A 459,216-nucleotide genomic window follows, 5' to 3' on the forward strand; every position below is an offset into this window, starting at 1 on the left:
TGCCTGCTCGTCAGCCATCAGCGCATCGGGCACACCGCCCTGCATGTGATGGCCGATCTTGCCGATTTCGACGCGGTGATAACAGATCACGCGCCTGATGCCGCCATTCTCGAGCAATTCCGCCGTGACGGCATCACGCTTACCATTGCTTCCAACCAGGATATGACATGACAGAGACACCCCGCTATTGGATCGGCACGAGCTGGAAGATGAACAAGACGCTGGCGGAAGCACGCGCCTTTGCCGAGGCTCTGCGCGCCGCCGATGCGCTAAGGGATGAGCGCATCCAGCGCTTCATCATTCCGCCGTTTACCGCCGTGCGCGAGGTCAAGGCCATTCTCTCGGAAAGCTCGGTGAAGGTGGGCGCCCAGAACATGCATTGGGCCGATCAGGGCGCCTGGACCGGTGAGGTCTCGCCGCTGATGCTGAGAGATTGCAACCTCGACATCGTCGAACTCGGCCATTCCGAACGCAGGGAGCATTTCGGCGAGACCAACGAGACGGTGGGCTTGAAGACCGAGGCGGCCGTTCGCCATGGCCTGATCCCGCTCATCTGCATCGGCGAGACGTTGAACGATCGCGAAAGTGGGCGTGCGACGGAGATCCTGAGCGAGCAGGTGATCGGAGCGCTCTCGAAGCTTTCTGCGCAGCAGAAGCAGGCGCAGATCCTGCTGGCCTATGAGCCGGTCTGGGCGATCGGCGAAAAGGGAATCCCGGCCGAACCGTCCTATGCTGATGCCCGCCAGGCCGAGATCATCGCGGTCGCGCAGAAGGTGCTCGGCCGGAAGATTCCATGCCTCTACGGCGGATCGGTCAATCCGCAGAATTGTGAAGAACTCATTTCCTGCCCGAATGTAGACGGGCTTTTCATCGGGCGCTCAGCCTGGAACGTCGAAGGCTATCTCGACATTCTCGCCAAGTGCGCGGCCAAACTCTAAGGAGACTACCATGAAGCTTGCAATTGCTGGAGACAGCGCCGGCGAAGGCCTCGCCAAGGTTCTTGCCGATCACCTCAAGGACCGTTTCGAAGTGAGCGAAGTGTCGCGCACCGAGGACGGCCCGGATGACTTCTATGCCAACCTTGCCGACCGTGTCGCCTCCGGCGTCATCGACGGCACCTATGACAAGGCGATCCTCGTCTGCGGCACTGGTATCGGCGTGAGCATTTCCGCCAATAAGGTGCCGGGCATTCGTGCGGCCCTGACCCACGACACCTATTCGGCCGAGCGCGCTGCGCTGTCGAACAACGCCCAGATCATCACCATGGGCGCCCGCGTTATCGGCACCGAGCTTGCCAAGGCCATTGCGGACGCTTTCCTGGCCCAGACCTTCGACGAGAAGGGCCGGTCCGCTGGTAACGTCAAGGCCATCAACGAGGTCGACGCGAAGTATAACGCTCGCTAAGGCCAGTCTCCCAAGACGCAGCAAGCCCGGTCGATCATCTCGGCCGGGCTTGTCTGTATCTAATGGCAAAGTGACCGCCGTTACCCAGCGGCGCGGCCTGCAAGCCATTGCTTGAACTCGACATTGGTGTCCGTCTGGATGGCGCCGACGCCGGCTGAGACCAGGGCTCCCCACACAGCCTCCGGGTCCTTGAGTGCGCGGCTGTCGTTGAAATCGAGGTTGTGAGAGACATCGAGCGTGTTGATCCACAGCCGGATGTTCTGGCGTTCCAGCTCCTCGCGCCCAGCCGCCAGATCGGCAATATCCGTGAATTTCACCTCGACCATCGGCACGTGCAGCGGCTCGATCAGCCGAAGGTCTTCGGCGAATTTACCGGGCCTGACGCGGAACATCGGCATATACGGGATCGAGCCGAACCAATCGGCATCGCGCACGGCAAAGCTGCCGCTCTGCGGCTCGATATCCGATTTGATGATGACATTGTCTTCCACGCCAAGCCGGCGCACCGTTGCAATCACCAGCGGCAATTCATGCGGAAACTTCGTGTCGATATTGACGAAGACGCGTCCGCGCGCCTCTTCCAGGGCTTCCTCGAGCGTTGGCACGCGCTCATCCGTCAAGGCCGCGGTTTCGCCGCCTGCACCTGCGCGAAGGCGCGCATCACGAACCGCCGCGAAGCTGCTTGCGCCAACGACACCCTTGCCCGAAGTGGTGCGATCGAGGGTGCTGTCGTGCATGAGGACGAGGTGCCCATCGGCCGTTGCCTGTGTGTCGAGTTCGACGAATTCGACGCCAAGTTCGGCTGCGGCCCGGATTGAGGTGAGCGAATTCTCAGGTGCGGCCGACCAAACGCCGCGATGCGCGATGGTAAGAATGTCTGGGTTGGCGCGCGACAGAAGCTCGTAGACATCGGAAGGGCGAGACGATGGGAAGGCGGCAGTCTGGCTGGGCATGATATGGCTTTCTGGGGCGAATTGAATGTCTGGTGGTTGAGGGAGGCAAAGCGAACGGTTCTGGCGCCGACTCGTTGCTTGCAGGCGCCGCCAGCGTGTTTCCATTAATACACACAAAGTGTAGTATTTATGACGAGCCCTGTGAAATTGCAATGCTGTTGGATTGCAGGCAGGCGCGCAAGCGGCTAAAGCGCGAGCGGAAAGACCGGGATTGTATCGATGAGTGCCTTTGAAACATCTCCATTGGCGAGTGAAAACGAACGGCTCATCCTTGATATCGTTCGCCGCCACGAGCCGATCGCACGGGCGGCGATTACCGGACATACCAATCTCGCACAGCAATCGGTCCATCGTCTGATCGAGGCGCTCATATCACGCGGTTTGCTTCGCGCCGCGGCACCGCTCAAGGGCACGCGCGGTCAACCCAGCCCGACGATCGAGCTGGTAAAGGAATCGGCCTGTTCCGTCGGCATTTCCATCAACACCGACTCCGCAATCCTGTCTCTTGCCGACTTCGGCTGCAATATCATTGCGCAAGAGGCGTTGGAGATGGTCCCGAGCGATCGCCTGGCAACGCTTGCCGCGCTTTCTCGAGCGCTTCAGTCCCTCCTGGAAAGGCATGGCATAGCGCGCGAGCGCCTTGCCGGGCTCGGCTTTGCCATGTCGGGCTTTTTTGTGTTGGACAATCATGTCTTCAACGCCCCCGAACCCCTACGGGACTGGTCGTTGATCGATCTGCGCCCGGAACTGGAGGAAATCTTCCAACTGCCCGTCTGGCTGGAAAACAATGCGACGACCGGGGCGATCGGCGAGAGCCTGCGTGGCGTCGGGCGCCGGTGCCAGACCTTTGCCTATCTCTCTTTCAATTATGGATTTGGCGGCGGACTTGTGCTGGAGGGCAGGCCCTATCTCGGTTTCCACGGCAATGCCGGGGAATTCAGCGTCATCTATAATCCTGACGAGTCGCCACGGAGACCGGCCCTGCAATACCTGATCACAACCCTGCGGGAGAATGGCATCAGCATAGCTTCGATCGAAGACCTGCGCCAAAACTTCGATCCGTCCTGGCCGGGCGTGCAAGACTGGCTGGATGAAACCATGCCGATGCTTGATCGATTGATCGCCACCTTGATCGGCGTGCTCGATCCGCAGGCCATCGTGTTCGGGGGACAATTGCCGGCGGAGCTTGGACGGATGATGATATCGCGCACAAGCATGCCCTCAAGGCGTCGTCACCGCTATGGCGTGGCGCCGGCGGAGGCGCAACTGCTTCTCAGCGAAGTGAAAGGGGATGCCGCCGCCACCGGCGCCGCGCTCCTGCCGTTCAAGTTCCGTTACTTTTTGTAACATAGCGGCCTTAATCGGCGCGCATTTTGATGAGCAAGGTCCTCTCAACCCCCCGCGACAATGTGAAGGGGCGGGCATAGCCAGCCGCTCGAAGACTGCCTTGTCTCCCCCAGACAGGCAACCGGATTTCAGTTCCGCTTCATCATCGGTTCAGCGCATTGTCAGAAGGCATTGATAGTTCACCGTCAGAGTTTGCTGGACGACCGAAAGTGGCGCGCAAGACTGCTATTATTATCGGCAATGGAAAACTCGAGCGCGATATCTCCGCCATCGTGGAGAGCGGGCAATTCGTCATGCGCTTCAACGAACCCAATCTCGCTGATGAGATGAGTGGCTCGCGCACGGACATGCTGATGGTGGCTGCTTCGAGCAAGACCTTGCATCGCCGGATGATCGATCCTTCTTTTCTGGAGAATGCCGCACTCAAATCCACGAACGTGCTGATGCTCGCCTATCATCCCGAGATCATTCGCAAATATCACCCTCGACCGAATATTTTTCAGCGTTTGCGAGGGGGGCGTGCCGATTGGACCATGCACACGATTGAACTCATGGGGCATGCCGGCAAGGAAATCCGCATCCTGCCGCCGCAGTTTTACGCAGACGGCTGCGCCGAACTCGGCATTTCCGGGCCACGGATGCACAAGGTCTTTCCAAGTACCGGCTTCCTCGGCATCTGTTACGCCTTGGCAAATTTTCCGGCGCCCGATTGGGATATCAAACTATGCGGCTTCGGCTGGCAGGGCTGGAAGCGACATGATTGGCAGAATGAGCGCGCATGGGTCGAGAGCAAGCTGGCGGACGGTCGTATCGAGATGATCGCTTAAAGCTTAGAACATAGGCCAGCCGACCTATAAGCATGCCCGCGGCTCGCCTCGTTACTCTCCCAGCAGGCCGCGCAACTCAGTCAGCTTGTCATTGACCAGCCAGCCGTAATAATTTTCCTCAGGCAATTTCTTGCCGCCGGCAGCATCCGCCATCTGCCGCAAGGCAAGCGCTCGGCGTCGCGGCTGCCCGACATTATAAAGCGTCGCGGTGAGGCCAGGATTGTCGGAAATGTCGAAGCCCTGGGCTTTATAGACGTTCATTGCGTCCTTAACGATCGCTGCGATGTAGATAACGCTGCGGTCGGGATCCATGATGTCGCGATAGATTGCCTGCGGGTCATCGGCCGAGAGCTTCGCCAGCCCGCTGGTGGAATGGACCAGATCGGTCACTTCGAGCGCCGTTAGCGGGCTGATCTGACCAAGACCAAAGGTCTGGCCAGCGAAGAAAGGTTGGAAGAAGGCGCGCTGGAACGTCATGTTCTCATAGGTGACGCCATCGATGACCTTGCCGCGGAAGCTCTTGTCCCAGGTCTCGTCGCGGCATTCCCACAATTCGGCGCTGCCCGTGAAGGCGTCGCAATGGGCGAATTCCGGTTTCTTCAGGAAGGACTGAACGGTAACGTCCTTGTAGCTGAACTTGAAGTCTGACTGCGAATAGGCCAGCGCCTTGACGTAATAGGATTTTACCCTGTTGACGATGGTGATGTTGTAGGTGTGTTCCCCGACCAGGGCGCCAACGATATGGATGGGATCGATCTGATAGGCTTGCGCGGCCTTCTTGATCGACGCCATCAGATCCTTGTCGTCGCGAAGCACGCCGACGATCTTCTGATACTTTTCTTCATAGGTCGTGTTGAACGCCTTGGCCCGAAGTGCCGATGTGTTGGGTATGGGCGGCTGCTCGCTATTGCGATTTCCAGGAGGCACGCGCACCAGTTCACGCCCAAGGCAGGCGCTTGTGAATGCAAGGACAGCAAGAAGAGTGAATGCCGGAATTTTCGACAGGCTTGTACGCATTCGCAAGTTAACTCTCAAAAATATTCCCCGGCACGGGGACGATCTTCTTAATCGATCGGCCTGCAAAGGCAAGGGCTGGTGCTTCTTCTGCCCGGCGAATCACAATAAACTTGGTCCGAGACAGCCTGCGGCTGCAAAGACGCATGGCGATACCGCCGCGGCGGGTTTGAGTTTGCCGTGTTCACTGTCGTGAGGGTGCCGTTGAAACATCTTGTTGTGGCAGGAAGTGTCTTACTTGCAGCCGCCCCGGGCGAGGCTCTGCCGACGATGGCCGATGTACCGGCCTTAGCCAAGGCCGCAGTCGAGCGACGGGTCGAGGTGCCGGCATCCGCCATCCATATCCTGACAGCCAAGCCGAGCGAACGCATGCCGGGTTTCGTCGTCTGTGGTCGCGTTGACACGCCTTCTGCAGGAGATGACGGTCAGCGCTTCTTCGTCATCATACCTGGCAATTTTGCCGTGCTCGATCAGGACGGCAGAAGTCTTGTCGATAGCTATTGGTCAGCCAATCACTGCGAATGAGCGGCAAGCGCCTTGCTGATCATGGCGAGTTCTTCAGGTGTGCGGCCCGATTCGAGGCGAACCCAGCTGTTCGGATTGTCGGCAGACTGGCGCTTGATGAAGGTGTAGCCGGTCGCGTCCCAGGCTTTAATCGTGTCGGTGAGATTATCGAGGATGAGATCGCCGTCGTTCGTGCGGGCCATCAGCACCAGATGCCCCTCATTGTGCTTGTCGAGAACCACCGTCAGCAGCAATGCGGAAGGGGACCAACCAGCCTCGACCAGCAGCTTTCTTTTCAAAAGGACATAGTCGTTGCAGTTGCCGGCGCCATCGTCCGGGTAGGTCCACCAATTGATGATGCCCATTTTGTAGATGCCATAATGGTCATTGTCGCTGATGCCCTGGATCTCGTGATTGACCAGGCCGTTGATCTGCTGCAGTTGCGTCCAGTGCTCCCGGTCGATGGTGACGCTTTCGGCGCTCTTCGGTCCGGTCGCGCATTCGGCGGGTTGAGCAGCACAGAAGCCGGCCCAGCCGACGGGCACGCTCGCATCCGTGATGACGCTCGCGAACTGGTGCGCATTCGTTGCGGCCACGTTGGCCACGGGTTTGGCTGTTGTCGCGGTCGAGAACAACAGACCGGCAACGAAGAGAAAGCTTGCAGCGACTAGAAACGAACGCATACTCGGCTCCATGAACTGAGGCCATGAAATCCGATGCGGTCAAATTTATTCGGAACAAGATTATTCGCATTTTAGCGAAGCGGCGTTTTTCGGAGGCTAGGCATGCTTCGCGCACCAACTTAGGCGCCGTATTTGCGATTTCACCTGGATAGAGACTAGGGGATCTTGGCGCTGCTAAGCTCTGTTACTGGAAAAAGATATGATATTTCATCGACATATCATGATTGCTGAAGTGTTTCGAACGCGTTTATGATTTGCTTACTTCAAATACGAATCTCCGGCACCGAGTGGACGGAGAGCGACCAGGGAACATTAAGGGACGCTTTATGATCGACCATATTCTTGACCAGATGACGCTTGAGGAGCAGGTTTCGCTGCTTGCCGGTGCTGATTTCTGGACCACGGTGCCGGTTGAGCGGCTCGGTATTCCGAAGATCAAGGTCACCGATGGTCCGAACGGTGCGCGGGGTGCAGGCTCACTGGTCGCTGGCGTCAATGCAGCCTGCTTTCCCGTCGCCATTGCGCTCGGTGCAACCTGGAATCCTGCGCTCGTCGAGCGCATGGGCGTTGCGCTCGCCGGCCAGGCCAAGAGCAAAGGTGCCTCCGTCCTGTTGGCACCGACCGTCAATATCCATCGCTCCGGCCTGAACGGACGCAACTTCGAATGTTATTCGGAAGATCCGATGCTGACCGCCGAACTCGCCGTCGCCTATATTCAGGGTGTACAGAGCCAGGGTATTGCCGCGACAATCAAGCATTTCGCCGGCAACGAATCCGAAATCGAACGGCAAACGATGTCCTCTGACATCGATGAGCGGTCGCTTCGGGAAATTTATCTGCCGCCATTCGAACAGGCTGTCAAAAGGGCCGGCGTGATGGCGGTCATGTCCTCCTATAACAGGCTGAACGGCACCTATACCAGCGAACACCCATGGCTGTTGACGACGGTCCTGCGCGAGGAATGGGGATTTGACGGCATCGTCATGTCCGATTGGTTCGGCTCGCATTCGACGGCGGCAACCGTCAATGCCGGCCTCGATCTGGAGATGCCGGGGCCGACGCGCGACCGCGGCGAAAAGCTCGTGCAGGCGGTGCGCGATGGCGAGGTCAAACCTGAGACCATCCGTGCTGCCGCCGGGCGCATCCTGACATTGCTGCAGCGTGTCGGAGCCTTCGAGAAGGCGCCTGATCTGACCGAGCATGCGGTAGACTTGACGGAGGATCGCGCTCTGATCCGCGAGCTTGGTTCGGAAGGTGCGGTTCTTTTGAAGAATGACGGCATCTTGCCACTGCAGAAGACAGGGCTCGGACATGTTGCAGTCATCGGGCCGAACGCTGCGGAAGCTCGCGTCATGGGCGGCGGTAGCGCCCAGATCGCCGCGCATTACAGGATCAGCCCGCTGGAGGGGATCCGTGAGGCTTTGTCGAATGCCAACAGCATTCGATATGCCGCCGGTTGCCGCAACAATCGGCTCATCAATGTCTTTTCCGGCGAGATGCGCGTCGAGTATTTCCGGGGCCGGACCCTGGCAGGCTCGCCGGTGGCGGCGGAGCCGGCGAACAAGGGTGAATTCTTCTGGTTCGATTTGCCATCTCCTGAGCTTGACCCCAGTGATTTCTCGGCGCGGATGACGGCTTTCTATACGCCGCTCGAAAGCGGCGAACACGTCTTCGGTATGACCAATGCGGGCCTTGCCAAGCTCTATGTCGATGGCAGGCTGGTGGTCAACGGCTCAGACGGCTGGAGCCGCGGCGACAATTATTTCGGCACTGCCAATGTCGAACAGCGTCAGGGCATCCATCTCGAGGCCGGCCAGAGATCCCGCATCGTGGTCGAATACTGCTCTCCGGCGACGACAGAGGAAGGCATCAACCTGACGGCCGTGCGCTTCGGCGTGGAAAAGCCTCTGGGTGAGGCGGATATGGCAGAGGCTGTCGAAACGGCACGCAAGGCGGATGTGGCATTGCTCTTCGTTGGTCGCGATGGCCAATGGGATACCGAAGGGCTCGATCTGCCCGATATGCGGCTGCCTGGCCGACAGGAAGAACTGATCGAAAGGGTAGCGGCGGTCAACGCCAACACCGTGATCGTGCTACAGACCGGAGGTCCAGTCGAGATGCCTTGGCTCGGCAAGGTCAAGGCCGTGCTGCAGATGTGGTATCCGGGCCAGGAGCTCGGTCATGCAGTTGCCGATGTTCTCTTCGGCGATGCCGAACCCGGTGGCCGCTTGCCGCAGACTTTTCCGAAGCGCCTCTCGGATAATTCCGCGATAATCGGTAACCCTTCCGTCTATCCTGGCAGGGATGGGCATGTGCGCTATGCCGAGGGCGTCTTTGTCGGCTATCGCCATCATGACACGCGCGGCATAGAACCCTTGTTCCCCTTCGGCTTCGGGCTCGGCTATACGAGCTTTTCCTGGGGCAGGGCGCAAACGTCGACAACACAGATGGCTCCGGATGGTATCACCGTCATGGTCGACATCACCAATATCGGCGGGAGAAGAGGATCTGAGCTTGTTCAGCTTTATGTGCGCCCACTCGGCTCCACAGTCGAGCGGCCGGACAAGGAGTTGCGGGCTTTTGCCAAGCTCCAGCTTGCGGCGGGTGAAACCGGCACAGCCTCGCTGCTCGTTCGCCCACGCGACCTCAGCTATTTCGATGAGGAGACGAAAGCATTCCGTGCCGCTGCCGGTCGCTATGAATTGCTGGTGGCGGCCAATGCTGCAGACATCCGCTCGGCGGTCACAATCGAACTTGGGAGGGAATGGATCGGCGAGACTACGGATCGCTCGATCTGAATTCGTGGAACAACCATCCATGAGCCGCGGATAAACTGACGATGCGCGATTTTGCCAGGCATCGTCAGCTTTCGACAGGCTTTCGGCTTCGACGGTATTGTTAGAACTCCGACCATTCCTTCGTCGCGGCAGCTGTTGCTGTCCTGCCGCCAAAGGCGCGGCTTAACTTCTGTCCGAGTGCGCGGGCAGGCGAGGTCATCTGTTGGCCAGCAACCAAGGCCGGGAGTGTTGATGACGGGCCGGCATCGAGTTTGAAGCGGGCGATCAAGCGTGCGAGATTGGCGGCCTCATTTGCCAGCGAAGTGCTGGCAGCCGTCGTCTCCTCCACCATGGCTGCATTCTTCTGGGTAACCTGATCCATCTGATTGACGGCGGTATTGACCTCGCTCAGCCCGACCGATTGCTCCCGTGCCGATGTCGCTATCTCTTCCATGTGATGGTTGATGGTCAGCACCTGGGCCTCGATCGTCTTCAGTACCGCACCGGTCTCGCTGACGAGTTTAACGCCATTGCCGACCTCGGCCGAAGACGACCGGATGAGGGCCTTGATCTCTTTCGCAGCTTGCGCGGAGCGCTGCGCCAATTCGCGCACTTCCTGCGCCACCACGGCAAAGCCCTTGCCCGCGTCACCCGCCCTTGCAGCTTCAACACCGGCGTTGAGCGCAAGAAGATTCGTCTGGAATGCAATCTCGTCAATGACGCCGATGATGTTGGATATCTGGTTTGACGATTGTTCGATCCGGGTCATTGCATCGACGGCGCGGGCGACGACTTCCCCCGATTTTATGGCGTTCACGTTCGCTTGGTTGGCCACCTGCCGGGCTTCCTCGGCCCGCTTCGATGAGCTGCCGACATTGGCGGTTATCTGGTCAAGTGCGGCCGCTGTTTCCTCCAGTGAGGCCGCTTGCTGCTCGGTGCGTCTGGAAAGATCGCTTGCGCCATGGCTGATTTCCTGCGTCCCGCTATCAATGGTCACTGTGGCATTTGAAATTGCGGAGAGGGTTGTGCTCAGCTGCTGGATCGAGCTGTTGAAATCATGCCGCAGAGCTTCGAAATCAACGGAAAACGCCTCGTTCAGCTGGAAAGCCAGATCACCGGATGCCAGTCGCTTGAGGCCGGCGGCCAGTCCGGATGTCGCCAACTGCAGCCGCTCGGCGGCATCGGCTTCCGCCTGCTGCTGCACTGCAAGCCGGTCCTGCTCGGCGCGCTGCCGGCTGGCCTCCGCATCGGCTTCCAAACGCTTATTCTCAATGGCAGCTTGCCGAAAAGTCTCGACGGCGCCGGCCATCTCGCCGATCTCGTCCTTGCGGCCGCTTTCGGGCACGGTTTTCGTGGTGTCGCCCGTGCTCAGGAGAGTCATGTAGGCTGTCATGCGCGATAGCGGCCTGATCACCCTGAGCAGGGTCAAGACGATCGCGCTGGCGCCAATGATGATGGCGAGCCCAAGTGCCGTGAAAACCGACAGAATGCTGAATTCGACGGCGGAGTTCGTGGTTTCCAGATTTTGCGTGTTGTCCGCAACGTTCTGGTCGACCGCCTGTTGAATGAACTCGCCTGCCTTGTCGTAGAGCGTCTTGCCGTCTCCGAGCAGCAGAGCAATAGCTTCGCCATTCTTGCCATTCTCTTTGAGAGACTTGGCCTGTTCCCATACCTGTCGGTAGGCGGCATCGGCTTCGGCATATTTTTGATAGATTGCGCGCTCGGCATCGTTGCTGAGCGTCGACTGAGAGCCTTTCAGGTCTTTGTCGATTTGAGACTGCGTTTGCGCAATTTCCGATAGGATCTTCTGTTGCGCTTCCGGGGATGCAAGCATGTATCCCAAATGCTCGACCCGCAGATCGCCATAATCGGAATTGAGCTGCCCGAGAGCCAGGACGGATGGCACGGTGTCTTCCGAGATGGAATGCGTGGCCGCGCTGATGGCAGAAAGAGAACGAAGCGCGACGACGCCTTGACCGATGGACACCGCGGCCAAGCTGCCGAAAAGACTGAATAATGTAAATCTAATATTGATACGCATTCTATGCCGCTCCGATTAATTATAACGTGATCAAAAGCATCGTATTGATGCCCGGGAGCCAAGCATTCCTGCGGGTAAATATTTATTAAATTGACCTGATATCTTTGGCTGCGACGCAACATTGGTGCGCATAATGGCCACGGCCTCGCGCAGCGGATAGGCTCAGCAAAAGTTGCAATCGCCACTGATCGCGGCGAGTTGCGCCAAGCAATTGATGATGAGATGACAAAGACATGCTCGCCAAGGCGAGCGTCTTCAGCGTGTGACCGGCTTCAGCGGCGGCGCATGCGATGTGGCGGTACCCGACCGGAAAATTGGGAAGCTTGATCTTCGCTTGCCATCTCTTCCGTTTGAAAGATCTGTCCGATGGGCTGGGGTCTTCCCAAAAAGAAACCTTGTGCCTCGTCGCAGCCCTCGACGCGGAGGATTTCCAGCTGATGGTTGGTTTCCACGCCCTCTGCCAGAACTGGAATTTCGAGGCTCTTGCCAAGGGTCAAGACGGCACGGACGATCGCCTTTGCCTGAATGCTGTTGTCGACCTCGCTCATGAAGGAGCGATCGAGCTTGATCTTGTCGAAGGGAAACGAGCGCAGCGTGTCGAGCGAGGAATAGCCCGTTCCGAAATCGTCGATGGCAATCGTCACGCCAAGCGCCCTGATCTGTCGCAGCACATGCAGTGTCCGCGTCTTGTCGGCGATGATTGTCGACTCGGTAATTTCCAGCTCGAGCCTGTCCGGTGAAAGGCCGGTTTCCAGCAGGATCGAATGGACAAGCTTGGCGAGATCCGCGTGAGCAAATTGTACGGGCGAGAGATTGACGGCGATCTTGTATGGCTTGTCCCAGGAGGCAGCCTCTCGGCATGCCGTCCGCAACACCCATTCGCCGATGATGAGGATCGTACCGCTTTCCTCGGCGATGGGAATAAATTCCGAAGGGGGCACCGCGCCTCGTTCTGGATGATGCCAGCGAAGCAGAACCTCGTAGCCGCAGATGTTTCCTGTGCGCACGGAGGTCTGCACCTGATAGTGCAGGTCGAGCTGATCCAATTCAACGGCACGACGCAGATCCTGTGCAAGCGTGTGGCGCGCACGCGCAGCCTCGTCCATCTTGGATTCATAAAAGCAGACGGCACGGCCGACATCGGCTTTGGCGCGATACATTGCGAGATCGGCATTGCTGATGAGGCGTTCCTGGTCGGTGCCATCATCAGGATAGACGGCGACGCCTATGCTGGCGCCGGTCGCTGTTTCGAAGTCGTCGATGCGGATGGGTTCGAACAGGGTCTTTTCCAGTCGAGCCACGAAATCCAGTAGTTCGCTCTGGGTCTGGAACCGCTTGGCTGCCGCGAATTCATCACCGCCGACACGCGCGACAAACTCGCCATCCTTGACCAGACGCAGAAGCCGACGCCCGATCGCCTTCAACGCCTGGTCGCCTGCCTTATGGCCGCGCAGGTCGTTGATTTCCTTAAAGCGATCAAGGTCTATGCCTATGACCGCGAGCTTGAGCCCGTCTTCTTTGGCATGGCCGATTTCGTTATCGAGGTAGTCGCTGAAGCTGCCGCGGTTGGGCAGGCCCGTCAGCAGGTCATTCAACGCCATATGCTGGAGTTTCTCGATAGATTCGCGCGAGGCGCGCTCGTCGATCATATAGCTGGCAACGCCCGTGCCAATGATAAGCAATCCGCCGCCAGCAACCGCGACCGCCATGGCTTTCAACGCATAGGTATCGATAATCCCGGCGCCGGTTGCCAGCGGCGTGACCGAGACTGCCGTCATTGCAGTGAAGTGAAGCAGGACCACGGCAAAGACGAAAAAGATGAGTGCGGCCTGTGACGCGAAGCGCCAGGGCCGACGGATTGCCTGATTGAGGGCGAACGCGGCGAATGCCACCGACAATATGACCGAGGCGATGACGTAGCCCATGTCCCATTCGACGATGCCGTCGACGTGATAAGCCATCATACCGGTGTAATGCATGCCCGCAACGGCGATCCCGACCAGGGCTCCGCCCAATTCCGGCGCCAATCGCGGCAGGCGCGATAGCGTGACTGCAAAGCCCGCGGCACATCCGGCTATCGCCAGCAGAAAGGAAGCCATTGTAAGGATCGGATCGAAAGCCACGGGCGCACCGACTTCATAGGCCAGCATGGCGACGAAGTGCGTGCACCAGATCGATGACCCGGCGGCTACCCCGGTGAGGAAGATCCAGCCGCCGCGCTGAACGCCATGCGTATTCTCGGCTCGTCGCAACAGATTGAGCGTTATCCATCCGCCGCTGACGCAGACAAATGCCGCAAGAAGAACGAGCCACAGATTATGTTCTGTAACGATGCATGAAAGGACGCGCACGCAGAGAATCCCGAATTTGGTCACCAAGCTCTATGGCATTGCAATATCGCGGCCGCCAGCCTGGATCAATGGCTCAGTGCTTTCACGGGTAAACACTGAAAATCGGGTAAAGACGCCTCGTTCAAAATAGCGAGAAAACGAAGCTCCGCGTCGATTTTCTGGCCGCTACTTAGCCGCGAGCGCGCTGCCTTTTTCGCGGAAAGATCAATTGCCAGCGTCAATTAGCGTTGATCTAGCCTGTGACTTTGTTGTCACCGAATAATTCTGCGGCCATAAAAGTATATTTTCGTTTCTAGGTAAATATTCATTAAATTCATGAAATCTAAAATAGAATCATAGTCATTATCTGAATATCAATATTTATAACCGATAATATTCGTGAGTATATATTAAAATACTACTGCAATCAATATATGCAGCATTTGTTCTTGCAATTTCTACTATAGAGAGTTTGCTGGTGAAGGTATTGAAGGTCGGCGCTAAAGCCTTTCATTCCATATATAAGATTTCGCGAAAATTGGCCGCCGACAGGTCAGGCAATTTTGCGACGATGACGGTATTGCTTGCCGTCCCCCTGATTGCGGCTGCCGGTCTCGCCATCGATGTTACCAATGCCCTTGTGGTCAGAAGCGAGCTTTATAGCGCAGCCGATGCAGCAGCAGTGGGCGCCATCGCGACATCTTCGCCTGCCGTTGCGGCCGCTATGGCCATGACCAATGACGGGACAGTAACCGTTGGTCAGGATGACGCTAACAAGCTATTCTTCGGCCAGGCATCGAGCGATCTGCAGAACATGCCTGTCAACGTGAATATCGCGGTGACGCGAGCTGCGAACGTCGTATCGTCCAGCGTCAATTTCTCTGCCACCGTGCCAACGACCCTGATGCAGGTCCTGGGGAAAACCTCGATCCCGGTCAGCGGTACGGCTTCGGCTCAATATCAGACGGCAAGCTTCATTGATTTCTACATGCTGTTGGACAATACGCCGTCCATGGGCGTCGGCGCGACGGCGGACGATATTACTATGCTGCAGACGCATACAACTGACACTTGCGCCTTTGCCTGCCACAATCTGGATACGACAAACAACTACTACAACTTGGCGAAGAGCCTCAAAATTAATATGCGCATCGATGTCGTACGGCAGGCGACACAATCGCTGACAGATACTGCGACGACAAACCGCCAGACACCCGACCAGTATCGGATGGCTGTCTACACGTTCGGAACCAAGGCCGAAGCGGCGGGTTTGACCGCTGTATCAGCACTTTCGTCGGATATGACGCAGGTTAAGGCATCGACGAGCACCGTCGACCTGATGACCACTCCCAGTCAGAATTATAATAGCGACCAGGATACAAGCTTCGATACGGTGCTGACGCAGATCAAACCGATCATCGGCACCGGTGGTGGCGGAACCACCAGCGCGGACCGGGCGAAGGTGCTGTTCTTCGTGACTGATGGCGTGGGTGACAGCGCGAAGCCGAACACATGCACCAAGCCGACGACGGGCGGTCGCTGCCAGGAGCCGCTCGATATATCCTTCTGTCAGCCGCTGAAGAACCAGAATATCAAGATCGCTATTCTCTATACGACCTATCTGCCGCTGCCGCAGAACGCCTGGTACAACACCTGGATCGCGCCGTTCCAATCGCAGATCGGTACCGATCTGCAAAACTGCGCATCGCCAGGGCTTTATTTCGAAGTCAGCCCGACGCAGGGGATTAACGACGCGATGAATGCGCTGTTCCTGAAGGTCATTCGCACGCCGCGGCTCACAGGCTAACCACGCGCTCTTCAGAGGAGATCGCGTTCGTCATCACGGGCTCCCGCCCGATCCCGCAGCGAAAACATCGGCAGCGCTCTAAATTGCGGCCAGCGACTTGACCAAGCCCACGATCTTCTGCCGCGTCTTGGCATCCTTGATGTTAGCAAAGGCGCGGTTGAGTTCGGTGCCTTCTTCGGAAGACAGGAAACAAACCAGATCATTTCCCGCGCTGATCGTTTGATCCGTGGAAATAACGGATTGGTCGCTCGGCCTGTCAAAAAAATGCGAAATCGGCACGCCCAGACATTCGGCAACGCGCTGCAGGCGGCTTGCGCCGACGCGGTTGGTGCCCCTTTCGTATTTCTGAACCTGCTGGAATGTCACATTCAACCCCTTTGCAAGCGTTGATTGACTAATTCCCAATGCGTGCCGCTGCAGGCGGATGCGCCTGCCGACTTCGACATCGATCGGACTCGGTGATTTATTGTTGGAAATATCTCGCACTGACCCCTCTTTCAGACGATAGAGCCGCCCATCGAGCCATGAGGCGTCGATGAGCGGTGATAGCGAGGCCCCTAGACATCATGTCAGCTGGGCCCGCTACTAAGGACTGCCGGGCCTGACATGAATCCGCAATGTCAATCGATGCGCCTGGCCATCCCGCCCGTTCGTTTCATGCGCATTCGGGACAATGGTCGCGCTATCTGAACTTTTCCGAAGGGGATAGGTGGTGGGTAAGTGCCCGCTTGGTGACGTCCTGACCTAGCCGGCGACCGATTCGCGAGCGATCTGCCGGACGGTATCGATGAAGGCTCTGAGTTTCGGTGCGAGCTCTGCGCGACGGGGGAAATAGAGAAAGAGGCCTGCTTCCGTGACAGCGTGATCGCCCAGGAGTTCGATCAATCGGCCCGCTGCGATATCCGCCTGCACCAGGGGTTCGAAGACATAGGCGAGCCCGACACCGGCCAAGGCCAGCTCGATTGCCGAATGTGACTCCGTGACGATCGCCTGGCCTCGAACCGTGACCGCCACATCCTGCCCGTCTTCGACGAATTCCCATTGATAGAGGCCACCGGAACGGATGAGGCGATAGCCGATGCAATTGTGGTTGGAGAGCTCGCCGAGCGTCATGGGGCGGCCGAAACGCCCGACATAGCCGGGTGAGGCGACGACGATCGACCGGAAAGGTGGGGTGAGGCGGACGGCAACCATATCCTGATCGATCATCTCGCCGATCCGTATGCCTGCATCGAAGCCTTCCGCGACGATATCGGTCAGCCTCTCGTCGGAAAAGATCTCGACTTCCACTTCGGGATAGCGCTCGCTCATGGCTGCGACCAGGCGCGTGAGCGCAAGCGGCAGGCTGATGCGGGAGGCGTTGATGCGCAGTAGGCCGCTCGGCCTTCCCTTGACCGCGCGGATGCGTTCCATCCGCTCGTGAATGTCCTGCAAGGCCGGTGCCACCGTGGCAATGAGGTTCCGGCCCGCCTCGGTCAGCGCCACGCTGCGCGTCGTGCGGGCAAAGAGCGGCTGGCCGAGCCGTTCCTCTACCAGCCGGACGGCGTGGCTGACCGCAGACGCGCTCATGCCGAGTTCATTGGCGGCGGCCGCGAAACCACCGCGGCGAGCCACGGCGACAATGATGGGCAAATGTGCCAGCAGATCACGATCCATTGCTGAGTAATATCGTATAATGCATGCGAATTAAACGGCCTTATCGAAGGGCTGAAAACCAGCGAACTTGCCTCCATCAAATCGCCCGGCTCCAAACTATCGAGCGAGCCTAGGCACCTTAAAAAGGAGCACATCCATGAGCATGGAATTCTATACTCTCGGCAATAGCGGTCTGAAGGTGACACGGCTTGCTCTCGGCACCATGACTTTCGGCACCGAATGGGGCTGGGGATCGGACAAGGAAGCGGCTCGCGCCATCTTCAACGCCTATGTCGATGCCGGCGGTAATTTCTTCGATACCGCCGATGCCTATACCGGCGGAACATCGGAAACCTGGCTTGGCGAATTCATCGCTGAACGGGGACTGCGCGACGACGCTGTGATCTCGACGAAGTTTACCATGAACCTCACCGCACGATCACCCAACGCAGCCGGCAATGGTCGCAAGAACATATTGCGGGCCGTCGAAGCCTCGCTGAAGCGGCTGAACACCGACCATATCGATCTCTATCTGATGCATTGCTGGGACCGCCTGACCCCGCCGGAAGAGGTGATGCGTACCTTCGACGATCTTGTCCGCGCGGGAAAAGTGCTTCATGTCGGTCTCTCCGATGTACCGGCCTGGTACGCCAGTCGAGCCCAAGCGGTTGCAGAATACCGCGGCTACGAGCCGATATCGGCTCTGCAGCTTGAATATTCGCTGGTCGAACGCAATATCGAAAACGAGTTCGTTCCCTTCGGCACGCGCTATGGTGCAGGCATCATGGCGTGGAGCCCGCTGGCGAGCGGTCTTCTCAGCGGCAAGTATCGCCCAAGCGCTACGCAACAGACGGATGGCCGGCTTGAAACGTTGCGCGGCACCACAAATCCCGGCTTTCAGAAGTTCAACGAGCGCAACTGGGCTATCGTTGCGGAGCTGGAAAAGGTGTCGGCCGAGCTTGGCCGCAGCATGGCCCAGGTGGCGGTCAACTGGGCGATGACCCAGCCGGGCCTGGCCTCGATCATCATCGGCGCCACCAAGCTCGAGCAGCTGAAAGACAATCTCGGCGCCTTGGACTTCCAGATCCCGGCGGAGTTGCGTCAACGGCTCGATGACGTCAGCGCCCTGCAGCCGACCTTCCCCTATTCCTTCTTTGGATCGGAAATCCAGGGAGCGATGACCGGCGGCCAAACGGTCGGCAACAAGCCGGTCGGTTACTATCCGGATCTGAATATTTCGGGGAAGTTTGCGGGCGTTAGCTGACGTTGCGTGTAGGGAATTGGTTTGCGTCGGTAGCAATGGCGGCGCAAAACCCGTCATAATGCAGGGGCGCCTTGTTTCCTCCGACTTCTGCTGCTACTGAGCCCGCCGTGGCTTCAGGAAGCCACAAAATCCGGTCGCAGCCCACCCGGTCAAAACAAGGGATCCTGAATTATGAAGACTATCGTCGTCTGCTCCGGCGGACTGGACTCCGTTTCGCTCGCCCATAAGGTCGCAGCCGAACATCAGCTTATCGGCCTCGTCTCCTTCGACTATGGCCAGCGGCATCGCAAGGAAGTGGAATTCGCCGCAGCCTGCGCAAAACGCCTCGGCGTGCCGCATGAGATCATCGACATCACGGCCATCGGCAAGCACTTGACCGGATCGGCTCTCACCGACGACATTGACGTGCCGGACGGGCACTATGCCGAAGAGAGCATGAAGACGACCGTGGTCCCGAACCGCAATGCCATCATGCTCGCGATCGCCTTTGGGCTCGCGGCTGCGCAAAAGGCGGATGCGGTCGCCGTTGCCGTTCATGGTGGCGATCATTTCATCTATCCGGATTGTCGGCCCGGCTTCATCGAAGCGTTCCAGCAGATGCAGAACCATGCGCTCGACGGCTATGCCAGCGTCTCGCTCTATGCGCCTTTCGTGACCGTCTCGAAGGCCGATATCGTCACAGATGGTGCGCGGCACCAGACGCCATTTGCCGAAACCTGGTCCTGCTATAAGGGCGGCGAGCGTCATTGCGGGCGTTGCGGCACCTGCGTCGAGCGGCGCGAGGCCTTTCATCTCGCGGGCATCGCGGATCCGACCGACTACGAAGATCCGGATTTCTGGGTGTCGGCGACATCAGGCTTTTCAGCTGAAGAGGTGAAGTGATGTTCCGTATTACCAAGGAATTTCACTTCTCTGCGTCGCATCAGCTCTCGCATTTGCCCGACGATCACCAGTGCGCGCGGCTGCATGGGCATAATTATATCGTCGTTGTGGAGCTTTCGGCCGGTGAACTGGATGCCAACGGCTTCGTGCGCGATTATCACGAGCTCCAGCCGCTGAAGCGCTATATCGACGATGAATTCGACCATCGCCATCTCAACGATGTCCTCGGCCATGATCGCATCACTTCGGAGTATCTGGCCAAGCATTTCTACGACTGGTGCAAGGTTCGACTGCCGGAGACCTCCGCAGTGCGTGTCAGCGAGACGCCGAAGACCTGGGCGGAATATCGGCCATGAGCGCGTCGCGCATTCGCGTCAGCGAGATATTCGGCCCGACGATCCAGGGCGAGGGCATCCTGATTGGCCTTCCGACGGTTTTTGTGCGCACCGGCGGCTGCGACTACCGCTGTTCGTGGTGCGATACGCTGCATGCGGTCGATAGCGAATACCGCGACCAATGGCGGCCGATGTCGGTTGACGAAATCTGGCAAGAGGTGACGCGCCTTTCCGGTGGCAAGCCGCTGACGATATCGCTTTCGGGCGGCAATCCGGCAATCCAGCCGCTTGGCCCATTGATCGCGCATGGTCATGCCGAAGGCTATCGCTTCGCGTTGGAAACGCAGGGAAGTGTCGCCAAAGAGTGGTTTGCCGAGCTTGATACGCTGGTCTTGAGCCCGAAGCCGCCATCGAGCGGCATGTTGACGGATTGGGCCGCTTTTGACGACTGTCTGCGCATGGCTGAGAATGGACCGCAGATCGCGCTGAAGATCGTTGTGTTCGATGACGCGGACTATGCTTATGCACAGGAAGCCGCTTCCCGCTATCCGCATCTGCCGCTCTATCTGCAGCCCGGCAACCATACGCCGCCGCCACCCGATGCAGAGGATGCGGTCGTCGACATCGAAGGCATCATGGACCGGATGCGCTGGCTGGTAGACAAGGTCTGTGATGACAGATGGTTCGAGGCGCGGGTTCTCCCGCAGCTGCATGTGCTCATCTGGGGCAACAGGCGCGGCGTCTGAGCGTGAACCGAGCCTTATTGCCAGCTTGATGTCGCGACGGTCGCAACATAACTCAACATTTTCGAATACAGCTACATGAAGCGCCTGCTATTCCTCCCCGGAGCGGCATCGCAGGCGCGTGCGTGACAGATGCGCGGTCCGGTGAGATAGTTTTGCGCGCGATGGTTCGCGTATCCGGCATACCAGCGAAAGCAGCGAGCGCGACATGGCGACAACAGATCAATCTCATATTCTCATCGTTGAGGACGATGCCGATATAGCGGGGATGCTGGTCGAACTCGTGCGCAGCAATGGCTTCAGGGCTGTTTCCGCGCCGAACGGTGCGGAAATGGATCGTATGCTGGTGCGGCAAAGCTTCGATCTCATCGTGCTCGATGCCATGCTGCCCGGAGAAGACGGCTTCAGCATCTGCCGGCGCCTGCGTGCGGATAAAGCCATTCCGATCCTCATGCTGACAGCTCTACAAGAAGACATCGATCGAATTCTGGGCCTCGAACTCGGCGCGGACGACTATGTGACGAAGCCTTTCAATTCCAGGGAGTTAATGGCTCGTATTAAAAGCATTCTGCGAAGAGCTTCCTATGCTCAGCAACCGGATGACAGCCTTATGCCCATGTCCTTCTCCGGTTGGCGCATCGACCCCAAGAGCCGGCAGCTATTCGATTCCGATGGCGCGGAAGTTTCCATGACCACGGCGGAGTTCGATCTGCTTCTCGCGTTCTGCCGCAATCCCAACCGGATATTGACGCGCGAGCAGCTTCTGTCGATGACGCATGCCGGTTCGGCCGGGCCGGTGGAGCGCAGCATCGATGCCCATATCAGCCGCGTGCGCCAGAAGATCGAGCCCAATCTCAAGGAGCCGTCCTTCATCAAGACGGTGCGGCTCGGCGGCTATCTCTTTGCATCCAAGGTGGAGCGGCTGGCATGATCAACTTTCGTACAGCCTCCATACGCACGCAGATCCTCGTGCTTGCGACGCTGTTGACAGTCCTCGTTTCCGTCGTTGCCACGCTCTCCGAGCCGTATATCTACGGTCGCCATGACAAGGGCATCCAGATCGGCTTGCTCGCCGGCAGGATCGAGCTGGTCATGGATCAGTTCCGGCGCACCCACACGGCGCAGGAGGAAGCGGACGTTCTGAAGTCTGCGGCAACTCTGGGTATTCAGGCGGAAAAGGCATCCGCCGAACAAATGACACTCGCAGATGATGCGGGCGCACCGGGCGATATCCTAATACGGGTGCGTGCTTTGCTTGAGGGTGGCTTTTTCCAAACTATCGAGTGGTTGCTTGCCGGCGCGTCGCAATCCCATGTACTCCTGCTGAAAGTGGACGCCACGCGCGCACTCGTCTTTCACATGCCGGTCTTTTCGCCTTATCTCTGGCTTTTGCCCGCCGTGGCGAGCGGGGTTTTGAAGATCGTCATCCCGCTTGCGCTTTTGGCCTATTTCAGCAGCCGGCTGATCACCCACCCAGTTGCCCGCTTCGCGGCTGCCGCCGAAGAGGCGAGCATGGACGACAATCTGGAGAAACCTTTCGCTACCGAAGGCGCCGCGGAGATCAGGAGCCTTGCCACCTCGTTGAACATCATGCGCAGCCGCATTCTGGAGATGGTCGACAGCCGGACGCGAATGCTGAGCTCGATCAGCCATGATCTGAGGACGCCGTTGACCAGGCTGCGGATGCGGGCCGAGCACTGCGCACAGCCAGATCTGCAGCGTCAGATGCTCGCCGACATCACCACTCTTGGCAATATGATCGACGAAAGCCTGGCATTCCTGACGAATGCCTATCACAGCGTGCCATCCCGCAAGGTCGATATCTCAAGCCTGCTCCAGACGATCGCGACCGATTTTTCCGAGACTGGCATTGATGTGAGCTTCAGCGGGCCTCGGCGGCTCACCTGTATATGCAGGCCGGAATCCATCACACGCGCAGTGAACAACCTGGTCGAAAACGCATCGCGCTACGCAAATCACATTGAGATCGAATTGCAGAGCGCGGCTGAAGGTGGTGTGCTGATCAAGGTCAGTGACAACGGGCCGGGCTTGAGCGACGAACTCAAGGCGCGCGCGCTGGAGCCGTTTTTCAAGGTCGACAAGGCCCGCACGACGGGTACAGGCGGTGGTTTCGGCCTCGGCCTGCCGACCGCCGAAGGAATCGTGCGGAAAGGGCATGGCGGACGGATGACATTGACTGATCGCAAGCCTCACGGCCTGATCGTCGAAATCAATCTTCCCTCCGGGCGGGAGCAAAGCGAGGTTAGGCTGGCCGGCGCATCACGCAGGTAGCCTAGCGCTTTGGGCCTATCAGTCCCCATGCTTCCGGGCAGGCGGCTTGCTGGCGCGCGGATGCAAGACCCGCGAACATTTCCGCACATTAAAGAAAACACCGCAATCCGGCGAAGCAATAGAGCTGGCCCTGGCAAATTCCATTCACATTCCTCCAGGAGCCAAATCATTGCTCAGACCCTCTTTCGCCAGCGGCACGCTGATTGCCCTCTGTTTGGCTGTTGCCGGCTGCACGACAGCCGACCCGACCGTCTATTCAGGCTTGGCCTCAGCGCCACAACTCCGACCCAACACCCAGGATCAGACAGGTCGCACACCCTATCGATATAAAGGGCCCGTCGACTGGCGATCCTATAGCAAGATCATCGTCGATCCAGTTTCCGTCTATGGCGGTCCGGACAGTCAGTTCGTCAAGATCGCGGATGCGGACAAGTCGCTGCTTGCAGCCTACATGCAGCAACAATTCGTCGAGAAGCTTAGAACCCGCTTTGCGATGGCGACTATTCCAGGTCCCGGAACGCTTCGGCTTCATTTGACGCTGACCGGCGCGAAGACCACAACACCGGTGCTCGGCCCATTCACGCATATCGACGTCGGGGGCGGGGTCTACAACACCGTACAGTCGGCTCGTGGCCGTGAAGGTTCCATGACGGGCTCTGTCAATTACGCAGTGGAACTCTACGATGCCTCGACTAACCGCCTACTGCTCGCTTACGTGACCAAGCAATATCCGAACGCGCTCAATATCGGCGCGAGCTTCTCATCGCTGGAAGCCTCGAAGGTCGGCATTCGGAAGGGCGCCGAGGCTCTGCTCGCGGAGATCCAGTAATCGGCCACGGTCCATTACGTTGCCTCGCCGCCACGATTGCTATGGCGAGGCAACAGCCTACCGGTTCTTGGGTCGCTCGCGCAACGAGCGCTCAATCTCGTCAGGATTAGTCTTGCTCGGAACGATCCGAGGCCTCGCTCGTTGTGTGATTCACGTCGCCATCGAAGATTTCCGACAACGTTTTCAGGATCTGCTGCACGCCCGGATGGTCGCAAGTATAGTATCTAAACTGCGCCTGACGGCGCACTTTGACAATTCCGGAATGATAAAGTCGCGTCAAATGTTGGCTCAGTGCAGACTGAGATATTCCTAGCTTTTTAGCCAGGCTGTTTACGTCTTCCTCGTGCCCGGACAAGTAGATGCAAACTTCCAGGCGTTTCGGATTGGCAAGCTGGCTGAGAAGATCTGCGTGATATGTGAGACGCTCGTCTTCTGTAGTTTGATCTGAGTACATGACGCGGTCCGTCGTTTATAGCGAAAGCTGTTGACCTTCGAAGGTCAGATGTCACGCGATAAAAAACGCAAAAGTTGCAAAATTATGTTCGGAATTATTTGCAATATGCTGCGCTCCTCGCGGGGCAACCAGTCCTCCCACTCAGGCAGATCGGCATTGATCAACCCTTCGTCAATCGACAAGTAGGGTCGTATTGTGATTTGTGAATATGTGAAGCAGCCGTTTTGCAATTATTCTGTAACAAAATCGAACGAACTGCCTTGTTTTTGTCCGGCTTTTGACATCGCACTGCAAATTAAACCGCTTATCTTCCTTAGTAACGAACAGGAGATAACGATGACCCATAGGGACCTGACGATCGCCCAAGTTCTTAAAGACCCCTTGATCCGGCAGGTCATGCGGGCGGATCGCATCTCTGTTGCCGGCATGGCAAATCTGTTGCAGGACGCTGCGCACAGGCAACAGCTTGCGCAAGGGCTCGCCTTGTCGGCTGGCCGCGCGTCGATTGCCAAGACATCGACGCGGACCAACACTCAGATCGATTTGCGCTAGTTTCGTTGCTGCCATCTCCCAGTGCACCTCCATAAAGGAGAAACCGGCCGACGGTTCATCGGCCGGTTCGTTGTCAAAGTGCGCCACTCCGGTTGAGCGAAATCGCGTATACACTGGTGGTTGCGGTCATGAAGAGCTTGTGTTTGCCACGACCTCCGAAGCAGAGGTTGGAAACCGTCTCCGGCACCAGGATCTTGCCCATCAAATGGCCGTCAGGCGCGATACAATGCACACCATCCGCCGCCGATGACCAGAGATTGCCATCGCTATCGAGCCGCATGCCATCGGCACAGCCCGGCGAAATCACATGGAATACCTCTCCGCCCGACAGGAGCCAGTTCTCGCCGACATTGAAGACGCGAATGTGCTGGGGATCACTGATATGCATGCGGCCGGTATCGGCGACATAGAGTTTCTTTTCGTCCGGGCTGAATGCGAGCCCATTCGGGCAATTGAAGTCCGTCAGCACCGCGTGCATGGTGCCGGATGGGTCGACACGATAAACATTGCAGGGCAGCTCCTGCTCGCTTCTGTGACCCTCATAATCGGTGGCGATGCCGTAGTGAGGGTCGCTGAACCAGATGGCGCCGTCGGAAGCGACGATGACGTCATTCGGCGAATTCAGCCGCTTGCCCTGATAACTATCGGCAATCACGGTGATCGATCCATCATATTCGGTACGCGTTACGCGCCTGCCGCCGTGCTCGCAGCTGACGAGGCGGCCCCGCCGGTCGCGCGTATGGCCGTTCGAGAAGTTCGATGGCTCTCGGAATATGCTGGTACCGATGCCAGGTATCCAACGCATGATACGATTGTTGGGAATGTCGGAGAAGAGCAGGCAGTTCAGATCTCCGAACCAGACCGGCCCTTCGACCCAGTCGAAACCGGTGGCAATCTGCTTGACGGGAGCGTTGCCGAGGACGAATTTCCCGAAAGCGGGATCCATGATCTCGAAGAACGACATTGTGACAATACCTCCCATAATGTTACATCGCATGATCGATGTGTTATCGATAACATATCCAAATGAGTCCGCAAGCTGGGAGAATAGTGCATGAGCCATATTCTGACGTCGAGTGTCTTGAGCGACGAGGGTGTGATGACGTTGCTGACATCGGCCATTTCGGCCGCCAACGCGATGGGGCAGCCGCAATGCATCGTCATCGTCGATCAGAGCGGCGTGACGCTCGGTTCTTTCCGCATGCGCGGCTCGCGCTTCCAGTCGCTGAAAAGCGCGCTTGCCAAGGCGCAGACGGCTGCCTCGATCGGTGCGCCGAGCAATTCCCTGCCGGAACATGCCAGGGTGCCACTGGCGATCGCCACGCATGGCGGGATGACGGGTTTGCGCGGCGGCTTGCCGATCCGTATTGCCGGTGTGCTCTTGGGCGGTATCGGGGTTGGATCAGGCTCCGGTGAACAGGACGAGCAGGTTGCACTTGCCGCCCTCAAGGCGATCGGCGCTGATCTCGAATAGTTAAATCCGTTATATGAGATCCGCCTTTCCCAGACGGATCTCATGCTATTCCTTGCAGATCAGGCAAAAACGATCTGCGCCTTCATGGCCTTGCTGCGGTCCGAGGCGATCTCGAACGCGCTGATCGCATCGGCGAGCGGTACCGAATGGGTGATGAGTGGGCGCACGTCGATGAGACGCTTGCGCATCAGGTCAACACCGACCGCAAACTCTTCATGGAAGCGGAAGGACCCGCGCAGCTCCAGCTCCTTGGCGGTGATTGCAAGCATCGGCAGGCTCATGTCGCCGCCGATGCCGAGCTGCACGATGATGCCGCGCGGTCTGAGCGCCGCAATGCCGCCGACAAGAGCGGCGGCGGCACCCGAGCATTCGTAGAGCACGTCGAAAGTGCCCTTGTCCGCGGAGTAGGCGGCAAGCGCTTCAGGATCGTCCCTGGTGTTGATGATCCTGTCGGCTCCTGCTTCCTTGGCGAGTGACAGGGTGAAATCCGAAAGGTCGGTGGCAACGATCTCACCTGCGCCGGCGCGGCGTGCGGCGAGGATCGACAGGACGCCGATCGGGCCGCAACCCGTGACCAGAACGCGCTTGCCGAGCATTTCGCCGGCGCGTCTGGTCGCATGCAGCGTAACGGCGAGCGGTTCAGCCATGGCAGCTTCGCCGGGCGTCAGGCCATCGGCCGGCACGCATTGAATGGCGTCGGCGACGAGCGTCTCGCGAAATGCGCCTTGAATATGCGGGAAAGGCATGGCGCTACCGTAGAAGCGCATGTTGAGGCATTGGTTGGGCAACCCCTGCAAACAATAGCGGCAGGCTCCGCATGGGCGTGAAGGGGAAACGGCGACGAGTTGGCCGACTTCGAGCCCATGAACGCCAGGCCCGAGTGCAATCACGGTTGCACTGACCTCGTGGCCGAGGATCATCGGCTCCTTCAAGCGCACGGCGCCGAAGCCGCCGTGATGGTAGTAATGCAGGTCGCTGCCGCAGACCCCACCGGTGGCAAGCCTCAGCTTGACTTCTCCCGTACCCGGCTCTTCCTCCGGATAATCCTCGATCCGCAGATCCTTGGCGGCGTGAGCGACGATGGCCTTCATGTCTTTCTCCTCAAAGAACGGGTGTCGGCAATGCCTGCCCGGCGAAATGGGCGGTGAGATTGTCGCGAACGAGCTGACCCATGGCCTTGCGCGTCTCAATTGTGCCGGAGGCATGATGCGGCTGAAGCAGCACGTTGTCGAGCGCCAGGAAGCGCGGATTGAGCTTCGGCTCGCCTTCGAAGACATCGAGCGCAGCTGATCCGAGTTTGCCGGCTTCCAGCGCCTCCAGCAGCGCTTCCTCATCGATGTTTGATGCGCGGGAAATGTTGATCAACATGCCTTCCGGGCCGAGCGCCTCAATCACCTGCCGCCCGACGATGTGGCGAGTCACAGCCGATGCTGCGAGTGTCACGAACAGGAAGTCCGATTGCTTTGCTAATTCAATTGGATCGGCCACGAAGGTCATGTCAGATACAAAGGATTTTGCCTCGACATCGGAGTAAGCAATCTGCATATCGAAGCCCTTCAGGCGCTTAGCAACTTCGAAACCGATGCGGCCAAGGCCGAGCACGCCGGCACGCCGCCCCCAGACGCGGCGCTTGAGGGGGTAGAGACCTTTTTCAGCCCAGCTGCCGTCACGCACCCAGGTTTCGGCGCCGAGCATGCCGCGTGACTGGCAGAGCATCATCGCGATTCCAAGGTCGGCGACGTCATTGGTGAGCACGTCGGGGGTATTCGTCACCCGGATGCCACGCTCGCGGCAAGCCTGCAGATCCACGGCATCGAAGCCGACGCCATAGACCGAAATGAGCTCCAGGTTGGGGCAGGCCTCGATCATGGCGCGGTTTGCGCCGAGCTCGCCGCGCGTTGCGATTGCTTTGATCGACGGCCCGATTTCGGCTAGCATTTTGGCCTTGTCGATGGCCTCGAAGTATCGATGGACCTGAAATGCTGCATCGAGCGGTTCCTGATCCCATTGCGGATAGGGCCCGACCTGCAGGACTGATGGCTTGCTCATCTTTCGCATCTTCCCTTGACATCGAATGTTATCGATAACATAAACAAGACCAATAGTGCTTGTCGAGATAAAAAACGGAGGAAACGGTGTCTCTTGGCCTCTTCGATCTGAAAGGGCGGCGCGCCCTTGTTACGGGTTCATCGCAAGGCATCGGGTTTGCGCTCGCCAGGGGGCTGGCGGCCGCTGGCGCCGAACTGGTGCTCAATGGTCGCGACGAGGGGAAGCTTGCCAAGGCGGCCGAGGGTTTTGAAGGCAAGGCCCATATCCTGCCATTCGATGCCACGGATCATGAGGCCGTGCGCCGCGCCGTCGATGCTTTCGAGGCGGATACTGGCGCGATCGATATTCTGGTGAACAATGCCGGCATGCAGTTCCGCACGCCGCTGGAGGATTTTCCCGCCGATGCCTTCGAACGGCTGCTGCGCACGAACGTATCGAGCGTCTTCAATGTCGGGCAAGCGGTGGCACGGCACATGATCAAGCGAAAGGCCGGCAAGATCATCAACATTGCCAGCGTGCAGACGGCGCTGGCGCGTCCCTCGATCGCTCCCTATACCGCGACCAAGGGTGCCGTCGGCAATCTCACCAAGGGCATGGCGACGGATTGGGCGAAGCATGGGCTGCAATGCAATGCCATCGCGCCCGGTTATTTCGATACGCCATTGAACGCGGCGCTTGTCGCTGAAGCCGATTTCTCGACGTGGCTGGAAAAGCGCACGCCGGCCGGCCGCTGGGGGCAGGTCGAAGAACTCGTCGGCGCCTGCATCTTTCTTGCATCCGATGCATCCTCCTTTGTCAACGGACATGTCCTTTATGTCGATGGTGGCATTACTGCCTCGCTCTGACGAACGGCCACCACACCGTTTCGTCGTCATGGGCGTCAGCGGCTGTGGCAAATCTTCAGTGGGCGCGGTACTGGCCGCCCATCTTGCCGGCATCTATGTCGACGGCGACGATTTGCACCCGGCCGCTAACGTCGCCAAGATGCGCCTCGGCATCCCATTGACCGATGGTGATCGCTGGCCCTGGCTCGATAAGGTTGGCGCGTGCCTGGCACTGGCAGACGATACCGCGCTGATCGGATGTTCGGCATTGAAGCGCGTCTATCGCGATCGGATCCGCGCAGCGGTCGGCGCGCCGGTTTTCTTCATTCATCTTGCCGGCACAAGAGAGATCATTTTGCGACGGATGGAGGCACGGCAGGATCATTTCATGCCACCGGCACTGCTGGATAGTCAGTTTACAACGCTTGAACCACCCGGTTCCGACGAGTGGGCAATTACCGTCGATATCGACCAGCCGCTGGATGCGATCGTGGCTGCGATCATTGCCGCATTGGAGGAGAAATAATCATGAGCAACAGAGTGGCGCTGATTGGTGCGGGCGCGATGGGCGGAGCCATCGGCACCCGTTTGGTGGAGACCGGCAACAGCTTGACGGTTTTCGATCTCGATAGGGAAAAGGTGGCAGCGCTCACCGGCAAAGGGGCGAGTGCTGCCGACACAGCCGCCGCGGCCGCCGCGGCATCGGATTTCGTCATCCTGAGCCTGAATTCACCCGGGATCGTCCGTGCCGCGGTTTTCGGCCCGCGCGGTGTTGCTGAGGGGGCAAAGCCGGGCACCTTGATCATCGACATGTCGTCGATCGATCCCGATGCGACCAAGGCACTAGCGGCGGACGCAGCGGAAAAGGGGTTGCGCTGGGTGGACAGCCCGCTTTCGGGCGGCGCGCCAAAGGCGCTCATCGGGCAGCTGACCCTGATGGCCGGCGGCAACGAGCGGGATGTCGCGGACGCGCATCAGGTGTTGCAGCATGTCGCTTCGAACTACACCCACATGGGGCCTGTCGGCGCAGGCCAGACGACAAAGCTCATCAACCAGGTTCTCTGCGCATTGAATTTCCTTGCGGTCGCCGAAGCGACGCAACTGGCGCTCGATGCCGGGGTCGATGCGGCAAAGATTCCACAGGCACTGAAGGGAGGTCGGGCCGATAGCGCCATCCTTCAGGAATATATGCCGCGTTATGTCACCAAGGATTATCGGCGTACCGGCCGGATCGACAACATGGTCAAGGATCTGAACGGCGCCCAGGATCTTGCCCGGCGCACCAATACGGCCATGCCGCTGACGGCTGCCTGCGCCGAGATCCATCGCATGCTGACGGCCGCCGGCCTCGGCGGCGAGGATCAGGCGGCATTGATGGAATTCTTCAAGGGTCCGAACAAGGAGATCGCCGGATGATTACCCGCTATGCACTATTCGAAGGCAAGGTCAGGGATGGGGAGGCCGAGGCCTTTCGCACCGCTGTCATGGAGACGATCCTGCCGAAATGGAAACAGTTTCCAGGCGCGCTCGATGTGCGTGTGACATTTGGCGAAGCGCGCGATGAAGGCGCCCCGGAATTTCCGATGATTCTGGCCGTCAATTATCCGGATATGGCGGCAGTTGAGACGGCTCTCGCCAGTCCCGTCCGCACCGAGGCCCGGGCGGCGACGGAAGCCGTACTCTCGCGCTTTTTCGAGGGGCGGATCCATCACCATGTCACTCTCGCTCATGAGTTCGAGCTCTGAGCGGTCTTCCTCCCATTTCTTCTCGACACGGAGCCGTGAGGCTCCGTGCTCGTATAGAGAGATGCATGGAGGGCAGCTCTTGCCATTCAGGGATGAGGCATACTACTCTTATGGTAACGATAACATAGGCCATTGATGAGTAACGATCGCAAAACACCCACTATGGCAGACATAGCCCGCGTTCTGGGCGTTTCGCCGATGACTGTGTCGCGCGCCTTCAAGGCCGACAGCCTTGTGAGCCCGGAGACCCGCGAAGCCATTTTGAAGGCGGCGGAAGAGCTGGGTTATGTCTTCGACAGCACGGCTGCCAATCTGCGTTCACAAAAATCCGGCTTTGTCGCTGTCACCATTCCCTCCATCAACAACGCCAATTTTGCCGATACGGTCGGCGGTCTCTCCGATACGCTCGCCAAGCGGGATATGCAGATCCTGCTCGGCTACACGAACTACGATATCGATGAGGAAGAGCGGCTGATCGAGCAGCTTTTGCGCCGCAAGCCGCAGGCGATCGTCGTAACCGGCGGAACCCATACCGAGCGCGCGCGCCGGCTTTTGCAGACGGTGGCGATCCCGGTCATCGAGACCTGGGACATCCCCGCTGATCCCATCGGCCATTATGTCGGGTTCTCCAACAGGGCTGTCATGCGCGACATGGTGGATCACTTCGTATCCCTGGGCTGTCGCCGCATTGCCTTTATCGGGGGTGATGTTGCAAGGGATTCACGCGGTAGCGAACGCCGGCTTGGTTTTGTCGCGGCGATGCAGGCGCATGGCCTGGATGCGACCAGGTTGATCGCTGCCGGCTCACCGCCGATTTCGATGCGCGAAGGCGCCAATGCCATGGCGAAGCTGATCGATCTCTATCCGGATACCGAAGCCGTCGTTTGCGTCTCGGATCTTGCCGCCTATGGCGCGCTCACGGAATGCCGCCGTCTCGGCGTTCCCGTGCCGGAGCGGTTTTTCATCGGCGGCTTCGGTAATTATGAGATCGGCGAGGTCTGTGTGCCGACGCTGACGACGATCAATGTTTTTGCCCGGGAAATAGGCGTGCGGACTGCACAATTGATCCTCGATATATTGGACGATATCCAGCCGGCCGGCGATGTCGGCATTTCGCCGCAGCTGATCGTGCGTGAAAGCAGCCGGCGATAGCGACTGACTCTCCTTGGTAAAATGGCGCGATCCGAGACCGCGCCATTTTCGTTTCAAGCTCGGATCACTTGGTCCAGAGCTTTTTGTACTCGCTCCGGTAACCGTTGTCCGGATCGAAGCTGTTGTTCGGGCCGCCGTCCGACTGAATGTTGTCCGATGTCACCACATGCAACGGCGAGAGGTATCCGGACCACTTCTCGCCGGAGAAGGCACGATTGAGCTCATCGACGAGCTGCCAGCCCTGGAGATTGAGGGGCTCGGCAACGGTTACCTTCTGATATTGACCGGCGCGGATGCGTTCGTAAGCCGATTGCGAGCCGTCGCCGGCGGCAACGTTGATCGGCGCGTCCGTGCCGGCCTTGCCGGCAGAGGCGAGGGAGGGACCCATGAAGTCGAAATATAGGTCGTTGATGGCGAGCGAATGCGTCCAGCTGTCACCGTACTTCTGCAGGAGGGACGTGGTCAGCTGCGGCATGCGCTGCGAAGTCTCCGCAATCGGGGTGTCGACATATTCGAGCACCTTGCCGCCCAAACGCTCGATCTCCTGCTTCATCCTGTCGGCCTTGGCGATGGCGATCGCGTAGGTGGAGTCGGTGAAGATGATGACGCCAGGCTTGCCCTTCGCATCGACAAAGGCCCAATCGGCCGCAGCCTTGGAGACTTCCATGGCATCCGTGCTGACATTGGCGAAAAGGCCGCTCTTGTCGTCTGGGCCGATGGTGGGGCCGGCATGCCACGCAACGAGCGGGATCTTGGCAGCTTTTGCCTCTTCCAGCGCCGGCGCCTGCTCGACCGCATCGAAGCCATCGATGATGATGCCGTCCGGCTTCAGCGCCATGGCCTGACCGAAGGCGGCCGTGCGTCCACCGATAGAGCCGGCACCGTCGAGCACCTTCACCTGCCAGCCGATCGTCTTTGCCGCTTCCTCGACGCCGTTGCTGACGCCGAGAATGCCGCCATTCTTGAGATCGCCGGCCAAAACGACGATCGTCTTGCCCGTCTGCGCCTTGGGTCCGGTCGTCGGACCGTCCCACTTGGTGACCGGCGTCGCATATTTATCGACGACGGCTTTCGCATCCGTCATCGGATCGGCATAGGCCTGGCTGGCGCATAATACGAGCACCGCGGTCGTAGCGTGCAGGAATTGTCTGCGTTTCATGTTGTCTCCTCCCTTTGGACATTCAAACTGAGATTATTTTCACTTTTCCGTCGGCTTGGCCGACAATTGCGGCGCCTGCACCGGGGCCATGCGCCCTGCGTGGCTGCGGCGTCGTTGCGCATAGCCGGCGATGCCGATGGCAACGAGCAAGGTGACGCCGTTGAACAGCGGCTCGACATAGAAGGAGCCGCCGAATTGCTGGATGCCGGCAATGCCGACCGCCAGGATGATGACGCCGATCATCGTGCCCCATACGTTGACGCGGCCGGGCTTGATGGTGGTGGAGCCGAGGAACGCGCCGACCAGCGCCGGCAGAAGATATTCAAGCCCGACGCTCGCCTGACCGATGCGAAGCTTGGAGGCGAGCAGGACGCCGGCGATGGCGGCAAGCGTGCCTGAGGTGACGAAAGCGCCGATGACGAAGCGACGGACGGGGATACCGTTCAAGGCAGCGGCTTTCGGGTTGGCGCCGATGGCATAGATGTAACGGCCGATCGGCAGATATTCGAGGACGATCCACATCACGAAGGCAAGCGCCAGAACGTAGATGCCGGTGATCGGCAGGCCGAAGACCATGGTGCCGTTCAGCGCATAGAAACCTTGCGGCAGCATGCCGACCACCTGCCGGCCGCCCGTGTGCCAGAGCGCTATCGCGTAGAGAACGGTGCCGGTGCCGAGCGTGGCGATGAAGCTGTCGATCTTGGCGATCTCAACCAGAAGGCCGTTCAGGAAGCCGGTGAAGGCACCGAGCAGGATGACAATCAGCACGGCGATGGGCCAGGGCAGGCCGAACATCGTCTGCAGGCTGATTGCGAGGACATGCCAGAGCACGATGCCATAGCCGATGGTTAGGTCGATGCGTCCTGCCGCCATCGGGATCATCGCTGCCAGCGACAGGATGGCGATGATGGTCTTGTCTGACACGATCGAGCGCAGATTGAGCATCGTCGGGAAGGTCTGCGGCAGCATAATGGAAAACAACAGGATCAGCAGAGCCGTCAGGATGACGAGGCCGTAGACCGGCAGGAGGCGCTGGATTTTCTGTCCGAAGCTCATGGCAGACAGCTCGGAGCGAGTGGGCTCGAGCGCATTGGATTCGATCGATTGCATGGGTTTCCTCTCCGGTTCAGGCCGCTTCGGATGCAGATGCGGCGGCGATGACCGCCGGCGTTGTGAGATCCGTACCACTCAATTCGCGCACGATCCGGCCGCGCGAGAACACAAGGGCACGATGGCAGATATGGGCGATTTCCTCGAAATCGGTTGATACAACGAGGACGGCCAGACCGCCTTCGACCGCCTCGGCAATCAGCCGGTAGATATCGGCCTTGGCGCCAACATCGACGCCGGCGGTCGGGTCCTCGGCGATCAGCAGCTTCCGGCCGGTTGCCAGCCATCGCCCCACGACGACTTTCTGCTGGTTGCCGCCCGACAGGGCTTCGATGGCCAGGCTCTGGTCGTTGGGCCTGAGGCCGACCTGACTGCCGAGCGAATAGGCCTGCTCGGCTTCGCGGCGTGGCGACAGGAACGAGAACAGACTGCGGCCGGAAGCGCCCGGGTTCAGAAAGGTATTTTCACGCAGGCTGAGCGACATGGCGACGGATTCCTCGGTGCGGTCCCGAGCAATCAGGCCGATGCCGGACGCCATGGCGGCGACCGGGCTCGAAAGATCGGGCTCGGCATCGCTGAGGCGCACTGTACCGTTTGATGGCTCGCAGCCGAACAGCGCGCGTCCGATCAGCTCCTGGCCGGCGCCGCGCAGACCGACAAGGCCGAGAAGCTCACCCTGCCTGATATCGAAGGACACCGGCCCGGCGCCACGGCAAGACAGATCCTGGACGGAGACAATAGCGGGGCCGACCGTGCGCTCCGCTTTGACGAACAGCTGATCGGCCTTGCGTCCGACGATCATGCGGATCAATTCATCGGATGTGGTCTCCGAAACCGGCTTCTGCCCCACCAACTGCCCGTCGCGCAGCACAGCAACACGATCGGCGATGCGAAAGATCTCATCGAGCCGGTGAGAAACATAGATCATCGCCACGCCGCGCTCCTTGAGCGGGCGAATGGCTGCGAACAGTTTCTCGACTTCATCGGCCGGCAGGCTGGCCGTGGGCTCGTCGAGAACCAGCACGTCCGCCTCGACAGCGAGCGCGCGAGCGATCGCTACCAGCGATTTTTCCGTTCGGGTCAATTCCTGGACGCGGGTCGAGGGATCGAAGTCGCAGCCGACGAGCTTCAGCGCTTCCGCAGTTCGTCGTTCGGTCGCCCGCCAGTCGATCAACCGGGCGCGCAGGGAGTAACCCTGCGCAAGACCAACGTTTTCGCCCACCGTCATCCATTCGATCAGGCCGAGGTCCTGATGAATGAAGGCGACCGGCTGGCGTTGATTGGGTTGCGGCGGACGGTGCTGATAAGGCTTGCCGCGAAACAGGATCTCGCCGCCGTCCGGCTTGTAGATGCCCGCCAATGTCTTGATCAAAGTCGATTTGCCAGCACCGTTCTCGCCGAGAAGCGCGAGAATTTCTCCCTGCTTCAAATCAAGCGAAACGTTCGCCAATGCGCGCGTGCCACCAAATTCCTTGGTGATGTCGCAAAACTCGAGCAGCTTCCTGTCGTCCATTTGGCTCCTCCCAAAGCTTCGATGGGAAGAGGCTATGTTATCGATAACATCTCGTCAAGTGCCGCGATGATGGCATCATCCAAATAGCGGGTTTCCGTTTTTGGCGAGAAATTTTTCATGCAAAGACAACCATGGATTTCTTTATAGTTTAAATAAATTCCGGACTCGATCAGATGTCTGGTCGCAGAAGTTGGTATTGAGTAAATTTAATTCGTAATACCAATGCAAGTGTACTGCTTGGACGCATGAGTGTATTTATTTCATCTCGTGCATCTCGGCCATAAATCCGCTAAACTAGCCACATATCTGTATTTTTAACAGAAATATTATTTTATCTTAACTTAAGAAATGCCTCAGAAACCAGGTCAGATTCCACAAGAGGATAGTATTTGAGGTACGTTACTCAATCGGTCTTCGAGATAGAGGGTGCGGAAGCCGAAGAGATGACGGCGCACTACGAAAGGACCCTGTTTCCGGCGGTGGTGGAACCCCTGCATCCGGGTGCGCTCGTATCCGTGGAAGACCGCCATTACACCCTGGGCGACTTCAGCGTCTGGAATGGGAAATGCCGTTCGGGGATGAGGGTTACATTGTCCGGCGGCCCTGATGCCTATGTGCTTTACCTTCCATCCTCGGGAAAGATGGCCGTTGACATCGGCGGCAAGAGATTGGAGTCCGAGCCGGGCAGGGGCCTGATGGGAAACATGTCGTCTTTCGAGAGGCTCATATTGCATGAGCAGCGCAGCCACATCGGCATTGCGTTCGAGAAATCCATGGTGACCCGGCAATTGAGCGAATTGCTGGACGCACCCGTGGTCGACGGGCTGGAGTTTACCGGCACAATCGACCTATCGGTCGCAGAGGGCCTCCAGATTGCAAGCCTTGGCCGTCTCATCTGGGAGAGCTTGACGGCAGACGATGCCGAGCGGTCCTCCTCGCTCTTCAGCGAGCGGCTTTTGCAGGCAATGATGATCGCGTTGCTTGAGGTAGTTCCTAACAATTATTCGATGCGATTGCTCAGGCCGGGGTCACCCGCGGTCCCCAAAACCCTCAAACGGGCCATTGATTATATGCACGCCAACCCTGGATCGAACATCGGTATCGCGGATATTGCGCGGGAAGCCGGCGTGAGTGTGCGGACGCTGCAGGCGGTATTTCAGCAATTCAAGGAAACGACGCCTCTGAACTATCTGCGCACGATCCGTCTGAAGGGCGTGCGGAACAGCTTGACCGATCCCGGATGTTCGAGATCGGTCGCCGAAGTCGCGCGCGATTGGGGGTTCTCCCATATGGGGCGTTTCGCAGCCCTCTATCATCTGTCCTTCGGTGAGATGCCTTCTGATACAGTAAGGCTACGCCGGGGACAGAGATAGGCTCGGCTTACCCTTGCGATTCGACCGAGAGCGTCGGGGTGCGTTTATTCGCCGGCCGCGTTGGCGATCCGGCAAAGGTTCTTGCTGACACCTGGGGCGACTTGTCCTGCCTGCACCATGAAAAGTGCGTCAATGCGGCTGCCCTTGCCATTTTTGCGGACAACGACACGCAAGGTCTGTGGCCGTCCGGATCCGCTGGTTTCCTGCTGAGCAGTCAAGGTGCCGAGCTTCTTCTCCGCATTTACGTCGACAAAACCCTCGGCCAGAACGGCGCGGGAAACCTTGTCGAAGGCGGCATTGGGATTGACTGATGGGAAAACCATCCAGGTTTTGTAGGTAATGGCTGTGACCAACGGAACGCCGCCGCTCTCATAGTGATCCGCACAGGCATCTGCCAGCGCCGGAGAAGCCGAAAGAACTGCAAGCGCGAACGCAAAACCTACTCTTGTAAGCGTCATCATATAGCCTCTTGGTTGATTGGGGGCGGTCAAACCATTGCGGCGAAAGAGATACTATCCTGCCGGGAATATGTCTATCTCAGACAACGCTCATAAATAGCAGATTTTGACCTGTGATTTTCTACGGTCACGGACGCACACCCGCTCCCGCGTCAACAAACGTATCCCGCATGGCGCGCAATATGATCACGGCCGATGCCGCTCCCGGATCGATGTGCCCGAGAGATCGTTCGCCGAGGCGGGCTGCCCTGCCACGGGCAGCAACCATGGAGCTTGTCGAATTTGCGCCGGTTTCGGCTGCATCCAGAATGGCTTTCCACATGGGAGCGACGTCAAGCGAGCGCGATAGGGCATCGATGGCGGCTTCTGCAGCGGGGATCCAGGCATCCAGCATGGTCTTGTCGCCGCGCTGTCCCTTGCCACGTTGTTGAATGCCGGCCCTCATTTCGTCGATGATCATTGCCTGGCAGGCGAGTGAGAGCGATTCATCGGATTTCATTGCTTGCGAAGCCTTGCGGAAGGCGGTGGCATAGAGAGGTCCGGTCGAAGCGCCGACGGCATCCAGAAAGGCCGAGGCCGCAACGGCGAAAATTTCGGAGGGTAGGGCCTGGCTGGCATCGAGTTTTGCCAGCTCGGCATTCACCGCCATAAAGCCCAGCGACATGGTGATCCCGTGGTCGGCATCACCGATCGCGCCATCCAGCTCCGAAAGGTGATCCTTCTCGGCATTGATCGCGATGGATATGCGCTGAAACATATTGCCAAGGCATCGTGCGGCTTGTTCCGACATCGTCTTCCTCCCGGTCCCAGCAGTCTCGGACGCCGCCAGGCACATTCTTATACGATCATCCGACCCTCAGAGCGAAGGTGTCGCAGGGATGGTGCAACAGCTCCGTCAGCTCCTGGTCGAGATGCAATATGGATATGGATGCGCCGACCATGTCGAGCGACGTGCAGTAGTGTCCCACCCAATTCGCCTCGATCTTGATATCCTTGGCGCTCAGTCTCTGCTCGACACGCCGGAACAGGATATAAAGCTCCATCAGCGGTGTCGCGCCGAAGGAATTGATCAAAACCGCCACCCGATCTCCGGCTGCGGGTCTCATCTCGGTAAAAATACGGTCCATGACGCGGTCCGTGATCTCGTCGGCGGTCATCATTCTCTCGCGGGTGACGCCGCGTTCGCCGTGGATGCCCATGCCGAACTCGATATCATCAGGGCCGATCTCGAAATTGTGGCGGCGCGTCTGCGGCAGGGAGCAGGGTTCCAATGCGACGCCCATGGTGAACGTCCGGTCATTGGCCTTGCGCGTCGCGGCCTCACAGGCATCGAGCGACAGGCCTCTGTCGCAAGCGGCTCCCGCAATCTTGAAGATGAAGAAATTGCCGGCGACGCCGCGCCGTCCCTCTTTGTCCTCTATGGGGGATGATGCGATGTCGTCGGTCGTCAGGACAGTGCGGACCTCGATCTGCTGTTCCTGCGCCAATTCGGCAGCCATTTCGAAGTTCATGACATCGCCGGCATAATTGCCATAGACGAAGAGCACGCCTTCTCCGCCGGAAGCGGCCTTGGTGCATTCGAGGATCGGCGTCGGCGGTGGCGACGAAAAGATGTTTCCGACAGCGACTGCGTCGGCCAGGCCCTTGCCGACATAGCCCAGAAAGCCCGGCTCGTGGCCGGTGCCGCCACCGATGACCAGGCCGACCTTGCCTGACCTCGGACCGTTGCGCGCGACCAACGCACGGTTCGAGCCCTTGATCGGCGCAAGATATGACGCGTGCGCCTTGACGACGCCGTCGAGCATTTCGTCAACGACATCATCGGGATTGTTCAGGAATTTCTTGATATGCGTGCGATAGCTGCTGGGCAGGGCTACGCTATTGTCCGTTCTTGGCCGCTGTGTTGCCTTCGGATCGAATTCGGTCACGCCGTCAGCGTTCAGAATGCCTCGGCCCGTGGCTGCATCAGTAATGAGCACATTGATATAGCCGCCGCGCAATGCAGCAAGAATGGCAGGCACCTTGTCAAAGCCGCCGGCAACCGCGATGCGCATGCCGATCGATTTCAGCATGTCGAGGGAGATGCCGATGGTTCTATCATCAAGCGGACCGGCGACCGGCCGGCCTTTCGGATCGATGAAGCGGCCGGCGACGACGCCAACCGCGTTCTTGGCGAGATAGTCCTGCAGCGAAACGGATTCGAAGAAGCCGCTGCTATGGATCGTCGAGTTCGGCCGCAGCGACGATATGCCGAAGAGCGCCTTGTTGGCTCTGGCGAGCGTTGAAAACTGATCTTCGATCAGCGGTTCGCGCAGCAGTATATCGCGTACTTCGGCGGTTGAGACGATGGCCGGAGCTGTAATATTGATCAGCTTGCCGCTGACGGCATTGGCGAAGGCGGCTGCACAGAGCTCAGGCGTATAGGCAAAGCGCGCCCGAGTGCCTCCGGTCGCCTGAACGATGGTGACATCTTGCAAGTTCGGAACGTTAGACTGCTCGGCAATAGCCAGAACCGTTCGGCCCCAGGCAACAGTGAGCGTGTCGCCGGATTTCAGCAACTTTGCGATCGCCTGCGCACCTGCCGTGCCGAGACGATCGATCAACGGGCGTGTCCCATCATCGCTCGGCACCACGAGACAGTCATGCAGTCCGAAATGGCGTTTGAGTTCCTGCGCGATGGAAAGCGAACTCAGGCGCGAAGGCTCGAGCGAGATGTTGACGATACCGCGGCTGCGGGCATCGGCCAGATAGCTGTTCACGGTCGCCCGCGAAATGCCCATGATCTCGGCTATATCGCCCTGCGTCTTGCCGTCCTCGTAATAGAGCCAGCAGGCCCATACATAGGGGTCATCGCCATAGCGCAGCGGCATGGCGTCAAGCGCGTCCGGCACGCTCGCCTTGCTTCCACCCGTTTTGCTGACCGAAGATGCCTTGCCTGTCATGACGATTCACGGTTCCCCTGTTCCACGCGAAGATGAAAGCAATGGCGCATCTTTGCAATCGCTTCTTCGAGGGACGGGCGGCGCGCGACCCCGTGCAGGGTCACGGGATCGCGCAGCCTTGGGAGATCAACCATCCCTGTCTATTGCAGCTTCGAGCGAGCGCCCGAGGAAAGCTCCTTCAGGATGATTGCGCAGGATGTCGCGCCGGCATCCAACACGCCGAGCGAGCGCTCGCCCAGCCGGCTGGCGCGGCCGATTTTTGCGACCAGATTGAGCGTGGAGTCGCGTCCGGCCTCGGCGGCTGTCACCAGCGCATCGAGCGCTTCTGCGAAGGATTTGCCGGCAGCATCCGCAGCATCGAAAGCTTCGATGGCCGGGATTAGCGTATCGAGCAGCGTCTTATCGCCCAGCTTGGCCGAACCGATCGACTGTATGCCGTCAAGCCCGGCATGCAGCATCCGGCTGTAGGTGGCGCTGTCGATTGCGTCGACGCCTTCAAGCTTCTCGGCAAATTCAGTGAACATGACGCCATAGAGCGGGCCCATGGAGCCGCCGATCTCGGTCATCAGGACAGTGCCCAGCGTGTCGAGCGAAGCCGCCAGCGGTTGGTTCTTGCCCTTCAGCCGCTCGGCAGCCATGCCGAAACCCTTGGCCATGTTCACGCCGTGATCGCCGTCGCCGATCTTGCCGTCGATCTCGCTCAGATAGGCACGGTTTTCGACGATGCGCTCAGCCATCGCGAGCACGATGTCTCCGGCCGCTGCATTGTTGAATGTCTGCATATGTATGTCCCCCTTCAGAGCAACGTCGTGCATTGAACCTCGACATCCAGAAGCTCTTTCAGCTCGTCGTCGAGCGCCATCACGGTCAGCGTTGCACCGACCATTTCAAGCGACGTGAAGTAATTGCCGACATAGGTCTTGTAGATCTTGAGGCCGCGTTCGGAGATCTTCGCCTCGATCGTGTCGTTCAAAATGTAGAGCTCATTGACCGGTGTCGCACCGAGACCGGAGACAAGGACGGCAACTTCCGTTCCGGCGGCCAGATTGTGGTCGTCGAGAACGATCTGGCACATGTCCTCGGCAATCTCGGCCGCAGTCTTCAAAGGCTCGACACGAACGCCGGGCTCACCGTGGTGACCGATGCCGACTTCCATGGTGCCAGGCTCGATCTGGAAGTTCGGATGGCCGACTGCGGGCAGGGTGCACGGGCCAAGACCGATGCCGACGGAGCGGCAGCTGTCGATCGCCTTCTGCGAGACAAGGCGTACCTCTTCGAGGCTCGCGCCGGTCGCTGCCTTGGCGCCTCCGACCTTCCACATGAAGATCTCACCCGCCACGCCGCGGCGCTTTTCGCGCTCCTCGGGCGGTGCGGAGCAGACATCATCGTTCGCGACCACGGTCGCGACTTCGATGCCGTCTTTTGCCGCGAGCTTGATCGCCATCTTCACGTTCATGTTGTCGCCGGCGTAGTTGCCGTAAAGGCAGATCACGCCGCGGCCGCCATTGGCTTCGCGGACGGCATCGTAAAAACTCTTGGCCGTAGGGGAAGAAAAGAGCTCGCCGACTGCGACCGCATCCAGCATGTTCTTGCCGGCATAGCCGATGAAGGCCGGTTCGTGGCCGGAGCCGCCGCCGGTGATCACGCCGACCTTCCCGGCGTGGGGTGCATCCTTGGCGACGACCACGCGTGGGTTTTCGGCCAGACGGACGATATCCGAATGCGCTTTGATGAAGCCTTTTACAGTATCTTCAACGACTTCATCGGGGTTGTTGATGAACCGCTGCATGGTCTCTCCTGTCGAATTGCCGAGCGCGTGCGCTCAAAGAATTGTGTAGCCGCCATCGATCAGAAGATCGGCGCCGTTGATCATGTCCGCACCTGCAGACGAGAGGAAAACAGCCGCGGCTGCGATCTCCTGCGGGAAGGCGAAGCGGCCGGTCGGGATGCGCTTCTTTGCCGCCTCGCCCTTCTCGCCGGCCCAGGCCTTCTTGCCGAGTTCGGTCAGAACGATGGTCGGTGAAATGGTGTTGACGCAGATACCGTGCTTGCCCCACTCGGCCGCAAAGGTCTTGGACATGCCGATGACGCCGAACTTGGAGGCGCAATAGGCGACATGCTCTTCGATGGCGACCGTGCCGGCCTGCGAGGCGAGGTTGACGATCTTGCCGCCCTTGCCGGCGGCGATCATGGCGCGACCGACGGCCTGCGTTACGAGGAATGTACCCTTGAGATTGATGTTTATCGTTTTATCCCAATAGTCTAGCGGCAGATCTTCAGCCGGTGCGAGGAAGACGACACCGGCGCTGTTGACAGCAATATCGATGCCGCCGAAGTGCCCGACGACATCGCTGACTGCCTTGTTGACCGAGGCGGGATCGGAAACGTCGCAGACGAACGCTTCAGCGCCGCCACCAATTTCGGTTGCCTTGGCCTTTGCCATATCGACATTGATATCGAGAACGGCGACCCTTGCGCCCTTGGATGCAAATGCCGTTGCGACCGCGGCGCCGATGCCGGATCCGCCGCCGGTGACGAGGGCGATCTTGCCCGACAGCGGGAAGTTCAAATCAATGTCTGGAGATGTCTCGGTCATCTTGTTCAAGCCTCTAGCTGGGAATTGGGTGGGGCGAGGTCTTCGCCCCACCCGCATTGATTTTACTTGCGGGTCTCAAGCAGCTTGTCGACGTTGTCGACCGTTACCGGGGTCCACGGAACATTGTAGTTCTTGTCCTTGCCATCATTGAAAGGCATGTCCGGATACTGCGTCCAGATCTTCGATTCCGGCTTGTAGTTGCCCTTCTTGGCGGCGAAGATCGCAAGATCGAGCGCGCCCTGTGCCTGTGCGCTGGCATCCTGCAGGATGGAGGTCATCGTACCCTGCTTGACGGCATGGAGTGCATCGGTGATGCCGTCGATACCGGCAATGGCGAAATCCTTAACGTTGAGCTTGGCAGCCTTGATCGCCTCGATCGCGCCGAGTGCCATCTCGTCATTCTGGCCGATGACGCCGTTGATCTGGCCCGGATGCGACGTCAGCCAGTTTTCCATCAGCGTCTGGGCTTCGGCACGCGACCAGTTTGCCGTCTGGTCTTCCAGCACCTTCACATTCGGGCACTCTGCCAGCGCCTTCTTGTTGCCTTCCAGGCGCGAGATCTGTGCGGACTGGCCGACCGGGCCTTCGAGGATAACGACATTGCCCTTGCAGCCGAGCTTGTCGAGGACGGTCTTGGCTTCCATGTAGCCGGAAATCGTATCGTCGGAGCCGACATAGGAGGTCAGGAGATCGGAATTGACGCGGGTATTGGAGCCGACGACCGGGATGCCGGCATCATGGGCAGCCTGAACCGCGGTAGCAGCAGCTTCGATATCGATCGGCACGAAGATGATCGCATCGAACTTCTGCGTGATCATCGTGTTGACCTGCTCCTGCTGGACGAGAGCATCATAGCGGCCATCGAAGATGGTGAGATCGACGTCGCCGTTCTTGACGGCGGGGTGTTCCTTCAGCGCAGCCGACCAGATCTGCATGAATTCGGCATTGAGGCCGTAAGGCGCTGCGCCGATCTTCAGCTTCTTTTCCTGAGCGAGGGTCGGCGAGGCCAGAAGTGCGGTGGCCGCTGCAAGAGCAATCAGTAATTTCTTCATTATAATTCTCCTCCGTTGAAAAGTCCGGCGGCCGTCATGACGCGCCGTTTGGTTTCCGGGTGCGCAGCACCAGGATGTCTTCGGGCTTAGCCGCCCAGATTTCGCTTTTGGTCGAGCATGACGGCGCCGACGATGAGGGCGCCCTTCAGGACCTGCTGGTAGTAGGATTGGATCCCCATCAGATCGAGACCGTTGTTCATCACACCGATGATCAGGGCGCCGATGAGCGTGCCGGTGATGCGTCCGACGCCGCCGGAAAGGCTGGTTCCGCCGATGACGACAGCGGCGATCGCGTCGAGTTCGTAGGCGATCCCCGCCTGGGGCAAGGCCGAACCGGTGCGGGCAGCAAGCAGCATGCCAGCCAGCCCGGAAAGGCCACCCGAGATGACATAAACGAGGAAGCGCAGCTTGCTGACATTGATGCCCGAGGTAATGGCGGCGTGCGGATTGCCACCAACGGCATAGATATACCGGCCAAAGCGGGTGCGATTGAGGACCCACCAGGCGACGATGAAGACGATGGCCAGCAGGATGACCGGCATCGGAATGGACAAGACATTGCCAGTGCCGATCCAGCGGAAATCTGGCGTGAGAGCCGGAACCGGCTTGCCGCCGCCATAGATCAGCGTCAGGCCGCGCGCTGCCGAGAGCATGCCGAGCGTTGCGACGAATGCGGGAACGGCGAAGCGAGAAACGATGAGGCCGACGACAGCGCCGCAGGCAACGCCGACCAGTATTCCCACAGACAGAGCGACATAAGGCGGATAGGGCGCGCCGAGGATGCCTGCCGTCGCCGAGGTCGTGGCGAAACTGGCGCTGACGATACCGGTAAGCGCAACGACCGAGCCGACGGACAGGTCGATGCCGCGCGTCAGGATGACGAACGTCATGCCGATCGCCAGCACGCCGTTGATCGAGGTCTGCAGCAACACGTTGGAGATGTTGCCGGCCGTCAGGAAGTACTCATTCGAAAATGAGAGGACGATCGCGAGCAGAAGGAAGGCGAGAAAGATTCCATATTCCTGGATGATCAATCGGCGCCGGTCGGAGCCGAACCAGGAATTGGACTTGCTGTTTTCAGTGGCAGACATTGCGAATACCTTTTGTTGCCGGACGCATTCTTTTGAGCTTCATGCCTGCCGTATTCAGGTCGACAGATGCACGAGCGATTGCGCGTCGGCCTCCTCCCTCTTGAGAATTCCCGCGGAGCGGCCCTGACGCATCACCAGGATGCGATCGGACATGCCGAGCACTTCGTCTATTTCCGATGAGATCATGATGACCGTGCCGCCTTCGGCGGCGAAGTCGCAGATGATGCGATAGATTTCTCGCTTGGCGCCGACATCGACGCCACGCGTCGGCTCATCCAGCAGGAGGACCTTCGGCTTGCGCAGGAACCACTTGCCGAGCACGACCTTCTGCTGGTTGCCGCCAGAGAGACCCGAGACCGGCATGCTGTCGCGCGCCGCCTTGATGCCGAAATGTTTGATCATCTCCTGGCTGGCCTCGGCCTCGGCCCGCCGATCCATCGAGAAACGCGGGCTCATTTCCGGCAGGCTCGCCAGGCAGATGTTATTGCGCACGCTGTCGATGAGATTGAGCCCCGTCAGCTTGCGGTCTTCAGTCACGAAGGCGATGCCGTGCTGCATGGCCTCCGCCGGCTTGCGCACAGTGATCGGCTGTCCACCGAGCTTTATGTTTCCGGAGTCGGTGGCATCGAGACCGAAGATGCAGTTGAAGATCTCGGTGCGACCCGAGCCCATCAGCCCGTAAATGCCGAATATCTCGCCCTTGTGGGCCGTGAAGGAGATATCGTTCACCTTGCCTGCGGCCGTCAGATCCGAGACTTCCAGTCCGGGCGTGTCTGTCGGCACGTTGGTCTTGATATATTCCTCGCCGAGCTCGCGGCCGACGATCATGCTGATAAGGCCGGGCCGGTCGATATCGGCGAGCGCACCGCTGCCAACATAGGAGCCATCGCGGAAGGCCGTGTAGGAATCGGCGATCTGGAAGATTTCCGAAAGCCGGTGCGAGACATAGACGATGCCCTTGCCCTCGGCCTTCAGCCGCTCGATGGTCGCAAACAGCTGCTGCGCTTCCTTCTCGCCGATGGCCGATGTCGGCTCGTCCATGAAGATCACTTCGGCATCGTGGCTGAGCGCCTTGGCGATCTCGACGAGCTGAACCTGTGCCACTGAGAGGTTCATCATGAATTGCGTGGCGCGGATATTGAATTGCAGCCGGTCGAGCAGCGCCTGGGCATTGCGGTTCATTGTCTTGAAATCGATGCCGCCGAAACGGGCCGAGGGCTCGCGGCCGAGATAGATGTTCTCGGCAACGGTCATATGCGGGATCGGGCTGAGTTCCTGCTCGATGATGGCGATGCCGGCGGCGAGCGCTTCGGCGGGGCTGGCATAATCCACGTCCTTGCCGCGGCGGCGAATGGAGCCGGCATCGCGCTTGTGAATGCCCATAAGTATCTTCAGGAAGGTCGACTTGCCCGCGCCGTTGCCGCCGCACAAGGCGTGGACCGAGCCGGCGCGCAACTGAAAGCGCCCATCTCGTAACGCGGCGACACCGCCAAAGGACTTCTTCAGCCCCTCTACTTCAAGCAGGAATTCCACGTTCCCCTCCGCACTCCCGATGCTGCACCGAATGGCCGGCCGAAGCCGATTATCGTCTTCCAGCATCAATGTTGACAATATTCGGCATGCTTTCGACAAATGTCAATATGGTGATTTTGGATTCGACAAAGCACTCTCGCGGGATGGTGCTATCCGCTGTATTTCCAGTGCACGGAGGCCCTGTCGAAAGGCGCTTCACTATGATAGGTTGATGTCATATTATGAATTTTTGGATCGTTTGACTGACCGGCGGAATGGTCGCCTTTGGGCAAGCGATTGAGAGGTAGGGAATGACATCAGTCAGCGGCGGCCGGCAGAGATTGGCGCAGCAAGTCATTGACAAGTTGCGTGCGCAGATTGAAGCGGGCCATCTTCGGGTGGGCGATCAGCTTCCGACCGAGCCGCAATTGGAGGCGACTTACGGGGTCAGCCGCACGGTCGTGCGCGAGGCGATCGCTGATCTCCGCGCCGCCGGGCTCGTCAAGCCGATGCAGGGCAAGGGCGTGTTCGTTGCCGAGGCGACGGCTCGTCCAGGATTGATGTTGACCCCGGTTGAGATCCGAAGCATTCCGGAAACCCTGGAATTGCTGGAGTTTCGAATGGCGGCCGAAGGTGAGGCGGCGGCGATTGCGGCCTATCGCAGGACGGCCGAGCAGGAAGCCGCGATCGCTGCGGCCAATCGCAAAATGGCGACTCTAATAGAGCAGGGGCTTCCGACCGTGGAAGCGGATTACGAATTCCACCTCGCTGTTGCCATCGCTACCAACAACCGTTTCTACGTCGATGTTCTCCGGCATTTCGGGGCGCGCACCATCCCGCGCGGCCAGTTCCCAACCCTGCCCGAAGCCAATGATCGGACCTATCTGGAGAAGGTTCATGCGGAGCACGCGGAGATCCTGGCCGGGATTGCAGACCAAGACCCGGAACGCGCGCGCCAAGCGATGCGGGCTCATATGATGGCGAGCCAGAGGCGCTATCGTTTCCTTGCGGAACAGCAGCAATAAGGCTCGACTCGCAACACAAGTCATATTATGTCATATGATATGAATCTCAGGGGGAGATGCGGCAGGTGTATGTAGGAACGCAGGTCGAAGCACGGGACGATGACGACTATCGGGTTTTCAGACAGTTGGGGCTGAAGCGTATCTGCGCTGATCCGCCGGGGAAGCCTGACAGCTGGACTTTGTCCGACCTCAAGCGCCATCGCGACAAGATTGAAAGCTTCGATCTAATCCTGGATATGATCCAGCTTCCTCTGCCATCGCAGCCGATCGAGAAGGCTTCCTATCCCGATATCCTGCTTGCCGGACCAGATCGCGACCGGCAGATCGACGCCGTCTGCAAGCTGATCGAGGATGCCGCTAGCGCCGGCATACCCTCCGTGAAGTATAATCTCAACCTCATCGGCATTCCGCGCACGCCGGACGAGCCGGGGCGAGGGGGCTCGATGAATGCCAGCTTCCGCTGGGAGAGGGCCGACCATCAGGCGCCCCTTGGCCTAGCCGGCGTGCTGTCGGAAGACGAGAACTGGGAGCGGATCGACTATTTTCTGGAGCGCGTGGTCCCTGTAGCGGAAAGCAACCGCGTCCGTCTCGCCTGCCATCCGCACGATCCCTATACGCCGCCGGGCTATCGTGGTGTTACGCGTGTTCTCGGCACGGTGGAGGGGCTGAAGAAGTTCGTGCTCATGCGCGAAAGCCCCTATCACGGGCTGAACTTCTGCCAGGGCTCGATTGGCGAGATGCTCGACAATCCGCGTGAGGAGATCGACGACGTCATCCGCTGGTTCGGCACGCGCGACAAGATCTTCAACGTCCACTTCCGCAACATCCGGGGCGGCAAGCTGTCCTTCATGGAGACGTTCCCGGAGGAGGGCGACATGGACATGGTTCGCTCTGCCCGGATCTACAAGGAAGTCGGCTATCGCTACATGCTGATGCCCGATCACGTTCCAACGATCAGCGGCCGCGACCCCACCGGCGTCGCCTTTGCCTTTTGCTACGGCTACATCGCCGCCCTCGTTCAATCGCTCGAACAGGCCTGAGACATTCTCAGCCTATTGATCCACAGAAGGATTTCGCCATGAACCCGAATGAACTGAAGCAGGCGGTTGGCAGCGGTTTGCTGTCTTTTCCCGTCACGCATTTCAAGCAGGACCTGACATTCGACGAGGCCAAATATCGCAGCCATGTCGAGTGGTTGGCGGGCTATGATGCGGCAGCACTTTTTGCAGCCGGCGGCACTGGCGAATTCTTCTCTCTCAACCCTTCCGAGATTCCCCAGGTGGTGCGCGCCGCCAAGGCTTCTGCCGGCAATACGCCGATCATTTCGGGAACCGGTTACGGCACCTCGCTTGCCGTCGAAATCGCCAAGTCGGCCGAGAAAGCGGGCGCCGACGGGCTGCTGCTTTTGCCGCCCTATCTGATGTTTGCCGAGCAGGCCGGTCTCATCGCGCATGTGAAGGCGGTCTGCCAGGCTGTCGGCATTGGCGTCATCGTCTACAACAGAGATAATGCAGTGCTGACCGCCGAAAGCCTGAAGCGGATTGCCGATGAATGCCCCAACCTCATCGGCTTCAAGGATGGTGTCGGCGATGTCGACAAGGTCATCGAGATCACGACGACCCTTAGGGATCGCCTGGTCTATGTCGGCGGCATGCCGACCCACGAAGTCTATGCCCAGGCCTATTTTGGAGCCGGCGTGACGACCTATTCTTCGGCGGTTTTCAACTTTGTGCCTGCGCTGGCGCAGCGCTTCTATACGGCTCTGCGCGGTGGCGATCAGGCAGTGGTAGACGATATCCTCAAGCGCTTCTTCTTCCCGCTGGTGACCCTGCGCAATCGCAAGAAGGGCTATGCGGTGTCGATCATCAAGGCAGGGCTCCATGTTCTCGGGAAGGATCCAGGCCCGGTGAGGCCGCCCTTGACCGATCTGACAGCGGACGAGTTGGCCGTGCTGGAAAAGATCATCGCCGTCGCCGGGTGATTTTTGCTAGAAGAGCCCCATGGCTGCCGATGGAGTCGGCGGTCGATATTCTGGTGAGGTGACCCATGATTGAAGCTTCGGCCGCAGCACCGGCCCGGACCTTCGTCTATGTCTCGGCAGCGACCGCCGGGACGATCGACATCTATGAGATGGATGAGGCGACGGGCGCGCTGAAGCCGGTTTCGGCCTTCGAAGCCGGGAAAATGGTCATGCCAATGGCCGTCAGTCCGGACAGGGCGCATCTCTACGCTGTCATTCGCGCGGAGCCCTACCGGGTGTTGACACTGGCGATCGACCGCACGACGGGCGGGCTGACCCAACAAGGCGTTGCCGTCTTGCCCGACAACATGGCCTACATCTCCACCGATCCATCCGGCAAGCTGCTGCTTGCCGCATCCTATGGCGGCAACAAGATCGCCGCCCTTTCGATCGGCAGGGACGGGCTGGTCAACGAAGACGCAGGGCAGGTGATCCCGACGGGCCGCAACGCACATGCGATCGTCAGCGACCGGAGCGGTAAATACGCCTTTGCGACCAATCTCGGTTCCGACGCCGTGCTGCAGTTCATCCTCGATGCCGAAACCAGCTTGCTGACCGCGAACGACCCGCCGCAGGTCGCCACCAGGGCCGGCTTTGGCCCACGCCACATCGTCGTGTCTCCGGACAATAGATCCGTCTACGTCCTGACCGAACTGACCGGCCATGTCATTCACTACGCGCTGGATACCGACACGGGAACATTGACTGAGGTCGAAAGCGTTGCCTCGATTCCAGCCGATGCCAGACTATCTCCCGGCATTGCACCGCCGGCACCAGCGTCATCCAACTCGACAGCGACCATCACGGCCTCTGTGGATGACGGCAAGCCTAAAGTCTGGGCGGCGGATATCGGCATCACGCCAAATGGCAAGTTCCTCTACGCGACCGAGCGGACGACAAGCACGATCGCACTCCTTCGCGTGGGGGAGCCCGACGGCAGGTTGACCTATGTCACCAGTTACCCCACGGAGCAGCAACCTCGCGGTATCCGCATCGAGCCGTCAGGTGGGTTCCTGGTGGCATCGGGCGAAAGATCCGACAGACTATCCGTCTATGCCATTGACCAGACCGACGGTGTCTTGACTCTCGCCGGACGATATCCGGTCAGTGCCGGTGCGAACTGGATCGAAATCGTAGCGTTTCCCTGACCCGGCCGCGCGATCCTACACCACCGGGGCAGCTCAGCCGCGATCTGTCAGAATAGCCATCCCGGCGATCAACTCCTCGACTTCGGAAGCGGGCAGGGGTCTGGCAAACAGGTAACCCTGGAACATCTCGCATCCGGCGCCGGCCAGAAAATGCGCCTGTTCCTCGGTCTCCACACCTTCGGCGACGACTTCCAGCTCAAGCGTTCTGCCAAGCGACACGATGGCGGAGGTGATCGCCATGTCCCCGGTTTTGCTCGGGATATCGGCAATGAACGATCTGTCGATCTTCAGGCGGGACAGAGGAAAGCGTCGAAGGGTACTCAGGCTCGAATATCCCGTGCCGAAATCATCGATCGCGAGGCTGACGCCGAGTTGCTTCAACTCGTGCATGCGCTCTATGGCGCCTTCCACGTCATGCATGATCAGGCTTTCCGTCAGCTCGAGTTCAAGCCATTGCGGATCGAGACCGGCAGATTTCAGCGCGGAGGCCACCTGTTGTGTCAGGGACTTCTCCAGAAACTGGCGCGCGGACACGTTCACAGCCACCCGTAGTGCCGCAAGGCCTCGGTCCTGCCAGACCTTTGCTTGCTGACAAGCTTTCCGCAGCACGATATCGCCGATCGCAACGATGAGTCCGGTTTCCTCAGCCAGAGGTATGAAAGCACCCGGCAGCAGCAAGCCTTCGACCGGGTGCTGCCATCGCACCAGCGCTTCGACACCGATCACATTTCCGGTGCGGATGTCTTTCTGCGGTTGATAATGGAGCACGAACTCGTCCCGCTCCACCGCGCGCCGTAGTTCGTCGATGCGGGTCAGCTTGTTGCGGGCCTCTTCCCCCATGGCGGCATTGAACATCTGAATACCGTTACGACCGGATTCCTTCGCACGATAGAGCGCCATATCGGCATTGGCGAAGAGTTCGGAGGCCGTGTCGCCATGCTCGGTGGAGCACGCCACACCCATGCTGCAGGTGACGCGAATTTCCACGCCATCGATGGTCAGCGGCTCGGAGATGCCTTCGAGAATGGCGCGCAACCTTTGATGAACGGGATCGGGATTCTCTGTCAGGACAATGATGAATTCATCACCGCCAATCCTCGATACGATACCGCTATTTCCGACCCGTGCTGATATTCGCTGCGCGACCACCTTCAGCAGCTCATCGCCGGCTGCATGTCCTAGGTTGTCGTTGACGAGCTTGAAGTTATCCAGGTCGACAAAGGTGACCGCCACATGCTTTTGTTCCCGCGAGGCTTTCTGGAGAAGTTCGACCAGTTTACGGTCGAGCCGCGTGCGGTTTGGCAGCCCGGTCAGCGCGTCATGTTCGGCAAGATAGGCGATATGCGCGATATCGTGATGCCGATCGATGGCGATTCCCACGGTCTGGGCCACGCCGGCGAGAAATTCCATGAGGCCTGTTTCGTCGCCATTGGACGTTTCGACGACCAGGGTTCCGTGCCTGCCGCCATCCCGCGAAAAGATCGGGAATTCCATGGCGCTTCCAGCAATAGTTTCCGTTTGGCCGCCGTCGACGGCGAAGCTGACGTGCCTCCCGTCTAACAGCCGCTCAAGGAGCATCTGGGCGTCCTTGAGAAAGGAGGAAAGGTCGACTCCTCGGGCAACATCCTGCAGAAGCTTGGTCTGCGCGCTCATCAATTCCTCTGCGCGCTTGCGGGATGTGATGTCTCGGGATGCTCCCACCACACCGATGATATTGCCGCTTCGATCCCGCAGCGGCACACGGGACATCATCAGCCATCCTTCACCCTTCATGCGCCGTTCTTCGACGCCAAGATCGGGTTTGCCCGTCTCCATCACGCGCTGTTCGACCACGTCGATCTTTTGCGCATCGGCCATGGGATGAATTTCAGCGTCCGTAAGCCCAATCAGCTCTTCGACATCCAAGAAGCCATTATTGGCGACGATCGCCCGGTTGGCGAAGAGAAACCGGCCTTCTCTATCCTTGGCGTAGATGAAATCCGGCACGTAGTTGATCATCGCTTCGAGCCACTCATATCGCTCGCTCAACGCCAGATACTGAGCCTGGAGCAATTCGAACAACTCCCGGACATGCCGGTTGTCATCGTTCGGATCCACGCCTGTTGGTTTCGAGGGCTTATCCGGCTGCTGCGTCATCAATGTTCTCTCACTTGGCAGACAGACAATATCGGCAAGCAGTTATGCAAGCATGAAAGCTCAGAGCCATTTTAACGCTCATAGGCAAAGGTTTACAACGATTGAGGCGTACCGTGATGGTTGAAGCGCGCCTTGCGTGCCGGGGGTAAAACCGGCTAAAGCCGGGCAAGAGAGAAGCCGGGAATCGCAAAAGGAAATGTCATGAACGTTCGCAAAGCCGGCACGAGCGGCAATCTCGTGCTTGCCGGCGTGCTTCTGATGCTTTTCGGCGATTTCATGTTTTCGCTGAACGACGCCATGGGCAAATGGCTGGTTGCTAGTTTTTCCGTCGGCCAAATCCTGGTGATACGCTCGTTCGGTTCCTTCATCATCCTCGCGCCGATGATCGCACGGCAGGGAAGCGATGCCCTGTTTCGGCTGGAGCGGCCGCCATTGCAGATCCTGCGGGTCGTCATGACGACCGCCGATGTCGCTCTTTTCTACGCTGCAGTCGCTTATCTCCCGCTTGCCGATGTCATGACCTTCTACATGGCAGGCCCCATCTACGTTGCCGCGATTTCGCATTTCTTCCTTGGCGAACGGATAGGCTGGCGGCGCTGGCTGGCGGTTCTGGTCGGCTTTGTCGGTGTGCTGATCGCCTTGAGACCTTCAGCGGCAATGCTCTCCTGGCCATCGATTTTCGGCCTTGGCGGCAGTCTCGCCTTCGCGCTGACTCTGGTCCTGAGCCGGCGGCTCCGGCAGACCAGCGACGCCACGCTCGTTGCATGGCAGACGGTTGCCGCTCTCGCTACGGGCATTGTGCTGAGCATCGGCAACTGGCGTTCGGCATCGACACTCGATTATGCCGCCATGCTTGCACTGGGCGTCGTTGCGGGCAGTGCCCACATGATGATCACCCGATCGTTGAAGCTCGCGCCTGCATCGCTGCTTGCGCCGCTGCAATACAGCCTGCTGATCTGGGCGATCGCGCTGGGTTTTCTCTTCTTCGGCGATATTCCAGACGCGCAGATCATCGTCGGATCGGTCGTCATCGTGCTAGCCGGCCTTTTCATCTTCCACCGGAAGAACCTCACCGAGACCATACCCAAGGATGCCGTCCCGCGGGATGGGCATTGAGGCAGGGCGCTGCCCGAGATCCATGAAGATGGTTTTTTGTCGGCCCCGATCCTGCCCGAACGCACCCTGGACTGTTCCTTTGCCGTGATCTTTCCGGCTCCGAACCGACAAATCGTGATGTGGGGCAGGGATTGCCTGCTCCCACATTCAATCATCTACGTCGAAAATCCCCGTCCTGATCTTTGGAAGCGTGTCCATCGCTAACGGATTTTCGCGGGCGCAAGCACCTCAGGCATCCAGATGCTTGGCATAGTTGAGTGACAGGCCGACAGCATAGGCGACTGCAGCCCCGCCCAAGGCGCCGGCGATCAGTGCAAGCCAGACACTATCGAGCAGTGGTCGCGCGATGGATGGTGCTGCGAATATGGCACTCTCTTGCGAGGAGGGCGGCGCCAAAGCCGTTTGAACCGACCAGATGTCTTTCAAAATATCCGAGATCTTGTTTTGGCTCTCAGTCACTGCTGCCACAACCACGCTATTGGGCGTGCCGCCATCCGACGCGGTTTTCTCCAATATCTTGTTGAAGTTTTGCAAGACGCTCTGAGCATCGGTCAATTGCTGATGCAGGGCGTCAAGGCGGTCGGTGTAGCTCTTGCGAAGCGGAGAAAGCATGGCGGTATCGTCGGCCAATGCGAATTTGGCGGCGGCACCTGCGACTGCGAGCGCTTTTGCAGAATCCTTCAGAGTGATGCGGATTTCAACGAGCGTGCTGTCGCTGATCGGTCGCGCCTTCAGTGCTCCGGCACCACCGTACTGAATGGCAGGAAGAGAGGAGGCAACGCTCTGGTCTCCAATTGCGTCGGCTATGCGCTTGGCAAATTCCGGGGTCTGTACCCTGTCGATGAGCACGTCGGGTGCGCCGCGCCGGTCGATGACGAGCTGAGGGGTGACGCGCACCTCACTGCTTTCGGTTGCTCCAATTCGCCCGGCTTGGATAACGGTAACAGCAAATGTTCCGCTGAGGACCGTCTTGTAAAGCAGCCCGCCAATAGCCGCGCCGATCACTGCACCCAGAATAAGGCCTCGCCAGCTTGGAATCAGGGCTCGGTAAAAAGGAACGGTGCTGGTCATGAATACTGGATCCTCATGTGGGTCGAACGGGGAGAAGCCTGCGAAATGCGGACAATGCATTCCATGGCGAGCGTGAAAAGGAGGAGGCCGTTGAGCATCGGCCGTATCAGGGATCCGAGACCGATCTGCCATACGACGTCAACGATACTATTGGAGAGATAGGCCCAGGATGGATTCAGCTGATTATTGGCCAGCGTGATGAGATCGAGCGGCATAAACATCATGGCCACGAGCGCTATATGGAGCGTGCGCAGGCGCATGCCGAAGAAGACGGGAATGCATGCAAAGTAGAATATCTGGCTGTAGCCACCTACCCACACCCCGGCATTGACTACGATAGCAAGCAGCGCAACCATGATCTCCTGCGCGCTCAGATGCCGTCTGGCACAGATCACCAACGTCAAGGTGGCCAGCAGCGCGGTGGTTTTTACCAGTTCGATCGCCGTAGATAGTTGCGTGACGCCATTAACATATATGCGTGGACTGGTAGACGAGCGCACGATGGTGTCGAGCGTATGTGAGAACGCAGAAATACTGGATGGAAGAGCGAGAACCTCGCGCCCTGAGAGGACAGTGTCATTCTGGGCAAATCCAATGAGGTTGGTCAGAAACAACGGAAAGTTTGCGTCCAGCGCCAGCCCGGTGAATATGAAAATCGCTCCCGCAAACGCCGTTGCCTGCAAGAAGCGTCTGATATCGCCGGCGATAAGGAAGCCGAAAAGCAGAACGGCAAAATAGGGCTTGATATTGATCAGCAGCGCGATCGCTACAGTCCGGACATTGCTCTTCTCGTCAAATACGAACGGCAGCAGGAACAGACAGATGATGATCAGGTTTCCTCTCTCCATGGAAAACAGGAGAGGAGGCGAGATCGCGACAACAACAGCAACAGCAATCCGAAATGCTGGCGTGCCGATCTTCCACCCTGGGAAACTCACAACGACAAACGGTGCGAGCAGATGAAGGGCGCAGAGGAAGATCGCGGGCCCCAACTGCAATTGACGCAATTCAGCCGGCAAAGCGATTTGCAAATTCGGATAGGATAGAACCCGAATGACTTTTAATATCAGGAAATTAAGAGGCGGATAGACAGAACCCCAGACGCTGTATCGGCCGTCGTCTCCTGCCCACCAAAGCGTGTTGTATAAATCCATAAATGTATCGGATTTATCGTAAACGAAAGGCGATGGCAGATATCCGTAATGACGCAGGTAGGTGGCGTAATAGCCGACTGCACACAACTGCACGACAAGCGCTAGAACCAAAACCCATGTTACGCGGAGTGGAAGTCTCTGCAAGGCGTTCCTCATGTCTCCCATAACGGACGTGACGCCCTACCACGAATCCGTTTGGAGGGGCAAGCAAGGGGAAATAGTAATTGTCCGACAAAAATATGTCGGCTTATTCCTCAAAGGCGGCCTACCGGGGCGAGCAATGGCTGGCGTGGTCGGGTGAATTGGAATTCGCTCAGCGCAAGAATTGCTTCTGAAGAAACGTCAACCCGCGACGAAAGTCTCCACTAAGAGATCGGCCGACCGCAACGGTCAGCGAACCCCAGAAAAGCGAAAGGGGGCGCGGCAACTTAAGGATCGGGGCAAGCCAGATCCAGAAGAGCGGTCGGTTGCCAAATCGGGCGGAAAACCTGCCGTAGGTGTCATTCAACCCAGCCGTTTGGTTCTGACGCTGGCGCAGCAGATAGTATGGATAATACCCGAATATCATTCGCCGCTCGAACTTCCGTATGCCCGAACGGGGCAATCCGTCTGCGACGTAGCTGTCGAGAATTCGGCCCAACTCCTCAACGAAGACCTTGGAAAAATCATATCCGCCGGAATTGTTGCGCTTACAGGCGACGGCATATCCCGTGTAAAACAGATTTTGCCTGGCGCTCAATGCGGCCTTCAAGACCAGATGGACCTGAACCAGGTTTCCGCCGCAGAATTGGCGTGCATCGATGTCGCCGAGAAGACCCTTGTTGATCACGCAAGCGGAGATCAGGGTAATGTAGGCACCAATAGCAGCAATGAAATCGCCGCTGTCTTCAAATACCAAATTCTTGCCGTGTCCTCCCGGATGCTCGGCAAGCAAATCTGAATCATATCCGTATGACTTCAGGCAGACGACGCCATATGTGTCATTCTGTAATGTCGTGATGAGAAACGAAAGCGTTCCGGAAACGAGCACGTCGTCGTCTCCCAGGATCAAGACATAGGGCGCTTTCGCCATGTTGAAGACTTGCGCAATGTTGGCGTCGGAGCCGATATTCTCCGCATTTCTGATCGATCGGATCGAAAGACCATCTGCCACCGCAGCACTCACAACCGTGGGCGTGTCGTCGGGGCTCGCATTGTCGGATACAATTATTTCCACAGCGCCTGCGGCCACGGTTGGCAATTCCCTGCGAAGGTTTTCGAGGGTCTGCTTCAGATAGGACGCACGGTTAAATGTGGGGATGACAATGCTAAGAATAGGCGACGTCATCTCTTCTCCATAAGCGATTGCGGTGTTTGAACGCCAGCGCCGAGCTGGGAAGAACAAACAATAGTTGAACGCCAAGCATAGTCATGACGACGCCTGTTACGCCCCAAATATGAGCGGCGAGCATCCCAAGAACCAGGGTCGCCGTCGCGCCGGCAACGGTGATCCATACCAACGGTTCCCTGCGGTAGGAACGGAGCTGGGTTGCAAGCGCACCTTGGACATGGGCCAAAAAGAGAGCCAAAATCAGTGCGCTGAAGGGTATCAATGGCAATACGCGATTGGCATAGTTGGTTCCCGCGAGAATGCCTACCAGCAAGATCGCACCAGTGGCGGCAAGGATAAAGAACGCACACGACAAAGCGAGATCGCGATGGAAAAGCGTGTCCATAAGCTTCCAGTCGCGCCGCGCCGCTGCCTTTGCCATAGCGGGAACATGCCGGGCTATGAAAGCCTGGGCTATCAGGCCGATCATATTGCCGATCGTCAATGAAAGGCCCATCTGGCCAGCCGCTGTTGCGTCTTTTGCGGAAAAGAGCACGAGAACCTGAATCTGCGTCAACAGATAGCCGCTGAACCAGCTTATTCCCAGGCGCCATTGCAGCGGCCAGATCTCCGTGCGCCAGTTGACCAACCGATGGTCCATCTTGATTGCGCTGAAAATGCCGCGCCGGTGGAGCCAGATCCAGCAAGTCGTCGTAAAAAAGGCCGCGAGCGGCGTCATCACCGTTGCCCAAAGGCCGCCGTTGCAGAGCAGGACGATCCACGTTGCCGTGGATCCGATGATCGCCTGGGTGAGCCTGACGGTCGCTACGGTTGCGACCTCGCCACTGCCTTCGACGATGGCAAGCATAGGCAAAGGAAGCAGTGAAAAGGCGGTAACAGCCGCAAGGCCTATCCAGGCGTGTTGCCAAGCGATTGGCTGCGCTGTAGCGGCGTTGAAGAAAAACCACCCGGCTGGGCCGACCAAAACGAGGAAACCCACGGCGAGGCGAAGGTAAAGACGGCTCGAAAAAGCGAACAAGGACCGCAGCCTTTCGGCGCCGCTACCTTCCAGCTTGCCATCGCTTCCCCACTTCGTGTCGACCGCGATATGCGCGGCGGTCTGGACCAGTACCAGCGATAGACCCAGGTCAAAAAGCGTGTACAGTGCGGCGAAGCTCAGGAAACTATAATACCATCCCTGCGCTTCGGCACTCATAACGTGCGTGACGATTATGATCGTCAGTACGCCGGCGCCACCCTGCCAGAGGCGCTGGGCCACGATGAGAACAAGCGGAGAGGTTTTCTGAGAAATTGCGCGCACGCGATCGTTTCTGAGTTAAGGCCCATCTTTAATGCATCCGTATAACTGCGGCGAGGTTTTGCCAACATTGCCGCGGTTATAACGATTGCTGCGTAGATTAGCCTAATGATCCGAAGGAATATTGCAAAAAGGGGATCACTGCACGAGGCGTCAGCTCAAAAGTTGATCCGCTCCTTTTCGACGACAATCGGTCTTCGTTGTACATAGGTATGGATCGATCCGATGTACTCGCCGAGTATCCCGACAAACAGAAATTGCATCCCGAACAGAAAGAAGATGCCGATCGCGATCGGAGCGACACCCATTGGATAGGAATACCAAAAGACGAGCTTCAAGATCGTAAAGGCAATAGCTGCAATTATGCTGACGATACCCATGAGGAAGCCGATGAACGCGGCAATTCGAATAGGCAATTTCGAATGGCTGACGATACCCAGCATCGCGATATCATAGAGGGTATATAGGTTATTCTTGGATATGCCCCGCAAACGGCGCGGCTGGTTAAACGGGATCGCCTTGACCTCATAGCCCAATTCGGAAATCAGACCACGCAGATAGGGATAGGGGTCGTTGACCGCCCGAACCTGATCAAGGACTTCCCGGTCATAAAGACCGAAGCCTGTAGAGTCGTTCAGCACCGTGATCTCGGATATGCGGTCCAATACGCGATAATAGGCTTTCCGCATTGCATGGACTAACGGGGAGCCCTGGCTGACCGGCTTTACGGCCAAGACCAGCTTCTTGCCTTCCTCCCAGTGCTTGATGAATTCCGGTATCAATTCCGGCGGATCTTGCAGATCGGAGGCCAGATAAATCGTCGCCACGCCGGTCGACTGTATGATGCCGTAGTAGGGCGAGCGAATATGTCCGAAGTTTCTTGTGTTGACGATAATCTTGACGATCGGGTCGGCTTTCGCCAGCAGTTTCAGCTTCTCTACCGTCCGGTCCGCCGAATGATTGTCGATGAAGATGATCTCGAAGTCGTAATCAAGCGACGCGATCGCCGCCTTGATCCGCACATACAGCTCGTCGACATTGTCCTGCTCGTTGTAGCAGGGGGTCACGATGCTGATCAGACGTCTGCCACCGACGGCGGGTGCACGAGTATTCTCCAAGATGTTGGTTTCCTGCATGACTAGTTTGCCTTCGGGGTGGCGATGGTGATCATATTGCCAAGCTTCAATCCTACGGTAATGCCGCCGAAAGAAGGCACCGACTTGATTTTCAGCCCCAGTGCCCACAGGAGATGACGCAGGAGGAACTGGACCGGAAAATGGTTGACCGTTTTGCGTAGTTGCACAACGTCGTATCCAGCCGTGTCCAGCAGGCGCTTCATCGAGCGGGGATTGTATATCTCTGGGTGCTGCAGGCAAAATGCCGGCCAGCGCTTGCCAAAAACACGTCGCAACAGCGATGACTCGTCGTGGGTGACAATCGCCAGCCGCGCGCCCGGCATCAGCTTTTCACGCAACTCGCGCAGTGTGGCGACCGGATCCAGCAAATGGTCGAGCACGTGCACCATGACAGCCGCGCCGGCTGCCTTGTCCGGCACTTGCGAGAAGCCAAACATGTCATGGATAATCTCATGCTGTTTGCCCTGCATCGTCTCGGTCAGCGCCGAAACGATATCTCGATTGGGTTCGAACAGCCAATATTTGCCGAATTGACCCTCCCGAACACAGTTTTCCGTGAAGAGACCGATATCCGGGCCAATCTCGATATAGTCGCCCTGAAGAGAGGAAAGCTCCTTGAGGGACTGAAAATATCCGCGCTGCGTCTTCCGCAACGCCTCTATCGGCACCAGATCCATGTTGGGCGGCATTTGGGCATAAAGCTCTTCCAACTGCTGGGGCGTGAAGAATAGGGGCGCATAGAGCAAGCCGCATTGTCCGCACCGCTGATAGGAGAAGAATACCTTATCCTTGAAGAAGCCGTTCCAAACCGGAATGAGCTCCGAATAGGCAGTTGCCTCAGCCGTTGGCTCCGATGCTACATCTTTTACTGCCAGTGCCGCCGAAGCTCCGCAAGCCGGACATCCGCGTGAAAGAAATTGCTTGCTCAATGTTCAAGAACCCCTGCGTTGAAAGGTAATCCGGCTGTGCCAGAAATAGCTGGAAACAATCACGGCAGCCGCGAATCCGAATTGGCCCCAAATCGGCGGTACACCAAGCAGCTCGACCATGATCGGAAGCGCTACGAGATTGGCGATGAAATAGGCTGCGTGGAAAGTGATGAATTTTCCGAACTCGGCGAGATAGTTGCCGCTTGTTCGGAACACTAGGAACTTGTTGGTGATGAACGAAAAGGAGATGCTCAGGACCTGGGCGATCGTCAATACGATCAGATAGTGCATAGAGATGGACGCAAGCGTCCACATCAGCACGGGAAAAGCCGCCAACCCGAATAATGTATTCAGGCCGCCGGCTACAATAAAGCGGATCTTCGTCTCATGCTGACGCGCAAGCCTTAGAATATCCGTAGCCGAGCTCGCCAGCGCCACGCTCACTGATCCTCCAGCAGTTCGATGATCATGTTTTCCTTGAGTTCTTCGCGGCTCAGGAATGGGGAGAGATCTTCAAGGGCAGGGGAGGTGATGCGTCCATCCGGATGCTGCTTCGCGCCAAGTTTCGGTGCGAATGCCTGATGCTCGTCGATCATGATTTCACAAACAGCTGGGCCGTCGATCTCGAGGGTCTTTCTGATTGCCTCTTCAAGTTCGTCATGACGCGACGCGCGGATGAACGGAAAACCGAAGGCTTTAACGACCGGTTCGAAATTCGGGAAGCTGACGCCGCTCTTCGGGCCGCCGCCAACTTCGACGCCGCCGAAGAAATTGCGATGCGTCTGAAAGATCGAGACATAGCCGTTATTGTTGAGAAGGAATATCTTGACCGGCAGATCGCTGCCGGCGATCGTCTGCAGCTCCTGCAAATTCATCATGATGGAGCCATCGCCGGCGAGGCAGATGACGCGCTTTCCGCCAGATGCCTTGTTGACGCCGATTGCGGCCGGCAGATCATATCCCATCGTCGCACAGCCAGAGTTCGTCCAGAGGCGCTGTCCCGGCTTGAGATAGGCTGCCTGGAAGCTGGTGACGCAGGCGCTGCCGTTGCCCGTGACGACGATCTCTTCTTCTTCCAGCTGCTCGAAAAGCTTTTCCATGAAGCAATAGGGATTGACGAGCTGGTTGGTCCAATATTCCGGCTTAACGACCGGGAAGCGCTTCTGCCGCTCCTTGCACCAGTCAAGCCATTCTTTCTGGCCGGCCGTCGGGCCGCTATACGTCTCCTCAGCCACCTTTGTCAGAACGGGGATGAAGTCGGTAAGGCTCGCCAGGATCGGCATGTTCGGTATGACGGTCGGCTTCTTCAATTCGTTTTCGTCGATCTCGACCCAGATCTTATAGGCCTCGCGCGCAAAGGTCTTCCAGTTGTAGCTGACCTGTCGAATGTTCAGGCGGCTACCCAGCACGATAAGCAGATCGGAATTCTGCACTGTGAAATTTCCGGCGCGATCGCCGATCGTACCCGGGCGCCCGCTATAAAGCGGATGCTCGTTCCAGATGACATCGTGTGCATTCCAGCCAGTGACGACCGGAATACCGAGCTTTTCAACAAGGCGAATGAACGCTTCATGCTGTCCGCTGAGGCGCACGCCGCCACCGGCAAAAATGACGGGACGCTTCGCTGTCGCCAGCTTTTCCAGCACCTCGACAGCAGCCTTGTTCAAGTCTGTTTTCTTCCACGGCTCGTCCAGTTCGCTCGGATCGAAGCCCTGGAGGTCGTCGACCTCGATCTGGGCGGCTTGGACATCCAGCGGAATATCAAGCCAGCAAGGGCCGGGCCGTCCCGACGTCGCGATATAGAGAGCCTTTTCCAGATGATAGCGGATGGTTTTCGGGTCCGTTACCATGTGAACGTATTTGGTGATCGGACGGACAAGTTCCTCGATGTCGAGTTCCTGGTCGCCATACTGGCGCAGGGGAAGGCCGGTGTAGCGGACCGTGGTCTCGATCTTCACCTGGCCGGAAATCACCAGCATTCCGATCGAATCGACATAGGCGCCATAAACGCCGGTGATCGCATTCGTGCCGCCCGGGCCGGATGTAACGTTCACGACCGGCAGTCGATTCGTCAGGCGGTAGTATGCCTCGGCCGCCATCGTGCATGCTTGTTCGTGATGGTTGAAAACGCACTCGATGTCCTTGTGCGTGCCAATGGAATGGTTGAGGTGCATCGCACCGCCGCCTGTGACCATGAAAGCGTGCCTGACCCCATGGGCCACCAAAAACTCAGCAACCCAATTCGACAATTTCATTTTAGTCATTCTTGAATCCGTTCCATAGGCTCATGCGGCACATTGTTCTATCCAACACGCCGAACTTATATAAGTGCAATTCCGCGCTTGCAAGGCTGGTTTCCCTGCGCTTTTGCGCCAAATCAGGCCGAGATATGCGGGGTGGCACCATTAATTTCAGCTTCATCGATCCGCCCTGGAATCGACAAAGGGGTACAGCGCGCGTTCCCTGCCTAGATGAAGAGTTTGACCCCGACGAGCATTGAAGCCACCGGATGTTTTTTGAGGGAGCGCACGGTGTGGTGGATCGTTTAAATCGCGGCCTCCACCAAGCCTATACATGGTCGAAAATATACTGACCACCCTGTGCATCGTCGCTTCCCATAGATCTCTGCGATAGGGCGAGGGGATGATGACGCAGGTCGAGCGCCCCAGGCTGTGTCGACGTCTCAACGCCATCCACGGTCCGATCACCAGCTTCCCCACATCCCCGTCGCCGCCCGCTCTCGCGAACTTTGAAACGCTGCCATGCAAATGTGGCGCGATGTTGCCCGTTTCCACGTGTCCAGTGTTGATCGTGAACGACGCAAGTCGACGCTCGCTGCGGCTTGGATATTGCTTTCGAGTAAAACGGCGCTTATCGCATCTGCTCGGTCCGGTTCAGGGAATGGAAGCAAGAGAAGAATGATAACGATATCGATCGTCAGTCATGGGCATGGTGCGATGGTGGAGCGCCTGCTCTCTCAGGCGCTGTCCTTTCAAGATGTGCAGAAGATCATCCTTACTTTGAACATCCCCGAACCGCTTGCCTTGCCGGTATCGGAGAAAATCCTCGTCATGCGCAATGATGAGCCTCACGGCTTCGGGGCGAACCACAATGCGGCATTCCGACAGTGTGAAACAGAGTTCTTCTGCGTTCTGAACCCGGACGTTCTGTTCTTTGAAGACCCTTTCCCGCAGCTTCTGTCCGTGCTTGAGAAGAAGCATGAGGCAGCGGTCGTTGCGCCTCTTGTCGTCACGTCTGGCGGCCGAACCGAAGACAGCGCCCGACATTTCCCAACGATTTTCTCGCTGATGGCAAAGCTCGCGGGACGAGCGGATGGGCGCTATCCGGTCGAGTTCGGGCAGGCGGATATCGAGCCGGATTGGATTGCCGGCATGTTCATGCTGTTTCGATCCACCGACTATAAAAACCTCGGCGGTTTCGATGAGGCATTCTTCCTCTACTACGAAGATGTCGACATCTGTGCGCGCGTGTGGAAGAGCGGCCGCAAGGTGGTTCTGTCGCCGTCGGAAAAGGTCATTCATGACGCCCAGCGCGCAAGCCACAAAAGCTGGCGCTTCCGTCGTTGGCATCTTCAGAGCCTATTGCGCTATCTATCCCGGTATACGTTTCGCCCACCGCGCAAGCGATAGGCAAACAATGGCCGTTATGGCGCCGGCTTCCAGCCATTCCATGATGCTGTCCTGAGGATGGCCTCGTCCAGCGATACAGTCCTTTCCAAGCCCAGTTCCGCCTTGGCAAGGCCGGTATCCGGAACGTAGCGACCGTGATTCCACCCTTTGTCCTCGGCACCCAGGATGGTGAATTCACCGTTTCCGATCACGGTCGCCACCCGTTCGGCGAGATCGCGGATGGAGATCGTTTCATCCGAGCCGGTGTTGTAGGATTTGCCCGCATCGCCTCTGACAAGCATGTGCCACAGCCAGACCGTCAGGTCGCTGGCATAGAGGTAGGAGCGGCAAGGCATGCCGTTGCCCTTTACGACGATCGGCCTGCCATCCATCGCATCGCGAATGAAATTGCCGGCAGCGAAATGTATGCCGAGCGATATATAAGGCCCGAGCAACGCGAATATGCGCGCATTGACGATTTCGAGGCCGAATTGCTTGCCGTAGATCGCGCATAGCATTTCTGCCGCGCGCTTGCCTTCGGCATAGGCATTGCGTGGATTGGTGCAATCCGGCGCCCCAGTCCAATCCTCGCGAACATGCGTCACGTCCCAGGGCTGCAACCCGTAGACTGCGCCTGAACTCAGAAACAGCACGCGCGAAGCAGCTTTTTCAACGGCTAGGTCCAGCGCGCGGCGCGTTCCCGACACCACCGTGTCGAACATTTTCCTGGGATCGTTTTCGTTGAGGTCGGCGCTCGCATCCGTTGCGGCGTGGATCACATGCGTGAATGAGCCTTCTGGCGAGGCAAAATTCGCGACGTCACCCTCAACAAAGGTAAAGGCCGGATAGCCGGCAAGATGAGGTGCCTTTTCAGCGAAGGCCGAAGCGCTCCTCGTCAATATTGTTATGTGGAGATCGAGGTCCAGCTTGTCGTTGGCATAACGCGCGCTTTCGAGCAGCCAGCATCCTATAAAGCCCGTACCACCGGTCAGAAAAATTCGGGCGCCGCGAAGCTGAGGCCAGATCGCAGTCGTCTGCGCAAAGACGTCTTCGAGGTCACGTTCGAGATTCCAATTCATCAGAGGCGATCCAGCTTCAAAACTAAGAGAACAGAAGGGCAAGCAAGTGCCAGTTCAGGTGAAGCTCCAGCCGATGTCCTTCAGCGTCTCGCGATAGGAGAGGGCAATATCGGAATGCACCTCGTCGCTGCGGGGTTGCGACACCAGTTCGAGGGCGCCATCGGTTCTTGGGATCACCACTCTGTAACCATCGGTGCGATGCTTCTTGTCGTGGCTGAATTTCTCCAGAACGATGTCGATCGGTATCACCGGAGGATTGGGGACGACCGATCCTTCACCATGACCGAGCATCGATTTGACATGTTTCGCAAGCTGCTGGGTCCGCTCGATGCCAACGGCGTCCATTTCTCCCCGGCGGGTGGCATAGTTGATGGCGATCAGCATTCCCACGCCGACTGCGATCCCATGCGATACGCCGAAATTCGTCGCCGCTTCCATCGCGTGCCCAAACGTGTGGCCGAAATTCAGAAGCAGCCGCTCCCGATTATCGAATTCGTCGGTTTCGATGAACCACTTCTTCGTCGTGAGCGATTTCAGGATCACGGCTTCGGCGTTGGCTTCGGTCAATGGATAACCGGGATTGTTGCCGAGATATTCGTTGAAATCCTCAAAGCTGCGGGCGTAGCAGATCTTGGCCGCCTCATAGAGGCCGCCTACCACCATCTCCGCATCCAGGCTGTCGATGAACGCCGTGTCGATCAGAATGTCGCGGGGCGGGTAGAAATTGCCGACGAGGTTCTTGTAGCCGCCGACATTGATCGATGATTTGCCGCCGATGCATGAATCGACCATGCCCAGCACGGTGGACGGCAGATAGGTCCAGCTGATGCCGCGCATATAAATGGACGCCGCCAGGGTCGAGATATCCTGGATGATGCCGCCACCGATGACCACGAGGTGCGTATTTCTATTGGCGTTGCGCTGCCGCAGGGCGACGATGACGCCGGGGATTGCTTCAAGCGATTTGTTGGACTCGACCGCTTCGATAAAGATGGGATCGACGGCTGTCGCCGGCAGGTGGCCGGACAGGTTGCGGTCGCAGATAATGATGGAATTTGGATTGTTTTCGAGGGTGCGGGTCAGCAGGCCGGTGCCAACCTCGACAGTATAGCGCCCGGTCGACGACGAGATATCAAAGAATTTTGGCATGCGAGAAACCTCTATCGGCGGCAATGAACTGGCCCGTGACGCCAGTATTCTCGGGTGAGCACAGAAAGCCTGCTAGATTGCAGACATCCGAAAGAGCGGGGAGGGATCCGAGAGGCGTCATGCCTTCCAGCCGGCCAATCTGCTCGGCGGAAAGGTTTGCGCGGGTCATGGGCGTATCCAGAGCTCCCGGCAGAACGGCATTCACCAGTTTGCCCTCGGCACCGAGATCGAGGCTCAAGGATTGAACGAGGCCGAGCAACGCCGACTTGGTGACACCATAGGTAAGTTTGTTCGATCTTGCTATGTTTTGCCAAATCGAGCTGATGACCACCAGTCGGGCCGTTTTGCTGAGGAGGTCGCTATCGAGGAGCGCCTTCAGGCTGGCAAGTATGTAAACGACGTTGGCGTCGTAGACGCGCCTGTGCAGTTCGACGTCGAAGCTGCGGGCATTGTCGTTGAGGTTCATACCTTGAGCCCAGATGACCGCATCAAGCGGCGCCAGGCCAAGCTTGGCGTCCGGCATAGGCTCATGGCACGGATCCCATTTTACCCAATGGATGCGTGGGTCGGCGTCGGCATCTATATGTCTGGCTATGCCCACGACCGAACATTGTCTTTCGAGGTGCCAGTTGCAAAGGGACCGGCCGATTGCGCCGCTCGCACCAAAGATCGCGATCGTATAGCTCACGCCGGTTTGCCCCCGTTTTCAGCCTCGCCGTGAGGCGAGGCTCTCATTTCTACCCGTGTCTTGGATTACTTGGCCAGCTGGGACCAACGGTCTTCGAGCATCTTGATGCGCGGTGCGTCTTCGATCTGGATCGAGCCGTAGTAGTCGCGCTTGTTCTTCAGCCAGAGCAGTTCGAAATAGACGGTCTTCTCAAGGCCCCGAGCCATATTCGGATTGTCGAGAGCCGCGCCCTGGAAGATGACCTTGCGGGTCTCGAAGCGGGTCAGATGCACCGCGTAGATCTTCTTCAGTTCCGGCAGAGATTCGATGGCGACTGCGCCGCCGACAACCAGCTCCAGATTAGCAGCCTTCAGTGCTTCAGCAGACTTGATGACATAGTCCGTAACACCGGATTCATTGATGGACGAACGGGGCATATCGTTCGATCCAGCGAAGTCGACGCGGCCGAAAACGCCGCCCTGGACGCCGTCTGTGCCCTTTGCCGTCTTAACAAGGCCTTCCAGATTGTTGAACGCCGTGATCGTCTCGATGTTGAACAGGAAGCTCGTGTCCTGCTTCTGCTCGTCGGTATAGACCTTGTTCTTAGCTTCAATGAACTTCTTCAGAGCGTAAGGCGTTTCGACCATCGGTGCGATGATGTATTCGACGCCGAACTGCTTGGATTCGATGAGGTCGCGCACGGCTTCGCAGCCGCCGATTTTCAAGCCGACCTTGAGGTCCGCACGGCGAGCCAGATCGATGAGGCGAAGCAATTCGTCGGTTCGCGTGCCTTCAGCTTCGAACTCTGCCTTGACCGAAACCGCTCCAAAGTCTTGGCGCAGCGACTTCAAGAGATCGAGCATCTCGCGTTCGCAATTGTTCATTGTCTTAAATCTCCCTAAGAGCCTGTTGATACTGTTTGATCTGAGAAATGGTGGTCGAACGCATGTCCTGCCCCTGAACGGAGGCTCTATACCATTGGATGATTCTGTCGAGCGTATCGCTCAGCCGCCAGGCAGGCGACCAGCCAAGCGACGCTCTTGCCTTCGAACAGTCAAGCTTCAAGAATGTGGCTTCATGTGGGCCCTGAACGGAATCCAGCTCCCAGGAAGCACCTTCTCCCCACGCCTTGGTGAGGTGCTCGACGATCCACTGAACGGGCTTTGCATCGTCATCGGACGGGCCGAAATTCCAGCCATCCGCAAAAGCCGGGCCGTCCTTGTAAAGGCGTTCGGCCAACAAAAGGTAGCCGGATAATGGTTCCAGCACATGCTGCCAAGGCCGAATGGCGTGCGGGTTGCGGATCACCACCGTCCTGTTGCCGGAAATTGCCCGCATGATATCCGGGATCAGGCGATCGAGCGCCCAGTCTCCGCCGCCGATAACATTTCCCGCGCGCGCGCTGCCCAGAGCAATGCCGTGCTGCGCATAGGTATCGGTGTTGAAATAGGAGCGGCGGTAGGCAGCGGTTATCAGCTCGGCGCAACCCTTGCTCGATGAATAGGGGTCATACCCGCCCATGGCTTCCTGCTCGCGATAACCCCAGGGCCATTCGCGATTTTCGTAGCACTTGTCGGACGTCACGTTGACCACGGAGCGGATGCCGGGTGACCTACGCACTGCTTCGAAAAGGTTCACAAGTCCCATGACATTGGTCGAATAGGTTTCAACCGGATGATCATAGGAATAGCGAACGAGCGGCTGAGCCGCCATATGAATAACGATTTCCGGCTTGCTGCGCGCGACGGCGTCCGACAGCGCCTGCGCATCGCGAACATCGCCGATCACGGATGTCATGTCGGCGCTGACATTGGCCGCTTCAAATAGGCTCGGCTTTGTTGGCGCTTCCAGGGAGAAGCCGGTCACCACTGCGCCAAGCTCTTGTAGCCAAAGGGATAGCCAGCTTCCCTTGAAGCCGGTGTGCCCCGTCAGGAAAACACGTTTTCCCCGCCAGAATGTGGAATCAATCATTGCCAGATTTTCCACGGAGCTTTCTTGCTCTGCCACATTTCCTCAAGATTGTTTTTGTCGCGCAGCGTGTCCATCGGCTGCCAGAAACCATCGTGGAAATGAGCCCTGAGCTCGCCGTCGCGAGCCAGCCCCTCCAGGGGTTCCCGCTCCCAGGTAGTCTCATCGCCGGAAATGCGGTTGATCACATCGGGCGACAGGACGAAAAAGCCACCATTGATCCAGCCCCCGTCACCAACGGGCTTTTCCAGAAACGATGTTACGGCAGTACCTTGGATGTTGAGCGAACCGAAGCGACCTGGCGGTTGGACCGCGGTCATGGTTGCAAGCTTTCCATGGTCCTTGTGGAATTCGACCAATTTCGTGATGTCCACAGAGCCGACGCCGTCGCCGTAGGTCATGCAGAAATCGCCGGTGAGATAGGGGGCGATTCGCTTCAGGCGTCCGCCGGTCATCGTCGCTTCACCGGTATCTACCAGTGTAATGCGCCAAGGCTCGGCCTTCTTGGCATGAACTTCTACGACATTGTTCTCCATGTCGATCGTCACGTCAGACATATGAAGGAAGTAATTCGCAAAATACTCCTTGATCATATAGCCCTTGTAGCCACAGCAGACGATGAAGTCGTTCAACCCATGGGACGAATATATCTTCATGATGTGCCAGAGGATCGGCCGCCCGCCAACTTCGATCATCGGTTTAGGGCGAAGGGCGGATTCCTCGGAAATTCTTGTCCCAAGTCCACCCGCCAAAATCACTGTCTGCATGCGATTTACTGACATCAGCACTCAATCCACGTCGATCACATTTGGATCGATAAATGCCACAAATATCGTGCCTTATGCCATTAGCACGGGTTAATTTAACGCGGAGTCTTACTACTTTTCATCAGAGTGAGAGTCAACGGCATCGTCAGGGCAGGGAGCCAGGAACCGGGTTTTGGCCAAAGTCTTGGGGGCTTGCTCCGCACGTAAATGAGCCATGTAATCCCTTGGGATTCGAAGCGCAGCCCTGGATCTGACGCACTCTCTAAGGTTGTATGGAAGGCGCGGGCAGGTTGATCGCGTCAGCTGACTTTGGCGCTCTCAGCAAGAAATTGGCCCAGGGTGCGTGAGCTCCTAGTTGGCCTCTGCGCACCTCATCAGAATATCGTCGACAACGCGGTCGAGCGGTGCTGTGGCATCGATGGTCGCGGCGTTTCTGGGAATGTCTTCCTTCGTCGCATGCAGTCGCATCACCAATTCTCGTTCGGCCGGTTTTCCGCCGAATTCGTCTGCGGGCCTGCTGGCAAGCCGGGTATTTAATGTATGCAAATCAATCTCGAGAACGAAAACATCGTCAAACCGATCGATAAAGTGATGGAAGTTCCTTGAGCCGCCGCAGAAGAAGGAGATCGGGTGGCTTTGATCGGCCAAGAGGGATCTCACCTTGCCGAGATCCCAAATGTGATGCCTATGCGCAAAGGCCACATCCGGAATGTCTTGTTCATGCGCTGACCCGTCCAAAGGTTCGCCTGTTTCGGGATCGCCCTGATAGGCCAATTCACGGTCACCGTGGATCACATGGTAACCGCGCCGTTGCAGCTCGGTGGCGACCGAAGTCTTGCCCGATCCGGATATGCCTTCGACCAGATAGTTTCTGACGCCCATTTTGTCCTCGATGGATGAACAGCACTTTTCTTGGCGCGTATATATAAAGTGTGAATGACACGTGGATTTCTGGCGCTCCGATACGACCGGTTCGTGCTGTTCGGCGAGGGCGGTCGCGCTTGGTCTGTGGCATGTCGCACTTGGAAATAGAATGTACCCGACTACAAACAAAGATCAGATAATCTATGTTATGGAACTATCCATCGGCCCGCCGACGACCTCCTGAACTCCAAGTGCCAAACTACGCCAGGCTTCACCAGCAGCATATGCCTATAGGCTCCACGTCCTGGCGGCAGGCTGGCGTGCTGAACAATCGTTCAGTCCTCCAATATCATCGGGAGGCGTTCGCGAAGCTCGTTCACCAGCACGCGCTCGTTCTCGGAATAATCGACCGGGATATTCACCAGATGGACGCCTCCGTCCGAGAATGCCTTTTCGAGGGTCTGTTTGAATTGGCCGATATCATCGACCCTGGTGCCCTTGGCGCCGTATGATTCTGCATATTTTACAAAGTCGGGATTGCCGAACGTCATTCCGAAGTCCGGGAACTTGTCGATGGCCTGTTTCCAGCGGATCATTCCATAGGCGTTATCCTCGATGACGAGGACAACGAGGTTCAGCTTCAGCCGCACGGCGGTTTCCAGCTCCTGCGAGTTCATCATGAAGCCGCCATCGCCGCAGACCGCCATAACGCGCCGGTTTGGATAAATCATCGATGCAACGAGCGCCGACGGCAGGCCCGCTCCCATGGTTGCAAGAGCATTGTCGAGCAGCAGCGTGTTGGCCATCTGCGTCCGATAGTTTCGTGCGAACCAGATCTTGTACATGCCATTGTCGAGCGCCAGGATGCCGTCATGCGGCATGACTTCCCTGATGTCGTGGACGATGCGCTGCGGTGTAAACCGGTCTTCGGTCGCCCTTGCGCCAATACGGTCGAGAATGCGCTGGCGCAGATGAACGAGAGCCTGGGCATTCGGCAACTTGCCTTCGAGCCGATACGCCAACGCACTGAGCGACGGACCGATATCGCCGATCACCTCGAATTGCGGGAAGTAAACCTGCTCGACCGTCGCCGGCTGATAGCTGATATGGACAACTTTCGGGCCGCCCTTGCCCATGATGAATGGCGGTTTCTCGACCGTGTCGTGGCCGATCGTGACGATAAGGTCTGCCTGCCCTATAGCCTCGTGGACATAGTCGCGCTCGGATAGAGCGGCGGTTCCCATGTACAGCTCCGTTCCACCGGGGACCGTTCCCTTACCCATCTGAGTGGTAAAGAATGGAATCCGAGTGCGGATCACGAACTGGCCGATATCGGACGTCGAACGCGGGCGCGAGGCGGCAGCGCCGAACATCAGCAGCGGCCGCTTGGCCGCAATGATAAGCTCGGCAGCACGGTCCAGCGCCGCGTCGCTTGCAGTTGGCAGTTCAAGCTGGTGCGGAGCAATAAGCGGTACTTCGCGGCATTCTTCCGCTGCGATATCTTCCGGCAGCTCGAGATGCACGGGTCCGGGCCGCTCCTCCATTGCGATGCGGAATGCCTCCCTGACCATGGTCGGGATCAATAGCGGCGACACGATCTGCCGGGATGACTTGGTAAGCGGTTTCATCGACGCCACGACGTCAACCACCTGAAAACGCGCCTGCTGGGAAGAAAGAATTCCCTTCTGGCCGGTGATCATCACCATGGGCATGGCGCCCAGCAGCGCATAGGCGGCACCCGTCGAGAGGTTGAGCGCGCCCGGCCCGAGCGTCGCCAGGCAAACGCCGGGCTTTCCCGTCAGCCGGCCATAGGCTGCCGCCATGAAGGCCGCTGCCTGTTCGTGCCGCGTGAGGACCAGTTCGATCGACGACTTGCGGATGGATTCAACCACATCAAGGTTTTCCTCCCCGGGAATGCCGAAAATGCGGTCGACACCTTCGTTCTCCAGCGCCGCAACTAAAAGATCGGAGCCTTTGGTCATGGATATTGTCCTGCTGTTGCCTGAATGAAGTCTACGAGAGAGGCAAAGGGGACGCTAGGGGCTGGCTCCTTCGAGCGTCCAGCGCGCTGTCGGGTTGAGCACCATTCTCAGCCGCCCCTCAGCATTCTCCTTTGCGGATGCAGCCAAGACGGTTAGCTCTCACCTGCCCTATCAACAAGATGGGCACGCGACGGTGCGGCGTCAAAGCGATCAGCGAAATATTGTGTTTCGTTGATCACCAGTCCGTCGCTGAATTCCATGATGCTTACCGCGTAGGATGGAACGCCGTCATATGAAAGCACGAATTCGGTAACCCAGAAATCGCCGCTGCCGATAATCCTTTGCACTGTGAAGCGCTTTTTATTGGGTTGGAGGAATCGGCTTTCCTGAATGTTGCGCCTGCCGCGGATCCGCTCGCCTGATTGCGGATAGTGGAGCACTGCATCCTCGCGATAGATGTCATGCTCGATTTCGAAATCGCTCGCATCGGAAGCATCCCAATGGCGTTCCAACGCCACGCGTACGGTTCGATCGTCCATATTGGCCTCCCGTTGACGATTTCGGCAATCCAAACTCACTCTGGAACACGGCGATGTCTTGCTGTCTGTAGCTCAGCGGCTGCGGTGGAACCCAGGCTCCCGCCTGCGGCACTTCGCTGATGATTTGCTCATCATGGGCTGCATAATTTTCGCGCAACTGGACCCATCCTCGCTTTCAGCGGGCACCGGGTCAATAGGCAGTCAAATAAAATCAATACGTTACAGTCTGGCACGCTGCTTGCTTCTCATCTGCTGAGTTGGTGGCTAGGGTTCCGGCGCTTCCGTAAGGGGGCGTGACTGGTCCGAGAGCTGCCACCGGTTGGGGGAGAAATCCCACCGGGTGCACGGCGGGATAAAAGCCCGGGAGACCTCGTAAGCCAAGGGATTGGCGGCGCGATGGTCTTTGCCGATCCCTTTTTGATGAAAAGCAAAAGGGGAATTTCAATGCAGACTTTTTCGAAGATCCTTTCCGTAACCGCCATTTCGATGTCGCTGGCTCTCGGCCTCGGCACCGCTGCCAGCGCCGCACCCAAGACCAGCTTCAAGGTGGCCTGGTCGATCTATGTCGGCTGGATGCCCTGGGGCTATGCCGCCGACCACGGCATCGTCAAGAAATGGGCCGATAAATACGGCATCAACATCGAGGTCACCCAGTTCAACGACTATGTCGAGTCGATGAACCAGTACACGGCAGGCGCCTTCGATGCCGTGACGCTCACCAACATGGACGGACTTTCGATCCCGGCAGCGGGCGGCGTCGACACGACCGCTGTCATCGTTGGCGACTTTTCCAACGGCAATGACGCGGTCATCCTCAAGGACAAGACCAGCCTTGCTGACATCAAGGGCCAGAACATCAATCTCGTACAATATTCCGTCTCCCATTACCTGCTCGCCCGCGCGCTCGACAGCATCAAGCTGACCGAACGCGACGTGAAGGTGGTCAACACCTCGGATGCCGACATGGTCGCAGCCTACAAGACACCGGATGTCTCCGCCGTCGTCACCTGGAACCCGCTGGTCTCGACCATCCTGGAAGACCCCACCGCCAAGAAGGTATTCGACAGCTCGCAGGTGCCCGGCGAAATCATCGATCTGATGGTCGCCAACAGCAGCGTGCTGAAGGACAATCCGAATTTCGGCAAGGCTCTCGCCGGCATCTGGTACGAAACGGCAGCGCTGATGAAGGCCGACACGCCGGAAGGCAAGGCTGCCCGCGAGGCGATGGGCTCGGCTTCGGGTACCGATCTCAAGGGCTTCGAGGCGCAGCTTGCCGCCACCAAGCTCTTCGACAAGCCGGCTGACGCCGTTGCCTTCACCGCATCGCCGAGCCTACCCAAGACGATGGATCTCGTTCGCAACTTCCTGTTCCAGAAGGGCCTGCTCGGCAGTGGCGCTGCCTCCGCCGATGTCATCGGCATCGAAATGCCGGACGACAAGGTTCTCGGCGATGGCAACAACATCAAGCTGCGCTTCACCGAAACCTACATGAAGGCCGCCGCCGCCGGTTCGCTCTGAGCAAAAGGCCCACTGGCGGCGCGATGGCGCCGCCCCGTTCCTTCATCTTCGGAGCACTCCCATGCGTTGGATCAATACCAGGCCGAGCCCGGGCGCGCAGCTTGCCTTGACGCTGCTGCCCTTCGCGCTGCTGATTATCGCCTACACCATCGGCTCGGCTGAACGACTTGCCGTAAATGCCAACGACAAGCTGCTACCCAGCCTCGCCGGCTTTGCCGACGCCATCAACCGCATGGCCTTCATCGCCGATCCGCGCACGGGAGACTATCTGCTGTGGTCGGATACGGGGGCAAGTCTGGTGCGGCTGCTATCCGGCCTCGGCATATCAACGGCGATCGCACTTTGCATCGGCATGCTCATCGGCATGCTGCCCTATCTCAGGGCCCTGCTCTCGCCTTTCGTCGCCGTCATCTCGATGGTGCCACCCCTGGCGCTTCTGCCGATCCTCTTCATCGCCATGGGCCTGGGCGAGACGTCGAAGATCGCGCTGATCGTCATCGGCGTCACGCCGACGATGATCCGCGATCTGGCCCTGAAGGCTCTGGAGCTGCCGCGCGAGCAGATCGTCAAGGCCGAAACGCTCGGCGGCTCTTCCTGGCAGATCGCCCTTCGTGTCGTGCTGCCGCAGATCTTGCCGCGGCTGATGACCTGTCTGAAATTGCAGCTCGGCCCGGCCTGGCTGTTCCTCATCGCCGCCGAGGCGATCTCCTCGGATGCTGGCCTCGGCTACCGCATCTTCCTCGTCCGCCGCTATCTGTCGATGGACGTGATCTTTCCCTATGTCGTCTGGATCACGCTGCTCGCCGTGCTCATGAACTATCTGCTCGATCGCATCCGCATCGCCGTCTTCCCCTGGTCGGAATTGGAGAGGCAGGCATGAGCGAGCTCAGGATCGAAAAAGTCTGGAAGGAATATGGCGACCAGATCGTGCTCGAGGACGTGTCGCTGACCGTGGATTCCCGCGCCTTCGTCGCGCTGGTCGGCCCCTCCGGCTGCGGCAAGTCGACCTTCCTGCGCATGCTCTTGGGACAGGAACAACCGACCAGGGGCAACATCCTTCTCGACGGCGTGGCGCTGCCGTCAGAGCCGGGCGCCGATCGCGGGGTGGTCTTTCAACGCTACTCGGTTTTCCCGCATCTGACCGTGCTTGGCAATGTCCTCCTCGGCAAGGAGCTCACCGCTTCGCGCTACAAGGCGAGGCTCTTCGGTGCGGCGCGCCGGAGCGCCCTCGAGGAAGCCCGTCAATTGATCGCCGAGGTCGGCCTTGCCGGCGCGGAGAACAAGTACCCGGCCCAGCTTTCCGGCGGCATGCAGCAGCGCCTCGCGCTCGCCCAGGCGCTGATCATGCGGCCGAAGGTGCTGCTGCTCGACGAGCCCTTCGGCGCGCTCGATCCCGGCATTCGCGCCGAAATCCATATGCTGATGAAGCGGCTGTGGCATGAAACGCAGATGACCGTGGTCATGGTGACCCATGACATGCGCGAGGCTTTCACGCTCGCCACCCGTGTCGTCGCCTTCGAGCGCCGCCGCGACCGGCCGGAAGAAAAGGAGCGCTACGGCGCAACCATTACCAAGGACATTTCCATCTGGCCGCCGCGCATTGCTGGCGCAGCCTCGATCTTCAGCCCCGACCGGGACGGCCCGGTCACTTCCCTGGGGCATAGCCGGGACGACCTGGCACCATTGGGAGACATTTAGTCATGCAGCACATCAGACGTTCGCCGGAAGAAATCGCCGCCAATCGCGCGCGCTATGAGGAACACCAGAGGAAAGGCCTCGAATTCGCACCGAAGGCCCTCCCGGCTCCAAGCCCCCTTCCCGCCCCGCCGATCAACACCGCCCGCGTCGTTCATCAAGAGATCATACCCGGTGGCTGGTATTGGTCGACCCGGATCAAAAGCGGCGAGACATTGCGCATCGCCCTGCAGCAAGGCTTCTCGACCGTCTCGTTCGTCGCCTGGAATGCGTCGGATACCAGCGAGCGACTGAACCTGCCCGATACGGTAAAGATGCAGTGGACCACCGCCCTGTCGAAAGGACGGGTGATCTTCTCCGACATGGGACGTGTGATGTTTTCCGTGACGGAGGATTCCTCCGGCGCCCATGATTGCCTGATGGGCGGCTCCACGGCCGCGTCTAACCTTGCGAAATATGGCGAGGGCACGCGCAACACCCGCGACAACCTCGTCCTGCTCGCCACTAAGGCCGGGCTCGACAGGCGGGATATCCCGGCAGCGCTTTCGCTCTTTGCTCCGGTCCGCGTCGACCAGGACGGCAAGTTCGTGTGGAAACCCGACCTGCTGCATGAGGGCGACTATATCGAGCTTCGCGCCGAGATGGACATGATCGTCGGCCTCTCCAATTGCCCACATCCGCTCGATCCGAACCCCGACTACCGGCCCAATCCGGTCACGGTCACCCGCATCGGCGCGCTCGAACCAAGCGCCGACGACCTTTGCCGGACGGCAACCGCCGAAGCCATGCGCGGCTTTGAAAACAACGCGCTGGCGGCGATCTGATCGAGGAGCGATATCATGACCACTGTCATCCAGACCGCATCCAGCCGCACAATCGAGAACGCGGCGCAGGATTACTCGATCACTGCCGAGGCACCCTTCTCGACCATTATCCGCAAGGGCCAGACCCTGCGCATCGAGGATAGTTACGGCCAGCAGGCAATCGATACGCTGTTCTACAATGCCGAGGATCACTCCGAGCGCTATTCCAGCCAGGACACCATGCGCGAGCAGGGTGCAGCCTATATCACCACAGGGACTCGTATCGTCTCCAATGAGGGACGGGTGATGCTGACCATGAGTGCCGACAGTTGCGGGCGCCACGATACCTCGGCCGGCGCATGCTCCTGCGAGAGCAATACCGTGCGCTTCGGCCACGGCACGAAATATCTGCATGCCTGCCGCGACAATTTCGTTCTGGAGGTCTCCAGGCACGGCATGGGCAAACGCGATGTCGTGCCCAACATCAATTTCTTCATGAACGTGCCGATCGAACCATCAGGTGAGATGACGATCGTCGACGGCATTTCCGCGCCGGGAGACTATGTCGAGCTGAAAGCCGAGATGGACGTGCTGCTCGTCATTTCCAACTGCCCGCAGATCAACAATCCCTGCAACGGCTTCGATCCGACGCCGATCCGGGTTCTCGTCTGGGATGGTGAGGCCTGAGATGTTCAAGAAGATATTGATCGCCAACCGAGGCGAAATCGCAGTTCGGATCATCCGGACATTGAAACGCATGGGTATCGCCTCCGTCGTCGTCTATTCGGACGCCGACCGCTTTTCCAGGGCATCGCTGATGGCCGATGAGGCCGTAAGACTAGGCCCCGCACCGGCATCCGAGAGCTATCTCAACGTCGAGGCCGTCATCGCCGCCTGCAAGGCAACGGGCGCCGAAGCCGTGCACCCGGGTTATGGTTTCCTGTCGGAGAACATCGGCTTTGCCGAGCGGTTGGCCGCGGAAGGCATCGTCTTCATCGGCCCAACGCCGGAAAACATTGCCGCCTTCGGGCTGAAGCACACGGCGCGCGAGCTGGCGCGAGCGAGCGGCGTGCCGCTGCTGCCCGGCAGCGGTCTTGTGGAGACGAGCGCAGCCGCGCTCGCAGCCGCTATGGAGATCGATTACCCAGTCATGCTGAAATCGACAGCGGGCGGCGGCGGTATCGGCATGCAGCTTTGCGAAGATGCCGATAGTCTGAAGTCTGCCTTCGAAAGCGTGCAGCGCACCGCCAAGGCAAGCTTCGGCGACGCGCGCGTCTTTCTCGAGCGCTTCGTCTCCAAGGCCCGGCACGTCGAGGTACAGATCTTCGGCGACGGCGAAGGACGGGTGATCGCGCTTGGCGAGCGCGACTGCTCGCTTCAGCGCCGGAACCAGAAGGTGATCGAGGAAACCCCCGCCCCCGGTCTTTCGCGGGCCGTACGAGAGCGCCTGCATGCCGCGGCCGTGGCACTCGGCACCTCCGCACGCTATCAATCCGCCGGGACGGTGGAATTCATCTACGATCCGCTGCGCGAGGAATTCTACTTTCTGGAGGTCAATACCCGCCTGCAGGTCGAACATCCGGTCACAGAGGCCGTCTACGGCATCGACCTCGTCGGATGGATGATCCGCCAAGCGGCCGGCGAGGATGTGATATCGGGCAATGAGGATCTGAAGCCAAGCGGCGCTGCGATCGAAGCCCGCATCTATGCCGAGATGCCACATGCCGGCTTCCGGCCGAGCGCGGGCCTGTTGACGGAAGTTATCTTCCCGGCGAATGCGCGCGTGGATGGCTGGATCGAAACGGGCACGGAAGTCACGCCCTTCTATGATCCCATGCTTGCGAAGGTGATCGTCGCGGCCGAAGACCGGCCGGCCGCAATCGAGAAGCTGCAACATGCGCTTGCCGAGAGTTCCATCGCCGGCATCGAAACCAATCTCGAATACCTCAAGGCGATTGCGGGATCGGATCTGCTTTCGAGCGGCGATGTGGCGACGACCGCGCTCAAGGATTTCGTCTTCGTGCCCGATATTATCGAGGTGGTGGCGCCGGGTGCGCAGTCGAGCATTCAGGAACTGCCCGGCAGGCTCGGCCTCTGGCATGTCGGCGTGCCGCCGAGCGGCCCCATGGACGAGCGCTCGTTCCGCCATGCCAACAGGCTCGTCGGCAACGCCGATGAGACGGCGGCGCTGGAACTCACCGTATCCGGACCGGTGCTCAGGATCTTCTCGGACATCACCATCGCGCTTGCAGGCGCACGCATGCCGATGAAACTCGACGGCGTACCGCTGCCGCATGACGAAGCCGTCAGCATCAAGGCAGGTCAGACGCTTGCGATCGGTGCGATAGAGGGCGCGGGCCAGCGCGCCTATCTTGCCGTTGCGGGCGGGTTTGCAGCCCCCGTCATGCTCGGATCGAGAGCGACATTCGGCCTTGGAAAATTCGGCGGGCACGCCACCGGCACGCTCCAGACCGGCCATGTGCTGAGACTGGCACGTGCAGCGCAGTTGAGAACCAAGGCAGCCGATACTCCTGCACCGCTGAGCCGTAGCTGGCGGGTCGGCGTTCTCTACGGTCCGCATGGCGCGCCTGATTTCTTTCTGGAAGACGATATCGAGGCGCTGTTCTCGACGGAATACGAGGTGCATTTCAACAGCGCCCGCACCGGCGTGCGTCTGATCGGCCCTGCACCGAAATGGGCGCGTAGCGATGGCGGCGAAGCAGGCCTTCATCCCTCCAATCTCCATGACAATGCCTATGCTGTGGGAGCCATCGACTTTACCGGCGACATGCCGATCATTCTCGGCCCGGATGGCCCAAGCCTTGGCGGTTTCGTCTGCCCTGCCGTCATTGCGCGCGACGAGCAATGGAAGATGGGGCAGTTCAAGCCCGGCGACAAAATCCGCTTTCATCCGGCCGCACGCGTGCAGGATCCCATTGCCGGTCCGGTTGTGCGGCGCATCGGCGATGAAGCGGGGTCGGCAATCATCGGCCAAAGCGAGAGCGGCCCGGTACCCGTCGTCTATCGACGCCAGGGTGACGACAATCTGCTGGTCGAATATGGCGCGATGACCCTCGACATCGCGCTGCGCCTGCGAGTGCACCTGCTGATGCAGCCGATCATCGAGGCCCGTTTACCCGGCATCATCGACCTGACACCCGGCATCCGATCGCTGCAGATCCATTATGACGGCACCACCCTCACGCGAATGCGTCTGCTGGGTCTGCTGGCCGAGATCGAGGCAAGCCTGCCGGCCGCGCAGCAGGTCAAGGTCCCGAGCCGCACCGTTCATCTGCCGCTCTCCTGGAATGATCCGGACGCCGAGCTCGCAATGCGCAAATATCAGGAACTCGTGCGCCCGAACGCGCCCTGGTGCCCGTCCAATATCGAGTTCATTCGCCGCATCAACGGGTTGCCCGACGAGCAGGCCGTGCGCGACATCGTCTTCGATGCCAGCTATCTGGTGCTCGGCCTCGGGGATGTCTATCTCGGCGCGCCGGTCGCAACCCCGGTCGATCCGCGCCATCGACTGGTGACGACGAAGTACAATCCGGCCCGCACATGGACGCCGGAAAATGCCGTCGGCATCGGCGGCGCCTATATGTGCATCTATGGCATGGAGGGACCGGGCGGCTACCAGCTTTTCGGCCGTACCATTCAGGTCTGGAATAGCTGGAGGCAGACGCCGGTCTTCGGCAAGGGCAAGCCATGGCTGCTGAACTTCTTCGATCAGGTTCGTTTCTTTCCCGTCAGTCATGAGGAGCTGACGGAGGCCCGTGCCGCCTTCCCGCATGGCGGCTATCCGGTCAAAATCGAGGAGACCGAGTTTTCCTACGGTGCCTATGAATCAGGACTTGCCCGCGACGCGGTTACAATCGGCGCTTTCAAGTCCAGGCAACAGGCGGCCTTCGAAGCGGAGCGCCAGCGCTGGAAGGAGCTCGGCCTCGACAGCTTTACGGTCGACGAAGGCTCCGGTCCCGGATTGGGCGGCGACATACCCGAAGGCTGCTTCGGCATCGAAAGTGCCGTACCCGGCAACGTCTGGAAAATACTCGTCGAAGAGGGCCAGCCGGTTGCGGCCGGCGATACATTGGCCATCATTGAATCCATGAAAATGGAAATCAACGTCACGGCACACGCCGCCGGGCGCGTCCGCGATCTGCGCGCCGGCCCGGGGCATAATGTCAAAGCCGGCGATGTGCTCGTCATACTGGAGGAAATCTGATGCTTCCCACCATTCTCGACTTCGCTTCGCTGAAAGCGGCCTATGCGGCAGGTCTCTCGCCCCTCGATCTGGTGGAGGAGATCATCGCCAGACTTAAGGCATCGGACGATCCGGCGATCTTCATCACCATCACACCGGACGATGATCTGCGCGCGGCAGCCCGCGAGCTTTTGGCAAAAGCACCCGAAGTCAACAGCCTGCCGCTTTGGGGCATTCCTTTCGCAGTGAAGGACAATATCGACGTCGCCGGCCTGCCAACAACAGCCGGTTGCCCGGCCTTTGCCTATCACCCTGCAGAGGATGCGGCAGTCGTTGCACGGCTGAAGGCGGCCGGTGCCATCGTCATCGGCAAGACCAACCTCGATCAATTCGCAACCGGCCTCAACGGCACACGCTCGCCGCATGGCGCACCGCGCTCGGTTTTCGACCGTAACTACGTCTCCGGCGGCTCCAGCTCCGGCTCAGCCGTTGCCGTTGCAAGCGGATTGGCAAGCTTCTCGCTCGGCACCGACACGGCGGGCTCGGGCCGTGTGCCAGCCGCGTTCAACAATCTCGTGGGCATCAAGCCGACGCCGGGGTTGGTGCCGAATGTCGGGGTGGTGCCGGCCTGCCGCAGCGTCGATGTCGTCACCGTCTTTTCAGCGACGGTCGGGGACGGCATTGCCGTGCGCCGGATCATGGAAGGTTATGACATCAGGGATCCGTTTTCGCGCCATGCCGTACCGGCCAGCCTGCCATCGTCAGGCCCACGCATCGGCGTGCTCGTTGGCGCCGAACGGGAGTTCTATGGGAATAAGGAAGTCGAGGCGCTCTATGACGCCGCCATCGAGCGGGCGAAGTCGCTGGGCGCCACTATTGTACCCTTCGACTATGCGCCTTTCAGGCAGGCTGCCGAATTGCTCTATAACGGCCCGTGGGTCGCCGAGCGGCTGGCGGCGGTGAAGGGTTTTCTGGCGACGAATGCCGGTGATTTCGACCCGACGGTGCGGACCATCATCGAAGGAGCAAAGGCCTATGACGCCGTCGCCGCCTTCGAGGGCCGTTACAGGCTGGAAGCTTTGCGGCAAAGGACGAAGGCAGAATGGGAGAAAGTGGATTTCCTGATGCTGCCGACCTCCCCCACTACCTACACTGTGGAGGAAATGCAGGCGGATCCAATCGTTAAGAACGGCCATTTCGGCCGCTATACCAATTTCGCCAATCTGCTCGACTGCGCGGCGATCGCCATACCCGCAGGCTTTGACGCCAACGCTCATCTGCCCGCCGGCGTGATGCTTGTCGGCCCCGCTTTCACCGACGAGGCTCTGGCTCCCTTCGCCGACGCCATCCACCGCGCCTTGAATGCGGGCATGGGCAAGGACCGCACCGCCGCGCTGCCCGAGGCAAGCCGCGTAGCGCCAGCAAGTGACGACTTCGTGCCGATTGTGGTCGTCGGTGCGCATCTCAGTGACATGCCGCTCAACCACCAACTGATCGGACCGGGCGGATATCGAGTGAAGACTTGCCGGACGGACGGCAGTTATCGTCTCTTCGCGCTTCCTGACACCACGCCACCCAAGCCGGGTCTGGTGCGCGATCCGGGTTTTGCGGGCAAGGGCGTGGAGGTCGAGGTCTGGGCCCTCCCCCCTGCGGCATTCGCTCGTTTCGTCCAGAATATTCCGGCACCCCTCGGCGTGGGCAAGATCACGCTCGACGATGGAAGCGGTATTTCTGGTTTTCTCTGCGAGGTCCACGCCATCACCGGCGCTCGGGAGATTACCGAATTCGGCGGGTGGCGGAACTACGTTCACGCCGCCAATCCGGCAGCCTGAGTCGAGGAGAGAGCGGCATGTGGAAATTGTTGACAAGGATAGCGCGACTTATCTGCCAAGGCCTGATCGCCCGGACTTCCGCGATCGGCACCTGGCGACCCGCCGCGATCATCAAGCACAAATGATGCGCATAGTAGATCTTCGCTGATAGCTGCCTTTTGGCTGATAATCGCGTTGAAGCTATTCGAGCCGGCGACACTCGCGTGTGGCCGGTTCTTGCTTTGCACCTGCCGTGTACTGGGGGACCCCTCAAGGTTTTCCCGCTAATGCACCTTTTCTCGGACTGTGAACGCCCTCAGCCGGCGGCTGCAAAGATGTCATCCTTGAGGCGGAGCGGCCAGTAATCGAGCGGGATCTCCGTCGCCTGCTGCCAAAGATAGTCGCCGGTCAGGCTGATGTGATTCCAGCCGAGTGGTGCGACATGGGACGGCACCTGGTTGGGCACTGGAATTCCTGTCGCACGCAGATGCTGCATAGCCCTGTCCATATAGATCGTGTTCCAATAGACGATCGCCGCGATCACTAGATTGAGGCCCGAGGCGCGGAAGCTCTGGTTGAGCAGGGTACGGTGCGTGATGCGGCCTTGACGCTGGGTGTAGATTGCCTGAGCCAGGGAGTGGCGGGCCTCTCCCTTGTTGACGCCGGCACGACAGCAGCGCCGCAGATCCGCATCCTCGAGCCAGTCCAGGAGGAACAGGCTGCGCTCGATCCGGCCGACTTCCCGAAGCGCCAGATCGAGCCGATTCTGGCGACAGTAGGCGGCAAGCTTCTTGAGGATCGCCGATGGTGCCACGGTGCCGGCGTTGATCGACGCAACTGTGTGATCGACATCATCCCAGCACTCGGTGATGACATCCGTCGGCCACGCGGTGTCACGAATCTGGGGCATTGGGAGGTTGGAGGCCTCCACCTGAAAATATATGGTCTTGCCGCAGACGGAAAAAACATTGCCGATACATTGATCGCGCTTGCGGAAACCATCGTACAGGAAGACGTTTTGCCGCGCGTTCGTGATGAAGGTGACGACAATGGCATGGGTTTCGTTATCATTCATCCGGGTGAAATGGGTGTTTCCATTCTCGCGCACTGGTGGATACAAGGATCCGTGCTTTGTCAGCATATCTATCGTAAGCTATATGGCGCCGCCGAGCCGATGGATACTATGAAGCGACCAGTAATCGCTTGCGTTTGGGAGTTGGCTATCATCAACGCTGAGCAGGAAGCTTGGCGCAAGACAATGATGAAACACGAGCCAAATTTATCCGGGTATATGGGAAGCAGGACTGATTTTGACACAGCATAGTCTGGCGCGCTCGCTTGCCTCCGCCGATATGCGCTAACGTACGATTCCACCCTCTCCCGGAACCGACCCCAAGTGGGACGGCCAGTCTTCTCAATAGGATTGAAAATCATGCGTCATGGAAATCCTATCAATTTAAGAGGTGCGGCACTTGGGTTGCTGGTCTCATCATTCGTGCCGCCGATAATTTTTTCCGTAACCTCCCCGCTTTCCGGCAAACAAGATGTAGTCTCGATTGTCGTGACAATGTTGGTCACGTCTCCATTTTCAGTGATGTTCACAGTTCTATTTGGACTGCCGCTTTGTCTTTTCGCTGTTTGGCTCAATCTGGTGAGATGGTGGACATGTTTCATCGGTGGGGCTTTGGCAGGAGCTACAACTCTCGTAGCGGTGTCATATCCGGCCGCATACGCGATCGATAGTCTTCTAATCTATGGGTTGATTGGCGCCCTATCGGGGCTAGCGTTTTGGGTATGCTGGCATCTGACGAGTGGCAAAATTATTCGAGGTGATTGCCGCAAAAACACTGCATCAGAGGAATGATATGTCTTTCAAGACCTTCTATCGGATTGCACTGGTTCTCCCACTTATTTTACCTGTTCTTTCTTTAGTGTTTTTCCAAAGTCGCTTTTTTTCAATTCTTTTTATTTTCCTCATGCTCTCCGGCGTCGAGTATCTGTTTTTTGTTGCGATCTCGTTTGTTTATCTCTGGAGAATTCATTCTATTGAGCAAGTTCAGAGGGTTGTGTGGTTAGCGCCGCTTATTTTTATTCTATTCGCACTCGTCGGTTCGTACTTGCAGCAATTTTGGAATCGTCGTTCCAATCCGGATTTGCTTATATCACTTGATTCTACCCTACCGATAATTGTCTACGGGCTGATGTTTGGTTACGGATATTGTGTGCTCATCGAATTGGCATGCCGAATTCTGCGTGCTTTTGGCTTTATAGTAAGCGCTCATTCCCCAGCACGTTGACGGCCGTCCGATGATCGATTGCGTTCAGTTGGACGCATCTGGTGGGGTCATGCGCGACGCAAGCTTACCTTCTGTTGGCTCTTAGCGGATTTTGTTTTGTTCCATCCTTATGATGGTCGTGCTTCTATTCGACCTTGGCGTACGATTCCGCCCCCTCCCGAAGCCGACTCCTGCCAGGCATCTTGGGATGCCCGTGTTCTCGATATGTCCGAGGAAAGGTGCATTGGCGGGAAAACCTTGAGGTACCCCCTACTAGGAGCATGTAAAGGAGTGCTCCCCACCCATGAGCTGTCCAGAATCGTGCTGACCTCGACGCAGCTCAACCGTACGGCAAGAGAATGCGGTGACAGCCGCGATGGTCCGCATGCTAGCGCTGTCTGAACGAAAGCTCTCGAAGAATTTGCACACAAAGGGCTGGGATCGAGGATGCCTGCCAAGCCAAAATGTATATACAAAATGTCTTCTTCATTTATATAAAACGGGTTGTGAGTTTCGAATTCCCCCAGGAGGAGCGCATAATGAGTGGTGTCAAAACGAGCGATGGGCTCGCTGAACGCAGAACCATCGACAGAATACCGGAGGCCGAGCGGCATGGTTCCCCACGAGACCAGTTTACGCTCTGGTTCGGAGCAAACCTGCAGATCACGGCGGTACTCGATGGCGCATTGGCTGTCGTCTTCGGAGCGGAGGCGATGACTGCAATCATCGGGCTGGCCATCGGCAATATCCTTGGCGGGATCGTGATGGCGCTTCACTCGGCGCAGGGTCCTCGCCTGGGGCTGCCCCAGATGATCAGCAGCCGGGCGCAGTTCGGCGTCAAAGGCGCGACCCTCCCCTTGCTTCTGGTCATCCTTATGTATCTGGGCTTTGCCGCAACGGGCACCGTCCTTGCTGGCCAAGCCCTGAATCTCCTGCTTGGCTCATCCAATCCAGCCGTCGGCATGATCGTCTTCGGGGTGCTCACCTGCGTAATCGCGCTCGTCGGCTACAAGGTCATCCATATAATGGGACGGATTGCCACGGTCATCAGCATCATCGGTTTTGCATACCTGTCCTACCAGCTGTTTCATCAGTACGACATTCACTCGGCCTTCGGGCAAAAACCGGCAACGGTCCCGACCTTCCTGCTCGCCGTTTCGCTGTCTGCCGGATGGCAGCTTACCTATGCGCCCTATGTTGCCGATTATTCCCGCTATCTTCCGTCCTCAACGGCTGATGGCAAAGCGTTCTTCTATACGCTGTTCGGCTCGGCGCTCGCCTCGCAACTTGCCATGACGTTTGGCGTGCTTGTCGCTGCGCTCGGCGCGAAATTCCTGTCAAACCAGGTCGGTTTCCTTGGAACGCTGGCGGGCGAAGGCGCAATTCTCGTCTACGTCGTCATTGTCTGCGGAAAGCTCACGATCAATTGCCTGAACGCCTATGGCGGGTTCATGGCGATCCTCACGACCTTCACCTCGTTCAGCAATCAGACCCGTATCTCCAAGGGCGCCAGGGCGGCCTATATCATCGGTTTCGTTGTTTTGTCGGTGCTGATCGCCGTGCTGGCAAGCTCGGATTTTCTCTCGGCATTCAAGAACTTCGTCCTGATGCTGCTGGCGGTGTTCGTCCCGTGGAGCGCGATCAATCTCGTCGACTACTATCTCATCTCGAAGGAGAAGGTGGATATTCCCGCTCTCTACGATTCAAACGGCCGTTACGGTGCGTATAATTGGACTGCGCTGGGATGCTACATTCTGGGTGTGGTGGTTCAGATACCGCTTCTCAATCAGCCGCTCTATGAGGGGCCGATTGCAATCATGCTCAACGACGCCGACATTTCATGGGCCGTCGGCCTCATCGTGACTGCGGTGGCCTACTACCTCCTGCAGCGCAACGCCAAAATGGCGCCGAGCGAAATGATCCTGGACGCTGCTGCTACAGCCCAGAAGTGACCCTCAAACGGTTATGGCCGCCCGTTAAACTTGGGGCGGCCATCCTGATCCGAAAAAACAACTGCTACCAGGCTTCGAGACGACATGGCATGCATCCATGCCGCGGTGCGTCGTTTACATCGCGGCCGCCATCACTTACGGGATGGCATAAGTCATGGGTTTGGGGTGAAGGATCATGTTGATCACGCAAAGCGACTACCATCGGATCTACCGGGTCATCAATAGCCTGCTGATCAACGAGAACGCCAATCCCGCCACGGCTTCGATGTATTTCAGCACCTTCGGAGCCTTCATTCTCGAACATCATTTCAAGATCAAGGCAAAGCCGAAAGGCGGTCTAGCGGCCTATAATCTTGGCGGAAAGCACATCCTTTTCGCAGACCAGCGTGAAGATGGCCATGTCTCCGGCGCCGGCGAAAATTTCCACTGCTGGATTGAAGCGGACGATTGGGCAATTGATTTCATGGCCCCGGCATTCTCGCAGAGTGCGCCGGATTTGCTGATACCGTCTAAGATGTTTCAGCGGCCGCTCTCCGCAATGGCCGCGTCCATCAACGATCTCGCTCAGAGCGGCGATTTCTTCTATCATTCCGAGCCCGACGCAACGAGCCGGCGTTTCGCGGACTGGCGCAAGCATCCGATGATCGGAGATCTCGCGATTGTCGCAACGAACTGGTTTCGGAAGTCTCCCAAGAAAATGCAGGCGTCGATCACCGCTCAGGATCGCGGCGGCAGAACCAATCTTGTGCCGCTCATCGGCAATTCCCTGGCTGGCGCATGGTAGCAATAGAGCATTTTCGCTTTTCTTCGAATCGCGAAAATGCTCTATCCTCTTGTTTTTACGCATTTCCGGACGGAAAACCGCTGTGCACTTTTCCTGGAAATGCTCTAGATCTCCAGGAAACATGCCGCCTCCCCTCGGTCGATCACGTTTTCCGCGTTCGACTTTCGCGCAAGGGATCGTATGATCGGGCGAGCCGCTGCAGAAAGACAAATCTTCAATCACTGGCGTCAGCGGGTTACGCGATAGTGGGGGTGGATCTTGATAGCCAGGGCGATAGTCGCGATTGCATTTCTAGCGATTTCAAGCACAGCGCATGCAGCGCAGGTTATCTGCTTCCTGGAGGTGGAAGGCCAGATTTACCTTCAGGGCCGTTGTACCTATGTCCCAGACCCCAATGGCTCGTTTTCCATTGGGACCGATGACCCCGGCGGGAAGTATTTCGCCTATTCGGCGACCAGTGCCCCCAACGAGGCGACCGGTTTTTGGAATGGAACGGCGGGCGGTACGCGTGCACACGAAGATCTGGGCAAGCTTCATAGAAATGGTGGATGCTGGGTCAACGACAAGGCAAAGATTTGCGCCTGGCGTTGAACGGTGAGACGCACGGCTTCGCCAGACGCGCAATCAGTCAGACCTGACAGCCCCTCAGGAAGATATCGGCGCAAATCCGGGCACGCTGGGTGATCTCCTCGATGCCCGGCGGCTTCTCCTGGCGCAGGATGGCGGCGCGTTGAGGCTCCATGATCATCATACCGCGCAGCATGCCGGAGGCCATGTGCGGGTCCTCCAGCCTGATCAGCCCACGCTCGGCCTGCTTCGTCAGCCATTTCTCCATGACGGCATTGGAGCCGATGATAGCGGTCTGATAAAAGTCCGTGGCGATCTCGGGAAAGCGGTCGGATTCGGCGATGATCAGACGCATCATGTCGATCGTGTCAGGCGACATCGTCAGCATGCCGTAGGCCGTCAGCAACCGCTCCAGCCCTTCCCGCAGGTCCATGGTGGCGAGCGTCGATTGGTCGAGAGCCAGAAAAAACCGATTGATTCGATCGGAGATGATGCTGGATAGCAGATCCTCCTTGGCCGGGAACAGCCGGTAAAGCGTCTTCGTCGACACTCCGGCTGCTTGTGCGATCACATTGATGCTCGTGGCCGCATAGCCATTTTCGCGGAACTGGACATCCGCAGCCTCGATGATCAGGCCTTTCGTATCGTCATCGCAGCGGATTTGGGGACGGCCCCTCGATCTCTTCTCAATTAATTGAATTTCGACCATTTCAATTTTCCAAATTTCTGTTGACTTCCATTTTATAGTGCATATTTTGGAAAACATCAAGTTTCCTAAATAGCAGGCCGAATTTTTTCGCATCCCAAAGCGATCGGCTCATCAGGAGAAGCAACAGTGGAAAACAAGGTTCATGTATTGAACGCCAACAAGCAGGCGCCATCAGCTGAAGCGCCGGCCCCGACCATGGATGCCGGCAAGCCGGGAATAGCGGTGGAACCGGCAGCCGTTGCGGCCGAGGAAAAGCCTGCACCGAAGCGCGGCAAGTCGTTCCTGCTCGGAGCCACCGCGCTCGTGGTCATTGCTGCCGCCGCCTATTACGGCCATAACTACTGGACGGTCGGCCGCTTTCAGGTCTCCACGGATGATGCCTATGTGCAAGCCGACAACAGCGCCATCGCGCCGAAGATTTCCGGCTACATCACCAATGTGCTCGTCAACGATAATCAAACGGTGAAGGCTGGCCAGGTGCTCGCCCGCATCGATGATCGCGACTTCAAGACGGCGCTGGACCAGGCTAAGGCCGATGTTGCCGCCGCGCAGGCCGATGTCGAAGCCAAGCAGGCCTCTCTTGAGATGCAGCAATCACTGATCCTGGCCGCCCAGGCGACAGTCGATGTCGACAAGGCCAACGAGACCTTTGCCGAGCAGAACGACAAGCGTTATGCCAGCCTCTCGGTCAACGGCTATGCCGCCGTGCAAACGGCACAGCAGGCCGCCTCGCAGATCGCTGCTGCTCGCGCTGCAATCGACCGCGATACGGCATCGCTCGCCGCCACCACCAAGCAGGTTGACCTGCTGAAGGCTCAATTGGCGCAGGCCAAGGCAACACTTGCCCATGACCAGGCCGTCCAGAGCCAGGCGGAACTCAACCTCTCCTATACGGCGATTACAGCGCCGCTCGACGGCGTCGTCGGCAACCGCACGCTGCGCGTCGGCCAGTATGTGCAGGCGGGCACGCAGTTGATGTCTGTCGTGCCGACGTCGGCTGCCTATATCATCGCCAATTACAAGGAGACCCAGTTGACCGACGTGCATGCCGGTCAGCCTGTCGACATCGAGGTCGACATGTTCCCCGGCCGGGTCTATCACGGCCACGTCGATAGTCTCGCGCCCGCCAGCGGTCAGGAATTCGCTCTGCTGCCGCCGGATAACGCCACGGGCAATTTCACCAAGGTCGTGCAGCGCATCCCCGTCAAGATCGTTCTCGATCGCGACAGCGCCACGTCGGGCGATCTGCGCCCCGGCATGTCGGTACAGCCGAGCATCGACATCAAGACGGTCGATCAGGGCCCTGGGGCCTGACCGGTGGGGGATGAGGAGTATTGAGCCATGTCCACCATCGCAGCCACCGCCGTGCCGCAGCCGAGCGCCAAGGCCAGCACCAGAGAATGGATCGCCGTGCTTGCCGGCATGATCGGCGCCTTCATGGCGATCCTCAACATTCAGATCACCAATGCGTCGCTTCTTGATATCGAAGGCGGTATCGGCACGGGCGTCGACAACGGCGCCTGGATTTCGACCTCCTATCTGATCGGCGAGATCGTCGTCATTCCGTTGACGGCTTTTTTCAGCAACGTCTTCTCGTTTCGCCGCTATATTCTCGTGAATTCGATTCTGTTTCCGCTGTTTTCGATCGCTTGCGCCTTCGCGCATGATCTCGGGACGATGATCGTATTGCGGGGATTGCAGGGCTTTGCCGGCGGCGTGCTGATCCCGATGGCCTTCACCATGATCCTCACCAAGCTGCCGAAGTCGCAGCAGCCGACAGGGCTGGCCCTTTTCGCGCTTTCGGTCACGGTCGCTCCGGCGATCGGCCCGACTATCGGTGGTTACCTTACGGAAAATTACGGCTGGCAGACGATCTTCTTCATCAACGCACTGCCGAGCGCCATCATGGCGATCGCCCTTGCGCTGACGCTCGAAAAAGGCCCGATGCGGCTTGGTCTTCTCAAGGAAGGTGACTGGGCGGGGATTGCGACGATGGCGATCGGACTTTCGGCGCTGCAGACCGTGCTTGAAGAAGGCAACAAGGACGACTGGTTCTCGTCGCCGTTCATCCTGAAGCTCAGTGCCATTGCCGTCATCTCGCTCAGCGCCTTCATCTGGATAGAGCTGACGGTCAAGAACCCGCTGGTGAAGCTGCGGCTGCTGACGCAGCGCAATTTCGGCATCGGTGTTCTCGTCAACGTCCTGGTTGGCTTCGCCCTGTTCGGCTCGGTCTATATCTTGCCGCAATATCTCGGTCAGGTGCAGCGCTACAATGCCGAGCAGATCGGCAACGTGCTTGCGTGGACGGGTCTGCCGCAGCTCATCCTCATCCCGCTGGTGCCGATGATGATGAAGCGCTTCGACGTCCGCTATATCGGGTTTCTCGGCATCGCCATCTTCGCGATCAGCTGCTTCATGAACGTGACGCTTTCGGCCGATACCGCCGGCGACCAGTTCTGGATCCCGAACATCGTGCGCGCCATCGGCCAGGCCATGGTCATCACGCCGATCACCGCCATCACGACCGCCGGTATCGCTGCCGCCGATGCCGCCGCCGCATCGGGTCTCACCAACATGCTGCGAAATCTCGGAGGCGCTGTCGGGACGGCAACGCTCGGCACGGTGCTCACCAAACGCGAGCAGTTCCATTCCAATATCATTGGACAGTCGGTGACCCTATCCCGTGACGAGGTGCGTGAGCGGCTGACGCAGGTGACCAATTACTTCGTGTCGCATGGCGTCTCGGATCACGCCCTTGCCACCCAGAAAGCAACGGTTGCTCTCGGCAACATCATCAAGCGGCAGGCGCTGATCATGGGCTTTAGCGATACTTTTGCCGTGATCGGCATTCTGCTGGCAACAGCGGCGGTCGCCGTCCTCTTCGCGCGCAAGCCCGCGCCCGGTGGTGGAGCCGGCGCTCACTAGGCCGACTTGGCCAAGTTAACCTGCTTGAAGGGCGCAGAGAGCGAAAACCTGGGGCAAGACCAGAGGTCTTGCCCCTTTATCAGTCCGGATTCCGTCCTCGAATGCTGCTTGTGTCATCCGCGGTTACCAGCAACTTGTCGATCCTGCGCCCGTCGAGATCCACGACCTCGAACTGCCAGCCGTTTTTCGAAAAACACTCGCCCACTTCCGGAAGGTGACGCAATTCCTGGAGGACGAAGCCTGCGACGGTCTGATAGTCGCGATCGTCCTCGACGGGGAAGCTCATGAAATCGGAGAATTCGTCGATGGGCATCCAGCCGGAGACGAGATAGCTGCCATCGTGTCGCCGAACGATCGCCTGTTCGCCAGCGGAATCGGGTTCGTCCTGAACGGCTCCCAGGATCGCATCCAGAATGTCGCCTGATGTTATGACGCCTTCGAAGTGGCCATATTCATCATAGACGAGAACCATGTGCGATAGAGATTTGCGCAATGCCTTGACGACATCCAGCGCGCTCGACAGATCGGAAACGATCGGCACCTGTTTCGCCAGCGCCAGGATATCGACTTCGCGGCCCGACGCTAGTGCATCGAAGAAATCCCTGGTCACCAGCACGCCGACAATCTCGTCAGAACTGTCCTTGCGCAGCGGCAAACGTGCTTTTTCACTGCGGCGTAACTGGTCGCGGACTTCTTCGAAACTGTCTTCTATATCGATGACTTCCACATCGCGGCGCGGGGTCATCAGCGCTCTGGCATTTCGATCCGCCAGACGCATGACGCCTGAAATCATGGCGGACTCTTCGTTTGCAATAACGCCCGCACTCTGAGCCTCCGCCAGGATCGTCTTGATCTCCTCGTCGCTGACGCCGTCGGCCGTTTTCCCGGATTGACCGAGTGCCCGGAGCACAAATCGTCCCGAGAAATCCAGAAGCCAGACGAGCGGTGCCGCTACGCGAGAGAGAAACACCATGGCCGGAGCAACCTTGCTCGCCACGGCTTCCGGTGCGCGCAGAGCGACCTGTTTCGGCACCAGCTCGCCGATGATCAACGAGAGATAGGTGATGGCGACGACGACCGAGCCGACGCCGATGGCGTCAGCGGCCGCAATGGACAAGCCCTTGGTGGCGAGCCAGCCCGATAATCTTGCGCCAAGCGTCGCTCCGGAAAAGGCGCCCGAGAGAACGCCGACGAGCGTGATGCCGATCTGTACGGTCGAGAGAAAGCGGCCCGGTTCTTCGGCAAGCCGGATTGCCATTGCGGCCCCTCTGCTTCCCTGATCGGAGAGAACCTTCAGGCGTGCGGGTCGTGACGACACGATCGCCAGTTCCGACATGGCAAGAACGCCGTTGAGAATGGTGAGAACGATGACGATTGAAATTTCGAGAAGCAAAGCCGGCCCTTTTTGTGTTGAGCACAAAGATAGGTTGCAAGAACAGTAAAAGCCAGCTTCTCCCCGTGATTTCCGCCGATGTCTCCTCAGGTCCCGCCTTATTCGACCGCCGGTATTACGTCGTGAGCAATCTCCTCCATCACGTCGCGGGTTGGCCTGCCCGCCGACGTAAGGTTGAAGGCGACGTGATGGATGCCAGCTTCGCGCATTGCCGATAGCGCGCCGATCAGGCCTCGCCTGCCCGTCCTTCCGCCGAGATTTATTTCCTCATAGGGCGCGTCTGGATTGTCGAGCAAATCCAAAACCATGGATTGGCCGAAGCCCCGGAACTCCGTGGTCACTTTCGTTTGCGCATTGTGCCAAAGCGCCAGACGGTCCTTTTGAACGGAGAGTGGGCGGTAATAGGTCATCCAGGCCGACGCATGCCGGGCGATCCACTCGAGCGATTGCGATGAAGAGCCGACAGCTATCATCGGAATGCTGGGCTGTTGCAGTGCCGGCCTTATGGCGAACTCGCTTCGCGCATGACCGCTTTCGTCGATGATCTTCTGATCCGGGGAAAGTGCGGCGGCAAGACGTTCCCACTCCGATTGAAAGAGCGCCTTCCGGTTCTTGACATCTCGTCCGAAGACCTCATATTCCGTCGGCCTGTCGCCGGAACCTAGACCCAGCACGAACCGCCCTTTCGACAGCGCCGTTACCGAAAGCGCCGCCTTGGCTATATGGAGAGGATGCCTCAGGGGAAGAACGATCGCGCCTGTCGCCAGGGCGATATTGGACGTGGATGCGGCCAGCGCCCCGAGGAAAACCCACGGATCGGCATGGCCGATCGGGTCGGGATAGCTCTCGCTGTTGAGGGGAACGTCCCTCACCCACAAGGCATCGAAACCCAGCTCGTCGGCATGTCTGGCGATGCTCAACTGAGCATCAAAATCCACGTCGGCATGGGTTCTTGTTTGCGCCGGCAGGACCATGCCGAATGAAAGTCGATCTGGATGGAAAAACACGTCACGTCCCGGAACATATTGCCTTGGCAAGGAGATAAGGACGATTGCGCCTGGGAAAAAGGGTGGAGCTGCGGCTTGTGGGTGGTGATGTCATTCACACCGAGTCAGCATAGCCCGCGCTCAATGGAGGCGGGCTATGTTGCCTGAAGGACGATAGTCCGTTCAGGCGGCTTGTTTCACCGGGTCAACCCGCCGCGATGCACTGTTTGACGAAGGCATGAAGCGCCTTCTTCTCGAGGCCCTTCGCTGTTCCCTGATCATGGCAGGTCTGACGTTTTGCCAGGACCGGATATTTCTGCTGTAGGCAGCTTTTTACAGAGTCTTTGCGTGCCTGGCCTTTCAGCGCCTGCCCCGTCGCGTCCTGCTGGCAGGCTTGCCGTGCTGTCTTGATATCGGCTTTCGATGGCATCATGGTGGCAGATGGCGTGGAGGCCGATGGAGTGGTGGCAGCTGCCGGCGTCGTCGTCGAAGGTGTTGCTGCTTGCGCGAAGACAGCGGTTGTCGAACACACGGTCAATACGGCGGCTGCAGCCACACTCAGAAGCTTACTGGTCATTGGCATATCCTCTTGCCTGAAAGGCTCTTCCTGTTCGTGCCATCGGGCGTTTCCAATGCTCGACGGTCTACTTGAACGGTTGGCTTGAGCTTATCCGTCGTTTGGGAGGCCAATAAATTTTCTGCGGGTCGTCCGTTGCCAAGGGTCGCTGTATTGTCAGCCGGCAGCTCTGTCCCAAAGGTCGCGTATCTCCTGCCGTAGCAGCAGGGACTCTTCCCAGCGATCCGTGGAATCTTCGCCATCCCTCCCGGTGATCGCATAGGGCTTCGGCCCCAGCTCGCAAGTGAAAGCGAGAGTGGCATCTGCGCCGGCGCGCTTTCGCCAGCTCTTGAAGCCATAATCCCACCACTCCAGGAAGAGATCGAGCCAGGGGCGATGATGCGGGAAGGAGATTTCGATCTGGACCTGCTCGCGTGAGGCGACCCGCCCATGGAACGCCCAGGAACTATCGAGTATCCGGTGCATGAGCGCATGATTTTCGTCGGATACCGGCCAGGCGAATTCACGCCCGACGAGAAAATGCGAGATGTCGCCGAGCAATCTCAGATCCGGCAGGCGATCGAGCAGGTCGAGCGTGAAGAATAGATCGGTTGTCATGCGGTCCCGATGCGTCTCGATCAACACATCGATGCCTGCCTCCTCCGCCAGGGCTTGCCAGCCTTCGAGCAAGGGAATGCAGTCCTCCAGGCGGCGCAGCCTCACATCAGGCTGAAGGCAGATGTGGCGGACATTGTATTCAGCGGCGATTTCCAGCACGGGCTTGAGATCGTCGACGGTCTTGGGAAAACACTGCCCTTCCGCTTGCAGGCCATGATGTTTGAGCAAGGCTGCGACCCGTCGAACAGCGTCGCGATCATGCCAATGCGTGCTGACGCCATCGAAGCCGGCCGCTGCGACTTTTTTGACATTCTCCTCGAGCGTGAGCTCCGGATATCTCGCGCTGCGCCGCTCCATGGCCCAGAGCGATTGAAAGATGAGCATATTTTGCATGGTGCCTCCCGTACCGCTGCGAAGGTCTCACCATGAATTCCGTGCTTTTGCTAGCGGATATGCCGACGACTTGTGTGCACCGGGCTATTTCATTGCAAGGCGGATGTATTCACACAAGCTGCGCTGCAGATGTGAGGGTTTTTCATCAAAATCACCCCACAGGCAATGCCCTGAGCCGTCTCTTGTCAAAGGCGCATCGCGCTCCATATGCCTTATTTGGTTCTCCCCCCGCCGCCGGCCTTAACTGGTTGTTGATGGCGGGAAATGCCGGAGCCTGCGGGCCCTCCTTCCGCAGGCTCCGGCGTTACCATTTCCAAAGCCACCGAAGAGCCATGATCTTTCCTGACGTTCGGCTGGAAAGGTGTCAGGCCGATTGCCGCATGACCAGCGTGCCATGCGGGCGAATGATGGAGGCGATCGTTCTGCCCGATGTATCGACGTCACCTAATAGTGACATCAGCGCCTCGACGCTCTTGGCCGTCATGGCGGCGAAATCCTGGGCCATCGTTGTCAAGGGCGGGCAAGCGTAGCGGCTGAGCGGATGGTCGTCATGTGCAGCGATCCGCAGATCATCGCCACTCTTGCGACCGACCTTAAGCCCATGCGCAAAAGCTGCCGCCATGACACCGAAGGCGAGGCGATCGTTGGCGCAAAGGATCGTCCGGCGCGGCAGAGTATTCGTCTTCAGCATATCGTCCATCTGCTCGTAGCCGACACGCTCGAATTCCCACGTATAGGGCGATATTGTCTTGATCACCAAAGGTTCGTGACCCGAAGCTTCCATGGTGGCGACATAGCTCGCCAGTCTTTCCGGCGAGTTGTGATTGACGTGCGGTCCATCGAGATAGGCGGGTGCCTCGCCGGACCGGCAGAGATATTCGACCATCGTCGCGACGCTCTGGCTGTTATCGTTGCCGATGAAAGGCGTATTCCCCTCGATATAAGTGTCGAAGCACACGACCGGCACATTCTGAGCCAGCCGCCCGAACGCCTTTGGATCGGATATCTGTCCCAATGGTGCGACAAGGGCGCCGGCGACCTTCAGGGAGAGAATGGTATTGATCGCGTCCGCCTCGAGTTCGGGCAAGCCATGCGAAGAAAACACGATTGGCCAGTAGCCCTCGTTGCGCAGCCGAAGCTCCAGGCGATTGACAATTTCCGCGTAGAATGGATCCGTCAGGGTCGGAACGAGGATGCCGATATTACGGGTGCGCTTGCGATTGAGATTCCGGGCATAAATGTTCGGCTGATAATCCGAGGAGCGCAGGGCTGCCTCGATCAATGAGCGAGTCGCCGGCTTTACGCTTGTGGGATCATCGAAATATTTCGAAAGCGTCGGTCGGGAAACGCCGCAGGACCTGGCAAAATCCTCCATTGTTTTGTGCGTCATTTTTTCCATCGAAACCGACCATTCTCGCTGCGCAATTATCTGCCATCTGCCTTATGCGAATTCGTGAGAAGAAGTGCAAGCGATGACAAAATTCCCGTAAAAATTTTCCGAGTTTTATGACGCTTAAAATATTACGTGCGATAACTTATTAGTTGACGTGAAAAAGAGCAATCCATAGAACGAAGCTGGTTGCAGCGAGCTCGCCTATCGAGCGGGAAGCTGCCAGGTTCAATTCGAGGAGTAAGCTCAACCGCCATGAAGAAGCTCGTCAGCGCCGGAGAGATCGTCGTCGAAATCATGGCGGATCGCGTCGATCAGAGCCTTGCGGAACCCGGACTGCTGCACGGCCCCTTCCCGTCCGGAGCGCCGGCGATTTTCATCGCGCAGGCCGCCCGCCTTGGGCAGCCGGCTGGCCTCATCAGTGCTGTGGGCGATGACGATTTCGGCCATCTCAATATTAATCGATTGCGGGATTGGGGCGCGGATGTCTCGGCCATTGCCGTGCACAAGGAGCAGGCGACAGGCTCCGCCTTCGTTTCATATCGTGCCGACGGAAGCCGCCATTTCGTCTTCAATATAAAGAACAGCGCGGCCGGGTCGATCGAGATGGATCAACGGGCCGCCACACTTCTGGATGGCGCCGATCATTTTCACGTCATGGGTTCCTCGCTGTTTTCCGAGAGGGCCACATCCGTCATCCTTGCGGCTATCGAGAAGGTCAAGCGTAAGGGAGGTACGGTCTCCTTCGATCCCAACATCCGTAAGGAGATGATCGATCTGCCCGGCATGCGGGAGGCGCTGACCAAGGTCCTGACGCTGACGGATATTTTCCTGCCGAGCGGCGAGGAGCTATTCATCTTCACCGAGGCTACCGATGAGGCTGCAGCCGTAGCTGAAATGCTCGGGCGAGGCATGTCCGCCGTGATCGTCAAGAAAGGCTCCGCAGGTGCTGCCTACTACGACAGGAATGGCCAGGCGACGGTCGGTGGCTTTCCTGTGGTGGAGGTCGATCCAACCGGCGCAGGTGATTGTTTTGGCGCGGGATTTGTTTCTCTTTGGCTTCGTGGAGAGCGGCCCGAGAACGCGCTTCGAATTGCCTGCGGCTGCGGCGCGCTTGCCGTCACCCGCAAGGGCCCGATGGAAGGGATCGCGACACTTGCCGAGGTGCAGGCGTTTCTTGCTGGTGTCCCCCAGGAGGTGGCATCGTGAGTGCGGCGCAACGCCTTGCCGCCATGCCGCAGAAAAGGGCCAAAGGATTGCCATCCGGCATCACCTCCGTGTGTTCGGCGCATCCGCTTGTTATCGAGGCAGCATTGCGGCATGGCAAAGCCAGAGATGCCGATGTGCTCATCGAGGCGACCTGCAATCAGGTTAATCAGGATGGCGGCTACACCGGAATGACGCCGGCCGATTTCCGGCGTTTCGTCGAAGCGATTGCCACGAAGGTTGGCTTTCATCGAGATAGGCTCATTCTGGGCGGCGATCATCTCGGTCCGAACCCTTGGAAACACCTGCGTGCCGAAGAGGCGATGTCAAAGGCGAAGGTGATGATCGATGCTTTCGCCGCTGCCGGCTTTGCCAAGCTGCATCTCGATACCAGCATGGCCTGCTCGGACGACCCGCAGGCCCTCTTGGATGTAACTATTGCAGCCAGGGCGGCGCAATTGGCTGACGTATCAGAAGCCCGGATGCGCCACTTAGAGCTGCTTGCTCCAAGCTACATCATCGGTACTGAAGTTCCCGTTCCCGGCGGTGCAGTCGAAGCGCTCGATCATATGCATGTCACGACGCCGGATGACGCGCGCGCAACCGTGGAGCTGCATCGACAGGCCTTTACCCGCCTCGGCCTAGAGGCTGCATTCGATCGCGCAATCGGCGTCGTCGTCCAGCCAGGCGTCGAATTCGGCAATGCCGACGTTATCGGTTACCAGCGACCAGCGGCCGCCAAGCTGGCTGCGTCCTTGAAAGACATGCCGCAATTCGTGTTTGAGGCGCATTCCACGGACTATCAGAGCGGCGAAGCGCTTCGCGATCTCGTCAGCGATGGCTTTGCGATCCTGAAGGTCGGCCCATGGCTGACTTTCGCCCTCCGCGAAAGCCTCTACGGCTTGGGCGCCATTGCCGGTGTGGTTGCACCGAGCGGAACAGGAGAGGCCCTCTCAGCTATCATGGAACGGATCATGCTCGCCTCACCAGCGCACTGGCAGAAATATTATCCCGGTGATGCCCACGAGCAGTTCATCCAACGGCATTATTCTTTCAGCGACCGCATTCGCTATTATTGGGCGTTGCCTGACGCGCAAGCTGCCGTCGAGAAGCTGCTGTCTGCTCTGGACGGACATAAAATCCCTCGCCCGCTGATCAGCCAATATCTGGGCCATCTGGAGCCCGCGGTTGCTGACGGATCGGTGAGAGCCGAGGCCCGTGCCCTGCTTATCGCCAGCGTTTCCCGCGTGCTCGACATCTATGCGAATGCCATCGATTCCGCGGTGCGGGCGTAAAGTCCACTACGTCTCAGTCCATCTTTTTGGATAGGCGAAGAGCGCCGTTTGGGCTGACATCCAGCGCCAGATGGTCATAGTTTTCGATGCTCAGATGCGGCGTCGATAGCGGGACACTATGTGTTGCGCTGACGACGAGCACGGAAGCGCCCGATGCGTCGCCTGCCTCGATACCGGCAGGCGCGTCTTCAAAAACAAGACATTCCTCAATGGGTTGACCCAATATGCTCGCAGCCAACACGAAGCAGTCCGGCGCGGGTTTACCGTTCTGCACGTCTTCACCGGCAATGAGGACCGGCGGCCAGGGAAGCCGGGCAGCCTCAAGGCGAACTCTGGCCAGCTCCCGTGGGGCAGATGTGACGATCGCCCAACGATCCCTGGGCAATCGCTTCAGGAAGTCGACAGCGCCGGCAATAGCCTCGACACCAGCGACATCGTCGATCTCGGCCTGAGTGAGAAGCCTTACCTCTTCGGCCGGATCGATCCCCGACAGGCCGAGACGGGTAATGGTCTCAATCGCCTTTCTGCCGTGAACGGTGGCAAGCAGGCTTGCGGCATCGATACCCTGTCGCTCCGCCCATGCCGTCCAGACCCTTTCGGCAACAGCGATGGAATTCAGCACCGTTCCATCCATGTCGAACAGGAAGGCGCCGAAGGAGCGACCGTCGAAGAGCATCACGGTTGTTCCTCGGTTTTCTGGCTGGGTGACAGCCGGTCAAGAATTGCCTGGGCGGTATTGGCGTCGGTAACCAGTGCGTTGATCATTCCTGACCGCGCCGCTCCTATGATGCCGGCTGCCTTGCCGGGGGTGGCCGCAACGGCGATACAGAGAGGCACCCTCCGCAATTGGTCCGGCGAAGCCGCGATCATCCCCTCCTCGCCATCCCAATGCAGGATTTCGCCGGCCTCGGTGACATAGTGGCGAAGCACATCGCCAGCCGCGTGGCTCAGCGCCTTTTCGCCCGGGAGCGCCGCCTCGGATGGGTTTGCGGCATGCGTCAGGCCCACGCCGACAATCGCTGCGTCCAGCCTGTCCCAAAGTGAGGTCACCTGCTGGACTGTCGGATCGGCAAGGAACGCATCTCTAAGCTCAGTCGACGAGATATAGGGCGCGTGCAGGAAATGCGGTGTTCCATTCATCTGCGCGGCTGCCTGGCGAACGAATTCATTGATCTGAAAGTGCAGCGCGGCCTGCGGCATGCCGCCATTGAGGGCAACCGTGACGATGCCGGGCAGCTGCGGCAAGCCAGCCAGCGTCACCTCGCGCACTGCCCTTCCCCAGCCGATGCCGAGCGCTGAGCCCGAATGCAGACCAGCTTGCTGCAGAAGCGAGCCGACCGGCGCGGCAAGCGCGCTCAACACATTGGACGACGGCGTATCGATCACCGCGGCCGCGCGCAGTTTCAACCCATCGATCAGCGCAGCGCTCAGATCCTCCGACGGGAAATGATCGATCACCTCGATTCTGACGATCCCGACGGAACGGGCCCGCTGCAGCAACCGCGAGACCGTGGCCGTCGAGAGGCCCAGCTTCTTCGCAATGTCGACCTGCGACATGTCGGACTGGTAGTGCAGCTTGGCGACCGTGTGCAGCAAAGCACGATTTGCCGCGGCCTCCTGCGACTGAGACGAATTCAGGTTGAAATTCCTTTCTGCAATGTGTTACATCTATCTCACTTGAGGAGTTATCGCTCAAAACAGCCGGTTTCGCAATGTCCATGCGGCGGCGACTGCGCACCCTCAATACCAGAGATTTGCCCTCTCCTGGGAGTGGGGAAGGCAAGCCTGCATCATCGCCGCTTCGCGCGGCCGGAGGAAGGTTCATATGACGAAGTTGACGACAGCGGAAATGCGCGGCTACCAGCAGATTTGCGGCAACGATGGTGCCATGATGGTGATTGCCTGCGACCAGCGCGGCGGCATGCGCAGTTTGCTGGCCAAGGAGCCGGCCGAACAGGCGGCGATCTCCGACAAGGTGTTGGGAGATACCAAGGCCGACATCGCCCGTTTTCTGGCAAGCAAGGCATCCTGCGTATTGGTCGACCCGATCTGCGCGGTGCCGGCACTCGTCGACGATCGCGTTCTCCAGCGTGATACCGCGCTGCTGATCGGCCTCGATGCTTCCGGCTGGGATACGTCTCCCGAGGGCTATCGTCTGTCGAAGCTGGTTCCGGGCATTTCCGCCCGTCGCGTGCGTCAGTTGGGCGCGACCGGCGGCAAGATCATGGTATATCTCCGTTCCGATCGCGAAGAAGCGAATGCTCATAATATCGAGCTTATGCGGACATGCATCGAAGACTTCGCCCGCGAGGACCTGCTGCTCGTCGTCGAGTTCCTGACCTATAAGTTCGACGATGAGGATGAGGCCGAATACAAGGCAAAGATTCCATCTCTGATCGTCGGCGGCAGCAGGATTTGCCTGGATTGCAACGCCAAGGTTCTGAAAATTCCCTATCCAGGTTCATCTGAGGCCTGTGCGGAGGTAACGCGACTGGCTGGCGATGTGCCTTGGGCGGTTCTGTCCGCCGGCGTCGACCATGCAACGTTTCTCTCGCAAGTCGAAGACGCCATGCGCAACGGCGCATCGGGGGTCATTGCCGGGCGCTCACTCTGGAAGGACTGCATTTCGCTTGATCGTAGCGTAACGAAAGATCGACTGGAGACGGTCGCCGTGCCCAGGCTTCGCGAGATCCAGGCAGTCATCGCCACGCATTTCAAGGGCGCGGGCTTGCAGAGCGCTCAAGCCGGAAAACGCGCCAATGGTTGATATCGCCATCGGCGTGGACATTGGCGGCACGAATATTCGCGCCGCTCTCGTCTCCGGTCTTGGCGAGATCCTGACGAAATTATCGGAGCGAACACCAACCGATCCAGAACAAGTACTCGACCGCGTGATCGCCATGTCGCGTCAGCTCGATCGATCGGATGTTCGCGGCATCGGCGTCGGTATCCCCGGCCGGGTCGATATTGCGAGCCGTCAGATCCTGTCCGGCGGCATCGTCAATCTTGCCGGGCTCAACTTTGTGGATCGGCTTGAAGCGGCACTCGGCAAGAGCGTTGTCATCGAGAACGACTGCAGCATGGCACTGATCGCCGAGATGCGGATAGGCGGCGCCAAGGGCTACAAGAACGTTGCCATGCTGACGATCGGAACAGGCATCGGCGGCGCCGTCGCCCATGCCGGCAGCATCTATCACGGCCACAGGGCTGCCGGGCAGCTCGGCCATATCTGCGTGTCACAGGACGGGCCGCCATGCGCTTGCGGCAGGCGCGGCTGCGTCGAAACCTTCAGCTCCGGAACTGCGTTGCGCCGCCATATTGCCGAAGCCGGTTTGGCGGCGGCGACGATCGGCGATGTTTTCGAAATGGCCGGAGGTGGAAATGACACTGCTCGACGCGTGCTGCATCAATGGGCGGTGCCCCTGCGAGCGGCTCTCGACAATATCGCGGCGACGATGGACCCCGAAGTCATCTTGCTCGGAGGCGGCCTCGGCTGTGACGCAGCGCGCGCGCTTGCCGACCTTCCGGCGGTCGCACCTTGGTTCTGCCCGGCCATATTGCCAGCCAAGCTCGCCGACGATGCCGGAGTGATCGGCGCCGGCCTTGCAAACTTCGGCGATGCGTCGGAGCCGGCCGGAAAACATGTCGTGCTGGTCAATGGCGTGCCGGCCTCGGGAAAAAGCCGGCTTGCCAAGGCGCTATCGGAGCGCACCGGCTGGCCGATCCTTTCGCTCGATGGCATCAAAAATCCGTTCCTGCAGCATATTGGCCCCGTCGACCGCGATTTCAATCGAACCCTGGGCAAGGCGAGCTATCAGGCCATCTGGTCCATCATTGCCGACGCCCCGCCCGGCTCGACCTTTATCGTCGATGCCTGGTTCGGCTTTCAGCCGAAGGCACAGCTCGAATCCTATCTTCACGACACAAGGATCGGGAGTATTGCCGAGCTCTGGTGCAAGGTGCCCGGGAGCGTTGCCGGAGAACGTTATGCCGGCCGTCTCAAGGATCGGTTGCCGGGCCATCCCGGCGCCGAATACGTGCCGGAACTGATAGCGCTTGCCGATCGGGCCGAGCCTATGGGGTGCGGCGCGGTGATGACCGTCGACCAGACGAAGGAGCCCGACATGGAAGCCATACTGACCTGGGTTTCGCAAGTGTTCGATCGTCGGTGACAAAACGACTGCCCTGACGAGCGCAATGAGCTCGGACTAATCCTGCATCGCCGAGTGACACAATGTCTCCCGGCGGCTCAAGATGTCGTGCTCAATCGAGAGTTATCAAATAATATCAAATGGATAATTGAAATTCATTGCGGAAAAAAATTACTTGACGTGCGCAACTATCCCACTAATGATCGCTTTACCGGACAGGGGAGGTTCGGCTTCAAGAGGAGGAAAAAATTATGGAGCGCCGCTCATTTCTAAAGGCTTCGGCCGTGGCATCGCTCGCGGCTGGCGTCGCGGCAGTTGCCGGCACCGTTAAAGCAGCAGACAAGAAGTTTACCATTGCCCTCATTCCGGGGCTGACCACCGATGCTTTCTACATCACCATGCGCAAGGGTGCCGAAGCCGCCGCGAAGGCAGTTGGCGCGACGCTCGTGTTTCAGGGCGGCCCCGACTTCAACCCGGTCACGCAGGTGCCGGTGCTTGATGCGGTGATTGCCAAGAAGCCGGATTTCATTCTCATCGCACCGACCGACAAGGATCAGCTGATCCAGCCTCTGAAAAAGGCTGCCGACGCGGGCATCCCGATCATCACCGTCGATACGTTCATCGGCACCGGCGTCTACCAGACCGGCAATGGCGATGCGGATTTCCCGCTGGCTTACATTGCTTCCGATAATCTGCTCGGCGGTGCGATCGCTGCGCGCGCGCTTGCAAAGGCTGTTGGTGAAAAGGGCAAGGTCTACGTTTCCAACGTGAAGCCCGGCGTCTCCACAACGGACCAGCGCGAGCAGGGCTTCAAGGAAGAGATGAAGAAGTATCCGAACATCACCGTTCTGGACACGCAATACAATGATGACGATGCCAACAAGGCCGCGTCTCAGCTTCAGGCCGTCTATGCCCGCAACTCGGATCTCGATGGTGTGTTCGGCGCCAACCTGTTCTCCGCCCTTGGCGCTGCCAACGGCGTGCAGCAGGCCGGCCAGACGGGCAAGATCCGTGTGGTCGCCTTCGATGCACCGACATCGATCGTCGACAACATCAACTCCGGCCTCGTCGATCTGGCGATTGCACAGCATCCGGCGGAAATCGGCTATTTTGGCGTGATGGCGGCCTATGCGCATCTGACCGGGAATTCGATACCGACCGCGATTGGCACCGGCTTCACTGTTATCGACAAGTCGAATGTCGGCGACAAGAAAGTCGCGAAGTTCATCTACTCCGATTAATCGGATGCAGCCTGTGCCTCGCTGATGAGCGAGGCACACTTCCAACGATGATAGAGCGAACGGCGCCGCATTCGTTGCGCCATCAGGCTCCAGTTTGGACCGATCATGACAATTGACAATCTAGAGGTCCGCAAGGCGGATCAACATGTGGCGCCTCAGGCGGACCACGGCGATCAGGCAAAGACCATCCTTGGCCGCGTCGCGCAATTGCGCGCCTGGCTTTTCCTTGCCGCGCTGATCGTGACTTTCGAAATATGGGCGCAGATCGATTTCGGCGGCACATTTGTCGGATCGAGCTTCAACTGGCAATCCGTCGCAATCTTCGCGGTGGCGCCGTTGCTGCTGGCGGTCGGGCAAACCTTCGTCATCATCTCAGGTGGCATCGACCTGTCGACCGGCTTCATCATGGGACTTGCGGCCGTTGTCGCCGCGCATGTCGCCAGTATTTCCGGTCTCTACATGCCCCTTCCGATCGCGATGGTGCTCGGCATCCTCGTTGCCATGCTGGCTGCTGCCGTGCCGGGATTCATCAATGGTCTTTTGATCTCCCGCCTCAAGGTTCCGCCGTTCATCGGGACGCTCGGCATGTTCGGCGTGGCCCGCGGAACGGCCTTCCTGCTTGCCGGCGGCACGACGGTGCCGGTCAAGAACTCCTATTTTGCCGAGCTTGGCAACGGACGCTTCTTTGGCGTGCCCTATCTCGTCATCGTAACGCTCGTCTTCGTGTTGATCATGCATTATCTTTTGAGCCAGACACGTTTCGGCCAGCACAATTATGCGATCGGCGCCAATGCGCAGGCTGCGCGCCGCGCCGGTATCGACATCAAGTCTCACCTGTTGCGGCTCTATATGCTGTCTGCCGTTTGCGCCGGCCTTGGTGGCGCGCTCTACGCCGCTCGCTTTACTGCCGGTGCGGCGCAGGCGGGTGAACCGCTGCTGCTCGATAGCGTGGCCGCCGTAGTCATCGGCGGAGCGAGCCTCTTCGGCGGCTCAGGAACGATCATCGGGACTGTCGCCGGAGCGCTTGTCATCGCCGTCATTCAATATGGCCTCGTCTTCATGAACGTCGAGCCGTTCTGGCAGTTCATCGCCGTCGGCGTCGTCATCATCATTTCGGTGCTCATCGACCAGGCGCAGCGCCGGTTCAGCGGAGCGAAACAGGATGAATAGCGCAACTCCCCTCCTCGAAGTCCGTAATCTCTCGCGCTATTTCGGTGCCGTGCGTGCGCTGGACGATTGCTCGCTTGTTGTCCGTCCCGGCGAAGTCGTCGCCCTCGCCGGTGACAACGGCGCCGGCAAGACCACGATGATCAAGGCGATTTCCGGTGTCTACCCGCCGACATCGGGCGAAATCCTGATCGAAGGCAAGCCCGTAACCTTTTCTTCGCCACAGGATGCGCGCGAAAAGGGAATAGAGACGATCTATCAGGACCTTGCTCTCGCCGACAACCTGACCATCGGCGCCAATATCTTCCTGGGTCGCGAGCCGATGAAGAAGCTGTTCGGCTTCCTGCCGGTTCTCGATCGTAAGGCGATGGCGGAAGCGGCGCGCAAGACGATGGCGGAGCTCGACTTCCATGTGAAGAGGCTCGACGCTCCGGTCAGCAACTTCTCGGGCGGCCAGCGTCAGGCCGTCGCCATCGGCCGTGCCGTCTATTGGAATGCCCGCATCCTGGTCATGGACGAGCCGACGGCGGCGCTCGGTGTGCCCGAGCAGCGCAAGGTCGTGGCCCTGATCAAGTCGTTGAAGGCACAGGGGCGCGGGGTCATCTTCATCTCGCACAATCTGCAGGATATTTTCGCAGTCTCGGATCGCATCGTCGTCCTCCGGCGCGGCATCGTTGCCGGCGAGCGAAACATCGCCGACACCAATCATGAGGAAGTCGTCAAGCTCATGATTGGTGGCTGACACCGGCGACGATCAAAGGTTTGCTCAAAATAAAGCGGCGATAGCGGATCATGGCTATCGCCGCTTTTTTTGCGTTTAGGTCCCGGGAAGGGGCGGCAGGGTCTGCTTGGCTTTTTCTCTACTCGGGCGATTTCGCCGTAATGAGATAGCAGTGTTCTTCAATCGATATGACTGTTGCAGCCCCTGTGCCGTGATATGCGTGATGCCTACCTATTCTGGCGGCAGAGATCGGCTGGAAGAACGCAGCGGCGAAGATTGCGGCAAAGCGATCGCGTGTCTTGGAGGCAAGCAGGAATGAGCAAGGCGGGCAACATTGTATCCTTCACTGGAGCAGCCCCAACGGTGAGCGATATCGCCGCGATCGCCCGACGCCACGCCCGGATCGAGATTTCACCGGAAGTCGAAGGAAAGATCGTCGCTGCCCGCGCTGTCGTGGAACGCTATTTGGCCGATGACAAGCCAGTCTATGGTTTGACGACTGCGCTGGGCGCAGGTGTCGACACCAAGCTTGGTTCGGACGATCTGGTCGCGTTTCAGATGCGTGTCCCGCAGGCGCGCGCGGTCGGCGTCGGTGCAGCGCTGCCGCGCGACGTTGTGCGGGCGATGATGGCGGCGCGTGTCGCCGGCATGGCAGCTGGCGGTTCCGGCGTGTCGCTGCCGGTATTCTCAGGTTTGGTGGCGGCGCTGAATGCCGGCTTTCATCCTGTCGTACCGTCACTCGGGTCGATCGGCGCCGCCGATCTTGCACCGCTTGCGCATATGGGGCGAGCTTTGCTGGGGGATGGCGAGGCCGAAGTGGGCGGCGCTGTGACGGCGGCGGCAGACGCGCTTGAAAAGGCAGGTTTGAAGCCGCTGCCGATCGGGCCGAAGGACGGCCACGTTCTTGTGGTGGCAAACAGCCTGTCGGTCGGCAAGGCCTGTCTTTGTCTGGAAGATGTCGAGCGGCTGTTCGACTGGTCGCTCGCGGCAATCGCGCTGAATTTCGAGGCCTTCCGCGCCAACGTATCCGCTTTTGACGACCGCGCATTGGCGGCAAGACCGGCCTTCGGCCAGGGCGACGCCGCAAGCAGGCTCCGTGACCTGCTTTCCGGAAGCTCGCTGTTGGCCGAGGGAGCAGCCCGGCGATTGCAGGACCCACTGAGTTACCGTTGCACGCCACAGGTCTGGGGCGCCCTCTACCACGCGATGGCCGAGGCGCGGGCGATAACAGAGATCGAAATCGCCAGCTCCGGCGACAATCCCGTCGTGCTCGCCGATGAAGGCCTCATTCTCTCGCACGGCAATTTCGACATGACGGCATTCGTGCTGGCCTGGGAACGCCTCGGCCAGGCGCTGGCGCATTGCGCGGCGGCGACCGCCTATCGCACCATGAAGATCATGTCGGCTGCCATGTCCGAACTGCCGCGGTTTCTCACGCCACTTGGCCAGAGCCGAAGTGGCTTTGCGACGGTGCAAAAAACCGTCTCGGCACTCGAAGCCGAGATACGGCATTTCGCGGCGCCGATCTCGCTCACGCCCATTCCCGTTGCCGATGGTATCGAGGATCAGGCATCGATGGCGCCGAGCGTTCTAACGAAGACCGAGGCGATCATTGAGCGGCTGCGCTATCTCGTTGCCATCGAACTCGTCGCATCGGCGCAGGCCGTTGAGCTTCGCGGCGTGCAGGGCGAGCTTGGCACGGGTACGGAGCAGGCCTATCGGCGGGTTCGCGCCCTCGTACAGCCGCTCGAGGAGGACCGTGCCCAAGGGGCGGATTTCCAGAGACTATCGGAATTCATAGGGAACACTTCCTGGAGCAGCGAGCCCAACCATCATTCATGACGAGATCGGGGACGGCTGGGCCGAGAGCCCATCGCCGTATTCGACTGAATACTTTCCGGCAGGCCGCATGTGGCCTGCACCCAACGAGAAACCGGCTCAGCCGGGACAGGCCTGGAGAATGGCAATGCAGGAAATCTGGATCGACTATCTGAATGCCCTTGATGCGAAGGCATTGGCACTTTCAAACGATGAAATTCTCGACGCGGTGACCAAGGCGCTCGATGCCCAGGGACGTGGCGAGACGGTGATCGAGCCTCGCGTCCATCTTGTGCCAGAAAGCTCGGACAAGGGGCATTTCAATGTGTTGCGCGGTTATGTGAAACCATTGGATTATGCCGGCGTCAAAGTGGTTGGCGATTTCGTCGACAACTACAAGCAGGGTCTGCCCTCGGAACTCGCCGTGCTCAACCTGTTTGATCCCCACACCGGCGTACCGAAGGCAATTGTCGACGCGACTGCCATCACCGACATGCGCACCGGCGCCGTCACCGCCATCGGCGCCCGCCATCTTGCCCGCAAGGACAGCAAGATACTCGGCCATATCGGCGCGCGCGGCACGTCCTATTGGAATGTCCGCTTGCTCGACCACATTTTCGATTTCGACGAAATCCGCGTACATTCGCGCCGCCCGGAAAGCCGCGATGCCTTCGCCGCACGGCTGGAGAAGGACCTCGGCAAGAAGATCATCGTCACCGACAATTGGGAAGACTGCCTCAAGGGTGCGGATATCATGATCGAGGCCAGCCGTCTGCCGGAGCCGACGCCGCTGTTCAAGACCGCCTGGGTCAAGAAAGGTGCCTTCGTCGTTCCCTATGGCACGATGAGTGCGCTCGAGTTCGATCTCACCGACATCATGGACAAGGTCGTGGTTGACGATTGGGGTCAGTGCGGTCCCGGCCGGCCGTTCGGCGCGCTGCGCCGCCATGTGGATGAAGGCAAGGTGACGGCTGAAACGCTGCATGCCGAGATCGGCCAGATCGTCTGCGGCGCCAAGCCCGGCCGCGAAAGCGACGGTGAGACCATCCTCTTCTGGCATCGCGGGCTCAGTACCACGGACGTGGCGTTGGGCGCTGCCATGGTGGAGAAGGCAAAGCGGATGAATATCGGCCAACGTCTTCGTTTCGCATGACCGCCATGACGACGCCCGCCATCGCCTGCTCACGAATGTACAATCTCAGCCCGAAAATATCGGGGCATTGGGATCGCCTCTTTCATTGGCTTTCCGGCCAATCGGGTGTCGATCTCGAGGTCATTCCCCATGCGGCGCCCGCGCCGCTTTCGGAGCTATGGGCGCGGCCGGACATGGGCGCCGTCTTCATGTGCGGCTTTCCGTTTTCTGGGTTGGCAGCCGATGAGCGTCCGGTGCCGTTGGCTGCACCCGTATCCCTCGCGGACTGGGCAAGCGGACAGCCAGTCTATGCAAGCCATATCGTGGCTGCCCACGACAGGCCACTTGCTGCGGCCGATCTTTCGATGGTGCGCTGGGGCTGGACCGTGCGGGATTCGCAGTCTGGCTATAATGCCCCGCGGGAGTTCGCTGCCGAGCTTGCCAACGGTCGTTCGGTGCGCAAGACCGTCGGCCCCCTCCTCAATCCACGCGGCGTGGTCGAGGCGATCCGTACAGGTGCGATCGATGTCGGCGCTATCGACGCCTATGCCTGTCAGCTGATGGAGATGCATGAACCGGAGATGATCGCGCCGCTGCGTGTGGTCGGAACGACAAGGCCTGCGCCCTTCCCGCTTCTCGTTGCGGCCAGAGGGCAGCCTGCCGAAATGATCACGGCGCTGAAGGGCGCGCTTTTGAGCATGCATCAGGATCCTAGCGGACGCGATATCCTGGGCTCGCTTGGCCTAGCGGCCTTTGCCGAGCCAGATCTGGCTGCCTATGATCAACTTCCGGCCAGAGCCAGGGCTGTTGATCATGCTCTTGGAGGGGCATGGTAAGCCCGCCTCTTTCCGCACACCATAAAAACAATCCCCGCCCGGCAGCGCCGCGGCGGGGATTGTCGTTTCACATGCCTGGGCTTCTTTAGGCCGGCAATTGGAAAGCCCAGTTGCCGATCAGCACGATGGCGAGGCCACCCAGCAGAGCAACATAGGGCAGAATTCCGGCTTTCTTCACGCCGAGATCCTGACCGACAAGACCGAGATCATCCATGGCGCCTGCCGGGAACTTGCCGCCGTCGCGTACATAATGCCTGTAGGCGAAGACGGGCAGGATCAATGCGGCGAAGGCAAAACCGATCCAGAGCGCATTCGCATAGCCCCAGACCTTGGCACCGGCACCGAGGAAAAGCGCATTGACGAAGGCGAGGATGGTGTTGAGGCCGATGAGCCAGGTGGGCGCTTTCCAGGGGCGCTCGACATGACCGGAATCCATGCGGTGGATCCATCCCGAATTGAGGTTCAGGAAGTTGAAGATGATGTATCCGACATTGGAAACGGCGAGTACGAAGAAATAGCCGCTGGTGTCCGAAGCGATTGCGAGCAGGCAGAGGTTGAAGGCGAAGTCCGTCCACATCGCCCTGGTGGGCGCGCCGTTCTCGTTCACATGGTCGAGATATTTTGGCAGCCAGCCGTCCTTCGAGCCCTGGTAGAGGGTGCGCGAAGAGCCGGCCATGGCGGTCATGATCGCAAGGAATAGCGCCATGATCATCAATATGACGAGCAACTGTGTGACGATGCGGCCGGCACCGATCAGGCCTCCCAGCGCTTCTGCGACTCCGGTGCCGTCGACAATGCCGGGTGCCAGCATGCCGGCATGTCCAAGCACGCCCTGGAACGCGAAGGGCACGAGGAAGAAGAAGACGCAGCAGGCAAGGCCGGAATAGAAGATCGCCTTGAACGTATCCGTCTTCGGATTTTTGAGCTCACGGGTATAGCAAACTGCGGTTTCGAAGCCGTAGGTCGACCATGCCGCGATATAGAGGCCGCCGAGGAAGAGCGTCCAGCCACCATTGCTCCAGGTGCCATCCGTTCCTGCATAGGCCGCGGTGGGCGGTACAAGGCCGGTAACGTTGGAGGCGATGATCTGGCCGCTGACGATCGGATAGAGACCGATGATGAGCAACGGCACGAGAACGATAATCGCCAGCCATTTCTGCACGCTCGCCGTCTCGGAGATACCGCGATGCTGGATCGCGAAGATGATCAGCATCAGGATACCGCCGATGAAGAAGGTGGCATTGATGTTGGCGGTCGCGAGGAAGGGAATGGTGAAGCTGATGACGGACCAGTTGCGGATAGCGGGTGTTAGTGCCGCCACGCCATCGGCACTGAGCAATGCGGTCACGGCATCTTGCGGCGATGTGCCGGCGTGAGCCGCGATATATTCGGCAACCCGGGGGCTATCGGCCGCAATGGACGTTGCATGCGCGCTGATCCAGCTGAGCACGGCCTGCGAATCCGCGGCGGGAATCGGGTAGAAGGCATTAAGGATATAGCCGGCAGCGATGGCGCAGCCGAGCGATAGCACCGGCGACCAGGCAAACCAGTTGCACCAGACCGAAAGCGGCGCGATGAACTTCGAATAGCGTAACCAGGCGGTCGCACCGTAAACCGAGGCGCCGCCCGACTTGTTGGCAAACATGCCGGCGATTTCAGCGTAGGTGAACGACTGCAGAAACCCCATGATCATCGAGATGATCCAGACGACGAAGGCGAGCTTGCCTGTCGTACCGGCGATACCGCCGATGGAGAATAGAACAAGCGGCGGCACGCCCGCAGCCACCCAGAACGCGCCCTTCCAATCGAGCGCGCGTATAAGCTTACCTTCCGTGCCGGCGGAAACGCCGGCCTCCACAACATCTGTCATTGGTGAAATTCCCCATCTTTGTTCCGGACGTATCTCTCGTACGTCTCCCTGAACGTGCCTCCCATGGCATTTCAGGCTTGCTGGAGGTTTTCGCGAGCCGCGTCTATGCGCGGATTTCCAGTGGCAAGCCCTTTATGCATAGTGAAGATATTTTCTTTTTAGTCAACATCACTTTACTTTCCCACGGCATTTTGTCAGCATGAATCCGGTGCCTTGACGCACCTCGTTTTCCCGAGAGGGCCATATGCGAGAACTCCATCCGTCGATCGCCGGAGTGCGGCCTGTTTCGGCGAGTATTGTCCGTTATCCGGGCATCCCTACATTGCCGCACGATACGGAACGCTATCGCTGCAAGGGCGGCGGAACGCTCGTTTTGCGTGTCGAGGCGGGTGACAAGGTCACGCTCACTGACAGCGAAGGCGGCCAGGCTTGCGAACTCTCCTTTCTCGATGAGAAAGGCCGGTTTCAATCCGCCGGATTGGGAACCGCCTTCACTTGTACCGCGGAAGGACTGAAGTCCATTCTGTCCTCCGATGAGGAGAGCGCGTCGCGTGTGCGCACCGCGCTGCAACGACGCGGCGCCGATCTCGCCTCGGCCGGCGCTCTCAGAATCTTCGGCGAAACTTCATCGCCCGGCAGCGCGGCTGAATTCACCATTGCTCTCAAGGGCCTGTTGATTGCCTGCGCTCCGGGCGCGGCCATGTCGCCGGAAGCACAGGATACGGCGACACCGATAGAAGTCCGGATACGCCGCACCGCGATCATCCGCGACTATGCTTCCGCCCTGCCCGAACCGCTAGCCGACCCCATCGAGGATATCCGCATCAAGGCGGCCACGGCCTCGGCCTATTTCGTGCGTGCCGGCGAATTCATCCAGATCATCGATGTCTACGGCCGGCAATGCACCGACTTTCAGGCATTCTCTGCCCGCAAGGTGGACAAGGGGCTCGATCTCGCGCTTGATTCCACCGTCACGCGCACCCTGCTCAGCCGCAGCTATCCGACACCCGGCCTGCCCTCCAAGGCCTTCGATCGGGATTTCGAGCCGCTGGTGGAAATCGTCCAGGACACGGTCGGCCGCCACGACGCTTTCGCCACGGCCTGCAATTCGCGCTATTACGACGATATGGGCTATCCGGGCCATGTGAATTGCACGGACAATTTCAATGCGGCGCTCGCACCCTACGGCGTCCCCGCGCGCAAGGGCTGGGAAGCGCTGAACTACTTCTACAACACCAATATCGACCACAATAATCAGCTCTATCTCGACGAACCCTGGTCGCGGCCGGGTGACTATGTGCTGATGCGGGCGTTGACCGATCTTGTCTGCGTCTCCTCATCTTGTCCCGACGATATCGACGCGGCCAATGGCTGGGACCCGACCGACATTCATGTCCGCACCTTTTCCGGCAAAGAGAAATTCACAAGAGCGGTAGCCTATCGCATGACCCCTGACGCTGACGCCGAACTCACGCGGGAAACCGCATTCCACCCCCGCCTCTCCGCATTGACGCGGGACTACACCGAATATCGCGGCTTCTGGCTGCCGAACCGCTTCTCTTCGGAGGGACCGGTCGAGGAATATTGGGCCTGCCGCGAAAGGGCCGTGGTCATCGACCTCTCGCCGCTGCGCAAATTCGAGGTGACGGGACCGGATGCGGAAGAGCTGCTGCAATATTGCCTGACCCGCGATGTCCGCAAGCTGTCGACCGGCCAGGTCGTCTATTCCGCCATGTGCTACGAAAATGGCGGCATGATCGACGATGGGACGCTCTTCCGCCTCGGCGACAAGAATTTCCGCTGGATCGGCGGCGATGACTACAGCGGTATCTGGTTGCGCGAGCAGGCGGAGAAGAAAGGCTTCAAAGCCTGGGTCCGCTCGTCCACGGATCAGATGCACAATATCGCGCTGCAAGGTCCGAAAAGCCGCGATATTCTGAAGGAGATCATCTGGACGGCGCCGCGCCAGCCGACCATCGGCGAACTCGAATGGTTCCGTTTTGCAGTGGGCCGCATCGGCCATTTCGAAGGCGCACCAGTCGTTGTCTCCCGTACCGGCTATACCGGCGAACTCGGCTATGAAATCTTCTGTCACCCGAAGGATGCAGCAACCGTCTTTGATGCCGTCTGGAAAGCCGGCGAGCCCTATGGCTTGAAGCCCATGGGTCTGGAGGCGCTCGACATGGTGCGAATCGAGGCGGGCCTGATCTTCGCCCATCATGAATTCACCGATCAGACCGATCCTTTCGAGGCCGGTATCGGCTTCACCGTGCCGTTGAAGTCCAAGCAGGATGATTTCATCGGCCGTGAGGCGCTGATCCGACGAAAGGAAAACCCGCGTCATCTGATGGTCGGGCTCGATATCGAGGCCAATGAAGCGGTGGGGCATGGCGACTGCATCCATATCGGCCGCGCCCAGGTCGGCGTGATCACCAGCGCGACCCGATCGCCGATCCTCGGCAAGACGATTGCGCTTGCCCGTGTCGATGTCCTGCATGCCGGTGTCGGCACCAAAGTCGAGATCGGTAAGCTCGACGGCCATCAGAAGCGGCTTCCGGCCGTAATAGTGCCGCTGTCTCACTACGATCCGCAGAAGACGCGGCCTCGCTCCTAGAGTCTTTCCGGCTCTCGCACCTTAAGGGCAACGCTAGTGGCCAATTATCTGGCTCGACATCATATCGCTAGCGGGCGAGTGTGATCTCATACGCCGCCCACTCCAGGTGTTGTCGTCCCATTCACCGACGGCGACGGACGGTAAGCGACTCCCAGCGCAAATAAGCTTATCGCGCCGCATGTCGCAGTTTTCGCGCAGTGATATTCCGTTCTGTCTGTGAGGTTCCGCACATATCGTTGAGGCAGCGACCTTCATTATGCGGCTGTCTTCAGGCGAGGAGGACACTGGGCTCCTTCGCGCAGGACATGGATACGATATTCAACAGGAGGAGCTGAAAATGGCAGTCGTCAATATACCACCAGATGGGCATATATATTCGCTGGGGAGAGTACCCGGAATTTTGCACGTCTATAACCGTGGTCCAAATGCATCGACGTACAATCTGACGATAGTCAACGTCAACAATTGGCAAAATGTCCATCTTCAAACAGGACATACAAATTCCTATGCCGCCAATGGCAATGCAACCTACATTCAGAACCTGAATGGCAGTGGAACCCTGCAGTGCCTATGGGTCGCGTTGGCGGACGAACTTACTCCCCAGCAGGCGGGTCTGGAGCAGGCGAAGAGCATGCCAGGTGTTTCAGGTCATCATAAGTAGCGTCCGACCGCGTCGACTGGGCGTGGCCGTGATTTTCGAACCATGAGCCACCTCCGCCCGTCCTCCTTGAAGGTTATCGCAAAGCAACCCGGCTCTGCCGGGGAGCTGCGACCAGACTCCTTTACTCATGCATTATTGGAAGTTGAGTTGCACCGAAATTGCGGAAGAACCGCCTAATCTGCCTTGCGCTGCGCATTGGAGATCGCCCGTGCCGCCTCTTCGGAAGAATTGGCAAGCGTGCGCATTTCTGCCGCCAGCACTGCAAAGCCCGACCCTGCTGTTCCGGCTCTTGCGGCCTCGATGCCGGCATTGACTGCGAGCAGTTTCAGGTAACGCAGCGACTGCAGGATTTCGTTGGTCTTGGAGGCCGTGACCCGCATGCCCGAGGTCTGTTCGTCGATGCGCTGGTAGAGCGACTCGATGTTGATGATGCTGCCCTCGAGATAGAGCAATTCTCCTGTCTCGTCCCAGACGCCGCCGCCCGTCTCCGTCACCCAGACGAGATGGCCGTCGCGATGGCGGATGCGATATTCCATCGTCCAGTCGGTACGGCTCTCCAGCGCCCTGCCGACAACCTCGTCCATGAGTGGAACATCCTCCTCGAACATAATGGAGGTGAAGGTGCGCGTGCGATTGCCGACGATCTCATCGACAGGATAACCGAAGATGCGTTCGACGCCGTCGGTCATCTCTAGCATCGTATAATTCTCGTCAGCACGACAACGATAGAGAAAGCCGCTCATGCGGCTCAGTACGCTGCTTTGAAAATCCATGAAGGCGGTATCCGAAGAAAAAGTTGCTGATCAAATTGCTTCGTCTCAACTCAAACAGAGCCGGCAGGGATCGGCTTCAGCCTCCCCTGCCGGCTTACGCAAAAATGTGCGCCACATCAGTTGCGCAGATATTCTTCCATCGAGTCATCAAGCGCTTCGACCCATGGCGTATGATGTTTCGGCGACATATTACCGGTCATCAGAGAGCGATAGGCATGGTCACGGAAGCCCATGATGTTCTCGGCTTTGTGGTGCTCCCATTCCATGAAGGTCTTGTTCGTGCCTTCGATATCGAAGCTTGGATAGTCGGTCTCGGCGAGCAGTTCCTTCACATAGTCGCCCTGGTACCAGATCATCTGCTCGGCATCTTCAAGCGTTTCCTCGCGGGCGCGCCACTTGTCGAAGTTGGCCTGCAACTCCTCTTCCGGCGGCAGCTTGATGCGGCCCATCATGACATCGCGTGCCCACCAGGCTTGCACGTCGAACATGTTGAAGGTGTAGAACTGGTCCTGCATGCCGATGTAGAAGAGCTGCGGATTGCCGTCGAAGACTACGCCCTTGTAGAGATGATCGGCCCACAGCCGGTTTGCGGTTTTCAGCCGAAGCTCGTCCGGCAGGAATGGAAAATGATGCTGGTAGCCGGTGCAGAGGATCAGCGCATCGACTTCCTTGGATGAGCCGTCGAGGAAGTGCGCTGTCTTGTTTTCCAGCCGGGTGAGCAGCGGCCGCTCTTCGAAATTCGATGGCCATTTGAAGCCCATTGGCTTGGAGCGATAGCTGGTCGTCACCGATTTCGCGCCGTACTTCCAGCATTGCGAACCGATATCTTCGGCCGAATAGCTGCGGCCGACGAGCAAGACGTCCTTACCCTTGAATTCCAGTGCGTCGCGGAAATCATGGGCGTGCAGGACGCGGCCATTGAAGGTTTTCACCCCTTCGAAATAGGGAACGTTCGGCGTCGAGAAGTGGCCGCTGGCGACCACGACATAGTCGAACTCCTCATCATACATGCGGTCCTGGGCGCGGTCATGCGCCGTCACGGTGAATTTCTTCGTTTCCTCGTCGAAGCGCACCATGCGCACCGGCGTGCTGAAACGAACCCACTTGCGCACATCAGCCTTGTCGACACGACCCTTGATATAATCCCAAAGCACGGCGCGTGGCGGATAGGATGCGATCGGCTTGCCAAAATGCTCCTCGAATGAATAGTCAGCAAATTCAAGGCATTCTTTCGGTCCGTTCGACCAGAGGTATCGATACATGCTGCCGTGGACAGGCTCGCCATATTCGTCGAGGCCGGTGCGCCAGGTGTAGTTCCAAAGCCCGCCCCAATCGGACTGCTTCTCGTAGCAGACCACTTCCGGAATCTCGGCGCCCTTCTGCGCTGCCGATTGGAAGGCCCGCAACTGAGCCAGTCCCGAGGGCCCGGCACCGATAACGGCAACTCTTGTCATGAAGCATTCCCCTTCTCGATTGTATCGAAATTCTTATCGCATGCGGTCGTCTTGGCGCGTCGTTGGCGTCAATCCGGGAAGGTGCCGGCGCTGGTTGCTGCCCCGTCATCATATTTTGAAAGCCAGTCGATCGTCATCTCGCGGAAACGCGTCAGGCCCTTATAGTCAATGAGCTCCGGCGGCAGGGTGCGCAGCACGCGCGGAAAGCGGCGCGCCCATTTCGGCACGGTCACCAGCTCGTCCATGTTCATCAGATAGCAGCGGATAACGAAGAGGATGGCGTTCGAGCGCGGCAGGCGCCACAGGCTCTGCAATTCCACGCGCAAATGCACCTTCTCGCCGACATTGTCAGGCGTCACCGTGGTGCGGTCGGGACCCCACTTCGGATAGTTCTCAGGGCTGGTGTCGAGACGTGGATTGATCGTCATCGTCCAGTTGAAGCGGCGCGTCGGCTTGCCCTGCTGCAGGTTCAACAGGAACTTCAACGCACGGTCGAAGACGCCGATCTGGTGTGCGAGCGGCACCGGGCCGTGCCATTCCATGAAATTCATGCCGATGTCGAAGTCGAGCGACCAATCGGCCTGGGTCGTCACCATGCCGGCATCCATCCAGAGATTGCCGTCGCGCTGGTCTACGATGCAAAAATCGCCCTGCGCCTGGCGGGTGATGTATTCGAAGGGTTCATAGGGCAGCGTCGATGCATCGCCGAAGGTAAAGGTGTCATCGATACCGAGCGGCCGGTTGATCCAGCGCCATTGATCGCCGTTCTTGGTGAGCGTGAAGTGCTCGGGATAGCCGGCTGCCTGCTCTTCCATCAGCAATTCCAGCGTATCCCATTGCGCGGACATCATGTGCGGCAGCGCCTGATAGCGCAGCGGATCTTCCTTTAATACCAGCGCCCGGTCGCGCATCTCGGCGACATAATGCTCGTCGACGTCGATCAGGCTTTCGTAGACGGTGTTCTTCTGCCCCTTCACATGCGGTTCCATATTGACGGAATACATGTATTCGTCTCGATCGAAGGGGAACGGAAAGCGCCGGATGTTTTCCGGACTGTTGCGATAGCTGAAATCGTCCCGGAACGTTTCGTGCTTGAAAGCGATTGCCATGTCCGTTCTCCTGGGTATCGGCGGGATGCCTAAAGGTCGAGATGCAGTGCGCTTCCCTCGAAACGGGAAACGCAGATCATCACCTTTCGGCCGGAAGCCTTTTCTTCGTCGGTCAGATAGACGTCATTGTGCAGAAGCTTGCCGTCGCAGGCGGCAACGCTAGTCTCGCATTGTCCGCAGGCGCCGCCGCGACAGAGAAATGGCGCGTCGACGCCGGCGGCTTCGATCGCCTCCAGCATGCTCTCGTGATGGCCGACATGCACAGTCTTGCCGGAGCGTGTCAGCTCGATCGAGAAAGGCTTGCCCGGCTGCGAGGATAGAAAGCGCTCGGAGTGCAGGTTCTGCTCTGGCCAACCGGCCTCGATGCCCGTTTTCAGCACACCGTCGATCATGCCCGACGGGCCGCAGACATAGAGATGCGTGCCGAGCGGTTGGCTTTCGAGAAGGCGGGCGACGGGGATGAAATTACGGTCGGCATCGCAATAGATCTTCACCCGCTGCGCCCCGTATTGCTCGACCAGCTCGCGGCAATAAGCGCCGCGATCCAGCGAGCGTACGGCATAATGCAGCTCGAAATTGGCGCCCTCGCGGGTAAACTGCTGCATCATTGCAATGAAGGGCGTGATGCCGATGCCGCCGGCGATGAGTAGGTGCTTGCGGCCGCGCCAATCCGGCTGAAAGAGATTGACGGGATAGCTGACTTTGAGTTGGTCACCTTCGCGCACTTTCTCATGCATAAAGGCCGAACCGCCACGCGAATCCTCGACGCGCAGCACGCTGATCTCATAGGCCGAGCAATCATGCGGCGGCGACATCAGCGAATAGGCATTGCGGCGCATATGCCCTTCGTCATTCATCGAAACGATCACATGGGCGCCGCCGGAGAAATAAGGCATCGGCTTGCCGTCGAGACGCTCGAAGCGGAAGCGTTTGATGCGCTCGGCAATGGGAGTGACCTTCGCAACGCGGACCGGGATTTCCGTACCACCGCTCATAGGAACAACTCCTCTGGATCGGGCGCGCTGCCGGGCTCTTCCGCGTCGATATTGACGCCCTGGAAAGCGCCGAGGCGGCGCGAATAGTGATCGCGCACCAGAAGCGGAAGCCCGCAATGGCTGCAGCTGAACGGACTATGGGTGACATCCTCGGTGATGCCCTTGCAGTGGACGCATTGGACGCGGCGCGCCAGCGAGCCGCGATGCTCCGAGATGATCGAGGCGTGGTCCATGCCGTAGTCGAGCGCCACCATCATCGCCTGGCCGATGAAGCCTTCCGTGCCGGCAATATAAAGACGCGTCCCCATATGGGCTGATGCAAGCGACCCTTTCAGACGAAAGAGCAGCGTTGCAATGGTCGGCGCGGTGAAGAACATGTCGGCGCCGAGCCCGCGCAGGGTGTCGTCATGACCCTTGCCCTGTGAGCCGCGCGCGACATAGAGGATTTCGCTGCGCGACAGGATCGTGTCGTCAAGCGCGGGCTCGTGATCGAGAAGGGCGTTGGCGCCCTCCCCTTCGAGAACGAAGAGGTGCCGACGAGCATGCGGCTGGATTGCGAGACCACGGTAAACCGGTCGGCTCTTGATGCCTTCGACAAGCATGAGCGCCTCCTTAGCCGATGGCCGTCCTCTTCTTCTTCTCCGGATCGTCGAATGGCAGCGTATGCGCGATGGCGCTTGCCTTCAAGCTCTTGCCACGCACCTCAAGCTTGGTGCCTTGCACTGCCTTGTCGACATCGAGACGAGCGATCGCCATCGATTTCTTCGTCAGCGCAGAATAGCAGGGGCAGGTGATGACGCCGACCTTCTTGCCATCGGCAAAGACTTCGTCGCCGAGATCGGCCGGGCCGTCGGCATCGATCAGCATGCCGAAAATCTTGAAACGCTCCTTGCCCTTGAGGCGGGCATGTTCCTCGGCACCGCGGAAGCCGGTCTTGCCGGGGCTGACTGTAAAGTCGAGGCCGAGTTCCCAGAGGCTGTCGCCGGGTGGCTGATCGGCGAAAGGATACATCTGCGAGTTATCATAGGGGTAGAAGAGCAGATAGCTTTCGACGCGCAGCATGTCGAGGACGCTGAAGCAGCAGGGAATGATCCCCATCTCCTTGCCCTCAGCGACGATGCGATCCCAGACCATCGCGGCATCCTGGCCGCGTACGAAGATTTCATAGCCGCGCTCACCGGTATAGCCGGTGCGCGAGATCATCACAGGGGCGCCGAATAGCGTCGTCTGCATGTGATGGAAATATTTGAGATCGCGGATCCCAGGCACGTATTTGGCGAGATAATCGACGGCGACCGGGCCTTGCAATGAGAGGTCGTGCAGATCGTCGTCGAATAGGACGGCGCAGTTGCGGCCGGCTGCCTGCTTGACGAGTTCCTCGTGGCCGGAGCCAGAACCATGCACCAGCATCCAGGAATTCGGGCCGGTACGGTAGACGATGCAGTCGTCGGTGAAGTAGCCGCGATCATTCAGCATCGCGGCGTAGACCGAGCGGCCGGGATAGATCTTCGACATGTCACGGGTGGTGATATGGTCGAGCACGGCGATGGAGTGCGGGCCGACCAGATGCACCTTCTTGAGGCCGGAAACGTCCATCAGCCCGGCCTTGGTGCGGATCGCGACATGTTCGTCCGACATGTCCTTCTCGTAGGTCCAGGCGGTTCCCATGCCGCTCCAGTCTTCGAGTTTTGATCCGAGAGCACGGTGCCGGTCCGCCAAGGCGGAGAAACGCCATGATAATGCCATTTCGTTCCCTCATTTTCTTCTATGGAATAATTATTTCCTGACTATAGTCGTCTTTCATGCCTTGGCAAGCCGATCCGAGTGGTTTTTTGTCATCGCCCGGACGGCATTTTGTTCAAAACTTCGGCGGCTTCCGACCGGCGGTGCGATGAGCTGCAATGACGGTATTGGCCATCAGCATGGCAATCGTCATCGGCCCGACACCGCCGGGAACCGGCGTGATGGCAGCGGCGACATCGGACGCTTCCGCATAGGCAACATCGCCCACCAGACGGCTCTTGCCCTCGCCCCGCTCCGGTGCCGCAATGCGGTTGATGCCGACATCGATGACCGTTGCGCCTGGCTTGATCCAGTCGGCCTTGACCATCTCCGGGCGGCCGACGGCGGCAACCAGAATATCGGCGCCGCGCGAGACCGAGGCCAGATCCTTCGTCCTCGAATGCGCCGTCGTCACAGTCGCATTGGCATTGAGCAGCAATTGCGCCATCGGCTTGCCGAACAGGTTGGAGCGGCCGATGACCACGGCGTTCAGCCCCGACAGGTCGTCGCCATGAATACGGCGCACCAGAAGCATGGCGCCGGCCGGCGTGCAGGAGATCAAGCCGGTTTCAAGATCGCCGGTTGCCAGCTTGCCGGCATTGACCACATGCAGACCATCGACATCCTTGTCCGGCCGGATCGACTGGATGATCGGATCGGAATCCAGATGCTTCGGCAACGGCAGCTGCACCAGAATGCCGTGGATGGAGGGATCTTCGTTCAGCGATGCCACGAGGCTTGCGAGCGCGTCTTGCGTCGTCTCAGCGGGCAGCGTGTGCTGGATCGACTTGAAGCCGCATTCCTTGGCCATCTTGCTCTTGGAGTTCACATAGGCGTGGCTGGCCGGATCGTCGCCGACGATCACGACCGCAAGTCCGGTCTTCACGCCGGTCTCCGTCTCAAGCCCTGCCGCCGCCACCTTCACAGCCTCGATCACCGAAGCCGCTGCAACCTTGCCGTCGATCACTGTCGCGACAGCCATGGCTCAGCCCATCCGCTCGGACGCGTAGGAGCCCGGGCTCGCCGGGAAGACGACGGTGCGGTTGCCGTTGATGAAATTGCGGTGATGGATATGCGCATGGATGGCACGGGCGAGAACCTGGCTCTCGACATCGCGGCCGATCGAGACGTAATCGTCGGCCGACTGCGCATGCGTGATGCGCGCCGTGTCCTGCTCGATGATCGGACCCTCGTCGAGATCGGCGGTGACATAATGCGCCGTCGCCCCGATCAGCTTCACGCCGCGCTCATAGGCCTGCTTGTAAGGATTTGCGCCCTTGAAGGACGGCAGGAAGGAATGGTGGATGTTGATGATGCGGCCAGACATCTTCTGGCACATCGAATCCGACAGGATCTGCATGTAGCGGGCAAGCACGATCAGTTCCGTGCCGGTCTGCTCGACAACATCCATGATCCGGGCTTCCGCCTCCGGCTTGTTGGCCTTGGTCACCGGAATATGGTGGAAGGGGATGTCGTGATTGACCACGACCTTCTGATATTCGAAATGGTTGGAGATGACGCCGACGATGTCGATCGGCAGCGCGCCGATCTTCCAGCGATAGAGCAGGTCGTTCAGGCAATGGCCGAAGCGCGAGACCATCAGCAGCACCTTCATGCGCTTCTTGGCGTCGTGGAACTCTGAAGCCATGTCGAACTTGGTGGCGATCGGCCTGAAGCCTTCGGCCAGCGCCGTCTCGCCGACCCCTTCCTCGGAGATGAAGGAGACGCGCATGAAGAACATGCCGGTGTCGAGGTCGTCGAACTGGCTGGAATCGACGATGTTGCAGCCCTGGTCGGCCAGATAGTTCGAAATCGCCGCCACGATCCCGCGTGTCGACTTGCACGCAACTGTCAGTACATAGCTCTTCATGATGATCTTCCTCCGCCGTCTTAGGCCAAAGCTGCGCCGCGCCGGAGCATAAAACTCCGGCACACGCACTTATCCGGGCAATCGTCCGCTCCGCGCTCAGATATCGAGCGTGCTGTCGCGCTCCCACTGCGTGAAATGCGAGCAGTAGGCGTTCCATTCCTGATGCTTGAGTTTCAGGTAGGCCGCGGAGAATTCCGAGCCGATGGCTTCCTTCAGGCCCTCGTCCTCGTCATAGGCTCTCAGCGCATCAAGCAGGTTGAGCGGCAGGCGCGGCGCATTCTTCACCAGATGCCCTTGCGCATACATGTCGATATCATGATGCGGACCGGGATCGGCCTTGTTGCGCAAGCCGTCGAGGCCAGCGGCGATGATGATCGCCTGGAGCAGATAGGGATTGACCGCACCATCAGGCAGGCGCAGTTCGAAGCGACCGGGACCCGGCACGCGCACCATGTGAGTGCGGTTGTTGCCGGTCCAGGTTACCGTATTCGGCGACCAGGTGGCACCCGACGTCGTGCGCGGCGCATTGATGCGCTTGTAGGAATTCACAGTCGGATTGGTGATAGCCGCAAGCGATGAGGCATGTTTCATGATGCCGCCGAGGAAGTGCCTGCCTTCGGCCGAAAGACCGAATTCGGCCTCCCTGTCAGCAAAGACATTGGTCCTGCCGTCATTGCTCCAGACGGAGATATGGCAATGGCAACCATTGCCCGTCAGACCCTTGAAGGGTTTCGGCATGAAGGTTGCGCGCAAGCCATGCTTTTCGGCAATGGACTTGACCATGAACTTGAAGAAGGAATGCTTGTCTGCCGTCTGAAGGGCGTCGTCAAACTCCCAGTTCATTTCGAACTGGCCGTTGGCGTCCTCGTGGTCGTTCTGGTAGGCGCCCCAGCCGAGTTCAAGCATGTAATCGCAGATCTCGGCGATGACATCGTAACGGCGCATCACGGCCTGCTGATCGTAGCAGGGCTTTTCGGCAGTGTCGTATTCATCCGAAATCTTGCCGCCATCGGCGGTGATCAGGAAGAATTCGGCCTCGACGCCGGTCTTGACCCGCTTGCCTTCCGCTTCGGCCTGCTTGACGAGCTTCTTCAGCACGTTGCGAGGCGCCTGGGCGACGATCTCGCCATCCATCATCAAATCGGCGGCAACCCATGCAACCTCTTTCTTCCATGGGAGCTGGATGACAGAGGATGGGTCCGGCACGGCAAAGAGGTCGGGATGGGCAGGCGTCATGTCGAGCCAGGTGGCAAAACCGGCAAAGCCCGCGCCATCCTCCTGCATTCCGGCAATCGCCTGGGCCGGCACCAGCTTGGCGCGCTGACCGGAAAAAAGATCGGTGTAGCTGATCATGAAATATTTGATGCCTTTGTCTTTCGCAAAAGCAGCAAGATCCAGTGTCATTCTCGTTCCCCTTTGGATTTCTTCGAGACACTTCGATGTATGCATGCAGCCGCCGGGCTCTTCGGCCCGATCGGAAAAGTCACTTGATTAGTAGCCTCCCTTGCCCGGATACCAGTTGGTGCCGGCAAGCGGGATCTGCGCCATGGCCGCGGCCTCCATCGTCAGCGCGCACAGGTCCTCCGGTTCGAGATTATGCAGATGATTCTTGCCGCAAGCACGCGCAATCGTCTGTGCTTCGAGCGTCATCACCTTAAGATAGTTGGCGAGGCGTCGGCCAGCAGCGACCGGATCGAGCCGCGCGGCAAGTTCCGGGTCCTGCGTGGTGATGCCAGCGGGGTCCTTGCCCTCGTGCCAGTCATCATAAGCGCCGGCCGTCGTGCCGAGCTTTTGATACTCTTCCTCCCAGCGCGGATCATTGTCGCCAAGCGCAACAAGCGCCGCCGTGCCGATGGCAACGGCATCGGCACCAAGTGCCAGCGCCTTAGCAACGTCAGCGCCGGAACGAATGCCGCCGGAGATGATCAATTGCACCTTGCGATGCATGCCCAGATCCTGCAGCGCCTGAACGGCGGGACGAATGCAGGCAAGCGTCGGCATGCCGACATTTTCGATGAAGACATCCTGGGTTGCGGCCGTGCCGCCCTGCATGCCGTCGAGCACGACGACATCCGCGCCGGCCTTTACCGCAAGGGCCGTATCGTAATAGGGACGTGCGCCGCCGACCTTCACATAGATCGGCTTTTCCCAATCGGTGATTTCGCGCAGTTCCATGATCTTGATTTCAAGATCGTCCGGTCCGGTCCAGTCCGGATGACGGCAGGCCGAGCGCTGATCGATACCCTTCGGCAGATTGCGCATATGAGCGACGCGATCGGAGATCTTCTGGCCGAGCAGCATGCCGCCGCCGCCCGGTTTGGCGCCCTGCCCCACGACGACTTCGATCGCATCCGCACGGCGCAGATCCTTCGGGTTCATGCCGTAACGCGAGGGAAGATACTGATAGACGAGGGTCTGCGAGTGACCACGTTCCTCATTGGTCATGCCGCCGTCACCGGTCGTGGTGGATGTGCCGGCAATCGTGGCGCCGCGGCCGAGCGCTTCCTTGGCATTGCCCGATAGGGCGCCGAAGCTCATACCGGCAATGGTGATCGGGGTCTTGAGCGTGATGGGCTTCTTGGCAAAGCGGCTGCCGAGAACGACTGTTGTGTCGCATTTCTCGCGATAGCCTTCGAGCGGATAACGCGAGATCGATGCACCGAGGAAGAGAAGGTCGTCAAAATGCGGGACCTTGCGCTTGGTGCCGGCACCCCGGATATCATAGATCCCCGTTGCTGCCGCCCGGCGGATTTCTGCCAGCGTATGATCGTCGAAGGTTGCGGATTTGCGGGGCGGCGTCAGCGGGTTGTGATAGCTCATGATGTCCCTTTCGCCTCAGTACGCGTCGGCATTGTCGATATTGAAATTGTAGAGCTTGCGCGCCGATCCATAACGCTTGAACTCTTCCGGCCTGACATCCTTGACGCCAGCCTTTTCGAGAAGTTCGGAGAGCTTGGCGATATGCTCCGGCCGCATCTCTTTCTCGATGCAATCCGAACCCAGGCTCTGCACCGAGCCGCGGACGAAGAGCTTTGCCTCATAGAGGCTGTCGCCCAAGGCATCGCCGGCATCGCCGAGCACCACCAGATGGCCGGATTGCCCCATGAAGGCGGACATGTGGCCGATATTGCCATGCACGACGATATCGATACCCTTCATCGAGATGCCGCAGCGCGAAGCCGCATTGCCTTTGATGACCAGAAGGCCGCCCTGGCCGGTTGCCCCGGCATACTGGCTGGCATCACCCTCGATGACGACGGTGCCCGACATCATGTTTTCCGCGACACCCGGTCCTGCCGAACCATGCACGGTGACCGTGCCGCCGTCGTTCATGCCAGCACAATAATAGCCGACCGATCCTCTGATATCGACGGTGACTGGTGTGTCGATGCCGACGGCAACGGCATGATGGCCGCGCGGATTGACGACCTCGAAGGCGTTATCATTGGCGCCGGCCGAGAGGCTGTGAAGTATGCTGTTAAATTCGCGCAGCGAAGTAACGGATAGATCGAAAACTGGCATGAAAGAACTTTCTCGATAGCACCAGGACTGAACTAGGCGGCCTTTTCGTGATCCCAGAAATAGACGGTGGCCGGCTCCGGCTCCCAGATGCGGGCATCTTCGATACCCGGCAGGCTGACGAGCGCGCGGTACTCGGAACCGAAAGCGACATATTGATCGGTTTCGGCCATGACGGCTGGCTTGCAGGCGATGGGATCGCGAACGACGCCGAAGCCTGACTTCGTGCCGACGACGAAGGTGAAGAAGCCATCGAGATCGCTGAGCGCGCCGGTCAAAGCCTCGCCGAGGTCCTTGCCCTTGGCCATTTCGGCCGTCAGATAGGCGGCCGCGACTTCTGAGTCATTCTGCGTTTCGAAGGTCATGCCTTCCCGCACGAGTTCCCGACGAAGATTGTTGTGGTTCGAGAGGGAGCCGTTGTGGACAAGGCATTGATCCGAGCCGGTCGAGAACGGATGGGCGCCGAGCGTGGTGACGGCCGATTCCGTTGCCATGCGGGTGTGGCCGATGCCATGCGTTCCGGACATGGAGGTGACGCCGAAACGAGAGATGACGTCCTTCGGAAGGCCCGTTTCCTTGTAGATCTCGATGGCGTCGCCGCTGCTCATGACACGAACGTCGGGACGTAGAGCCGTAATCGCCGCCCTGCCCTCATCCAGCTTGTCGCTGGCGAGCGTGATGACGGCATGCGTGCTTTTGACTTCGACCGAAACCGGCGCATCCAGCGCGCGTCTCAAATCATGCTCAAGACCGTCAAAGTCCTTTTTGGGATTGGCTGACTGGACAGTGATCTTGGCATTTTTGCCATCAGCGCCACCGTAAATCGCGATGCCGGCGCTGTCCGGACCGCGGTCCGTCATCGTGACAAGCATGGACGAAAGAAGCGCGCCGAGCTTTGGCTCAAGGCTTTTGTCTTTCAGGAAGAGACCCACAATTCCGCACATGATCAGACCCTCCATTTCGCGTCTGCAAAATGGCTATCAGGTCCGTTTTCGAATTTCAACTGGAAAGAATAATTTTTTCTTTTAAGGCAAGTCAGTCGATCTTGCCGCGTTGTGGGTAACTGATGATCGAGAGGTATTTTGCCGGCAGTTTTACCAGCACTTCCGGGCCATGCGGCGCGTCCGCATCGAAGAACAGGCTGTCGCCGGGTTGCATGGGGAAAAGCTGGTCGCCATGGCGATAGACCACTTCGCCCTCGATCATATAGAGAAACTCCATCCCCTCATGCTGAAAGGTCGGGAAGACGTCGGAATCGACTGTCAGCGTGATCAGATAGGGTTCGACGATGACGCCGCTGGAATTGTTGTCGATATGGCCGAGCAGATTATATTGATGGCCGGCGCGCGTGCCACGCCGTTCGAGCTCCACACCCTGGCCAGCCTTGACGAAAACGGCGTTGCGCGGCTCTTCATAGCGGCGGAAGAAGGCGGTGAGCGGCACGCCAAGCGCGCGGGAGAGCGATTGCAGTGTTGTCAGGGACGGCGAGATATTGCCGTTTTCGATCTTCGAGAGCATCCCGAGTGAAATTCCGGTCGCCGCCGCAAGGTCCGTCACCGTGATGCCGAGCTTCTTGCGATAGGCGCGCACCTCGTGGCCGATCGCCATTTCGAGATTGTTTTCTTTCGGCTCGCGCACTGCGTGCGGATCCTGGGAGAAAGCCGGCCGTCCGCCATGCGGATGCTCTTCGATCAATGTCTTCCCCGGCTTGCTCTTCATTCATAAATCCTTACGGCCATTTATTGTCATGGCCATTCTATCCTCACGGTGAAATTTTCTCAACTGCGACGAAAATTACGCTCTTCGCGTTTCGCTGGGCGCCATACCGTAAAGGTTGCGAAAGGCGCGGGAGAAATGCGCGCCACTGGAAAAGCCGGTGGCAACAGCGATTTCGGAAATCGACAGCGGGCTCTGTTCGAGGAGCCGCCGGGCATGCTGCAGCCGGATGCGGCGATATTGGTCGAGGAATGTCGAACCGAGATGCGCGGCAAACAGCCGGTCGAGATGGCGCGGCGTAACGCCGGCGATCCGCGCCATGGCGGTGCGATCGAGCGGCATCTCGATCGTCTCCTCCATCTTCTCCAGCACGCTCAGCAGGCCGGGATGGTGGACGCCGTAGCGCTCGGCAAGCGAGCCGCGTTGCGGGGCGGTCGGTTCGCCGACTTCCGTGTGCAGATACCAGTCGCTGACGCGGCGAGCGAAATCCGGTCCCATCCGCTCGGAGATCAGCACATGCATCATGTCGAGCGGCGCGATGCCGCCGCCGCAGGTGATGCGGTTACCGTCGACGACGAAACGGGCCTGGCGTGGCGAAAGGGCTGGAAACGACTCGAGGAGTGCCGGTGCATGTTCCCAATGGATGGTGAAATCACGGTCGTCCAAAAGACCTGCGGCAGCAAGCATATAGGGGCCGCCTGAAATGCCGCCGATGCGCACCCCCTCACGTGCCAACTGCCTGAGGCAAGCCAGCACCGCCGAATAGTGCCAGTCGCGTGGCGATCCGCCTGCGCACACGAATACCGTGCCAAGGCCGGAACCTCGCCCCGGAAGCGGCGCTGCTGGAACGGGTACACCGCCGGAGGACAGGGCGGATGCACCATCTGGCGAGAAGCTCGACAGTCGATAGATCTCACGCCCGGCCAGCAGATTGGCGGCGCGCAGCGGCTCGCTCGCCGAAGCATAGGACATCAGCGCGAATCCCGGGATCAGGATGAAGCCGATATGCTGGAGGTTTTTGGCGTCGACCGAAGACATGTCCTTTTTCTATCTAAATATGTCCTGAATAGGCAAGTAGACATTTCTTACCCTGTCATCATCAGCGCAATTCCATCTGGATGAATCCATGCGCTATTCCGCTCTCTCCATTCTCCTCAACGGTCTCCGCGGCAATGCCGGCTGGGCTCCTGCCTGGCGCCAACCCGAGCCGAAGCCGCATTACGATGTCATCATCGTTGGCGGCGGCGGCCATGGATTGGCGACGGCGTATTATCTTGCGAAGACCTTCGGCATCACTAACGTTGCCGTTCTGGAAAAGGGCTATCTCGGCTCCGGCAATATCGGCCGCAACACGACGATCATCCGGTCCAACTACCTCCTGCCCGGCAACAACCCGTTCTACGAGCTCTCGATGAAGCTCTGGGAGGGGCTGGAGCAGGACTTCAATTTCAACGCCATGGTCTCGCAGCGCGGCGTGATCAACCTCTTTCACTCCGATGCACAGCGGGACGCTTATACGAGGCGCGGCAACGCCATGCGTCTGCATGGCGTCGATGCCGAATTTCTCGACCGGGAAATGGTTCGCCAGAAACTGCCCTTCCTCGATTTCGATAATGCCCGCTTTCCCATCATGGGCGGCTTGTTGCAGCCGCGCGGCGGTACGGTGCGTCACGATGCAGTTGCCTGGGGCTATGCGCGCGGCGCCGACAGCCGCGGCGTCGATATCATTACCGGCTGCGAAGTCACAGGCATTCGTAGCGAGAATGGCCGGGTGACCGGCGTCGAGACAACAAAAGGCTTCATCGGCTGCGGCAAGCTGGCGCTTGCGGCAGCCGGCAACTCCACCGTCGTCGCCGACATGGCCGGGCTACGTTTGCCGATCGAGAGCCATGTGCTGCAGGCTTTCGTTTCCGAAGGCTTGAAGCCTTTCATTGATTGCGTCGTTACCTTCGGTGCCGGGCATTTCTACGTTTCGCAGTCGGACAAGGGCGGCCTCGTCTTCGGCGGCGATATCGACGGCTATAATTCCTATGCGCAGCGCGGCAATCTCGCGACCGTCGAGCATGTCGCCGAGGCTGGCGTCGCCTTGATCCCGTCGCTGACCCGCGTGCGCTACCTGCGCAGCTGGGGCGGCGTGATGGATATGAGCATGGACGGCTCGCCGATTATCGATCGCACCCACATCGACAATCTCTATCTGAACGCCGGCTGGTGCTATGGCGGCTTCAAGGCCACACCGGCCTCTGGCTATTGCTACGCCCATCTGATCGCTCGCAACGAGCCGCACGAAACGGCCACGCAACTGCGCCTCGACCGTTTCCGGCGCGGCTATCAGATCGATGAAAAAGGTGTCGGCGCGCAGCCGAACCTGCATTGAGGACATGACGACATGGCAAGCCTGATTTCCTGCCCTCACTGCGGTCTTCGCCCGAAAGAGGAATTCACCATCAAGGGCGACGCGAACCTTGTTCGTCCCGCGTCAGATGCCGGTTCCGACGTCTGGTATGATTATGTCTATCTACGCGACAATCCGAGGGGTCGACACAAGGAATATTGGCACCATTCCTCCGGCTGCCGGCGTTGGCTGGTCGTCGAGCGCGATACGGTCACCCACAAGGTCCATGGTGTGAGCGACGCAGCGCTTGCCAAGCTCGGAGGCCAGGGATGACCAGTTCTCGCCTTTCTTCCGGTGGCCGGATCGATCGTTCCAAGACCCTCAGCTTCAGTTTCGATGGTCGCGATCTTCAGGGCCACCCTGGCGATACGCTTGCCTCTGCCTTGCTCGCCAACGGTATCCAACTTGTCGGGCGCAGTTTCAAATATCATCGGCCACGCGGCATCCTGACGGCAGGAGCCGCCGAGCCCAACGCCCTTGTGACAACAGGCGCAGGCGGGCGAACGGAAGCCAACAGTCGCGCCACGATGATCGAGCTTTATGACGGGCTGATCGCGCGCAGCCAGAACCGCTGGCCTTCGCTCGGCTTCGACGTCGGCGCCGTCAACAGCCTGCTCTCCCCCTTCCTCAGCGCCGGCTTCTACTACAAGACCTTCATGTGGCCGGCCGGCTTCTGGGAGAAAGTCTACGAACCGATCATCCGCAAGGCTGCCGGTCTCGGCAAGGCATCCTACGAATCCGATCCGGACTCCTATGAAAAATGCTGGGCGCATTGCGATCTGCTCGTCATCGGCGCAGGGCCGACGGGGCTTGCCGCCGCATTGACGGCGGGGCGTGCAGGCGCACGAGTCCTGCTTGCCGACGAGGGTTTTGTCTTTGGTGGTGGTCTGCTTGCAGAACGCGAGTCGCCACTCAGTGACATTCTTAAGGAACTTGAAAGCCTGCCGAACGTCCAGTGCCTGCCGCGCACGACTATTATCGGCTGGTACGACGACAACGTCTTCGGCGCCGTGGAACGTGTGCAGAAGCATGTCGCGGCACCCGACACACGCCGGCCGGTTGAGCGTCTTTGGCGCATCATCGCAAGGCAAGCCATTCTCGCTACTGGTGCGGAAGAGCGGCCGCTCGTCTTCGGCGGCAACGATATTCCGGGCGTCATGATGGCAGGTGCCATGCGCAGCTATCTGAACCGTCAGGCTGTCGCCCCCGGGAAGCGGACCGTTGTGTTCACCACCAACCAATCCGGCTATCGGACAGCCGCCGATCTCGAAGCTGCGGGCGTCGAGGTTGCCGCCATCATCGATAGCCGCTCCGGCGGAAGCGATGCGTGGGCGGGTAAGGCCCGAGTGTTGACAGGTGCTTGCATCGTCGATGCGCATGGCGGCAAGCATGTGCGCGGCGTGAGCATCGCGAGTGCTTCGGGCACGCAAAAGATCGAGGCCGATGCGCTTGCCATGTCAGGCGGCTGGAGCCCGATCATTCACCTCGCCTGCCATCGCGGAGGAAAGCCCGTCTGGTCCGACAGGCATGCAGCCTTCCTCGCGCCGGAAAGGCAGGAGGGGCTGTTCGTTGCGGGCTCTGCTGCCGGTCTTGCCTCGACGGAAGCGTGCCTTGGTGATGGTGCGAGCAAGGCAGTGGAAGCGCTCAAGGAGATCGGCTTTGCCAAGGCGGAGCCGGCCTTTGCTTCCGGAGAAGATACCCAGTCATCCGCCTCGCCGCTCTGGTCCGTCAAGGGAGGCAAGGGCAAGGCTTTCGTCGATTACCAGAACGACGTTCACCTCAAGGATCTCGGTCTTGCCGTGCGCGAAGGCTACGGTCATGTCGAGCTTGCCAAGCGCTATACGACGAATGGCATGGCGACCGATCAGGGCAAGCTCTCCAATATCAACGCCATCGGCATTCTCGCCGAGGCGCGCGGTGTCTCGCCTGCGGAGGTCGGCACCACAACATTCCGGCCCTTCTACACGCCGGTTTCCTTCGGCGCCCTCACCGGTTCGTCGCGCGGCAAGCATTTCCAGCCAGCCCGCAAATCCCCGCTGCATGGCTGGGCGAAGAAGAATGGCGCGGTCTTTGTCGAAACCGGGCTCTGGTATCGCTCCTCCTGGTTCCCGCGCGAAGGAGAAAAAACCTGGCGCGAAAGCGTCGATCGGGAAGTTCTCAACATCCGCAGGAATGCCGGCATCTGCGATGTCTCGACGCTCGGCAAGATCGAAATTTTCGGCAAGGACGCGGTGACCTTCCTCGACCGAATCTACTGCAACGGTTTTGCCAAGCTTCCGGTCGGCAAGGCGCGTTACGGCATCATGCTGCGTGAAGACGGCATGATCTATGACGATGGCACCACCAGCCGCTTGAGCGAAGATCATTTCTTCATGACCACGACGACGGCGCTTGCCGCCGGTGTGCTGACACACCTCGAATTCTGCGCCCAGACGCTTTGGCCCGAGCTCGAGGTCTATTTCGCCTCATCGACCGATCAATGGGCACAGATGGCGGTCGCGGGGCCGGAAGCCCGCGCCATCCTGGCAGAGATCGTCGATGACGACCTTTCGGACGCCGCTTTCCCTTTCATGAGCGCACGCACGGTGACGCTGTTCGGCGGCAAGCTCGAGGGACGGCTGTTTCGCATCTCGTTTTCGGGTGAACTTGCCTATGAGCTCGGCGTACCCGCCGCATACGGTGAGTCCGTCGCCGATGCGATCATGCACGCAGGACAGAAGCATGGGATTTGCCCCTATGGCGCCGAAGCGCTCGGCGTCATGCGGATCGAGAAGGGCCATGTCACTCATGCCGAGATCAACGGCACGGTGACGCCGGGCGATCTCGGCTTTGCCCGCATGGTCTCCTCAACAAAGGCCGATTTCATCGGCAAGGCGATGCTTGCGCGCGAGGGCCTTCAGGCCGCTGACCGTGCTCGCCTCGTCGGCGTCAAGCCGCTGGATCCGGCAACAAGCTTCCGCACTGGCGCCCATATTCTGGCGGAGGGCGCGGCAGCGACGCTCGAAAACGATCAGGGTTATGTGACCTCCAGCGCCTTCTCACCAAGCCTTGGCCATACGATCGGCCTCGCACTGGTCAAGAACGGACCCGAGCGGATCGGCGAGAGAGTCCTGGTCTGGAACGGCCTTCGAAACGAATTCACCGAAGGGCAGCTCTGCAGCCCGGTCTTCATCGATCCTGAGAACGAGAAGCTTCATGCCTGATCTCCTCGAAAGAAAACCCGTACTCGCTGGCAAGGCCGCTCTGCATGGGCCGAGCATCCGGCTTGAAGCTTTGCCGGAGGGGCATATGCTGCATGTAATGGGAGCGCTCACGGCCGACGGGCTTGAGGCGCATCTTTCCGCAGTGGGCATCAAGGAAAGTTCCGTACGGCCGGCCGGATACCGGCAATGGTTCATTGCCGGTAAAGACGTGCTTCCCAATACGATTGTGAACCAGCTTTCCAATGCTCTGGTCGGCAGCGCCTTTGTCTCCGACCAGAGCCATGGCCGCATCCGGATCGGCGTTTCAGGCCCCCTTGCCACCGAATTGCTGAGCAGGGGCACAGCCGTCGATCTTCATGCTTCGGCTTTTCCTGAGGGACACGCGGCCATGACCCTCTTCGGCCATATCTCAATACAGCTGACACGCACCGGCGCCGAAGACTTCGAGCTGACGGTACTGCGCAGCTTCGCGGAATCTCTTTATGAGGAACTTGAGGCGCTGGCGCTTTCGCTGGGTGCCGAGCGCCTTGCATCCTGAGCCTATCAGGATCCGAGGCAAATCGGCCAAAGGCTCGATTCAGGCTCGAGCGGTCGTCTTCAGCAGTCTTTGCGCCGCCAGATTCAGGCACTCTTCAAACGCTGTCAGGTCGAGGAACAACTGATCCGGCGCCACCTTGCGGGTGATTATGGTGCCGTTGCGCGCCGCGATGCTTCCATCGAGCATCAGATTGTCGATCATGTCGAAATTTTCCAGCGACAATCCATCCGGTCCGCGGTGGCGCCCATCGGGACCGAGCTGCACGTCGCCGCCATGGAGACTGCTCACCCGCTCGAAATGGTTTTCCGCGCAATTGGAGAAAGCAAAGGCTGGACAGCCGCGGGCACACATGAAGCCAAGCTCGAAGACCGTGCCGACATCGGCCGATATGCCGCGAAACGGCGTCAGATTGGCGATGATCAGATCGGCGCTCGACATCAGGCTTTCGTTGATGGCGCTGATGGCGAGGCCGTGCTGGTATCTCGTTTCGGTTTCCGGGATGGTCAGATCGCCGGGTGACACCGGAGTGAAACCATAGCTGCGCGCCAGGGCAATCTTGCAGTCCAGCATTTCCCTCGCATTGGGGAGGAAAACCTCCGGACCTGCCAAATATGCTCTCAATGCTTTTTGCCTTTCCGACAGACCGTTGCAGCGCGGAAGCTGCAGAACCATATGAGGCATATGACCGATTCAGCGTTTTCGCGCCATAGTCGAGCGCACGGCTGACAAAATTGCGAAATCGGGGCAAGTGCCGTTCCCGGCAAATCACAAGGGGCGTATGTTCACACCTTGAACCGGGGCGTTAAGACAGCCGATGGCAGGCGAAGAAATTTGTGGGGTAAAGGAAATGCAATCTTCTAGTGAAGCAGTGGCTAGCTTGGAAAAAGACGATTATGGCTGCTGGCCGACGAAACAGAACAAGATCCTCGATTGGCTGATGAATGATGTTCGCGATCAGCGTTTCATAGACAATATTCTCGTAGAGCTGTGCGAGAAGCTCGTGGCTGCCGGAATCCCCGTTGCACGATCGAGCATGCATTTCAGGACGCTGCATCCGCAGTGGCTCGGCGCGCGGATCCTCTGGCGGACAGGCATGAAGGAAGGCGATATCGCCACATTCAGCCACGGCGTCGACAAGACGCCGCAGTTTCTGGCAAGCCCCATCAATGAAATCTTCAATGGCGCAACCGAAGTCCGGAAAAATCTCGAGGTTCCAAATGGGGAGCAATTTGCCTATCCGCTCTACAGGGAACTGCATGCGGAAGGATTGACCGACTACATCGCCTGGCCGATTTACCACACGCTTGGCAAGCGTCATATCGTCACCTTCTCCTCGGATGCGCCCGGCGGCTTTACAGAAGCGCACATCACTGTCCTGAAGGATTTGCTCCCGGCCCTGACGATGGTGACCGAAATCAGGTTGAAGAACATCATGGCGCGCACACTATTGCGCACCTATGTCGGGCCGCATGCCAGCGAACAGATCCTTGCCGGCGCAACGACGCGTGGCAGCGGCGCCACCGTCGGCGCGGCCATCCTGATCTGCGATCTTCGCGACTTTACCACCATCTCTGATATGTGGCCGCGCGACGACGTCATCGAGTTGCTCAACGGCTATTTCGACGCGATGGTCGACCCCATCGAAAAGCATGGCGGCGAAATCCTGAAATTCATGGGCGACGGCTTGCTCGCCATCTTTCCGCTTAGCAACCCCGATGCCTGCCACAATCTGCTCCTTTCCATCAGCGAGGCGCAGGCGGCGGTCACGGCATTAAACGAGGAAAATCGCAAGAACGGTCGCGAAGTGCTTCGCTATGGCGTCGGCGTTCATGTCGGTGACGTGATGTACGGTAATATCGGTTCGCGCACCCGTCTCGACTTCACCGTCATCGGTCCGGCCGTGAACATCGCTTCGCGCCTGGAAACGCTGACCAAGGAAGTGAAACGGCCGGTGTTGCTGTCCAAGGCCTTCGTCGAAATGGCTGGCTGCCAGCGCGATATGGAAAGCCTGGGCGCCTTCCCGCTCAAGGGTCTTGGCGAACCGGTCGACGTTTTTGCTTTCACAGCCAAAGAGAAGCTGCTGCAGGAAGCGTGATCAAGGAAAAATAGGGACTCGTCTGTCTTGCGTGGCCGATTTGACGCGGCGCGATTCAGTCGGTTGCAAAACGTGAAAGGCAAGGGGCTGCCACTGCAGCCGCCGCTCCCTATATTGTTTGAGGGATCATGACGATAGCCGCCTTATTTTTGGGATCGTTCTGCGATTACAAGCGTTAGGTAGAGGTTGATTCTATCGGCTCGACCCGAGGGTGCCCGCCACCCATAAATACTCTGACAAGGAGAAAACAGATGAGAAAAATTCTGACACTGGCGTTTTCAGCCGCATCGTTGATTGTCGCCGGCACGGCAGTGGCACGCGCGGCGGACCTGCAGACCTACCGCGAGGACGATACCGACCAGCGCAATGGCGTCAAGATCGGCTACCTCGATTGCGAAATCGGTGGCGGTGTCGGCTATGTCCTCGGCTCGGCCAAGGAAGTGGATTGCACCTTCCATTCGACGGTCGGACGCGCACGCGTTGATCATTACACCGGCGCGATCAGGAAGATGGGCGTCGATCTGGGCTTTACGACTCGCAGCCGGCTTGTCTGGCTCGTCTTCGCACCGACAGCCGGCTATCATCGCGGCTCTCTGAGTGGCCTCTATCAAGGTGCAACCGTTGAAGCGACCGTGGGTGCCGGCGTCGGCACGAACATCCTCGTCGGTGGCACGGCTGGTTCCATCCAGCTTCAGACCGTGAGCGTGACGGGTCAGCTCGGCCTCAACGTCGCAGCGACCGGCACCTCGGTAACGCTGACCGCGACCGAGTAAGGTTTTACAGCCCGGATGAATATACGGCCGCCCCGTTACAAGACGGGGCGGCCTTTTCATTTGGCCGGCGTCGCTGTTTCGCAGTGGCCGTCAGCGGATATCTGCATCGTCCCCAGGATCGTCGATTTTCTTTTACAATAATGGATTCACGCCTGCGTCTTCGGCGGCTATAGCTGTCAGCGCAAGGCCAAAACCATACCGGAGCCAAACCCCATGACCGATACCGTCACCGATCGTTTCCTTCGCTACGTCGTCGTGGACACGCAGTCCGATGCGTCTTCGACCACACAGCCGTCCACGGAGAAGCAGAAGAACCTCGGGCGGATTCTGGTCGAAGAATTGCTGGCGATCGGCTTGAAGGATGCGCATCTGGACGAGCACGGTTATGTCTACGCGACCATTCCGTCCAATGTCGACAAGCCGGTTCCGGTGATCTGCTTCTGCTCTCATATGGATACCGCGCCAGATTTCACGGGCACGAACGTCAAGCCACAGGTCCTGCGAAACTATGGCGGCGGCGACATCAGGCTCACGGGCGACCCTCAACAAATCATTCGCGTCGATGAGCACCCTGCCCTGCGCGACCAGCTCGGCAACGACATCATCACCTCGGACGGCACGACGCTGCTGGGTGCCGACGACAAGGCGGGCCTCGCCGAAATCGTGACGGCGGCTCAGTATCTCGTCGACAATCCCGACATCCGCCACGGCACGATCAAGCTCCTGTTCACGACCGATGAGGAAATCGGCCGCGGCGTCGACAAGGTGGATCTGAAAAAGCTCGGCGCGGAATTTGCTTATACCGTGGATGGCGAAACTGCCGGGCATATCGAGGATGAGACTTTTTCGGCGGATGGCGTCGAAATCGTGATCCAGGGTGTTGCCATCCATCCAGGCTTTGCCTTGGGAAAGATGGAAAACGCCATCAAGATTGCCGGCGCGATCATCGACAGGTTGCCGAAGGACCTGGCTCCCGAAACGACGGCTGGCCGAGATGGCTTCATTCATCCGACCGGTGTCAGCGGTTCAATGGAAAAGGCCTCGCTCGGCCTCATCATCCGTGACTTCGATGACGCAGGGCTCGCCGTCAAGGAGGCGATACTGGAGCAGATCGTCAAGGACGTCATGACTGCTTATCCCGGCTCTTCCTACACATTCACAGTCAGGCATCAGTACCGCAACATGAAGGTGATCCTCGATCGCCATCCGCAGATCGCCGATTATGCCGTAGAGGCAATCCGGCGCGCCGGCATGACGCCGGTGCGCGGCAGTATTCGCGGCGGTACGGACGGTTCAAGACTCTCCTTCATGGGTCTTCCATGCGCCAATCTTTTCGCCGGCGGCCATGCCTTTCACTCACCGCTTGAATGGGTTAGTCGGCAGGATATGGAAAAGTCGGTCAAGACGCTTGTCGAATTGGCAAAGATCTGGGCGGAGCGCGCATAGTCGCTCGCTCCTTCAGAATAGATTTCGTTTTTAATACTCAAGCATAATAGCCCTGTTGCAAGATAAGGCATCTCTACCGGTTGGAGGTTGGTAGCGTTGTCATTGTGCAAGGCATTCGTGTAAAATGTTATTGCAGCATTACTAAATTAGATTATACTGCAGGTTGGTCTTGGGAGGAAAGAACAATAAGTTTGTCCATTCATTCCAACTCTACGGCGCGCGCGCTCCGAATATCAGAAACTGGCTATTCAAGCAGCCAAAACTGAAACGGAGTTTAGTCATGAGAGTAGGATCTTCACGGATAGCGATTGTCGCATCCGCATTTCTTCTGTTGACTTCGACTGCTTATGCAGAGCCCGGCGGCGGAACGGATCACGGTGGCGGCCGGTCCGGAAGCAGTGGTGGGCTCGGCGCGGGTCTTGGCGTCTCCATTGGTGGAATCAATGCGGGCCTGGGTGCCGGCCTAGGCTCCAAGGGGCTTGGTGTCGGTGCTGGCGCTTCCGTTGGCGGCGCGAATGGCGTCAATGCCGGCTTGGGTGCCTCGGTATCCGGAACAAGTGGCGTCAATGCGGGTGTCGGTGCATCCGTCGGCGGATCCAACGGCATTAATGCCGGCGTCGGCGCATCGGCCAATACTGCCGGTGTCAACGCAGGCCTCGGAGCCTCTGTCGGTGGGTCCAGCGGCGTCAATGCCGGTGCTGGCGTTTCGCTCGGCGGATCCGGAGTTGGCGTCGGGGTCGGTGTGGGAGTCGGTGGCTCAGGTAGCGGTACTGGAGGGACTGGCACAGGCACTGGTTCAGGCACTGGTACTGGTTCGGGCAGTGGTACTGGAGTGACAACTGGCGGAACGAACGGCACGGGCGGCTTCGGGCTCGGCTCAGGAAGTACCGGTTCAAGCACCCGCACCCTGACCGCTTTCCACACAATGTCGAGCGCCGAGCAGAAGCGCATGCTGATTGCCTGTCGTCAGGTGACGGCCTCTGGCAATTTTGACTCTGGCCTTGTCAGCCTTTGCCGGCTGCTGCGCAGCACCGCGAGCGCTGGTGGACTGTAATCGCCATCCCATGGACACGGCTGGTTATGGCAGAAATAAAAGCACCCGTTGCCGTTCAAATACGGCAACGGGTGCTGATATCTGTTTCCGAAGTTCTCGATTTACCAGTCTGCGTTCGCGACATCGTCAAGCGCCTGTCGGCTGCGGCGAAGCATGATGACAGGAGCATCCACAGCTCGGCTTAACAGGTGGCGCGCGCCGGCCAGCGGGCGAAAACCTACTTTTTCCTCCGCAACCGGAGGCGGTTCGTTGGCCACCAAAGGCGGCTCGGCCTGGGCATATTCCGGACCTCCGGCAATCAAGGGGTCGCGTGTTTCACACTGCGGCAGGCAACGGTCGAACCGCGCGACATCGCCGGAAGCCGCGACCTTGGCCTTGGCCGTATCGGAACGCGAGGCAATGTGCTTCGCCGGCGCTGGAGTTTTGACCAACGCCAATGGAGATGGGGTCGGGACCGGCACAGTCATCAATTGCCGCGCGGGGCTTGCATCGATCGCGACCTGCAACTCGTTTGGCGCAGGATGCTGCAGGGATTTTGCGCTGCTGATTGCGATGCGACCGCTCTCATCGAAGAACCGCATGGCGCGCTCCGTCGGGGCGGTTTCAACGATCAGATAGAGAGCACCAACCACCGTTCCGCAAACCGCAAGCGCCGAGCCCAGCCTTCGGGTCGCCTCGCTTTGGCCATTCCACCATCCCACAGGCTGCGTATCCATCGACCGCTCCTTTTGACAAGATCTCAACTGGCCATTTTGGGGAGAACTGTGGCGCGGCTTTTACCGAAACATGGCTAATTGCAGACCTTTTGCAAAGAAATGTTGATGGAAATGACTGATTGACCGGTTCAACGCAGACGATTCATGGGCCGCCATTCAATCCGAATTCCCTGAAGCCCGCCCGCGAGCATAGCCGCTCGTAGTAATCCTCGATGATGGGCAGGTCTGGCCTTGCCGCCGGCAGCGCTCGCCAGCGATGGATCGAGAGGCCTATGGGAATATCGGCAAGCGTAAAACTGCCGCCGCAGACATAACCACCGCTCCGATCGATCTGCGCGGCGACACGGCCGACCAGATCGGAAAATGTGTCCAGGGATTGAGCGATAGCGGTCTTGTCCTGATATGCCGGATTCTTGCGCACCAAAGCCTGGAAGGCGACGCGCCAACTATTGTTGAAATCGGAAACCTGCCAGTCCATCCACTTCTCGATGGAGGCGCGCTGCTTCAGATCATCCGGCAAGAGATCCGTACGACCGCGGCTCGCCGCAAGGTAGCGCAGTATCGTGTTCGATTCCCAAAGGATGAAACCGTCATCATCGATGACGGGCACCATACCGGCCGGATTGAGGCGCAGAAACTCCGGAGACGATGTCGGGCGTGTGCCGCCGCCCCAATCTTCGGTGCTGTAGTTCAGACCGAGTTCAGCGCAAAGCCATAGAACCTTGCGCACATTAATGGACCCGCGATAACCAAAAATCGTCAACATTACAGGGGATGCCTTCACTTCGCTTCAGCGCGATAATCGCGGCAGCACGTCGGGAAGCAATTTCTAAATTGTCATTGATACAATTCGGGAATCGGCCGGTTTCTCCGAGCCTTCCGAGCAAGCACCTGATGCAGGATCGCATCATTAAGCTTTATCCTTAAAGTTAATCGGGAGTGTCAGCAGACAAGCAAATGATCTTGTGATCTTATTATGCTGTGGCTGGAGCTGGGGACTGACCACGATTTCTTTATGAACCTCAAGGCAATGAACTGCGGCGCCCATGGTATTAACGGCAAACGAGCTTGGTCGTAACGAACATTTTCTTTCGGCTATACTGCATAGTGCGCATGAGCTTATGGCTATTTACAGCGAGAATCCTCGCATAGCCTCGATTATGGCGGCTCAACAGCGATGGCTTCTTGCGCATGCCGGCTTCTCGCTGTCTCTCGGCTATCCGGATGAGCCGATACCCGGACTTTATAGTAGCCGCTTCATCGACTTCGCGGTGAAACATGGCCTTGCCAGCCGCAACACGGCAGCTGCCTTCCTCAAGGAAATGCAGGCCTACAAGTTTATTCAGCCTGTACCGCGCAGCTCGGACCGCCGTATCACGCTGTTTGAGCCATCTGCGCTTACCCGTGAATATATGGCGCGTTGGCTTCACACGCATCTCATCGTGCTCGACACGCTCGACGGCGGCAACCGGATGGCCAAGGTCGCCATAGATCCGGATGTCATCTGGCAGATGCATCCCATCATCGCCAAGCGCATCATAGATAGCGACATTCTTCGCAATCCTGGCGTGACGTTCAGCCTGTTCAATTGGGCGACATCGGGCGGTGCGGTCATGGATTACCTCATTTCACGGATAACCTCGATCGATTTTGCCGCCGACAAAGTACTGATCGGCCCACTGTCGATGAAGGTAATGCAGAGCCAATTCATGATTTCCAGAACGCATCTGAAGCGGCTGTTCAAGCGGGCAGCCGAATTCGGCAGCGTTGGCTGGGTAGGTGCGCCCGGGAAGAGCGGCTTTTGGCTATCCCATACGTTCGTATCGGAGTACTGGAACTATCAAGCCGAGAAATATGCGATGATCGACGCCGTAAGCCACGCGATGCTTTCCGGCTCCAGCGACAGCCGCGAGAGATCGGATACGGCAATGTTGGGACTGACCAGTAACTGAAGATCTACGGTTTACCCATTCATTCCATGAAGGCGCCGAGAATATGCGACATATACTGCCCAAAGCGTAATCTCTTTGTCGCGATCGAATGGAATCACATTCTATTTATTATCACTGTTGAAAGTCGGCGGTCGCTAGAAGTCAAAAAGGTATTCCCGCTGTAATTGTTGAATCGCAAGACTGATGAATCGACATAACGTTAACCATATTTCTCAAAAATAACGTTTATATACAAGTATGCGCTAAATAAATTTGGCCTATACTGCCGCCTTGGCTCTTTGATACTGCCTCACCACGTACACTCGGTTTCTACCTCATTGCCAGAATCGATAACATATGATTAGTTTCTTATATTCTGATGTTTTCGAGAATGTGGTTAGGGGGATTGCGAATGCTGAGAGTACTACGTGGCGCCGTTCTTTTGGGTGCCGCTATGATCATCGCAGAACCATCCGCCATGGCCGCCACTGCGACCGGCAATATGAATGTTCGCATCACCATTCAGGCTCAATGCGTGATCCAGACCGCCAGTGATCTCGATTTTGGCACCAATGGCGTCATCGCCACCAATATCGACCAGACGAGCACCATAGGCGTCCAGTGCACAACAGGGCAGACCTACAATATCGGCCTGAGCGCTGGTTCAGGATCTGGCGCGACGACAGCCGTCCGCGTCATGACGGGTCCGGCGTCGGCGACGATAAATTATGGTCTCTATCGTGATAGTGCGCACCTGCAGCCATGGGGTGTGACGATCGGTACAGACACGGTATCGGACACCGGTAACGGCAGCGTCAAGAACGCTACCGTCTATGGGCGGGTTCCTCCGCAGACAACACCGGCTCCCGGTGTCTACACCGACATAGTGGCGATTACCGTCACTTACTAAAAACCGATAGGTCCAGGAGGCTACCATGCAACGCAGGTTGCCACGCATTGCTGCGACTATGTTTCTGCTACTGAGTACCTATGGCGTAAACGCTGCGTCATTAAGAGTGGCGCCCACCAGTCTTGAGCTTATTGCGCCGGCCGGTACCGCAGTCCTCAATCTCGCCAATGACGGGGACCATCCCATCAATGTCCAGATGCGCATCTTCAAGTGGAGCCAGACGGGCGGCGTAGAGAAGCTTGAGCCGACAAGGGACGTTGTTGCCAGCCCGCCTTCGGCCAAGATGAGCGCCAACGGCCAATATGTCGTGCGGGTGGTTCGCACCAGCAAAGCCCCGGTGCGGTCGGAGGAGACCTATCGCGTCATCGTTGATGAACTGCCGGATCCAGCGCGCGCTCGTGCCGGAACGGTAACGCTGATCATGCGCCACTCTATCCCCATTTTCTTCAAGAAGGCCGATGTGAAGCCGGCCGATGTCTCGTGGAACGTCAGCAAGCAAGGCAACAGCCTGGTTCTGACAGGCAAGAATAACGGCGGTAGCCGTTTCCGGCTGTCGAACGTAACACTCGCACAGGGAGCTGCAAAAATCGGTAGCCGCAACGGCCTAGTCGGCTACGTCCTGAGTGGCGCGACGATGCAATGGCCCATCGCGACCGCAAAGCCTTTATCCGCCAGCGTTGTCACCTTGCAAGGCCAGAGCGATCTTGGGCCGTTCAATGCGAACATCGCCGTTACCAAGCGTTAGGGCCGGCACCGTTCTTGTAAGCATCCTTCTTTCGGTTTCGGTGCTGCGTGCTCAGGAAGTCCCAAATCTGCCGGCAGCTGTTGTAACCGCCGACCAGCCCGCCGGCACGCGTGACGTCTACCTTGAAGTATTCATCAACAATGTTTCGATGAAGATGATCGGTAATTTCAAACAGCGCCCGAATGGTTCGCTCGCAGCAACGGCCGAGGAACTGCGCGAAGTCGGCATAAAGCCCCCAGCAGACGCCGACGAAAACAAGCTTATCGAACTCGGTGCCCTGCCCGGCCTGTCATATCAGGTCGATGACCAAACCCAGCGGCTCTATGTCCAGGCGACCGACAAGGGACGTGCGCCCCACGTGATCAATGTCAGGCAACAGGAGGAGAGCAAGATCCCGACACCGCAATCGGGCTACGGCGCTGTGCTCAACTACTCGCTTTTTGCCAGCTCCAACAGTCTGTTGAAAAGCGATACAGACATCTTCCAGGGGATATCCGGCTCATTTGATGCCCGCATTTTCAGCCCATACGGCACGCTCAGCCAATCTTTCCTCGCCGGCTATTCCAACGGCAGTCTCGACGGCGTGACGCGCCTCAATACCACCTGGAGCTATTCGGATCCGAAAAATCTGGTCACTTATCGCGCCGGCGATCTGACCACCGGCGGCCTGTCATGGACGCGGCCGGTCTATTTCGGCGGCATCCAGTTCCAACGCAATTTCGCGCTGCGCGCCGATCTGGTGACCGAACCCCTGCCCGCTTTCGCAGGAAGTGCGGCCGTTCCCTCGACGCTGGAGATCTATACGCAGAATGTCAGGACCTATTCCGGCGACGTCCCCGCCGGACCGTTCGAGGTTACCAACCTGCCTGTCTTCTCCGGCGGAGGACAGGCAACCGTCGTGCTGCGCGACAGCCTCGGGCGGGAAACGACCCAGACATTGCCGTTCTATTCTTCCAATCTGCTCTTGCGGCGTGGCCTTATGGATTTCTCCGCGGAGCTCGGCACCCCCCGGCGCAATTTCGGAACGGAATCGGACGACTATGACGGCCGGATCATGGGCGTCGCCACCGCTCGCTACGGGTTGACCGACTGGCTGACACTGGAGGGGCATTTTGAAGGCGGCACGGATCTGCTGAACGGCGGTGTGGGTGTCGCCTTTCCGGTAGGGACCTGGGGCGTGGCATCGGTCGCGGGTGCGGGAAGCAAGAGCGGCGACCGGTCCGGCGCGCTACTGAATGCCTCGCTGGAACTGGACTATGCCAGATGGTCCTTCTATGCGCGCATGCAGCGTGCCTTCGACGATTACGATGACATCGCATCCGTTTCCGCCAAACCAACGGCCAGCACCTCGGGAGAATTTACGATATTCAGCGCCGGCGTGCCGCGTGCCTTAGATCAGGTCACCCTTAGCGTACCGACGCCGCTCGATCTTTCCAGCCTCAACCTTTCCTACACGCGGCTTGAAAGCGCCGATCGCACCAAGAGCAATATCGCCAGTCTTTCCTATAGTCAGACGTTCAAGCGCATGACGCTCTACGCTACTGCATTCACCGACCTTGAGGACCGCAGCAATTTCGGCATCTTTGCCGGTATTTCAGTCCCCTTCGGCGGCAACATCAACGCGAACACCGGCGTTCAGAGCGGCCCGAACGGTCTCGATGTCGTCGCCGATGTCTCGAAGTCGCTACAGCAGGAAAATGGCAGTTTCGGCTGGCGGCTGCGTACATCCGAAGGTCAGGATACCAACCGGGAGGCGGCAGTCAGCTATCGGGCGCCATTTGCTCAGTTCGAGGCCGGCGTTCAGCAGCAGGATAAGGATGCACGCGCGACGGCACGAATGGATGGCGCCATCGCCGTCGCCGGAGGAAGCGTCTTTGCAACGAACCGCATCGACGATGCCTTCGCTGTTGTCGATGTCGGTGCCCCAGATGTTGAAGTTCAACAGCAGAACAGGCCCGTCGGTAAAACCGGTCAAAGCGGCCGGATCCTGGTGCCTAACCTCAACTCCTATGAACCGAACACGGTGTCTATCGATCCGAAGAATCTTCCAGTCGATGCCGACGTGCCGGCAACGAAGGAAATTGTCGTCCCGGCGGACCGCAGCGGTGTCGTCGTCAAGTTCGGCGTGGCCGAAGCGCCGCAGGCTGCATTGGTCACGATCGAGGATAAGACCGGTGCATTCCTGCGGGCGGGGCTCAGCGGCAAATTGCAGGGCGCGGATGAGGAGTTCGTCATCGGCTATGACGGCCAAGCTTATATCCGCGGCCTGCATGGGCAAAACACCATCGAGGTGTCGCTGGAGGACGGAACGAAATGCCACGCCCAGTTTGCCTACAAGCCGCAGCGGGGACAGCAGGTTGTTATCGATAATGTCAGGTGTTTTTGAGAGGGAGCTGGAAAAGTGTTTCGTTCGATTGCCTTTCTGCTCTTCCTGTTGCTACCGTCGTTGGCCTTGGCGCAAAGCTGCAGTTTCAGCGTCGCCAACGTAAATTTTGGTGCTGTCGATACGCTGTCCAACAACCCCGTCAATACCACCTCGACATTGACCGCCAGTTGCACTGGGGGCTTGCTGGATATCGGCAAACGCCTGCTGATCTGCCCGAATATGGGCACAGGCAGCGGTGGCGCAACTTCGGCAGTCGCGCGGCAGATGTTGAATGGAACCAATCCATTGAACTATCAGCTTTATTCCGATACCGGCTACAGTGTGGTCTGGGGCTCGAGTACCTGGTCCTATCCATCGCGTGCGCCAGCTTATGCCCTGACGATGGCTTTGCTCAGCGGAGGTTCGCTGATCGGGGCCTCGGGTAGCTTTACCGTGTACGCCTCGGCTCTGGGCAATCAACCGACGGCAGCAACGGGAGCGTTTACATCGAGTTTCTCGGCTGCCGACACCGCTTTCATTTATAGCTACAGCAGTGCCACCACCTGTGCTGCTCCGTCGGGAACATTGGGATCGGCCCCCTTCACGGTCAATGCGAGCGTTGCTGCTAACTGCCTGATCAATATTCAGAATATCGATTTTGGCACGCAAGGCGTGTTGAGAGCCAACGTCGATGCCACGGGCTCGGTGACTGCAACCTGCACGCCGGGCACGACCTATACGATCTCGCTGAACGGCGGCACGGCGAATGCAGCACCGACGGCGCGGAAGATGGCGAAGGGAGCGGAGACAGTAACCTATGGCCTCTACAAGGATCTAAATCGGCTGCAGCCATGGGGAGACGCCAGCACGCCCGGAAGCACCGTCGCTGGAACAGGAAACGGAACGGCTCAACTTCTGACGGTTTATGGTCGTGTGCCGCCGCAAACGACGCCATCTCCGGGCGTTTACACCGATACGGTGGTCGTCACATTGACCTACTGAACTGAAATCGCGACCGGCGGATGTATCTGGTCGGATTAAACACCGCTCTCCGCAGCGCTGAACGCCTGCGGCTCGATCATGCTGCGTCCGCGCCACCTGAGCCATGATCGCCACCTCCCACGGTCGGCGCCGTCGTCTTTTCCGCAGGCACGTCGGAAGAGCAAACCAAATTGCGGCCATTGCGCTTGGCTTGATAGAGCCGCCTGTCTGCTACAATGGCTAACTCTTCCCAGTGGTCGAATGTGCATTGGGGCCGCCAGTCGACGCCGAAGCTAGCTGTGACGGTCAGCTGATGTTCTTCGTTGATGATCGTTTTCGCCAATGTCTCTCGCAGCCTTTCCGCAGTTGCCTGTGCGGATGCCTCGGTCACGTCCGTCAATACGATGATGAATTCCTCGCCGCCATAGCGAGCGAACAGATCCTGCGAGCGAAGGCACGGGGCCAGGGTCTCCGCTGCCCTTTGAAGAACCAGGTCTCCGACAAGGTGGCCATAGCGATCGTTGATCGACTTGAAATGGTCGATGTCGAACATGATGACGCCGATGCCGAGGGAACCGTCTCTCGGCACAGTCAGCAATTCCCCCACTGCCTCACCAAGGGCACGGCGATTGAGGAGACCGGTGAGTGCATCCGTCTGTGAGAGGCGCCGAAGCTCCTCCGTCATCGATTTGCGCTCCATCTCCAAATGCCTCTTGAGGCGCTGTTGCTCCCGAAGCAGATCGAGCCGCTGGAACATCTCGCGCACTTCATGCCCTGCGTGAGGCATCGGCGTTGGCTGCAAGAGATTACCGGCCGCGATATCGTCGATCTGCCGTATAGCCGCAAGCATCGGCCGGAAAAGCGATCGCCCGAGCAGATAGGCCAAGCCGACGACCACCGATATCGCCACGCCGGCCAGAAGTGTCGAAACCAGCATGGCGTTGAAGGCTTTCTCGCGCGCGGTCTCGAGAGAAGTGAGCGCTGTCTCTTCGATCAATTCGCGCAGGACTTCGGTAGATTTCATCCCGGGAACGTACTTCGCGGTAAATTCAGCCGGCGTTGGCGAATTGCTACCATTCAATCCAAAGGCAACCCGTTGGGCATAGGGCAATGAGCCGGAGAAGTAGTTTACCGTCACCTGATCCAGCAATTGCGCAATGGCCTTGGACTCCAGGGTGGCGGGCGCATAGGTCTTCAGAAGCGCGTTCACCTCGAACAACCGGTTCAATTCGCTGTCGAATGCGGCGCGGTAATGCGAGCGCGCCTGCCCTTCCGAAGTCATCATCATGACGACATAGGATCCCACTCGTCCGGCTCGCTCCCTTAGCGTTCCGGCCATCGAGGTCAACATCACTTCGGCACCGGTCTCGGGCGCCAAAGCGATGATCGATCGTCCCGCAACGTCGCGATAGTCCTGAGCACGGTCCGCAGCACGGAACATTGCCTGGATGGCTTCGGCTATCTTTGCACCACTGCGCTCGCCGCGCGGGGTTGCCGCCACCGCATCGACAGCACTCCTGCCGGCGCCCAATTGAGCTTTGACCGCCACGAACGCGCTGCGCATCTCCGGCGACGCATCTATCTCCGTCCGAAAAAGTGTCTCGACGCTGGCGATATTTCTGTCGGTCTCTTTGCGGCTCTCGTTGAGTGCCGCGGTAAATTGAGGCCGTTGCTCGTCGGATGCGCCCATAAGGCTGTTTGCAGGTCCACGTTCCCGCGAGATCGCGGCGGCGGTGTGTAAGGCGACATGAAACCGATTGAACTCCGTTACACCTCGCTTGTAGTTGTTGTAATCCGACAAGCTGAAGGCGATCGTCGAGCCAGCCATTATCAAGCAAACCATGATAACGGCTATGGCCCCTATCCATTGCAGCTGTTGAATTTTAAGCCGCCACAAGAAATGCACTCCGCAAACAAACATCTGGCCCAGATTACACCAGATTTGGTAGAATCTTCACTTAACGAACAGACCTAAATATTTCTCCCACACGCACGACCGACTCTGCGTTTCGCAACAGGTCTTGGCGGTGGCTCGTGAATATTAAGTGAAGGAAACAAATCGCGGCGAAAACTACGCAGCTCGAAGTGACCGCCGTCGCGAAGACCTAATATTGCACGAAAACCTGTGGCATAAGGTTTGCGCGCGCCGAATAATGCGGCTGGCCGACCACGTGCGAGATCACCAGGGCATAGACAAGAATCGAACCGACGACGATGGCTATCCCACTCAGCGGAAAGTTCGGCCTGGATGTTGCGTTGGGTAGCGAGATTTTCTGCACATTTGCACGAGGACGGCTCGCCTCGAGCTTTGGCATTGCCGTAAAGGGAATTTGCAGCTCCCTTTCCAGGCGAGCCTGTGCGTCAGGGCGCTTACCGTAACGCATCAAGGGCCTGAACTGGATAATTTCGCCCATTTTCATGCGGTCCCTTTACCGCTCGCGGCTACTGCCCATTGTCCTGGTTACTATCAGTATCAGTAAAATCGACGGGAACGACAATCTTTTCTGGCCGATTGCCGCTATGCGGAACGATTACTGTGACGATACAGCGATTCTCACGCGGCTTGACGGATAGCAGCCGCCCTTTTGTTTTTGACAGCACCTGGTCCGCGGCATTCGAGCAATCCTGGATTTTATCGCCGGATTGAACAACCTGACCCTGTCCCGCCAATACCGGGCCTGCTATCGAGATTCCGACAAGTGCTGCTGAGATCCTGATCATTGCGACAGTATATCTCAACGGGGACGCGGATGCGACCTTGGTCGGCAAGAAAGCGAGCCATTTTTCATGATCTTTTCGTTGCTTGTGACCTGGCCGCCCATGACGCTTCTCGCGCGTTGTCCAGGCAGGCCGGATGCACGCGTCGGTGGACATTCAGAGCGAATTCGTGGATGGAGATGCGGCGCAGTTCTTTAGCTTTGCGCACCATGCCGTTTAAAGCACCGCTATATCAACTATTCGCTGTAAAGGGTCGCCATGCTTACTCTCGAAACTTCCCGGCTCATTCTAAGGCCCTGGCAGGATCGTGATCGCGAGCCCTTTGCCGCCATCAATGCCGATGCCGAAGTGAGGAAATACTATTATCCGAGCCTGCTGACGGCGGCTGAGACGGATGAGCTGATCGATGAAGCCAATGAACAGTTGGCAGAGGACGGATACGGTTTCCTGGCCGTCGAACGGAAGGTCGATGGCGCGCTGATCGGCGGCGGCGGTCTGTCGCGTCCCGGACCGGAAGTGCCCGGTGATTTCCCGCTGGAGATCGGCTGGATTCTCGGGCGCGTCTATTGGCGCCAGGGCTACGCCACGGAGATCAGCCATTGCTGGCTTGATTTTGCCTGGCGGCAGTTGGAGGCCGATTGCCTCATCGGCTACACCTCGGACATCAATCTTCCCTCCCGGCAGGCGATGGAAAAGATCGGCATGGTTCGCGTCGAGGATGGGGATTTTGACGATATCACAGTGCCGCCGGGACATATTCTGCGGCCACATGTGCTCTACCGCATCGACAAACCGTCGCTATAGACACCGCAAGTAGCAGACGCAGTGGCGGGCCGCCGATCACGATCTTGCGCCGCTGAGGCATTCACGCGACTATTCTCCCATGAGTATACCGACAATCCATCCCTTCGCCTTCGATCCCACCTATGGCCTTAAGCTGGAGCAGTTGCGAGCCATCGAACCGCCGCAAGCGCCTGATGGGTTCGATGATTTCTGGCAGAAGCGCTACACCGCCGCCATTGCAGTCGATCCGCAGCCAAGGCTTCGCCATAGCAAGCTGCACCATGACAAGTGGCATGTCTTCGATGTCAGCTACATCTCGACCGATTCAATGCAAATCAACGGCTGGCTTCTTATTCCAAGGCATGGGCAGGTCAGTCGTGGCCTTGTTGTCGGGCATGGCTATGGCGGCAGGGACCAGCCCGACTTTGATCTTCCTCTGGAAGAGACAGCAGTGCTGTTTCCCTGTTCACGCGGCCTGTCCCTCAGCGCCACTCCGGAAATTCCGGCGGATGCGTCGGGCCATGTTCTCCATGGTATAGAGAGCCGCGATACCTATGTCATCGGCGGCTGTGTCGAAGATCTCTGGCTTGCTGTTTCGGCGCTGGAGACGCTCTATCCCTGGATTGCCGGCCATATTGGCTATAGTGGCATCAGCTTCGGCGGCGGTCTCGGCGGCCTCGCAATTCCTTTCGATGCACGGATCGATCGCGGCCATCTGGTGGTGCCAACCTTCGGCGATCGGAAGGCTTGGCTGACCTTGCCCACCGTTGGCAGCGCCGACTCGGTCCAAGCTTATCAGAAGGAACACGGAAGCGTGTTTGAGACGCTGCGCTTTTTCGATGCCGCGATCGCTGCAAGCCGCATCAAGGTGCCGATGCTCATTGCTCCCGCTCTTTTCGATCCTGCAGTTGCGCCGCCGTGTCAGTTCGCCGTCGCAAATGCGACGCAGAAGTTTAACGAAATCTTCATTCTCGACGCTGGTCATTTCGAATACACTGGCATGGAGGAGCAGAACGCAATTCTGCGAGACAAGGTAGGGCAATTTTTCAAGGCGTCATGAACCGAGAATATTTGCGCTGGTACAGCCCGCGGCTGGAACGAGACATGGAGCTGCTGGTGTTCGGCCATGCAGGCGCCAAAGTCCTGATGTTTCCAACGAGAGACGGGCGCTTCTGGCAATATGAGCAGATCGGGATCGTGGCCAGCCTCGCCGAAAAATTGAACGCGGGACATCTTCAGCTTTACTGTATCGAGGGGCTCGCCGGCGAAACCTTTTACGGTTCGGCTCGCCATCCAGCCGAGCGCATTCGCCGTCACAGGGCTTTCGAGGAATATATCCTGAACGAAGTCCTGCCCTTGATGGCGGAAAAGAATCCGCATGATTGCACCATCGTCCATGGCTGCAGCCTCGGGGCCTTCCAGGCTGCAAGCCTGGTCTTTCGCCACCCTCACCTCTTTCGTAAACTCGTCGCCTTCTCGGGCCGCTACGACCTGACGATGCAGGTGGAATCCTTCAGTGATCTCTTCGACGGCTATTACGACGAGGACATCTATTTCCACACACCGACGCATTTCCTGCCCGGACTAGGCTCGGACTGGCATTTGGAAAAGCTGCGGCAGGTCGATATCGTTCTGACGATCGGCGATGCCGATCCGTTTCTAGCCAACAACCGCCATTTGAGCTATCTTCTGGCCAGCAAACAGATCGATCATCGTTTGCATGTCTGGGATGGCCGAGCGCATCGCGCCGGCGCCTGGCGCAGGATGGCGCCGCTCTATATTTGAGACCACCCTACGGGCTTGATCAGCAGTCGCTGCCAGTCAAATCAGACCAGACCAACAGGAATGGGTCTCATGACTTTGCGCGCACCATAGTCACGCTCGTGAGACTTACGATGCTGCTGCTCGTGACTTGCGGAGAACTCGATGTGGCTGCGCTCAACCATGCCATCCGGATAGGTCCCGGTGTCGTCGGTTTCGACTTCCGACTGCGCAGTGACGATCTTCAAATTCATCTCTAGTCCTCCGGCTTGGCACGGAAACCCTTGATTCCATGGTTTGTTCCGTTAGTATCCGCACAATTGTTAAAAAATTAACTACGTCCGTTAATGAATTTGGGCGTCGTGGTATCGAACTTGAACGACTGGTTGGATTGCGCCATTGTTGCAATCCAGGCGTTCAGTCTCCGAATCGGATCGGAGATCTGATGTATCGATACAATTGGCACCGGACACGACGCCGGCCGTCGTAGCCAACGCACTTTTTATGAATTTCAACTTCGTTCGATGCCTGACCCAATAGGGGTGAAGCCGAGCTCTAAGTGCCTGCGATCAATCACTGTCAAATCGGCGGATAGACTGGAGCGGATCATGGCCATACTCATAACATCCATCATTCTGGCACTCATTGGCCTAGCGCTCGGTGGTGGCGGGCTTTGGCTCGTGCTGCTTGGCGGCAGCGTCTTCTATCTTCTCGCCGGTCTTGCCTTCCTGGTGACCGGTATCCTGCTTGCCATGCGCAAGGCCGCAGCTCTCTGGCTCTACGCGGCTTTCGTGCTTGCGGCTCTTGCCTGGGCAATATGGGAAGTCGGTTTCGACTGGTGGCAGCTCGGCCCGCGCGGCGGATTGATCATTCTGATCGGTCTATGGCTGCTGACACCATGGATCAGGCGTCCACTCGGGTTCCGCAGCCTTGATGGTGTCCACTATGGCGCCAATCCCTGGCCGCTCGCAGTAACCCTGATCATTGCCGTCCTGATCGCTGTTTACTCGATGACGACAGATCCCCACGACCTATCTGGCGATCTGCCGACAACGGTGACGGCGAATGCGCCGACGGGAGGCGATGTGCCCGATGGCGAGTGGCATCACTATGGGCGCACATCTTTCGGCCAGCGTTACTCGCCTCTCGACCAGATCACGGCGCAGAATGTCGCAAATCTCGAGGAGGTCTGGCGCTACCAGACCGGTGATGTGAAACGTGCTGACGATATTGGCGAAACCACCTATCAGGTCACGCCGCTCAAGATCGGCGACACGCTCTTTCTGTGCACGCCGCATAGTTTGGCGATTGCCATCGATGCGAAAGACGGCAAGGAGAAATGGCGTTACGACGCCAATGCCGGCATGAACCCCAATCGCCAGCATCAGACTTGCCGAGGAGTCTCCTATTATCACGACAAGGCCGTGGCCGCAGGCACGCCTTGCGCCGATCGCGTCTATCTCCCGACCTCCGACGCCCGGCTGATCGCGCTTGACGCAGCCAATGGCAAAGTATGCCCGAGCTTCGCCGACCAAGGCACGCTGCATCTCGAAACCGGCATGAAATACAATCCGGCCGGCTACTACTATTCGACATCGCCGCCCGTGATCGTGGCTGACAAAATCATCATCGGCGGCGCTGTCAACGACAACTACTCGACCCAGGAACAATCAGGCGTCATCCGCGCCTTCGACGCCAGAACCGGCGCGCTCATCTGGAACTGGGATTCAGGCAATCCCGACCAGACGGCGCCGCTACCCGCCGGACAGACCTACACCACCAATTCGCCAAACAGCTGGTCGGTCTCCAGCGCCGATGAGGCGCTGGGCATGGTCTATGTCCCGCTCGGCAACCAGACGCCTGACCAGCTCGGCATGGGACGCAGCGCCAATGTCGAGCGTTTCTCCTCCTCCGTGGTGGCGCTTGATATCAACACCGGCCAGCTGAAATGGGTGCAGCAGTTCGTCCATCACGACCTCTGGGACATGGACGTGCCGGCGCAGCCCGTGCTCTTCGATCTGACCAAGGCCGACGGCAGCGTCGTTCCCGCGCTGGTCGCCTCGACCAAGCAGGGCGACCTTTATGTGCTGGATCGTCGCACGGGTGCTGCGATCATTCCCTTCAAGGAAATTCCGGCACCGGGCGGCACCATTCCGGAGGATCACGCCTCTCCGACGCAGCCGATCTCGGACCTGACCTTCTCGCCGCCGCCGCTTCAGGAAAAGGATATGTGGGGTGTCTCGCTATTCGATCAGCTCGCCTGCCGCATCTCCTTCCATCTGCATCAATATGACGGCCGATACACGCCACCGTCCCTGCGTGGCTCGATCATCTATCCCGGCAACTTCGGCACCTTCAATTGGGGCAGCGTCGCGGTCGATCCGGAGCGCCAGATCATGTTCGGCATGCCGACATACCTGGCTTTCACCTCGCGGCTGGTGCCTCGCGCCGAGATCCCGCCGAAGGGAGAGGGAGACAAGGGCAGCGAACAGGGATTGAACCGCAATGAGGGCTCCCCCTACGGCGTCTATATGGGCCCGTTTCTCAGCCCGCTTGGCGTTCCCTGCCAGGCACCGCCCTGGGGTTATGTTGCCGGCGTGGATCTGAAGACCGGCAAGATCGCCTACAAGCACAAGAACGGCACCATCTACGACATGACGCCGCTGCCGCTGCCGATCAAGGTTGGCGTTCCCGGCATCGGCGGCCCGATCATCACCAAGGGCGGCGTTGCCTTCCTGGGTGCGGCTGTCGACGACTATCTGCGGGCCTATGATGTCACGACCGGCAAGCAGCTCTGGCAGGCGCGCCTGCCCGCGGGCGGCCAGGCGACGCCGATGACCTATACAGCCAGCGACAACAAGCAATATGTCGTCATGGTGGCCGGTGGCCATGGCTCGGTCGGCACGAAGCCCGGCGACTATGTCATCGGCTACACGTTGCCGTAATTAGCATTGGGGGGCTACCTCGCCCCCAAGCGCTTGCGGGCGTCAATGCCGAAACGGCTAGGCGATCTGCTCAACGCGGCATTGCTGGCACAGCGGATAGGTATTCAGGAATGGCGCAAGGCGTTCGCGCATGATTTTGAAATCTGATCCGTACATGTAAAAGGCGGTTTCTTCCGGTCCTTGCCAATGGCTGCTGACCGCTCCAATGCCTTGCAACAGGCGCTGGCATTCCGCAAAAACATGATTGACATCAGAATCACGGTAGACCTCGTCTGGCAGGTCGGTACCGTTCAAATATAACGCCAACCCTTCCTGCAGGCCGAAATCAAGCCGCCGGTTCTGATCCGGGATATTCATCCGCGAGCCCTTTGGAGCCAGCATGGCCTCAAGGGTGCGCATAACCATTTCGATCGTCGCATCGGACGGGTCATCCAACTCGATCTCAATATCGCATTCGCTGACTTCGCCGTCGGGGGCCATCAAGGTGCCGCCGCCGACGACGCGTACGCCATGCTTGTGTTTCGCCATGGCGGCATCGAGAGCGTCTTCAATGTCGGCTCGATCATCCGGTTGCAGGCGCGCGTTCAGTGTGGCCACAACGACCATGGGTTTCTTTTTCTTGAAAAGATTGAACATGGGCTATCTGCTGCCTCCCCCGGCTTCAACATTGCGAAAATCCCGGTTGCAGTTTGAGTTCCGCAACCGTTTATTGCAACGGCTTATTTCCTGCGACCACGACGCCGTCTTCGGAATTTGCCGGAGGCTCCCAGCCGAAGACACTGCGGCCGCCATAGGAGAAAGATCGGTCAAACTCGCCGGCGACAATCTCCTTGAGATCAGGTCCAGTGACATATCGCTCCAGAATTCTCGACTGATCGTCCAGCCGCTTCAGGGCAGATAGCTCCTCATCTCGGCCAAGCCGCCCTTTCCTGACCGCGGATTTCATCACGCTGATGGTCTCGTCATAGACCTTCAATGGCACCGGAAAGGGATGCCGATCCTTGCCGCCATGGGCCAGCGAGAAGCGTGCGGGATCGGAGAAGCGGCAGGGCGCGCCGTGAACGACCTCGGCGACCATCGCCAGGGCCTTGACCGTCCGCGCGCCGACGCCCGGCGTCAGCAGCAAATCCTCGAAATCCACCGGGCCGCGATCGGCTGCAGCCGCAAGATTGCCATGCAGGCGGCGCATGTTCACATCTTCCTGGCGGACATCATGATGCGCAGGCATGATGAGGTATGGCAGCATCGGCTGCGCATCCACCTTCTTGATTGCTGGAGCTTGTCCTTCCAGGATATTGAATTCACGAATGATTTTATCGGGACCAAGCGACGCGAGCAGATCCAGCTGGCGATTGCGGGAATGTTCGGCCCGCCGATCGGCGAGATTGATGATCTCTCCCTGCTCCCGCCCCTCGATGGCGGCATGAGGCGAATCCAGGAAGCTGGTCAGCCCCTCGGATAACCAGTGATAGCGCCGTGCCTGTCGACGGTCGCCGTTCATGCCCTGCTGGACAACAACCCATTTGCCGTCATCGGCCACGATGAAGCCATGCAGATAGAGGTCGAAGCCATCCTGGAGCGCTGCACTATCCACCTTGGCGATCAGCCGGCTGGTGCTGGCAAGCGATGTTCCATCGATCCCGACCCTATCTCCGATGTGAAGCAACTCCTCCGGTGTCCTACGCGAATGCGAGCCGCGACCGCCGCAGACATGGATGCCGAGTTCACCCGAAAGCGGGGTCAGGCCACGCTTCAACGCGCCGAGCACGCTTGTGGTGATGCCAGAGGAATGCCAGTCCATGCCCATCACTGCGCCGAAGGACTGGAACCAGAATGGATTGGCCAAGCGGCGAAACAGTTCATCGCGGCCGTAATGCTGGACGATTGCCTCTGTGATGACGGCGCCCAATCGCGTCATCCGTTCTCCAAGCCATCGCGGCACGCGGCCGCCATGCAACGGCAGGTCAGCTTTGCCAGTTCTCTGCGCCAAATTCGTCACTCTCGATCTTCGGTGACGATATTCTAGCGTCGATCGTCGATTTGCACCATACGTTCTCTTTTTGTCCCGCTCTCGTGGTGCCCGAGAACAGGCGAGACAATCGCTAGGAGTGATTGCGCAGCAAATGGGAGCGCATCGCCGCAATTCCCTCATCAATATTGGCGCGGCCGAACCCTATGCGGAAGCGGTCGTCCGGCGTTGCAGTGAGTTCCGAACGATAGAGGCTGGCCGGCAAGAGCAGCACGCCTGCCTGCTCCACGAGATTGCGCGTGAAGGTCTCGACGCCATCCGCGCCTTTGTAGCGTGGATAGCAGACACAACCGCCATCGGGCGTATACCACTCGAAAAGATCCTCGAACTCTGAAAACAAAGCCTTGAGCTTTCCGAGATTGGAGGCGATCAGCCGATTATTGCGCTCGAGAATCCTGTCGGCATTCAGCAAGCCGATCTTCGCCAGGCTCTCGCCCGGACCGGAATTGCAGATGGAGAGATAATGCTTCATCCGCTCCATCTTCGAAATCAGCGCGTGATCGCGGCAGGCAATCCAGCCAATGCGCAGGCCCGGCAAGCCATAGGCCTTGGACATGACGCCAAGCGAGAGGCCCCGCTCATAGGCGTCGGCAGCGGCCTGCGATACCGGCTTGTTGTCGACGGTCAGGCCGCGATAGACTTCGTCGCTGAATAGCCAGATGCCATGCCGCCGACAGAGATCCACCAGCGCGTCGAATCTTTCTCTTTCCAGCACCTTGCCCGTGGGATTGTGCGGGAAGTTGATCGAGATCAGCTTGGTATTGGGTCTGATCGCCTTGCTGACTGCATCGATATCGAGCGACCAGCCGTCTTCCGGATCAAGCGCCACGGCAGAGACGTCGCAAATGCTGAGGGGTATCGTTTCGGACGATTGATAGTTGGGGGTTACGATGATCGCATGATCGCCCCTGTCGAGAAGCGCATGCATCGCGATGTAAATGCCCTCCTCAGCGCCGGCGAAGCATAGAATATCGGCGCGCTGCATCTGCTGATAAAGCCCGGCGATGATGTCGCGCAGGGCCGGATCGCCGAAGGTCTCCGTATAACCAAGCCAGAGATTGTCGTAGGCGGACCGCTGCTCCGATGTCGCCATGTCAAGCAGTTCGGCCATCGTCATACTCTGAGCGTCCGAGGCCGTCATGTGATAGCGCGCACTGAACTCCCACTTCGAAAAATGAGTCTCGAGCTTGAAATCCGGCAGCAGCGGCATGGCGACATTCTCCAATGGTGGTCGCCACGCATTCGTGTCGGCCCTTACTATAGTCCGACAATTAGTAGCGCATTTACAAAATGTCAAATATAGAGTTAATGTAAATAATCAGAAGGAAAGAGGCGATGGCGCGAAAGACAGGCACAGGCAATGAGCAATCAACCGGTTCTAAGGACCTGCTGCGGTTCGCTTCCGTCGCCGATGCCATTGCAATCCTGCTCAAGCCCCATGCGGAGGTCGTCCTTCACGACCTGAGAACGCAGACGATTGCTCATATCGCCAACAACCTGTCGCGGCGCGAAGTCGGCGGCTCCTCCCTTGCCGAGTTGAAGGATATCGGGTCGCTCGGCCTCGACGTCATCGGCCCCTATCGGAAGACGAATTTCGATGGTCGCCAGCTCAAGTCGATCACTGCTGTTTTGCGCAACGAGGCAGGCGAGCCATTCGGCTTGCTCTGTATCAATTTCGATATTGCGCCGATCGAGGCGGCTCGTGATGCGTTAGGTCTTCTGGCGGCTTTTCAGGATGTCGGTCCGCAGCCGTCTGCACTATTCCGCGCAGACTGGCAGGAAACCGTCAATGCCGCGATCGCGGACTTTCTCGGCGAACGAGGGCTGGCCGCTTCTGCACTGGCGAAGGAGGATCATGCTGCCCTCGTCGAGATGCTGGAACAGGAGGGCTACTTCTCCATCCGCAATCTCGTCCCCTATCTTGCGCGGGTGCTCGGCATTTCGCGGCCGACCGTTTACAAGCACCTGCGCGAAGCCCGGCAGAGGAAGCTGCCGAAGCCGACGACTTGACCCCGCTTGGAAGATTGGCGCCGCCGAGCCGACAACACACACGAGTTAGGCAGGCATCGGAGCAAAGCCGCTCATTGCGCCGGAAAAAGCCTTGGGCAAAGGCGAAGCATAGGAACTGCGCTTGCTGGTGGACAGGCCGAGAGACACCAGCGCTTCGGCCTGTTTGACCGCCGCCGCCACGCCGTCCACCACGGGGACGCCGTAGATCTCCTGCAGCTCGCGAGCAAGATCCGTCATCCCGGCACAACCGAGCACGATTGCCTCCGCACCGTCTTCGACTAGCGCTCTCTCGATTTCCGCTCGCAGTTTTCCAATGGCACTAGGAGACGCCTTCTCAAGTTCCAGCACGGGGATATCGGAAGCACGTACCTTGGCGCGAGCACCCATGCCGTAACGCTGCACGAGATTGTCGATCAGGATGCGCGAACGCTCGAGCGTCGTCACCACGCTGAACCGCTGCGCCAGAAAGCCCGCCGTCGCGACAGCCGACTCGCAAAGCCCGACAACGGGCACGTCGCAGAACATGCGGGCGGCTTCGAGACCGGTATCGTCGAAGCAGCAGATGATCGCGGCATCGTAACCGACGCCCTGCCTCTCCTTCAATTCACGCAGTATGCCGGGCACGGCGAGAGCCCCGTCGTAATATCCCTCGATCGAGGCCGGCCCCATCTGCGATGTGGCGGCGATGATCTCGGTGCCGGAGGCCGCGACTGCGCGGGCCGCTATCGCGGCCTTCTCTGTCATCGAGGCCGTCGTATTCGGATTGATAAGCAATAAACGCATGATCTCAGCTTTTCTTGGCCTGGCGGCGGCCAAGCATGGTCATAATCCCGAGTGCCAGGAGAATGATGGTGAAGGAAAACAACGTCGTCACCGTTCCAAGCGCATAGAGCACCGGCGTGGTGACGTTGGTCGTCATCCCATAGATTTCCAGCGGCAGGGTGTTGTAGGTGCCCGAGGTCATCAGTGTGCGGGCGAACTCGTCATAGGAGAGCGTGAAGCCGAATAGGCCGACGCCGATGAGACTTGGCGCGATCATCGGCAGCACGACATAACGGAAGGTCTGCCACGACGTGGCGCCCAGATCCCGAGCCGCCTCCTCATATGCCGGCGAGAACCGATTGAAGACGGCGAACATGATCAGCACGCCGAAAGGCAAGGTCCAGGTGAGATGCGCGCCGAAGGCCGAGGAATACCAGGCAGGCCCAAGACCACCCTGCTGGAAGACGACGCCGATCCCGAGTGAAATGATGATCGAGGGCACCACGAGGCTGGCGACCGTAGCGTAGAACAGAAACGTCGAGCCACGGAACCTGCGGCGAAAGGCAAGGCCCGCCAAAAGCGAGACGACCACGGTTACGATCATCACCATAACGCCGAGGATCAGTGATCGCTGGAACGACGCGCCGAAATCGCCGACCGCCTGCTTCTCGAAGAGATTAGCGAACCAGTGCAGTGACACGCCGTTCAACGGAAAGGTCAGACCGCCGTCCGGCCCCTGGAAGGACAGGATGACGATCGCCGACAGAGGGCCGTAGAGGAACAGCACGAAAATGGTGAAGAAGATCGCCAGGACATAGAATTCGAGGCTGCGTTTTTCCCGGTTCATCTCAAAGCTCCTTGCGGATATCGACGATGCGCAGGATGGCTGCGACCATCAGCAGGACGACGATCAGGAGCACCACGGCATTGGCGGCTGCAGCCGGATACTGAAGCAGCGACATCTGGTTCTTCATCATCAAGGCGATGGAAGCGCTCTGGCCACCGGACATGACCTGGACGGTGGAGAAATCCGCCATGACGAGGGTGACGACGAAGATGCTGCCGATCGCTATGCCGGGCTTGGCAAGCGGCAGCACCACATTCCATAGCACCTGCCACCCGCTGGCGCCGGCATCCCGTGCGGCTTCGAACAGCGAGCGGTCAATGCGCATCAGCGTGTTGAAGATCGGCGTCACCATGAACAGGGTGTAGAGATGCACCATGGCCAGTACCACGGCGAAATCGGAGTAGAGCAGCCATTCGATCGGCTGCGGGATGATGCCCATCTCGATCAAGGTCGAATTGACCAGCCCATTGCGTCCGAGCACCGGTATCCATGAGATCATGCGGATGATGTTCGACGTCATGAATGGCACGGTGCAGACCAGAAAGAGGATCATCTGCGTCGAGGTGCGGCGGATGTGGAAGGCGAGGAAATAGGCGACCCAGAAGCCGATGAAGAGCGTCAGCCCCCAGACAATGACAGTGAATTTCAATGTGTTGAGATAGGTTTTCCACGTAACCCATGAACCCAGTGTGTCAGTGTAGTTCGTGGTCAGGAAGGCCGGGTAAAGACTGGCGAAGTCATAGTCCCAGAAACTGACGATACCGATCATCACAATCGGCAAAAGGAAGAAGAAGCCGAGGATCAGAAAGAGCGGAGTAGCCTGCAGATAGGCGACGGCCCAGGCGGGCACCCCAATTCCGCGTCCAGCTTTCTGTGTTTCCTGCTCCGCGTCCGAGGAAGCGATCGTCGCCATGGTCCGGCTCTCCATTGATGGGCCTCCCCCCGCATAGGCGGGGAGAGGAAATGACGGATATGCAGCTTAGGCGGCGATGAACTCGTTCCAGCGACGGACCATGTAGCGATCTTCGTCCATGACCGAATTCCAGCAGGCGACAGCGCCCATGCGGGCTTCGAAGGAACCACCGTCGCGAACGGCGCCGGCCTTCTCCATGACCTTGCCTTCCGGAGACAGGATATCGCCCTGTGCCGGCTTGCCTTCGATCCAGTAGCCCCATTCGTCGGCCGACATGAAGTTCTTGGCGGTGTCCATGCAGGCGGAATAGTAGCCCTGGCGGTTGAGGTAGCCGCCAACCCAACCGGACGTGTACCAGTTGATGTATTCATAGGCAGCGTCGAGCTGGGCGCCCTTCAGATGCGAGGCGAGGCCAAGACCGCCGCCCCAGGCGCGATAGCCTTCCTTCAGCGGCTGGAAGGTGCAGGCGATGCCCTTCGAGCGGACGGCGGCGACGGCCGGCGACCACATCGACTGGATGACAACTTCGCCAGATGCCATCAGGTTGACGCTTTCGTCGAAGGACTTCCAGAAGGCGCGGAACTGGCCGTCGCCCTTGGTCTTGATCAGGAATTCAATCGTCTTGTCGATTTCTGCCTTCGTCATGTTGCCTTTGTCGGCATATTTGATCTTGCCGGCGGCTTCCATGATCATCGCGGCATCCATGATGCCAATCGACGGGATGTTGAGGATGGCGGTCTTGCCCTTGAACGCCGGATCGAGAATATCGGCCCAGCTGGTGATCGGGCGGCCTGTCAGGTCGGGGCGAATGCCGAGCGTGTCGGCATTGTAGATGGTCGGAACCATTGTCATCCACTGCGTCGGTTCCTTGGCGAATTTCTTCGAGCCCTGCGCTTCGACGAAGCCGACCGTGTGCGGCGCCGTGCCCTGGGCGATGACGCTATCCGGCTTCAGCTTGCCGTTGATGAAGAGCGGCACGATCTTGTCGTAATATTTGAGCTTCTTGACGTCCATCGGCTGCAGAACGCCAGCCGGGAATACCTTCTTGGCGATCCAGTATTCGATATCGGCGATGTCGTAGCTATCAGGCTGGGTGACGGCGCGCTGCGCTGCGGCGTCGGAATCGGTCGCGGTCATCTCCAGCGTAATGCCGAGGTCGGCCTTGCACTTCTCGGCAATCGCATTGATGTTCGAAACGCCGGTGCCGAACTGGCGCAGCGTGATTTTCGTTTGCGCCCAGACTGTGGGAAAGCCGGTGATGAGGCCAGAGCCCACAACCGCGCCGGCGGCGGCAGCTCCGCCCTTCAGCAGCGAGCGGCGGGAAATGCCCTTTGTCGCCTTGGTGGTCTTCGTTTCATTCGTCATGTCTGTTCCCTTTTTTTGATGTTTAGGAGTCATGCGGAAATGCGGCCGAGGAGGATGGCATCCCCCAGAGCCCAACTCAGGGAGACGGCATCGCCGACCGATAGGAATTTGGCTGAAACGTCGTCGTCGCTTGCGATCACGGTGAAATCGTCGCTGCCGGCGCCGATGACCGTGATCTTCACGGTCGCGCCTCGGTACTCGACATTGGAAACGACGCCATTGAAGCCGAGACCCTTGCCGGCGGATGAGGAAAGGCGGACCCGATCGGTGCGGATGCCGATATCGACCGCCTCTCCCACCTGACGACCGCTTCCTCGCACCGAGAAGCTCTGCCCTTCTGGCGCCGTCATGGTGATGATACCGTCTTCGCTCAGCGTCACTCGGCCGGACAGCACGTTATGATCGCCCATGAAGCGCGCGACGAAAGCGGTCGCCGGACGCTCGAAAACCTCGCGTGGTGAGCCTGCTTGCTCGATGCGACCGTCGTTCATGATGACGATGATATCGGCGAGCGCCATCGCCTCTTCCTGGCTATGCGTGACGTGAACGAAGGTGATGCCGAGCGTCTTCTGCAGCTTCTTCAGCTCGGCGCGCATGCGAATCTTCAGAAAGGGGTCGAGTGCCGAGAGCGGTTCGTCCAGCAGCAGCGCCTCGGGATCGGTGATCAGGGCGCGGGCGAGCGCAACACGCTGCTGCTGGCCGCCGGAAAGCTGCGCCGGGCGACGGTTGGCATAGGCCTCCATCTGCATGAGCTTCAGCATTTCCAGCGCCTTGGCGCGGCGCTCTTCCTTGTCGACGCCTTTCATCTTCAGGCTGAAGGCGACGTTGTCGATAAGGTCGAGATGCGGAAACAACGCATAGGACTGAAACATCATTGCCGTGCCGCGCTTGGCGGGCGGGAAATCGGTGACGACGATATTGCCAAGGCGGACGTCACCCGACGAAATGCTTTCATGTCCCGCGATCATGCGCAGCGTCGATGTCTTGCCGCAGCCGGACGGGCCGAGAAAGCAGCAATAGGATCCTGCCGGTATTTTCAGGCTGATCGCGTGGACGGCCGTCGTGGTGCCGTAGACCTTCGAAACGGACGCTATATCTATCTCTGCCGCTTTCGACATCATCTTCCCCTTTTGTATGGGAAAGACACTGCATCAATCATGCCAGTTTTGTTGCGCTGCACTAAATATCTGTAATTCCGATATTTTTATCGAGACTGCAGATATTTGCCCTTTATTAGGCAAGCTATCAATTGCCCATTTAATAGGCCATTGTCTTCGATATATGCAGGCGATTGTATACAATTTGACGTCATGTTTGCGCCAGATTTCATTTAACTTCCGTGGAAAACCGCGATATCATTCGCTTGAGATACCGGGTCGGCGACTTCATGAACTCTTCAGCAGATGCGCTTCAGGCGCCCAGCGATTCCACGGAAAATGGTGCCCAGCAGATTCGCGACGCAATTCGCGATGCGATCGTCGAGCGCAGGCTTTCGCCCGGCACCAAGCTATCCGAAAGCGATGTCGGCAACCTGTTCAACGTCAGCCGCACGCTGGCGCGCGCTGCCTTGCAGGCTCTTTCCTATGAGGGCCTTGTCAGCGTCGAGAAGAACAGGGGCGCTTTTGTCGCCTACCCTTCCCCGGAAGAGGCCGGGCAGATATTCGCAGCCCGCCGCCTGGTCGAGCCGGGCATTTTGAGGTCTGCGGCCGAGCGGATTACCCCGGTCCAGCTCCGGCAGCTAAGGCAGCTGCTTGTGGAAGAAGGCCGCTTGATGAGCGAGCGGGGTCAGCCCGCCCGCCGCGCCGAAATCAAGGCATCCGGTGATTTCCATTTGATGCTGGCCTCGATATCGGGCAATCTCATCATGCAGCGCTTCATGGAAGAGCTGGTCGCGCGCTCTTCGCTTGTGATCGCGCTCTATGGTCAATCCAGCGTTTCGAGCTGCGGTCATTCAGAGCACGGCGATATTATCGATGCGCTCGAGCGCAAACACGTCGAGACCGCCTGCCATCTGATGCTTCACCATATTGCGCATATCGAAGCCGACCTCGATTTGCGCGAGCGCAAGAGCTTCGGCCTGAGGGAAGCCTTCGAGCGCTAAAGGCTACCCATATCGGGACCACACCCGAGCGATTGAGTTTCAGCAGTGAAGGAGAAGGATTTGAGCGTGATCGAGACGCTTTTTACCCGCGCCAAGCTCGCCAATGGCTCGATCAGGGACATCGGAGTCGCGAACGGCCGTATCGTCGCGATCGAGCCGACGGGATCGGCGGTCGAGGCGAGCCAGATCGTGAAACTTGAGGGTGCATTGGTCGTCCCGGGTTTCGTCGAGGGCCATATTCATCTCGATACCAGCTTTTATGGTGACGCCTGGATACCGCATAAGCCGTGCACCAACGGCTTCGACGTCCACGAACGCGTGGCGTTTCAGGCAGAGAACATGGCGCAGGCCGCTCCCATGGACGTGCGAGCAAGAAGCCAGCTCGACCTCTGCATCGCCAACGGCAGCACGCATATGCGCAGCCATGTCATGGTGGACGGTTCCGTCGGGTTGAAATCGCTTGAGACGATACTGGCCGTGCGCGAGGAATATCGCGGACTGATCGATATCCAGCTCGTCGCCTTCCCGCAAAGCGGCATTTTGAAGAGCCCGGGAACGCCGCAGCTTCTGGACGAGGCGATCACGATGGGTGCCGATCTTGTTGGAGGACTCGATCCTGCAAGCTTCGATCGCGATATCGAAAAGCATCTCGACGTCGTTTTCGGTGTCGCCGAGAAACATGGCGTCAGTGTCGATATCCACCTCCATGACGGCGGCACGCTCGGCCTGTTCACCATCGAGCAGATCTGCGCCCGCACACGCGCACTCTCCATGGGCGGACATGTTGCCGTCAGCCATGCCTATGGGCTCGGCGATCTCCCAAGCGAGGCGGCAAAGCGTGCGGCGGCTCTGATTGCCGAAAGTGGCATTGCCATCATGACGAATGCGCCGGGCAGTTACTCTTTTCCTCCCGTCGCCCTGCTCCGCTCCGCCGGCGTCACCGTCTTCAGCGGCAGCGACAATATTCGCGACTCATGGTGGCCCTATGGTGACGGCGACATGCTTGGGCGTGCGATGGTGATCGGTTATCGTTCCGGCTTCTATACGGATGACGAATTGAAGGCCGCCTTCCACATCGTCACCGAAAGCGGCGCCAAGGCGCTTCGGCTTGAAGACTATGGCTTGCACGTTGGCGCGAAAGCCGATTTTGTAACGTTGAAGGCTGAGCATGTGCCGGAGGCTGTCGTCGCTGTTCCGAAGGGACGTTCGGTCTACAAGGGCGGCAAGCTTGTCGCTAGAGATGGCGCGGTTCTGCAGAGCTAAGACAGACAACTATCCCACCCTCCAATAACAGCGGTAGCTTCATGCTCGATCTGGTGATTTCGAATGTCCGCATCGCCAGACAGGAGGGTTGTTTCGACATTGGGGTTAGAGGCGGCAAGATCGCCGCAATTGAACGGACGTTGGCCACGGACGCGCCACGTCACGATATGTGCGGCCGCTTCGCATTCGGTGGCTTTGTCGACAGCCACATCCATCTCGACAAGGCCTGCATTCTCGACCGTTGCCTCACATGCGAAGGCACGCTTGAGGAAGCCGTTCGCGAGACTGCCAAAGCGAAGCTCGGCTTTACGATCGAGGATGTCTATGCCCGCGCCGCCCGCGTAGTCGAGAATGCCATCATGAATGGCACCACAGTGATGCGGACTTTCGTGGAAATCGATCGGCGCGCCGGTTTTCGATCGTTCGAAGCGATCAAGCAGATCAGACGCGCCTATGCCTGGGCCATCGATATCCAGATCTGCGCCTTCGCACAGGAGGGGCTGACCAACGAGCCTGAAACGTCAGAGATGCTGGATCATGCGCTTGAAAGCGGAGCGGATTTGATCGGCGGCTGCCCCTACACCGACCCTGATCCTCAAGCCCATATTTTGCGGATATTCGACCTTGCCGAACGTCACGGCGTCGATGTCGATTTTCATCTTGATTTCGACCTGAACCCGTCCGGCTCGGCAATCCCCGCTGTCTTGGCGGAAACCGAGCGGCGTGTCTATGGTGGCCGCGTTTCGATCGGCCACGCCACGAAGCTCTCCGCCATGCCGACGCCAACGGTCAGCGAATTTGCCAGGCGCCTCGCCGATGCTGGGGTAGCCGTGACGACTTTGCCGGCGACGGACATCTTCCTGCTCGGCCGTGGTGCTGATCATCTGATCCCGCGTGGCCTGGCGCCGGCAATGCTGCTGATGGACCATGGCGTCAACGTGACGGCCGCAACAAACAATGTCCTGAACCCGTTCACCCCTTACGGCGACGCTTCACTGGCGCGCATGGCCAATTTCTTCGCGAATCTGGCGCAGCTGTCGCGTGACGAAGACATTGCGCGGGCGTTCGACATGGTGACGATCAATGCCGCGCGACTGATGCGGCGCGACTATCGGCTGGAACCGGGTGCAACTGCGGACATCGTGGTGGTGGATGCGGCCGATCCATTGTCGCTGGTTCGCGAGATTCGCCAACCGATCGCTGGCTGGAAGAATGGCAGGCAGAGTTTCATCCGCCCACAGCCACGCCTGCTGTCGCCTGGCCGCTAGGCACGCAAGCCGGATCTCCACGATCCCTTACCGCTTCAACTCACGCTCGAACTTTTCGATCTGCTGCAAAACCCAGGGGTCATCGGCCGAATATTGAATCGTCTCGGCCTCAAGCCGCTGTCGACGGCGACGCTGAATCCAATCGATGAAGGCGAGAAGCAGCCGCATGGGAATTTCCAAGCTCTTTCAATATCTACGAGGCCCGACGATCAGATTGGCGAGCCAATCGGAAGCCGGGCCTCGAGGACCGCAAGGCGTTGCGGCAGATGCCTTTTGCCTTCGCGAAAATGAACGGTAGCTGAACACATATGCACGTTACGATGTTTTTAATTGCGTTGTTCGCGCAACCGTGGAAAATATATCGGTGCCCTACACAACCTTCGAAGAGACGAAGGCGGTGATAGTAAATTTGCGGCCATTTTTTATGAAAGCGTACCGTTATCGCCAAAACTGACCTAGTCGGAATGAATGACCGCGATTAAAAAACGCCGCGTCGCTTCCGATTTCCCCGGAGCGGCACAAGCTTAGCCTCGCCGATGCGAGGCTTTTTTGTTTTCGGGCATAATTGCCTTAACGGCGCGGCTCACCGCCGGGTGCATAGACCGTATCCTGCTCGAAGCGGAAGACCGAGCCGCAGCGGCAACGCATCATGTGCTTGCGTGGATCGGTCGACGGCCGCTCGGTGGCAAAACCATGCGGCATCTGATCGATCTTGAAATCGCGGCTCGGTGCCCGACGATTGTCCGTCTCGGAAACCTCGGCAAAACCGATGTGCCCGCACCGCGCGCATTCCAGCTTCCGTGAATATCGATCTCGCGCAGCCATTCTTTTCCAACTCAGGGACTCACATCGCGCTCTTTCTATCAGCGCTCTCGGCGCTCTTGAAGCCGAAACGATCCCGTTTGTCTGTCCCGTCTTCGCTCGCACCCATTCGGCCATTCACCATGCCAGCGACAGAAAATATGGAATCCGTGGAAAAAAGAGATTGACCTGATGGCAGATGTCAGACCAATTTATCAACCCATGACCAAGGCCATGCTCACACCCCTTCCCTCCATCGACCGGACGCAGCAAGTCATCGACGCGCTGTCGACCTTTGTCGAGTCGTCGAAGCTGCAGGCGGGTGATCGCCTGCCGACCGAACGGGAACTGATGGCGGCGCTTTCCGTTGGGCGCTCCACCATCCGCGAAGTACTTACCTACTTCCAGGCTCTGGGCGTAATGGAGACCCGCAAGGGTAGCGGCACCTTTCTGCTGAAGCCCGTTTCCAAGGGCACCATCCACATGCCCCTGTCGCTCGATCCGCCGCATTTGCGCGATGCCTTGCTGCAGACGCTCGAAGTCCGCCGCGGCATCGAATGCGAAGCCGGCATGGTGGCCGCGAGGAAGCGCACGGACGAGGACATCGTCAATATCGAGCAGAAGCTCAACGAGATGGAACGCGTCCACATGGCCAAGGGCACATCCGGGCCTGAGGATCTCGCGTTTCACCTGGCGGTCTACGACGCCACGCACAATCCGTTGTTCAAGCAACTGCTCGAACAGATGCGTGAAACCTTCGAACGCTTCTGGGACCATCCCTTCGATCGGCAGGATTTCGCCCGCCGATCCTTCCCCTTTCACCGCACGCTGTTCAACGCAATCGTCGACCAGGATCCCGAGGCGGCGCGCGCCGAAACATTGAAAATTCTCGACGTTGTCGAGGAAGACATCAAGGAAATGTCCAAATGACTGACGGGCTAGAGCCGTTCGAACTTGCATCCCTCATTACGGCCCATGACGACGGCAATTTCGCCGATGCCGTGGTGCCGCCGATCTTCCAGACGTCGCTGTTCACCTTCTCCAGCTATGACGAGATGATCGCGTCCTATCGCGGCGAGAAGGTGCGGCCGACCTATACGCGCGGCCTTAACCCGACGGTTCGCCTGTTCGAGGAAATGTTGGCGAAGCTCGAAGGCGCCGAGGATGCGCTCGGATTTGCCAGCGGCATGGCCGCAATCTCGTCGGCCGTACTGAGTTTTGTCGAGCCGGGCGACCGGATCGTCGCGGTCAAGCATGTCTATCCCGATGCGTTCCGTCTCTTCGGCACCATTCTGAAGCGCATGAAGGTCGAAGTGACCTATGTCGACGGCCGCGATGAAGAAGCTGTCGCCAAGGCGTTGCCGGGCGCCAAGGTCTTCTACATGGAAAGCCCGACGAGCTGGGTCATGGAAGCGCATGATGTCGGCGCGCTGGCCGCACTCGCCAGGAAGCATGGCGTCGTCTCGATGATCGACAACAGCTGGGCCACGCCCTATTTCCAGCAGCCGCTGAAGCTCGGCGTCGACCTCGTCATCCACTCCGCCTCGAAATATCTTGGTGGGCATAGCGATGTGGTCGCCGGCATCGTCGCCGGTTCGAAGGATATGATCGCGCGGCTGAAGGCCGAAGCCTATCCCTATCTCGGCGGCAAGCTTTCACCCTTCGATGCCTGGCTCCTGATCCGTGGTCTGCGTACCCTGCCGATCCGCATGAGGGCGCATGAAGCCTCGGCCATGACGATTGCCAAGCGCCTGCAGGAACTCGATGTTGTCGAACAGGTCTGCCATCCGGGCCTTGCCAATCGCCTGCCAACCGGGCTGAACGGCACTTCTGGCCTGTTTTCCTTCATCTTCCGCGAAGGCGTCGATGTTCGTGCCTTTGCCGACCGTCTCAATCTCTTCAAGCTGGGTGTGAGCTGGGGCGGGCATGAAAGCCTGATCGTACCGGGCGAAGTCGTGTTGCAGCAGAAGGCACAGCCGAACTCGGCGCACACTTTCGGCATCAACCCGCGCTCCGTGCGCCTCCACATCGGCCTCGAAGGAACCGAGGCCCTGTGGAGAGAACTCGAGGAGGCAATCGCCGCCGCTTCGTGACTTTATCAACTGCGAGGAAAACCTAAAAAGGGGAACCAACATGAAAAGACTGATAACTGCAGCACTCTTCACCGCCCTGATGGGCGGTACCGCCTTTGCCGATACGACGTTGAAGCTCGTCGAAGTCATCACCAGCCCCGAGCGCACCGAGACGCTCAAGTCGATCGTCGCCAAGTTCGAGGCGGACAATCCCGGCACCAAGGTCGACATCATCTCCCTGCCCTGGAATGAAGCCTTCCAGAAATTCGCCACCATGGTCTCGGCCGGCGATACGCCCGACGTCATGGAAATGCCCGACACCTGGGTATCGCTCTACGGCAACAACGGCATGCTCGAAAGCCTGGAGCCCTATCTGGCGAAGTGGGAGCACACCAAGGAGCTGACGCCTCGCGCGCTTGAACTCGGTCGCTACGTCAAGAACACCGCTTATATGCTGCCTTACGGCTTCTATCTGCGCGCCATGTTCTACAACAAGAAGCTTCTCCAGCAGGCCGGCGTCAGCGAGCCGCCGAAGACGATGGATGACTTCGTCAAGGCTTCCGAAGCCGTCTCCAAGCTGCCGGGCAAATACGGCTACTGCATGCGCGGCGGACCGGGCGGCCTCAATGGCTGGATGATCTTTGCTGCCTCCATGGCCGGCGACAACAAATACTTCACGGATGACGGCACCTCCACGATGAACAGCGCTGGCTGGGCCAAGGGCATCGAATGGATGGTCGATCTCTACAAGAAGGGCCTGGCGCCGAAGGATAGCGTCAACTGGGGATTCAATGAAGTCGTCGCCGGCTTCTATTCCGGCACCTGTGCCTTCCTCGATCAGGACCCAGATGCTTTGATCGCCGTCGCCGAGCGCATGAACAAGGACGATTTCGGCGTTGCGCCGCTGCCGAAGGGACCGGACGGCAAGTCCTTCCCAACCATCGGTTATGGCGGCTGGTCGATGTTCTCCACCAGCCAGAACAAGGACCTCTCCTGGAAGCTGATCGCGACGCTCGAAGGCCCGGAAGGCAACCTCACCTGGAACAAGAAGATCGGCGCCTTGCCGGCCTACACGGCTGCCGAGAAGGATCCCTTCTATGCCGGCGATCAGTTCAAGGGCTGGTTCCAGGAACTGGCGGACAAGGACACGGTCCCGACTGTGATGCCGACCTACCTCGAGGAATTCGCTTTCTTCAAGGATTCGCTCGCCATCAAGACGTCTCAGCAGGCGATGCTCGGCGATATTTCGGCCAAGGACCTTGCCGACCAGTGGGCAGATTACCTGACCAAGGCGCAGCAGAAGTTCCTCGCCAAGAAATAATCCACATGCCCGGCGGCGGAGCGATCCGCCGCCGCTCTTGCTCACCTGAAACAGACGGCGTCCGAACGTCGCGAACGGGAACTCTTACAGATGACTTCGATCACCGACACGCTCGACAGGCGTCACGACCGCCGGCCGTGGCTGAAGCGCCTCGCCGACGCCTCGGAACCGTATCTCTACAGCGCCCCTGCCCTCATCCTCATCATCGCCGTGATGCTGGTGCCGCTGGCAATCGGCATATCCTACGCCTTCCGCGACATTCAGCTGCTCAATCCCTTTTCCGGGGGCTTCATCGGCCTGGAGCATTTTCGCGATCTCTCCAAGGACACGGCCTTTTACTGGGCGCTGAAGAATACCCTCTGGTGGACCGGTGCTTCCGTGGCGCTGCAGTTCATCTTCGGGCTGATCCTGGCGCTGTTGCTGGACAAACCGTTCTTCGGCAGGGCGATCGTGCAGGCATTGGTGTTTCTGCCCTGGGCCGTTCCGTCCTTCCTGGCCGGTCTCAATTGGTCGTGGCTGTTCAACCCCGTCATCGGGCCGATACCGCACTGGCTTTATGCGCTCGGCCTGATGAGCGAGCCTAGCAACATTCTGTCCGACCCGAACTATGCGATGTGGGGACCGATCGTCGCCAATGTCTGGTGGGGTATCCCGTTCTTTGCAATCACGCTGCTGGCAGCCCTTCAGGCGATCCCGCGCGATCTCTATGAGGCGGCTTCCATCGACGGCGCCGGCTGGTTCGAACGTTTCCGCTCGATCACGCTTCCCTTCCTCGCACCGACCATCGCCATTACCGTGCTATTGCGCACCGTCTGGGTCTCCAACTTCGCCGACCTGATCGTGGTCATGACCGGCGGTGGTCCCGCGGACCGCACGCAGATCGTCGCCAGCTACATCTTCACGCAGGCCTTCAAGCGGCTCGACTTCGGCTATGCCTCGGCCATTGCGCTGGTGCTCCTCGTTCTGCTTCTCGCCTATTCCATGCTAATCATCCTGCTGCGGCAGACCCTGCTGAACAAGGATTGAGCCATGAGACGATCCATCCTTCCCACCATCGCGCATCGGCTGGCGATCCTCTGCTATGTTCTCTTCGCACTCTTCCCGCTCTTCTGGCTGCTGAAGGTCTCGGTCACGCCGAATGACCTGCTCTATACGGAAGGCGTGCGCATGTGGCCGTCGCGCACGACATGGGAACACTATGCCTTCGTACTGCAGCACAGCGACTTTCCGACCTTCTTCAAGAACAGCGTGATCGTCGCCGGTTCGACGGCAATTGCAGTGACCATCTGCTCTTCACTCTCCGGCTACGCGCTCTCGCGCTTCAACTTCCGCGCCAAATACTGGATCGTGGCGCTGATGCTGCTGACGCAGATGTTTCCACTGGTCATGCTGGTGGCGCCGATCTTCAAGATCCTGACGCCGCTGCATCTGACGAACAGCCTCACCGGCCTCGTCATCGTCTACACCGCTTTCAACGTGCCCTTCGCCACCTTCCTGATGCAGTCTTTCTTCGATGGCATTCCTAAGGATCTGGAGGAGGCGGCCATGATCGACGGTGCAACGCAGTTCACGGCCTTCCGGCAGATCATCTTGCCGCTGACGCTGCCTGGGATCGCCGCAACGCTCGGCTTCGTCTTCACGGCTGCCTGGAGCGAACTGCTCTTCGCGCTGATGCTGATCAACGGCAATCAAGCCGCGACCTTCCCTGTCGGGCTTCTCACCTTCGTCTCAAAATTCTCAGTGGATTTCGGGCAAATGATGGCGGCGGGCGTCATGGCGCTCATTCCGGCCGCGCTCTTCTTCCTGCTCATCCAACGTTATCTTGTGCAGGGCCTGACGGCCGGCGCGGTCAAGGGTTAGTCAAATGGCATCGATCGATATCCAGAACGTCAAGAAGGCATATGGCCATGTGCAGGTGCTGCACGACATCGATCTCAGGATCAAGGACGGCGAGTTCGTCGTCCTCGTCGGTCCGTCCGGATGCGGCAAGTCCACCTTGCTGAGGATGATTGCGGGCCTTGAAGACATTAGCGGCGGCGAAATCCGCATTGCCGACAATCGTGTCAACGAGCTGCATCCGAAGGACCGCGACATAGCGATGGTCTTCCAGTCCTATGCGCTCTATCCGCATATGAATGTCGCCGGCAACATGAGCTACAGCCTGCGGCTCCGGAAGATGGCGAAAGAGAGCATCGCCAAGGCGGTCGCAGGAGCTGCGACGAAGCTCGGCCTCGATCCGCTGCTTGAACGCCGGCCGAAGGCGCTTTCCGGCGGCCAGCGCCAGCGCGTTGCCATGGGTCGCGCCATTGTGCGCCAGCCGAAAGCCTTCCTCTTTGACGAACCGTTGTCGAACCTCGACGCCCGTCTGCGCGAACAGATGCGGGCCGAGATCAAGAAATTGCATGGCGACCTGAAAGCGACCTCGATCTACGTCACCCACGACCAGATCGAGGCGATGACGCTGGCGGACCGGATCGTCGCCATGCATGGCGGGGTGGTTCAGCAGGTCGGCAGCCCGCTAGAACTCTACGACCGCCCCGCCAATCTCTTCGTTGCCGGCTTCATAGGCTCGCCCGGCATGAATTTTCTGGATGCGATCTATCAGGAGGGTGGCGTCAAGCTGAAGGATGGCACCTTCGTACCGCTTGCTGAATCGCTAAAGCTGACGTCCGGCGCAAAGGTAACCCTCGGCATCCGCCCGGAACATGTCGTCCTGTCCTCGGATCAATCCAACATGGCCGCAACCGTCGAGCTCATCGAGCCCACAGGCTTCGGCATCATCCTGCATCTTTCGCTGCATGGCCTGCCGTTCAAGGTATTTACGCTGGACCGCAGCGCGCTTAGCGCCGGGAACCAGGTCAATGTTGCCTTCCCGTCGCAGCATCTGCATGTTTTCGATGAGGATGGAAAAAGGGCGGCCTGAGCCGCCCTTTTCAGACGTTAATCCGCAAACGGGTTCGTCGGTCCTGTGGACGGCTGCGTAAACCAGCGCGGGCCGTCGGCCGTCATGTAGATATGATCCTCGAGCCTGATGCCGAATTTCTGCGGAAAGACGATCATCGGCTCGTTCGAGAAGCACATGCCGACTTCAAGCGGTGTCGCATTGCCGCGCACGATATAGGGCTCTTCGTGGATCTCCAGCCCTAGGCCGTGGCCGGCGCGGTGCGGCAATCCGGGCAGCTTGTAGTCGGGACCCAGCGAATGTTTCGCGAGAACCGAACGCGCGGCATCGTCGAGGCTCGAGCAGGCAGCACCGAGCTTGGCGGCATCGAAGACCGCCTGCTGCGCTTCCCGCTCGATCGCCCAGGCGTCTTCAAAGGCGCTATCGCCGGCTTTCAGCTTGTATGTTCGCGTCAGATCTGAGTGATAGCCGTCAATGCGGGTGCCGGTGTCCACGAGGATGACATCGTTTTCGGCGAGCGTCTGGTCACCATTGGCGCCATGCGGCAGCGACGTCGCCTCGCCGAAGGAGACGATGCAGAAGGTCGAGCCGCCGTGAGCGCCAACCTCGCGATGCCGTCGATCGATGAACTCAACCACTTCGGAGGCGCGGATACCGGGCTTGAGCAAGGCGTGGGCCTGCTTGTGGATGCCAAGCGTCAAGTTCATCGCATATTGAATGAGGGCGATCTCGGCAGGAGATTTGATACGGCGCAGGCGGTTGACGATCGGTCCGCCGTTTCTCAACCGCTCGGCACCGAGTTCCGCGGCCAGCGCATGATAGAAGAACAGCGGCATGTTGTCGTCGAGCGCCAGAATGCCCTTGTCGCCGAGCAGACGTGCGATGAGAGCTGCGCTGCTCTCCTCCTCCTGCCATTCGAGGATTTCGGCGGGCAGATGCGTCAGCGTCTCGACGCGGCTGCGTTCGAAACCAGGAACGATGTAGTAAAGCTCGGTCGGCGTCACCAGCGCGCCGAGGAACCGCTCGCTTGCATGCCAGACGAGGCCGGTGAAGTAGCGCAGGCTTTCACTCGGCCCAAGCAGCATGCCGGCGAGCCCCTCCGCATCCAGCAACTGGCGAAGCCGTGCGAGGCGTGCCCGCTTTTCCTCTTCTGTGATCCGGGGGACTGGATGTTGCCACGACATTTTTCGACTCCTCAATATTCCAAATCGTATAGGCTTCGCGCCGCATCGGCACGGTGAGAGCGACACTAATAATCTTGTAGGCAAAATGTCGACAAGGAAAAACAAATTGCCGAAGTCGGCATCGTGATCGCTAAATTATCTGACAGCGCGAATAGGCCGCCAGTGGTTGATTGTCTCCATCGAAACACATGATCGAGGAGATCAACATGCAAACTTCCAGCATCGCAATCCAGTCCGCACGCGTCCGGACTTCAAGCAAATCCGGGCGGACGTCGCTCTCAGTCTTCATGGGGGCAATCCGACTGCTCGCGTGCAAGCTGGCTGAGCGGCGCAACCGAAATGCACTGATGGAGCTTTCGGACGATCAGCTGAAGGATATCGGCCTTTCGCGCGGCCAATCCGGGAGTGACGTTCATATTTACAGCCGCTACTAAAAAGATGGCGCAGAACATGTTAGCTTCATGCAACGCGACAGGCATATGCGGCATAATGGGAATTGCGGCATGTCACTGATTTCGACAGCTCTGCTGCTGAAAACGAATACGGTTATCATCCGCGATGTCGTGTGCAACGGTGAATGCCGTCACAAGAGCGACGAGGAATGTGCGCACAAGACAAGCCTCGTCTATCCCTATCGCGGCGTCTTCAAGCGCCATGTAGGCCAGAATGACGTGGTCGCCGAGGCCAATCAGGTCGTGTTCTTCAATGGCGGACAGGACTATCGGATCAGCCATCCTGTCGAAGGCGGCGATTCCTGTCTCGATCTTTCGATCGACGAGTCCGTCCTTCATGAACTTGCTCCAGCGGACCAGGTGCAGACCGGCGAAGGCGTCACCTTTCGCCGGCAGCGTCGTCGCGTCGATCCGCGCGCCCAGGCTCTCGTCGCACTTCTTCGCCACGGCTTGAGCCGCAACATCGCCGAAAGCCTTGAAGGCGAGACCCTGGCCTTGACGCTCGTGCGCCGCTCGCTTGGTGAGCGGACATCACATGCCGCCGGCGCGAGCTTTGGGCGGCAGAAACTCGTCGATCGGGCAAAGCTCGTCCTGTCTTCCGATCTCGCCCGCCGATGGACGCTTGCCGAAATCGCCAGGGAGGTCGGGGTATCGCCGGTTTACCTCACTCAGGTCTTCCAGCAGGTCGAGGCCATGCCGCTCTATCGGTATCAACTGCGGCTGCGGCTGGCGCGTGCGCTCGATCTTCTTGGCCAATATAACGACCTGACCATGCTCGGGCTCGATCTCGGCTTTTCCAGCCATAGCCATTTCAGCGCCAGCTTCAAGCAGACCTATGGCCTGACGCCCGCAGAATTCCAGCGTTCGGCACAGTTGAAGCCGAAGCACTATACTACTCGCTAAAGATTCCGACAGCGCCGACTTGGCGATCGGTGGTCTGATGATCCCGCCCTGATTGAGGGATTTTTGAAAAGGATCACGCCATGAAGAAAACCACATGCGCCGCCTGCGACTGTGAACTCGGTACCGATGTCATCAAGGTTAACCTCGGAGGCAAGTCCGTCGAGGTCTGCTGCGAGGAATGTGCCGCGGCATTGAGGGAGGCCGACCAGTCGACGTCGGCGTCTTCGCTCGGCAAGGAATAGAGACCCGATTCACCTGCCAATGAAGCCGCGCCCGGAGTGCGGCTTCATTGGCAGAAAGTTGTAATGAATTGTTGCCTCGGGCTTCACAGCAAACTTCGTTCGCAACATTCGCCCGTCAGAACATATTCGGAAATATCGAGAACTATTGCATTCATACGATTTCGTTAGCCTCGGTATCAGTAATCGCAACAAAGGCAATACTGATCATGAAGCAACGATACATCATCGCAACCTTGCTAGTGACAGCGATCGGCGGCATGGCCGCCCCGGCTCTCGCCGCCGAACCGACTGCCACACTGGACGCACAAAACCCTGCTGTCGCGGAAGCGGCGCAGCCCATCCAGGATCACGCGCCGCCGACCGGTTGGCCCTGGCCCGGCCCTCACATGCATCCGCCAATGATGGCCTTTGGCGAAGGCGGCCCCATGCCCCCCTTCGGACCACCCGGCGGCTTCCCTCACGGCCCGAATCCCGCGCTGGAACTCGCCGGCAAGCTTTCGGCCATGGAAACGCTGATCGGCATTCGCAGCACTCAGCTTGACGCCTGGAGGGATTATACCAGCGCGCTGACGGATCTGCTGGCCTTTCCGAAGCATCGGCCACCGGGCCAGCCAGAGGCAGGTGACGAAGCTGCGTCACAGCCCGTGCATGGTACCGACAATCAAGCCGATGGCTCGAAAGAACTCTTTGGCGAACGGATAGCCGATCGTGTGCTGGATCGCGCCGCCAAGGCGACTGTCCTCAAGGATAAAGCCACTGCCCTGCGCAATGTGCTGACTGCCGATCAAGTGGCCAAACTCGAAGACGCCGAGCGCTCGCTCGTTCCTGGTCCCCACATGTTCCGCTAATCCGACCACACGGACGGAACACGCCTTCCTCTCCGCCTCCAGCCGATTGAGATTCCCCCCGGACGCCCTCATCGGCTGGACAGAGCGGCCCTTTAAAGGGCCGAAAGGCTCGGGAACACCCCGCCCGGTGTTCCCGAGCCATTGGCGTTTATACATCCTCTGCTTTGCCAGAATCTCAATCAAGCCCGACGGCCCTATCCTTGCCGTCAGCCGGCAAGATTGGCGACCTCATCAAGACATTCTCTATCGGATGATTATTGGGCTGTCGCTGATGGCGCCTCTGCTTCAGAGCAGCGAATCTCAGGCGATGCTTTGCTGCGCAAGACGAAGCCTGGCGGCAAGGAATGTGCCTATGCCCTCTGATCGGCACTGGCCTGCATTTGGCCGTATCCAGATAGCCATGTGTCCGACGCCTTGATCTGGGCAAGGCACTATCAGTGCACCAATTTTCAGGAGAGTTTGTCCCGCTTCAAGGGTAATCCGGCTTCGCCAGTCGTGTTGGGGGCGTCATGGCGAAGCCGGGTATGCGGGGCGATCAAAGCCTGCTCGAGCACAGCATCTGATCGACTGCAATTCTACATTAATTGGCACCCACAGCATTTCCGAATATTGCTGAAAAGAGGCATTTTAGCGAAATTTAGTGTCTCTGCTTTTCTACTTCACTGTTATTATTTGATAAGTTTTGAGAACTTAATGAGGTGCCAACATTTATTGAAATTTTCGAAAGTTCTACGCAAGTAAATCCTGCTTTGATACAAATTTCCAGTGAAAAATCCGAGGATCATGAGCCTTCTTTAACTGAAAGGGCCAAGCTGATTCAACTGCCGCATTACGGCATCTTCGTAGGGAGGTAAGTTCAAATCATTGCTGAGAGCGTTCGGATCTTTATCTCAAGACATGAGAACGCGATCCTCGCGGTGGCTTAAACCGTCAGCTCAAATCGGCTTAGCTCGCGGATTTGCAGTTGGCACTTTTGAATGACACCACCTGCTCCAGACCCGTGGGTTGTCTGTTACGCACGATGATCTCTCCCCCGAAGCGGGTGACGATTTCGCGCGCGATGGCCATGCCTAGACCCGCACCAGGAAAGGATTTTTGCCTAGCTATGTCGATCCGGAAAAATGGCTCGAATACCTGATTGAGCCGCTCCTCGGGTATGCCGGGGCCAGTATCGATGATTCTCACCACTGCCCTGTTGCCAAGATGAGTGACCGTCACTGTTGCCGATTGGCCATGTGTCGCACTGTTTATCAGCAGATTGCGCAGCGCTCTCGTCACCGCCAACGGCCCTGCGCTGATCGTTGTGGGCTCCAGTTCGCCGCTGTTGACGTTCATATCGATCGCCTTCAGCTCGTCAACAATGTCCTGGACGATTGCATCGAGCCTGACCTGCTCCAGGCTATCGTTGGAAATCTCCTCTCGCACCAGCCTGATCGCGCTGTCGGCAATCCTGTCGAGCTCCTCGAGGTCGGCGAGCCATTTCTGCCGCTCTTCCTCGTCCTGGATGAACTCGGCGCGCAAGCGCATGCGCGTCATGGGAGTCCTGAGATCGTGCCCTGCGGCGGCGACAAGCCGCATGCGGCTTTCGGTGGCAGCCTTCACTCTGGCCGAGAGGCCGTTCAGCGCTTGCGCGGTGACGCGGATTTCTCCCGGGCCACTTTCCGGTATGTGCGGCAGCGTGCCGTCAGGATTGATGGCCGCTACGGCCTCTTCCAGCAGACGGAGAGGCTTCATGATTTTCGAAGCCGCGAAAATGGAAACCAGGACGCTGCCGATGATGATCAGGCCTAGCCACCCCGCCAATATTTTCCAGCCCCCCGGCGGTGGGCCGTGTTGCGGCATCGGCGTGATGAGCCATGTGCCGTCGGAGAGCTTCAGCGACGCAATCATCTCTCCTGCCGATTGGTGGGATATGATCGCCTCGCGCATGCCGGAGATCCGGAACAGCGCCTCCATGAGAAAACGGGATAGTTCCTCGTCTCGCGGGCCATCGGCAGGCATCGGAGCGAAGATCAACCCGGCGGAGGCGGCCGTCGCTTTGTCCTTCTCGGCAAAGGTTGCCATAATGGCGAGCTGGCGGGCCATCGGCTCGATCATCATATTTGGCCGGGGGCCGCGCATCACAAGGCTTGCCACGAATGATGAGGAGATGACGACCAGGACGATGGCTGTCAGCAGGAGCAACGCCAGGCGCGCGCCCAACGACCTCATGAATCACCCTTTATTGCCACCACCGGCACGACAAGCTGATAACCGCCATTGCGGATCGTCCGGAAGATCGGTTCGTCGGCTGTCTCGCCGAGCTTGCGGCGCAGCCGGCTCATCAGAACATCGATAGATCGATCGGCGGGATCGCGATCACGGCCTTGCGTCAAATCGAGCAATTGATCACGCGACAACAATCGGCCGGCGCGTTCCAGAAATGCTTTCAGCAGATCGAATTCGGCTCCGGTCAGCGAGATCGCCTCGCCATTATCTCTGGCGACCCGGCGAAGCTGCGGATCGAGCATCATGTCGCCGAACTGAAACCGTCTTTGTTCGGGTTCGACCGAAAGATCTTCATGAGTACGACGCAGGACGGCGCGAATGCGCGCCGCGAGCTCACGCGGATTGAACGGTTTGCCGAGATAATCATCCGCGCCGATCTCAAGTCCGAGAATTCGATCTATGTCCTCCTTGAGGGCAGTCAAGAGGATCACCGGCACCCTCGGACGCCGGTTTCGAAGGTCGCGGCACAGATCGAGGCCCGATCCATCGGGAAGCATCACATCCAGGACGATAAGGTCGGGAGGGCGCCGGTTGAGCGCATCGTTGCATCCGCGAAGATCGCCCGCCGTTGATACACGGAAGCCCTGCTCCTCAAGATACCGGCTGAGGAGCGAGCGAATCTCGTGGTCGTCGTCGACTATCAGGATGTCCGGTGCAGCGGTCGCATTCATAGGCTTCATTCCATTTTTCCCAACCGTTATACGAGTTATCAATCCTCTGAAAAGGAGGGGTTTGCGGCACTAATACGGAAAATCTGCTATGGGAAACCTTGATTTACAAAATTCTGGGCGTTGGAAACGTTCAGCAATACAATAATGTCATCAGGCAAGGTAGAGCACGACCAATAAGGCAGCAAAATACGCGGCAACCGCCGGGTATCTGCCATCCTTAAAACGGCACTGGAAGGGTATTGCCTATACTACGCGGCCCTGAGCCATTCGATGCTCCAGGCTGAAAGCCGCCCTTCGATGGCACCACTATCCATCATCAGCCGTATTTCGATCGGAGTACGTGGATCAAGCACTTCCACCGGAACCGCGGTCTCGAATGAGCCGGTGCCTTGCGGGCACACGCGCAGCCTTCCCAGCAGCTCGTTTGCGTGGATTTCCAGAGTAAAGATCTGGCCGTGGCAATCTTCCTCGACGTCGAAGAGAAATTTGGCATCCCATCGGCCGGAAGGTAGATGGAGATACGGGCCATAGATGAGGCAGCGAGCGCCACCGGTCAGATCCAGACTACTATCGAGGCCTTCTCCCAATCGGTCACCCGCCAGGAACGTTTCACGAGGCCAGAAGATGGAGGGGCGCGCAGTCTCGGTGCGGCCGAACTGCAGTGGTCGCAAAACTTTGCCCGCAAGCTCACGCAATGATTCGCTGAGCTCTGGCACTTCCTCTTTCGGCGTCAGATATCCCACGATCACCGCTGCCGCTGCTTCCTCCAGTTTCGGTGCGCCGGTGTTCGATGCCCCGTCTGGAGAACCCATGCCGACGTGCAGCAGAGCGCTGGAAATCTGCTCGAATGTAAGCTCGGTGCTAAAATGTTCGTCTATCTTTTTGAGTAGCAGATCAATGCTGCTTCGCTGCCCGATGTCATTGCGTCGCAAGACGAGCCCGGCCGCCGCGCTTGTCAGCGGTTCGAGGCAGGCGAGGCTGGCCGAAACGGCCCTGACCAGCCCGAAGTCCCGCTGATCGGTCGCGCGTGCAAGATAGGAGACCGCATCTATCGGATCTTCGAGGCACAACAAAAAAGGGACATTAATCTTGACAATCAGTTCCGATAACCTGGCCTCAGGGAATTGCGAGACCAGCACGGCATGCGTGCCGGACCGGCTCTGGACATGCTGCTTCAGGTCCTCGATCGTATCAGTCGTGATGATCGTATATTCGCCGAAGGCTTCACGCGCCAGCGCGTGAACAGCAGCAACGCCCCAGGAAGACATGACGCCAGGCATGCCGAAAGCAAAGAGGATGGTCATCGTCGAACCCTCCCATACCTATCCGTTGAGGAGAGTATCATAAAGAGTACTCACCTTCTGCTGATATCGTTCCGTCGAGAAGCGCGCCGCTTGCTTCGGTCCGGCCTTGGCATAAGCGTCGCATAGTGCATCGTCCTGATCGAGGCTGGTGATGGCCTTGCGCATGTCCTCGGTATTGTAGGGATCGACGAGCAACGCAGCCTTTCCGGCGATTTCGGGGATAGATCCCTCGGTCGAGCTCAGGACTGGCGTCCCCAATTGCATGGATTCGAGAACTGGCAGCCCGAACCCTTCGTAAAGCGAGGGGAAAAGCACCGCTCGCGCGCCGCGGATCAAGCTGATCAGCAGCGGATAGGATACGAAGTCGAAACGCTGTATCTGCCGCTGCGGCACGATCCGGTCTTCGGAGCGAACGTAGAAGCGGAAGCGATCGTCATCGATCAATTCCTTTGTCTCCGCGCCTTTCCAGCCCGGCGCGCCAACGATGATCAGCGGCTTTGTCGTCTTTGCGGCGAGATAGGCCTCGATCAATCGGGAGATGTTCTTCTTGGGTTCGAAGGCGCCAAAGAACAGGAAATATCCCTTCCAATCGAGATGAAAGATGCCGGCAATCTCATCGGCGATAACGTCCTCCGTCTTTTCCCGGAGCGACTCGGGCACATGCACCGCCTGATACGTGTTGGTAATGCGGGATTCATCGACGCCAAGCACATTGATGATGTCGGCCCGCGAGGTGTCGGAGACCGTAACGATATGGTCGGCTCGTTTCACCAGAGCCCGCAACATCTTGTAATGATAGCGTTTGTCGTCCTCGGTCAGATAGGGCAAGCGCAACGGCACCAGATCGTGGATCGTGTAGACGTTCAACGCCCTCTTCGCCACGAGCGGCAGAGGGTAGGTGCAGTGCAGAAGGTCCGGTTGCGCATCGAACTTCATGGACAGGCTGTTGCCGTAACGTTTGAAATGATGGCGAGCGAGCTGGAACACGTCATTTGACGCATAGACCATGCCGGAGTCGCCGAACTGAGACTGAACCGATTTCAGAATAACAGTCCCGCTCAATGTTATCGGAACAGGCTTCACTCCGAATGGAGCGCCGATCTGTCGGCGCAGCCAGCGGCGGGCGATGAAGCTAGCCCCAGGCTTGCGGTTGCTGGCATCATCGAACAACACCACTTCCCGCAGGATGGGATCCTTTGGAACTTTTCCGGCCAATCCATGGACGACCCCGGTCTGATATCCGAGCGAATGGGCAGCAGACATCAACCCCCTGGTATAGGTGGCGACCCCGGTTCCTTTGCTCAATGAAAGGTTGAGACCGTCGTAAAGGATCGTCTTGCTCACGCCTGCCCTCCTCTGTTTTCAGCCGTCTCCGGCCTCACGCCGGTTTGTTGGGGGAAAGAACGAGCAGGGAATCATCGCTTGCGTATTTGGACAGCAGGTCCTCGCGCGCAACCGGCACGGCTTCACCGCTGAAATCGAGACGCCGTATCGAGCCATAAATAGCGGCGAGCCGATCGAAAAAGCCGCCGGCATCCGTGTATCGTGCCGGATTAAACTCCACGACAATCATCGGCCGGTGACGGCTTATGGTTTCGCTCATCCCTTCGAAGATGAACTCCTCAGCCCCTTCGGCATCGATCTTGATGAAATCGACGCGCTCGCACGATGCACTCAGCCGATCGAGTGTCGTGACCGGAACCCTGATGACGCTGCCGTCCTCGATGCGGGGAACGAAGCCTTCCAGGACGATCAGCGCGTTCTTCGGTTCATTATGCGGCACGTAGAGAGGCGCGTCACCTGAAGCGTTCCTGCCAAGCGCCAGACCTTCGATGCGCGTCCGCCCGATCATTCCGTTCAGCTCGGCGCTGCGACGTAGGAAATCCGCAGCGTGGGGATTGGGCTCCACGGCGACCACCTGACCTTTGGCGCCAACAAGCTCGGCCAGAAGGACGGAATAATAGCCAAAGTTGGCGCCGACATCGATGGCGGTCATGCCACGCTTCACGTTGCGGGCGCAGAATAGCGTCAGCCATATTTCCCAAAAGCCGTCCAGAAGGATGTGTGACCCAAAGCCTCTGTCGCGGGTATCGACATAGAGTTTGTAGCGCCCCAGCACGCGGACCAGAGCGGTATTATTGCCGAGATATGCGCTGCTCACGCGTTGCAAAATAGCAATCTCGGCTTGCTGCCGATCGAAGGCGATCAATTCATGGAGGTGCAGCAGCGCGGACGTACCCATTTTATTCCCCTCAAACCAACCTGCGTTTAGTGCAGTCCGTAGGCCGGACAACATTGTGATGGCTCCCTCAATCTCTGCTACGTCATTTCCGCTTTCCGCGTCGGTTGCTTGCCGGCGAACCTATGCCGTCAGTTCGCCGTGGTTGCTGCTATGCCTACGGATGCTGCATTCAATGCCGTTCCGGTAAGGCCCTGGAAGAGACCCATGAATTTCTGGATATCGATCGACGAGGCATTGGAAATGTAGATGATATCCCGTGGTTGGACCTCGAAGTTCTGCATCGTCAGGAGCGTCGAACCATTCTTCAAGTCGAAGCGGTATACGATCGGAACCAGGCCTCCTCGCCGAAGAAGCGGATTGTTGGGCGCGACGACACGGCGAGCCACCTCCTGCGTTTCGTAGCGGAAGAGGAAGACACCGGAGACATCGGCGCGAGTATCCTGCAAGCCTCCTGCGCGAGCGACCGCATTGGCCATGCTCAGATGCTGCACACTGAAGGGTACTTCGCCATTCTGGCCCGACGCCCCGAGGATCGTATAGGTGTTCGGCGAGCGGACGACGGTGATCACGTCTTCTGGTCGCAATCTTATATTTTCGCGCGGGCTCTGAACGATCGCGGTGAAGGGAAGATGCATCGTTCTCCCCTGCCTCGTCAGATAGACGACGCTCTCGTTGACGCCAGCGCGCAAGCCTCCTGCCGCAGCGATTGCATCAAGCACCCTTTCGCCGGCCGGCGAAAGCGAAACACGTGCGCCGCCAGCAACTTCGCCGGTGACTGTGACGGTGTTTGCGACGCTTTGCTGCACGGTCACCAGCGCTTGAGGCTGAACGGCCTTTCCGGCGAGACCGGAGACCACGGCGCGCTCGACAGCCGCAGGTGTCTGGCCTGCGGCGGTTATGCGGCCCACGTAGGGAATGCTGATCGTTCTGTCGGCGTTTACCGTCTGTGGCGGGATCGTGACCGCGCTACCGGTTGCCTGCTGTTGGCTTGAGATAGCGGAGGCCGTTCCAAATAGGCTGCCGGGTGGCGCTTCCCAGAGGCTCACCGAAACGACGTCACCCACCGCAATGCGCAATCCGGGATCTCGCGCGCCTTCGCCGAAATAGGCAGCTAGGCTCGGTTCGGGCCGAGCGGCAAAGTTGACCATTGCCGGCGATGTCACATTGACCAATGCAAACGGCGGTACCGCGCGTGCCGCCGCCTCCTCCAGTATTCGGGAGGCCTTAGGTCCGGCCTCCGGTAGTGCACAGCCCGTAAGAACGCAGGCAAGAACAAAGAGCAGTCCAAACTTCAATGGCATCGATTATCCTGAACGGCACGGAGGCGGTTATGACTGGGCTTCGATGTGCTCAGCGCACTATGCTGTCCTGGCATCGTCACTATGCTCCCGGGTAAAACGAAGGATCGATGAGGGGCTAAAGCCATAAGCGTGCTTGTAGAGAACGGAGAACCGTCCGGGATTGGAGAACTGCAGGCTCATTGCCAGATCGGTGATGCTCTCCGCCTGTCCGCCCTTGATGGCTCCATGTGCGGCGGCAAGCCGGTAGTTACATAAAATTCCCATCGGCGTATCGCCGCGATAAGTCTTGAACATGCGTTGCAGGGCGCGCGCACTGCAGCTGGCTGCATTGGCGAGATCTTCCAGCATGATCGCGTTATGCAGATTGTCGCGCATGAATGCCTCGGCTCGCAGAAGCTGCCGCGGTGCATCCTCCAATGTGCCTCGGCTAAAGGCGTCGGTCAGATTATGCGGGAGCTTTGCAAACAGCTTGACTAGCAGCAGTTCGCTGTAGGCCTTTGCCAACATCACCCGTTCGGCCGGGCGCGCAGTCATAAGATCTTTTTCAGCCTGACGAAGAGTTTGGTAGAGACCTTGAGCGCCGCCCTGGCGAAAACTGACTGGCGAGAGAGAAAACTCCTGCACATAGGGCTTGCCCGTCAATTCCTCGAAATGCTGCCTTAAAACGGGTTCTGGTATTTGAAATACGAGCCACGAGCTTCGCGGTTTGATATCCAGCCGCTTGCCGTTACGGTCAGTGATGCTAGCGACACTGTTGGCAGGGATGCGCAGTTTCTTTTGCATCCTTCTGTGGTTGACCTCTATCTCTCCCGCCAGAACAAATATGATGCTCACACGCGGCAGATCGTGTTTGGCCACCCCTTCCAGCGCTCCAGAATGTTCAGCGCTGATGATGGAGGCGGATTGAAGGGGTTGCTTGCTGAATTTAAAGGAATAATCGCCGCTGGAATCCGAAGGAACCGACCATTTCCAATTTGGCTCAAGCACGTCAAGATTGCGAACTATTGCATCACGAGAGTATACCTCAAAAGTCCCAACGCATTGTTCGACAACTCTTCCCAGCATCGCCATCCGCTATCCTACTCAAAATCGTAAGTTGCATATTAGAAATCACTTAAATTTGATTTCTACTCAGGTCAGATTTTTTAGCGTCCTCTACGATGACTCCATGGTCTCATCCCCTTCGATAGTTCTAACGGGGTATAATCATTCAGCTTACCTTACATTATTCATTGTTAAATTAGCACATCAATTTTTGACAACACAGTACAGATAGTGACGATGTTATACAGAATCCTACCGCCTCTCATTCTCGCAGAAGGCGAAATTGCGTTCGCGACATCGTCGGACAAAATGCATCCGATCAAATAACTATATTGGTCGGGCATGTTATCAAGGGTTGAATATTAATATTCTAATTTAGTAAGTACAGCTGTGCGTGGAGATAGTTGCGAGTGCGGTATCAAAACACCACTGCAGAAACGCTGAAAAGCAGACGAAGCAATCCAAGCAACCGGTAGGCGCGTAACGTCACTCCATTTGTGCGATATACGAACATAATTCGATTCAGGGCCTTCGCGGCGACAGGCGACGGTTGAATCGACTTTAAAGTCGTGTCGAACATGGAGGAGCCTTCTGCTCACCCTTCCCTGATACTGTATCACTTTGGAGACGTGGCATGCCGCACCGTGCGCAGCCTTCGAAGCCAACAGCGCAAAAACGGCATATCTACAATGTGGAGTAGATTCTAAATGCCGCTTCAATGTCATGAAAGACGCGACCGCGGCCCTTTTTTAGCACAAGTGCCGAGCTGCAGAGATCGGCAATCACGTTGAGATTGTGTCCCACAATGATCATGGAACGATCTTTGCGTTTAACGAAGAGCTCCTCGAACGAGCGAGTCTGGAAGCGTTTGTCACCGACTGCGAGCACCTCATCGATGAGATAGCAATCGAAATCGATGGCAAGGGACATGCCAAAAGCCAGCCGCGCGCGCATGCCCGATGAATATGTTCTGATGGGCATGCGCAGGTATCGGCCCAGCTCACTGAACTCGTCGACCTGATCCCTAATTTCGGCAAACGGCTTGTTGTAGATTCGCGACAGGAAGCGCATGCAGTCAAACCCCGTCATAGAACCGCCGAAGCCGCCGCTCAGGGCAATGGGCCATGACATCGACATGTTGCGGACCACTTTGCCGGAGGTTGGCTCTTCTATGCCGGCGATCATGCGGACAAGTGTCGACTTGCCGGCACCATTATGCCCGAGAACGGCGATCTTCTCGCCACGACCGATCTTGAAGGTCAGACCGTCGAGCACCCGGTGCATGCGGCCGTTCACTTCGTATTCCTTGACGAGATCGAAGACGCCGACGATCCCATCCTCCTGTTCCGGATTCAAATTTTGTGGCGCCGGCGCATTAGACGATACGAACTGCGAAAGACTGGAAGGGAGACCACTCATTGCTGCGCCGCGTGCTCGTAGACCTGATTGATAAAAAAGCGCGTGATCCAGAAGCATGCAAAGCAAATGGCCAGCAGCATCGAGAATGCCACGATACGCTTCGGGTAAAGCGCATGATCCGGCAGGTTCGGGTCAGCGATTCGTTCCAGATACAATTGCTGCCGCTGCGCATCGATTTTCGCGTTTTCAAGGGAGACCGTGGCCGAAGTCAGCATCTTGGCTGCCATCTCCCGCTCCAGCAGAAGCTGTTCATATTGCGCGATACGCGGGGCCATCGACCCGTCATTGCCAACGATGTGTGCTCTTTCTTCGCTGATCTGACGCTCCATCGCAGTCACTCGTGCCCGCAATGCTTCCCCTTGGGGACTTTGCGGCGCCTGTTCGTCAAGAGCGGCGAGGCGCGTCTTGCTTGCGGCCAAATCGTCCGACAGCCGAGCAATCATGTCGAGCGCCGCTGTCGATTGCTTCGTCGGATCGACGAGCGATTCGCGATTGCGAAAATCCGTCAATGTCTTCTGCATGTTCGATAGCCTGACCTGGCTGTCGCTCACCTCGACCTGCGCATAGCGTATGGCATCAGCCCTGGCGCGATCGTTAAGACGATTGATGAGTTCCTCGGCATGCTGAACCAATGCACTTGCGAGCCGCTGGGCATCGTCCGCCCGAAAAGCCCGCACGCTCAGTGTTGTAACGCCGCTACCCGTATCCGTGCGAATATTGATGATATCGAGATAGTGCTTGAACAGCCCCTCGCCGTTGGCCTCGCTCCAGGACAAGGGGTAACGGCTGAGGAAATCCGCCTCGGGGCGCGAAAGTTTTTCCTTAAGTCCGTCCTTCTCGACAAGCGCGTCGACGGCCGCTCGGGATTTGATGAATTGAGTGACGATATAGCTGTCGTCCTGGGCACGGACAAAACCTGTGCTTTGAAGGAAGCCGCTCAGCAGGCCCGCACTATTCCGGTTCGGGCTACGCACGACAAACTGCGTTTCGGAAATATATTGATCGGCGCAGATGAAGCCGTAGTAGATGCCTCCGAGCAAGCCCGGAATGATGACCATCACAATCAGCAGTAATTGCGAACGCATCCATTTCGCAATCGATTGCGGCCACGGAAGCGGCCGGCCAATAACCACGCTGGAGGAGCGCGCCGTTACCAACGTAACGAAATCCGCAAACTCTCTGTTGTTCTCGATGCGGCTCATTTGAAGACCATCAAATCTCTCTCTTCGAGAAAAGCCGGAGCCTTTCACCGGTATTTTCTGGCTCTCCGCAGGATGCTGGAAACTCAGCTGTGCGTCGCATTTCCAACTGCATGTACAACATCTGAGAAGCCTTTATTTTTGGCAAAGCTTCCACATATATCCTTGATTTGTCAAATATAATTCTCAACATCGTAAAATTTAATCTCGCCAAGTAAGAATAGATGGAAAACTGTCGCAATTAATACTTTGGCGACGCGATCCGTATGGCGAGGCGAAATTGTGGCGGCGATAACTGCCATTCTATTAGCAATCTCTCTCATTACTGGCTCAAGGAATTCGGAATGGGAAAGCTCGGGGATGTCTCCAACCATGGCAACGATATCGCCCAGCCGCATCGCCGGGCGCAGTGGCCACTTTTCGGTCGGCTCCTGCCCTGGATCGGCACTCCATTCATTCCAAAGCTCGGCTTCTTCTTGGCGAAAATCCTGATCGACGGTGCTTTACACTGCCGCGATCGCAGCCGAAGCGTCCAGACACAGCTTCCCGTCCCCCGGGGAGCGATTCCTCTCTTGCTGCCCGCGGAAGCGCGGCGCCGGCGCCATCTGCGCCTTGGCAACTACAACCGCTTCTGACCAGGGCATTGGGGGGATTTATGTATTCTGATTTGACGATTTCTTCCCAGGCGATGCCGCCCTCATCCGCGGATCGACAGGCACGTGCGTCCTGGTTGCCTCCCGCCAATTCACGGCTGCTCGCATTTCTTTCGACCCGTCAGCATTTTCCGCTGATCGGTGCTGCGATCTCTGCATCGCTGCGGCCGATCGAATTGGCTATGGGGGCCGCAGACGGTGTCGTCGGGTGGGGAGGAAGACCTCATGCTCGCCTCGCTCATTTTTATGCGCGCATTCACCGGCTTCCATTCTGGGCTGTTGGGGACGGATTCCTGCGATCGGTCGGCGGCGATCCTTCGGCACCTTCGGTTTCCATGGTCACCGATGATCTCGGCATCCATTTCTCCGCTCATGGCCCCTCCCGCCTCGAAGCGCTAATTCAAAGCGAGCTTTGCGATAGCGACCCTGAACGCGCGCGGAACCTCCGGCAATGGATCGTCCACGAGAGGCTTTCCAAGTACAATCACTTGCCGGAAGGGGTCGTATCGCTGCGCCGGAGCAGCCACAAACGCATATTGCTTGTCGATCAGGTGGTGGGCGATCGTTCCGTTGAAGGCGCTGGCGCCGACGCAGCCACATTCAAAAGAATGTGGACCGCTGCCCTGGCCGAGAAAAATGCCGACATCATCATCAAGAGCCATCCAGACGTGGTTGCGGGACGTGCCAGAGGTTTCCTCGCTCCGCACGCCCATGGCGGTCGGGCACAGCTTATTGATAGTGCCGTTTCTGCCCATTCGGTGCTGGACGCAGTCGACGAGGTCTGGACAGTATCGAGCCAGCTCGGGCTGGACGCACTCCTCCGGAAAATACCGGTCACCACCTTCGGCATGCCGGCCTACGCCGGGTGGGGTCTTACAGAGGATCGCGCCGAAGGTACGGTGGCGATCGCCACGCGAGCGCGTCGCAAACGGCGCGTGAACATTGACGAGTTCGCGGATGCTGCATTCCTTCAATATTCACGATACGTCGATCCGGTATCGCGTCGTTCGATCGCCGCCGAGCAGGCTGTCGATCGGCTGCTGGAATGGCGCAGCCGTGCGCAATCGCTTTCCGGCCGTTATCTTTGTGTGAATTTCTCGCTGCACAAGCGCTCGGTCATGCGGCGCTATCTGACCGGACCACGATCACAGGTTCAGTTCGCCACCAATCCGACTGCTGAGCAGATTGCAGATGCCGACACTATCGTCCTTTGGGGGAATACGCCGCCTCCGAAGGAAAGCATGCTGTTGAAACAGGGCAAGAGATTGCCGATCGTTCGCATCGAAGACGGCTTTATTCGGTCGGCGGGACTCGGCACCTCGCTAGTGCCCCCCTCCTCTCTATGCTTCGACGCCGAAGGCATTTATTTCAACGCATCCGCTCCGAGCCAACTCGAAACGATCCTGAATGAAACGAACTTCGACGCCGCTCTCCTCGAGCGCGCCAAAAGCCTTCGTCAAGCCATCGTTTCGATGGGCATCACCAAATATAACCTCCCCCCGCAACCGGCTCCTGATTACAGGGCTTTGGCCGAAAAACGTGCCATCGTTCTCGTTGCCGGGCAGGTTCCGAATGACGCCTCCTTGCGGTTCGGCATGCCGAGCCATGCATCCGACATCGAATTGTTGAGAGCTGTCCGGCGTCTCAGGCCCAATGCATTCATCCTCTACAAGCAGCATCCGGATCTCCTGGCGAAGGCAGATCAGTCAGACTTGCTGTCGCCAATAGAAGTTGCGGACCTCGTCATCGGCAATGTCGATCTGAATCAGCTCCTGAGCGTCGTCGACGAAGTTCATGTCGCAACGTCACAGATCGGCTTCGAGGCCCTGCTGCGGGAAAAGCCGGTTTGGTGTCATGGTTTGCCATTTTATGCCGGCTGGGGTCTTACGCACGACAGCGTGGTCTCGCTTCGGCGCAAACGCATGTTGAGCCTTGATGGCTTGGTTGCCGGCTCGTTGATCCTCTATCCGCGCTACTGGTCGAACATCACGAATCTGCCTTGCAGGCCCGAAGACGTCGTTGCCGAGCTTTACAACGCTCGGCTGGGCACCGCACCCAATCCGTCGCGTCGTCGATTGTTGACGCAGATCATCCACATGCTTGACACGAGAAAATCGCGATGAACCCGATTGTAATGGATATCTCGCGATTGATGGAACGGGCGCATTGCTCGACACCGACAGGCATTGACCGCTATGAGCTGCACTATGCAGATTGGCTGAACGAGCGTCGCAAACGCGTTTTGCCGAGGCATGATTCCAAACAACCGCAATCGCCCTGGTTTGTCGAAACCGGCCACCATGGGGCAATCTCCGTCGCGACCGATCGGGCCGATCGGCTGGTATCGATGCTCAACACGCGCTGGGCGTCGACCGAGGTATCCGCTTCTCAGGCAGTTCTGCTCGAGCGAATATTTGCCGCCATTGACGGCAAGATCCGATGGGAGATATCCGCAGAACTAAAGGCTGGTGAGGCTCAGTCTCAAAGGCTTCGCAAGATCGCGCATGTCGTTGCCAATCACTTCGCCCAAGGCGTGGCGCTCCCCGGCAGCGCATCTTTCGTGCACGTATCTCACAGCCGCCTGGAGCGAACATCCGCCTTTTCCTGGCTCGGAGAGACCCGCAGGAATAGCGTCTTCTACGTCCACGATCTCATTCCTCTATCTCATCCTGAATTCGTGCGACCCGAAGAGCCGGAACGGCATCGCCGCCGTATGGAAACGGTATTGCAGCACGCCAGTCTCATTCTGTGCAATTCGCAGGTGACGGCACGTGCCTTGCGCACTTTCGCGCAAGAAAACAACAAGAGGCTGCCCTCCATCGCCGTGCTGCCGCCGGGCGTCGAGCAATGCTTCCAGGGGGCGATCGATGATTTCGCCCTTCCCCAAAAGCCGTATTTCGTGGCGATCGGCACGATCGAGCCGCGCAAGAACCACATGTTGCTCCTTCGCCTATGGCAGCACCTGGCCGAACGCGATGGCCCCAAAGCGCCACCCTTGGTGATCGTGGGTAAGAGAGGGTGGGAAAACAGCCATATCCTGGCGATGCTGGAGCGCTGCCCTGCCCTGCCGGGGCTCGTCATCGAGGTGCCCGGCTTGGAAGATGCCGCCTTGGCACGGCTGGTGGCCGGAGCTGCGGCTCTGCTCTCACCGTCCTTTGCGGAAGGTTATGGGATGCCGATTACCGAGGCACTCGCTCTGGGCACGCCGGTTGTCGCGTCCAACATCGCTGCGCACCGCGAGGCCGCCGCCGGTCAAGCGGCAATTTTCCTCGACCCCCTCGACGGGCTGAGCTGGAGAGCCGCCGTAGACATGATCGCTGCAGCCCGGCAACACCGAACCAGACCAAGCTTTGCGACGGGATGGGACACGCATTTCGACGACTTGGAAGCATTGATCGAAGCCGACTTTTCGGCACGGCGCTATGCAGCACAACGAGCGCCACAACGCATGCGGGTACTGCTATCCGGCTCAACCCTGCGGCGATCGACGACATGACGATGGAAAATAACAATACAGACGCAACAAGGGATCAGAATTTATCTGGATCGTCTGCAGGACGAAGGGGCAACAAAGTGACGAGTTTTTACGATATCGAGAATTGTTACAAGTTTATCCTTGGCCGCCCGATAAACGAGGATGAGCGCAATGCGATCGGGCAAAATTTGCTGCAGCTCACGGACATTCCGCTCGCCGAACATCGCAGGCGTTTTCTCAGCTCCAATGAATTTCACGAGCGTCACGGTGAGCTGATTTTCGACAATTTTGTACCGAGGTCGATCTTCGTGCTATTCGAAACGAGATACAATTTCAAATTGTATCTCGATCTTCGCCAATACCATATTTCATTCGGCATCATGAACGGCGAATACGAGAAGTTTGATATCGATCTCGTCAAGGCGATCCTCCCCGACAACGGTCAGTTGATCGATGTCGGCGGCAATGTCGGCTATTATTCGCTTTCCGCGGCGGCGCATCCATCCTTCAGGGGCACAGTGCTTGCCTTCGAGCCGCTGCCCAAGCTTTGGGATCTGTTCAACCGCTCCATTATGGAGAACGGTTTTGAAGATCGTGTCAGCGTTCGGCAGCTCGCGCTGGCGGATGCTCCGGGAGAACTGCAGCTCAACGATGCCGAAAACACGGTCAACGCCGGTGCGACGCGACTTGTTACGAATGCGGCAGACAACAGGGTTGGCCGGATGACGAAAGTCGAGACGCTTGATCACGTCATCGGCAATCTCAGGCCAGATGTCATGAAAGTCGATATCGAGGGTGCGGAAGGTTTGTTCCTGAAGGGCGCTCAGCGAACCATAACGGCACACAAGCCATCTCTGCTGATGGAGATCAATCGAGACATGCTTGGAGTACTCTCCAAAACCTCGCCAGGTGCAATTTATCGCCACCTTTCGGAACGTGGCTATCATATTTGGACAAGCGAACAGAAACAGCTGACGCAGATCGCAACAGCTGATGAACTCGACGAGAATTTCCCCGTCGGTGCGGTGGCGAATATTCTGGCTGTCCATGGAGATCGTACTGACGAAGTCGGCGAGCGCGTGCAACGCCTCGGGCTGACCTTGAGGCCAGCAAAAGCCAAGCGACAACGCGTGAAGGAGGCAGCTCTCTAAACAATAGTCTTTGAACAATATGGCCGTGATTTGAAGAGCTGACGCGCTTGGCGTCCGTCATGGAGACCTTATTGAGCAAGGCGGGGCAATGACATGAGTGAGATCGCGTACTACGGCTCGTGCCCGAGCGAGGAATTCGTCAAATACGCATTCCCCGATAGCAAGATCACGTTCTTCTGCTACGGAATAAACGTTGCCAGCTTCATGGATGACCGGAAAGTCACCATCAAAGCCATCGAGGCTTGGCCGGAATCGATCAAAAAACGACTGAGATTCGAGGCACGGAAAGGTTTCTGCGGCCGATTGAAGAAAGCCGCGCCAAAAACTCTCGTCATTGATTTCAGCCGGGTCACGCGCGCCTCGTTGATGCGCTACAAGAACACTCTGCTGACGGTGCCTTACGAACTCCTGGAAGCCGCACCAGATTTACAGCGCGATGCTTTCAGCATTCTAACGGTCATTCCTTTCGGCAACCGCGAATTTTGGACCCTTGTTGTCGACGCGATGCGGAAATTCTGTGACTTCGTCATAAAAGATCTGCCTGAAACCGAGGTTATCCTTCTCGATGCTCCGCCCACTGCCGACTATCGCGGGGCGCTCATCGATAGCAATACATACATGGTGGATTTTTGCCGCTGGCAAATGCGCTATCCGATGTCTCGCATGCTCATCGACTATTGTTTAGAGCGCATCAAGAACAGCCGGGTGTTGGCGCCGTCGCTTCACCTCTATTCCGACGATACCGCCCTATACGGGCCTGCGCCCATGCATTATTCGGAGAATGTCTGGAAGGAAATAGCGGCGCAATTTCACACTGACGGCGGTTTCGAGGGGTTGCCTCGCTCAAGCGATCTGGTTTCCACGCTCACCAACTACTCGGGACTGATGGATGCCTTCACCACGACCGCACTATCGAACCAGAACCTGCAGCGGTTCAGCCTCGATATTCTGCATGGAGCCTTGCCTTATCTTTTCGCCAGGATAAGCAATCCTGCCGAAAACCATTTTGGCGATCCAGTCGATTCACACGATGTCGTAGCGGCCTTTCGCTGGATCCTAGGGCGCGAGCCTGAGTCGGCCCTGACCTTCCTCAATCACTATGCTCTCCCCAATCGCAGGGAGTTGCGTGAAACGCTGCTACGGTCCTTCGAGTTTCAGAGTCAGGTCCCCCTCTATGCCAGGTAAGGGCGCTCCCCAGGACCAGACGATCGCTGTCCTATTCGAACTTTATATGGTTGCGCGCCTGGTTGACCAGGAAGAGGCCGATGACCGTGGTGAACAGGCAAACTTTGGTGATGAAGCCAAAATCGTAAAAGGTTTCAACGGTATCGCCGAACATGCCGGCGCGAAACAGTTCGAAGCAGTGAACGGTAGGGACATAAAGCGCGAGCCTCTGCAATCCGCTTGGCAGCCAGGCCACCATGAAGAACATGCCGCCAATTGGCAGCGTGAGGTACTGGAACGGCGAAATGAATTTATCCACAAATTCAAAGCGTTCGGAGGCGGCCGCGAAGATCAGCCCTACGCCGAAGGAAAACCAGGACATGTACAGCCAGCCCGCCAAAAGCAAACCGAGATCGTGATATGGCGGTATGAAGCCCGCCAAACGGACAATCGTGTAGACTACGATCAGAGCTGCCGTCGTGCCGGCGATCTCCAAAAGCGCACGCGCAATCAATGCGTCCGCAAGACGTATCTGCCGGTGATACATCAAGGGCAAGTTCTGGCGCAGACACGAGACGGCATGCCCGCTTATGTGGCGCCAGAGCGTCAGGGGCATGTAGCCGCTCAAAACAAAGCCGGCGATCGTCAACCCGTGTGCGCCATGATCGAGCAGAGTCCAGGTAAACATGACGCCGCCGGTCAGGATCATCGGCTCCAGGGCCAACCACAGAAAGCCTATGTTTTCTCGCCCGTAGCGGATCAGCATCTCACGCATGATCAACGCCCCGAGAACCCGCGCTTGGATCTTCAATCCAGTGACGAACTGCGAACGGGCATGGGAGTTGTTCGGCATCGTATTCATTCGGAGGGCTCCAGTTCCGCAGGTGGCCCGTACCGGACCGCCGCTCAACGATACTGTCGAAGGCTGCCCACTCAATCTTCATTGCGTCAGTTTTGGACAGTTACCGCAACGGATTCATGCATGACGGCTTACAATCGCAGGCAATCAACAGGAAGGGTACAGACATGGCTCTTATAAACTCCGAGGCCAAGGGCAAGGAGCTCGATGGAAAGCCGGGCCGGCAGCCGTTCCGCAAAGCGATTGCGCGATCCTTCACCACGCTTCCGAAGGCAAAGAAGCGCCGCAAAGGCACCAGTCGGCTTGCCATCTACGGACTTGTGGTCATCGTACCCACTTTGATTGTCAGCGGCTATTTCGCTTTCGTTGCGGCACCGATCTATGTATCGGAAGCGTCTTTCGTCGTGCGCATGGCGGCGCCACCATCATCTAACGTCTTCGGCTCCCTGCTGCAGAACAGTGGCATAACCCGCTCGCAGGACGACACCTTCTCGGTGCAGGAATATATCCGCTCGCGACAGGCGTTGAAGGAGCTTGGGGATCGACTTCCCGTGCGGGCCATTTTCGGCAGCCCACAAGCCGACTGGCTGACGCGGTTTCCGCGATTCTGGGAAAGCAACAGCGAGGAGGAACTCTACGGCTACTATTCGGATCGAGTCTCCGTCATCCACAATGACACCACCGGCATCACTGTGCTGCGCACAACCGCCTTTCATGCACAGGACGCCGCCGATCTGAACAACACGCTGTTGACGCTCGGCGGGGATCTCCTCGACCGCTTGAACGATCGTGCGCGTGGTGATGCCGTTCGCTTCGCCGACAAAGAAGTGCAGGAGGCACAACAGCGTGTCATCGATGCCCAGAAAAATATAACGAACTTCAGAAACAAGGAGTTGATGATCGACCCGAATGCCAGTTCCCTATCGATGGTCGATCTCATTACCGGTCTGAGTGCAGAACTGGCCAATACCAGCGCTCGCCTCGCTGAAACACGCAAGACCGCGCCCGACAGCAACTCCATCCCTTTCCTGACGAGCCAGATAGCCGCACTGGAGCAGCAGATCGAGAACGAACGCTCGAAGATGGTGGGTTCCGACAGTTCCGTCGCACCTAGGATTGCTGATTACGAGAGCCTCGTTCTCATGCGGGAATTTTCCAACAAGGCACTCATGTCGGCACTGGATTCGCTGGAGGCTGCCAGGGCGGATGCACGCCGGCAACAGCTTTATCTGGAAATCCTGGTGCCGCCGCATCTGCCAGATGAGGCGGAGATGCCCTATGCGCTGAAGAACATCCTCGTGGTCTTCCTGTCGCTGAGCCTTGCTTATCTTCTGGGTTGGCTGATGGTTACCGCCATCAGGGATCATGAAAGTGGCTGAGTATGGCGCCAGCCGGGCTCACGCCATACGGCGATGCCGCCCTTAATTGGGATGCCAGAAGCAGGTATATATCTGCGCCATGCAAGCGCGAATTTCCTGTCCGGAAATCGAATCCGGGGGAGTATGGCCGTAGAGATCAAATTCGGCCTCTCGTGCCCGGATATAATGGCGCAAGGCGGATTCGATATCCCGCATCGCCTTGTAAAGATGCGCTGTCTGTATCTCGACATCGATCACTGCAGCCGGATCGCGGCCTTTGGCATACTCGCGATAAACATTGTAGAGCTGCAAGGCTTCGTCGAAATCACCGGTTTCCTTGGTAACGTTCGCATAGACGGCGATCAGGTCGTCTTCACCGTTCTCGACCACCAGTTCCCGCAGTTCGGCACGCGCAAGCTGCCAGCGCCTCGCCTCGACGAGTTCCATGGCTTTGCGCCGCTTGAGCTCGACATCGGTGCGCGAAAACCGCCGGCGGGCAGCCTCCGTATGTTGGGTTATCTCAGCATCATTTGGCGCAAGCGCATGGGCGCGATCGTACCATTGGAGTGCTGCTTCGAGATTGCTCATACGATTATAGAGGTGGCCGAGCTGTAGATGAATCTCGGCATCGTCGGGTTCCTCTTCGAGGAAATGCCTGTAGGCTTCGAGGGCCGCTTCGTAATCGCCACTTTCCTTGTAGGCATGCCCGAGCTGCACAAACAACCCGAGCCGACCAGGCTGCTGCTCGACTGCCTGCGCGTAATAATAGGCGGCAGTCGCCCAATCCTGTCGATCTCGCGCTGCATCGGCCTCGGCCAGAAGATTCACCGGCGCCTTATTTTCTGTCGCCGCCTGGCCGACGCGAAGAAGCGTTGATGCAAATCGTAGCTCTCGTATCATGATATTTGCCGCATGGAGATATTGCGGGGACGCAACCAGGAATCTTCCGGGCTGCGTTCGTGAATGCGAATTCGCAACTCGAGGAAGCGATGCTCCCGCTTGATGGCAACGCACACCGTCCCCGAAAAGGAACCAACCAGCGTCATGGCCTGAAGTACATCAAGGCCTGAATTGGCGACGATTTCGATATCCAGCTTTGCTGTCTGCGGCTGGATGAGATCGAGATCGAGCAGCCAGTCTCCATCTGCGAAACTGCGTTTCGGACCTGTCAGCAGCCAGCCCGGCTGGACGCTCCAATTGCCGTCATTGATTTGCAAAGGCTGGCGCATGAGGTCGGGACCGATCATCCAGCCAATATTCTCGACCTCGCGCACGAAGACGACCATCGCCTGTCCGTCTGTGTTGACCAGCAGTCCGGAGGGAGTGATGCTTGCATTCGAGAAATCGGCAGTTTCCCGCACCTCGTTTTCGCTGTCGGGCAGCAATGTATCCCAGTAAGCGGTTTGGCCATCCCGGCGGGCGATGGCGACGATTCTCTTTACGACTGCGGTGCGGGTAAGAACGCGCCGCCTGAGATCGAATTCCAATTCCAGCCGTTCGGCCGAGGTCGGATCTCTGCCGCAGATTCGCGAAAAGGCGAAACGCAGGAAGGCACTATCATCCTCACGCGCGAAACGAACGAAATTCTCCACCATGGCGAATTGATCGGGCTCTCGTCGAAGTGCCTGCACGCTGGACAAACTGCTCACCTGAGATGGCACTGGACGACGCGCCTTTAGCGCGTCAACTATCCGCAACCGGTTGGTACCGTTACGAATGGCATTTGCCAGTGAAAGGCGATCGTCAGAAGTGAGATCACTCTCCGTCAGATCCAACGCCCTCGCCCACGCATCGATGAAGGATTCGGCTGGCAATGAAAATACGTCTTTCGGAGGCACGCTCAAAGGCTGCCTATGCAACTCGGCGACGGTCAATATTGCCCCCTAACATTTTTTCGATTGCGGTGACGTAGCGTGCCGCAGTCCGCGGATATGAATACCAATGCGCTGCCTGGCTGCGATCCCGATCCAGCATCGTCAGGAGGGAAGGATTTTGCGCGAGGCTCAGCAGCGCCTCGGCGATGCATTCGATCTCCGAGCTTTTCACCACATGGCTGAACGGCCACAAATCCCGCAGCACCGGTGAGCGAGAGCATAACAGGGGACGGTTGACACTCATCGCGATGCGAGCCGCTCCTGTCGCCGTCTCGGTTGAATGGCCGTACAGGAACGAAAGCAGGTCGCAGGTCATGAGTTCACGCCGCAGCTCCCCTTCGGGAACGAAGTCGAAACGCGCCGTTACCTTGTCCGATATTCCCAGATAGTCGATCAGATTTTCGACCATCGCCCGTGTTGCGCGCGACTCGTCGTTCGGCACGATGCAGTTGAATAGCTTCAATCGCAGTCTTGGCTCGTAGTTCAGCGCCTCGGCAAAGGCCAGCACCAGCCGATCGATGTTCTTGTGCGGCATCAGGAAGCCAAAAGAGCCGATGGTAAAGCACGATGGGTCCGGCTTCGACGCCTCCTCTGGCTCGCGAAGCACACCATGTGGAATGACGACCGGATTTGGGTGACCGGCAGCAGAAAGAGCGGCCGCGTCTTCTGCCGAATGCACAAAGACCACGTCGAATGCACGGGTCCAACTCAAAGCGCCGCCCCGCAGAGCCTCCTTGACGCTATGCATGGTCAAGACGCGCAATCGATGGCCGGTCGCCGCCAACGGCTGCACCAGCAACTCCATATCAGGCGCAGAAAAGAACCCTGGATGATGCTGCATCCACAGGACATCCGCCCGCCCCTGCTCCAGCCGTCCGGCAAGGCGCTTCAGAGACGCAAGATCATAGCCCCACAATCTCGACATGCTGCGTGGCGTTGCCTCCACACGGTCAGAAGAAGCCTCCGGCAAATCGTCGTTCATGATCCGCCGAGCGAAGATATGATCAATCCTGTCCTCGAAAGCAGGCGTGCTGTAGAGGTGTTGCGAATAGGTGGCAATGCCGCACTGCTGCTGCCAGGACGAAATGAGATCAAGCGACCAATCGCGCCGCGGTTCAGCTGCGACGGGAGCGGGTTTGGCGAGAGCGGCGAGCGTTCGCAGTGCAACGGAACGCCAGCTGAAATGGGCCGTGAGCAGCCTCTTGGCCCTCTCGCCTCGAAGGCGGGCTTCCTCAGGATGATCGAGGACTGCGCGCATCTGCAAGCCGAGATGCTCTACCGAAGGCTCCGCCCAGAGACTGTGGGAGCCCGCCACATGAGCCTGCGAGGCAGACATGTGATAATCAACGAGCCAAGCGGTATCGGGGCGGCAAAAATCGATCTGGCCGCTGTAATTCGTCGTCACTACTGGGACATCGAGCAACATGGCCTCCGCCAGGGGCAGACCGAAACCTTCGCCCCGGCTGGGTGCCACCAACATCGCCGCGGACTTATAGAGCGCACGAAGCTGAGCAGGCTCATAATGCTCTTCAATGATGATGATGGGTGGCGCATCGGCGAGCCTGTCCCGTTTTTCCTCAAGCACTGATGCCAATATGTTGTTCGGATTAGGAAAGGTCTTGATCACCAGTTCGACCGGCTCACCTGCCCTGAAACTGCGCAGAAACGCTTCGATCAGAACATCGATACCCTTCCGCGCAAAGCACGAAGATACATGCAGGATGCGTCGACGCCCGCTGTCCGATTGGGCTGCGGGCAGGTCTCCAAAAGCGGCGGACAGATGATCGCAACCGTTTCCGGTGATTTCCACCGGGATTGTGATGCCGGATCGTTCGAAACTGTCGTGGACGAAATTCGAGATAACCGTGATGAGATCGAGATCGCTATTGAACCGATCCACCAGATATTGCGGGAATTCGAGTTCTTCCCACGCGAACGCGACATAGGCATTGGTGCGACCGACCATATTGTGGGTTGCCGGCGGCCACGTGTTGCGCAGATGGATATCGAAGCTGCCTTTGGATGGATAGTCATCACGCATGCGGCGCGTGATGTCGGTGGCAGCCGACAGGTTGGTGTCGCTCTGCCAATCATTCTCCGCCGTATAGCAGGTGAGTTTGATGCCCAGGTCGATCAGCGCCTGCGCGAGATGGCGATTGACGATCGCCAGGCTGTAATCGCCTTTGAACACGCCGTCGAAGAAGACCGTTTTGCCGGAGAATCTTTTCAGTAAAGATCGCTCCTCAGTCTGTCCGACATTGAGCGAATAGGGCGAAACGATATCATCTGAACGCATTCAGTTCTCCCAAGCCCTGGAGACAAACAGACAGGCGCTATGCTGCATTTGCCGATGCTTCTGGAGCATAAGAAAATTCAAATGAGGAAACGCCGCCTATATCATTCTTTTCATGGAGCGGACGGCCGAAGCCGCCCGCCCTGCTGTTATTCCAACGTTTCGTTAGGAAGCCTTGGCTTCCTCAACGACATAGCCCAGTTCCCGTGCGCGATCATCGAGCGTCAGGCGTGCGGCTTCCAGCACCGAGCCTGCGTAAACCGGCGGGTAGCACCAGTCGTTCCAGGTGCGTGTACCGGTTACCGGACCAAAACGCAGAACACCGGGCTCGAGGAACGATAGGCGTCCACCGAGATCAAGATAGGTTTCGGTCTGAGCACCTTCCGCCAGGATGATGCTGTGTTGGTCCAGTTCGATATGGTAGTATTCGAACGGCGCCAGCGTCGCTTCCTGCGTGATCGTCGTCTCGTTGACGAGGAATTTTGCAGGAATCAATGACTCCTCAAGGAACATGCAATGATCCGGAGACACGAACAGGTCGCGTGCCGGAATATTCTCGGCAATAGCGCCGGCCTGGATGCGGATCGGTAACGTTTCCCGCGGCTTGTCGATCGCCTTGGGATCGATCATACGACGGCCGACCCACTTGATTTCTGCGACACCTTTGTGTGTGACCACCAGATCGCCGACGCGCAGATCCTCGACTGGTACATCTCCTTCCGGCGTCCTGATCAGTGTACCCCGCATGAAGCAGCTCGTGAATGTCAGCGTATCCGTTGCCGCATCATAAGTGTAGGTGACGCCCGCCGGTATCGTATAGGAGCCCAGCGGGCTGAGAATACCCAATGCGCCATAGAAGGTTACGGTATTTCCGGACTGCTGGACGGAAGCGGAGCCCGCCACTTCAATCCTGTCGCCCGATTGAACGTTTGTGACGTTGGGTGGCGTCGAAATGTTCAAGTTGATGCCGCCGGGATTGTAGACGAAGAGGCCGCTGCCGTTTGCGGTAGCAAAGTCAACGGTAACGCCATTCAACAGGCCGACGTTGAGAGCACTCGCGTCGACCGTAATGCTGGAGCCAGCACCGATGCCATAAGTGTATGTCGATCCTGCACCGACGCTTGCAAGGCCGGCATTGATCGTTACGTTCGCACCATTGATTGCTTCAATTGTAGTGTTTGAAGCCGCACCGATGCCAACGATATTACTGATATCGGCATTGACGCCGTCGACGACAACGGTGCCGCTGGCGACCAGGTTGAGCTGGATCGTGTCTCCTGGGTTGCCAACGTTACTACTGTTGATAGTAGTTGTCCCATTGTTGATTAGGTTAATGCCAATCAAAGCCATACGATTATCCTCTCTCTGTTTAGACTAATCTCTTGTCTTTTGGGCAAACCAATCGTCAGAACTTGTAGTTCAAACCTACCCGAATGGCATGGAAGTCGAGGCTTGCTTTGGAATTAAGCGCGTCTCCACCCACGTTGCTGCTGCCGAAATCGACATATTGATATTCGAGTTTCGCCGTCACGTGATCGGTGAAAGCGTGTTCGATACCGGCACCTATCGTCCAGCCGGCCTTGGTCTTGTCGTCGCTGAAACTGCCGACACCGGCGACCGAGCCGTCGTATTTGACATGGCCATAGGCAAGACCGCCGGTGCCATAGAACAAAGTATTGTCATAGGAGTAACCGATGCGTGGACGGACTGTGCCGTACCAGTCGATCTTCGAAGAAGCGCTCGCTGCACTGTTGCTGAACGAGTCGCTGATGTCGGCACCCTGGAAATCGGCTTCCAGGCCGACCACCCAGTTAGGATCGAACTGATAGTTGTAGCCGACCTGACCGCCCCCGAGGAATCCGGACCCGTCAAGCTTGCCGTATCTGCCCAGATAGTTTCCAAAAGAATGGAAACCGACGTCGTCCTTGCCGCCGAACCCGCCGCCTGCATTCAAACCGACGTAAAAGCCTGTCCACGAAAACGTCGGCGCCACATCCACCGGCGCCTGCGGCGGAGTTGAGACTGAGAGGTCGGCCGCATAACCCACACTTGCCGCAACCGTTGCCAGAAGGAAGGCGGTAGATCCCAAAATCTTACCCATTCGAAAATTCTCCTCGAAGGAATTCACATGAATCAACATGTAACTTGCGAAAGTTCACGCCGAGGCCATAATATAGACGCGTTTATATCTGTAAATACGCAGTCTCTAATAAATATTATCGGAATGTATGCTTTTTTTGTATAGTCCTGTCGTAATATGTATTGTTGTAATACTGCTATTATACATGACGCTAATCGAAATATGAAAACTACAACTTGTCGACGCATTAATGTCGAGGCAGTGAGCGGTACCATCCCGCCTGAAGCGTGCTGATTCTGTATGGTGTCGTTGTCGTGGAGCTTCGCCGCGCATGAAAAGCGGCCGTTCGGGTGCGATCGGAATGACGACGCAATCCAGTGTGTGATGTCGTTTTTCAAATAGACCTGCCCGGTGGTAATCTGCAGGTTTAGGCCGCTACTGCAGATATTCATCCTCTGCAGCGGGAGGCTCGACGGGGCGGACCCTTGAAGGATCGTCGGGCCTCCTCATCCTCTTACGCCTCCCTGCCTCAAGGCGCATCCGCGAAGAATCAGCACCATTTCGCTGCGGCAGCCGAATGCCGCGTCAGCCCTGCCATGCCGCAATCGCGCTGGCGTTGTAATGCTATGAGACATACGGCAATCCACAGTTAAGCCTTCACTTACTCTGGCGCAGGCTTTCCGCCGCCAGGCGCGATCTGGCCCCTTCTGTCGTTTCTCGCATGGACGATCATACCGTCGCGGGCCACATCTTTGTCACTATCGCAACCGCCAAATTGCGATGGTCGGGAGGTCCGAGCGCTTTGTTAAGAGCAACGATCGGGCCTCCTTGCGGAGGCGGATGGAAGCCTTTCCGCGCGCTGTTCAAGCTTTAATGGCGCCATAAAACAAAGAGCATATGCGGCGCCCGGCCGATGGATTGACGTTCGTGTCAGGGAAGTATGAGAATTCCCGCCGCATTGGCGGCATTGACGAAAGTCGAGCGAACTTGCTGCGGCGACGCTCTGCCCTTGATGCCATCGATGCAGCTTTTAAGGGCGCCCTCAAATGCCTCGCCATGACGCACAGGCCATAATGTTGTCAGGTATTCAACGGCTTTCTCGATCGAGTCGATAACTTCAACCGCGTCTTTGCCTCGCACTGCTAGTCTGACCGGCAAGAATGCTACGGATTGGCTGTCGCTCACGCCGGCAGAACCGAAGTCTCGCCAGTCCTCGGCCACGAGCCCTCCCCTCTTAGCCGCCCTTCGTCTCGCCACCATGTCGGCCAGAAGCGACATGTCATGCGCGATTTGGCTTTGCTCGCCGGTTCCGACATCGTTGATTGGTATGATATCGCTGGAGCTTGTTAGCTCTGGCGAGCTGAACAAACTGCCATCAGATTGGGCCGAAGCGGTGGAGGTGTCAGGGGCTTCGGGATCGACCAGCTTCTCACCGACGATGAGATCGGCTCCAAAGTTATTGCTATTCTGCCGCATGGCAACATTTCCCCACACGCGTCCGCTGAGTCCCCGGCGGGCCCAGACAACCACGATACAGTGCGCCAACAGAAAGTACTATTTATTCAAAGCAACTATGATATCTAGACTAGAGCTTTTTGTTGACTTTGACCAGTATCGTCCCAACAAAAGACATAATTACCGGTCCGCGCCGTCTCGTTTGGCTTATTTTTCATGTATAAATATAGGGATTTTTCTATTAAAAGTCCAGCGAGTCGTTTCACATTTGAAGCAGTATTCCGCTAATGGAATATCATCCCTGGCTGCCTTTCGTGGTAATCACCAGCCTCCCGGAGATCGAGCCGACACAGAAACTCGGCGCGTCGCCGCCGCCAGCTCGAATCGATGGCAGCGCGCTCATGAACAGGCATATACTAAAGAGCCGCACAAGGCGGCGCCGCAGCCGCTATCCGATTAGAAAGATAACCGTCGACACCGGTTTTCATAGCGCGATGTCATTATGCGGGCTTGATATCGATCGCCGTAGCGGCGCTTGTTGGCGCACCCTGCACCGGGGTGCGCCTATTGCTCAGACGATGAAGAAAGTCGAAGGCGGAACCTGCAACGCGGCAGCGATCCGCCGAAGTTTCGCCGGATCAGCCTCGGCGCCGGCCTCTATTTCAACAATTTCCTCACTGGTGAGACCACAGGTCTCAGAGAGATCGGCAATCGTGTAACCAATGGCTTCGCGGGCCTGCCGCACGGCAGCAGCGATTTCACCATGGGGAACGGTGGAAGCCTTTGAACTATCGATATTGTTCTGAGTAATGGACATGAAATTTCTCCTTCCAAAGTCCGCCGACAAAGGTTGCCGGGTGAAGGCAGCTATTGCAGCCATGGAGCATCTCGGCCCAAAAACATATGGCCGAATGCTGGGTCAATATAGGCATCAATGCGGCATAGGCAAGCGTGGAAGCGCATAGCAGCCAATCTCCTGGCTCGCAGCTCGTTTGGCAGAATCGGGAGAGCGAGTAACCGTATGCGCTATCGTCGTAAGGCCGTGGCTTTCTGTGCGTTCACGAGTGATCATCAACGACCAGATATAGGCTACGACATGAAAGAAGTAGCCGTCGGGCTACTTCTTGCTTCTGGCCTTTCCCAGCTTTCGTTCAGCCGCGAGGAGAAGTCCCTTGAGCTCCGGTTCGCGGACGCGACTGGCAGCCTCTATAAAGGAGACCCACTCACTGCGGCGCTGGCCACGTTCTGGAAAATCCTCGAAAGTGCGCTCGACTTCGAGCAGATGCAGCTCCACCACACAGGGAACACCATTGCCACCGGCGAGCTGCTTTATATAGGTGAAGTAGCCAAAGGGCTTCTTCTTCACCTTTCCGCGCACGCCGGCCTCTTCGAACGCTTCTATGGCTGCCACCTCATGCGGCTTCTTTCCCTTGATCGGCCAGCCTTTGGGAACAACCCAGCGCCCGCTTTCGCGACTCGTGACGATCAGGACTTCTGCGGCGCCCCGCTCTGCCGATTTTCGGTAGCAGATGGCAGCATATTGCTCATAGGCCCGACCATGAAGCAGCGCGTCGGTGTGGGAGGCGAGTTCAGACAAGAAACTCTCCGACCGCCTCGTGGCTTTTTCCTGCGCTGATATTGAAGATGCCATGCCCTCGGCTACCCGCGATGATGTCTTCCGAAGCAAGACCGGTCCAAAAGCCGCTAAGCGCGTATTCACAGGGATCTTCTGCGATGCGCTCACCGTTTATCTTACTTGGGACTCTGCCGAAGTTCGGAGTTTTCTACTCCATGCTCTGAGCCGTTCCGGTGACAGTTTTATGAAGGCGGCTGTTGATGAGGGCGGCATGGTTTGCCGTGGGGCACCCGTGGATGCGACTGTGCCAACCAGGTCGGCAAACTGAAAACGGCCCCTCCAAGGGGCCGTTTCACATCGCGGAAGGATCAGCGTAAAACCTATTCGGCGGCCTGTAGCGCGGGGACTTCGATCTCTTCGCTCAACTGGCCCGCCATGGCTGCGGCGAACTTCGTCTGATCGAGTTCGTTCTCCCAACGGGCAACCACGATCGTGGCGACTGCGTTGCCGACAAAATTGGTCAGCGCGCGGCATTCCGACATGAAGCGGTCGATACCCAGGATCAGCGCCATGCCGGCGATCGGAACCGAAGGCACGACTGCGAGCGTGGCGGCAAGCGTGATGAAGCCCGCACCGGTGATGCCGGCTGCACCCTTTGAACTCAACATGGCCACGAGCAGCAGCAGGATCTGGTCACCAAGCGCCAGCGGCGTATCGGTCGCCTGCGCAATGAAGAGCGCCGCCAGCGTCATGTAGATGTTCGTGCCGTCAAGGTTGAAAGAGTAACCCGTCGGGATTACGAGTCCAACGACAGAGCGCTTGCAGCCAGCACGTTCCATCTTGTTCATCAGGCCGGGCAGCGCTGCTTCCGAGGACGACGTGCCGAGAACCAGCAGCAGCTCTTCTTTGATGTAGCGGATCAAGGCCAGGATCGAGAAGCCATTGTAACGGGCAACGGCGCCGAGCACCACGAGCACGAAGAAGATGGAGGTCAGATAGAAGGTGCCGATCAGGAATGCCAGGTTGGCGATCGTGCCGATGCCGTATTTGCCGATGGTGAAGGCCATGGCGCCGAAGGCACCGATGGGAGCGAACTTCATCAGCAGGGCAACCATGCGGAAGATCGGCGTGGTCAGGGCCTGCAGGAAGTCCGTTACCGGGCGGCCGCGTTCGCCGGCAGCGCCAAGCGCGATACCGAAGACCACCGAGAAGAACAGCACCTGGAGAATGTCGCCCTTGGCAAAGGCGCCGACGATCGTATCCGGGATGATGTTCATCAGGAAGCCGATGACGGAAGCATCATGCGCCTGAGCCGCATAATTGGTGACGGCCTTGGTATCCAGCGTCGCCGGATTGATGTGCATGCCGGCACCCGGCTGCACGACATTGGCAACGATGAGACCGACGATCAGCGCCAAGGTCGAGAAGGTCAGGAAGTAGATGAACGCCTTGCCGACGACGCGGCCGAACTTCTTCAGGTCGGACATGCCGGCGATACCGGTCGCGACCGTCAGGAAGATGACGGGCGCAATGACCATGCGCACCAGCTTGATGAAGGCATCGCCGAGCGGCTGCAGGGACGTGCCGAGCTGCGGATAGTAATGGCCGAGCAGGATGCCTGCGGCGATGGCGGTCAGAACCTGCACATAGAGATGCCGGTAAAAGGGAAGTTTAGCGCGCGTTTCGGCGGCAGCGATGGGAGCAATCATGATGTCCTCCGTTAAGCCCAACCGATTTCTCGGCCCTCCGGGCGACGACTAGAATTCAACAGCCTCCGACTGTTCCGCCTTTCTTTGCAACGAGCGTGCCAGATGAGTGACGCAGTGATAAATGACTGATTTATAATGACTTAATTTTCGCCCGACGTAACAAGCTCGTTGGCGTGTGCGAAATTCCACACAGCTCCGATTGCGATGCGCGCGAAAACATGCACAATATCGCAATGCTGCAGCGCCCACCCACGGAACGATTTCTGACGCCGGAACAATTGAGCCGGCGATCCCGCAGGGTCTGGCTTATATTCGCGCTCCTATGCGCCGCCGTCATTGGCGCCACCCTATATGGCGCCAATTTTTATGGTCGCATCGCCGCCATAGAGACATTGCAGCGACAGGGGCATACGGATGCGAACCTCAAGGTCGCTCTTTTGCGGGCGGTGCTCGAGCGCCCGCGGGCGCTGCCATTGTTGCTGGCGGACGACCAGCAGGTGCGCGACGCGCTCGCCGGGCGGGAGCCGGATGCCGTCGTCTCCCTCGATCGCAAACTAGAAAGCCTGGTTTCCGGCACGAGTGCGTCAGTTCTCTACGTCGTCGGCAAGGACGGCATCGCGATGGCCTCCAGCAACTGGCGAGAGCCTCTGAGCTTCGTCGGCAACGATTATTCGTTCCGCGACTACTTCCGAAAAGCCATGGAGACGGGAACGGCCGAACACTATGCCCTCGGCACCGTCAGCAACCGTCCTGGCCTCTATATTTCCCGCCGCGTCGGCGAGGCCGGCTCCGCCCTTGGCGTCGTGGTCGTCAAGATGGAATTCGACCAGCTGGAAGCAGATTGGAGCGAGACCGGCCGCCCCGCCTATGTCGCCGACGAACGTGGCGTCGTGCTGATCACCAGCCTGCCCTCCTGGCGCTTCATGACCACCTCACCGCTTTCGCGTGAGGAGGCCGCGACCATTCGCAAGAGCCTGCAGTTTGGCGCGGCCCCTCTTTCACCGCTGCCGATCAACCGGCCGGAAGCAGTGGGGCCGGACGCAACCATCGTGCGCGCCATCCTGCCCGGCAGCAGTGCCGCAGAATATCTGCGGCTGACAACCGCAATCCCGTCGACGCCCTGGCAGCTCGGCTATCTGGTTCCTACAGATCAGGCAGTTGCTTCCTCGGTGCGCGAGACGCGCTTTTTCGCGCTGACCGTCCTTTTGCCGATCCTGGCCTTCGCCGCCTTTCTGCTGCGTCGACGCCATGTTTCCGCGATGCAGATTGCCGTGAGCCGGATTGCCCGCGAGGAGCTGGAGCGGCGCGTGCTGGAGCGAACTGAAGATCTCAGCCGCGCTCGCGATCGCCTTGAGGCAGAGATTGCCGACCACCGCACCACGGAGGCGAAGCTGCAAGGGGTCCAGCAGGATCTCGTACAGGCCAATCGCCTCGCCATTCTCGGCCAGGTCGCTGCCGGCGTCGCCCACGAAATCAACCAGCCGCTCGCAACGATCCGCGCCTATGCCGAGAATGCCAATATCTTTCTCGAGAGGCAGCAGAGCGAACCGGTCAAGGACAATCTGTCTGCCATCGCAGCGCTGACGGAGCGGATCAGCACGATTACCGAGGAGCTCAAGGCCTTTGCCCGCAAGGGCCGAACGGCAGCGGAGCCGGTGGACCTGAGAAGCGTGATCGAAGGCGCCGTCATACTGCTGAGAAGCCGTTTCGCCGGCCGCCTCGATGCCCTCGAGATCGAGCTGCCGCCGCCGGGCCTTAACGTGGTTGGCACGAGAATCCGGCTGGAGCAGGTGTTGATCAACCTCTTTCAGAACGCTCTTGAAGCGCTCGAAGGTCGAGACAACGCGAAAGTCGAGGTTTCGGTGCATGAGACGGTCGATCATGTCGAAATTATCGTCTCGGATAATGGCCCTGGCATTCCGATCGCCATTCTCGATTCGCTCTTCACGCCATTCAATACCTCCAAGGAAAAGGGTCTCGGCCTTGGCCTCGTCATTTCCAAGGATATCGTCGTCGATTATGGCGGCCGTATCGAGGTCGAGAGCGATGCTGACGGTACCCGTTTCACCATCCATTTGTGCAGGGCCACGACATGAACGACAGCTCCCCGGTCTTTCTCATCGATGATGACAAGGATCTGTTGAAGGCAACGAAACAGACGCTTGAGCTCGCCGGTTTTGCCGTCTCGGCCTTCGCGGTCGCAAGTGACGCGCTCGCCGCCCTCACCCCCGGCTTCGCAGGGATCGTCGTTTCGGATATCCGCATGCCACAGATGGACGGGCAGCAGCTCTTCGCTCACATCAAGGAGCGCGACGCCGACCTGCCTGTTATCCTCGTGACCGGCCACGGCGATATTCCGATGGCGGTACAGGCGATCCAGGACGGCGCCTATGATTTCATCGCCAAGCCCTTCGCCACCGACCGGCTGGTGCAGAGCGTGCGGCGCGCCGCCGAGAAGCGCCGGCTTGTTCTCGAAAACCGCTCGCTTCGCCTCGCCGCCGAGCAAGCACAGGGCGATCTTCCGCTCATCGGCCAGACCCCGGCGATGGAGCGCCTGCGTCACACGTTGCGGCAGATCGCTGATACGGATGTCGATGTGCTGGTGACAGGCGAGACGGGCAGCGGCAAGGAAGTCGTTGCGAGCCTGCTGCATCGCTGGAGCCGGCGTGCGAAAGGCAATTTCGTGGCGCTCAACTGTGGCGCCCTGCCCGAAACCGTCATTGAAAGCGAACTTTTCGGTCATGAGCCCGGCGCATTCACCGGCGCGCAGAAGAAGCGTATCGGGCGCATCGAATATGCAAGTTCAGGCACGCTGTTTCTCGATGAGATCGAGAGCATGCCGCCTGCAATTCAGGTGCAGTTGCTGCGCGTTCTGGAGATGCGGGAGGTGACGCCGCTCGGAACCAACGAGGTGCGGCCGATCGATCTGCGGGTCGTGGCAGCGGCAAAGGTCGATCTTGGCGATCCCGGCCAGCGCGGCGACTTCCGCGAGGATCTCTATTATCGGCTCAACGTCGTCACACTCTCCATTCCGCCGCTACGAGACCGGCGCGACGATATTCCCTTGCTATTCGGCTATTTCGCCGAACGCGCCGCCAGCCGCTTCAAACGCGAAGCGCCTGCTGTCTCCACCACGGTACGCCGCCATCTGCAGCAGCATGACTGGCCTGGAAACGTTCGCGAACTGGCCCATTTTGCGGAGCGCTTCGTGCTGGGCCTTGAAAGCACGACGGCAAAACCTGGAGACGTGCCTGCCGCCGATGCGGCGCTGCCGCTGCCCGCCCGGATCGAACGCTATGAGGCGGAGCTCATCCGCGAGACCCTGTCGCAAAACAACGGCGATGTTCGCCGCACCATCGAAGCACTCGGAATCCCAAGGAAAACCTTTTACGACAAGCTGCAGCGCCATGGCATCGTAAGAGGCGAATTTGCCGGCTTCGACGGGGACGACAGGCGAAATTCCTAAAGCAACGCCTTAAGCGCTTGCGAGCAGAGCCTGTCCGTGGCCGGATTGTGCCGATACCCGAGCAGCCATGTCCGCCGTGCGATCGAGAACCGTCATGGCTTGGGCTATGAGATCCGACAGCGCCGCAACGCCTTCGCAAGCTGCAACGATCAGAGGCGCGCTCAGGCAGATTCTAAGGGCGCTTGCCGGAACATCACCGAAATCGGCGCAACGAACAGGCTGTCCGATACGAACAGCGGCAAGCTCGGCTTCTTCGATTGCAAGCTGCTTGTAAACGCTGGCAGTCTCAGTCACCGTCAAAACGCCGGCGCCATGGGTGTTACGCAGATAAAACGAGATGATCGAAGGAATCTCATCCCAGCGGCGGATCGACGATGCGCCCCAAAGATTGCTTCGATCAAGCGGCCTTGTATCCAGGAGATCGAAAGCGGCATCGCTCTCAAGCCGTGCGGTGACCGCTTCCGCGAAGGCAGTGAGAACCGCAATCACCTTTTCCTCGGGGATGGCGGAGAAGCGTTCGAGTTCGAACAAAGCCGCCTTCCAGCGCAACAGCAGCCCAAAATTGGCACGATAAGTTAAGGCTTCACGCGCTGCCCAGTCTTCCGGCCATTCCGCCTTGCCGCAGTAATCGGCAAGCGCTGCGGGCACGGCACGGTGTCTGAAGCGCTCCGATACTGGTGGGGGGCACAGGAGGGCGCCGCTGAAAATCGGCCCGGCCAGAAATTTCGAACCCGTCAAGGCCACCATGAAATCATGAGCGAGATAGGCGCGGATCGTTGCTGCTGAAAGACGGAACTGGCAGGCGTCGATCATGATGTCGAGCATGGCGCCGAAGCGCGCCTTCAGACGCAGAGCCGTTTCCAGACTTGGAGCCAACAGGCTCGTCTTGGACACATCAGTCACGACGAGCAGGCATCTGAGGCCGGCTGCGCGGGCAAGCTCGATCAGACCCCGCAGCTCTTCCTCGACTTCGAGATCGGTGCGCAGGGAGCCGTCCTTGTTGCGCACGGCTACGGTCGCGTTCCGCGTAGCGTCGCCATCTCTCAGCTCTTCGCCCTTCGCGACGGCTTGGTCGCTGCTGACGCGCGCCATGAAATGCCGCCCGGACGCGGCCATCATCACACCGCTGCCTGTCTCATTGCCCATCAAGGTGATCGTCATCAAAGGCTGATCGTCTTCGCGCGCCAAGAGAGCTGCGGCAAAGAGGTGGATGTCCGTGCCCGACGTCGCCAATATGGCATCGACGCGTGGCTGGTCAGACGAGTGATTAAGGCCGATCAGACGCAGGAGATCATGGCGAATCTGTCCGATTTCGCGCTCATAGATCTCGGCGGACGAACCGCTTTCCATCTCGTGCTGCAACTCGGAATAATAGGCACTTACGGCGGAAAACGCCGCCGCGGAAATGGTCGAAGCTGTCGACGAGCCGAACGCGAGATCGCGCGGACGGGGTGACGGACCATGACCATACATGTTGAGGCCTGTGGTTTCGTCGCAATCCAGTCTCTCGTCGCCACCCGAGATCAGGCATCTTAGAAGAGTCGCCGCCTCCGTCTCCAACCGTCGCACCGGCGCGCCTGCAGCCACATTCCTGTCCCGGGCACAGTGGTCAACGATTTGCGGCATGGAGAAGTATTCCTCTGGCATCGTGGTTCGGAACGCCTTGCATGAATGCTCCGCGTTCTATTCGGCCAGCAAAAAGCTGCCAGCAACCGCACATTAGGCCAAGCAAGATGGAGCGAGGCTGACTTGGCGACCGCAGGCCCTGTCGTTCAACGACAGACGCAACAAAAAAACTCGCGGCTTTGGGCCGCGAGTTTATCAGGATAGGGAGCGAAATCCGAATGTCAGCCGGCGGGCGCGATCTTGTCCTGCGTCTTCGTATCGAAATCGCTGGCGTCGTGGCGCTCACGCAACTGCTCAGATGGGTCGCCCGACATGCGGTTGACCATTCGGCCGCGCTTGACAGTCGGCCGTGCGTAGATCTGCTCGGCCCAGCGCTGGACGTTCTTATAGTCCTGCACCTGCAGGAATTCGGCCGCGCCATATTGCCAGCCCTTGGCGAGACCGCCGTACCAGGGCCAGATTGCGATATCGGCGATCGTGTATTCGCTGCCAGCTATATATTCGCTCTCAGCCAGACGACGGTCGAGCACGTCGAGTTCGCGCTTCACTTCCATGGCAAAACGATCGATCGCATATTCTATCTTCGTCGGTGCATAGGCGAAGAAATGGCCGAAGCCACCGCCGAGATAGGGTGCGCTGCCCATCTGCCAGAACAGCCAGGACAGGCATTCGGCGCGCGCCGGCTGCTCGGTCGGCAGGAAGGCGCCGAACTTTTCGGCGAGATAGGTCAGGATCGATCCCGATTCGAACACACGGATCGGCTTGGGGCCGCTGCGATCCAGCAAGGCCGGGATCTTGGAGTTGGGATTGACGTCGACAAAGCCGCTGCCGAACTGGTCGCCATCGCCGATCTTGATCAGCCAGGCGTCATACTCCGCGCCGCTATGGCCAAGCGCCAGCAGTTCTTCAAGCATGATGGTGACCTTCACACCATTTGGCGTGCCCAGCGAATAAAGCTGCAGGGGATGGCGTCCCACAGGCAGTTCCTTTTCATGGGTAGGCCCGGCGATCGGCCGGTTGATATTGGCGAACTGGCCGCCATTCGCCTTGTTCCAGGTCCAGACTTTAGGGGGCGTGTATTCGGCAGAACCGGTCATGGGCATCCTCTCATTTTCAGTGAATCAGATTGGGCGTGATCATCGATGTAGCGCGCTACGTCAGTCGCACATAGTAGCGGCAATTCATTTTTGCGAGAGGAGCGCGAGCCGCTTTTGGGATGGTGCCGGATAAAACGAAAAAAGCCTGCCGCGGGAGGAGGTGCGGCAGGCTTTCGGCAATAATGAACAGCGCGCGGGAGGAGGAGTGGCGCTGTTCGCGCAGACGACCCTTGGGAGGAGGAGTAGGGCGTCTGCAGAGCGAAGGGATGCGGGAGGAGGTGCATCGCTTCGATGAGTAGAAGATACCAGTCTTTTGCTCAGTTCATAGGCATTTCTTTGCAGGGCAGTTATGCGCTATGCGAAAAGCTTAAGGCTGGGGTCGTGCATTTTTTCGGCAGACGGCGCAGCGCGCGGCTGCCTTGCGGACAAAACAAAAGCGCCTGCTCGGGAGGAAGCAGGCGCCAGGAAATACGGCTCTAAATTCAGTCGTCGGACTATTAGCCGGCAATGGCTGCGCGGGCGACATTGCGGATTTCGCCGCGATCGATACCGAGGTCATGCAGTTCGCGCGTGGACATGCGACCCAGTTCGGCAACCGTCTGACGATACTTGCGCCAGTTATTGAAAGAGCGTGCTACGTTCATGATGATCCCCTTTCCTTGGGTATTCGAAGCTGAGCTGCCGTGCTTGGCGCTTCGTTCGCTTCGATGACAAACATATAGTGCAAACCCCTGCCCTTTTGCAGCGCCAAGGTGGCACTGCACCCATGCAACTGATGCATGGATTGCCGGAGGGTTTGGGCGTGCGATCGAGACGCCGCCTGCCCTGGTTTGCGATTTGCTGATGACAGGGCCGCCTTTGTCTGCGAAAACAAGCGGATTGAGAGACAGGGGCGTCCGCTGTTCAGCGGGCTGAGAAGCACCCTTTGAACCTGAACCAGATCATGCTGGCGGAGGGAGTCGCTCGGGGCTTTGCAGTTTCCTATGCCGCCCCTCGCGTCTCGCCCGCCTGAAAGGGCGATATGCAAGACCATACCAATCCCGCCACTCTGCTCGGCGCCATGCGGGCGAACCCGCCGCTGGTGCAATGCATCACCAATTTCGTGGCAATGAACATCGCCGCCAATGTGATGCTCGCGGCCGGCGCGTCGCCTGCCATGGTTCACGCAGAGGAAGAGGCGGCCGAATTTGCCGCAATTTCCGGTGCGCTGACCATCAACATCGGTACCTTGTCGGCGGGATGGCTCGCCGGCATGCTTTCAGCCGCGCAATCGGCGGGAAAGGTCGGCAAGCCATGGGTCCTCGATCCGGTCGCGCACTACGCAACCTCGTTCCGGCGCAAGGCGGTTGCGCAATTACTGGAGCTGCAGCCGACGATCATCCGTGGCAATGCCTCGGAAATCATCGCGCTTGCCGGTGGCGCCAGCCGCGGCCAAGGCGTCGATAGCCGCGATCCCGTTGAACTGGCCGAGGATGCGGCAAGACAACTCGCTCAAACGCACGGCTGCGTGGTTGCCGTAACCGGCGTCACCGATTTCGTCACTGACGGGCAGAAGGCGCGGCGCGTAGAAGGCGGATCGCCACTCATGCCGCAGGTCACCGCACTCGGCTGCTCGCTGACCTGCCTTGTCGGGGCTTTCGCGGCGGCCACGCCCGACAATCCTTTCGACGCAACGGTGGCGGCGCTTGCCGTCTTTGCGGTTGCCGGAGAGCAGGCAGGAGCGGCGGCCGATGGCGCCGGCTCCTTCTCCTGGCGCTTCCTCGATGCGCTGACCGCCCTTGATGTGGAAACGCTTTCTGCCAAAGCCAGGATTTTGACGGCATGAAGAACTTCGATCTCTCACTCTATCTGGTTCTCGACCCCGTACTCTGCGCCGATATCGGCATGGTCGAAACTGCGCGTGCCGCAGTCGCTGGCGGCGCGACCATCGTGCAATTACGCGACAAGCATGCTTCGACCGCAGCCATGATCGAGACCGGCCTTGCCCTCAAGCAAGCGCTGGCCGGCAGCAATGCTCTTCTTATTGTCAACGACGATGTCGAGGCTGCCATCGCCATTGGTGCCGATGGCCTGCATATCGGCCAGGAAGATCTGGATGCCAGCGAGGCCCGCCGCCGGGTCGGGCCGGAGATGATTCTCGGCCTCTCGGTGGAGACGGAAGCTCTCGCCTCGGCCATCGATGCTGATGTCGTCGACTATGTCGGTGTCGGCCCCGTCTTTGCGACACCGACCAAACCCGACCACAAGCACCCAATCGGCTTTGACGGCCTTGCCCGCATCATCCAGCTTTGCCCGGTTCCCACGGTCGCCATCGGCGGGCTGAAAGCTGAGCACGTTGCTGCTGCCCTTGCGGCCGGTGCAGACGGACTAGCCGTCGTCTCGGCGATCTGCGGCAAACCCGACCCCGAGGCCGCAACAGTCCTTATTGCTCAAGCCATCAAGGAAGCGCGCAGATGATCCGCAACGTCCTCTCCATCGCCGGCTCCGACCCCTCCGGCGGAGCGGGTATTCAGGCCGATCTGAAGGCCTTCTCGGCGCGCGGCGTCTACGGCATGGCCGTTCTCACAGCATTGACGGCCCAGAACACGCAGGGCGTTACCGGCGTCCATCCCGTGCCGCCGCAATTCGTTGCTGATCAGATCGCCGCGATCTTCGCCGACATACGCGTCGATGCCGTCAAGATCGGCATGATCGCCAATGCGGCGATCGCGGAGGCTGTCGCCGATAGTCTGGCGCGGCATCGCGACGTTCCCATCGTCCTCGACCCGGTGATGATCGCCAAGGGCGGTGCGGCCCTTCTTGCTGCAGACGCCGTCGATGTGCTGACCCGTCGGCTGTTGCCGCTGGCAACCGTGGTGACGCCGAACCTGCCGGAAGCGGCGGCCTTGTTGCATGAAACCGAGGCAAAGAGCCGCGAAGACATGGCGCGTCAGGCCCTTGCCCTGGCGGAACTCGGCCCGGCCGCCGTTCTGGTGAAGGGCGGTCATCTCGAAGGTCGTGAGAGCCCCGACGTGCTGGCAAGCGCCGGCGCCCTCACCTGGTTCGAGGCCGATCGCTTGCCGACAAAGAACACCCATGGAACCGGCTGCACGCTTTCCAGCGCCATTGCCGCCGAAATCGCCAAAGGGCTGCCGCTGCCACAGGCCGTGGCTTCCGCCAAAGACTATCTCGCAAACGCAGTGGCAGCCGCCGGCCAGCTTTCGGTCGGCAGCGGCCACGGGCCCGTGCAGCATTTCCACGCGCTATGGGCAAACAATGAAGGAGTTGAAAAATGAGCCTGCCAATCAAGGATCAAGTCGTCATCGTCTCCGGCGCCGGGCGCGGTCTGGGCGCCGCCATCGCTGCGGCCTTTGCCCGCGAAGGCGCGAAAGTCGCGATCAACTACCGTGCAAGCCGCGAGCAAGCGGAAGCACTGGCGGCAGAGCTTGGCGATCGCGCGAGGGCATTCCAGGCCGATATGCGCAGCCTTACCGAAACGGAGCGGCTTGTTGCCGACGTAACAGCCCATTTCGGAGCACCGACGACAGTCGTTCACAATGCACTGGCTGATTTCAGCTTTAACGGCGACGCGCGTTCGAAGCTGGACGCCTTGAGCTGGGCTGAGATGGCAAAGCAGCTTGAGACGGCCCTGCAGGGCGCGCTCAACCTCATTCAGGCGGCGCGGCCGGGCATGGCGGCCGCGGGCTTTGGCCGCGTCGTCACCATCGGCACCAACCTCTTCCAGAATCCGGTCGTGCCCTATCATGACTATACGGCGGCCAAGGCAGCACTGCTGTCCCTGACCCGTACGGCTGCCGCAGAACTCGGGCCGCTCGGAATTACCGTCAACATGGTTTCCGGCGGCCTGCTCCGGACCACAGATGCCAGCAGCGCCACACCTGAGGCCGTCTTCGACATCATCGCAGCCAATACGCCACTGCGCCGCGTCACCACGCCGGAAGAAGCTGCCGACGCAATTCTCTTCTTCGCGAGCCCTTGGGCACGCGCCGTGACCGGACAGAATCTGATCGTCGATGGCGGATTGGTGTTCGGCTGATCGCAATAGGAGGCGACGACCCATAGTCGCCGCCTCCATCTCTGGATGGACGATCAGGCCCAGCCCATGGTCAGGACGCCGAAGAGGATGACGACACCCAGTACGACGCGGTAGATCACGAAAGGCCAGGTGGAGAAGCGCTCCAGGAAGCGCATCAGGCCCCAGATGGTCACGAAGGACGATATGCTGCCGACAATGAGGCCGACGAGCAGGACAGACCATGCCTCCATCGGAATATGGGCCTTGTAGAGCTCGAACAGCTCCTTCAAGCCGGCAAGCGCGATAGCCGGAAGCCCGAGCAGGAACGAAAACCGCGCAGCCTCATCACGTTGCAGGCCAAGGAAAAGCGCGCCGGTCAAAGTCGAGCCCGAGCGCGATACGCCCGGTATAAGCGCGCCGACCTGGGTGATGCCGACAAACAGGGCATCGACCAGGGTCATCTCTTCGATGTTCTTCCTGTGGCGGCTGTAGAGTTCGGCAACAGCCAGAAGAATGCCCATCACAAGGCAAGCAATGCCGATAACCCACAGGCTGCGGAACGACGTGCCGCAGGCATTCAGCGAAGACGACAGCAGCAGGCCTGCGATCACGATCGGGATCGTGGCGATGATAATGGCAACCGCAAGCCTTATCGCGGGTGAACGCCAGTTCCTGCTTCTTACGGCGTCGAGCGACCCGAAGGTGACAAAGCGGACGTCGCTCCAGAAATAAGAGACGATCGCCGCCAGCGCGGCGAGCTGCATAGTCGCCGAAAACGCCGAACCAGGATCCTGCCAGCCGAGCAGGGCCGGCACCAGGCGCATATGGGCGGTGGACGAAATCGGCAGGAGCTCCGTCAATCCCTGCACGACACCCAGAAAAGCAATTTTGGCATAGCCCAGGGCGACAAAGCCCGTGTCTACGCCCTGTGTACAAACATCAGCCACGTTTCGATATCCTCAGTTCTTAAGTGGGGGCTTAGCGCCGGAATGGCGCGATGAACCTTGCTGCGAAACAATTTTTGGCACGTTAGCGGCCGCACATGTCGAATGCGTTACCGATCCCGCATCAAGAATCGAGGCGGAGGATAGGTGGGAAGGCTGAACTCTATCTGAAATTACCGGCTTTATTTTCGAACGCCTGATGGAATCCGAGACTCAGGTGTCTTTGAGCCGGCCTGACGCTATAATTGCTACGGAGGCTAACCAGCCGCTACCGTCTGACTCGCGACCAGATTGCGAAGCATTTCGCCAAGCTCAGTCGGCGCCAACCCGGTTTCGCACGCTATCGCGGCAGCAGAAAACCATCTGAGTTCTATATGTTCATCACCGATGAGACTTGGGGCTCCGTGCCATCTATCCACATGATAAACATGGAAAATGGCGGATGTCTCGGATAGGCCCTTTGAAGCAAATCTCCCGAGAAGCTGCCAGCGCTCGGGCGTCACGTCTATTTCTTCCATCAGTTCTCGGCACATGGCGGTTTCAGCGCCTTCGCCATCCTCAATGTGGCCACCCGGGAGGCTCCAGCAATTTGGATGCACCTTGCGCCTGGGACCTCGCCTTGCGAGCAGAACAGTTCCGTTCCGGGTCAGAGCGCCGAGCGCAAGGTCAGGCATCTCCGTTTCTCCGTCCCGTCGATAATGCTTACGCCGCTCGTTAAGGAGCGCCGCTCGATTTTCCAAAGATCGATGGAATCCTAGCTGTCGTCCTCGGGCAGCGACTGCATGTAACGGATGATGCCATAAAATCCGATGAAGAGGACGATGGCGCCGATTGCACGATGAAGATCATGCAGCATCGTGTGATGATGCCTGATCAGAAGGCACGTCAAATTATAGATGGCCATGGCGAGCGCCGTCATGACGGGAGCCAGGACGAGCGCCATATTCCGCTGGATGAAATTGATCATCACGCACCTCTTATTTATTTCCCGAGATTCCACGAGGATTGAGGAGGAATTGCGACAGATATGCGCGCCTTGCCGAAAGTAGCACGGCGGCCGCGTCAAGCCGACTATGTCTATTTGGTATAGAGCGCGCGCGATCTTTCCAGGTGCTTCAGCACCGCCGCCTCGGCGCCATCGGCGTCGTTCTCAGCAAGCCGCCCGAGGATCTCCTCGTGCTCGACCAGCGTGAACTTCTCCTTACCGGTCCAGATCAGCATGTCCGTATGGTAGGCCTTCAGCCAGGCCAGCATGGCTTCGCTGACGGCAACAAAGATCGGATTGCCTGATATCTGGGCGATCCGTGTGTGAAACTGCATGTCGGCTGCGATGAATTCCTCGGCATGGCCGAGGGAATCGCGCTGACGTTCGATGATTTCCTTGAGGTCAGCGACATCTTTTTCGCTTGCGCGCGCTGCTGCTTCTCGCGCCATGCCACGTTCAAAGAAGATACGCGCGCTCTTCAGATGCTCCAGAGAGTCAGACGACTGCGACAGCATGATCTTCGCCGTCAGATCCACCTGGCGGAAAATCGACTGTGCCGTGAGCTGCAGCACCTTTGCCCGCTCACCGTGGGAGATATTCACCAGCCCCATATTGGCAAGCGACTGCATGGCCTCGCGTATCGCCGGCCGGCCAACGCCGAAACGCTCCATAAGGACACGTTCCGATGGCATTTCATCACCCGGCTTAAGTTCTCCCGATGTGATCAACCGCTCCAACCGGTCGAAGACTTCATCGGAAAGCTTCCGGCGTACAATTTGTTCGGCTGGCTGACCCATGGAACCCCGCTTGCTCAAAGCTCTGCCTCCCTTATGCATTTTTGCTTGGTGCGGCGGAAGCCCATATGGAACGGCTTGCCGGCTATCGAACAAAAAAATCGTTGCAGAAGTTGGGATACTCATTATACCAGATTACCAGTTTACGCCACGCGAAAATCGTCGGCGCAAGGAGCTATCAGCCACTTATGACCATCACCATCACCTATCGCATCGAAACACCGGGCAGCATCGAGGCGATGGCTAGCAAGATTGCCAGCGATCAATCCACCGGCACCTTCGTTGCAGTTCCCGGCGAAACGGAAGAGCTCAAGGCGCGCGTTGCCGCGCGAGTGATCGCGATCCGACCGCTTGCCGACGCTGCGCGGCCGACATGGCCCGAGGTCGCGGAAGGTCACGGCCCCATCCGTCGGGCTGATGTCGATATCGCCTTTCCGCTCGATGCCATCGGCACGGATCTTTCGGCGCTGATGACGATTGCCATCGGCGGTGTCTATTCGATCAAGGGCATGACCGGCATCCGCGTCGTCGATATGAAGCTGCCGGAAGCCTTTCGCGATGCCCATCCCGGTCCGCAATTCGGTGTTGCCGGCAGCATGCGGCTCACCGGCGTCAGCGGCCGCCCGATCATCGGCACGATCGTCAAGCCGGCGCTGGGATTGCGGCCACAAGAGACGGCAGTGCTCGTCAGCGAGTTGATCGGCTCGGGCGTCGACTTCATCAAGGACGACGAGAAGCTCATGAGCCCGGCCTATTCGCCGCTCAAGGAGCGTGTCGAGGCGATCATGCCGCTGATCCGCGATCACGAGCAGAAGACCGGCAAGAAGGTGATGTACGCTTTCGGTATTTCGCATGCCGACCCCGACGAGATGATGCGCAACCATGATCTGGTGCTGAAGGCCGGCGGCAATTGCGCCGTCGTCAACATCAACTCAGTCGGCTTCGGCGGCATGAGTTTTCTGCGTAAGCGTTCCGCGCTGGTATTGCACGCCCATCGCAATGGCTGGGATGTGCTCACCCGCCATCCCGGCGCCGGCATGGACTTTAAAGTCTACCAGCAGTTCTGGCGCCTGCTCGGCGTCGACCAATTCCAGATCAATGGCATTCGGGTCAAATACTGGGAGCCCGACGACAGCTTCGTCGAGTCCTTCAAGGCCATCAGCACGCCGCTCTTCGATCCATCCGATTGTCCCCTGCCCGTGGCCGGCTCAGGCCAGTGGGGAGGCCAGGCGCCGGAAACCTACCAGCGCACCGGGCGGACCACGGATCTCCTCTATCTCTGCGGCGGCGGCATCGTCAGCCATCCCTTCGGACCGGCGGCCGGCGTTCGTGCGATCCAACAGGCGTGGCAGGCCGCCGTTTCCGACATTCCGCTTGAGGACTACGCGAGGGATCATCCAGAGCTTGCCGCTTCGATCGCAAAATTCAGTGACGGCAAGGACGCTTGACCGCAATGTCAAATCTTCTTCTCAGCTATTATGGCGACGACTTCACCGGCTCGACCGATGTGATGGAGGCACTGGCTTCGAACGGCGTGCCGACGGTGCTGTTTCTCGGCATTCCGAGCGCCGCCATGCTGGAGCGTTTCAAGGATTGCCGCGCCATCGGCATCGCCGGCACCAGCCGCAGCGAGACGCCCGAATGGATGGAACGCCATCTGACGCCGATGTTTGCATGGCTGAAGAGCCTGAACGCCGCGATCTGTCACTACAAGGTCTGCTCGACATTCGATTCCAGCCCGAAGATCGGCAATATCGGCAAGGCCATCGAAATCGGCAGGGCGCTCTTTAATCCGTCAATCGTTCCGGTCGTCGTCGGCGCGCCGCAGCTTAGGCGCTATACCGCCTTCGGCCATCTCTTCGCCGCCTATCAGGGCCAGGTCTTCCGCATCGACCGCCATCCGGTCATGAGCCGCCACCCGGTCACCCCGATGGCCGAGGCCGATCTTGCTATTCATCTCCGCAAGCAGACATCCCTGCCCGTTAGCCTCGCCGATCTCACGACCATGGTGGCCCCGGACGCCGATGAGCGGATCGATGGGCTTGCAAGGGAGGGTGACGGCATCCTGCTCATGGACGTCGATAGCCAGGAAACGCAGGCAGCCGCCGGCCGCCAACTATGGCGCCTCAAAGGCAAAGGCAACGCCTTCGTCGCCGGCTCTTCCGGGGTCGAATATGCCCTGCTGAACGCCTGGCGCGAGCAAGGATTGATCGGGCCGAAGCCGGAATTCCAGCAGCCCGGCAAAGTCGAGCGTCTCGCCGTCGTCTCCGGCAGCGTCTCCCCCACGACCGAGCGACAAATTCGCCGGGCGACGACAAAGGGCTTCGAGGGGATCGCCGTCGACCCGCTGGAGTTGATCGGCGAAAATGCCGAGCGCGCACTGGAGACGGCGGCCAATGCTGGCGCTGCCAGCCTGAAGAAAGGCCGAAGCGTCATTCTCCATACGGCCCTTGGGCCTTCGGCTGATCGAGGCGGCGATATCGATCGCATTCCCGGCGCTCGCCATCGCCTCGGGCAGGCTCTTGGCATCCTCCTCCGGCGCTTGATCGAACAGGAAGGTCTCGGCCGCGCCGTTATCGCCGGCGGCGATACTTCGAGCCACGCATTACAGGAACTGCGCGTCGAGGCACTCACCACCCTTTTGCCATTGCCGCAAACCCCAGGATCACCGCTCTGCACTGCGCATGGCAGCTACGCACCGACAAACGGTTTGCAGATCGCCCTCAAGGGTGGACAGGTCGGGACTGATGATTACTTCGCGCAGATCCGCGACGGCAGAGGTTCGTAGCCGGAAGGCCATTTTCTGGTCGACATATTGGCATACTCATTGACTCATTATACCAGTTACGATATCACGATTTGAACGTGAACGAGGTGTTATCATGACTGCAATTGCTCTTTTCGGCGCCGGCGGCAAAATGGGCTACCGGCTCGCCAAGAATCTGAAAGGCTCGCGCTTCGACGTGCGCCATGTCGAGGTCGGCGACGCTGGCAAAGCGCGCCTTAAGAACGATCTTGCCATTGATTGCGTGCCGGCGGACGCAGCGCTCGATGGCGCTGATGTTGTCATCCTTGCGGTTCCGGATACGGCGATCGGCAAGGTTGCCGCCGGCATTGTCGACAAGCTCAAGCCCGGCACGATGGTCGTCGCTCTCGACGCCGCCGCGCCCTTTGCCGGCCATCTGCCGCAGCGCGCAGATCTCACCTATTTCGTCACCCACCCCTGCCACCCACCGATCTTCAACGATGAAACGGACATGCAGGCGAAGAAGGACCATTTTGGCGGCCTCTTCGCCAAGCAGCATATCGTTTCTGCTCTGATGCAGGGACCGGAAAGCGCCTATACGCTCGGCGAGGAAATCGCCAAGGTCATCTGGGCGCCGGTCATGCGCTCGCACCGCGTCACCGTCGAGCAGATGGCGATGCTGGAGCCCGGCCTTTCCGAGACGGTCTGCGCATCCCTGCTTGTCGTCATGCGTCAGGCGATGGATGAATGCGTCGCCCGCGGCGTGCCGGCGGAAGCCGCCCGCGACTTTCTGCTTGGTCATATGAACGTGCTCGGCGCGGTGATCTTCAAGGAAGTCGACGGTGTATTCTCCGATGCCTGCAACAAGGCAATCGAGTTCGGCATCCCCGCCTTGATGCGCGATGACTGGAAAAATGTCTTCGAACCACAGGAAATCGCCGCCAGCATCCAGCGCATTACCTGATGACATCCGAGGGAGGGCCTCTGGCCCTCCCTTCATCGCCTTGTCGGGAACTGCGCGTGTTTCGCACCCGGAAGGAGGCGACGAAACTGAGTGACATGAATGCAAATGACATAGGCAGGCTGACATGACAGACATCAAGGGCGCTTTGATCGGTTGCGGCTTCTTCGCGGTCAATCAGATGCACGCCTGGCAAAACGTCGACGGTGCCCATATCGTTGCGATCTGCGACCGCGATCCCGAGCGGCTGAAGATCGTCGGCGACCAGTTTGTCATTGAGCGCCGCTATGCCGATGCCGGCGCGATGTTTGCCGATGGCGGCTTCGATTTCGTCGATATCGCGACGACGGTGCAAAGCCACCGCGCGCTGGTGGAAATGGCCGCCGCTCACAAGATCCCGGCAGTCTGCCAGAAGCCCTTTGCAAAGACGCTTGATGATGCGAAGGCAATGGTGGAAGCCTGTGCACGAGCAGGCATTCCCCTCATGGTCCATGAGAATTTCCGCTGGCAGACGCCTATTCAAGCAGTGAAGAGCGTCCTGTTATCAGGGGCAATCGGCGAGCCCTTCTGGGGCCGCTTTTCCTTCCGCTCGGGCTACGACGTCTTTTCCGGCCAACCCTATCTGGCGGAAGGCGAGCGTTTCATCATCGAGGATCTCGGTATCCACACGCTCGATATTGCCCGCTTCATCCTTGGTGACGTCAGCTCGCTGACGGCCCGCACCAAACGGGTCAATCCGAAGATCAAAGGCGAAGATGTCGCTACCATCCTGCTCGATCACGAAAGCGGGGCGACATCGATCGTCGATGTCAGCTATGCCACCAAGCTCGCAACCGAGCCATTTCCGGAAACGCTGATCGAGCTTGATGGCACGAAGGGCACGATCCGGCTTTCCCAGGGCTATCGCCTGGAGGTCAATGGTCCTGACGGGCTGATCGTTTCCGACGCGTCACCTCGTCTTCTCCCTTGGGCTTCACGCCCATGGCACAACATCCAGAAGAGCGTTCTGGCGATTCAGCAACACTGGACTGATCGTCTGGCCGATGGCGGCGAGATCTCGACATCAGGCGCCGACAATCTCAAGACCCTGGCACTTGTCGAAGCAGCCTATGAGAGTGCGACTGGCGGACATGCCGTCGATATCGGAGCAATGCTGCGATGACGACGGACATCGATCCGTTTCCGCTGTACGGCACGTATGAAGCCGAAACGCCTGCGCTTCAATTGACGGCCGGCAAACTTGTCGTTGACTTCAAAAACGGCAACCTGTGCAGCATCAGCTATGGCGGCGCCGAGGTGCTCCGCGCAATCTCCTATCTCGTGCGCGATCGAGATTGGGGCACCTACGCTCCATACGTCGAAAATCTGCGCATACAGCAACAGCCGAACGGCTTCTCGGTCAGCTATCTGGCCCGCTACACCGGGCCGGATGATACCGAACTTGTCGTTGACGTACGGATCGCCGCGCAGGCGGGCGAGCCTCTGATCTTCGAAACGGAAGCCCTGTCTGCGACCGGTTTTGAAACGAACCGCTGCGGCTTCTGCGTCCTTCATCCAATCGTCGGCGTCGCGGGTATGCCAGTGTCGATCGAGCACGTCGATGGCGCTCGCGAAGATACGCATTTCCCGGACCTCATCGACCCGTGGCAGCCCTTCAAGGATATGCGCGCGATCACCCATCGCGTCACGCCGAGTGTCACGGCGGAATGCCGCATGGAGGGCGACACTTTCGAAATGGAAGACCAGCGCAACTGGTCGGATGCGTCCTACAAGACCTATGTCCGTCCCCTCGCCTTGCCGTGGCCCTATGAAATAGCGGCGGGCGAGCCGGTGCGGCAACGCGTTGTGCTGACCGTCGGCGAGATGAGCCGTTCACCGGCAAACCCGCTCCCTCCCTCCGAAAATACAGCGCCGATCAGCCTTGGCCTCACGGCAAGGTCAGGCATCATGCCTGCGATCGGGTTCACCATCACGCCGGAGGAAGCGGCTGCGACGCTCAGGGCTCGCGACAAGCTCGCCGAGATCGCGCCACAGGAACTGCTGTTCCACTTCGACCCGAATGTCGGCCATGGCGGTGAAGCCTTTAAATCCTTCGCTGCCATAGCGGCACTTCACGCCGGCAAATCAACTTTGGAAATCGCGCTGCCGTGCCGCCAGACGCCGCTTGCCGAAGCAAGCCAAATCGCGGCCTGGATGCACGCTGCCAACTTCGACCCCGATGCAATTGTTATTTCACCGTCCGTTGACCGGCAATCGACCCCGCCGGGCAGCAAATGGCCGGAATGCCCACCGCTGGAGAAGGTCTATTCGGCCGCACATGCAGCCTTTCCCGGCATGCGTCTGGGCGGCGGGATGCTCAGCTATTTCACGGAACTCAACCGCAAGCGCGTTCCCGCAGAACCGCTCGATTTCATTACTCATTGCACCAATCCCGTCGTGCACGCGGCCGATGACCTCAGCGTCATGCAGACGCTGGAGGCATTGCCCTTCATCACTCGTTCGGTGCGCGCCATCTATGGCAACAGGCCCTATCGCATCGGCCCTTCGACCATACCCATGCGACAGAACCCCTATGGCAGCCGGACAATGGACAATCCTGACGGCGCACGCATTGCCATGGCCAATGCGGACCCCCGCCACAATGCCCGCTTCGGCGAAGCTTTTGCTTTCGGCTATGCCGCTCGCGTGCTTGATGCCGAGCTGGAGTGCCTGACGCTTTCCGCACTGACCGGACCTTTCGGCCTCATCGCCGGCGACAACGAGCCGTCGCCAGCAGGCGCCAATCGCCCGATTTTCGACTCGATCGCGACGCTTGCCCGTCTTGCCGGCGGCCGCTGGCGCGAGTGCCTGTCGTCCGACCCATCCTCCGTGCTCGCCTTCGTCACCGCACGCACCGGCACGCAACGAGAATTGCATCTGGTCAACATCACCCCTGCCCCGCGCCGTATCGAGCTCGGAGCCCTTCGCCTCGCTGATCACCCCGGAAGGGACATCCTTACACTGCGAGCCTATGAGGTGGCTTCCATGAGTTTGATGGATTGACCTGAACTCGCAGACGCGCATGTTAGTCCTAACAATCGCAGTGATTTGGGAGGACCGGCGTGAAGACGAAGAAATTGATCAACGAGGGTGCTGCCGCCGTCGACGAGATGCTGGCGGGCATCCTGGCAGCCCATCCACGACACCTGCGCGCCCTCGATGGATCGCCACGCTCGATCGTGGCGAAGCACGGACCGCGACCCGGCAAGGTCGGCATGGTCATCGGCGGCGGTTCGGGGCATGAACCGAGCTTCCTCGGTTTCGTCGGCAAGGGACTTGCCGATGCAGCCGCGATCGGCAACGTCTTTGCCTCGCCGCCGCCCGACCCGATCATCGAATGTGCCAAGGCCGTCGACGGTGTCGTCGGCGTACTGTTCCTCTATGGCAATTATGCCGGCGACGTCATGAATTTCGACATGGCGGCAGAAATGCTTGCCATGGATGATCTCGAGGTCCGTACGGTCGTCACGACCGATGATATCGCTTCCGCATCGCCGGATCAGAAAGAGCGGCGTCGCGGTGTCGCGGGGAATGTCTTCGTCTTCAAGGCTGCGGGTGCCGCCTGCGATATGATGTATGGCTTCGACGAGGTCGAACGCGTTGCGCGCTGGGCCAATGAGCGGACGTTTACGATGGGCGTCGCGCTCTCCCCCTGCTCCCTTCCGCAGACTTTGAAGCCCAATTTCGAACTCGGGGCCGATGAAATGGAGATCGGCATGGGTATTCATGGCGAGCCAGGCATTGCGCGTGGCCCGCTGAAACCGGCGGATGAGGTGGTGGACGAACTGGTCGGCAAGATCCTGCGCGAGATGAAGCCCGCGCGCGGCGATCGCGTTGCCGTGCTCGTCAATTCGCTGGGCTCGACGCCGTTGATGGAGCTCTACATCCTGATGCGCAAGGTGAAGTTGATGCTCGACGATGCGGGCTTGGTTATCCATCTGTCGCTGGTCGGCAACTACTGCACCTCGCTGGAAATGGCCGGCGCCTCGATCACGCTGATGCATCTCGATGACGAGCTCCAGCGACTGATCGACCATCCCTGCGATTGCGCCATGTTCCGCTCCGGCGAGGCTCTGCAATGACTGTTGCGACTGTGGAAGACCTGAAATCGCTGTTTACTGATATCGCCGAGGCTATGGCACGTGAAAAGGATCGCCTCTGCGAGCTTGATGGCGTGATCGGCGATGCGGATCACGGTATCGCCATGGAACTTGGCTTTGCGGCCGCCGCCAAGGCCGTTTCTGAGCTTGATGTAGCGGCCGATCCGACGCTCGTGTTTAACACGGCCGCCAAATCATTCCTCAACGCGGTCGGCGCTTCCTCCGGTCCGCTTTATGCAACCGCGCTCATGCGGGCAGGAGCATCCGCGAAGGGCAAAACGTCTTTGAACGATGACGACATGGTCGAGATCGTTGCGGCCTTCGCCAAGGGAATTCAGGATCGCGGCAAGGCCGAGGTCGGCGAGAAGACGATGGTCGATGCTTGGGCGCCCGCAGCGATAGCTTGCCGAGCCGCCCGTGATCAGGGCCAGCCTCTTGCCGCCTGCCTGACCGCCGCTCTGGAGGCCGGGAAAGCGGGAGCGGAAGCAACAAAGGGGATGATTGCCGCAAAAGGCCGCTCATCTCGACTTGGTGACCGCGCCCTGGGCCATATGGACCCAGGAGCCGCTTCGGCCGTCGTCGTGATATCGTGCCTGCATGCACATTTCTCGCCATAGTGATGATGAACTCATCATACCAGTTGACATGTTGACAACTATTTGCCAAAACCGCCCTCAGCTTTGCTCGGAGGAGGATGGGAGATGGCTATCAGCTATGGATATGCGCGTTGGTTCGGCGCAGTTACGATTGCCGCGGCAGCGCTGGCGGCAACCAATGCCGCTGCAGAAGACCTGACGCTATGGACGCTGAATTTTGACAATGGCGGCGCCAACACCGCCCTCAAGAAGGTGGCGAGCGACTTCGAAGCCGCCAATCCCGGTACCCATATCCAGATCGTCCAGCGTGGCGTCGATGAACACAAGACCGCCCTTCGCGTGGCCGCCGGTTCCAGCAAAGGTCCGGATATCTATTTCAGCTGGGCCGGTCTCGGTCTCGGCGGCGAATATGTGAAGGCCGGCCTGTCGCTGCCGCTCGACAAATATTACACCCAGTACAAATGGAACGACGAGCTGCTCCCGTCGGCAGCCGCTTTTGCCGATCTCTATCCGGGCGGCAAGCATGGCGTTCCCTTCACCTTCAAGGGTGAGGCCATCTATTACAACAAGAAGCTCTTCCAGAAGGCTGGCATTACTGAGGCGCCGAAGACCTACGAAGAGCTGCTCGCCGACGCGGAGAAGCTTAAGACCGCCGGCATTCCGGCCTTCACCTTCGGCGGTTCGGTCAACTGGCATGTCATGCGCCTGATGGACGTACTGCTCGAAACCAAATGCGGCGCCGACAAGCACGATGCTCTGATGGCCATGAAGACCGATTGGACCAAGGAGCCCTGCGCGACCGACGCCTTCACCGAATTCGCCAAATGGACCAGTGACTACACGCTGAAGCCCTTCATGGGCATCAGCAACCAGCAGTCCTATACGCTATTCGTCGCCGGCCGTGCTGCGATGATGCTGGAAGGCGACTGGCTTGTCAGCCAGTTGAGCGGCAGCGGCGTCAACCTCGACGATTACGGCGTCGTGCCGTTCCCGACGAACACCAACCGGCTCTATGGCTTTGCCGAATACAACTACGTCAGCACCAAGAGCAAAAATCCGGACCTCGCCGCCAAGTTCCTCGATTATTTCCTGTCGACCAAGGTCCAGCAGGATCTTGTCGGGCAGATCAGCTCGATCTCGGTCAACAAGAACGTCCAATATGCCAACCAGAAGCCGCTGGAAGCAAAGTGGCTGGATATCTTCAAGACCTACGGCAAGGTCTATATGAACGGTGACCAGGCATTCCCGCTTGATGTGACCACCGAATATTTCCGGGTTATCAACGATGTCGCAGCCGGCAATATCAAGCCGGCTGATGCTGCCAAGCAGCTGCAGACCTTCATCTCGGGCCGCACCTGATCCTTCGAGGGAGGTCGCCGACCGGATCAATGATTACGGTCGACGGCTTCCCTCGCATCGGTGCCCATGCGCCAGCCGCCGCCGGGAGCTATCAGAATGTCACTCCGCAACAGAACCCATGATCCCCGCGTCCAGGCATTGATCCTGCTCGCCCCGGCCATGCTGATCTACGCGATCTTCGCGCTCTATCCCATGTTGAACGTGGTCGTGCTGAGCTTCCAGAAATGGAACGGCCTCGATCCCCAACGCCCATTCGTCGGTTTGGCGAACTATCAGTATATTTTCACGCAAGATCCCGTTTTCTGGGTCGCCTTCCGGAACACTGTCATCTGGACGATCATGTGCGTGGTCTTTCCGCCGATCGTCGGGCTGCTGCTGGCACTTAGCCTCAACCAGAAGATTTTCGCACGCAACACCTTCCGCGCCATCTTCTACCTTCCTGTCATCATCGCGCCCATCGCGGTCGCGACCATGTGGAAGTGGATGTACGACCCCTTCTTCGGCCTTTTCACCGAGATCCTGACCTCGATGGGGCTGCAGAGCTGGATCCAGGATTGGCTCGGAGACAAGAGCGTCGCGCTCTACTCCGTCTTTGTCGCCTATCTCTGGCAATCGGTCGGCTTTTCCATGGTGCTGTTTCTCGCCGGCCTGCAGAATGTTTCGCAGACGCTGGTCGAGGCCGCGCGCATCGATGGTGCCGGGCGCTGGAATATTTTCAGATATGTCACGCTGCCGGCACTCCGCACCACGCTCACCATTGTGCTGGTGCTGTCGGTCATCTCGTCGCTGAAAGCCTTCGATATCGTTTACGGCCTGACCGGTGGCGGACCGGCGCAATCCACGCAGATGCTGGCGCTCTGGGCCTTTACCCAGGCGATGCAGATCTTCGATTTCGGCCGCGGCGCAGCCATTTCCGTCGTCCTCCTGCTGATCACCATCGTCGTCGTCATTCCCTATCTGCGCTGGACGCAAAAGCATGAGGAGGCCGAACAATGACGGCAACATCGGCCACATCTATGTCCGGCGACTTCGAAACCATTGCGGTCGCAAAACGCAAGCGTGACCCCATCCTGATCGCCTTGTGGATCGCGCTGCTTGTCGTCGCGCTGATCTGGCTTGCCCCCTTCATCTTCATCGTCTTCACCTCGCTGAAAACGCAGGCTGACGTGACGACGACCGGCGCATTCATGCCTCCGCTCAATCCTGCTTTCGGAAACTATGAGAGCGCCTGGGGCCGGGGCAATTTTGCCAGTGCCTTCCTCAACAGCGCCATCATCACCGTCATCAAGGTGCCGCTCGGGCTGATCCTGTCGGCGATGGCGGCCTATGCTCTCGCCAAGATCCGCCTGCGGTTCGGCAAGGCGCTGCTGCTTCTTGTCGTCTTCGGCACGATGATCCCCTTTCAGGTGATGTTGGCGCCGCTGTTCACGCTGGTCAATTCACTCGGCCTGATCGACACCTATCCCGGCGTCATCCTGCCCTACATCGCCTTCGGTGTACCTTATCAGGTCTTTATTCTGCATGGCTTCTTCCGGGGCATTCCGAAGGAATTGTCCGAGGCGGCGTTGATCGATGGCGCCAGTCATTTCACCATCTTCCGCCGGATATTCCTGCCGGTCTGCCTGCCGGTGCTCGCCGCCCTGCTCATCCTGGATTTCGTCTCCACATGGAATGAATTCGCGATGGCGCTGGTGCTGCTGCAGGATCAACACATGTGGACGCTGCCTCTCGGGCTCATGTCCTTTCAGGGTCAGTTTTCCAATGATTACGGGCAGTTGAACGCCGCAATTGTCATGACCGTGCTGCCGGCAACCATCGTTTATCTGATCTTCCAGCGCTACTTCGTCTCCGGCCTTACCTCCGGCGCCGTCAAGGGCTGAACAGTCAAACTACTCATAGATCTTCCGAGGAGAATATCATGTCCAATGCGTCCGTCGAAAAATGGGGTGTCTTCGAAGCGGCTTTCAACGGCCCTTCGGGCGGCAATCCCTATCTCGATGTGGCATTCGATGCCGTTTTCAGCCAGCACAGCCGGGAGGTCCGCGTACCCGGCTTCTACGATGGCGACGGCACCTATCGCGTTCGTTTCATGCCCGACAACGAGGGGGAATGGTCGTTCCGCACGCGCTCGAAAACCACGGAGCTTGATGGCAAGACCGGCTCTTTCGTCGCCACCGCGCCTTCGGCGGGCAATCACGGCCCGGTGCATGTGCGCAACAAGTTCCACTTCGCGTATGCCGACGGCAAGCCTTTCCTCTCATTTGGCACCACCTGCTATGCCTGGACGCATCAGCCGCTCGATATGCAAGCGCAAACGCTCGAGACCTTGAAGCAGGCACGCTTCAACAAGATCCGCATGGGTGTGTTCCCCAAGGATTATCCCTACAACGTCAACGAACCGCTTTACCCCTGCTTCGAAAAGGGCGCTGACGGCAAGGAGGACTTTGACAGGCCCAATCCCATCCTCTTCCGCCATTTCGAGCAGCAGGTCGCAGCTCTCTGCGAGTTAGGCATCGAAGCCGACCTCATCATGTTCCACCCCTATGATCGCTGGGGCTATGCCGACATGTCGGCCGAGCAGGACTTCCGCTATGTCGCCTATCTCGCGGCGCGCCTTGCCGCCTATCGCAACGTCTGGTGGGCGCTTGCCAACGAGTATGACTTCCTCCTCGATACGAAGCCCATGTCGCAATGGGACCGCTACTTCCATATCCTCGAAGAGAACGACCCTTACGGTCACCTGAAATCCATCCATAATGGCGAAGCGACGATGAATTTCGATCATCGCAAGCCGTGGGTAACGCATACATGCATCCAGAACTGGGATGTAAAGCGGACCCAGGAATGGCGCGACGCCTACGGTAAGCCCGTCGTCAACGACGAGCCGGAATATGAAGGCAACATCATCCAGTCCTGGGGCAATCTGACCGCGCAGGAACTGGTGCATCGCTTCTGGATCACCACGACGCGTGGCGGCTATGCAGGCCATGGCGAAACCTATTCGCATCCGGAGGATCTGATCTGGTGGGCCAAGGGTGGCGAGCTTCGTGGCGAAGCCTGGAAGCGCATCGGCTTCCTGCGCGAGTTGCTGGAGCAGGATGTCGTCAACGGACTCGAACCGATGGCAGGAGCTGGCGAATGGCCCTGGACGCGCGTCTCCGGCGCCCGCGATGGTGATGTCAGCTACATCTATCTCGGCGAACACCAGCCGGTCGTCTGGTCGACGGGCCTGCCCAAGGACGGCACGGATTACGAGGTCGACATCATCGACACATGGGAAATGACGATTAGGCCCGCCAAGAAGGTGGAGGCGCCGATCCCCCACCCGACGCGCCACGGCGCAATCGTTCGTGGTGGCAAGGCGGATGCGGCCTTCGGCGTCGAATTGCCGGGCAAGCCTTACCAGGCGCTGCGCATTCGTAAGAAGCACTGATTTAGAGGAAGAATTTCATGTCCGGATTGACCATCAAGAACGTCAGGAAGTCTTACGGCGCGATCAACATCATCCATGGCGTCGATGTCGAAATCTCGGACGGCGAATTCGTAATTCTCGTCGGCCCATCGGGCTGCGGCAAGTCAACCTTGCTGCGCATGATCGCGGGACTGGAAGATATTACCGGCGGCGAGATCTCGATCGGCGAGCGGGTCGTCAACGACCTGCCGCCGAAGGATCGCGACATCGCGATGGTGTTTCAGAACTACGCGCTCTACCCGCAAATGACTGTGGCGGAAAATATGGGCTTTGCGCTGCAGCTTGCAGGAGCCAAGCGTGCCGAGATCGACCGCAAGGTCGGCGAGGCCGCCAACATTCTCGGGCTGCAGCCATTGCTCGGCCGCAAGCCCGCCCAGCTCTCAGGCGGCCAGCGCCAACGCGTCGCCATGGGCCGTGCCATCGTTCGCGATCCAAAGGTCTTCCTTTTCGACGAGCCGCTTTCCAATCTCGATGCGAAGCTGCGCGTGAAAATGCGCGCCGAGATCAAAGCCCTGCATCAGCGCCTGAAGACGACCATTGTCTATGTCACGCATGACCAGATCGAAGCCATGACCATGGCGGACAAGATTGTCGTGCTACAAGGCGGGAAAGTGGAGCAGGTCGGCTCGCCGCTCGAACTCTACGACCGCCCGAAGAATGTATTCGTTGCGGGCTTTCTGGGCTCGCCGGCGATGAACTTCCTCGAAGGCAGGATCACAGGCGATGCCACGCCGACACTCACCCTGCCCTCGGGAACGCGCATCGCTCTCTCCAACGCCCCTGCCCAGGCTGCAGATCGGGATGTCATCGTCGGCATTCGCCCCGAAGATATCGCCTTTGCCACAGATGATGGCACCTCTGCCACCGTGATGGTCGTCGAGCCAACCGGCTCCGAAACGCATGTCGCGCTTGATCTGGAAGGCAAGGAACTCACCTGGGTGATGAGAGAACGTACCGAGCTCACACCGGGCCAGACCGTTCGGATCTCTCTGTCATCGCCCAACCTTCATTTCTTCGACAAGGTCAGTCAGCTGCGGCTGTAAATTGCCCGAAGTGCTGTGCGCGGATCATTGCGGACTGCGCTTGCGCGCGTCACTCATGACCGAGAAGACCCGTTTGATAAACGCATCGCCATCGAACTGGCGCGCGGCACCCTCGGCGACATGTTCGGGGCGATCGAAGATGAAGGCTTCGAGGTTCACGACCGGCAGCTTCAATCTCGTGCGCACCTGGCCAATCATCGCCGTATGCGTGATCACCACCTGGCAGCCGTTAGGCCCGATCCATTCTTGAATGCCGGTCGCCGGCATCGATGCCACCGTCAACCCCTGCTCTGACAGGACGGAACCGATGCGAGAAGCGACCTGCTGATTATCCAGACAGATCAGGACATCGGTCTGCGAAGGGGACGGCGAATTGTCTGAATGCATCAAGCTGCCTCTCGTTCAAGCTGAGGCAAATATACCGATTCGCATGTGAAACGGTGTTATGAGTTGTTACATTTTGTTGCAGCTTCATGACGGCCCGGCTGGCGACGCCCAGTTGCGCATGACTAAAAGAATACGCCGCAACATAACAACACACACGCGATCCCCGAATCCTGATTTCCTCAATTCATCGAGACGGAAATATAAGGGCCGGCATTGCGAGAACATTACGATGGGGGATCAGGGCGTGCCATAATCGCAGGTGGCGCATTCAGATGCGTGCGGCGCTGTTTTGCCAGGCGCACCCGTCTCTGGGCCGGCGCCATCATCTGCAATGCCGCCTTCAGCCTTATCGGCGCCGGCCCGCGCCAGTTCATACTCTTCAACATGCTGATATTGCTGACACTTTCGGCGAGGTCTTTTCACGATATGACCCGCGCCGAAAGCTCTTCATCCCGCGATGACACATCTCCCGTCACAGCCCGCTGGAAGCCGCTGATCCTATATGTGATGGACTTGCTCGTCGCATGCTACGCGGTGACTGTCTTTATCGACAATCTGGCCACGGCACCAACCTTGGTCGACACGCTGCGCTGACCACCATGCCCAAGACGTTACAACAAGGAGCAGTAACGTAGCGCATCGTAGATGGCGGCGTGGATGTTGCGGCTCGCAATCGCATCACCGATACGGATCAGATCGAAGTTGCCGGCCGCATTTCTTTCCGGCAATGGCGCGCGGCGTGCAATCAAGGCCGGATAGTCGACGGCCCCGAGATTGCGCGACAGCGGCTTCAGCTCGAGATAAAGCTCGTCATTGGCCACGGTGCCATGCTCCACCACCACCTGGGAAACCCGCCGCTCCCATTGCGTCTTTTCGGAGAAATCGGAGCCGAGAACCGCCACCAGCGCGTTGCCGTCGCGCCGCACCGATTTCAGTCGGGTGTTGATGGTGACGCGCACATTCTTTTCGGCAAAGGCCTTCGCGTAGGGCACATGGTTCATGCCGCCCATTTCAGGCGCGAAGAAACGTTCTGGCGAGACAAGCTCCAGCTCGGCGCCGCCATTGGCGATGACTTCGGCCGCCGACATGCCCGGATGGCCGCCATTGTCGTCATAGAGCAGGACCTGCCCTTCAGACTTCACGGCGCCGGCGAGAATATCCCATGAGGAGGTGACAAGAGCATCGCCGCTATCCAGTTCGGGCAACTGCGCAATGCCGCCCGTCGCCACCACGACGAGATCGGGTTCGAAGGCCATGACCTCATCCGCTCCGGCATAGACATCATAATGGATGGTGACGCCGAGGCGTTCCAACTCAGCCAATCGCCAATCGATGATCCCGATCATTTCCTTGCGGCGGGGATTGCGGGTCAGCAGATTGACTTGGCCGCCGGCTTTGCCGCTTGCCTCAAGCACGTCAACTGTGTGACCGCGTTCAGCAAGAACACGAGCCGCCTCCAGACCTGCAGGTCCGGCACCGATGACCACGACCTTTCGCGACACTGCTGCCCGCTCGATCTCATGCGGCATCTCGGCCTCGCGGCTGGTCGCCGCATTGTGAATACAGAGCGCCTCGCCGCCCTCGTAGATCCTGTCAAGACAGTAGGTGGCGCCGACGCAAGGGCGGATATGTGCCTCCTGCCCGGACATGATCTTTTTGACGATATGCGGGTCGGCGATATGGGCACGGGTCATGCCGACCATATCGAGCTTGCCTTCCGCGATTGCATGGCGGGCGGTCGCGACATCGCTGATACGGGCGGCATGGAAAACCGGGAACTTGGTCGCCGCCCTTACCTCGCCGGCAAAATCCAGATGCGGTGCAGATGCCATGCCCTGGATCGGAATGACATTGTTGAGCGCCGCGTCACTTTCGATATGGCCGCGAATGATGTTGAGAAAGTCGATATTGCCCGAGGCAACCAGCCGCCGCGCGATCTCGACACCCTCCTCTCGCGAAAGCCCCTTCTCCCAATCCTCATCGGCCACGAGCCGGATGCCAACGATGAAGTCCGGCCCGACCGCCTTGCGGATGGCCGCCGTCATCATCATCGAAAAGCGCATGCGGTTGTCGAGCGAACCGCCGAACTCGTCCTCGCGCCTGTTCGTCGCCGGCGACCAGAAGCCATCAGTCAAATGGCCGTAGGCTTCAATTTCTATACCATCGAGGCCGGCATCCTGCATACGCTGGGCTGCCGCGGCGAAATCCGCGATGATGCGCTCGATATCCCATTCCTCGGCCGCTTTCGGAAAGGCGCGGTGCGCCGGCTCGCGGATCGGCGACGGCGCCAGCACCGGCAGCCAGTCTCCCTTGTTCCAGCCGGTGCGGCGGCCAAGATGGGTCAACTGGATCATGACGGCGGCACCATACTCATGACAGTCGTCGGTCAGCTTCTTCAGCCACGGAACGATCTCGTCGCGATAGGCATGGAGGTTGCCGAAGGAAGGCGGCGAATCCGGTGAGACGACTGCCGAGCCCGCGGTCATGGTCAGCGCGATGCCGCCCTTCGCCTTCTCGCGATGGTAGAGCCTGTATCGATCTGTCGGCATGCCGTCTTCCGAATAGGCCGGCTCATGTGCCGTCGACATGATGCGGTTCTTCAACGTGAGGTGCTTGAGTTGATAGGGCTGGAGCAAGGGGTCGTTGGAGGTCATATCGTTTTCATCGCTTCTGTGAAATCGAGGCTCAAGCCGCTATCTTTGCCGAGACGCGGGCCGATGGCTATAGCCTATTCCGCGGGCACACGGACACGGCGCCCATGCCGGAGATCGACGGCCGTATGCCAGACGATCGTCGCGAAGATGATCGCCCCGCCGATGAACGTGGCCACAGGCGGCGTCTCCGAAAAGAACAGCCAGACCCAGAACGGGGTCAGCACGATCTCCATCGAACTAATCAGGGCCGCGTCGGCCGCCGGCATTCGCCTGGAGCCGAAGAGGAAAAGAACGAAGGCGAGCGCGAAATTCGTCGCCCCGAAGGCAGCCAGCAGCAGCCAGTCGTTGACATCAACCGAGCTTGTCGAGGCGAAGGGCACGAAGATAACGAATGTCAGCAGCCCACTGACAACGCTCGACGGCAGGATCGGAATGCTACGATCCATGCGCGGGATGACGATAATGAGAGCGAAGGTGACAGTCATGCCAAGCGCCAGCAGATCGCCGATGCCTGTGCCGCCACCGATCGACGACGCTACGATAACGGCGACGCCGATGAGGCAGATGCCGCCGGCAATCAACGTTCGCTTCGCCACCCGCTCCTTCAGCATGGACCAGCTGAGAAACGCGGCGATGAATGGCGCCGTTGCATAGATCATGGTCACATTGGCGACCGTGGTCATATAAAGCGCGCCGATGAAGCAAGCCTGGCTTATCATCTGGCAGGCGAGCATCGCCAGGCCGGCCGGATGGAAGATCGAGGCCCATTGCCGCCTGGAAAACCCGCCTTCGAGGAAAAAGCTGGGAATCAGCAGGAACAGGCCACCGAACAGTGATCGCCAGGCGATCGTCGTCCAGATATCCGTGGTCAGAAGGCGTGCGTAGATGCCGCTGCAGCTCCACGCAAGCATTGCTGTAGCCACGAGTACAACGCCCCTCTCATAATCGCTGGCAAAAGCGGAGCGGGCCGGAAACTGGAATGTCATGTAATGGACTCAGTGAGGAAACCGAAGGAACGGCTCCTGTTTGCGCCGATATTTGACATCAGGCAAACGAATAGTAGAGATAGTAGCTATCAGAAATATTTGTGACCTGCGATGCACGATCCCATCGAAAGCGATTTGCTCCGGACCTTCCTCGTCATCAGCGAGACGTCGAATTTTTCCATCGCCGCGCAGCGCATCGGCCGCACGCAATCGGCCGTCAGCGCCCAGATCAAACGCCTGGAGGAAACGATCGGCGAGACGCTGTTTGACAGGAACGCACGCGGAGCTGTCCTGACCCGGGCGGGTAATCAGTTACTCCCCTATGCCCAGAGGGTCATCGAGCTTCTGAACGAAGCGGCGGCGACCATCCGTACCAAGCCGCTTGACGGGCCGGTGCGGATCGGAATTCCGGAAGAGTATAGCCAGACCATCCTGCCCGCGGCACTGGCCGCCTTTGCTGTCAGGCACCCGGCTGTCGAAGTCACAGTTTCCTGCGATTACACCGCGCACAACCTCGCCGCCCTGGAGAAGGACGAGCTGGACCTTGCTGTCGTCTTCGACTGGAGCAACCAGAACAAGGGCGAAGTCCTCTGTATCGATCCCACAGTCTGGGTAACATCCATGGTGCATCGGTTGCACGATGCCATACCATTGCCCATCGCAACCTATCGGAATTCGACATGGGCGCGGGATTTCGCTCTGCGCTCCCTCGAGCAACAGGGCCGTGCCTATCGCATCGCCTTCATCGCCGATACCAGTTCCGGCCTGAAGAACGCGGTTTCTGCCGGGCTCGCGGTGACGACCCTGTCCCGCAGCAATATTCCGCATGGATGCCGGGAACTGACGAGCGAAGATGGTTTTCCGCCCGTCGATTCCTCGCGCGTCGTACTGCGCCGCAATCCCTATCATTCGAGCGAGGCAATCCAGGAACTCGCCGAGAGGGTGCGGGAAGCCTTTCAGCCTATGTCGGCTCTGCCGCAGCCGTAGCGCGGCCGCGCAGCCTGCGACGGGTACCGGACGGGCTTTCGGAAAAGCTTGCCCGGTAACTGCGGGAAAAGGCAGAGGCCGAGTTGAAGCCGGTTGCGGCAGCGATCTCGGCAAAGGAATCCTTCGTCTCGATCACCTTGCGCCGCGCGGCGTTCAGCCTTAGCGCCAGATAGTGCACATGCGGCGGCGCCCCGATGCTATCCTGAAAAAGCGCCTGCAGATGGCGGGCGCTGAGGCCGACGCGGCGGGCCAGACGCGTGAGCACCAACGGCTGCTCGATATGGTCTTCCATGAGGCGGATGGCCTGGGCAACGCGCGGGTCCCGCATGCGCAGGCCGGCCGTCGAAGGCGACAGCTCCGCCGCACTCTGGGTGGATGCCGGTTCATAGATGAACAGACGGCTGACCTCGAGCGCCAGCGAATAGCCTTGCCGCCGGCGGATGATTTCGAGCATCAGATCGACCGTCGGCAAGGAACCCGCCGTGGTGATGCGCTTGCCGTCGATCACAAAGCGGTCCTTCACCGCCTTCACGTGCGGATAGGCAAGTGCGAAGTCGTCGAAATCCTCCCAATGAACGGCGGCCGAGACATTGTCGAGAAGGCTCGCCTCGGCCAGCAGCCAGCTACCGGATTCAATGCCGGCGATCATCGAGCGATGACGCGCGGTCTGCGATAGCTGCATCTTTAGAGCTTGCGTGGCGCTGCGCCGCCAGTTGTAGCTGGCGAGCACGAAGAGCGGCGCAGTCTCTGATGTTGGTCTGAAGCCGCCAGACGCAGGCACCGGGATGAGGCTGGTCGTCTCCACAGGCGAACCGTCAAGCGTAAACAGTTGCCAGCGATAGAGTTCCGCCCCGGAAATGCGATTGGCCCCACGCAGCGGCTCGATCACCGACGCGATCAGGATCAGGTTCGTTTCCGGCAGGACCAGCAGATCGATATCAAGGGGTGCGTTGGAAGGGTTCAGCATCGGCATCGTTTCGAATTTCCGATAATGTATCGGTTGCTTCCGATAATGCAAAGCATGAAGATGCCGCATGCCTCGTAATGTCCTCAATACGAGGGAGAACAAAATGCCTCTTGCGATGAACCGCGATGTCTTCATCACCTGTGCCGTGACCGGCGCCGGCGATACGGTTTCGAAATCCAGCCATGTTCCGATTACTCCCAAGCAGATCGCGGATTCGGCGATCGACGCCGCCAAGGCTGGGGCGGCAATCGTTCACTGCCATGTCCGCGATCCGGAAACAGGGGCTGCCAGCCGCCGCAACGATCTCTACAGGGAAGTCACCGACCGCATACGCTCGGCCGACGTCGATGTGGTGCTGAACCTGACGGCCGGCATGGGCGGCGACCTGATTTTCGGGGATGTCGAACGCCCATTGCCCCTGAACGACAAGGGCACGGACATGGCAGGCGCCTCCGAGCGCGTGAGCCACGTCGCCGAATGCCTGCCGGAGATCTGCACGCTCGATTGCGGCACGATGAACTTCAGCCTCGGCGATTATGTCATGACCAATACACCCTCGATGCTGAGGGCCATGGCGAAAAAGATGACCGATCTCGGCGTGCGCCCGGAGATCGAGGCTTTCGACACTGGGCATCTCTGGTTCGCCAAGCAGCTTGCCGAGGAGGGTCTCATTGAGGATCCGGTTCTCATCCAGCTCTGCATGGGCATCCCCTGGGGGGCGCCCGACGACCTGAACACCTTCATGGCGATGGTCAATAATGTTCCCAAAAGCTGGACCTTCTCGGCCTTTTCCATCGGCCGCAACGCCATGGCCTATCCGGCTGCCGCGATCCTGGCCGGCGGCAATGTCCGCGTCGGGCTGGAAGACAATCTCTATGCCGGAAAGGGTGCGCTCGCGACCAACGCGCAGCTCGTCGAAAAGGCCGTGCAGGTGGTCGAAGGTATGGGCGCGCGCATCATCGGCCCCGAAGATGTCCGCAAGAAACTGAAATTGACGAAGCGCTGAGGCCCCGATGACCAAGATCAACAAGGCGGCCTGCATCGGCGGCGGCGTTATAGGCGGCGGATGGATCGCCCGTTTCCTCTTGGCAGGCATCGACGTCGATGTCTACGACCCGCATCCGGAGGCAACCCGCATCGTCGGTGAAGTGCTTGCCAACGCCGAAAAAGCCTATGCGATGCTGACCGGCGCGCCGCTTCCGCCGCGCGGCAAGCTGACATTCCGGGATACGCTGGAGGCGGCCGTCGCCGGCGCCGACTGGATCCAGGAAAGCGTGCCTGAGCGACTGGATCTCAAGCGCAACGTGCTGACGCAGATCGATTCTGCCGCAAAGCCCGATGCCTTGATCGGTTCCTCCACATCGGGGCTTCTGCCGACCGATTTGCAGCGCGACATGCGCCACCCGGAGCGCCTGTTTGTCGCCCACCCCTACAATCCGGTCTATCTGCTGCCGCTCGTGGAAATCGTCGGCGGCGAAAAGACCAGTGCCGCGACGATCCAGGCCGCCATGGACAGGCTGCCACCAATCGGCATGAAGGGCGTGCATATCGCCAAGGAAATCGAGGCTTTCGTCGGCGACCGCCTGCTGGAAGCGCTCTGGCGCGAGGCGCTTTGGCTGATCAAGGACGACATCTGCACCGTCGAGACGCTTGACGATGTCATCCGCTATTCCTTCGGCTTGCGCTGGGCGCAGATGGGTCTGTTCCAGACCTATCGCATCGCCGGCGGCGAAGCCGGCATGCGCCACTTCCTGGCGCAGTTCGGCCCGGCATTGCAGTGGAACTGGACGAAGCTGATGGATGTCGTCGATCTCGACGACGCACTCGTCGAGAAGATCGGCCAGCAATCCGACGAACAAGCCGATGGGCTGTCGATCCGCGAACTTGAGCGCATCCGCGACGAAAACCTCGTCGGCATCTTCCAAAGCCTAAAGGCCAGCCATGGCGGCAAGGGCTGGGGCGCCGGCAAGCTGCTGAAGGATTTCGAGCAGCATCTTTGGGCTGCTGGTGGCGGCGAGAAGCAGGGTTTCGACGTCTCGAAGCCGCTGCGCCTGATCGACACCAAGGTCAGCCCGGCCTGGGTCGACTACAACGGCCACATGACCGAGCACCGCTATCTGCAGGTCTTCGGCGATACCTCGGATGCGCTTTTGCGCCTGATCGGCGTCGATCTCGCCTATGTCGCGCGCGGCCACAGCTACTATACGGTGGAGACGCATATCCGCCACATCGGCGAAGCCAAGCTCGGGCAGGCCATCCACTCGACGGCGCAGATCCTCGGCTCCGATGAAAAGCGGCTCCATGTGTTCCATACACTATACGACACCGCGAGCGGCGATCTGATCGCCACCGCCGAACAGATGCTGCTGCACGTCGACGCGAAAGCAGGCAAGGCCGTTGCAGCACCGGAGGAGGTGCTGGCGAAATTAAGGCCGATCGCCGCTGCGCATACGGACTTGCCAATGCCGGAGGGAGCCGGCCGCTATGTGGGACAAAAACGCTAGGAGGAAGCGATCGTGAATTTCGGACTCAGCGAAGAACAGGAAATGATCGTCAAGACGGTCCGGGACTTCGTGGAGACGGAGATCTATCCGCACGAAAACGAGGTCGAGCGCACCGGCATCGTGCCGCCCGATCTAGGGCAAGACATCAAACGCAAGTGCATCGAACTCGGCTTTTATGCCTGCGGTTTTCCCGAGGAAATCGGAGGCGCCGGCCTCGATCATCTGACCTTCACGCTGGTCGAGCGTGAACTCGGCCGCGGCTCGATGGCGCTGACGGTCTTCTTCGGCCGCCCCTCAGGCATTCTGATGGCCTGCGAAGGCGAACAGCGCGAGCGTTATCTCCTGCCGGCCGTGCGTGGTGAACGCGTCGACGCACTCGCCATTACAGAGCCGGACGCCGGCTCCGACATGCGCGGCATGAAATGCGCAGCAAGGCAGGATGGCGATGATTTCGTGCTCAACGGCACCAAGCATTTCATCTCCCATGCCGACGTCGCCGATTTCGTCATCGTCTTTGCGGCGACCGGCGAAGAGGAGACTGCTAAAGGCGTCAAGAAGAAGATCACCGCCTTCCTGGTCGATCGCGGCACTGCGGGCTTCGAAATTCTGAAGGGCTACGATTCACTCTCGCATCGCGGCTATCACAATTGCATCCTGAACTTTACCGATTGCCGCCTGCCGAAATCGCAGGTGCTCGGCGAGGTGCATCGCGGTTTCGATCTTGCCAATGACTGGCTCTACGGCACGCGGCTGACAGTCGCCGCGACCTGCGTCGGGCGGGCTCGTCGTGTTTTCGATCTTGCCCTGCCCTATGCTGCCGAGCGCAAGCAATTCGGCAAGCCGATCGGCGCCAATCAGGGCGTGTCGTTCAAGCTTGCCGACATGATCACCGAGATCGATGCGGCTGACCTGCTGACGCTATCGGCTGCCTGGAAGCTCGATGCCGGCATCCCGGCCAATCGCGAGATCGCATCGGCCAAGCTCTACGCCTCGGAAATGCTTGCCCGGGTTACCGACGAAGCCATCCAGATCTTTGGCGGCATGGGGTTGATGGACGACCTGCCGCTTGCCCGCTTCTGGCGCGATGCCCGCGTCGAGCGCATCTGGGACGGCACCTCGGAAATCCAGCGGCATATCATAAGCCGTGACCTGCTTCGGCCATTCGGAGCATGACGACATGATGCAACGCCCGCTCGACCGCCTCATCAGACCCAGAACGATCGCCGTCTTCGGCGGCCGCGAGGCACGACGGGTCATCGAGCAATGCGATCTCATGGGATTCGCCGGTGAGATCTGGCCGGTGCATCCGACGCAGGAAAGTGTGCTCGACCGCCGATGCTATCGCTCAGTGGCAGAGCTGCCGGATGCGCCGGACGCAGCCTTCGTCGGCGTCAACAGGACACTCACGGTGCAGATCGTTCGTGAACTCTCCGCCAAAGGCGCCGGTGGCGCTGTCTGCTATGCCTCCGGGTTCAGCGAGGCGGTTTCGGAGCTGGCGGACGGCGCCGAGCTGCAGCAGGCTCTCGTCGAAGCCGCCGGCGATATGCCCATCGTCGGCCCCAACTGCTACGGCATGATCAACGGCCTTGATGGCGCCCTGCTCTGGCCCGATCAGCACGGTATAGTGCGCACCGAGCGCGGCGTCGCGATCCTCACCCAATCCTCCAACATCGCAATCAATCTCAGCATGCAGAAACGTGGCCTGCCTATCAGCTATCTGATGACGGCGGGTAATCAGGCGCAGATTGGTCTTTCGGATCTCGCACGGGCGGTTCTCGAAGATCCTCGCGTGATGGCGGTCGGCCTGCATATCGAGGGATTTGGCGATATAAGATCTCTTGAGGCTCTGGCTGCCCGCGCTCGCGAGCTGAAAAAGCCGGTGATCGCGCTGAAGGTCGGCAAGTCCGAACAGGCCCAACACGCGGCAATCTCGCATACGGCATCGCTTGCCGGCAGTGACGCTGTGGCAGAGGCCGTTCTGCATCGCCTCGGTATCGGCCGCGTCACGACGCTGCCGGAGCTGATCGAAACACTGAAACTGCTGCATGTCGCAGGCCCGCTTGAGAGTAATGCCATTTCCTCGATGAGCTGTTCTGGCGGCGAGGCCTCGCTGATGGCCGATGCGGCGGTCGGTCTCAATATCGAGTTCCGCGCCCTGAAGGCCGAACAGCTGCCTGCGCTCCGCGCAAGCCTCGGCCAGATGGTGACGCTTTCGAACCCACTCGACTATCACACCTTCGTCTGGGGCGATCTGGCGCGGCAGACAGAGGCTTTCAGTGCGATGTTCGCCGGCGGCTATGCCCTCAATCTACTCGTGCTCGACTTCCCGCGCGAAGATCGATGCGACGGGGCCGACTGGATGATCACCGTTGCAGCGGTTGCCGCAGCGGCCAAGCAAACCGGCGCGCGTGCCGGTATTCTAGCGACACTGCCCGAAAACATGCCGGAGGCAATCGCGCAGCAATTGATCGAAACCGGCATCGTGCCGCTCTGCGGCATCAGCGAGGCACTGGCGGCGGCTGATATCGCCAGCGGAATCGCCGATGCCTGGAAGAGACCGCAACCATTGCCGCTCCTTAGTACCCCGAGTGAAGCGGGCGAAATGGAGACCCTGAGTGAGGCTGCGGCCAAGGCCGAGCTTGCGGCTGTTGGACTTATAGTTCCGCATGGAAAAACCGCCGCAACGGCGAGCGAGGCGGCCGACTGCGCGGAGCAGCTCGGTTTCCCTGTCGCTCTCAAGGCGCTCGGCGTCGAACACAAGTCCGAGGTGGGCGCCGTCAAGCTCAACCTATGGGATAGAAATGCCGTTATAGATGCCGCCGAAGGCATGGCTCGTGTCGCGCATGGATTTCTCGTCGAACGCATGATCGAGCGCCCACTCGCGGAGCTGATCGTCGGAGCGGTTCGTGATCCCGTCGTCGGCCTGACACTCACGGTCGGCGCAGGCGGGATCCTCGTGGAATTGCTCGAAGATTCCATCGTTTTGCCGCTCCCCGTGACGAAAGCCGAGGTGTTGGACCGGATTTCCCGGCTGAAGGTCCGGAAATTGATCGAAGGCTATCGCGGCGGCGCGGGCACCAATATCGAAATGGTTGCCGACGCCGTCGTATCAGCGGCAGAATATGTCGTAAAGAATGCCGCACGGCTTGAAGAACTGGACATTAATCCATTGATGGTTCTACCAGAATCTCGTGGCGTCGTAGCTGCGGATGCTCTCATCCGGCGAAGGAGGTAGCAGAAGTTGCAAGACCCCATTCGCACCCGAAGCGAGAACGGTATTCTCGAAGTCGTCATCGACAGGCCGAAGGCCAATGCCATAGACTTGGCGACCAGCCGCAAGATGGGGCTGATCTTTCGTGACTTCCGCGACAATCCGGATCTGCGCGTCGCCATTATCACCGGCACCGGCGAGAAGTTCTTTTCCGCAGGCTGGGATTTGAAGGCAGCCGCCGCCGGCGACGCGGTTGACGGCGATTACGGCGTCGGCGGCTTCGGCGGCCTGCAGGAGTTGCGCGACCTCAACAAGCCGGTTATCTGCGCCGTCAACGGCATCTGTTGCGGCGGTGGACTGGAGATTGCGCTTTCGGCTGATCTCATCATCGCTGCCCCCCATGCGACCTTCGCATTGCCCGAGATCCGTTCGGGCACCGTTGCCGATGCGGCCTCGATCAAATTGCCAAAGCGCATCCCCTATCATATCGCCATGGACATGCTCTTGACGGGCCGCTGGCTCAATGTCGAAGAGGCGCATCGCTGGGGTTTCGTCAACGAGATCGTCCTGGCCGACAAGCTGATGGATAGGGCATGGGAACTTGCACGGCTGCTCGCAAGCGGGCCACCGCTCGTCTATGCGGCCATCAAGGAAATCGTTCGCGAAGCTGAGGGAACGACGTTTCAGACTGCCATGAACAAGATCACCAAACGGCAGTTTTCGACCGTCGACATCCTCTATTCGAGCGAGGATCAATTGGAAGGCGCACGGGCTTTCGCCGAAAAGCGGCCCCCAGTCTGGAAAGGAAAATAACGGCGGCGGCAATCGCTACATCTTCCCGCATGATCGCGGGCAAATCGGCTTCACACGGAAGAGGAAACCGTTTCGTGAGGCACGCTGCCCGGGAATTCTGTCAACATGGCAAGAAGAAGGAACAGGGGAATGAACGACTATACGAAGTATCTGGCAAGCCGCGTCACCGCGGGCGGGCTCAGCCGCCGCGAATTCATGGGACGCGCCATGGCAGCCGGCGTCACTTTGACGCTCGCCGACAAACTCTTTACCGAAAGTGCAATGGCAGCCGAACCGAAGCGCGGCGGCCATCTGAAGCTCGGCCTCGAAGGCGGTGCGGCAACCGATTCCAAGGACCCGGCGAAATTTCTGTCTCAGGTCATGTTCTGCATCGGCCGCTGCTGGGGTGACATGCTGGTGGAATCCCACCCGCTGACCGGCGCCGCCGTCCCGTCGCTTGCCGAATCCTGGGAACCGTCGAAGGACGCAGCCACCTGGACCTTCAAGATCCGCAAGGGCGTCAAGTTCCACAATGGCAAGGATCTGACAATCGACGACGTCGTCGCCACGCTCAAGCGCCACACCGATGCGAAATCGGAATCCGGCGCGCTCGGCGTCGTGAAGTCGATCAAGGAGATCAAGGCTGACGGCGACAACCTCGTGTTGACGCTGACAGAAGGCAACGCCGACATGCCGTTGCTGCTGACTGACTACCATCTCGTCATTCAGCCGAATGGCGGTTATGACGACCCCTTGGCCTCGATCGGCACAGGTCCCTACAAGATGGTCAGCTTCGAGCCCGGCGTGCGCGCCACGCTCGAGCGCAACAAGGACGACTGGCGCACGGATCGCGGCTTTGTCGACAGCGTCGAAATCATCACGATGAACGATGCGACGGCGCGTATCGCTGCTCTCTCGTCCGGCCAGGTGCACTACATCAACCGCGTCGATCCGAAGACCGTCGATCTTCTGAAGCGCGCACCGACCGTCGACATCCTGTCCACGGCCGGCCGTGGCCATTACGTCTTTATCATGCATTGCAACACAGCGCCGTTCGACAACAACGACCTGCGCATGGCGTTAAAATATGCCATGGACCGCGAAACCATGGTCAAGAAGATCCTCGGCGGTTATGGTAAGGTCGGCAACGACTTCCCGATCAACAGCACCTATGCTCTCTTCCCCGAGGGGATCGAGCAGCGTGCCTATGATCCGGACAAGGCCGCCTTCCATTACAAGAAATCCGGTCATAGCGGTTCGGTGCTGCTGCGCACCTCCGAAGTCGCCTTCCCCGGCGCCGTCGACGCGGCTGTCCTCTATCAGGAAAGCTGCAAGAAGGCCGGGATCAACATCGAGGTCAAGCGCGAGCCGGGCGATGGCTACTGGACCAACGTCTGGAACGTGCAGCCCTTCTCCACCTCCTACTGGGGCGGTCGTCCCACGCAGGACCAGATGTACTCCACCGCCTATCTGTCGACGGCGGACTGGAACGACACGCGCTTCAAGCGCCCCGACTTCGACAAGCTCCTGCTTCAGGCCCGCTCCGAACTGGACGAGGCCAAGCGCAAGGAGCTTTACCGCGCCATGGCAATGATGGTGCGCGACGAAGGCGGCGTTATCCTGCCGATGTTCAACGATTTCGTGAACGCCTCCACCAAGAAGGTGAAGGGCTACGTCCACGATATCGGCAACGACATGTCGAACGGCTACGTGGCGACTCGCGTCTGGCTTGACGCATAATGCCGGAAGCTGGGCGGCAACGCCCTCATCTCTGACGAAGCCGGGACCGCGGAGACTCTTCGCGGTCCTCCCGACGTTTAGAGCAACTCCCGGAAAAGTGCGCAGCGGTTTTCCGTCCGGAATTGCGTAAAGCAACAAGAGCGCGAGGCATCGGCCATGTCCAATTCACCCCCCGGAACCGTTCTGCCCGGGCTGAGGTTCAAGCAGCGTTTTCCGCTGCTGTCCCTGATCATCGAGCGCTGCCTGCTCAGCATCGTCCTGCTGTTTGCGGTCTCCATCCTAATCTTCGGCGGGCTCGAAGCCCTGCCGGGCGATTTCGCCACCACCTATCTCGGCCAGTCGGCGACGCCGCAGGCAGTTGCCAATATTCGCGCCGACCTCGGCCTCAACCGGCCCGTTGTCACCCGTTACGTGGAATGGCTCGGCAATGCCGTGCAGGGCGATTTCGGCACCTCCTGGGCCAGCAAGAACTCGGTGAGCGAACAGATCGGCAAGCGGCTTGGCAACTCTCTGTTCCTGGCCGGTTTCGCCGCGCTGATTTCGGTGCCGCTCGCCGTCGGCCTGGGCATGCTGGCTGTTCATTTCAGGAACCGCATGCCCGACAAGATCATCAACGTCATCTCGCTGGCGGCAATCTCGCTGCCGGAATTCTTCATCGGCTACTTGCTGATCATGTTCTTCTCGGTCAAATTCGGCATCGCGACCTTTCCGGCAACCGTCTATGACGGCATGAGCTTCATCGATCGGTTGCAGGCGATCGCGCTGCCCACGGCAACGCTGGTGCTGGTCGTGCTCGCGCACATGATGCGCATGACCCGCGCAGCCATCCTCTCCGTCATGTCGTCGGCCTATATGGAAACGGCGGAGCTCAAGGGGCTGTCCGCCTTCCGCGCCATCGTCAAGCACGCCGCGCCCAATGCACTGGCGCCGATCATCAACGTCATCGCGCTGAACCTTGCCTATCTCATCGTCGGCGTCGTGGTCGTCGAAGTGGTCTTCGTCTATCCCGGTATGGGCCAGTATATGGTCGATGCCGTGACGGTGCGCGACATGCCCGTCGTCCAGGCATGCGGGCTGATCTTCGCCGCCGTCTACATCTTCCTCAACATGACGGCCGATATTCTCGCCATCGTTGCCAACCCCCGTCTGAGGCATCCACGATGAGATTGAGAGATATCCCCATTACCGCCTGGATAGGCATCATCGGTATCCTGATCGCCTTCATCTGTGCGATCTTCGCACCCTGGATCGCCCCCTATGGCGAAACTGAAGTCGTCGGCAACGTCTGGCAGCCTGCCGACGCGCAATACTTCTTCGGTCTCGATAATCTCGGCCGCGATATCCTGTCGCGTCTGATCTATGGCACCCGCACGACGCTGTTCGTGGCGCTGGCGGCAACGATCATCTCCTTCTCGCTCGGTATCATCCTGAGCTTCACCGCTGCCGTCTCGCGTGGATTGATCGACACGGTCTTTTCGCGGTTCAACGACCTGATGATGTCGATCCCGACGCTGATCTTCGCGCTGGTGGTGCTGGCCGTGCTGCCGCAGAACCTTATCGTGCTGATCCTCGTCATGGCCATCCTCGATTCCACCCGCGTCTATCGCCTCGGTCGGGCCGTGGCGCTCGATGTCGCGGTCATGGAGTTCGTGGAAGCGGCCAAGCTGCGCGGTGAAGGCAAGATCTGGATCATCTTTCGCGAGATCCTGCCGAATACGCTGTCGCCGCTGCTGGCGGAATTCGGACTGCGCTTTGCCTTCTCGATCCTGTTCCTGTCCACCTTGTCCTTCCTCGGCCTCGGCATCCAGCCGCCTTCGGCAGATTGGGGCGGCATGGTCAAGGACAACAAGGATGGCATCATCTTCGGCATCTCCGCCGCTCTCGTGCCGGGTTCCGCCATCGCGGCGCTCGCTGTCTGTGTCAATCTGGTGGTCGACTGGCTCTTGAAGCGCACCTCCAGCCTCAAGGGAGGGCGTGGCGATGCCTGAGCTTCTTTCCGTTCGCGATCTCAAGATCGAGGCAACCAGCTATCCGCCGGGCGAACCACCGAAACGCGTCACCATCGTCGACGGCGTGTCCTTCGATCTCCAGAAGGGCAAGGTGCTCGGCCTGATTGGCGAATCCGGCGCCGGCAAGTCGACTATCGGCCTTTCCGCCCTCGCCTATGGTCGTGGCGGCGCCGAGATCACCGGCGGCCAGGTGCTGCTCGATGGGGTGGATATCCTGCCGCTCGGCAAATCCGGCATCCGCAAGATCCGCGGCGCCCGCGTCTGCTATGTCGCCCAATCGGCGGCGGCCGCGTTCAATCCGGCGCACCGGCTCGGCGATCAGGTGATCGAAGCGACCGTCAAGCACCGTCTGATGACGAAGGAGGAAGCCAAGAAGCGAGCGCTCTATCTTTTCCAGGTGCTAGGTCTGCCCAACCCGGAAACCTTCGGCGAGCGCTATCCGCATCAGGTCTCCGGCGGCCAGCTCCAGCGTGCCATGACCGCCATGGCGCTCTGCTCCAATCCCGAACTGATCGTCTTCGACGAGCCGACGACCGCACTTGACGTCACCACGCAGATCGACGTGCTGGCAGCCATCAAGCACGCGATCGAGGAGACGCACACGGCAGCGCTCTACATCACTCATGACCTTGCGGTCGTCGCCCAGATCTCCGACGACATCATGGTGCTGCGATACGGCAAGACGGTGGAATATGGCAGCGTGCAACAGATCATCGAAGAGCCACGCCAGGACTACACTCGCGCGCTCGTCAATGTTCGCCAGGCGGCGCGAGACGAGGCTGCCGATCAATCTGGATCCATTCTGAGAGTCGAAAATATCAGTGCGCAATACTCAAACGGTTTCAAGGTATTACACGACGTTTCTCTACACGTCCCTAAGGGGCAGACGCTGGCCGTCGTCGGTGAATCCGGTTCGGGAAAATCGACGCTTGCCCGCGTCATCACGGGCCTGCTGCCGCCAAGCGACGGTCAGATTTCCTTCGACGGCAAACCACTGACACCGGCCCTGAAGAACCGCTCGCGCGAGGAATTGCGGCGGATACAGCTGATCTACCAGATGGCCGATACCGCCATGAACCCCCGCCAGACCGTGCGCGATATCATCGGTCGGCCGCTGACTTTCTATGACGGCTTGCGTGGCTCGGCGAAGACGGCACGCGTGAAGGAACTGCTCGACCAGATCGAGATGGGCAACGGCTTCATCGACCGCTATCCGGCCGAGCTTTCCGGCGGCCAGAAGCAGCGTGTCGCAATCGCCCGCGCCCTCGCCGCCAAGCCGGAGCTCATCCTTTGCGACGAGCCGACCTCGGCGCTCGATCCGCTGGTTGCCGAGGGTATCTTGAAGCTGCTGCTGAAGCTGCAGGAGGAGACGCATCTCTCCTATATCTTCATCACCCACGACATCGCCATCGTCCGTGCCATCGCCGATAGCGTTGCTGTCATGCATCGCGGTAAGCTCGTGCGCTTCGGTCCGAAATCGCAAGCGCTGTCGCCGCCGTTCGATGACTATACGGATCTGCTGTTGAAGTCGGTTCCGGAAATGGAAATCGGCTGGCTGGAGCGCGTGTTGACGACGCGGAAGATGGAGAGTGCGGGAAACTGAAGGTCAACGCATAAGGCGGTTGCCGAGCTTACGGCCTAGCGTGCTGGCATTGCGCCCGACAATCATGCTCTGGTGATTGCCTGGAACGTCTATCCAGTCCGCATGGACAAGAAAGCGTCCCCATATGGACTTCGGATCGCAATCGACCGGAGAGCCTTGAAGACTGCGATAGAAGGTGAGCTCCCCGTCATAACGGCTTGGCTTGTAGACACCTTTCATCCGGAGAAGCTGTCTGGCAGCGGCGTCGTAAAGTGGGGGATAATCCCCCATCCATTGTGGTGCCAGCTCGGGATAATAGGCGGTACGTGGATCGGCATAGCGGAAAGAGAGGGGTTTCAGCTTTCTTGCCAGGTATTCTCCTCGCCCGATAGCCGGCAAGCTCGGCCTGGCCTGTGTTTGGTCGCCTGCCGGAGGACCTGATTTTTTAAGGTTCTTCTTTCTGTTGCGCGCTCTTCGCCAGCGTTGCCACATGAACTTGGCCCAGGTCGTCAGCGGCCACTCCTGCTCGCCAAACGGGGTATCGAGCATCCCGAGGAACGCGATCTCCTGCCCCTGCGCCCGCAGCGCGCGCGCCAGTTCCAGAGCAAAAACACCGCCGAAAGAATAACCGAGCAATCGATAGGGTCCCTCGATCCCCGTCGCCTGTAACGCTTTCAGCGTGCTTTCAACCTCATCTTGCACGGTTGCCGGGTATTGACGACCGCGGTTGAAGGCCGTCAGGGCGACGCCGAGGATCGGCCCCGGGAAGCTGATTTCCTTGATGAGCTGCTGCATTTCCAGAAAGCAGCTTGCTCCCCCGGCGAATACCAGCAAAGGCGCCACATCATTTTGCCCGCTCCGCAGCTCAATGATTTTCGGTGAGGCCGACAGGTTTTCGTGGTGGGAAATTGCAAAGCCGAGTGCTTCAAGGGTGCGGTGGCGATAGAATACGTTGACATCCATCTCCTCTCCGGTTTCACCCCACCAGTGCTTTATGAAATTCAAGGCTCGGTTGACTGAAACAGCGTCGGGAATGTCTGCGGCGCGATCCAGATTGATCTTCGCTTCCTGGCGAAGCAGATCGTCAAGATAAGTAGGCCGGCTGGAATCTACATCCGCTCTCGTGGAGAAAAGCATCTAGGCACCCCAAATGTCAAAGCATGCGCCGCCGAACGATATGATAGATAGTATTCTTATAAAGTGATCATTAATATATTGCGTAAAGACCTGGCTTATTCTTCTGTTTTAAGAATTTTCACCGACGGAGAATCGAAACACCAAGTCATAGGTCTCTCAGGGCATTGCGATGGCAAACACCCCACCACGCAATCTGTGATACTAAAATAGCATGCTATTGGGTCTCAAATTCCACCCTGGATCGCAGGCCGGTTCGGCAACCGGCAGCATCAATACTCTGCCGGCACAGCATAGACTTCGGCGGATGGGTCCGTGAGGAACGAGCGCACCGTGGGTGGCAGTTTGCGTGACGATAGCGGCAGTGGTCCGCATCGCGATAGAAGTTCACGCAAATCGGGCTCGGCGCCGACATGCCGCCAGATCATCCGCGAAGCATAGGGGAGATTTTCCTTTCGCCATGAGACACCCATGGTCGTTCCGCGCAAATAGACCCGCTGGTGCTCGTCGAACGGCAGGAGGATCGTCTGCGACAACATGGAATTCGGACCGATGACACGCTCCGTAATGAAGATCCGGTTCCTGTAAAACGCCGCTAAACCCACATATTTCGAAAACTGCTGGATGCCATTTCCAAGATCCCGGAGACGCTCCATGGACTTGACACGCACCAAGCCGCCCTGCTCGCTAAGGCGACTGCAGGAACACACGACCATCCCCGGCCAGGATGGGGAACGATGATAGGTCTGGAAATAGCCGAGATGGCGTCTGAGAGCCGCGAGATTTCCCGGAAACGCCTTGAAAAGCTCGGAACCTTCATGGGGTCCGACGGAAGGTCCTCGAAGCCGCTCGCGAAAAAGTTTGGGTGCGAGCAGAAAATCCGCTGAATCGAGATCGAAATAGTTGGCAATCCTGGCCAGGTTATGGGCAGACGGTCTCGTTTCGCCATTGATGTATCGGTTGAATTGCTGCCGGTTGATATCAATTGCACGGCAAACATGCGAAATGGAGCGCTGCGTGGCACAGGCACTCTTCAGGTTCTCTACCAGGTGAGGCATCACTAGCTCCGTCTTAACCATCCCAGCGTAAACTCGCTTAAAACTGCGTCAAGTCGCGAAATTGCTTGAACAAGACCGGCCTCTACGTTCCCTCCTAACAAAATTGAAAAAGGGAACTGCAATGATGCCTCAAAAGGATCAACTTTCGGATCTGAAAATCGGACGCCGCCGCTTTCTCGGCGGTGCCGTCGCCCTCGGTGCCTTGCCGGGCCTCGCCTCGAGCCTCCTGATGCCGCGTGACGCTCGCGCTCAGGAGACGAAGCATGGTGGCCATCTGAAGCTCGGCCTCAAGGGCGGTGCCACTAGCGATGCACTCGATCCGGCAACTTACAGCGCATCCGTATTGTTCGTCATTGGCCGCCTCTGGGGCGATACGCTTGTCGAATCCGATCCCAAGACCGGCGCGCCTTTGCCGTCATTGGCGACTTCATGGACGCCATCGGCCGACGCATCCGTCTGGACCTTCAAGATCCGGAACGACGTGCAGTTTCATGACGGCAGCAAGATGACCGTCGCCGACATCATCGCCACGCTGAAGCGGCATGCGGACAAGAATTCGCAATCAGGCGCTCTCGGACTGATGGCCTCGATCACCGGCATCGAGGAAAAGGCGGGCGATCTCGTCCTGACGCTCTCGGAAGGCAATGCGGACCTGCCTCTGCTTCTGACCGACTACCACCTGATCATCCAGCCGAAGGGTGGCGTCGAGAAGCCGGCGGCCGCTATCGGCACCGGTCCCTACATCCTGAAAAGCTTTGAACCCGGCGTCCGCGCCACCTTCGAGAAGAACCCCAAGGATTGGCGCTCGGATCGCGGTTTTGTCGACAGCGTGGAAATACTCGTCATCAATGACAACACCGCCCGCATTGCAGCGCTTGCCTCTGGTCAGGTTCACTTCGTCAACAATGTCGATCCGAAGACGGTCCCGATGCTCAAGCGGGCGCCGAAAGTCGATATCGTCCGCAACGCCGGCAAGGGCTTCTACTGTTTCCTGATGCATTGCGACACGGCGCCTTTCGACAATGCCGATCTTCGGCTCGCGCTGAAATATGCCATCGACCGACAGTCGATCCTCGACAAGGTGCTGGGCGGCTACGGAACGATCGGCAATGACTATCCGGTCAATGCCAACTATGCGCTTGCGCCGACGGATATCGAGCAGCGCCCTTATGATCCCGACAAGGCCGCCTTTCATTTCAAGAAGTCGGGCCTCGATCGCCCGGTTCAGCTGCTCACGTCAGACGCAGCCTTTCCGGGCGCCGTGGATGCGGCGATCCTGTTCCAGGAGAGTGCGCGCAAGGCCGGCATCACACTTGATGTAAAGCGCGAACCGGAAGACGGCTACTGGACCAACGTCTGGAACAAGCAGCCTTTCTGCGCCTCTTTCTGGGGTGGCCGCCCGACCCAGGATTCGCGCTATTCCACCTCCTATCTCTCGACCGCGGAGTGGAACGACACGCGTTTCAAGCGCCCCGACTTCGATAAGATGGTGCTGCAGGCAAGATCCGAGCTCGATGACACCAAGCGCAAGGCGCTTTATCGGCAACTGGCGCTGACGGTGCGAGACGATGGCGGTCTGATCCTGCCCGTCTTTAACGATTACATCATGGCCGCCTCGAAGACGCTGAAAGGATATGTCGACGACATTGGCAATGATATGTCCAATGGCTATATCGGCAGCCGCGTCTGGTTCGATGCTTAAACATCCTCGGGATAAATGATCATGTCAGACCGCAACTTCACTACTATCGAAAATCACTGGATCACCCTCAAGGACGGCACGCGCCTCGCCGCGCGTATCTGGATGCCGGATGAGGCTGACAGCAACCCCGTGCCCGCCGTCTTCGAATTCCTGCCCTATCGCAAGCGGGACGGAACCAGCCCTCGCGACGAATCCACCTACCCGGTCTTCGCCGCCGCCGGCATTGCCGGCGTTCGCGTCGACATCAGAGGCTCCGGTGAATCCGATGGCATCATCGATGGCGAATATACCGAACTCGAGCTTGCCAATGCCTGCGAGCTGATCGCCTGGATTGCGGCGCAGCCCTGGTCCAACGGCTCGGTCGGCATGATGGGCATCTCCTGGGGCGGCTTCAATTGCCTGCAGGTCGCCGCTTTGAAGCCGCCGGCGCTGAAGGCCGTCATATCGATCGCCTCCACCGTCGACCGCTACAATGACGATATCCACTACAAGAACGGCTGCCATCTCTCCGCCCAGCTTTCCTGGGCGGCAACCATGCTGGCCTATCAGTCACGCGCACCCGATCCGGCCATCGTCGGTGAGCGTTGGCGGGAGATGTGGCTGGAGCGCCTGGAGCAGGAGCCCTTCTTCATGGAGGAATGGCTTGAGCATCAGCGCCGCGACGACTTCTGGCGGCATGGTTCCATCTGCGAGAATTTCGCTGAGTTCGATATTCCGGCCATCGTCATCGCCGGCTGGGCGGACGGCTATCGCAATACGCCGTTATTGGCTGTCGAAGGCCTCGGCGACAAGGCGAAGGCATTGATCGGCCCCTGGGTTCACAAATATCCGCATTTCGCCTGGCCGAAGCCGCGCGCCGATTTCCACGGCGAGGCTATCGCCTGGTGGAACTGCTGGCTGCGCGGCGAGCAAAATGGCGCGGAAAACATGCCGTCGGTTCGCGCCTACATCCTTGACGCCATTAAACCCGCGAGGCGACGCGATTTCGATCCCGGCTTCTGGATCGCCAAGGAAGAATGGCAAAAGCCTGAGATGCAGTGCTTCTATGTCGAGCAGTTCGGCACTCTGATGGAAGGCATGCCGATCCCGCATGCGCCGGAGCATCCCGTCTACCTGCGCTCGCCACTCGACACAGGCACGGCCGCAGGCGAATGGTTCACCCTGAAACCGGACGCGGAACTGGCGATCGACCAACGTCTCGACGATGCCGGCTCCCTCACCTTCCAGACGGCGCCGCTTGCCGAGGATCACGACTATCTCGGCCGCCCGGTCATCACGCTAACGCTGCGATGCGATGCCGACACCGCCAATCTCTGCGCGCGACTTGTCGATGTCCATCCGGACGGCACGGCAACCCGTGTCTCCTTCGGCGTGCTCAATCTCGCCCATCGCAACGGCAATGCCGAACCAGAGCCGTTGAGCAAGGGCGAGCGAACCACAGTCACGCTGACGCTCGATGCCTGCGGCTACCGTTTCCGCAAGGGCCATCGCATTCGCCTGTCCCTGTCGACGTCCTATTGGCCGATGGTGCTGCCACCTCCGGAAAATCCAGGCCTGACAATCGATCTGGCTTCCATCGGCCTTGGCCTGCCATTACTCGGCGAACATGACATCATCGATCTGAAGCAGCCTGATAATCCCGATCCCCTGCCGAAATACATCGAGCATGCGCTAGGATCGACGAAACGGCAGGTACTCCGCGACCTCTCAGCGGGGCGCACTCGCTATGAAATTCAAGAGGATACTGGCCTTTCTGAACATCCCGGTACAGGTCTTTCAACGCGCCAGGCACGCGAAGAGGTCTGGTCCATTGCACCGGATGATCCGCTCTCGATGACGGGTATCTCGATCTGGACCTGCGACATGAAACGGCCGAACTGGTTCGTCCGCACCGTCGCAACATCGGCCATATCCTGCACGGCAACCGACTGGGTCATCAGCGCCTCAGTAATCGCCTATGAAGGCGAGATGCAGATCTTTGAGAAGATCTTCGAGGAGAAGCGTATCCCCCGCGATCTGATGTAGATCATCGCGAGCCTGCAAACCGGCTTGCCGCCGCACATATGGCGGCAAAGCCGGCGCGGGCCCCCTCGCTCATATGCCTTGCCCGCAGCCAGGCGTGTACCATCTGCGGCTCCTCACGGAACCAGACCTCAACGCCCGCCTGCGCCAGCCGCGCCGCATAGTTGCGGCCGTCGTCACGCAGTGGATCGAAATGGGCAACCGTGATGAACGTGGGCGGAAGGCCGGCAACAGAAGGCAAGGCAAGCGGCTCGGCAATGGGATTGCCCGATGGGGCCTGCAAGACGCTGCGGTAATAGCTGACGTCGGCCGTCGTCAGCCCTGGCGCTTCCGCCATTTCCAGATACGAGCCCGAAACGAGGTCGCCGCCGAGTGCCGGATAGATCAGGATCTGGCCGATAATTCCCGAAAGGTCCTCAGCCTTGGCGCGAATGGCCAATCCGGCCGCCAGATTGCCGCCGGCGCTATCGCCGATCAACACAATCTCTTTGCCCTCCGCGAGCAATTGTCTGAGGACACTGAAACAATCATCCGTCTGTGCCGGCCATCGATGTTCCGGCGCAAGACGATAGTCGACCGAGACAAGTTCCGCTCCGACATGGTCGGCAATCTCGGCACAGATCGCATGATGGCTATCGAGCGAGCCGACGACGAAGCCGCCGCCGTGAAGATAAAGCAGGCAGGTCGCGGTGCGGATGTCGGCTGGATGATAACGCCTGACGGGAATTGCCCCCGCCACGAGTTCATCACCTATGCGTAAGCCATCCGGCAACGGCCGATCGAAGCGAGCGCATAGCGCATCATACCATTGACGCTGCTGCTCTATCGAGGCGGAGACGGCATCCGGTGGATAGAAGGAGTCGCCGATCTCCATGAACTGCAAGATGCCTGCTTCGGTCGGCATGGGACGCTGCGGAGAATCCATTCGAAATCCTCAATATTCGCGGGCCCATTAAATAGCATGGCTCCTATTCAAACGCATATCTGCCTGCGGCTGCAGTCGTTATCGTAACGACATTGTGGATTCATACCTCCACAAGCGCTCAAAAAATAAAGCTTCAGGTAGAGGGTAGCACTATACACTTTCCGCTTCCATGTCCGTTTTGCGCAGTAATTTCTACCAGGAAATGCAGAATTAGGAACACATTAAGCTTCCTAGAGCATTTACCCATGCAAAAAATACTTTTTGTCGGCAGTAAGATCACTCCTGAAATCAAGTCGCCCTATCGATTTTACATCGCCCAAAACGCATCAATTCACGTCATGGAATTAGGAGACTTTCATATGAAAGCCATGTCATTGAATTTCGGCCTCGAAGCAACCGCTGTACTTACCGCGATCGATAAGTCGATGGCCATCATCGAGTTTGATATTTCCGGGAAAATCCTGACGGCGAACGCCAATTTCTGCCGCGTTTTCGGATATGATCTGAAGGAAATCATCGGCCAGCATCATCGCATCTTCGTTGCGCCTGCGGAAGCAGCGGCGGCGGAGTATGCACAATTCTGGGCAAAGATGGCGCGAGGCGAATTCGACAGCCGCCAGTACAGACGACTTGGCAAGGGCGGCAAGGAGATCTGGATAGAGGCCACATACAATCCGGTGCGCAGGGGCAAGAAATTCCGTAAGGTCGTAAAGATCGCCGCAGATATCACCGCTGCCAAATTGAAGAGCATCGAGGACGCCGGCAAGCTCGACGCGCTGTCGCGCTCACAAGCCGTTATCGAATTTACACCGGATGGCCGCATCCTTGGCGCAAACGAGAACTTTCTGCAAACCTTGGGCTACGAGCTGTCGGAAATACAGGGCATGCACCACTCCCTGTTTTGCGACAAGGCCTATAGAGGCAGCAACGAATACCGCCAATTCTGGAACAGGCTCGCCCAGGGTGAGTTCATTGCCGACGAGTTCATGCGCATCGGCAAGGGCGGCCGGAAAGTCTTCATCCAGGCATCGTACAATCCGATCTTCGACACGGATGGCAGGGTCTTCAAGGTCGTGAAATTTGCGACAGACGTGACCGGCCGCGTCAACAATGTCGAAGCGCTGGGTGGCGCGCTCGGACAGATGTCCGACGGTGATCTGACGCAGCATTTGGCAACACCGTTCATTCCGACACTTGAAAGGCTACGCACCGATTTCAATGGTGCGGTCGGCAAGCTGCATGCTGCCATGCAATCCGTAGCCCGTGCCGCTGGCACGATTTCCTCTGGCACTCAGAGGATTCACGAAGCATCCGACGATATCGCCAAGCGCTCCGAGCAGCAGGCGGCTTCGGTGGAAGAAACGGCCGCAGCGCTGGAAGAGATCACCACCACCGTTGCCGACTCCAGTCAAAACGCCGATGCTGCCGGCAAGCTTGTACGGGAAACTCGGGAAAGTGCGGCCCATTCTGCAACCGTGGTGCGTCGCGCGATCGATGCCATGGGTCGGATAGAGACCTCGTCCCAGGAGATCACCAATATTGTCGGCGTGATCGATGAAATAGCCTTCCAGACCAATCTGCTCGCCCTGAACGCTGGCATAGAAGCTGCGCGTGCCGGCGATGCCGGCAAGGGCTTTGCCGTTGTTGCCCAGGAGGTGCGTGAACTTGCGCAGAGGTCAGCGGTCGCCGCCAAGGAGATCAAGGATCTGATTGCGCTTTCGAGCGACAATGTGCAGAGCGGCGTGGCTCTGGTTATGGAAACCGGTTCTGCCCTTGCAACAATCGAGTCCCAGGTTCAAAGCGTCGATGGCAATGTCTCGATGATCGTGGGTGTGGCAAAGGAACAGGCGGTAACCCTCAAGGAAGTCAGCAGCGCTGTTGGCGTGCTGGATCGCGGTACGCAGCAAACGACGACCCTCGTGCAGGAATCAGCTGCGGCCGCACTTGTCCTCGCGGCCGAGGCTGAGAATTTATTCGAGCTGCTGAGCTTGTTTCAGTTGGAACGCCCTTCAGCGAGACAGGCGCATTCTGACCTTGATGCCGCAGGAAGGTTGCCGCGAAGAGCAGTGGGATAACGCTCGGCTTCTTGCGCCTTCACACGTTTCTGACGACGGGAATATTACAGATCATTCCCCCTGATATTGCTCGTCCGTCACATGCTCCATCCAATCGACGACCTTGCCGTCGAGATGTTCGTGGATGGCAATATGCGTCACGGCTGTGGTTGGCGAAGCGCCATGCCAGTGCCTTTCGCCCGGCTCGAACCAGACGACGTCGCCCGGGCGGATCTCTTCGATCGGGCCACCTTCCCGTTGGACCCGCCCGAAACCCGCGGTGACGATCAGCGTCTGGCCGCGCGGATGCGTATGCCACGCAGTCCGCGCGCCCGGTTCGAAGGTGACGCTGCTGGATGCGGCGCGCCGCGCTTCGTTCTCTGCAAACAATGGGTCGATACGCACAGTGCCGGTAAACCAGTCCGAAGGGCCCTTGCCTGATGGTTGCGAGCCGTTCCTGTTGATATCCATGGTCCACTCCTTTGTTGGGATGGGCCGCATGCTGCGGCGGTGAACCTGTAATCTAGTTTATATGCGGCCGCAGCATAGATGCCGAATGACGTTTGAAGCTATTTTTGAACAAGATGCCGACCTCGCCTCCGCCGGCATCAGCGATGGAGGCGAGTTGATGACATCTACGACGCCATCAGCGAGCGGATGCTTCGATCGGCCGATTGCAGAAGTTCGAATGCGGCATAGCGACGGTCGTGTTGCGTCTTGATAGGCCTATCCGCCGGAACAAACACTTCCGCCAGCCTCGACATCGCCGCCATCGCCTCGGTCAGGGAGCCGTAGCGCTTGCCTGCCGTGGCACCAAGCATGGCAGCGCCGAGAAGAACAGGTTCTTCGGTATCGGTGACGGCGACCGGTCTATTGGTCGTATCGGCCAGAAGCTGGCGTACAAGCCCACTCTGGGCGGCACCACCACTGGCGACGATGAGATCGCAGCCGATGCCATCCTGCGCCAGCTTTTCCAGCAGTTGCCGCAAGCCATAGCCGATGCCGCAAAGGCCAGCGACGTAAAGTGCTACCAGATCGTCTATCCCTGTTTCCAGTGCCAGACCGGAGATGACAGCGCGCGCATCGGGGTCCGCATAGGGAGATCTATTACCCAGGAATTCCGGCACGACCTGAATGGATTTCGCGAGCGCAATCGCATCCGACGCATTCTTGCAGGCCGCAGTCGCCTGTCGGTCGAGCCAGGCAACAAGAGAGAGCCCTTCGGCCTCGGCCTTAGCACGCGCTTCGGCTGCTGCCGGATGCATGGTGACGAGATGGTCAATGGCGGCTCCCGCAGCCGACTGCCCGCCCTCGGTCAGCCACAGACCGGGCACCATCGCCGAATAATAGGGACCCCAGACGCCATCGACGAAAACCGCCGTCTCGCTCGATGCCATCGAGCACGCCGAGGTGCCGAAGACATAAGCGAGCCTGTTCCTGATATCGGCGTTGCCGTCAGCATCCTGGCCGCCCAAAGTGCCGACACCGCCGGCATGGGCGTCGATCAGCGATGCGCCGACGGGCGTGCCGGCAATCAGACCCAAATCACGTGCGGCAGCTTCGCTCAACCCATCGCCCAAGGCGGCGCCAGGCTCGACGATTTCGGTGCCAATCCGCTCGAAACCTTCATCCGCCAGCTCTCCGAGGCCGATATCCCTGAAGTACTGAGCATCCCAACGCTTTTCATGGGCGAGATAGGTCCACTTGCAGGTCACCGTGCAGACCGATCTCTGCAATGAACCCGTGGCGCGCCATGTCAGATAATCGGCGAGGTCGAAGAAATGGTCAGCCGCTGCAAAGGATTGCGGCAGGTTTCGCTTGAGCCAGAGAAGTTTCGGGGTCTCCATCTCCGGCGAGATGCGGCCGCCGACATAGCGCAGCACGGCGTGATTGCCGGCATTGATTTCCTCGGCTTCGCCGGCGGCGCGATGGTCCATCCAGACGATGATGTTGCGTGCGGGATCGCCCGAGGGGCCGACGGCGATGGGCGCGCCATCCGCCTTGATCGTCACCAGCGAGCATGTCGCATCGAAGCCGATGCCGGCAACGGCGGATGCCGCTATTCCAGCCGAAGCGACGGCTTCCTTGACGCTGTCGCAAACCGCTTTCCAGATCTGCTCGCTGGACTGCTCAACAATGCTGCCAGCCTCGTGCCAGATGGTGATCGCGCGCTTGGCCGATGCGAGCAGATGTCCGCTCGCGTCGAAGACGCCGGCGCGGGCGCTGCCTGTCCCGACGTCGATGCCGATGAAATAAGATGCCGTCATCAGAGGTCCGTACTCAATGGCAGGATCACCAGATCCCGAATGACAATGTTGCGCGGCCTCGATAGCATGAACAGCACAGCCTCCGCCACCTCGGATGCCTCCATCAGGCCGCCTGCGGCGATGGCCTCATCGAGCTTTGCCTGCGGCCAATCGCTGATGAGTGCGGTCACCACCGGCCCCGGTGCAACGGCGCCGACGCGGATGCCATGCTTGGCGACCTGACGGCGTACGGTGTGGACGAAGGCCTGAACTGCGTGCTTTGACGCCGTGTAAATCGGCTCCCAGACCACCGGAACGAGACCGGCAATCGAGCTGGTCATGATGATGTCGCCGGTCTTGCGTTCAACCATGTGCGGCAGCACCATCCGGACCGAACGGAATGCCGCGTTGATGTTGAGATCCAGCATCCGATCCCAAGCGTCCGGATCGCCTTCCACCACTTCACCGCCGATATAGGCGCCGGCATTGGCATGAAAGATATCGAGCTTGCCGAATTTTTCCAGGATCTGCGGCATCATGGTAGCGACACTTGCAGGGTTCAGAAGATCGACGACGACCGGATGGGCATTCGGGCCGAGTTCGGCGCAGAGGCTTTTCAAGGTGTCCTCGGCCCTGTCGACGAGGGCGACGCTGGCGCCCTCGTTCAAAAGCGACTTGGCGCATTCCAGGCCAATCCCGGAGGCGGCCCCGGTGATGGCGGCGACTTTACCGGTAAAATCCTGTCTCATATCAATCCTTACCTTGTGATGAAATCAGCCGCGTCCATGGGAAGCGCGGGAACGGCGGGCCAATGAGTCGACGATGACGGCAATGGCAAGAACTGCGCCGGTGATCATGTAGCGAAGCGCCGATGACAGATCGAGCATGGTCAGGCCGCTGGCGATCGACTGGATGACGATGATGCCTAGCAGTGCCGAATAGGCATTGCCGCGGCCACCGAAGAGGCTGGTGCCGCCGATGACGGCTGCGGCGATCGCATTGAGGTTGACATCGCCGGTGCCGGCCTGCTGACTGGCAGAAGCCAGCCGTGCCGCCGCCAGCACGCCGCCGAGGGCAGCAAACATGGCGCAGAGCACGAAGGCGCTGGTATAAATCATGCGCACATTGATGCCGGCGCGGCGCGCAGCTTCCCGGTTGCCACCGACAGCCGACATGGACCGGCCCCATTGGGTGCGCGTCAATGCGTAATCCATGACGATGACGAGCACCACGAACAGGGCGAACATCCACGGAATGCCGCGATCCTGGTTGAGATAGAAGGCGACGAATTCCAGCGCGATCGTGATGGCGGTGGCTTTTGCAACGAGGCCGCCAATCGAAGGGGTCGACAGGTTCGCCTGCCGGCGGCGGCGAACCATGCCGAAGCCGGCAAACAACATCACCACGCCGGGAACAAGCGCCAGCAGATAGGCAAGCGGGCGCGGAATAACGAGGAGCTGGCCGAAGTTCACGAGCCCAGAACCATAGGGCAGATTGATGGAGCCAGTGGCGCCGAGCAGATAGAGCTGCATACCGAGCACCGCCAGAAGTCCCGCCAGCGTCGAAACGAAGCTCGGCATGCCCAGGCGGTTAAAGAGCAAGGCGTAGATGATGCCGATCACTCCGCCGAAGACGAGCGCGGCCAGAATGGCGAGAGCGACAGGCCAACCTTCATTGACCCAGAGCATGCCGACCATGGCCGAAGCAAAGCCGCTGATCGAGCCCACTGACAGATCGATTTCGCCGACCATCAGTACGCAGACGATGCCGAGCGAGATGATGCCGACCGTCGAGGCGTCGAACAGCAAATTGGCGAGATTGCTGCTGGAGAGGAATGTCGGATTGAGCGTGCCGAACACCGTCCAGATGATGACGAGGCCGACGACGACGGGCAATGAGCCGAGATCACCTGACCGCACCTTGTCGATGGAGGAGCGGATCGTTGCGGCAATGCCTGTTTCATGGCTGACGCGAACGTCGCTGCGGTCGAGCAATGCCGCCGGCTGCTTCGTATCCTGATTCATGGCTGGCCCCCATCTCTTTGTTCCTGTTGAACCTGACGCCGCCCGGCGCGGCGCGACACGGAGTTTTCCGTGGCGCCGGTGATGGCACTGACAAGCTCCTGATTTGACGTGTCGGGATAGAAGATCCCGTTGTTGCGGCCGAGGCGCAGCACGACGATGCGGTCGGCAACGGCGCGCACATCCTCCATATTATGGCTGATCATGATCACGCCGAGCCCCTTGTCTCGGACGCGCTCGATGAGGTTCAGCACCTCCGCAGTCTGGGCCACGCCGAGCGCGGCTGTGGGTTCGTCCAGCATGATCAGTTTCGGCTCAAGCAGCAGCGAACGGGCGATCGCCACCGTCTGCCGCTGGCCGCCGGAAAGCGAGGCGATCGGGATGCGTACGCTGGGGATGCGGGCGGCAAGCTCATTAAGCAAAGTCCAGGCACGCACTTCCATCGCCGTTTCATCAAGCTTCAGCGGGGTGAGCTCCCGGCCGAGAAAGATATTGGCGACCACATCGAGGTTTTCGCACAGCGCCAGATCCTGAAAGACGGTGGCGATGCCGAGATCAAGCGCTGTGGCGGGATCACTGAGCGTGACCGGCTTGCCTGCAAATGTAATCGTGCCGGCGCTCGGCTGGTGGACGCCAGCCAAAACCTTGACGAGCGTCGACTTGCCGGCACCGTTGTCGCCGACAAGCGCCACGACTTCGCCGGCATGCACATCGAGGTTGATATCGGTCAGTGCCGAGACGGCGCCGAAGTGCTTGGAGACACCTCGCAGGCTGAGCACAGGTTCGCCTGTGGGGCTTCTTTGATCGGAAGCGTCAATCATGGTTCGCCACCCTCTCGGTTCGGATTGCAATGAGATTTGGTTTGTTGCCGGCCGCCGAAGCGGCCGGACCCTGTCGAAGAGCTATGATCAGCCGCCGATACCGAGCTTCTTGCAGCCTTCAGCGTAGCGATCGGTGCAAAGCTGGGCCGGTGTCTGGATCGGCTTGCCGGCGACAGTCTTGTCGATGATCTCGGCCTTGAGATTGTCTGATGTGACAAGCGCCGGCGTGAAGAGCTTCGTTGGCGTATCGAAGAGTTTCGTGTCCGCCTTTGGCGTTTCGCCCGACAGCAATTCTATCGCGACATTGGCGGCAGCCGCGGCGACGATTTCGCTCGGCTTGGAGATCGTATTGTACTGGTCGCCGGAAATGATGAGCTGCAGGCCGGCGATGGTGGCGTCGTTGCCCGTCACCGGCGGCACCGGATCGAAGCCGGCCGCCTTGAAGGCCGCGACGGCTGCGCCGCCCGTGCCGTCATTGGCCGCGACCACACCAAGGATCTTCTTGCCGAAGCGGGTGATCTGGCCGCTTGCCCATTGCTGTGCCTTCGGCGGCGCCCAGTCCGGCGTATCGAATTCTGCGAGCACGGGATAACCGCCCTCGGCAAGCCCGGCATGGATGCCCTTCTTGATAAGACCGGCGGCGGCATCGGTCGGCGAGCCGTTGATCTCGAGCAGGCCGCCATCTCCGGCCTTGACGTTCTTGGCCTTCAGATGATCGACCAGCGACTTCGCGATCATCTTGCCGATCTCTTCATTGTTGAAGGAGACATAGTAGTCGGCCGCAGCCGACGGGATCGGCCGGTCATAAGCGATGACGCGAACGCCCTGGCTCTGCGCCATCTTCACCAGCGAGGCCGCGGCGGTGGAATCGACCGGATCGAGCACGATGGCCTTGGCGCCCTGCGAGATCGCCGAGTTGAACTGCTGCTGCTGGCGCGAAGCATCACCATTGGCGTTCTGATAGATGACCTTGCAGCCGGCGCAGAGCTTCTTCATCTCCGCCTGGAAACCGGGGAAATCATGCTCTTCGTAACGCGTGGAGCTCTGGTCGGGCATCAGGAAGGCGACGGTTGCGTCCGTCACCTTGGCGGATTGCGCGAAAGCGGATGTGCCGCTCATAAGACCGACCGCAAGCGCGGCTGCGCCGGCAATTTTCAGTGCGAAATGGTTCATTGGAAATTCTCCGTTCCAAATGGTAATGGTTTCCCTCGATCATCACGGCTGTCCGCACGCGATGCTCTTGTTTGGCGTCCCCTGAGACGATCATCCGACCAAGGTGACGGCTATTTTTCGGACAAGCGTTCTCCTTCGGGCGACAGAGGTGCCCGTTCGCTTGGCCGGAATTGTTGTCTTTCCTCCCCTTCCTCCTTCGGTTAAGCGGCCTCCACCGCGCGTGCATGCTGTGCCAATAGTGATCTGAACCGCGAGGGCGCCATGCCCTTCTGATCCAGAAAGCGGCGATTGAAATTCGAGATATTGTTGAAACCGGCGGCAAAGCAGATGTCGGTGATCGACATATCAGCCTTGCTCATCAGCAGATGGCAGGCAAAGTTGACCCGCAGGCGGTTGACATATTGCACCAGCGCCATACCGGTGTGCCGGCGAAAGCTGCGCGAAAAGGCGCTCGGGCTCTGGCCGGTCAGCTCGGCAAGATCACATTCGCTGAACGGCTCGGTCAGATGCGCATTGATATAGGACAGCGCCTGATTGACGCCCGCCGACATGAAACCCGAAGGGTCCGGCTGATAGCCCGCGCTGGCGAGCGAGCGGGTGCCCTCGGCACTGGCCATCGCGTCGAGAATGTTCATGAAAAGCTCGATACGCCGGATGCCCGATGCCTGGACCAGCTCGCCAAGGATGGGGCCGACGACGGCTGCGGTTTCTGGCGTGAAAAGCGCGCCGCGGCGGCTGAGTTCCAGTATCTCGGCGCAGGCCGATAACTCCGGGAAGATCTTGCTGGCATCGGCAAAGAAGGATTCGGAAAATTGCAGGACACGGCAGCGCAAGGGAAGCGTCACGCCGGCCGGGACGTTGCTCACCCAGTTATGCGGCAGGTTCGGCCCGGTCAGGATCAGATTTCCGGGTTCGAACTCACCGATGAAATCGCCAATGAAATATTGGCCTGTCGTGGCAACGACGTGATGGATTTCGTATTCGGGATGAAAATGCCAGCGGACCGTTCGGTAGGGATAGCCATGCTCCCAGGCTTTAAAGGACTCGCCACTGCCGATCGCCACAACTTCCAAATCAGGGTTCATCAGCCAGCCTCCTTTCGTCCGTCCGCACGCTACCAAGGCTGCGGTGCCTCCTCCCAGAGGCTATCACGTCTTCTATGAGGTCAAATCTACGCCTTGCGGCAACCTGCCGCTACTACGCCTTGTACGCTCGACCGATACTTTTTTGACATGAAGGGCGGCTTATTTGGTCAAATGTGCAGTGCGGCATGGGCACTGCGATGCCGAAGCTTTGATATCCGGCGCGGAGCGCAGAGATTTCTGCCCGGAGCCGACAAGGGCCTACGGCCGGTGGCCAGTAACGGCCCTCTGGTTTCGTTATTTCCTCTTCCCTTGATCGTGATGCCACTTGATGGCGAAGTACATGCCGGTGCCTAGCACGACAACCTTGAACACAATGAAGACTATAGGGAACCAATCCACCATTTTGAATATTTCCAGGCTATGACTTGAGACTATCTATTGCGGGGAGCAGCGGCTCGAAACATCGTCGAATCCAACTTCCATCATGGAATTCCCATCCCCGCAGACCTTAGTTCACTGAATGCGGCGTCTCGGTTTCCGGCATGCGGACGAGCTTGCCCTCTTCGGCCTTGTAGAAATACTGGCTTGCGACCAGCCAGCCTTTGAGCGGCCGCAATGGTGGAATGCAGGTCGCCAGCATGAACGGCCCGGTCACTACGAAGTGAACCCAGATCGGTGCTGAAAACGCCACTTCCAGCCAAACACCGAGAAGGACGCTTGGGATGCAGGCAAAGCAGATCACGAAAAACGCCGGCCCATCCGCCGGATCGGCAAAGGAGTAATCGAGGCCACACGCTTCGCATTCCTTGCGCAGGGTCAGAAAACCATCAAACAGACGCCCCTGACCGCAACGCGGGCAACGACACCTCAAACCGGTCTGGAGAGGGCTCAGCGGCGGATATTCGGTATCCATAACAATCTCGCTTTCAAATTAGGTCATTGATGCGATGCATTCAATAGCCGTATTGATTACATTCAATATAGATACATTGAATGTAAGATGCGAGTCCATTCGTCAGAATGACGCAGCCTACTACGAAGACTCAGGCGGCAAAGTCGCGCTGAACCGAAATCCATTCATTGCGCATTCAATTTGTGCGCGGCGATAACTTACTGAGATCAGAAGAAGGAAGCCGCCATTTCCGGCGGACCTTCAAGGGCATGCGCCATGAAGTCCAACGCCACTTTCAGCCTGTCACGGCCGATCGGACCACCGAGGCAGACGCGCACTGCCTCCGGCGCCGGTCCTGTAACCGTAAAGGCATCGCTTGCTACAACGCCGATACCGGAATTGCGCATATGACTGCCAAAGGTCGAGCGCGTCCAGCCTTTGGTCAAGGGCAGCCAGATGTTGAAGCTGAGCGGATCGGCACGATAGCTGCCGGGCGGAAATATGCTTGCCACCATGTCCTGACGGGCGGCGGCTTCCGCGCGGATGAAGCGCAGAATACCATCGGCCGTGCCATCCTCGATCCAGCGGGTTGCCAGTGCCATATTGAGCGGCGAGGCCATGACATTGCCCGTTCGCATGGCGCTCACGAACGGCCACACCGATTTCGTATCGGGTACGACGACATAGGCAAGCCGAAGCCCGGCTCCGATGCATTTTGCGAGCCCACCGATATGCCAGGTCAAATCCGGTGCAATCGCGGCAAAGGGCAGCGGTCCCTGTAAGGGAATGAAACCATAGGCATCGTCTTCTATGATCGGCACCCGATGTCGGCGGGCAACGGCGACAATCTCCTCGCGACGCTTCTCGGGAATGGTCAGAGTCAGCGGGTTTTGCAGTGTCGGATTGAGATAGAGCGCCTTCGGCCGCAGCCCTTTACAGGCTTCTTCAAAAGCTTCCGGCAAAATGCCCTCCTCATCCATCGCCAGACCGGCAAGGTTCAGGCGAAGCTGGGCTGCGATCGAGCGCATGCCGGCATAGGTGATATCTTCGCAAAGCACCACCTCGCCGGGCTTTGCAAGCATGCCTGAGATCGCAAGCAGGGTCGGATGAGCGCCCGGCGTGACGAAAATGCGCTCCTGTGGCGGCGCCACTCCACGGCGGCCGAGCCAGGTGGCGGCAGCCTCCTTGTCCATCTCCGAGCCGCCGAAATCCTGATAGCGCAGCAACGATGTGAGATTGGCGGCCACCGCGGACATTCCCTCATGCATGCGCGCAACAAGGTCCGGATCAGTGAGATCAGGCGGCAAGTTCATCGAAAAATCGACGGCAGAAGCGCGACGCGGATCGGCAGCCATATCAAGAGAGAAGCCTCGACGCCCCCTGCCCGTGCCGCCGGCGACGAAGGTGCCGCGACCGACATGCGAGTCCACCAGTCCTCGCTTCTGTGCCTCGACATAGCCGCGGGCGACAGTCGTGAAATCGATATTCAGGCGCTTGGCCAGTTCGCGCTGCGGCGGCAACCTGTCGCCGGCAGCCAGGACGCCGCTGCGCAAATCAATCTCGATCAGATCCGCGATGGCCATATAGCGCGGGTTTGTGGAGCGGCTGAGATCAGGGTGCCAATTCTTCATGTCTGCGCTCCGAAATCTGGTTTGGATGGGGACCGGCCCAACCGACATTGATGGCACATTGTTGCATAACACATACGTTATGTAAAAATGGAGGCCGTCTCTCGATAGCCGAATGACCAAATGTCGCAGCGCTGTATCCAGATCCGGCTTCGAGAAGACGAAGCCGGGATTGAATGCATTGTGATCTACATTGAATGTATACCCGCAACGGACACGAAACAGCACGCCGGTCTAGTCGGCGTGCCGTGTTTCAAAGCGAAGCCATCGTCAAGCGTTGGCCTGACGATCATTGCCTCTGCGTTTCGGAGGCTTTCTCTTTTGCTCTATCGTCGACGAGCTCGTACCACATGGCGTTGAGGACGGCGAAAGCGGCGGCAAGGGGAAAGCCGAGGAGCCAGGCGAAGTACCACATGCGAAATCTCCTTGAAATCAGTAGGCGTGACCGCCCTTGTCGTTGACCGTTTTTGCATCGACCTTGCCCCACAGCACGCGATAGACCCAGGCGGTGTAAGCCAGGATTATCGGCAGGAAGATGATCGTGACGACAAGCATGATGAACAGCGTCATGTGGCTAGACGAAGCGTCCCAAACCGTCAGGCTGGATCGCGGATCGAGCGATGATGGCAAGAGGAAGGGGAACATTGACAAGCCAACTGTCGAGATGATGCCGAAGATCGCAAGCTTGCTGAACAGCAGCACCGTCACTTCGCGCCGGCCGAGCAGCGCAAGCAGGGCGGCAGCCGTGCCGACAAAGCCAAGGACCGGGGCAACGATCATCCAGGGATGCGCGCTGTAATTGGCAAGCCAGGCTCCCGGACTATGCTCGGCGGTTTTGAGCAGCGGGTTGGACGGTCCGGTCGCGTCAATGACGCTGGAGATGCGATAGCCGTCGATCCCCATCCAAAGGAACACACCACCCAGCGCGAAGAGCACGATCACCACCAAGGCAGCGATACTGCCGTAACGGCGAGCACGTTCGGCGACAACGCCATCCGTCTTAACCCGGAGCCAGGCCGCGCCATGCATGACCAACATCGCAACGGACAGAACACCACATAGGAGAGCATAAGGATTCAGAAGCGCAAAGAAGGACCCTTCGTAATAGATCCGCATATCGTCATCGAACCTGAAGGGAACCCCCTGGAGAACGTTGCCGACCGCCACGCCGAAGATCAGCGAGGGAACGAAGCCGCCGATGAACAATGCCCAGTCCCAGCCGGTTTTCCATGCGGCACTATCCCGCTTCGACCGATACTTGAAGGCGACCGGTCGCAGGATCAGAGCAAATAGGATGGCAAACATGGCGAGATAGAAGCCGGAGAAGGATACCGCGTAAAGCGGCGGCCAGGCAGCGAAGATGGCGCCGCCGCCAAGGATCAGCCAGACCTGGTTTCCTTCCCAGGTCGGGCCGATCGAGTTGATGGCAATGCGCCGCTCCGTATCCGTCCTTGCGACGAATGGGAGAAGCGTGCCGACACCAAGGTCGAAACCATCGGTGACAGCAAAGCCGATCAGCAGCACGCCGAGAAGCAGCCACCAGATGATGCGCAGGGTCTCGTAGTCGATCAATTCATGCAGGATCATGGCATTCACTCCGCAGCCGGAACGAGGTTTTCGGAAATCAGCTTGGCCTCCGGCTTATCGTCCGGATCGGGGCCTTTGCGGATCGCCTTGATCATCAGCGTCATCTCGATGACGATGAGGGCGGTATAGAGTGCGGCAAAACCGAGAATGGTCAGAAGCACGGTGCCGGCGCCGAGATTGGAGACCGCAGCCGCGGTCGGCAGCACGCCTTCGATGATCCACGGCTGGCGGCCGAATTCGGCAACAACCCAACCCAGTTCGATGGCGACCCAGGGCAGCGGAATGGCGAAGACCGCGACCCTCAACAGGAGCGGATATCGATCAAGCTTGCGCCGCGCCGACAGCCAGAAGAAGACCGCCGTCAGCAGGATGAAGAACATGCCGAGCCCGACCATGATGCGGAAGGACCAGAACAGCGTTGGCACATGGGGAATGGTATCGCGCGCCGCCTGTGCAATCTGCTCCTCGGTCGCCTGGCGCGGGTCGTTGACATAGCGCTTGAGCAAGAGCGCGTAGCCGAGCTGATGACCGATATCCTCAAAGGAGGAGCGCGCCTCAGTGATAGCGACATCCTGCGTGGTTTCGCCCGCAGTTGCCGGCTTTGCGGCGCGGATCTTCATCAGCGCGTCATAGGCCTTGATGCCCTGGCGAATATTGTCCTTGGCCTCGGCCTCGAGCTTGTCGATACCGGGAATTTCCGTCGTCAGCGAGCGGGTGCCGATCAGGCCCATGACCCAGGGGATGTGCACGGCGTAATGCGTCTCGCGCGCCTCCTGATCCGGAAAGCCGAAGGCGGTGAAGGCGGCCGGTGCCGGCTCGGTCGTCCACATGCCTTCGATTGCCGCGAGTTTCATCTTCTGATGCTCTGTCGTCAGATAGCCGCTCTCGTCGCCGAGCACGACCACCGATAGGGCCGAGGCAAGGCCGAAGGATGCCGCGACCGTCATGGAGCGTTTTGCCAGCTCGACGCTGCGGCCCTTCAGCAGATACCAGGCGGAGACGCCGAGTACGAAAATGGAGGCACAGACGTAGCCAGCCGAAACGGTGTGAACGAATTTCGCCTGCGCCACCGGGTTGAAGACGACATCGAAGAAACTGGTGATCTCCATGCGCATGGTCTGCGGGTTGAGCGCCGAACCCACAGGGTTTTGCATCCAGCCATTGGCGATCAGGATCCAAAGCGCCGAGAAGTTCGAGCCGAGCGCGACGGCCCAGGTGGCGACGAGGTGCCCGACCTTGGAGAGCTTGTCCCAGCCGAAGAAGAACAGGCCGACGAAGGTCGCCTCCAGGAAGAAGGCCATCAGGCCTTCGATCGCAAGCGGCGCGCCGAAGATGTCACCGACATAATAGCTGTAATAACTCCAGTTCATGCCGAACTGGAATTCCATCACAATGCCGGTGGCGACGCCGAGCACGAAATTGATGCCGAAGAGCGTTCCCCAAAACTTCGTCATCTGCCGCCAGATCTGACGGCCGGTCATCACATAGGTCGTCTCCATGATGGCAAGCAGCACGGAAAGGCCGAGCGTCAGCGGCACGAACAAGAAGTGATACAACGCCGTCATGGCAAACTGCAGGCGCGATAGCGCCACGATATCAAGTTCCATAGTCTTTCTCCCACCCCCTACGGTGTGTCTGACAGGAATGCGGCGCCATTCGACGCGCCGCGGGCATGTTGTCTGCTCCTCAGTCCGGCCGAAGCCGGGCGAGAAGCGTTTCGAATTCCGGTGTGCCGCGCCGTGCTGTCGCGGTGATCTGACCGCCATCCAGAAGTACGATGCGGTCGGCTATTTCAGCCTCGCGACGAATGTGGGTGGCGATTACGAGGGTGCGCCCGACGGCCACTGCGGCCAATCTTTCGATAACAGCACGCGCCGTCTTGGCATCGAGGCCTTCCGTCGGTTCATCGAGAAGCCAAATGGGTGTATCCCGCAGTAGAAGCCTGGCGAGCGCCAGCCGGCGCAACTGTCCACCGGAGAGACCACTGTGGCCCTCGCCGAGCCGGGTCGAAAGACCATGCGGCAAGGCTTCGATGTCCTCGCGTAGCCCTGCCGTCTCAAGCGCTACGAGCAGTCGGCTATCGTCGGCATCCGGCGCGGCCAGCTGCAGATTGCCGCGCACCGTGTCCTGAAACAGCTCGCTGCGCTGCGTCAACCTCGCCGTCGGCACACAGGCAATAGAGCCGCTGTTCGCAGCGATCTCGCCTGCCAGCAATGCCAAAAGTGTCGATTTTCCCACTCCGCTCGGCCCGACGACGGCCAATCGTTCGCCGATTGCCAACGACAGAGACAGACCCGGCAAAGCAGGCCGCGCGGCACCTTCATGTCCGGCGACGGCACTTTTCACTTTGAAGGCCCAGCCCGCCTCCGGCACGGCGATCTTCTGTGCCGTGGCAACCGGGCTCAACCGCGGAGCTATGCGCTTGGCAGCAAGCAAGGTGCGCCCGAGTTCCAGGGCGCCGCGTCGCATGGCCGCAAACGGCTCCGTGGCAGCGAAGGCAATGAGGAGTGCGAAGGCAGCAGCAGGCGCGCCGATGGTTCCCGCTTTGGCAAGCAACGCGACGCTCAGCAGGGTCGCAGTCAAAAGCAAGGTCGACGCCAGAGAAAAGCCGGCCGCAACCGCGCTGTCGATACGGTTGAGAGCATCATCCGCCTGCGCCAGACGGCGATCCGCCTCGGCAATCGCCTGCTGTTGCGCCTGCAACTGCGCGACCATTGCCAGCTCGGTCTGGCCCGCCACGAGATCGATACTCCGGGCTCGCAAGGCCTCCATCGCATGGGCGCGCCGCCGCCCCGGCTTCAGCGCCATGCGCGCAGCGATAAGCGAAAGACCAAGACAGATGGTCACGAGCCATAGCCCCGCAAGACCGCCAAGCATCGGATCGATGAAGAAGAGCGCGATCGTGACGGCAAACGCCGCGAGGATGGCGACAACGGCCGGCACCAACACACGAAGGTAGAGCGAGTCGAGCGCATCGACATCATTCGTCAGCCGAAACAGCATTTTCGCCGGCCGACGGATCATCGACGCCGCTGCGACAGGCGCGGCCCAACCGCGAAACAGCCGCTCGCGCAGCGCCGCAAGCACCTTGAGCGTCGCATCATGCGTGACGATCCTTTCGCCGTATCGGGTTGCTGTACGGCCGATTGCCAGCATGCGAATGCCCGCCGATGGCGCAAAGACATCGAAGACCATGGCACTTGCTGCCGACAAGCCGGCAAAAGCCGAGGCGGTGATGAACCAGCCGGAGAGCCCCAGCAGTCCGCCGCCGGCAAGCATCGCCAGGGCTGAGAGGCCAGCACCGAGCGTAAGGCTCGCTCCGCGTTCGATCCAGAACAGCTTGATGACAGGAAGGAGAGCCGTCAGCGATCGTTTCATGCGGCCGCCCTCCGGGCTTGCGCATCCAGGCTGATAATGCGGCCCAGACGTCCGGCCAGAACTGGATCATGGGTGGCGACGATCAGGATGCGACCCTCGGCAAGCGCAAGCAGTGCATCTGTCACGGCAGACGCGGTCTCGGCGTCGAGATGGGCTGTCGGCTCATCCGCGAGGATGATGTCGGCCTGTTCATCGACCATCATCCGCGCCAGCGCCAATCGCAGCGCTTCACCGCCGGAAAGACCAAGACCTCCCTCCCCGACTGCCGCTACACGCTCGGCAGTGAAGACTCGATCGAGAGCAACACCTGCAAGGGCAGCCGTAACCGCGTCCCGGTCGATACCGGCGCGCCCGAGAACAACATTGCGCATGACACTGCCGGCAAAGACATGGGGCGATTGGCCTATCCAGGCCATACGACGGCGCAATTCATCTGCAGTATCGTCCCTCAACGGCATGCCGCCGATGCGGATGATACCAGCCTCGTGACGCGCCAGGCCCGCGATTAGTGATAGGATCGTGGTCTTGCCAGAGCCGCTTGCCCCCCACAGCGCCACATGTTCACCCGGTGCGATCGACAGATCGAAATGATCAATGACAGGTTTTCGCTCCGGCCCGTGGCGAAAGACCACCCCTTCCAGGTCAACCGAAGCGGCACCAATGGACACCGATGGTTTGCCATCGCTGCCGCCGAGAATGGTCTGTTGCAATGTCGCCAGATCCTTCAACGCCGCGAGAGCCGCCTCGCCATTGGCGCGGTCGTGCCAGACGGCCGACAGTTCGCGCAGCGGCTCGAAGAAGGCCGGAGCGAGAAGAAGGATAAAGAGCCCCTGTGTGAGCGTCAGGCGGCCCCCCCATGTGCCGATATCGATCGACCCAAGCAGGCTGAAACCCACATAGACGGCGGTGGCGGCAACACCGAGAGCGGCGAAGAATTCGAGCACTGCCGAGGACAGGAAGGCAATCTTCAGCACGGTCATGGTGCGGACCCGCAGCGATTCCGCATCCGCCCGCAACCGCAACGCCGTCGCATCGACAGCATCAAGCGCACGAATGGTGGCAAGACCGCGCAGCCGGTCGAGCAGAAAGGCGTTGATGCCGCCGGTTTCGGCCAGCTGCTTTTCGCTCGCAGCCTGCGCACGCCAGCCGATCAACGCCATGAAGATCGGGATCAACGGCGCGCAGAGAGCCAGGACGAGTGCCGCCACCCAGGAAATCGGCAGAATGCAGGCGAACAAGACCAGTGGTATCGCGCTTGCCTTCAGGCGGGCGGGACGAAACCGTGCCAGATAGGGAACGATCGCCTCGGCCTGCTCACCCACAACGCTTGCGGCCAGTCCGGATGCCGGCCTGGCGCTATCGAGCGGCGAGCGCCTCGCGAGCGATGCAGCGCCGGCAGCGCGATGGACGCTCAATTCTCGTCGAGCCGCGCGGAAAGCCAATCGGCCGCCCACCGCATCCAGGGCTGCGCGCAAAATACCAAGACCAGCAACGACAGCAGCGGGAACTGCCACCTCGCTCACGCCGCCGCCTTGGCTGATTGCTCCGACGCCGATCGAAAGCATCGCGGCCTGGCCGACCCACAGCAAAGAGGAAAGACAGAGAATGGCCGACGCAGGACCCAGGCCGGCAACGCGCCTCGTCCACCGATAGGACGTAGCCTCGAGAGTATTGTTGATTGTCGAAATGCTCGAACCCTGAGCCTCTCGTCTTTCCAACATTCCATCGCTGGTGGAGGAAACACTCACTTTGGCCGACCCTTTCCAATCTCATACCATCAAGGAGAGTCCGTCGACGGACGAAGATGGTATGATCCGCATCGCGGACGCATCTTCCCCTCGCCGAACCCAGAACACACTTGCTGCAATCGAAGATATAGGACCGCTAATATGACTGGCTTTCCAGCTCTTGTCAGCGACAAGAGTAACATAGCCCGCCTCGCCGCCAGGTTGATAAGGCAGCAAGTTGTTCGCGACATGGTTCTAGGCGGATTGTGCACTGCGCAAAAGCGCGCAGGATGTCGCAGGGCATGTTCCCGGCGATGACAGATTGACGCAGAACACACTGTTATCGCTTCAAAATAGCGAAACCGGCAGCTCATGTCTGCGTTGCCGGAACCCAACTGATGGTCAGATTGTTTTTGCAATGCAACATAATGTCGCGACCAATGGACGCCTGCTCGGAGCGTATTGGAGTGCCGCACGCATATCCGAGAGCTCTGGTTATTCGCGCTGCAAGCATATGTGACAGCGGTGATTTTTGATCGCAATGATTGATCTTCGAGACACGGATCGCCGAATCAGCCCTGCACAGCCATACTTCACGTCGCGGTCGGCATTCATGACAGCAAGCATAGTCGGGCGAGGCGCGGTCCATGTCGACCTCACAGGAGGCTTGACGGGCGGCGCCATTATCGATGTGCTGGACAAGTGACTAATTATGCAGACAAATTCAGCCTGACATTGAATACGGAACCAGCAGACCGTTCGGATGCCGAGGCGTTTAGGGAGATGACGATGTATGACAGGGTTATGTGTGCAATCGGGCTCGGATCACGCGAACGCGCCGAGCATCTGTTGCGCACCTCCTACGCCCTCCTCAAGCCGAACGGCCAGCTGACCGTAGTCCACATTGTCGAGCGATTTCCCTCGGGACATGAAAGCCCGGACGAATGGGCCGTGTCCGTGATCGGAGAAGCCGAGGAAAAGCTCAATGCGCTTTGCAGGCGTCTTGGCATAACCGCGACGATCGATGTGCGTACGGGCACGGCGTCGAAAACCTTGCTGATCATTGCCAAAGAAAGGAAGGCGGATCTGATCGTCCTGGCAACGCATGCCTCGGACATCCTTGACCGCATCTTCGGCTCAACCGTCGAATATGTCATCCGACATGCCGAATGTTCGGTTCTCATCGACCGCGCCGAAAGATCGGTAACCGCAGGCAAAAACTAGCAAACCTCGCTTCCCATCGCGCAATAACCTTGTGATTGCTTGCTTTGCGGTTTGAGAGTGTTACATACCCGCTTCCATCCGGCACCCAAGATGATCTGAATGACCGAAGCCGCCATCACCTGGAGTATTGCCGGACTGACTGCTCTCGGCGTCGTTGCACGTCCGTTCCGATGGCCGGAAGCCGTCTGGGCGGTGCTTGGTGCCGCCCTCCTCCTCGCCTTTCAGCTGATAGGCCCAGCCGATGTCTGGGCAGGCGTATCCAAGGGCTTCGATGTCTATCTCTTCCTGATCGGCATGATGTTGCTATCAGAACTTGCCCGCCGCGAGGGATTGTTCGACTGGGTCGCGGCGATCGCCACTTCCCATGCCAAAGGCTCGCCACGGCGGCTGTTTCTGCTCGTCTACGTCGTTGGTGTTGTCGTGACCGTGTTTCTGTCGAACGACGCCACCGCGGTCGTCCTCACACCCGCGGTCTATGCCGCCTGCCGCGCGGCACGGGTCAAAGACCCCATGCCCTACCTGCTGGTCTGCGCCTTCATCGCCAATGCCGCCAGCTTCGTCCTGCCGATTTCAAATCCGGCCAATCTTGTCATCTTCGCCGGCGGCGAAATGCCCCCCTTGTCGCGCTGGATGGCAACATTCCTCTTGCCTTCGATCGTCTCGATCATAGTGACCTTTGTCTGCCTTTACTGGACGCAGAGGCAAGCGTTGGCCGAAGACACCATCGCACCAACCGTCGAACAGCCTGCCCTGTCGCAAAGCGCCAGGCTGGCAGGATGGGGACTTTTGGTAACGGCGCTGATCCTGATCGGCGCATCGGCGATGCATCTCGATCTCGGCATCCCCACCTTTGCGGCCGGTATTCTCACGACGGTCATCATTCTCGCCATCACACGACAAAGCCCGATCGAGACCATCCGGGGGATAAGCTGGAGCGTTCTGCCGCTGGTTGCCGGACTGTTCGTCATCGTGGAGGCGGTCAACCACACCGGCCTCACCGCTCTTCTGTCTGAAAGGCTCGCATCGCTTGCGGCTCAATCGCAGGCGCAGGCAATCGGGGCGGCAGGACTCTCGGTCGCTATCGTCTCCAACCTCGTCAACAATCTGCCGGCTGGCCTCTTTGCCGGCAGCGCGGTGCAGGCCGCCCATGTCCCCGATGCTATTGCCGGGGCCGTGCTGATTGGCGTCGACCTCGGCCCCAACCTGTCCGTCACCGGTTCGCTCGCCACCATTTTGTGGCTTGCCGCCCTGCGTCGCGAAGGCCTTCACATGGGCACCTGGGCTTTCCTGAAGCTCGGCGTCGTCGTGATGTTCCCGGCGCTGATCCTGTCTCTGGCAGCTCTCCTGTTGATATAGGACCAAACAAGGACCGCCTTGTAGACGACCGGTCGATTATTTGTTACCCACTGGCCATGGTGACCAGAAAGAAATCCGATCTGACACGCAATCACATTCTCGAAATCGGGCGGGAACTCGTATTGCGTAAGGGTTTTGGCGGCGTGGGGCTCAAGGAGCTGCTCGAGCAGAGCGCCGTGCCGAAGGGATCTTTCTATTATTATTTTGCCTCCAAGGAAGCGTTTGGCTGCGCCCTGCTGAAAGACTATTGCGCCGACTATGCCCAGCGCCTTGATGCGCTTTTCGGCTGGAAGGGAACCGGCCGCCAGCGGTTGATGCACTACTGGAACGCATGGCTTTCGGACGGCAATGCCGGCAGCCTTGCCGATCGGTGCCTCGTCGTGAAACTCGCCGCGGAAATCTCCGATCTTTCGGAAAGCATGCGGGTGATCCTGCTCGGCGGTGTCGACGATCTCCTTCGACGCATCACTACAACGCTTACCGAAGGGCGCGCGGACGGCTCCATCTCCCCCGCTTGCGTCCCGGAGAAAATGGCCCGCTCGCTCTATAGCCTTTGGCTTGGTGCGGCGATCCTGGCCAAACTTGGAAAAGACAAGACACCACTCGATCAGGCCCTGTTTGCCACCGAGCAAGCCCTTTCCGCTCCCGGCAGTCTTTGACCCAGGCCGGGACCGACATATCAACATGCAAGGAAATCAAAATGCGTAGCGCCATTCACGAAGTCTTCGGCGACCCGGCTGCAGTTCTTCGTCTTGCCGAAATGCCTTTGCCGCAGCCGGACGCCGGACAAGTACGGATTCGCACGATTCTATCCCCCATCCACAATCATGACCTTTGGACGGTGCGTGGCGCCTATGGCTATAAGCCGGTCTTGCCGGCCATCGGCGGCAGCGAGGCTGTGGGTATCGTCGATGCGATCGGCGCTGGCGTTGATGCGGCGCTGATCGGCAAGCGCGTCGTTGTGGCCGGCGTTCATGGAACCTGGGCCGAACAGTTCACCGCGCCTGCTGCAAGCCTTGTTCCCGTACCTGACATCATCAGCGACGAGGCCGCTGCACAGCTCATCGCCATGCCATTCAGCGCCATCGCGCTTTTGGAGTTCCTCAACGTCGAGAAGGGCGATTGGATCATCCAGAATGCGGCAAATGGAGCCGTCGGCAAGACCCTGGCCATGCTGGCGCATAGTCGCGGCGTCCATATCGTCAATCTCGTTCGGCGCGACGCCGGCGTCGAGGAATTGGCCGAATTCGGCATCGAGAATGTCGTCTCGACGGCATCGCCCGATTGGAAAACCAAGGTGCGCGCCATCGTCGGTGACGCCCATATCCGGGCGGCGGTCGATTCCGTTGGCGGCGTCGCAAGCAACAATCTCGCCGACCTGCTGGGGGAAAATGGCGTTCTGGTGTCCTTCGGTACGGCCGCGGGCAAGCCGATGCATATTGCCTCGGGTGCAATCATCTTCAAACAGCTGACAATCAAGGGCTTCTGGGGCAGCAAGATCAGCGCAGCCATGCCTACCGATGAGCGGAAGCGATTGATCGGCGAACTGATCACGCGTGTTGCTACCGGCGACGTCAAGCTGCCGGTGGAAGCGGCCTATGACATGACGGAGATTGCTGAGGCGGTGAAATCTTCCCTCGCCCCCGGCAAAGTGGGCAAGGTTCTCCTGAAACCGTGATCCATATCGATCTCACTCATATGTGACTCCCTTGATATCTCATCATTCTTTAGACCCTGATCAGACTTTTGCGTTATCACACGCAAAAGTCTGATGAGTCGGAGAAGCATTGGTGAGCGCCGTGACATTGGAAGAGGTTGACGATCAAATCCGAAACGGATTTCGACTTCTTCGCTTCAAGCCGGCAATAGAATCGCTCTTCCTCAAAGACTATGCGGTAACCCGCGTCAGATTGGCGCCTGTCTGGGCCATCGTCGGCACGCTGATCTATGATCTGGTCTATTTCGGCGACCGCACCATGATGGCGGACGTCTTTTCGCAGTTAGTGCTGGTGCGCTTCGGGATTTTTACGCCCTTTGCACTGTTCAGCGTCGTGGCATTGCGGCGATGGCCGAGTGCGCTGAACTACGATCTTCTTGCTATCGGCGTGGCCGTGCTCGGCGTTCTGCTGCCGATGTCGGTCGCCATGCACAGCGGCAGCCCTTATCTATTCGTCTATCAGAATGGCAATGTCGCCGCCTTCTTGTTCTTCGTCATCGCCCTCAGGCCCCGGTTCGCGACGATCCTTATCGGTCTTGTGCTGATGTGTACGGTGCAGTTCACGACCACGAAGCTCAGCGGCGCCTTCGACGACGTCGTCTACACCGGCATCGTCACCTTCTATGTGACGCTTGCGATCTTCCTGGTGCTGAGCGCCTATTTTACCGAGCATAAGGACCGGCTGAATTTCCTCAATCAGCTTCGCGGCAGCCTGCTGCATGTGCAGCTGGAGCAGAAGTCGGAACGGGATGAACTCACCGGCCTCTTCAACCGCCACTCGCTCGAGCGCGTGCGCTCGTCGATCTGGCGTGCGAACGGCGAGATTGCGTCTGTCGCCATCATCATGCTCGATATCGACAGGTTCAAACTGTTCAACGATGTCCATGGCCATATGGAAGGCGACGATTGTATTCGCGCCGTCTGCCAGTGCATCTCGCGGGAGATCGGCGCCAACGGGACGGCATTCCGTTTCGGTGGAGAGGAAATTCTAGTGCTATTGCCCGATACCAATTGCGAGGTGGCCTACGCCATCGCCGAAAGAACCAGACGCTCCATCGAAGCCCTCGGCATTCCCCATCGCGGGCTCGACGACGGGCATGTGACTGCCAGCCTTGGCGTCACCTGCGGCAAGACCACACAAGAGTCGCTCGAGGACCTCCTCAAGACAGCTGACGCCGCACTTTATGAGGCAAAGCGGGCGGGCCGAAACACGGTTACCGTGGCACATGTTCCGATGAAGAGCCACAGCCACGAGACCTAAACATCTGACCAACATGGTATTTTGGTGAATTCCCACCACTCGCAGGCGCCATGCAAAAATTCTAAAATTCGCTCTTGTCTCTCTAGTAGCTAGAGGATGTAGCAATGGTTCCAACAGCGAAATTGGAACCTGAACATGACTTCGACAACACAACAGAGCCGCTATCGCGTGGAGGGCATGGACTGCGCTTCCTGCGCCACCAAGATCGACACCGCCGTGCGCCGCCTCCCGGGAGTCGAAGACGTTTCAGTGTCGGTGACGGCCGGTACCATGACCGTCAAGCATCAGGACGACGCAACTCTTGCGCCGGCCATTACGAAGCGGGTCACCGGACTGGGCTACAAGGTCGTGCCACTTCCCCAAAGCGTTGCGCCCGTAGCGGTTAAAGTCGAAGAAGATCACGCTTGCGGCTGCGGTCACGATCACCATGATCACAAATCGCATGACCTTGACGAGCACGACCATAACCATGACCATCATAATCACGACCACGGCGATCATGACCATGGTACGAGCGATCATCGGCACGATCACGCCGGACACAGCCACGCCGCCAAAGTTCAGGATGCAGCCGTTGCCGGTCTTCACGGCCATGATCATGGGCCGACCACGGGGCCATGGTGGAAATCGTCGAAAGGCCGTTTGACCATCGCCAGTGGTGCAGCCGTTGCAGTCGCCTGGGCCATCGGCAAGATGGTGCCCGAACTGGACGCCTGGATCTTCACCGCTGCCATGCTGGTCGGCCTCATTCCGATCGCCCGTCGCGCTTTCATGGCCGCGATTGTGGGAACGCCGTTCTCGATCGAAATGCTGATGACGATCGCGGCAATCGGCGCCGTCATCATCGGCGCGAGCGAGGAAGCCGCGGCCGTCGTCTTCCTGTTCCTGATCGGCGAACTGCTGGAAGGTGTCGCGGCGAGCAAGGCCCGGGCCAGCATCCAATCACTGACGGATCTCGTGCCCAAGACCGCGCTTATCGAGGAGAACGGCAAGACCCGCGAAGTGCAGGCTGAAAGCCTGGCCGTGGGCGCGACTATCCTGGTTCGCCCCGGCGATCGAATTCCGGCTGACGGTGTCATCCTGTCCGGCGAAAGCGCCATCGACGAAGCCCCCGTCACCGGCGAGAGCACGCCGGTGCGCAAGGGGGCAGATGCGAACGTCTTTGCCGGAACCGTCAACGGCGATGCGGCCCTTCGCATCAGCGTCACTGCAGCTGCCGCCGACAACACTATCGCCCGTGTCGTCAAGCTGGTCGAGGAAGCACAGGAATCCAAGGCTCCGACCGAGCGCTTCATCGATCGCTTTTCGCGCTACTATACGCCCGGCGTCGTTGTTGTCGGCGCGCTCGTCGCCGTCATCCCGCCACTGTTTCTCGACGGCCCCTGGGGTGAATGGGTCTACAAGGGTCTGGCAATCCTGCTGATCGGCTGCCCCTGTGCCCTGGTCATTTCGACACCCGCTGCAATCGCTGCCTCGCTATCATCCGGCGCACGGCGCGGCCTTCTCCTCAAGGGCGGAGCCGTGCTGGAAAACATCGGCAAGGTGACTGCTGTTGCCTTCGACAAGACGGGCACGCTGACGGAAGGAAAACCGAAGGTTACCGATATCGTCGGTCTCGGCATGGACGGTGCTGCGGTGCTGCGGCTGGCGGCGGCTCTCGAAACCGGCTCGAACCACCCGCTCGCCCGCGCAATCCTTGATCGCGCCACTGCCGATGCCATCGACATCCCTCAGGTCATCGATGCGAAGGCAATCGGTGGCAAGGGCGTGAGCGGCACCGTTGAAGGCGTCGAGGTCTTCCTCGGCTCGCCACAGGCGGCGGCAGACAAGGTTTCTCTGACTGAGGAACAGTTTGTACAGATCGCCAAGCTCAACGATGCCGGGAAGACCGTCTCCCTTTTATTGGTCAACGGTGCGGCCGCCGGCCTGCTGGCGATGCGTGACGAGCCGCGTGCCGATACGGCTGCAGGCCTGAAGGCGCTCACGGATGCCGGCATCAAGACGATCATGCTGACCGGCGACAACAGACGCACCGCGGAGGCCATCGGCAAGACGCTTGGCATCGAAGTCAGGGCAGAACTGCTTCCCGAGGACAAGCAGCGGATCGTCGGCGAGTTGAAGCGCCAGGGCTTCCGCGTCGCCAAGGTCGGCGATGGCATCAATGATGCCCCGGCACTCGCCACCGCCGATGTCGGCATTGCCATGGGCGGCGGCACAGACGTCGCGCTTGAAACCGCCGACGCGGCCGTGCTGCATGGCCGGGTTGGCGACGTCATCGAGATGATCGACCTTTCGAAGCGGACGATGAGCAATATTGGCCAGAACATCACCATTGCGCTCGGCCTGAAGGGTGTCTTCCTGGTTACCACCATCATCGGCATCACGGGTCTGTGGCCGGCGATCCTTGCTGATACCGGCGCAACGGTGTTGGTCACCATGAATGCCCTGCGCTTGCTCGGCGGCAAACGCCGGCGCGTAGCAGCCTAAGGACGGGAAGATATCTTTCCCGGGCGCCGAACGACCTTCGGCGCCCGTCAGGATTTTCTGACGGAAAGATAGCGGCGCGGGGACAGGCCGAATGCCTTCCTGAACATGGCGATGAAGCTGCTGGCGCTCGCATAGCCCAGGCCGTCCGCCACCTCGATGATCGATCTGCCCGCAGTCAAGTATTCGAGCGCGAGCAGCAATCGCGCCTGCTGCCGCCAGTTGGCAAAAGACATGCCCGTTTCCGCATTGAACAGCCGCCTCGCCGATCGCTCGGAGATACCGGCTTGTTGCGCTAGCTCATGAAAGGTTTGCTCGCGGGCGGGATCCGCGAGCACCGCTTCGGCAATACGGAGCACGCGCCGATCCGCAGGCATGGGCAGATGCAGACTTTCAGTCGGCGCCGCGCGAACCTCGTCCATCAAGACAGCAGCAAGACGGCGTTGTGGCGGCGAAAGCCGTTCCTCCCAGTGCCAGGTCGCGGTTCTTTGTACCAGCGCGCGCAAGACTTCGGTGACGCTCAGAACGCATGGGGTTTTCGGCAAGCCGACACTGGCCGCTGGCGTCAGCAAGATGCCCCAGCCGCTCAACACGCCGTTTGTGCTTGCCTTGTGCATCACACCAGGCGGAATCCAGCCAGCTCGCCGCGGTGGAAGCAACCAGGAGCCCGCCGGCGTGCGCATGTGCACAAGCCCGCTTTCAATACAGAATAGCTGGCCGCGCGCATGGCAATGCCAGTCATATTCGAAGGTCCCGAGACGGAATGGACTGCCGGGCTCATCCGATCCCCAGAAGGTAATAAGCGGCGGTCCATCAAGGCTGTCGCCAATGTTTTCAAGGTCCACGTTTGTTTGACCGGTTTGCGATATTTATCGTCCGAATGTCATTATCACGTCCACGGCTCCCTGCGCTATCGTTCTTGCGAACCGAGAGTTTGAAAGCGGAACGGAACCGAAGAATTCATGCAGGATTTTCATGTCGTCATCATCGGCGCGGGCCTTGGGGGCCTGTGCCTCGCGCAGGGTTTGAAGCGCGTTGGCATCAGTTTTGATGTCTATGAACGCGACCCGGCACCCGATAGCCGCGTTCAGGGCTATCGCATCCGGATAGACGCTGACGGGCAACGAGCGCTGCGGGCGTGCCTGACACCCGAACTCTTTGACCTTTTTCGAGCGACTGCCTCCACAAGTACTTCAGCCGGACGTTTCCTGACGCCACAGCTTCTGCTGATTTCAGGTCGGGCGCCGACGAGCTGGGATACGGATGAAGACGACGACGCATGCGATCTGAGCGTCAACCGGCAGACCCTTCGCGAAATCCTGCTTTCCGGAATAGAGGACCATGTTCATTTCGGCCATGGAATAAGCGGCTATCGCTGCATGGGTGACGGATCTGTAGAGGCTCTGTTCGAGAACCTCTCTCCAATATCATGCAACCTACTGGTCGGCGCGGATGGCGTGAATTCGGCGGTGCGTCGGCAGATGATCCCCTATGCCGAACCGATCGATACAGGGTCGATCTGCGTCTACGGCAAGATCGAGTTGCCACTGGCGATAGATTCCGACGTGTTCAGCGATGGCACCACCGTGATCTTTGCCGATGGCTGCACCGCGATTTTCGATGCCATGCGTTTTGCCGGTGATTTTTCGAAGCTTGCGGCAGGGCATGCGCCCGGCTGCAAACTGACGCCGATGGCCGACTATCTCTATTGGGCTTTGATTGGCCCGGTTCAGCGACTGGGTCTGAAGAACTACGATCACGCGCAAGATCTGCCGATCCTGCTTCGGACTGCGCTGCGCGGCTGGCATCCCGATCTCAAACAGATCATCACCCGCAGCAAGCCAGAGGCGGTGGCTGCCCTGCCCGTTCGAAGCGGACGCCCCGATGCCCTCTGGCCGTTCGGCTCTGTGACGCTTCTGGGAGATGCGATCCATGCGATGAGCCCTGCCGGCGGCCTTGGCGCGAATACGGCGCTCGAAGATGCGCGTGTGCTCGCGGGAATCATTGCCGATGCTCGCGCGGCAGCAAGGCCGGCCAATATCGCGTTGCTCGACTACGAAGCCGATATGCGCGAACGAGCCGGCCGCGCCATCGATGCGTCCGAACGCGGCGCAGCAATGCTGTTCAAAGATATTGCTTGAGGAAAAAATACCATGACAATCGACACAACCACCTTCACCTTTCACGATGTCTCCCTGTGGCCGATCGTCCGCCAGAGCGCTCAATCGGTACGGCCTGGCTATGCGGCACAATGGGAGCGGGAGATGGATTCCTTCCTCGCCATCTCCATGCCCTTCGTCGTGATCATGGAAGGTGACCAGCCGGCCGAAGATCATGAGGATCGCAAGGCAAGGGGCATCTGGCTGAAAAGAAACAAGGCGGCTCTCGCCGCAAACTGCAAGGCAGTTATCGGCGTCGAGGCCAGCGCCATCAAGCGCGCTGCCATACAGGTTCAGATGAGCCTGGCAACGAAAGCGTTCGGCACCCGCATGGAAATTGTCGCCTCGCCGAGCGAGGCGCTCGAGCTCGCCGAGAAAATTCTCAAGGCAAAAGAGGACGGAGCTAATAGCTGATATCTGCCCCGGCTCCTGTAACAATACGTTGCCCAATGGCAACAGATGTTTAAAAACATGAGATTTATAATCAAGATAAATCCCGGCCACGCGGCAAGCGAGTCGAGCAAAAGCAAGCACTTATCGGGGCGGCGCGCTCATAACCATGGAGCGCGCACCTCCATTTTAGAAGCGATCTAATAGATTGAGATTGCGAGGCATTTATCGATCACCTACAGCCGACATTCGGGCCTTTCGAGGCTTGAAGTCTGGATGAAGTCGATGAATGCCAAGACCTTTGATATCGCTGGTTTATACGTTTCCGAACAAGGGCGCCTGCGCCAGCTCGTCCGGCGCCTTGTCGGCAACAGGGCGACGACGGAAGATCTCGTCCATCAGGCCTTCATCAAGCTGCTAGCAGCCGCGGATGCCGGCAATCTCGACAATTGCCCGGCCTATCTGACGACGACGGCGCGTAATCTTGCGCTCAATCATCTCCGTGATCTCAAGCGGCACGGCGAAATCGGCATTCCGGACACTGAGCTTCACGCCATACCCGACGCCCGCCCCTCGCCGGAAATGACGGCAGTTTATCGCTGCGAGTTGCGGCGCGTTCTGCAAGCGGTCGCATCGCTGCCGCCGAAACGCCGCGAGGCCTTCGTCCTCAACAAATTCGAGGGCATGAGCTACGATGAAATCGCCGCCCGTCAGGGCATTTCCCGTAACACCGTGATTTCCCATATTGTTATCGCCCTTGCCGATCTCGACCGGAAGATCGGTCGCAATTAATCCGGTTTACCATTCATTAGATTGCTCGCCTGAAGTGTCATTGGGAATAGAGGCCTTGACACACCGGAGCGGGCCGAGCGCCCGGACTGTGAAGCGATATGAACGAAGACGCCACCGATCCGATCGTCATGGAAGCCCTGGAATGGTTCGTGCGGATGCGCGACGACAAGGTTACGGCGGCCGACCGACAGGCCTTCGAAGCCTGGCTCACCGCGAATGACGCCCATGTAGCCGCTTGGGAGCACGCTCAGATCCTCTGGGCACGCTTCGACATCATGCAGCCGGAATTCGATCGAATGCGCCGCGGTCGCCCGCTGCTGTCACGACGCAATTTCGTCCTGGGTTCCGTCGCAATCATCGGCGGGCTTGGTGGCCTCTATGCCATCAATCAGCCGGGCCTTTTTGCGGAATACAAAACCGACATAGGCGAGCGCAGGACGATCGACCTGCCCGATGGCAGCACAGTCGAGCTTGGTAGCTATTCGGCACTCTCGACGCATTTCAGCGACACGGAGCGGCGCGTCGAGCTTTATCGCGGTGAAGGATTCTTCGATGTGTCACGCGATCCGGCTCGCCCCTTTCTATTGGATGCCGGGGGTGGAAACACCCGCGCACTCGGAACGAAGTTCGATGTGAAATTCGTAGACGATCTCGTCACCGTCGCCGTCAGCGAACATGCTGTGCGAGTCCAAGGAGGCGGATTCTCAAACCTGCGACTGGAAGAGGGATGGCAGGTCAGCTATGGCCGCGACGGTCTCGGCCAGCCGATAGAGGCAAGTCTCGACACTGTGGAGGCATGGCGCAGAGACCGGATCATCTTCCAGGACGTGCCCCTGCGGCGCGTATTGGCGGAACTGGAGCGCTACCGGCGCGGCCGCATCATTCTTATGGATAGTAGTATCGGCGACATACCCGTTACGGCGATTTTTGAAACGGCCCGTACCGAGAGCGCTTTGCAGACGATCGCAGACACACTTGGCATCCGCCTCCTGAACGCGGCCAATTATGTCACGCTCGTCTACCGCTCCGGCTAAATTCCAAAAAACATGAATTTTATTCTCAACTCATTCATTAGCTCCGCCCACTCGGGTGTCTAACTTCTCGAGGCCATCGAACCGAGGCCTTCTTGAGCAGCAATCCCGCATTGGCGGGCACAGGATGCAGGTGGGGCTATGCAGTACCGCGGAAATGACACTCGGAGATCTCAGCAAGACGACGGAGCCGGCAAATTGCGCTGCAACCATTCCCTTGCATTCGCGCTGCTGGTCACGACCGCGCTCGGCACCATCATTGCCGCCCCTGCGCCTGTCTTCGCGCAAGCGGCCGAGAAGACTGGCCGCGTCGCCTACAACATCCCGCCGCAGCCTCTGTCCCAAGCTCTCGTCCAATTCTCGAAAGGGACTGGCATCCAGCTTTTCTTCAGCGCCGATGTGGCGCGCGGCATAAGCTCGAGAGGTGCCAGCGGATCGCTGACCCGCACCGAAGCCTTGGACAAGATCCTGGCCGGATCAGGCCTGACCTATCATTTCACCAACGCAACGACGGTGACGATTTCCAACCCGAGCACTGTAGCCGCCGGCGCGGCGGCTACCAACGGAGCAACGACGCTCGCTCCCATCGTGGTGCAGGCGGCCAAGCAGAATGGTTTCGTCTCGACCGACGGCAATGTCGCATCGAAGTCCGGCATCCCGCTGCTGGAAACGCCGCAATCCGTGCAGGTGGTCACCAAAGCTCAGCTTGAGGTTCAAAAGCCGCAGACCGTCCGCCAGGCCATTGCCTATTCGGCCGGCGTGACCACGCCTGACAGCCCTGACAACCGGCTGGACAATTTTCTGGTTCGCGGATTCCAGATCGACCAATATTATAATGGCCTGAAGCTCCAGCAGGGAACCTGGGCCGTGCCGAAGGTCGATCCCTTCTTCCTCGACAGCATCGAAGTCCTGCAGGGTCCCGCCTCGGTTCTCTACGGCCAGGGATCGCCCGGCGGTCTTCTCAACATGGTCGGCAAGAAGCCGACGGATGAACCGCTGCATGAGATCCAGTTTCAGACCGGCAGCTACAACCGCGCCCAGGCAGCCTTCGATTTCAGCGGACCAGTGAATGACGATGGCACATTGCTCTATCGCCTGACCGGATTGGGCCGCACGACCGGCACCCAGGTCGAGAACCAGCGCGAAGAGCGCGTCGAGATTGCCCCATCCGTGACGATCAAGCCGGACGAAGATACCAAACTGACGATCCTCGGCGACTACCTCAACGACCCGAGGGGCGGATTCTGGAGCCGTCTGCCGGCGACCGGAACCATATTCCCCACCAGCCGCGGCACCTATTTCCCGACCGACCTCTTCACGGGCGACAAGGATTTCGATCACATGCGGCGCCAGCAGCAAAGCATCGGATACGAATTCGAGCACCGCTTCAACGATATCTGGACCATACGGCAGAACGTGCGCTTCCAGCACATGAGCGTCGACTATGCCGAATTGCAGGCCTCCGCCCTAGCCGCCGATGGCCATACATTGAGCCGATCGGCCTATACGGCGCAGGAACAGCTCAACACGCTTGCGATCGATAACCAGGCCGAAGCGGACTTCGATACCGGGCCCGTCGCGCACAAGGCCATTCTGGGATTGGACTACCAGTATAAGAACTGGAACAATCTCACCCATTATGGCGCAGGCCCGTCACTCGATCTCGACAATCTCGACTACACGCAGGCCGTGAAGCTTCCCCCCATTTTCCAGAATGCCAGCCAGAGACAGCAGCAGTTCGGCATCTATGCGCAGGATCAGCTCAAGCTTGATAATTGGGCGCTGCTATTGTCCGCTCGCCAGGATTGGGCTTCGACCGACAGCGACAACTACCTGAAAAACGCGACTACCGATCAGAACGACCATGCCTTCACCTGGCGCGCCGGCCTGACCTACCTCTTCGACAACGGCTTCGCGCCCTATGCGAGCTATGCAACCTCCTTCAACCCCACGATCGGCGTCAACGCCTCGGGAGACCCCTTCAAGCCGACGACCGGCGATCAGTACGAGGTCGGCTTCAAATACCAGCCGACAGGCTATGACAGCTTCATCACCGCGTCGCTCTACGACCTGACGCAGCAGAACTACCTGACCAACACCCTGACGACACCCGTTGTTCAGACTCAGGTCGGAGAGGTCAGAAGCCGGGGCGGTCAGATCTCCGGCGTTGCCAGCATCAATGACGAGCTCAACCTGACCGCATCCTACGCCTACCTTAGCAACGAAATCCTGAAGGCGAGCGACGGCACGGCAGGCAACCGCATCGCCAATCTGCCCGCCAATACCGCATCGCTATGGGCCGACTACAAATTCCAGGATGGAACGGGCGACGGGCTGGGCCTGGGTTTTGGCGTCCGCTATATCGGCAGCCGTTACGTCACCAATGCCAACGCCGTGAAGATACCCGACCATGTGGTATTCGATGCGGCGGTGAACTACGATCTCGGAAAGCTCTCAAACGAGATGCGTGGAGCGACATTTGCCTTGAACGTATCGAACCTGTTCGACAAGCACTTCATCAGCGATTGCACCGCGGCAGGTTGCGTGTACGGCATGCGCCGCACCGTCTTCGCCACGCTCGGGTACAAATGGTGACGAGAGAAGCAAAGGGCTCCATGGCCGGCATCGGGCGACGCGCGGTGCTGGCAGGTCTCGCGGCCACGTGGGTCGGCGGCACATCCTTACGGGCAGCCGGTCTGCCCGATACACCAGCCGCAGACACCCCACGCATAGCAGCATTGGACTGGGGCATTGCCGCGACGCTGATGGCGCTGGGCATTGTGCCGATCGGCGTGCCCGCACCAGGCTGGTGTGATCGCTATGTCGTCGACCCCGTCCTGCCGGCTTCCGTCGTCGATGTCGGTCTGTTGTTTACGCCGAATTTCGAGGTGTTGCTGGCGCTTGCTCCTAGCCTGATCGTCACCACACCCATCTTGCAGCAGGCAGCACCAATGCTTCAGCGCATCGCGCCTGTCTATGGTGATCTATTGTTCCAGCCCGCACCGGACGTTCTGGAAATCGCCGAGCGGGGGACACTCGGCCTTGCCGACAGGATCGGCATCCACGATTCAGGTTTGCGCCTCGTTGAATCCACGCGCGCCGAGCTGAACACGGCCGGTCAACGTCTCTCGGGCTACGCAGGGCGGCCGGTGCTGCTGGCAAGCCCGCTTGATAACCGGCATGTCAGCCTCTTCGGCCCCAACAGTCTTTATGGTGGTGTGCTGCGGCGTATCGGCTTGCCGCTCGCCGAGCCGAATATATCAGGTGAATTCATCATCGTCGGGTTGGAAAAGCTTGGAGCCTACGACGACGCCACTATGGTTCTGATCGATAGTCCGCTCGCACCGGGAATGGCGAGCCGCTTGACAGAAAATCGTCTATGGCGAACCTTCCCCTTTGTCCGCGAGGGGCGATTGCGCGCCATGCCCACCGTGCTGGGCTCCGGCGGATTGCCATCCGCGTCCCGTTTCGCGCGTCTGCTTACTACCGCGTTGAGCGACAATGGTAAGGAAACGCCGTGATGCTGGTACAAGACAAGCTTCGTCCAGGTCCGGCCGCGATCATCCTAGCCCTGTTTTTGGCCGCTCTCGTTTCCGCCGCAATGCGGCTGTCGGAACTGTTGCCTGTGCATGATTGGTGGCAGGTAGCCGCCAATCCCGATCTCAATTCCTATGTGCAGATTCTCGTTCACGACAGCGTGCTGCCGCGCTTCCTGATTGCGCTTGTCGCCGGCGGCGCGCTTGGACTGTCGGGCACGATCTTCCAGCAGGTACTGCGCACGCCGCTTGCCGATCCATCGACGCTCGGCGTTTCGGCCGGTGCCTATCTTGCACTGGCGCTTACGACCCTTTGGTTCCCCGCCCTGGCATTGTCGGTGCGCGAGCTGATTGCTCTCGCCGGCGGGCTGGTGGCCTTCGCGCTCGTTTTCCTGATTGCATGGCCTCATCGCCTTTCACCGGTGGCGCTGATCCTCGCCGGTCTCGTTGTCACTTTCGTATGTGGGGCAGTCTCGGCCGCCGTCAGCCTATCCTACAGCCTGGGCATGACCGGACTATTTGTCTGGGCCAGCGGCTCGCTGACGCAGAATGATTGGTCCGCGGTTTCACGCCTGTTTCCCTACACGCTGTTCGGTTGCGTCGCGGCTGCATTTCTGACACGGCCGCTGGAACTGCTGTCGCTCAACGACGAAGGCGCTAGATCGCTTGGCCTGCCGCTCTTTTACGTGCGTCTGCTATCGATCGTCCTCGCCGTCGTGCTGGCCGCCTTCACTGTCAGCGCCGTCGGCGTCATCGGCTTCGTCGGGTTTGCCGCGCCATTTATCGCGCGCGCGGCGGGCGCTCGCAGATTGCCGCATCGCATGGTCGCCAGCATCCTGATCGGCGCGGTCCTGCTGCTTGCCGCCGACGAGGCGCTGCAGCAGGCCGCGCGTTTCATGCGCGAAATTCCAGCCGGTGCGGCAACAGGTCTTCTCGGCGCCCCCCTTATTGCCATCTTCCTGAGGCGCCTGCCTGTCGTGGAAACACCCACCGCGCCAATCGCCGAGAATCGCAACCATCGCCCCCTTCTCTACCTCGCAATCACAGCAGCCGTGCTGTTTGTGGTGATCTGGGTTTCGCTGTCTCTCGGCCCGTCGCTGGATGGCTGGAGCTTCGCATCGCCATCACAGATGCAATCGCTATTGATCTGGCGTCTGCCGCGCTTGGCGGCCGCTGCTTCCGCCGGCATTCTCTTCGCGCTCTCGGGAACGATCATCCAGCGCATGACGAGCAATCCGATGGCAAGCCCCGAAGTCATCGGCGTCAGCACGGGCGCCGCCCTCGGCATCCTGCTGCTGATCCTGCTTGCGCCAAGCTTTACGCCACTCACACAGCTCGCCGCTGCGGCTGCCGGCGCAATCGTCAGCCTGATTGCCGTGCTGCTGATGGGGTATCGCAGCCGTTACAATCCCGACCATGTGCTGCTTTTCGGCATCGCGATCAACACCGCTTTCGCCGCGCTGATCGCTGTGCTGCTCGGCACCGGACTGCCAAAGGTTTTCGGGGTCATGCAGTGGATGGCGGGTTCGACCTACAGCACGACCCCGATGCAGGCGACGATCGCAGTCACCGTTGCTGCCATCATATTGCTGATCGCGCCATTCTTTACCCGCTGGCTCGATCTGCTGCCGCTGGGCGCTGCGTCCTCGAAAGCGCTTGGCCTCAGCACATCGACAAGCCGGGCGGCACTTCTGCTGCTCTCGGCCGTCTCTGCCGCGGCAGCAACCTTGCTCATCGGCCCCTTGAGCTTCGTCGGCCTGATGGCGCCGCATATTGCGCGAACGCTCGGCTTCCAACGCGCGCTTCCGCATATGATCGCCGCCGCTTTGACCGGAGCCGCCATCACGACATGCGCTGATTTCATCGGGCGCGTCGCGCTTTTTCCGAACCAGCTGCCGGTCGGCATCGTCGCAACGCTGATTGGCGGTCCCTATTTTCTCTGGCTGATGCGAAAACAAGTGCATTAGGCTCAAGAATACCTATAGCAATACGGACGCATATCTTGGTAGGACGTGAGCGTACCTTCGAGTATCCGCCAGCGGGTCGCACGGTACGAAGAGACGAAGGACTATGAATGATGATGACCAGTGGCTCCGAAGCCCGCATTGTGCCTCCTGTCGACGTTTCGGCAATGGGTGGCGAAGATCTTTTTCGGCTCGACGAGGTCTCCTTTGCCGTCGCCGGTCGCACGTTGCTACAGCCGCTTACGCTGACGCTCGCACCTCGGCAGATCGTCGGCCTCATCGGCCATAACGGCTCCGGAAAATCGACGTTGCTCAAGCTGCTCGCACGCCAGCAGCCTCCAGCCGCCGGTACCATCCGCTTCGAGGGCAAGCCGCTGACGGAATGGGGCGATCGCCCCTTCGCCCGCAAGGTCGCCTATCTGCCCCAGGCTACGCCGGCCGCCGCCGGCATGTTGGTGCGTGAGCTGGTGGCACTCGGACGCTATCCCTGGCACGGCGCGCTTGGCCGCTTCGGCCAGACCGACCGCGACAAGGTCGAGGAAGCCATGAAGCTGACCGACGTCGCGGGCATGGCCGACCGGCTCGTCGACACGCTCTCGGGCGGCGAGCGCCAGCGCGTCTGGCTTGCGATGCTGGTTGCCCAGGACGCCGAATGCCTGCTGCTCGACGAGCCGATCTCGGCGCTCGATGTCGCCCATCAGATCGAGGTGCTGTCGCTGGTGCAAAGCCTGAGCCACGCCAGAGGCCTCGGCGTGGTGGTCGTGCTGCACGACGTCAACATGGCCGCGCGCTTCTGCGACCACATCATTGCCCTGCACTCAGGCCGGATCATCGCCAACGGCCCGCCGGACGACATCCTCACCACCGAGGCGCTGCGTGCCATCTATGGTGTCGACATGCACATTATCCAGCACCCTGCCTCAGGCCACCCGGTCGCCATTCCGATCTGATCAAGTGGCGGGCCACCCGGAAAACGGATCGACGAATATTCTCGCCGATCCGCTCTCTTAAACATAAGACCCTTGGACTATCAGGATGCCGCCCGGTGCAAGATTGGCGCGGCCTTCCATCCCAAATCCGGTGCGATTGATGTCACGAAATCATGAAGGATCTGCCGGTATTCCTCATCATGGAATTCGTAAGGCAACTCCAGCCGGAATTCGCTGACATAGGGCAGGATCGGATCGGCATGGAGACGTTCCAGGATCTGCTCCGATGTGCCTACGATGTCCCGCGCAAACAATGTGCGCCGTTCCCCCTGCGGTGAAAGCGTGCGTTCGTAGCGGCCGGCGGCATAGTCGGTATAGCGCTTGCGCGTCACGGCATCGGCACTGTCGAACGGAACGATGACCCGGCCGAGCGCCACTCGCCGCGTCTCGCCGCCGGAGGCACGATAGGTTTCGAGCTGCCGCGATTGCGCCAGGAAGAAATTATTCGTCTCTTCGCCCGTCGTCACGTTGCCAATCAGAAGATTGAAGCCGTTCTTGCCGGCCCAGGCCGCCGAACGCAATGAACCGCCGCCATACCAGATGCGATCGATCAGCCCCTTCGCATAGGGCTGCAGACGCGGCCGCTGCGGACCGAAGGGCGTCTTGATGACCGTTTGGTTATCACCGATGTAGGTACCTCGCAGATTGTCGGCAAAGCGCAGTACCCTCTGGTGCGAGAAGTCGTGGCTTTCCCAGTCGCCATCGAAGGCAAGCGGGCCAATGAGATCGGCATGCAAGGGGCGACCGGCGCTCAAGCCGATATTCAACCGCCCGCGCGACAGGACATCCACCGTGGCAAGGTCTTCCGCAAGGCGATAGGGGCTCTCATAGCCGATCGGAATGACGGCGGTTCCAAGCTCGATATGGCGGGTCCGCTGCGTCGCCGCCGCAAGGAAGGCGCTGGCCGAGGAGATGCCGGGCTCGAGATGCCGCTGGCGCACCCAGGCACTGTCGAAACCCTTGTGTTCGCCATGCTCAAGAAGCTGCAGGGTCTGCTCCAGACCTGCCAACGGATCTTCATCCGGATAGTTGCCTGGTGTCAGAAAGCCGATATGGCTGATCGATGGGGCTGGAAGGCTCATTCGGCTGTCTCCTCAATATTTCGGCAGGCCGGGCGGATTGGTTTCCGACTTCGGCAAGGCTTCCTCGGCCAGATGCCAGTGATCCAGAATGCGGGCATAGGTGCCGTCCTTGATCAGCCCGTTGGTGGCAACGGTGAGCGCACCAGCAAGACCACTGCCCTTGCGGGTGGTGATGGCGACATCGGACCGATCCGGCCAGCCGGCACTCAAGGTGCCGACGCGTCTGATGTTCTTGTCTCGGGCGGCGATGTAGACCAGCTGTGCATGCGGCTGCACGATGACGTCGGCGCGGCCGGACTGGAGGGCGAGAAGGCTCGCCGCATCATCGTCATAATATTGCAGTTCGAGCGGCTTCAGGCCGGCGGCCACATCCTCGTCGCTCCATTTCAGCAGGATCCGCTCCTGATTGGTACCCGCGCCGACGATGAACCTGAGGCCGGCTGCATCCTTGGGCTCCTTGATCGAGGTCACCTTGCTGTCGGTCTTGACGAAGAAGCCGTGCAGGCCCTGGCGATAGGTGGAGAAATCGAACTTCTCCTTGCGCTGCTCTGTTACGCCGACATTGGAGATGACGGCATCGTACTTGCCCGAGGTCAGCCCGAGCGGCCAGTCGATCCAGGCGACGGGAACGAGTTCCAGCTTCAGGCCGAGCGCATCGGCAACGGCATAGGCATAGTCCGGATCGGCGCCGACCACGGTCCTGGCGTCGGTCGCGTAGGTCGCAAGCGGCGGTCCGCCGGGCGCGACCGCCACGGTGAATGTGCCCGGTGTTACGAACTTGAAATCCTTGGGGATCGCAGCAACCGCAGCATCATTCTTTGCCGCGTGGACACGACCGGGCTGCTCCGGACTGAGATCGAAATCGGCAGCCGCCTTTGCAGGACTGAACCCGATCAAGGTGACTGCGGTCACAGCGGCAAGCATGGTTCTAAAGGTAGGAAGGATCGTCACGAGCACTGTATCTCCATGGCAGAAAATGGGAGCGGACCGACGCGGGCCCCACCGGCGCCGGTCCGCTCGACCAACTTTACGAACCGCTTTTCGGCAGGCCCGCAGGGTTGGTCTTGGATTGATCGACTGCTTCGGCGCTCAGGCTCCAGTGCTTCAGCACTTCCGCATATTTGCCGTCCTTGATCCGATCATTGATGGCGAGCGTCAGAGCATCGGCGAGGCCGGCGCCCTTCTTCGTCGTGACGGCGATTTCAGCCGTGATCGGCCAACCGCCCGAAACGGTGCCGACGAGCTTCCTGGTGCCGTTGATGGCGGCTTTATAGGCCTGCGTCGCATTCGGATTGAACTCAACATCGGCGCGACCCGATTGCAGGGCCAGATCGGCGGCGGCGCGGTCGTCATAGTACTGTATGTCGATCGGCTTGAGGCCGGCGGCTACGTTCTGGCGATCCCATTCGAGAATGATCTTCTCCTGGTTGGTGCCGGCTCCGGTGATCACCTTCAGACCCGCGACATCCTTGGGCTCCTTGATCTCGGTGATCTTGCTGTCGGCCCTCACATAGAAGCCGAGCACATCACGACGATAGGTGGAGAAGTCGAATTTCAGCTTGCGCTCTTCAGTCACCGTTACGTTGGAGATGACCGCATCATATTTGCCGGAGGAGACGCCGAGCGGCCAGTCTTCCCATGCAACAGGCACCAGCTCGAGCTGAAGACCAAGGGAATCGGCGAGCAGCTGTGCGATATCCGGATCGGCGCCGACAACGGTCTTGGCATCCGTGGCGTAAGTAGCGATCGGCGGATCCCAGGCATTTATAGCCACCGTGAATTTGCCGGGATTGACGAACTTGAAGCCGGGTGCGATCGCCTTGATCGCCGCGTCATCCTTCTCCGCCCTTACGCGATTGGACGTGTCCGGGCTCAGATTGAATTTCTCGGCCGCATTGGCGACCGCGCCGCTCATCACCACAGCGGTGACGACCCCTGCCAGCATGTACTTCGCTCTATTAAAGAATGTCATTTCCCTTCTCCAATTCATCCTAAGGTTGTTATTGTTGTCGTTGTCTTCCGAGTACCCGTCACGGCCCGGCATTTTTCACCAGCTTGTGTCTGCTAGAGAACCTTGGCGAGGAATTCGCGCGTGCGCGGATGCCTCGCATCATTGATGATCTGCGTCGGCGATCCCGCCTCGATAATGTGGCCGCCTTCCATGAAGACGACGGTATCGGCAACCTCTCGGGCAAAGCCTATCTCGTGGGTGACAATGACCAATGTCGTCCCGGTGCGGGCAAGCTCCTTGATCACGTCGAGCACTTCGCCGACGAGTTCCGGGTCAAGTGCCGAGGTCGGCTCATCGAACAGCAGCACCTTCGGCCGCAATGCCAAAGCCCGGGCGATGGCGACGCGCTGCTGCTGGCCGCCGGAAAGCTGGCGAGGATAGGCATCGATCTTGTCGCTGAGGCCGACGCGGGCGAGCAATTCCTGCGCATAGGCCACCGCCTCCTCCCGGCTCAACCCGCGCACCTGGATCGGCGCCTCGATGAGGTTTTCCAGCACGGTCAGATGCGGGAACAGATTGAAGCTCTGGAAGACCATGCCGATATCAGTCCGGCGCTTCAGGATGTCCTTCTCCTTCAGCTCGTAGAGCACCTCGCCCTTTTGGGTGTAGCCGACAAGCTCGCCATCCACCGAGATGAAGCCGCTGTCGACACGTTCCAGATGGTTGATGGAGCGCAGCAGCGTCGACTTTCCTGAGCCCGACGGGCCGATAATGGCGGTCACGCTTCCGGCCGGCAGGCTGAGCTCGATATCGTCAAGCACTTTCAGCGTGCCAAAGCTCTTCGATATACCATGAATACGCACCGCGCCGCCCTTGGCGCGAAGATCCGTCACGCTCCGGAAAGCGGCAAGCCTTCCATTGTCCACCCCAGCACCGGCGGCAACGACAGGCAGCGGGCGGCGGAAACGCTGGAAGAAGGCCTGGAATGGCAATGGGGTCGGATTGCGCAGAGCGCCGCGGGAAAAGTAGCGCTCGATATAGTGCTGGGCGATCGACAGAACCGTCATGATGACGAGATACCAGACGGTCGCTACCATCAGCAGCGGAATGACTTCCAGATTGCGGCGATAGATCACCTGCACTGTGTAGAAGAGTTCCGGCAAGGCCAGCACGTAGACCATCGACGTGCTCTTGGCGAGACCGATGATCTCGTTGAAGCCTGTGGGAAGAATGGAGCGCATGGCCTGCGGCAGAACGATGCGAAATGCCTGGCGGCGTCGCGACAGGCCGAGCGCGGCGGCCGCTTCCAGCTGCCCCTGGTCGACCGACAGGATGCCGCCGCGAACGATTTCGGCGAAGAAGGCCGATTGGTTCAGCGTCAACCCGAGAAAGGCCGCCGCAAACGGCGTCAGAAGCTGCGTTGTCGGATAGTCGAACAACACCTTGTCGGTGAAGGGCACGCCGATGGTGATCGTCTCATAGAGATAGCCGAGATTGTTGAGCACGAGCAGCAGCACGATCATCGGGATCGAGCGCAGCAGCCAGATATAGCCCCAGGACAGACTGGACAGCAGCGGCGATTTCGAGACGCGCGCCAGAGCCAGCGCCGTGCCGAGGATGGAGCCGGAGACGGCAGCAAGTGCCGTCAGAAGCAGCGTCCTGCCGAGGCCCACGAGCACCGGCTCGGCAAAGAACCACTCGGCGAAGACGCCCCAGCCCCATCGGGGATTGGTGAAGGTGGAATAGAGGACGGCTGCAAGAACGAAGGCGGCGAATATCGTACCCGCCGTGCGCCAGGGATGGCGCGCCGGCACGATGCGATAGCGCGCATAATCGGTCTTCGTCTCGTTGCTTCCGGCGGCGGGATCGATACCGGCGAAATCCGTTGTCAGTGCCATGATGCTTGCCCCTATGATTATTGTTGCTTCGATCCGCCGTCAGCGTCCGGCCGCGGCCAGTCGCGGCGGTGAGCCGGAGGTCTCGACGGAATAAGACGGCGCCAGATGGCTGACGTCCTTCTCGAAAGGCAGGCTCTTGTAGATTTCAGGATCGACCGATGTGTCGAAGAGAGCGGCATAGCCGTTGGTCAGATAGAGGCCGACGGCCTCCGGCTGGCGAAAACCGGTCGTCAGGTAGATGCGCTCATAACCTTGCCTGGCGGCCTGCAGTTCCAGCTCGACCAGGAGCTTGCGCGCCAACCCCTGACGCCGCAGATCATGCCGCGTCCAGATGCGCTTGAACTCGGCGGTCCGTTCGTCATAGCGCTTGAACGCGCCGCCGCCGATCGTCTCGCCGTCCCTTAGGAGAAGCAGGAAATTGCCGTTCGGCGGCGCGAAGGCTTCCGGCGGATAGCGGTTCAGTTCGGCGGCAGCACCTTCGGCGTTGAAATAGGTGCCGTAGCGGCTGTCATATTCGAAAATCAATTCGTCGATCAGCGGCTTGGCGCGCGGGTCGAGCGTGGTCGTATAGAGAAACGTGTCGCTCATGTCGTTCGTCACCTGTTGTCATCCGCAAGGAAGGTTTCGGCGAGCCGCACCCAGTAGCGGGCGGCGGGCGCGATGATGGCGTCGTTGAAATTGTAATGGGCACTGTGCAACGGAGCACTGTCGCCATTGCCGACGAAGAGGTAGCTGCCGGGCTTGGCTTCGAGCAGGTAGGCAAAGTCCTCGCTTGCCGTGCGCGGCCGGAAATCCGCCTCGACTGCCGCCGGGCCAAGCGCCTGTACGGCAACGCTGCGGGCAAAAGCGGTTTCATCGGCGTGGTTGACCAGAGCCGGAAAGCCCAGGCGATAGTTGACCTCAGCCACCGCGCCGAAGCTTTCGGCCTGCGCACGGGCGAGTGCCGGAATGCGCTCCTGAAGCTTTATGCGCACCCCTTCGCTGAAGGCGCGCATGGTGAGCTTCAGCTCGACGCTTTCCGGAATGACGTTCGATGCCGAGCCAGCATGGATCGAGCCCACCGTCGCCACGGCCATGTCCTGCGGATCGATATTGCGCGAGACCACGCTTTGCAGAGCCGTGATGAAAGACGCCGACGCCAGCACGGGGTCGACGGCCCGATGCGGTTCAGCGCCGTGACCGCCCTTGCCAACGATCTTGATGACCGCCTGGTCGACCGAGGCCATGGCAGGACCGGCAACGAAGCCGAATTGCCCTTCGGGAACACCGGGCCAATTGTGGAGGCCAAAGATGGCATCGACCGGAAAGCGATCGAAAAGCCTCTCGGACAGCATCTTGCGGGCGCCCGCACCGATCTCTTCGGCCGGCTGGAAGATCAGCCGCAGCGTGCCGTTGAATTGGCTGCTCTCGGCGAGGTAGCGGGCAGCAGCGAGCAGGATCGAGGTATGCCCGTCATGGCCGCAGGCATGCATGACGCCGGGATTGCTGCTGGCATAGTCAAGCCCGGTCGCCTCATCAATCGGCAGGGCATCCATATCGGCACGAATACCGAGACTGCGCTGCCCATCGCCCCGCTTCAGGGTGGCGACAACGCCGGTTCCGGCAATGCCCGTCTCGACTTCATAGCCCCAGTCAGTCAGGAGCGATGCCACTCGCTTGGAGGTGCGGTGTTCCTGAAATGCCAGCTCGGGATATTGATGCAGATCGTGTCGCAGCGCGATGATCTCGTCGAGATAGACGGCGATCCCTGTCTCGACGGGGTCATTGAGGGAAGCAGTATCGACGATGGCGTTCATGGGGGAACAATCCGGGCTCAGGCGCCAACGGCCTTTGCAGGTTCGATATGATCGGATTGCTCGGCATGGCGGCTCTCGCGGAACGGCAGGCCGAGATGATCCCGCAGCGTCTCGCCCTTCAGCTCCGGATCGAAATAGCCACGGCTCGTCAGGATCGGCAGGACATGCTTGGCGAAATCGTCGAAGCCTTCTCCGATGACGGGGAAACCGAGGATGAAACCGTCAGCGCCTTCCTGATCCACCCAGCGGATGATCTCATCGGCGATATGGTCGGCAGTTCCGATGAAGGCGGTGCGCGGCGTTGCGGCGTCGAGCGCCACTTCGCGAAGGGTCAGCCCCTTTTCCCGCGCAGTCTTCTTGATACGGTCGGTCGTGGCGCGGAAGTTATTGCGGCCGATATCGCCGAGATCCGGGAAAGGCTCGTCCAGCGGATAGGCGCTGAAATCATGATGATCGAAGAAGCGGCCGAGATAGGCCAGCGCCTCTTCTATCGTGACGAGGTTGCGGATTGCCTGGTACTTGGCCTCCGCCTCCTCCTGCGTCGCGCCGACGATCGGGCCGATGCCGGGGAAAATGCCGACCTCGGCAGCACTACGGCCATGGGCGATCGCACTCTGCTTGACCTGCTTGTAGAAGACCTTGGCATCCTCAAGCGGACCGCCATTGGTAAAGACGGCATCGGCATGCTTGCCGGCAAGACGAATGCCGGAATCGGATGCACCGGCCTGGAACACCACAGGCTGACCCTGCTTCGATCGGCCGATATTCAGCGGTCCTTCGATCCGGAAGAAGCGCCCCTTGTGGTTCAGGCGATGCAGCTTGGCCTTGTCGGCATAAACGCCCGTTTCGCGATCGCGAGGGAAGGCATCGTCATCCCAGGAGTCCCACAGGCCCTTGGTGGCATCGAGATATTCGTCGGCGATCTCGTAGCGCAGCTCATGCTCGGGATGCTCGCGGCTGTAGTTGCGACCGGAGCCTTCGAGCGGCGAGGTCACGGCATTCCAGCCGGCGCGGCCGCCGCTGATCAGATCGAGCGACGCGAACTGTCGGGCGATGGTGAAGGGATCGCTGTAAGAGGTGGAGACCGTGCCGACCAGACCGAGCTTCGTCGTAAAGGCGGCCAGCGCGGACAGGATCGTCAGCGGCTCGAAGCGGTTGAGGAAATGCGGGATCGACTGCTCGTTGATGTAAAGCCCGTCGGCGACGAAAGCGAAGGCGATGCCGGCTTCTTCCGCCTTGCGCGCCGTCTTGACGAAAAAGTTGAGATTGGTGCTGGCATCAGCCGGGACGCTCGGGTGCTTCCAGGCATTCATGTGGCCGCCCGGGCCTTGCAGCATGATACCGAAAGTGACGTGTTTTTGAGCCATGATTGGTCCTCCTGGGACAGGCTGTTCAGGCGACGAGGGAAAGCCGCTCTTTGGCGAGCAGTTCAATTGAGGTGAGCCGTTCCGCCGCCGTCAGCGCCGGCGCGTCGAGGACGAACTCCTCGACACCGTAGCGGCGGTGCAGCGCATCGAGTTCGTCACGGATCTGTGCCGCCGTGCCGTGCAGCACGCTCGGCACCTTCTCTTCAGTGCGATAGTCCGTGACGCCAGCCTGACGAGCGAATTCAGCCGCCTGCTCCAGGCTGCCGACATTGACGCTCTGGCCGTTGGGCAGGAAAAGCTTGACGATGCGAAGCTGGCCAACGCGCTCGCGGGCATAGGCCTCGCTTTCAGCAGCAAAGGCAGCGAGCGCCAGGATCGGAACCTTGCCACCCGTCGCACGCCCGTATGCCTCGAAGGTTCGTTTCAGATTTTCGGGATCGCCGTTCAGATGGCCCGCGAAAACTAACGTCCAGCCCTTCTCCGCCGCAAGCTCGGCGCTCTCGACGCTGGCACCGAGGAGAAAACGCTCCGCTGCGCGAGGCGGAAACGGTGTCGCCAGCGCGCCGTCGGATTGAGGGTCGGCCGCGAGATAACGGTTCAGATCGGACAGCTGCTCGGCAAAGCCCGGCTTCTTCTCCGGATCGATGCCGATCTGCAATGCGCGTGTTGAGAGTGGAAAGCCACCGGGCGCCTTGCCGACACCAAGATCGATGCGGCCGGGCGCGAGCGACGCCAGAAGATTGAAGGCCTCGGCGACCTTATAGGCGCTGTAGTGCTGCAGCATGACGCCGCCGGAGCCGATGCGGATCTTCGAGGTTCTGGCAAGAAGATAGGCGATCAGCACTTCAGGCGCCGAACTCGCGAGGTTTGCCATGTTGTGATGCTCGGCAACCCAGAAGCGATGATAACCGAGCTCTTCGGCTCTGACCGCCAATCGCGTTGTGGCGCTAAGCGCGTCGCTAGCGCCAAGGCCCTGCTCGATCGGGCTCTTGTCGAGAAGGCTGAGAAGATAGGACATGCCGTTTCATTTCATCCATAATTGCAACCAATGCCGACCATTGTCGCCATAGTCTATAAAAAGCATAGATTTTAAGGAATTTAAGAAACAGCTTTCTTTTTCTTCATGCAGATGCGGAAAAAATCGGCAGTCGAGTAAAGTAGTGAATGGGGCGATACAAAGGGCACGCGGCCGGAAAATGACACGGCCTTATGACAAGCAATCGCCGGTATTTCCGGCGCCTTGCCTGCTACCGCGGCCTCAAACCGCGCCCATGAGACGGGCTGTGTCCGAGCCCGGCGGTGCTCCAAACATCCGCTTATAGTCACGGCTGAACTGGGACTGGCTGTCATATCCGACCATGACGCCGGCAATTCCGGCCGTAAGCCGCTCCGAAAGCAAGATGCGCCTCGCCTCCTGCAACCGCACCTGGGTGCGATACTGGAACGGCGACATCAGAGTAATCGCCTTAAAATGGCGGTGGAACGAGGTGACGCTCATTCCCGCAAGATCCGCCAGGTCTTCGATGCTCATCGGCTCTTTGTAATTGGCCTTGATCCAGCTTGTTGCCTTGCTGATTTGCCAAAGATGGGAGCCGGCGAAGGCGAACAGCGCAAGGACGTCGCCAAGTCCGCTTCGAGCAAGACGATAATGGATTTCCTGGACAATCAACGGTCTGAGAAAATCGATTTCGTCTGGGTGATCAAGCAGGGACATGAGCCTTGCAAACGGCTCGAGCAATGCGCTCTCCAGCGGTGCGGCGATGACACCCGCCAATGGGCTGGCTGACACCTGACGCGTCGGGAGGCACTGCAGGACCTCGGCCAGCAGCGCGCGATCCAGGTCCATCGTAAGCGCCAGATGGGAGCGCCCGTCGTCGGCACTGAACACACGGGAAGCGACGGGCAGATCGGCAGTGACAAGAAGAAAAGTCGATGGATCAGCGTAGAAGGGCTCCTCGCCGAGGCTGACCGTCTTGCCACCCCGCAAGATGATGCAAACACGCGGATTGTACAGCGCATGTATGGGATGAACGCTCGTGCTCATCTGATAGAGCGTCAGGCCGGGAACGACGGTCGGGTAGCGCGGCACATGGGCGTGGCGCTCGACGACGTCGCACATGGTGTCCAGAAGTTGTTTCATGATGCATATCCTTTGAAACGAACCTGACACGACGCCGAAGCCCTGAAAAGTCCCTCCCCACCAACCTTGGTAGGATCGTGCAAAATATTGGCATGATCGCCGTAGTTTAAAGACGCCAAAGCGACCAAATTCCGTTGCGTGTGCTGATCAAGGGTTGGCAGGTCAAGTGCTCCGCAGGCGGATGTCTGCATCACCTGGCCCTGCACCGACGATTGGCAACATGTTCGAAATAGGAAAGGTATTGCACGATGTCCGAAAAGATTTGGTTCATCACCGGCTGCTCCACAGGACTCGGCCACGAACTCGCCAAGCAGGTCCTCGACCGCGGCGACAGCGCTGTGCTAACCGCACGGCGGCCCGAAAGCCTTGACGAGCTTGCGAGCAAGCATCCAGGCCGGGCCATCACACTTCCGCTGAATGTTACGAGCGGGGCGGCAATCGAGAAGGCAGTCTCCGACGCCGAAGCTCACTTTGGGCGCATCGACGTGCTCGTCAACAATGCCGGCTATGGCTACTTCTCTGCCATTGAAGAGGGCGAGGATGCTGAAATCCGGCGCCAGTTCGAGACAAACGTCTTCGGACTATATGCGGTCACAAGGCGCGTGTTGGCGGGCATGCGGGCCAGGCGCGCCGGTCACATCATCAATGTGTCGTCTATCGGCGGCCTGATGGCCTTCCCGGCCACTGGCTACTATCATGCCAGCAAGTTTGCCGTTGAGGGCTTCTCGGAATCGCTGTCGCAGGAGGTCGCTCCCCTTGGGATCAAGGTGACCATCGTCGAGCCCGGCGGGTTCCGGACGGATTGGGCCGGCCGGTCAATGGTCGAGTCCAAGACGATTATCGACGATTATGCCGAAACGGCAGGCGCACGCCGAAAGGCCGCCCATGAATATTCCGGCAAGCAGCGTGGCGACCCTGCCCGCGGCGTCGCCGCGATCATCAAGGCCGTCGATTCAGCCGAACCGCCGCTGCGGCTGCTGCTTGGCTCCGACGCCTACCGGCTTGCCGAGTCGCGCCTGGCAGCCCTTCAGAAGAACTTCGAAGCCTGGAAGGACGTTACCCTCAGCACCGACTTTCCCCAGGACTAGTATCGCAAACCATCATGGAGTGGCCGGCTTTCAAGGGAGCCGGCCGCTCCTGTCTCCCTCGATTTCTACTGGCTTGCGCCGCGCCATTTTTGCTTCCGGCAAGATGCCAACGCTGCAGCCTTAGCCATTTTAGACAAACAATTCCGCTTATAGTCTATAAAAATAGTTTGTTATTTCTATCGCTCTTGCACCCTTCTTCTCTAGGTTCAAGCCATCGAACTCAGGAAGCCGCCGGACAACATGATCCGGCCAAAGGGACAAACATGAACCTCAAGACTCTGATCGCTGCGGCCGTCGTCGGTCTCGCCAGCATTTCGACGGCAGCCTCTGCCGCCGACAAGAAAGTCGTCGTCGGCTATCAGACGGACGCGCTGCCATCCTCCGTCGGTATCGCCAACGGCGATTTCGCCAAGGCAACCGGATACGAGATCGATTTCCGCAAGTTCAACTCCGGCGCGGAGATCTTTGCAGCCATCGCCTCTGGCGACGTCCAGATCGGTTATGTCGGCTCAAGCCCGTTTGCGGCCGCCGCATCGCGGGGTCTCGAGGTCAAGGCCTTCTATCTGTCGTCGATCTCGGGCATCGATGAAGCGCTTGTGGTGCGCAACGGCTCGGGCATCAACACGCTTGCCGATCTCAAGGGCAAGAAGCTTGCGGCAGCACCGGTCTCCACCGACCATTACCAGCTGCTCGCGCTCATCAAGTCTCTCGGCCTGACCGAAAAGGACGTGCAGGTCTTCGCCATCCCGCAGCCTGAAATCGTCGCCAGCTACAATCGCGGTGACATTGACGGCGGCTTCGTCTGGGATCCGGCGCTGACCGAACTCAAGAAGGGCGGCAAGGTGCTCGTGACTTCCAAGGATGTCGCCGACAAGGGCGCGCCGACCTTTTCCGCCTGGGTCGCGACCTCGAAATTCGCCGCAAGTGACCCGCAGTTCCTGAAGGCCTTCGCTTCGGTGATCAACAAGTACTACGCCTCCTTCGCAGCCGACAAGGCGGCATGGGGACCAGATAGCGACAACACCAAGGCCCTTGCCAAGCTTCTCGGTGGCACCGCGGATCAGCAGGCCGCAGCGCTCAAGAACCTGACCCTCCTGACACCCGACGTTCAGGCCTCCGCTGCCTGGCTCGGCGGTGGTGAGCAGTCCGGCGCCGCGAAGATTCTGAAGGACACAGCGACCTTCCTGAAGGGCCAGGGCAAAGTCTCCGAAGTCCTGCCAAGCTACAGCGCCTTTGTCACACCCGACGCGCTCGTCAGCGCCAGCAACTGATCCCCCAACACCGGAGCAGCCACCGCTGCTCCGGTGTCGAATTTCTGAGAGACGTCATGCTTCAAGTCGATCATGCCAGTGTATTTTTTGCAGCGCGCGACGGCAGCACCGTTCACGCGCTCGATCGCGTTTCGTTCAACATTCCCGAGCGCGGTATCGTCGTGGCGCTGGGAGCATCGGGCTGCGGCAAGTCCACACTGCTGAACGCGATCGCCGGCTTCCTGCCGCTTTCCGAGGGAACGATCACGCTCGATGGCCGACCTGTGTCCGGCCCCGGCGCTGACCGCGGTGTCGTCTTCCAGAAGGATTCACTGCTGCCGTGGAAATCAGTCGTCGACAACGTTGCCCTCGGTCTGCAGTTCGCTGGGCTGGGTCGCCGGGAACGGCGGGACCGCGCCCTCGAACTATTGCGGCTGGTGGGCCTGGCCGACTTTGCCGGTTCGATGACCTATGAACTGTCCGGCGGCATGCGTCAGCGCGTCGGCATTGCCCGCGCTCTTGCCACCGATCCCGACATACTGCTGATGGACGAGCCTTTCGGCGCGCTCGACAGCCTGACGCGCGAGCAGATGCAGGAGATGCTGATCTCGGTCTGGGCGCGAACCAACAAACGCATTTTCTTCATAACCCACTCGATCGAGGAAGCGCTGTTTCTCGGCACCGAGGTGCTGGTCATGTCGCCGCGACCGGGCCGCGTCGTCGCCCGTTTCGAGCTTGATTTCGTGCATCGTTTTGCCGCCAGCGGCGATAGCAAGTCGATCGTAGCCTCTCCCGAGTTCACCAATCTGCGGGAAGAAATTCGCACCATCCTCCACAAGGCAGACGATTTCAGGAGCGCGGCATGAGTGATATTACCCAGGCACGCCCGATCGTCGTCTCCCGCGAGGCGGGGCCGAAGCTCGTCGGCATGCCGAGCTTCGGCGTCGGCGGGAAGCCCACAATTGCCATTAGCGTCATCACCGCAATACTCTGTCTTGCGCTCTGGTGGCTGGTCGCGAAGCTCGGTCTGGTATCCCACCTTTTTCTGCCAAGACCTGATGAAGTATTGACGCAGATCGGCGTCGTCTACCGCGATGGCTATGCGGGCGCGTCGCTGTCCGAACACATCCTCGCAAGCGTGATCCGCATCATCACCGCTGCGACGATCGCGATTGTCATCGGCATTCCCGTCGGGTTGCTGATGGGCCTCAATCGCTGGGCGAAGGGAATTCTCGACACGCCGATCGAGTTCTATTGGCCTTTGCCTCCGCTGTCCTATCTGCCGCTGATGATCATCTGGCTTGGCATTGGCGAGACCTCGAAAATCACCCTCCTGGTGTTGGCCATGTTCGCGCCAATCTGCCTCTCGGCCCAGGCCGGTGTACGATCGCTTCCGCTCGAGCGTGTCAACGCCGCCCGTTCACTTGGAGCGAACCGGCTGCAGCTTTTCATCTCTATCGTGCTGCCCTCGGCCTTGCCGGAGATCCTGACCGGTGTCCGCATCGCCTTCGGCATCGGCTGGGGTACATTGGTCGCCGCCGAGCTGATTGCCTCGACCCGAGGTATCGGCTTCATGATTATGTCGGCATCGCAATTCCTCGCAACCGACGTCGTCTTCGTCGGTATTGGAATCATAGCAATCTGCGCCTTCGCCTTCACGGCGGCAATCCGCATTCTCGAGGCCATTCTCGTTCCATGGAAAGGCAAACTGTGAAGCCTCGATAGCAAGCGTATCGATCACGCCCGCATTCGGCGGGAATTTCCTATTCAATGCATTACAGGCCCCTGGACATGAGCAGCAGCGAGTTTCTTTGGTATATTCCCAACGACGTCAAATCCGGTCACCGTGGTGATTCTGCCGTCGAAAACCACAACAGCCTGGAAACGCTGACCAGCCATGCAAAGACCTTGGAGGATCACGGCTGGAAGGGAGCCTTGATCGGCACCGGCTGGGGCCGGCCCGATACATTCACCGTCGCCGCCGCTCTTACCGTCCGCACGACAAGCTTCGAACCATTGATCGCCATTCGCCCCGGCTATTGGCGCCCTGCACACTTCGCATCTGCAGCCGCCACTTTGGATCACCTGAGCGGCGGCCGCGTGCGCGTCAATATCGTATCGGGCAAAGACAATCTCTCGGCCTATGGCGACAGCGAGGGCGACCAGGCGCATCGCTACGCCCGCACCAAGGAATTCATGCGCCTGGTTCGCCGGCTGTGGACCGAAGAAAACGTCACCTATGAGGGCGAGCATTTCGGCGTTACCGATTCTACCGTGGCGCCACGGATACGACAGAACGGCGAGCGCCGGCATCCGAAACTCTATTTCGGCGGCGCTTCGGAAGCAGCCGAGCGGGTTTCCGCCACTGAGGCGGATGTCCAGCTTTTCTGGGGCGAGCCGCTTGACGGCGTCCGGCAGCGGATCGAGCACCTGAAGTCATTGAGCAAAACGCTCGATCGCGATCTTCCGCCGCTGGAATTCGGATTGCGGATTACCACGCTGGTGCGTGACACCACCGAACAGGCATGGGCCGACGCCGAGGCGAAGGTTGCAGAAATGGCGAAGATCAAAGGCGCCGGCTGGAATGATCATCTGCAATCCATCGCTGTCGGCCAGCGGCGGCTGCTGGATCTGAATGCACGCGGAGACGTGCTTGACGACAATCTCTACACCGCACCCGGCAAGTACGGCGGCGGCGGTGCCGGCACCACCTGGCTGGTGGGCTCCGCCGAAGATGTTGCCCGCTCGCTACGCAAATACCGGGATCTGGGCATCACGCATTTCGTCCTTTCGGATACTCCCTACCTCCTCGAGATCAAACGCCAAGGGGACCAACTCCTGCCCCTTTTACGCGACTGATCGGTTAAGCCGACGATAGCTATACCCACAGAACAACGACACCTCCCGGCTTTCCAAGCTGTGCCTCGTCAATTATGACAGTTTCATGACAATGAATGCATGGAGCTTTGATGCTAGGCTGGTTTCGTAAACTCATGCCGCGCGAGGATCGTTTTTTCGATCTCTTCGCGCAGCACTCGCGCACGATCGTCAGCGCGGCTGAAGCATTGAACGAGCTGCTGGGCGGCCGGGATATCGATGCGAAATGCCGGGAGATCGTCGAACTTGAAAATCAGGCTGACGATATCACCCGCGACGTACTGCTCGCGGTGCGGAGAAGCTTCATCACGCCATTCGACCGGGGCGACATCAAAGACCTGATCATGTCCATGGATGACGCCATCGACATGATGCACAAGACCGTGAAAACCATACGCCTGTTCGAACAGAAAAGCTTCGATCCCGGCATGCAGCAGATGGGCGCCGTCATCGTCAAGGCCGCCTATCTCGTCGCCGAGGCGGTGCCGCTCCTAGATCGCATTGGCGCCAATGTCACCAAGCTCGGCAATCTCACGGAAGAGATCGTCAAGGTGGAAGGCCAGGCAGACGCCTTGCACGAGCAGGGCCTGAAGGACCTGTTTCGCAATTACGGTGCCTCCAACGCCATGGCTTATATAATCGGCAGCGAGATATATGGCGAGTTGGAGAAAGTCGTCGATCGCTTCGAGGACGTCGCCAACGAGATCAACGGCATCGTGCTCGAGAGCGTCTGATGGAGGCCTCGCTCGCCTTTCCTCTGCTGGTGGGGATCATCGCCACCGCCTTGTTCTTCGATTTTCTGAACGGACTTCACGATGCGGCGAACTCCATCGCCACCATCGTATCGACCCGTGTCCTGAGGCCACAATATGCGGTGCTATGGGCCGCATTCTTCAACTTCATCGCCTTCCTGTTCTTCGGGCTGCATGTGGCGGAGACACTTGGTACCGGCATCATCGATCCGAGTATCGTCGACCCCTCCCTCATCTTCGCAGCGCTCCTCGGAGCGATTGTCTGGAACATCGTCACGTGGATATTTGGCATACCCTCCAGCTCGTCGCATGCGCTGGTCGGTGGCCTGATCGGCGCTGGCCTCGCCAAAGTCGGCGTCAGCTCGATTGTCTGGCTCGGCGTCTTCAAGACCGCCGGCGCAATCGTCATGTCGCCATTGATAGGATTTGTGCTGGCGCTGTTTCTGGTCCTCATCGTGACATGGCTGTTCGTCCGCCAGACACCCTTCGCCGTCGATAGAACATTCCGCATATTGCAGTTCTTTTCGGCGTCGCTCTATTCGTTGGGGCATGGCGGCAACGACGCGCAGAAGACCATGGGTATTATCGCAATTCTCTTGTATTCACAGGGATATAGCGGCGGCTCCTTCCATGTTCCGTTATGGGTGGTGCTTTCCTGTCAGACAGCCATGGCCCTCGGCACGCTGTTTGGCGGCTGGCGGATCGTTCACACGATGGGTTCGAAAATCACCCGCCTCAATCCGATGCAAGGTTTTTGCGCGGAGACGGGCGGCGCGCTGACGCTGTTTGCGGCCACATGGCTCGGCATTCCGGTTTCCACCACGCACACGATCACCGGCGCCATCATCGGTGTCGGCGCGGCGCGGCGCGTATCGGCGGTACGCTGGGGTCTCGCCGGCAATATTGTCATTGCCTGGGTCATCACCCTGCCCGCCGCCGCCATCATCTCGGCGCTCTCCTACTGGGGCATGCAGCTTTTCAGGTAATCAGCGAGCATGGCTTTCTAAACAACTGTAATAAAATAAGAAAGATCGCGGCCAACATGACCGCGATCTCCCGACTTTAAGCCTGCCGATTATTCAGCGAGCGCATTGCCCGAGCGAGATCAAAACTCTTCCCATGAGGATGCGGCGGCAGCCGATGCGCCGGAGCCTCCAAAGGCACCGGCAATCCTCGCCCGCAACGAACGAGCGGGCGAAGCGGCAGGGCTTGATTGCTCCGTGGCAGCCGCCGGTCGCGCCTGGTTGCTGCGACCAGCCTGCAGGGTGAATTGCCCGAGGAGGTCGTTCAAAGCCGACACCTCCTTGGCCAGGCTATAACTTGCAGCCGTGGACTCCTCGACCATCGCTGCGTTCTGCTGGGTCCCCTGGTCGATGGTGTTGACGGCGGTGTTGATCTCCTGCAGTCCGGTCGCCTGTTCGCGGGCAGCTTCGACGATCGCACGGACGTTGCCGTCGATCTCCTCGACCTCCTTGACGATCTGCTGGAGCGACTGCCCGGTTCTGGTGACGAGATCGACGCCGCTGTTGACCTGCTGACCCGATGTCGAGATGAGCGCCTTGATCTCCTTGGCCGCCTTGGCGGAGCGCTGCGCCAGTTCCCGCACTTCCTGGGCGACCACGGCAAAGCCCTTGCCGGCCTCTCCCGCGCGCGCCGCCTCTACCCCTGCATTGAGCGCAAGGAGGTTCGTCTGGAAGGCGATATCGTCGATGACACCGATGATGTTGCTGATCTCGCTCGACGACTTTGAAATGGCCTCCATGGCGGCAACCGCCTCGCGCATGACCTCGCCGGATTTCTCGGCGCCGACGCGAGCGCGGCCGACCAGTGAACTCGCTTCTTCCGCGCGCCGGGTCGAATCTTTGACCGTGGTGGTGATTTCCTCAAGTGCTGCGGCAGTCTCTTCAACGGAGGCTGCCTGTTGCTCGGTGCGCTTGGAGAGATCGTCGGCAGCAGAGCGGATCTGATTGGAGCCGGCGGCGATCGCCTGACCGCCCTGACCGACGGCCCGCAGCGTTTCCTCCAGCTTTTCCATCGATGCGTTGAAGTTTGCCCTCAGCTGGTCGAGATGAGCAACAAAAGGCCTTTCGATGCGATAAATCATGTTGCCGTTCGAAAGCTCGGCGAGGCCACCGGCCAAACCATCGACGGCAAATTGCGTATCCGCCGCATCCTTGGCCTTTTGGGCCTCGCGCTCCAAGCGTTCCTTTTCCGAAAGGCTCCGCCCGGTAGCAGCATCCTGCTCCAACCGGATACGCTCGATTGCGTTATCCCGGAAAATCGCGACGGCCGTGGCCATCTGGCCCACCTCATCCCGACGACCGATCCCCGCAATCTCTTCCTCGGTATTACCGTCAGCAAGAGACGCCATGCGGGCACGCAGCCGTTCGATCGGCGAGGCAATACCGCGAGCGGAAACCAGAATGGCAATGAGGATCGCTGCACCCAACAGGATACCAAGCGCAACGAGTGTATTGGTGATTGTCGACCCAGCCTGTTCGTCCAGCATATCGCTCTTGGCGTCGATATCCTTGTTGAAGGTATCGAGCCAAGCGCGGACCGCAAGAACCTCATCATCAATCAGCGGATCAGCCTGCTTCAGCAGCTTCAGCGATCCTTCATTGTCGTCCACTAGGCCGGCCTTCACCGCTTGATCCGTCAACGCGATGACTGCCTTGGCCTTCACGGTCAGTTTATCCACCGCATCCGTCTCGGCCGGCATCAGCTCTTTGACAGCGGCAAGGCGTTCGAGGAGCACTTTCTTGTTCTCCTCATAATCTCTGGAGAACTTGACCATTTCCTGGTCTTTCGAATTGTAGGCCAGGATTTGATAGGCATTGTAGCTCAGCGCGGTCACCCGTTGGCTGGCCCTCGACATCTCCACGGCCGCAGCTTCGTCCTTCGCTATGAAGTTCGAATAGGTGCTGACACTGTCTTTGTACTGACTTGATACGAAGAGGACACCCGAGATCCCGATCAGACAGATCGGAATCATGATGGAGAGTACTTTCGTCCTGATTTTAGCATTCTGGAGAAATGACATGATGGGGCTTGCTCTTCGTGAAGAGCTGACAAGCACTTGCACGCCGCAATGTGCGTACGCTTCGATGATTGCCTGCTTCGGGGTCGGGAGCACTGCAGAGAAGGAGCGTCCTGCTCACCGCCAATGGCGCTGCAAGGCTACAAAAACACAGCAATCTGACAAAATCATTAATACAATTAAATATTACATAAATTTAATTATAATGAAAATGTAATATTCAAGAGAGATACACAGCCGGTAATCAACAATTGTATTTTCAAACTATCCATTCAATCTTTACGTTGGCTTTTCTGGGCGATTAATACAAAATCTATACCCAAAGATGTCTTATTTACTTAAAACAACTCCAGCCTAAGTAAAAGCCTCCCATCTCTTGCCCGGCTGGATTTATTTCGCCCTCGCGCAGAGATCGGCGCATCGCTCAATCTTTTGCCTGATCCGACAGCCGCAAGCCAGGCCTCCCCGCCAGCTCGATATTAGCACCAACTTCCAATAATGGCGCCTTGACATAAATTTAGCCGAGGCTATGTTTTAAATAACGAGCTGGAGAAAGCCCCATGACAGACTCGATTGTCCGGCAGACATTGTCGGAACGTACAGATATGCAGATTCGCGAAGTTCTGGCCGGCCGACGCCGGGGCTTTGGATCCATCCTGCTCTTTGCCGGCCCGGCGGTCGTCGCCTCCATTGCCTACATGGATCCCGGAAATTTCGCGACGAACATCCAGGCCGGCTCCGGCTATGGCTATTCCCTGCTGTGGGTGGTGTTGGTGGCAAACCTCATCGCCATGCTCTTCCAGGCACTTTCGGCAAAGCTCGGCATTGTCACCGGCCGCAATCTAGCCGAGCTCTGCCGCGATCAGTTTTCGGCGCCCATTCGGCTTGCGATGTGGGTCGTCAGCGAAATTGCTGCGATGGCCACCGATCTCGCCGAATTCCTCGGCGGCGCAATCGGTCTCTCCCTGCTCTTCGGCATGCCGCTTATCGCCGGAATGGGCGTCACCGCGGTGGTGACATACGCTGTCCTCTTGATGGAAGGACGCGGCTTCCGGCCGATGGAACTGATCATCGGTGGCCTTGTTGCAATCATAAGTCTTTGCTATGTTTTGGAGATGTTCATCGCGCCGGTTGCCTGGGGACAGGCGGGGCTCGGGACGATCCTGCCGTCGATCCCGGACTCCACAGCACTGACAATCTCGGTCGGCATCATTGGCGCGACTGTCATGCCCCATGCCGTCTACCTGCATTCCGGCCTGACGCAGCACAGAGCCCCTGGACGCAACGACAATGAGCGGCGGAAACTGGTGTTCTTTTCCAATTGGGAATGCGTCATCGCCCTCGCCGTCGCCGGCGCCGTCAACATGGCGATGGTGATCATGGCCGCGGCCGCCTTCCATGCCGGTCACTCCGACGTTGCCGAGATCGAAACCGCCTATCATACCCTTACTCCTCTCCTCGGCGGCGCGGCAGCCAGCATTTTCCTGATCTCGCTGATGGCCTCCGGTATCTCTTCTTCGGCGGTCGGCACCATGGCTGGGCAGATGATCATGCAGGGCTTCGTCGGTTTCCGCATTCCAGTCTGGTTGCGCCGGCTGGTGACTATGCTGCCTGCTTTCGTCGTGGTGCTGTTGGGCGTCAACACCACCGAGGCGCTCGTCTACAGCCAGGTTATCCTTTCCTTCGCACTGCCGATTCCGATGATCGCGCTGGTTCTGTTCACCCGCAATCGCGCCATCATGGGCAATTTTGCCAACGGCCGGTTGACTGATATTGCTGCAATTGTCGGGACGATCATCATCCTGTGCCTGAATGCCATCCTGCTCCTGCAGACCTTCGGCATCCCGATCCCCGGGCTCAGCAACGGCTGACCCGGATCAGCCGCCGGGCTTTCATAACGGAGTTGAATTATTTATAGTCGAGGCTAAACATCATCACGCAACTCGTGATCTTATGAAGGTAAGCCGCCTTGACGAAACCACCCGCCGCCCCGGAAAGCCGTCTGGCTTCGACAGAAGTCGAGACGCATGTCGAGGCCTTTCAGAAAAGCCGCGATGATCGACGCACGGAGCTGATGGAAGACTACGTGGAGCTGATCGCCGATCTGATAGAACATGCCGGAGAGGCCCGCCAGACCGATATCGCACAGCGCCTGGGAGTAACCCAACCCACTGTCGCCAAGATGCTCAAGCGCCTGGCCGAAGAAAACCTGATCACCCAGCGGCCCTATCGCGGCGTCTTCCTGACGGAAGAAGGTCATCGCTTGGCCGTTGCGACACGCCGGCGTCATGAAGTCGTGGAGGCAGTTCTTTGCCGTCTTGGCGTCGATCCCGACACCGCGCGAAACGACGCGGAGGGCATCGAACACCATGTTAGCGAAAAGACGCTCGAAGCCTTCGAGCGCTTTCTGAAGACGTAATGGCCGAATAACAGAGTCAAAGAGCCATTTTTGGCACAGTTTTGGCGAGAATGATTTGAAAACTAGCCAGCAATAACTGTCTGTCTTGACCAATCAACCGGTATCAACGCAAGGTTTACAAATCTTCGCTAAGCAGCATTTAGCGAACCGCTGGTCTTTGTCGCGAACAGACTGATTTTTATTACCGGCGCAGGGAATCATGATGAACGCCCAGGATCTGAGCACCACCGTATTTGACATCGCCCCAGTCGCCATGTGGCTGGAAGACTTCAGCGGCGTTAGAGAACAGTTCGAGCTGTGGCGGAGCGAAGGTGTGACGGATCTGCGCTCCTTCCTGCTTGAGGATGAGCAACGCGTTGCGGCCTGCTCGCAAAAGATTCGGCTCCTCTCGGTCAACGCCAAGACCCTCGAATTGTTCGAGGCACAGTCCTTCGAAGCCCTGGTGGGCGGGCTTTCCAATGTTTTCCGTGGCGAGATGCTGCAAAGCCATGTGAATGAGCTGGTCGCGCTATGGGAGGGCAAGACCGAATTTTCCGGCACGGCGATCAACTATACGCTTGGCGGCCGCAGGCTGGACATACAGCTGCGCGGTATCGTGTTGCCGGGGCATGAGGCGTCGTGGAGCCAGTTACTGCTAACGACAGAAGACGTGACCGCACGCGAGGAAGCAAGGCGGCAGGAGGAGCGCCAGCGCCGCTATGCCGAAGGCATGTTCGAACATTCTCCGGTATCGCTGTGGGTCGAGGATTTCAGCCGCATCAAGATCCTGCTCGATGAAATCCGCAGCCGTGGCATCGTCGATTTTCAGGTATTCCTCGACGTCCATCCCGAGTTCGTCCAGCAATGCATGAGCGAGATCAGCGTGCTTGACGTCAACCAGGCGACACTTGACCTGTTCTGCGCGCCCGATCGGCAAACCCTGCACCAGCGAATCGGCGAAGTCTTTCGCGACGACATGGAGAAGCATTTTCGCGGGCAACTGGTGGAATTATGGAACGAGCGACTTTTCCATCAGCGCGAGGTGCTGAACTACGCCCTCGACGGCTCCGAACGCCATGTTCTCCTGCAGTTTTCCGTTTTCCCCGGCTACGAGCACGATTGGTCGCTGGTTCAGGTGGCGCTGACAGACATTACTGCCCGCAAGAAGGCTGAGGCCTATCTCGAATATCTCGGCAAGCACGACGTGCTCACCCGGCTCTACAATCGCGCTTTCTATATGGATGAGCTCAACAGGCTGGAGCGTAAATCGCTGCGGCCGGTCTCGGCCATCATTATCGATCTCAATGGCCTTAAAGCGGCCAATGACGAGAGCGGGCACGACGCTGGCGATTCTCTTCTGCGCCGCATGGGGGAAGTGCTGAACAGCGTGGTCTCTCAGCCAAATCATGCAGCCCGGATCGGTGGCGATGAATTTGCTGTCCTCATGCCCGGCGCCGATGAGATTGCGGCTACGGCCATGGTTGAAACGATCAACGAACTGTTGAAGATCAACAATCAGTTCTATTCCAGCTCCCCGCTCAGCACCGCAGTCGGCGTCGCGACGAGCCAGCAGGGAGAGACCATGGAGGCCATGGTCAAGCGTGCCGATTTAGGCATGTACGAACACAAGAAAGCCCATTATGCCGCGGCTACCGGTATCGGCCCGCATCAGGCAAAGCACGGCGCCTGATAACGGCGCGCCGCATTTCCTTCCCTTCGGCTGACCAAACAGCCCATCCCGGAATACCCCGTGACCAGGAACAAAAGCCGGGGCTCAACATTTGGCTTTCTGGAAAAAGATGGAGTTTTAAATGGAAGATCAAACGACCAACGTCGTCGTCGCCACTCGAAGCGCTCTCGACCAGGCATCCGCACTCGCAGTCCAATATGGCTTCTCTATCCTCGGTGCAGTCATTCTGTTGGTGGTCGGCTGGATTTTGGCCGGCGTCATCAGCCGCGCGGCCTATCGCGTCATCTCGCGCATCCGCGGCATTGACGAAACACTGGCCAGCTTCTTCCAGAATGTCCTGCATTACGGCCTGCTCGTCCTGGTGTTTATCACCGTCCTCGGACAATTCGGTGTCCAGACAGCCTCCATCATCGCTACCCTCGGCGCCGCCGGCCTCGCAGTCGGCCTGGCGCTACAGGGCACGCTTCAGAATATTGCCGCAGGCATCATGCTCTTGGTGCTCAGACCATTTCGAGTCGGCGAATATATAGAGACGACGAACGTCAAAGGCTTCATCAGAGATATCGGGCTGTTTGCAACGGAGATGAAGACGGAAGACGGTCTTTACCTCATGGCACCGAATTCCACACTCTGGAACACGCCCATCGTCAATCACAGCCGGGAGCCCGATCGCCGGCAGGAACTATCCATCGCCGTCGGCAATGATGTCGACATCGATATCGCTCGCAAAACCATTCTCGACGTCGTGAGGTCGGACCAGCGCGTGAAGAGCAAGCCTGCGCCGCTGGCCTATCTGGACGATCTTACGGCCGACCAGACCGTGGTGAAAATCCAATATTGGACGATTACCTCGGCCTGGACGGAAGCCCGGCACGAGATCATCTCAAAGCTGAAATCAAAGCTTGCCGAAGCCAATATTCCGATCAAGTAACAGTCTGGGCCGCGACTCTGGACGTTGGAACCTGCCGTCAGCCGGGAGCAGGCTGACGGCAGGTTTTTACGAGGTTTGAATGCCTCGTGCGCGACCCAACGATCCCGCTATCTTCCAAACTGAGGCGCGAGATATTTGTTCCGCACTTCGCGCGAAATCAGTAAGCGCGATCAGAACTATGCCGCGAGTTCCTGCACTACCATTTGACCCGGTAGTCAAGGCGCAGATTGCCGGCCGGCGTCAATGTCTGCGGGTCGAGGAACGAAGCAGAAAAATTCAGGTTCGGCGCAAGAGGCTGCTGAAACGAGACCGTGCTGGAGAAGGCATTGCCGACATCTTTCAGATTGCCGCTTGCCGATATGGATGTTCCTGTCCAGGGAACGGCAAGCGTCACGTCCTGTGTCGCGATAATAGTATTCGCACCGCTCCGCGCCCCTGCATAATTGACATTCAACGATCTGGACGTGCGCATATCGAGACCATCTGACACCATCCAGCTACGTGAGCGGCCAAAACAAAGGGTGCCGGCGCCGTTTAGCGTATCGACACGCAGCGCCACTTCGCGCCGCCAGCTGGTCGAGAAGCGGCTCTGGCTGTCGACAGCCGTTCCCCATAATGTCGCAAGACTGCTGCTGCGCAGGATCGTTCCATTCACGGAACCTCCCAGGCCGAGATCCACACCCGCACTCGTTTCCCAAGCCATCGGCAATCGAAAACCCAGCGTCGTCTTATAGGTTCGCGGAGCAACCTTGACCGGCGACCAGATCATCAGATCACTGGCATTGGCGGCCTGCGGCAACAACATCACGCTTGCAAGAACACCGAGAACGGCGCGCTGTGCAACAAAAGCCATCTATAAACCCACTTATCTCTGCCCGAAACTTTGGGCACACCAAGACAACGGCCGAACACATGGCAAATGCCGCATCCAGGCCTCGGATTGATTTGTTCAGTTGAGCGCCCGAAATCGGAAGCGCTGCGGAGCCAAAAACAGGCATCCGCTCGAAGGATATATCGCCACCACGGAAACGGGTGACACCTTCGCCTAAAGACTCCCATCCACCGCCGGGCTTGTAAACCCCTTGAGACCAAGTTTTTTGCTGCGGTGCACATTTGCCGCATATGGTGGTGATAACGCCGGCCTTGCCGCCAGCCATCAAGACCGGCTGCGCAACATCACTCCAAGCGAAGCCCGGCCTTCTTCAGAAGCGGGAGCACCCGATCGCAAAAATAGGGAAGTTCCTGGGTGTAATTGACGAATGACAAGGCGATGCCCGCATAGCCTTGCTCCGAAATGGCGATCATCTCATCAGCGATGCGTTCCGGCGTCCCAATCAGCGGATAGCTGCCCGCTCCACCGGCGAAGCGCTGCCGATAGCGATCATAGGCTTCGCGATCATGGGATTGCGAAAACTCCTTCTTGCCGGCCATATGTTGGTCGACGGCCGCGTGGTCAGCCATGGTGACGGCGTAGCGCGTGTAATAATCTTCCGCCTCTGCCTGCGTCTCGCGGCAGACGATGTGGCAGACCGTGTAGACGCCGACCTGCCGGCCATTCTTTTCCGCACGTTGGCTGATGTCGATCACATGCTTTCCAGCGTCAGCAATCTCGGTGAAAGTGGTGAAGAGATAGTCGCAATGGCCGGCCGCGAAATCTCGGCCGGGACCGCCGAATGCGGCATTCATCGTCACCGGGCGCGGCGTCTGCAGGCTTGCCGGACGGCTAACGGCCTCTTTCAGGCTGTAATAGCTTCCGGCATAATCCAGCGGCTCGTCGGAGGCGTAGAGCTTTTCAACGATCTCGAGCCATTCCGTCGCCTGGTCGTAGCCCTTCTCGACAAGTGGCACGCCGAACATGCCGAATTCCTTCGGGTTCCAGCCGCAGACGATGTTGAGCCCTGCCCGCCCCTGGCTGATATGATCGACTGTCGCGAGCGACTTTGCCGCATAGAGCGGATGGACGAGTGGGACATGCACCGTCATGAACAGACCGATGCGATCCGTCGCAGCAGAAAGAGCCGCGGCCCAGGTGAAGGTCTCAAACGACCATTCGCGCACCCGGTTCTTGCCGCCGAAACCACGCCAGCGGGCGATCGGCAGTAAGAATTCAAGACCGGCGCGATCGGCGATCTGCGCAGCGGTTAGATTGTCTTGCCAGCCGGCCGTCCAACGCTCCGGCACATCGGTAATGGCAAGCCCGCCATCCGCATTGGTCGAGAACACGCCAAGCTTCAGCCGGTTCGGCCCCTTCAGCGGATGCATCTTCACGGCGCCTTCTCCTCCGACTTCACCCTGCAGCGTCCCGGCAGCCGGCAACGATGCGACACGCAAATGTGTGACGCTCACGGAAAAGAATTTCAAGCCTAAAATTTATTTGGCTGTTGTCGCTTGGGACGGCGGCGTTACCTGGCTCACAAGCCAATCCTGAAAGAGCATGGCGATCTCGTTGGTCTGCTTCTTTTCCGGCATGACCACATAGTAGCTGTTCTCGGTCGGCATCGGCAGTTCGAACAGAGGCAGCAGCGCGCCTGTCTGCAATTCCTCTTCGATGAGATAGGTGGGCAACAGCGCGACGCCGAGCCCGGAGATGGCGGCAGCGATGATCATGGAGAACTGATCGAAGCGGGCGCCGGGATAGGCATGTTCGGTCGGCAGTTTCTGCAGATCGAACCATTGCGCCCAGAGCTTCGGACGTGTTGTCAGATGCAGCAGCGGAGCCAGTGACAGATCCTCCGGACCGCCGAGCTTCAATCGGCCGGCCAGTTGCCGGCCGGCAACCGGAAGAACCGTCTCATTGCAGAGAAACGTGGCAACGGCGCCAGCCCAGGCCGGCAGGCCGTAGTGAATGGCAAGGTCGAAATTGTCCTCATCGAAACTGAAGGGCTTGGAGCGCGACTCCACCGTAACCGCGACGTCCCGATGCTCCTCTAGGAAATGGCCGAGTCGCGGCACCAGCCACCGCGTGCCGAAGGTTGGCAAGGTCGCTACTTTCAACGATAGCTTCATTTGCCCCGAGGCGACGGCGCCGATCATCAGACGCTCTGAGCGTAGCAGCAGATCCTTGACCTCCGGCAAAAGCCGAAGCCCCGCTTCCGACAGGACGACGCGTTGCCGCACGCGCTCGAAAAGCTTTAACCCGGTCTGCTGCTCCAGTTCGCTGATCTGACGACTGACGGCGCTCTGGGTCAGGTTCAGTTCTTCGGCCGCCCGCGAAAAATTCTGATGCCGGGCCGCGCATTCGAATGCTTGCAGATTGACGATGTCGGGGATGAGGCGCCTGCGCATAGTCATTCCATTTTCGCATCAAGTTAGAATTTTCTCTCACAAGACCAGTGATCGGACAAGAGATATCCTGCAATATAGGAATGATATAGCCTTTTCAGGAACCGACCGCCCATGAAGTCTGATCACGTCTCCACAAGCGATATTCGCAGCGCCTTTTCGGCCGCCATGTCCGCCATGTATCGCGAAGAAGTCCCCGCCTACGGCACGCTCATGGAGCTGGTAGGCCGCGTCAATGACGCAACGCTCGCCGCCCAGCCGAAATTGAAGGAACGCCTTCAGGCGACCGACTATCTCGATCGCATTTCCGAGGAACGGCACGGCGCCATCCGGCTCGGGACGGCTGCAGAACTGGCGATGATGGCGCGCGTGTTCGCCGTCATGGGCATGTATCCCGTCGGCTATTACGATCTTTCCACGGCGGGTGTGCCCGTGCATTCAACGGCATTCCGGCCCGTCGGCGACGCCGAGCTGAAGCGTAATCCCTTCCGTGTCTTCACCTCGCTGCTGCGGCTCGACCTGATTGCAGATCAAGACCTGCGCGCGGCATCGGCTGAAATTCTTTCGAAGCGCCGGATCTTCACCGAAGACGCGGTTTCGCTCACAGAAAAAGCCGAACGCGACGGCGGCTTGACTATGGCCGACGCCAGCCGTTTCGTCGACGAAGTGCTTGAGACTTTCCGCTGGCACGACGAAGCCAACGTCGATGCCGCCATGTACCATCGTCTCCATGATGCTCATCGCCTGATTGCAGATGTCGTTTCGTTCAAGGGCCCGCACATCAACCATCTGACGCCGCGCACCCTGGATATTGACCAGGTGCAGACGCTGATGCCCGATTATGACATTGCGCCGAAGGCCATCGTCGAAGGCCCGCCGACACGCGGCTGCCCGATCCTGCTGCGCCAGACCTCCTTCAAGGCGCTGGAAGAGCCCGTATCCTTCCGCAATGCAGACGGCGTCTGGGAAACCGGGTCGCACACCGCTCGCTTCGGCGAAATCGAGCAGCGAGGCATTGCACTCACCCCTAAAGGCCGTGCCCTTTATGATCGATTGCTCGACCAGTCCCGCAGGATCGTGCGGCCCGCCGCAGACGGATCGAATGCGCGCGAATATGAAGCCGCGCTGGCGCAGAGCTTTGGCGAATTTCCTGATGATTGGGCAGCGATCCGCGCTGAAGAGCTTGGTTATTTCGCCTATTCGTTGACGACCAAGGGCAAGGCTGTGGCCGCAGGAGCCGGTCGCTCCCTCGAAACCCTGATCGAAGACGGGTTCATCCAGTTCGACCCGATCGTCTATGAAGACTTCCTGCCCGTCAGTGCCGCCGGCATCTTCCAGTCAAACCTCGGCGATAGCGCCCAGCAGGAATTTGTCGCCAGCCCGAACCAGAAACGGTTCGAGGCCGACCTTGGAATGAAGGTCGTGAACGAATTCGACCATTATGCCGGCATCGAGCAGGCATCGATCGACGCGTGCCTACGGGCACTATCCCAACAAGACGCGGCCGAGTGAGATCGCGCGACCATAGAGATCGCGCCGCAGGCCCGGATCAGAGACAAGTGGAGTTATGAGATGAATATCGCAGCAAAGAATCTTTCCGTCGCGGCCGAAACCGCCGCCATCCTCGAAAAGCTCGGTGTCGACAAGGCGCTCTATACGCAGGGCGACATGCCCTCCTACTCGCCTGTAACCGGCGAGAAGATCGGCGATTTGAAGACCGTTTCGGCCGATGAAGCAGCCCGGCGGATCGAGAAGGCTCACGCCGCATTCCGCGCCTGGCGTCTGGTGCCGGCGCCCAAGCGTGGCGAACTGGTTCGCCTGCTCGGCGAAGAGCTGCGTGCCGCCAAGGACGACCTTGGTCGCCTGGTCTCGATCGAAGCAGGCAAGATCCGCTCCGAAGGCCTCGGCGAAGTGCAGGAAATGATCGACATCTGCGACTTCGCAGTCGGCCTCTCGCGTCAGCTCTACGGCCTGACGATCGCCACCGAGCGCCCGGGCCATCGCATGATGGAAACCTGGCATCCGCTTGGCGTCGTCGGTATCATCTCGGCCTTCAACTTCCCGGTCGCGGTGTGGTCGTGGAACGCGGCGCTCGCGCTGATCTGCGGCAATCCGGTCATCTGGAAACCCTCGGAAAAGACGCCGCTGACGGCGCTGGCCTCGCAAGCCATCCTCGATCGTGCGCTCGCCCGCTTCGGCGATGCGCCGGAAGGCCTATCGCAGATCCTCATCGGTGACCGTGCCATCGGCGAAGTGCTCGTCGATCATCCTAAGGTGCCGCTCGTCTCGGCGACGGGCTCGACCCGCATGGGCCGCGATGTAGGACCGCGGCTCGCCAAGCGCTTTGCCCGCGCCATTCTCGAACTCGGCGGCAACAATGCCGGCATCGTCTGCCCGTCTGCCGATCTCGACATGGCGCTGCGCGCCATCGCCTTCGGCGCCATGGGCACCGCCGGTCAGCGCTGCACGACGCTGCGCCGCCTCTTCGTACATACGAGCGTTTACGACCAGCTCGTGCCGCGTCTGAAGAAGGCCTATCAGAGCGTCTCCGTCGGCGATCCCTTGCATTCCTCGGCTCTCGTCGGCCCACTGATCGACAAGGCCGCCTTCGATGGCATGCAGAAGGCCATTTCGGCCGCGAAATCGCACGGCGGCACCGTCACCGGCGGCGAGCGCATCGATGTCGGCCATGCCGATGGCTATTATGCCAAGCCGGCGCTTGTGGAGATGCCGAAGCAGGCCGGGCCCGTTTTCGAAGAAACCTTCGCGCCGATCCTCTACGTCATGCCTTATGACGACTTCGATGCCGTGATCGAGGAACACAATGCCGTCTCGGCCGGCCTTTCCTCGTCGATCTTCACTCGCGACATGCAGGAATCCGAGCGCTTCCTCGCGGCTGACGGCTCGGATTGCGGCATTGCCAACGTCAACATCGGCACATCGGGCGCCGAAATCGGCGGCGCATTCGGCGGCGAGAAGGAAACCGGTGGCGGTCGTGAATCCGGATCGGATGCCTGGAGAGCCTATATGCGCCGGGCGACCAACACCGTGAACTATTCCAAGGCCCTGCCGCTGGCTCAGGGCGTATCCTTCGACATCGAGTAGGCCTCATGACGATCGCCACCACCATCGAGGAAGCGGGTTTTCGGCCCGCTTCGCGCATCGCCTCCATCGGCGTGTCGACAATCCTGCAGATCGGCGCACGCGCCAATGCCATGAAGCGCGACGGTCTGCCCGTCATCATCCTCGGCGCCGGAGAGCCGGATTTCGATACGCCTGACAACGTCAAGGAGGCGGCAAAGGCCGCCATCGATCGTGGCGAAACGAAATACACCGCGCTCGATGGCACGCCGGAACTCAAGAAGGCGATTGCCGGCAAGTTCCTGCGCGAGAATGGCGTCGACTATGCTCTCGACGAAATCACCGTGGCGACGGGCGCAAAGCAGATTCTGTTCAATGCCTTCATGGCGTCGATCGATCCGGGCGACGAGGTGATCATCCCGACGCCCTACTGGACGTCCTATTCCGATATCGTCGAGATCTGCGGCGGTGTGCCGGTGCTGATCCCCTGCGATGTCGAGGCCGGTTTCCGCCTCAAGGCGGATCAACTCGAAAAGGCGATCACGCCGAAGACGCGCTGGCTGCTCCTCAATTCGCCGTCCAATCCATCGGGTGCGGCCTATTCGGAAGCGGATTACCTTCCGCTCATCGAGGTTCTGCAGCGCCATTCGCATGTCTGGCTGATGGTCGACGACATGTATGAGCACATCGTCTATGACGACTTCCGTTTCACGACGCCTGTCGCAATCGAGCCTAGCCTCAAGAGCCGGACGCTGACGGTGAATGGTGTTTCCAAGGCCTATGCGATGACCGGTTGGCGCATCGGTTACGCCGGTGGCCCGAAGGCACTGATCAAGGCCATGGCCGTCATCCAGAGCCAGGCAACTTCGTGCCCGTCCTCGGTCAGTCAGGCCGCCGCTGTTGCTGCGCTGAATGGCCCGCAAGACTTCCTCAAGGATCGCACGGCCAGCTTCCAGCGCCGGCGGGATCTCGTCGTCGGCAGGCTCAATGCCATCGAAGGCCTGAATTGCCGCGTGCCCGAAGGCGCCTTCTACACATTCTCGAGCTGCGCTGGTGTGCTCGGCAAGACGACACCCTCGGGCAAGACCATCCTAACGGATGCGGATTTCTGCGCCTATCTGCTCGACGAAGCCCATGTCGCCGTCGTGCCAGGTTCGGCATTCGGGCTGTCGCCCTATTTCCGCATTTCCTATGCGACATCCGAGGCAGATATTGTCGAAGCGCTTGATCGCATCGAACGGGCCTGCGCAGCGCTGCAGTCATGACCACAGAAGAGTGTGGCACCCTCACGGGCAGCCACTAACTCAACCGTGGAACCGCTTTCGCGCGAGATAGCTATGGGGTGACCATTTCCTGTGCCGGGTGCCTAAGGCTGGAGCACGATTTTTCCGTGCGCATGTCCGCTCAGGCTAAGATCCATCGCCTCCTTCCAGCTTGCCAGCGGTAGTGCCAGAGCAAGCGGGATTGAGAATTTGCCGACAGCCGCGAGCTTGGCAAACTCCCCGATCACGTCATATCGTTGCGGTGTGTTTTCTGAAAACGAGTGCCGGATGCCCATTTCATTCGCCGCCGAGAAATCGCTAATGGTCAGAATACGCCTGGGATCACCACCAGCAATTTCCAGCAGGTCAGGAAGCCCGCCGTTGGCGGGGGCCGTATCAAGTATCAAATCGGGCGAGCCCTGTGCAATATCGCGAACTCGCTGGATCATCCCCTCCCCATAGCGCGTCACCTTTGCACCGAAGCCGCGGAGACGCTCGCCGAATGTCTCTCCCGCAGTTGTGATGACCTTCGCGCCACGGATCAGGGCTATCTGTACCGCTGCAAAGCCGACCATCGTCCCGCCGCCATGCACCAGCACGGTGTGCCCCTTTTCGACCCGAAGGCTTTCAATGCTTCGGAATGCGGTCTCAACGACGAGCGTTAGTGACGCGGCATGGATCATGTCGAGCCCCTCCGGAACCGGGGCCCAGTGATTGAGCACGGCGAAATCCGATGCGCCGGCGCTCGCATAACCTGCGAAATCGGCAGAGCCAAGAACAGCATCGCCTATCCTGACATCGGTAACGCTCTCGCCAACTGATTCCACAAACCCGGCGACATCCAGACCAATGCCGCGAGGCATTTTTCCAGGAAACAGGCCGCGGCACAGCGCCCAGTCTGCCGGGTTGAGGCCGCAGGCGTGTACCTTTACCAGGATGCGGTCCTGGCTCGGCTCCGGAATAGTCACCCTCTCCAGAACCAGAACATCCTCAGGTTCCCCATAGTCATGAAACCGGATGCTGCGCATGTCTGAGGGCTTGGTATCGGTCATGTCGTTCTCGCTTTCATTCTTCTCAAGCAAAGATGATCGCAGTTCCGTGGTTGCAAACTTGCACGGCGCTGCGTAGTATTGTCAGTGACTGACGATAAGCGTAAAGTCAGCCACTGACAATAGGGAAAATTGATGCCACGAAATCGTGAAGAAGTGCGTCGCCGGCTCATGGAAGCGGCTCTGGAACTATACCAGGAGCGTGGGTACGAGCAGACGACGGCCGCCGAAATTGCACAAAAGGCTGGCGTGACGGAGCGAACTTTTTTCCGGCACTTTCCGGACAAGCGGGAGATGTTCTTTCACGGGGAGACGGCGCTGGGCGAAATGCTAACCGCGGCGGTGCGTAACGCTCCGCGTGAACTCGGCCCCTGGGAAACCCTATTCAAAGCCTTTCGTTCGGCGGAAAAGCTCTTCATTGAAAACCGCCACGTCTCCGAGCCGGGACGCCGGATTGTCGCTGCCAGCCCCGCTCTTCAGGAAAGACAGGCGGCGAAGGTCAATTCTCTGACGGAAGCGTTGGCTGCAGAGCTACGCGAGCGCGGCGTGGCTGCCCGGCGCGCTTCGCTGATTGCGAAAATCGGCATGGCAGTTCTTGCTCACGCCGTAGCCTCATGGCTCGATGGCGGCTCTCAAGAATTGGACGATCACCTGGTCCAGGCCTTTGAGGATGTGAGTGATCTCTCTGCTTTCAACGTGACGAGGTTCGCTGAAACTGCCGAACCGCAACTACGGACTGATAGCTGACGGCGCATTGGACCGCCGGAATGATGAGTCAAAATGTGAAATTGCGGCTTTAGCGATTCCACATTCGGATCAATGGCGGGCCTGTCAGCCCACCATATTTTTAGCAAGTAAAAGCTTTTACTTAGACGGCTTCTCTCATGCGAAGCTTCTCCAGGCTGTAGACCTGCCCGAAGCGATTGTTTAGGAAGTCACCGAGGTCGATTTCTTCCTGGCAGACGAAGCCCTTGGTGGGAAGCTTGCCGTGGGAGAGCAGATCGAGAACTGTCGTGATGCCGGCAGCCGTGGTGATCTGGATGGCGCTCATCTTCTTGCCGGCAACGATGCCCGCATAGACCTTGTTGGCATAGGTTTCCTGCATGTAGCGACCTTCGCGCCAGCCGCAGACGGTGACGAAGACGACGACCACATCCTGCATTGTCGCAGGCAGGGCGTTTTCGAAGAGATCCTTCAGCACATCGCGGCGGTTCTTGAGGTTCAGGTCGTTCAAGAGTGCCTTGATGATAGCCTGATGGCCGGGGTAACGGATGGTGCGGTAGTTCATGGTGCGCACGCGGCCGGCAAGCGTCTTGGCAAGCGTGCCGAGACCGCCGGAGGTGTTGAACGCCTCATAGGTGACGCCGTCGAGCGAGAATTCCTCGCGCTCTTCCATGGCCGGCACTGTCACGAGCTTGCCTTCGACAATCGCTTCGCACGGCTCGATATATTCGTTGATCAGGCCGTCCGTGCTCCAGGTCAGGTTATAGTTCAAAGCATTGGACGGATATTGCGGCAACGCGCCGACGCGCATGCGGACGCTGTCGAGGCTGTCGAAACGCTTGGCGAGATCGTTGGCGACAATCGAGATGAAGCCCGGCGCCAGGCCGCATTGCGGGATGAAAGCAGTTTTGGCCCCCTGGGCCAGCTCTTCGACCTTCTTCGTCGTGGCGACATCCTCGGTGAGGTCGAGATAGTGGACGCCCGCTTCTAGCGCGGCTTCGGCGACGAAGCCGGTGAGATGAAAAGGAGCGGCCGATAGAACAGCGAACTTTCCGGTGAGAACAGCGACGAGCCCGGCGCGGTCGGCGATATCGACGGCTGCCGTGGAAATCGCAGGGTGGTGGTCGATCTTGGCGAGCTGCTCGGGGCTGCGGTCAGCGACGACAACCCTGTAATCGCCCGTGTCGGCCAGCATCAAAGCAATCGCTCCACCGATTTTGCCTGCGCCGATGACCACTATGTCTTTCATATAAATCCCCTGCATTTCATTGATAAGATTTTTATAAGTGTAGGCAGGGATTGGACGATTCATAGCGACATAAAGCGCTTTTCGTCGTATAAAAATAAGCAAAATGACACCATATTTTTGCAAAATGCAGGAATGACGATGCAGGTAACGGAAAAAGATCGGGAATTGCTGGCATTGCTCGGTCAAAATGCCCGCATGCCGGTGGCAACACTCGCCAAAAGGCTGTCGCTATCGCGCACCACGGTGCAGGCCCGACTCGAACGGCTTGAGAGAGAAGGTGTGATCGCCGGCTATGGTGTGCGGCTGTCGGAAACCTATCTCTCCGGCCTCATCCGCGCCCATGTTCTGATCACCATCGCACCGAAAGCGCTCTCGGCCGTAACGGCGTCGCTGGATGCGATCCATGAGGTAACGACGCTGCACTCCGTCAGCGGCTCCTTCGACTTGATCGCCATCGTTGCCGCACCGTCGATTTCCGAGCTGGATCAGCTGATCGACGAAATCGGCAAGATCGACGGCGTCGAGCGGACGCTATCGTCCATCGTCCTTTCGACGCGGATCTCGCGCTGAACCTACGGGCGCCGTTGGCTTAGGATACAGACTCCATATCCGGGCTGGCGGAAAGGACGGCCTCCTTCAAGGCGCGCGAATAGGGATGCTGCGGATTGTCGAGCACCGCACGCGCGCCGCCTTCTTCGACGATCTCGCCCTTCTTCATGATGATGATGCGATCGCTGATGTAGTAGGCGGTCGCGAGGTCATGGGTGATATAGATGATGGACAGGCCGAGGTCCCTCTTCAGCTGACTGAAGAGATTGACGATGGCCATCCTCAGCGAGGCATCGACCATGGAGACGGGCTCGTCGGCGACCAGCAGCCTCGGTTGCGGAATCAGCGCGCGCGCAATGGCGGTGCGCTGCAACTGACCGCCCGACAATTCATGCGGAAACCGGCCCTTCACTTCGGCAAGCGTCAGGCCGATATGGACAAGCGCCTTATCGGCCATGCGTTCGATATCGGCCTGACTCGGCTTGGTACCGTCAGGCGAAAAATTTCGCGCTGTTTCAAAAAGATAGCGATCAACCCTCTTGAGTGGGTTGAACGCCTCGAACGGGTTTTGAAGGACTGGTTGCACCTGGCGCATGAAGGCACGCCGCTCAGCCTTCCCATGAACGGCAACGGGCCGGCCGCGAAAATTCAGGATACCCGATGTCGGCGGCGTCTGGCCGAGGATCATCGCGGCAATGGTTGATTTGCCCGAGCCGGATTCCCCCACAATGGAGAGGATTTCCGGCTCTTCCCCGAGCGTCAGGCTGACATCGCGGACAGCAATGATATGCCGGCGGCTCAGCATACCGCCCTGGCGGTAGAGCTTGGTGACATGCGAAAGGGAAAGCAGGTCGCTCAAATCTGTGCTCCTGTCACGGCAAAACAGGCGACGCGACGATCCGGCTCGACCGTCACCATCGGCGGCGCTTCGCGGCTGCAGATATCCATGCGCTTCGGACAGCGCGGGTGAAAACGGCACCCTTCCGGCGGCATGGCGAGATTGGGCGGCCTGCCCTCAAGCGAAGGCCGGGTAGAGAGATCGCCGATGCGCGGCAGGCTCGCCACCAGATGCTGCGTATAGGGGTGCAGCGGCAGGTGAAAGAGCTTGCGCGTCGGCGCCTCCTCGACCAGACGCCCGGCATAGACGATGCCGATGCGGTCGGAGACGGCGGCATGCACGCCCATGTCATGGGTAACGAACAGGAAGGAGGACCCCATCTCTCGCTGGATCTCGCGGATCATCTGCAGGACATCGCGCTGAACGATGACATCGAGCGCGGTCGTCGGCTCATCGGCGATGATGAATTCCGGCGTCAGGATAGTGGCGAGCGCAATCGTCATGCGCTGCCGCATGCCGCCGGACAATTCATGCGGATAGGCGTTGAGAAGGTCGGCGTCGAGTTTCAGCCGCTGCAGATGGGCTGCAACCCGATCGAAGAAGGCACCGCGATCGACCTTCATGTGGCGAAGTGCAAAATCCGTGAACGAGTGGCGAATGCGCCTTACGGGATTGAGCACGTTCATCGAGCCCTGCATGATATAGGACAAATGCCGCCACCGAAGCGCCGCCCGTTGCTCCGGTGTCATGGCGTAGATATCCTGCGTGGCGCCGTTGAATTGAAACTTGACCGAGCCCGAAACCACCCGAAGCGGCGGCCGGATGGCGCCGGCAATGGTCTTGATCAACGTCGTCTTGCCGCTGCTCGATTCACCGGCGACGCCATAGATCTCGCCGCGACCGATCCTCAGACTGACATCGTCCACGGCGCGCACCTCGCGATCGACGCCATAAAGGAAGGCCCGATAATATGCCCTGAGGTTGTTGACCTCGACCACAGCCTCCATTCCTAGCCCCCCATCCGGTTCAAGCGACTGCGCGGATCATTGTATTCGTTCATGGACATCGACAGCAGGAAAAGCGCCATGAACAGCACGACGATGGCGGCAACGGGTGCGGCCACCCACCACCAGGTTCCGGCGATCAGCGCGGAATGCGCATTGGCCCAATAGATCATCATGCCCATGGTCGGCGTCTCGATATCGGTGAAGCCGAGCACCGAGAGCGTAATCTCCATGCCGATCGACCAGATCATGTTGTTCATGGTCGTCGCAAAGACGATCGGCAGGACATAAGGCAGATGCTCCTGCACGAGGATCTTTGACATGCTCATGCCGGAATAGACGCTCTGTGTGGTAAAGGGCCGCGTCTTCAAGCTGATCGCCACCGAGCGGATCAGGCGCGCATCATAGGACCAGCCGAGCGAAGCCATGACGATGATGAGTACCGTCCAGGTCATCCCGTCCTTCAGCACGAAATAGAACAGGATCAGCAGCGGAAACTGCGGGATGACCATGATGCTGTCATTAATCGCCATCAGCACCCGATCGACGACGCCGCCGGCATAGCCCGCAACCAATCCCACGACCAACGAGATGATGCGTGAGAGGAAGGCGACACCGATACCGAAGTAGAGTGTATTTCGGAGCGCCGTCGTGAGCTGCCAGAAAACGTCCTGGCCGCGAGAGGTCGTGCCCAGCCAATATTGCCCATCTGGCGGCATGTCCGGGGGCAGCAGATAGATATCCGATGGGCCATAAGGCGAGAAGTAGGACAGGACCACCAGCCCGACGATCACGGCGAGCAGCAGGAGGCCGAAGAGGAATTCGGTATTCTGGCGGGCAAGGTCGCGAACGATCGTCAACATAGCCCTACTCCACCTTGATGCGCGGGTCGATCAGCGGACCCAGTATGTCGACGATGAAAACTGCGGCGGCGACACCGACGATCGAGAGAGCGCTAAGCCCCAGGACGAGACTGTAGTCACCGGCATGCACGGCCGAGATCAGCAGATTGCCGATGCCGGGATAACCGAAGACGATTTCGGTGATGACCGTGCCGTTGAAGACGGCGCCGAGCGACATGGCAAGACCGGTGAACTGCGGCACCATGGCATTGCGCGCAATATAGGAGCGCAGGATCTTGCGTTTCGGCACGCCCCCGAGTTCGGCAAAAACGACGTAGTCCTCGGTGATGATATTGGAGACGAGCGCGCGCATCCCGATGAGCCAACCGCCTGTCCCGACAAGGATCAGCGACAGCGCCGGTAGGATCGAGTGGCGCAGAATGTCGAGCACCAATGAAAAGGACAGCCGCAGATCGGTGTTCATCTCATAGCCGCCATTGATCGGCAGGATTGGCCAGATATAGCCGAACAGGATGATGAGCACGAAGGCCAGGATGTAATAGGGTATCGGCTGCATGGCGATGAAGACGAGGCTGACGGCCTTTAGCACCATGCTCTTGCGGTAATAGCCTGCAAGCGCACCGATCATGTTGCCGAGGATGAAAGTGATGATCACCGAAACGGTCATCAGGCCGATCGTCCAGGGCAGTGCCCTTGCGATGATAGCGGATACCGGCGTCGGAAATGCCGAGAGCGACGGCCCGAGATCGCCTGTCGCGAGACGCCCCCAGAAATGCAGATATTGCTGCCAGACCGAGCCTTCGAGCCCATAGAGCTCACGAAGAGACTGGCGCATCAATTCGACGGCGCGAGGGTCGGACTGCCCCATCTGATGTATCGCACCGATGCTTTCCTCGACGGGATCGATCGGCGTCATATGGGTGATGAAGAACGTCGCGGAAATGCCAAGGAAGACAACGAGCAGGAACTGACCAAATCGCTTCAATACGAAAACTGGATAGGACGTCATGCTGCCGTCTTCCTTGCTGCTTGCGCTTTATCTGTCACTGAAAAGATTCGCCGGACGTGCCTAATGTCCGGCGAAAGGTGCCTGACGCGGCAGCTGCCGCATCAAGGTGGGAGATCTACGGCTGCGCCGGCTTCAGCTTGACCATCATCAATCGGGAATTCGCCCAATTGGGAACGGGGTCGGTGTAGGGGTCCGATATGGTCGGGTAACCCTTCCAGTAGGTCGTATCCATCGACGTGAAGACGTTATAGGACATCAGCGGGATGGTCGGCATCTCGCGAGCAACCAGCTTGAGATAGTCCTTGCCGAGCTCGATACCCTTCGGATCGTCGGCACTCACGCGGCGAATGTTCTCGATGATCTTGTCGAGCTCCGGATTGGACCAGCGCTGCCAATTGCGTGGTGCCTGGTTTTCACCCTTCTTGGCGACGAACTCCGAATGCCAGCTGTCGAGGAAGAATGACAGATCGGGATCGCCACCCCAGGTCTCCACGCTCCAGGCGATGGCGCACTGGAAATCGCCGGTCGCCAACCCCTGCCATACGGCTGAGGACGGAACGGCCTTGGAGTCGATGCCGAAGGCTGCCCATTGCTGCGCGATCAAGGTGCCGGCCCGGGTGAAGACCGAGCGCGTATCACCCTCAACCGTCAGGCGGATCTTGAAGGGCTGGCCATCCGGCGTCATCCACTTGCCGCCAACCTTCTTGAAGCCTGCCTTTTCGAGCAGTTCCGCAGCGGCCTGCGGATCGGGTTTCCACCAGCCATAGCCAAAGGCGGCGCTGATGGCGGCCGGATCGGTGGGGATCTGATCCTTATATTTCGGCTGCTTGCGCAGCATATCGGCAATCTGTTGGCCGATGGTCGGATCATAGGGCTTGATCTTGCGCTTGCCGGTGTCGACCTCGAAATTCTTCAGCCAATCCTGCAACGGCGCCTGATAATCCGTCATGGCAATCGCCGTTGGCGGGACGCCGAGTGCGGACAGCGTCGCAGCGCCGCGATAGCTCGCCATGTCCACGGCCCTGATGTCGATGAGCAAGGCGAGAGCCCAGCGCACATCGGCATTCTGGAACAGCGGATCCTGATTGTTGAAAATCACCGCCGGCAGGGTCGGATCGGGATGGGCGAAGGGGAAGCCGGGGAACCAGCTTTCAACGGTCTTCGACTTTTCCTTCAGCGTGAACATGCCCTCTGGCGTGTTGTCGTGAATGATATCAAGGTTGTGCTCGAGCTGGGCGATGGTACGCTTATCCGGCGGGCCGGGATCGACATAGGTGACGTATTTCGGAGCAGGCTCTCCGAAGCGGCCAAGCGAGGTGCGCTGCCAGTCGTCGCGCTTCTCCCAGGTGTACCATTTGCCTTGCGGGTCAAAGGTTTTCAGCTTGTAGGCGCCGAGCGAAACCGGATTGGCGAAATCATAACGAACCGGATCGGCAACCTTTTCGAAGACGTGCTTCGGCATGATCCAGGCGCCATTCCAGCGTACCGTGAAAATGGCATGGAAGCGCGAGTTCGGTTTCTTCAGCTTGAAGACGACGGTATAGGGGTCCGGAGCTTCGACGCTTGCGACCTGCACCGAGAAAGCGGCGCTCCAGATCATGCCCGGATGGTCCATCTGCGTCTTGACGGTGTAGACGACATCGTCTGCGGTGAATTCGACGCCATCGCTCCAGTAGAGGCCTTTGCGCAGCTTCACCGTCATCTGGGTGAAGTCGTCATTATATTGCGGCTTGTCGGCGGCAAGCGAATTATCCCAAGCCGAGCCGCCCAATCCTTTCTCAGGGTCGATGTACCACAGCGTGTCCATGGTCAGCTGCTGCAGGCCGGTCGAAACGCCGCCGCCGCCATTGACCCAAACGTTGAACCAGCCGGGATTCTTGATCGTTCCCTCAGGATTTTCGACGATCAGCGTCTCCTTGCGGGACAAGGCCGTATAATCTTGAGCTTGGGCTGCCGCGATGAGGCCGAACGTGGCCAGTGCGACGCCGAAAGCAAGCTTCTTCCACTGCTGCATGATCTCCTCCCATTATTATCGATTGTGCGCTGCGCCTGAGCTACGTCGGGCGGACCGCGATTTTTCCCCTTATGCTTTCCAGGCCAACCGGGACCGCCTCCTCGCGATCCCGCAGCCGCCGGCCGTCAAACCGAAAGCCGGATCACCGTGTAGGACAGGGGCTTCAGCGTGGCGCGAAGCCGGCCATCTTCCACTTTCGCATCACCCGTGCTGGTCGGGACGACAGCATTCGGATGGGATGCCGTATTGGTCGCCTGCAGGTCCGGATGAACCATCTCGTGCTGCTCGACGACGCGCGCGCCGGCAAAGCCTTCCAGCCGGGTGTCGAGATCGAGCGAACTGTCGGGATGGCGATTGACGGCGAACAGCGTGACCATCCTGCCCACCTCGTCGTGAACCGCCGATACATCGAGATAGGGCACGTCGTCGGCCTCGTCGCTGTCATAGGTCGGACCGTCGGTGACCAGGCGCAGCGCGTAGCCGCGACCGTATTTCGAGGCGAAATAAAGGGGATAATAGATGGTCTGCCGCCAGGCCGGACCGCCGTCCTCCGTCATGATCGGTGCGATAACGTTGACGAGCTGCGCGATGCACGCAATGCGCACACGGTCGGACCGGCGAATGAAGGTATTAAGAATGCCGCCGACCTGCAGCACATCCTCGAAATTATAGACATCCTCAAGCAGATGCGGCGCATCCGGCCATTCGTTCCGCGCCAGTATGTCCTTGTCCTGCTGGTTGGAATGGTACCAGACGTTCCATTCGTCGAAGGAGATGCCGATCGTCTTCTTCGAGCGCTTCTTCGCCTTGATATAGTCGATGACGCCGCCGATGGTGGCGATGTAGCGATCGAGCTTTTCCGCCTTGGCGAGATAGTTCAGCGTGTTCTTCTCGCGGTTGGCGAAATACATGTGCAGCGAGATGTGATCGGCGCTGTCGTAGCACTGCTCCAGCACCTGGGCTTCCCAATCGGGATAGGTCTTCATGTCGGAATTCGACGAGCCGCAGACGACCAGTTCCAGCGACTTGTCGAAACCGCGCATGGCCTTGGCCGTTTCATCGGCGAGACGGCCATACTCATAAGCGGACTTGTGACCAACCTGCCATGGGCCATCCATCTCATTGCCGAGGCACCAAAGCTTCACATCATGAGGATCGGCCCAGCCGTGCTTGCGCCGCAGATCCGACCAGTAGGTGCCGCTGGGGTGGTTGCAATATTCGAGGAAGTTTCGGGCCGCATCCAGCCCGCGTGAGCCGAGATTGACGGCAAGCATCGGCTTTGTATTGGCCTTCTTGCACCAATCGACGAATTCGTTGACGCCGATCTGGTTGCTTTCACGCGTCCGCCAGGCAAGATCGAGGCGCACGGGGCGCTCGGACCGCGGCCCGACACCATCTTCCCAATTATAGGCCGAAACGAAATTGCCGCCCGGATAGCGGCAATAGGGCGAGTTGAGCTCGCGCACGAGCTCGATCACATCCTTGCGAAATCCATTCTCATCGGCGGTCGGATGACCCGGCTCGTAGATGCCGCCATAAATCGCCCGGCCCAGATGCTCCAGAAAAGAGCTGTAGAGCCGATCGTCAATGTCGGCAATTCGGAAATCGCGATGCATGACCACGTTCGCCTTCACGGCTATCCTCCCATATATATCATATATCTCGTTCTTATACACCGATCTTGATATACTTTTGAAAGATCGTCAACGCGGACGGAACGCAAAATGGTGCGAAACCAGGCGCAGAAGCAGTCCAAAACGGACAAAACCGCACGCAAAAACAAGTAATTATAAAAAATATGACTTATCGGGATTTTCCGATGGCTATCGGCTATATATCAGAATTTTCGATATAATTACGCCAGATCGATACGCATCAGGATATCGCGGCCATAATTGCCGAAGCCACGACCGAAGATGTTGACGCCGCCAGTATGGCGCGCGTCCTCGGCTATGCCGATTTTCAGCCGAATCGAGGAATGCTGACTGATGGCCAAGTCGTCTATGGTCACATCGGATACCGCGACGCCGTCGATGAAGGTACCTTTCTTCGAGATGCGCCAGGTCTTCAGCTTGCCGTATTGCGACCCTTCAAGCTTCCACCAGCTCGGCGTGAACGCCCCGCGCTTGTCGCCATAGTCCCCCGGTGATGTCCATGCGCCGACGGCAACGCCATTGACCCAGATGGTGATGTCGGACGGCCAGTCGGGATTGGTGCCCGGCACCTCCGACGACAACTCCATCGAGAACTCAATGGCATTGACAGCCTTGTTCAAGATCTTGGCATTGTTGGGAAATTTATACTCTACATGACCACGGCCGAACCAGAGGAGTCCCGCCTGCATACGCTGCGGATCAAGGAAATAATCGGGGACGTCAAGAAGCCCGATCACCCCTTCCGTCGAACACAAGCCACAGGGCGCATGGGTCTCGCAGCTCGTATAGAGGCCGATTGGCATCGCGACTTCGATCACGTCCTCGACGCGCTTGAAGGCCGGCTCGTCGAAGCTCAGGAGAATCTCATCGTAAAGCGCCGTGCAGATCTTCTGGTAACCCTTGCGGGCCTTCGCCGCCTTGGTTTCGACAAGGCCAGCCTCCTCCAGGATCATGATGGCGGTGGCGACGGTTGACTGCGGGAGATCGAGTTCACGGGCGATTTCATTGACGTTCATGGCGCCCTTGGCGCAGAGCAGCTTCAACATGTCGATACGCGCCGGCGCAGAAAGTGCCCGCAAAACTGCCGTGTTTTCACCCGCATAAATTGTCAGAAAGCCGCGCTTCATCGAATCCTGAATGCCTCATCAATGAGTTTCATTTATATCAGGATTATTGATTTCACAAGAGGTAGCCGGCATGACGGCTGATTTGGCGCCCCGGCACGAGGCGGGACGCCTAAACAACTATCCATACACCATCAAAGACGATCGCTTGGGACGGACAGATATAAACGCTCAAGTTTGGCGAAACGCCTCATTTGCAGGTCTCAATTCGTTTCAATGCCGCCGTGATGCCGGAAAGCGAATAGGAATAGCTCGTGGCTGTGCCGCGTTTCGACGTCGCCTGCAGCTCCAACTGTGCTCCACCCTTCATGGCGTTGACCATGGAAGGTTCCTGGGTCTCGTCCCTCACCCAGCCATGCCGATCCTTGGTGAACATCGGAAACGTCTTGTCGCCGATCGCGGCCACCATCGCCTCGCCATTCTTCAGATCATAGCCCATTGCAGCTTCGGGAACCAATTTATTGCCTGGGGACGAGCGTGAGACGATAAAGAAATTATCCCCATGATCGACGCTGGCGGGCTTCTGTGCGATCGGCCGCGATACGACATAGCAACTGACGCTATCGCCGGATTTAAGGGAATATGCGCCCCAATTATCGAACTGATCGATACGAACGGGCACGTCGGCATGCGCCATCCCGGCGCTGATTGCCACGAAGACCAGAGCGGGGGCGAAATTTCTTGCAAACATAGTTTCCTGCCATTTCTTGTTTCAAGGACATTGAAAGCGAGAGATGTACTCACACACACGACAGTTTCGGTGCGGTGCGTTATCTGATTGTTAACGTGTCGGTTAAAATTTGTTCATGTTACAAGTGCCGCGGGTATCTGGTTCCAGGGGAGGTTAAAGGTGGCAGGCGCGTCTATTGCAGTGTTGGACAATCCGTCGGACGCGGATCGCCGCGCGATTCTCACCCCTCTGGATGCCTTCAACAAAACGAAGACCGGCGACGAGAATTACGAACCGATCGCGATCGTTCTTCGCGATGAGGCCGAAAAGATCGTCGGCGGGCTCTGGGCGCAGCTCTATTTCGACTGGGTTTTCATTGAGCTGCTTTTCATTCCTGAAAATCTGCGCGGCGACAACCTCGGAGCGAAACTGCTTTCCCAACTGGAAGAGATCGCAAAAGCAAAAAACTGTGTCGGCGTCTGGCTAGACACATTCAGCTTTCAGGCACCGGGTTTCTATGAGCGGCAGGGCTACGAACGCTTCGCAACCATGGATGACTATCCGAAAGGCATGACACGTTTCTTCTTTCGCAAGGTCTTTTGAGCTTCCGTCGCTAAAAGCCCGGCACAAGCTCCTGACAGATGTCTAACCCATCGTGTTTCAGCCCAAAAATGGGCCTGACGCCACACGCAATATATATGGCTCCCAGGCGTCCAAAGTTTTAGAACAATACCGTCTCATTTTTGGACTAAAGGATTAATTCGATGACGAAATTTCGCTTCGCCCTCGCGGCGTCGGCAGCATTCTTTTGCCTCGCGGGCGTTGCGAGCGCGGAAGATCTGACCTTCACCCTCAAGAACGGCACCAAGTCCGTTCTCACCAACTTCTACACCTCGCCGGTCGGCGTCAACAATTGGGAAGATGACGTCTTCGGCAAACAGGTGCTGAACCCCGGCGAGAGCATGGATATCACCATCGGCGATGGGCGAACCGTCTGCAAATACGACATGAAGTTTGAATTCGAGGAAGGCTCCAACCTCGACACGACAACCGACACCCAGAACCTGTGCGAGCTCGGCACCTACACGATCCACGAATAAGGCGGGTCGGGAAGCGTCGACACCAACCAAGCCAATTTGCAACTCGCGCGGTTGGAAATCAAACAATGAAATCCATGCCGGCCTTACCGGTTTCAGACGCTTCCCGGCATGAAATATCAGCAAGCAGATTGGAGAATGCGATGCGGCAAGTGCTTCTATTAATATTTGCGATATCGTTTGCCGCCGTCGCCCATGCCGACCCATTGGCAGATCTGGCTGTCGCGCAGAAGGCTGTGATCGAAGCCTGGAGCAAGGTGCCGTTCTCACAGCAGAACGTCACCTTCGTGACAGAACCTTCAACCGGTTACGGGGTTTACAAGAAGCGGGACTCAAACGTTTTCAAACCCGGCGAACCGATCCTCACCTATGCTGAACCGATCGGCTACGGCTGGAAGCCGCTTCCAGACAATCGCTATGAACTTCACTTGGTGGCCGACCTCGCCATTGTCGACGCCGGCGGGGATGTCGTGTGGAGCAAGAAGGGATTCCTGGACAGCACCCTTCAAAGCTACAAGCAGAACATGGAGTTCAAGCTCGACATGACCTTGAACGTCGACGGTGCTCCAGCCGGCAAATACAAGCTCCGCTATACGCTTTATGACATGACCTCGGGAAAGACGAGCTCCTTCGATCAGGATTTCGAGATCGCTTCGGCTGGCTAATGGACCGGCCGTGCTCCTTGCTCGACTGTTTCTAGAACTGCGAAAACCCCACCAATCTCGCGCATCTGCCGGGATTGAACAATGACCACAATACAAAGACAGAATGGAAGCCCCATGAAAAAGATACTGCTTATCGCCGCCGCGCTTGCGGCCTTTCCAATGCTCGCAAATGCCAAGACGCTCGCCTTCCCGAGCGAAGCGCCGATTGCCAGCGTCACCATTCCCGACAACTGGAAGCCGCAGGAAACCGAAACAGGTATTGACGCCAATTCGCCTGATGCCGCGATCTACTTCGCGCTCGACGTCGCCAGCGGCGACAATGTCGAAAAGGTGATCAGCGATGCCGTCGATTTCCTCGACAAGAACGGCGTCAAGATCGATGCCAACACCCGCAAGGATGACGACAGCAACGAAGTCAACGGCATGAAGATGTCGATCCTGAACTGGCAAGGCACCGATGCGGACGGTCCCGTCAACATCAATCTCGGTGTTCTCTCTCCGGCACCGAACAAGATCCTCGTGCTCACCTATTGGGGCTCCAAGGATGATCAGGCCAAGCACGAGAAGGAAGTGCTCGACATCATCGGCTCCATCAAGCCCGCGAAGTAATGACCTTCATCCGGCCGCCGCGGCGCAGCGGCGGTCGATTGCAACGATCTTCCTGGGTTCGCCGTGTCGGCGGACCCTTTTCTACTCGATACCGAGGGTGCGGCTGGCACCGACGAGATACCTTCACACCGCTTGTATCGGCGGCCAAAATCATGTCATGACTCAAAGCTGAGTGAACCATATCAGCGAAGCGGGACCATGAAGAAGATCGGATTCCTTTCATTCGGCCACTGGACGCCCTCGCCCCAATCGCAAACGCGGTCCGCAGCTGACACGCTTCTGCAATCGATCGACCTTGCCGTGGCGGCCGAGCAGCTGGGCGCGGACGGCGCCTATTTTCGCGTGCATCACTTCGCCCGCCAGCTTGCCTCCCCGTTTCCGCTATTGGCCGCCGTCGGCGCCAGAACCAGCCGCATCGAAATCGGCACCGCCGTCATCGACATGCGTTACGAGAACCCGCTTTACATGGCGGAGGACGCCGGCTCGGCCGACCTGATCGCCGGCGGCCGGTTGCAACTTGGCATCAGCCGCGGCTCACCGGAACAGGTGATCGACGGGTGGCGCCATTTCGGCTATGCACCGGCAGAGGGCGAAAGCGATGCCGATATGGGGCGCCGACACGCCGAAGTGCTTCTCGACATCCTGCGCGGCGAGGGATTTGCCAAGCCCAATCCTCGCTCGATGTTTCCCAATCCCCCTGGCCTTCTGCGCCTGGAGCCGCATTCAGAAGGCCTGCGCGAAAGGATCTGGTGGGGTGCAAGCTCCAACGCGACCGCCAAATGGGCCGCCAAGCTCGGCATGAACCTGCAGAGCTCTACGCTCAAGGACGACGAGACCGGCGAGCCGTTCCATGTCCAGCAGGCAGATCAGATCAGGATCTACCGCGAAGCATGGAAGGAAGCCGGCCACAAGCGCGAGCCACGGGTCTCGGTGAGCCGCAGCATCTTCGCCCTGGTCAACGATCTCGACCGCGCCTATTTCGGCAGCAGCGGCAAGGAGGCGGACCAGATCGGCTTCATCGATGAAAAGACGCGGGCAATCTTCGGCCGCAGCTATGCCGCCGAGCCCGATAGACTGATCGAGGAATTGGCCAAGGATGAGGCAATTGCGGCGGCCGACACCCTGCTTCTGACGGTGCCCAACCAGCTCGGCGTCGAATATAACGCCCATGTGATCGAGGCGATCCTGACCCACGTCGCGCCGGCGCTCGGCTGGCGCTGATCGCTCGGCCATTGATCCGGTTTGAGTGCAAAACGGAGTGGAGCTCGATGAAGCGCTTGGGTATCGTCTTGGCACTGCTGGCGGCAAGCGGGATCGCACAGGCGAAACCGATGACCTGGCAGGCCCCGGAAGGGCTTACACAAATCACGCTATGGCCCGGGGCAGTCCCGGACGCACCGCCTGTCCCGGGACCGGAGGATGTCTCCGTCAGCACGGAGCTTATAGCGGGAAAAACCGTGACCAACGTCACCAATGTGACCAACCCAACGATCACGGTCTACCCACCCAAGGGAAAGAATACCGGAGCGGCGTTGGTCGTGGTTCCAGGAGGAGGGTTCCAGGTCCTTGCGATTGATCTTGAAGGCACCGAGGTCTGCGATTGGACTACCTCCATCGGCATGACATGCGTGCTGTTGAAGTATAGGGTTCCGAGCGCACCATATGTCTGGCAGTGCGATTGTCGCCCCCATAATCTAAAGGTATCGCAGCCTTCGTTGCAGGATCTGCAGCGAACAATGGGGCTGGTGCGCGATCACGCGGATCAATGGCACGTCGACCCCCATAAGGTTGGCGTTCTGGGGTTCTCGGCTGGCGGTTTCCTTGTGGCGGAGATCAGCTCGCTATTCGAGCACCGTCTGTATCCCCAGGTAGACAAGGCTGATAACGAAAGCGCTCGGCCGGATTTCGCCATAGCCATCTATCCCGGGCATCTTGCGAACCGGGACAACACGTTCAACACTAACATTCCGGTATCCAGCCTTACATCGCCGACATTCCTGGTTCAGGCAGAAGACGATTATGAGGATGGCATCCATCAGTCGCTGGCTTACTACGCCGCGCTGTCGAAAGCGCATGTGCCGGCTGAAATGCACCTTTACGCAAATGGAGGCCATGCATTCGGGCTGCGGCGGAATGAGCTACCCATCACGGACTGGCCAGCGCAGGTCGCACTATGGTTGCACACGATCGGCATCATGCGGAACTGAGCGACGCCAATGCATCGTCCCCAATGTAAGATGGGCGCCACTCGGCCGTGGCCGTTCCTGAGCATGGAGTCGTTGATCGAGGTGACACGCCAGGGAGCTCTTGCAGTCAATGCCACCTGATCTTGCGCGGCACTCCTCACCCCGAAAATGGCCAGCAAATCTAATGAATTATTAACCATGACCGTGCCCTAACCTCTTGTAATTTCTTCACTGGAGCAGAACATGGTGCATGCATCGAAAATGAACGAGTTGAACGATCGGCTCGACTTTGTCGGACTGGGGCAGGATGCCCGTCAGGCCCTTGCGGAGTTGCAGCCGATCATCGAGTTTGCCGTCAAAGGTTCCCTTGACGTCTTCTATGAGAAGATCGCCAAGCACCCGGCAATGTCGAAGTTTTTCTCGTCGCAGCAGCATGTGGCCCATGCCAAATCCAAGCAGCAGGAACACTGGAAGACGATCGCATTGGGCCAATACGGTCCCGATTATGTCGAAGCAGTCTCGGCTGTCGGCAGGACCCACGCGCGGCTTGGGCTGGAGCCACGTTGGTACATCGGCGGCTATGCCGTGATCCTTGAAGGCATCGTGCGCTCGGTCGTCGCACAGCAGCTGAAGGGCGTCTTGTTGCGCAAGCACGAACAGGCCCTGTCGCGCCGCCTGTCGGCCATCATCAAGGCAGCGCTCGTCGACATGGACTACGGCATTTCGGTCTATCTGCAGGTGCTGGCCGATGAACGCGACAAGGCCGAAGCCGAGCGCGCTGCGGCGCAGCAGGAACAGGAGCGTGCCCTCAACGCACTCGGCCTCGCCTTGACCGGCCTGGCGAACGGCGATCTGACGGCAGAGATCACGGAAACCCTCTCGGCCGAATTCGAAGTCCTGAAGAGCAATTACAACGAATCTCTCGCCTCTCTTGGAACGGCAATGCGGCACATAGACGATTCCGTGACCCGCGTTCGCGACGAGGCCGGCTCGATTTCCTCGGCAGCAGACAATATGGCGAGACGCACCGAGCAACAGGCCTCTGCGCTTGAGGAAAGTGCGGCGGCCATCGAGCAGATCACCACGATCTCCGAACAGACGGCCGAACGGACGCGCGAAGTCCAGGCGATCGTCAAGGAATCAGCCTCGGAGGCCGAGCGGTCCCGGGATGTCGTCCAGCAGGCCGTGTCGGCCATGGACGATATCGAGACTTCGTCGCGCAAGATGACCGATATCATCTCCGTCATCGACGAGATCGCTTTCCAGACCAACCTCCTGGCACTAAACGCCGGTGTCGAGGCTGCACGGGCCGGCGAACAGGGCAAGGGCTTTGCCGTCGTCGCACAGGAAGTCCGCGAACTGGCGCAGCGCTCGGCCGCTGCAGCAAAGCAAATCAAGGATCTGATCGACCGCTCCTCCAACGACGTTCGCCGTGGCGTGGAACTGGTCAACCGTACCGGCGAAGCGCTGGAGCTCATCGGCAACCAGGTGGCCTCCATCGACAAGAATGTCGGCGCTATTGCCCGCTCGACACAGGAGCAGGCCGTCGGCATCAGCGAGATAAACTCGGCGGTCCGCAACATGGATCAGATGACGCAGCAGAACGTAGCACTGATGGAAGAGACCAACGCCTCTACCAGGCACCTCGCCGATATCAGCAACGAGCTTGCCGGTCTGGTCGGCCGTTTCAAGACGGTGCGCTCGGGTACGCGGACCGGCGCCGTAAGGTTGAAGCTTGCAAGTTAGGCGTTGTGGCTTGGTAGAGGATTCGCCAGCCCCAAGCAGTGCCCTGGGGTTGGCGAGGATTTGCGCCGCCTATGACGGCAACTCGTCGATTTCGGCAATCAGCCATTGCCGGAACGCTTTCATCGATGCCGTCTCCCCGCGCGATTTCAGGCGCGTGAGCCAATAGCTGCCGGTGACGGCCGTGATCTGGAACGGCTGGACGATCCGGCCGGCTTCAATCTCGTGCGAAAACATCGCAACAGGAACAAGCGCGACGCCGACGCCACGCGCGGCGGCCTCCACCAGCGTCAACGACGAATCGAACATCCAGCCGCGAAGATGGGGCGTCGGGAGACCTGCGGCCCTGAACCAAAGAGACCATTCGTCGAGCCGGTAGGAGCGCAGCAGCTCGGCCTCCGCAAGATCGGCCGGCCCGCGCAATTTCTCAGCGATCGCCGGAGTGCAAACCGCAGACAGAGGCGCGTCCATCAGATGGATCGCCTCGGTTCCATGCCATGCGCCATCGCCGAATCGCAGAAAGAAATCCAGGCCATCCAACACCATATCGGCGCGGTTGTTGTTGGTTTTCAACCTGAGATCGACATGCGGATAGTGCGCTTTGAAGCCGCTCAATCGCGGCAATAGCCAGCCGATCGCGAAGGTGCCGACCACGCCGACTGTCAGTATCTCATCGAAATTGCCTTCTTCCAGCTGGCTCAAGGTGGCGCTCATACGGCGAAACGCGTCGGTCAGCACCGGGAGCAGAGCATGCCCCTCATCGGTAAGCGCCAGGCCCCGTGGGAGACGTTTGAACAGGGTCACTCCCAGCACGTCTTCCAGCGCCTTGACCTGATGGCTGACGGCCGTCTGCGTCACGCGAAGCTCCAGCCCTGCCCGCGTAAAACTGCAATGCCGCGCCGAGGCTTCGAAAACCCGCAGAGCGTTCAGCGGCAGTTGTGAAATGTCCATTGTGTCCTAAGCCCAAGTTTTTCTCATGCCTAAGCCCAAAATTGATCGTTTGTCTAGGGCACGAAGCGGCGCCATAGTCTGCGTCGTGAGGTGATTGCAGGATCCCAATGACGTCCACGGGCTCCATCGCGCACGCCTCCACCCAATGAACATCGAAGTGGAAACAGGAATGACGATCCTATTGTCACGCCGGCAGACCCTTGCCGGCAGTTTGCTTGCGATTCCCGTCCTTGCAGGAGCAACGACGGATGGCCGTGCCGAAGAGAGCAGCAGCCAACAGCAGCGGCTCGCGGCGCTCGAGAGCAAGCACCCCGGCCGCATCTGTGTGAGCATTCTCGACTTGGCAAGCGGCCGGCGTATCGAGCATCGCGCCGGTGAGCGCATGCTCATATGCAGCACCTTTAAAACGTTGATAGCAGCCTTGGTACTTACCCGTGTCGACAGAGGGGAAGAGAAGTTCGACCGACGCATCCGTTATTCGAAGAGTGATCTTGTCGAAAGCTCTCCGGCAACCGGGGCCCAGCTCGAAAACGGCAGCATGACAATCGCGGAACTCTGTGCCGCAGCCATGACGCTGAGTGACAATACGGCAGCAAATCTTCTGCTTGCAAGCTTTGGCGGCCCCAAGGCCTTGACCGCCTTCTGCCGCAGCCTGGGCGACGATATCACCCGGCTCGATCGCACTGAGCCCGCCCTGAACTATCACGATACGCCGGACGACCAGCGCGACACCACGACCGCGGCCGCAATGCTGGAAAACCTCCGGCGGCTCCTGTTCACCGACGTGCTGTCCGCTGCTTCAAGATCTCAGCTTGCCGCGTGGCTGATGACCAACAAGACTGGCGATACCCGTTTGCGGGCCGGCGTTCCGAAAGATTGGCTGGCCGGCGACAAGACCGGGACAAACGGCGACAAGGATGGCAATGCCAACGACATAGCCGTTCTATGGCCGACAAATCGCGCGCCGATCATCGTAACTGCCTATTGCGAGATACCGGGGATCCCCGCCGACGAACGCAATTCGATCATCGCCGAGATCGGCCGCATCGCCGCCGAGATCTGAAACGGCAGCCGCGTAACGGCGAGCACAGTCATCGCCATCCCTCTTCAATCCCAACTCCGGCCGCCACGTATGGCATACGGCTAGCATCGCCAAAAGGATATATCATCTTGAACACGCATTTCATTTCACTGCGGAAGCTTGGCGCCGTCGCCAGCTGCCTCTTCTATGGTGTTGCCGCGCACGCTGCTGATGGCGGCGAGCAGGCGCAAATGGAGCAGACCGTCAATGCAATTATTCAGCCGCTGATGACGGAAAACGATGTCCCGGGGCTAGCCGTTGCCATCACGGTCAAGGGCAAGCGCTATACCTTCAATTATGGGGTTGCCTCGAAAGAGAGCGGCCAGAAGGTCACGGACGACACGATCTTCGAACTTGGCTCGATCAGCAAGACCTTCACGGCGGCACTTGGCTCCTATGCCGAGGTCAGCGGCAAGCTTTCCTTCGCCGACAAGGCCACCAAATATCTGCCGGCGCTTTCTGGCACGAGCTTCGACAAGATAAGCCTTCTCGATCTCGTCACCTATAGCGCAGGCGGCCTGCCCCTGCAGTTTCCTGACGATGTTACCGATAACGACAAGATGATCGCCTATTATCGCAACTGGCACCCGTCCTATGCTCCCGGCACCTATCGGCTCTATTCCAACCCCAGCATCGGCCTCTTCGGCTATCTGGCAGCCCAAGCCATGGGCGAGCCATTCGATACGCTGATGCAGAACAAGATCATCAGGGGGCTCGGCCTCAACCATACCTTCGTCCGCGTCCCACCGGGGGAGATGGGCAACTATGCCTATGGCTATTCGAAGCTGGGCAAGCCGATCCGGGTGAACCCCGGCGTTCTTGACACGCAGGCCTACGGCATAAAGACCACCGCACCAGACATGCTCAGCGTTCTCGAAGCCAATATGGACAGCTCCAAGCTCGATCCGACTCTACAGCACGCGATCGCTGCAACCCATGTCGGCTTCTACACGGTCGGCGATACGACGCAGGGTCTGGGTTGGGAAATCTACGCCTATCCGACAACGCTTGCCCGGCTGCTGGAAGGCAACTCATCAGACATGGCGCTCGACCCGCATAAGATCACCCGCCTCTCACCGCCGCAACAGCCGCGCAAGGACAGCTGGCTCAACAAGACCGGCTCGACAAATGGCTTTGGCGCCTATGCGGCTTTCGTTCCCTCCAAGCAGATCGGCATCGTGCTGCTGGCGAACAAGAACTATCCGATCCCGGAACGCGTCAAGGCCGCATATAAAATCATGACGGCAATTGAAAATCTGCCCGACTCGAACGACCTGCAATAGCGCACATCAGCTGCAGTATTCGCTCGAGCTGCTAAAGGACCGGCTCTCGAAAAAAACGAGGGCCGGCCATCTTATTCTAAAGGTTGATTGCTATCGATTGCCGGAAGACTGGCGCGGGGCAGCATCTGCGTGGGAGGCTTCTGTCCCGTTGAAGAATTCCTGCAGGAGCCGGGTAATCCGCTCTGGGGATGTGCCCTTGGCATATTCTTCCTGCATCCGGCGTCTTACTAACATTTCCAAGACTGACATGTCTTTCACCTCATAAATCCGGCGCAAGGCAAATGTCGCTCTCATTGGCATGCGAGGCAAGTTACAGTTTTTTCATGGTTTTAGCGGGTGACAATCCAGACTCGAATGCCTATGTATCGCACCGAAGAAAGAACGCTGTCTCCAATCACGGCGTGATTTTCCCCTCAATTGCCGAATACCGGCACATCAAAAAATTGAAAGCGGCCAAACGGTCGGTTGTTTGCGTTTCGTTAACTTCCGTGCTTTAGCGCGCACACCCCGGCCTTTGGATGAGGTCGCATGCAAGGAATAAATAATGCCCGTAAAGAAAAGCTCCGCCTCCGATGTTTTCCAACGCAAGATCTCTGATTTTTGCGATCTGCGGCTCGCGCCGCTGCTGCAGCCCCGCAGCTTCGAAAACCTCAAGGGCTTCATGGTCGGGCTCGTCGTCTTCCAGTCGCGTCCCCCTTTGCGCGCCGGAAGAGTGGACTGGCAGGAAATTGCATCGCTCTGTGGCATGGACGCAGAAATGAGCCCGGAGTTCAAGCGAGCGGCGCAACCTGGTTTTGACGCTATTCAGCGCTGGCTGAGAGCGACCAAAACCCCCGCGACGCCTATCGCACCCGCTCCTCGCGCCGCGCCCAAAGCCCCGCTGCGTGTTGCCAGCAAGCCGCGTATCACCATTCAGCCACAACGCCGCGCAGCCGCCTCCTAGAGGCCTGCTGCGGCCTCGCCGCCTTCTGCCCATCCCGACATCTATCCTACCCTCCCTCGACAGATCATCAAAAGCTGTTCAGAATAATACCAGTAGCGAACAGGATGAAAATTATCCGTGGTCGCTCTGTGGAAGGGTAGGTTCTCCTTGGCGAATGAAATTATAGAGCTGGTCAGAAGCGAATTCGCCTCCGGCACCCAGGGAATGCCGCTCTACAAGCGGCTCAAGACAGCGATCGAAGCGGCCGTGCGCAACCATGCTTTCAAATCCGGTTCGGTACTGCCGGGTGAACGGTCCCTCGCCGAAGCTCTTTCGCTATCGAGGGTCACCGTTCGCAAGGCGCTTGCCATGCTGGAAGAGGAAGGCATGCTCAGCCGGCGGCAAGGCGCGCGTAGCGAAATCGGCTCCCGGGTCGAGAAGTCGCTTTCAACGCTGACCAGCTTTTCCGAAGACTTGCGAGCCCGCGGAATGGAGCCCGGATGCATATGGCTTTCCAAACAATTAACCCGTCCCTCGCCAACTGAAATGATGGCGCTCGGCATCTCTGCAAACGCACAGGTTTTGCGCATGCGCAGGGTGCGAACCGCCGATGGCGCTCCGATTGCGGTCGAGCATGCGGCGGTGCCGGTGCGCTTTCTCCCCTCGCCTGCTTCGGTCGGCGATTCCCTGTATGACGCGCTCGCCCAGCGCGGCTTTCTGCCTCGGCGCGCCATCCAGAGAATGCGGGCCCGCGCGGCCTCGCTCGAAGACGCTCAGCATCTGCGTTGCGAGCCGGGAGCCCCGATCCTGACGACGGAGCGACGCTGCTTTCTCGGTGACGGCGAGATCGTCGAATATTGCGAAACGCGCTACAAAGGCGAGGTCTACGACTTCGTCTTCGAGCTTCAGAGATAATACCAGTTTAAAACCGGTTGCTTTCTGGTAAGTGTCGTCTATCGTGGCGCTCCGAAAGGGGTGCCGAATGCGCAAGGAAGATCTCAATCTAAGTCTTATCGTCTCATGTCAGCCCGTGCCTGACGGAGCGATGGACGAGGCAATTTTTGTCACCGGCTTTGCGCGAGCAGCGCTGGCGGCCGGCGCGCGGGCACTGCGCATCGAATCGTCAGCCTATGTCGCCGCCGTCAGAGCCGCCGTCGACGCGCCGATCATCGGCATCGTCAAACGCGATCTCAATGACAGCCCGGTGCGCATCACCCCCTTCGTCGCCGATGTCGAGGCTTTGGCCGATGCCGGCGCCGACATCATCGCCTTCGATGCGACCGACCGGCCCCGGCCCGAAACGATCGACACACTACTCGCCGCCATCAAGGCGAGAGGCCTGTTATCCATGGCGGATTGCTCTTGCATGGATGATGCGAAGCGTGCGCTTTCGGCCGGCGTCGATTTCGTCGGCACCACCATGTCGGGCTATGTCGGCGGCCCTGAGCCGGTGGAGCCGGATATCGCATTGATCTCAACCATGCGGCAGCTGACGCCCTATGTGATCGCCGAGGGCCGCATCCGCACGCCGGAACAGGCAGCCGAAGCGGCGCGCGCCGGCGCTTGCGCCGTCGTCGTCGGATCGGCGATCACGCGGACCGAGCATGTGACTTCATGGTTTCACGACGCTATTTCAGCAGCTTTTTCGAAGCAAGATACAGCAACGCTCGCCATCGATATCGGTGGCACCAAGATGCTCGCGGCGTTGGTTCGCGGTGCACAGGTATTGGCCGAGGTGACCATCGCAACCAGCCGGGAGGCAGGACCCGACGCCTGGCTGGCGGCAATCGCCGAACAGGCAGAACCTTGGAATGGTCGATATGACCGCGTCGGCATTGCGGCGACCGGCATCATCAGCGACGGGCACTGGTCGGCGCTCAATCCCGCGACGCTTGCGATCCCGGATGGCTATCCCCTAGTGGCGAAGGCCGGCAAGCTGTTCGACAAACCGGTGTTTGCCGTCAATGATGCCCAGGCGGCAGCCTGGGGCGAACACAGGTTCGGAGCGGGTGAGAATGAAGACACCGTCTTCCTGACCATCTCAACCGGCATCGGTGGTGGCGTGGTGGTGAATGGACGCCCGTTGCTTGGTCTTGCCGGTCATTTCGGCCTGCTCCGCAGCCCGACGCTCGGCCAATCTCCGTTGGAAGACATCGTTTCCGGCCGCTGGATGGCGACCGAAGCCGCGAGCGCCGGACATGCGGTCGAAGCCCCGGAGATATTCCGGCACGCCCGCAACGGCGCGGCCTGGGCGCAGGCCATCATCTCTCAATCGGCATCGCGCGTCGCGCTCCTTTGCCGCGACATCCAGATGATGTTTGCCCCCAAGCGCATCGTCATCGGCGGTGGCATAGGCCTCGCGCCTGGCTATCTCGATGCCGTCGAGGCCCAGTTGGCCGGACTTTCCGCGCATATCGCACCACATCTGGTCGCCGCGAGCCTTGGCACCCATGCCGGCATCATCGGTGCCGCCGATCTTGCGAGGCGCGATCGATAAGCAAGCTCAATGCAAGTCAAAAACAACGATAAAGGAAAGGGAACAATAATGAAATTCAAATACTTATCGTCTGCAATGCTCGCCCTGATGCTGTCGGCAACGGCATTGCCGGGCCTCGCGAACGCCAAGGTGGTCGTGCTCGGCTGGCCGGGTGGTTCTGAGGAAACCGCACTGCGCGCCACCACCGATCTCTACAACAAGACCGCGTCCGACGCCGACAAGATCGAGCTGCTTTTCTTCAACCGCGACGGCTTTTTCGACAAGCTTCAGGCCGATATGGCCGCCGGCTCCGATGCTTTCGACGTCAACCTCGTCGCGACCTATTCGATCGGCCGTTACGCACCCTATATGGAGCCGATCGAGCTCAACGCCGACGCGCCGAAGGTATTCGGCGATACGGTGCTGAAGACCATGCAGTTCGATGGCAAGCAATATGGCGTGCCGACGGACCTGTCGCTGCACTTCATGTATTACCGCAAGGATCTGGTCGACGCGCTTATCGCCGACCCCGACGCCAAGGCCAAATATGCCGAAATCTCCAAGAAATATCTCGGCAAGGAACTTGCTCCCAAGCAACCTGACGAATGGACCTGGGATGACTGGGCGGCAACGTCGCTCTATTTCAGCAAGCAGGTGAACCGCCAAAGCCCGGTGCGCTATGGCGCCGTGCTGCAAATGAAGAACCTGCTCTTCAACATGATGGTGTTCCAATCCCTTCCCCGTGCCTATGGCGGCGACTGGATGGACGCCAGCGGCAATATCACCGTCGATTCCGACGCCTACAAGACTGGCCTGACACTCTACAAGACGCTTTATGACGCAGGCGTCTCGCCGAAGGATTCGCTGAGCTACGAATATGCCGAAACCAACGCAGCCTATAGCTCCGGACAGGCGGCGACTGCCCTGCAGTGGAATGCTGCTGCAGCCGAACTCACCGACGCCAAGAAATCGCCCGCTGTCGCCGACGTCACCGGTGTCGTAGCCCCGCCAGCTGGACCGGATGGACGCGCCGACCACATCCACGGTCTTGGCCTCGGCCTGAACAAGAACGCCAAGAACAAGGAAGGCGCCGTCAAGTTCCTGAAATGGCTGTCCTCCGAAGACGCGGCCCTTGCCTATGCCCGCGCGGGCGGCTCACCGGCGCTCACACCCGATGTTGTCGCCAAGGTGGCCAAGGAGCGTCCGGATCTGGTCAAGCTCGGCGAATTTGCCAGCAAGTACGGCTATGTGATGACAGGCGCCACCTCGGCCAAGGCACTTTCGGTCTATGAACTGCAGGCCAAGGAATTCACCGGTTATTGGTCCGGCCAGCAGAGCCTCGATGACGCGCTTGCCCATACCAAGGCTGGCATGCAGGACCTCTTGAAGAAATAAGGACAGAGGCCGGATGCCCGCTCAAAGGCATCCGGCTGCTGCTGACACCATGGCTATTGTAAACCGCGCTGAAGGCAGGCTCTACCTGGTACCGCTTGTCGGGTTTCTGCTGCTGTTCCTCGGCTTTCCAGCCCTTCTCAATCTTGTCTATTCGGTCTCGACTGTCTCGTTCGAAACGTTGCGGAGTCCCCAGATCAGCGGCTTCGGCAATTACGTCACGGCCCTGACGGAAGCGGCGTTCTGGCAATCGGTGTGGTTCTCGCTGCGCTTCGGCATCATCACCGCCGTCAGCGAATGCCTGCTCGGTCTTTTCCTGGCGATTTTCCTGAAACCTTTGCTGTCGGCGCGGCCGGTGCTGATGGCGCCGCTCATGCTGCCGCTGATGGTCGCGCCCGCCATGGTCGGCCTGATGTACCGGCTCGTGCTGCACGAGTTCGCCGGACCTGTGCCCTACTATCTCTACGAATGGTTCGGCGACAGCCCCGCTTTCCTCGACTACACCAATGCCTTTCGCACACTCATTGTCATCGAAGTGCTGCAGTGGACACCATTCGCCTTCCTGCTTTTCTATGTCGCCTATATCGCCATCCCCGCGGATGTGCATGAGGCAGCCGCACTCGACGGCGCGACGGGCCTCCAGCGACTATGGCGCATCGATCTGCCACTGATGCTTCCGACGCTGGTCGTCGCCTTCTTTATCCGCTTCATCGACGGGTTCCGCGTCTTCGACAATGTCTATGCGCTCACCGGCAGCGGCGCCGGCGGATCGACGACCTCGCTTTCGATCTACATCTATCAGGCCTTCTTCAAGGAAGGCGCCATCGGCAAGGCGGTGGCGGCCTCCGTCGTCCTGTTCGTCACCTCGCTGCTGGTCCTTGCCGGCTTGAACTGGCTGAGCGCCCGAAGGAAGAGATAGGATGCTGAAGTCGCTACGCTGGATCGTCTACGGTATCGTGGTCCTTGCGATGAATTTCCCGATCATCGTCACGCTCATCACCTCGTTCAAGACGACGCGGGAGATTTCCAATAATCCCGGCCTGTGGATCGAGCAGCCGACCTTCGACAATTACATCAAGGTCTTCACGGAGACCGAGCGCTTCAACATCTTCCTCTATCTTGCCAACAGCGCCGTCGTTGCGCTCATCGGCACGGCCCTCGCGATCCTGCTCTCCTTCCCGGCTGCCTATGTGATCGCCCGCGGCGAGATGGGGAAAAGGCTCCTGCTGCCGCTCGTCATCAATCTGCGCGCCGTTCCCCTCATTGTCTTCGCGATCCCGCTCTACATGATGTATCAGTGGCTCGGCCTGCTCGACACGCAGATCGGCCTCGGCCTGATCCTGACGATCGTCAACATTCCCCTTGCCCTCGTCATGCTGGTGAATGCGATATCCGACATACCGCTGGAGCTTGACGAGGCGGCCACCGTCGATGGTGCCAGCGTCTTCCAGATCATGATCAGGGTCATCCGTCCGGTGGTTCGCCCGGCACTCGTAACCACCTTCATCTTCGGCTTCATCACCGCCTGGAACGAATTCCTCTTCGGGCTGATGCTGACGACCAGCCGCGCCGTGCCCATGACCGTCGGCGCCTCATTCTTCTTTGCCGCCAGCGGCGGCGGTGTGCAGTGGGGCATGGCGTCCGCCGTCATGGTCATCGGTGCTCTGCCACCGGCTCTCCTCGGCCTCGTCATGTACCGGCAGCTCTCCGGCTCGATGACGGCGGGCGCGGTAAAGGGCTAGCTGCCTTCGCACCGAACAACCGGCAAACAGCGGGAGCGCGATACACATCACCCCCTGGCAGTCATCTCCTTCGAGGAGCGCAGACGAGGCGAGAGCCGGCTAGAGATGCGATCACAGGCTGCCTGCAAGACGCTCAACGTGGCGGCGTGACGGCTCTCCCGCGTGTGGCGATTGACATAGGCGATGATGATGGAAGCAATCGCGTTGCCATCGGCACCGATGATCGGGCAGCAAATATCGGTGATGCCGACGAAGTCGCGGCTGTCGTGCAGCTCGTAACCCCTTCCGCGGATGGCTGCCAGTTCCTTGTCGAGCGCCTTGCGGTCGATGGGTGTCGAAGATCGTCCCTGGCACTCATCGACAATCCATTTTGCCGTGGCGGCTGACTGGAAAGCCAGGATGACCTGGCCGGAAGTCGAATCCGTCGCAAGTCGGCCGTAGCCAAGCTTCAGCGTGAAAGACATGTCCTCCCCGCCCGGAACGGCGGCGGTAACGACGGTCAGCCCGTGATTGACGACGACGAGATGCGGCGACTGTTGGCTTTCCATGGCGATCGCCGAAAGCTCAGGCATCGCGGCTGACATCAGATCCTGCGTGGTTGGGGTATGCAGGCCAAGCTTGAAGAGCCGATCGGTCAGCGAGAAGGCATCCGTTTCGGGATCCCGGTCTATATATCCGCGCTCCTGCAGCGCAACGAGCATGCGGAAGATCTCATTCTTTGAACGGCCCAGGCCATCCGCGATCGCCTTCATCGTCATCGACGTATCGGCTTCGGCAAGCAGCTCCAGGACTTCCAGGCCTTTGGTCAGGGCCGGTGCCGAATAGGAAAGCTTGCCGCTCTCATTCGAACCATTGCTCATCTCATCGAATCCTCCTTGGGAAGCCAACCATAAGAATTGCCATCGCTCTTGTCATTCGTTTCATATTTGAACTTGACACTATATATAAAACCTACATGATGCCTCCAATAGCAAAGACGAGTGGTTTCGATGAGCAATCTAAGCGTGGTGAAATCTGAGACACCGGGACGAAAGCTGGAGACGCCGCGTCGCAACAGCATCTTCACATCCATTGACCTTGATCGCCCGGGCAAACAGATCGGCTATTTCTGCGTGCCGCAATCGCCGCATGATGATGCCTGGGGCACGGTTCAGGTGCCGCTTGCCGTCGTCAAGAATGGCACCGGCCCGACGGTCTTGATCGAAGCCGGCAATCATGGCGACGAATATGAAGGACCGATTGCGCTCGGCGAACTTCTGCGTGAGATCGATCCGGCTGACGTCACCGGCCGCATCATCGCGATTCCAGCCATCAATGTCCGTGCCGTCGAAGCCGGGCAGCGCACGTCTCCTGTCGACGGGCTCAATTTCAACCGCAGCTTTCCGGGTGACTTCAATGGCACGCTGACAAGCCAGACGGCCGCCTATGTGAACGACTACCTCTTCCCGATCGCGGATTACTTCCTCGACCTGCACTCTGGCGGCTCCTCGCTGATGATCCTCCCAAGCGCCATCATCGAGCCATCCCCGACGCCTGAAGGGCATCGCCGCAACATCAAGGCCACCCTCGCCTTCGGCGCGCCGACCGTTGTTATGGTCGACAATCTCGGCGAGATGCGCACATCGACGGCAGCTGCCAATCTGCAGGGCCTGATCGTTATCGGCAGCGAGATGGCCGGCGGCGGTCTGGTCAGCCAGGATGCGCTCGCCATCTGCCGTCGCGGCATCCGCAATGTGCTCAAGCATGCCGGCGTGCTTAAAGGCGCGCCAGACATGCCAGCGGAAGCGAACGCCCGCGTGCTGAAAGTGCCGGGCAGCCAAGGCTACATTCTCTCCGACGACGATGGCGTCTTCGAACCAATCAGCGAGCTCGGTACTGAAGTAAAAGCCGGCGATGTTGCCGGCCGCATCCATTTTCTGCGTTCGCCCGCCCGGGAGCCAGTCATCCTTCATCATCCCATCGATGGTATCGTCTTCGCCAAGCGCCAGCCCGGCCGGGTCCGCCCCGGCAATTGCTGCTTCGTGCTGGCCAACGAATATCCGGAGGCATTGAGTGATGAGCTATGAAGACATCAAGGCCGCGGCTACCCGCATCCAACCTTTCGTACGTCGCACGCCGGTGCTCAAACTCGAACATTGTGCCGGCTTCGATCTGCGCAATGATTTCCATCTGAAGCTCGAATGTCTGCAGGTCAGCGGCTCCTTCAAGATCCGCGGTGCCGCCAACAGGATCAAATCGCTGTCACCCGAACATATTGAGCGCGGCCTGGTCGCGGCTTCCGGCGGCAATCACGGCCTAGCCACGGCCTATATGGCCCGTCAGTCCGGTGTTTCGGCGACGATCTTTTTGCCGAGCAATGCCAGCCCCGTCAAAGAGGAGAAGCTGCGCCGGCTGGGAGCCGATGTACGCTACGCCGGCAAAGTATGGGACGAGGCGCATGAAGCCGCCATTATTTTTGCCGAGCAACAGGGCGCATTCTACATGCATCCCTTCGCAGACGAGGCCATCGTTTCAGGCCAGGGGACGGTCGCGCTGGAGATGCTGGAACAACTGCCGCAGGCCGATCTCTATATTATCGCCATCGGCGGCGGCGGGCTGATCGCCGGCATGTCCCAGGCGATCAAGACGGTCAACCCGAAGGCGCGCATCATCGGGGTCGAACCCATCGGCTCTCCAACACTGCGCGCCTGCTTCGACGCCGGCCGCGTCGTGCGGCTTGCCGAGGTCACCACCAGGGTCGCGACGATGGCCTGCGGCCGCACCGATGAGGGCATCTATGAGATCGCGCGGCGCAATGTCGACGATATCGTTCTGATCGACGATGACGCTATGCAACGTGCTGCAGCATTGTTGTGGTTCGAGTATGGGATCGCCGCGGATATGAGCGGTGCGGCGTCGCTGGCCGCGGTCATGTCGGGTGCGATCCACCCGCCGCTTGGCAGCCGTATCGCCGGACTTGTCTGCGGCTCTGGCATTGATGGTTTTAACGCGTAAAGGTTGAATAATTCTGGCATCTTTAGAAAACGCTATATAAGAATAGACGCAAAGCGTCCAATCACCGGCAGGTCACGTCACTGGGGACGATGACTTACCGGACGGAATGTGAAGAAGAGGCGAGACAACGCCCGTCATGATCACGAAAAGCCTTCAAGGCAGAGGAGAACTGAAACATGCGCACACTTCTGAAAGCATCCGTCGCCCTGCTCGCGCTTGCGCTGGCAACCCCTTCGATCGCCAAGGACAAGGTTCTTGGCCTGGCAGCAATCGATCTGCAAAACTCATTTTTCGTCCGCATGAAGGAAGCCGGAGACGTCGCCAGTAAGGATTATGGCGTCAAGGCCACCTGGCAGAGCGCCGAAGGCAGCCTGGAAAAGCAGGTTGGCATTATCGAAAATTTCGTCAACCAGGGCGTTAGCGCCATTTTGATCGATCCGATCGACAAGAATGCCGTCGTACCCGCCATCAAGAAGGCGCTGGCTGCCGGCATCCCGGTCATCACCATGGGCAACAAGGTCGAAGCCGACGGCAACTATTCGACGCTCTATCCGGACTATGACAACATGTCGATGGTTGCGCGCGCTGTCGGCACGTCGCTCGGCGGCGAGGGCGAAATCGCCTTGCTCGTCGGCTCTCGCGGCAACTTCGTGTCAGACACGCGCGAAAAGGGCTTCGTCGAGACGATGAAGAAGGAGTTCCCGAAGATCAAGATCGTCGGCATCGAGCCGACCGGATGGGATGCCGCCAAAGCAACCAACGCTGCCCAGACATGGCTCACCACCTATCCCAATCTGAAAGCCATCGCCTGCATTTCCGACAGCCTCTGCCTTGCGGCCGATTCCGTCGCCAGCTCGATGAACGTCAACCTGATCTATGGCGGTTATGACGGCGATGCCGAAATGAAGGATCTGATCGACAGCGGCAAGATGGTGATGGACGTCCTGACGGGTGCATATCGTGTCGGCTACTGGAATATTGCCGTGGCCGCGCGTCTTGCCAACGGCGAGAAAATGCCGAACGATCTCTTCATGCCGACCTATTTCGTGACCTCTGACGCGACGGCGGAAAAACTGAAAAAGGCCGGTCTCAGCTTCGAGCATATCAACACCGACAAGGAAGCGGTGGAAGCAAAGAACTATACCGAACAGCTCGGACCCAAGGTCCCGACCTCGGCGATGACTGTCGGCAAATAAGTCGACGCAGGGCTGCCGGTGCGCATTCGCGCCGGCGCCCCCACTCCGTGAACATCCAGAATCCTCGCCCTCACCGGCGATGCGCATCGTGTTCGAGAGGCGGCCGACCATGTTTCAAAATCAGATTTCATACCTGCTCCGCCGCAACGAGCCGGTGCTTGTCATCGTCCTCATCGTCGCGGTCGCCGTCTTCGGCTGGATCGACCCTCGGTTCCTCGCGACCGGCAATTTCGTCAGTATCGCCCAGCAGAGCGCGGTGATCGCGCTCGTTGCCTTCGCCATGACCGCAGTCATCATTGCTCGTGGCATCGATATTTCCGTCGGCAGTACGCTGGCGTTTTCCGGCGTGGCCGCAGGCCTCGTCTACGCATCGACCGGCTCGGCTGCGGCAACACTGATAACGGCGATCCTAGCGGGCTCCGTCATCGGCCTGCTGAACGGCGTGCTGATCGGCTTTGCCGGCATTTCCCCCTTCATCGCGACGCTCGCGACCATGGCCTTTGCACGCGGACTGTCGCTCAGTCTTTCCGGCGCATCGAGCATCGCCATCGACAATCCGATCATCCTCTATGCCGGGCGCGAAAGCATCGGGCCAATTCCGGCGGCTATCGTCGCGGCCGCAATCTGCCTCCTTGCATGGTGGTTCGTCCTCGCCCGCACTGTCTATGGCCGCTGGATCTACGCCGTCGGCGGCAATGCCGATGCGGCGCGGGCCTCCATGGTGCCGGTCACCCTCGTGCGCATCTCGGTCTATCTGATTGCCGGTGCCACTGCCGGTCTCGGCGCCATCCTGACGATCGGCCGGCTTGGCTCGGCCCAGCCGCTTGCCGGCACCGGCCTCGAATTCACCGCCATCACGGCAGCAATCGTCGGCGGCACCAGGCTTTCCGGCGGACAAGGCTCCATCTGGGGAACGGCGATCGGGGCATTGCTTCTCGGCGTCATCAATACTGGGCTTTCCTTTTTGCAGGTGCCGCAGATCGTCATCTACTACATCACCGGCGCGCTCATTCTCGTTGCGGTGCTGGCCAGCCAACCGGAGAGCATCACTGCATTCGTCACGGGCAATCGTCGCAAAAGCGAAGGGCCAAAGGCCGCTCCACCTCAGAATGAGGTGGTAAGAACGCCGGCGCGCCGCCACATAGAACTGAGGGCGCTTGGCAAGTCATTCCCGGGCGTCAAGGCGCTCGATAGCGTTTCCTTCGCGATTTCCTCAGGCGAGGTCGTGGCGCTCGCCGGCGAAAACGGTGCCGGTAAATCCACTCTGGTGAAATGCATATCGGGTGTCTATCGACCCGACGAAGGCGAGATCGCTATTGACGGCCGACTGGTCGATTTTCATGCCCCGAGCGATGCTAAGGGCATCAGCGTCATCCACCAGCACTTCAGCCTTTCGCCTGATCTCACCGTCGCCGAGAACCTCTTCGTCGGCCGCGAGCCGCATACCCGCTTGGGTTTGCTCGACCGCCGCCGCATGCGCCGCGAAGCCACCGCGATCATGCAGGAGCTGTCGCTCGATATCGACATCGACGCGGAGTTGCGGACCCTCTCCGTCGGACGCCAGCAAATGGTGGAAATCGCCCGCGCCGTTCTCTCCGACGCATGGCTTTTCATCATGGACGAGCCGACGAGTGCCCTCTCCAATCGCGAACGGGATCATCTCTACGAGCTGATTGCCAAGCTCAGGCAGCGTGGCGCCGGCATTCTCTACATCTCGCATAAGATGGAAGAGATCTTCAGCCAATGCGACCGCGTGGTCGTGTTGCGTGACGGCAAATTCATCGGTGAGCGCGAGACGCGGCTGACGAGCGAGGCGGAGATCGTTTCCATGATGGTCGGTCGCGAGTTGGGCGACATCTTCCCCTACCTCAAGGCCGACATTCGCGAAAAGGCGATCGAGATATTCGACGCCTCGAACGGCAAGCTGCTGAAATCGGCCTCGCTCTGTGTCCATCGCGGCGAGATCGTCGCCATTGCCGGGCTCATGGGCAGCGGCCGCTCGGAAGTCCTGCGTCTCATCGCCGGCCTGGAAACTCTGCATGAAGGCTCCATCGAGATCTTCGGCAAAAACCAGTCGGGCAGCGATATCAAGGCCGCAAACCGCGCCGGCATCGTCTATATACCGGAAGACCGGCACCTTGAGGGCTTTGTCGGCACCATGTCCATCCGCGACAATCTCTCGCTCGCCTGGATACGCGGCAACAGCCGTTTCGGCCTGCTGTCACCGCGCCGGATCAGCCATTTGGCGGGTGAGTTGATCGCCTCGCTCGGGGTGCGGCCGGCTCAGCCGGACAAGAAGACGATCGAGCTTTCCGGCGGCAACCAGCAGAAGGTCGTCATCGGCAAATGGCTGGCGACGAAACCGCAGATCATCCTGCTCGACGAGCCGACGCGCGGTGTCGATGTCGGCGCCAAGTCCGAGCTGCATCACCTCATCGCCGAGCTGAAACGGCAGGGCGCCGCCATCCTGATGGTATCGAGCGAGCTGCCTGAAGTGCTCGGCGTCGCCGATCGCATCATCGTCATGCGCGAGGGCCGCTCGGTCGGCGAACTCGGCCGCGGCGCCAGTGAACAGGACGTCATGGCGCTGGCCTTCAGCGAAAGCATCCGCCCTCCGAATATCAATCCGAGCGACGCCCTTGGCGCGCCGCAACATGTTGCGTGAGGGCCGTTCGATGAACAGACTGCGTATAGCAATCGTCGGCGCCGGTTTCATGGGACTTTTGCATGCCCGCGTGGTCGCCGACAGTGATCTTGCCGAAGTATCCGCGATCATCGACCCGAATGCCGAGCTTGGCAGACAGGCAGCAGCAGAGTTCGGTGTTTCGCATTTTGCGGATGCCGGGTCGGCTCTCGGTGCCGGCGCGGCCGATGCCTATATCGTCGCCGCACCTGACCGGCTGCACGAAGCCGTCACCTGCGAATTGCTGGAGGCGGGCAAGCCGGTCCTTCTCGAAAAGCCGATGGCTCATACGCTCGATGCGGCCAAGGCCATCGCCAGATCAGCGAAAAGAAGCGGCGCGCGTCTGCTGGTCGCCCATATTCTTCGCTTCGATCCCCGCTATTACGAGGCGGCTGCCGCTGTGCGCGAGGGCCGCATCGGCCAGCCGATCCATGCCAGCAGCGGCCGTTTCACAAAGCGCGATGTCGGCCAGCGGATGAATGGCAGGTCGAGTGTCTGCTTCTATCTGGGCATCCACGATATCGACATGCTGCAATGGATCAGCGGCGCCGACATCACGGCGGTCTATTCGCGCTCGGTCTCCAAGCTCATGCCATCCCTCGGCGTCGCGTCGGAGGATGCGATCTTTTCAACGGTCGAAATGTCGAACGGCATGAGCGGCCAGCTCCATTTCGGCTGGACGCTGCCGGATAGCGCTCCGACAGGCATATGGGCGCGCACCGAAGTCGTCGGCACTGAGGGCCTGATCGATCTCGATGTCCGCGACCACGGCCTGCGCCTGCTGTCACGCGGGTCCTGGTCCCTGCCCGATAGTCAGCACTGGCCGACGACGAACGGGCACATCACCGGCGATCTCTACGAGGAGGTCAGGCACTTCATTTCGGCTGTCCGATCCGAAAAGCCCTTCGTCATGCCGGTCGAGGATGCCTTGCGGGCCGTTGCCGTCAACGATGCCATCCTGCGCAGCGTCGAGACCGGCAGACGTGAAACGGTGGAAGATTGGGCAATTTGAGGCGAAACCAACGATGACGACGACAAACAACCTTCGACTGAGGCGCGTTCTCGACCTTTCGCCGGTAATCCTGCTGGTGTTGCTGCTGGTGGTCTTCAGTGCCGCCGACCCGCGCGTGATTTCGGCGCAGAGCCTGATCAATATCGTGTCGCAGGCGACCCCCATTGCGGTGCTCGCTCTTGGAGCACTGATCGTGCTCCTGACAGCCGGCATCGACCTCTCGGCTGGCATCGGCGTTGCCTTCTGCGCCGTGTTGATCGCGACCTTGATCGATGCAGGCCTCGGCCTGCCGGGCGCGCTCGCAATCGCACTCGTCACCATGCTCCTTGTCGGCCTTCTAAATGGCCTCGTCATTGCGCTGCTGAGAATCCCGCCTTTCGTCACGACGCTTGCAACCATGGTGGCACTGCAGGGCGCAACGCTCGGCGTCGCCTCCAAGGGGGTGCTGGTGCTGCGCGAGCCGGCCTTGAAATTCATCGGCGTCGAACGCAGCTTCGGGATACCGAACGTCATTTTCGCAACGCTCATCATCGTCCTGATCGCTGCCGTGTTGATGCGCCGCAGCGCATTCGGGCTCAGGACCTATGCCCTCGGCTCGGACGCCGCGGCGGCACAACTTGCCGGCATCCCGGTCACCAGACACATCATCCTCGTCTATTGCGCATCCGGCCTTTTCGTCTTTCTGACCGCCTTCGTCATGATCAGCCGCGTTCCCATCGTCACGCCGAATATTGGCGGGACCTCGCTGCTGCTCGATGCGATCGCCGCTGCCGTTCTTGGTGGCACCAGCATCTTCGGCGGGCGCGGCACGGTCTGGGGCGCCGTCGTCGGCGCGCTGATCGTCAGCCTGCTGACGACCGCGCTGCGCATCTTCGGCACGGACCCGTCGAGCCTGGAGCTCTACAAAGGCGCCATCATCATCGCAGCACTCCTTGCCGATGCCGGCATGACCTATGCGAAGGCTCGCCTCGTGGAGGCCGCGCGATGAGTTCTTCCAACGACAAAACCAGCACCAAGGGCGCCGCCGGTTTTGCCTTCATGACCTCGCCGGATGCGAAGATGCTCAGCGACGGCGGGCCGAAGAGACCGGTCGCGATCCTTCCGGTCGGCGCAGTCGAACAGCATGGTCCACATCTGCCGCTCGGCGTCGACATCTGGCTTGCCCATGCCGTGGCGCTCGCTGCGGCCGAAGGCGAAGAGACCATGCGCGTCTGCGAACCCCTGGCCTATGGTTCTTCGCATCATCATCGCGCCTTTGCGGGAACGATGAGCCTGAGCCAGGACACATTCATCGCCGTTCTTGTCGATCTCTGCACCTGCCTTTCCGAGGACGGCTTTCTGCCTGTCATCCTCAACGGACATGGCGGCAACCGCGCCGCCATACAGGTGGCGGTCACCAAGCTCGGTCAACGCGGTATCACCTCCGCCGGCTTCACCTATTTCGACCTGATTGCCGACGTGGCGGCCAAGGCCCTGCCCGACGCGGCCGGCGGCACCGGCCATGCCTGCGCGCTCGAGACCTCCCTGATGATGCACGTCATCCCGGCGAGCGTTCGCGAATCTTTGATCCCTGAGGGCACGACGCCACCTTCCTGGCCGGATCCGCATCTGTTCGCCGGCTCGGCCGTCACCGTGTGGCGGCCGTTCGAGACGATCCGCGACAACGGCGTCATCGGCACACCTTCGCAGGCATCGAGACAAGCCGGCGAAACCCTGTTCGCCGAAGCCGTCGAGCGCAGCCGCGCCACAATCCTCAAGATCCAGTCGGACTATGGTCAAAGGAGATCGCCATGACATTCCATTTCAAGTCCTCGATCGACGGCCCGAACCTGCGCGGCATACCCGTTGTCCAGGAAACGGAATCCGGCGCACGCGTCGGCCTCAACCGCATCGGCTCGCAATGGGTCGCCGGCAGCGCCGGCACATTCCTTGCGGTCGATAGTCCGGCAACCGGCGAGAGGCTGGGATATCTGGCACTGTCGACCCGCGCCGATGTCGGGCGTGCGGTGGCTGCCGCGGAATCCGCGCGCGAAACCATGCGCAGGATGGGCGTCTTTGCCCGCGCGGCCCTATGTACGAAGATTGCCGACGCAATCGATCGCCGCGCCGAGGAGCTCGCCCGGCTCCTGTGCCTCGAGCAGGGCAAGCCCTTTCATGCCGAGGCAAAGGGGGAAGTTGCAGCGGCAGCACTCGGCTTCCGCAACGCTGCCGAACAAATCAAATGGCTGGAAACGGCGGCCTTCCCGGTCGCCGATGCCAACAAGCGCGCCTTCAGCTTCTTGCAGCCGAAGGGCGTCTTCGCCATTATCACGCCGTGGAATTTCCCGGCAGCCCTTCCTTGCCTCTATTATCTCGGTCCAACGGTCGCGACCGGTAACACCGTCGTCTGGGTGCCCGCACCCACAACATCGCTTATCGCAGTGGCGCTGATGGAATGCATGATCGAAGCCGGTCTGCCGGACGGTGTCATCAACCTCGTTCTCGGGGATGGCGCGGAAGTGGGCGATGAGGCCGTCATCCATCCGGGTACACATGCCATCGGCTTTACCGGCAGTTCTGCAACGGGGGCGACGATCGCACGCCGCGGTGCGGGCAAGCCACTACTGCTCGAGATGGGTGGCAACGGCCCGACCATCGTGCTCGCCGATGCCGATATCGACGTGGCCGCCGCCGAGATCGGCGCAGGCTGCTTTGCCAATGCCGGACAGATCTGCACCGCGACCGAACGTGTTCTGGTTCACAGATCCGTGCATGATCGCTTCGTGGACGGACTGATCAAGGCGGCCGGCAAGGTGCGCATGGGCGACCCCTTCGACCCATCGACGACGATGGGGCCGCTCAACAACGCCGCCTCGCTCGACAAGATGCTGAGCCACATGGCTGATGCCCATGCTCGTCAGGCCCGCGTTGTGACAGGAGGTAATATCGCTTCCGGGCTACCCACCAATCTCTATTTCGAACCGACGGTCGTGACGGGCCTGACCTCCGAAAGTCTCCTCAACGTCGAGGAATCCTTCGGCCCTGTCGCCCCCGTGCTGACATTTGACACGGATGAAGAAGCACTGGAGCTTGCAGCCTCCAGCCCTTACGGCCTGTCGGCCGCAGTCTTCACCAACACGATCAAGAGAGCCTTCTTCTTCACCGAAAGCCTCCGTGTCGGCATCGTCAACGTCAATGAGAAGAGCTGCTATTGGGAGCCGCATATTCCAGCCGGCGGCGCAGCGGGAACTCAGAGCGGCCTCGGCCGAACGGGTGGCCGTCACACGTTGATGGATATGTGCGATCTCAAGACGATGACGATCGATATCTCACGGTAAATCAGATGCGACCGGCCCATACCGGCGCGAGATAAAAAACGGCCTTCGCTTACAAAGAAGCGAAGGCCAGGTGGGGAAAGCAATCATAGTCTATCGCACGGCAGCTGCGTTACGCCGCCTCCCTCCGCATTCAGCGGAAGGCCCGACGCAGCCTGTCGGCCATTTTCTCGCCGATCATGATGGTTGTCAGATTCGTGTTGGCTTGACAGTCGAGCGGCATGATCGAGGCGTCGATGACGCGCAAACCATCGAAACCATTGACGCGGCAATCCGGATCGACGACGCCGGCTCCTGCCCGCCCCATGCTGCAACCACCGATGCCGTGCTGCGCATCGGAGGATTGCGTCAGCAGGAAATCCTCCACCGCCACATCGCTGGCCGTATCGAGCCAGGAGAGAGGCTGATCGGAATCACCAAGCAATATGCTTTCGGTGATGGCCTGGATCGATGCCTGCGCCGCCATCTTGCCGAGATGGCGGTAGCCGTCACGCATACGCGCCAGATCAAGCGGATGGGATAGCATGTTCTCGTCGACGACAGGCTGATCGAACGGATTGGCAGACCGCAGGCAGACCGAACCCCGGCTCTTGGCCTCCATGAGGATCAGGTTGATCATTGCCTCGCCGAACTGCGCGCTATCCGACTCGACGCCGATCCCGCCATGGTTCATCGACACGAAGAGAATATCGTCGCGCTCAGCTCCCGGCAGACCCGAACTCATGCGAACGCAGCAGTTGGTATGCCGCGCATCGACGTCGGTCGCCTTGAATTCGCTCTTCAGCTTGAGCTCGATGCGGCAGTAAGGGTGATCGAAAAAATTCTCTCCGACCGGCAGGTCAGCAATAACCTCCACCCCACGCTTCCTCAACAACGAGGTCGGACCGATACCGGAGCGCTGCAGAATGACCGGCGAGTGAATGGAGCCGGCCGAAAGAATGACGAGCGGCGCAAGAAATGTCTTCACCTGACCATTGATGATGGCACTTACACCGGTCGCCCTGCGGCCATCGAATATCACCTTGTCCACCATCGCCGATCCGACGATAGTCAGATTGGCACGGCCACGCGCCGGCTCCAGATAAGCATCATTGACCGAAACGCGCTTGCCGCCACGGCTATTAATGGGATAGCAGCACACGCCATCTGCTTCCGGATCGTTCAGATCGTCGTTCCAGACATGGCCGAGGGCCAGTGCGCTCTCGCGCATCGCCTTGTCGACATTGCCCCATGTCTCGACCGGAGCGCGATAGATTGGAGTAGGCCCGCTGCGACCGTGATAATCCGCAACGATCGGATCCTCTTCGAGCCGGTTGAAGAAGGGAAGCACATCGGTGCCGGACCATCCGCTGCAGCCGATATCGGCCCAGCGATCGAAGGCATGCAGCATGCCGCGAATGGCGATCTGACCGTTGACCGCAGTCGAGCCGCCCATGCCCTTGCCGCGCCAATAGACACGGTACGGCTGCCTGCTCGTTCGCCGCGCCATCAGATCCGGATACATGTAAGCGTCCTGAAAGCGGCGCGGCAAAAGCAGATTGAACGGGTTCGGACTTTGCATCTCTGCGGGTTGCTCGCTGCTGCGATAATCCGGGCCGGCCTCCAGCAACAGCACCCTCTTGTTCGGATCTTCCGTCAATCGGGCGGCAAGCACTGCGCCTGCGGCTCCGGCACCAACAACGATGACGTCATAAGGCATGCGGTCATTCCCCGTTCTGTTCGTTGGATAATGGCTACGCGACGCTCTCCCTACAATCGATCACAGGAAGACCGACGAGATCAAGATGAACATATATCGGTTTATATGTAAATGTAATTTTGTATATGAAACTATGTTGCTTAATGTTGCTCCACGTCAAAGCCGATCGCCACGGCAGAGACATCAAAGTCGGCTTGGAAATTGTCGCTGGTTTGCAGTCACAGTTGGTACTTGCCGATAAAAGGCTGATGCTATCAATCATCGGCAAGCCTATGTTCTTCATGCCTACGATAGAATGACTTTGAACCCTTCCGGTTCCGAGGGTGCGACGAAATAGCTGGAGATCTGTTCGAATTCTGCATCGGAGGCGGCGAAGTCATGCGTGCCGGCCGCATTGCGTGCGCGAAGGCGCGCCTTGCAGACCTCGTCGGGCACGTCGAGGAAGTGGAGGCAATGATCAGCTCCCGCCGCTTCGAAAAGCGTTCTCATCCATGAACGCATGGCGGGCGTGTTTGCCGGAAAATCGAGCACGACCGACAGTCCCATGCGCAGCAGTTCCTGAATATGGGGGCCAATGGCATCGCGCAGCCGGCGCGAGCAGCGGATATAGTCGCCAACATCCTTCATCTCTGGGCCAAACAGGCGACTGAGCCAGAAATCCTCGCTGATGACCACGGTGGATGGCATACGGCCCAACTCAGCCGTCAGGGTGGATTTTCCAGCCGCGATCTTTCCGCACAGCATATGCAGTGTCGCTCGATGGGTGGCCTGGGGGACGTCGTTGAATTCTTGGTCTGACATTTCCGACTCCGGGAAAGCCCGCAAGACGGAAATGGAAAACCCGCCTCGAGGGCGGGTTGATTTACTGGACAAAGACATCCGACCCACCATTCAGTGAATGGCGAGAATAATCTGCGTGGCTGTGCTGCGAACCTTGTCCATGTCTCTCAGTATCATAGGTTCCCGCGTCGTCAAACCTCGAACCGACATCAACTACATCGGCTCCGCCAACTCCGTCAGGAGGCACCCCTCTCGCCTGTTTTCGGCAATGACTCCGGCGCATCCGGGCGGCGGCGTCGCGGCATATCCCCGAACAAGCCGCCAGGACGCACCAACAGGATGATACAGAGCATGACGCCGATCGCCACGATCTGCAGGGATGCGGCCCGCGCCTGCTGTTCCGGCGAGACGAGCGCACTCGTCAAGGCGCCGGAGCCTGCCCATATCGCCCAGACCACGACGCTGCCGATAACCGCGCCTTTATTGCTACCCGAGCCGCCGACGATCAACATGACCCAGACCTGGAAAGTCAGGATCGGAACGTAATTATCCGGCGCGATAAAGCCGATGAAATGGGCCTGCAGGGCGCCGGCAAGCCCCATGATGGCGCCGCCGACGGCGAAGGCCTGGACGCGATAAAAGCGGGCGCTCTTGCCGAGCGAAACGGCGGCGCGCTCGTCCTCACGCAGCGCCTTCAGCACGCGCCCCCAAGGGCTGCGCGACAGATGCTCGAGCGCCAGATAGACGACCAACAACACCGCGACCACGACGCCGAGATTGGCGAAGTTGAAAAGCAATGGCGTTTCAGCAAGGCTGGCGAAAGGACGCGGAATGAAGCCGATGCCGAAGGGGCCTCCGGTCAGGCTCTGCGCATTCAGCGCCACGAGTTGGACGACCACCGCCACGCCGAATGTGGTGATGGCGAGATAGTCCGATTTCAGCCGCAGCGTCGCAATCCCAATAATGGCGGCTGCAAGACCGGCGACAATCATCGCACCGAGCCAGCCGACAGCAATCGGCAGATCGAACCCGCCGAAGCGGCCCGCGGTCTCCGGCGTCGTCAGAAGCGCCGACGTGTAGGCACCGATGGCGACGAAGCCGGCAAGGCCGACGTTGAAGAGACCGGTCAGACCCCACTGCAAATTCAGCCCGAGGGTGATGAAGGAAAAAATAAGCGCCGTCGTCAGGAAGAATGCGCCATAGCCGAGAATATCCATCATCGTTCCCTTACTCCGAAAAGGCCGATGGGCCGGATGAACAGCACCGCCATCAGGATGATGAAGGAGACGGCGGCGCGCCATTCGGCCCCGATGAGCTGAACTGCGCCAGCCTCGGCAAGACCGATGATCAGGCCGCCAAGAACAGCGCCCGGCACGCTTCCTATGCCGCCGAGGATGGCGGCTGCGAACATCGGCAGCAACATGTCGAAGCCCATCAGCGGGCGGATCTGCACGAGAATGCCGATCATGACGCCGGCAACGCAGGCCAAGCCCCCGCCGATCAGCCAGGTGACGCGAACCACCTTGGCGACATCGATGCCGACGACACGCGCAAGTGCCGGGTTCTGGCTAAGTGCCTGCATGGAGCGGCCCGTTTGGGTTTTCGTGATCAGTATATGCACGCCGAGAACGAGCAATGCCGTGACGATCAGAAGCACGATCTGGTCGGGCGTGATGCGAATGCCGAAGCCGACGGGCATGGCGATCTGAATGGCGCGGCTGAAATAGGTCGGCCGCGAGGTGAAGAGGAATTCGAGCAGGCTGCGCAGGGCCATGGAAGCGCCGAAGCTCGCCATGACCACGATGATCGACTGCCCCTTGGATCTAAGCCTGGAAAACAGGATCTTGTCCAGAGACAGAGCGAGCAGGCCGGTGAAGCCCATGGCGACAATGACCGCCACGATTAACGGCCAACCGAAGGACAACGGCCCGATCGGCGCGACCTTGCCGAAGATGGCTCCGATGGCGCTGACGACAGCCAGCGTCGCATAGGTGCCCCAGGCCATGAAATCGCCATGGGCGAAATTCGAGAAGCGCAGGATCGAATAGGTCAGCGTCACGCCGATGGCACCAAGGCCGATCATCGAGCCTGTCAGCAGGCCGTCGACGATGAATTGCAGGTTCATGCCGCACCTCCTGCTTTAGAGACGGTTGGGCGTTGGCCGAGATAGAGTTCGGCGACGACAGGGTCGTTCCACAATTCCGACGCTACCCCCTCATGCCTGTCCTTACCCTCGACGAGGACATAGGCTCGGTCGCCGATCGAAAGGGCAGCCTTGGCATTCTGCTCGACCAGAAGAATGGTGACGCCCGACCTACGGATGTCAGTCAGCATCTCGAAGACCATCGAGACGAATTTTGGCGAAAGACCTGCCGAGGGCTCATCCAGCACGAGAAGCTTCGGATACACGATGAGGGCGCGCGCGACCGCCAGCATCTGCCGCTGCCCGCCCGAGAGATTTCCGGCGGCAATGCGGCGATGACGAGCCAGATCCGGAAAGGTCGCGTACATTTCCTCGATACGAGCAGGCACTTCCTTCGCCTTGAGGATGCCGCCGGCAACCTTGAGATTGTCGTCCACCGACATCAGAGGAAAGACGTTTTCCGTCTGCGGCACGAAGGCCAGACCGAGCCGCACCATGGTGTGAGCAGGCGCACCCGTGATATCCTTGCCGGCTAGCTCCACCTTGCCGCTTTCGATCGGAACCAGGCCCGCAATTGCCTTGATAAAGCTCGACTTTCCGGCGCCGTTGGGGCCGAGGACGACGACAATCTCCTTTTCGGCGACCTTGATCGAAGCGCCACGCACGATCGGCACGCCGGGCTCGTAACCGGCGACGAGATCGCGAACGATGAGGACGGGCTCGCTCATGCAGCGCCTCCCAGATAGGCTTCGATGACGCGCGGATCGCGGGCCACCTCATCCGGCGTACCCTCGCAAAGGAGCTGGCCGCTCGCCATGACGAGGACGCGATGGCACAGGCGCGTGACCATATCGATATTGTGTTCGATAAGAAGAAAAGTGACGCCGCGCTGGTTGATGTCGCGGATGCGGTCGATGATCGTCTCAAGAAGCGTCGCGTTGACGCCGGCTGCCGGCTCATCCAGCAGAATGAGCGCGGGATCGGCCATCATCACGCGGGCAAGCTCCAGAAGCTTGCGCTGGCCACCCGAGAGCACCCTCGCAGGCTCATGCGCCAGCCGTGTCAGGTGGACCAGATCGAGCAACTCCATGGCCTTCGCCTGGGCCGCCTTCTCCTGCGTAGCAACCTTCATGGGACGCAGAAAATTCGACAGCAGCCGCTCCCCGGACTGCCCCTGGGCAGCGAGCATGACATTGTCGAGAAGCGTCAGATTGGGGAAAGGACGTGGAATCTGAAACGTTCGGCCGAGGCCGCGGCCGATACGGCGATGAGCCGTCTCGCCTGCAACCGACGCGCCGTTCAAACTGATTTCGCCGCTGCTCGGCGCAACGCTGCCGGCCAGCAGATCGAACATCGTCGTCTTGCCTGCGCCATTGGGGCCGATGAGGCCTAGAATTTCACCTTGCCGTATCTGGAATGAAACGTCGTTGACGGCGGTGACGCCGCCGAAACGCCGCACCACATTCCTGGCGCTCAGAACAGGCCGGGCTTCCTCCCCTTGCCGTTCACTTGTCGTACTCATGAGATCCCTCTGGTCGGGAAACGATCAATGCCGCACCCTGATTATTTGATTTGTGATCACACTTGCATTGATCACGCTAATCAGCTTTAATCTTCTCCGCAAGCCAAAAAGGGATTTCGAATGCAAAAGGCCGCCGCCGAAAAGAGCGATCCGATTGCCGCACAGCTTGCGCCCGTTGGCCGCGAGACCGTTCAGGATCGGGTCTATTCCGAGCTGCGCCGTGCTTTGATCGGCGGCCTGTTCGAACCCAGCCAAGTGTTGACGATCCGGGGGCTGGCCGATGCGCTGATGACCAGCACCATGCCGGTGCGCGAAGCTCTCGGGCGACTGATCACCGAAAAAGCGCTGGAAGCCCTCCCCAACCGCTCCGTGCGCGTGCCGCCAATTACGCTGGAGCGCATGGACGACCTCTTGCGCGCCCGCATCCTGATCGAGGGCGAGGCTATTGCGCTGGCGGCGACCCGCATGACCCCGAAGCAGATCTCGACCATCGAGACCATGCTCAGCGAATGGGACGAGATGCGCGCGCTGAAGCAAAAGAAGGATGTCGACCGCGAGGTGACGCTCAACCAGGCCTTCCATTTCGAAATCTACCGCGCCTGCGGCTCGGCCGTCTTGATCCCGATGATCGAGAGCCTGTGGCTGCAATCGGGGCCCTGCATCCGAGTCGCCATCTACGCTTTTTCGGATGCCGGCGAAGTCGACACGGCCCATTACCACCGCACCATCGTCAAGGCACTTGCCAGACAGGACGCCGCGGAGGCTCGCGAAGCACTGGTCGCCGACATCAGCCGCCCCTTCGTGTTCCTGCGCAACAAACTGGAAGCCGATTCCAAGAAAGGCACATCCGCATGAGCCACCGCGCCATCAAGATTTCCGAACAGCGCTCCGGCCTTAGCGTGTTCGCACCGCTTCTCGAAGCAAAGGCGCCCGATAATGCCGTCTTTCTCTGGAATTATCTGAGCGAGCCCCGGGTCGTTGCCGGCATTCATGCGATGTGGACCGGCCCGGAAATTTCCTGCCCGATCCCTGCAGCACACCTGAAGGGCGCCTCCTATGCCGCTGCACTGCCGGCTGAAAACGCGACGCTGACGCCACAGCCCGGCGATATCGTGCTGAGCTATGTGCCGCCGCGCATGTGGGGCGGCAATCCCGATGCGATCTTCGACATCGGCCTGTTCTATGGACCGGGTGCGCGGCTGCTCTTCCCGATTGGCTGGCTCGCCGGCAGCGTCGTCGCGCAGGTCCGGCCAGAGGAGCGCGAGCAGTTCGCCGCCGCCTGCGGCATCATCCGCCGCAACGGTGCCTGCGACGTGACGTTCGAGCGCGCGGAGATCTGAGATGGCAACGCAAGCCGACGACAGTTTCGAACTCTTCGATCTTCGTATCGAGGCCGTCATCCCCGAAGGCAAGCCGATCTATTGCGGCGCCAAGGCCGGTGACTATTTCGAACTCAAGGGCGAAATGCTCTCGCTGCCACCGGGCCAGGGCTTCTCGATCTACTCCATTTCCGCCGTGCTGCCCTTACTGGCGGCGAAACAGCGACCGACCCACAAGAATGACTGGATGACCTCGGACGCGGAAATCGCCTGCCCCGACCCGAACTGCGCGAGCCGGCTGCGGATCGTCAGGACGGGCAAGCGGCGGTTCAGCCATGCCGAAACAACGGCCGTGCCGTTGCCCGAAGGAGAATGAACACAGATGCATGCCCAGACCTTCGAACTGAGCCCCGGATACAGGATTTCGCGCGTCATCCGCGGCGGCTGGCAGCTGGCGGGAGGCCATGGCACCGTCGATCGATCGCAGGCCGTCACCGATCTGATCGCTGCCTTCGATGCCGGTATCCGCACCTATGACTGCGCCGATATCTATACCGGCGTCGAGGAGCTGATCGGCGAGGCGCGAGAGCGGCTTTTCAACGAGCGTGGCGCCGAAGCGGCAAGAGCCATGAAGGTGCACACCAAGCTTGTGCCGGATCTGGAGAAGCTTGCCACCATCGACCGTGACTATATCGGCGGCATCGTCGACAAGTCGCTGCGCAAGCTCAAAACCGAGCAGATCGATCTCGTCCAGTTCCACTGGTGGGACTATGCATTGCCCGGCTATCTCGACGCGCTTGGCTGGCTTGACGAGATGCGCCGCGAAGGCAAGGTGCGCAATGTCGGCACGACGAACTTCGACACGCCGCATATCGCCGAAATCCTCAATGCCGGCATCCCCCTGGTCAGCCAGCAGCTGCAATATTCGGTTCTCGACCAGCGACCCACCCATGGGCTCGCGCAACTCGCCGGGGAAAACAACGTCAAGTTCCTTTGCTACGGCTCGGTGGCCGGCGGCTTCCTCAGCGACAAATGGCTGGGACAGCCCGAGCCGGAGATGCCGCTCGAAAACCGGTCGCTGGTCAAATACAAGCTGATCATCGACGATTTCGGCGGTTGGGACCTGTTCCAGTCGCTGCTCGGCACGCTGAAGACAATCGGCGCGCGGCACGGCGTCGACATCGCCACCATCGCCAGCGCCTGGGTGCTGGAGCAGCCGCTGGTCGCCGCCGTGATTGTCGGCGCCCGCAATCAGGCGCACGCCCTCGCCAACGCGAAGATCATGGATATCGAACTATCCGACGAAGACCGCCGGCAGATCGCAGCGATCATCGACCGAGCCCGTGGGCCGGAAGGCGATGTCTACACACTGGAACGCGACCGCACCGGCCGGCACGGTTCGATCATGCACTACAACCTGAATGCGGGGAAGAAATGAGCCAGGGTTCACCACTATTCGAGAAGGCCAGCGCCGAAGTTCTGGATTTCCATCGCTTCTTTGAGGCCTGGTACGACGCAGCAACCGCCGACAGCACCGATTTCGGCCGCTGCGAGCGCACCTTCGGCAGGGCCTTTCACATGATCCCGCCGACCGGCCGCATGTTCGACCGCGCCGAGACCATCGAGCTCATCCGTGCAAACCGGGCGACGTTTCAGGGCAACTTCACCATCGAGATTTCAGATATCCGCGCGAGTTACGAAACCGGGGACACCATCGTCCTGACTTATGTCGAGGCGCAGTCGCGCGCCGGCAAGTACAGCCGGCGCCAGGCAAGCGCGCTCTTTACCGCAAGTTCATCGGCACCCAACGGCGTCGAATGGCAGCATCTGCATGAAACCTGGTTGCAGATGCCGGACAACTGACAGGTTCTCAAAAACCAAAATGAAAATCGTTGACCGAACAAGGGGAACAAAGATGAAAAAAACGATATTTCAGATCACCACGGCCCTGACTCTCCTGGCCGCTGCCGGTGCTGCCAATGCCGCTGATTGCAAGGTAACCGTCGGCCTGGTGATGGAACTGACCGGCCCGGCCGGCGAATACGGCCAGGCGGGTGCCAAGTCCGTCGAGATGGCCTTCCGCGACATCAATGCCGCCGGCGGTGTGCATGGCTGCGATCTGGCCACGGATACCCGCGACAGCCAGAGCCAGGGCAATGTCGCCGTCGATGCGGCGACGCAGCTCGTGCAGGTCAAGAAGGTGCCGGCCATCATCGGCGGCATCATCTCTTCAGTGACGATCCCGATCCTGACTTCGGTGACCGCACCTGCCAAGATCGTGCAGGTATCGCCTGCCGCCTCCTCGCCGACACTGACGGCGCTCGGCCGCGACGGCAAGACCAACGGCATCTTCTTCCGCACCATCACCTCGGATTCTCTGCAGGGTATCGCGGCGGCGAAATATGCCATCGACAAGGGCTTCAAGAAGCTGGCGATCATCCACGTCAACAGCGACTTCGGCGTCAACATGGTTGCGGAATTCTCCAAGGCCTACAAGGCGCTCGGCGGCACGATCGTCTCGACCACGCCCTATAATGAGAAGCAGTCGAGCTACGCCTCGGAAGTCACCGCCGGCATGGCCGGCAGCCCGGATGGTCTCTATCTGGTCAGCACGCCGGTCGACGGCGCAACCATTGCCCGCACCTGGATCTCGCAGGGCGGCCCGCAGAAATTCCTGCTCAATGACGGCATGAACAGCCCGGACTTTATCGATTCCGTCGGCGCCGATTACCTGAAGGATGCCTACGGCACGTCCTCGGGCACCACTCCGACGCCATCGACCGACTATTTCAACAAGAACTACAAGGAATTCTCGGGCATCGAACCCTCCAATCCGGCCGCCGACCGTGCCTATGATGCCGGCGCCATCGTCGGGTTGGCCCTGGCGATCGCCGGCGACGACACATCCAAGTTGAAGGATGCGATGTTCAAGGTCGTCGATCCGAAGGGCACGCCGATCTATGCCGGCAAGGAGGAGTTCGCCAAGGCCCTCGATCTCATCAAGGACGGCAAGCCGATCCGCTACGAGGGCGTCATCGGGCCGGTTTCCTTCGATCAATATGGCGATATCACCGGCCCGTTCCGTCTCTGGAAGATCGCCGACGGCAAGGTTGCGACCGATGGCGAACTGTCGATGGAGGACGTCTCGTCGCTCAAGGACAAGATCAAGTAAGCTCAGCGCCCTCACCTTACAAAACTGCGAGGCGTTTCGATCGGAGCGCCTTGCCTCTGAAAACTCCTGAGCAATCTCTTTCGGTGGCTGGCATATCGGGCCGGCTATCTGGCGTAGGTTTTGGAAGAATATCCGCGAATGTCTAGCCATATTGCTCGCCCCACCAATCCGACGCTTTGGACACTGACGGCCGGCCCTGCCCCTGAGCTTGCTCACGGGGCACCGTCGCGTTGCGATGTTGTGGTGATCGGCGGCGGCTTCACCGGGCTGACGGCCGCGCTCCATCTTCTCCGCGCCGGCCGCTCCGTCACCGTTCTCGAGGCCGGACGGATGGGGGCTGGCGCAAGCGGCATGAATGCCGGCTTTGTAGTCCCGAATTTTGCCAAGGTAGATCCGGCGACGGTTCGCCAAAAGCTGCCCCGCGACAGGGCAGATGCTCTTCTATCGCTCGTCGGGACGGGGGCCGATCAGGTCTATGCAACGATCGCCGAGGAAGAAATTGCCTGCGACGCCGCGCAAACCGGCTGGCTGCAGCCGGCCTATGGCGAGGACATGGCGGATGTTCTGCGGCAACGCGCCCGCGACTGGGCAGAGCTAGGCCGTCCCGTCGAATTCCTCGATGCGCGCGCGATTCATGCCGAGACAGGAATGGAGATTTATTCCGGCGGGTTGATCGACCATTCCGGCGGAACCATCCATCCCCTGAATTATCTCTATGGCCTGGCACAGGCCGTAACCCGGCGCGGTGGCGCTATCTGCGAAGAGAGCCCGGTCGAGAAGATCGTTCGGCTAGGCAACGGTTGGCTGATCACCTTCGCGAATAAGGAGATCGAGGCGGATCAGGTTATTCTCGCGACTAACGCCTTCACGGGCGGCATCGCATCGCGCATGGGGCGCACCGGTGTGCCGCTCCGGGTCTACCAGGTAGCAACCAAGCCGCTCGACGCGGAAACCGTTGCCCGCATTGCGCCGCACCGGCGGCCGGTTGGCGACACCCGTTCCAATCTCTTCACCTATCGGCTGGATCGCGACAACAGGCTGATCAGCGGCGGCATGGCCATCAACCCGATAGGCGCCTTCGAGCGGGTCGGCCGGGCCGTCGTCGACCGCCTGGTGTCCGAACTCCGCCTTACCCGCCATCCGGGCGTCGAAATCGTCTGGACCGGCGTTGCCGTCATGACGCCGGATTTCCTGCCGCATCTTTATCGTTTCGGAGACGGCTTTTTTGGCGGCATCGGCTGCAACGGCCGGGGTATCGCGATGACCGCGCAGCTTGGCCGCGTACTTGCCAGACTGGCGCTTGGCGAACCTGCCGCGTCCCTACCGATCCCTCTCAAAACTGCGCGTGCCCTGCCTTTCCACAGCCTCACGCCGCTCGTCGCCTCGCTCGCGCTCGCACATGCGCGTTTTGACGACTGGCGGACCAACCGGCTTTGACCGGCAGACGCAGGCAATCCTCATCTGCGATGTGACTCCCAACGCAGATATTATCTATTCATTCTATAGATAAAGAAAACACGAACCGGGCGCCTCGGTAAAAACGAAATGGCTTTCCTCGTAGCGCGCCTTTGAATGCTGCATCGTGGCGCCGAATGAAATCGGAGTCGGCCCATGAACGCGCAATTGCACCATCTCAACTCGACGCATCCGCAGGCCACGTTGCTGGAGACGGAGCAGCAGGCGCTGGCTGTGGCACGCGAGCTTGCCGCGCATTTTGCCGCCGAGGCCTCCAACCGCGACAGCGAAAGGCAGCTTCCCTTCGCCGAGATGGATATTCTGGCGCAATCGGGATTGCTGGCGATCACGGTTCCCGAGGAATATGGCGGCCTGGACGTCTCGAATGCCACGCTGGCGGAAATCACCGCCATTCTGGCGCAAGCAGATGGCTCGATCGGCCAGATCCCGCAGAACCATTTCTACATCCTTGAAGCATTGCGCGTTGATGGCTCGGAAGATCAGAAGCGTTACTTTTTCGGCCGTGCCCTGGCCGGCGACCGCTTCGGCAATGCGCTATCGGAACGCGGCACGAAAACGGTTGGTCACTACAATACCCGCATCACCCGAGACGGCCCCGGCTACCGCATCAATGGACGGAAATTCTATTCGACGGGCGTTCTCTTTGCCGATTGGGTCACCGTCTTCGCCCTTGATGAAAGCGACAAGCTGGTCATGGCCTTCGTTCCCAAGGGAACCGAAGGCATCGACATCATCGACGATTGGGATGGCTTCGGCCAGCGCACGACCGGCAGCGGCACCACGGTCCTCAACAATGTCTATGTGAACGCCGACCATGTCGTCCTTCACCACAAGGGTTTCGAAAGGTCGACGACAATCGGCTCGGTCGGGCAGATCATCCATGCCGGTGTAGACCTTGGCATAGCCAGAGCCGCCTTTGCCGAAACGCTGGATTTCGTAAAAACCAAGTCGCGCCCCTGGATGGACAGCGGCGTGGAGCATGCATCGGACGACCCGCTGACGATCGCCAAGATCGGACAGATCGCAATCCGGCTGGAAGCCGCGACCGCGACCATCGAGCGCGCCGGCCGAAAGGTGGATGCGGCCCAGGTCGAAACAACAGAAAAGAGGGTGATAGAAGCAACGCTGGCGGTCGCCGCGGCGAAGGTGCTGACGACGGAAATCGCCATCGAAGCGACGAATACGCTGTTCGAACTGGCCGGGACGTCGTCCGTCAAGCTGGACCTCAACCTCGACCGCCACTGGCGCAACGCCCGCACCCATACGCTTCATGATCCCGTGCGCTGGAAATATCACGTCGTTGGCAACTATCATCTGAACGACGTCATCCCCCCGAAGAATGGCGCGCTCTGACCGAGGGGGAAGCGTCTTCCCATTTATTGGGATAGCCAGTCATCAAATGCCCAGAGACGGCGGCTTGAGAGCGTAAGAGCGCCCGCAAGTCGCCGCCGCGGGTTGCTGGTCGTTAATGGGCTTCGGCCGGGATCAGCGGAACCTCGGTGCCGCTGGCATCAAAGAGCCTGCCGTTCAGGAAATAGTCACCGTCATGGAGAACCGCGATATCCTGATACCGGATCAGACGCTCGGTTCCGGCAACGAATACCGACTGCTGATCCGAGTTACCTATTTTCAGATGGTTGAACAGCAGGTTCAGGGTAATGGCCATCAAGGCCGCAGAGCTGATGCCGGAGTGGAAAATCGTGATGACCCAGGCCGGAAAATGTTCATAGAAGGTCGGCGATGCGATCGGGATCATTCCGAAGCCGATCGAGGTCGCGACGATGATGAGATTCATGTTGTTCTCGTAATCGACCTTGGCGAGGGTTCGGATTCCGCTCGCGGCAACCGTTCCGAACAGGACGAGCCCCGCGCCGCCGAGGACGGAGCTGGGAACCGCCGCCACGATCCGGCCCATCACCGGCAATAATCCGAGCGCAACAAGAAAGAGTCCGCCGGTCGCCACCACATAGCGGCTCTTGATGCCGGTCACCGCCACGAGCCCGACATTCTGGGCAAAGGCGCTCTGCGTGAAGGAGCCAAAGACCGGCGCTAGGATGCTCGACAGCATATCTGCGCGCAAACCGTCGCCAAGCCGCCTAGCGTCAACCTTGGTACCAACGATTTCACTGACCGCAAGAATGTCGGCTGAGGTCTCGACGAGCGTCACCATGATGACGATGAACATCGAGATGATCGCGGCCGCATCAAAGATCGGATAACCAAAGTGGAAGATTTTCGGCAGGGCGATGAAAGGCCCATTTGCTACCTGCGAAAAGTCAGTCAGGCCCGAGACATAGGCTATGCCGGTGCCGATGATGATGGCAAGCAGGATCGAGAGCCGCGATATGGACGCGCTGCCGAGCTTGCTCAGCAGCAATACGATCACGAGCGTTGCGGCGGCGAGCTGGATATTGGCCTGACTGCCGAAATCCGGGGCACTCCTGTTACCGCCCATGGCCCAGTTTGCCGCGACCGGCATCAGCGTGAGCCCAATCGTCGTAATGACGATGCCGGTGACAAGCGGCGGGAAGAAGCGCGTAATGCGCGAAAATACCGGCGTGATCGCCAGTCCCAGGAACGAAGCCGCGATAACGGCGCCGAGGACGGATTGAATACCCCCATGCCCGGTAATGGCGATCATCGTTGCAACGCCGGAAAAGGATACGCCTTGCACGAGAGGCAGACGGCTGCCGAAGAACGGCACTCCGATCGTCTGCAGGATGGTTGCCAGGCCGCCAGCAAACAACGAAGCCGTCACCAACAGGCCTATGTCCGATGCCGAAAGACCCGATGCCTGTCCGAGGATCAACGGAACGGCGACGATGCCGCCATACATCGTCAGAACATGCTGAAGCCCATAGGCCAGATTGGCGCCGAGGCTGAGCTTTTCATCCTCAGGGGATAGATGCGTGGTATTTTCCTCTGTGGTTGCTGCCAAGGTAAACTCCTCCATACCTTTGCGTTTCTCATTTCCTCCGAACGAGAAATACAGGTTACGGTGCTCAACCCCGCATGACTTTATAGAAAAATGCGAAACACCTTATGGAAGCGCTGGCAACCGGCCTGTCCTGCCGGCCTACGATAGCGCGCCGGCAGGATAGATATGATGGCCGCATGGGCGGCGCCGAAGGCAGTTAGCTGTAGAGGCTGACCTCGGGGATTTTGTCGTTGAGAACGAATTCACCGACTTCCTTGGCCTTGTAGAACACCGGGTCGTGCAGGGTGTGTGTCCGCACATTACGCCAGAAGCGATCGAAGCGAAACTTCTCGGCCGTCGAGCGCGCACCGGTGAGCTCGAAAACGCGATTGGTCACGTCGAGCGCAACATGCGTGGCGTTCACCTTCGCCGCATAGGCTTCGGCCGCAGCTTCGCCGCGTTCGCGCGCGGTCGCCCTGTGTCCCTTGGCAAGACCGGCCTGAACGATAGCGGCTGCGCTGTCGGCAAGCGCCGCCGACGCCTTCAAGGCAGCCGTCAGCTCGCCGACGCGCTCGAGAATATAGGGATCATCCGCTGCCCGCTCGACACCGGAGGTCACCCAAGGCCGCGTGGTCGTGCGGACATAATCAACCGCTTCGCGCAAAGCGCCTTCAGCGGTTCCGAGATAGAAATTGACGAAAACCAGCTGGATGAGTGGCGTATTGAATGTTGCCAATACGGGCGCTGCGCCGCCACTCGTTCCGACCTTGTCCAGATCCTCTTCGTAGACCGGGAAGTCATGGAATTCGACGCTGCCGCTGTCGGACAGGCGCTGGCCGAAATTGTCCCAGTCGTCATTGGCCTTATAGCCTGCCCGGCTTGTGGGGACGGCAAAGCCGACAATCTTGTCGTCAAGCGCCGCGTTGGCGTTGATGTAGTCGGAGACATGCGCGGCCGTGGAGAAGGATTTACGGCCATTCAGAACATAGCTGTTACCACGGCGTGAGAGCACGAGGCCGGGATCGCGCGGATTGACGGCAGCACCCCAATAGAGGTTGTTGGCGACCGTCTTGTTGCCGAGTTCCTGGGCGCGCGCCTCATCGAAACCCCAATAGACGTATTGGCTGTTGACATAGTGATAGCCGAGAAGCTGGCCTATGGAGCTTTCGCCACGAGCAAGGATACGCGTCAGCCGCAAGCCATCGACCCAATCGAGACCACCGCCGCCGATCTCCGGCGCATGCAGCGCGTTCAGCAATCCGGCATTCTTCAGCTTGACGATTTCGCCAAGCGGTGGCCGGCCCTCCCGGTCGAGTTCCGCAGCGCGCCTGGAAAGATCAGCCGAGATTTCCTCGGCGCTGGCGAAAAGGTCCTCCCGCGTGGCATTCCGATGGCCCGCAAAGACGACGTTGGACTGGCTCATGATATCACTCCGGTTCTTTGGCATGGTCCGGCGGGTACATGAGCCCGCCGGTAATTCGAGGCGGGCAACCTAGAAAAGCTTGTTCGGGATCCAGCTTGCGGTCACCGCATCGCTCGTGCTGAAGGCCGGCACCTTCTGCGCCAGTTCCTCGATCGTCTTGACCCCGGCTGCACGCAGCGCCTCCTGCGTCAACAGCGTCGGCTTGACGCTGATCTGATGCGGAACGTCCTGCCCGGCGATCTGCAGGGCAGCGGCACGAATGGAGACGGCGCCGACAACGGCAGGATTGGTGGCGACGGTCGCAACCCACGGGCTGCCGGGCTCGACGATCTCCTGGATATCGGCAGTGGAGACATCGGCCGAATAGATCTTCAGCTTGCTTGCAATGCCGAGGTCAGTGGCGGCGAGCTTCACGCCACGAGCAAATTCGTCATAGGGGGCGAAGACGACGCTGATATCGGGATTTGCCGCCAGCGCCGCCTTTGCCTGGTCGGCCGTCGAAGTTGCCGTGGTGTCGCTGACATTGCCGAAACGGGCCTTTTCGACAACACCGGCGTTTGCCTTCTTGAACGTGTCCCAGACCTCGTTGCGGCGGTCGAGCGGCGCAAAGCCGGCAACATAGACATAGCCTGCCTTGAAGCTGGTGCCGTTGTCCTTGACGACCTGCTTCAAGGCGAGATCGGCAAGCTCGTGGTCGCTCTGCTCGACCTGCGGGATCTTCGGATTGTTGAGATTGACGTCAAAGGCAACGACCTTGATGCCCTTGTCCAGCGCCTGCTGGACGACGTCACTCAGGGATTCCGGAAGGCCGTGATCGATGACGATGCCGGAGACGCCGAGGTTGATCGCCTGCAGGATTTGCTCACGTTGCTCGGCGGCATCCTGACGGCCTGGAAAGACGCGCAGGTCGATATCGAGCGCCTTGGCCTGGGCTTCGGCACCCGCCTGATAGGCCTGGAAGAAGTCGCCAGCCGAAATATAGCTGATCAAAGCGACCTTCACGCCGCCCTTGTCGAAAGGAGCAGGAGCGCCATTCACACCGCCGGCAATCGCGGCCTGCGTGAAGAGAAACGGAATGGCGGCGGCTGACAGGGCAAGCCGTAGAAGGGACTTCATAGTAGCGAACCTCGCGTTCAATCAATCTGGAACGTCGTCTGACGGAACCCCCGCGACGTGTGCAATTATTAGATATAATCCCTATATTTTTAGTAGAGTAAATCATCCGATTTTGGCGGCCTTCGGAGATTCTTTGTTCGTTTGAGGAAGCCTTGGCGGCAAGGCCTTGCCTTCAAAGCGAGCGTCACGTGACCGATAGCCTGATGCTCCTCGGTCGGAAATAACTGACCGCAGCCCCCTACTCTATTCGTCGGCTAGAAACACCGACCTGCGCTTCGGGCAGGCAACCCACGGAAATTCCCCTGTTCGCTCCGGTTTTGGAAAAACGTTCCTCCGTAAATGTCAAAATCTATCTATTTTGTATCCTATTGGAATTTATGGATTGCTGGAGAGGATGCTTTCATGACCAACGAACACACGACCGGCCTTGGGCGCCGGGATATTCTGAAACTGACCGCTGCCGGAGCAGCGCTGGCAACCGCCGGGCTTATCTCGAGCAAGGCAGCGGCTGCCGACGACGCCTTGTCCCTGAAAGGCAAGCGAATCGCCATCAGCGCGACAGGCACTGACCACTATTTCGATCTGCAGGCCTATAATGCCCAGATCGACGAAGTGAAGAAGCTGGGCGGCACGCCGATCGCCGTTGATGCCGGCCGCAACGACGGCAAGCTGGTGTCGCAGCTGCAGACGCTGATTGCGCAGCGGCCGGATGCGATCGTCCAGATCCTCGGCACCTTGAGCGTCATCGATCCCTGGCTGAAGAAGGCGCGGGATGCGGGCATTCCCGTTCTGACCGTCGATGTTGGTTCCACCAATTCGATCAACAACACCACATCCGACAACTGGGGCATCGGCAAGGATCTGGCGCTGCAGCTCGTCTCCGATATTGGCGGCGAAGGCAATATCATCGCCTTCAACGGCTTTTATGGCGTCACGCCCTGCGCGATCCGCTACGATCAGCTTGTGAATGTCGTCAAATACTTCCCGAAGGTGAAGATCATTCAACCTGAACTGCGGGATGTCATTCCCAACACCGTTCAGGACGCCTTCACCCAGATCACCGCGATCCTCAACAAGTATCCGGAAAAGGGTTCGATCAAGGCCATCTGGTCGGCCTGGGATATTCCGCAGCTCGGCGCCACGCAGGCACTAGCCGCAGCTGGCCGCACGGAAATCCGCACCTATGGCGTCGACGGCAGCCCGGAAGTGCTGCAGCTGGTCGCCGATCCGAACTCGCCTGCTGGCGCCGATGCGGCCCAGCAACCGGCCGAAATCGGCCGCACTGCGATCCGGAACGTCGCCAAGCTGCTCGCAGGACAGACCCTGCCGCGCGAGACCTACGTACCTGCTCTCCTCGCAAACAAGAGCAACGTCGCCGACATCGTCAAGAAACTTGGCATCGGCTGACATGTGAACCGGCGATGCGGCGTTAGCCGCGTCGCCCCGCTTGATGCGAGGGCCTTTTCCAATGACAGTAACCACGCCTGCGGCAGACAATCAGGACCACGTCGTCCGCTTCGAACGTGTCGTGAAGCGTTTTGGCGGCGCGCAGGCGCTCGCCGGTGCATCGCTGACCGTGCGGCGCGGCACCGTGCATGGGCTTGTCGGGCAGAATGGTGCCGGCAAATCGACGCTGATCAAGCTTCTTGCCGGCCTGCACAAGCCCGATGAGGGCCGCATCGAGATCGAAGGCCGAGACTATGACAGGCTGACGCCGCATCTGTGCGAAGAACTCGGCATTCATTTCATTCACCAGGACCGGCTGCTGGTTCCGACCTTTACCGTGGGCGAGACATTGTTTCTTGGTAGGGAGCTGCGCCTTGGCGGCACACCCTTCATCGACCGCAGCGCGATGCAGCGTCGCGCCAGCGAGATTCTTGCCAATTATTTCGGCGTGGACCTGCCAAGGAATGCATTGATCAGCGAGCTTTCGACGGCGGAACAGCAGATCGTCCAGATCACCCGGGCGCTGCTGCACCAGCCGAAGCTCCTCGTCTTCGACGAGCCGACCGCCGCTTTGGTGCGGCAGGAGGCAGACATCCTTTTTCGCCTGATCCGCCGCCTGCGCAGCGAAGGCGTAACCATCATCTATATCTCGCATTATCTCAACGAAATCGAGGCCTTGTGTGACGATGTTACCGTACTGCGCAATGGTATCGATGTCGCCTCACTGCCGATGCGCGAGACGTCTGCCAACGGAATCGCGACCCTGATGGTCGAGCGCGATATCGGGGAGATGTTCCCGAAGCGGCAGGTCGAATTCGGCGCTGAAATTCTCAAAGTCCGCAATCTCTCCGCCGCCAACCGCTTCCACGATGTCAGCTTCACGCTCCGCCGCGGCGAGATCCTCGGCATCACGGGGCTGCTCGGCTCCGGAGCGAAGGATCTGGTGCGGACGCTGTTCGGATTGCAGGCAGCAACAAGCGGAGAGATCGATATCGAGACGCAGGCGCTGAAGCCGCGCAGCCCGGTCGAAGCCGTCAACCATCAACTGGCGCTGGTGCCGGAGGATCGGCGCGGCCATGGCGTCGGCCTCGATCTCAGCGTGCGCGAGAATATCACCCTATCGAGCCTTTCCCGCTATACGCGCTTCGGCTTTCTCAACCGCAAACGCGAGGCCAACGATACCGACGAGTTGATCAAGCGCCTGCAGATCAAGACATCCGGCCGCGAAGCCCTGGTCCGCACGCTCTCGGGCGGCAACCAGCAGAAGGTGGCGATCGCCAAATGGCTGAGCCGCAAGTCGGAAATCTATCTGCTCGATGAACCCACAGTCGGTGTTGATATCGGCTCCAAGGTCGAAATCTACAACCTGATCGGCGAACTCGCCGCGCGAGGCGCCGGCGTGATCGTACTGTCGTCGGATCTACCGGAGCTGGTGGGCATTACCGACCGGATCCTCGTGCTGTTTCGAGGCCGCCTGACGCGCGAGCTGATCTCCTCACAGACCACAACGGATGAAGTGCTGTCGGCATCGACCAGCGCCGTGGAAGGATTGCGCCATGTCGGCTGATGTCCAATTTGCCTCCCTGCCCGAGGCTCCGGCCGGGCGGTCGCTGCCATCGGGCAGCAAGCTAGCGGCCGCAACCCTGCGCTTCGGCTCCTTGCTCGCCTTCCTGTCGATCCTCGTGATCTTCGCGCTGACGGCGCCCTACTTCCTGACGGTCGGCAATATCGGCAACGTGCTCGGCCAGTCGGCCATTTCAGGCGTTCTCGCTATCGGATTGACGATTGTGCTCATCGCCGGCGGCTCCAACGTCGTCACCGGCGGTATCGACCTCTCACTTGCGGCCAATATGGGCCTGAGCGCCGCCGTCTATGCGACACTGATCCAACTGGGTTTCAATGATCTTGCCGCGGGCGCAGGTGCACTTGCCACCGGACTGGCAATCGGTGCCGTCAATGCGCTGGCGATTGTGCTGGCGGGCATCGTGCCCTTGCTGGCGACGCTCGCTGTGATGAATGTCGTCGCTGGACTGGAGCTGGTTCTGACCCAGAATACCGTTCTTCCCGCCTCGACCGATTTTCTGAGGCTGCTTTCGGCCTCGGATGGCTTCGGCATACCGATCCTCGCCTATGTGCTGATCGGCTTCACGATCATCGTCACCGCCATCGTGCAATATACGCCGCTTGGCCTCAGGCTCTACGCCGTCGGCGAATTTCCCGAAGCTGCGCGCGCCGCCGGCTTGCCGCTGAAAAAGCTGGTTGCCGGCGCATTCGTCGCCAGCGGTCTCTGCGGTGGCGTCGCCGGCATTCTGTCGGTGTCCTATCTCAGCGGCAGCACCACCGGTTCCGGCGAGATGCTGCTTCCCGTCGTCGTAACCGCCCTGCTCGGCTCGGTCTTCTCGCGCCGCCTTGTGCCGACGATCGGTGGAACGCTGATTTCGACCCTGTTCGTCGGCTTCCTCATCAACGGCTTCCAGCTTTTGAACCTGCCGAGCACGCTGGTCAGCGGCGTTCAAGGCCTGCTGATCCTGATCGTCGTTTCGGCGACGACATTGCTGCGCAAACGGGAGATCTGACCATGTCCGCTACCGCTGCTTCAGGACGACCGCTTGCAGGTATCGCCCGATATGGCCTCATAGTCGCGCTGATCGCCGTCTTCGCGCTGTTTTCAGCATTGGCGCCGACATTCCTCAGCCCCGGCAACCTGCAGAGCATTCTCGTCAACAACTTCACGCTGCTCGCCATCGTCTCGATTGCCATGACCTTTGCGGTTGCGGCTGGTGGTATCGATCTTTCTGTGGGAACGGCGGTCGACTTTGCGAGCTTTGCTTTCGTTTCCAGCATTCTGGCTGGGGTGCCTGTGTCTTTGGCTGCTCTGGCCGGCCTTGGCGCCGGAGCGCTGGTCGGGGCGTTCAACGCCGTGCTTATTTCCGGGATCGGCGTATCGCCATTCCTGGCAACGCTTGGAACGCTGTTCATCGGCCGCAGCATCCAGCAACTGCTGACCGATGGCGGCAATCCGGTCTATCTGCCTCCGTCAGGCGTGCCCGAAGCATTTCGTTTTATCGGCCATGGAACGCTCGGCACTATTCCCGTGCCGCTTCTGATCGCAGGCGTCATCATCGCCGGTGCCGCCTTGCTGTTTGCGAGGATGCGCTTCGGGCGCGTGGTTCTGGCGATCGGTATCCAGCCGCGGACGGTGCGCTATTCAGGCATTGGGCTCAGAGCCCATGTCGCTACAACCTTCATTCTCGCCGGCATAATCGCCGCCTTTGCCGGGCTGATCCTGACGGCGACGGTGACCGTCTACATCCCCTCCTCCGGCAACGGCTTCATGCTCAACGCCATCGGCGCCACCTTCATCGGTACGACCTTTTCGCCGCTCGGCCGGCCGAATGTCGCCGGCACGGTGCTCGGTGTGCTGCTTTTGAGCATCGTCGCGAACGGCCTGCTGCTGACCGGCCTGAACTTCTACTGGCAGCAGGTCGGCACAGGATTGCTGATCTTCGCAGTGCTCGCCTTCAGCTTCGTCAACAAGAAAGCCGTCGGCGCCTGAGTGCGGCCGATCCATATCATGCAGGAATAACAACATGACCCGCGAAATCAGGCTCAATGCCTTCGACATGAACTGCGTCGGACACCAGTCGCCCGGCCTGTGGCGCCACCCGCGCGACAAGTCCTGGACCTACAAGGACATGGACTACTGGGTCCATCTGGCAAAGACGCTCGAGCGCGGCAAGTTCGACGGGCTGTTCATCGCCGACGTGCTCGGTGTCTATGATGTGCAGAACGGCAGTGTCGACGCGGCGTTGCGCCATTCCGCGCAGGTGCCGGTCAATGATCCGCTGCAACTTATCCCGACCATGGCCTATGAGACCGAGCATCTTGGCTTCGGGCTGACCGCCTCGCTCTCCTTCGAGCATCCCTACACCTTCGCGCGGCGCATCTCGACGCTCGACCATCTGACCAAGGGCCGCGTCGGCTGGAACATCGTCACGTCCTATCTGAACAGCGGCGCTTTGAACATCGGCCAGTCGGCGCAGACGCAGCATGATGACCGCTACGGCCTGGCGGAGGAATATCTCGAAGTCTGCTACAAGCTCTGGGAAGGCAGCTGGGAGGATGACGCGGTCGTTCGCGATCGGGAAAAAGGCATTTTCACCCACCCGGAGAAGGTGCATCCTATCCGCCATTCGGGCAAGCATTTCACCGTTCCCGGCATTCATTTGAGCGAACCATCGCCGCAGCGGACACCGGTGCTTTATCAGGCAGGCGCTTCCAGTCGCGGCAAGGACTTCGCCGGCGCGCATGCGGAATGCATCTTCGTGGCGGCTCCCTCGAAGCCGGTTCTGAAGCGCTATGTCGCCAATGTTCGCGAGGCAGCCGAGCGTGTCGGACGCAATCCGCGCGAAATTCTCGCCTTCAACCTCCAGACTGTGATCCTCGGCGAGACCGATGCCGAGGCGCAGCGTAAGTTCAACGAATACCGCCAATACGCTTCCTTCGAAGGCGCACAGACGCTGATATCAGGCTGGACCGGCATTGATTTCGGCCAGTTCTCTCCCGACGAGGTGCTTCGCCACCGCCATACCAACGCCGTGCAGTCCGCCGTTGAGACCTTCACCACGATCGATCCGAACAAGGAATGGACCGTGCGCGAAATGGCCGACTGGGTTGGCATCGGTGGCTTCGGCCCGGTCTTCGTCGGCTCGCCGCAAACGGTCGCCGACCTGATGCAGGAATGGATCGAGGATACCGATGTCGACGGCTTCAATCTGGCCTATGCGGTGACGCCCGAAAGCTTCGAGGATGCGGTCGATCTTCTGGTACCCGAACTGCAGAAGCGCGGCGTCTACAAGACTGACTACCGCTCCGGAACGCTGCGGGAAAAGCTCGGCGGCAGCGGACCGAGGCTTGTCGCGCCGCATCCGGCAACCGGCTATCGCAATCTCCGCGATGTCGTAGCGCAAGCATCTTAAATCCGGCCAGCAATATTCAGAGCCCAGAAAAGGGCTCTGAAAGCACATCTTGCAGATCGGCCCTCGCCTGCGGCGACAAATAGGGACGCAAGAGGCTCGCAACCTGGCTCAGCCCCCAGTGGACATGCTGCGGGCCGAGATCGTGAACGCCTTCCTGCAGGCCGAGATAGACGGCCCAATAGGTCGAGACGATCCACATATTGGTCAATAGCTGTTTGCGGTCATCAGCGGCGACGCTGATCAAGCCGGAACTTTCCATGCGCTGAAAGATGATATCGACCGAAAGACGCATGCCGGCACTGACTGCGAGGATCGGCTCTCGCAACGCTGGGGCCGTCGCCAACAGGCCCGGAATATCGCGAAACAGGAAGCGATAGGTCCAGACCAACGCGAACCACTTGCGCAGAAAGCCGGCATAGGCCTTCGAGTCCGCTCCCTGCACCGCGTCCGCTTCGGTGACAACGGTCAGCGCATCGGCCTCGAAACGGGCGAAGAGGGCCAGCACCAGCGACTCCTTGGTGCGGAAATGATAATAGAGATTGCCCTGATTGATACGGACGGCCTTGGCGATCTCGGCCGTTGTTACCGATTCCGGGCCTTTCTGATTGAAGAGCGACAGCGTCGAAACAAGGATCCGCTCGCGGGTATCTGGCTTTGCTACCGAGCCCGTTCTCTTGCCTTTGTTGTCCGACACGCTTTTTTCCTCTTGAATGCCTAAGGTAATCACCTTACCTTTTTTAAGGTAAATGCCTTAATATCGATCTACAGGCATTCGAGACGCTGAACAAGGAGGCCGAAGGATGAATGCAGGCGTAAACACGGCCGATCTATCGCCGGGCACATTTCCGCTGACCCCACGCTCGATGCCGCATGTGCTTCTTTCGCTGATCCGCAATCCCCTGGATGCGCTGCCGCCCGAGATTTTCAGGGAACCGATCGTCTTCACGCAAATGGGCGGGAAATTGCGGGTCTATCTCGCCGATCCCGAGCTGATCTATCAGGCGCTCGTCCGCAATTCCGATGCGCTCGGCAAGGGCGAGGATGTCCGCCGCCTGCTCGGCCCGGCGCTTGGCGACGGGATACTCACCTCGGACGGCGCACATTGGAAATGGCAGCGCCAATCCGTGGCCGGTGCCTTTCGTCACGAAAAGCTCCTGGAACTCCAGCCTTCCATGATCGCAGCGGCGGAGCGCCGACGCGACCTCTGGCTCACCCACAAAGACGGCACCTTCGACCTTTGCCAGGAAATGATGCGCACCACCTTCGATATTATCGTCGAGACGATGATGTCGGGTGGCGATGGCATCGATGTCGACCGGGTCGAGCGCAACATCACCAACTATCTCAAGCCGACCGGCTGGAAGTTTGCGCTGGGCCTGGTTGGCGCGCCGGACTGGATGCCGCATCCCGGCAAGGAAAAGGCAAAGGCGGCCGTCATCTTCCTGCGTGCGACGCTTGCCAAGGTAATCGCGGAAAGACGGCGCAGCGGCATTGAGCGCCACGACCTCGTTTCCATGCTGCTTGGCGCCGCCGATCCGGAAACGGGCCGCACGATGACCGATGAAGAGATCATCGACAATCTGATGACCTTCATCACCGCCGGACATGAGACGACGGCGCTCGGCCTTGCGTGGACGCTCCATCTTCTAGCCCGCCATCCGGACTATCAGGCGAGGCTCTTCGAGGAGATAGCCACCGCAACTGATGGTGGCCCGCTCCTTTCCGAACATGTCGGCAAGCTCGCCTATGCAAGACAGGTCTTCTCCGAGGCCATGCGGCTATATCCGCCGGCGCCAATCATTTCGCGCGCCGCGCTTCGCGATTTCACTCTCGGCGCCTATACCATCCCGGCCGGCACGATCCTTTACGTGCCGATCTATGCCGTGCATCGTCACGCCGCCATCTGGGAGGATCCGCTGGTCTTCGACCCCGAGCGTTTCGAACCCGAGACCGCCAAGAGCCGCCACCGCTTCGCTTTCATGCCCTTCGGCGCCGGCCCGCGCGTCTGCATCGGCAATGGCTTTGCCATGATGGAAGCCGTGGCGATCCTTGCCGTCCTGCTGCAGAGATTCCGCGTCACCGGCCCGAACGACCCCTCACCCAAGCCAATCATGAAGGTCACGTTGCGGCCGATGCACCCCCTGCCGATCCATCTCGTCGAACGATAGGCGGCGAAACACCCTATTTCGGACACAAGGCAAGTTGAGGTTCGCTCCACATATCATGGAGATGAGCATGCGCCTGTTGCTGTCTGCCCTCTTTTCGCTGCTTGCCGTCACCGCCGCCATAGCCGCGCCTTCAGATCAGGCGGCTATAAAGCTGGGCCGGGGTGTCAATATTCTCGGCTACGATCCGCTCTGGACCGATGCCGAGAAGGCTCGCTTCAAACCCGCCTATTACAAGATGCTGCATGAGAGCGGCTTTCAGAACATCCGGGTCAATCTGCAGGCCTTTTCGCATATGGATCAATCCGGCCGCCTCGATGCGCAATGGCTCGCAACGCTTGATGATGTGGTGAAAGAGGCGACTGGCGCGGGCCTGATGGTCATCATCGACGAGCACGACTATCGCGGCTGCGCAGAGGATGCCGAGAATTGCAGATCGAAGCTGCTCGCTTTCTGGAACCAGATCGCGCCGCGCTACAAGGACGAGCCCGATACAGTTCTCTTCGAGATCCTGAACGAGCCGAACAAGGCGATAACCCCGGATATCTGGAATGGGCTGCTGCGCGACGCTTTAGCCGTTATCCGCAAGACCAACCCAAATCGCAGCGTGGTGATCGGGCCGGCAAATTCCAACAACTTCCATTCGCTCGACAAGCTGTCGCTGCCGGAAGACGACCGCAACATCATCGTGACGGTCCACTATTACGATCCCTTCGCCTTCACCCATCAAGGTGCCACCTGGACGAATCCGAGCCGTGAAAAGCTGATCGGCGTCACATGGGGCACTCCTGTCGAACGCGAACAGATCACCCGCGACTTTTCAACGATCGCCGCGTGGTCCCACAGCCATAACCGCCCGATATTGCTCGGTGAGTTCGGCGCCTACGACAAAGGCGACATCGCATCGCGAACGGCATGGACCGCAAGTGTCGCGCGGGCAGCCGAGAGCAACCATTTCGCCTGGAGCTATTGGCAATTCGAAGGCAGCTTCGGCGCTTACGATGTCGCGAAAAACAAATGGGTCGAGCCGATCTACCAGGCGCTGATGTCAAAGCCGCAGAACTGAATTGGGACGCAAGGCGCTGCCTTCGCATCGCGCCTTGCGTCCCAAGAGTTAGAGTCCGATCTCAGCCGCCCCAGCTGCGTTCGAGGACACGGATCCAGTTTTCATGGGCGATGTTTCTGATGGCCTGATCGTCAAAACCATGGGCGCGCAGGGCGTCGATCAGCTTCGGCAGGCCGGCAGCGTCGCCAAGCGCCTGCGGGATGGTCGTGCCGTCGAAATCCGAACCGAGCGCCACATGCTCGATACCAACGCGCTCGGCAATGTAGGCGATGTGGCGAACGAGGAGTTCAATGGGCGTATCGGCATTTCTGGTGCCGTCGTCGCGCAGGAACAGCACGCCGAAATTGATGCCGACCAAACCGCCCGTGTCGCGGATGGCATCGAGCTGCTTGTCCGTCAGGTTGCGGCTGTGGGGCGAAATCGCGTGTGCGTTGGAATGCGAGGCAACCAGCGGCGCATCCGACAGCTTCGCAATATCCCAGAAGCCTTGCTCATTCATGTGTGAAAGGTCGATCATGATCCGCAATTCGTTGCAGGCGCGGATCAAATCCTTGCCGGCATCGCTGAGACCAGGCCCGATATCCGGTGTCGAACGGAAACGGAAAGGTACGCCATAGGCAAAGACGTTCGGTCGGCTCCATACAGGACCGAGCGTGCGCAGGCCGGCTTGATGCAGGACATAGAGCGCATCGAGATCCGCCGCGATCGCCTCTGCCCCTTCGATATGGAACACCGCGGCAAACCGGCCGTCTGCAATGGAGCTTCGAATGTCAGCAGCAGAGCGGCAAACCTTCACGGCGCCATCGGACTGAGCTTCGATTGCCAGAAGAAGGCGAAACATCGCCAGCGTCTCGTTCAGCGCGTCCGGCTGCGAAGGTGTTGGGAAATCGTCGTTCTCGGTGCGGGGCTGATCCGGAGACGGGATGAACACTGCGCAGAGCCCGCCCGCAAGGCCACCCTTCCGAGCACGCGGCAGATCGATATGTCCCGCGCTCTCGCCCTGCAGAAAGGCGTTCACGGAATTCGAGCTGCCGCGGCGCAGCCGCAGCAACACATCATTATGGCCATCGAAGACGGGGATTATCGAAGATTCGGTCATGTGCCATTCCAAAAACTGTTATCGATACCTGCCTAGGCAAGCTTACCTGCCTCGGCAAATGCAAACCGCGCATAGGGTCTGCGAAAAACGGAATTAGTCGCTCGCAAGACGCGCTGTTAGAGAAGCTAGCGAAAATACGATAGCGACAGAACCGTACCAAGTCCCGCCATGCTTGGCATAGAGCTGTTGTCAAAAGAGTGAAAGGGGATTTCGCGTGGTTTCCAGACGTCAGTTTCTCATCGGCAGCGGCACGCTGCCGTTCCTGTCCTATCTCGATCTTGCACAGACAGCATTCGCCGCGACGCCGAAAGACGTGCTTGTCGTAGCCCAGCAGCTCGACAACATGACGAGCCTCGATCCGCATGAAAGCTTCGAAGCCGTCGGCGGCGAGGTGATCAGCAACATGTATCAAAAGCTGGTCCATCCCAACACCGATGATCCCTCCAAGGTCGATCCGGCGTTGGCTGCATCCTGGCAGGCAGATGCGGACAGCAAGGTGTTCACCTTCAAGCTCGCCAAGGCAAGCTTCGCCAGTGGCGCGCCGGTGACGGCAGAAGATGTCGCCTTCTCGCTGCAGCGCGCGATCAAGATGAACAAGGGCGCGGCCTTCATCATCAATCAGTTCGGCTTCACGACAGAGAATGTCGAAAGCCGGATCGTTGCAACCGATGCCGAAACGCTGACCCTTACGACCGAAAAGCCTACTGCGATCGCCTTTCTGCTCTATTGCCTCTCGGCCAATATCGCCGCCGTGGTCGAAAAGAAGACGGTGCTCGCCAATGAAGCTAATGGTGACATGGGCAATGCCTGGCTGCAGAAGAACAGCGCCGGCTCCGGCAGTTTCCAGCTTCAGGCGTGGAAGGCGAGCGAGTCCGTAGCGCTCACGCTCAATCCACATGGCCCTTATAAGGGCAATCTGAAGCGCGTCATCCTGCGCCATGTTACCGATCCCGCCTCGCAGCTCCTGATGCTGAAGAAGGGCGATGCCGATATCGCCCGCGACCTGACTTCGGAACAGCTGCGCACCATCCATGACGATGCCGATTTCACGCTGGTCACCAAGAGCATTGCCTCGCTGGTGCTCATCTCCCTCAACCAGGGTGTGCCGAACCTGGCAAAGCCGCAGGTCTGGCAGGCCGTCAAATGGGCGCTCGACTACAAGGGCATGCAGGAAAACATCGTGCCGCTGACCCACAAGGTTCACCAGAGCTTCGAGCCGGAAGGCTTCCCGGCAGCGATCAGCGATACGCCGTTCCAGAAGGATGTGGCAAAGGCGAAGGCATTGATGGCCGAAGCCGGGCTTGCCGATGGCTTCGACGTGACCATGGATCATTACGCCGCCCAGCCTTATCCGGACCTCGCCCAGGCCATCCAGGCAAACCTTGCCGAGATCGGCATTCGCGTGAAGTTGCAGTCGGCCGAAAACCGGCAGGTGTTGACGAAGATGCGCGGTCGCCAGCACGAAATGGCGCTTTCGGCCTGGGGCACAGACTATTTCGATCCGAATTCCAATGGCGAAGTCTTCACCATCAACAAGGACAATTCCGACGACGCCAAGAGCAAGCCTTTCCTGTGGCGTTCGCGCTACAAGAACGACGATTTCGCCGCCAAGGCGGAAGCCGCCCGCGACGAGAAGGACCCGGCCAAGCGCATCGCCCGCTATGAGGAACTGCAGCGCGAGCACATGCAGAACAGCCCCTTCGCCTTCATGTTCCAGACGGTGAAGACTGCGGCTTGCCGCAAGGCCGTATCCGGCTTCCAGCTCGGCGCCCTTTCGGAAGCCAATTCCTATCAGGAGACCAGCAAGGCTTGACCCGACGGCTCAAATCCTTCTCCGCCATCCTGAGCAGCATCGTGTTGACGCTGCTCGGGCTGACGGTCGTCACCTTCCTGATCGGCCGTGTCATGCCGGTCGATCCGGTCATTGCTGCCGTCGGCGATAATGCGCCGGAGGCGGTCGTCATCCGCGTGCGGGCCGAAATGGGTCTCGACCAGCCCCTTCCGGTGCAATTCCTGCATTATCTGAACCAGCTCCTGCATGGCGATCTCGGCATGTCGGTGCTGACGAAGAACCCGGTATCGCAGGATATCGCCCGTTTCTTCCCCGCGACTTTCGAACTGGCGACCGCGGCACTCATTCTTGCCGCCATCATCGGCATTCCGCTTGGCGTCTGGGCGGCCGTGCGGCAGGGAACCATCACGGATCAGGCGATCCGCGTCGTTTGCCTTGCCGGCCATTCCATTCCGGTTTTCATGCTGTCCCTCATCTCGCTGCTGATCTTCTATTCGGCGCTCGGCATTGCGCCGGGGCCCGGGCGGCAGGACATTATCTATGACGGAATGATCACTCCGGTGACCGGATTGCTCTCCGTGGACACGCTGCTTGCCGGCGATCTCGATGCCTTCTGGGATGCGCTTGCCCACATGGCGCAGCCGGTCTGCATCCTCGCTTATTTCAGCATGGCCTACATTGCCCGCATGACACGCGCCTTCATGATCGACGCCCTGAAGGGCGAATTCGTCATCACCGCGCGCGCCAAGGGCCTGTCGCTCAGCAGGGTGATCTGGGGCCACGCCTTCCCGACCGTCGCCGTGCAACTGGTGACCGTGCTGGCGTTGACCTATGCCGGCCTGCTGGAGGGCGCCGTCGTCACCGAAACGGTGTTTTCCTGGCCCGGCATCGGCCAGTATCTGACCGCCTCGCTGATGAACGGCGACATGAACCCGGTCATCGGCACCACACTCCTGATCGGCATCATCTATGTGGGGCTCAACCTCGTCGCCGATCTCCTTTATCGTCTGCTGGACCCGAGGGTGCGATGATGCTGGCAACCTTCCGCAACTGGGCACTCGATGAGTCCCCCACCTCCCGACGCCAGGCGGCCTGGGGCGATCGTTATCGCATCTGGCTGGGCTTGAAGGGTAATGCTCTCGGCATGATCGGCCTGTCGATCATTCTACTGTTCATCCTGCTTGCGCTTTTCGCGCCGTGGCTCGCCACGCATGATCCGGCTGCACAGGATTTGGCCAACCGGCTTGCCAAGCCGAGCGCAGCCCATTGGCTCGGCACCGACGAACTCGGGCGCGACATCTATTCCCGCCTGCTCTTTGGCGGCCGCGTCACGCTCGGCATGGTCATCGCCGTGGTCGTGCTCGTCGCCCCCATCGGTCTCGCCATCGGCTGCATCGCCGGCTATTTCGGTGGCGTGGTCGATACGGCGCTGATGCGCTTGACCGACATCTTCCTCGCCTTCCCCCGGCTGGTGCTGGCGCTTGCCTTCGTGGCAGCCCTGAAGCCCGGCGTCGAAAGCGCGGTGCTCGCGATCGCACTCACAGCCTGGCCGCCCTATGCCCGGCTGGCGCGCGCCGAAACCCTGACCGTACGCGGCGCCGATTTCATCGCAGCCTATCGTCTCACAGGCGCCTCCTCCTGGCGCATCATCATGCGCCACATCGCGCCATTGTGCATGCCGAGCCTCATCGTTCGCGTCACGCTCGACATGAGCTCCATCATCATCACGGCCGCCAGCCTCGGCTTCCTCGGCATGGGCGCACAGCCGCCTTCGCCGGAATGGGGCGCGATGATCGCAACCGCAAAGCGCTTCATCTTCGAGCAATGGTGGGTCGCAACCATCCCCGGCGTCGCCATCTTCCTCGTTTCGCTCGCCTTCAATTTCTTGGGCGATGCGCTGCGTGACGTGCTCGATCCGAAGGGGAACTGATCCATGCTGGTCGAGATCGACAATCTGCGCATCGGCTTCAAGACACGCACCGGCTTTGCCCCAGCCGTCAAGGGCGTGTCGCTGCGCCTCGGTGCCGAAAAGCTTGGCATCGTCGGCGAAAGCGGTTCGGGCAAAAGCCTGACGGCGCGCGCACTGATGAAACTCCTGCCAAGGCAGACCCGCATCGAGGCCGACAAGCTTTCCTTCGACGGCATCGACATCGTGTCGGCCAGCGAAAAGCAGATGCGCACCATCCGCGGCAAACGGGCAGGCTTCATCCTGCAGGACCCGAAATACTCGCTGAATCCGGTGAAGACCATCGGCAATCAGGTTGCCGAGTCATGGCGCACGCACAAGGGCGGCAGTCGCCGGGAGGCAGCGGAAGCTGCCGCCAATCTGCTGGAGCAGGTCAAGATCCGCAATCCGAAAGCAGTCGCAGCTTCCTATCCGCATGAAGTCTCCGGCGGCATGGGCCAGCGCGTCATGATCGCGATGATGCTCGCTCCCGATCCGGAACTGCTGATCGCCGACGAACCCACCAGTGCGCTGGACGCGACGGTGCAGGCCGAGATCCTGCGGCTGATCGAGGAGCTTGTCTCCGAGCGCTCCATGGGATTGATGCTGATCAGCCATGACCTGCCGCTCGTCTCGCATTTCTGCGACCGGGTGGCGGTCATGTATTCCGGGCGAGTCGTCGAGGAGTTGCAGGCATCGGAGCTGTTATCTGCAGCCCATCCCTATACGCGCGGGTTGCTGAACTGCATCCCCTCGCTCACGCACCCGAAAGAGCGGCTGCCCATTCTCGAGCGTGACCCGGAGTGGCTGAAATGACGATAGAGATCGACAATCTGCGCATCCGCTTCGGTGAGCGTGAAGTGGTCAAGGGTGTTTCCTTCAAGGTCGAGGAAGGCGGCAGCTTTGGCATCGTCGGCGAAAGCGGCTCCGGCAAATCGACCGTGTTGCGTGCCATGGCCGGCCTCAACACCAGCTGGATGGGACGCATCGCCTTTGGCGGCGAAGCTGCTCCGCAGCATCGGACGCCGGATTTCTTCCGCAAGGTGCAGATGGTTTTTCAGGACCCCTACGGTTCCCTGCATCCACGCCAGACGATCGACCGCATTCTGAGCGAGCTGCCGCTGGTCCACCGCATGGGCGATGTCGACCAGCGCATCGCCAGGGCACTTTCGGATGTGGCGCTGCCGCAGAGCGCGCGCTTTCGCTACCCACACCAGCTTTCCGGTGGCCAACGCCAGCGCGTCGCCATCGCTCGGGCGCTGATCGCCGACCCCAGAATCCTCCTGCTCGATGAGCCGACAAGCGCGCTCGATGTCTCGGTTCAGGCCGAGATCCTCAACCTGCTCTCCGATCTCCGTGTCGAGCGGAAACTTACCTATGTGATGGTGAGCCATAATCTCGGCGTGATCGCCCATCTCTGTACCGAGGTCGGCGTCATGATCGACGGCCAGATGGTAGAGCAGGTCACGGCCGACGATCTACGGCGCGGCAACGTCACCCACCCTCATACGCAGGAACTGCGCCGTCTGAGCATCGAGTTCGAGGAAGCCGAACCGGTCTAATCTGCATTTGCGAGGCATGCATGTCTGAAATGGGAAACTGGAAGGCCGCGCAGGCGCGCGCCGCCCAATTCGCGCAAGATTGGCGAAACGATGAGCCGGGCGGCACAGTCATCGGCTTTGATGCTGATGGCATTCGCTTTGCCGAGGCCGGCGGTGTTGAAAGTCTCTCGACGCTCGCCCCCTTCACTACGGCCAGCGTCGTCCGCTATGCCTCGGTGACGAAACATGCCTTCTGCGCCATGGTGCTCGCCCATTCCGACAAGATCGGTCTCGATGACCCACTCGGGCTGCATCTGCCTGAGCTGCAGTCGCCGCTTCGCGACGTCACTATCGGCCGCGCCCTCGACATGAGCGGCGGTCTGCCTGACACGCGCGAATGCCTGTCGCTGCTTGGTCTGTCCGTCTATACGGAGACCAAAGCAGGCCCCCTGCTCGATTTCCTCGCCCGCCAGACGCGACTGAATTATGAGGCCGGAACCGAGATTTCCTATTCCAACACGGGCTACCGGCTCGTGGAAGCCGCACTTGAGCGCTGTGGTGCTTTCTTTCGCGACTATATTCGCCAGCTGGGTGCGCAAACGGGTGCTGTATTCGACGCTCCTGAAGTCTGGAACGATCCAGTCATCGGCTTGGTGCCGGGATACTGGCGCGACGGCGAGCGTTGGCAACTTTCGGCGGCCGGGCTGCATATTTCCGCCTCCGGCAGCATGACCGGCAGTGGCGAAAGCCTCGCCAAGTGGCTGATTGGCCTCCTCGGCGGCAACGGCTCCTTTTCGGGAGTACTGGAACAGCTCTCGGCACCACGGCATCTCGTCGATGGCAGACCGAGCGGATACAGCCTTGGCCTACGCCGCACCCTGTTGGGAGAGCGCTCCCTCATCGGCCACGGCGGCTCGCATCCCGGCTACAAGAGCTACTTCCTGCTCGACCCCATTCGGAAAACCGGCTTCGTCGTAGTGTCGAACCGCGAGGATACCAACGGCCACAAGATCGCTCTCGAATCCATGGCAGCATTGACGGGCGAAGCCCTGCCACGCGCCTCGACGACCCTGCGTGACGGTACCTATGTGACGGAGAGTGGACCCTGGTGGATCAAGGTCGCCGGCAGCACGGTGACCTATCTCGATGCCGACGAAACTGTATATGAGGATGAGGGATCATGGGTTTCCTCGCGCTCAGCCTCCTCGCCGATGCGCCTGACCATGCAGGGTGAGGCAATCGTTGGAGAGGTCGGGCACGCCGAGCGGCGGTTCCTGCCTGTGGAGGAGCAGGCCGTGCCGCCTTCCCTCTCCGGTGTGTGGAGCTCTTCGGAAGGTGCCAGCTTCGAGATCGACAATGGCAGCCTCATCATGGGTGTCGGCCCGGTGCGCCATCATATGCCGCTGCAGGCGCTCGGCTGCGGACGCTTCCTGTTCACCCTCAAGGACGGTCCCTGGACCAAGCGGGTCTGCCTCAATCTCCTCGGCGCGGATCGGCTGGAACTGGTGCTTGCCCGCGCCAGAATGATCGAATATCGCCGCGCAAGCTGATTGCATTCCCGGCCCATTCGGGCCAAGGAGAACCCGGCTTTGATAGCCGGTTTCTTTCGGGAGCTTCGAGTGGAAGTCAAATGGCTTGAAGATTTTCTGGCGCTGGCGCGGACGCTGAACTTTTCCAAGGCCGCCGACGAACGCCATGTGACGCAATCAGCCTTCAGCCGCCGCATCCGGCAGCTGGAGGGCTGGGTGGGCGCGAGCCTGATCGACAGGGCCACCTATCCGTCACGGCTGACTGCTGCGGGCGAACGCTTCGTGCCGGTGGCCGAGCAGACCTTGCAGGCGCTCTACCAGGCACGACGCAATCTTCAGCACGAGGACGGCACCGATGCGCGCACCGTGACCGTGACGGCGCTGCATACCCTATCCTTCACCTTCTTTCCCGATTGGCTAAGCCGGCTTAACGCACGCACCGGCCCCATCGTCTCGCACATGCGGCCGGACTCCGGCACCATGGAGGAGAACCTGAACTCACTCATCGATGGGGACTGCGATTTCCTGCTGACGTATCAGCACCTGCACGTGCCGATGCTGCTCGATCCGCAATTCGAACATCGCACACTCGGCCGGGAAACCATCCTGCCGGTCAGCGCCGCGAATGCGGATGGCACGCCGCTGCATCGTATCGAACCCGGCTTCTGCCATGTCAGCTACCAGAAGACATCCTTCTTCGGGCAATTGGTCGCGGGGGTTATCGGCGAGCGACTGCCCACGGAAAACCGCGTGCATGTCGGCAGCATGTCCGTGGGGTTGAAGGGCATGGTCGCAGCCGGCTTCGGGCTTGCCTGGATCCCGGAAAGCCTTGTCAGCGCCGAGCTTACCGATGGCCGGCTCGTGCATGCCGCCGATCCGGAATGGAATATAGACGTGGAAATCCGCCTCTATCGCTCGCGCGAAAATCGCCGTCCGATCGTCGGGCGCATCTGGTCGATGCTGGACTGATCCCGACGATCGGACGACCCTTGCGGCAGCTCAGATCGCGGTGCGCCGCGCGTTTTCCATGTAGAGGGTGCGCAGGCGCTTGAACATCGGTCCGGGCGTCCCGTTCCCGACGTCAACTCCGTCGATATTGGTGATGGAAACGATGAAATTCGAAGCGCTTGTCAGCCAGGCCTCGGCAGCCGCCTTCGCCTCTTCCACCGAGAATGGCCGTTCCTCCAGCACTAGGCCCGCTTCGTATGCCAGATCAAGGACGGCACGCCTCGTGCATCCCGGCAGGGTCGCATGGCTATTGGCGCGCGTGATGATGCGGCCGTCGCGCGTCACGATGTAACCCGTAGACGACGCGCCTTCCGTCACCATACCGTCCTCGACCAGCCAGGCTTCATCGAAGCCCTCTGCCTTGGCGGCGCGCTTGGCCAGCACCTGCGGCAGCAGGCCGACGCTCTTGATATCGCGTCGCGCCCAACGCTGATCCGGCATGGATTTCACCTTGAGGCCTTTTTCCACGGCGGCAACATGTTCGAGCGTCTTTGCTTGCGTGAAAAGCACCAACGTCGGCTGCAAATTGTCGGAATAGAAGAAGTTACGATCCTCCGCGCCGCGCGTGTACTGGAGATAGACCATCCCCTCGACAAGCTGGTTTTCTTTGACGAGGCGCTTCTCGATCGCCACGATCTCGTCGGTCGTGATGGGCAAGCGGCCGCCGATCTCGCCAACGCTACGCTCCAGCCGGGCCATGTGCAGGGCGCTGTCGATCAGTTTGCCATCCAGCACTGCAGTGACCTCGTAAATGCCGTCGCCGAACAGGAAACCCCGGTCGAAGATGGACAGGCGTGCCTCGTTCTCGGGCAAAAAGGCACCATTGAGATAGACGGTGCGGATCGTCGGGGCAGACATGGAAACTCCGTAGTGTGCGAGCTGGGAAATGACGGTCAGCGATGAGCTGGATGGGGAAGATCTATGGCATCGACAGTCGAATTCTTGCCGGTCGCGGCGTTGAAGCCCTTCGTCGTGGTTGCCATGGCGAGAGAATTGAGGATTGCCTCTTCCGTGGCTTCGATCGCGGCTTCGAACAACGGCGAGACGGCATCGTTGCCCAATGTCGGGATCGCACTCACGCCCTTGCGCCGCTCCGGAGTACGCCGCACCGCCTCGGCCGTCGAAAAGGCGAGCGCATAGTCACCCGAACCATTGCTTAGCGCCGCGCCGGTGCGGGCAAGACCGCCGAAGCAGCGGCGCGCCAGTCTCTCCAGATTGCGCGGACAGAGCGGAGCATCGGTCGCGAGCACGATGACGATGGAGCCATCCTTGTCGTGCTCGCTTAACGCCGCATAATCGCGCCCGGCGACGATAAGGCGACCGCCGTAGTTCGATTGGACGAGAACGCCGAGCCGATAGGTCTCGCCGCCGACCGGCACGAAGCGCGAGCTGGTTCCGATGCCACCCTTCAGGCCGAAGGCGACCGTCCCGGTTCCGGCGCCGACGGCCCCCTCCTCGATCGGGCCTGACGCCGCGGTATCGATCGCCAGCAGAATTTCCTCGACGCTCGGGCGGGCCGCGCGGATATCGTTGAGGCGAGAATCGTTGGTCTCTCCAACCACCGCGTTGATCGACACCACTTTCTCATTGCCTGCTTGTGCAAGCGTATGATGCACAACGGCTTCGATGCCTCGCCCGACCGCCAGCGTATTGGTCAGCACGATCGGCGTCTCGATCTCGCCAAGCTCGACGAGCTGCGTGGAACCGGCAAACTTTCCGAAGCCGTTGAAGACTGCAAATCCGGCCGGGACCTTGTCCTGGAACAGATTGCCGCCATGCGGCAGGATCGCCGTTGCGCCCGTGCGCGTGCGCTCGCCTTCATGGCATGAGACATGCCCGACGCGCAGGCCGTCGACATCGGTGATCGCGTTTAGCGGGCCCGGCGCGAAATGCCCGGGCGCAAAGCCAAGCTCACGGATTCTATGGCGCTTCTGGTCCATTACTCATGCCTCATAAAGATAGCGGGACATTACTCTGCCGCGCAGCCGGAAGGCATAACAAAAACGGAATAGTTTCAGACCGGCTTTGCAAAGAAGGATACGGCGCGTTCCGGCGCGAGACGCTGATCAGTGTCCGTGCCGGCGCCAAGAGCTCTCACTACAGGAAACGATTGCCGCGCAACCATTGCTCCCACCAGCCCGGCCAATCGGCGGTTGGTGTGCCCGGCTTTCCCATGCCGAACCCATGGCCGCCACTGGGCAACCGGTGAAGCTCCACGGGAATGCCGGCCTTGCGGCAGGCGTCAGCCATGATGAGCGTATTTGCCGGATCGGAAATCGGATCGTCCTCGGCCTGCGCCAGAAAGACGGGCGGACAACCGGAGCGGACATGCGTCTCGACGGACCAATCCGCGCTGGCTTCAGCATCCGGGTGACTGCCGATCAACGAGCGGCGGGTCGAGGTATGGTCGTAAGGCGGCTTCAGTGTGATGACCGGGTAGATCAGGGAAGCCAGACTGGGACGTGCGGACTGATCGTCGATCGCATCGGTGGCCTGGTAGGACGCAAAAGCCGATCGGGTGGCCGCAAGACCAAGCAGGTGGCCACCGGCAGAAAACCCAAGCACGCCGACGCGCGATGAATCCAGCCCACGCCGTGCAGCTTCGGTGCGTATGATGCGCATTGCACGTTGCGCGTCCTGAAGCGGTGCCAAGGGGCCATTCTCCCACCCTTCGGGCGGCAGGCGATAGGTCAGGACATAGGCGGTGATACCCTTCGCCGCCAACCAGCGAGCAGCCGGATAGGCTTCGTTACCGAGCTCGATGCGCTTGTAGCCACCGCCAGCCGCAATCAACATGCTGGCACCATTCGGCTTTTCGGGCGCGAAAACCTCCAGGCCCGGCGCAGCTATGTTGCTGACCGCACCCTTGTCGTTTCTCTGCACAGGGCCGGTTGGCCCACCGCCGCCCGGAGGCTGCCCAGGCCATAGTTGGATCATTGAATTCGATGACGCGGCCCGCACCGTCGTGGAAAGCGTTGCAAAGGCGGTGGCAATCAGGAAAGAGCGTCGATCCATCATCATGATTTTAAGGCCTTAACATCCTATTCCAACAGACACTGCGGTCTACAGCTCTGCGTCGAGAGATCACTGATCTTCCAAGCATCACCATATGGCGGCAATGTGTTTGGCGCTGAGTGCGCCGGCTTCGGGGTAATCCCTATGGGAACAACAAGTTGAGAGGCAGTGAGGCTTGCCTTTTCAGAAATACGCTGCAAATGAATGCTTTAGCATGGTAAAAGTCCCGGAGTCGGACCTGCGCCTCTCCCGGGAGCATGGTTTGGGGTAATATTAGGGACATATTCCATCGAGGCGGAGCATAGTCTACCGCCGGGATAGTGGGCGGATATTGGATGGCGATGCTCTTGCTCCGTCCCGGTGGTATCTGAGGAGACCGGATTGCCTGACTTTCGATGCGAGGAACGATCCGCTTCCGCGGCAACCGAAGCAAAAGATGAAGCACGGCACGAGGATCGCAAGCCCGTGCAGGGCGAACGACGCCGCTTTCCCCGGCCGACACGGCCTGCCAGCGACGAGCCCCCACCGCCACCTGCCTTGAAGCCATTGCTGTTTTCGACCCGAGATTTCGATGCCGTCGAACAATTCGCCGCGTGGCGAGGCTACGTGGCGCCCCTCGTCGACACTCGCATGCCTGACAATACCTCACAGGAAGCCGGATTTGTTGCCGATCATACAGCGTGGAATCTCGGCGGAATGCTGATTTTTCAGCACGCCGCACCGCCCCATAGCTACATGCGCTCGCAGGCGAAGGTGAAATCAGACCTTATCGATCACTGGCACATTTCGGTGCTGCGCAGCGGCCGGACATGGACTGAGGTCGATGGTCTGGTTTCCGAAGGTGAGCCGGGCAAAATTCAGCTACGATCCCTGGGACACCCATTTAGAGGGCGTGCCACGGAGGCGAAAGTCCTGTCGCTCATCCTGCCGCGCACTCTGCTGTTTGATGTTCCCGCCTCGGTCGAGATCAAGAACAATATCGTTCTCTCGGGAACCCTCACCAAGCTCCTTATCGAGTATCTGAATATCATCGAGGCCAACCTTACGCATTTTATCGCGGCAGATTTGCCGCATGTGGTCCAGACGGTCCGCGACATGATCGTCGCTTGCGTTGCATCTTCGGCCGCACAATCGGCGGGCACGGAGCAACACAGCATACTCGCCTTGACGGAACGGGTGCGACGGTTCGTCGAGAGCAATCTTTCCTCGGAAGACCTGACGGTGGAACGCATATGCCGAGAACTCGGCATATCGCGCACCAGGCTGTATCAGGTGTTCGAACAGGAGGGCGGCGTTCATCATTATATTCAGCGGCGCCGTCTGCTATCCGCGCATGCCTCGCTCAGCGACCCCTCCAATCGGGAGCAGATCATCGATATTGCCTTTGCGGTCGGGTTCTCCTCGGCCGCGCACTTTAGCCGGGCATTCAGCAAGGAATTCGGCTACAGCCCTCGTGAAGCGCGAAACCTTACCGTTTCGCCCTATCTCAGGCACGCGGCGTCGCAGGCATCAGCCGGCAGCGCGCACCCGTTCGACGAGTGGCTGCGAACGCTCGGCCATAGCCGTTAAAATCATCAAAATTCGACCCCTTGCCTGGATACGTGCAAGATTAAGCGCTCGCACGCCAGGGGAGAGTACGTCGCATCTCATTCCAAGCAAAGGCGCGGAGGCACACTTCAGCAGTTGCGAAAATGGACGCTGCTGCAAGTTTCCGGATGCGTGGCTAACGACAGCTAGCTCGTAACTTATTAAAAATGAAACGAATAATCGTTCGGACACCAAGCCTCACGTGCATGGCGAATGTGCTCTGCGTGCACCAAGGCGAGTTTTAGGGAACACACCGATGGTATCTACCCGCCAGACAGTACGGATCAGCAAGCCGCAACATTCCACGAGCGATTCCTATCGCACCGTCGAGCGTGAAGAAGTACTCGCGGTAGCGTTTCGCGATTTCGTACAGGTGGCGCTTGCTGCGGGCTGGAATGAACCAGAAGTCGCTTTGAGCTTGGCGGATATTGCGGACGATTACGTGATGGCTCTCGCTGGTAGAGTTGCCGAGAAATAGTGTTGCGTGTCCGTCGGTGCTCCGCAGGGGTGAGCACGAACGGTCTGGGCAGTTCTTCAGCCATGCCGCCGGTGCCACCGCTCGATAGAAGGCGGTCCACCGGCGACATGGATTTTTTTGATGGATGGCCGGCAACCGCCATCCGAATGAGAGAATAAAGACGAGAGAAATGATGAAGGTCAGGCAACATCTCTGGTTCCGGCAGGACATGGAATCGGCGATTGAATTTTACACATCGCTGATCCCCGGTTCCGCGATCGGTTGGGTTTCGAACATCCTCACCAGCGATCCGAACGGTCCGGCTGGCAGCGCCAAATTCGCAGGTTTCACGCTCGGCAATCGCCCCTATATGGGTTTCGAGGCCGGCCCGCTGGATCGTTCCGAGCACAATTGCACGGTCACCATCGAGTGCGAGACCCAGGTTGAGGCAGATTGTCTGCAAATTGCGTTGGCCGAAGATGGCTCCGAGGAACCGGGCAATCGGGTCCGGGATGCCTGGGGCGTGACCTGGCAATTCATTGTCCGGCAGCAGGATGGTGGCACCCGTGTGCCAACCGAATCCGACGCCGCCGATCTTGCAGAGACCGCCTGTTCCGTCGCGTAAGCGCAACGATGTAAAGCTGCAGCCGAGAAGCAACAGCCAGCAGACCGCTCCAGACAGTCGAGAGACATATCAATCCAAAGTAAGCGGAGGCCGACTGCGATCGACCTCCGCTTTCAGTATAGCTCCGGCGTTAGCGCAGAGTTGGGCAGCCGCGCCGGTTGGCGAAAACCATGCGATCGGGGCCACCGTCATTCCAGCCGCGAACGACAATGCGTCGACCGTCGCTTTGAACCGAATCGATGCGCCGGAAACCTTCCGCACGTGCCGCGCGCATGAGTTCGCCCCGGTCGCAACCACCGCGATCTCGATCCCAACCGCGGTCACGGTCCCGGTCCCAGCCTCTCGGTGGCGGGCGATCCCAATCCCGACCCTGGTCGCGCTGCCACCGTGGCGGCCTGTAATCGTCGTCGCCACCATAATATTGCGCCATCGCGGCCGAGGTCATCAGCTGCATCGCGGCAACCCCGACCAGGGCAACGCGAGAGAATCGTACCAATCGTTCCAACATTCCCTTACCCCCATTTTTGTCCATCGGACGGGGTAGCAATACGACGGCTCGCCTGAACTCCGCCTGAACGCGCAACAAAAATTCCGATCCTTTTGCCGTCATGTGGAAGCAGCCACCATCCAGATTGCTTCGCGACAGAATGGATCAATTCCGTGCCAACACGTTTAAATCCGTCGGCATCAGCTAGAGGGGAAGGCGCGGAACGCGTCTGTCGCCTCGGCTCGTTCGGAAAGCGCGTAAAGGCGCGGATATTCCTCGACGCCGAGGACATGCGGCAGCATTTCCCGGGTAAATCGAACTGCCACCGCACTCATGATATCAGCTTGCATCGGACCAGCGCCAAAAATCCAAGCATCGGTTTGCGGCATTTCCGCCTCGAGCATTCGATAGGCCGCCGCGACCTGCGCATGGACGCGATCGAGCCAGGGCTGGTGCTGCCTCTCCGGAGGACGGAGATTGTGCTCATAGACGATCTGCACCGACTTCTCGCATGCCGCAAGCGCAAGTCCGATGATGCGTAGCGAGCGTGTATGCTCTCCCGGATCGCTGGGCATGAGGTTGCGTCCCGGTGCGGCCAAACGCTCGGCATGCTGAAGGATCAGGCTCGAATCCATCAAGACGATGCCGTCGTCGGTAACAAGTGACGGCGCCTTTACGACCGGGTTCACGGCGGCAAAAGCCTCGAACGTGCTGAAGACGGAAAGGGGTTCGTGCACGAACTCTATGTCCAGCATCCTGAGCGAGATTGCCACGCGTCGGACATAGGGCGAATCCAGCATTCCGATCAGTCTCATATCCGTCACCGCGATCCCTTTGCGCAACCGTTTGGATCGGACTTGGTCCGATGACGGATATTACCCGGGGATGGATCGTCCTTGCCAGTGGCCGAAATAGCCATTATCGAAAGGATCATGCCAAAACATGCGAACCCGCTGATCGTCATTGTCGCCTATGACAGGCTCTGCACTTTCGAATTCGGATGTGCATTCGAAGTGTTTGGACTGTCCCGACCGGAGATGGGACCCGGCTGGTACCGCTGCATGACGGCGGCGATAGAGCCGGGACCGATTCGGGGTGCAGGTGGCTTGCTTCTCGATCCCGATGGCGGACTGGAACTGTTCGATCGAGCTGATACCATCATCATTCCCGGCTGGCGCGGACCCGATGCCGACGTGCCGGTGTTGTTTCTGCAGGCGTTGAAGACGGCACATGCCAAAGGTGTCCGGATCGTTTCGATCTGCGGCGGCGCCTTTGTGCTCGCCCGGGCCGGTCTGCTTGACGGCAGGCGGGCAACCACGCATTGGCACCACGCAGCCAGACTTGCCGCGACCTATCCCAACATCAATGTCGAACCGCATGCCCTTTATGTCGATGACGAAGGCATTTTGACATCGGCAGGTAGCGCCGCCGGGCTCGATCTTTGCATCCATGTGGTCCGGAAGGATTTCGGGATGAAGGCAGCCAATAGCGTGGCCCGGCGTCTCGTGGTCGCCGCCCACCGGGAGGGCGGACAAGCACAGTTCATCGAAAGACCTGTGGTGCAGCGTTCGGCGACCCGGCTATCAGCACTGCTGGACATGATCCGCGCTAATCTCGCGGAACAATGGTCCATTCAACGCATGGCGGATGAAGCGCGTGTGAGCCTGCGTAGCCTTCATCGACATATCCGCGAAGCAACGGGCACGGCACCCGGAGAGTGGCTTCAGAACGAACGTCTTGCCCGGGCACGAGAGCTTCTGGAGGAAACGACATTATCGGTCTCAGCCATTGCGGCTCATACCGGCCTGGGAACTGCCACGAATTTCCGCAATCATTTCCGCGCCGATGTCGGGCTATCGCCGATCGCATATCGATCGCGTTTCCATGCTGGAAAGGGTGCGCCGGGACCACAATACCCTACTGCCGCCGCAGATTAGAGAGATCTCCTCCAGCTCGCGACTGCAGAATGAAGCGATTTTGACAGAAGCATCGCTCCGGCCAGAAAATATAGCAGCAGGATAATGGCGGCCTCAAAGATCAGCGGCAGAAACACGAACCGCGTTCCCGGAGGCTCTTCGTCATCCGGAATCAGGTCGGACAAACTGAGGAACATTGCGAGGAAGGGCGAAATTAGGATCACGCCAGAGGCAATCGCATGAAAGATCAGCCGACCACGAGGAAGTTGCCCTGCCGCCCAAAAGGCGAAGAGCGGAGCAATGATGTTGCATACCAACCCAAGCACCACTGCTACATCTGTCGGCAGAACCGAATCGTCGTACATGCACCCGGATTCCTTATTGCGACTTAAATTAGAGCCACGCTCCTGAAATGACAATCATTTCGCAGCCTGTCGTTATCGGCGTGAGAGGACAAATCCTCCCTGACACGCCCGATCGTCACCATTGCCACCACGCCTCGCGCCGGTACCATTTCAAATCGCGCTTGCGGCTCTTTCCGGCCGCTTTCCGATCGCCCTTGAGATGATCCATGTATCCGCCAAGAGCACTGTTGATGAAGACGTGTGTCTTCGTCAGACATGATCCAAGGCGCTTGAATTGGGCTTCCTGATCAAGCTCCATCTGCTGGAGCACTTTCCAGAAAACGAAGCTGTCATGGCTTTCTTTCAAATTCAGGAAATAGCCGGAGGAATAGGCGCCTTCGAAACGGTCCACGAAGCTCAAGAGCGCCGGATGGCGCAAATTATAGGCCACCCACCCGCATTCCGGATATATTCGACGGTTCAGATAGGCAGCAAGCTGGTTGCCGCGCGGCGCCAATCCATCGATGAAGCTTCTGGGAAGCTCCCGGTGGGTAACCGTATCGGCGTCAAGCCATATCAATTGATCGACCGTGGTCCGGTACCGCCTGATAGCGTCGGCCACCGCAAACACCTTGTTGGAAAAGCGGACCGCATCCCAGCGAAAATCACGCATCAGGCCGTTGCGCACAGGCCGAAAGCCATTGGCCTGCAAGTTCTCGCCATAGGCCGCGCGAAAATCGCGCAACAGCGGCAATTCCTCACTTTGGTTGAACACCAGCAGCCGGCGATCTTTCTCCTCGACATCGACATCCTCGGCATAAACAACCAAAGCGATGTCCTTCGGCCAATTTCGGAGAAATGTCTCGATGCACTTCTTGCCGTAGTCGCGATAGCCCTTTTCATGAAAGGTCGTCACGACGACGTGGCTTAATTGTTCTCGTCGCCATGGATTTGTAAAAAGCATTCGACGATCGAACTCCGCAAGAGAATGGCCCTCGGTGCTGATCTATTCGATTGTCTGGTTTCGATGGTGTCCGAATGTTTCCATGCGGTGGAGTTTGTGGGAAATCATGTTGCTGAACATGGGGTAGTGCAACTCTCACGCCATGAAACAGCCATCCGCCGCGCGGTACCGAACAAGCCGTCCGGTACCGCGATTTGATCTTGCCGAGGAAGGTCTTACTTCGGTGTAACGTCGAAACCGAACCACTTGGCCGACAGCTTTGCAATCGTGCCGTCGGCCTTGGCAGCCGCGATCGCATCGTTGAACATCGCCTTCAACTGCGTATCGTCCTTGCGCAGGCCGACCGAGCTGCCGCGACCGAGAAGGCCGCCCTGGAAGCGCGGACCTGCGACAGTCATGTCCTCGTTGCCCGGCTTTGCCGCTGCCGTCGAGAGATAGGCCATGGACGCCATGATGATATCAACGCGGCCGGCTTTAAGGTCCAGGTCGTGCTGCTCGGTGGTCTTGTATTCGCGAATGTCGGCAACGCCCTTCAAGTACTTGTCGAGGAAGGTTGCCGCGATCGAAGCCGTCTGCACACCGATCGTCTTGCCCTTGAGCAACGGCTCAAGTTTCTTCACGGCGGCAGCCGCACCGGGCTCATCCGTCGCCAGCGAAAAGACCTCGCCCTTCAGCGGCAGATCGACAAGCGGAGAGTCCTTCAGCGTCGCAAAGGTCTGGCCTGTCGTGCCATAGGAATCACTGAAGGCAATAACCTCTTCGCGCTTGGCGGTGGCGGACATGCCCGAAATGATCGCATCGAACTTGCCGGCGTTGAGCGCCGGGATCATGCCGTCAAAGGGCTGGATGACCGTCGTGCATTCGACCTTCATGTGGTCGCAGAGATATTTGATCAGCTCGATTTCATAGCCATCCAGAGTGCCGTCCGGCTTGGTGAAGTTCCATGGGCGGAATGCACCCTCGGTCGCGATCGTCACATGCGTCCATTTCTTCTCTTCCGCGCGCGCAACCGTTGAGACGGCAAGCGTGGCGACCATCATCACGGCCGCCAAAATCCCTGTAAGATATTTCATCATTAAGTTCCCTTTTTTTGATTGAGTTTGACTGTCATTGACTGATGAACTGGCGAAAGCGCTCCGAGCGCGAGCCGGTAAAGACGTCCTGCGGCTTGCCGTCTTCCTCGACCACGCCCTTGTGCAGGAAGATGACCCGGCTGGAGACATCGCGCGCAAAGCCCATCTCGTGCGTGACGACGAGCATGGTGCGCCCCTCCTCGGCCAGTGCGCGCATCACGCGCAGGACTTCGCCGACCAGTTCCGGATCGAGCGCCGATGTGGGCTCGTCGAAGAGCATCACCTTCGGGCGCATGGCAAGCGCGCGGGCAATGGCGGCGCGTTGCTGCTGGCCACCCGACAGATGCGCCGGATAAAAATTGCGCTTCTCGGCAATGCCGACCTTGGCCAGCAAGGCTTCCGCTTCCTCGATGCATTCGGCTCGCGAACGGCGCTGAACATGGATCGGCGCTTCGATGACGTTTTCGAGGATGGTCTTGTGAGACCAGAGATTGAAGCTCTGGAACACCATGCCAAGCTGCGAACGAATACGGTCGACCTGCTTGCCGTCTGCCGGGCGATGCACGCCTCGGCCGTTGCTTTGCATGCGGATGGTTTCGCCGGCTACTGTGACCTCGCCGGAATCGGGCGTCTCCAGAAGGTTGATGCAGCGCAGGAATGTCGATTTGCCCGAGCCCGAGGAACCGAGAATGGAGACGACATCCCCTTCCAGGGCATCGAGCGAAATACCCTTCAGAACCTCGACAGGTCCGAAGCTCTTGTGCATGTCGCGCACGCGAAGTGCGATTGGCATGGCCGTCATTGCGGGTCTCCTGCGGCAATTGCCTCGGTGGTAGAGCTGATACTGGAGGGAGCAGGACGCAGGTGCGGGCTCAGCCTGTATTCGGCAAACTGTATGAGACGCGTCAGCACGAAATTGATGAGAAGATAGATGGCGCCGGAGACGACGAAGACTTCGATCGCACGGTAGGTTTCCGAGATGATCTTGGCAGCAACGCCGGTTACTTCCATCAGTGTGATGATGGAGGCAAGCGAGGTCGCCTTGACCATCGAAATCATTTCGTTGCCATAGCCCGGCAGCGCCTGGCGGATGGCAAGCGGCAGCACGATCCGGCGAAACAGCATGATGCGATGCATGCCGCAGGCACGCGCCGCCTCAACCTGACCATGCGGGACGGACAACAAGCCGCCGCGAATGATCTCGCTGCCATAGGCGGCGGTGTTCAAGGTCAGAGCCAGGACGGCACACCAATAGGGATCGCGCAGGAGCGGCCAGAAAATGCTGTGGCGGATAGCGGGAAACTGGCCAAGCCCGTAGTAGATCAGGAAGATCTGCACCAGCAGCGGCGTGCCGCGGAAGACGAAGACATAGAGGCGCGCAAACCAATCGAGAACGGCAAGGCCGGAGAGCCGAGCCAAAGCCAGCAGCAGCGCCAGAACCATGCCGAGGCAGATCGAGGTCGCGGCGAGCTCGATCGTCAGGGGGAGCGCTCCGATGAGACTTACGAAGGTTTCTTCGAGGAAAGACCAATCCATCAGCGTCTCCTCGCGCCACGCGACAAATGCCGATCGGCTCGTTGAAAGACGACGCTCGAAACGGTCGAGATCATCAGATAGATGACGCCGGCAATCAGGTAGAAATCGAATGGCAGTCCGGTCGAGCCGGCACCGACCTGGGCTTGGCGCAGCAGTTCGGCGACACCGGTGATGGACACCAGCGCCGATTCCTTCAGGACGACCTGCCAGACATTGCCGAGGCCGGGCAGAGCATGCCGCAGCGTCAGCGGCGCGATGATACGGCGCAGCCGCAACCCGCGCGGCATGCCGCAGGCGATGGCCGCCTCGATTTCACCCGGATGCACCGCCTTGAAGCCGCCTCGCAGCACCTCGGTAAACTGAGCACCTGAGGTGACGCCAACGGCCAGCGAGCCTGCAAGAAAGCCGGGAAAGCCGAGAAAGCCATCCGCACCGAAAAGCTTGCCGGCCGCCGTGACGACAGCACTACCACCGAAATAGAAGAGATAGATGACCAGAAGATCGGGAATACCGCGCAATACGGTCGTGTAGGCATCGGCAACCGTGCGCGCAAAGCGATTGCCGGCAATCTTCGCCCAGGCACCGAAAGTGCCGATGCAAGCACCGACGGCGTAGCCGGACATGGCGATAAGGATGGTCATCCACGCCCCGGCGAGAAGGATTTTTCCCCAACCGTCCGGACCGAAGCCAGCAAGTTCGAACAGGCCCGGCTGGTTCATGAAGTCGTCCCGCAGCAGCGGTTGTTACCGATCGCAGAGAGCGACGTCTGCGCCTGAGAATTGCTGGAGTTCCCGACCTCCTCAGGCATCGGCCTTCTCCGGAAGTGGCGGCTGGACATCGTCCGGGATCGGGTTGACGAAAGGCGTTCCTTCGAGCCGTGCCTTGTGGTCGGCCTTGGCCGCCTCGATAAGCTGCGGATTGCGGATAAGCTCGGCGGCAGTGCTCGCCATCACCTTCGCCGCATGCTCGGTCCCCTTGTGCGCCACCGGCAGCTTGCCTTGGGCAACGAGCTGCCAGGAATGCCCCGGCGTGCCGATCGCATAGGTGGCGCCGCGCATCTGCACGGTGGGCACGACCCAGCTCACAGTGCCGACATCGGTAGAGCCGACCAACGTGCCATCACCGGCATTCAGCGGGAAAATCTCCTCGCAGAGCGCCTGACCCTTCTTCGGCTTTAGCGCAAAGCGACCATAGGAGGCTGCGATATCCTCGGCACTGAAAGTCTGCTGAAATTTGCGGGCCGTCTCCCGATCCGCATCATCGAACACCGGCGGTCCAAGCCGCTCCAGGTGCGAGAACATGCATTCTTCGAGCGGGGTGTTGCCGACCAGATTGGCGTCGCCGCTGATAATCTCGCTGCGGACGGTCGTCTCGGTCATCAGTGCAGCACCTTCCGCGACCTTCTTGACCCGCGCAACCAGCACCAGAAGTTCCGGCAGCGTCCGTGCGCGAACAAGATAGCGAACGGTCGCACGCGCCTGCACGACGTTTGGCGCCCCGCCGCCAGCATCGGTAATGGCGTAGTGAATACGTGCCGACGACGGCATGTGTTCACGCATGTAGTTGACGCCGACATTCATCAGCTCGACGGCATCGAGCGCGCTACGGCCAAGATGAGGCGTGGCGGAAGCATGCGACGCGCGGCCGGAGAAGTGGAAGTTGAGTTCGTTGCAAGCAAGCGAGATCGGGTTGTTGACGCCGGCGAAAGGTGCCGGATGCCAGGAAATGGCGATGTCGACATCATCGAAAACGCCGGACCGCACCATGAAGCCCTTGGAGGAACCGCCCTCTTCGGCGGGGCAGCCATAATAGCGCACCCTGCCCTTCAGACCGTTTTCGGCGAGGAAATCCTTGACGGCAGCGGCGGCCAGCATCGATCCGGAACCGAGCATGTTGTGGCCACAACCATGACCATTGCCACCGTCGATCAAGGGACGCTCCTCGGCAATACCGGCCTCCTGGCTCAGTCCCGGCAAGGCATCGAACTCACCGAGAATGGCGATGACGGGGCCACCCTCGCCTGCTTCGCCCATGACAGCCGTCGGCAGACCGGCGAGCCCACGCTCAACCCGAAAGCCCTCGCTCTCAAGCATGCGGGCGTGCTCCTCGGCGGATTGGTATTCGAGATAATTCGTCTCGGGAATTTCCCAGATCCGATCGCTGAGCTCAAAGAACGCTTCGCGTTTTCTCTCGACGATGTCCCATACCGCATCAGAATTCTGCATGGACTTGCATCTGCCTCATGTAATGGATATCAAATTGGTACCAATTTATGTGCCAATTAAAATAACTGCGCAAGAGATGTGCATGGATATTTTTTCGGCAGCGATTACGGGTCCGTTGGCCAAGAACCGGGTCCATGATAGTCATCGCCAAAAACGGGACGCTTGGGAGAGCTGCATGAATTCGCTGGAAGCTGACGCGACAGCGCGCGCACAAGAGGCGGAGACGCCGGATGTGACCGAGCTCATTCTCCAGGACATCCTTGCCGGCAGGCTTCCGCCCGGAACGTGGCTGAAGCAGATCGATCTGGAACGGAGGCATCACTGTACGCGGCCGCAGGTGCGGCTGGCGTTGGACAGGCTGGTGCAGAAGCGGCTGGTCGAACACATTCCCAACCGTGGTTACCACGTCCATGAGCAGGATGGGCGCCGCGCCCAGGAAGTTAGCGACATCCGCGTCATCCTCGAAACGGCAGTCAGCGATCGAATCATCGAAAACGCAGCCGAGGCCGATATCGTCACCCTGCGCGCGCTTGCCACGCGCTTCGACGAACTCGTCCTGACCGGCACCATGCTCGAGCTCTACGAAGCCAATCTTGCCTTTCATCGGCACTTGCTAGCGCTTGCCGGCAATCAGGAACTCGTCGACCTGGTCACCGAAATCCGGCAACGGACCTCATCGGCGCCGGTTTCGCAATGGCGAACTCGCGCCCGGATCGAGCAATCCGGCCGCGAGCACCAATTGATGGTCGACGCCATCGCAAAGCGCGATATGGATATGCTCAAGGAGCTGACACGCCGACATATATTGCAGGCGTGACAGCAGATAACCTCATTTTATGCTGAAACCGACCGATTCCATCGGCTTGCCGTCCACGGAGAATTCGATCTTGTAAGTCCCGACAGGCCAGCCATTATTCGGCTTGCTCAATGCGGAATTTACATGGTTGATCATCGAGGTAATGTCGAGATTGACCTCATCGATCTTGTAGTTTGGCGGAGCGACCCCGCCCGTGTCGATGGCGATCCAGGCGATATTCACTTTGCTTCCCGACGGAACGTCCTTGGTTAGTTCGGCCGACACAAAGATCTTCGGCGTATCTGCAGCAAAACTATCTTGCGTCGCGTCGGCATCCTCCTCCGTCGAAACGACAATATTTTCAAAGCCGGCAGCCCATGCATAGGATGAAACGGCGGTCATGGCACTAAAGGCGAGCGCGAAAAGCAGTTTTTGGGGGCGATGCATTCTCAATATCCTCCGTTTGAGAAGAAGATGCGGTGTCGGCGTCATCATCGATCTAGCAAAGACTCGACCAACACCTGCATCCAAGAGAATTGATAGCACGCAATGCGCTGACAGCCACGCCAGTTGTTCCGGATAATCGTTGGTCAGCCGAGAACTCAACATCATCTCAGCCTGATCTTGGCAGCGAGTAAACTCGCTAACCTTCATCTTCAAAGCCATCAATTCCCGTAATCATCGGCTTGAACTTGACGGTTCTTTGCTCCGTCTCCTGATTGCCGGCCACCGCCTGACGCACCAATTGCGCAGCGACCTCGCCGATGGCACGCCTTGGCGAACGGGACGTCGCAATTGGCGCCGGCAGGGAGTTAATGAGATCCAATCCGTTAAATCCAGCGATCAAGATCTTCTCGGGGACTGCGACCCCCAGCTCCATGCAAGCGAACAATCCGCCGCTCGCCATATCGTCGTTGGAATAATAGATGCAATCGAGATCGGGAACGGCGGCAAGCATGGCAATCGTCAACCGCTTCCCAAGTGCAATCGAGGAAAAGGCATCATCGATCGCCAGTTCCACGAAGTGCAGGCCGTGCTCGCGCAACACGCGCTCGAAACCAGCCTTGCGCTTGCCCGCGCGCAAATCCTTCTCCAGCGCGCTGCCGACATAACCGAACCGCCGGCGGCCGGCCGCGATCAGCGCCCTTGCCATATCGGCGCCCGCATCTCCATGCGACAACCCGACATTGAAATCGATCGGCGTACCATCGAGATCCATAAGCTGGATGACCGGGATGTCTGCGTGCTTCAGCAATTTCACCGTTTCCTCCGGCTGGTCGAGGCCGGTGACGATGATGGCGCAAGGCTGCCAGGAGAGCATATCGCGGATGATGTCCCGCTCCTTGGCAACATCGTAATCGCAAATGCCGAATACAGCCTGCATGCCCGAGCCGTCGAGGCCGGCGGAGATGCCCGCCAGCACTTCCGGAAAGACGATATTCGACATGCTGGGCACGACCACGGCGACGAGATTGGTGCGTTGCGAGGACAGCGAGAGCGCCAGCCGGTTGCCGACATAGCTTAGCCGCGTCGCCACCTCCAGCACCCTGTCGCGGGTTTCGCTTGAGACATCGCCAACGCCACGGAGGGCACGCGAGGCAGTCATCTTGCTGACCCCAGCCTCGATCGCGACTTCTTCCAGAGTGGGTTTGCGCATTCCCCGGCGACCCTCGACATTGGTAGCGACCCCCGACGGCGTCGCTCTTCCTCATAGGATATTTCCGGGAAAAGGAAAACTGGCGCTATTGACAGATACAGGAGAAATTGGCCATGTTAACGATACCGGTACCGGTAACATGGCCTAAATTACAGAGGTAATATCGTGCAGGAAACGAAGAAGGCAGCCGTCATCGGCTTGGGATCGATGGGCTGGGGCGCAGCCCTGTCCCTTCTCAAGGCAGGCTTCGCGGTGCGGGGATGTGATATTCGCAGCGATGCCCTCGCACGCTTCACGGAAGCCGGCGGGGACGCTTGCACAACGCCGGCACTGGCTGCCGAAACCGCCGATGTCATCCTTGTCTACGTCATCAACAGCAAGCAGGTTGAGGACGTCGTATTCGGTCCGAATGGCGCACTGGAGACGGCAAAGCCTGGCACCGTGTTTCTGCTCTGCGCCACCATGGCGCCGAGCGCCACCACCGATATTGCCGAAAGACTTGAGACGGCAGGCATGCTCGTCATCGATGCGCCGGTTTCCGGCGGCCATGTTCGCGCGCTGGCTGGCGAAATCACTGTAATGGCATCCGGCTCGCAAGAGGCCTTCGATCGGGCTTCCGCCGCCCTCGATGCCATCTCGGCCAAGGTGTTCCGGCTGGGGGATCGTCCCGGCGCAGGTTCGCAAGTGAAGATGATCAACCAACTTCTCGCCGGCGTCCATATCGCCGCTACAGCCGAAGCCATGACGCTTGCCGCCAAGGCCGGCATCGACCTGAAGACGCTTTATGACGTGATCCGCGTTTCCGCAGGCTCCTCATGGATGTTCGAGAACCGCGGTGAGCACATTGTTTCCGGCAATTATGCGCCACGTTCGGCGGTCAACATTTTCGTCAAGGATCTCGGTATCGTTGCGTCCGAAGCCGAAAAGGCAGGCGCGATCACGCCGCTTGCCGCCTCCGCACTCAGCCTTTTCGTCGAGGCGTCAGAGGCGGGCCTTGGTCAGGAGGATGACGCTGCCGTCGTCAAGATCCTTGCGCGCAAGAGCGGCGCCATCCTTCCCGGCATGGAGGAATAGCGCATGGCCCTTCTGCTCGGCTGCATCGCCGATGATTTTACCGGGGCCACGGATCTCGCCGCCCTCCTATCGCGCAGCGGGCTCCGCGTGTCGTTGCGCATCGGCGTGCCGCAGACGAAACGCGACGAGAGCGATGCATCCGTCATCGAGGTCATCGCCCTGAAATGCCGGACATCGCCGGTCCAGAGCGCCGTCGAGCAAGCGCGCCAGGCGCTGGACTGGCTGAAAGATGCCGGAGCGACGCGCTTCTTCTGGAAATACTGCTCGACCTTCGACAGCACATCAGAGGGCAATATCGGGCCGATCGCAGAAATGCTGATGGCGCAGACTGGCGCGGAGCAAACGATCTATTGCCCGGCTTTCCCCGAAAACGGTCGCAGCGTATTCATGGGCCATCTGTTTGTCGGCGAGCAGCTTCTTGCCGAAAGCCCGATGAAGGACCACCCACTGACGCCGATGCGCGATTCCAGCCTAGTGCGACTGCTGTCGCCACAGGTGCGCGGCAAAGTCGGCCTTGCCAGTCGCGTCATGGTGTCGGAAGGCCCGGCAGCCCTAAAGGCGAGGCTGGAGCGGCTCAAGGAAGACGATGTGCAGCATGTCATCGTCGATGCCATTTGTGACGACGATCTACGCACCATTGCCGCCGCGACGGTGGATATGCCGCTTCTGACCGGCGGCAGCGCCATCGCCGGTCAGTTGCCGCGATTGTACGTCGAACAGGGCCTCGCAACAGCGCCTGACACTCACAAGCTCTTGCCACATGTTGGGGGTGGCCAAATCGTCCTGTCTGGAAGCTGCTCCGCGATGACACGCAGGCAGGTGGCGGATTACACAGCACATAGCGCCGGCCTCAAGCTTGACCCCATCAACCTTTCCAAACAAGGTTCTGCAGCCGCATGCCTGTGGCTGAGACAGCAGCCGGCAGACGCCCGCAAGATCATCTACGCCACCGCGGAGCCCGCCGATGTGCGCCAAGCGCAGGAACGATTGGGACGTGACGAGGCAGGCCAAGTCATCGAGGAAGCATTGTCGGAGATCGCCCGCGAGGCTTTTCAACAGGGAACTCGCCGTTTTGTCGTCGCCGGCGGCGAGACATCGGGGGCGATCACCCAGGCACTCGGGATCACCCACCTGACCATCGGCCCGGAAATAGCCCCAGGTGTACCCTGGACTTTCGCAGAGGTCGCGGGCGAGATGATCGCGCTCGCTCTGAAATCAGGCAATTTCGGCAGTGAGACCTTCTTCACGGATGCCTTCGCCCGGCTGGAGGAAGCATGAGCGAAGAAGCCAGCCTGCGCGAGCAGATATGCCAGATGGCCAAGTCGCTTTACGATCGGGGCCTTACCGCCGGCTCATCCGGAAATATCTCCGCGCGCCTCAGCGATGGACGCCTGCTGGTGACGCCGACAGGCAGTTCCTTCGGTCGCCTGGACCCATCGCGCTTGTCGCTTTTCGACGCCAGTGGACGCCTGATCGGCGGAGACAAGCCGACGAAGGAAATGCCACTACACGCCGCTTTCTACGAGACGCGACCAGACAAGACGGGAGCCGTCGTGCATCTCCATTCCAGCCATTCGGTCGCCCTGTCTGTTCTGCCTGATGTCGATAGCGACAATATGCTGCCACCATTGACAGCCTATTCAATCATGAAGCTCGGCAAGGTGAAACTTCTGCCCTATTTCATGCCGGGAGACCCGGCTATGGGCGATGCGATCCGTGGCCTTGCCGGCAAACGCAGCGCCGTCATGCTGGCGGCACACGGACCGGTCGTCTCGGCTAAGGATCTGGAAGCAGCGGTGTATGCGATCGAGGAACTGGAAGAGACGGCAAAGCTGGCCATTCTGACGCGCGGGGCCAACCCTGCCCTGTTGACGGATGCCCAGATCGCCGATCTGGTTCGCACCTATGATGTGGAGTGGGACTGAACATGCTGCGTTTTTCCGCCAATCTCGGTTTTCTCTGGCAGGAGCTTGCGCTTCCCGACGCAATCCGGGCCGCCAAAGCCGCCGGCTTCGATGCTGTGGAATGCCATTATCCCTATGACACAGCAGCCGAAGCCGTGCGGCAGGCGCTCGCCGAAACAGGTCTTTCCATGCTTGGCCTGAACACCAGTCGTGGCAATGTCCAGGCCGGCGACAATGGGTTGGCGGCCTTGCCGGGACGAGAGGACGAGGCATGCCGCGCAATCGACCAGGCAATCGGCTATGCCGCCGCGATCGGCGCGCAGAATGTCCATGTCATGGCGGGAAAAAGCAGCGGCGAGGAAGCGCGCGCCACCTTCATTGCCAATCTGCGCTATGCCTGCGGGCGAGCCGGCGAGGCGGGTATTACGGTGTTGATCGAGCCGCTGAACAGCCGAGATGCACCTGGGTATTTTCTGCGAACGACCGATCAGGCGCTCGACATCATATCTGCTGTTGGCGCAGGGAACATCAAGCTGATGTTCGACTGCTATCACATCCAGATCATGCAGGGCGACCTGACCCAGAAGCTCGAAGCACTTCTGGGCGCCATCGGCCATATCCAGATCGCATCTGTCCCCGACCGGCGTGAACCGGATCACGGCGAAATCGACTATCGTCACATTTTCCGCTTCATCGAAAGGCTTGGCTATGACAGGCCCATCGGAGCCGAATATCGGCCCGCCACGACAACGGAGGCTGGACTGGGCTGGCTGCAGGCATATCGCAGCTAAACCATTTGATTGTTGTCGACCGGGCGCGGAGACGGCGAACCACACTGAAGACCGATACCGATTCCTTGAGGAGGAAAAGCCGAAATGCATGTGTTGATTTTGGGGGCCGCCGGCATGGTCGGCCGCAAGCTTGTCGAACGGATCGCCAAGGAACCGAAGGCGCTCGGACAGTCGATCGATCGACTTACTCTCGCGGATGCTTTTCAGTCGCCCATACCGGAAGCTCTCAGAGACATCTCGAAGGCTGTCACCGTCGACCTCGCCAATGCCGGCGTCGCGGATAAGCTCATCGAAGAACGTCCCGACCTCATCTTTCATCTGGCCGCCGTTGTTTCAGGCGAAGCGGAAGCGGATTTCGACAAGGGCTATACGGTCAATCTTGACGGAACACGGGCGCTGTTCGAGGCGATCCGGCAACAAGGTCTGACGGCTGCTTATATGCCACGCGTCATCTTTGCGTCGTCCCTCGCGGTGTTCGGTACGCCCTTCCCCGATATTATCGGCGACGAGTTCCTGACTGCGCCGCTCACCAGCTACGGTACGCAAAAGGCAATCACAGAACTTCTGCTCTCCGATTATTCGAGGCGCGGGATTTTCGATGGCATCGGCATCAGGTTGCCGACCATCTGTGTGCGGCCGGGCGCTCCGAACAAGGCGGCCTCGGGCTTCTTCTCGAATATCCTGCGCGAGCCGTTGATCGGCAAGGAAGCGATCCTGCCGGTCAGCGATACGGTGCGGCACTGGTTCGCCAGCCCGCGCTCTGCGGTCGGCTTCTTCGTGCATGCCGCGACGCTCGACACCACGAAAGTCGGGCCGCGGCGCAATCTCACCATGCCCGGGCTCTCGGCCGTCGTTTCCGATGAAATCGACGCGCTGCGGCGGGTGGCCGGCGACAAGGCAGTCGCCCTCATCCGGCGGGAGGCTGATCCGGTGATCGAGAAGATAGTTACCGGCTGGGCGCAGCGGTTCGATGCAGCGCGCGCGCGTGACCTCGGCTTCAAGGCGGAGCAGAGCTTCGACGAGATCCTGCAGGTGCATATCGAGGACGAATTGGGCGGGAGGCTTGCATGACCGAAGGTTTGGCTAAAACACAAAGTGGAATAGCGCTCGTCACCGGCGGCGGCACGGGTCTCGGGCGCGCCATGGCAAAAGCGCTTGGAGTGGCCGGCTTCAGGGTCGTGATCTCAGGACGCCGTGCGGATGTGCTTGAAGCATCCGCCAGGGAGCTTTCCGAAGAGACCGGCGCGGAATTTTTCGCGGTTGCGGCCGATGTCAGTGATCCCAATTCCGTTCGCGCCCTCTTCGATGCCATCTCGGACCGATATGGCCGCCTCGATCTGCTGGTCAACAATGCCGGCATGGGCCTTCCGGCCGTACCGATGGAGGAACTGTCTTTCGAGCAGTGGAACGCCATCCTCGGCGCGAACCTCACCGGCGCCTTCCTGTGCACGCAGCAGGCCTTCCGGCTGATGAAGAACCAGGTGCCGCACGGCGGCCGCATCATCAATAACGGCTCGATTTCGGCAACGACGCCACGGCCGCATTCGGCACCCTATACGGCGACCAAGCATGCCATCACTGGCCTCACGAAATCGACGGCGCTCGACGGCCGTCCCTTCGACATAGCCTGCGGCCAGATCGATATCGGCAATGCCGCGACCGACATGACCGCAAGGATGAGCGCCGGCGTGCTGCAGGCAAACGGAGAGGTGGCCGCCGAGCCGACGATCTCGGCCGAACATGTCGCCCGCGCCGTCGTCTATATGGCCACCCTGCCGCTTGATGCCAACGTGCTGTCGATGACCGTCATGGCAACGAAGATGCCATTGGTTGGGAGAGGCTAGCGACCGCAGCCGTGGAGCATTTCCAGGAAAAGCGGAAATGCTCTATCTTTTTGTTTCTTGACGCATTCCGGACGGAAAACCGCTACGCACTTTTCCTGGAAGTGCTCTAGATCGCAGGACGAGCCGACGGCTTCACTTGCCGTCGCTCGATCAGCCCGGCAACGCTGAAGATCAGAACCTCGATCTCGGTATCGATCTTGTCGCCGTCCAGAAGCCTGACGACATCGTCTATGCCCGAGACGGCGTGACCCTCGATGGCGAGCAGGTAGTCGCCTTCCTGCAGGCCAGCCTTTTCCGCCGGGCTATCCTTTTCGACGCGGCGCAGACGCACTGCGGTCGAATGCGTGACGCCGGCCTCAAGCGCAATGCGTCGCTGCAACTCGACAGTGTCGGCAGCGATACCGATATAGGCACGCCGGACATGACCGAAGCGCAGGATTTCGGACACGACATGCCTGGCCGTGTTTGAGGCGACCGAAAAGGCGATGCTCTGGGCACCCTGAATAACCGCCGTATTGACACCAATTACCTCGCCTGCCGACGATACCAGCGGCCCACCTGAATTACCCGGATTGAGCGCCGCATCCGTCTGGATGATGTCTTCCATCAGCCTCCCGCTCGCGGCGCGCATCGACCTGCCGAGCGCGGATACGATGCCGGCGGTGACGGTCCATTCGAAGCCGAGCGGATTGCCGATGGCGATTGCGATATGGCCGCGCTTCAACGTCTTGGAATCGCCGAGCCGTGCCCATGCACCGGGCCAGTCATTGGCGCGGATCAGCGCAAGATCCGTGTCCGGATCACGGCCAAGCACCCTGCCCTCGACGGTTACTCCTTCCGGCGTCTTGATACGGACCGTCTTGGCATCGTCGACCACATGGTTATTGGTGACGACGAGGCCATCCGGCGAGATGGCGAAGCCGGAACCATGCCCGGCACGGCCGCCCAAGCGCTCGATCCGGCTCACGGCCGGACCAACGATATCGACGGCGCCAGATACCGATTGAGAATAGGCATCCAGCAGCCCGGCATCGGGTGACGGCTGGATGTCGCGATCAATGAATCCCATAGAAACTCCTCCGACGCGGGCGCGTCGCTACGAGGACCGGCAGCTACTGTGAAAAGCGAGAGGCTGTCAGTTCGACAGATTGAAACAATTGATATTCAGATGAGGAGGCGACGAGCCAAGTTCAAGAGCTGGGAATATGCACCGCCATGCGGCGCCGGCCCATTACTTCATACGCCTCGAGACGGCCTGACGACGACGGACGCTGGCGGCCATCCGCCAGGTATTCCGGCCGCTGGCCTTTGCCTGATAAAGTGCGCGGTCGGCCTCCTGAACGAGTGCCTCCCCGTTCTGGCCGTCCTCCGGCGACGACGAGACGCCGATGCTGATGCCGATATCCACCGCCACGCCCCCGATGAAGAAAGAGGACTTGAAGGCGGCGATGCAACCGCGCGCAACATCACCGATATTTCCATCGGCTGCTTCCATCAGGATGGCGAATTCGTCGCCGCCCAACCGCGCCACCATATGTTCTCTTGCCGCGCCGCGCAGCCGCTCTGCGACCATCTTGAGAACCTCATCACCAGCGGCATGCCCGAACGTGTCGTTGACCGGCTTGAACCCATCGAGGTCAAGACAGAAGACAGCGATGCCTTTTCCCCCACTCGTCTTCAGAGCTTCGCTGAGAGCTTTGTAAAAACACATCCGGTTCGGCAATCCGGTCAGCATATCGTGTGCGGCCAGACGGTTGGCTTCGGCCTCGGCGAGAATTCGGTCGCTGACATCGGCGATCGTCAGCAGCAGGCGGCGCTCCAGCCCCTCGTGGAGCAGCCGAACATAGACGAGCACATGGCGCTCCGAACCATCGGCTATTCTCTGCCGCCAAACGGTTCTGGCCTCGCAATCACCTTCAAGTTCGAGAAGTGCGGCCGCAAATCGCTCGGCCTCGCTTTCGACATGCATGTCGCATGCCCTTGATGAGAATAATGTCACGGCATCAAAACCGTAGAAGTCCAATGCTGCCCGGTTAGCCTGGAGAATATCGAGGCTGGTGCCGTCGCACAGGAGCATCGGCATCGGATTGGCGTCGAAAAGCTGGCTGAGCCATTCCTCGCGCTGCTTCAGCTCGCTGATGTCTATCCGCATGCCGATGGCGCCACCATCCGGCGTGCGCCGGTCATCATGCCGAAGCCATCGTCCGTCGCGCAGTTGCTGCTCTTCCTGGGAAACCGGCTGGCGAAACTTTCGCATGCGCTGCCGCAGCCAGATATCCTTGTCGCCGACGACTTCCGGCATACGGCCGCTTGCAAGGCTGATCTTCAATATGTCTTCGAAGGCAGTCCCCGGTTTGAGATGGTCGGCAATATCCGGATAGAGCTCCGCATATTTCTCGTTCCAGAGGACATAGCGGTCGTTCGCATCGAAGACGCACACGGCTTCCGGCAGCATCTCTATGACATATCGCAGGCGCAAATTGGCGTCTCGTGCCGCGACGGCCGCCTGGCGCTCCTGGTTCTCCGGCTCGATGAGAATTGCGGTCAGCACATCGGATGCGGAGCGCCATGTCGCCACCCTGACCTGGCAGTTTCGCCGATCGCCATCGCCAGCCACGACGAGCGCGTGGGATACTGTAGCTTCTAACGGCCAATCCGGCAGCAGAGCCGAGATAGCGAGATCGGGAGGTACTTCGTCAAATGCAAAGAGATCACGGGCCCCCTCATTCGCAAAGACAACGACACCAGCGGCGTCAACTACAAGCGCCGCCATCGGATATGCCTGGAGAAATGCGACGATTTCCGCGCTCAGCATCTTATCCCGGTATGTGCCTTTCGAATTTGAACCTGTCTTCGACCATAACACCCGATGGTAAAGGAATGTCCTCGGCCGCGACAGTATGCACGAAGCACCCTTCCGGCCCGATGGGATCAGCTCGCTCCCCTCTCCTGCAACCGTTCGAGTTCGTGCTCCTGCATCTCTATCGCTTGCGTCAGAAACCGCAGGACGACCTGCTTTTCCGCTTCTGAAAACTGCCCAAGCATCCGCATGCCAGCCTCATGGATAGGGCCGTAAATTTCCCTGCCGAGCTTTACGGCCTTCTCCGAGGGGGCGACCAGGATCTTGCGCCGGTCTTTCGGATCGGCGACGCGATGAACAAGATCGCGCGCCGTGAGGCGATCGATCAACGCTGTCACCGATGGAGGTGCAAGTCCGATGGCCTTGGCGACGGCGTTCGCCGGTTGCGGCGCTCTCATGATGACACTCAGGCATTGGCGCTCGGCGCTATTCAGCCCGTAAAGCTTGCCGAAGGTTTCATCGAAGGCTTCCACCGCTTCCTGCCATCGCATGCAGGCGAACCCGATCTCCTCGGCAAGGCGCTGCGATTCCCCATTTGACTTTTGTTCGATCATCGAATAATTCATCTATCTAACAATTAGAAGGAAGAAACAATGTGCCCTATGACGGACGGTGCTGCAACTCCCGATGCCAATAACCACGAATTGACGATCGGCATTTGCGGTGCCGGCATAGGCGGGCTGGTGCTCGCTTTGCGGCTGGCAAAGCTGGGTTTTCGCCCGAAGCTGTTCGAGGCACGCTCGCGGGAAGCCGCTCTCTCCGAAGGCGAATTCCTGACGCTCGCGCCCAATGGAATGAACGGGCTTCGAGCCGTGGATTGCTATGATGAAGTCCTGCGCGCGGGGCTGGAGACCAAAGCCATCGAGCTTTGCAATGCGCGCGGCCGCAGGCTGGCTCTCGTGGACCAGAGCGACCATCGGTCGACATTCGGCGCCCCGTCCGTCACGGTCAAGCGGGGAACACTGACCCGGATATTGATCGAGCAATGCGAAGCGCGAGGGATCGCCGTGCAATTCGACCGACGCATTTCCGGCGTCGAGAGCCGTATCCATTCCGTTTCGCTAAGTTTTCTGGATGCGACCAGCCTTTCGGTGGGCCTTCTCGTCGCCGCCGATGGTCTGCGCTCCCAGGTTCGTTCGCAGGTGTTCCCGGACTTCCCGGCCCCGCACTTTACCGGCCTGATCGGCGCCGGCGGCATCGTCGACGCCGATATACCGGCAACAGATGGCCTGATGCGCATGACATTCGGTGAGCAAGCCTTCTTCGGTTACATCAAGACGGCATCGCATCCGGTTTACTGGTTCAACTCCTTCGCCGCGGATACCCCCGATATGGTGCGCGGAATGGATCCTCATGACCTGGCAGACCGCATCCGTGAGATGCATGCCGACGATCCGTTTCCCAATGCGACGATCCTGCAGGAAGTTGAAAGGGTCGAGCGCAGCTACCCGATCTTTGACATGCCGCCGCTTCCCACCTGGTCGAAAGGGCGCGTGGTTCTGCTCGGGGACGCCGCCCATGCCATCGGTCCGCACGCCGGACAGGGAGCCTCAATGGCGATAGAAGATGCACTCGTCTTATCGTCATGCCTGGCCGAAACGATCGACCACAACGACGCCTTCGCCCGCTATGAAACATTGCGGCGCCCGAGGATCGAGCGCGTCGTAAAGCTCACAAGGCAGAATGCCTCGAGGAAGCGCAAATCCACCCGGTTAGGGCTGTTGCTGCGGGACCTGCTTATGCCCCTGTTGCTGCCACTCGGCATAAGGATGGGCCGTAAACTGTTTGCCTATCGCGCCGATCTCGAAGCTTTGGGTCCAGACGGCATCGATAGTATGGGTCAAAAGAACCGGCGGGACGCCGCATAGGCGTACCGAAGGCATTTCGTCATCTGGTGCTTTTGTTGGCCGCTGCACCAGTCACCTTCCGAGGCCAAGCCAATCTGCTCCAGTTCGCGATGTAAATCACAAAGACGACGAACATGCCCGAACCGATCACATCGAGCCGGTGATGGCCGAAGAGGAAAAGGCCAAGCACAGCCAATCCGATCGAAGATAGCATTAGAAAAACGGACGGGAGCGGACTGGTGATGCGCGTTCCCGCTTCACCCTCGGCTTCGACACCGCCGCCGGTCATATGGCCGCTTGAGCCCGGCGATCCATTGTTAAGCCGGATAGAAACCCTGCCTCTCCTGACACCGACCCTGCCTTTGGTTTGCCTCCCCGAGGTCAGCAGCACGAGCATCATGGCGACGACCATGCTGCCGAAGCCCCATGCAAAAACCACGCAAGCCGCCATTGCGGTTGCCGTTGCGTTTGTTCTGTAAAGGTGGATTCCCAACGCCGCCGTTCCGATGGTGACGGCAAGGAAAACCGATCCGGCGACCAGGAATGTGACCTTGCCAGACAATTGTGTTTCACCCTTCACCTGGCTCCTCCGCCGATCTGCAAATTGTTTAGACCTCCCAAACTAGGTCCCTCCCCTCGATCTTCAAATCCAGAGCGGATGAAATCTTTCGCATTGCGATAGGCACTGCGAGGCCTTTACGACGACGAGAGACGGCATAATTAGCAGGGATGATTGCGGACGGAGGACCCCATGACTATTTCGAAATTCGCCATGGCGATGCTGGCAGCTAACCTATTTGCAATGCCGGTTTCGGCTGCGGGCATTGATTGCAAAAAGCCTTCCACGGAAAGCGACCATGTGATTTGCGGGGATCAATCCCTGCGGATACGGGATGCGATGACCAGCGATCTCTATACCGCCGCGCGGAAAAGCGATGATGCCAACACTGTCGAAGGGCGGCAGCAGCGTTGGATCAAAACTGTACAATCATGCCACGATGCAGCATGCATCCGGCAAGCCTATGACAATCAGATCGGATATCTTCAGGCGACAAAGGGCGGACAAAGCGTCTCCACCAATTTTCTAGCCGAAGGCGGCAAGGGCGACGAGGGTAATCTATCCATATTCGGCCCGGTCGGCGGCCTCACGGCAATCCTGTTGACCTCGACCCATGTTGGTCCCGGTGGCGCCGATGCAGGCGATGTCGATGCCGGTAGTATCAATGGCGTCATTCCGTTGAAGAGCGGGCATGGCAAGCTTTCCGTCGACAACTGCTCCATCGGCTTCGAACGGCTCAACGCCCAAACATGGCGGGTTACGCAAGCAGGCGTGTGCAATTTCGCCGACAGCGTGACGATGCAGGGCACTTATCGGAGACAATGACGAAACCGGCTCCAATCAAATGCAAAAATTGCCTTTGGGACGTGGGCACAAAAGCGCAGCGACACGCCAATCCATGTCGCTGCGCCTCAATAGAAACAATCGACTATCTCCCCGACACTCAGCAGTGCCCGGGACAATTGCTCAAAAGCCTGATGTCAGCGATCAACCGCCGACGGCGTCGGCGTTGCACTTCTTGACAAAGCTCGTCTTGGCAGCTCCGGCAAGTTTCTTGGCAGCGGCCTGCGCATCGCAAGAAGTTGCCGCATCCTTGGCGCACTTGTTGGTAAAGCTGGTCAAGGCAGCTCCCGCCAGCTTCTTGTCTGCGGCCTGCGCCTTGCAGGTGGCGTCCGCTGCCATGGCTCCAGTGGCAAGGCAGGTAGAAAAAATCGCAAGTCCGAGCAGTCTGATCATCGAAATCCTCCAGGGGCTATCCTCTGCAAAAGCCGAGGTAACCGGAGTCTAACCTAACATTTGTCATAGTAAAGGCTTGCCCGTTCGCCTAAGCAGCGGAAAAAGGGCGCAGAAAACGCCAAGCTTTGGCCTATTGATCGCTAACGTCTTGAACCGTTGGGCAAAAGGATGGAAACTACCCAAATGCCGGGCGAACAACGGTAATTTGCGCCCCGCCTTCTCCGTCACGCAGCAGCAGCCGTGACAAGCAACAACGCTAACGAACGCTGATCCAGAAACTTCCAATCATCTCATGAAGACAATTTCAGGCACGAATCTCGAACAGGCCAAATCGCATAACAGGCGTGTCGTGATCGAGGCCATCCGCACCAACGGGCCGATGTCGCGGGCAGCGATAGCCCGCATAACAGCGCTGACGACCCAGACCGTATCGAATATCGTCGAGGAGCTCGCGCGTTCGCATCTGCTGATCCCAATGGAAGCGCAGAAGATCGCCCGCGGCCAGCCGATCATTCCCTATACCATCAATCCAAACGGGGCCTACTCCATTGGCCTGGAGCTCGGCCGACAGAGGGCGATCGGGGTACTGACAGATCTGTCCGGCACGGTTTGCGCCCGCATCGAACGCCATGTCGACAGACCCGGGCCGACTGAAGCGATCCCCGTCCTTGCCGCCATCGTCCGGGATTTGCAGGACGCCTTCTCCTTCGATCGCAACCGCTTGCTCGGCGCCGGCATCGCCTTGCCGGGGCGCTATGCGGATGGCGGCGTCACCTCGCTCAGCCCGCTCAATCTGCCCGGCTGGCAGGACTTCCCCGTCGCCAGCGAATTGGAGCGACGTATCGGCGTGCCTGTGCTCGTTGAAAATGATGCAACGGCTGCGGCGATCGGCGAGCGGCTATACGGCGTCGCACGCGGTCTCGGAAGCTTCGTCTATCTCTTTCTCGCGGGCGATGGCGGCATCGGCGCCGGCATGTTCCTGGACGGCCATCTCTACAAGGGCAGCCGCGCCAATGCCGGCGAAATCGGCCATATCATCGTCGAACCACATGGCCGGCTGTGCACATGCGGCAAGCGCGGCTGTCTCGACCGCTATGTGTCGCCATCCGTCGCCTACGAATATCTTGGAATCGAGAACGCCCAGGAGCTTTCGCCCGACGATCTCGATGCAATGATCGCAGCCAATCACCAGGGACTTGAGACCTGGGTTGAGCAGGCGGCCCAGCCGCTGCGCCAGACGATCGATTTTCTCGAGCTTGCCTTCGATCCGCAGACGATCGTGCTTGGCGGCAGCGCGCCAACGGCCTTGATGACACGGCTCGCAGCTCGCGTAGAGCCATTGCATATTCCGGTGAACCCGTCGGAAGAGCGCACGATCCCGCGGCTGATGATCGGCGCTTCCGGCAAGGACACGGCCATTCTCGGCGCCGCCGCACTACCGATCTTTTCGGAAACGAACCCGCAATTCGATGTCCTGCAGAAGCCGATCCTCCATCGCACAGCCCAGCAGCTGTGACGACAGTTGATGCCATCAAATGCAATCGGGCGCGGCACCTAAGCCGCGCCCGAGGGCCATGCATCAAGCTGTCAGAATTGATGCAGGCCGTATAGCAGCGGCATCGTGCCGACCAGCGCCTTGAACCGCTCCCAGGATTTTGCCGATGGCTTCGTCCAGCCCGTTTCGGCCAGCGCCGAGAGGCGCGGAAACACGAGCCGGTCGAAGATGGCCCGGTCGGTCATCGATTCCGACCAGATGCAGGCCTGGATGCCGCGAAGCTTTTCCTTCTGGACGTCCGTCCATCCGCCGATCGGATCGAAGTTATACAGTTTCTCCGGATCCGAGTGGCCGGCCCAGCTCGCACCGGGCTCGTCCCAATCCGGGCGCATCGCCATATCGAGATAATAGACCTGCCCCGGGCAAACCACCATCTCATAGCCGCGACCGGCAAGCTCGGCCGCCACCTCGACATTGCGCCAGCTGCAGAGATAGCTCTTGTCCTTGTCGATCCTGTCGCCATGAGCCGCCTCTTCCCAACCACCCGTTATGCAGCCCTTTGAGGCGAGAAACGCCTGGATGCGCTCCAGGAATTCCGCCTGCAGGTAGGCCGCGCCGGAGCCGTGAATATCGTCGGCACCATGCGTGTTGGTGATGACGTTCAACCGCTTGGCATGTGCTTCCGCAACCTCGTCGCCGGCGAGTTCGCGCAGCCGAGCCAGCGCTTCCGGCGAACCGGACCATGCGCCGAGCGGAACTTCATCGGCACCGATATGGATCGTCTTGAACGGGAAGAGCTCGATCAATTCGGAGAGGATCGTCTCTATGACTTCATAGGTCTTTTCGCGCGCCGGGTTGATGCAGTTGTCAGGGAAACCCTGGACTGAGTAATAGCTGCCGGCTTCATTGGGATCGCGAAGCTCGGGAATTGCCTGCAGCATGGCGTAGCAATGGCCTGGGATATCGATCTCGGGCAGCACCTCGATGCCGAAACCCTTGGCATAGCTGACAATGTCGCGCACGGCTGCCTTGGTATAGTAGCCGCCAGTGCGAGCCGGGCTGGAGCCGAGCAGCGGCGGCATCGGCAGACCATGGCCGCGCCATGCGCCGATCTCCGTCAGCGCCGGATAGGCGTCGATTTCAACACGCCAGGATTCATCATCCGACAGATGCCAGTGGAAGCGGTTGAGCTTGTTCCAGGCAAGCACCGCCATCAGCTTCTTGATCTCGGCAGTGCCATAGAACTGGCGTGCGACATCCAGATGCAGGCCACGCCATCCCATGGCGGGCTCGTCGACGATCTCGCCACCCGCCGGGAAATGGAATGCCTGCGGGTGCAGACGCGCGCCGCGCCAGATCTGCCCAATGGTCACGAGGCCATAGACGAAACCGGTCTGTGCGCTCGCTTCGACCGTGATGGCTTCAGACGAGAATACCAGCCTGTAGGCCTCTGCACCGAGACCGGCTACCTGGCGCAACTCGACGGACACAGCCCCTTCCGCCTCGGAACGGATGAGACCTTCGGCCGAGAAAAGATGCTCGACAAGCGCGGTGAAACTTGCGGCAGCAGCCTGCGCTTCCGGCGTGGTGGCCTTCAGGGCAAAGCCTGCCGGCAGCGGGCGGCGGGCAGAAACGGCAACGCGGTTCGGCCAGGGAATGATCGACAGCGGCACCGGCGGATTGGCCGGTACAGGGTAGATTTCCGCGCCGCGCTTCAACGGCGCATTGCTTGACGATGTGCGTGTCGGCTCCGTGCCGAGTGAAACCGTCCCGCCATCGGCCAATGCGAGATAGGCGCTATTGGCACCGTCATTCCAGTGGCGAAACTGCCAGCTCAGCGCACGTACGGTGATGGTCCAGGTTTCGCCGCCAGCCAACACGAAACCTTCCGGTGGCTGGAATTCGGTGAAGTTGGACAGCCGCTTGGTCACCGTCGCGCCATCGACAACGCCAGCGGGGTCGACACGGCCGGGACCGCTGACGCAGAGCGAGAAGCCCGAAAGCGGCTCCGATGAAAGGTTCTTCAACCGCAGCACATAGGAAAAATCCTTGCCGTCGGCCGGTGGATTCCAGGTTGTTTCAAGCCGCAGAGCTAGAGATCGCGGTGTCGACATGGGTATTCTCTCTTTATCTATGGGGTCGTTCAGAGCTTGAGCAGGCCGGCATAAATGCCGGGCTCGGAATTGGGGATCTGGATCGCGCCAACCGTCTTCTCGTAGAATTCCGAAGGGCCGACATCGCCGATGACGGTATAGGCATAGCCCATCGCCTTATGGTCGTTGAGGCATGCAAACAGCAGCGCACGGCCGATGCCGAGGCCTCGGACGCTCTCATCGACACCGGTCGGGCCGAAGAAGCCACGCGCCGTCGCCTCGTGGCAGGCAAAGCCGACCAGCTCCTGATTGCGCGTGGCGATGAAGCAGGTCGGCGGCTGGCGCGTCATCGCCACCGTCGTCTCGCTTGCCCATCCCTCGCTGAAATGCTTGCTGACCCAACCGACGATAAGCCGCAGTTCCGGCGGCAATGCCCTTCTGATGGTGACACCTGCCTTCGCCATCCGCTCGGGCGACTGTGTATCCACTGGCAAGGTCGATAGATTGACCAGATAATCCACGATGAAGTCCTTTTAGTTCGATGCGACGAGCGCACGCATGAAATGATTGTCGCCGAGCTGTTCCACCACGGTCGAAATCGGCCGGCTGAGCGAGCGGATCTTCTCCGCCTGCTCGAGAAAGCGGGCGCTGCCGCCTGTGACGAACCTGCGGCCGCCATCCGGAATGGCGGAGAGCAGGAGCTGGGTATAGGGATGCTTCGGGGCGGCGAGCACAGCGTTGGTATCGCCCCACTCGACCATCTGGCCGGCGAACATCACAACAATCTCCTCGGCAACATGGGCAGCCGTGGCGATATCGTGGGTGATGTAGAGCATGGCGAGGTCGTTCTCCCGCTTCACCCGCGCTAGCAGATCCAGGATGTCTTTGCGGATCGAAACATCAAGCATCGACGTCGGCTCGTCGGCCACCAGAACGCTGGGTGAAACCGCCAATGCACGGGCGATATTGACGCGCTGGCGCTGGCCACCTGACAGTTCATGCGGAAATTTCTGACGTGTCAGGGCAGGATCGAGACCAACGCTCTCAAGCAGCTTGGATATCTGATCATCGCGCTCGGCCTTCGACTTGTCTTCGCCATGGAGCTGCAGCGGACGAGCGATATGATGATTGACCGTAAAGGCCGGGTTCAGCGAGGAGAACGGATCCTGAAATACCATCTGGACGTCCTTGCGGTACATCCGCTCTTCCTTGCCTGTGGCACGCGCGGTGCGATCCTGTCCGCGAAAGAAAAGCCTGCCGGCGCTCGACTTGTCGAGCCGCGCGATAATGCGGGCACATGTGGTCTTGCCGCAGCCGGATTCCCCGACCAGCGCCAGCGCTCGCCCGGCAAACAGGGAGAAGGAGACGCTTTTCAGCGCATGGACCGAACCGAAATGGCGCTGAACATCCTCAAGCCGGATGACGGGTTCGGCAGCGACTGCCTGTATCTGCGGTTTCATGCCAAAGCTCCGGAAAAATGTGCGCTGGCTGGAAGCTGGGGAATGGCGTTCCAGAGCTTGCGCGTATAGTCGTGAACGGGCGATTGGCTGACCTGTGCCACGGCGCCGACTTCGACGAGTTCGCCCTTCAGCATGACACCGATGCGCCCGCAGAGCTGCGCCATCAGATGCAGATCATGGGTGATGAACAGCACCGAGAAACCATAGGTCTGCTGGAGGTCGAGGACCTGCTCCAGGATTTCACGCTGCACGACGACATCGAGCGCAGTCGTCGGTTCGTCCATGATAATGAGTTCGGGTCTGAGCGCCAGGCAAATGGCGATGACGATGCGCTGGCGCATGCCGCCGGAAAACTGGTGCGGATAGTCGCTGACGCGGTGCGTGGGAATGCCGACCAGCTTGAACATTTCCTCGGCGCGGGCGCGGGATTCCTGTTTGGAGCAGCCGGTATGGCGATGGAGCACATCATGAAACTGCGCTTCCACCCGCATCAGCGGATTGAGCGAGTTCATCGCGCTCTGGAACACCATGCCGATCCGCTTCCAGCGGATCTTCTGCAGCTCGTTTTCCGGCATGCGCAGCAGATCCTGCCCATCCAGACGGATGCTTCCACCGCTGATCCATGCCGGCGCCTTGGATAGCCGGGTTATGGCATAGGCAATCGTGCTCTTGCCGCAACCGGACTCACCGGCGAGACCGAAAATCTCGCCGCGACCGATGTTGAATGAAACATTCTTCACCGCCCGGAAGTCGCCCTTGTCGACCAGATAGTCGATGTTCAGGTTTTCAATCTCAAGCAGATTGTCGCTCATTGGCCAGCCCTCATCATACGGTTGCGGGCGCGGGTCAGGCGGAACCATCGGGTCAGTGCCGGGCCTGAGCGCAATTGCGGATTGGCGATTTCGTCGAAGGTAAAGTTGATCAGCGCAAGGCCGAGGCCCGTAAGGGCGATACCGGCGGCCGGAACTGCAATATCCCACCACGCGCCGACCATGATGGCCGAGGCATTCTGCGCATTGTAGAGCATGGTGCCCCAAGTGACCCTCAGCGGATCGCCGAAGCCGAGATATTCGAGCGTGGTCTGCGCAACGATGGCGTAAATGATGCTGCCGACGAGGTTGATGCCGATCAGCGGCGTCAGGTTGGGAAGAATTTCAACGAAGATGATGCGCCAGGCCGGCTCGCCGATCATCTTGGCGGCGGTGACGAAATCGCGATTGCGCAGCGCCATCGTCTGAGATCGGGTCATGCGCGCGCCCCATGGCCATGAGGTCAAGGCAATGATCGTCATGATCGTCATCGGCCCGACCGTCCCCGAGAAGGAGGCAAGCAGAATGAGAAGCGGCATGTTCGGTATGACGAGCACGGCGTTGGTCGCAAGATCGAGCACCGCATCTGTTTTACCGCCGGCGTAACCCGCGATCAGACCGATAGCGGTCCCGATGACCGTGATGGCGATGCCGGTAGCAAAGCCCACCGAAAGCGAACTTCTGGCACCCCAGACGAACTGACGATAGACGTCGCGGCCCATCTTGGTGGTGCCGAAGACATGCTCGACCGATGGCGCCTGGTGCGAACGACCGACGCGTGCACCGGGCTCGCCCGGAGCAATGATCGGCGCAAAGATTGCCATCAGGCACAATGCGGCAACAATGATGAAGCCGACGAGGGCCTTCTTCTGGCTAAAAATTGATTTCAACGCGAAGCCCATTATCTGCCCTCCCGCAATCTCGGATCGACCAGGCCGTAGATGATGTCGACCATGAAATTCGCTATGAGGGTTGCCATCGTCATCAGGAGCAATTGCCCCTGAATAACGGGGTAGTCGCGGGCAACACTGGCGGTGAACAGCGTCAGGCCAAGGCCCGGATAATTGAAGACGATCTCTGTGACGATCGAGCCGCCGAAGACAGCGCCGAGCATCAGCGCCAGATTGGTCAACACGGGCAGCAAGGCATTGCGGGCACCATAGCTGAACATGACAGCGAGGTTGCTGAGCCCCTTCGCCCGCCCCATGGTGACGTAATCCTCACCCAGCACGACGATCATCGAGGAGCGCATCGTCGTCTGGAACTCGCCGATGAGAAATGGCGAGAGCGTCAGGACCGGCAGGATGGCGTGCATGAACACGCTGCTGAAGAAGGTGAAGTTGAAGCCCGGATCGAGATTGGGATCATAGGCATAACCCACGGGGAACCAGCGCAGCGATACCGCAAAGATGAAGAGGATCGTCAGGGCGATGATGACGGGCGGGATCGAGAACATGATGACGGCGAGAGGCGATACGACCGTGTCGAACCGCCCGCCGCGACGCCAGGCGGAGATCGCGCCGAGCACGACGCCGACGCACAGCGAAAAGATGATCGCCGTTACCACCAGGAAGATCGTCCAGAGCGTGGCGCGGCTTAACACCTGCACCACGGTCTGGGGATAGTATTTGACCGAAACGCCAAGATCGAGCGTTGCGAGGCCTTTGAGATAGTCGACGAACTGCATCATGATCGGTTGATCGATCTCGCCGAAGCGCGCCTTGATCGCCTCGACGGCGGCAGGCGTTGCCCGTGGCCCGAGCTGGGCCACCATGGCGTCGACGGGACTCCCCGGCATAAGCCGGGGAAGAATGAAGTTCACGACGATCGCGAAGGCCAAAGCCACCGCATAGACGCCTAGGCGCCGGCTTGAAATACGCATGTCTGCTTCCCTTGCTTAGGTCTTATTGGACCGGCTTCAGACGCAGGAGATGCATGAGGCGCATGCGATTGTTGTCGTGGTTTTCCGGGTTCATCACCGGATCCTTGTCGGTGACCCAACCGGTGTACCGCTTGCTGGAATACTGGTACCAGGTCGGACCGTTGAAGACCGGCACGACCGGGAAATCATCGGCGATCAGAACCTGAATGTCGTTGAAGATCTTCTTGTGATCCGCATCGGAAGACGACTTGCGGTACTGATCGAACAGCGCGTCGAGCTTCGGGTTGGAGTAGCGCGGCGCGGAGACGGTGAGCTTGCCGGCATAGTCCGTCGACAGGCTCTGATAATAGCCCTGGAACGGGGTGGCGCTGTCGGCGCGCGAGTTCATGACGACATCGAAGCTGCCATCGAGAAGCTGCTTGCGCCACTGTTCGTATTCAGGCGTGGCAACAGAGGCGTTGATGCCCGCAGCGCGCAGCCCTTCGACGGCGATCTGTACGGCATCAATCCAGTCGGTCCAGCCATTCGGCACGATGACCGGGAAAGCGATCGGCTTGCCGCTTGGCGTGGTGCGGAAGCCGTCGGCGCCCTTCTTGTAGCCGGCATCGTCAAGGATCTTGTTCGCCTTGTCGGTGTCGAAGCCCATGAAGGCATCCTTGTCACCTTCAGCGGCCTTGTTGCGCCAGCTGTCGAAACGCGGTGGCAGGCCGCTGGCATGCAGGTTGACGACCGGATAACCGAAGCCGGCGATGTCGACCATCGACTGGCGGTCCATCGCCAGGCTGAAGGCGTGACGGAAATTCAAGTCCTTGAAGGCCTCGAGATTGCCGGCATTCGTCGACTTGAAGTTCATCTGGAAGGCGACGGTTTCCGCCGGCGGCTGCCAGTAGCCATTGTGCTGCGGATCAAGCGCAACAAAGGTCTTGTCGATCTGCGGCAGGAAAGAGCCGATCCAGTCGACAGTACCTTCCGGCAAGAGCGCCAACATCTGGTCGTTGCCCGAAATCTGCGGCAGGCGCAGGCAATCCACATGCAGCGACGCCGCATCCCAGTAGTTCGGATTGCGGCACTGCTCGTAGACCTGTGGCGTAAAGCGGCGAACTTCGGTCATCGGACCGGAACCGACGGGCTTTTCATTCTTGAAGGCCACCGGATCGGCAACGTCCTTCCAGATATGCTCCGGCACGACAGCAAGATCGGCGAGCGATTCAGGGAATTCCGAGTTCACGGCCTTGAGGTTGATCTTGATCTGCGTCGGCGACGGCGCTTCGACGGAAGCAACGGTCTGGCCGACACCAACGGTGTCGACCGCCGGGTTCTTCAACATCAGGTCGATGGTGTATTTCACGTCGGCCGAGGTCAGCGGCTGTCCGTCGGACCACTTCACGCCGGGGCGCAGGTCATAGGTGATCGACATCAGATCGTCGGAGAACTTATAGCTGGTGGCCAGGCGCCAGACCGGCTTGCCGCCGTCATTGGCGTTGAAGATGACCAGCGGCTCGTAGATGAAATCCATCGTGCTCTGGCGGCGACCGGCCAGATCGAAAGGATTGAAGTTGCTGACCCAGCTGGTCTGCTCCTCGATGTGCATCGTGAGCACGGATTCGGCAGCCGAGGCGACACCGGCACCGAATGCCAGCGAGACGCCGAGTGCTGCCGTTGCCAGCCATGGAGCCCGGTACACGAAATTACGCAATCTGCTTTTTCTCATTCCCATTTGCAGTTCCCTCTCGTTGATTTCGAGTAGTCAATCAAATTGATTTAATCGTGAGTTTGCGCACTCGTCAATCCGCTGATTTGAAATCAACAGGCAAAGCGACAAGCATCGGGACGCATCGGCGGCCGACCGAACAACGATTTGTGGCAATAAGGAATTCGGGAAAAACTGCGCGTTGCCCCGCCCTACCAATCTGGACCCGCAGGCCAATATCAAGGCGCACATTTGCGACCGGAGTAACGAGCGACCGGCTTTGGCAAGAAGACTAGGGAGATCGCATGCGCTTGAAAAGCCAGAGCTAAATCGGCGGCGCAGCTATTTAAGGGACCAACGTTCAAGGGCACGTGTTTCGGTGGCGCAGTTGCTGCGCCTCCGAAATCGGCTAATTGCAGAGCCGCACCGTCGCAGCGGTTTTCACACCAGACAACGGAGCTTCTGATAATCAGGGATTGTCAGTTCAATCGAGCGGCTTGTAGGCGATGACATCCATCTCGATCTTCACATCCACCATCATCGGCGACTGGACGGTGGAGCGCGCCGGCGGGTGATCGATGAAATGCTTCTGGAAAACAGCGTTGAAGCTCGAGAAGTCGCGGGCATCGTCGAGCCACACATTGACCTTCACCACATGCTCAAGGGTGCAATCGGCAAGAGCAAGGACATCCTTGATATTGGCGATGACCTGCTCGGTCTGCGCAACGATATTGCCGACGATAACCTCGCCGTTAATCGTGGGGACCTGACCCGAGACGTAGACGAAATCGCCGGCGCGCACGGCCTTGGCGAAAGGACGGCGCTGGCCGCCGGCCTGGCTATCGGCAATATCGAAACGGATCAGCTTGTTCTTGCTCATGATATCCTCGGTCTCTCTCTCTGTTATTCAAAGTCGCAGCCGGCACCCCGAACGCACAGGACCGAGCACGCGACTCCTCTGCGCTCTTCAATATCCGCCATGACGCAGCCACGCCAGATCGTTTTTCGGCGGAGCACAATGCTCGAAATATTGTTCGGCGATCATATCATCGTGTCCATTTACCGGCGCAGTCGCATTGCCTTGCCGCGCCCGCACCTGTTAAGACAGGGCGAATTCGTCATATGATTATTGAGGTTCAGGAGGAGTCGTCATGACAGAACTCGCGCAGTCGCTCGCGTCCATTCGTATTCCCGATCTTGCCGGCAAGCGTGTGCTGATTACCGGCGCTTCCACAGGTATCGGTGCAGCCCTTGCACTCGCCTTCGCCAAGCAGGGTATGAAGATCGCTCTTCACTTCAATGCCAGTCGCGAGCCGGCCGAGCAGCTGGCTGCCGAAATCAAGGCGAGCGGCGGTACTGTTCACCTGATCCAAGGCGATGTGTCACAGGATGGCGAGACCGAAAAAGTCATCGACAAGGCAGCCGAAGCGATCGGTGGCCTCGATGGTTTGGTGAACAATGCGGGCGGCATGCTGGGACGGTTGCCGACATCGGACATGACCGACGAACATTACGAGCGCGTGATGAACTTGAACGCCCGCTCGGTGCTGGCCGCGACCCGGGCGGCCCATCCCCACCTCAAGAAGCAGGGCGGCTTCATCATCAACACCACGTCGATTGCTGCCCGCAACGGGGGCGGCAACGGCGCGATCCTCTACGCTGCCGCCAAAGGCTTCGTTTCGACCATAACCCACGGTCACGCCAAGGAATTCGTCAACGACAAGATCCGCGTCAATGCGGTTGCCCCGGGTGTCATCGCGACGCCGTTCCACGAGCGCTATACCAATGACGAGCAGATGGAACTGCAGCGCAAGTCCATTCCCATGGGCTTCGTCGGCACTCCGGAAGATTGTGTCGGCGCCTATCTGTTTTTGGCATCGCAGACATTGTCCGGCTACATCACCGGGCAAATCATCGAGGTCAATGGCGGTCAGCTCATGCCGTAAGGCATGCAGGACGATCGACTTTTCGCGCCGGGCAATGCTAGTCTACGCCCGGCGCGGCTCTCGCGTCGAAACAAGATGGAGCGCATGCGAATGGCAAAGACGCCCATTGAGAACCGGATTGAAACCTCCGTTCAGTTGACGCATCCAGAGCGGGTCTACTGGCCCGATGACGGCGTCAGCAAGCAGGACCTCGTCGATTATTACGCGCAGATCTGGCCGCGCATGGCACCCTTCGTCGTCAATCGGCCCCTGGCACTGCTGCGTTGCCCTGATGGCATAAGCGGCCCCCGCTTCTTCCAGAAACATGCCTGGAAGGGCATCAACCCGCATATCATCGAAATTGCCGATCCCGACGACAAGGAGAGCGCCAAGTTCCTGAAGATCGAGGATTTCGACGGGCTTGCAGCGCTCGTCCAATCCGCGGCGCTCGAAATACACCCCTGGGGCACGACCACCGATCATTGGGAAAAGCCCGACATGATCATCATGGATCTCGATCCCGGCGAAGATGTCAGCTGGGCCAAGGTCATCAAGGCTGCGCTGGAAATAAGAGAACGTTTTACAGCACTGGGGCTTACCTCCTTTGTCAAGACCTCAGGCGGCAAGGGCCTCCATGTCGTCGCATCCCTCAAGCCCAAGGCGGAATGGCCGCAGGTCAAGGATGCCGCCGAAGCGATGGCACATGCCATGAGTGCCGACAGCCCTGACGCATATCTCTCGGTCGCCAGCAAGGCAAAGCGGACCGGCCATATCTTCATCGACTACCTGCGCAATGGCCGCGGCAACACTGCAGTCGCACCCTATTCGACGCGCGCAAGACCGGGAGCTACCGTCTCGATGCCGATCGCCTGGGAAGAATTGAACGACAAGATCGGACCGGCCTCATTCACGGTCAAGAACGCCGCCACGCGCCTCGGCAAAAGCAATGCTGATCCCTGGGCCGATTTTTTCAAAGCCGCTTCAGCGCTGAAAGCGTAAAGCTATACCAGGAATGGAATGAGTGCCGGCGTCGTGGCCTTGTAGTCGGCATAATCTCGACCAAAGGTCTCGCTCATCCAACGCTCCTCAATGCCGACGCGTCGCAGAACCGCGTAAAGCATGAAGGCAAACGCAAGCAACGCGGCGACATCACCACGCGCAAGCACCGCACCGAGGATCGCCAGTATCAGGCCGGAATAGATCGGATGGCGGACGAGAGCGTAGGGACCGGTGCGGATCAGTGCATGATCCTGCTTGACCGTGATCACGCCACTCCAGTTACGACCGAGATGATAGCGCGCCCAGATGGCAAAGCCGAGGCCAATGACGGTCATGGCTGCGCCGATTCCATAATAGGTCAGATTTTGCGGGACAAGCCGGAACGACAAGGACCCGAGCCAGGATGGCGACACGACCAGCAGGAAGGCGCAGATCCAGATCGGGACTGTATTCGACAATCGCGACCAAGGATCCTCATGCCGCGCCGCCTTCTTGACGCGGAAGGATGCGATGAACCAGATGGCCGCCCAGATACCCCAGCAGACTGGAAAAAACAGACCCAGCAGCCTTGCTTCGCTCATGCATCGCTCCTGTCGAGTTCCGGATAATGCCGGAAGATGCCATCCTCGTTGAAGGGAATGCGACGATCGGATTGAAGATAGCGAGCAATATTGGGCCGTTTCGCGACAGCCGAATGCAAAGCGGCGAAATGCGGATAGCGATCGGCCAGATGCGCGGTGCCGCGCGGAAAGGCATAGCGCAATCCCTCGTAAATCTGAAACAGCGAGAGGTCGACATAGGTCAGCCCATCGCCGAAAATGTGAGCGGGCCCATGCGGGTTCTGCTCAAGCACGCGCTCGAAATAGCCGAGATATTTCGGGATACGATTGTCGATGAATTCGGCCGACCGAGCCTTTGCCTCCTCCTTCTGGTCCTCATAATATTTCGAAGTGGCGATCGGGTGGTGCGTGTCGTGCACCTCGGCGACGAGATCGGTGACGGTCAATTGCAGCGCGTTCAGCTCATGCCGCTGCGCTTCATTCCTGGGGGCAAGACCAAATGTCGGCCCGAGATACATCAGGATGTTGGCCACATGCGAGATGATCAGATCGCCATCCTTCAGAAACGGCGGCGCGAAGGGAACGGCGGGTTCGGCCTTGCTGTCCATGATAGCCAACATGGCGCCTGTGCCCTGCCCCTTGCTGGCCGGACCACGGCAAATATCGACATACTCGGCGCCGGCCTCTTCCAGAGCGAGCCGTACGAATTCGCCGCGTCCCTGAATACCGTCCCAATAGTAAAGTTCATAAGGCATTCCGGTCACTCCTTGGCGCATATGGCGATCAGTCGCTCTCTTCATACTGTGGGAGATTATCGGTGATTTCAAACCACTCGGCCTTTGAGCCGACGAAAACATGATGCGTCGGACGTATGCTCGGTGTGTCGACTAGCGTCCCCATGGTGACATGGGCGTAGGTTCCGTTCTTGACGATTGCATACAATAGCGAGCCACACTTCCCACAGTGCATATATGTCGAAGCATTGTCCCCATAGGACATGATGCTCTCCAGGCCGTCGGCAATTCTGATTTTTTCAATCTCAATGCCCGCCAGGGGCTTGAATGCCGACCCGGTTGTGCGCCGGCAATTCGAGCAATGACAGTTCACGGCATAGACAAATTCGTCAGCGACTTCATAGGTGACGGTCCGGCATCTGCACTGTCCGGTGAGCATTCTCATCAATCCGCCTCCGCACTATTTGCCGGTTGCCATCACCGAAAGCCATGCCTCAACGGCTCGGTGATACTACGACCCCGATTGACCCGACAATATGCGGCATAGAGCCTGCGCGACAAAGTCGCGGCCACTAGTGATGAGCATCATGCTCGTGGCGCTTGCGGGTTGCGGCAGCCTTCTTTGCCGATGCGGAACGCTCTGCCGCCGGACGGCTTGCCGAAGCGCGGCCGCCGATCCTGCCGCCCTTCTCCGACGATTCATGATTTTCCGGGTGACCACGGCCGGAGCCGGACTTGTTGCCGCCGCCGCTTTCCTTGTTCACCGTCGCCCATGCGCGTCGCTCGGCTTCCTCATGGGAAACGCCGCGGTCTTCATAGCCTTCTTCGATGTGTTCGGCTTTGCGCTTCTGCTTGTCCGTATAAGCGGATTTGTCTCCTCGGGGCATGGTCTCTCTCCTTGTTGTGGATGAAAGACCAACCCACGGTCACGGAAAAGGTTCCGATATCCGGCTCGGTGCACTGCGATCGACCGGCGCGAACCACGACCGGCGACTATGCCGTGGGGTAGCCCGATGTTTGGCGGACGCAGGAAAGAATACGCCAACAGAACGATCGATGATCAGGATGAGGATCAAGGCCGCCAGAAGATAGAGGGCCGCAAGAATGAGGAGGGACGTCACCGCGTTTCCTCCGCGCGGTGAACGGGAACCTGAGGGCAGCGCGCTGCGACGATCGTCAAGACAGTATTTTCCAGATCATCAGCATGGCTACGACGCATGGCGGGGCTCCCTACCCGCTCTGATAGCACCGATGTGTGACAACTATTTTGTGCCTGAGGCCCAAGTTACAGAAATTGCTGCGGATATTCTGTCGGTTCCAACCCAAAAAGGAGCGGCTCGTTGGTTGTTGTCGAGCCGCTCCCGCTTCCGCCACATCCAAAGGGCAGGACCTGCATCAGACTTTGGCTTTGACGGCCTTCTTAGACGTCCGTTTCACGGCAGGCTTGGCCACTGGCTCTTCGACAACTGCCGCGATGGCAACCGTCGGCTTGCGCTTTGCCTTGGATTTGGCGCCAAGTTTCGCTTCCTTGCCAGCGCTTTTCTCGAGCGCGATGCGTTCGCTGCTTGCCTGTTCCCAGTGTATACCGTCACGGCCGGCGGGATAGCCTTCTTCCTCCCAGATGGCATATGCGCGTTTCTTGATCCATTCGTCCCGAGATTCCAACATCTGCTGTTCTCCGTTCGCATCATTGAACATGGTTGATGAACAATGCCCGTTCTTGAAATGCGGGCTTCGTGCCTCCCCCGAGCAGCCAAGACTCCATGGTGGCGAAAATGCCCATGGAACGATTCCTCTAGTCTCGACTCCCGAACCGCAGTGGCGCTTCGCACAAGAAACACGAATACCGTGGGGGACGGCAGCGAAGCAGCCTAAGCACCCTCAATATGAAGACTGCGACAGGGCTGTTCAATTAAAAATATCTAATAAGGCGGCTTTTCGCACCGCTATCAGCCATATAAAGCGGATTGTAAGGCCGCCGATTGCAGCTTTCGCGGGCCGGGATATATTCGCATCATGATCGACCTTCTGGTTGCCCATTGGGGCCAAATTCTTGCCGTCCTGTCCATTGCCATGGGAGCGGCGGCGGCAATTCATGCCACCATGACGAAGGAGGATGTGCGAGCAGCGATCGGCTGGGTCGGCGTCATCATCCTGTCGCCCATCATCGGTGCCCTGCTCTATGCCGTCGCGGGCATCAACCGTATGCGCCGGGCCTCCCTAAGTTCCCACCGTGACGCCTTCTTTCGCAAGGATGCGTCCGGAGAACTTGCCAGTTTCGATGCAGACGACCACCGGGTGCGGCAGCTCTTCGGCGACCATTTCGGCTCGATGAAGACGCTCGGCGACCGCGTGGCCCGCTACACCATGAGCACCGGCAATACCATCGAGATGCTGGCGAGCGGCGATGCGGCCTATGCGGCCATGAAGGCGGCGATCGATGGCGCCGAGCGCAGCATTCTGATGGAGACCTATATATTCGACCGCGACCCGATCGGCCTGCGTATTGCCGACGCACTCATCGCCGCCGTCAAGCGCGGTGTCAGTGTTCGCGTGCTGATCGATTCCGTCGGCGCTCGCTACTCCGTGCCGACGATCATGGGCTATCTCAGCCATGGCGGGGTCGCCGCCGATGTGTTCAACGGCAACGTTATCATCGGTCTTCGATTGCCCTATGCCAATCTGCGCACCCACCGCAAGATCCTGAGCATCGACGGGCGGATCGCCTTTACCGGGGGTATGAACATTCGCGAGGGTTTCACGCGTGAGTTCGCCGGGGATCATTGCGCCCGCGACATGCATTTCTGCGTCACGGGCCCCGCGGTAGCCGATCTCTTCAATACGGCCGCCGAGGATTGGCGCTTCACGACCGATGAAGTGCTTGATGGAGACGAATGGCGGATTTCAGCGCCCTCCAACGAGCCGGGTGCACCCGTCTTCATGCGCGTAGTGACCTCCGGCCCCGACCGCAGCGTCGAGACCAACCACAAGATGCTCATCGGTGCGTTGTCGGTCGCACACAAAACGATCCGCATCATGTCGCCCTATTTCCTGCCTGATCGGGAATTGATCAGCGCCCTCGTCACGGCAGCCAGACGTGGCGTTGAAGTCGACATCGTCGTGCCGACGGCGAACAATCTCGTGCTCGTCGATCGCGCCATGACCGCGCAGTTCGACCAGATGCTGAAGAATTACTGCCGCATCTGGCGTGCCGAGGGACCATTCAACCATTCCAAGCTTCTGGCCGTCGATGGCACATGGGCCTATGTCGGCTCTTCCAACCTCGATCCTCGCTCCTTGCGGCTGAATTTCGAGGTGGATCTGGAAGTGATCGACCGCGGCTTCGCCGGCACGATTGACGCTCATATCGCGACAATCCTCGAGACGGCACATCCGGTCGATCTCGAAAAACTGCGCGCCCGGCCCTTCATCGTCAGGCTGATCGAGAAGGTCTTCTGGCTCGGCTCACCCTATCTCTGAATGAGTTCAGATCGACATTCTGCGGTGGTCGCGGCCTTTTTACATGACAAGGCCCGCCATCGCTTCCTATATTCCCAGGGGAGTGCCCGGCATGGTTTGGTCAAGGAAACGATCGGCGGACAGATGCGGAAGAAGAAAGAAAGTCTCCGTGCGAGCATCCTGGAAAGCCTGAAGAACAGAAACCAGGCACGCCCGAAACAGGCCTCCAAGACCGCCCACGCGGCCGGCACGCTGATCGCTTCCTACAATGTCCATAAATGCGTCGGCGCCGATCGCCGCTTCGATCCGGATCGGATCAGCCGCGTCATTCATGAGATCGATGCCGATGTCATCGGCCTGCAGGAGGCCGACACGCGCTTTGGCGAACGCACCGGCCTGCTCGATCTGCGCAGGCTTGAACGCGACACCGGGCTCATTCCTGTGCCGATCGCGGGAACCAGCAAGGCGCATGGCTGGCACGGCAATGTCGTCCTTTTCAAGCAAGGCACGGTGCGCGATGTGCATCAGATAAAACTGCCCGGACTGGAGCCGCGCGGCGCGCTGATTGCCGAGATAGAACTGGCACATGGCGGCAGCATCCGGATCATCGCAGCCCATCTCGGCCTGCTGCACCGTTCGCGCGCCCAGCAAACGCGGCTGATCGTCGAACTGATGAATGATGGAGGCGATACGCCTACCATCCTGCTCGGCGACCTCAACGAATGGCGGCTGGGCGACCGTTCCTCGCTCAATACCTTCCAGGCAGCCTTCGGCCCCCTTCCTCCGGCCGTCCCAAGCTTTCCCTCGGCACTGCCGCTCCTGGCGCTGGATCGCATCATGGCAAACCGGCGCGGCATGATCTCGGCAGTCGAGGTACACGACTCGCCGCTCGCCCGCGTGGCCTCCGATCATTTGCCCATCAAGGCCATGGTCAGCCTCGAAGCGCTCGACGGCGGAGCCAGGATGCATTCGCATACCGCTTGAGCGCAGAGCCTGTCGTTTAATGCGGTATGTCATTCACGGCCTCCGAAGGGAGGCCGTGAATGATCCGTCTGCTTGCGTCAGGCCCGCCCCCGCTTTCAAACCGGGTTGATCGCGGCGTAAACCTCCTCGTAGCGGCCTTCCCGCTCGGCCGACCGCCGTGCACGATCGCGCTCGACCAGTACCTCTCCCCTTGGATGGTTGCCCGCCTCCAGCAGTTGCATGACCTCCGCCACATAGGCGGCGACCGGCATGGCGCGCGGATCGGATGCCTGATGATCACCCGTAAGCTCGGTCTGCACATAAGGCGGCGAAAGCTCCAACACCTCCACCGGAATCTTCCGAAGCTGATGCCGTAACGACTGGAGCCAGGAATGCAGGAAGGCCTTGCTGGCGCAATAGGTCGGGAAATCGGCGCGCGGAATGAAGGCCAGATTTGAACTGGTCGCCATGATAGTCGCACCTTGCCGGCCCTTCAGCAGCGGCAGGAATGCCGCCGCCACCCGTAGCACGCCCATGATGTTGGTATCAACGACCGATTGAGCGGCGGAAACATCCCAGCCCTCCGCTGTCATATCCTCCGACCGAGATATGCCGGCATTCGCGATCAGCATATTCAACTCGGGGAAAAGTAACCGAACATCGCTTGCAAGGCGAGGCAAGGAATCCGGGTCATCAAGATCAAGTGGTAAGCCAACCAGACCGGGGCGTTCCGCGGCGATCTCTTCAAGCAAGGCCCGCCGCCGCCCCGTGACGATCACGCGATTGCCGCGGTCGTGGAAGGCTTCGGCGAGCGCGCGGCCAATGCCGCTGGTGCCGCCGGTAATGAGGATCGTATTGCCAGTCATCTGCATAGTTTTTGCTCCATTGTTCAATGTCGGCCGTCAGCCGATGGTTCGCCCGTGGCCCTGGCCTCTTTGGGGAGGTCCGAACGTCCACGGCCGTCGAGAGCGCATAGCTGTGCCGCTGTCCTTATCATTGCCCCCTCGGCGGAACCGAAGCGAGGAATGGACAGCAGGCCAGATTGCGCTGGCGCCAATGGGAAACGTGTTTTCTCGAACCGCAGGGTCGCAGGCTCTCCCTTCGGCATGGTCGTGCCAAAGAGGATGCTGCCAACCGCATAGCCGCACCGATCATATCGAGCGAATTTACTCCGCAGTGCATCCGTTGCGGGTAGCATTGTGGGAGCCGTCAAACGGCTTGCGAATGGGATCGGGAAAAACAATGTCATACCATGAACGCCTCTTGCATCGAGACCTCCCTGCTGGGACCTTCTCGACAAAGGACGCGTTGGATGACGGTAACGCCTACGACAGTGCTACTGGAGCAACTGCAGTTTTGCGTCTAACGCGACAGGCGGCTTGTTGTCAAGCTGAAGCCTTCGCGGGCAAGATCACGTGAACGCCGCTTGGGGAAGAGCAGCACCGCTGCGCTTTTCATGTGCCGCGGAGAAGATGGCAACCAGGCAGGCCAAAGCAAGCGCTACGGCACCCAGCACCGGCAAACTGCGATAACCATAGCCACCCTCAAGCAGACCGGCCCCTATGACCGCCGCAATGGCAATCCCGATGTTGAACCCCGATGGGATGAGCGAGGAAGCAAGGGTTGGCGCATCGGCAGTCCACATCAAGATGCGGGCCTGAATCGGGGCGCCAATGGCAAAATTCAGGGCGCCCCAGACGAAGATCGTTGCGGTCATCAGCAAGGGATAGGGGCTGACCAGGTAGAGAATGACAAGTATCGCGGCCTGAATGGCGAGCATGACAATAAGCGCGGGCATCAACTTCCAATCGGACAATCGCCCCCCGATGAAAACACCCAGCGTTGCGCCGACGCCATTCAGGAGGAGCACCCAGGGAATAATCATGGCATCCAGGCCTGTCACCTCCCGCAAGAGAGGCGTTATATAGGTGAACGGCACCATCTGCCCGATCATCAGCGCGAGCATGATGATGAGGGAGGTCCAAACCTGTTGGCGCCCAAGAACACGCACTTCGCGCCCCAGATGGCCGGCTTGTTGGGGCTCGGCTTTCGTCTGGGGGATCAGAGCCCATATTGCGATCAATGCGAGGACGCCGACGAATGTCATCGCCCAGAATGTCGTCCGCCACCCCCAAAGCCCGCCAATCGCCGCGCCAGCGGGGACGCCGATAATGTTCGAGACCGTCAAACCAGCGAGAATCACGGACACCGCACGACCCCGAAACGCGGGCGGGACGAGGCCGACCGCTACCACCATCGCAATACCGAAATAGGCGCCATGGGCGATGGCGGTCGCAACCCGGAAAGCGAGCATGGCGGCGAAGCTGGGCGCGAGCGCGCAGGCGATTTGCCCAAAGCAAAAGGCGATCGTAAGGGCTATCAGGATCGTGCGACGCGATACCCGTCGTGTCGCCATGGTCAGGAATGGTCCGCCGACGGCGATACCCAGCGCATAACCGGACACCAGATAGCCGGCGAAAGGGATAGAGACGCCTAGCCCCTGCGCCACGTCCGGAAGAATGCCCGCGATGACGAACTCGGTTGTGCCGAACGCAAACGCAGCCAGAAACAAGGCGAAGAGGGGCAAGGACAAGGGCGGCTCCCATATAAGGACATAAGAGTTTCTTTATATCTCAACCAAAAGTACATCAAGTACGCGCTGGCAGAAAGCAAGCTGTAGGGAATGGTTACGCCGGATCATCTTTCTGCCGGTCAAGCCCAGAAACTCCTTGAAACGCGGCTTGCTGGTCGCCTCGGCTATGGCTAGAGGAAAGGCCATATTATAACCTGGCCATCGACCAGACTGATCCGGGAGACAACCATGCTGAAAACTCTGCTGCT

The 459,216-nt window shown here is 59.3% G+C and carries 418 protein-coding genes and 2 riboswitches (2 of these 420 running past the window's edge); of the genes, 217 read left to right on the forward strand and 201 right to left on the reverse strand.

The window, feature by feature from the left end:
• The 3 genes in view from ACQZ6F_RS00480 to derI are tightly spaced (at most 10 nt apart) and all read left to right on the forward strand, a layout consistent with a single transcriptional unit that may run on beyond the window.
• Positions 1-171 carry the 3' portion of a DeoR/GlpR family DNA-binding transcription regulator gene (locus tag ACQZ6F_RS00480; protein ID WP_449095473.1) on the forward strand. It extends 606 nt beyond the left edge of the window, so the window shows 171 of its 777 coding nt (coding positions 607-777); its start codon lies beyond the left edge, outside the window; it ends in the stop codon at positions 169-171.
• On the forward strand, positions 168-938 hold the full coding sequence (locus ACQZ6F_RS00485; protein ID WP_449095396.1) for a triose-phosphate isomerase: 771 nt from the start codon (positions 168-170) through the stop codon (positions 936-938). Before ACQZ6F_RS00480 ends, ACQZ6F_RS00485 begins: the two co-directional genes overlap by 4 nt.
• A 10-nt stretch (positions 939-948) precedes the next feature.
• Complete coding sequence (gene derI, locus ACQZ6F_RS00490) at positions 949-1,404, forward strand: D-erythrulose-4-phosphate isomerase (RefSeq protein ID WP_068392225.1); 456 nt, start codon at positions 949-951, stop codon at positions 1,402-1,404.
• An 80-nt stretch (positions 1,405-1,484) separates the two neighbouring features.
• Here derI and ACQZ6F_RS00495 read toward each other — a convergent pair whose 3' ends face one another.
• Positions 1,485-2,357, reverse strand: coding sequence for a glycerophosphodiester phosphodiesterase family protein (locus tag ACQZ6F_RS00495; protein WP_449095395.1), 873 nt, complete (start codon positions 2,355-2,357; stop codon positions 1,485-1,487).
• A 219-nt stretch (positions 2,358-2,576) separates the two neighbouring features.
• Here ACQZ6F_RS00495 and ACQZ6F_RS00500 point away from each other — a divergent pair, with 219 nt between their 5' ends.
• Positions 2,577-3,704, forward strand: a complete 1,128-nt coding sequence (locus ACQZ6F_RS00500; protein WP_449095394.1) for an ROK family protein — start codon at positions 2,577-2,579, stop codon at positions 3,702-3,704.
• A gap of 209 nt (positions 3,705-3,913) precedes the next feature.
• A complete protein-coding gene (locus ACQZ6F_RS00505) occupies positions 3,914-4,531 on the forward strand; it encodes a hypothetical protein (protein ID WP_449095393.1) in 618 nt (205 codons plus the stop codon).
• Positions 4,532-4,582: 51 nt separating this feature from the next.
• Here ACQZ6F_RS00505 and ACQZ6F_RS00510 read toward each other — a convergent pair whose 3' ends face one another.
• Positions 4,583-5,548 carry a DUF1402 family protein gene (locus tag ACQZ6F_RS00510; RefSeq protein ID WP_449095392.1) on the reverse strand — a complete coding sequence of 322 codons (966 nt, stop codon included), beginning with the start codon at positions 5,546-5,548 and terminating at the stop codon, positions 4,583-4,585.
• 195 nt (positions 5,549-5,743) lie between these two features.
• On the opposite strand from ACQZ6F_RS00510, the gene ACQZ6F_RS00515 reads away from it, so the two are divergent.
• Complete coding sequence (locus ACQZ6F_RS00515; protein WP_449095472.1) at positions 5,744-6,070, forward strand: hypothetical protein; 327 nt, start codon at positions 5,744-5,746, stop codon at positions 6,068-6,070.
• Here the strand turns inward: ACQZ6F_RS00515 and ACQZ6F_RS00520 are convergent.
• The gene (locus ACQZ6F_RS00520; protein ID WP_077467175.1) at positions 6,058-6,732 is read right to left on the reverse strand and encodes a transglutaminase-like cysteine peptidase; all 675 of its coding nucleotides are present in this window, start codon (positions 6,730-6,732) and stop codon (positions 6,058-6,060) included. The two genes, ACQZ6F_RS00515 and ACQZ6F_RS00520, sit on opposite strands and share 13 nt — an antisense overlap.
• A 326-nt stretch (positions 6,733-7,058) precedes the next feature.
• On the opposite strand from ACQZ6F_RS00520, the gene ACQZ6F_RS00525 reads away from it, so the two are divergent.
• Positions 7,059-9,530: a glycoside hydrolase family 3 C-terminal domain-containing protein gene (locus ACQZ6F_RS00525; RefSeq protein ID WP_449095391.1), complete on the forward strand. Its 2,472-nt coding sequence runs from the start codon at positions 7,059-7,061 to the stop codon at positions 9,528-9,530.
• Between the two features lie 100 nt (positions 9,531-9,630).
• On the opposite strand, the gene ACQZ6F_RS00530 is transcribed toward ACQZ6F_RS00525, so the two are convergent.
• Positions 9,631-11,550, reverse strand: a complete 1,920-nt coding sequence (locus tag ACQZ6F_RS00530) for a HAMP domain-containing methyl-accepting chemotaxis protein (protein ID WP_449095390.1) — start codon at positions 11,548-11,550, stop codon at positions 9,631-9,633.
• A 272-nt stretch (positions 11,551-11,822) separates the two neighbouring features.
• Positions 11,823-13,901 (reverse strand): putative bifunctional diguanylate cyclase/phosphodiesterase, encoded by a 2,079-nt coding sequence (locus ACQZ6F_RS00535; protein WP_449095389.1) that lies wholly within the window; start codon positions 13,899-13,901, stop codon positions 11,823-11,825.
• A gap of 496 nt (positions 13,902-14,397) precedes the next feature.
• Between ACQZ6F_RS00535 and ACQZ6F_RS00540 the strand changes: the two genes are divergently transcribed.
• Positions 14,398-15,687, forward strand: a complete 1,290-nt coding sequence (locus ACQZ6F_RS00540) for a TadE/TadG family type IV pilus assembly protein (protein ID WP_449095471.1) — start codon at positions 14,398-14,400, stop codon at positions 15,685-15,687.
• A gap of 78 nt (positions 15,688-15,765) precedes the next feature.
• On the opposite strand, the gene ACQZ6F_RS00545 is transcribed toward ACQZ6F_RS00540, so the two are convergent.
• Together ACQZ6F_RS00545 and ACQZ6F_RS00550 are read right to left on the reverse strand one after the other, a co-directional pair.
• Entirely contained in the window at positions 15,766-16,173 is a 408-nt protein-coding gene (locus tag ACQZ6F_RS00545; protein ID WP_449095388.1) for a helix-turn-helix domain-containing protein, read from the reverse strand.
• A 258-nt stretch (positions 16,174-16,431) separates the two neighbouring features.
• Entirely contained in the window at positions 16,432-17,343 is a 912-nt protein-coding gene (locus ACQZ6F_RS00550) for a LysR family transcriptional regulator (RefSeq protein ID WP_449095387.1), read from the reverse strand.
• A gap of 136 nt (positions 17,344-17,479) precedes the next feature.
• Here ACQZ6F_RS00550 and ACQZ6F_RS00555 point away from each other — a divergent pair, with 136 nt between their 5' ends.
• From ACQZ6F_RS00555 to ACQZ6F_RS00585, 7 genes are all read left to right on the forward strand, one after another.
• Positions 17,480-18,586 carry an aldo/keto reductase gene (locus ACQZ6F_RS00555; protein WP_449095386.1) on the forward strand — a complete coding sequence of 369 codons (1,107 nt, stop codon included), beginning with the start codon at positions 17,480-17,482 and terminating at the stop codon, positions 18,584-18,586.
• 171 nt (positions 18,587-18,757) lie between these two features.
• Positions 18,758-19,468: a 7-cyano-7-deazaguanine synthase QueC gene (gene queC / locus ACQZ6F_RS00560; protein WP_267554601.1), complete on the forward strand. Its 711-nt coding sequence runs from the start codon at positions 18,758-18,760 to the stop codon at positions 19,466-19,468.
• Positions 19,468-19,824, forward strand: a complete 357-nt coding sequence (queD, locus tag ACQZ6F_RS00565; protein ID WP_077467168.1) for a 6-carboxytetrahydropterin synthase QueD — start codon at positions 19,468-19,470, stop codon at positions 19,822-19,824. The genes queC and queD overlap by 1 nt, the downstream gene beginning before the upstream one ends.
• Positions 19,821-20,549, forward strand: coding sequence for a 7-carboxy-7-deazaguanine synthase QueE (gene queE, locus ACQZ6F_RS00570; RefSeq protein WP_449095385.1), 729 nt, complete (start codon positions 19,821-19,823; stop codon positions 20,547-20,549). Before queD ends, queE begins: the two co-directional genes overlap by 4 nt.
• A 205-nt stretch (positions 20,550-20,754) precedes the next feature.
• The gene (locus ACQZ6F_RS00575) at positions 20,755-21,477 is read left to right on the forward strand and encodes a response regulator (protein ID WP_449095384.1); all 723 of its coding nucleotides are present in this window, start codon (positions 20,755-20,757) and stop codon (positions 21,475-21,477) included.
• Positions 21,474-22,838, forward strand: a complete 1,365-nt coding sequence (locus ACQZ6F_RS00580) for an ATP-binding protein (protein WP_449095383.1) — start codon at positions 21,474-21,476, stop codon at positions 22,836-22,838. The genes ACQZ6F_RS00575 and ACQZ6F_RS00580 overlap by 4 nt, the downstream gene beginning before the upstream one ends.
• Positions 22,839-23,007: 169 nt before the next feature.
• Positions 23,008-23,667, forward strand: a complete 660-nt coding sequence (locus ACQZ6F_RS00585; protein WP_449095382.1) for a DUF3313 domain-containing protein — start codon at positions 23,008-23,010, stop codon at positions 23,665-23,667.
• 106 nt (positions 23,668-23,773) lie between these two features.
• On the opposite strand, the gene nrcR is transcribed toward ACQZ6F_RS00585, so the two are convergent.
• A complete protein-coding gene (nrcR, locus tag ACQZ6F_RS00590) occupies positions 23,774-24,121 on the reverse strand; it encodes a transcriptional regulator NrcR (protein ID WP_068392279.1) in 348 nt (115 codons plus the stop codon).
• Between the two features lie 336 nt (positions 24,122-24,457).
• On the opposite strand from nrcR, the gene ACQZ6F_RS00595 reads away from it, so the two are divergent.
• Positions 24,458-24,673, forward strand: coding sequence for a hypothetical protein (locus ACQZ6F_RS00595; protein ID WP_449095381.1), 216 nt, complete (start codon positions 24,458-24,460; stop codon positions 24,671-24,673).
• 73 nt (positions 24,674-24,746) lie between these two features.
• On the opposite strand, the gene ACQZ6F_RS00600 is transcribed toward ACQZ6F_RS00595, so the two are convergent.
• The gene (locus ACQZ6F_RS00600; protein ID WP_449095380.1) at positions 24,747-25,637 is read right to left on the reverse strand and encodes an SMP-30/gluconolactonase/LRE family protein; all 891 of its coding nucleotides are present in this window, start codon (positions 25,635-25,637) and stop codon (positions 24,747-24,749) included.
• A 90-nt stretch (positions 25,638-25,727) separates the two neighbouring features.
• Between ACQZ6F_RS00600 and ACQZ6F_RS00605 the strand changes: the two genes are divergently transcribed.
• The gene (locus tag ACQZ6F_RS00605) at positions 25,728-26,147 is read left to right on the forward strand and encodes a GlcG/HbpS family heme-binding protein (protein WP_449095379.1); all 420 of its coding nucleotides are present in this window, start codon (positions 25,728-25,730) and stop codon (positions 26,145-26,147) included.
• Positions 26,148-26,206: 59 nt separating this feature from the next.
• Here ACQZ6F_RS00605 and ACQZ6F_RS00610 read toward each other — a convergent pair whose 3' ends face one another.
• Both ACQZ6F_RS00610 and ACQZ6F_RS00615 read right to left on the reverse strand, forming a co-directional pair.
• Positions 26,207-27,238 carry an L-idonate 5-dehydrogenase gene (locus tag ACQZ6F_RS00610; protein WP_449095378.1) on the reverse strand — a complete coding sequence of 344 codons (1,032 nt, stop codon included), beginning with the start codon at positions 27,236-27,238 and terminating at the stop codon, positions 26,207-26,209.
• Between the two features lie 10 nt (positions 27,239-27,248).
• Positions 27,249-28,196: a 2-hydroxyacid dehydrogenase gene (locus ACQZ6F_RS00615; protein WP_449095377.1), complete on the reverse strand. Its 948-nt coding sequence runs from the start codon at positions 28,194-28,196 to the stop codon at positions 27,249-27,251.
• Positions 28,197-28,282: 86 nt separating this feature from the next.
• Between ACQZ6F_RS00615 and ACQZ6F_RS00620 the strand changes: the two genes are divergently transcribed.
• The 5 genes from ACQZ6F_RS00620 (at position 28,283) to ACQZ6F_RS00640 (ending at position 31,917) form a co-directional block, all read left to right on the forward strand.
• Positions 28,283-29,041, forward strand: coding sequence for an SDR family oxidoreductase (locus tag ACQZ6F_RS00620; protein WP_449095376.1), 759 nt, complete (start codon positions 28,283-28,285; stop codon positions 29,039-29,041).
• Positions 29,016-29,546 (forward strand): gluconokinase, encoded by a 531-nt coding sequence (locus ACQZ6F_RS00625; RefSeq protein ID WP_449095470.1) that lies wholly within the window; start codon positions 29,016-29,018, stop codon positions 29,544-29,546. Before ACQZ6F_RS00620 ends, ACQZ6F_RS00625 begins: the two co-directional genes overlap by 26 nt.
• 2 nt (positions 29,547-29,548) lie before the next feature.
• Entirely contained in the window at positions 29,549-30,436 is an 888-nt protein-coding gene (locus tag ACQZ6F_RS00630; RefSeq protein ID WP_449095375.1) for an NAD(P)-dependent oxidoreductase, read from the forward strand.
• Positions 30,433-30,765 (forward strand): hypothetical protein, encoded by a 333-nt coding sequence (locus ACQZ6F_RS00635; protein ID WP_068392306.1) that lies wholly within the window; start codon positions 30,433-30,435, stop codon positions 30,763-30,765. The genes ACQZ6F_RS00630 and ACQZ6F_RS00635 overlap by 4 nt, the downstream gene beginning before the upstream one ends.
• Positions 30,766-30,900: 135 nt before the next feature.
• Positions 30,901-31,917: a LacI family DNA-binding transcriptional regulator gene (locus ACQZ6F_RS00640; RefSeq protein ID WP_077467156.1), complete on the forward strand. Its 1,017-nt coding sequence runs from the start codon at positions 30,901-30,903 to the stop codon at positions 31,915-31,917.
• Positions 31,918-31,981: 64 nt separating this feature from the next.
• Here the strand turns inward: ACQZ6F_RS00640 and ACQZ6F_RS00645 are convergent, their stop codons facing one another.
• Genes ACQZ6F_RS00645 through ACQZ6F_RS00655 form a run of 3 tightly spaced genes read right to left on the reverse strand, consistent with a single transcriptional unit; the run spans position 31,982 to position 35,699 of the window.
• Positions 31,982-33,076 (reverse strand): ABC transporter substrate-binding protein, encoded by a 1,095-nt coding sequence (locus ACQZ6F_RS00645; RefSeq protein WP_449095374.1) that lies wholly within the window; start codon positions 33,074-33,076, stop codon positions 31,982-31,984.
• A gap of 39 nt (positions 33,077-33,115) precedes the next feature.
• Positions 33,116-34,186 (reverse strand): ABC transporter permease, encoded by a 1,071-nt coding sequence (locus ACQZ6F_RS00650; RefSeq protein ID WP_077467154.1) that lies wholly within the window; start codon positions 34,184-34,186, stop codon positions 33,116-33,118.
• A gap of 16 nt (positions 34,187-34,202) precedes the next feature.
• Entirely contained in the window at positions 34,203-35,699 is a 1,497-nt protein-coding gene (locus ACQZ6F_RS00655) for a sugar ABC transporter ATP-binding protein (protein ID WP_449095373.1), read from the reverse strand.
• A gap of 389 nt (positions 35,700-36,088) precedes the next feature.
• Between ACQZ6F_RS00655 and ACQZ6F_RS00660 the strand changes: the two genes are divergently transcribed.
• The gene (locus ACQZ6F_RS00660) at positions 36,089-37,072 is read left to right on the forward strand and encodes a helix-turn-helix domain-containing protein (protein ID WP_449095372.1); all 984 of its coding nucleotides are present in this window, start codon (positions 36,089-36,091) and stop codon (positions 37,070-37,072) included.
• Between the two features lie 44 nt (positions 37,073-37,116).
• Here ACQZ6F_RS00660 and ACQZ6F_RS00665 read toward each other — a convergent pair whose 3' ends face one another.
• The 9 genes from ACQZ6F_RS00665 to ACQZ6F_RS00705 form a co-directional block, all read right to left on the reverse strand.
• Positions 37,117-37,533: a hypothetical protein gene (locus tag ACQZ6F_RS00665; RefSeq protein WP_449095371.1), complete on the reverse strand. Its 417-nt coding sequence runs from the start codon at positions 37,531-37,533 to the stop codon at positions 37,117-37,119.
• A 124-nt stretch (positions 37,534-37,657) separates the two neighbouring features.
• Positions 37,658-38,320, reverse strand: coding sequence for a dihydroxyacetone kinase subunit DhaL (dhaL, locus tag ACQZ6F_RS00670; protein ID WP_449095370.1), 663 nt, complete (start codon positions 38,318-38,320; stop codon positions 37,658-37,660).
• A 55-nt stretch (positions 38,321-38,375) separates the two neighbouring features.
• Positions 38,376-40,472, reverse strand: a complete 2,097-nt coding sequence (locus ACQZ6F_RS00675; protein WP_449095369.1) for a bifunctional sugar-binding transcriptional regulator/dihydroxyacetone kinase subunit DhaK — start codon at positions 40,470-40,472, stop codon at positions 38,376-38,378.
• A 140-nt stretch (positions 40,473-40,612) separates the two neighbouring features.
• Positions 40,613-41,254, reverse strand: coding sequence for a dihydroxyacetone kinase subunit DhaL (gene dhaL, locus ACQZ6F_RS00680; protein ID WP_449095368.1), 642 nt, complete (start codon positions 41,252-41,254; stop codon positions 40,613-40,615).
• A gap of 14 nt (positions 41,255-41,268) precedes the next feature.
• A complete protein-coding gene (locus tag ACQZ6F_RS00685) occupies positions 41,269-42,261 on the reverse strand; it encodes a dihydroxyacetone kinase subunit DhaK (RefSeq protein WP_077467148.1) in 993 nt (330 codons plus the stop codon).
• Positions 42,262-42,294: 33 nt separating this feature from the next.
• Entirely contained in the window at positions 42,295-43,068 is a 774-nt protein-coding gene (locus tag ACQZ6F_RS00690; protein WP_077467645.1) for an SDR family oxidoreductase, read from the reverse strand.
• Positions 43,069-43,130: 62 nt separating this feature from the next.
• Positions 43,131-44,120, reverse strand: a complete 990-nt coding sequence (locus tag ACQZ6F_RS00695; protein WP_068392325.1) for a substrate-binding domain-containing protein — start codon at positions 44,118-44,120, stop codon at positions 43,131-43,133.
• Positions 44,121-44,206: 86 nt separating this feature from the next.
• Positions 44,207-45,211: an ABC transporter permease gene (locus ACQZ6F_RS00700; RefSeq protein WP_077467147.1), complete on the reverse strand. Its 1,005-nt coding sequence runs from the start codon at positions 45,209-45,211 to the stop codon at positions 44,207-44,209.
• 54 nt (positions 45,212-45,265) lie between these two features.
• Positions 45,266-46,744 (reverse strand): sugar ABC transporter ATP-binding protein, encoded by a 1,479-nt coding sequence (locus ACQZ6F_RS00705; protein WP_449095367.1) that lies wholly within the window; start codon positions 46,742-46,744, stop codon positions 45,266-45,268.
• 290 nt (positions 46,745-47,034) lie between these two features.
• On the opposite strand from ACQZ6F_RS00705, the gene ACQZ6F_RS00710 reads away from it, so the two are divergent.
• From ACQZ6F_RS00710 to ACQZ6F_RS00725, 4 genes are all read left to right on the forward strand, one after another.
• Complete coding sequence (locus tag ACQZ6F_RS00710) at positions 47,035-47,748, forward strand: FadR/GntR family transcriptional regulator (protein ID WP_077467146.1); 714 nt, start codon at positions 47,035-47,037, stop codon at positions 47,746-47,748.
• Positions 47,749-47,813: 65 nt separating this feature from the next.
• Entirely contained in the window at positions 47,814-48,788 is a 975-nt protein-coding gene (locus ACQZ6F_RS00715) for a mannonate dehydratase (protein WP_449095366.1), read from the forward strand.
• Positions 48,789-48,826: 38 nt separating this feature from the next.
• A complete protein-coding gene (gene kdgD / locus ACQZ6F_RS00720; protein WP_449095365.1) occupies positions 48,827-49,729 on the forward strand; it encodes a 5-dehydro-4-deoxyglucarate dehydratase in 903 nt (300 codons plus the stop codon).
• Between the two features lie 65 nt (positions 49,730-49,794).
• Positions 49,795-50,916 carry a lactonase family protein gene (locus ACQZ6F_RS00725; protein WP_449095364.1) on the forward strand — a complete coding sequence of 374 codons (1,122 nt, stop codon included), beginning with the start codon at positions 49,795-49,797 and terminating at the stop codon, positions 50,914-50,916.
• A 33-nt stretch (positions 50,917-50,949) separates the two neighbouring features.
• Here ACQZ6F_RS00725 and ACQZ6F_RS00730 read toward each other — a convergent pair whose 3' ends face one another.
• Entirely contained in the window at positions 50,950-53,052 is a 2,103-nt protein-coding gene (locus ACQZ6F_RS00730) for a putative bifunctional diguanylate cyclase/phosphodiesterase (RefSeq protein WP_449095363.1), read from the reverse strand.
• Between the two features lie 201 nt (positions 53,053-53,253).
• On the opposite strand from ACQZ6F_RS00730, the gene ACQZ6F_RS00735 reads away from it, so the two are divergent.
• Positions 53,254-54,168 (forward strand): DMT family transporter, encoded by a 915-nt coding sequence (locus tag ACQZ6F_RS00735; protein ID WP_449095362.1) that lies wholly within the window; start codon positions 53,254-53,256, stop codon positions 54,166-54,168.
• A gap of 228 nt (positions 54,169-54,396) precedes the next feature.
• Here ACQZ6F_RS00735 and ACQZ6F_RS00740 read toward each other — a convergent pair whose 3' ends face one another.
• The 8 genes from ACQZ6F_RS00740 to ACQZ6F_RS00775 form a co-directional block, all read right to left on the reverse strand.
• Positions 54,397-55,239 (reverse strand): hypothetical protein, encoded by an 843-nt coding sequence (locus ACQZ6F_RS00740; RefSeq protein ID WP_449095361.1) that lies wholly within the window; start codon positions 55,237-55,239, stop codon positions 54,397-54,399.
• Positions 55,236-56,537, reverse strand: coding sequence for a hypothetical protein (locus tag ACQZ6F_RS00745; RefSeq protein ID WP_449095360.1), 1,302 nt, complete (start codon positions 56,535-56,537; stop codon positions 55,236-55,238). The genes ACQZ6F_RS00740 and ACQZ6F_RS00745 overlap by 4 nt, the downstream gene beginning before the upstream one ends.
• Positions 56,538-56,706: 169 nt before the next feature.
• Positions 56,707-57,720: a glycosyltransferase family 2 protein gene (locus ACQZ6F_RS00750; protein WP_449095469.1), complete on the reverse strand. Its 1,014-nt coding sequence runs from the start codon at positions 57,718-57,720 to the stop codon at positions 56,707-56,709.
• Positions 57,701-58,918 (reverse strand): lipopolysaccharide biosynthesis protein, encoded by a 1,218-nt coding sequence (locus ACQZ6F_RS00755; protein WP_449095359.1) that lies wholly within the window; start codon positions 58,916-58,918, stop codon positions 57,701-57,703. The genes ACQZ6F_RS00750 and ACQZ6F_RS00755 overlap by 20 nt, the downstream gene beginning before the upstream one ends.
• Before the next feature lie 260 nt (positions 58,919-59,178).
• Positions 59,179-60,264 (reverse strand): glycosyltransferase family 2 protein, encoded by a 1,086-nt coding sequence (locus tag ACQZ6F_RS00760; protein ID WP_449095358.1) that lies wholly within the window; start codon positions 60,262-60,264, stop codon positions 59,179-59,181.
• Positions 60,159-61,085, reverse strand: a complete 927-nt coding sequence (locus ACQZ6F_RS00765) for a class I SAM-dependent methyltransferase (RefSeq protein ID WP_449095357.1) — start codon at positions 61,083-61,085, stop codon at positions 60,159-60,161. The genes ACQZ6F_RS00760 and ACQZ6F_RS00765 overlap by 106 nt, the downstream gene beginning before the upstream one ends.
• A gap of 3 nt (positions 61,086-61,088) precedes the next feature.
• The gene (locus ACQZ6F_RS00770; protein ID WP_449095356.1) at positions 61,089-61,529 is read right to left on the reverse strand and encodes a GtrA family protein; all 441 of its coding nucleotides are present in this window, start codon (positions 61,527-61,529) and stop codon (positions 61,089-61,091) included.
• Entirely contained in the window at positions 61,526-63,340 is a 1,815-nt protein-coding gene (locus ACQZ6F_RS00775) for a thiamine pyrophosphate-binding protein (RefSeq protein WP_449095355.1), read from the reverse strand. Before ACQZ6F_RS00775 ends, ACQZ6F_RS00770 begins: the two co-directional genes overlap by 4 nt.
• A gap of 663 nt (positions 63,341-64,003) precedes the next feature.
• On the opposite strand from ACQZ6F_RS00775, the gene ACQZ6F_RS00780 reads away from it, so the two are divergent.
• The gene (locus ACQZ6F_RS00780) at positions 64,004-64,735 is read left to right on the forward strand and encodes a glycosyltransferase (protein WP_449095354.1); all 732 of its coding nucleotides are present in this window, start codon (positions 64,004-64,006) and stop codon (positions 64,733-64,735) included.
• A gap of 14 nt (positions 64,736-64,749) precedes the next feature.
• Here ACQZ6F_RS00780 and ACQZ6F_RS00785 read toward each other — a convergent pair whose 3' ends face one another.
• The 9 genes from ACQZ6F_RS00785 to ACQZ6F_RS00825 form a co-directional block, all read right to left on the reverse strand.
• Complete coding sequence (locus tag ACQZ6F_RS00785) at positions 64,750-65,793, reverse strand: NAD-dependent epimerase/dehydratase family protein (protein WP_449095353.1); 1,044 nt, start codon at positions 65,791-65,793, stop codon at positions 64,750-64,752.
• Positions 65,794-65,847: 54 nt separating this feature from the next.
• The gene (locus ACQZ6F_RS00790; RefSeq protein WP_449095352.1) at positions 65,848-66,942 is read right to left on the reverse strand and encodes a 3-dehydroquinate synthase; all 1,095 of its coding nucleotides are present in this window, start codon (positions 66,940-66,942) and stop codon (positions 65,848-65,850) included.
• Entirely contained in the window at positions 66,926-67,630 is a 705-nt protein-coding gene (locus tag ACQZ6F_RS00795) for an SDR family oxidoreductase (protein WP_449095351.1), read from the reverse strand. Before ACQZ6F_RS00795 ends, ACQZ6F_RS00790 begins: the two co-directional genes overlap by 17 nt.
• 65 nt (positions 67,631-67,695) lie before the next feature.
• Entirely contained in the window at positions 67,696-68,493 is a 798-nt protein-coding gene (locus ACQZ6F_RS00800; protein WP_449095350.1) for an aldolase/citrate lyase family protein, read from the reverse strand.
• 4 nt (positions 68,494-68,497) lie between these two features.
• Positions 68,498-69,580, reverse strand: coding sequence for a CDP-glucose 4,6-dehydratase (rfbG, locus tag ACQZ6F_RS00805; protein WP_449095349.1), 1,083 nt, complete (start codon positions 69,578-69,580; stop codon positions 68,498-68,500).
• A complete protein-coding gene (gene rfbF / locus ACQZ6F_RS00810; protein ID WP_449095348.1) occupies positions 69,577-70,344 on the reverse strand; it encodes a glucose-1-phosphate cytidylyltransferase in 768 nt (255 codons plus the stop codon). Before rfbF ends, rfbG begins: the two co-directional genes overlap by 4 nt.
• A 351-nt stretch (positions 70,345-70,695) precedes the next feature.
• Entirely contained in the window at positions 70,696-71,226 is a 531-nt protein-coding gene (locus tag ACQZ6F_RS00815; protein ID WP_449095347.1) for an AAA family ATPase, read from the reverse strand.
• A gap of 317 nt (positions 71,227-71,543) precedes the next feature.
• A complete protein-coding gene (locus ACQZ6F_RS00820) occupies positions 71,544-73,190 on the reverse strand; it encodes an acetolactate synthase large subunit (protein ID WP_449095346.1) in 1,647 nt (548 codons plus the stop codon).
• Between the two features lie 152 nt (positions 73,191-73,342).
• On the reverse strand, positions 73,343-73,729 hold the full coding sequence (locus ACQZ6F_RS00825) for a nuclear transport factor 2 family protein (RefSeq protein ID WP_449095345.1): 387 nt from the start codon (positions 73,727-73,729) through the stop codon (positions 73,343-73,345).
• 253 nt (positions 73,730-73,982) lie between these two features.
• Positions 73,983-74,098, forward strand: a riboswitch (guanidine-I (ykkC/yxkD leader).
• Positions 74,099-74,173: 75 nt separating this feature from the next.
• On the opposite strand from ACQZ6F_RS00825, the gene ACQZ6F_RS00830 reads away from it, so the two are divergent.
• From ACQZ6F_RS00830 to atzF, 7 genes are all read left to right on the forward strand, one after another.
• Entirely contained in the window at positions 74,174-75,247 is a 1,074-nt protein-coding gene (locus tag ACQZ6F_RS00830; RefSeq protein ID WP_449095344.1) for a putative urea ABC transporter substrate-binding protein, read from the forward strand.
• Positions 75,248-75,308: 61 nt separating this feature from the next.
• On the forward strand, positions 75,309-76,127 hold the full coding sequence (locus ACQZ6F_RS00835) for an ABC transporter permease (RefSeq protein ID WP_449095343.1): 819 nt from the start codon (positions 75,309-75,311) through the stop codon (positions 76,125-76,127).
• Entirely contained in the window at positions 76,124-76,945 is an 822-nt protein-coding gene (locus tag ACQZ6F_RS00840) for an ABC transporter ATP-binding protein (protein WP_449095342.1), read from the forward strand. Before ACQZ6F_RS00835 ends, ACQZ6F_RS00840 begins: the two co-directional genes overlap by 4 nt.
• Positions 76,946-76,947: 2 nt before the next feature.
• A complete protein-coding gene (locus ACQZ6F_RS00845) occupies positions 76,948-77,766 on the forward strand; it encodes an urea amidolyase associated protein UAAP1 (RefSeq protein ID WP_449095341.1) in 819 nt (272 codons plus the stop codon).
• A gap of 15 nt (positions 77,767-77,781) precedes the next feature.
• Positions 77,782-78,432 (forward strand): urea amidolyase associated protein UAAP2, encoded by a 651-nt coding sequence (locus tag ACQZ6F_RS00850; RefSeq protein WP_449095340.1) that lies wholly within the window; start codon positions 77,782-77,784, stop codon positions 78,430-78,432.
• 1 nt (position 78,433) lies between these two features.
• Complete coding sequence (uca, locus tag ACQZ6F_RS00855) at positions 78,434-81,970, forward strand: urea carboxylase (RefSeq protein WP_449095339.1); 3,537 nt, start codon at positions 78,434-78,436, stop codon at positions 81,968-81,970.
• On the forward strand, positions 81,970-83,781 hold the full coding sequence (gene atzF / locus ACQZ6F_RS00860; RefSeq protein WP_449095338.1) for an allophanate hydrolase: 1,812 nt from the start codon (positions 81,970-81,972) through the stop codon (positions 83,779-83,781). The genes uca and atzF overlap by 1 nt, the downstream gene beginning before the upstream one ends.
• A gap of 295 nt (positions 83,782-84,076) precedes the next feature.
• On the opposite strand, the gene ACQZ6F_RS00865 is transcribed toward atzF, so the two are convergent.
• Positions 84,077-84,670: a Tn3 family transposase gene (locus tag ACQZ6F_RS00865; protein ID WP_449095337.1), complete on the reverse strand. Its 594-nt coding sequence runs from the start codon at positions 84,668-84,670 to the stop codon at positions 84,077-84,079.
• Between the two features lie 108 nt (positions 84,671-84,778).
• Between ACQZ6F_RS00865 and ACQZ6F_RS00870 the strand changes: the two genes are divergently transcribed.
• The 4 genes from ACQZ6F_RS00870 (at position 84,779) to ACQZ6F_RS00885 (ending at position 88,772) form a co-directional block, all read left to right on the forward strand.
• Positions 84,779-85,084 carry a hypothetical protein gene (locus ACQZ6F_RS00870; protein WP_449095336.1) on the forward strand — a complete coding sequence of 102 codons (306 nt, stop codon included), beginning with the start codon at positions 84,779-84,781 and terminating at the stop codon, positions 85,082-85,084.
• 541 nt (positions 85,085-85,625) lie between these two features.
• Positions 85,626-86,057, forward strand: a complete 432-nt coding sequence (locus tag ACQZ6F_RS00875; protein WP_077467124.1) for a hypothetical protein — start codon at positions 85,626-85,628, stop codon at positions 86,055-86,057.
• 518 nt (positions 86,058-86,575) lie between these two features.
• Complete coding sequence (locus tag ACQZ6F_RS00880) at positions 86,576-87,988, forward strand: purine-cytosine permease family protein (RefSeq protein WP_449095335.1); 1,413 nt, start codon at positions 86,576-86,578, stop codon at positions 87,986-87,988.
• 175 nt (positions 87,989-88,163) lie between these two features.
• Positions 88,164-88,772: a DUF2026 family protein gene (locus tag ACQZ6F_RS00885; RefSeq protein WP_449095334.1), complete on the forward strand. Its 609-nt coding sequence runs from the start codon at positions 88,164-88,166 to the stop codon at positions 88,770-88,772.
• 628 nt (positions 88,773-89,400) lie between these two features.
• Here the strand turns inward: ACQZ6F_RS00885 and ACQZ6F_RS00890 are convergent.
• Entirely contained in the window at positions 89,401-90,048 is a 648-nt protein-coding gene (locus ACQZ6F_RS00890) for a TetR/AcrR family transcriptional regulator (protein ID WP_449095333.1), read from the reverse strand.
• 126 nt (positions 90,049-90,174) lie between these two features.
• Between ACQZ6F_RS00890 and ACQZ6F_RS00895 the strand changes: the two genes are divergently transcribed.
• The gene (locus ACQZ6F_RS00895; protein ID WP_449095332.1) at positions 90,175-91,362 is read left to right on the forward strand and encodes an HlyD family secretion protein; all 1,188 of its coding nucleotides are present in this window, start codon (positions 90,175-90,177) and stop codon (positions 91,360-91,362) included.
• Positions 91,363-91,389: 27 nt separating this feature from the next.
• Positions 91,390-92,973: a DHA2 family efflux MFS transporter permease subunit gene (locus tag ACQZ6F_RS00900; protein ID WP_077467119.1), complete on the forward strand. Its 1,584-nt coding sequence runs from the start codon at positions 91,390-91,392 to the stop codon at positions 92,971-92,973.
• A gap of 79 nt (positions 92,974-93,052) precedes the next feature.
• On the opposite strand, the gene ACQZ6F_RS00905 is transcribed toward ACQZ6F_RS00900, so the two are convergent.
• The 5 genes from ACQZ6F_RS00905 to ACQZ6F_RS00925 all read right to left on the reverse strand — a co-directional run bounded on the left by ACQZ6F_RS00905 (position 93,053) and on the right by ACQZ6F_RS00925 (position 98,318).
• Complete coding sequence (locus ACQZ6F_RS00905; protein WP_449095331.1) at positions 93,053-94,366, reverse strand: hemolysin family protein; 1,314 nt, start codon at positions 94,364-94,366, stop codon at positions 93,053-93,055.
• A 98-nt stretch (positions 94,367-94,464) separates the two neighbouring features.
• Entirely contained in the window at positions 94,465-95,373 is a 909-nt protein-coding gene (locus tag ACQZ6F_RS00910) for a TIGR03571 family LLM class oxidoreductase (RefSeq protein WP_449095330.1), read from the reverse strand.
• Between the two features lie 184 nt (positions 95,374-95,557).
• Positions 95,558-95,929, reverse strand: a complete 372-nt coding sequence (locus ACQZ6F_RS00915) for a PsiF family protein (protein ID WP_449095329.1) — start codon at positions 95,927-95,929, stop codon at positions 95,558-95,560.
• 156 nt (positions 95,930-96,085) lie between these two features.
• On the reverse strand, positions 96,086-96,919 hold the full coding sequence (locus tag ACQZ6F_RS00920; RefSeq protein WP_449095328.1) for a sugar phosphate isomerase/epimerase family protein: 834 nt from the start codon (positions 96,917-96,919) through the stop codon (positions 96,086-96,088).
• A gap of 364 nt (positions 96,920-97,283) precedes the next feature.
• A complete protein-coding gene (locus ACQZ6F_RS00925) occupies positions 97,284-98,318 on the reverse strand; it encodes a LacI family DNA-binding transcriptional regulator (protein WP_449095327.1) in 1,035 nt (344 codons plus the stop codon).
• 246 nt (positions 98,319-98,564) lie between these two features.
• Between ACQZ6F_RS00925 and ACQZ6F_RS00930 the strand changes: the two genes are divergently transcribed.
• Together ACQZ6F_RS00930 and ACQZ6F_RS00935 are read left to right on the forward strand one after the other, a co-directional pair.
• Positions 98,565-99,518: a sugar kinase gene (locus tag ACQZ6F_RS00930; protein ID WP_449095326.1), complete on the forward strand. Its 954-nt coding sequence runs from the start codon at positions 98,565-98,567 to the stop codon at positions 99,516-99,518.
• Entirely contained in the window at positions 99,515-100,810 is a 1,296-nt protein-coding gene (locus ACQZ6F_RS00935; RefSeq protein WP_449095325.1) for a D-tagatose-bisphosphate aldolase, class II, non-catalytic subunit, read from the forward strand. The genes ACQZ6F_RS00930 and ACQZ6F_RS00935 overlap by 4 nt, the downstream gene beginning before the upstream one ends.
• A gap of 13 nt (positions 100,811-100,823) precedes the next feature.
• Here ACQZ6F_RS00935 and ACQZ6F_RS00940 read toward each other — a convergent pair whose 3' ends face one another.
• Both ACQZ6F_RS00940 and ACQZ6F_RS00945 read right to left on the reverse strand, forming a co-directional pair.
• Positions 100,824-101,486, reverse strand: a complete 663-nt coding sequence (locus ACQZ6F_RS00940; protein ID WP_449095324.1) for an HAD-IA family hydrolase — start codon at positions 101,484-101,486, stop codon at positions 100,824-100,826.
• A complete protein-coding gene (locus tag ACQZ6F_RS00945) occupies positions 101,486-102,406 on the reverse strand; it encodes a sugar-binding transcriptional regulator (protein ID WP_449095323.1) in 921 nt (306 codons plus the stop codon). The genes ACQZ6F_RS00940 and ACQZ6F_RS00945 overlap by 1 nt, the downstream gene beginning before the upstream one ends.
• A 229-nt stretch (positions 102,407-102,635) precedes the next feature.
• Between ACQZ6F_RS00945 and ACQZ6F_RS00950 the strand changes: the two genes are divergently transcribed.
• The 8 genes from ACQZ6F_RS00950 (at position 102,636) to ACQZ6F_RS00985 (ending at position 111,876) form a co-directional block, all read left to right on the forward strand.
• Positions 102,636-103,577, forward strand: a complete 942-nt coding sequence (locus ACQZ6F_RS00950) for a tagatose-bisphosphate aldolase (protein ID WP_449095322.1) — start codon at positions 102,636-102,638, stop codon at positions 103,575-103,577.
• Positions 103,570-104,982 carry an ROK family protein gene (locus tag ACQZ6F_RS00955; RefSeq protein WP_449095321.1) on the forward strand — a complete coding sequence of 471 codons (1,413 nt, stop codon included), beginning with the start codon at positions 103,570-103,572 and terminating at the stop codon, positions 104,980-104,982. The genes ACQZ6F_RS00950 and ACQZ6F_RS00955 overlap by 8 nt, the downstream gene beginning before the upstream one ends.
• A 230-nt stretch (positions 104,983-105,212) precedes the next feature.
• Positions 105,213-106,202, forward strand: a complete 990-nt coding sequence (locus tag ACQZ6F_RS00960; protein WP_449095320.1) for an ABC transporter substrate-binding protein — start codon at positions 105,213-105,215, stop codon at positions 106,200-106,202.
• A 105-nt stretch (positions 106,203-106,307) separates the two neighbouring features.
• On the forward strand, positions 106,308-107,372 hold the full coding sequence (locus tag ACQZ6F_RS00965; RefSeq protein WP_449095319.1) for an ABC transporter permease subunit: 1,065 nt from the start codon (positions 106,308-106,310) through the stop codon (positions 107,370-107,372).
• Positions 107,365-108,111, forward strand: a complete 747-nt coding sequence (locus ACQZ6F_RS00970; protein ID WP_068392439.1) for an ATP-binding cassette domain-containing protein — start codon at positions 107,365-107,367, stop codon at positions 108,109-108,111. The genes ACQZ6F_RS00965 and ACQZ6F_RS00970 overlap by 8 nt, the downstream gene beginning before the upstream one ends.
• Before the next feature lie 294 nt (positions 108,112-108,405).
• A complete protein-coding gene (locus ACQZ6F_RS00975; RefSeq protein WP_449095318.1) occupies positions 108,406-109,932 on the forward strand; it encodes an HAL/PAL/TAL family ammonia-lyase in 1,527 nt (508 codons plus the stop codon).
• Between the two features lie 124 nt (positions 109,933-110,056).
• Positions 110,057-111,061 (forward strand): ornithine cyclodeaminase family protein, encoded by a 1,005-nt coding sequence (locus ACQZ6F_RS00980; protein WP_449095317.1) that lies wholly within the window; start codon positions 110,057-110,059, stop codon positions 111,059-111,061.
• 5 nt (positions 111,062-111,066) lie between these two features.
• Positions 111,067-111,876, forward strand: coding sequence for a phosphate/phosphite/phosphonate ABC transporter substrate-binding protein (locus ACQZ6F_RS00985; protein ID WP_449095316.1), 810 nt, complete (start codon positions 111,067-111,069; stop codon positions 111,874-111,876).
• A gap of 85 nt (positions 111,877-111,961) precedes the next feature.
• Here the strand turns inward: ACQZ6F_RS00985 and ACQZ6F_RS00990 are convergent, their stop codons facing one another.
• Positions 111,962-113,746 (reverse strand): APC family permease, encoded by a 1,785-nt coding sequence (locus ACQZ6F_RS00990; RefSeq protein WP_077467106.1) that lies wholly within the window; start codon positions 113,744-113,746, stop codon positions 111,962-111,964.
• A gap of 244 nt (positions 113,747-113,990) precedes the next feature.
• Here ACQZ6F_RS00990 and ACQZ6F_RS00995 point away from each other — a divergent pair, with 244 nt between their 5' ends.
• Together ACQZ6F_RS00995 and ACQZ6F_RS01000 are read left to right on the forward strand one after the other, a co-directional pair.
• Positions 113,991-116,360, forward strand: a complete 2,370-nt coding sequence (locus tag ACQZ6F_RS00995) for a DUF1989 domain-containing protein (protein ID WP_449095315.1) — start codon at positions 113,991-113,993, stop codon at positions 116,358-116,360.
• Between the two features lie 337 nt (positions 116,361-116,697).
• Entirely contained in the window at positions 116,698-117,021 is a 324-nt protein-coding gene (locus ACQZ6F_RS01000; RefSeq protein ID WP_449095314.1) for a hypothetical protein, read from the forward strand.
• A gap of 173 nt (positions 117,022-117,194) precedes the next feature.
• Here ACQZ6F_RS01000 and ACQZ6F_RS01005 read toward each other — a convergent pair whose 3' ends face one another.
• The 14 genes from ACQZ6F_RS01005 to ACQZ6F_RS01070 form a co-directional block, all read right to left on the reverse strand.
• A complete protein-coding gene (locus ACQZ6F_RS01005; protein WP_077467103.1) occupies positions 117,195-117,794 on the reverse strand; it encodes a methyl-accepting chemotaxis protein in 600 nt (199 codons plus the stop codon).
• Between the two features lie 116 nt (positions 117,795-117,910).
• The gene (locus tag ACQZ6F_RS01010; protein WP_449095313.1) at positions 117,911-119,248 is read right to left on the reverse strand and encodes an NAD(P)-binding domain-containing protein; all 1,338 of its coding nucleotides are present in this window, start codon (positions 119,246-119,248) and stop codon (positions 117,911-117,913) included.
• Between the two features lie 68 nt (positions 119,249-119,316).
• Positions 119,317-120,357 (reverse strand): heme-dependent oxidative N-demethylase family protein, encoded by a 1,041-nt coding sequence (locus ACQZ6F_RS01015; RefSeq protein WP_449095312.1) that lies wholly within the window; start codon positions 120,355-120,357, stop codon positions 119,317-119,319.
• 29 nt (positions 120,358-120,386) lie between these two features.
• Positions 120,387-121,352, reverse strand: coding sequence for a PDR/VanB family oxidoreductase (locus tag ACQZ6F_RS01020; protein WP_077467101.1), 966 nt, complete (start codon positions 121,350-121,352; stop codon positions 120,387-120,389).
• A complete protein-coding gene (locus ACQZ6F_RS01025) occupies positions 121,349-121,954 on the reverse strand; it encodes a dimethylamine monooxygenase subunit DmmA family protein (protein ID WP_449095311.1) in 606 nt (201 codons plus the stop codon). The genes ACQZ6F_RS01020 and ACQZ6F_RS01025 overlap by 4 nt, the downstream gene beginning before the upstream one ends.
• A gap of 10 nt (positions 121,955-121,964) precedes the next feature.
• Positions 121,965-123,098, reverse strand: a complete 1,134-nt coding sequence (locus ACQZ6F_RS01030) for an aminomethyltransferase family protein (RefSeq protein WP_449095310.1) — start codon at positions 123,096-123,098, stop codon at positions 121,965-121,967.
• Between the two features lie 112 nt (positions 123,099-123,210).
• Positions 123,211-124,116, reverse strand: a complete 906-nt coding sequence (gene folD / locus ACQZ6F_RS01035) for a bifunctional methylenetetrahydrofolate dehydrogenase/methenyltetrahydrofolate cyclohydrolase FolD (protein WP_449095309.1) — start codon at positions 124,114-124,116, stop codon at positions 123,211-123,213.
• 3 nt (positions 124,117-124,119) lie between these two features.
• Positions 124,120-125,004, reverse strand: a complete 885-nt coding sequence (gene purU / locus ACQZ6F_RS01040; RefSeq protein ID WP_449096320.1) for a formyltetrahydrofolate deformylase — start codon at positions 125,002-125,004, stop codon at positions 124,120-124,122.
• A 96-nt stretch (positions 125,005-125,100) separates the two neighbouring features.
• Positions 125,101-126,408, reverse strand: a complete 1,308-nt coding sequence (gene glnT / locus ACQZ6F_RS01045; protein WP_068392489.1) for a type III glutamate--ammonia ligase — start codon at positions 126,406-126,408, stop codon at positions 125,101-125,103.
• 87 nt (positions 126,409-126,495) lie between these two features.
• Positions 126,496-127,824 (reverse strand): FMN-binding glutamate synthase family protein, encoded by a 1,329-nt coding sequence (locus ACQZ6F_RS01050; RefSeq protein ID WP_449095675.1) that lies wholly within the window; start codon positions 127,822-127,824, stop codon positions 126,496-126,498.
• Positions 127,825-127,839: 15 nt separating this feature from the next.
• Positions 127,840-128,526: a GltB/FmdC/FwdC-like GXGXG domain-containing protein gene (locus ACQZ6F_RS01055; RefSeq protein WP_068392495.1), complete on the reverse strand. Its 687-nt coding sequence runs from the start codon at positions 128,524-128,526 to the stop codon at positions 127,840-127,842.
• A 32-nt stretch (positions 128,527-128,558) separates the two neighbouring features.
• Positions 128,559-129,467 carry a class II glutamine amidotransferase gene (locus ACQZ6F_RS01060; RefSeq protein WP_449095676.1) on the reverse strand — a complete coding sequence of 303 codons (909 nt, stop codon included), beginning with the start codon at positions 129,465-129,467 and terminating at the stop codon, positions 128,559-128,561.
• 91 nt (positions 129,468-129,558) lie between these two features.
• Positions 129,559-130,242 (reverse strand): helix-turn-helix domain-containing protein, encoded by a 684-nt coding sequence (locus tag ACQZ6F_RS01065; RefSeq protein ID WP_077468247.1) that lies wholly within the window; start codon positions 130,240-130,242, stop codon positions 129,559-129,561.
• A gap of 75 nt (positions 130,243-130,317) precedes the next feature.
• Positions 130,318-131,277, reverse strand: a complete 960-nt coding sequence (locus ACQZ6F_RS01070; protein ID WP_449095677.1) for a GlxA family transcriptional regulator — start codon at positions 131,275-131,277, stop codon at positions 130,318-130,320.
• Positions 131,278-131,365: 88 nt separating this feature from the next.
• On the opposite strand from ACQZ6F_RS01070, the gene ACQZ6F_RS01075 reads away from it, so the two are divergent.
• From ACQZ6F_RS01075 to ACQZ6F_RS01090, 4 genes are read left to right on the forward strand one after another with little or no spacing between them, the layout of a single operon-like run.
• Positions 131,366-132,616: a sarcosine oxidase subunit beta family protein gene (locus tag ACQZ6F_RS01075; protein WP_068392504.1), complete on the forward strand. Its 1,251-nt coding sequence runs from the start codon at positions 131,366-131,368 to the stop codon at positions 132,614-132,616.
• Positions 132,617-132,628: 12 nt separating this feature from the next.
• Complete coding sequence (locus ACQZ6F_RS01080) at positions 132,629-132,907, forward strand: sarcosine oxidase subunit delta (protein ID WP_449095678.1); 279 nt, start codon at positions 132,629-132,631, stop codon at positions 132,905-132,907.
• Positions 132,904-135,837: a sarcosine oxidase subunit alpha gene (locus ACQZ6F_RS01085; protein ID WP_449095679.1), complete on the forward strand. Its 2,934-nt coding sequence runs from the start codon at positions 132,904-132,906 to the stop codon at positions 135,835-135,837. Before ACQZ6F_RS01080 ends, ACQZ6F_RS01085 begins: the two co-directional genes overlap by 4 nt.
• Positions 135,830-136,375, forward strand: coding sequence for a sarcosine oxidase subunit gamma (locus ACQZ6F_RS01090; RefSeq protein WP_449095680.1), 546 nt, complete (start codon positions 135,830-135,832; stop codon positions 136,373-136,375). Before ACQZ6F_RS01085 ends, ACQZ6F_RS01090 begins: the two co-directional genes overlap by 8 nt.
• Positions 136,376-136,414: 39 nt before the next feature.
• Here ACQZ6F_RS01090 and ACQZ6F_RS01095 read toward each other — a convergent pair whose 3' ends face one another.
• The gene (locus ACQZ6F_RS01095; RefSeq protein ID WP_449095681.1) at positions 136,415-136,945 is read right to left on the reverse strand and encodes a nucleoside 2-deoxyribosyltransferase; all 531 of its coding nucleotides are present in this window, start codon (positions 136,943-136,945) and stop codon (positions 136,415-136,417) included.
• A 277-nt stretch (positions 136,946-137,222) separates the two neighbouring features.
• Between ACQZ6F_RS01095 and ACQZ6F_RS01100 the strand changes: the two genes are divergently transcribed.
• From ACQZ6F_RS01100 to ACQZ6F_RS01115, 4 genes are all read left to right on the forward strand, one after another.
• Complete coding sequence (locus tag ACQZ6F_RS01100; RefSeq protein ID WP_449095682.1) at positions 137,223-138,470, forward strand: adenylate/guanylate cyclase domain-containing protein; 1,248 nt, start codon at positions 137,223-137,225, stop codon at positions 138,468-138,470.
• Positions 138,471-138,721: 251 nt separating this feature from the next.
• Positions 138,722-139,243 (forward strand): DUF992 domain-containing protein, encoded by a 522-nt coding sequence (locus ACQZ6F_RS01105; RefSeq protein WP_077468240.1) that lies wholly within the window; start codon positions 138,722-138,724, stop codon positions 139,241-139,243.
• A gap of 213 nt (positions 139,244-139,456) precedes the next feature.
• Positions 139,457-140,689 carry a peptidase T gene (gene pepT / locus ACQZ6F_RS01110; RefSeq protein ID WP_449095683.1) on the forward strand — a complete coding sequence of 411 codons (1,233 nt, stop codon included), beginning with the start codon at positions 139,457-139,459 and terminating at the stop codon, positions 140,687-140,689.
• Between the two features lie 280 nt (positions 140,690-140,969).
• Positions 140,970-141,743, forward strand: coding sequence for a hypothetical protein (locus tag ACQZ6F_RS01115; RefSeq protein ID WP_077468238.1), 774 nt, complete (start codon positions 140,970-140,972; stop codon positions 141,741-141,743).
• Between the two features lie 101 nt (positions 141,744-141,844).
• On the opposite strand, the gene ACQZ6F_RS01120 is transcribed toward ACQZ6F_RS01115, so the two are convergent.
• Both ACQZ6F_RS01120 and ACQZ6F_RS01125 read right to left on the reverse strand, forming a co-directional pair.
• Positions 141,845-142,459 carry a hypothetical protein gene (locus tag ACQZ6F_RS01120; RefSeq protein ID WP_077468237.1) on the reverse strand — a complete coding sequence of 205 codons (615 nt, stop codon included), beginning with the start codon at positions 142,457-142,459 and terminating at the stop codon, positions 141,845-141,847.
• 142 nt (positions 142,460-142,601) lie between these two features.
• Positions 142,602-143,225 (reverse strand): glutathione S-transferase family protein, encoded by a 624-nt coding sequence (locus ACQZ6F_RS01125; protein WP_449095684.1) that lies wholly within the window; start codon positions 143,223-143,225, stop codon positions 142,602-142,604.
• A gap of 280 nt (positions 143,226-143,505) precedes the next feature.
• On the opposite strand from ACQZ6F_RS01125, the gene ACQZ6F_RS01130 reads away from it, so the two are divergent.
• From ACQZ6F_RS01130 to ACQZ6F_RS01150, 5 genes are all read left to right on the forward strand, one after another.
• Positions 143,506-144,411, forward strand: coding sequence for a hypothetical protein (locus tag ACQZ6F_RS01130; protein ID WP_449095685.1), 906 nt, complete (start codon positions 143,506-143,508; stop codon positions 144,409-144,411).
• 391 nt (positions 144,412-144,802) lie between these two features.
• Positions 144,803-145,300: a Csu type fimbrial protein gene (locus tag ACQZ6F_RS01135; protein ID WP_449095686.1), complete on the forward strand. Its 498-nt coding sequence runs from the start codon at positions 144,803-144,805 to the stop codon at positions 145,298-145,300.
• Between the two features lie 25 nt (positions 145,301-145,325).
• Entirely contained in the window at positions 145,326-146,045 is a 720-nt protein-coding gene (locus ACQZ6F_RS01140; protein ID WP_449095687.1) for a fimbrial biogenesis chaperone, read from the forward strand.
• On the forward strand, positions 146,017-148,431 hold the full coding sequence (locus ACQZ6F_RS01145) for a fimbria/pilus outer membrane usher protein (RefSeq protein WP_449095688.1): 2,415 nt from the start codon (positions 146,017-146,019) through the stop codon (positions 148,429-148,431). Before ACQZ6F_RS01140 ends, ACQZ6F_RS01145 begins: the two co-directional genes overlap by 29 nt.
• A 15-nt stretch (positions 148,432-148,446) precedes the next feature.
• On the forward strand, positions 148,447-149,412 hold the full coding sequence (locus tag ACQZ6F_RS01150; RefSeq protein WP_449095689.1) for a Csu type fimbrial protein: 966 nt from the start codon (positions 148,447-148,449) through the stop codon (positions 149,410-149,412).
• Positions 149,413-149,488: 76 nt separating this feature from the next.
• Here the strand turns inward: ACQZ6F_RS01150 and ACQZ6F_RS01155 are convergent, their stop codons facing one another.
• From ACQZ6F_RS01155 to ACQZ6F_RS01165, 3 genes are all read right to left on the reverse strand, one after another.
• Positions 149,489-151,219 carry a diguanylate cyclase gene (locus tag ACQZ6F_RS01155; RefSeq protein WP_449095690.1) on the reverse strand — a complete coding sequence of 577 codons (1,731 nt, stop codon included), beginning with the start codon at positions 151,217-151,219 and terminating at the stop codon, positions 149,489-149,491.
• Positions 151,220-151,496: 277 nt separating this feature from the next.
• Positions 151,497-151,805 (reverse strand): hypothetical protein, encoded by a 309-nt coding sequence (locus ACQZ6F_RS01160; RefSeq protein ID WP_449095691.1) that lies wholly within the window; start codon positions 151,803-151,805, stop codon positions 151,497-151,499.
• A 28-nt stretch (positions 151,806-151,833) separates the two neighbouring features.
• Complete coding sequence (locus ACQZ6F_RS01165) at positions 151,834-152,265, reverse strand: hypothetical protein (protein ID WP_449095692.1); 432 nt, start codon at positions 152,263-152,265, stop codon at positions 151,834-151,836.
• A gap of 102 nt (positions 152,266-152,367) precedes the next feature.
• Between ACQZ6F_RS01165 and ACQZ6F_RS01170 the strand changes: the two genes are divergently transcribed.
• The 3 genes from ACQZ6F_RS01170 (at position 152,368) to ACQZ6F_RS01180 (ending at position 154,677) form a co-directional block, all read left to right on the forward strand.
• Positions 152,368-152,913: a GNAT family N-acetyltransferase gene (locus tag ACQZ6F_RS01170; RefSeq protein WP_449095693.1), complete on the forward strand. Its 546-nt coding sequence runs from the start codon at positions 152,368-152,370 to the stop codon at positions 152,911-152,913.
• A gap of 79 nt (positions 152,914-152,992) precedes the next feature.
• Entirely contained in the window at positions 152,993-153,952 is a 960-nt protein-coding gene (locus ACQZ6F_RS01175) for an acetylxylan esterase (protein ID WP_449095694.1), read from the forward strand.
• A complete protein-coding gene (locus ACQZ6F_RS01180) occupies positions 153,949-154,677 on the forward strand; it encodes an esterase family protein (protein WP_449095695.1) in 729 nt (242 codons plus the stop codon). The genes ACQZ6F_RS01175 and ACQZ6F_RS01180 overlap by 4 nt, the downstream gene beginning before the upstream one ends.
• A 41-nt stretch (positions 154,678-154,718) precedes the next feature.
• Here the strand turns inward: ACQZ6F_RS01180 and ACQZ6F_RS01185 are convergent, their stop codons facing one another.
• Positions 154,719-154,907: a hypothetical protein gene (locus ACQZ6F_RS01185; RefSeq protein ID WP_068392552.1), complete on the reverse strand. Its 189-nt coding sequence runs from the start codon at positions 154,905-154,907 to the stop codon at positions 154,719-154,721.
• Between the two features lie 354 nt (positions 154,908-155,261).
• Here ACQZ6F_RS01185 and ACQZ6F_RS01190 point away from each other — a divergent pair, with 354 nt between their 5' ends.
• Complete coding sequence (locus ACQZ6F_RS01190) at positions 155,262-157,598, forward strand: glucose/quinate/shikimate family membrane-bound PQQ-dependent dehydrogenase (RefSeq protein WP_449095696.1); 2,337 nt, start codon at positions 155,262-155,264, stop codon at positions 157,596-157,598.
• 57 nt (positions 157,599-157,655) lie between these two features.
• Here the strand turns inward: ACQZ6F_RS01190 and ACQZ6F_RS01195 are convergent, their stop codons facing one another.
• From ACQZ6F_RS01195 to ACQZ6F_RS01205, 3 genes are all read right to left on the reverse strand, one after another.
• Entirely contained in the window at positions 157,656-158,234 is a 579-nt protein-coding gene (locus tag ACQZ6F_RS01195) for a mitochondrial large ribosomal subunit protein uL15m (protein WP_077468225.1), read from the reverse strand.
• Between the two features lie 70 nt (positions 158,235-158,304).
• The gene (locus ACQZ6F_RS01200) at positions 158,305-159,588 is read right to left on the reverse strand and encodes a DUF763 domain-containing protein (protein ID WP_449095791.1); all 1,284 of its coding nucleotides are present in this window, start codon (positions 159,586-159,588) and stop codon (positions 158,305-158,307) included.
• A 112-nt stretch (positions 159,589-159,700) separates the two neighbouring features.
• The gene (locus tag ACQZ6F_RS01205) at positions 159,701-160,837 is read right to left on the reverse strand and encodes an aminotransferase class I/II-fold pyridoxal phosphate-dependent enzyme (protein ID WP_449095697.1); all 1,137 of its coding nucleotides are present in this window, start codon (positions 160,835-160,837) and stop codon (positions 159,701-159,703) included.
• Positions 160,838-160,962: 125 nt separating this feature from the next.
• Between ACQZ6F_RS01205 and ACQZ6F_RS01210 the strand changes: the two genes are divergently transcribed.
• A complete protein-coding gene (locus tag ACQZ6F_RS01210) occupies positions 160,963-161,637 on the forward strand; it encodes a helix-turn-helix transcriptional regulator (RefSeq protein ID WP_449095698.1) in 675 nt (224 codons plus the stop codon).
• 45 nt (positions 161,638-161,682) lie between these two features.
• Here ACQZ6F_RS01210 and ACQZ6F_RS01215 read toward each other — a convergent pair whose 3' ends face one another.
• The 5 genes from ACQZ6F_RS01215 to ACQZ6F_RS01235 all read right to left on the reverse strand — a co-directional run bounded on the left by ACQZ6F_RS01215 (position 161,683) and on the right by ACQZ6F_RS01235 (position 166,642).
• Positions 161,683-162,420, reverse strand: a complete 738-nt coding sequence (locus ACQZ6F_RS01215) for an aspartate/glutamate racemase family protein (RefSeq protein WP_449095699.1) — start codon at positions 162,418-162,420, stop codon at positions 161,683-161,685.
• 4 nt (positions 162,421-162,424) lie between these two features.
• Positions 162,425-163,246 carry an ABC transporter permease gene (locus ACQZ6F_RS01220; protein ID WP_077468220.1) on the reverse strand — a complete coding sequence of 274 codons (822 nt, stop codon included), beginning with the start codon at positions 163,244-163,246 and terminating at the stop codon, positions 162,425-162,427.
• A 1-nt stretch (position 163,247) separates the two neighbouring features.
• Complete coding sequence (locus tag ACQZ6F_RS01225; RefSeq protein WP_449095700.1) at positions 163,248-164,159, reverse strand: ABC transporter permease; 912 nt, start codon at positions 164,157-164,159, stop codon at positions 163,248-163,250.
• 66 nt (positions 164,160-164,225) lie between these two features.
• Positions 164,226-165,524, reverse strand: a complete 1,299-nt coding sequence (locus ACQZ6F_RS01230; RefSeq protein ID WP_068392566.1) for an ABC transporter substrate-binding protein — start codon at positions 165,522-165,524, stop codon at positions 164,226-164,228.
• A 29-nt stretch (positions 165,525-165,553) separates the two neighbouring features.
• The gene (locus ACQZ6F_RS01235; RefSeq protein ID WP_449095701.1) at positions 165,554-166,642 is read right to left on the reverse strand and encodes an ABC transporter ATP-binding protein; all 1,089 of its coding nucleotides are present in this window, start codon (positions 166,640-166,642) and stop codon (positions 165,554-165,556) included.
• A 269-nt stretch (positions 166,643-166,911) separates the two neighbouring features.
• On the opposite strand from ACQZ6F_RS01235, the gene ACQZ6F_RS01240 reads away from it, so the two are divergent.
• The 3 genes from ACQZ6F_RS01240 to ACQZ6F_RS01250 are packed head-to-tail and all read left to right on the forward strand — an operon-like array spanning position 166,912 to position 170,156.
• Positions 166,912-167,625, forward strand: a complete 714-nt coding sequence (locus tag ACQZ6F_RS01240; protein WP_449095702.1) for a GntR family transcriptional regulator — start codon at positions 166,912-166,914, stop codon at positions 167,623-167,625.
• Between the two features lie 60 nt (positions 167,626-167,685).
• Positions 167,686-168,888 carry an amidohydrolase family protein gene (locus tag ACQZ6F_RS01245; protein ID WP_449095703.1) on the forward strand — a complete coding sequence of 401 codons (1,203 nt, stop codon included), beginning with the start codon at positions 167,686-167,688 and terminating at the stop codon, positions 168,886-168,888.
• Between the two features lie 41 nt (positions 168,889-168,929).
• A complete protein-coding gene (locus tag ACQZ6F_RS01250; RefSeq protein WP_449095704.1) occupies positions 168,930-170,156 on the forward strand; it encodes an amidohydrolase family protein in 1,227 nt (408 codons plus the stop codon).
• Positions 170,157-170,183: 27 nt separating this feature from the next.
• Here ACQZ6F_RS01250 and ACQZ6F_RS01255 read toward each other — a convergent pair whose 3' ends face one another.
• Entirely contained in the window at positions 170,184-170,324 is a 141-nt protein-coding gene (locus ACQZ6F_RS01255) for a hypothetical protein (protein ID WP_169055480.1), read from the reverse strand.
• 402 nt (positions 170,325-170,726) lie between these two features.
• Complete coding sequence (locus tag ACQZ6F_RS01260; RefSeq protein WP_068392571.1) at positions 170,727-170,981, reverse strand: hypothetical protein; 255 nt, start codon at positions 170,979-170,981, stop codon at positions 170,727-170,729.
• Positions 170,982-171,191: 210 nt separating this feature from the next.
• Here ACQZ6F_RS01260 and ACQZ6F_RS01265 point away from each other — a divergent pair, with 210 nt between their 5' ends.
• The 6 genes from ACQZ6F_RS01265 (at position 171,192) to ACQZ6F_RS01290 (ending at position 177,273) form a co-directional block, all read left to right on the forward strand.
• A complete protein-coding gene (locus ACQZ6F_RS01265; protein WP_449095792.1) occupies positions 171,192-171,887 on the forward strand; it encodes a FadR/GntR family transcriptional regulator in 696 nt (231 codons plus the stop codon).
• The gene (locus ACQZ6F_RS01270) at positions 171,884-173,050 is read left to right on the forward strand and encodes a PLP-dependent transferase (protein WP_449095705.1); all 1,167 of its coding nucleotides are present in this window, start codon (positions 171,884-171,886) and stop codon (positions 173,048-173,050) included. The genes ACQZ6F_RS01265 and ACQZ6F_RS01270 overlap by 4 nt, the downstream gene beginning before the upstream one ends.
• Before the next feature lie 40 nt (positions 173,051-173,090).
• On the forward strand, positions 173,091-174,350 hold the full coding sequence (locus ACQZ6F_RS01275) for an ABC transporter substrate-binding protein (RefSeq protein WP_068392575.1): 1,260 nt from the start codon (positions 173,091-173,093) through the stop codon (positions 174,348-174,350).
• A 90-nt stretch (positions 174,351-174,440) separates the two neighbouring features.
• Positions 174,441-175,376 (forward strand): carbohydrate ABC transporter permease, encoded by a 936-nt coding sequence (locus ACQZ6F_RS01280; protein ID WP_077468215.1) that lies wholly within the window; start codon positions 174,441-174,443, stop codon positions 175,374-175,376.
• Between the two features lie 3 nt (positions 175,377-175,379).
• The gene (locus tag ACQZ6F_RS01285) at positions 175,380-176,210 is read left to right on the forward strand and encodes a carbohydrate ABC transporter permease (RefSeq protein ID WP_068392580.1); all 831 of its coding nucleotides are present in this window, start codon (positions 175,380-175,382) and stop codon (positions 176,208-176,210) included.
• Positions 176,211-176,214: 4 nt separating this feature from the next.
• Positions 176,215-177,273, forward strand: coding sequence for an ABC transporter ATP-binding protein (locus ACQZ6F_RS01290; protein ID WP_077468214.1), 1,059 nt, complete (start codon positions 176,215-176,217; stop codon positions 177,271-177,273).
• Between the two features lie 17 nt (positions 177,274-177,290).
• Here the strand turns inward: ACQZ6F_RS01290 and ACQZ6F_RS01295 are convergent, their stop codons facing one another.
• Positions 177,291-178,436 carry a M24 family metallopeptidase gene (locus ACQZ6F_RS01295; protein ID WP_449095706.1) on the reverse strand — a complete coding sequence of 382 codons (1,146 nt, stop codon included), beginning with the start codon at positions 178,434-178,436 and terminating at the stop codon, positions 177,291-177,293.
• 206 nt (positions 178,437-178,642) lie between these two features.
• Between ACQZ6F_RS01295 and ACQZ6F_RS01300 the strand changes: the two genes are divergently transcribed.
• The 4 genes from ACQZ6F_RS01300 to ACQZ6F_RS01315 all read left to right on the forward strand — a co-directional run bounded on the left by ACQZ6F_RS01300 (position 178,643) and on the right by ACQZ6F_RS01315 (position 180,881).
• On the forward strand, positions 178,643-178,870 hold the full coding sequence (locus ACQZ6F_RS01300; protein ID WP_449095707.1) for a DUF1127 domain-containing protein: 228 nt from the start codon (positions 178,643-178,645) through the stop codon (positions 178,868-178,870).
• 69 nt (positions 178,871-178,939) lie between these two features.
• Positions 178,940-179,791, forward strand: coding sequence for a helix-turn-helix transcriptional regulator (locus ACQZ6F_RS01305; RefSeq protein ID WP_449095708.1), 852 nt, complete (start codon positions 178,940-178,942; stop codon positions 179,789-179,791).
• A gap of 80 nt (positions 179,792-179,871) precedes the next feature.
• On the forward strand, positions 179,872-180,033 hold the full coding sequence (locus ACQZ6F_RS01310) for a hypothetical protein (protein ID WP_169055479.1): 162 nt from the start codon (positions 179,872-179,874) through the stop codon (positions 180,031-180,033).
• 206 nt (positions 180,034-180,239) lie between these two features.
• Positions 180,240-180,881 (forward strand): hypothetical protein, encoded by a 642-nt coding sequence (locus ACQZ6F_RS01315; protein WP_449095709.1) that lies wholly within the window; start codon positions 180,240-180,242, stop codon positions 180,879-180,881.
• A gap of 945 nt (positions 180,882-181,826) precedes the next feature.
• Here the strand turns inward: ACQZ6F_RS01315 and ACQZ6F_RS01320 are convergent.
• The 9 genes from ACQZ6F_RS01320 to ACQZ6F_RS01360 all read right to left on the reverse strand — a co-directional run bounded on the left by ACQZ6F_RS01320 (position 181,827) and on the right by ACQZ6F_RS01360 (position 192,332).
• Positions 181,827-183,092: an ATP-binding protein gene (locus tag ACQZ6F_RS01320; protein ID WP_077468210.1), complete on the reverse strand. Its 1,266-nt coding sequence runs from the start codon at positions 183,090-183,092 to the stop codon at positions 181,827-181,829.
• On the reverse strand, positions 183,089-183,820 hold the full coding sequence (locus tag ACQZ6F_RS01325) for a response regulator (RefSeq protein ID WP_077468298.1): 732 nt from the start codon (positions 183,818-183,820) through the stop codon (positions 183,089-183,091). Before ACQZ6F_RS01325 ends, ACQZ6F_RS01320 begins: the two co-directional genes overlap by 4 nt.
• A gap of 248 nt (positions 183,821-184,068) precedes the next feature.
• The gene (locus tag ACQZ6F_RS01330) at positions 184,069-185,088 is read right to left on the reverse strand and encodes a hypothetical protein (protein ID WP_449095710.1); all 1,020 of its coding nucleotides are present in this window, start codon (positions 185,086-185,088) and stop codon (positions 184,069-184,071) included.
• 54 nt (positions 185,089-185,142) lie between these two features.
• Positions 185,143-186,468 (reverse strand): glycosyltransferase family 4 protein, encoded by a 1,326-nt coding sequence (locus ACQZ6F_RS01335; protein WP_077468208.1) that lies wholly within the window; start codon positions 186,466-186,468, stop codon positions 185,143-185,145.
• A 34-nt stretch (positions 186,469-186,502) separates the two neighbouring features.
• Positions 186,503-187,420, reverse strand: coding sequence for an FkbM family methyltransferase (locus ACQZ6F_RS01340; protein WP_449095711.1), 918 nt, complete (start codon positions 187,418-187,420; stop codon positions 186,503-186,505).
• Between the two features lie 74 nt (positions 187,421-187,494).
• The gene (locus ACQZ6F_RS01345) at positions 187,495-188,667 is read right to left on the reverse strand and encodes a polysaccharide biosynthesis/export family protein (protein WP_077468206.1); all 1,173 of its coding nucleotides are present in this window, start codon (positions 188,665-188,667) and stop codon (positions 187,495-187,497) included.
• A gap of 57 nt (positions 188,668-188,724) precedes the next feature.
• Positions 188,725-189,738, reverse strand: coding sequence for a helix-turn-helix transcriptional regulator (locus tag ACQZ6F_RS01350; protein ID WP_077468205.1), 1,014 nt, complete (start codon positions 189,736-189,738; stop codon positions 188,725-188,727).
• Positions 189,739-190,395: 657 nt separating this feature from the next.
• Positions 190,396-191,067, reverse strand: a complete 672-nt coding sequence (locus tag ACQZ6F_RS01355) for an ABC transporter ATP-binding protein (RefSeq protein WP_449095712.1) — start codon at positions 191,065-191,067, stop codon at positions 190,396-190,398.
• 59 nt (positions 191,068-191,126) lie between these two features.
• A complete protein-coding gene (locus tag ACQZ6F_RS01360; protein ID WP_449096321.1) occupies positions 191,127-192,332 on the reverse strand; it encodes a capsule biosynthesis protein in 1,206 nt (401 codons plus the stop codon).
• Positions 192,333-192,673: 341 nt separating this feature from the next.
• On the opposite strand from ACQZ6F_RS01360, the gene ACQZ6F_RS01365 reads away from it, so the two are divergent.
• From ACQZ6F_RS01365 to ACQZ6F_RS01385, 5 genes are all read left to right on the forward strand, one after another.
• Complete coding sequence (locus tag ACQZ6F_RS01365; RefSeq protein ID WP_449095714.1) at positions 192,674-192,964, forward strand: hypothetical protein; 291 nt, start codon at positions 192,674-192,676, stop codon at positions 192,962-192,964.
• 20 nt (positions 192,965-192,984) lie between these two features.
• Complete coding sequence (locus ACQZ6F_RS01370) at positions 192,985-195,105, forward strand: capsular polysaccharide biosynthesis protein (RefSeq protein WP_449095715.1); 2,121 nt, start codon at positions 192,985-192,987, stop codon at positions 195,103-195,105.
• On the forward strand, positions 195,102-196,478 hold the full coding sequence (locus ACQZ6F_RS01375; protein ID WP_449095716.1) for a glycosyltransferase family 4 protein: 1,377 nt from the start codon (positions 195,102-195,104) through the stop codon (positions 196,476-196,478). Before ACQZ6F_RS01370 ends, ACQZ6F_RS01375 begins: the two co-directional genes overlap by 4 nt.
• Before the next feature lie 77 nt (positions 196,479-196,555).
• A complete protein-coding gene (locus tag ACQZ6F_RS01380) occupies positions 196,556-197,608 on the forward strand; it encodes an FkbM family methyltransferase (RefSeq protein ID WP_077468199.1) in 1,053 nt (350 codons plus the stop codon).
• Between the two features lie 93 nt (positions 197,609-197,701).
• Positions 197,702-198,793: a DUF6270 domain-containing protein gene (locus ACQZ6F_RS01385; protein WP_449095717.1), complete on the forward strand. Its 1,092-nt coding sequence runs from the start codon at positions 197,702-197,704 to the stop codon at positions 198,791-198,793.
• A gap of 31 nt (positions 198,794-198,824) precedes the next feature.
• Here the strand turns inward: ACQZ6F_RS01385 and ACQZ6F_RS01390 are convergent, their stop codons facing one another.
• A complete protein-coding gene (locus ACQZ6F_RS01390; RefSeq protein ID WP_449095718.1) occupies positions 198,825-199,682 on the reverse strand; it encodes an ABC transporter permease in 858 nt (285 codons plus the stop codon).
• 116 nt (positions 199,683-199,798) lie between these two features.
• Here ACQZ6F_RS01390 and ACQZ6F_RS01395 point away from each other — a divergent pair, with 116 nt between their 5' ends.
• Positions 199,799-201,010 (forward strand): capsule biosynthesis protein, encoded by a 1,212-nt coding sequence (locus tag ACQZ6F_RS01395; RefSeq protein ID WP_449095719.1) that lies wholly within the window; start codon positions 199,799-199,801, stop codon positions 201,008-201,010.
• A gap of 42 nt (positions 201,011-201,052) precedes the next feature.
• On the opposite strand, the gene ACQZ6F_RS01400 is transcribed toward ACQZ6F_RS01395, so the two are convergent.
• The 9 genes from ACQZ6F_RS01400 to ACQZ6F_RS01440 form a co-directional block, all read right to left on the reverse strand.
• Positions 201,053-201,817 carry a tetratricopeptide repeat protein gene (locus ACQZ6F_RS01400; RefSeq protein WP_449095720.1) on the reverse strand — a complete coding sequence of 255 codons (765 nt, stop codon included), beginning with the start codon at positions 201,815-201,817 and terminating at the stop codon, positions 201,053-201,055.
• 68 nt (positions 201,818-201,885) lie between these two features.
• A complete protein-coding gene (locus ACQZ6F_RS01405; RefSeq protein ID WP_449095721.1) occupies positions 201,886-202,629 on the reverse strand; it encodes a hypothetical protein in 744 nt (247 codons plus the stop codon).
• Between the two features lie 211 nt (positions 202,630-202,840).
• Entirely contained in the window at positions 202,841-205,159 is a 2,319-nt protein-coding gene (locus ACQZ6F_RS01410) for a glycosyltransferase family 4 protein (RefSeq protein ID WP_449095722.1), read from the reverse strand.
• Positions 205,160-205,321: 162 nt separating this feature from the next.
• Positions 205,322-206,506: a Hint domain-containing protein gene (locus ACQZ6F_RS01415; protein WP_077468192.1), complete on the reverse strand. Its 1,185-nt coding sequence runs from the start codon at positions 206,504-206,506 to the stop codon at positions 205,322-205,324.
• 55 nt (positions 206,507-206,561) lie between these two features.
• Positions 206,562-207,257 carry an outer membrane protein gene (locus ACQZ6F_RS01420; protein WP_077468191.1) on the reverse strand — a complete coding sequence of 232 codons (696 nt, stop codon included), beginning with the start codon at positions 207,255-207,257 and terminating at the stop codon, positions 206,562-206,564.
• Between the two features lie 909 nt (positions 207,258-208,166).
• Positions 208,167-208,712 carry a DUF982 domain-containing protein gene (locus tag ACQZ6F_RS01425; protein ID WP_077468190.1) on the reverse strand — a complete coding sequence of 182 codons (546 nt, stop codon included), beginning with the start codon at positions 208,710-208,712 and terminating at the stop codon, positions 208,167-208,169.
• Between the two features lie 550 nt (positions 208,713-209,262).
• A complete protein-coding gene (locus ACQZ6F_RS01430; RefSeq protein ID WP_077468189.1) occupies positions 209,263-209,508 on the reverse strand; it encodes a helix-turn-helix domain-containing protein in 246 nt (81 codons plus the stop codon).
• A gap of 300 nt (positions 209,509-209,808) precedes the next feature.
• Positions 209,809-210,288, reverse strand: coding sequence for an NUDIX hydrolase (locus ACQZ6F_RS01435; protein WP_246662720.1), 480 nt, complete (start codon positions 210,286-210,288; stop codon positions 209,809-209,811).
• 359 nt (positions 210,289-210,647) lie between these two features.
• The gene (locus ACQZ6F_RS01440) at positions 210,648-211,976 is read right to left on the reverse strand and encodes a dicarboxylate/amino acid:cation symporter (protein ID WP_068392667.1); all 1,329 of its coding nucleotides are present in this window, start codon (positions 211,974-211,976) and stop codon (positions 210,648-210,650) included.
• Positions 211,977-212,194: 218 nt separating this feature from the next.
• Between ACQZ6F_RS01440 and ACQZ6F_RS01445 the strand changes: the two genes are divergently transcribed.
• Together ACQZ6F_RS01445 and ACQZ6F_RS01450 are read left to right on the forward strand one after the other, a co-directional pair.
• On the forward strand, positions 212,195-214,072 hold the full coding sequence (locus tag ACQZ6F_RS01445) for a sensor histidine kinase (protein WP_449095723.1): 1,878 nt from the start codon (positions 212,195-212,197) through the stop codon (positions 214,070-214,072).
• Positions 214,069-215,442 (forward strand): sigma-54-dependent transcriptional regulator, encoded by a 1,374-nt coding sequence (locus tag ACQZ6F_RS01450; protein ID WP_449095724.1) that lies wholly within the window; start codon positions 214,069-214,071, stop codon positions 215,440-215,442. Before ACQZ6F_RS01445 ends, ACQZ6F_RS01450 begins: the two co-directional genes overlap by 4 nt.
• 9 nt (positions 215,443-215,451) lie before the next feature.
• Here the strand turns inward: ACQZ6F_RS01450 and ACQZ6F_RS01455 are convergent, their stop codons facing one another.
• From ACQZ6F_RS01455 to ACQZ6F_RS01465, 3 genes are all read right to left on the reverse strand, one after another.
• The gene (locus tag ACQZ6F_RS01455; protein ID WP_449095725.1) at positions 215,452-217,068 is read right to left on the reverse strand and encodes a hypothetical protein; all 1,617 of its coding nucleotides are present in this window, start codon (positions 217,066-217,068) and stop codon (positions 215,452-215,454) included.
• 221 nt (positions 217,069-217,289) lie between these two features.
• Positions 217,290-218,165, reverse strand: a complete 876-nt coding sequence (gene yghU, locus ACQZ6F_RS01460) for a glutathione-dependent disulfide-bond oxidoreductase (protein ID WP_449095726.1) — start codon at positions 218,163-218,165, stop codon at positions 217,290-217,292.
• Positions 218,166-218,662: 497 nt separating this feature from the next.
• Complete coding sequence (locus ACQZ6F_RS01465) at positions 218,663-218,809, reverse strand: DUF1127 domain-containing protein (RefSeq protein ID WP_077468184.1); 147 nt, start codon at positions 218,807-218,809, stop codon at positions 218,663-218,665.
• Positions 218,810-219,043: 234 nt separating this feature from the next.
• Positions 219,044-219,140: riboswitch (TPP riboswitch) on the forward strand.
• A 46-nt stretch (positions 219,141-219,186) separates the two neighbouring features.
• On the opposite strand from ACQZ6F_RS01465, the gene thiM reads away from it, so the two are divergent.
• The 4 genes from thiM to ACQZ6F_RS01485 are packed head-to-tail and all read left to right on the forward strand — an operon-like array spanning position 219,187 to position 222,201.
• Positions 219,187-219,990 (forward strand): hydroxyethylthiazole kinase, encoded by an 804-nt coding sequence (gene thiM / locus ACQZ6F_RS01470; protein WP_449095727.1) that lies wholly within the window; start codon positions 219,187-219,189, stop codon positions 219,988-219,990.
• Positions 219,987-220,622, forward strand: coding sequence for a thiamine phosphate synthase (gene thiE, locus ACQZ6F_RS01475; protein ID WP_449095728.1), 636 nt, complete (start codon positions 219,987-219,989; stop codon positions 220,620-220,622). Before thiM ends, thiE begins: the two co-directional genes overlap by 4 nt.
• Positions 220,619-221,440: a bifunctional hydroxymethylpyrimidine kinase/phosphomethylpyrimidine kinase gene (gene thiD / locus ACQZ6F_RS01480; RefSeq protein WP_449095729.1), complete on the forward strand. Its 822-nt coding sequence runs from the start codon at positions 220,619-220,621 to the stop codon at positions 221,438-221,440. Before thiE ends, thiD begins: the two co-directional genes overlap by 4 nt.
• On the forward strand, positions 221,437-222,201 hold the full coding sequence (locus ACQZ6F_RS01485) for a 3-oxoacyl-ACP reductase (RefSeq protein WP_449095730.1): 765 nt from the start codon (positions 221,437-221,439) through the stop codon (positions 222,199-222,201). Before thiD ends, ACQZ6F_RS01485 begins: the two co-directional genes overlap by 4 nt.
• 53 nt (positions 222,202-222,254) lie before the next feature.
• On the opposite strand, the gene ACQZ6F_RS01490 is transcribed toward ACQZ6F_RS01485, so the two are convergent.
• The 4 genes from ACQZ6F_RS01490 to ACQZ6F_RS01505 form a co-directional block, all read right to left on the reverse strand.
• Entirely contained in the window at positions 222,255-223,127 is an 873-nt protein-coding gene (locus tag ACQZ6F_RS01490) for an undecaprenyl-diphosphate phosphatase (RefSeq protein ID WP_077468180.1), read from the reverse strand.
• A 254-nt stretch (positions 223,128-223,381) separates the two neighbouring features.
• Positions 223,382-223,798 (reverse strand): NUDIX hydrolase, encoded by a 417-nt coding sequence (locus ACQZ6F_RS01495; protein ID WP_449095731.1) that lies wholly within the window; start codon positions 223,796-223,798, stop codon positions 223,382-223,384.
• Positions 223,799-223,878: 80 nt separating this feature from the next.
• Positions 223,879-224,091: a hypothetical protein gene (locus tag ACQZ6F_RS01500; protein WP_449095732.1), complete on the reverse strand. Its 213-nt coding sequence runs from the start codon at positions 224,089-224,091 to the stop codon at positions 223,879-223,881.
• A 110-nt stretch (positions 224,092-224,201) separates the two neighbouring features.
• Entirely contained in the window at positions 224,202-224,906 is a 705-nt protein-coding gene (locus tag ACQZ6F_RS01505) for a transcriptional regulator NanR (RefSeq protein ID WP_449095793.1), read from the reverse strand.
• A gap of 185 nt (positions 224,907-225,091) precedes the next feature.
• Between ACQZ6F_RS01505 and oiaX the strand changes: the two genes are divergently transcribed.
• The 12 genes from oiaX to ACQZ6F_RS01565 all read left to right on the forward strand — a co-directional run bounded on the left by oiaX (position 225,092) and on the right by ACQZ6F_RS01565 (position 239,219).
• Positions 225,092-226,351, forward strand: coding sequence for a 3-oxo-isoapionate-4-phosphate decarboxylase OiaX (gene oiaX, locus ACQZ6F_RS01510; RefSeq protein ID WP_449095733.1), 1,260 nt, complete (start codon positions 225,092-225,094; stop codon positions 226,349-226,351).
• Positions 226,352-226,356: 5 nt separating this feature from the next.
• On the forward strand, positions 226,357-227,691 hold the full coding sequence (locus tag ACQZ6F_RS01515) for a four-carbon acid sugar kinase family protein (protein WP_449095734.1): 1,335 nt from the start codon (positions 226,357-226,359) through the stop codon (positions 227,689-227,691).
• A 94-nt stretch (positions 227,692-227,785) separates the two neighbouring features.
• Positions 227,786-228,613: a phosphogluconate dehydrogenase C-terminal domain-containing protein gene (locus ACQZ6F_RS01520; protein WP_068392700.1), complete on the forward strand. Its 828-nt coding sequence runs from the start codon at positions 227,786-227,788 to the stop codon at positions 228,611-228,613.
• A 124-nt stretch (positions 228,614-228,737) separates the two neighbouring features.
• Positions 228,738-229,772 carry a Gfo/Idh/MocA family protein gene (locus ACQZ6F_RS01525; protein ID WP_449095735.1) on the forward strand — a complete coding sequence of 345 codons (1,035 nt, stop codon included), beginning with the start codon at positions 228,738-228,740 and terminating at the stop codon, positions 229,770-229,772.
• Positions 229,769-231,652, forward strand: a complete 1,884-nt coding sequence (gene apnL, locus ACQZ6F_RS01530) for a D-apionate lactonase (RefSeq protein ID WP_449095736.1) — start codon at positions 229,769-229,771, stop codon at positions 231,650-231,652. The genes ACQZ6F_RS01525 and apnL overlap by 4 nt, the downstream gene beginning before the upstream one ends.
• A gap of 59 nt (positions 231,653-231,711) precedes the next feature.
• Positions 231,712-232,731 carry a dihydroxyacetone kinase subunit DhaK gene (locus tag ACQZ6F_RS01535; protein WP_449095737.1) on the forward strand — a complete coding sequence of 340 codons (1,020 nt, stop codon included), beginning with the start codon at positions 231,712-231,714 and terminating at the stop codon, positions 232,729-232,731.
• On the forward strand, positions 232,728-233,366 hold the full coding sequence (dhaL, locus tag ACQZ6F_RS01540; RefSeq protein WP_449095738.1) for a dihydroxyacetone kinase subunit DhaL: 639 nt from the start codon (positions 232,728-232,730) through the stop codon (positions 233,364-233,366). Before ACQZ6F_RS01535 ends, dhaL (ACQZ6F_RS01540) begins: the two co-directional genes overlap by 4 nt.
• 84 nt (positions 233,367-233,450) lie before the next feature.
• On the forward strand, positions 233,451-234,704 hold the full coding sequence (locus ACQZ6F_RS01545) for an ABC transporter substrate-binding protein (protein ID WP_449095739.1): 1,254 nt from the start codon (positions 233,451-233,453) through the stop codon (positions 234,702-234,704).
• A gap of 96 nt (positions 234,705-234,800) precedes the next feature.
• Positions 234,801-235,700 carry a carbohydrate ABC transporter permease gene (locus tag ACQZ6F_RS01550; protein WP_174074331.1) on the forward strand — a complete coding sequence of 300 codons (900 nt, stop codon included), beginning with the start codon at positions 234,801-234,803 and terminating at the stop codon, positions 235,698-235,700.
• Between the two features lie 20 nt (positions 235,701-235,720).
• Positions 235,721-236,584, forward strand: coding sequence for a carbohydrate ABC transporter permease (locus tag ACQZ6F_RS01555; RefSeq protein ID WP_174074735.1), 864 nt, complete (start codon positions 235,721-235,723; stop codon positions 236,582-236,584).
• Positions 236,585-236,622: 38 nt separating this feature from the next.
• On the forward strand, positions 236,623-238,137 hold the full coding sequence (locus tag ACQZ6F_RS01560) for a DUF5060 domain-containing protein (RefSeq protein WP_449095740.1): 1,515 nt from the start codon (positions 236,623-236,625) through the stop codon (positions 238,135-238,137).
• Positions 238,138-238,154: 17 nt separating this feature from the next.
• Positions 238,155-239,219 carry an ABC transporter ATP-binding protein gene (locus ACQZ6F_RS01565; RefSeq protein WP_449095741.1) on the forward strand — a complete coding sequence of 355 codons (1,065 nt, stop codon included), beginning with the start codon at positions 238,155-238,157 and terminating at the stop codon, positions 239,217-239,219.
• Between the two features lie 24 nt (positions 239,220-239,243).
• Here the strand turns inward: ACQZ6F_RS01565 and ACQZ6F_RS01570 are convergent, their stop codons facing one another.
• On the reverse strand, positions 239,244-239,606 hold the full coding sequence (locus ACQZ6F_RS01570; RefSeq protein WP_077468167.1) for a hypothetical protein: 363 nt from the start codon (positions 239,604-239,606) through the stop codon (positions 239,244-239,246).
• 276 nt (positions 239,607-239,882) lie between these two features.
• Here ACQZ6F_RS01570 and ACQZ6F_RS01575 point away from each other — a divergent pair, with 276 nt between their 5' ends.
• Entirely contained in the window at positions 239,883-240,200 is a 318-nt protein-coding gene (locus ACQZ6F_RS01575) for a hypothetical protein (RefSeq protein ID WP_449095742.1), read from the forward strand.
• 17 nt (positions 240,201-240,217) lie between these two features.
• On the opposite strand, the gene ACQZ6F_RS01580 is transcribed toward ACQZ6F_RS01575, so the two are convergent.
• Together ACQZ6F_RS01580 and ACQZ6F_RS01585 are read right to left on the reverse strand one after the other, a co-directional pair.
• Positions 240,218-242,260: an oxidoreductase gene (locus ACQZ6F_RS01580; protein ID WP_449095743.1), complete on the reverse strand. Its 2,043-nt coding sequence runs from the start codon at positions 242,258-242,260 to the stop codon at positions 240,218-240,220.
• A gap of 74 nt (positions 242,261-242,334) precedes the next feature.
• Positions 242,335-243,246 carry a DMT family transporter gene (locus ACQZ6F_RS01585; protein WP_077468164.1) on the reverse strand — a complete coding sequence of 304 codons (912 nt, stop codon included), beginning with the start codon at positions 243,244-243,246 and terminating at the stop codon, positions 242,335-242,337.
• A gap of 111 nt (positions 243,247-243,357) precedes the next feature.
• Between ACQZ6F_RS01585 and ACQZ6F_RS01590 the strand changes: the two genes are divergently transcribed.
• Positions 243,358-244,233: a LysR substrate-binding domain-containing protein gene (locus tag ACQZ6F_RS01590; protein ID WP_449095744.1), complete on the forward strand. Its 876-nt coding sequence runs from the start codon at positions 243,358-243,360 to the stop codon at positions 244,231-244,233.
• Here ACQZ6F_RS01590 and ACQZ6F_RS01595 read toward each other — a convergent pair.
• The gene (locus ACQZ6F_RS01595; RefSeq protein WP_449095794.1) at positions 244,208-245,200 is read right to left on the reverse strand and encodes a GlxA family transcriptional regulator; all 993 of its coding nucleotides are present in this window, start codon (positions 245,198-245,200) and stop codon (positions 244,208-244,210) included. The two genes, ACQZ6F_RS01590 and ACQZ6F_RS01595, sit on opposite strands and share 26 nt — an antisense overlap.
• 103 nt (positions 245,201-245,303) lie before the next feature.
• Between ACQZ6F_RS01595 and ACQZ6F_RS01600 the strand changes: the two genes are divergently transcribed.
• The 9 genes from ACQZ6F_RS01600 (at position 245,304) to ACQZ6F_RS01640 (ending at position 257,059) form a co-directional block, all read left to right on the forward strand.
• Positions 245,304-246,206 (forward strand): beta-keto acid cleavage family enzyme, encoded by a 903-nt coding sequence (locus ACQZ6F_RS01600; RefSeq protein ID WP_267551648.1) that lies wholly within the window; start codon positions 245,304-245,306, stop codon positions 246,204-246,206.
• A gap of 7 nt (positions 246,207-246,213) precedes the next feature.
• The gene (locus ACQZ6F_RS01605) at positions 246,214-247,704 is read left to right on the forward strand and encodes a carnitine 3-dehydrogenase (RefSeq protein ID WP_449095745.1); all 1,491 of its coding nucleotides are present in this window, start codon (positions 246,214-246,216) and stop codon (positions 247,702-247,704) included.
• A gap of 12 nt (positions 247,705-247,716) precedes the next feature.
• The gene (locus tag ACQZ6F_RS01610) at positions 247,717-248,877 is read left to right on the forward strand and encodes an acyl-CoA dehydrogenase family protein (RefSeq protein ID WP_449095746.1); all 1,161 of its coding nucleotides are present in this window, start codon (positions 247,717-247,719) and stop codon (positions 248,875-248,877) included.
• A 4-nt stretch (positions 248,878-248,881) separates the two neighbouring features.
• The gene (locus ACQZ6F_RS01615) at positions 248,882-250,939 is read left to right on the forward strand and encodes an acetate--CoA ligase family protein (RefSeq protein WP_449095747.1); all 2,058 of its coding nucleotides are present in this window, start codon (positions 248,882-248,884) and stop codon (positions 250,937-250,939) included.
• 6 nt (positions 250,940-250,945) lie between these two features.
• On the forward strand, positions 250,946-251,728 hold the full coding sequence (locus ACQZ6F_RS01620) for a carnitinyl-CoA dehydratase (protein WP_449095748.1): 783 nt from the start codon (positions 250,946-250,948) through the stop codon (positions 251,726-251,728).
• A 129-nt stretch (positions 251,729-251,857) separates the two neighbouring features.
• Entirely contained in the window at positions 251,858-253,447 is a 1,590-nt protein-coding gene (locus ACQZ6F_RS01625; RefSeq protein ID WP_068392737.1) for an ABC transporter substrate-binding protein, read from the forward strand.
• Positions 253,448-253,603: 156 nt separating this feature from the next.
• On the forward strand, positions 253,604-254,611 hold the full coding sequence (locus tag ACQZ6F_RS01630) for an ABC transporter permease (protein WP_449095749.1): 1,008 nt from the start codon (positions 253,604-253,606) through the stop codon (positions 254,609-254,611).
• Positions 254,608-255,435 (forward strand): ABC transporter permease, encoded by an 828-nt coding sequence (locus tag ACQZ6F_RS01635; RefSeq protein ID WP_449095750.1) that lies wholly within the window; start codon positions 254,608-254,610, stop codon positions 255,433-255,435. Before ACQZ6F_RS01630 ends, ACQZ6F_RS01635 begins: the two co-directional genes overlap by 4 nt.
• Positions 255,428-257,059: an ABC transporter ATP-binding protein gene (locus tag ACQZ6F_RS01640; protein ID WP_449095751.1), complete on the forward strand. Its 1,632-nt coding sequence runs from the start codon at positions 255,428-255,430 to the stop codon at positions 257,057-257,059. Before ACQZ6F_RS01635 ends, ACQZ6F_RS01640 begins: the two co-directional genes overlap by 8 nt.
• Before the next feature lie 3 nt (positions 257,060-257,062).
• Here ACQZ6F_RS01640 and ACQZ6F_RS01645 read toward each other — a convergent pair whose 3' ends face one another.
• Positions 257,063-258,175 (reverse strand): thioesterase domain-containing protein, encoded by a 1,113-nt coding sequence (locus ACQZ6F_RS01645; protein WP_449095752.1) that lies wholly within the window; start codon positions 258,173-258,175, stop codon positions 257,063-257,065.
• A 269-nt stretch (positions 258,176-258,444) separates the two neighbouring features.
• Positions 258,445-259,230, reverse strand: coding sequence for a helix-turn-helix domain-containing protein (locus ACQZ6F_RS01650; RefSeq protein ID WP_449095753.1), 786 nt, complete (start codon positions 259,228-259,230; stop codon positions 258,445-258,447).
• A gap of 121 nt (positions 259,231-259,351) precedes the next feature.
• Here ACQZ6F_RS01650 and ACQZ6F_RS01655 point away from each other — a divergent pair, with 121 nt between their 5' ends.
• Together ACQZ6F_RS01655 and ACQZ6F_RS01660 are read left to right on the forward strand one after the other, a co-directional pair.
• Complete coding sequence (locus ACQZ6F_RS01655) at positions 259,352-260,932, forward strand: ABC transporter substrate-binding protein (RefSeq protein ID WP_449095754.1); 1,581 nt, start codon at positions 259,352-259,354, stop codon at positions 260,930-260,932.
• Between the two features lie 21 nt (positions 260,933-260,953).
• Complete coding sequence (locus ACQZ6F_RS01660) at positions 260,954-262,957, forward strand: CocE/NonD family hydrolase (protein ID WP_449095755.1); 2,004 nt, start codon at positions 260,954-260,956, stop codon at positions 262,955-262,957.
• Between the two features lies 1 nt (position 262,958).
• Here ACQZ6F_RS01660 and ACQZ6F_RS01665 read toward each other — a convergent pair whose 3' ends face one another.
• Entirely contained in the window at positions 262,959-263,879 is a 921-nt protein-coding gene (locus ACQZ6F_RS01665) for an alpha/beta hydrolase (protein ID WP_449095756.1), read from the reverse strand.
• Positions 263,880-264,238: 359 nt separating this feature from the next.
• Between ACQZ6F_RS01665 and ACQZ6F_RS01670 the strand changes: the two genes are divergently transcribed.
• Entirely contained in the window at positions 264,239-265,954 is a 1,716-nt protein-coding gene (locus ACQZ6F_RS01670) for a methyl-accepting chemotaxis protein (RefSeq protein ID WP_449095795.1), read from the forward strand.
• A 51-nt stretch (positions 265,955-266,005) separates the two neighbouring features.
• Here ACQZ6F_RS01670 and ACQZ6F_RS01675 read toward each other — a convergent pair whose 3' ends face one another.
• The 14 genes from ACQZ6F_RS01675 to cydD all read right to left on the reverse strand — a co-directional run bounded on the left by ACQZ6F_RS01675 (position 266,006) and on the right by cydD (position 282,485).
• Complete coding sequence (locus ACQZ6F_RS01675) at positions 266,006-266,404, reverse strand: (R)-mandelonitrile lyase (RefSeq protein WP_077468149.1); 399 nt, start codon at positions 266,402-266,404, stop codon at positions 266,006-266,008.
• 164 nt (positions 266,405-266,568) lie between these two features.
• Positions 266,569-268,200 carry an FGGY-family carbohydrate kinase gene (locus tag ACQZ6F_RS01680; protein ID WP_449095757.1) on the reverse strand — a complete coding sequence of 544 codons (1,632 nt, stop codon included), beginning with the start codon at positions 268,198-268,200 and terminating at the stop codon, positions 266,569-266,571.
• Positions 268,200-268,928, reverse strand: a complete 729-nt coding sequence (locus tag ACQZ6F_RS01685) for an SDR family oxidoreductase (RefSeq protein ID WP_174074308.1) — start codon at positions 268,926-268,928, stop codon at positions 268,200-268,202. Before ACQZ6F_RS01685 ends, ACQZ6F_RS01680 begins: the two co-directional genes overlap by 1 nt.
• A gap of 24 nt (positions 268,929-268,952) precedes the next feature.
• Positions 268,953-270,203 carry a sugar ABC transporter permease gene (locus ACQZ6F_RS01690; protein WP_449095758.1) on the reverse strand — a complete coding sequence of 417 codons (1,251 nt, stop codon included), beginning with the start codon at positions 270,201-270,203 and terminating at the stop codon, positions 268,953-268,955.
• Positions 270,200-271,021, reverse strand: coding sequence for an ATP-binding cassette domain-containing protein (locus ACQZ6F_RS01695; RefSeq protein ID WP_449095759.1), 822 nt, complete (start codon positions 271,019-271,021; stop codon positions 270,200-270,202). The genes ACQZ6F_RS01690 and ACQZ6F_RS01695 overlap by 4 nt, the downstream gene beginning before the upstream one ends.
• 87 nt (positions 271,022-271,108) lie before the next feature.
• Positions 271,109-272,194, reverse strand: a complete 1,086-nt coding sequence (locus ACQZ6F_RS01700) for an ABC transporter substrate-binding protein (RefSeq protein ID WP_068392768.1) — start codon at positions 272,192-272,194, stop codon at positions 271,109-271,111.
• A gap of 200 nt (positions 272,195-272,394) precedes the next feature.
• Positions 272,395-273,279, reverse strand: a complete 885-nt coding sequence (locus tag ACQZ6F_RS01705; protein ID WP_449095760.1) for a helix-turn-helix domain-containing protein — start codon at positions 273,277-273,279, stop codon at positions 272,395-272,397.
• Between the two features lie 508 nt (positions 273,280-273,787).
• Positions 273,788-274,192, reverse strand: a complete 405-nt coding sequence (locus ACQZ6F_RS01710; protein WP_449095761.1) for a DUF983 domain-containing protein — start codon at positions 274,190-274,192, stop codon at positions 273,788-273,790.
• Between the two features lie 206 nt (positions 274,193-274,398).
• The gene (locus tag ACQZ6F_RS01715; protein ID WP_449095762.1) at positions 274,399-275,802 is read right to left on the reverse strand and encodes an aminotransferase-like domain-containing protein; all 1,404 of its coding nucleotides are present in this window, start codon (positions 275,800-275,802) and stop codon (positions 274,399-274,401) included.
• Positions 275,803-276,088: 286 nt separating this feature from the next.
• Positions 276,089-276,214, reverse strand: coding sequence for a cytochrome bd-I oxidase subunit CydX (gene cydX / locus ACQZ6F_RS01720; RefSeq protein ID WP_449095763.1), 126 nt, complete (start codon positions 276,212-276,214; stop codon positions 276,089-276,091).
• A gap of 17 nt (positions 276,215-276,231) precedes the next feature.
• Positions 276,232-277,386, reverse strand: coding sequence for a cytochrome d ubiquinol oxidase subunit II (gene cydB, locus ACQZ6F_RS01725; protein WP_449095764.1), 1,155 nt, complete (start codon positions 277,384-277,386; stop codon positions 276,232-276,234).
• A 5-nt stretch (positions 277,387-277,391) separates the two neighbouring features.
• On the reverse strand, positions 277,392-278,993 hold the full coding sequence (locus tag ACQZ6F_RS01730; protein WP_174074299.1) for a cytochrome ubiquinol oxidase subunit I: 1,602 nt from the start codon (positions 278,991-278,993) through the stop codon (positions 277,392-277,394).
• Positions 278,994-279,072: 79 nt separating this feature from the next.
• Positions 279,073-280,764 (reverse strand): amino acid ABC transporter ATP-binding/permease protein, encoded by a 1,692-nt coding sequence (locus tag ACQZ6F_RS01735; RefSeq protein WP_449095765.1) that lies wholly within the window; start codon positions 280,762-280,764, stop codon positions 279,073-279,075.
• The gene (gene cydD, locus ACQZ6F_RS01740; protein WP_449095796.1) at positions 280,761-282,485 is read right to left on the reverse strand and encodes a thiol reductant ABC exporter subunit CydD; all 1,725 of its coding nucleotides are present in this window, start codon (positions 282,483-282,485) and stop codon (positions 280,761-280,763) included. Before cydD ends, ACQZ6F_RS01735 begins: the two co-directional genes overlap by 4 nt.
• Before the next feature lie 795 nt (positions 282,486-283,280).
• Here cydD and ACQZ6F_RS01745 point away from each other — a divergent pair.
• From ACQZ6F_RS01745 to ACQZ6F_RS01770, 6 genes are all read left to right on the forward strand, one after another.
• Entirely contained in the window at positions 283,281-283,715 is a 435-nt protein-coding gene (locus ACQZ6F_RS01745) for a universal stress protein (RefSeq protein ID WP_449095766.1), read from the forward strand.
• 99 nt (positions 283,716-283,814) lie between these two features.
• Positions 283,815-285,071, forward strand: a complete 1,257-nt coding sequence (locus ACQZ6F_RS01750; RefSeq protein WP_449095767.1) for an arsenic transporter — start codon at positions 283,815-283,817, stop codon at positions 285,069-285,071.
• A gap of 56 nt (positions 285,072-285,127) precedes the next feature.
• Complete coding sequence (locus ACQZ6F_RS01755) at positions 285,128-285,730, forward strand: TetR/AcrR family transcriptional regulator (RefSeq protein WP_449095768.1); 603 nt, start codon at positions 285,128-285,130, stop codon at positions 285,728-285,730.
• A 41-nt stretch (positions 285,731-285,771) separates the two neighbouring features.
• On the forward strand, positions 285,772-286,749 hold the full coding sequence (locus ACQZ6F_RS01760; protein ID WP_449095769.1) for a zinc-binding dehydrogenase: 978 nt from the start codon (positions 285,772-285,774) through the stop codon (positions 286,747-286,749).
• A 112-nt stretch (positions 286,750-286,861) separates the two neighbouring features.
• Entirely contained in the window at positions 286,862-288,049 is a 1,188-nt protein-coding gene (locus tag ACQZ6F_RS01765; RefSeq protein WP_077468295.1) for a GGDEF domain-containing protein, read from the forward strand.
• A 135-nt stretch (positions 288,050-288,184) separates the two neighbouring features.
• The gene (locus tag ACQZ6F_RS01770; RefSeq protein WP_449095770.1) at positions 288,185-290,536 is read left to right on the forward strand and encodes a heavy metal translocating P-type ATPase; all 2,352 of its coding nucleotides are present in this window, start codon (positions 288,185-288,187) and stop codon (positions 290,534-290,536) included.
• A 47-nt stretch (positions 290,537-290,583) separates the two neighbouring features.
• Here ACQZ6F_RS01770 and ACQZ6F_RS01775 read toward each other — a convergent pair whose 3' ends face one another.
• Positions 290,584-291,378, reverse strand: a complete 795-nt coding sequence (locus tag ACQZ6F_RS01775) for an AraC family transcriptional regulator (protein WP_449095771.1) — start codon at positions 291,376-291,378, stop codon at positions 290,584-290,586.
• Positions 291,379-291,495: 117 nt separating this feature from the next.
• Between ACQZ6F_RS01775 and ACQZ6F_RS01780 the strand changes: the two genes are divergently transcribed.
• The 8 genes from ACQZ6F_RS01780 to ACQZ6F_RS01815 all read left to right on the forward strand — a co-directional run bounded on the left by ACQZ6F_RS01780 (position 291,496) and on the right by ACQZ6F_RS01815 (position 301,355).
• Positions 291,496-292,674: an FAD-dependent oxidoreductase gene (locus tag ACQZ6F_RS01780; protein WP_449095772.1), complete on the forward strand. Its 1,179-nt coding sequence runs from the start codon at positions 291,496-291,498 to the stop codon at positions 292,672-292,674.
• A gap of 12 nt (positions 292,675-292,686) precedes the next feature.
• Entirely contained in the window at positions 292,687-293,106 is a 420-nt protein-coding gene (locus tag ACQZ6F_RS01785; RefSeq protein WP_077468131.1) for a hypothetical protein, read from the forward strand.
• 261 nt (positions 293,107-293,367) lie between these two features.
• Complete coding sequence (locus ACQZ6F_RS01790; RefSeq protein ID WP_267551692.1) at positions 293,368-293,874, forward strand: RNA polymerase sigma factor; 507 nt, start codon at positions 293,368-293,370, stop codon at positions 293,872-293,874.
• 98 nt (positions 293,875-293,972) lie between these two features.
• Complete coding sequence (locus ACQZ6F_RS01795; protein ID WP_449095773.1) at positions 293,973-294,908, forward strand: FecR family protein; 936 nt, start codon at positions 293,973-293,975, stop codon at positions 294,906-294,908.
• A 195-nt stretch (positions 294,909-295,103) separates the two neighbouring features.
• Entirely contained in the window at positions 295,104-297,500 is a 2,397-nt protein-coding gene (locus tag ACQZ6F_RS01800) for a TonB-dependent siderophore receptor (protein ID WP_449095774.1), read from the forward strand.
• Positions 297,497-298,426 (forward strand): ABC transporter substrate-binding protein, encoded by a 930-nt coding sequence (locus ACQZ6F_RS01805; RefSeq protein ID WP_449095775.1) that lies wholly within the window; start codon positions 297,497-297,499, stop codon positions 298,424-298,426. The genes ACQZ6F_RS01800 and ACQZ6F_RS01805 overlap by 4 nt, the downstream gene beginning before the upstream one ends.
• Positions 298,426-300,408, forward strand: a complete 1,983-nt coding sequence (gene fhuB / locus ACQZ6F_RS01810) for a Fe(3+)-hydroxamate ABC transporter permease FhuB (RefSeq protein WP_449095776.1) — start codon at positions 298,426-298,428, stop codon at positions 300,406-300,408. The genes ACQZ6F_RS01805 and fhuB overlap by 1 nt, the downstream gene beginning before the upstream one ends.
• Positions 300,409-300,572: 164 nt before the next feature.
• Positions 300,573-301,355 carry an ATP-binding cassette domain-containing protein gene (locus tag ACQZ6F_RS01815; RefSeq protein ID WP_449095797.1) on the forward strand — a complete coding sequence of 261 codons (783 nt, stop codon included), beginning with the start codon at positions 300,573-300,575 and terminating at the stop codon, positions 301,353-301,355.
• A gap of 80 nt (positions 301,356-301,435) precedes the next feature.
• Here the strand turns inward: ACQZ6F_RS01815 and ACQZ6F_RS01820 are convergent, their stop codons facing one another.
• The 9 genes from ACQZ6F_RS01820 to ACQZ6F_RS01860 all read right to left on the reverse strand — a co-directional run bounded on the left by ACQZ6F_RS01820 (position 301,436) and on the right by ACQZ6F_RS01860 (position 311,628).
• On the reverse strand, positions 301,436-302,476 hold the full coding sequence (locus ACQZ6F_RS01820) for an LLM class flavin-dependent oxidoreductase (protein ID WP_449095777.1): 1,041 nt from the start codon (positions 302,474-302,476) through the stop codon (positions 301,436-301,438).
• Positions 302,477-302,488: 12 nt separating this feature from the next.
• A complete protein-coding gene (locus ACQZ6F_RS01825; protein WP_449095798.1) occupies positions 302,489-303,400 on the reverse strand; it encodes an ABC transporter substrate-binding protein in 912 nt (303 codons plus the stop codon).
• A gap of 103 nt (positions 303,401-303,503) precedes the next feature.
• Positions 303,504-304,448: an ABC transporter substrate-binding protein gene (locus tag ACQZ6F_RS01830; RefSeq protein WP_449095778.1), complete on the reverse strand. Its 945-nt coding sequence runs from the start codon at positions 304,446-304,448 to the stop codon at positions 303,504-303,506.
• A 92-nt stretch (positions 304,449-304,540) separates the two neighbouring features.
• On the reverse strand, positions 304,541-306,325 hold the full coding sequence (locus tag ACQZ6F_RS01835; protein WP_449095779.1) for an amino acid ABC transporter permease/ATP-binding protein: 1,785 nt from the start codon (positions 306,323-306,325) through the stop codon (positions 304,541-304,543).
• A gap of 39 nt (positions 306,326-306,364) precedes the next feature.
• Entirely contained in the window at positions 306,365-306,925 is a 561-nt protein-coding gene (locus tag ACQZ6F_RS01840) for a GNAT family N-acetyltransferase (protein WP_449095780.1), read from the reverse strand.
• Positions 306,922-308,121 carry a M20 aminoacylase family protein gene (locus ACQZ6F_RS01845; protein WP_449095781.1) on the reverse strand — a complete coding sequence of 400 codons (1,200 nt, stop codon included), beginning with the start codon at positions 308,119-308,121 and terminating at the stop codon, positions 306,922-306,924. Before ACQZ6F_RS01845 ends, ACQZ6F_RS01840 begins: the two co-directional genes overlap by 4 nt.
• Before the next feature lie 17 nt (positions 308,122-308,138).
• Positions 308,139-309,488: an LLM class flavin-dependent oxidoreductase gene (locus tag ACQZ6F_RS01850; protein WP_449095782.1), complete on the reverse strand. Its 1,350-nt coding sequence runs from the start codon at positions 309,486-309,488 to the stop codon at positions 308,139-308,141.
• A 25-nt stretch (positions 309,489-309,513) separates the two neighbouring features.
• The gene (locus ACQZ6F_RS01855; RefSeq protein WP_449095783.1) at positions 309,514-310,506 is read right to left on the reverse strand and encodes an MsnO8 family LLM class oxidoreductase; all 993 of its coding nucleotides are present in this window, start codon (positions 310,504-310,506) and stop codon (positions 309,514-309,516) included.
• A 240-nt stretch (positions 310,507-310,746) separates the two neighbouring features.
• The gene (locus ACQZ6F_RS01860) at positions 310,747-311,628 is read right to left on the reverse strand and encodes an AraC family transcriptional regulator (RefSeq protein ID WP_449095784.1); all 882 of its coding nucleotides are present in this window, start codon (positions 311,626-311,628) and stop codon (positions 310,747-310,749) included.
• Between the two features lie 248 nt (positions 311,629-311,876).
• Between ACQZ6F_RS01860 and ACQZ6F_RS01865 the strand changes: the two genes are divergently transcribed.
• From ACQZ6F_RS01865 to ACQZ6F_RS01895, 7 genes are all read left to right on the forward strand, one after another.
• Positions 311,877-312,716 carry an oxidoreductase gene (locus ACQZ6F_RS01865; RefSeq protein ID WP_449095785.1) on the forward strand — a complete coding sequence of 280 codons (840 nt, stop codon included), beginning with the start codon at positions 311,877-311,879 and terminating at the stop codon, positions 312,714-312,716.
• A gap of 263 nt (positions 312,717-312,979) precedes the next feature.
• Positions 312,980-313,987: a taurine ABC transporter substrate-binding protein gene (gene tauA, locus ACQZ6F_RS01870; protein WP_267551705.1), complete on the forward strand. Its 1,008-nt coding sequence runs from the start codon at positions 312,980-312,982 to the stop codon at positions 313,985-313,987.
• Positions 313,988-314,043: 56 nt separating this feature from the next.
• Positions 314,044-314,832: a taurine ABC transporter ATP-binding protein gene (locus ACQZ6F_RS01875; RefSeq protein ID WP_449095786.1), complete on the forward strand. Its 789-nt coding sequence runs from the start codon at positions 314,044-314,046 to the stop codon at positions 314,830-314,832.
• A complete protein-coding gene (locus ACQZ6F_RS01880; protein ID WP_449095787.1) occupies positions 314,829-315,680 on the forward strand; it encodes an ABC transporter permease subunit in 852 nt (283 codons plus the stop codon). Before ACQZ6F_RS01875 ends, ACQZ6F_RS01880 begins: the two co-directional genes overlap by 4 nt.
• A gap of 56 nt (positions 315,681-315,736) precedes the next feature.
• Positions 315,737-316,825: an LLM class flavin-dependent oxidoreductase gene (locus ACQZ6F_RS01885; RefSeq protein WP_449096322.1), complete on the forward strand. Its 1,089-nt coding sequence runs from the start codon at positions 315,737-315,739 to the stop codon at positions 316,823-316,825.
• Positions 316,826-316,935: 110 nt separating this feature from the next.
• Positions 316,936-317,577: a DUF47 family protein gene (locus ACQZ6F_RS01890; RefSeq protein WP_077468114.1), complete on the forward strand. Its 642-nt coding sequence runs from the start codon at positions 316,936-316,938 to the stop codon at positions 317,575-317,577.
• Complete coding sequence (locus tag ACQZ6F_RS01895) at positions 317,577-318,581, forward strand: anion permease (protein WP_449095789.1); 1,005 nt, start codon at positions 317,577-317,579, stop codon at positions 318,579-318,581. The genes ACQZ6F_RS01890 and ACQZ6F_RS01895 overlap by 1 nt, the downstream gene beginning before the upstream one ends.
• 119 nt (positions 318,582-318,700) lie before the next feature.
• Here the strand turns inward: ACQZ6F_RS01895 and ACQZ6F_RS01900 are convergent, their stop codons facing one another.
• Positions 318,701-320,638, reverse strand: coding sequence for a methyl-accepting chemotaxis protein (locus tag ACQZ6F_RS01900; RefSeq protein WP_449095790.1), 1,938 nt, complete (start codon positions 320,636-320,638; stop codon positions 318,701-318,703).
• Between the two features lie 557 nt (positions 320,639-321,195).
• On the opposite strand from ACQZ6F_RS01900, the gene ACQZ6F_RS01905 reads away from it, so the two are divergent.
• The 4 genes from ACQZ6F_RS01905 to ACQZ6F_RS01920 all read left to right on the forward strand — a co-directional run bounded on the left by ACQZ6F_RS01905 (position 321,196) and on the right by ACQZ6F_RS01920 (position 325,654).
• Positions 321,196-322,506, forward strand: coding sequence for an Nramp family divalent metal transporter (locus ACQZ6F_RS01905; RefSeq protein ID WP_077468111.1), 1,311 nt, complete (start codon positions 321,196-321,198; stop codon positions 322,504-322,506).
• 98 nt (positions 322,507-322,604) lie between these two features.
• Entirely contained in the window at positions 322,605-323,054 is a 450-nt protein-coding gene (gene mntR, locus ACQZ6F_RS01910; protein ID WP_077468110.1) for a manganese-binding transcriptional regulator MntR, read from the forward strand.
• 199 nt (positions 323,055-323,253) lie between these two features.
• The gene (locus ACQZ6F_RS01915) at positions 323,254-324,723 is read left to right on the forward strand and encodes a diguanylate cyclase domain-containing protein (RefSeq protein WP_449092416.1); all 1,470 of its coding nucleotides are present in this window, start codon (positions 323,254-323,256) and stop codon (positions 324,721-324,723) included.
• Positions 324,724-324,844: 121 nt separating this feature from the next.
• Positions 324,845-325,654 (forward strand): mechanosensitive ion channel family protein, encoded by an 810-nt coding sequence (locus tag ACQZ6F_RS01920; RefSeq protein ID WP_449092417.1) that lies wholly within the window; start codon positions 324,845-324,847, stop codon positions 325,652-325,654.
• Positions 325,655-325,850: 196 nt separating this feature from the next.
• Here ACQZ6F_RS01920 and ACQZ6F_RS01925 read toward each other — a convergent pair whose 3' ends face one another.
• The 3 genes from ACQZ6F_RS01925 to ACQZ6F_RS01935 form a co-directional block, all read right to left on the reverse strand.
• Entirely contained in the window at positions 325,851-326,507 is a 657-nt protein-coding gene (locus tag ACQZ6F_RS01925) for a hypothetical protein (RefSeq protein WP_449092418.1), read from the reverse strand.
• A gap of 323 nt (positions 326,508-326,830) precedes the next feature.
• Complete coding sequence (locus ACQZ6F_RS01930; protein ID WP_449093120.1) at positions 326,831-327,916, reverse strand: LLM class flavin-dependent oxidoreductase; 1,086 nt, start codon at positions 327,914-327,916, stop codon at positions 326,831-326,833.
• A 108-nt stretch (positions 327,917-328,024) separates the two neighbouring features.
• Positions 328,025-328,945: a LysR family transcriptional regulator gene (locus ACQZ6F_RS01935; RefSeq protein ID WP_267551721.1), complete on the reverse strand. Its 921-nt coding sequence runs from the start codon at positions 328,943-328,945 to the stop codon at positions 328,025-328,027.
• 105 nt (positions 328,946-329,050) lie between these two features.
• Between ACQZ6F_RS01935 and hglS the strand changes: the two genes are divergently transcribed.
• From hglS to ACQZ6F_RS01950, 3 genes are read left to right on the forward strand one after another with little or no spacing between them, the layout of a single operon-like run.
• Entirely contained in the window at positions 329,051-330,448 is a 1,398-nt protein-coding gene (hglS, locus tag ACQZ6F_RS01940; protein ID WP_449092419.1) for a 2-oxoadipate dioxygenase/decarboxylase HglS, read from the forward strand.
• 60 nt (positions 330,449-330,508) lie between these two features.
• The gene (gene amaB, locus ACQZ6F_RS01945; RefSeq protein ID WP_449092420.1) at positions 330,509-332,041 is read left to right on the forward strand and encodes an L-piperidine-6-carboxylate dehydrogenase; all 1,533 of its coding nucleotides are present in this window, start codon (positions 330,509-330,511) and stop codon (positions 332,039-332,041) included.
• A gap of 5 nt (positions 332,042-332,046) precedes the next feature.
• On the forward strand, positions 332,047-333,282 hold the full coding sequence (locus ACQZ6F_RS01950) for a pyridoxal phosphate-dependent aminotransferase (RefSeq protein WP_449092421.1): 1,236 nt from the start codon (positions 332,047-332,049) through the stop codon (positions 333,280-333,282).
• Between the two features lie 101 nt (positions 333,283-333,383).
• On the opposite strand, the gene ACQZ6F_RS01955 is transcribed toward ACQZ6F_RS01950, so the two are convergent.
• The gene (locus ACQZ6F_RS01955) at positions 333,384-334,331 is read right to left on the reverse strand and encodes an NADP-dependent oxidoreductase (protein WP_449092422.1); all 948 of its coding nucleotides are present in this window, start codon (positions 334,329-334,331) and stop codon (positions 333,384-333,386) included.
• A 132-nt stretch (positions 334,332-334,463) separates the two neighbouring features.
• Here ACQZ6F_RS01955 and ACQZ6F_RS01960 point away from each other — a divergent pair, with 132 nt between their 5' ends.
• The gene (locus ACQZ6F_RS01960; RefSeq protein WP_077468101.1) at positions 334,464-335,075 is read left to right on the forward strand and encodes a TetR/AcrR family transcriptional regulator; all 612 of its coding nucleotides are present in this window, start codon (positions 334,464-334,466) and stop codon (positions 335,073-335,075) included.
• A 121-nt stretch (positions 335,076-335,196) separates the two neighbouring features.
• Here the strand turns inward: ACQZ6F_RS01960 and ACQZ6F_RS01965 are convergent, their stop codons facing one another.
• Entirely contained in the window at positions 335,197-336,300 is a 1,104-nt protein-coding gene (locus ACQZ6F_RS01965) for a saccharopine dehydrogenase family protein (RefSeq protein WP_077468289.1), read from the reverse strand.
• A 138-nt stretch (positions 336,301-336,438) separates the two neighbouring features.
• Between ACQZ6F_RS01965 and ACQZ6F_RS01970 the strand changes: the two genes are divergently transcribed.
• Positions 336,439-336,870: an Lrp/AsnC family transcriptional regulator gene (locus tag ACQZ6F_RS01970; protein ID WP_068393997.1), complete on the forward strand. Its 432-nt coding sequence runs from the start codon at positions 336,439-336,441 to the stop codon at positions 336,868-336,870.
• Positions 336,871-336,889: 19 nt separating this feature from the next.
• Here ACQZ6F_RS01970 and ACQZ6F_RS01975 read toward each other — a convergent pair whose 3' ends face one another.
• The 8 genes from ACQZ6F_RS01975 to ACQZ6F_RS02010 form a co-directional block, all read right to left on the reverse strand.
• Complete coding sequence (locus ACQZ6F_RS01975; protein WP_449092423.1) at positions 336,890-337,708, reverse strand: ABC transporter ATP-binding protein; 819 nt, start codon at positions 337,706-337,708, stop codon at positions 336,890-336,892.
• Entirely contained in the window at positions 337,705-338,694 is a 990-nt protein-coding gene (locus ACQZ6F_RS01980) for an ABC transporter ATP-binding protein (protein WP_449092424.1), read from the reverse strand. Before ACQZ6F_RS01980 ends, ACQZ6F_RS01975 begins: the two co-directional genes overlap by 4 nt.
• Positions 338,695-338,696: 2 nt before the next feature.
• Positions 338,697-339,554, reverse strand: a complete 858-nt coding sequence (locus ACQZ6F_RS01985) for an ABC transporter permease (RefSeq protein ID WP_068392903.1) — start codon at positions 339,552-339,554, stop codon at positions 338,697-338,699.
• Between the two features lie 4 nt (positions 339,555-339,558).
• Entirely contained in the window at positions 339,559-340,563 is a 1,005-nt protein-coding gene (locus tag ACQZ6F_RS01990; protein WP_449092425.1) for an ABC transporter permease, read from the reverse strand.
• A 115-nt stretch (positions 340,564-340,678) separates the two neighbouring features.
• Positions 340,679-342,577 carry an ABC transporter substrate-binding protein gene (locus ACQZ6F_RS01995; RefSeq protein WP_449092426.1) on the reverse strand — a complete coding sequence of 633 codons (1,899 nt, stop codon included), beginning with the start codon at positions 342,575-342,577 and terminating at the stop codon, positions 340,679-340,681.
• A gap of 125 nt (positions 342,578-342,702) precedes the next feature.
• Positions 342,703-344,211, reverse strand: a complete 1,509-nt coding sequence (arfA, locus tag ACQZ6F_RS02000) for an arabinosylfuranosidase ArfA (RefSeq protein ID WP_449092427.1) — start codon at positions 344,209-344,211, stop codon at positions 342,703-342,705.
• Between the two features lie 221 nt (positions 344,212-344,432).
• Positions 344,433-345,359: an ArsR/SmtB family transcription factor gene (locus tag ACQZ6F_RS02005; protein WP_449092428.1), complete on the reverse strand. Its 927-nt coding sequence runs from the start codon at positions 345,357-345,359 to the stop codon at positions 344,433-344,435.
• A gap of 187 nt (positions 345,360-345,546) precedes the next feature.
• Positions 345,547-346,047, reverse strand: a complete 501-nt coding sequence (locus ACQZ6F_RS02010) for an invasion associated locus B family protein (RefSeq protein WP_449092429.1) — start codon at positions 346,045-346,047, stop codon at positions 345,547-345,549.
• A gap of 159 nt (positions 346,048-346,206) precedes the next feature.
• Here ACQZ6F_RS02010 and ACQZ6F_RS02015 point away from each other — a divergent pair, with 159 nt between their 5' ends.
• From ACQZ6F_RS02015 to ACQZ6F_RS02045, 7 genes are all read left to right on the forward strand, one after another.
• Positions 346,207-346,629 (forward strand): GNAT family N-acetyltransferase, encoded by a 423-nt coding sequence (locus ACQZ6F_RS02015; RefSeq protein WP_449092430.1) that lies wholly within the window; start codon positions 346,207-346,209, stop codon positions 346,627-346,629.
• Between the two features lie 161 nt (positions 346,630-346,790).
• Positions 346,791-347,126, forward strand: a complete 336-nt coding sequence (locus tag ACQZ6F_RS02020; RefSeq protein WP_068392927.1) for a hypothetical protein — start codon at positions 346,791-346,793, stop codon at positions 347,124-347,126.
• A 140-nt stretch (positions 347,127-347,266) separates the two neighbouring features.
• Complete coding sequence (locus tag ACQZ6F_RS02025) at positions 347,267-347,788, forward strand: hypothetical protein (RefSeq protein WP_449092431.1); 522 nt, start codon at positions 347,267-347,269, stop codon at positions 347,786-347,788.
• A gap of 114 nt (positions 347,789-347,902) precedes the next feature.
• Positions 347,903-348,397 (forward strand): histidine kinase, encoded by a 495-nt coding sequence (locus tag ACQZ6F_RS02030; protein WP_077468092.1) that lies wholly within the window; start codon positions 347,903-347,905, stop codon positions 348,395-348,397.
• Between the two features lie 198 nt (positions 348,398-348,595).
• Complete coding sequence (locus tag ACQZ6F_RS02035) at positions 348,596-349,618, forward strand: LLM class flavin-dependent oxidoreductase (RefSeq protein ID WP_449092432.1); 1,023 nt, start codon at positions 348,596-348,598, stop codon at positions 349,616-349,618.
• A 47-nt stretch (positions 349,619-349,665) separates the two neighbouring features.
• Positions 349,666-350,604: an alpha/beta hydrolase gene (locus ACQZ6F_RS02040; protein ID WP_449092433.1), complete on the forward strand. Its 939-nt coding sequence runs from the start codon at positions 349,666-349,668 to the stop codon at positions 350,602-350,604.
• 222 nt (positions 350,605-350,826) lie between these two features.
• A complete protein-coding gene (locus ACQZ6F_RS02045) occupies positions 350,827-352,329 on the forward strand; it encodes a methyl-accepting chemotaxis protein (protein WP_449092434.1) in 1,503 nt (500 codons plus the stop codon).
• A 69-nt stretch (positions 352,330-352,398) separates the two neighbouring features.
• Here the strand turns inward: ACQZ6F_RS02045 and ACQZ6F_RS02050 are convergent, their stop codons facing one another.
• Positions 352,399-353,277, reverse strand: a complete 879-nt coding sequence (locus tag ACQZ6F_RS02050) for a LysR family transcriptional regulator (RefSeq protein WP_449092435.1) — start codon at positions 353,275-353,277, stop codon at positions 352,399-352,401.
• A 169-nt stretch (positions 353,278-353,446) separates the two neighbouring features.
• On the opposite strand from ACQZ6F_RS02050, the gene bla reads away from it, so the two are divergent.
• The 8 genes from bla (at position 353,447) to ACQZ6F_RS02090 (ending at position 362,173) form a co-directional block, all read left to right on the forward strand.
• Positions 353,447-354,340: a class A beta-lactamase gene (gene bla, locus ACQZ6F_RS02055; protein WP_449092436.1), complete on the forward strand. Its 894-nt coding sequence runs from the start codon at positions 353,447-353,449 to the stop codon at positions 354,338-354,340.
• Between the two features lie 122 nt (positions 354,341-354,462).
• Positions 354,463-355,641, forward strand: a complete 1,179-nt coding sequence (gene ampC, locus ACQZ6F_RS02060; RefSeq protein ID WP_449093121.1) for a class C beta-lactamase — start codon at positions 354,463-354,465, stop codon at positions 355,639-355,641.
• 544 nt (positions 355,642-356,185) lie between these two features.
• The gene (locus ACQZ6F_RS02065) at positions 356,186-356,584 is read left to right on the forward strand and encodes a hypothetical protein (RefSeq protein ID WP_449092437.1); all 399 of its coding nucleotides are present in this window, start codon (positions 356,186-356,188) and stop codon (positions 356,582-356,584) included.
• A 204-nt stretch (positions 356,585-356,788) separates the two neighbouring features.
• Positions 356,789-357,478 carry a GntR family transcriptional regulator gene (locus ACQZ6F_RS02070; RefSeq protein ID WP_083196886.1) on the forward strand — a complete coding sequence of 230 codons (690 nt, stop codon included), beginning with the start codon at positions 356,789-356,791 and terminating at the stop codon, positions 357,476-357,478.
• A 67-nt stretch (positions 357,479-357,545) separates the two neighbouring features.
• Positions 357,546-359,060: a putative N-acetylmannosamine-6-phosphate 2-epimerase gene (locus tag ACQZ6F_RS02075; protein WP_449092438.1), complete on the forward strand. Its 1,515-nt coding sequence runs from the start codon at positions 357,546-357,548 to the stop codon at positions 359,058-359,060.
• Positions 359,061-359,108: 48 nt separating this feature from the next.
• The gene (locus ACQZ6F_RS02080) at positions 359,109-360,434 is read left to right on the forward strand and encodes an ABC transporter substrate-binding protein (RefSeq protein ID WP_449092439.1); all 1,326 of its coding nucleotides are present in this window, start codon (positions 359,109-359,111) and stop codon (positions 360,432-360,434) included.
• A 49-nt stretch (positions 360,435-360,483) separates the two neighbouring features.
• Positions 360,484-361,350 (forward strand): carbohydrate ABC transporter permease, encoded by an 867-nt coding sequence (locus ACQZ6F_RS02085; protein ID WP_449093122.1) that lies wholly within the window; start codon positions 360,484-360,486, stop codon positions 361,348-361,350.
• A 1-nt stretch (position 361,351) separates the two neighbouring features.
• The gene (locus ACQZ6F_RS02090; RefSeq protein ID WP_449092440.1) at positions 361,352-362,173 is read left to right on the forward strand and encodes a carbohydrate ABC transporter permease; all 822 of its coding nucleotides are present in this window, start codon (positions 361,352-361,354) and stop codon (positions 362,171-362,173) included.
• A gap of 47 nt (positions 362,174-362,220) precedes the next feature.
• On the opposite strand, the gene ACQZ6F_RS02095 is transcribed toward ACQZ6F_RS02090, so the two are convergent.
• Entirely contained in the window at positions 362,221-363,033 is an 813-nt protein-coding gene (locus tag ACQZ6F_RS02095; RefSeq protein WP_449092441.1) for an IclR family transcriptional regulator, read from the reverse strand.
• A 129-nt stretch (positions 363,034-363,162) separates the two neighbouring features.
• On the opposite strand from ACQZ6F_RS02095, the gene ACQZ6F_RS02100 reads away from it, so the two are divergent.
• From ACQZ6F_RS02100 to ACQZ6F_RS02135, 8 genes are all read left to right on the forward strand, one after another.
• On the forward strand, positions 363,163-364,239 hold the full coding sequence (locus ACQZ6F_RS02100) for a succinylglutamate desuccinylase/aspartoacylase family protein (protein ID WP_449092442.1): 1,077 nt from the start codon (positions 363,163-363,165) through the stop codon (positions 364,237-364,239).
• Positions 364,229-365,167, forward strand: a complete 939-nt coding sequence (locus tag ACQZ6F_RS02105) for a threonine ammonia-lyase (protein WP_449092443.1) — start codon at positions 364,229-364,231, stop codon at positions 365,165-365,167. The genes ACQZ6F_RS02100 and ACQZ6F_RS02105 overlap by 11 nt, the downstream gene beginning before the upstream one ends.
• Before the next feature lie 176 nt (positions 365,168-365,343).
• Positions 365,344-366,363: a sugar ABC transporter substrate-binding protein gene (locus tag ACQZ6F_RS02110; protein WP_449092444.1), complete on the forward strand. Its 1,020-nt coding sequence runs from the start codon at positions 365,344-365,346 to the stop codon at positions 366,361-366,363.
• Between the two features lie 109 nt (positions 366,364-366,472).
• Complete coding sequence (locus tag ACQZ6F_RS02115; protein ID WP_449092445.1) at positions 366,473-369,028, forward strand: ATP-binding cassette domain-containing protein; 2,556 nt, start codon at positions 366,473-366,475, stop codon at positions 369,026-369,028.
• 10 nt (positions 369,029-369,038) lie between these two features.
• On the forward strand, positions 369,039-370,058 hold the full coding sequence (locus tag ACQZ6F_RS02120) for a Gfo/Idh/MocA family protein (protein WP_449092446.1): 1,020 nt from the start codon (positions 369,039-369,041) through the stop codon (positions 370,056-370,058).
• 13 nt (positions 370,059-370,071) lie between these two features.
• Positions 370,072-371,046, forward strand: a complete 975-nt coding sequence (locus tag ACQZ6F_RS02125; RefSeq protein ID WP_449092447.1) for an ABC transporter permease — start codon at positions 370,072-370,074, stop codon at positions 371,044-371,046.
• The gene (locus tag ACQZ6F_RS02130; RefSeq protein WP_449092448.1) at positions 371,043-371,852 is read left to right on the forward strand and encodes a creatininase family protein; all 810 of its coding nucleotides are present in this window, start codon (positions 371,043-371,045) and stop codon (positions 371,850-371,852) included. The genes ACQZ6F_RS02125 and ACQZ6F_RS02130 overlap by 4 nt, the downstream gene beginning before the upstream one ends.
• A complete protein-coding gene (locus ACQZ6F_RS02135) occupies positions 371,849-373,375 on the forward strand; it encodes an aldehyde dehydrogenase family protein (RefSeq protein WP_449092449.1) in 1,527 nt (508 codons plus the stop codon). The genes ACQZ6F_RS02130 and ACQZ6F_RS02135 overlap by 4 nt, the downstream gene beginning before the upstream one ends.
• A 130-nt stretch (positions 373,376-373,505) precedes the next feature.
• Here ACQZ6F_RS02135 and ACQZ6F_RS02140 read toward each other — a convergent pair whose 3' ends face one another.
• The 6 genes from ACQZ6F_RS02140 to ACQZ6F_RS02165 all read right to left on the reverse strand — a co-directional run bounded on the left by ACQZ6F_RS02140 (position 373,506) and on the right by ACQZ6F_RS02165 (position 379,516).
• Positions 373,506-375,071 carry a GMC family oxidoreductase gene (locus tag ACQZ6F_RS02140; RefSeq protein WP_449092450.1) on the reverse strand — a complete coding sequence of 522 codons (1,566 nt, stop codon included), beginning with the start codon at positions 375,069-375,071 and terminating at the stop codon, positions 373,506-373,508.
• Between the two features lie 285 nt (positions 375,072-375,356).
• A complete protein-coding gene (locus ACQZ6F_RS02145) occupies positions 375,357-375,872 on the reverse strand; it encodes an AAA family ATPase (protein ID WP_174074233.1) in 516 nt (171 codons plus the stop codon).
• A gap of 215 nt (positions 375,873-376,087) precedes the next feature.
• Positions 376,088-377,071 carry a branched-chain amino acid ABC transporter permease gene (locus ACQZ6F_RS02150; protein ID WP_449092451.1) on the reverse strand — a complete coding sequence of 328 codons (984 nt, stop codon included), beginning with the start codon at positions 377,069-377,071 and terminating at the stop codon, positions 376,088-376,090.
• Entirely contained in the window at positions 377,068-377,976 is a 909-nt protein-coding gene (locus ACQZ6F_RS02155; protein ID WP_449092452.1) for a branched-chain amino acid ABC transporter permease, read from the reverse strand. Before ACQZ6F_RS02155 ends, ACQZ6F_RS02150 begins: the two co-directional genes overlap by 4 nt.
• Positions 377,973-378,722, reverse strand: coding sequence for an ABC transporter ATP-binding protein (locus ACQZ6F_RS02160; RefSeq protein ID WP_449092453.1), 750 nt, complete (start codon positions 378,720-378,722; stop codon positions 377,973-377,975). Before ACQZ6F_RS02160 ends, ACQZ6F_RS02155 begins: the two co-directional genes overlap by 4 nt.
• Entirely contained in the window at positions 378,719-379,516 is a 798-nt protein-coding gene (locus ACQZ6F_RS02165; RefSeq protein WP_449092454.1) for an ABC transporter ATP-binding protein, read from the reverse strand. Before ACQZ6F_RS02165 ends, ACQZ6F_RS02160 begins: the two co-directional genes overlap by 4 nt.
• A gap of 120 nt (positions 379,517-379,636) precedes the next feature.
• Between ACQZ6F_RS02165 and ACQZ6F_RS02170 the strand changes: the two genes are divergently transcribed.
• From ACQZ6F_RS02170 to ACQZ6F_RS02205, 8 genes are all read left to right on the forward strand, one after another.
• Positions 379,637-380,371, forward strand: coding sequence for a GntR family transcriptional regulator (locus ACQZ6F_RS02170; protein WP_449092455.1), 735 nt, complete (start codon positions 379,637-379,639; stop codon positions 380,369-380,371).
• On the forward strand, positions 380,368-380,856 hold the full coding sequence (locus tag ACQZ6F_RS02175; RefSeq protein WP_449092456.1) for a DUF3830 family protein: 489 nt from the start codon (positions 380,368-380,370) through the stop codon (positions 380,854-380,856). Before ACQZ6F_RS02170 ends, ACQZ6F_RS02175 begins: the two co-directional genes overlap by 4 nt.
• A gap of 1 nt (position 380,857) precedes the next feature.
• A complete protein-coding gene (locus ACQZ6F_RS02180; protein ID WP_449092457.1) occupies positions 380,858-381,211 on the forward strand; it encodes a TIGR04076 family protein in 354 nt (117 codons plus the stop codon).
• 6 nt (positions 381,212-381,217) lie between these two features.
• Positions 381,218-382,273, forward strand: coding sequence for an aldo/keto reductase (locus ACQZ6F_RS02185; RefSeq protein ID WP_449092458.1), 1,056 nt, complete (start codon positions 381,218-381,220; stop codon positions 382,271-382,273).
• Positions 382,270-382,698 (forward strand): hypothetical protein, encoded by a 429-nt coding sequence (locus tag ACQZ6F_RS02190; protein ID WP_449092459.1) that lies wholly within the window; start codon positions 382,270-382,272, stop codon positions 382,696-382,698. The genes ACQZ6F_RS02185 and ACQZ6F_RS02190 overlap by 4 nt, the downstream gene beginning before the upstream one ends.
• 52 nt (positions 382,699-382,750) lie before the next feature.
• Positions 382,751-384,007 (forward strand): ABC transporter substrate-binding protein, encoded by a 1,257-nt coding sequence (locus tag ACQZ6F_RS02195; RefSeq protein ID WP_449092460.1) that lies wholly within the window; start codon positions 382,751-382,753, stop codon positions 384,005-384,007.
• Positions 384,008-384,145: 138 nt separating this feature from the next.
• Positions 384,146-385,444, forward strand: a complete 1,299-nt coding sequence (locus tag ACQZ6F_RS02200; RefSeq protein WP_449092461.1) for an NAD(P)/FAD-dependent oxidoreductase — start codon at positions 384,146-384,148, stop codon at positions 385,442-385,444.
• Positions 385,445-385,618: 174 nt separating this feature from the next.
• On the forward strand, positions 385,619-386,836 hold the full coding sequence (locus ACQZ6F_RS02205) for an SfnB family sulfur acquisition oxidoreductase (RefSeq protein WP_449092462.1): 1,218 nt from the start codon (positions 385,619-385,621) through the stop codon (positions 386,834-386,836).
• Between the two features lie 112 nt (positions 386,837-386,948).
• Here ACQZ6F_RS02205 and ACQZ6F_RS02210 read toward each other — a convergent pair whose 3' ends face one another.
• The 3 genes from ACQZ6F_RS02210 to ACQZ6F_RS02220 form a co-directional block, all read right to left on the reverse strand.
• Positions 386,949-388,436, reverse strand: a complete 1,488-nt coding sequence (locus ACQZ6F_RS02210; RefSeq protein WP_449092463.1) for a nucleobase:cation symporter-2 family protein — start codon at positions 388,434-388,436, stop codon at positions 386,949-386,951.
• Positions 388,437-388,617: 181 nt separating this feature from the next.
• Positions 388,618-389,823, reverse strand: a complete 1,206-nt coding sequence (locus tag ACQZ6F_RS02215) for an acyl-CoA dehydrogenase family protein (RefSeq protein WP_449092464.1) — start codon at positions 389,821-389,823, stop codon at positions 388,618-388,620.
• Between the two features lie 69 nt (positions 389,824-389,892).
• The gene (locus ACQZ6F_RS02220) at positions 389,893-390,939 is read right to left on the reverse strand and encodes a substrate-binding domain-containing protein (RefSeq protein WP_449092465.1); all 1,047 of its coding nucleotides are present in this window, start codon (positions 390,937-390,939) and stop codon (positions 389,893-389,895) included.
• 402 nt (positions 390,940-391,341) lie between these two features.
• On the opposite strand from ACQZ6F_RS02220, the gene ACQZ6F_RS02225 reads away from it, so the two are divergent.
• From ACQZ6F_RS02225 to ACQZ6F_RS02245, 5 genes are all read left to right on the forward strand, one after another.
• Positions 391,342-392,346 carry a sugar ABC transporter substrate-binding protein gene (locus ACQZ6F_RS02225; protein WP_068393026.1) on the forward strand — a complete coding sequence of 335 codons (1,005 nt, stop codon included), beginning with the start codon at positions 391,342-391,344 and terminating at the stop codon, positions 392,344-392,346.
• Positions 392,347-392,407: 61 nt separating this feature from the next.
• The gene (locus ACQZ6F_RS02230; RefSeq protein ID WP_449092466.1) at positions 392,408-393,952 is read left to right on the forward strand and encodes a sugar ABC transporter ATP-binding protein; all 1,545 of its coding nucleotides are present in this window, start codon (positions 392,408-392,410) and stop codon (positions 393,950-393,952) included.
• Positions 393,942-394,961, forward strand: a complete 1,020-nt coding sequence (locus ACQZ6F_RS02235; RefSeq protein ID WP_449092467.1) for an ABC transporter permease — start codon at positions 393,942-393,944, stop codon at positions 394,959-394,961. Before ACQZ6F_RS02230 ends, ACQZ6F_RS02235 begins: the two co-directional genes overlap by 11 nt.
• Positions 394,962-394,963: 2 nt before the next feature.
• Positions 394,964-395,941 carry an ABC transporter permease gene (locus ACQZ6F_RS02240; RefSeq protein WP_449092468.1) on the forward strand — a complete coding sequence of 326 codons (978 nt, stop codon included), beginning with the start codon at positions 394,964-394,966 and terminating at the stop codon, positions 395,939-395,941.
• A gap of 34 nt (positions 395,942-395,975) precedes the next feature.
• Entirely contained in the window at positions 395,976-397,364 is a 1,389-nt protein-coding gene (locus ACQZ6F_RS02245; RefSeq protein ID WP_449092469.1) for an LLM class flavin-dependent oxidoreductase, read from the forward strand.
• A 16-nt stretch (positions 397,365-397,380) separates the two neighbouring features.
• On the opposite strand, the gene ACQZ6F_RS02250 is transcribed toward ACQZ6F_RS02245, so the two are convergent.
• On the reverse strand, positions 397,381-398,058 hold the full coding sequence (locus ACQZ6F_RS02250; RefSeq protein ID WP_449092470.1) for a TetR/AcrR family transcriptional regulator: 678 nt from the start codon (positions 398,056-398,058) through the stop codon (positions 397,381-397,383).
• A 106-nt stretch (positions 398,059-398,164) separates the two neighbouring features.
• Between ACQZ6F_RS02250 and ACQZ6F_RS02255 the strand changes: the two genes are divergently transcribed.
• Together ACQZ6F_RS02255 and ACQZ6F_RS02260 are read left to right on the forward strand one after the other, a co-directional pair.
• Complete coding sequence (locus tag ACQZ6F_RS02255) at positions 398,165-399,532, forward strand: cytochrome P450 (RefSeq protein WP_449092471.1); 1,368 nt, start codon at positions 398,165-398,167, stop codon at positions 399,530-399,532.
• A gap of 67 nt (positions 399,533-399,599) precedes the next feature.
• Positions 399,600-400,595, forward strand: coding sequence for a glycoside hydrolase family 5 protein (locus tag ACQZ6F_RS02260; protein WP_449092472.1), 996 nt, complete (start codon positions 399,600-399,602; stop codon positions 400,593-400,595).
• Between the two features lie 61 nt (positions 400,596-400,656).
• On the opposite strand, the gene ACQZ6F_RS02265 is transcribed toward ACQZ6F_RS02260, so the two are convergent.
• Positions 400,657-401,694 (reverse strand): dipeptidase, encoded by a 1,038-nt coding sequence (locus ACQZ6F_RS02265; protein WP_449092473.1) that lies wholly within the window; start codon positions 401,692-401,694, stop codon positions 400,657-400,659.
• Between the two features lie 214 nt (positions 401,695-401,908).
• Here ACQZ6F_RS02265 and ACQZ6F_RS02270 point away from each other — a divergent pair, with 214 nt between their 5' ends.
• The 7 genes from ACQZ6F_RS02270 (at position 401,909) to ACQZ6F_RS02300 (ending at position 409,470) form a co-directional block, all read left to right on the forward strand.
• Positions 401,909-403,507: an ABC transporter substrate-binding protein gene (locus ACQZ6F_RS02270; RefSeq protein ID WP_449092474.1), complete on the forward strand. Its 1,599-nt coding sequence runs from the start codon at positions 401,909-401,911 to the stop codon at positions 403,505-403,507.
• Complete coding sequence (locus tag ACQZ6F_RS02275; protein WP_449092475.1) at positions 403,504-404,517, forward strand: ABC transporter permease; 1,014 nt, start codon at positions 403,504-403,506, stop codon at positions 404,515-404,517. The genes ACQZ6F_RS02270 and ACQZ6F_RS02275 overlap by 4 nt, the downstream gene beginning before the upstream one ends.
• Positions 404,514-405,416: a nickel transporter permease gene (gene nikC / locus ACQZ6F_RS02280; RefSeq protein WP_267548816.1), complete on the forward strand. Its 903-nt coding sequence runs from the start codon at positions 404,514-404,516 to the stop codon at positions 405,414-405,416. The genes ACQZ6F_RS02275 and nikC overlap by 4 nt, the downstream gene beginning before the upstream one ends.
• 3 nt (positions 405,417-405,419) lie before the next feature.
• On the forward strand, positions 405,420-406,247 hold the full coding sequence (locus ACQZ6F_RS02285; RefSeq protein ID WP_449092476.1) for an ABC transporter ATP-binding protein: 828 nt from the start codon (positions 405,420-405,422) through the stop codon (positions 406,245-406,247).
• The gene (locus ACQZ6F_RS02290) at positions 406,244-406,993 is read left to right on the forward strand and encodes an ABC transporter ATP-binding protein (RefSeq protein ID WP_174074211.1); all 750 of its coding nucleotides are present in this window, start codon (positions 406,244-406,246) and stop codon (positions 406,991-406,993) included. The genes ACQZ6F_RS02285 and ACQZ6F_RS02290 overlap by 4 nt, the downstream gene beginning before the upstream one ends.
• Positions 406,994-407,013: 20 nt before the next feature.
• Entirely contained in the window at positions 407,014-408,522 is a 1,509-nt protein-coding gene (locus tag ACQZ6F_RS02295; protein WP_449092477.1) for a serine hydrolase domain-containing protein, read from the forward strand.
• A gap of 69 nt (positions 408,523-408,591) precedes the next feature.
• Entirely contained in the window at positions 408,592-409,470 is an 879-nt protein-coding gene (locus tag ACQZ6F_RS02300; protein ID WP_449092478.1) for a LysR family transcriptional regulator, read from the forward strand.
• A gap of 30 nt (positions 409,471-409,500) precedes the next feature.
• Here the strand turns inward: ACQZ6F_RS02300 and ACQZ6F_RS02305 are convergent, their stop codons facing one another.
• The 3 genes from ACQZ6F_RS02305 to ACQZ6F_RS02315 form a co-directional block, all read right to left on the reverse strand.
• Positions 409,501-410,367, reverse strand: coding sequence for a D-amino-acid transaminase (locus tag ACQZ6F_RS02305; RefSeq protein WP_174074208.1), 867 nt, complete (start codon positions 410,365-410,367; stop codon positions 409,501-409,503).
• A gap of 35 nt (positions 410,368-410,402) precedes the next feature.
• Positions 410,403-411,449 (reverse strand): P1 family peptidase, encoded by a 1,047-nt coding sequence (locus tag ACQZ6F_RS02310; protein ID WP_449092479.1) that lies wholly within the window; start codon positions 411,447-411,449, stop codon positions 410,403-410,405.
• A 157-nt stretch (positions 411,450-411,606) separates the two neighbouring features.
• Entirely contained in the window at positions 411,607-412,527 is a 921-nt protein-coding gene (locus ACQZ6F_RS02315) for an alpha/beta hydrolase (protein ID WP_449093123.1), read from the reverse strand.
• 378 nt (positions 412,528-412,905) lie between these two features.
• Between ACQZ6F_RS02315 and ACQZ6F_RS02320 the strand changes: the two genes are divergently transcribed.
• The 3 genes from ACQZ6F_RS02320 (at position 412,906) to ACQZ6F_RS02330 (ending at position 415,193) form a co-directional block, all read left to right on the forward strand.
• Positions 412,906-414,093 (forward strand): helix-turn-helix domain-containing protein, encoded by a 1,188-nt coding sequence (locus ACQZ6F_RS02320; RefSeq protein WP_449092480.1) that lies wholly within the window; start codon positions 412,906-412,908, stop codon positions 414,091-414,093.
• Between the two features lie 274 nt (positions 414,094-414,367).
• The gene (locus tag ACQZ6F_RS02325) at positions 414,368-414,589 is read left to right on the forward strand and encodes a hypothetical protein (RefSeq protein WP_449092481.1); all 222 of its coding nucleotides are present in this window, start codon (positions 414,368-414,370) and stop codon (positions 414,587-414,589) included.
• Positions 414,590-414,761: 172 nt separating this feature from the next.
• Positions 414,762-415,193, forward strand: coding sequence for a VOC family protein (locus tag ACQZ6F_RS02330; protein ID WP_449092482.1), 432 nt, complete (start codon positions 414,762-414,764; stop codon positions 415,191-415,193).
• 130 nt (positions 415,194-415,323) lie between these two features.
• On the opposite strand, the gene ACQZ6F_RS02335 is transcribed toward ACQZ6F_RS02330, so the two are convergent.
• Together ACQZ6F_RS02335 and ACQZ6F_RS02340 are read right to left on the reverse strand one after the other, a co-directional pair.
• On the reverse strand, positions 415,324-415,689 hold the full coding sequence (locus tag ACQZ6F_RS02335) for a hypothetical protein (protein ID WP_234906387.1): 366 nt from the start codon (positions 415,687-415,689) through the stop codon (positions 415,324-415,326).
• A 191-nt stretch (positions 415,690-415,880) separates the two neighbouring features.
• Entirely contained in the window at positions 415,881-416,495 is a 615-nt protein-coding gene (locus ACQZ6F_RS02340; RefSeq protein ID WP_449092483.1) for a glutathione S-transferase family protein, read from the reverse strand.
• A gap of 117 nt (positions 416,496-416,612) precedes the next feature.
• Between ACQZ6F_RS02340 and ftrA the strand changes: the two genes are divergently transcribed.
• Positions 416,613-417,617 (forward strand): transcriptional regulator FtrA, encoded by a 1,005-nt coding sequence (ftrA, locus tag ACQZ6F_RS02345; RefSeq protein ID WP_449092484.1) that lies wholly within the window; start codon positions 416,613-416,615, stop codon positions 417,615-417,617.
• On the opposite strand, the gene ACQZ6F_RS02350 is transcribed toward ftrA, so the two are convergent.
• The 7 genes from ACQZ6F_RS02350 to ACQZ6F_RS02380 form a co-directional block, all read right to left on the reverse strand.
• Entirely contained in the window at positions 417,614-417,961 is a 348-nt protein-coding gene (locus ACQZ6F_RS02350; RefSeq protein ID WP_077468038.1) for a hypothetical protein, read from the reverse strand. The two genes, ftrA and ACQZ6F_RS02350, sit on opposite strands and share 4 nt — an antisense overlap.
• A gap of 115 nt (positions 417,962-418,076) precedes the next feature.
• The gene (locus tag ACQZ6F_RS02355) at positions 418,077-418,856 is read right to left on the reverse strand and encodes a hypothetical protein (RefSeq protein ID WP_449092485.1); all 780 of its coding nucleotides are present in this window, start codon (positions 418,854-418,856) and stop codon (positions 418,077-418,079) included.
• Positions 418,857-419,119: 263 nt separating this feature from the next.
• Positions 419,120-419,977, reverse strand: coding sequence for a transporter substrate-binding domain-containing protein (locus ACQZ6F_RS02360; RefSeq protein ID WP_077468036.1), 858 nt, complete (start codon positions 419,975-419,977; stop codon positions 419,120-419,122).
• 34 nt (positions 419,978-420,011) lie between these two features.
• Positions 420,012-420,779, reverse strand: coding sequence for an ABC transporter ATP-binding protein (locus ACQZ6F_RS02365; RefSeq protein ID WP_449092486.1), 768 nt, complete (start codon positions 420,777-420,779; stop codon positions 420,012-420,014).
• Positions 420,776-421,513 carry an ABC transporter permease gene (locus tag ACQZ6F_RS02370; RefSeq protein ID WP_449092487.1) on the reverse strand — a complete coding sequence of 246 codons (738 nt, stop codon included), beginning with the start codon at positions 421,511-421,513 and terminating at the stop codon, positions 420,776-420,778. The genes ACQZ6F_RS02365 and ACQZ6F_RS02370 overlap by 4 nt, the downstream gene beginning before the upstream one ends.
• A complete protein-coding gene (locus ACQZ6F_RS02375) occupies positions 421,513-422,232 on the reverse strand; it encodes an ABC transporter permease (protein WP_449092488.1) in 720 nt (239 codons plus the stop codon). The genes ACQZ6F_RS02370 and ACQZ6F_RS02375 overlap by 1 nt, the downstream gene beginning before the upstream one ends.
• Positions 422,233-422,313: 81 nt before the next feature.
• Positions 422,314-423,738: a M20 family metallopeptidase gene (locus ACQZ6F_RS02380; RefSeq protein WP_449092489.1), complete on the reverse strand. Its 1,425-nt coding sequence runs from the start codon at positions 423,736-423,738 to the stop codon at positions 422,314-422,316.
• 175 nt (positions 423,739-423,913) lie between these two features.
• On the opposite strand from ACQZ6F_RS02380, the gene ACQZ6F_RS02385 reads away from it, so the two are divergent.
• Positions 423,914-424,555, forward strand: a complete 642-nt coding sequence (locus ACQZ6F_RS02385; protein WP_449092490.1) for a GntR family transcriptional regulator — start codon at positions 423,914-423,916, stop codon at positions 424,553-424,555.
• Positions 424,556-424,567: 12 nt separating this feature from the next.
• On the opposite strand, the gene ACQZ6F_RS02390 is transcribed toward ACQZ6F_RS02385, so the two are convergent.
• Together ACQZ6F_RS02390 and ACQZ6F_RS02395 are read right to left on the reverse strand one after the other, a co-directional pair.
• The gene (locus ACQZ6F_RS02390; RefSeq protein ID WP_449092491.1) at positions 424,568-425,200 is read right to left on the reverse strand and encodes a hypothetical protein; all 633 of its coding nucleotides are present in this window, start codon (positions 425,198-425,200) and stop codon (positions 424,568-424,570) included.
• Complete coding sequence (locus tag ACQZ6F_RS02395) at positions 425,178-426,191, reverse strand: LacI family DNA-binding transcriptional regulator (RefSeq protein WP_449092492.1); 1,014 nt, start codon at positions 426,189-426,191, stop codon at positions 425,178-425,180. Before ACQZ6F_RS02395 ends, ACQZ6F_RS02390 begins: the two co-directional genes overlap by 23 nt.
• A gap of 165 nt (positions 426,192-426,356) precedes the next feature.
• Between ACQZ6F_RS02395 and ltnD the strand changes: the two genes are divergently transcribed.
• From ltnD to ACQZ6F_RS02425, 6 genes are all read left to right on the forward strand, one after another.
• Positions 426,357-427,265: an L-threonate dehydrogenase gene (gene ltnD / locus ACQZ6F_RS02400; RefSeq protein WP_449092493.1), complete on the forward strand. Its 909-nt coding sequence runs from the start codon at positions 426,357-426,359 to the stop codon at positions 427,263-427,265.
• A 3-nt stretch (positions 427,266-427,268) separates the two neighbouring features.
• The gene (gene otnK, locus ACQZ6F_RS02405; RefSeq protein ID WP_449092494.1) at positions 427,269-428,543 is read left to right on the forward strand and encodes a 3-oxo-tetronate kinase; all 1,275 of its coding nucleotides are present in this window, start codon (positions 427,269-427,271) and stop codon (positions 428,541-428,543) included.
• A complete protein-coding gene (gene otnC, locus ACQZ6F_RS02410; protein WP_449092495.1) occupies positions 428,540-429,190 on the forward strand; it encodes a 3-oxo-tetronate 4-phosphate decarboxylase in 651 nt (216 codons plus the stop codon). The genes otnK and otnC overlap by 4 nt, the downstream gene beginning before the upstream one ends.
• 2 nt (positions 429,191-429,192) lie before the next feature.
• Positions 429,193-429,960, forward strand: a complete 768-nt coding sequence (locus tag ACQZ6F_RS02415) for a hydroxypyruvate isomerase family protein (protein WP_449092496.1) — start codon at positions 429,193-429,195, stop codon at positions 429,958-429,960.
• Positions 429,961-430,044: 84 nt separating this feature from the next.
• Complete coding sequence (denD, locus tag ACQZ6F_RS02420) at positions 430,045-431,031, forward strand: D-erythronate dehydrogenase (protein WP_449092497.1); 987 nt, start codon at positions 430,045-430,047, stop codon at positions 431,029-431,031.
• Complete coding sequence (locus ACQZ6F_RS02425; protein ID WP_449092498.1) at positions 431,028-431,804, forward strand: SDR family oxidoreductase; 777 nt, start codon at positions 431,028-431,030, stop codon at positions 431,802-431,804. The genes denD and ACQZ6F_RS02425 overlap by 4 nt, the downstream gene beginning before the upstream one ends.
• 106 nt (positions 431,805-431,910) lie before the next feature.
• Here the strand turns inward: ACQZ6F_RS02425 and ACQZ6F_RS02430 are convergent, their stop codons facing one another.
• From ACQZ6F_RS02430 to ACQZ6F_RS02440, 3 genes are all read right to left on the reverse strand, one after another.
• Entirely contained in the window at positions 431,911-432,873 is a 963-nt protein-coding gene (locus tag ACQZ6F_RS02430) for a S1C family serine protease (RefSeq protein ID WP_449092499.1), read from the reverse strand.
• A 162-nt stretch (positions 432,874-433,035) separates the two neighbouring features.
• Positions 433,036-434,577, reverse strand: a complete 1,542-nt coding sequence (locus tag ACQZ6F_RS02435; protein WP_449092500.1) for a diguanylate cyclase domain-containing protein — start codon at positions 434,575-434,577, stop codon at positions 433,036-433,038.
• Positions 434,578-434,735: 158 nt separating this feature from the next.
• Positions 434,736-435,218, reverse strand: coding sequence for a MarR family winged helix-turn-helix transcriptional regulator (locus ACQZ6F_RS02440; RefSeq protein WP_449092501.1), 483 nt, complete (start codon positions 435,216-435,218; stop codon positions 434,736-434,738).
• 39 nt (positions 435,219-435,257) lie between these two features.
• Between ACQZ6F_RS02440 and ACQZ6F_RS02445 the strand changes: the two genes are divergently transcribed.
• Positions 435,258-436,532, forward strand: coding sequence for an FAD-dependent monooxygenase (locus tag ACQZ6F_RS02445; RefSeq protein WP_449092502.1), 1,275 nt, complete (start codon positions 435,258-435,260; stop codon positions 436,530-436,532).
• Between the two features lie 19 nt (positions 436,533-436,551).
• On the opposite strand, the gene ACQZ6F_RS02450 is transcribed toward ACQZ6F_RS02445, so the two are convergent.
• Positions 436,552-437,091: a hypothetical protein gene (locus ACQZ6F_RS02450; RefSeq protein WP_449092503.1), complete on the reverse strand. Its 540-nt coding sequence runs from the start codon at positions 437,089-437,091 to the stop codon at positions 436,552-436,554.
• Between the two features lie 171 nt (positions 437,092-437,262).
• On the opposite strand from ACQZ6F_RS02450, the gene ACQZ6F_RS02455 reads away from it, so the two are divergent.
• Positions 437,263-437,895, forward strand: a complete 633-nt coding sequence (locus ACQZ6F_RS02455; RefSeq protein WP_449092504.1) for a lysozyme inhibitor LprI family protein — start codon at positions 437,263-437,265, stop codon at positions 437,893-437,895.
• A gap of 162 nt (positions 437,896-438,057) precedes the next feature.
• Here the strand turns inward: ACQZ6F_RS02455 and ACQZ6F_RS02460 are convergent, their stop codons facing one another.
• On the reverse strand, positions 438,058-438,306 hold the full coding sequence (locus tag ACQZ6F_RS02460; RefSeq protein WP_077468018.1) for a hypothetical protein: 249 nt from the start codon (positions 438,304-438,306) through the stop codon (positions 438,058-438,060).
• A 292-nt stretch (positions 438,307-438,598) separates the two neighbouring features.
• Here ACQZ6F_RS02460 and ACQZ6F_RS02465 point away from each other — a divergent pair, with 292 nt between their 5' ends.
• Complete coding sequence (locus ACQZ6F_RS02465) at positions 438,599-439,822, forward strand: ROK family transcriptional regulator (RefSeq protein WP_449092505.1); 1,224 nt, start codon at positions 438,599-438,601, stop codon at positions 439,820-439,822.
• Between the two features lie 71 nt (positions 439,823-439,893).
• On the opposite strand, the gene ACQZ6F_RS02470 is transcribed toward ACQZ6F_RS02465, so the two are convergent.
• The 8 genes from ACQZ6F_RS02470 to ACQZ6F_RS02505 all read right to left on the reverse strand — a co-directional run bounded on the left by ACQZ6F_RS02470 (position 439,894) and on the right by ACQZ6F_RS02505 (position 448,615).
• Positions 439,894-441,915, reverse strand: coding sequence for a beta-N-acetylhexosaminidase (locus tag ACQZ6F_RS02470; protein WP_449092506.1), 2,022 nt, complete (start codon positions 441,913-441,915; stop codon positions 439,894-439,896).
• Between the two features lie 29 nt (positions 441,916-441,944).
• The gene (locus ACQZ6F_RS02475) at positions 441,945-442,415 is read right to left on the reverse strand and encodes a GNAT family N-acetyltransferase (RefSeq protein ID WP_077468015.1); all 471 of its coding nucleotides are present in this window, start codon (positions 442,413-442,415) and stop codon (positions 441,945-441,947) included.
• Positions 442,416-442,427: 12 nt separating this feature from the next.
• Positions 442,428-443,354, reverse strand: a complete 927-nt coding sequence (locus ACQZ6F_RS02480) for an ABC transporter ATP-binding protein (RefSeq protein ID WP_267548843.1) — start codon at positions 443,352-443,354, stop codon at positions 442,428-442,430.
• Positions 443,351-444,166 carry an ABC transporter ATP-binding protein gene (locus ACQZ6F_RS02485; RefSeq protein WP_449092507.1) on the reverse strand — a complete coding sequence of 272 codons (816 nt, stop codon included), beginning with the start codon at positions 444,164-444,166 and terminating at the stop codon, positions 443,351-443,353. The genes ACQZ6F_RS02480 and ACQZ6F_RS02485 overlap by 4 nt, the downstream gene beginning before the upstream one ends.
• Positions 444,163-445,065 carry an ABC transporter permease gene (locus ACQZ6F_RS02490; RefSeq protein ID WP_068393161.1) on the reverse strand — a complete coding sequence of 301 codons (903 nt, stop codon included), beginning with the start codon at positions 445,063-445,065 and terminating at the stop codon, positions 444,163-444,165. The genes ACQZ6F_RS02485 and ACQZ6F_RS02490 overlap by 4 nt, the downstream gene beginning before the upstream one ends.
• Positions 445,065-446,045: an ABC transporter permease gene (locus tag ACQZ6F_RS02495; protein ID WP_068393173.1), complete on the reverse strand. Its 981-nt coding sequence runs from the start codon at positions 446,043-446,045 to the stop codon at positions 445,065-445,067. Before ACQZ6F_RS02495 ends, ACQZ6F_RS02490 begins: the two co-directional genes overlap by 1 nt.
• A gap of 22 nt (positions 446,046-446,067) precedes the next feature.
• The gene (locus ACQZ6F_RS02500) at positions 446,068-447,762 is read right to left on the reverse strand and encodes an ABC transporter substrate-binding protein (protein ID WP_449092508.1); all 1,695 of its coding nucleotides are present in this window, start codon (positions 447,760-447,762) and stop codon (positions 446,068-446,070) included.
• A 457-nt stretch (positions 447,763-448,219) separates the two neighbouring features.
• Positions 448,220-448,615 carry a RidA family protein gene (locus ACQZ6F_RS02505; protein WP_267548845.1) on the reverse strand — a complete coding sequence of 132 codons (396 nt, stop codon included), beginning with the start codon at positions 448,613-448,615 and terminating at the stop codon, positions 448,220-448,222.
• A gap of 271 nt (positions 448,616-448,886) precedes the next feature.
• Here ACQZ6F_RS02505 and ACQZ6F_RS02510 point away from each other — a divergent pair, with 271 nt between their 5' ends.
• Together ACQZ6F_RS02510 and ligD are read left to right on the forward strand one after the other, a co-directional pair.
• Positions 448,887-449,681, forward strand: a complete 795-nt coding sequence (locus tag ACQZ6F_RS02510; RefSeq protein WP_449092509.1) for an SDR family NAD(P)-dependent oxidoreductase — start codon at positions 448,887-448,889, stop codon at positions 449,679-449,681.
• A 90-nt stretch (positions 449,682-449,771) separates the two neighbouring features.
• Positions 449,772-450,659 carry a non-homologous end-joining DNA ligase gene (gene ligD, locus ACQZ6F_RS02515; RefSeq protein WP_449092510.1) on the forward strand — a complete coding sequence of 296 codons (888 nt, stop codon included), beginning with the start codon at positions 449,772-449,774 and terminating at the stop codon, positions 450,657-450,659.
• Between the two features lie 2 nt (positions 450,660-450,661).
• Here the strand turns inward: ligD and ACQZ6F_RS02520 are convergent, their stop codons facing one another.
• The 5 genes from ACQZ6F_RS02520 to ACQZ6F_RS02540 form a co-directional block, all read right to left on the reverse strand.
• On the reverse strand, positions 450,662-451,240 hold the full coding sequence (locus ACQZ6F_RS02520; protein ID WP_449092511.1) for a methyltransferase family protein: 579 nt from the start codon (positions 451,238-451,240) through the stop codon (positions 450,662-450,664).
• Complete coding sequence (locus ACQZ6F_RS02525) at positions 451,237-451,974, reverse strand: glutathione S-transferase (RefSeq protein WP_449092512.1); 738 nt, start codon at positions 451,972-451,974, stop codon at positions 451,237-451,239. Before ACQZ6F_RS02525 ends, ACQZ6F_RS02520 begins: the two co-directional genes overlap by 4 nt.
• Positions 451,975-452,002: 28 nt before the next feature.
• Positions 452,003-452,398 (reverse strand): GFA family protein, encoded by a 396-nt coding sequence (locus ACQZ6F_RS02530; protein WP_077468009.1) that lies wholly within the window; start codon positions 452,396-452,398, stop codon positions 452,003-452,005.
• Between the two features lie 127 nt (positions 452,399-452,525).
• A complete protein-coding gene (locus tag ACQZ6F_RS02535) occupies positions 452,526-452,840 on the reverse strand; it encodes a plasmid stabilization protein (protein WP_449092513.1) in 315 nt (104 codons plus the stop codon).
• A 508-nt stretch (positions 452,841-453,348) separates the two neighbouring features.
• Positions 453,349-453,621: a DUF2934 domain-containing protein gene (locus ACQZ6F_RS02540; protein WP_077468006.1), complete on the reverse strand. Its 273-nt coding sequence runs from the start codon at positions 453,619-453,621 to the stop codon at positions 453,349-453,351.
• A 348-nt stretch (positions 453,622-453,969) separates the two neighbouring features.
• Between ACQZ6F_RS02540 and ACQZ6F_RS02545 the strand changes: the two genes are divergently transcribed.
• Together ACQZ6F_RS02545 and ACQZ6F_RS02550 are read left to right on the forward strand one after the other, a co-directional pair.
• On the forward strand, positions 453,970-455,433 hold the full coding sequence (locus ACQZ6F_RS02545; RefSeq protein ID WP_449092514.1) for a phospholipase D-like domain-containing protein: 1,464 nt from the start codon (positions 453,970-453,972) through the stop codon (positions 455,431-455,433).
• 123 nt (positions 455,434-455,556) lie between these two features.
• Positions 455,557-456,396 (forward strand): endonuclease/exonuclease/phosphatase family protein, encoded by an 840-nt coding sequence (locus ACQZ6F_RS02550; protein WP_449092515.1) that lies wholly within the window; start codon positions 455,557-455,559, stop codon positions 456,394-456,396.
• A gap of 95 nt (positions 456,397-456,491) precedes the next feature.
• Here the strand turns inward: ACQZ6F_RS02550 and ACQZ6F_RS02555 are convergent, their stop codons facing one another.
• Together ACQZ6F_RS02555 and ACQZ6F_RS02560 are read right to left on the reverse strand one after the other, a co-directional pair.
• Entirely contained in the window at positions 456,492-457,247 is a 756-nt protein-coding gene (locus ACQZ6F_RS02555) for an SDR family oxidoreductase (protein WP_449092516.1), read from the reverse strand.
• Between the two features lie 539 nt (positions 457,248-457,786).
• Entirely contained in the window at positions 457,787-458,968 is a 1,182-nt protein-coding gene (locus ACQZ6F_RS02560; protein WP_449092517.1) for an MFS transporter, read from the reverse strand.
• Between the two features lie 228 nt (positions 458,969-459,196).
• Between ACQZ6F_RS02560 and ACQZ6F_RS02565 the strand changes: the two genes are divergently transcribed.
• Positions 459,197-459,216: the 5' portion of an NAD-dependent epimerase/dehydratase family protein gene (locus ACQZ6F_RS02565; protein WP_449092518.1), read on the forward strand. It continues 778 nt past the right edge of the window; only the first 20 of its 798 coding nucleotides appear in the window; its start codon is at positions 459,197-459,199; its stop codon lies beyond the right edge, outside the window.

Source organism: Rhizobium sp. A22-96 (assembly GCF_053521805.1).

What these genes read in the sequence shown, in the direction of transcription:
- ACQZ6F_RS00485 (WP_449095396.1), top strand. Translation starts at nt 168, where the DNA reads ATGACAGAGACACCCCGCTATTGGATCGGCACGAGCTGGAAGATGAAC.
- derI (WP_068392225.1), top strand. Translation starts at nt 949, where the DNA reads ATGAAGCTTGCAATTGCTGGAGACAGCGCCGGCGAAGGCCTCGCCAAG.
- ACQZ6F_RS00495 (WP_449095395.1), bottom strand. Translation starts at nt 2,357, where the DNA reads ATGCCCAGCCAGACTGCCGCCTTCCCATCGTCTCGCCCTTCCGATGTC.
- ACQZ6F_RS00500 (WP_449095394.1), top strand. Translation starts at nt 2,577, where the DNA reads ATGAGTGCCTTTGAAACATCTCCATTGGCGAGTGAAAACGAACGGCTC.
- ACQZ6F_RS00510 (WP_449095392.1), bottom strand. Translation starts at nt 5,548, where the DNA reads ATGCGTACAAGCCTGTCGAAAATTCCGGCATTCACTCTTCTTGCTGTC.
- ACQZ6F_RS00520 (WP_077467175.1), bottom strand. Translation starts at nt 6,732, where the DNA reads ATGCGTTCGTTTCTAGTCGCTGCAAGCTTTCTCTTCGTTGCCGGTCTG.
- ACQZ6F_RS00525 (WP_449095391.1), top strand. Translation starts at nt 7,059, where the DNA reads ATGATCGACCATATTCTTGACCAGATGACGCTTGAGGAGCAGGTTTCG.
- ACQZ6F_RS00530 (WP_449095390.1), bottom strand. Translation starts at nt 11,550, where the DNA reads ATGCGTATCAATATTAGATTTACATTATTCAGTCTTTTCGGCAGCTTG.
- ACQZ6F_RS00550 (WP_449095387.1), bottom strand. Translation starts at nt 17,343, where the DNA reads ATGGATCGTGATCTGCTGGCACATTTGCCCATCATTGTCGCCGTGGCT.
- ACQZ6F_RS00555 (WP_449095386.1), top strand. Translation starts at nt 17,480, where the DNA reads ATGAGCATGGAATTCTATACTCTCGGCAATAGCGGTCTGAAGGTGACA.
- queC (WP_267554601.1), top strand. Translation starts at nt 18,758, where the DNA reads ATGAAGACTATCGTCGTCTGCTCCGGCGGACTGGACTCCGTTTCGCTC.
- queD (WP_077467168.1), top strand. Translation starts at nt 19,468, where the DNA reads ATGTTCCGTATTACCAAGGAATTTCACTTCTCTGCGTCGCATCAGCTC.
- queE (WP_449095385.1), top strand. Translation starts at nt 19,821, where the DNA reads ATGAGCGCGTCGCGCATTCGCGTCAGCGAGATATTCGGCCCGACGATC.
- ACQZ6F_RS00575 (WP_449095384.1), top strand. Translation starts at nt 20,755, where the DNA reads ATGGCGACAACAGATCAATCTCATATTCTCATCGTTGAGGACGATGCC.
- ACQZ6F_RS00580 (WP_449095383.1), top strand. Translation starts at nt 21,474, where the DNA reads ATGATCAACTTTCGTACAGCCTCCATACGCACGCAGATCCTCGTGCTT.
- nrcR (WP_068392279.1), bottom strand. Translation starts at nt 24,121, where the DNA reads ATGTACTCAGATCAAACTACAGAAGACGAGCGTCTCACATATCACGCA.
- ACQZ6F_RS00595 (WP_449095381.1), top strand. Translation starts at nt 24,458, where the DNA reads ATGACCCATAGGGACCTGACGATCGCCCAAGTTCTTAAAGACCCCTTG.
- ACQZ6F_RS00600 (WP_449095380.1), bottom strand. Translation starts at nt 25,637, where the DNA reads ATGTCGTTCTTCGAGATCATGGATCCCGCTTTCGGGAAATTCGTCCTC.
- ACQZ6F_RS00605 (WP_449095379.1), top strand. Translation starts at nt 25,728, where the DNA reads ATGAGCCATATTCTGACGTCGAGTGTCTTGAGCGACGAGGGTGTGATG.
- ACQZ6F_RS00610 (WP_449095378.1), bottom strand. Translation starts at nt 27,238, where the DNA reads ATGAAGGCCATCGTCGCTCACGCCGCCAAGGATCTGCGGATCGAGGAT.
- ACQZ6F_RS00615 (WP_449095377.1), bottom strand. Translation starts at nt 28,196, where the DNA reads ATGAGCAAGCCATCAGTCCTGCAGGTCGGGCCCTATCCGCAATGGGAT.
- ACQZ6F_RS00625 (WP_449095470.1), top strand. Translation starts at nt 29,016, where the DNA reads ATGGTGGCATTACTGCCTCGCTCTGACGAACGGCCACCACACCGTTTC.
- ACQZ6F_RS00630 (WP_449095375.1), top strand. Translation starts at nt 29,549, where the DNA reads ATGAGCAACAGAGTGGCGCTGATTGGTGCGGGCGCGATGGGCGGAGCC.
- ACQZ6F_RS00635 (WP_068392306.1), top strand. Translation starts at nt 30,433, where the DNA reads ATGATTACCCGCTATGCACTATTCGAAGGCAAGGTCAGGGATGGGGAG.
- ACQZ6F_RS00640 (WP_077467156.1), top strand. Translation starts at nt 30,901, where the DNA reads ATGAGTAACGATCGCAAAACACCCACTATGGCAGACATAGCCCGCGTT.
- ACQZ6F_RS00645 (WP_449095374.1), bottom strand. Translation starts at nt 33,076, where the DNA reads ATGAAACGCAGACAATTCCTGCACGCTACGACCGCGGTGCTCGTATTA.
- ACQZ6F_RS00650 (WP_077467154.1), bottom strand. Translation starts at nt 34,186, where the DNA reads ATGCAATCGATCGAATCCAATGCGCTCGAGCCCACTCGCTCCGAGCTG.
- ACQZ6F_RS00655 (WP_449095373.1), bottom strand. Translation starts at nt 35,699, where the DNA reads ATGGACGACAGGAAGCTGCTCGAGTTTTGCGACATCACCAAGGAATTT.
- ACQZ6F_RS00665 (WP_449095371.1), bottom strand. Translation starts at nt 37,533, where the DNA reads ATGATGACGCTTACAAGAGTAGGTTTTGCGTTCGCGCTTGCAGTTCTT.
- dhaL (WP_449095370.1), bottom strand. Translation starts at nt 38,320, where the DNA reads ATGTCGGAACAAGCCGCACGATGCCTTGGCAATATGTTTCAGCGCATA.
- ACQZ6F_RS00675 (WP_449095369.1), bottom strand. Translation starts at nt 40,472, where the DNA reads ATGACAGGCAAGGCATCTTCGGTCAGCAAAACGGGTGGAAGCAAGGCG.
- dhaL (WP_449095368.1), bottom strand. Translation starts at nt 41,254, where the DNA reads ATGCAGACATTCAACAATGCAGCGGCCGGAGACATCGTGCTCGCGATG.
- ACQZ6F_RS00685 (WP_077467148.1), bottom strand. Translation starts at nt 42,261, where the DNA reads ATGCAGCGGTTCATCAACAACCCCGATGAAGTCGTTGAAGATACTGTA.
- ACQZ6F_RS00690 (WP_077467645.1), bottom strand. Translation starts at nt 43,068, where the DNA reads ATGACCGAGACATCTCCAGACATTGATTTGAACTTCCCGCTGTCGGGC.
- ACQZ6F_RS00695 (WP_068392325.1), bottom strand. Translation starts at nt 44,120, where the DNA reads ATGAAGAAATTACTGATTGCTCTTGCAGCGGCCACCGCACTTCTGGCC.
- ACQZ6F_RS00700 (WP_077467147.1), bottom strand. Translation starts at nt 45,211, where the DNA reads ATGTCTGCCACTGAAAACAGCAAGTCCAATTCCTGGTTCGGCTCCGAC.
- ACQZ6F_RS00710 (WP_077467146.1), top strand. Translation starts at nt 47,035, where the DNA reads ATGACATCAGTCAGCGGCGGCCGGCAGAGATTGGCGCAGCAAGTCATT.
- kdgD (WP_449095365.1), top strand. Translation starts at nt 48,827, where the DNA reads ATGAACCCGAATGAACTGAAGCAGGCGGTTGGCAGCGGTTTGCTGTCT.
- ACQZ6F_RS00725 (WP_449095364.1), top strand. Translation starts at nt 49,795, where the DNA reads ATGATTGAAGCTTCGGCCGCAGCACCGGCCCGGACCTTCGTCTATGTC.
- ACQZ6F_RS00730 (WP_449095363.1), bottom strand. Translation starts at nt 53,052, where the DNA reads ATGACGCAGCAGCCGGATAAGCCCTCGAAACCAACAGGCGTGGATCCG.
- ACQZ6F_RS00735 (WP_449095362.1), top strand. Translation starts at nt 53,254, where the DNA reads ATGAACGTTCGCAAAGCCGGCACGAGCGGCAATCTCGTGCTTGCCGGC.
- ACQZ6F_RS00740 (WP_449095361.1), bottom strand. Translation starts at nt 55,239, where the DNA reads ATGACCAGCACCGTTCCTTTTTACCGAGCCCTGATTCCAAGCTGGCGA.
- ACQZ6F_RS00750 (WP_449095469.1), bottom strand. Translation starts at nt 57,720, where the DNA reads ATGACGTCGCCTATTCTTAGCATTGTCATCCCCACATTTAACCGTGCG.
- ACQZ6F_RS00755 (WP_449095359.1), bottom strand. Translation starts at nt 58,918, where the DNA reads ATGAGTGCCGAAGCGCAGGGATGGTATTATAGTTTCCTGAGCTTCGCC.
- ACQZ6F_RS00775 (WP_449095355.1), bottom strand. Translation starts at nt 63,340, where the DNA reads ATGAAATTGTCGAATTGGGTTGCTGAGTTTTTGGTGGCCCATGGGGTC.
- ACQZ6F_RS00780 (WP_449095354.1), top strand. Translation starts at nt 64,004, where the DNA reads ATGATAACGATATCGATCGTCAGTCATGGGCATGGTGCGATGGTGGAG.
- ACQZ6F_RS00785 (WP_449095353.1), bottom strand. Translation starts at nt 65,793, where the DNA reads ATGAATTGGAATCTCGAACGTGACCTCGAAGACGTCTTTGCGCAGACG.
- ACQZ6F_RS00790 (WP_449095352.1), bottom strand. Translation starts at nt 66,942, where the DNA reads ATGCCAAAATTCTTTGATATCTCGTCGTCGACCGGGCGCTATACTGTC.
- ACQZ6F_RS00800 (WP_449095350.1), bottom strand. Translation starts at nt 68,493, where the DNA reads ATGAACAATTGCGAACGCGAGATGCTCGATCTCTTGAAGTCGCTGCGC.
- rfbG (WP_449095349.1), bottom strand. Translation starts at nt 69,580, where the DNA reads ATGATTGATTCCACATTCTGGCGGGGAAAACGTGTTTTCCTGACGGGG.
- rfbF (WP_449095348.1), bottom strand. Translation starts at nt 70,344, where the DNA reads ATGCAGACAGTGATTTTGGCGGGTGGACTTGGGACAAGAATTTCCGAG.
- ACQZ6F_RS00815 (WP_449095347.1), bottom strand. Translation starts at nt 71,226, where the DNA reads ATGGGCGTCAGAAACTATCTGGTCGAAGGCATATCCGGATCGGGCAAG.
- ACQZ6F_RS00820 (WP_449095346.1), bottom strand. Translation starts at nt 73,190, where the DNA reads ATGACCAAAGGCTCCGATCTTTTAGTTGCGGCGCTGGAGAACGAAGGT.
- ACQZ6F_RS00825 (WP_449095345.1), bottom strand. Translation starts at nt 73,729, where the DNA reads ATGGACGATCGAACCGTACGCGTGGCGTTGGAACGCCATTGGGATGCT.
- ACQZ6F_RS00830 (WP_449095344.1), top strand. Translation starts at nt 74,174, where the DNA reads ATGCAGACTTTTTCGAAGATCCTTTCCGTAACCGCCATTTCGATGTCG.
- ACQZ6F_RS00835 (WP_449095343.1), top strand. Translation starts at nt 75,309, where the DNA reads ATGCGTTGGATCAATACCAGGCCGAGCCCGGGCGCGCAGCTTGCCTTG.
- ACQZ6F_RS00840 (WP_449095342.1), top strand. Translation starts at nt 76,124, where the DNA reads ATGAGCGAGCTCAGGATCGAAAAAGTCTGGAAGGAATATGGCGACCAG.
- ACQZ6F_RS00845 (WP_449095341.1), top strand. Translation starts at nt 76,948, where the DNA reads ATGCAGCACATCAGACGTTCGCCGGAAGAAATCGCCGCCAATCGCGCG.
- ACQZ6F_RS00850 (WP_449095340.1), top strand. Translation starts at nt 77,782, where the DNA reads ATGACCACTGTCATCCAGACCGCATCCAGCCGCACAATCGAGAACGCG.
- uca (WP_449095339.1), top strand. Translation starts at nt 78,434, where the DNA reads ATGTTCAAGAAGATATTGATCGCCAACCGAGGCGAAATCGCAGTTCGG.
- atzF (WP_449095338.1), top strand. Translation starts at nt 81,970, where the DNA reads ATGCTTCCCACCATTCTCGACTTCGCTTCGCTGAAAGCGGCCTATGCG.
- ACQZ6F_RS00865 (WP_449095337.1), bottom strand. Translation starts at nt 84,670, where the DNA reads ATGCCCCAGATTCGTGACACCGCGTGGCCGACGGATGTCATCACCGAG.
- ACQZ6F_RS00875 (WP_077467124.1), top strand. Translation starts at nt 85,626, where the DNA reads ATGTCTTTCAAGACCTTCTATCGGATTGCACTGGTTCTCCCACTTATT.
- ACQZ6F_RS00880 (WP_449095335.1), top strand. Translation starts at nt 86,576, where the DNA reads ATGAGTGGTGTCAAAACGAGCGATGGGCTCGCTGAACGCAGAACCATC.
- ACQZ6F_RS00885 (WP_449095334.1), top strand. Translation starts at nt 88,164, where the DNA reads ATGTTGATCACGCAAAGCGACTACCATCGGATCTACCGGGTCATCAAT.
- ACQZ6F_RS00890 (WP_449095333.1), bottom strand. Translation starts at nt 90,048, where the DNA reads ATGGTCGAAATTCAATTAATTGAGAAGAGATCGAGGGGCCGTCCCCAA.
- ACQZ6F_RS00900 (WP_077467119.1), top strand. Translation starts at nt 91,390, where the DNA reads ATGTCCACCATCGCAGCCACCGCCGTGCCGCAGCCGAGCGCCAAGGCC.
- ACQZ6F_RS00915 (WP_449095329.1), bottom strand. Translation starts at nt 95,929, where the DNA reads ATGACCAGTAAGCTTCTGAGTGTGGCTGCAGCCGCCGTATTGACCGTG.
- ACQZ6F_RS00920 (WP_449095328.1), bottom strand. Translation starts at nt 96,919, where the DNA reads ATGCAAAATATGCTCATCTTTCAATCGCTCTGGGCCATGGAGCGGCGC.
- ACQZ6F_RS00925 (WP_449095327.1), bottom strand. Translation starts at nt 98,318, where the DNA reads ATGGAAAAAATGACGCACAAAACAATGGAGGATTTTGCCAGGTCCTGC.
- ACQZ6F_RS00930 (WP_449095326.1), top strand. Translation starts at nt 98,565, where the DNA reads ATGAAGAAGCTCGTCAGCGCCGGAGAGATCGTCGTCGAAATCATGGCG.
- ACQZ6F_RS00940 (WP_449095324.1), bottom strand. Translation starts at nt 101,486, where the DNA reads ATGCTCTTCGACGGTCGCTCCTTCGGCGCCTTCCTGTTCGACATGGAT.
- ACQZ6F_RS00950 (WP_449095322.1), top strand. Translation starts at nt 102,636, where the DNA reads ATGACGAAGTTGACGACAGCGGAAATGCGCGGCTACCAGCAGATTTGC.
- ACQZ6F_RS00955 (WP_449095321.1), top strand. Translation starts at nt 103,570, where the DNA reads ATGGTTGATATCGCCATCGGCGTGGACATTGGCGGCACGAATATTCGC.
- ACQZ6F_RS00960 (WP_449095320.1), top strand. Translation starts at nt 105,213, where the DNA reads ATGGAGCGCCGCTCATTTCTAAAGGCTTCGGCCGTGGCATCGCTCGCG.
- ACQZ6F_RS00965 (WP_449095319.1), top strand. Translation starts at nt 106,308, where the DNA reads ATGACAATTGACAATCTAGAGGTCCGCAAGGCGGATCAACATGTGGCG.
- ACQZ6F_RS00970 (WP_068392439.1), top strand. Translation starts at nt 107,365, where the DNA reads ATGAATAGCGCAACTCCCCTCCTCGAAGTCCGTAATCTCTCGCGCTAT.
- ACQZ6F_RS00975 (WP_449095318.1), top strand. Translation starts at nt 108,406, where the DNA reads ATGAGCAAGGCGGGCAACATTGTATCCTTCACTGGAGCAGCCCCAACG.
- ACQZ6F_RS00980 (WP_449095317.1), top strand. Translation starts at nt 110,057, where the DNA reads ATGCAGGAAATCTGGATCGACTATCTGAATGCCCTTGATGCGAAGGCA.
- ACQZ6F_RS00985 (WP_449095316.1), top strand. Translation starts at nt 111,067, where the DNA reads ATGACGACGCCCGCCATCGCCTGCTCACGAATGTACAATCTCAGCCCG.
- ACQZ6F_RS00990 (WP_077467106.1), bottom strand. Translation starts at nt 113,746, where the DNA reads ATGACAGATGTTGTGGAGGCCGGCGTTTCCGCCGGCACGGAAGGTAAG.
- ACQZ6F_RS00995 (WP_449095315.1), top strand. Translation starts at nt 113,991, where the DNA reads ATGCGAGAACTCCATCCGTCGATCGCCGGAGTGCGGCCTGTTTCGGCG.
- ACQZ6F_RS01000 (WP_449095314.1), top strand. Translation starts at nt 116,698, where the DNA reads ATGGCAGTCGTCAATATACCACCAGATGGGCATATATATTCGCTGGGG.
- ACQZ6F_RS01005 (WP_077467103.1), bottom strand. Translation starts at nt 117,794, where the DNA reads ATGGATTTTCAAAGCAGCGTACTGAGCCGCATGAGCGGCTTTCTCTAT.
- ACQZ6F_RS01010 (WP_449095313.1), bottom strand. Translation starts at nt 119,248, where the DNA reads ATGACAAGAGTTGCCGTTATCGGTGCCGGGCCCTCGGGACTGGCTCAG.
- ACQZ6F_RS01015 (WP_449095312.1), bottom strand. Translation starts at nt 120,357, where the DNA reads ATGGCAATCGCTTTCAAGCACGAAACGTTCCGGGACGATTTCAGCTAT.
- ACQZ6F_RS01020 (WP_077467101.1), bottom strand. Translation starts at nt 121,352, where the DNA reads ATGAGCGGTGGTACGGAAATCCCGGTCCGCGTTGCGAAGGTCACTCCC.
- ACQZ6F_RS01025 (WP_449095311.1), bottom strand. Translation starts at nt 121,954, where the DNA reads ATGCTTGTCGAAGGCATCAAGAGCCGACCGGTTTACCGTGGTCTCGCA.
- ACQZ6F_RS01030 (WP_449095310.1), bottom strand. Translation starts at nt 123,098, where the DNA reads ATGGCATTATCATGGCGTTTCTCCGCCTTGGCGGACCGGCACCGTGCT.
- folD (WP_449095309.1), bottom strand. Translation starts at nt 124,116, where the DNA reads ATGGCTGTCGCGACAGTGATCGACGGCAAGGTTGCAGCGGCTTCGGTG.
- purU (WP_449096320.1), bottom strand. Translation starts at nt 125,004, where the DNA reads ATGAAGAGCTATGTACTGACAGTTGCGTGCAAGTCGACACGCGGGATC.
- glnT (WP_068392489.1), bottom strand. Translation starts at nt 126,408, where the DNA reads ATGACACTGGATCTTGCTGCTTTTGCGAAAGACAAAGGCATCAAATAT.
- ACQZ6F_RS01050 (WP_449095675.1), bottom strand. Translation starts at nt 127,824, where the DNA reads ATGAGCTATCACAACCCGCTGACGCCGCCCCGCAAATCCGCAACCTTC.
- ACQZ6F_RS01055 (WP_068392495.1), bottom strand. Translation starts at nt 128,526, where the DNA reads ATGCCAGTTTTCGATCTATCCGTTACTTCGCTGCGCGAATTTAACAGC.
- ACQZ6F_RS01060 (WP_449095676.1), bottom strand. Translation starts at nt 129,467, where the DNA reads ATGTGCGGAATTGTGGGTCTCTTCCTGAAAGACAAAAGCCTTGAGCCA.
- ACQZ6F_RS01065 (WP_077468247.1), bottom strand. Translation starts at nt 130,242, where the DNA reads ATGAAGAGCAAGCCGGGGAAGACATTGATCGAAGAGCATCCGCATGGC.
- ACQZ6F_RS01070 (WP_449095677.1), bottom strand. Translation starts at nt 131,277, where the DNA reads ATGTCTTCGGTCGACGCCAAAAACCTCCAGCATATCGGCTTCATCCTG.
- ACQZ6F_RS01075 (WP_068392504.1), top strand. Translation starts at nt 131,366, where the DNA reads ATGCGCTATTCCGCTCTCTCCATTCTCCTCAACGGTCTCCGCGGCAAT.
- ACQZ6F_RS01080 (WP_449095678.1), top strand. Translation starts at nt 132,629, where the DNA reads ATGGCAAGCCTGATTTCCTGCCCTCACTGCGGTCTTCGCCCGAAAGAG.
- ACQZ6F_RS01085 (WP_449095679.1), top strand. Translation starts at nt 132,904, where the DNA reads ATGACCAGTTCTCGCCTTTCTTCCGGTGGCCGGATCGATCGTTCCAAG.
- ACQZ6F_RS01090 (WP_449095680.1), top strand. Translation starts at nt 135,830, where the DNA reads ATGCCTGATCTCCTCGAAAGAAAACCCGTACTCGCTGGCAAGGCCGCT.
- ACQZ6F_RS01095 (WP_449095681.1), bottom strand. Translation starts at nt 136,945, where the DNA reads ATGCTGGACTGCAAGATTGCCCTGGCGCGCAGCTATGGTTTCACTCCG.
- ACQZ6F_RS01100 (WP_449095682.1), top strand. Translation starts at nt 137,223, where the DNA reads ATGCAATCTTCTAGTGAAGCAGTGGCTAGCTTGGAAAAAGACGATTAT.
- ACQZ6F_RS01105 (WP_077468240.1), top strand. Translation starts at nt 138,722, where the DNA reads ATGAGAAAAATTCTGACACTGGCGTTTTCAGCCGCATCGTTGATTGTC.
- pepT (WP_449095683.1), top strand. Translation starts at nt 139,457, where the DNA reads ATGACCGATACCGTCACCGATCGTTTCCTTCGCTACGTCGTCGTGGAC.
- ACQZ6F_RS01115 (WP_077468238.1), top strand. Translation starts at nt 140,970, where the DNA reads ATGAGAGTAGGATCTTCACGGATAGCGATTGTCGCATCCGCATTTCTT.
- ACQZ6F_RS01120 (WP_077468237.1), bottom strand. Translation starts at nt 142,459, where the DNA reads ATGGATACGCAGCCTGTGGGATGGTGGAATGGCCAAAGCGAGGCGACC.
- ACQZ6F_RS01125 (WP_449095684.1), bottom strand. Translation starts at nt 143,225, where the DNA reads ATGTTGACGATTTTTGGTTATCGCGGGTCCATTAATGTGCGCAAGGTT.
- ACQZ6F_RS01130 (WP_449095685.1), top strand. Translation starts at nt 143,506, where the DNA reads ATGGTATTAACGGCAAACGAGCTTGGTCGTAACGAACATTTTCTTTCG.
- ACQZ6F_RS01135 (WP_449095686.1), top strand. Translation starts at nt 144,803, where the DNA reads ATGCTGAGAGTACTACGTGGCGCCGTTCTTTTGGGTGCCGCTATGATC.
- ACQZ6F_RS01140 (WP_449095687.1), top strand. Translation starts at nt 145,326, where the DNA reads ATGCAACGCAGGTTGCCACGCATTGCTGCGACTATGTTTCTGCTACTG.
- ACQZ6F_RS01145 (WP_449095688.1), top strand. Translation starts at nt 146,017, where the DNA reads ATGCGAACATCGCCGTTACCAAGCGTTAGGGCCGGCACCGTTCTTGTA.
- ACQZ6F_RS01155 (WP_449095690.1), bottom strand. Translation starts at nt 151,219, where the DNA reads ATGGCTGGCTCGACGATCGCCTTCAGCTTGTCGGATTACAACAACTAC.
- ACQZ6F_RS01160 (WP_449095691.1), bottom strand. Translation starts at nt 151,805, where the DNA reads ATGGGCGAAATTATCCAGTTCAGGCCCTTGATGCGTTACGGTAAGCGC.
- ACQZ6F_RS01165 (WP_449095692.1), bottom strand. Translation starts at nt 152,265, where the DNA reads ATGTCCACCGACGCGTGCATCCGGCCTGCCTGGACAACGCGCGAGAAG.
- ACQZ6F_RS01170 (WP_449095693.1), top strand. Translation starts at nt 152,368, where the DNA reads ATGCTTACTCTCGAAACTTCCCGGCTCATTCTAAGGCCCTGGCAGGAT.
- ACQZ6F_RS01175 (WP_449095694.1), top strand. Translation starts at nt 152,993, where the DNA reads ATGAGTATACCGACAATCCATCCCTTCGCCTTCGATCCCACCTATGGC.
- ACQZ6F_RS01180 (WP_449095695.1), top strand. Translation starts at nt 153,949, where the DNA reads ATGAACCGAGAATATTTGCGCTGGTACAGCCCGCGGCTGGAACGAGAC.
- ACQZ6F_RS01185 (WP_068392552.1), bottom strand. Translation starts at nt 154,907, where the DNA reads ATGAATTTGAAGATCGTCACTGCGCAGTCGGAAGTCGAAACCGACGAC.
- ACQZ6F_RS01190 (WP_449095696.1), top strand. Translation starts at nt 155,262, where the DNA reads ATGGCCATACTCATAACATCCATCATTCTGGCACTCATTGGCCTAGCG.
- ACQZ6F_RS01195 (WP_077468225.1), bottom strand. Translation starts at nt 158,234, where the DNA reads ATGTTCAATCTTTTCAAGAAAAAGAAACCCATGGTCGTTGTGGCCACA.
- ACQZ6F_RS01205 (WP_449095697.1), bottom strand. Translation starts at nt 160,837, where the DNA reads ATGCCGCTGCTGCCGGATTTCAAGCTCGAGACTCATTTTTCGAAGTGG.
- ACQZ6F_RS01210 (WP_449095698.1), top strand. Translation starts at nt 160,963, where the DNA reads ATGGCGCGAAAGACAGGCACAGGCAATGAGCAATCAACCGGTTCTAAG.
- ACQZ6F_RS01215 (WP_449095699.1), bottom strand. Translation starts at nt 162,420, where the DNA reads ATGCGTTTATTGCTTATCAATCCGAATACGACGGCCTCGATGACAGAG.
- ACQZ6F_RS01220 (WP_077468220.1), bottom strand. Translation starts at nt 163,246, where the DNA reads ATGAACCGGGAAAAACGCAGCCTCGAATTCTATGTCCTGGCGATCTTC.
- ACQZ6F_RS01225 (WP_449095700.1), bottom strand. Translation starts at nt 164,159, where the DNA reads ATGGCGACGATCGCTTCCTCGGACGCGGAGCAGGAAACACAGAAAGCT.
- ACQZ6F_RS01230 (WP_068392566.1), bottom strand. Translation starts at nt 165,524, where the DNA reads ATGACGAATGAAACGAAGACCACCAAGGCGACAAAGGGCATTTCCCGC.
- ACQZ6F_RS01235 (WP_449095701.1), bottom strand. Translation starts at nt 166,642, where the DNA reads ATGTCGAAAGCGGCAGAGATAGATATAGCGTCCGTTTCGAAGGTCTAC.
- ACQZ6F_RS01240 (WP_449095702.1), top strand. Translation starts at nt 166,912, where the DNA reads ATGAACTCTTCAGCAGATGCGCTTCAGGCGCCCAGCGATTCCACGGAA.
- ACQZ6F_RS01250 (WP_449095704.1), top strand. Translation starts at nt 168,930, where the DNA reads ATGCTCGATCTGGTGATTTCGAATGTCCGCATCGCCAGACAGGAGGGT.
- ACQZ6F_RS01255 (WP_169055480.1), bottom strand. Translation starts at nt 170,324, where the DNA reads ATGCGGCTGCTTCTCGCCTTCATCGATTGGATTCAGCGTCGCCGTCGA.
- ACQZ6F_RS01260 (WP_068392571.1), bottom strand. Translation starts at nt 170,981, where the DNA reads ATGGCTGCGCGAGATCGATATTCACGGAAGCTGGAATGCGCGCGGTGC.
- ACQZ6F_RS01265 (WP_449095792.1), top strand. Translation starts at nt 171,192, where the DNA reads ATGCTCACACCCCTTCCCTCCATCGACCGGACGCAGCAAGTCATCGAC.
- ACQZ6F_RS01270 (WP_449095705.1), top strand. Translation starts at nt 171,884, where the DNA reads ATGACTGACGGGCTAGAGCCGTTCGAACTTGCATCCCTCATTACGGCC.
- ACQZ6F_RS01275 (WP_068392575.1), top strand. Translation starts at nt 173,091, where the DNA reads ATGAAAAGACTGATAACTGCAGCACTCTTCACCGCCCTGATGGGCGGT.
- ACQZ6F_RS01280 (WP_077468215.1), top strand. Translation starts at nt 174,441, where the DNA reads ATGACTTCGATCACCGACACGCTCGACAGGCGTCACGACCGCCGGCCG.
- ACQZ6F_RS01285 (WP_068392580.1), top strand. Translation starts at nt 175,380, where the DNA reads ATGAGACGATCCATCCTTCCCACCATCGCGCATCGGCTGGCGATCCTC.
- ACQZ6F_RS01290 (WP_077468214.1), top strand. Translation starts at nt 176,215, where the DNA reads ATGGCATCGATCGATATCCAGAACGTCAAGAAGGCATATGGCCATGTG.
- ACQZ6F_RS01295 (WP_449095706.1), bottom strand. Translation starts at nt 178,436, where the DNA reads ATGTCGTGGCAACATCCAGTCCCCCGGATCACAGAAGAGGAAAAGCGG.
- ACQZ6F_RS01300 (WP_449095707.1), top strand. Translation starts at nt 178,643, where the DNA reads ATGCAAACTTCCAGCATCGCAATCCAGTCCGCACGCGTCCGGACTTCA.
- ACQZ6F_RS01305 (WP_449095708.1), top strand. Translation starts at nt 178,940, where the DNA reads ATGTCACTGATTTCGACAGCTCTGCTGCTGAAAACGAATACGGTTATC.
- ACQZ6F_RS01310 (WP_169055479.1), top strand. Translation starts at nt 179,872, where the DNA reads ATGAAGAAAACCACATGCGCCGCCTGCGACTGTGAACTCGGTACCGAT.
- ACQZ6F_RS01315 (WP_449095709.1), top strand. Translation starts at nt 180,240, where the DNA reads ATGAAGCAACGATACATCATCGCAACCTTGCTAGTGACAGCGATCGGC.
- ACQZ6F_RS01320 (WP_077468210.1), bottom strand. Translation starts at nt 183,092, where the DNA reads ATGAGGTCGTTGGGCGCGCGCCTGGCGTTGCTCCTGCTGACAGCCATC.
- ACQZ6F_RS01325 (WP_077468298.1), bottom strand. Translation starts at nt 183,820, where the DNA reads ATGAATGCGACCGCTGCACCGGACATCCTGATAGTCGACGACGACCAC.
- ACQZ6F_RS01330 (WP_449095710.1), bottom strand. Translation starts at nt 185,088, where the DNA reads ATGTCTTCCTGGGGCGTTGCTGCTGTTCACGCGCTGGCGCGTGAAGCC.
- ACQZ6F_RS01340 (WP_449095711.1), bottom strand. Translation starts at nt 187,420, where the DNA reads ATGTTGTCCGGCCTACGGACTGCACTAAACGCAGGTTGGTTTGAGGGG.
- ACQZ6F_RS01345 (WP_077468206.1), bottom strand. Translation starts at nt 188,667, where the DNA reads ATGCCATTGAAGTTTGGACTGCTCTTTGTTCTTGCCTGCGTTCTTACG.
- ACQZ6F_RS01350 (WP_077468205.1), bottom strand. Translation starts at nt 189,738, where the DNA reads ATGGCGATGCTGGGAAGAGTTGTCGAACAATGCGTTGGGACTTTTGAG.
- ACQZ6F_RS01360 (WP_449096321.1), bottom strand. Translation starts at nt 192,332, where the DNA reads ATGAGCCGCATCGAGAACAACAGAGAGTTTGCGGATTTCGTTACGTTG.
- ACQZ6F_RS01365 (WP_449095714.1), top strand. Translation starts at nt 192,674, where the DNA reads ATGGGAAAGCTCGGGGATGTCTCCAACCATGGCAACGATATCGCCCAG.
- ACQZ6F_RS01370 (WP_449095715.1), top strand. Translation starts at nt 192,985, where the DNA reads ATGTATTCTGATTTGACGATTTCTTCCCAGGCGATGCCGCCCTCATCC.
- ACQZ6F_RS01375 (WP_449095716.1), top strand. Translation starts at nt 195,102, where the DNA reads ATGAACCCGATTGTAATGGATATCTCGCGATTGATGGAACGGGCGCAT.
- ACQZ6F_RS01385 (WP_449095717.1), top strand. Translation starts at nt 197,702, where the DNA reads ATGAGTGAGATCGCGTACTACGGCTCGTGCCCGAGCGAGGAATTCGTC.
- ACQZ6F_RS01395 (WP_449095719.1), top strand. Translation starts at nt 199,799, where the DNA reads ATGGCTCTTATAAACTCCGAGGCCAAGGGCAAGGAGCTCGATGGAAAG.
- ACQZ6F_RS01410 (WP_449095722.1), bottom strand. Translation starts at nt 205,159, where the DNA reads ATGCGTTCAGATGATATCGTTTCGCCCTATTCGCTCAATGTCGGACAG.
- ACQZ6F_RS01415 (WP_077468192.1), bottom strand. Translation starts at nt 206,506, where the DNA reads ATGGCTTTGATTGGCATTAACCTAATCAACAATGGGACAACTACTATC.
- ACQZ6F_RS01420 (WP_077468191.1), bottom strand. Translation starts at nt 207,257, where the DNA reads ATGGGTAAGATTTTGGGATCTACCGCCTTCCTTCTGGCAACGGTTGCG.
- ACQZ6F_RS01425 (WP_077468190.1), bottom strand. Translation starts at nt 208,712, where the DNA reads ATGCGGCAGAATAGCAATAACTTTGGAGCCGATCTCATCGTCGGTGAG.
- ACQZ6F_RS01430 (WP_077468189.1), bottom strand. Translation starts at nt 209,508, where the DNA reads ATGTCCATTACTCAGAACAATATCGATAGTTCAAAGGCTTCCACCGTT.
- ACQZ6F_RS01440 (WP_068392667.1), bottom strand. Translation starts at nt 211,976, where the DNA reads ATGATTGCTCCCATCGCTGCCGCCGAAACGCGCGCTAAACTTCCCTTT.
- ACQZ6F_RS01445 (WP_449095723.1), top strand. Translation starts at nt 212,195, where the DNA reads ATGCACAATATCGCAATGCTGCAGCGCCCACCCACGGAACGATTTCTG.
- ACQZ6F_RS01450 (WP_449095724.1), top strand. Translation starts at nt 214,069, where the DNA reads ATGAACGACAGCTCCCCGGTCTTTCTCATCGATGATGACAAGGATCTG.
- ACQZ6F_RS01455 (WP_449095725.1), bottom strand. Translation starts at nt 217,068, where the DNA reads ATGCCGCAAATCGTTGACCACTGTGCCCGGGACAGGAATGTGGCTGCA.
- yghU (WP_449095726.1), bottom strand. Translation starts at nt 218,165, where the DNA reads ATGACCGGTTCTGCCGAATACACGCCCCCTAAAGTCTGGACCTGGAAC.
- ACQZ6F_RS01465 (WP_077468184.1), bottom strand. Translation starts at nt 218,809, where the DNA reads ATGAACGTAGCACGCTCTTTCAATAACTGGCGCAAGTATCGTCAGACG.
- thiM (WP_449095727.1), top strand. Translation starts at nt 219,187, where the DNA reads ATGCAAGACCATACCAATCCCGCCACTCTGCTCGGCGCCATGCGGGCG.
- thiE (WP_449095728.1), top strand. Translation starts at nt 219,987, where the DNA reads ATGAAGAACTTCGATCTCTCACTCTATCTGGTTCTCGACCCCGTACTC.
- thiD (WP_449095729.1), top strand. Translation starts at nt 220,619, where the DNA reads ATGATCCGCAACGTCCTCTCCATCGCCGGCTCCGACCCCTCCGGCGGA.
- ACQZ6F_RS01485 (WP_449095730.1), top strand. Translation starts at nt 221,437, where the DNA reads ATGAGCCTGCCAATCAAGGATCAAGTCGTCATCGTCTCCGGCGCCGGG.
- ACQZ6F_RS01495 (WP_449095731.1), bottom strand. Translation starts at nt 223,798, where the DNA reads ATGCCTGACCTTGCGCTCGGCGCTCTGACCCGGAACGGAACTGTTCTG.
- ACQZ6F_RS01500 (WP_449095732.1), bottom strand. Translation starts at nt 224,091, where the DNA reads ATGATCAATTTCATCCAGCGGAATATGGCGCTCGTCCTGGCTCCCGTC.
- ACQZ6F_RS01505 (WP_449095793.1), bottom strand. Translation starts at nt 224,906, where the DNA reads ATGGGTCAGCCAGCCGAACAAATTGTACGCCGGAAGCTTTCCGATGAA.
- oiaX (WP_449095733.1), top strand. Translation starts at nt 225,092, where the DNA reads ATGACCATCACCATCACCTATCGCATCGAAACACCGGGCAGCATCGAG.
- ACQZ6F_RS01515 (WP_449095734.1), top strand. Translation starts at nt 226,357, where the DNA reads ATGTCAAATCTTCTTCTCAGCTATTATGGCGACGACTTCACCGGCTCG.
- ACQZ6F_RS01520 (WP_068392700.1), top strand. Translation starts at nt 227,786, where the DNA reads ATGACTGCAATTGCTCTTTTCGGCGCCGGCGGCAAAATGGGCTACCGG.
- ACQZ6F_RS01525 (WP_449095735.1), top strand. Translation starts at nt 228,738, where the DNA reads ATGACAGACATCAAGGGCGCTTTGATCGGTTGCGGCTTCTTCGCGGTC.
- apnL (WP_449095736.1), top strand. Translation starts at nt 229,769, where the DNA reads ATGACGACGGACATCGATCCGTTTCCGCTGTACGGCACGTATGAAGCC.
- dhaL (WP_449095738.1), top strand. Translation starts at nt 232,728, where the DNA reads ATGACTGTTGCGACTGTGGAAGACCTGAAATCGCTGTTTACTGATATC.
- ACQZ6F_RS01545 (WP_449095739.1), top strand. Translation starts at nt 233,451, where the DNA reads ATGGCTATCAGCTATGGATATGCGCGTTGGTTCGGCGCAGTTACGATT.
- ACQZ6F_RS01550 (WP_174074331.1), top strand. Translation starts at nt 234,801, where the DNA reads ATGTCACTCCGCAACAGAACCCATGATCCCCGCGTCCAGGCATTGATC.
- ACQZ6F_RS01555 (WP_174074735.1), top strand. Translation starts at nt 235,721, where the DNA reads ATGTCCGGCGACTTCGAAACCATTGCGGTCGCAAAACGCAAGCGTGAC.
- ACQZ6F_RS01560 (WP_449095740.1), top strand. Translation starts at nt 236,623, where the DNA reads ATGTCCAATGCGTCCGTCGAAAAATGGGGTGTCTTCGAAGCGGCTTTC.
- ACQZ6F_RS01565 (WP_449095741.1), top strand. Translation starts at nt 238,155, where the DNA reads ATGTCCGGATTGACCATCAAGAACGTCAGGAAGTCTTACGGCGCGATC.
- ACQZ6F_RS01570 (WP_077468167.1), bottom strand. Translation starts at nt 239,606, where the DNA reads ATGCATTCAGACAATTCGCCGTCCCCTTCGCAGACCGATGTCCTGATC.
- ACQZ6F_RS01580 (WP_449095743.1), bottom strand. Translation starts at nt 242,260, where the DNA reads ATGACCTCCAACGACCCCTTGCTCCAGCCCTATCAACTCAAGCACCTC.
- ACQZ6F_RS01585 (WP_077468164.1), bottom strand. Translation starts at nt 243,246, where the DNA reads ATGACATTCCAGTTTCCGGCCCGCTCCGCTTTTGCCAGCGATTATGAG.
- ACQZ6F_RS01590 (WP_449095744.1), top strand. Translation starts at nt 243,358, where the DNA reads ATGCACGATCCCATCGAAAGCGATTTGCTCCGGACCTTCCTCGTCATC.
- ACQZ6F_RS01595 (WP_449095794.1), bottom strand. Translation starts at nt 245,200, where the DNA reads ATGCTGAACCCTTCCAACGCACCCCTTGATATCGATCTGCTGGTCCTG.
- ACQZ6F_RS01600 (WP_267551648.1), top strand. Translation starts at nt 245,304, where the DNA reads ATGCCTCTTGCGATGAACCGCGATGTCTTCATCACCTGTGCCGTGACC.
- ACQZ6F_RS01605 (WP_449095745.1), top strand. Translation starts at nt 246,214, where the DNA reads ATGACCAAGATCAACAAGGCGGCCTGCATCGGCGGCGGCGTTATAGGC.
- ACQZ6F_RS01615 (WP_449095747.1), top strand. Translation starts at nt 248,882, where the DNA reads ATGATGCAACGCCCGCTCGACCGCCTCATCAGACCCAGAACGATCGCC.
- ACQZ6F_RS01625 (WP_068392737.1), top strand. Translation starts at nt 251,858, where the DNA reads ATGAACGACTATACGAAGTATCTGGCAAGCCGCGTCACCGCGGGCGGG.
- ACQZ6F_RS01630 (WP_449095749.1), top strand. Translation starts at nt 253,604, where the DNA reads ATGTCCAATTCACCCCCCGGAACCGTTCTGCCCGGGCTGAGGTTCAAG.
- ACQZ6F_RS01635 (WP_449095750.1), top strand. Translation starts at nt 254,608, where the DNA reads ATGAGATTGAGAGATATCCCCATTACCGCCTGGATAGGCATCATCGGT.
- ACQZ6F_RS01640 (WP_449095751.1), top strand. Translation starts at nt 255,428, where the DNA reads ATGCCTGAGCTTCTTTCCGTTCGCGATCTCAAGATCGAGGCAACCAGC.
- ACQZ6F_RS01645 (WP_449095752.1), bottom strand. Translation starts at nt 258,175, where the DNA reads ATGCTTTTCTCCACGAGAGCGGATGTAGATTCCAGCCGGCCTACTTAT.
- ACQZ6F_RS01650 (WP_449095753.1), bottom strand. Translation starts at nt 259,230, where the DNA reads ATGCCTCACCTGGTAGAGAACCTGAAGAGTGCCTGTGCCACGCAGCGC.
- ACQZ6F_RS01655 (WP_449095754.1), top strand. Translation starts at nt 259,352, where the DNA reads ATGATGCCTCAAAAGGATCAACTTTCGGATCTGAAAATCGGACGCCGC.
- ACQZ6F_RS01660 (WP_449095755.1), top strand. Translation starts at nt 260,954, where the DNA reads ATGTCAGACCGCAACTTCACTACTATCGAAAATCACTGGATCACCCTC.
- ACQZ6F_RS01665 (WP_449095756.1), bottom strand. Translation starts at nt 263,879, where the DNA reads ATGGATTCTCCGCAGCGTCCCATGCCGACCGAAGCAGGCATCTTGCAG.
- ACQZ6F_RS01670 (WP_449095795.1), top strand. Translation starts at nt 264,239, where the DNA reads ATGAAAGCCATGTCATTGAATTTCGGCCTCGAAGCAACCGCTGTACTT.
- ACQZ6F_RS01675 (WP_077468149.1), bottom strand. Translation starts at nt 266,404, where the DNA reads ATGGATATCAACAGGAACGGCTCGCAACCATCAGGCAAGGGCCCTTCG.
- ACQZ6F_RS01680 (WP_449095757.1), bottom strand. Translation starts at nt 268,200, where the DNA reads ATGACGGCATCTTATTTCATCGGCATCGACGTCGGGACAGGCAGCGCC.
- ACQZ6F_RS01685 (WP_174074308.1), bottom strand. Translation starts at nt 268,928, where the DNA reads ATGAGACAGGATTTTACCGGTAAAGTCGCCGCCATCACCGGGGCCGCC.
- ACQZ6F_RS01690 (WP_449095758.1), bottom strand. Translation starts at nt 270,203, where the DNA reads ATGAATCAGGATACGAAGCAGCCGGCGGCATTGCTCGACCGCAGCGAC.
- ACQZ6F_RS01695 (WP_449095759.1), bottom strand. Translation starts at nt 271,021, where the DNA reads ATGATTGACGCTTCCGATCAAAGAAGCCCCACAGGCGAACCTGTGCTC.
- ACQZ6F_RS01700 (WP_068392768.1), bottom strand. Translation starts at nt 272,194, where the DNA reads ATGAACCATTTCGCACTGAAAATTGCCGGCGCAGCCGCGCTTGCGGTC.
- ACQZ6F_RS01705 (WP_449095760.1), bottom strand. Translation starts at nt 273,279, where the DNA reads ATGAACCCTGATTTGGAAGTTGTGGCGATCGGCAGTGGCGAGTCCTTT.
- ACQZ6F_RS01710 (WP_449095761.1), bottom strand. Translation starts at nt 274,192, where the DNA reads ATGGATACCGAATATCCGCCGCTGAGCCCTCTCCAGACCGGTTTGAGG.
- ACQZ6F_RS01715 (WP_449095762.1), bottom strand. Translation starts at nt 275,802, where the DNA reads ATGAAGAATTGGCACCCTGATCTCAGCCGCTCCACAAACCCGCGCTAT.
- cydX (WP_449095763.1), bottom strand. Translation starts at nt 276,214, where the DNA reads ATGTGGTACTTCGCCTGGCTCCTCGGCTTTCCCCTTGCCGCCGCTTTC.
- cydB (WP_449095764.1), bottom strand. Translation starts at nt 277,386, where the DNA reads ATGATCCTGCATGAATTGATCGACTACGAGACCCTGCGCATCATCTGG.
- ACQZ6F_RS01730 (WP_174074299.1), bottom strand. Translation starts at nt 278,993, where the DNA reads ATGGAACTTGATATCGTGGCGCTATCGCGCCTGCAGTTTGCCATGACG.
- ACQZ6F_RS01735 (WP_449095765.1), bottom strand. Translation starts at nt 280,764, where the DNA reads ATGAAACGATCGCTGACGGCTCTCCTTCCTGTCATCAAGCTGTTCTGG.
- cydD (WP_449095796.1), bottom strand. Translation starts at nt 282,485, where the DNA reads ATGTTGGAAAGACGAGAGGCTCAGGGTTCGAGCATTTCGACAATCAAC.
- ACQZ6F_RS01745 (WP_449095766.1), top strand. Translation starts at nt 283,281, where the DNA reads ATGTATGACAGGGTTATGTGTGCAATCGGGCTCGGATCACGCGAACGC.
- ACQZ6F_RS01750 (WP_449095767.1), top strand. Translation starts at nt 283,815, where the DNA reads ATGACCGAAGCCGCCATCACCTGGAGTATTGCCGGACTGACTGCTCTC.
- ACQZ6F_RS01755 (WP_449095768.1), top strand. Translation starts at nt 285,128, where the DNA reads ATGGTGACCAGAAAGAAATCCGATCTGACACGCAATCACATTCTCGAA.
- ACQZ6F_RS01760 (WP_449095769.1), top strand. Translation starts at nt 285,772, where the DNA reads ATGCGTAGCGCCATTCACGAAGTCTTCGGCGACCCGGCTGCAGTTCTT.
- ACQZ6F_RS01770 (WP_449095770.1), top strand. Translation starts at nt 288,185, where the DNA reads ATGACTTCGACAACACAACAGAGCCGCTATCGCGTGGAGGGCATGGAC.
- ACQZ6F_RS01780 (WP_449095772.1), top strand. Translation starts at nt 291,496, where the DNA reads ATGCAGGATTTTCATGTCGTCATCATCGGCGCGGGCCTTGGGGGCCTG.
- ACQZ6F_RS01785 (WP_077468131.1), top strand. Translation starts at nt 292,687, where the DNA reads ATGACAATCGACACAACCACCTTCACCTTTCACGATGTCTCCCTGTGG.
- ACQZ6F_RS01790 (WP_267551692.1), top strand. Translation starts at nt 293,368, where the DNA reads ATGAATGCCAAGACCTTTGATATCGCTGGTTTATACGTTTCCGAACAA.
- ACQZ6F_RS01795 (WP_449095773.1), top strand. Translation starts at nt 293,973, where the DNA reads ATGAACGAAGACGCCACCGATCCGATCGTCATGGAAGCCCTGGAATGG.
- fhuB (WP_449095776.1), top strand. Translation starts at nt 298,426, where the DNA reads ATGCTGGTACAAGACAAGCTTCGTCCAGGTCCGGCCGCGATCATCCTA.
- ACQZ6F_RS01815 (WP_449095797.1), top strand. Translation starts at nt 300,573, where the DNA reads ATGGGTGGCGAAGATCTTTTTCGGCTCGACGAGGTCTCCTTTGCCGTC.
- ACQZ6F_RS01820 (WP_449095777.1), bottom strand. Translation starts at nt 302,476, where the DNA reads ATGAGCCTTCCAGCCCCATCGATCAGCCATATCGGCTTTCTGACACCA.
- ACQZ6F_RS01825 (WP_449095798.1), bottom strand. Translation starts at nt 303,400, where the DNA reads ATGCTTGCCGCTGTGACCGCAGTCACCTTGATCGGGTTCAGTCCTGCA.
- ACQZ6F_RS01830 (WP_449095778.1), bottom strand. Translation starts at nt 304,448, where the DNA reads ATGACATTCTTTAATAGAGCGAAGTACATGCTGGCAGGGGTCGTCACC.
- ACQZ6F_RS01835 (WP_449095779.1), bottom strand. Translation starts at nt 306,325, where the DNA reads ATGGCACTGACAACGGATTTCGCCGGTATCGATCCCGCCGCCGGAAGC.
- ACQZ6F_RS01845 (WP_449095781.1), bottom strand. Translation starts at nt 308,121, where the DNA reads ATGAACGCCATCGTCGATACTGCTTCCCTCAATGACCCCGTCGAGACA.
- ACQZ6F_RS01850 (WP_449095782.1), bottom strand. Translation starts at nt 309,488, where the DNA reads ATGGCTCAAAAACACGTCACTTTCGGTATCATGCTGCAAGGCCCGGGC.
- ACQZ6F_RS01855 (WP_449095783.1), bottom strand. Translation starts at nt 310,506, where the DNA reads ATGTCCTATCTTCTCAGCCTTCTCGACAAGAGCCCGATCGAGCAGGGC.
- ACQZ6F_RS01860 (WP_449095784.1), bottom strand. Translation starts at nt 311,628, where the DNA reads ATGAAACAACTTCTGGACACCATGTGCGACGTCGTCGAGCGCCACGCC.
- ACQZ6F_RS01865 (WP_449095785.1), top strand. Translation starts at nt 311,877, where the DNA reads ATGTCCGAAAAGATTTGGTTCATCACCGGCTGCTCCACAGGACTCGGC.
- tauA (WP_267551705.1), top strand. Translation starts at nt 312,980, where the DNA reads ATGAACCTCAAGACTCTGATCGCTGCGGCCGTCGTCGGTCTCGCCAGC.
- ACQZ6F_RS01875 (WP_449095786.1), top strand. Translation starts at nt 314,044, where the DNA reads ATGCTTCAAGTCGATCATGCCAGTGTATTTTTTGCAGCGCGCGACGGC.
- ACQZ6F_RS01880 (WP_449095787.1), top strand. Translation starts at nt 314,829, where the DNA reads ATGAGTGATATTACCCAGGCACGCCCGATCGTCGTCTCCCGCGAGGCG.
- ACQZ6F_RS01885 (WP_449096322.1), top strand. Translation starts at nt 315,737, where the DNA reads ATGCATTACAGGCCCCTGGACATGAGCAGCAGCGAGTTTCTTTGGTAT.
- ACQZ6F_RS01890 (WP_077468114.1), top strand. Translation starts at nt 316,936, where the DNA reads ATGCTAGGCTGGTTTCGTAAACTCATGCCGCGCGAGGATCGTTTTTTC.
- ACQZ6F_RS01895 (WP_449095789.1), top strand. Translation starts at nt 317,577, where the DNA reads ATGGAGGCCTCGCTCGCCTTTCCTCTGCTGGTGGGGATCATCGCCACC.
- ACQZ6F_RS01900 (WP_449095790.1), bottom strand. Translation starts at nt 320,638, where the DNA reads ATGTCATTTCTCCAGAATGCTAAAATCAGGACGAAAGTACTCTCCATC.
- ACQZ6F_RS01905 (WP_077468111.1), top strand. Translation starts at nt 321,196, where the DNA reads ATGACAGACTCGATTGTCCGGCAGACATTGTCGGAACGTACAGATATG.
- ACQZ6F_RS01915 (WP_449092416.1), top strand. Translation starts at nt 323,254, where the DNA reads ATGATGAACGCCCAGGATCTGAGCACCACCGTATTTGACATCGCCCCA.
- ACQZ6F_RS01920 (WP_449092417.1), top strand. Translation starts at nt 324,845, where the DNA reads ATGGAAGATCAAACGACCAACGTCGTCGTCGCCACTCGAAGCGCTCTC.
- ACQZ6F_RS01925 (WP_449092418.1), bottom strand. Translation starts at nt 326,507, where the DNA reads ATGGCTTTTGTTGCACAGCGCGCCGTTCTCGGTGTTCTTGCAAGCGTG.
- ACQZ6F_RS01930 (WP_449093120.1), bottom strand. Translation starts at nt 327,916, where the DNA reads ATGCATCCGCTGAAGGGGCCGAACCGGCTGAAGCTTGGCGTGTTCTCG.
- ACQZ6F_RS01935 (WP_267551721.1), bottom strand. Translation starts at nt 328,945, where the DNA reads ATGACTATGCGCAGGCGCCTCATCCCCGACATCGTCAATCTGCAAGCA.
- hglS (WP_449092419.1), top strand. Translation starts at nt 329,051, where the DNA reads ATGAAGTCTGATCACGTCTCCACAAGCGATATTCGCAGCGCCTTTTCG.
- amaB (WP_449092420.1), top strand. Translation starts at nt 330,509, where the DNA reads ATGAATATCGCAGCAAAGAATCTTTCCGTCGCGGCCGAAACCGCCGCC.
- ACQZ6F_RS01950 (WP_449092421.1), top strand. Translation starts at nt 332,047, where the DNA reads ATGACGATCGCCACCACCATCGAGGAAGCGGGTTTTCGGCCCGCTTCG.
- ACQZ6F_RS01955 (WP_449092422.1), bottom strand. Translation starts at nt 334,331, where the DNA reads ATGACCGATACCAAGCCCTCAGACATGCGCAGCATCCGGTTTCATGAC.
- ACQZ6F_RS01960 (WP_077468101.1), top strand. Translation starts at nt 334,464, where the DNA reads ATGCCACGAAATCGTGAAGAAGTGCGTCGCCGGCTCATGGAAGCGGCT.
- ACQZ6F_RS01965 (WP_077468289.1), bottom strand. Translation starts at nt 336,300, where the DNA reads ATGAAAGACATAGTGGTCATCGGCGCAGGCAAAATCGGTGGAGCGATT.
- ACQZ6F_RS01970 (WP_068393997.1), top strand. Translation starts at nt 336,439, where the DNA reads ATGCAGGTAACGGAAAAAGATCGGGAATTGCTGGCATTGCTCGGTCAA.
- ACQZ6F_RS01980 (WP_449092424.1), bottom strand. Translation starts at nt 338,694, where the DNA reads ATGGAGGCTGTGGTCGAGGTCAACAACCTCAGGGCATATTATCGGGCC.
- ACQZ6F_RS01985 (WP_068392903.1), bottom strand. Translation starts at nt 339,554, where the DNA reads ATGTTGACGATCGTTCGCGACCTTGCCCGCCAGAATACCGAATTCCTC.
- ACQZ6F_RS01990 (WP_449092425.1), bottom strand. Translation starts at nt 340,563, where the DNA reads ATGACGTCCTATCCAGTTTTCGTATTGAAGCGATTTGGTCAGTTCCTG.
- ACQZ6F_RS01995 (WP_449092426.1), bottom strand. Translation starts at nt 342,577, where the DNA reads ATGCAGCAGTGGAAGAAGCTTGCTTTCGGCGTCGCACTGGCCACGTTC.
- ACQZ6F_RS02005 (WP_449092428.1), bottom strand. Translation starts at nt 345,359, where the DNA reads ATGAAGCGCGGCTTTCTGACAATTTATGCGGGTGAAAACACGGCAGTT.
- ACQZ6F_RS02010 (WP_449092429.1), bottom strand. Translation starts at nt 346,047, where the DNA reads ATGTTTGCAAGAAATTTCGCCCCCGCTCTGGTCTTCGTGGCAATCAGC.
- ACQZ6F_RS02020 (WP_068392927.1), top strand. Translation starts at nt 346,791, where the DNA reads ATGACGAAATTTCGCTTCGCCCTCGCGGCGTCGGCAGCATTCTTTTGC.
- ACQZ6F_RS02025 (WP_449092431.1), top strand. Translation starts at nt 347,267, where the DNA reads ATGCGGCAAGTGCTTCTATTAATATTTGCGATATCGTTTGCCGCCGTC.
- ACQZ6F_RS02030 (WP_077468092.1), top strand. Translation starts at nt 347,903, where the DNA reads ATGAAAAAGATACTGCTTATCGCCGCCGCGCTTGCGGCCTTTCCAATG.
- ACQZ6F_RS02035 (WP_449092432.1), top strand. Translation starts at nt 348,596, where the DNA reads ATGAAGAAGATCGGATTCCTTTCATTCGGCCACTGGACGCCCTCGCCC.
- ACQZ6F_RS02040 (WP_449092433.1), top strand. Translation starts at nt 349,666, where the DNA reads ATGAAGCGCTTGGGTATCGTCTTGGCACTGCTGGCGGCAAGCGGGATC.
- ACQZ6F_RS02045 (WP_449092434.1), top strand. Translation starts at nt 350,827, where the DNA reads ATGGTGCATGCATCGAAAATGAACGAGTTGAACGATCGGCTCGACTTT.
- ACQZ6F_RS02050 (WP_449092435.1), bottom strand. Translation starts at nt 353,277, where the DNA reads ATGGACATTTCACAACTGCCGCTGAACGCTCTGCGGGTTTTCGAAGCC.
- bla (WP_449092436.1), top strand. Translation starts at nt 353,447, where the DNA reads ATGACGATCCTATTGTCACGCCGGCAGACCCTTGCCGGCAGTTTGCTT.
- ACQZ6F_RS02065 (WP_449092437.1), top strand. Translation starts at nt 356,186, where the DNA reads ATGCCCGTAAAGAAAAGCTCCGCCTCCGATGTTTTCCAACGCAAGATC.
- ACQZ6F_RS02070 (WP_083196886.1), top strand. Translation starts at nt 356,789, where the DNA reads ATGCCGCTCTACAAGCGGCTCAAGACAGCGATCGAAGCGGCCGTGCGC.
- ACQZ6F_RS02075 (WP_449092438.1), top strand. Translation starts at nt 357,546, where the DNA reads ATGCGCAAGGAAGATCTCAATCTAAGTCTTATCGTCTCATGTCAGCCC.
- ACQZ6F_RS02080 (WP_449092439.1), top strand. Translation starts at nt 359,109, where the DNA reads ATGAAATTCAAATACTTATCGTCTGCAATGCTCGCCCTGATGCTGTCG.
- ACQZ6F_RS02085 (WP_449093122.1), top strand. Translation starts at nt 360,484, where the DNA reads ATGGCTATTGTAAACCGCGCTGAAGGCAGGCTCTACCTGGTACCGCTT.
- ACQZ6F_RS02090 (WP_449092440.1), top strand. Translation starts at nt 361,352, where the DNA reads ATGCTGAAGTCGCTACGCTGGATCGTCTACGGTATCGTGGTCCTTGCG.
- ACQZ6F_RS02095 (WP_449092441.1), bottom strand. Translation starts at nt 363,033, where the DNA reads ATGAGCAATGGTTCGAATGAGAGCGGCAAGCTTTCCTATTCGGCACCG.
- ACQZ6F_RS02100 (WP_449092442.1), top strand. Translation starts at nt 363,163, where the DNA reads ATGAGCAATCTAAGCGTGGTGAAATCTGAGACACCGGGACGAAAGCTG.
- ACQZ6F_RS02105 (WP_449092443.1), top strand. Translation starts at nt 364,229, where the DNA reads ATGAGCTATGAAGACATCAAGGCCGCGGCTACCCGCATCCAACCTTTC.
- ACQZ6F_RS02110 (WP_449092444.1), top strand. Translation starts at nt 365,344, where the DNA reads ATGCGCACACTTCTGAAAGCATCCGTCGCCCTGCTCGCGCTTGCGCTG.
- ACQZ6F_RS02115 (WP_449092445.1), top strand. Translation starts at nt 366,473, where the DNA reads ATGTTTCAAAATCAGATTTCATACCTGCTCCGCCGCAACGAGCCGGTG.
- ACQZ6F_RS02120 (WP_449092446.1), top strand. Translation starts at nt 369,039, where the DNA reads ATGAACAGACTGCGTATAGCAATCGTCGGCGCCGGTTTCATGGGACTT.
- ACQZ6F_RS02125 (WP_449092447.1), top strand. Translation starts at nt 370,072, where the DNA reads ATGACGACGACAAACAACCTTCGACTGAGGCGCGTTCTCGACCTTTCG.
- ACQZ6F_RS02130 (WP_449092448.1), top strand. Translation starts at nt 371,043, where the DNA reads ATGAGTTCTTCCAACGACAAAACCAGCACCAAGGGCGCCGCCGGTTTT.
- ACQZ6F_RS02135 (WP_449092449.1), top strand. Translation starts at nt 371,849, where the DNA reads ATGACATTCCATTTCAAGTCCTCGATCGACGGCCCGAACCTGCGCGGC.
- ACQZ6F_RS02140 (WP_449092450.1), bottom strand. Translation starts at nt 375,071, where the DNA reads ATGCCTTATGACGTCATCGTTGTTGGTGCCGGAGCCGCAGGCGCAGTG.
- ACQZ6F_RS02145 (WP_174074233.1), bottom strand. Translation starts at nt 375,872, where the DNA reads ATGTCAGACCAAGAATTCAACGACGTCCCCCAGGCCACCCATCGAGCG.
- ACQZ6F_RS02150 (WP_449092451.1), bottom strand. Translation starts at nt 377,071, where the DNA reads ATGATGGATATTCTCGGCTATGGCGCATTCTTCCTGACGACGGCGCTT.
- ACQZ6F_RS02155 (WP_449092452.1), bottom strand. Translation starts at nt 377,976, where the DNA reads ATGAACCTGCAATTCATCGTCGACGGCCTGCTGACAGGCTCGATGATC.
- ACQZ6F_RS02160 (WP_449092453.1), bottom strand. Translation starts at nt 378,722, where the DNA reads ATGAGCGAGCCCGTCCTCATCGTTCGCGATCTCGTCGCCGGTTACGAG.
- ACQZ6F_RS02165 (WP_449092454.1), bottom strand. Translation starts at nt 379,516, where the DNA reads ATGAGTACGACAAGTGAACGGCAAGGGGAGGAAGCCCGGCCTGTTCTG.
- ACQZ6F_RS02170 (WP_449092455.1), top strand. Translation starts at nt 379,637, where the DNA reads ATGCAAAAGGCCGCCGCCGAAAAGAGCGATCCGATTGCCGCACAGCTT.
- ACQZ6F_RS02175 (WP_449092456.1), top strand. Translation starts at nt 380,368, where the DNA reads ATGAGCCACCGCGCCATCAAGATTTCCGAACAGCGCTCCGGCCTTAGC.
- ACQZ6F_RS02180 (WP_449092457.1), top strand. Translation starts at nt 380,858, where the DNA reads ATGGCAACGCAAGCCGACGACAGTTTCGAACTCTTCGATCTTCGTATC.
- ACQZ6F_RS02185 (WP_449092458.1), top strand. Translation starts at nt 381,218, where the DNA reads ATGCATGCCCAGACCTTCGAACTGAGCCCCGGATACAGGATTTCGCGC.
- ACQZ6F_RS02190 (WP_449092459.1), top strand. Translation starts at nt 382,270, where the DNA reads ATGAGCCAGGGTTCACCACTATTCGAGAAGGCCAGCGCCGAAGTTCTG.
- ACQZ6F_RS02195 (WP_449092460.1), top strand. Translation starts at nt 382,751, where the DNA reads ATGAAAAAAACGATATTTCAGATCACCACGGCCCTGACTCTCCTGGCC.
- ACQZ6F_RS02200 (WP_449092461.1), top strand. Translation starts at nt 384,146, where the DNA reads ATGTCTAGCCATATTGCTCGCCCCACCAATCCGACGCTTTGGACACTG.
- ACQZ6F_RS02205 (WP_449092462.1), top strand. Translation starts at nt 385,619, where the DNA reads ATGAACGCGCAATTGCACCATCTCAACTCGACGCATCCGCAGGCCACG.
- ACQZ6F_RS02210 (WP_449092463.1), bottom strand. Translation starts at nt 388,436, where the DNA reads ATGGAGGAGTTTACCTTGGCAGCAACCACAGAGGAAAATACCACGCAT.
- ACQZ6F_RS02215 (WP_449092464.1), bottom strand. Translation starts at nt 389,823, where the DNA reads ATGAGCCAGTCCAACGTCGTCTTTGCGGGCCATCGGAATGCCACGCGG.
- ACQZ6F_RS02220 (WP_449092465.1), bottom strand. Translation starts at nt 390,939, where the DNA reads ATGAAGTCCCTTCTACGGCTTGCCCTGTCAGCCGCCGCCATTCCGTTT.
- ACQZ6F_RS02225 (WP_068393026.1), top strand. Translation starts at nt 391,342, where the DNA reads ATGACCAACGAACACACGACCGGCCTTGGGCGCCGGGATATTCTGAAA.
- ACQZ6F_RS02230 (WP_449092466.1), top strand. Translation starts at nt 392,408, where the DNA reads ATGACAGTAACCACGCCTGCGGCAGACAATCAGGACCACGTCGTCCGC.
- ACQZ6F_RS02235 (WP_449092467.1), top strand. Translation starts at nt 393,942, where the DNA reads ATGTCGGCTGATGTCCAATTTGCCTCCCTGCCCGAGGCTCCGGCCGGG.
- ACQZ6F_RS02240 (WP_449092468.1), top strand. Translation starts at nt 394,964, where the DNA reads ATGTCCGCTACCGCTGCTTCAGGACGACCGCTTGCAGGTATCGCCCGA.
- ACQZ6F_RS02245 (WP_449092469.1), top strand. Translation starts at nt 395,976, where the DNA reads ATGACCCGCGAAATCAGGCTCAATGCCTTCGACATGAACTGCGTCGGA.
- ACQZ6F_RS02255 (WP_449092471.1), top strand. Translation starts at nt 398,165, where the DNA reads ATGAATGCAGGCGTAAACACGGCCGATCTATCGCCGGGCACATTTCCG.
- ACQZ6F_RS02260 (WP_449092472.1), top strand. Translation starts at nt 399,600, where the DNA reads ATGCGCCTGTTGCTGTCTGCCCTCTTTTCGCTGCTTGCCGTCACCGCC.
- ACQZ6F_RS02265 (WP_449092473.1), bottom strand. Translation starts at nt 401,694, where the DNA reads ATGACCGAATCTTCGATAATCCCCGTCTTCGATGGCCATAATGATGTG.
- nikC (WP_267548816.1), top strand. Translation starts at nt 404,514, where the DNA reads ATGATGCTGGCAACCTTCCGCAACTGGGCACTCGATGAGTCCCCCACC.
- ACQZ6F_RS02285 (WP_449092476.1), top strand. Translation starts at nt 405,420, where the DNA reads ATGCTGGTCGAGATCGACAATCTGCGCATCGGCTTCAAGACACGCACC.
- ACQZ6F_RS02290 (WP_174074211.1), top strand. Translation starts at nt 406,244, where the DNA reads ATGACGATAGAGATCGACAATCTGCGCATCCGCTTCGGTGAGCGTGAA.
- ACQZ6F_RS02295 (WP_449092477.1), top strand. Translation starts at nt 407,014, where the DNA reads ATGTCTGAAATGGGAAACTGGAAGGCCGCGCAGGCGCGCGCCGCCCAA.
- ACQZ6F_RS02305 (WP_174074208.1), bottom strand. Translation starts at nt 410,367, where the DNA reads ATGTCTGCCCCGACGATCCGCACCGTCTATCTCAATGGTGCCTTTTTG.
- ACQZ6F_RS02310 (WP_449092479.1), bottom strand. Translation starts at nt 411,449, where the DNA reads ATGGACCAGAAGCGCCATAGAATCCGTGAGCTTGGCTTTGCGCCCGGG.
- ACQZ6F_RS02315 (WP_449093123.1), bottom strand. Translation starts at nt 412,527, where the DNA reads ATGATGGATCGACGCTCTTTCCTGATTGCCACCGCCTTTGCAACGCTT.
- ACQZ6F_RS02325 (WP_449092481.1), top strand. Translation starts at nt 414,368, where the DNA reads ATGGTATCTACCCGCCAGACAGTACGGATCAGCAAGCCGCAACATTCC.
- ACQZ6F_RS02330 (WP_449092482.1), top strand. Translation starts at nt 414,762, where the DNA reads ATGAAGGTCAGGCAACATCTCTGGTTCCGGCAGGACATGGAATCGGCG.
- ACQZ6F_RS02340 (WP_449092483.1), bottom strand. Translation starts at nt 416,495, where the DNA reads ATGAGACTGATCGGAATGCTGGATTCGCCCTATGTCCGACGCGTGGCA.
- ftrA (WP_449092484.1), top strand. Translation starts at nt 416,613, where the DNA reads ATGCCAAAACATGCGAACCCGCTGATCGTCATTGTCGCCTATGACAGG.
- ACQZ6F_RS02350 (WP_077468038.1), bottom strand. Translation starts at nt 417,961, where the DNA reads ATGTACGACGATTCGGTTCTGCCGACAGATGTAGCAGTGGTGCTTGGG.
- ACQZ6F_RS02360 (WP_077468036.1), bottom strand. Translation starts at nt 419,977, where the DNA reads ATGAAATATCTTACAGGGATTTTGGCGGCCGTGATGATGGTCGCCACG.
- ACQZ6F_RS02365 (WP_449092486.1), bottom strand. Translation starts at nt 420,779, where the DNA reads ATGACGGCCATGCCAATCGCACTTCGCGTGCGCGACATGCACAAGAGC.
- ACQZ6F_RS02370 (WP_449092487.1), bottom strand. Translation starts at nt 421,513, where the DNA reads ATGGATTGGTCTTTCCTCGAAGAAACCTTCGTAAGTCTCATCGGAGCG.
- ACQZ6F_RS02375 (WP_449092488.1), bottom strand. Translation starts at nt 422,232, where the DNA reads ATGAACCAGCCGGGCCTGTTCGAACTTGCTGGCTTCGGTCCGGACGGT.
- ACQZ6F_RS02380 (WP_449092489.1), bottom strand. Translation starts at nt 423,738, where the DNA reads ATGCAGAATTCTGATGCGGTATGGGACATCGTCGAGAGAAAACGCGAA.
- ACQZ6F_RS02385 (WP_449092490.1), top strand. Translation starts at nt 423,914, where the DNA reads ATGAATTCGCTGGAAGCTGACGCGACAGCGCGCGCACAAGAGGCGGAG.
- ACQZ6F_RS02390 (WP_449092491.1), bottom strand. Translation starts at nt 425,200, where the DNA reads ATGGCTTTGAAGATGAAGGTTAGCGAGTTTACTCGCTGCCAAGATCAG.
- ACQZ6F_RS02395 (WP_449092492.1), bottom strand. Translation starts at nt 426,191, where the DNA reads ATGCGCAAACCCACTCTGGAAGAAGTCGCGATCGAGGCTGGGGTCAGC.
- otnK (WP_449092494.1), top strand. Translation starts at nt 427,269, where the DNA reads ATGGCCCTTCTGCTCGGCTGCATCGCCGATGATTTTACCGGGGCCACG.
- otnC (WP_449092495.1), top strand. Translation starts at nt 428,540, where the DNA reads ATGAGCGAAGAAGCCAGCCTGCGCGAGCAGATATGCCAGATGGCCAAG.
- ACQZ6F_RS02415 (WP_449092496.1), top strand. Translation starts at nt 429,193, where the DNA reads ATGCTGCGTTTTTCCGCCAATCTCGGTTTTCTCTGGCAGGAGCTTGCG.
- denD (WP_449092497.1), top strand. Translation starts at nt 430,045, where the DNA reads ATGCATGTGTTGATTTTGGGGGCCGCCGGCATGGTCGGCCGCAAGCTT.
- ACQZ6F_RS02425 (WP_449092498.1), top strand. Translation starts at nt 431,028, where the DNA reads ATGACCGAAGGTTTGGCTAAAACACAAAGTGGAATAGCGCTCGTCACC.
- ACQZ6F_RS02430 (WP_449092499.1), bottom strand. Translation starts at nt 432,873, where the DNA reads ATGGGATTCATTGATCGCGACATCCAGCCGTCACCCGATGCCGGGCTG.
- ACQZ6F_RS02435 (WP_449092500.1), bottom strand. Translation starts at nt 434,577, where the DNA reads ATGGCGGCGCTTGTAGTTGACGCCGCTGGTGTCGTTGTCTTTGCGAAT.
- ACQZ6F_RS02440 (WP_449092501.1), bottom strand. Translation starts at nt 435,218, where the DNA reads ATGATCGAACAAAAGTCAAATGGGGAATCGCAGCGCCTTGCCGAGGAG.
- ACQZ6F_RS02445 (WP_449092502.1), top strand. Translation starts at nt 435,258, where the DNA reads ATGTGCCCTATGACGGACGGTGCTGCAACTCCCGATGCCAATAACCAC.
- ACQZ6F_RS02455 (WP_449092504.1), top strand. Translation starts at nt 437,263, where the DNA reads ATGACTATTTCGAAATTCGCCATGGCGATGCTGGCAGCTAACCTATTT.
- ACQZ6F_RS02460 (WP_077468018.1), bottom strand. Translation starts at nt 438,306, where the DNA reads ATGATCAGACTGCTCGGACTTGCGATTTTTTCTACCTGCCTTGCCACT.
- ACQZ6F_RS02465 (WP_449092505.1), top strand. Translation starts at nt 438,599, where the DNA reads ATGAAGACAATTTCAGGCACGAATCTCGAACAGGCCAAATCGCATAAC.
- ACQZ6F_RS02470 (WP_449092506.1), bottom strand. Translation starts at nt 441,915, where the DNA reads ATGTCGACACCGCGATCTCTAGCTCTGCGGCTTGAAACAACCTGGAAT.
- ACQZ6F_RS02480 (WP_267548843.1), bottom strand. Translation starts at nt 443,354, where the DNA reads ATGAAACCGCAGATACAGGCAGTCGCTGCCGAACCCGTCATCCGGCTT.
- ACQZ6F_RS02485 (WP_449092507.1), bottom strand. Translation starts at nt 444,166, where the DNA reads ATGAGCGACAATCTGCTTGAGATTGAAAACCTGAACATCGACTATCTG.
- ACQZ6F_RS02490 (WP_068393161.1), bottom strand. Translation starts at nt 445,065, where the DNA reads ATGGGCTTCGCGTTGAAATCAATTTTTAGCCAGAAGAAGGCCCTCGTC.
- ACQZ6F_RS02495 (WP_068393173.1), bottom strand. Translation starts at nt 446,045, where the DNA reads ATGCGTATTTCAAGCCGGCGCCTAGGCGTCTATGCGGTGGCTTTGGCC.
- ACQZ6F_RS02500 (WP_449092508.1), bottom strand. Translation starts at nt 447,762, where the DNA reads ATGGGAATGAGAAAAAGCAGATTGCGTAATTTCGTGTACCGGGCTCCA.
- ACQZ6F_RS02505 (WP_267548845.1), bottom strand. Translation starts at nt 448,615, where the DNA reads ATGAGCAAGAACAAGCTGATCCGTTTCGATATTGCCGATAGCCAGGCC.
- ACQZ6F_RS02510 (WP_449092509.1), top strand. Translation starts at nt 448,887, where the DNA reads ATGACAGAACTCGCGCAGTCGCTCGCGTCCATTCGTATTCCCGATCTT.
- ligD (WP_449092510.1), top strand. Translation starts at nt 449,772, where the DNA reads ATGGCAAAGACGCCCATTGAGAACCGGATTGAAACCTCCGTTCAGTTG.
- ACQZ6F_RS02520 (WP_449092511.1), bottom strand. Translation starts at nt 451,240, where the DNA reads ATGAGCGAAGCAAGGCTGCTGGGTCTGTTTTTTCCAGTCTGCTGGGGT.
- ACQZ6F_RS02525 (WP_449092512.1), bottom strand. Translation starts at nt 451,974, where the DNA reads ATGCCTTATGAACTTTACTATTGGGACGGTATTCAGGGACGCGGCGAA.
- ACQZ6F_RS02530 (WP_077468009.1), bottom strand. Translation starts at nt 452,398, where the DNA reads ATGAGAATGCTCACCGGACAGTGCAGATGCCGGACCGTCACCTATGAA.
- ACQZ6F_RS02535 (WP_449092513.1), bottom strand. Translation starts at nt 452,840, where the DNA reads ATGCCCCGAGGAGACAAATCCGCTTATACGGACAAGCAGAAGCGCAAA.
- ACQZ6F_RS02540 (WP_077468006.1), bottom strand. Translation starts at nt 453,621, where the DNA reads ATGTTGGAATCTCGGGACGAATGGATCAAGAAACGCGCATATGCCATC.
- ACQZ6F_RS02545 (WP_449092514.1), top strand. Translation starts at nt 453,970, where the DNA reads ATGATCGACCTTCTGGTTGCCCATTGGGGCCAAATTCTTGCCGTCCTG.
- ACQZ6F_RS02550 (WP_449092515.1), top strand. Translation starts at nt 455,557, where the DNA reads ATGCGGAAGAAGAAAGAAAGTCTCCGTGCGAGCATCCTGGAAAGCCTG.
- ACQZ6F_RS02555 (WP_449092516.1), bottom strand. Translation starts at nt 457,247, where the DNA reads ATGCAGATGACTGGCAATACGATCCTCATTACCGGCGGCACCAGCGGC.